This is a genomic window from Fictibacillus halophilus (assembly GCF_016401385.1).
In the GTDB taxonomy this organism is placed as follows: Bacteria; Bacillota; Bacilli; order Bacillales; family Fictibacillaceae; genus Fictibacillus; species Fictibacillus halophilus.
Genome location: NZ_JAEACF010000001.1, coordinates 1,435,612 through 1,896,984, shown reverse-complemented (window position 1 = coordinate 1,896,984; position 461,373 = coordinate 1,435,612). Strand labels below are relative to the sequence as shown.

Sequence of the window (461,373 nt, the reverse complement as noted above, 5' to 3'; positions counted from 1 at the left end):
TTGTATATGGTGAAAGTGATGGGTTTGTTAAGATCGTTGCAAATAAAGACAATGATGACCTTTTGGGTGTTCATATGATCGGACCTCACGTAACGGATATGATCTCTGAAGCCGGCTTAGCGAAAGTTTTAGACGCAACACCGTGGGAGATGGCTCATACCATCCATCCACATCCATCTCTATCAGAAGTATTTGGTGAAGCAGCGTTGGCTGTTGAAGGAAAAGCAATCCATTTCTAAGGAGGTTAAAACAAATGGCAGAATTACGTCATGAACAATTAGGCTTAACCAATGAAGATGTAATCCATATGTATAGAACGATGTTATTAGCAAGAAAAATTGATGAGCGTATGTGGCTATTGAACCGTGCGGGGAAGATTCCTTTCGTTATCTCGTGTCAAGGGCAAGAAGCAGCACAAGTTGGTGCAGCGATGGCTCTAGATAATGAGAAAGATTTTGTGCTGCCATACTACCGCGACATGGGTGTTGTTTTACAGTTTGGTATGACAGCGAAAGATCTTATGCTTTCAGGTTTTGCAAAAGCAGAAGACCCTAACAGCGGCGGTCGCCAGATGCCAGGGCATTTTGGTTCTAAAAAGCTTCGCATCGTAACAGGTTCTTCACCTGTTACAACTCAAGTTCCTCATGCTGTAGGAATTGCGCTTGGCGGAAGAATGGAAGGCAAAGACCTAGTAACGTTCACAACGTTTGGTGAGGGCTCATCTAACCAAGGAGATTTCCACGAAGGAGCAAACTTTGCTTCTGTTCATAAACTTCCTGTTATCTTTATGTGTGAGAATAATAAATACGCAATCTCGGTTCCAATCTCTAAACAGCTAGCTTGTGTGAACGTTTCTGACCGTGCGATCGGTTACGGAATGCCAGGAGTAACAGTGGACGGGAATGACCCACTAGCTGTTTATGAAGCTGTTAAAGAAGCTGCTGATCGCGGTCGACGCGGTGAAGGCCCTACTTTAGTTGAGACAGTAGCGTATCGCTTAACGCCTCACTCATCAGATGATGATGATCGTGCGTACAGAACGCGTGAAGAGGTTGAAGAAGCGAAAGCAAAAGATCCGATTCATACGTTTGCGGCTTACTTAAAAGAGAATGGTATCTTGACAGAAGAACTAGAAAAACAGATCACGGACGAAATTCAAAAAGAAGTGGATGAAGCTACTGATTATGCAGAGAACGCAAAATATGCTGATCCTGAAAGCGCACTTCTTCATGTTTACGCAGAGTAAAGGGGGAAAACGAGATGCCGGTAATTTCATATATTGATGCTGTAACACAAGCGATTCGCGAAGAGATGCAACGCGATAAGCGAGTATTCGTAGTAGGTGAAGATGTTGGTGTACGTGGAGGAGTTTTCCGTGCAACGACTGGGTTAATTGAAGAGTTTGGAGAAGAGAGAGTGATCGATGCTCCTCTCGCAGAATCTGCTATTGCAGGAGTTGGTATCGGTGCGGCGATGTACGGTATGCGTCCGATTGCAGAGATGCAGTTCGCTGACTTTATCATGCCAGCCGTTAACCAGATTGTTTCTGAAGCTGCTAAGATTCGCTATCGTTCGAACAATGATTGGACGTGCCCGATTACGATTCGTGCTCCATATGGCGGTGGTGTTCATGGTGCACTTTATCACTCACAATCTGTTGAAGCACTATTCGCTAACGTACCAGGCTTAAAGATTGTTATGCCTTCTACGCCTTATGATGTAAAAGGTCTTTTGAAGTCTGCAATCCGTGATGAAGATCCCGTTCTTTTCTTTGAACATAAACGTGCCTACCGACTGATTAAAGGCGAAGTACCGAGTGAAGAATATACACTGCCGATCGGAAAAGCAGATGTGAAGCGTGAAGGAGAAGATATTACCGTTATTACATACGGACTTTGTGTACACTTTGCCCTTCAAGCGGCTGAGAAGTTAGAAAAAGACGGAATCTCAGCTCATATTCTCGATCTTCGTACCGTTTACCCATTGGATAAAGAAGCCATTATCGAAGCAGCTTCTAAAACAGGTAAAGTGCTACTCGTTACTGAGGACAATAAAGAAGGAAGCATCATGAGTGAAGTTTCTGCGATCATTGCTGAAAATTGCTTGTTTGAATTAGATGCACCTGTTCAACGCCTGGCAGGTCCAGATGTACCGGCGATGCCGTATGCTCCAACGATGGAGAAGCACTTTATGGTGAATCCTGACAAAGTAGAAAAAGCCATGAGAGATCTTGCGGCATTTTAACAATAGGAGGGGACTTTAATGGCTACAGAGAAAATTACAATGCCCCAATTAGGGGAAAGTGTGACAGAAGGAACGATCAGTAAATGGCTCGTTCAGCCGGGTGATACGGTTAAAAAATATGATCCTTTGGCTGAAGTGATGACAGATAAAGTAAATGCAGAAGTTCCATCATCTTTTTCTGGAACAATAAAAGAACTGGTCGCTGGCGAAGGAGATACTCTTTCTGTAGGTGAGCTGATCTGCTATATCGAAACAGAAGGAGAAGGCGGGGGAAGTGCAGCATCAACTTCAACTGAAGAAAAGCCTGCTGAAACGGCAACAACACCTTCAGTATCTCCGAGTGTAAGTGCTGCTAAGCCTGCGTCAAACGTCAATCGAGCGGCAAGAGGTCGTTTTTCACCTGCAGTTGTACGTATGGCATCTGAACATGGCATCGATCTAGACCAGGTAGAGGGATCAGGACAAAGCGGAAGGATCACTCGAAAAGATCTACAGAGAATCATTGATTCTGGTGAGATTCCTACTAAAGATAACAAGCCAGCTGCAAAAGATGTTTCTGAAGCACCTGCTGCTGTTAGTGCACAAAATACGGCTCAACCGCAACAATCAGCGCCAGCATTAAAGCCGGTTGCGATTGACACTATGCCTGGGGATATTGAAATTCCGGTATCAGGTATCCGTAAAGCGATCGCTCAAAACATGGTTCGCTCAAAGCACGAAGCGCCTCATGCATGGACGATGGTAGAAGTGGATGTAACGAACTTGGTAGAATATCGTAATTCTGTAAAGGGTGATTTTAAAACAAAAGAAGGATACAACCTTACGTTCTTGCCTTTCTTTATCAAAGCTGTTGTCGAATCACTAAAAGAATTCCCTCAGATCAACTCGATGTGGGCAGGAGATAAGATCATCCAGAAAAAGGACATCAACATTTCAATCGCTGTTGCAACAGATGATGCACTATATGTTCCAGTCATCAAACATGCAGATGAGAAGTCTATCAAAGGAATCGCACGTGATGTGAAAGAACTAGCTGATAAAGTAAGAACGAATAAGTTGGCTGGTGACGACATGAAAGGCGGAACGTTTACCGTAAATAACACGGGTTCTTTCGGATCTGTGATGTCTACGCCGATCATCAACTATCCGCAAGCGGCTATCCTTTCTGTAGAATCGATCGTTAAGCGCCCGGTTGTTATGAACAATGGCATGATCGCTGTACGAGATATGGTTAACCTTTGTCTTTCTCTAGATCATCGTGTTCTTGATGGCCTTGTATGCGGACGCTTCTTAGCTGCTGTAAAAGCACGTTTAGAGAGCATGACAAAAGAAAATACATCCATTTATTAAAAAATGTGTTTTTCAGGTTTATGCGGGTTTTATTGCGGGTAGAGATAACTATCAACACCTCCAAACCCCATAACCCCCTAAGAAAAATGCCGTACATGTTACGGCATTTTTCTTTTTTATATCGCGATAATTGAGTACAATAAGAAAGAAAGGAGCTGAATACGAATGAACTTTCAATTTAATCTTTTTAATGATGTAGTAGAAACGGCTCGTAAAGAAATGGTAGAGGCTGGCTATACACAGCTATTCAAACCAGAAGATGTTGAAGAAGCTTTTCAAAAAGAAGGTACAACACTTGTTATGATTAATTCCGTTTGTGGCTGTGCTGGAGGAATCGCACGCCCTTCGGCTTCATATTCGGTAAAACAAGACGTTCGCCCGGACCATCTTGTTACGGTATTTGCCGGACAAGATAAAGAAGCAACAGAAACAGCGCGTTCTTATTTTACAGGCTATCCACCGTCATCCCCATCATTTGCACTGTTAAAAGATGGAGAGATACAAATGATGGTCGAACGTCATGAGATTGAAGGCCACGAACCGATGGAAGTTGTAAACAAGCTAAGAAGTGCTTTTGAAACCTATTGTAAGTAGGGATAAGAAGTATGTATGAACGAAAGCTGGCTAGATTTTGAGCCAGCTTTTTTTTAGTTCCTCGTAAAATGAAGGAAAAGTATGAGGTGAAAAGCGATTCTCGAGATTTATGATCGATTCCATTGATTTATGAGCGTTTATAAAGATTTATGATCGATCATTGAACCATTAATCCAAAATAGCTTTCTTACTCCAACCCGAGCCCCTTTCTCACAGCCCACACATGAGACGAATGAAATAATAGCTCCTCAGCTTGATCAATATTCATCCACACTAACTTATGATCTTGATCTAATGGCTCATTTGCATACTCTCCAAAGGAACCTGTATAAAAATACCCATCATTCATTAGATGTTCGCCTTGTCTCGTTCTAAAATATTGCTTTGCATTTCCTAAAAATTGCTCCATCTTAAATGTATAGCCTGTCTCCTCGATACATTCTCTTTTCAAACAGACTATATGATTTTCTCCAGTTTCTATACCGCCTCCCGGTAAGAATCCTTTGCCATTCTGAACGATAACGGCAATATTCCTATTATCATCCACGACTATGGCATACACAGCTTCTCGTTTACGATAACGAACATCCTTCATCTTTTCACCAAATTGCAAAGTAACCATCCACCTTACTTGAATGCATATAAATACATTCAGAATTATTAAAATACTTAATTTTGCATAATTGTGTGTTAATATTCATTTTAACGAATAAATATAGACGTATTGTACAGGGGGAACTACAAATGAAACGAAATCTTTTTAGCATTTATTTTATCATAGTACTCGCATTGTTGGCGGGTTGTGGGGCAGTTGAAGAAAAGAGTTCGACTAATACAGGGAGCGACTCGTCAGAGAAGACGTTAGTGATGGCAACTTCAGCAGATTATCCTCCTTATGAATATGTGGAAACAGCAAAAGGTGGAGAGATCGTAGGTTTTGATATTGATGTAGCGAATCATATCGCAAAAAAATTAGGATATAAGGTTGAGATAAAGGACATGGACTTTAACGGGTTGATTCCTGCATTAGACAGCGGCAAAGCTGACTTTGTAATCGCTGGAATGACACCTAATGAAGAACGAAGAAAAACTGTAGATTTTTCAGATGAATATTATGCAGCCCAACAATTAATCGTTACAAAAGACAAAACCATTAAAAGTGTGGAGAATCTTGAAGGCAAAACAATTGGCGTACAATTAGCTTCCATTCAAGAAAAAGAAGCAGATAAATTATTAAAGGATCATAAATTTGAAGTTGTTCAGCGTAACAAAGTAACTGAATTGGTTCAAGAGATGAAATCAAACCGTGTAGATGCTGCGATTATTGAAGATGCAGTAGCTTACGAGTTTTTGAAGAAAAATAAAGACCTTTCCTCTTTCGCACTTCCAAACACTGACGCAGCAGGATCGGCTATTGCTTTTCCTAAGGATAGTGAGCTGACTGAAGCATTCAATGCGGAATTAAAGAAGATGAAAGAAGACGGTACATTGGACGAGCTAGTTGAAAAGTGGTTCGGTGTTAAAAAATAGAGAAAGAGAGTGGTAGGCATGAACTTGGATTTTGCCCAGCTCGTGCCTTCTATTCCGTATATTCTATACGGAATATGGGTTACGTTGCAGTTCGTGGCGGTATCGTTAGTACTAGGATTTTTATGGGGAACGGTACTTTCCCTATTTAAGATAGGTAAGATCACAATCTTAAGATGGTTTGCAGATGCATATACTTCGGTTTTCAGAGGAACGCCGTTAATTCTTCAGATGCTGTTGATCTATTATGCTGTACCTCAGCTAACGGGAGTCGATATTGGCGCATTCTCAGCAGGGGTTCTAACATTTGCTCTTAACTCGGCAGCATATATTTCAGAAATTATTCGTGCCGGTATCAATGCAGTCGACAAAGGACAGAAAGAAGCTGCTATGGCTTTAGGTGTTCCATATCGCACGATGATGCTGAAGATCATTCTACCTCAAGCCTTCAAGAACATTTTACCGGCATTGATGAATGAATTTATTACATTAACAAAAGAATCAGCAATCGTCTCCGTTATTGGAGCGCTTGATATTATGAGACGAGCTCAAATCGTTGGGGCGAGCAACTATCGCTTTTTTGAACCTCTATTATTAGCGGGGCTTGTTTATTATCTATTAGTGATGATGTTGACGTTGGCTGGTCGAGTTATGGAGAGGAGGCTTGCTAAGAGTGATTGATGTTAAAGGTTTGAAAAAAAGATTCGGAAATAATGAAGTGTTAAAAGGGATATCAACTTCGATAAAAAAAGGAGAAGTTATCGCTGTGATCGGGCCTTCAGGATCAGGTAAGTCTACATTTCTCCGCTGTTTGAATCTTTTAGAAACACACGATGAAGGTTATATTAAGATTGAAGGTAAAGATATAAAAGAGATGGAACTTCACCTTCGTAAAAAGATAGGGATGGTGTTTCAGCATTTCAATCTGTTTCCTCATTTAACCGTTTTAGAAAATGTTACATTCGCGCCTCAGCAAGTATTAAAGATCTCCAAGAGTGAAGCTGAAAAGGAAGCTTTAGATCTTCTTAAAACAGTTGGACTGAGTGATAAAGCGAACAGCTATCCTTCAAACCTCTCTGGCGGACAAAAGCAGCGGGTGGCGATAGCGAGAGCCCTCGCTATGAAACCTGAAGTTATGCTTTTTGATGAACCAACTTCGGCTCTTGACCCAGAGATGGTAAAAGAGGTGCTGCAAGTGATGAAGAACCTCGTCAAGCTTGGCATGACGATGGTTATTGTGACACATGAGATGGGCTTCGCAAAAGAAGTTGCCGATCGGGTTCTGTTCATGGACGATGGAAAATTAGTAGAAGATCAAGTACCTGGTATTTTCTTTGAAAATCCGAAAACAGATCGAGCTAAAGCTTTCTTAGAAAAAGTGCTATAATGCTTAAAAAAGGGACTTCTTAGCTGAAGTCCTTTTTCGTTTCTTAAATTCCATTGAACTGTGGAATAATGGTATAAGATGCAGAACGAGATCGGAAAGAAGGCATGCTTTTTATGAAATTCACTATTGGCTATCGAACATTAAAGACTGCAATCGGAGCAGGTCTTGCTATCGCCTTAGCTGAGTGGCTAGGGTTAGACTTTTATACGTCTGCCGGTATACTAACCATTCTTTGTATAAAGATAACGAAGAAGAAGTCGATCATCTCTTCATGGGAAAGATTTGCTGCTTGTATACTCGGAATTGGATTTGCGAGTGCAATCTTTTCACTGATCGGCTATCATCCTTATGCACTAACCGTTCTTTTAATTCTATTCATTCCAACACTCGTTTCCCTAAATCTGAAAGAAGGCATCATTACATCGTCGGTCATCATCCTTCATTTATACACCCTACAAAAGGTCACATGGGAAATCGTGCTTAACGAATTTAGCATCATCGTAATTGGTATAGGGATGGGATTAATCATGAATCTCTATATGCCTTCGGTGGAAAAAATACTGTTAAACATGCAAAGGGAACTCGAAAAAAGATACAAAGTGATCTTTCATGAATTTCATCTGTATTTGGCTCATGATAAACACGAATGGGACGGAAAAGAGATTACAGAATGTGCAGATCTTATCTCAAACGCGAAAAGTATTGCATTTCGAGACATTGAAAATCATTTTCTTCGTTACGAAAACCAGTATTATCACTATTTTAAGATGAGAGAAAAACAGTTTGAGATCATCCAACGAATGCTACCGATCATTTCTTCCATCGATAAGACATATGTTCAGTGTGAAAAACTAGGAAGCTTCTTCGAACGCCTAAGCGCAGCCGTACACCCAGGAAATACAGCGGTTTTGTTTTTAGATGATCTCGAAAAGATGAGACAAGAATTCCGAGAGATGCATCTACCAAAAGACAGAGACGAATTCGAAACACGCTCAAAACTCTACCAGCTACTTCAAGACATCGAGGATTACTTAATCATCAAAAGTAAATTTAAGAAGTAGGCTAAGACTTTTTTTAAAATTATTTAACGTAATTTTCGACTAAGGTATTGATTTTGATTACTTCTCATCACTGAACAGTTGACTGTAGTGAAAGGTGCGAGACTCCTGCGGGACAAGCGGTCAGGTGAGACACTTAATGGCGCATAGCGGCAAGTGGCTCACCGCCTGCCCCGCGGAAAGCGAGCAACTGTAACGAAAGTCAACTCTATCAAAAATCACCTAAGAAAAAACTAAAAAAACCCACTCATGACTTCCCCTGCATTTACAAATACTAAGTAAAAAATGACAGGGTGATAAAAATGGGAAAACTCAAGTTAGCTTTTATCTTGTTATTTTCACCAATTTGGCCGATCGGAGATGCACATGCTTTAGGAGACCCTTATGTAATCATCAACAAAACATCCAACAGACTTGCATACGTTGAAGATGGGATGATTAAAGAAATCTATAAAGTAGCAACAGGCAAGTCAAAAGAACTAACACCAGAAGGCGAGTTTACAATCACGGTAAAAGCTGTTGATCCTTATTATCGAAAAAAGGATATACCAGGTGGCGATAAAACGAATCCGCTCGGCACACGTTGGATCGGTTTTGACGCAAACGGAACGGACGGTCGCACCTTCGGAATACATGGAAATAATAATCCATCAGCCATCGGAAGATATGTCACGGCCGGTTGCATACGTATGTATGAAAAAGATGTTCAGAAGCTTTACAGCAAACTAAAGATAGGCACAAAGATAAAAGTGATCCACTCCGCAAAAAGCTTTGAAGATATCATAAAACAGTAACGTAAAACCCCCAGTCCAACGAGGACTGGGGGTTAACCATTTTTATAAGAAAAAAGCGACTCCTGTTAAAAGACTGCTTAGAACAAGACAGATAATCATAATGTACACAATCGTTTTTATTAGTTTTTGATTCAAAGCCTTTACCCTCCTATAAACATTTCCATCTTAATTGTATCGTGTTTGGAAAGCAGAAACAAGAAATCCTAAAATACCAATTTGCAAATTTAGTCGAAAATTTGCGGTATCAAGCAGGAAAAAGCGCTTACAAAACGAAAGATGTTATGTTGAGACTATTTTTCTTTGTTAAACAGGAGGCTTCTAATGGATAAACAACAGCGTATAAAAGAATGGCAAGAAAAGACCGCACAATCAATGAATAGATTTCCAGAACGAAAAGAAAGGTTTCATACTTCTTCAGATATAGAGGTTGAAAGGCTGTATGGTACAGAGGAAGAGCATTATCCAATGGAATCGTTGGGGCTTCCGGGAGAATATCCATACACACGTGGCTCTCAATCCACGATGTATCGTGCAAGATTCTGGACGATGAGACAATACGCCGGTTTTGGCTCGGCAGAAGAAACGAATAAACGTTTTCGCTATTTGCTTGATCAAGGGCAGACCGGGCTTTCTGTAGCATTCGACCTTCCTACACAAATCGGGTATGACTCAGATCACTCGATGTCACGCGGTGAAGTAGGGAAAGTAGGAGTAGCGATTGATTCGATCGAAGACATGGAAGCTCTTTTAAAAGACATTCCGCTCGATAAGGTAAGTACTTCGATGACGATTAACGCACCTGCTTCTGTTCTGCTCGCTATGTATATCGCTGTTGCTGAGAAGCAGGGAGTAGGTCCAGAAAAACTTTCAGGAACGATACAGAATGATATTTTAAAAGAATACATCGCGCGTGGTACATATATTTTTCCACCAAAGCCTTCTATGCGATTGATTACAGATATCTTCGGCTATTGTCAGGAATTTGTACCAAAGTGGAATACGATCAGCATCTCTGGCTATCACATTCGAGAAGCTGGGGCGAATGCCGCGCAAGAACTTGCTTTTACAATTGCAAATGGACTTGCCTATGTGGATGCTGCGATAGAAGCCGGACTAAATATCGATGACTTTGCTCCGCGGTTAGCCTTTTTCTTTAACGCGCATAATCAGTTCTTTGAGGAAGTTGCGAAGTTCAGAGCAGCTCGTAGAATGTGGGCTAAACTTATGAAAGAACATTATGGAGCAAGAAATCCAAAGTCATGGCAGCTTCGTTTTCATACACAAACGGGAGGATCAACCCTCACGGCACAGCAGCCTGATAACAATATCGTACGAGTTACAACCCAAGCACTTTCAGCCGTCCTAGGTGGAACGCAGAGTCTTCATACGAACTCAAGAGACGAAGCACTTGCTCTACCAACTGAAGATTCGGCTCGAATCGCTCTTCGTACTCAGCAGATCTTAGCTCATGAAACAGGTGTGGCTGATACTGTGGATCCACTTGCAGGTTCTTATTACGTAGAACATTTAACAGATGAACTAGAACGAAAAGCAAACGAATACATTGAGAAGATCAATCAGATGGGTGGAGCGGTTGCGGCCGTTGAACAAGGATACATGCAGCGAGAGATCCACCATACGTCCTATGAAACTCAGAAAAAGATCGAGAGTGGCCAAGAAATCATCGTAGGCATGAATAAATTTAGTATTGAAAATGAACCACAGCCTGAATTGTTAAGAGTGGATCCGACTTTAGGAGAGAAACAGAAAGAAAAGTTGCAAGCACTGAAAGCAAAGAGAGATCAAAACCGAGTGAGCGCTCAGTTGGAATCATTACGTGCTGCAGCTAAAGGCGATGATAACTTAATGCCGATCATCGTTGAATGTGTAAAATCATATTGTACGATCGGAGAAATATGCGGTGTGCTTCGAGAAGAATTTGGAGAATATACAGGGGTCTAAAAATAGAGAGGAGTGGAGAAACGATGAAGAAAACGATTCGTGTTTTAATTGCCAAACCAGGACTCGACGGTCATGACCGAGGAGCACTTGTTGTTTCTCAAGCGTTAAGAGATTATGGAATGGAAGTCATTTATACAGGATTAAGACAAACACCAGAACAAATAGCTGCTGCTGCTGTTCAAGAGGACGTGGATGCGATCGGTTTATCTTGTCTATCAGGCGCACACAACGAACTTTTTCCAGAAGTGATGAGACTTCTTCATGAAAAAGGAGCAGACGATATTATCGTTGTCGGTGGTGGGGTAATTCCATGGGAAGACATTCCCTTCTTAGAGTCTAAAGGGATCCAAAAAGTATTCACACCAGGAACCCCGACGATCGAAACAGCTAAATTTATCGAACAAGCGGTATATAAACGTGATGGGATTACAGAAGTAGTGTTTTCAGGAGTGGCGCCAGAAAAGATCGATCATATTGGAATCGCTGTAAAATCTTTAGATGAAGCGCTCCCGTTCTACGTGAATGTTCTGGGGTTAACACTAGAAGCGATCGAGGAAGTTCCTTCACAAAAAGTGAAAGTGGCTTTTATAAAGATTGGTGAGACAAGATTAGAACTGCTTGAAGCACTAACTGCAGAAAGTCCTGTCGCGCAGTTTATCGAAAAGCGTGGGCAAGGTGTCCATCACGTTGCTCTTGGCGTTACAAACATCCAAGATCGGATCGATGAGATGAAAGCAAACGGCATCAAGATGATTCATGATGCTGCTGTTCCCGGCGCAGGCGGTGCGTCAGTTGCTTTCATGCACCCTTCTTCCACACACAAAGTGTTGTTTGAGCTTTGTGAGAAGACGAAAAGTAAGGAGGAAGCAAAATAATGGACATCTATGACAAAATCAATGAACTTTATGAAAAGAAAACAGAGATTGAATTAGGCGGCGGTGATGACCGCATTGATAAGCAGCATGAACGGGGAAAGTTAACGGCACGAGAACGCATCGATCTTTTACTTGATGAAGGAACGTTTGTTGAACTAAATCCCTTCATGGAGCACCGTTCACATGACTTTGGCCTTTCTGGTATGAAAGCGCCAGGAGAAGGTGTAGTGACGGGCTACGGAAAGATTCATGGCCGTCCCATTTATTTGTTTGCTCAAGATTTTACGGTATTTGGCGGAGCACTTGGAGAGATGCACGCAAAAAAAATCGCTGCAGTGATGGATCTTGCAGCTAAGAACGGAACTCCTTTTATCGGGTTGAACGATTCTGGAGGTGCTCGTATACAAGAAGGTGTCATGTCACTTGATGGCTATGGTCATATTTTTTATCGAAACAGCATCTATTCTGGTGTGATTCCTCAAATCTCCGTTATTATGGGACCATGTGCAGGGGGAGCGGTGTATTCTCCAGCGATCACAGATTTTGTGTTTATGGTGGAAAAAACAAGTCAGATGTTTATTACAGGACCAAAAGTAATCGAGACTGTAACAGGGGAAAAGATTTCCTCTGAAGATCTAGGCGGCGCTGAAGTTCATGGATCTAAGAGTGGGAACGCACATTTTACAGCACCATCTGAATCAGAAGTGTTAGAAGATGTTCGACGTTTAATCTCTTACCTTCCGCAGAATAATAAAGAGAGAACGCCAGTCTTACCTTGGGGAGATGAAGAGGATGATCGCCCAGAACTTACAGAGATCATTCCATTCGATTCCACGAGGCCTTATGATGTAAGAACGGTTATCCAAGAAGTGGTAGATAAGGATTCATTCATGGAAGTTCATGCTCAATTTGCAAGAAATATAGTTGTAGGTTTTGCAAGGATAAAGGGTGAAGTGATAGGATTAGTATGTAATCAGCCAAAAGTCATGGCTGGAGGACTAGACATTGATTCTTCAGATAAAGCATCGCGATTTATCCGTTTATGTGACTCTTTCAATATTCCAATCATCACGTTTGAGGATGTAACAGGATTCTTTCCAGGAGTAAAACAAGAGCATGGCGGCATTATCCGTCATGGAGCAAAGATTCTTTATGCTTACTCAGAGGCAACTGTTCCAAAGATAACGATTATTCTTCGAAAAGCATATGGCGGTGCATATGTAGCTTTAAACAGTAAATCTATCGGAGCAGATTTAGTATTTGCATGGCCGAATGCAGAGATTGCTGTTATGGGGCCACAGGGAGCTGCGAATATCATCTTTGCCAAAGAAATCGAACGAAGCGAAGATCCTGAAGCGACGAGGGCCGCTAAGATTGAAGAGTATCGTACGAAATTTGCTAACCCTTACATCGCTGCTGCAAACGGGATGGTGGATGATGTTATTGATCCGAGAGAAACGAGAATCAAGTGTATTCAGGCGCTTGACATGCTGCGCAACAAGAGCGAAGACAGACCTTACAAAAAGCATGGAAACATACCACTATAAGAAGCGAGGGAATACATAAATGGTAAATGCAGACCGTTTGTTAAACGAATTTTTAGAGCTTGTTCAGATCGACTCAGAGACTAGACATGAAAAAGAGATCTCAATCGTTCTTAAAAAGAAATTTGAAGAGCTCGGAGTTGAAGTCTATGAAGATGATGCTGAATCAACAACAGAGCACGCAGCAGGAAATTTAATCTGTACGTTAAAAGGAAATAAAGAAGGCGTTGACACGATCTATTTCACTTCTCATATGGATACAGTTACTCCTGGTAACGGGATCAAACCTTCTATAAAAGACGGATATGTAGTAACGGATGGAACTACGATTCTTGGAGCGGATGACAAAGCAGGTCTTGCTGCTATGTTTGAAGCGATTAAAGTGCTAAAAGAAAACAACATTTCTCATGGTGATATTCAATTTATCATTACGGTAGGAGAGGAATCTGGATTAGTTGGAGCAAAGGCGATGGACGCGTCTAAAATCACAGCAAAATACGGTTTTGCTCTAGACAGTGACGGACCGGTTGGAGATATTATTGTAGCCGCTCCTACACAGGCAAAAGTTCGAGCAAAGATCTATGGTAAATCGGCACATGCAGGTGTGGCTCCTGAAAAAGGAGTGTCAGCCATCACGATTGCAGCGAAAGCGATCGCTCGCATGCCGCTTGGCAGAATTGATGAAGAAACGACAGCAAACATCGGCCATTTTCATGGTGGAGGTACAGGAGAGCAAACAAATATCGTTTGTGACACTGTGTTCGTCCTTGCTGAAGCTCGTTCATTGATCAACGAGAAAATGGAAGTTCAAACAGCAAAAATGAAAGAAGCTTATGAATCAGCTGCTGCAGAATTAGGCGGACGTGCAGAAGTTGAGATCGAAGTGATGTATCCTGGGTTTAAGTTTGGTGAAGGTGATCATGTTGTAGAAGTGGCTAAAAAAGCTGCTGAGAAGATCGGACGTCCACACAGACTTCTTCATAGTGGTGGCGGAAGTGATGCGAACATTATCGCGGGTCACGGTATTCCAACTGTAAATCTAGCTGTAGGTTACGAAGAGATTCATACAACGAATGAAAGAATGCCGATTGAGGAATTGACGAAGACCGCAGAAATGGTACTTGCGGTTATCGAAATAACAGCTGGCGAATAAGAAAAATGACGAAACTTGGCGGAATTTCGCCAAGTTTTTATTGTTGAATAGGCCTTGTTGCCTGTTTTTGTTGCTCTTTAGAACAAAATGTCGCAAAAAGTTGACAGTCACTTTATGATTTATGTAAGATGTTTTTATCATGTAAATGAAAATATTGGAAATTTAAAAGAATCTTATTTCGGGGGAGGAAATGGGATGAGTCAACTATCTGACATGCATATGATGGTCAATTATATGCGTGGCGTTTATAAAGTTTTAGAAGAAGATTGGCAGAAAGCAGCGAAAGCCATTGGATTAACTCAAGCCGAGCAACATATTTTATGGATTGTTTCACTTGAAGAAGACATTACGATCTCTAAGATCGCTTATTACGGATTGTGGGATGTATCTACAGTTATGCAAGTGATCAAACGACTAAAAGATAAAGGCTATGTGAGATTAGAGAAAAAGAACGATGACCGCCGAATATCTTATGTTTATTTAACAGATGAAGGTATGGTAAAACATAAAGAGTCCACGAGCTTCAACTGTCAAATATACGGCTTTCTTCAAAAATGGATGGAAGATGAAAGTAAAAAAGAATTCTATCGAGATCTGATTCAATTACATAAAGATTTAAACAAGCATTTTCATGGTGAAGAATTTGTTGAATGGGTAGAAGATACTGGTAAGCGGCTTCACAAGACAAGGTAGATACCTTGTCTTTTTCTTTTGCGTAGACAGTCTTTCCTTTTGTTTTTAAAGTCTGTTCTAACATATACTAATAGATAAGTTTTGATAAAGGGAGTGTTCATGTGCTTCAGTCTCCTGGGTCTAAAAGAAGAATCATATTTCATGTGGACATGAACAGCTTCTACGCTTCAGTAGAAATGGCTGAAAACCCTGATCTTCGAGGAAAGCCAGTTGCGGTAGCAGGAAATGTAGAAGAACGAAAAGGGATCATCGTAACATGCAGTTATGAAGCGAGGGAAAAAGGTGTTAGAACAACGATGCCACTTTGGCAAGCTAGAAAGCTTTGTCCCAATCTTGTTGTTGTACCCCCAGACTTTGAAACATACAAAATGTATTCATCACGCATGTTTCAGCTTCTGCAGGAATATACAGAAAAGGTAGAGCCTGTTTCCATCGATGAAGGCTATATGGATGTGACAGACTGCCAAGAACCACTTGAAATGGCAAAAGAGATTCAATCAAGGTTATTGAATGAGCTGAATCTGCCATCATCGATCGGAATCGGTCCTAATAAATTTCTAGCTAAAACAGCTTCCGATATGAAGAAACCGCTCGGAATCACTGTTCTTAGAAAGAGAGATCTCAGAGAGAAGCTTTGGCCGCTAAAAGTGGGGGAAATGCACGGAATCGGCAAGAAAACCGAAGAAAAGTTAAACAAATATGGCATCATGACAATAAAAGATCTGGCAGATGCCGTAGATTATGAACTAAAGGTTCGTTTTGGAATCAATGGTATCAAGATGAAAGAAAGAGCAAACGGCATCGATACGCGTCCAGTTGATCCAAGTGCTGCCAGTGATTATCGGTCGATTGGCAGTTCTACGACATTGAGTGAAGATCTTGTCTCTGTTACGGAATCAGAAGCTGTTTTTAAGAAGCTCGCGGAAAAAGTATCGTCTCGGCTTAAAACAAAAGGGTATGTAGCACTAACCCTCGCGATCACCATTCGCTATAGCGATCGTAAAACGATTACGAGAAGCAAGATGCTCGCAAACGGAACACAGCATTCAATAGATATCCAAAAATCAGCGGTCGAGCTCTTTCGCAGACATTGGAATCATGAACCTGTTCGTCTATTAGGTATAACTGCTACAGAGGTAGTGGAAAAAGATCAAGCTACTTATCAGCTTGATCTGTTCTCTGTCGAAAAGAACGAAAAAGATGCTCTCCTTCACGATGTATTGTCCTCTATTGAGAGAAAGCATGGAGAAGGCATCATAAAAAAGGGAAAAAAGTAACAGGAGCTGATCGTTTCATGATCTTTAAGAACAGCGTGATTAGAACAGTAATGTTAACTGCGCTTTGCCTCGGACTTTTTATTCTGTTTGCCTCTGTTTACGAACAATCAAGAGTAGAAGTTCTTGATGTGTGGGCAATGAAAAATGTGTCTGTCATCCATCAGCCTGCTCTAAATGATAGCTTTACTTTCCTGACAAACATCGCTTCACGACCGTATCAGTATGCGATCTTTATCTTCTTTGCTGTAATCTGGCTGATCGGTGAAAGAAAGTGGATAGAACCGTTCGTGTTAGGCATTTGTCTATTCGGTATTCGCTTTGAAAATCAATGGTTTAAAGAATGGTTTGAAAGAGACAGACCGATGTACGATCGTGTTATTGAAATTACAGGGTATAGCTTTCCAAGCGGGCATGCTATGATCTCCATCGCTTTTTTTGGTTTGCTTACCTATCTTCTTGTACAAAACTATTCTTTGTTGTACAGATATCGAAAGTTTATGTATGTCGTTACTGCCCTTTTTATTGGATCGGTCGGTTTTAGCAGAGTATATTTAGGAGTTCACTATCCTACAGATGTTCTAGGTGGGTTTGCGGCTGGAGGAACATGGCTTTTAATCTGCATTTTGCTGTATAAATGGCTGAACCATGTTATTAAGAGGAATGTTTCATATGAATAAGAAAAGCTGACTCTTCAAAGAGCCAGCTTTCCATCGCATTCTTACCAACCACGTTCATATTGTTTTGGACTTTCGATCTCTGTTCCGAGATCTTGTGCTGCTGATCGAGGCCAATACGGATCTTTCAAAAACTCTCGACCGATAAAAATAAGATCAGCTCGTTTGTTTTGTAAGATTTCTTCTGCCTGCCTACCTGTTGTGATCAAACCAACAGCTGCTGTTGCAATTTCAGCTTCGTTTTTAATTTTGTCTGCAAAAGAAACTTGATAACCAGGGAACGTTGGAATCTTCGCTGGTACAACAGCTCCTGAACTACAGTCGATAAGATCGACCCCGTCTTCTTTCATCCACTTCGAATAGGTTACAAAATCTTCTGGTGTATTTCCTTCTGGATGATAATCATTCGCTGATATACGAACAAACAGCGGACCTTCCCATTCTAGTCTGACAGCAGCAATGATCTCTTGTAAAAATCGGTAGCGATTTTCTTGACTGCCTCCATAAAAATCACTTCTTCTGTTGGACAGAGGTGAAAGGAACTCATTAATCAAATATCCGTGAGCTCCGTGGATCTCAATCACATCAAAACCTGCTGCCTTCGCTCTTTTTGCCGCACTTCTAAATTGATTCACTGTCTCTTCGATCTGCTGAAGTGACATTTCTTCTGGAGTCTTCATCTTTTCAGAAAAAGCAATAGCAGAAGGGGCAATAATCGGCCCGTCTATCATAGCTTTACGACCTGCATGGGCGATCTGAATCGCTGCTTTTGAGCCATTTTCTTGAATGGCTGAAACGAGTTTAGACAGACCTTCTACATGGCTGTCATCCCAGATTCCTAAGTCTTCAGCACTTATTCTTCCTTGAGGGCTAACGGCTGCTGCTTCTGTCATGATAAGCCCGGTTTGACCCATTGCTCTGGACGTATAATGAGTCATATGCCAAGGGGTAACAATTCCATCTTGTTCGTAACAAGAATACATACACATAGGTGACATTACGATCCGGTTTTTTAACGTTACGTCACGGATTGTCAATGGTTGAAACAATAACGGTTGAATATGAAACAACTCCTTTTTCTTTTAGCACAAACTTTTTAAAACAACATTCCTTTTCTTTCTCATTGTAAAACGTTTGATCACTATTTTTGAAGAAATCTGCTCTTTGAATGTGGTTGAAGGCTGTTCAACAGTTCTCTTGCTAGAATCGGATAGTCGGTTATGATCGCTTCGGTGTCCCACTCAAAAAAATACTTCATCCACTTTTGACTGTTTACCGTATATGGACGAACAGGAATATTATTTGTTTTAAAACCTTTCATAATGTAAGGGTGCAGAGATTTATAGTTCGGGTGCGCACTTTGTGAACAAACCGCTTTAACATACTCCCACGGTTCAAATAATCCAGAAGAGTATAGGGGAGCAGTCTGCACGTAACCGTTCATTTTTCTAATTTTGACCAAACTGTAATGATTGAATGAGGAGATCACAGTACGATCCATCATTCCATAGTGATGCAACAATTGAAGTACCTTTTCTTCAAGACCGTTATATTCGATGATATTGTTTTTTAATTCGATATTAAGCAACATAGGCAGCGGGGCTATCCATTCTAAGAATAGCTGAAGAGAAGGAACGGATTCTTTGCTAAACGACTTTGAAAACCAGCTGCCCGCATCTAGTTCCGCTAGTTCATCATACGTGTAATCAACAACATAACCTTTTCGGTTCGTCGTACGATCGAGCTTCTCATCATGAATGATGACAGGTACACCATCTTTAGATAGCTGTACATCAAGTTCGATCCCATCAGCACCATCTTTAAATGCTTTTTTGAATGCAGCCATCGTATTTTCAGGACAATCCTTACTAGATCCTCTATGAGCAAATATATAGGTCAAGAATGTAAGCTCCCTTCATAGAAAAAGATTAAAGACAGTATAAGCTAAAAGAAAACGGAGATAAAATGAAAGGCTCCACAGTAAACTTTGTTCCTTATGAAAGTGATTGAGTTCCGTTTCAGGTGCTTCCTTTTCCGCGGGGCGACCGGCGAACCACTTGTCGCTTCGCGCCACTAAGTGTCTCACCTGACCGCCTTAAGAAGTTCCTTGCTCCTGCGTCTACAATTGATACTTCGTAGTAAGTTTTCTCGTCGCATGCCTTGCAGGAAGTATCTCCTCATGTGGTAGCCACGCACCTTACACTCCAATCAACTGTCAAAGGAGACAAGAATCTAAAAGCTTTACTAATCTAAAGGGTTATTACTTTGAATATATTCTTTTATCTTTCTATGCAAGTTGAATGGAGCGGAAGGTTGCCGACTCCTATGGGACGAGCGGTCAGGTGGAGACTCCTAAAGGCGCGTAGCGGCAGGAGGCTCACCGCACGCCCCATGGAAAGCGAGCAATCTGAAGCGGAATTCAACTATCTTCATAGACCAACATAAGAAAAGACAGAATGAAAGAAACCCTTCCTGTTTGTAGAGGAAGGGTGAGTTATTTTCTGCGTCTAGAACGCTTCTTTTTTTCTTCTCTGTTGTGTTCTTCAACAGTGGCTCCTTTTTCTGTCAGCCAGTGGATAAAAACAAGCTCTTTGTCAGTAAGAGATCGTTTCGTGAACTTTTCAAACTGAACGCGCAATTCAAGGTATCTTTGGGAAACTTCAACTTCGGTCACACAAATCCCTCCCTAAATCTAGCTCTAGCTTCTACTTAGATGATAAAGAGTAAGTAAAGGGCTTGTCAATTTTTTCTAATCGTCAATTTCTGCAGAGAAAACTAGAGAATTGGTGCAAAATAACGAAAAGGAGTTGGTATGATGAAGATTTCTATCAAGTTAGTCTGCTGGATCATGGCCAGTTTTCTAGTGTGTAACTCACTTCCGATTACAGTCTCAGCAGAAAGTTCAAGGATACAAGAACCTGCTTATGCAAAATGGGGAAGGCTCGCTGTTTTCGAAACAGGGAAACGCTACCCCGATTATGATATCGTGGATTATTTATATGTTGGAAGAACGACCGCTCAAAATGAAGATATTGTCGAAAGATTTAAGCTTTGGATCAAGAAAGGTGCTTCAGAAAAGGGAGTCATCATAACGATTACGTTAACTCCGAACGGTGTGTTTAAGGATATTTCATTTCAAGAGACAGCCCGTTAACGATCAGTTCATTCTTCCTAATTCTTCTGAACGTTTCACCGCTTTTTTGATACAAGCTAAAAAGGCATCTTGAACTCCATATTGCTCAAGTTTACCGATTCCTGCCTCAGTCGTGCCGCCAGGACTGGTGACTTTTCTTCTAAGCTCTATTGGAGAATCTGTTGTTTGTTTAAGCATAAGAGATGCACCTAAAAGCGTTTGTGAGATTAAAGTCTTTGCTTCTTCTTCAGAAAGATTTAATTCTTCAGCCGCTTTTTGCATGGCTTCAGCGATATAGTAAACATAGGCAGGACCGCTTCCAGAGAGGCCTGTAACGATATGAAGTTTTTCTTCAGGGACAAGAGTAACCGTTCCAATCGTCTCAAACAGTTCAAGTGATTTCTCAATATGCGATTGCTCTGCATATATTCCTGAGGAGAGTGCAGTTGCAGAATGTCCGATCGATGCGGATGTATTTGGCATCGCTCTCATGACAGGGTTATGAAGATGAAGCCAATTTGTAAGTGTTTCAGTGGATATGCCTGCCATGACGGAAATGATCAGCTGGTGACTCTTAACAAACGGCTTGATGTTATTTACCGCATTTTGCGCATCTTTTGGCTTCACGGCAAGAATGATAATGTCAGCACCAACGACTGCTTCTTCTATCGTTGAAGCCGGTACTACACCATACTTTACTTGAAGATCATTCACTCGTTGTGTATTACTTCGATTTTTTATCGTAATCAAATCAGCTTGCCATTTTTCTTTTTTGATCAATCCTTCCATAATGGCCTCAGCCATCGATCCGGCACCAATAAACGTTATTTTTTCTGTTCCCACGGGTAATCCCTCCCAGAAATTTTGAGTATAAAAAAACTCCCAGTCCTAATATAAAGGACGGATGGGAGTGATCCGTGGTACCACCTTTGTTGGCATGATTGATTGCCCGCTCAAGATGTCTTTATCGCAGAACTGCGCCGGATTTCTCCAGACTGCTCCAGGGCAGGTTCAGTAATTCCTTTACGGTGAAATCTTGCAGCCTATGGATTCCACTCTCTAAACGGAGGAGATTACGTACTAATCCCTTTCAACGCATTTATTTATTGGCCATAATTGGCATTTCTTTTATATTTTAAAAAACATTATGCTATGATTTCTATATGTATGTCAACTAGTTATTTTATTTGGAGGAAAAGATGACTCAAAAAACAGCAATTATCCCGATTACGCTTCCTACACCGTTTGATGTAGGTCCTGTAAACTGTGTCCTCCTAAAAAGTGATGCGGTTACGCTTGTTGATTCTGGAGCAAAAACCGAAGAAAGCAGACAACAGCTCATCGCTACCCTAAAGGATCACGGGCTCACTTTTAAAGATCTAGATCATTATATCTGCACACACTACCACCCTGATCATGCGGGTCTGTCAAAAGAGATACAAGACAATGGTGTTCCTACCCTCATGCTTAAAGAAGCTGTTCCTTATGTTAGTGGCGACCGCCATTTTATTGAACAGGGAGAAACGTTTTATACTAATCTCTACCATTCTTTCGGAGTGCCAGATGCTCTTGGAAGGTTAGAACTGTTAAAGCTGCGGAAATATCGTACGTTTTCAAGCACGTTTGTTCCAGACAAATTGCCTTTACCTGGTGATGAAGTGCCTGGTCACGATGGGTTTATCTTTCTTAAGACGCCTGGCCATGCCCCAGATCATCTTTCTCTCTATCATGAAGAAGAAGGTATCTTAATTGGCGGGGATGTGCTTCTGCCTCATATTTCGTCCAATGCCCTATTAGAACCGCCTGCTTTGAACGAAACTGAACGGCCAAGAACATTGCTCCAATACCGAGAGACGTTGCAATACTTAATGACGCTGAACTTAAAAACGGTATACCCTGGACACGGGGAACCTTTTAAGAATGCAACACAGTTGATCACAAAACGCCTTCACGATCATACCGAGCGTGCAAGAGCGCTTGAACATCTGTTGAGTGATGAGCCGTTAACCGTTTTTGAACTGTGTCGACGTCTGTTTCCAAAACTATATGAAAAGCAGCTCGGTTTAGTAGTTTCCGAAGTTGTTGGGCATCTTGATCTGCTTCAAGCAGAAGAAAGAGTACGAGTAGAGGAAGAGAACAAGATATTACATTATCTCAGAACAGGAGTTACAAGATGAGTACATTAAGAAATAAAGTCGTGGTGATAACAGGAGCATCAGGGGGACTCGGCGCTCACCTTGCTATGGATGTTGCTAAAAAAGGAGCAACTCCCATCCTAACTGCAAGAAGAGAAGATCAGCTAAAAATTGTACAGGAAGCCATCTTAAAAGCTACGAATATAAAAGCGCCTTATTATATTTTAGATGTTTCAAACACAGAAAGCGTTGAGGAGGTTTTCTCAACGATCCTTAGTGAACATGAAAACATACATATTTTAGTGAACAATGCGGGCTATGGTATTTTTGAAGAGTTTGTAGATTCGCCATGGAAAAATATCGAAGGAATGTTTTCAACGAACGTTCTTGGGCTTATGGCGTGTACGAGAGCTGTTCTGCCTCACATGCTTCAAAGAGGAAGCGGCCATATCGTGAATATTGCGTCTCAGGCAGGTAAGATTTCAACACCAAAATCCAGCGTATACGCAGCAACGAAACATGCTGTGTTAGGATTCTCAAACGGGCTGCGTTTGGAAGTCGCACATAAAGGGGTAGACGTGACAACCATCAACCCTGGACCGATCGCTACAAACTTCTTTACACTTGCTGATCAGTCTGGCAATTACGTTAAAAACGTTCAAAAACTGATGCTTCAGCCTTCGCATGTTTCCGAAAAAATCGTTAAAGCGATGGAGCGTCCCGTTCGTGAGATCAATCTTCCATGGTGGATGAACGTAGGAAGTACTATGTATCAAGTCATGCCAAAATTGATTGAAACACTAGGTGGAAAATCGTTTAGACAAAAGTAAGTTACAATAATTTTATTATGTAAACTAAAGTTTTGGAAGACTTTTAGAGCTGATGATGAAACTCGTGGATTGGAGCTCGAAACTCGTGGATTAAAGTCCGAAACTCGTGGATTACAGCCCGAAACTTATGGATTGCCGCTTAAAATCTCATCGATCACAGTCTAAACCTCTCACACCAACATCAAAAATAAGCAGGTTTCCTTTTCAAAAGGCGGAACCTGCTTATTTATTTGTAAAATAAGCATACACAACGTCCTGAATGATGCTGTAAACAGCCTCATTTTGATCTTCCTCATGCATCTGACGCAAGACTTCTTCTTCGAGATTTCTCCATTCTTTCTCCGACAATATACAATTTTCTTCTTCCCATAAATAATCCTTCAGCGATTGTTGGATCATTTTTCTTATCAATAAACGGTTCATTTCTTCACCTATCTTTCCTTATAAATCCTAGACTTTTGGCTCAAAAACGTCAATCTGCAAAATTTGCTGAAAAAATTACCATTGTTATAAGAACATATATTCGGTTAAAATGGGTATACATATAAAGAACAGATGTTCGTATAGTGATGAAAGGGGTGTGTCGAATGAACTATGATGAAATGCCTAAGCGCACGATCTTATGTATGGATATGAAAAGTTTTTATGCAAGCTGTGCTGCTGTTCGCTTAGGGTTAAATCCGCTGACATGTCATTTGGCAGTAGTAGGGGATACGGAGAGACAGGGAAGCGTGGTGCTTGCAGCATCACCGAGACTGAAGGCTGATTTTGGTATTCGCACAGGCAACCGGCTGTTTGAGATTCCAAAGAATAAAAACATTATCGTTGTAAACGCGCAGATGGCTTATTTCCTAGAAAGATCGATGGAGATTACGAAGATGCTGCACCGCTATGTTCCGCCAGAGTCGATCCACACATATAGCGTGGATGAAAGTTTTCTTCAAGCTGATGGAACAGAAAGGTTATGGGGAAGTGCACAAGAACTTGCTGAGAGGATCCGCCGTGACATCTGGCGAGAGTTTGGATTGCCGTGTGCGATCGGAATCGGCCCGAACATGCTCATGTCAAAGCTTTGTCTCGATCTTGAAGCGAAGAAAAAAGGAGTGGCGCAGTGGGGGTATGAAGATGTAGAGAAGAAATTATGGCATCTATCTCCACTAAGCCAGATGTGGGGAATCGGATCAAGAGTAGAGCGGACTTTAAACAGGATGGGTATTGTAACAGTCGGTGACCTCGCGCATTATCCTCTTGAACTTTTAGAGAAAAAATTCGGGATCATGGGAAATCAGCTGTATCACCATGCATGGGGCATCGATCTGTCTGAAATTGGTGCGCCCATCATGCAAGGTCAGGTCAGCTACGGAAAAAGCCAGATTTTACTTCGTGACTATACGGATATAACGGAGATCAAACATGTCATTTTGGAGATGTGTGAAGAGGTGGCAAGGCGTGCGAGAAGGGCAAGAAAAGCAGGAAGGACGATCAGTTTTGGGCTAGGGTACAGCAAAGATGAAGGTGGTGGCGGCTTTCATCGTTCTAAATCAATCGATCAGCCATCTAATATCACGATGGAGCTGTATGAAGTGTGTCTAGAGCTTCTTCAAACCTTTTATCGGGGAGAGACGGTGCGTAAGATTTCAATCGCCCTTTCTAATGTCTGTGAAGATACAGAAACACAGCTTACTTTGTTTTCTTTAGATCATCCAAAGAAAAGAAAGATCGGCTATGTTATGGATGATATTCGGCAAAAATACGGCTCCAACTCTCTTCTGCGGGCTGTTTCTTATACAAAAGGAGGAACAGCATTATACAGAAGCCGACTTTTAGGCGGACATAAGGCATAAGGGGGCGGAAGAACGGTGATTCGTGACAGAGGAACGATTAAGTGGACGGCAATGATGCTGCCGGAGCATGTAAAAATGTTAAGAGAGCATCAAGACGGTCTGGACTATGGAAGAAAGCCAGAATTAGATGAACAAAAGTACGAAGAATTCAATGAGACAATCTGTGTTGCGATGGAAGAGAACCAAGCGCTGAAGTTTACGTATTTTGAAAAAGGCAGGGCGCTCGTGCTTATAGGCCATGTGCATTATATAGACGAATACAAAAAAGAGTTAAGGGTGCTGAATGAAGAAAAAAGGATGCATATCTTAAAAGTGACTGACATTATGGATGTTGAATACGCATAGACACATAAAAAATATAGGCGTAAAAAAAACAGCAAAAACTAACGCTAAAGATAGTTTTTGCTGTTTATTATTATCCAAAGATTTGAGTTAAGTAAATCATGATTAAGAGACCAGCAATAAATGATAATGTAGCAGATCGAGCGTGACCATCACCATGGCTTTCAGGAATGAGTTCTTTATAGACGATAAAGAGCATGGCACCAGCTGCAAAGGAAAGGCCGTAAGGGACAAGATTCTCTACATAAGAGGTGAGCACATACCCAAGCAAAGCCGTAACGATTTCAACAGCACCTGTTAATGTTGCGATAAGGAAAGCCTTAAATCGGTTCATATTTTGATGAATGAGAAAAAGGGCTACTAACAGACCTTCTGGTGCGTTTTGAAGTCCGATCGCAAATGCGATCAAACCGCCGAGCCCGGTATTTTCACTAGCATAACTGACCCCAACAGAAAGACCTTCAGGCAAATTGTGCAAGGTGATCGCAGCAATGACAAGGAACGCTTTAGCATCGATGCCCTTAAAAATCTTAGAATGATCAAGATCAACGTGCGGAACGAACCTTTCTAAAAGTAAGAGAGTTAGGGTACCAAGTGTGATACCGATTGTAAGTACAGTTAAGTTTGATAGTTCAAGAGCTTGAGGAATCAAGCTGAACGTTGAAGCAGCGACCATGATACCTGCGGTAAGAGCAAGCAATATGTCGCGGAACCGGTGTGTTACCTGAGACCAGAAGAGAACAGGCAGTGCACCAAAACCGGTTGCTAATGCAGATAAAACACTTCCAAATAAAGCAGCTTCCATTCTGTTACCCACCTTAGTCAAATATCCAATTTTATAAAAATAGTCATATGGCTCTTTTAGTATACCGCCAAATCCTTTTTAATAGAAGTAAGCGCCATTTTCATTTCAAAAAGCGCTTCTATCGGAAAAAAAAGAAGGTGACAATTTGAAAGTCATAATTATTGACCCGGGCCATGGAGGTAATGATCCAGGAGCGGTAAACAAAGAGTATTTTGAAAAAATATATAATCTGGCAATCGCCAAAAAGATACAAACGAATCTTCAAAACAACTATGAAGTGACGGTCATCATGACTCGAACAGTTGATACAACTGTATCATTAGAGGAAAGAACGAATTTAGCAAACAGCAAGAATGCAGAGCTGTTTGTGTCCATCCACCAGAACACCGGTGGAGGAGAAGGCTTTGAAAGCTATGTGCACCAGCGTGCAGACGCCGAAACGAAAAGAATACAAAATATTTTACATGCATCAGTCACCGCTGTTATGAGTAAGTACGGTGTGCGAGACAGAGGACAAAAACAGGCTGACTTTCACGTGCTTCGTGAAACGAAAAAGTCTGCTGTCTTACTAGAAGTACTTTTCATGGATAATGAGAAAAACGTGGCACTTTTAAAAAGAGAAGATTTTCAAAACGAATTGTCTATAGCCATTGCACAAGGAATCGCACAAAGTCTTTCTCTTCCAAAAAAACAGGCAAAGATTACACAGACACAAATCTTCAATGTGATCGCAGGTGCGTTTGAACAAAAAGAGAATGCGGTTGCTCGTGTTTCACTTTTAGCTAAACAAAATGTTACAGCTTTTATTGACGAAATAACTAGCGGAAACAAAACCTATTACAGAGTTCAAGCCGGAGCTTTTCAGAATAGAGAATACGCAGAGAATTTTGCTAAAAAGATACGTTCAGCAGGTGTCGGGGATGCTTATGTAGTAGAGAAGAATACAAATCAGCCGCCTCCAGTCCAAGAACCGCCAAAGCCAAGTCCAGAAACACCAAAGCCAAATCCAGAACCGCCAAAACCAGCGCCTCCAAAGGGACTAACGATACAAGGCTCATCGTTGCTATCTGCAGAAGAGATGGATCGATTTGTTAAGAAGGTCAATCCGAATGCGCCATCTGTTGCTGCTCTTTACGTTCAGATCGGACAAGTATACGGGGTCAGAGGAGATGTAGCATTCGCTCAGGCCATTCAAGAAACAGGGTACTTCCGCTTTGAAGGAAACGTTAAAGCTTCACAGAATAATTATGCAGGAATCGGTGCGACAGGTAAGAACGAATCAGCCGTGTTTAAGACTCCTCAAGAAGGCGTTTTAGCTCACATTCAGCACTTGTTTGCATATAGCTCTACACAGCCTCTGCCTTCACAATATCCTATGGTTGATCCGAGGTTTCAATATGTTCAGAGAGGCAGTGCCGTGACATGGGCACAGCTGAACGGCAAATGGGCCATTCCAGGCACAACGTACAGTACTATGATATTGGATATTTACAAAAAAATGCTAAATGAAGCAAAAATACCGCTTCAAACAAGAATTAACTCTCTTAATGCAGCGCTGAACGAATTATAATAAACCGTGAGATTCAGAGTGTTTCTTCTTAAACAGGAAAAATAAGGCTTCGCATGGGATTGATTTTCATGCGAAGCCCTTATTTTTATTACATATTCATCATACTCGTGTGGCCGCGAAAAAGAATGCATCCAGGCGCAGTGCAAAGATCACGTCACCCCACTATAGTTGATATTAGTAGCCTAACTCAGTTGGCATTTTACAAGTTATAAGTCAGGAAGAATTAGCCAAATAGGAGTTCGGTGTAATAAGATAATAATAAGAGCAATAAGATTAAGATTTACAGCTTGCGAAAAGTCCAGACGAGAGTATTTTTTCTTTTAATTCCGTATTAGGCGGATCGCAGATAATTTCGATGTAGTCATCTGGATAGATAGACAATGCGATGATACCGAGAAAGCTTTTTCCGTCAGCTGTCCGATCCCCTTTTTGCAAATAGATGGATTCTTTAAAACTGCCTGTTAGTTCAACAAGTTTAGCAGCGCGCTCTGCATAAATAGGTCGAGTAGCTTTTACAATCATGATCAATAACCTCCTTTGCCAATCACACTATGTATGGATATGTGCATAAGAAGGAAAAATGCTTACTAAATGAAATTTTCACATGGAGGAAACATGAAACCTACAAAAAAGTGGCTATATCTTGCGTTAATAATTGCTGGCTTAATCACTTTAGTTCTCTGGCTGCAAAAAAATTATAAGGGATTTAGTCCTGAAGAATTTAGAAATTGGATTGTACAGTGGGGATGGATCGCACCTTTTATCTTTGTTGTCCTTTATACATTGAGGCCATTTGTGTTATTTCCATCTTCCATATTTGCCATTACAAGCGGCTTATCGTTTGGTTTTTATTGGGGATGTCTGTATACATATCTCGGATCGTTAGGAGGAGGACTCCTAACATATTTCGCGATCAACCGCCTTGGCCGTTTTAAGAAAAATAAACAATGGAAAAACGAAAACTACGAGAAAGTACGCAACAAGATTGAGAGAGAAGGCATTCGTTTCGTTCTATTGTTAAGGCTGCTTCCGGTATTAAATTATGATTTGGTAAGTTATTTAACGTCATTAACAAATGTAAAGTTTAAAGACTATGCGATCGCTACAGCAATTGGAATCATTCCTGGAACAATTGCTTACACGTATTTAGGTACGTCGATGACGTCGGGAAGCAAAAAAGTCGTTTGGATTGGAACTACCCTTTTATTTGTCCTTGTCGCTCTACCTATGCTCTTTAAGAAGAAGATGAAAGCAAAGATAGGGTTGTAGGAATTAAGAAAGTAGTTGTTCTTGAGGTAAGATCAGACTCATGGCTGACTCAGCATCAGCACCTTCAACAATATAAAGAAAAGAATCTCCTTCTTTTAGCGTTAAAAAAAATGATACGAGCTGTGATAATCCAGAGGCGTGAATAGTAATACCGTCTTTACTTAAAAAAAGCTGGCTGTTAAGTCTCTTGGCAGAATGCATAATTTCAATGGCTTTACTCACTGTATACTTAGCGGTAACTTTCACTTTTTGAGAGCAGATTTGTCTCATAGTCGTAAGCCTCCTCAATGAAATGATTGCTGATATATTTCCCATAAGTAGAGAGACCGAAACAAGGTCTTTAGTCCCGATGTGCAAAGTGATGAGAGATATTTAGTGCTTTAGAATAAAGAAGGGTACTTATTTAAACGATATTCGGCATACTCTAATGTGAGGTATGGAGGCTATGGAGATAATAACATTACTGACAGAAAGGGTTAGATAAAAAAAGAGTACAGCCGGCAGTAAAAACCGAGCTGTACTCTTTTATTTATGCATTTAATTTTGCTTTTTCACGCTTCGCCTGTCTTCTGAAGAATAATTCGTATAGAACAGGTACGATGATCAACGTTAATAGTGTAGAAGTCGTTAGACCACCGATTACAACAATCGCCAATCCTTTAGAAATCAGCGTTCCTGAAGATGTTGTTAATGCAAGCGGAATCAATGCTGCAATTGTTGCAAATGCTGTCATTAATATCGGACGTAAACGGGTTTTACCAGCTTCTAATAACGCTTCACGAACCGGCATACCTTTAATCTCACGGTTCTGTCCGATGCGGTCTACCAATACGATCGCATTCGTCGTAACGATACCAATCAACATGAGTATTCCGATCATCGCACTTACAGACAATGGTTCGTTGATCAAGTATAATCCTCCAATTGCTCCAACAGGAACGAATATGAGGGAAGAGAGGATGATGAACGGAATACGTGCTCGACCAAACGTGATCAACATCGTTAAGTAAACGAGACCGATCGCAACTAGCATCGCAAGTCCAAGATCTTTAAACGTATCCATCGTTTCTTCGCTTCCTCCACCACCTTCTGTTGATACAGAAGAAGGAAGGTCTACATTATCTTCAACGCCTTTAATAACGTCTTGTGTCACTTTTTGAACATTGTCTCCTTTTACTTGTGCAGAGACTTGTGCATAGATCTTACCATCAAGCTTTTGGATGCCAGTTACTGTGTCTTTCTCTGTTACCTCAGCAACGTCTGAGATCTTAACTGGTCCAGATGAACCGAATACAGTCAGATCCTTAATCTCATCAAGGGATTTAACAGATTCGTCATATTCGACTTTCACATTCTTTTGATCGCCGTCTAATGTAAGTTCTCCTACTTCAACAGGTTTCGTTACATCTGAGACAGCCCCTAGAATAGCGAATCCTGATACGCCTTTTTCAGCTGCTTTTTCTGTATCAATGTCAACTGCCCATTGTTTTTGTGTATCTTTAAAGTTGTTGGATACATACTTGATCGAATCAATCGTCTTCATGTACTCTTCAACTTCACTTGCAGCTTTTTGTAGATCTTCTAAGTTGTTTGAATACAGGTCAATATTGACTTCGTTATTCGCTGGAGGTCCACCGCTTGAAACTTCCTGCAAGCTGATTACGGTTCCTTCTGCTTTTTCGTCTGTGATCTCTTTAATACCTTTTTCTAGCTCTTTTAGTTCTGTGTCAATGTTTGCTTCTTTTTTGAGGTTAACAAAATAGTTAGCAACATTTTGACGCTTAAGACCGGTTTGGAAATCACGAGATCCGATACCAGCTGTTACATCTTCAATCGTACCGCGCTTAGAGAGGTACTCTTCAACTTCTAAAGACACTTCGTTCGTCTTTGTTACGTTTGTACTTGCAGGTAATTCAACGTTAATCGTTAATGTTTTTTGCTCTTCATTCGGTAGGAAGACCATTCCAAGTTTCGTTGCAAGGAAGAAAGATCCGCCTAAAAGAATGAATGAAGTGAAAAGAACTAGAATTTTATGATTCAATGATGCTTTGATCAGTTTTTCATAACCACGCTGCAAAGGACCATCGTTCTTTTCTGGTTTTACGGTTTTAAATGCATATTTTGCTAGGATAGGTACGATCGTAACAGCAACGATCAGTGAAGCTAATAATGCGAATACAACCGTTAATGCAAACGGTAAGAAGAACTCACCTGTGATACCGCCGACTAGACCAAGTGGCAAGAATACAACGACGGTTGTGATCGTAGAAGATACGATCGCTTTTAAAATTTCGCGTGTAGAATCAATGATCAACTCATCACGGTCGTAGTCACCATCTGTTTTACGGATTCTTCTAAAGATATTCTCGATAACCACGATACTATCATCTACAACGCGTCCGACTGCTACTGCCATTCCGCCGAGTGTCATGATGTTTAATGTAATATCAAGACGGTCTAAGAAGATGGCAGAAACGAGAAGTGAAAGCGGGATTGAGATGATGGCAATGATGGTTGCTCTAAGGTTTCTAAGGAATATCAGTACGGCTAGAGAAGCGAATAATGCTCCGAATAATCCTTCTTTAACCAGCGTGTTTACAGAGTCTTTAATACCTTCTGCCTGGCCGAAACCAATCGCATAGTTTAACTTATCATCGTATTTATTTTTGTTCAGCACTTCTAGAACTTTATCAGCAACTTCAACCGTATTTGCATCTTGTTTCTTTGTTACGGCCATAGAGAGTGAAGCTTTTTGGTTATATCTTGTAATCTCACTAACATCATCTGTTTCTTTAACTTCAGCAAGATCACCAAGCTTTAAGCTTGCTGGTGCTTGAGGTGCTTGTGCTCCACCAGGTGCGTTTTGACCGCCTGGAGCTCCGCCTCCAGCTCCTGGTTGAGCTGCTTCGCCAGGAGCTCCTCCACCAGGTCCCCCAGGAGACTGTGCAGGTGCGCCTTGACTTTGAGAAATGGTAATTTCCTTAAGCTCAGCAACCGTATCGACCACTTCTTCAACACGAACTGGGACTGTAATCGAGTCATCGGTTACGGTTCCAGCAGGGAAGGAGAGGTCACGGCTGGTGATTGCTTCTTTAACAGCATTTAAGGTGATACCAGCTTCTTTTGCTTTTTCTTTATCAAGTGTGATCGAGACGAATGTTTCTTTAACACCACCTACAGATACGTTGTTCACACCTTGGATCTTTTTAAGTTCTGGAACTAATTCGTCATTCACGAATGCTTGGATGTTTTCTCCTTCTTTTTCAGGGAATAGAGAAATATTGTAGATAGGAATCGTTCCAAATGAGAAACGGCTTACCTCTGGTTCCACATCTTCAGGAAGATCCGTTTCTGAAATGATGGATTTGACTTGATCTTCTACCTCATCCATATTTGCGGTGAAAGGAAAATCCATACTAATGATAGATACGCTTTCGTTCGAAGAACTCTTAACGGTTTTTACATCCTCAACTTGCTTCAATTGTGTTTCAAGTTTGTCCGTTACTTGTTCGTTCACATCTTCAGGAGATGCTCCTGGATAAACGGTTTGAACGGTCAGCTGTGGAAACTCAACGTTTGGCAGCAAATCCACTTTCAAGTTCGTGAATGAGAAGACTCCACCAACAATGAGTAAAAATGAAAAGATGAATATTGCTACTGGATTTTTTAAGCTAAATCGTGTTAACCAGTTCATTGTTTCCTCTCCTACGTATGTTTTTATTTTTCATATGTGTATTTTCACATATGTTTATATATAATATAATAGCTGTATAAGATTTATATCAAGTATTAAGAATAAAATATTTGTGAAAAATGTGTTACAATGCAAAGCAGAACAGAAAGAAAGAAGGGTATCAAATGGCGTTAAGGTATGCGCTGTTAGGTTTATTGGCGAAAAATGAAGCAACAGGTTACGAGCTAACACAGCAATTTAAAGAAACAGTTATTCATTTTTGGACAGCCCATCACACGCAGATCTATAGAGAACTCTTAAAGATGGAAGAAGAAGGACTCACACAATCAAAGACTGTACAGCAGAGTGATTACCCTGATAAGAAGATATATGCGATCACGGACAAAGGTTTTGAACAGCTGCTTGAATGGATGCTGAATAAACCTGTAAATGCACCAAAGCTGAAAGATGATTTGTTATTAAGGGTATCCATGTTTCATTTTATCCCGACAGACAAAGCGATTGCTTTTTTAGAAAAGAGTAAAGAACACCATCAGATGGGACTGATGATGACGAAAAAATGGCAAGAAGAGCACTTTCCAAAAGGAACGTATGGAAAAAACGAACTTGGCGAATTTTTAACAAGTGAATATGGCATTCGATATATGGAAAGCTGGTTATCATGGTGTAACTGGGCGATTAAAGTTCTAAAGAAGAAAGGTGAGTCATAAAACAGTATGGAAATTGTATTTACAGATGCAGCATTAACTCGATTGGAAAAGAAGGTACAGGGAAAAGAAGGGTACCTGAAACTCAAACATGATACAGAAGGCTGTGGCTGCGTTGTGAGCGGTGTAGCTGCCCTTGTTCTCGTCGAGCAAACAGAGGAGAACGATACCAAAATTGAGACGAATGGTCCAGATCTATTCATGGAATACAATACTGCTGTATTCTTTGCTGAAAAGATGACGATTGATGCACCAGCAGGCAACCACTTCTCATTAAAAAGCCCTGGTGAGATGCTGAATCCTTCAATGAAATACTATGATAGAACGAAACAAAACACGGGCTTATAAAATGCCCGTGTTTTGTTTGTTAAGGCTGAGGAACATTTTTTAAAAGTTGAAACTGCTTGCTTGAAACAGGTTTTGAAAGAAGAGGAGATATGTACGCTGCTGCTTCAAGCAGTTTATCGAGATGAATACCTGTTGAAATTCCCATTTGAGAAAGCATGTGTACAACATCTTCAGATGCTACGTTACCAGAAGCTCCAGGTGCGAACGGACAACCACCAAGCCCTCCAGCAGATGTATCGAAACGATCGATGCCGGCTTGAAGGCTGGCAAAAATGTTAGCAAGAGCCATTCCTCTCGTATCATGAAAATGAGCGGTTAAAAGTGTTGTTCCACGCAGATGATGCTTTAAAAGTGAAAATAGTTCAAAGCACTCTGATGGATTAGCCATACCGATTGTGTCTGCCACACTCAGTTCATCTACACCCATCTCTTCAAAATCTAGGCAAATTTTTAAAACGTCTTGTTCATCGATTTTTCCTTCAAATGGACAATAAAAACTAGTAGAGATACAAGCCCTCACGAAAAATCCTCTGCGTTTTAAATCTTGTATCAGAGGTCGTAGTTCATTCATGCTCTCTTCTGTTGATTTGTTTATATTCTTCTTATTGAACGTATCGCTGACTCCTACGAATACAGCAATATGCTTCACTCCAGATTCAACAGCTAAGTCAATTCCTTTTTGGTTTGGTGCGAGTACAAAGTTTCTTAAATCGTCCAGGCATCTATCGATAATAACAGATGCATCTTGCATTTGAGGAACCCATTTCGGTGACACGAACGAGGTGAGTTCCATCTCTTGAAAGCCTGCATTTTTTAATAGAGAAATAAATTCTATCTTATTCTTTGCAGGTATTAAATTCTTCTCATTTTGAAGGCCATCTCGCGGTCCAACTTCTATAAGCGTAACTCGTTCAGGTAAGTCCACTAATGTAAACCCCTTTCTTGAAAACGTTTTCCTATTGTTATTTTAACTAAAAAAAATCGTCAGTTGCAACACATTTAAATTGTTATGGTATGATAAAAAGGAATTTTCAGAAATTTAAAAGAGATCGACAAGGAGGAGACTAGTAATGGTTTCAAGGGAGAGAGATGCTGTAGTTGTAAGCGCTGTCAGAACACCGATCGGAAGCTTTATGGGGAGCTTCAAAACGGTTGCGGCAACAGATTTAGGAGCAATCGCGATTACAGATGCATTAAAAAAAGCCGGTGTCCCGAATGATTCAGTAGATGAAGTAATCATGGGAAATGTTCTGCAAGCCGGACTAGGACAGAACCCAGCCCGACAAGCAGCTATAAAAGCTGGGTTGCCGAATGAAGTTTCTAGCATGACGATCAATAAAGTATGCGGATCAGGTCTTAAGGCTATTCATCTAGCGTGCCAAGCGATCTGGCTGAACGAAGCAGATATTATCGTTTGCGGCGGAATGGAAAACATGAGCCAAGCTCCTTATCTTTTAAACGGCGCGAGAGATGGTCTTCGAATGGGTAACGCTCCTATGGTAGATTCCATGATTCAAGACGGATTATGGTGTGCATTTGGTGATTATCATATGGGAATCACTGCGGAAAACTTATGTGAGACTCATTCATTATCCCGTGAAGAGCTAGACGAGTTCGCAGCAGAAAGTCAAAGAAAATGTGCACAAGCACAAGAACAAGGAAAATTTAATGACGAGATCACGCCGGTAGAGATTCCTCAACGTAAAGGTGATCCGATTATTGTTGATACAGATGAATATCCAAAGCCAAGTTCAACGGCTGAAAAGTTAGGGAAACTACGCCCAGCTTTCAAGAAAGACGGCATGGTTACGGCTGGTAATGCGTCAGGCATCAATGACGGTGCAGCAGCACTCGTTGTGATGAGCCGAAAGAAAGCAGAAGAATTAGGCCTTAAACCGCTTGCCGTCGTAAAAGGGAACGCGAGCGCAGGTGTTGCACCAGAAGTGATGGGAATCGGACCAGTAGAAGCCGTTAAAAAAGTATTGAAGAAGACAGAGTTGAGCATGAAAGACTTTGATTTAGTTGAAGCAAATGAAGCATTTGCAAGTCAATCTCTAGCGGTTGGCAAGGATCTTGAGTTTGACAAAGAAAAACTGAACGTAAACGGTGGAGCGATCGCACTTGGGCATCCGATCGGAGCAAGCGGCGCAAGAATCGTCGTAACATTGCTTCATGAGATGAAACGCAGAAATGCAAAACGAGGTCTTGCAACGCTCTGTATTGGTGGTGGCCAAGGGGTAGCGTCGGTTTTTGAAAACGAAGAAGAGTAAATGACTGTTTAAGGACAATGATCGTAAAAAGGAGAGAGAAAAATGAAACCAATATTGAACTCAGCACTTGAAGCTGTAGCAGATATAAAAGATGGATCTACTCTTTTAGTAGGAGGGTTCGGTCTTGTTGGAATTCCTGAGAACTTAATCTTAGCACTAGTCGAAAAAGGAACGAAAGATCTTACCGTCATCTCAAACAACTGTGGAGTGGACGACTGGGGTCTTGGCCTTCTATTAAAAAATAAACAGATCAAAAAGATGGTCGGATCTTACGTTGGTGAAAACAAAGAGTTTGAAAGACAAGTATTATCAGGTGAGATTGAAGTAGATTTAATCCCACAAGGTACACTTGCGGAAAGGATTAGAGCAGGCGGTGCAGGCATTCCTGCGTTCTATACTCCAGCAGGAGTAGGAACACCGATCTCAGAAGGAAAAGAAACACGTACGTTTAACGGTAAGGAATATCTGCTTGAAGAAGGAATCGTAGCTGACTTTAGTTTAATTCGCGCAGCAAAAGGAGACAAAGCAGGAAACCTGATCTATAACAAAACGGCTCGTAACTTTAATCCGATGATAGCAGCAGCTGGAAAGGTGACGATTGCTGAAGTAGAAGAGATTGTTGAGATCGGTGATCTGCACCCTGATTACATACATACACCAGGTGTATATGTTCAAAAGCTGATTGTTGGAACTCAAGAAAAACGTATTGAACGATTAACTGTAAAAAAAGGGTAAGAGGAGGGAGACCATTATGAATATAAGAGAAAGAATTGCAAAAAGAGCCGAAAAAGAGATCGAATCAGGATTCTATGTAAATTTAGGGATCGGAATGCCAACGATGGTTGCCAATTTTATTTCCGATAATAAAGAGGTCGTTCTACAGTCAGAGAACGGACTTTTAGGAATCGGACCTTACCCGCTTGAAAGTGAAGTTGATCCCGATCTGATCAATGCAGGGAAAGAGACCGTAACAGCAATCAAAGGTTCTTCTTATTTTGACAGTTCTGAGTCGTTTGCCATGATTCGCGGCGGTCATATCGATATCGCGATCCTAGGCGGAATGGAAGTGTCAGAGAACGGTGATCTAGCAAACTGGATGATTCCAGGAAAGATGATAAAAGGAATGGGCGGGGCGATGGACCTTGTGCACGGGGCAAAGAAGATCATCGTCATCATGGAACATGTAAACAAAGCAGGTGAAAGTAAGATCTTAAAACAATGTCAGCTTCCCTTAACAGGTAAAGGAGTGGTAGAACGAATCATTACCGATCGAGCTGTCATGGACGTTTCTGAAAAAGGTCTCGTCTTAAGAGAAGTAGCAGAAGGATATTCCGTTGAGGATGTAGTGAATTCAACCGAGGCCAAACTGTCTGTCGCAGAGGATGTTAAGTTAAACGCTTATTAATGGAAGCTCTTTGTGCTCTATACTGAATACAAGAATAAGTATGATGATCAGTAGAAGGTTCTTAATCTTTTAAATAAAGAGGTGCAACCACATGGCTATCTATTTAATAGACGGTGCGAGAACGCCGTTTGGATCATATGGAAAATCATTGACTGGTGTGAGTCCGACAGTTCTAGGTGAGATATCTGCGATAGAGGCGATAAAACGTGCCAATATTTCTCCAGCAGATATAACGGATGTCGTTTATGGCAATGTTATTCATTCGAGCAAGAATGCTGCATATGTAGCGAGACATACTGCTCTAAAAGCAGGCGTGCCATCCGATGTTCCTGCCATGCTCGTCAACCGCTTGTGTGGCTCTGGCCTGCAAGCAGTTGTTTCAGCCATGCAGAACCTTCGTGATCAGGAAGAAGGAATCGCGCTTTCTGGAGGCATCGAAAATATGTCGCAGTCGCCGCACGTTTCTTTTCACCACCGGTTCCATAATCAAAAGTTTGGTCCGATCACGTTTGATGACATGCTTCTTCAGACGTTAAGTGATGAATACATCGGTTGTGGCATGGGGATAACAGCTGAAAATTTAGCTAATCAATATACCATTTCAAGAGAAGAGCAAGATGAGTTCGCAAGTCTAAGTCATAGAAAAGCGGCTGAAGCAAGAGAGAGTGGAAGATTTACAAAAGAGATCGTTACAGTACCTTTAAAAAACGGAGCTCTCTTTACTGAGGATGAAGGGATTAAACCTGAAACATCTGTTTCTTTGCTAGGAGAGTTGAGACCATCTTTTCAAAAAGACGGAACGGTTACAGCTGGAAATTCTTCTTCAATTAACGATGGCGCTGTGTCACTCATTCTTGCTCATGAAAAGTCGGTTAAAGAAAAAAGTTTAAAACCTCTCGTTGAGATCGTCTCGTGGTCAGTAACAGGGGTCGATCCATCGGTGATGGGGATCGGTCCAGTACCTGCTATTCAGAAACTACTTCAAAAAACAGGTCTTTCCATCGATGACATAGGTTTGTTTGAAATTAATGAAGCGTTTAGTTCTCAATACTTAGCTGTAGAAAAAGAACTAAAATTAGACCGCGAAAAAACGAATGTAAACGGAGGAGCGATTGCGCTAGGCCACCCTGTAGGTGCGAGTGGCGCAAGGCTGCTGCTCACTTTAAGTTATGAAATGAAACAACGTCAAGAAAAGTACGGAATAGCGAGCCTTTGTATTGGCGGTGGACAAGGAATTGCGATGTTACTAAAACTAGTATAAAAAAAGTCCCGTGGAGCGACATCGCTGCAACGGGACTTTTTCTATTGGATTATGCACGGTGCGTTTCGTAGATCTCAGCTGGAAAAAGAGAGCGTAATGACTCTGACTCCGCTTCGTTTAAAAGTGTAGCTTCAAAGGTTTTGATGTTTTCAATGAGTTGTTCAACAGAGCTTGCACCAGCAGCTGCAGTTGCCACCGACCGTTGACGCAACACATATTGCAAAGCAGCATGTGTGATGTTCTTATCTCCTAAGAATGTTCTACTCTTCTCGATTCTTTTTTGTATGTCAGCTCCCGTGTAATGAAGGAACTCGCCATCAGCACTCTTTTGAAATGCTTTTTCACTCAGCCATCCTTTAGCAACAGGACCTCTAGCGATAACACTAATATTCTTTGACTCAAGATATGGAAACAGTTCTTCAGGACGTCTGTCCAACAAACTATATTGCATCATGATACTTTGAATATTTGAGTGCTCTGCAAAATATTTAATCGTGTTCGGCCGTATAGAAGAAATGCCATAATAACGAATATATCCTTCTGAGACGAGTTCATCAAAAGCTTCGATTGTTTCATCAAGCGGATCATCAATCGTCCCTCCGTGAAGCTGGTAAAGATCGATATAATCAGTTTGCAGACGTTTCAGGCTATCCTTTAACGCAGATTTAATATAAGTTTTCGAAGGATTCCACTTCCAACCATCTCCAGGTTGGCTCCAATCGTTCCCACCTTTTGTTGCAAGAATGATGTCTTGTCTAACGTCTTTTAGTGCTTTTCCAATAAACTCTTCATTCCACCCGAAGCCATATAAATCGGCTGTGTCAAAATAATTTATGCCATGATCGAGTGCTGTCTTCACCATTCTCTCGTTCTCGTTTCCAAGCTCAGGAGCAAGTGACATACACCCTAAACTCAATTCACTTACATACAGATCAGAAGAACCTAGTCTTCTTTTCTTCATCCTAGTCACCTCAACTTTATTCGATTTGCTTCTGTTCTAAACCTATCATAATGATTAGAAAAAAGAAAAAAGTCCGCACAAAAAAACGATGTGAAGAAAGGTTTCACATCGTCAGCCATCTTTAAATACGTTTATTTTTTAGGAGAAGTGGCGTTGATCCAGTCTTGAACAAGTTCATGCTGCTTACTATAATTTTGTAGCATGTATTTGATCTGCCATGCCTTGCCCACAAGCGTGATCCCTTTAGGTTGAAGATAGATCTTCATCTGCTATGCCTCCTTCAATGTCCTATTAAATGAAGTATTCCAAAGTATGATAGACTTTATGTAGAAAAGAAGATAAATAGACCATTGGAGTGTGGAAAATGGAAAACTTAAACGAAAAAACTCTAAGCAAAGAACAGATCTACAGCGGTAAAGTCATTGATCTATATATAGAAGAAGTAGAACTGCCTAATAAGAAGATAGGGAAACGAGAGATCGTTAAACACCCTGGTGCAGTAGCCGTACTAGCAGTAACAAAAGAAGGTAAGATGTTAATGGTTGAGCAGTTCCGTAAACCACTCGAAAAGACGATCATTGAAATTCCAGCAGGTAAGCTCGAAAAAGGAGAAGATCCTTTAGAATGTGCCAAGCGTGAGTTGTTAGAAGAAACGGGTTTTGCTTGCGAATCTATGGAGTCCATTGGCTCTTTCTACACCTCTCCAGGATTTGCAGATGAACTGATTCATCTCTACTATACGAATACTCTTTCAAAACAAGGTGATCAGATGACAGATGAAGATGAATTCTTGAACGTACTTGAAATAAGCGTAGATGAAGCGAAAGAATTAATGAAAGAAGAAAAAATTCATGATGCAAAAACAGCTTACAGTGTCATGTATATGGAGTTAAACCGTGCCCTCAAAAAATAAACTTTTGCCGTTCTTTGCGGATATGCACATTCACATCGGCGCATCTAGAACGGGAAAAGCGATTAAAATCACAGGTTCAAGATCCTTGACGCTCCGAAATATTTTACGCGTAGCCAAACATGTAAAAGGTATGGATATCATAGGAATCATCGATTGTCATTCACCTGAAGTACTTCAGGAATTAAAAGAGCTTAAGCATGATGGATACTTGCAAGAGTTAGAGGATGGAGGCTTATCGATTGATGGATTAACACTTATACCAGGAGCCGAGATCGAAATTAACGATGAACATTGTAAGGGGCCGATTCACGTTCTTGTGTACATGCCCAGCCTTGCTGCAATGGAGAACTTAAGTGGATGGCTGACACCTCGAATGAAGAACATCCATCTAAGCTCTCAACGAATGTATGGGAGCGCTCGTGAACTTCAAGAATTTGTTAAAGATTTAGGCGGATTATTTATTCCAGCTCATATTTTTACTCCGTTCAAGAGTTTATACGGAAAAGGAGTAGCCTTTTCTCTGACTGAAATATTAGATCCAGCTATGATAGATGGTGTTGAACTAGGTTTAAGTTCAAATACCGAGATGGCATCCCGGCTTGAAGAGCTTTCTCCATTCGCCTTCTTAACCAATTCAGATGCCCATTCGTTAGAGAAGATCGCTCGCGAATATCAGATGCTTTCCTTAAAGGAACCAACGTTTAAAGAATTTAAAATGGCTCTTCAAGAAAAGAATGGTAGAGAAATTATTGCAAATTATGGGCTCAATCCATATCTCGGTAAATACTATAATTCGGTTTGTGAAGCATGTTTAAAAGTATATCTTCCGAACAGTGAGAACTGCGTTAAATGCGGAAGTAGGAAGTTTATAAAGGGAGTCAACGATCGGATCAACGAACTTCAAGGGACAGGTACAACGAAAAGTAAAAGAAACAGACCACCTTATATCCATCAAATTCCACTCGAGTTCATACCAGGGTTAGGTCCGAAATCTTTAGTGAAGATGCGTGAAGCGATTGGAACAGACATGGATATCATACATTCTTCTACAGAAGACCAACTGAAGGAAATTGTTAAACCAGCTATAGCTGAACAGATTTTGTCTGCTAGAGACGGAAATCTCTCTGTCCAGATCGGCGGTGGCGGAGCTTACGGAAAAGTAATGGTAAACCATCCTAGTAAAAGTAAAAAATAAGACATACCTTCTCCCCTGATTCATAGAATAGAATTAAGAGATTCGATGGAGGGGGCTTACATATGGAGAGTGCGCGCTACTACATGCAGCGGCATCTTGAAGAAAATAAAACGTTGTATGCGTTTGTTGGTGTTCTCTTTTTAATGGGTGTCATTTTTGGAGCAATTATCGTTAATTCGTTAAGTTTGAATCAAAAACAAGATCTGTACACGTATTTGTCACGATTTTTTGTTCAAGCTGCAGAAGGTGGCTTTACGAGCAAAACAGATATGTTCTTTCAAAGCTTTGGCCATTATCTAAAATACATGGGTCTCATGTGGATTCTAGGATTATCCGTGATCGGTCTGCCTGTTATCTTAGTTATGCTGTTCTTAAAAGGAGTAGTGATCGGCTTTACTGTGGGTTTCTTAGTGAATCAAATGGGATGGTACGGCTTTTTATTATCTTTTGTATCTGTTCTGCCTCAGAACGTTCTATTAATTCCAGCTTTCATTATCGTGACAGTAGCGGCAGTTGCTTTTTCTTTTAAGATGATTCGTCAGCTGGCTTTTAAAAGGCACCACATGCCTTTTTTACCGCAGCTGTTAAGATATACACTTTTGGTTGCAGGTGTAGGAGTGATGGTTCTGCTGGCCTCAACAATGGAAGCGTTCTTTACTCCAGCTTTGATGGAACAAGTTATCAAATGGTCGATCTAATTCAGAATAATGATTATTTGTTTATAATAAGTTTAAATCGTTAATTAAAATGACTTTAAATTGACAACTTTTTTCTCCATGCTTATAATTATCTTGTGTATACATAAGGAGGAAAAGGGTATGGAAAGCAGAATCGACCGTATCAAAAAACAGCTGCATTCACAAAGTTATAAGCTGACTCCACAGCGTGAGGCGACCGTTAGAGTCCTCCTCGAAAACGAAGAAGATCATTTAAGTGCGGAAGATGTTTATCTGCTCGTAAAAGAAAAGGCGCCAGAGATTGGTTTGGCGACCGTTTACCGTACTCTGGAACTCTTAACCGAGCTTAAAGTAGTAGATAAGATTAACTTTGGTGATGGGGTGTCCCGTTACGATCTTAGAACAGAGGGTGCTGATCATTTTCATCATCATCTTGTTTGTATCGAATGTGGAGCGGTGGATGAAATACAAGAAGACCTTCTTGGCGATGTGGAAAAAGTAGTTGAAGAAGGCTGGAATTTTAAAATTAAAGATCATAGACTGACATTTCATGGAATCTGTCACAGATGTCATCCTAAAGATAATAATGAAAGTGAAGGAAGCGAAGAGTAGCGCTTCCTTTTTATTTTTCCAACAATGGTAAGTTGATCGGAGTGTAAGGTGTGAGACTCCACGGGGCTCACATGTCGCCCCGTGGAAAGCGATACACCTGTAAGGGAGAGCAACTACTTCCAAAAACACCATTGTTTTCGAAAACAGACTTTATTTAAAATGTATTTATAAAATATAAGGCAAAGAATATTTACAAAGTCCCAAGAATCGGGTAACGTATGATGTGTAGATTCAACTTTTATGTATAATCGGGGAACATGTGGGCATAACCTGTACTATATGAGGACAGGGGTGGACATGATGATTTCCTGGATGAAAATCGTTTGGAATACAACAAAGGTGTTCTTTGCTTTTTCAATTTGCACGCTCGTGTTTTATTTCGGTTTGCTTTGGATCAATCAAGAATATGAAAACTATCATAGATATGACGAACCTAAAGGTAAAGCTGTTAAAGTATTTAACTTGAGTTCTGATAAAGATTCAAACGCAGTAAAAAGGCTTTTCTATTTTTATCAGACGGGTGAGTAAGGAGGGGTAGAGTGAACGAACATGTTCAGGATTTTCTTCAATACATTATTGTAGAACGAGCCCTCTCTAAGAACACAATCGACTCCTATAAGAGAGATTTAACTCAATATGTACGATATCTCGATAAAGTCGAATCTCTTGAAACCATTCATGAGATTGACCGTAATCATATAATGGGATATCTATTATTTTTAAAAGAGAATGGTAAGGCTTCCACGACGCTAGCTCGCAACATTGCGTCTATTCGGTCTTTTCACCAGTTTCTTCTAAGAGAGAAGGTCTCTAGTCAAGATCCTTCTGTACATATTGAAACACCTAAAACAGAGCGGAAGCTTCCGAAAGTATTATCCACTGAAGAGGTTGAAGCACTATTAGATACACCTGCTGGTAACGATCCATTTTCTCAAAGAGACAAAGGTATGCTCGAGCTGTTGTATGCAACTGGCATTCGAGTTTCAGAACTTGTTCAGCTTAATATAGGGGATGTACACCTAGAAATGGGATTCATCCGCTGTATAGGTAAAGGGAATAAAGAAAGGATCATTCCTTTAGGAAAGATGGCTCAAACGGCAATTGAACGCTATTTACAAAACGGACGTTCAATCATGTTAAAAAGCAAAAAAACGGATGCACTCTTTTTGAACCATCACGGAAATCGTTTATCTCGACAGGGATTTTGGAAGATATTAAAGCAACTAGCAAGAAAAGCTCATATTGAGAAGGAACTTACACCGCATACTCTTCGACATTCGTTCGCTACTCATCTATTAGAAAACGGTGCGGATTTGCGTGCAGTGCAAGAGATGTTAGGACATGCTGATATTTCCACAACACAAATTTATACCCATGTAACAAAAACAAGATTAAAAGATGTATACTCCGCCTTCCATCCGAGGGCGTGAGCTTTCTTTTTTCAATAAGATGTCAGACTTCTGACATCACCAAGGATTTGTTTGTTGTTTCTGCTATAAGGAAATAGTAAATAAAGTGAATGTACGAATTTCAGGAGGACAAAATGAAACAATCACGTTTTAAGAGAACTTTTTTAGTCGTAATGGATTCTGTAGGAATTGGTGAAGCACCAGATGCAGAAAAATTTGGAGATAAAGGAGCTCACACGCTAGGGCATATCGCACGTGAGATGAACGGTCTAAACGTTCCGAATATGGAGAAGCTTGGACTTGGAAATATTGATTCGACGATGGAAGGTATTCAGAAAGCAACGAATCCAATTGCTCATTATGCGAAACTGCCTGAACTTTCAAACGGGAAAGATACGATGACAGGACACTGGGAAATCATGGGCCTACATATCAAGGAACCTTTTCAAACGTTTCCAGATGGCTTTCCTGATGAGTTGATCGATATGCTTACCGAAAAATGGGGCAGAGGAATTCTAGGTAACAAAGCAGCTTCAGGTACAGAAATTATTTCTGAGCTTGGAGAAGAACATGTGAAAACAGGTAAGTTGATCGTTTACACGTCTGCTGACTCTGTGCTTCAGATTGCTGCTCATGAAGATGTTGTTCCATTAGAAGAACTTTATGAGATCTGTGAAACAGCAAGAGAAATGACACGTGATGGCAAGTATATGTTAGGAAGAATCATTGCTCGTCCGTTTAAAGGTGAGACTGGAGCATTTGAAAGAACGTCTAACCGTCACGATTATGCATTAAAACCATTCGGAAGAACGGTTATGAACGAGTTAGAAGACGCAGGATATGATAGCATCGCACTAGGAAAAATATCCGATATCTTTGACGGTGAAGGTGTAACGAAAGCCATTCGCACGAAATCGAACATGGATGGAATGGACAAGCTGGTGAAGTCTATGGATGAAGATTTTACAGGTCTTAACTTTTTAAACTTGGTTGATTTTGATGCATTATTCGGACATAGAAGAGATCCAAAAGGATATGGTCAAGCATTAGAAGAATTTGATGCTCGATTGCCAGAAGTTCTAGAAAAGCTTCGAGAAGACGATCTGCTTATCATCACGGCTGACCATGGAAACGATCCTGTTCATCATGGAACAGATCATACACGTGAATATGTTCCATTGATGGTATATTACAAAGGGATTGAAAAAGGTAAAGAACTGAACGTAGGTAACACGTTCGCAGATATTGGTGCAACGATCGCTGAAATATATGATGTGAAAAAACCTAGTATCGGACAAAGCTTTTTAAATCAACTTTAAGGTTTAGTTTAAGGGGGAAAATAAACATGTCTAAACAACTACAGACATCTGCTGATTTTATTCAATCAAAACTTACTTCTGTTCCAAAAATAGGTTTGATCTTAGGCTCTGGTCTAGGAATCCTTGCTGAAGAAATTCAAAACCCAGTTATTATTCCATACTCAGATATTCCTGAATTTCCTGTTTCGACTGTAGAAGGTCACGCTGGACAGCTTGTGATTGGCGAGCTTGCTGGAAAACAAGTAGTCGCGATGCAAGGGCGTTTTCATTATTACGAAGGATACTCGATGGAAAAAGTAACGTTCCCCGTTCGTGTGATGAAATTGATCGGTGTAGAAACAATTGTTGTAACGAATGCTGCTGGTGGCGTTAACAAGGATTTTGAAGCTGGAGATCTTATGTTGATCACAGATCATATCAATAACTTTGGTAACAACCCGTTAATCGGTGGTAATGATGATTCGTTTGGCGTTCGTTTTCCAGATATGAGTGAAGCGTACACGTTGTCTCTGCAAGACGTTGCACGTGGTGTAGCAAAAGATTTGAACATCTCATTAAAAGAAGGTGTTTACGCTGGAAACACAGGTCCTTCATACGAAACGCCTGCAGAAGTTAGAATGCTTCGTGTATGGGGAGCGGATGCAGTTGGAATGTCTACGGTTCCAGAAGTTATCATCGCACGTCATGCTGGTATGCAAGTACTTGGAATTTCATGTATTTCTAATATGGCAGCAGGTATTTTAGATCAGCCGTTAACACATGATGAAGTAATGGAAACAACTGAGATGGTAAAATCCAATTTCCTTTCTTTAGTTAAAGGAATCGTCAAGGAAATTTAACAGAGAGTCCAAAGTGAATTACGAAGGATTTAATATTTAACTTCTAAAAAAATATGTTCATATGTAAAGTGATAAGAAAGTGGTGCTATTAACATGAGAATGGTTGACTTGATTCAAAAAAAGCGTGATGGAAAAGAACTTACAAAAGCTGAGATCGATTTTATTATTCAAAACTATACAAATGGTGAAATTCCTGACTATCAAATGTCTGCATTTGCAATGGCTGTATATTTCAAAGACATGACTACTGAAGAACGTGCCCATTTAACAATGGCGATGGTAGAGTCAGGTGATCAAATCGATCTTTCTGCGATCGAAGGAATTAAAGTAGACAAGCACTCAACAGGTGGTGTTGGTGATACAACGACTCTTGTACTAGCTCCTCTAGTTGCTGCGCTTGATGTACCAGTAGCAAAAATGTCCGGAAGAGGACTAGGTCATACAGGTGGAACGATCGACAAATTGGAAGCTGTTCCTGGATTCCACGTTGAAATTGACAACCAAGAATTTATTGACCTTGTAAATAAAAATAAGCTTGCTGTTATCGGACAAAGCGGAAACCTGACACCAGCTGATAAAAAGCTGTATGGTCTTCGTGACGTAACGGCAACGGTTAACTCAATCCCATTGATCGCGAGCTCGATCATGAGTAAAAAGATCGCAGCTGGTGCTGATGCAATCGTACTTGATGTAAAAACAGGTGCAGGAGCATTCATGAAAACACCAGAAGAAGCAGAAGAACTAGCAAACGCGATGGTGAAAATAGGAAATGCGGTAGGACGTAACACGATGGCTGTTATCTCTGATATGAGCCAGCCTTTAGGTCTTGCGATCGGTAATGCTTTAGAGATCAAAGAAGCCATCGATACGCTTAATGGTAAAGGACCAAAAGACCTTGAAGAACTTTGCTTAACATTAGGTTCTCACATGGTGTATCTTGCGAAAAAAGCAGATTCACTTGAACAAGCACGTGAGATGTTAAAAGAAGTCATCGCTTCAGGAAAAGCGCTTGAAACGTTAAAAGTGTTCTTGAAAGCTCAAGGTGGAGACGAATCTGTAGTGGATCATCCAGAAAGAATGCCACAAGCTGCACATACTTTTGAGCTAACGGCAGAAGAAGAAGGCTATGTTTCTGAAATTGTTGCTGATGAGATTGGTACTGCGGCAATGATCTTAGGTGCAGGACGCGCAACGAAAGAATCTCAGATCGATCTAGCGGTTGGTTTGATGCTTAACAAAAAAGTCGGAGATAAAGTCTCAAGAGGTGATTCACTTGTAACCATCTACAGCAACACTGAAAATGTAGACGAAGTGAAGAAGAAAATCCGTGAAGCTTATACGATCTCGAAGGATGCTGTAGAAGCTCCACCGCTTGTTTATAAAGAGATTAAAAAATAATAAAAACGAAAAGATGCCTCAAATATTTAAATATTTGGGGCATCTTTTTTAATTTTCATAGAGGTGCTAGTAATATTAGGAATTTTACTTAGTGTAGATCGTAACATCATCATAAACCTTGAAATTTTTATCTTCCAAAAAACAAAGAATCATTTCATTAAATGTACTTACTTTCATTGTACTAAGGGGATCAAAGGCATTTTTAAATAAAGCTAGGGTTGAGAATGGAATATGATTGAACAAGATTTCTGAAGCTTTGCGCTCATCTACCCCCATGACTTTTTTATCGCCTCCCAATACTAAAGTAGGAACGCTTATACCATGAAGTTCATTAGTATGGGTTGGGAATACAGAATTTTTTGCAAACAAAAACATGTCTTTGTCAAAAGTAAAAGAATCCCGCAAGATCTTCTTGGTAAATTCATCATCTTTATAAGTCTTTAAAATAAGATTGATAATTGTTTTATAAGAAAGTCTCTTAAATATAAAATTGGATAGACTCAAAACCCAGCCAGAGACTTTGCTAGGAATTTCACTATAACCATTTGATAAAATAAGTTTTTCAAGGTAACTTGAATATTTACAAGCAAATAATTGTGCGACAACAGAGCCATAAGATAGTCCAACCATATATGTTTTTTTTATATTCAACGCATCTAAAAACTGTTTAATATCTTCTGACATTACTTTTGCAGAAAATTCATGATTAGGAAATGATCTTGTCGAGCCTCCATGACCTCTTAAATCAACCATAATCATTTGATACTTTTTAGAAAAAGTTTCAATCTGGGGCTCCCACATTCTCCAGCTTGCTCCTAATCCATGTAAGAATACAATGGGTTTACCACTTCCTCTAACCTCATAATTTAACACGAATTCATTCATTTTTAGTGTAGGCATTAACGTACATCCCCCTGCTGCATCTGAAATCATTTAACATATTTATCCATAATTATAATGAAGAATATCAAATAAAAAGAGTTTAGTCTATATTTTTAGATTATTGAATATTCATAGGCCTTTTTAGAAGTAGCCATTGGAAGTGAAGCATCTAGTCAGTCAATTTACTAAGCGATTTTAGGTGGAAGATCCGGTATAAAGTGAAAAATTATGGAAAAAATAAGACTATATGAATGGAGGGAACTGTATGAAAGGCGTTATTTCAGGTCTATTAAGTATTTGTTTGTTGGCTTCTTTTTCAATTCCAAAAGCGGATGCAGCAGAAAAAGCAAAAGAAAAAATAAAGCTCGCAGAACAGAGCCACTCAGCCATTTTAATGGAACAAGATAGTGGGAGTGTGTTATTCGAAAAGAATAGCCATGAGAAACTGCCGCCTGCAAGCATGACAAAAATCATGACAATGATATTAATCATGGAGGCCATTGATAAAGGCAAGATCAGTTGGAACGATAAGATTCGTGTAAGTGAATATGCGGCAAGCATGGGTGGATCTCAGATCTTCCTTGAACCAGGTGAAGAGATGCGTGTAGAAGACATGGTGAAAGGCATTGCGATCGGGAGCGCTAACGATGCTTCAGTAGCAATGGCAGAACATATTGCTGGTTCTGTCGATTCGTTCGTAAATCGTATGAACGATAAAGCGAAAGAGCTCGGTTTAAACGATACGTTCTTTAAGAATCCTACTGGGCTTCCTGCAGCAGGGCATTATACATCTGCTCATGATATGGCAATCATGGGAAAAGAGCTTCTAAAGCATGAGGAAGTTACAAAGTTCACAGGGCTTTATGAAGATTATTTAAGAGAAGAAACAGAGAAGAAGTTTTGGCTTGTCAACACAAACAGACTTGTTAAATTCTATCCTGGAGTAGATGGATTGAAAACAGGTTTTACGAATGAAGCAAAATATTGTTTAACGGCTACGGCAAACAAGAACGGGATGAGGGTAATTGCAGTTGTTATGGGAGCGCCATCTCCTAAAGATCGAAACGCACAAGTAACATCGATGCTTGACTATGCTTTTACTCAGTTTTCGACGAAAAAACTTTATGCAAGACATGAGATTGTAAAAGAGGTTAAAGTGCAAAAAGCTGAAAAACCTAAACTTCCTGTAGTTACTTCAGAACACATTTCTCTGTTATTGAAAAAAGGTGAGACAGCGAAAAAAGTGAAAACAGAAGTAAATGTAGATAAAGATTTAAAACTACCGGTTAAAAAGGGGCAGCAGATTGGTTCTTTAAAAATTTATAACGGGAACAAGCTGATTACAGAAAGTCCGGTTTTAGCATCAGAGACGGTGAAAAAAGCATCTTGGTGGAAACTTTTCAAACGAACAGCAGGACAAATGTCAAAATCCTCTTAACTAGAATGGTTTCTTGACAGTTATAGGCGAATTCCCACTAGTTTTGTCAAGAGTGAAGGAATTCGTCTTTTTTTATAGAAAATTCACGTTATCCAAAAAAGAAGGAGAGGATAGCGTGGGATTAGCTGTCAATTTGGAACTTAAACACACCGTATTATGCATCCGCTTAGACGGAGAACTTGATCACCATACAGCAGATATGCTTCGGTCACAAGTTGAGGAATATTTAAGGAAGCATACGGTAAACCATATTGTCTTAAATTTAGAAGGTTTGAGTTTCATGGATAGTTCAGGGTTAGGCGTTATACTAGGGCGTTATAAACAGATCAAGAGTCAGAATGGTGAGATGGTGGTATGCGCCATATCTCCAGCGGTAAAACGTCTTTTTGAAATGTCGGGACTATTTAAGATTATCAAGCTTGAAGAAGATGAAGAGCTTGCCCTTCAGGCTTTGGGGGTGGCTTAAAAATGAGAAATGAGATGAAGATTCAGTTTTCAGCGTTAAGTCAGAATGAATCCTTCGCACGTGTGACGGTTGCTGCGTTTATCGCTCAGATCGATCCGACAGTTGATGAACTGACAGAGATCAAGACCGTTGTATCTGAAGCTGTAACAAATGCGATCATTCACGGATACGAAAACAAAGCAACAGGCATGGTTTATATTGAAGCTGCTATTGAAGAGGATACAATCCACCTTACGATTCGTGACGAAGGCATGGGCATTCGTGATCTTGATCAGGCAAGGCAGCCTCTTTATACGTCTAAGCCTGAGTTAGAACGCTCAGGTATGGGTTTTACAATCATGGAGAATTTTATGGACAGTGTAGAAGTCATCTCAGAACCGTCTTACGGAACAACGATTCATTTGACAAAATACTTAACCAAAAATAAAGCTATGTGTAATTAAGGGAGTATGTCTATGGATGTCGAGGTGAAAGGCAGCAAAAGTGAACCGTTTCTTAAGGATGAAGAGATTAAGTTATTGATCAAACAGAGTCAGGATGGAGATCAGTCAGCACGTGATACGATTGTTGAGAAGAACATGCGGCTTGTCTGGTCTGTGGTTCAGCGCTTTTTAAACAGAGGTTATGAAGCAGATGACCTCTTTCAAATCGGCTCTATCGGGCTATTAAAATCTGTTGATAAATTTGATCTTTCTTATGATGTTAGGTTCTCTACCTATGCAGTGCCTATGATCATCGGTGAGATTCAGCGTTTCATCAGAGATGATGGAACTGTCAAAGTCAGCAGATCATTAAAAGAGACCGGTAATAAAGTGCGTAAAGCAAAAGATGAACTATCTAAATCGCTTGGAAGAACACCTACCATTTCAGAAGTAGCAGAATTTCTAGAGATTGCGGTGGAAGATGTTATCATGGCGCAGGATGCTGTACGAGCACCACAATCGATTCATGAAACTGTTTATGAGAACGATGGTGATCCCATTACGCTACTCGACCAAATCTCTGATCACTCGGAAAACAAGTGGTTCGATAAGATCGCGGTAAAAGATATTATGGATAAGCTTGATGAGAGAGAGCGGTTGATTGTGTATTTGAGGTATTTTAAAGATCAAACACAATCCGAAGTAGCCGACCGGCTGGCTATTTCTCAAGTACAGGTATCTAGACTCGAAAAGAAAATATTATTGTTTATGAAAAACCAGATGGAGACTTAAACGTCCTATCTGGTTTTTTGTTTTGTTCTATTTATGCTTTCGCATAGATGCGGGTCTTGATAGAAAGTTGATTTACGCTCCAGGTTGCACACTTTCCATGGGGCGAACGGTGAGCCTCCTGTCTAGTTGCAGTGACTAGCCCCTCGAGGTCAAAAGGTAAACGGTCTGTGATGAGCAAAGTGCGCCGTCCTCGCCCATTTCCCTTTTGCTTGTCGGGGCTGAACGAGTCACTTCCACTTTTCGGACTGCCGCTTTGCGCCGTTAGGAGTCTCCACCTGACCGCTTAAAGGTTGTCTCTCTGCTCCTGCGTCTACAAGTTTATGCTAACGAAGTGAATTTCCTCGTCGCATGCCTTGCGAGAAGCTCCTCATGTGGCAGGCAGGCAACCTTACGCTACAATCAACTTGCATAGGAAGTATAAAAAGAAAAAATCTAAACGTAAATCGCTTAGCCCTTTATTCAGATGTTTTATCAAGAAGCTGTTCAAGTTATTGAAACATACTTATGACACACAATCAAAAGTTCAAACAGTCTTCAGCGTTACCCATAAACTTCACTGATTAGGTTGATTGTAGTGTAAGGTGAGAGACTCCTGCGGGACGAGCGGTCAGGTGAGACACTTAGAGGCGCGAAGCGGCAAGTGGCTCACCGGTCGCCCCGCGGAAAGGGATCACCTGAAACGGAGATCAACCACTTTCAAATACATCAATGAACCCCAAAACGTTTTTTTGTGGTAGTTTTTGGATGCTGTTACATGTGAGGCATGATAAGAATTCCATAATCGCATACTAAACACAAATGCGCTTAGAAAGAGGTGAAGTGAAAATTGGATAAAACGGTATACCTGCGTATGCGTCAACGCGTACAGGTCATTCAGCATCAGAAAGTCACGATTGGTGAAGTTGCACAGATTGTAGCATCTGATGAATTAGAAGAAGCCATCAAGGGATATATTATCCACGAAGTAACCCCTGAAGATAAGCATTTGATTGTGATAGATGTTATGCGTGTGATCGCTACGATTCAAAAGAAAAATCCAGGCTTAGATGTTCAAACCATCGGACCGGCACAATCGATTCTGGAGATACAGATGCAACAAAAAAAGCTGGCACCAGTGTATTTTGTCTTGGTGTGGCTTCTGCTTTTTACAGGCTCGGCTCTTGCAATCATGAATTTTCATGAAGATGTTAGTATGCAGCTTGTTCACCAGAAAATCTATTTCATGATAACGGGGCATTATAAAGAGCAACCTCTTTTACTCCAAATTCCATACTCGTTCGGTCTGGGTCTAGGCATGATTCTTTTTTTTAACCATCTTTTCAGAAAAAGACTTAATGAAGAACCAAGCCCTTTAGAGGTTGAGATGTTTAACTATCAGCAAGACCTCGATCAGTATGTGATCGTTCATGAAAACAAAGAAACAGAGAAAAAGATCAATGGGAATTAAAGTTTTGCTCATTGCCTTTATCGGTTTTGGCGGTGGAATCACCGTAGGCTCTGGTCTTGTGGCCCTAATCACTGTTCTTGGAATCGTGCCAAGGCTCATGCAGCTCTCTAAAACGTATCGATACATTAGAGGTTATGAGTTAAGCATCATTTTAGGTGCTGTCATCGGTGGGTGGATGAATCTAAGAAACGCTTCGATTGGGTTTCCTGCTTTCTTTCTTGTACCGATCGGATTATTTACAGGTATCTTTGTTGGGATGTTAGCCGCAGCGTTAACAGAAGTATTAAACGTACTCCCGATTCTTGCGAAAAGAGTTGGTTTTGGAGAGAAAATCATCATTATATTAATGGCAATTGTACTTGGGAAAATCTCAGGATCTTTGTTTCATTGGATGTACTACATTAATCATTAAGGAAGTGATTGTACGATGGCAACAAAAGAAGAACAGCAGGCATATGCCGAAAAAATTAAGTCGATACAGCCGAAACCTCCGTATGTTTTAAATTGTTTAAAAGCTTTTTTAATAGGTGGGATCATCTGCACGATCGGTCAAGCGATTCAAATGTTTTATATGACTTACTTTAATTTCACGCAAGAAACAGCGGGAAATCCGACAGTTGCTACGCTCATTCTAATCGCAGCACTGTTAACAGGACTTGGAGTATACGATAAGATTGGTCAATTCGCTGGAGCGGGTTCTGTTGTTCCTGTAACAGGATTCGCTAATGCCGTTACGAGTGCGGCTTTAGAACATAAAAGTGAAGGTCTAGTACTCGGAGTCGCTACAAATCTCTTCAAATTAGCTGGAGCTGTTATTGTATTCGGAGCTGTTTCCGCCTACGTTTTCGGTATGATCCGCTACATCTTTCAGCACTTGACATAAGGAGTGAGGGCATTGAATTTATTCGGAAGACAAACATGGAAATTTGCAAATAATATTTACTTAAATGCGGCCGGAACTGCAGTAGGTCCGATGGAAAGCGAAGGACCTTTAGGCAAATATTTTGATAAAACGTATAACAACCTTCACTGTGGACAAAAGAATTGGGAACTTGCTGAACGTCAGTTGATGGAAGATGCGATCAATGCTTGTTTGCACAAAGTAAAGATGAAGCCAGAAGATATCAACTTCTTGTTGGCAGGAGACTTGTTAAACCAAATTGTTTCGTCAAACTATACAGCTAGAGGAAACGGTATACCGTTCCTAGGTGTATTCGGAGCATGTTCAACATCAATGGAGTCCCTAGCATTAGGTGCAGCTTTAGTGGATGGCGGGTATGCGAATCGAATTGTCGCTGCAGTAAGCTCACACAATGCTACAGCTGAAAGACAGTTTAGATATCCTACTGAATACGGCGGGCAGAAGCCAGATACAGCTACGTTTACCGTAACAGGTGCTGGTGCTGCACTTGTGAGCAAAGAGGTCTCAGATATAAAGATCACATCGGCAACTGTCGGAAAAGTAGTGGACTTAGGAATCAAAGATCCTTTTGACATGGGGTCAGCGATGGCTCCGGCAGCTGCAGACACGATCGCGGCTCATTTTAAAGAGATGGATGTTCAACCAGATGAGTACGATTTAATCGCAACAGGTGATCTTTCTGGAGTCGGTGCACCAATCGTTAAGATGTTATTAAAAGAGCAAGGTTATGATGTGTCCGACAATCATCGAGATTGTGGATTGATGATCTATCGAAGTGGACAGCAGGTTTTTGCAGGAGGAAGTGGCTGTGCCTGTTCTGCAGTCGTTACGTACGGATATATCTTAGACGAGATTCGAAAAGGCAATCTGAAGAAAGTCTTAATGGTCGCAACGGGTGCATTATTGAATCCGGTAATGGTTCAGCAAAAAGAGAGTATTCCAACGGTTGCTCACGGCGTGGTTCTAGAGCGAGCGGAAGGAGGGCAATAAGATGGAATTTTTTTGGGCGTTTGTAGTTGGTGGCGCAATCTGTGTTGTCGGCCAGCTGATGATGGATGTAATGAAACTGACACCTGCTCATGTTACTACTTCTTTCGTAGTTATTGGCGCACTTCTTGATGCTTTTGGTATCTATGATAACCTGATTAAATTTGCCGGTGCAGGTGCTACCGTTCCCATTACCAGTTTTGGTCACTCTCTTCTGCATGGAGCGATGGCTTCAGCTGAGGAACATGGCTTTATCGGAATCGCTATGGGAATCTTTGAGTTAACATCTGCAGGAATATCATCTGCTGTTCTGTTTGGGTTTTTAGTAGCAGTCATCTTTGAACCAAAGGGGTGATCACATGGTGAAAAAACGGGTCATTTTCATAACAGATGGAGATCTGTATGCGTTGCGAGTTGTAGAGCATGCGGCAAAACAAGTTGGAGGACGTTGTATTTCACAATCTTGGGGAAATCCAACGAGAAAAAGCGGTATAGAGCTTGTAGAGATGATCCGTAAAACACCTCATGACCCTGTACTTGTGATGTTTGATGACTGTGGATTTAAAGGAGAAGGTCCGGGAGAACATGCGATGAGATACATTCATCAACAGAAAGATATAGAGGTTATTGGTGCTGTAGCCGTAGCTTCGAAAACGCATTTTACAGAATGGACAAAAGTTCACTGTTCTATGGATCGATATGGAGAACTAACAGAGTTTGGTATTGATAAGAGTGGGATTCCGGACCTAGAAACAGGAAGGATTAACGGGGATACCGTCTATATCCTCGATGAATTAAACCTTCCTTTCGTAGTAGGTGTCGGGGACATCGGAAAAATGGCAGGTTTTGATGCAATAGAAAAAGGAGCTCCAATTACTGTAAAAGCAATTCAACTCATTTTAGAAAGGAGCGAATCAATTGGCAACCGAAAAAAATAAAACACCAATCAGTAAAAACATTGAAGATACGGAAAGGTTTCTAAAAGAGCGACTCGGCATTGGTGTAAGTTTTGATGTTGGTGTCAGAAAGATCTTTGTTTTAAAAAAGGAACTTCAGCTGTATTATTGTACGGGACTTTGTGACAGTGAGTTCATTATCATGATCTATCGCGAACTAATGGATATGGATCATGGTCATCGCGCACCAAGTAAAGTAAAAGATCTTGTACATAACCACCTTGCCCATCAGCAAGTAGAGATTACGAAGTCGTTGGATGAAGCTGTAGACCGTATGCTCTCAGGTCTGATCGTTATATTCATTGATGGTGAAGAAGAAGCATTCGTTGTGGATGTAAGAAGTTATCCAGGAAGATCACCAGAAGAGCCAGACATTGAGAAAGTGGTAAGGGGAGCTCGTGATGGATACACGGAGAATATTATCATCAATACTGCTCTTACGAGAAGGCGTATTCGAGATGAACGATTAAGACACGAAATTCTTCAAGTAGGTGAGCGTTCCAAAACGGATGTGTGTCTGGCTTATATTCAAGATGTAGCTGATCCTGGACTCGTTGACCTTATTAGAAAAGAGCTAAACTCTATTGAGATCGACGGAATACCCATGGCCGATAAGACGATAGAAGAATTTGTAGTAAAACAAGGCTGGAATCCGTTTCCTTTAGTCCGTTACACAGAAAGACCCGATGTTGCTGCTCAACACTTGATGGAAGGTCATGTTTTAATCATCACAGATACATCGCCAAGTGTCATCATCACACCTACAACACTTTTTCATCACGTACAACATGCAGAAGAGTTTAGGCAGACACCATTCATAGGTGCATTTTTAAGATGGACCCGTTTTACAGGTATGCTGGCATCGGTATTCTTAGTACCAATGTGGCTATTGTTCTCGATGGAAGAACAGTTGCTGCCACCTTTTATTGATTTTATAGGGCCCAATAAGCACACGAACATACCTTTGTTTCTCCAGATTATTTTTGCAGAGATCGGTATAGATATCTTAAGACTTGCCGCCATTCATACACCTAGTGCACTCTCAACTGCCATGGGTCTAATTGCAGCTGTATTGATCGGCCAAATTGCAATAGATGTAGGTTTATTCGTTCCAGAAGTTATTTTATACGTTGCGATTGCAGCGATCGGAGCGTTCTCTACACCTAGTTATGAGTTAAGTATCGCCAACAGGGTTTTGCGCCTCTTTCTGATAATAATGGTCATGCTTTTCAAAGTTCCTGGGTTTATCGTTGGTTTTACGATTATGATCATTTATATGGCAACGATTAAGAATCTGAACACGCCTTATCTATGGCCGTTCATTCCATTTAATCCTAAAGCATTCCTGCAGATCGTTATTCGAGTAGCCGTTCCACTATCTAAAGTTCGGCCAAGTATCGTACATCCGCAGAACACCAAAAAACAGCCAACTAATTAATCTGTCCCTTGCTGATTGTTGAAAATTGTGTTAAATTCATAACTAATTAAATATGCCTCATATGAGGTAGAGGCGCAAAACGAATGAGTAGCATATGGAGTTTGTGGATGACGATGAAATATGTTGAAAGGTCAATTTGCCGAAGTGTAGAAAGAGCTCCATCTCTTTTTATGCTGGGCCGCTGCTGAACAAGCAACGGACTGTCACTACAACTGTAGTGGAGAGCTATTCCGACATGAGGGTACGGTTATGACAGCCTGCCTTAGTTGCGGCTGTCTTTTGTATTTGTCGGGATTGAATTCTCTATCAACAACGAGAGGGGATTTTTTGTGAATTTACACGGAACATCAAAAATTGGAGATAATCATCATCTATGGATCGGTGGTTTAGATACGGTAGATCTAGCGAAAAAATACGGAACGCCGCTTTATCTGTATGATCTATCCTTAATTAAAAATAGAGCAAGAGGCTTCAAAAAAGCATTCGAGGAAAATGAGGTAGGATATCAAGTCGCTTATGCTTCAAAAGCTTTTTCATCGATCGCTATGTTTCAGCTAATCGAGCAAGAAGGATTGAGTCTCGATGTAGTTTCAGGCGGTGAACTTTACACAGCACTTCAAGCCGAATTTCCACCTGAGAGAATACACTTTCATGGAAACAACAAGAGCTTAGCAGAATTAGAATTTGCACTTACCGCTGGAGTCGGCTGTATTGTAGTGGATAACTTTCATGAGATCTCATTGTTAAAAATGCTGAGCAGTAAGCTGAACAAAAAAGTAAACATCTTACTACGCTTAACTCCGGGAATTGAAGCACACACACATGATTACATCATAACAGGTCAAGAAGATTCTAAATTTGGATTTGATCTAGGAAATGGTCAAGGAGACAAAGCACTTCAAGAAGTACTTGCATTTGAAGGCTTTCGAGTTTTAGGCATTCACTGTCATATTGGCTCTCAAATCTTTGAAACAGAAGGGTTCACCCTTGCGATTGAAAAGTTATTCGGTCACTTTAAGAAATGGGAAGAAAACTATAGCTATTTTCCAAGTGTCGTAAACCTTGGAGGCGGGTTCGGCATTCAATACACATCAGAGGATACACCGCTTTCTCCTGAACAGTACGTTTCGGCGATGATTGTAGAAGTGAAAAAGCAGATGATTCACTTTGAAGGGCAAGAGCTGCCTGAACTTTGGATCGAACCAGGCCGTTCACTCGTAGGTGATGCAGGTACGACGATCTATTCGATCGGCTCACAAAAAGAGATCGAAGGAGTTAGACACTATGTGTCTATTGATGGTGGGATGACAGATAACATTCGTCCTGCACTCTATCAAGCAAAATATGAAGCATTCGTAGCAAATAAGATGAACGCAGAACCAACACAAACGGTATCTATCGCAGGCAAATGCTGTGAGAGTGGCGATATGTTGATCTGGGACATCGCCCTTCCTGAAGTATGTGAACACGACTTCTTAGCAGTTTCCTGTACCGGTGCTTACGGTTATAGTATGGCGAGCAACTATAATAGAATCCAGCGGCCGGCTGTGGTTTTTGTAGAGAACGGTGAAGAACAGCTGGTAGTTAAGCGGGAAACGTATGAAGACCTTATCAAGAACGATGTTCCGTTAAAATCGAATGTTTTTGTGTAAATTAGTTTACGGAGCAGCCATTTAACCGTACAATGGAAGTTGAATGAAGTAGAAGGAGGCCTGTTTTTTATGAAAAAAGGTTCGATTGAATTTGAAAACGGCGAAAAAATTGTATTTGATCTGTATCAGGAGGAAGCACCTGGAACAGTAGAAAACTTTGAAAAACTTGCAAACGAAGGATTTTACAACGGTGTAACGTTCCACCGTGTTATCCCTGGATTTGTTGCTCAAGGTGGAGATCCAACAGGAACTGGAGCTGGCGGCCCTGGTTATTCAATTCCTTGTGAAACAGAAGGAAACCCGCATAAGCACGTAGCAGGATCTCTTTCAATGGCGCATGCTGGCCGCGATACAGGTGGAAGCCAATTCTTTATCGTACACGAGCCACAGCCGCACTTGAACGGTGTTCATACTGTTTTTGGACAAGTTACAGAAGGTATGGAAACGGTTCTTCGTATTAAACAAGGCGATGTAATGAAAGAAGTTAAAGTTTGGGAAGAATAATTTCTAGACGAAGAAAAGCTCCGGATTTTTCCGGAGCTTTTTATATTCAAATTAAAGCTGGTACGTGACAAATTGTACACCTTAGTCTTTATAAGATTCTGTTCTTCTTTCGTTTTTGTCGATTTCGTTCATCAATGACAGAGGAGCGATCTCTTAATGAGTGCTTATGAATGATGTTGTCATCAATTTTGGTTTGTGAGACCCAAACTTCTTCAGTTGCATTCGCTTCAAATAAGCATGTTTGAAATAACTCCGTCGTCAGAGGAAGAGCTATTGACTCAAAAGGTTGCTGTTGCTCGATTCTTTGTATACTTTTGTCGAGTAATTCAAAAAATGGTTCAGTTTTAATACCGAGTGCTTTCAATGCTAGTTCTTCTTTTTGTAGTTTCAATTTACAACTCAAGATCATTCGTTTAGCTCCATTGTAGTTTCCGCGCCGATGATGGTATTGAGCTACTGCAAGCTGGATCAGTCCTGGCCACAGGTCACCTTCCATTCCTTCATCCTTCCAATGCTCTTCAAGCACTTCATGACATTCAAAGTAATCTTGATCTCTATGAAAATGCACTAAGTATTCAATCCATGGTTTTGGGTAAGTCACTAGTCGTTCACGCCCCTTAATAAGCTCAACTTTAAGTTTACCATATGCATAGTATGAATAAAAACAAGCCGCGAGACTCACAAAATATGATATAATTTTATAATACAAAATCGTTGAAAAACTGGGGAAATGTTATGCAATATAGTGTGAAGCTTGATGGATTTGAAGGTCCGCTAGACTTACTGCTTCATTTGATACAAACCTACGAAGTGGATATTTATGATATTCCGGTAGCCATCATAACTGAGCAATACCTTCAATATATACATACGATGAAAGAACTTAAACTTGATGTGGCAAGTGAATTTTTAGTTATGGCAGCTACTCTTCTTGCAATCAAGAGCAAGATGTTGCTCCCAAAGCATGAAGAAGAGCTTTTTGAGAATCAAATGGAACTCGAGATGGAAGAAGACCCAAGAGATGAACTAGTAAGAAGACTTGTTGAATATAGAAAGTACAAGCATGCTGCGGATGAACTTAAAGAACGAGAATCAGCAAGAAGCTTAATATATACACGACAGCCTGCCGATCTCTCGCAGTTTGAGAAAGAAGAATCGGCAAAACAGGTCACCAACGTAACACTTTATGATATGTTGCAGGCCATGCAGAAGGTCTTTCAAGAAAAGGTTACGCGAGCACCAAAACAAACGACTATCGAGCGGCAAGAGATACCGATCGAAAGAAGGATGGAACAGATCAAAACCTCTCTTCTTTCAGTAGGAGGAAGAAAAAAGTTTACAGACCTTTTTGATAAGAGTACGAAAGAACATGTCGTTGTAACGTTTCTTGCTATATTAGAACTTATGAAAGTAAAATCAATTAATTGCGAACAACAAGATCATTTTAGCGAAATATATATAACGATGTTAGAGGAGTAAAACGATTTGGAACGAAATGAATATAAAGCGGTTGTTGAGGGTCTGCTTTTTGTCAGCGGAGATGAAGGAATCGACAGAAAACAGATCGCTCAAGTGTTGGAGATCGATAGCAAAGAACTTGATCCCATCATTGAAGAGTTGAAACAAAGTTATGCTTCATCAGAAAGAGGGATGTCTATTGTTGAGTATGCAGGGTCCCTTCAATTTGTAACTAAAGCAGAACATGCTGCCTTTTATGAGCGCCTTGTTGAAACGCCTGGTCATGCGACACTTTCTCAAGCTGCCCTTGAAACGCTTGCGATCATTGCCTATAAACAGCCTATTACGAGGTCAGAGATCGAAGAAGTAAGAGGTGTGAAAACTGAAAAACCGTTACAGACACTATCTGCAAAAGGGTTAGTAAAAGAAGTTGGAAGAGCAGAAGGAACAGGACGGGCAATATTATATGGAACAACAAAAGCATTCCTAGAACATTTCGGTTTGCAAAGTGTAAAAGAGCTGCCGCCTCTTCCTGAGAACATTCAGGAAGAAAATGTAGAACAAGAAGCAGATCTGTTCTTTTCAAAGTTTCAAGAATCACTATCTACTGACGAATAACAAGGGGGAGTCATGCATTGTTGATTCAGCATATTGATGGTATGGAGTTAGAAAAAGAAAAGCCAAACACATCTGAGGATTTTTTTAACCGTTCAGAAGTAACCTATGAATGTAACGGAAAAACTCAAACTTTTCATCTTCTTTATGTACGATTTTTTGAAGAAAAACTTCAAGAAGAATTAACGCATCATGACTTTTGGAAAAATTATTTGGACTTCTATAAGATTACAGATATTGCAGCCCTTACCGCATTGCTTAAGGATCCTGCCTATCTAAAACGTAAACGAAGCTATATCAACAACTATGAAGAATTTAGAAAACTATTCATCCAACCAAATGAAGAGTTGCTAAGTTCACACCTCAATACTCTAAAACAAATAACAAAGTAAACAGCCTTTATTCATTTAGGCTGTTTTTTTTTCTTCCTAGGCAAGTTGATGGAAGTGTCAGGCGTAAGGTGGCTGACTCCTAAGCTGGAACGGAAATCAACTCTTCCACTACTGCGACGTTCACTCAAAAAACAAACGAATCTTTTAAGTCTTCGTTTTAAAAGGCAGTTTAAGGGTAAATTACTAAAAAAGGATATGCAGCCGAAGGAGAGAGATCAATTGCCAAGAATAGCAGCAGTAGAAACGATAAATCCCCCTCATCAACTTTCCCAGAATCAAACAATGGAATTTGCAAGGAACCTATTTCAAGACGCGTTCTCAGATATCGAGCGTTTGCTCAAAGTATTTCAGAATGGTGAGATCGAGTCACGCTATTTCGCGATGCCTATAGAGTGGTTCAAGGAAAAAAGAAGTTTTCAAGAGAAAAATGATTTATATATAGACTTTGCAACTAATTTAGGGGCAGAATGTATCGAGAAAGTTATGTCTGATCGAAGTCTTAACGTTTCATATGAAGATATTGATGCCATTTTCTTCATCTCGAGTTCAGGTCTATCAACTCCAAGTATTGAAGCTAGAATCATGAACATCCTCCCGTTTTCTTCACATACAAAAAGGATTCCAATTTGGGGATTAGGATGTGCTGGTGGTGCATCAGGTTTTTCAAGAGCACACGATTATTGTAAAGCATATCCAAAATCAAACGTGCTCGTATTAAGTGTAGAACTTTGTTCACTAACATTTCAGCACGAAGATCTTTCAAAGAGCAATTTAGTAGGTACATCTTTGTTTGCAGATGGAGTTGCGTGCGCACTAATATGCGGTGATGAGTCCGACGCAGCAAAACCATCAGAAGTATCTCCTTACATAAAAGATACGATGTCCACATTGAAGCCGCATTCTGAAGATGTGATGGGGTGGGAAGTAAAGGACACAGGTTTATATGTTGTTTTCTCTAGAGATATTCCTAATGTCATTCGGACGTGGCTCAAACCGAACGTAGATGAGTTCTTACATAGAAATCAGCTTGTCGGAGAACAGATCAAACACTTCATCGCTCATCCTGGCGGAAAGAAAGTTTTACAAGCATACGTGGATGCCCTAGGAATTCCGTTATCCAAAACCGATATCTCAAGAGAAGTATTAAGAGAAAATGGAAATATGTCATCTGCGACTGTTTTCTATGTCTTAAAAAATTTCATGCAAACAGAAAAAGAAGAGGGAGATCTAGGTGTGATGGCTGCTTTAGGACCAGGTTTTTCTTCTGAACTTCTTTTAGTGGAATGGAGGAAGTAGATGAACTGGTTTCTTCTATTTTGGAGTTTTCTCATCGTACAGAGATTAGCAGAAGTAAGGATTGCTAAATCTAACGAAAAGAAGCTTGTGAGTAAAGGCGCAGTGGAAGCGGGGAGTGATCACTATAAGTGGATGGTTTCCATGCATGTAGCGTTCTTTGTTGTTTTCTTTTTAGAAGTATACGTGTTTAACGCACAGCCGCCTAGCTGGTGGGTTGTTCCATTTATCCTGTTTTTAATAGCTCAAGTGATTCGTGTGTGGGCGATTTCATCTTTAGGCGAGTTTTGGAATACGAAGATAATTCTGCTTCCTGGTGCGAATGTGGTAGCTAAAGGACCATATCGTTTTATGAGACATCCAAATTATACAGTCGTATCTTTAGAGCTCTTAGTTATGCCATTAATTTTTGGTGCTTATTTTACGGCTATCCTTTTCACGATCTTAAATATCTTCATGTTAAGAGTGCGGATACCAGCTGAAGAAAAAGCACTCATGGAATTAACAGACTACGAAAAAAGCCATGGTCAAAAACAACGGTTTTTTCCTTCCCAATAATTAGCGGAAGTAAATCCCATTCATAACCTGTCCTTGTTTGCATAAACTTTTACAAAACACCTAAAGGGCGGGATTATGAATGAAACGAAGACTAAAACGAAAACCACTGCTCCTCGTTATGATCTGTATGCTTATCCTTGCTGCATTCCCGCAAGAAGCAAAAGCTGAACCCGGTGTATCAGCAAATGCTGCTGTGTTGATGGAGCAATCATCTGGAAGAGTATTATATGGACGCAATGAACATCGCCCCATGAGAATAGCAAGTATCACGAAGATCATGACGGCGATTCTTGCGATAGAGTCAGGAAAGATGAATGATACGGTGACCATAACGGAAGCTGCATCCCGAACAGAAGGATCATCTCTATACTTAAAGCCAGGTGAGAAGATACCATTAAAAGATTTAGTGTATGGCTTGATGCTTCGCTCTGGAAATGATTCTGCAGTAGCGATCGCTGAGCATGTTGGAGGAAGTTTAGATGGCTTTTCCTTTCTGATGAACCAAAAAGCAGAAGAAATAGGAATGAAACACACAAGGTTTAGAAATCCTCATGGACTCGACACGCATGAAGATCATTATTCGACCGCTTATGATATGGCTATTCTAACGAAGTATGCGATGAATAATGATACGTTTAAAGACGTGTCATCAACAAAGGTATACCGTTCAGAACAAACCGGTGAAAAATGGGATAGAGTATGGCGCAACAAAAATAAGATGTTGAAGTTATATGAATATTCAACTGGCGGCAAAACCGGATATACAAAACGTGCTAAAAGAACGCTAGTATCAACTGCTGAAAAAGACGGAATGGAACTGATTGCTGTAACACTCAACGATCCTAACGATTGGGACGATCATCGGAATTTGTTTGAGTGGGGATTCCATTCGTTTAAGATGACAGAACTAATTAAAGAAGGCGAAATTCCGGGAATCAAAGATAAAGGATATAAAGGGAAAGTTGAAGCTGCTCGAACGTTCACTTATCCTTTGCAAAAAGAAGAGATGAAACAGATCTCTTCTTCCATCCAGTTGTATGAACTTCCTAAATCAGGTAAGTGGGAAGAAGAAAAAGTTCCTAAGCCTGTTGGTAGGTATTTCATAGATTTAAAGGAAACAAGAATCGCTGATCTACCTCTTTATTATGATGGTAAAGCATTGATCAAACCTGATCAGGGAGGTCTCTGGTCGTCATTTAAAAGCATATTCAACAAATTATTTTTTGTAGCTAAGGAAGACAATCGCCTATGGTGAATTACATCTGGGTAGGAATGATGGTAATCGGCTTCATTGTGGCAGGATTCAACGGCACAATGGATAAAGTGAATGAAGCGATATTTACAAGTGCGAAAGAAGCTGTCACTTTGAGTTTTGGAATGATTAGCATTTTAGTATTCTGGTTAGGAATTATGAAGATTGCAGAAAAAGGCGGATTATTAGAAGTATTGGCAGTCATGTTCCGTCCGATCGTTAAACGGCTTTTCCCAGATATTCCAAAGGATCACCCTGCTCAAGGGTACATTCTTTCGAATATGGCAGCAAACCTGCTTGGACTCGGAAATGCTGCAACACCAATGGGAATTAAAGCAATGGAACAGCTAAAAATATTAAATGGCGGAAAAAATGAAGCGAGCCGGTCGATGATCACGCTTCTAGCGATCAACACGTCGAGTATTACGCTTATTCCGACAACAATCATCGCGATTAGAATGAGCTATAACTCGGCGTCACCTACTGATATCGTTGCGCCAACATTGATTGCTACTGCGATATCAACGGTGGGTGCTATATTAATAGATCGATATTATTACTACCGCTCTTTGCCAAGGGGAGGGAAATAGATGTCGATCGTCCAATCCTTTTCCATATGGTTTATTCCTTTTTTGATCGGTTTTATCCTTTTATATGGTACCTACAAAAAAGTACCTACTTATGAGACTTTTGTAGAGGGTGGAAAAGAAGGTTTCTCGATCGCGATCAACATCATCCCTTTTTTAGTCGGCATGCTTGTTGCGATTTCTGTTTTTCGGGCATCAGGAGCTTTGGATTATGTCATGATGGCGATGCGTCCACTATTTTCATTGTTTCATATTCCAGCAGAAGTTGTTCCGCTAGGGCTTATGAGGACGATATCAGGAACAGGCGCTCTTGGAATGACCTCAGATTTAATAGCAACACACGGGCCTGATTCGTTTATCGGAAGACTCGCGTCTACAATACAAGGAAGCACGGATACAACCTTTTATGTATTGACCGTCTATTTTGGAGCAGTTGGTATTAAAAAGATGAAATACGCGTTAAAAGTAGGATTATTAGCTGATCTGATCGGATTTTTAGCATCTATAGCTGTAATCTCTCTATTGTTTTATTCATAATTCGACAAAAAAGAGCCGTTATGGCTCTTTTTTACGTTTACTGAGGTTGAGAATTACGAATAATGAAGGTATGATGAGACATGAGGTGAAATCATGGAACGATTGCAAAAAGTAATTGCCCAAAGCGGCGTAACTTCCAGAAGAAAAGCGGAGGAGTTAATACGTGAAGGCAAAGTGAAAGTGAACGGAAATGTAGTGACCGAGCTCGGCACAAAAGTAGGTACAAAAGATAAGATTGAAGTGAATGAGATTCAAATTCAACGGGAACAACCCGTTTATTTTTTGATGTATAAACCTTCTGGTGTGATTACGGCGGTTTCTGATGATAAGGGAAGAAAAGTAGTAGCTGATTACTTTAAAGACATCATCGAACAGCGTGTATTCCCTGTTGGAAGATTGGATTATGATACGACAGGTGCCATCATCATGACGAACGATGGTGAATTTGCGAACGTGCTTATGCATCCACGTTATCAGCTTGATAAAGTGTACATCGCAAAAGTAAAAGGAATTCCACAGAGAGAAAAGATCAAGCAGCTTGAAAGAGGAATTCGCTTAGAGGACGGAATGACAGCTCCTGCTAAAGTAAAAGTAACATCAATCGATAAGAAAAAGGGAACGGCGATCATCGAACTTACGATTCATGAAGGGAAGAACCGTCAAGTTAAGCGTATGTTAGAAGCGATCGGAACACCTGTCATGAAATTAAAGCGTGAAAGATACGGCTATTTAGATCTTAAAGGGCTGAATCCTGGTGAGTTCAGAGAGCTTACTCCACATGAAATCAAACAGCTAAGAAATTTGGCTGTCACACAAACGTCAAAAAAAAGCCGTAGATAGGCTTTTTTTTCAAGTTATAGTAAAATGGAAGCGGCTTAAAGGAGCGGATGGATGTTGAAAAAAAATAGGTTCTGGTTTCGCTCTGCTCTGCTTGCCATTTTAGTTGTTGCGGTCGGTTATACGATCTATAACAGTATGAATGAAGAGTCAGGTACATACATAAATAAAGGCGATACGGCTCCAAATTTTGTACTAACCGATCTGAATGGCAAACAAGTAGAGTTAGAAGATTACCGTGGTAAAGGTGTTTTCTTGAATTTCTGGGGTACGTGGTGTAAACCGTGTGAACGAGAGATGCCATATATGCAAAGGCAATACGAGAAATATAAAGAGCAGGGTGTAGAAATACTTGCTGTAAACGTGAGTGAAACGAACGTATCCGTTAAAAATTTTGTTGATCGCTATTCTTTGAGCTTTCCTGTTCCTATGGACAAACAAAGAGAAGTAACAAAAGCTTACGGTATCGGACCGATTCCTACTACAATTTTGATTGATAAGAACGGAAAAGTAGTAGAACGGACGAGTGAATCATTATCAGAGAAAAAAATTATTTCCTTTATGGAAAAAATAAAGCCGTAACGGGGTGAATTGATGCAAACGATAACATGTGAATGCGGCCACTCTAACCCATACGGAACAAGCCTTTGTCAAGCCTGCGGTAAACCGTTGGAGCAAGATGTTGAAGTACTATCAAGCATGAGGTATGAAGGAAGCGCTAGACGATCACAAACCTATAAACAAACGCTTGTTGATAAGATTTGGAACTTCTTTTCGTCTGTTAAAGTCGGAGTATGGCTCATCGTTATTATATTAGTAGCAGCAGCGATCGGGACAATTTTTCCACAGGAAACGTTCATTCCCCCTAATGTTGATCCTGCCACTCATTATGAAAGCGAATACGATACGTTTGGACTCATCTATTATTTGTTAGGATTTCATAACCTTTATGGTTCATGGTGGTTCATTCTTTTACTAGGAATGCTAGGTTTATCTATCATTATTGCTAGTCTTGACCGTGGTATACCGCTCTATAAAGCATTAAAGACACAAAGAGTCACTCGACATGATCAATTCATGAAAAATCAACGCTTGTTCTCTAAAAGCAATGATGTGGAACTTGATGAGATCAAGTACACACTTGAATCTCTGCGCTATAAAGTTCGAGAAGAAGATGGTAACCTTTTTGCGGAAAAAGGACGATTCTCAAGATGGGGAGCTTATGTAAACCATGTTGGACTGATTATCTTTTTAACAGGAGCGATGCTTCGATTTTTTCCAGGAATGTATGTTGATGATATCTTATGGGTTCGAGAAGGTGAAAAAGCTTCTATTCCAGGTACTTCAAGTGAAGAAGGGCAATATTATCTGGAGAATAACGAATTCATTCTTGAGATGTATGATAAAGAAGAAAAGAAGTTTAATAGAGCGCTAAGCTCTGTTGATGGAGAAGTCGCTAAGAACTATCAAAGTAATGTTACTCTTTATAAAACAAAAGAGAACCATACGATTGGTGCAGAGCCAGAGCTTGAAAAAGTTAAGAGTGGTGAAATTCGAGTGAACGAACCGTTTAAGTTCGACTCGTTTGCTCTTTACCAGACCGACTTTAAGCTTAACGAGTTTTATAAGATGAGTTTCGAACTCGAAGAAAAAGCAACAGGCAACAAGTTTGGTAAGTTAACAGTAGATCTTCATGATCCTAAAAAAGAGTATGATCTTGGGAAAGGTTATAAAGTTAAGATTGAAGAATATTTTCCAAACTTCGTCTTAAACGATCAGAACCAGCCATCAACTGTTAATAATTTACCTGATAATCCAGCGTTTGTATTCTCTATGTATTCTCCTAAAACACCAGAAGGAGAAAAAGCATTTGTAGGAATTCAGAAAAATATAGATTCAGGTGAAAATCAGTTTAAAATGTCGTTCGCTGGTATTGAAACAAAAGATCTAACGGCGCTGACAGTCCGAAAAGACCATACGCTTTGGATCATCGCGCTTGGTGGAATTATCTTTATGATAGGTGTAACGCAAGGATTGTATTGGAACTATAGAAGAATTTGGATCAAACAAAATGCTGGAGAAGTATGGGCTGCCGCTCATACGAACAAGAACTGGTATGGCTTGAAAAAAGATGTGGAATTTCTGTCTGATAAGACCAATCTCACACCTTTAGAAGAAAAAGAAACAGCTTCAAAGTAATGCTGTTCAAGCGGGAGGGTTAATGATGGCTGAAATCAGCAGTACACTTTTATATAGTGCATTTATGATTTATTTGTTCTCTACTCTATTCTTTGCAATGTCTATTTCAGATAAAAAAGGAAAAGATGCTGCACATACAAAAAAATGGGGAAAAATAGGGTTCATAAGTTCTTGTATTGGTTTTGTAGCTCAACTAGGCTATTTTATTACAAGGTGGATGGCAAGTGGACATGCTCCTGTAAGTAACTTGTTTGAGTTTACTACCTTCTTCGGAATGATGATGGTACTTGCATTCATTATTTTATACATCATCTATCGAACGAACGGTCTAGGCGTTTTTGCGATGCCAATTGCCGTACTTGTTATCGCGTATGCGAGCATGTTTCCGAGAGATATTTCTCCGCTGATTCCTGCACTTCAAAGTGACTGGCTTAAGATCCATGTTACGACAGCAGCCTTAGGAGAAGGAATCCTTGCGATCTCTTTCGTATCTGGACTGATATATTTGATTCGTACGGTCGATCAGACGGTCTCATCTAAAAAGACTTTATGGTTAGAGATTATTCTTTACAGCCTGATTGCTGTTGTTGGGTTCATCTTTGTATCTATCGGGTTTAAAGGTGCTGGATATGAAACGACATTTGAAATGATGGATGATAACAATCAGGCCGTTAAAGTCGTCTATGATATGCCTGCCATTGCAGGTCCAAGTAATGGAGAGCAACTGGACAATTCGTTCGGACCACTATTCTCAACTCCATCATGGATGAACGGTGTTGATGCTTCTGTTAAGTTGAATACGTTCATTTGGTCACTCTTAGCAGGTGGTATCCTTTATGGCTTGCTTCGTCTGATTCTAAGAAAAAGAATTGCAGCAGCTCTTCAGACAAAAGTTAAGATGAAACCAGATCTTCTTGATGAGATCAGCTACCGAGCAGTTGCGATCGGTTTTCCTATCTTTACACTCGGAGCACTTATCTTTGCCATGATTTGGGCTCAGCAAGCTTGGTCGAGATTCTGGGGATGGGATCCAAAAGAAGTTTGGGCTCTTATTACGTTCTTGTTCTATGCCGCTTTTCTTCATTTACGATTATCAAGAGGCTGGCACGGAGAAAAGTCTGCATGGCTTTGTGTGTTAGGTTTCTGGATCATCACATTTAACTTGATCGCAGTAAACCTTGTTCTTGTAGGATTGCATTCATACGCATAAAGATTTTAGAAGTCTCTCTTTCATTAGAGAGACTTTTTTATAAGAGACGAACATAATCAATACATAAGACCTATATGAATTGTTGCTTTTAATGCTTTTTTTAACTTCATTGCCAAGTTGATTGAAGTGTAAGATGCGAAACCCCTACGGGACGAGCGGTTAGTTTGAAAAGAAGGAGTGGCTCGTTTAGCCCCGACAAGCAAAAGGTGAATGGACTATGAAGGCGCACATTGCCTTCTTGACCATTCAACTTTTGACCTCGAGGGGCTAGCCGCTGCATCTAGACAGGTGGAGACTCCTAACGGCGCGTAGCGTGCCAGCCGCTCTGCAAATTCTTCTCGTAAGGCATGTGACGAGGAAGCTCGCTTCGGTAGGATTTTCTTGTAGACGCAGGAGCACACATACTTCTTCGAACACCGCACGCCCGGTTTGAAAGCGAGCATCTGTAACGGAAATCAACTACTGTCAAAGAGCAACAATCTATACGAACTCAGCCCTACATTAAAGAATTAAGATAGACAACATGTCCGGTTTGTTTAGTGTACTTGGTTTCATGTATGATAGAGACAGGAAAAAATCTTTTTTAACTGATTTTAAGTGGAGGATTGAATATGGATACAGAAGCTAAAATTCTAGTTGTTGATGATGAAGAAAGAATTCGAAAACTATTAACGATGTATCTAGAGCGAGAGAACTATGAAGTTCATGAGGCAGAAAACGGTGAGGATGCGCTTCAGATGGCAGTATCCATTAATTTTGATCTCATCTTGCTCGACCTTATGCTTCCGGGTATGGATGGCATCGAGGTTTGTGAAAAGTTAAGAGAAAAGAAGGCGACTCCTGTAATCATGCTAACTGCTAAAGGAGAAGAGCTTAATCGCATAGAAGGATTCGAAGCAGGTACGGACGATTATATCGCGAAGCCGTTCAGTCCAAGAGAAGTCATTCTGCGTGTAAAAGCACTGTTAAGAAGATCTTCTCCTACGAAGTTCCTTCAAACCGAAACGGTTGCAAAGAACGTTGTTGTGTTTAAGCACCTTACGATCGATCACGATGCTCATCGTGTAACAGCTGGCGGAAAAGAAGTGAACTTAACACCAAAAGAATATGAGTTGTTGTACTACTTGGCGAAGACACCAGATAAAGTTTATGCGCGCGAACAATTGCTAAAAGATGTATGGAACTATGAATTCTTTGGTGATCTAAGAACGGTAGACACACATGTGAAAAGACTAAGAGAAAAGCTTAACAAAGTCTCACCGGATGCTGCATCTATGATCGCGACGGTTTGGGGAGTAGGTTACAAATTTGAGGTTGGGAATGAATGATCTGGAGAAGTGTAGTTGGTAAACTTTGGATAACGATACTTTTATTAGTTTCAGTTGTTTTAACCCTTCTGACCATTCTCCTTACGCAATTTTTTGAATCGTTTTACGATGATCAAGCGAGAGACCAATTAACGAAAATGGCCGATCGACTAATGTTGATTATGGAAAGCGATGAGAATAAGGAAGAAGCGATACGCATCACAAGTGAAATGGCTGAAGCATATTCCATGTCTATCATGATCATAGATGAAAATCAGGAATCCTTTATGTCTGAGAATTCTTACGATGATGCACCATATATCCCTGTATCTGTTTTTAAAGAGAACGATAAGTTATCAACTGTCGCAGAGAGTGGAAAAAAGATCTACGTAAACGGAGATTTTCCCGTTTTGAATAAAAATGATGAGACAATGCAAAGGATGATTATTTACGGTGAACCGTATGGATCAGGGGAAAATGCAGGAGCCGTTTACGTCTATCAATCCATCGAGAATGTGGAAAAAACAACAAACCACACAAAGTATCTGATCTTTTTAGCGGCAGGGATCGCAATCATCTTAACTACGGTTTTTGCGTTTTTCTTATCCACCCGAATTACGGCACCTTTAAGAAGGATGAGGGAAGCGGCGACATCTGTGGCTAAAGGTGAGTTTGATATGAAAGTACCGATTTTAACACATGATGAGATCGGCGAACTTGGCATGACGTTTAATCGGATGGGCAGACAATTAAAAAACAACATCACAGCGTTAAATCAAGAAAAAGAGCAGTTAACGAGTGTTTTGAGTTCGATGGCAGATGGTGTGATCACTTTTGATAGAAAAATGAATATTCTTGTTACGAATCCTCCTGCTGATCGTTTCCTACAGGCGTTCTATTACGAATCAGGCATGAAGACAGAGGTCAACGGAAACGTTCCTGAGACGGTTAGACAGCTCTTTGGACAGGTTGTGGCTCTCGAGAGTGAACAGATGACAGAGATCGCGATACAAGGCCGTTCGTGGGTAGTTGTAATGACGCCTCTGTATGACCAATCTTTAATACGGGGAGCAGTAGCTGTTCTTCGTGATATGACGGAAGAACGACGTATGGACAAGCTTAGAGAAGATTTTGTAGCGAACGTTTCACATGAATTGAAGACGCCGATTGCTATGCTTCAAGGATATAGTGAAGCGATCGTAGATGATATCGCAGAATCTGAAGAAGAGAAGAAAGAATTAGCAGGAATCATCTTAGACGAATCGAAACGGATGGGAAGACTAGTTAACGAACTTCTCGATCTCGCAAGATTAGAAGCAGGTCATATGAAGCTTCATTATAGCTCTCTTCCGATCATACCTTTTGCAGAAAGGATCGTGCGAAAATTTCAAGGTCCAGCAAAAGACAGAGAGATTCAATTAAATCTGGAGTTTAAGAAAGATCTCAAAAGTCTGCAAGAGGAGATGGATATCGACCCAGACCGGATTGAACAGGTCTTAACGAATTTAATCGACAATGCGATTCGTCATACTTCTCAAGGCGGTTTTGTAATCCTGACTGTAGAAGTGAGCGATCAGAACGTGAAATTCTTTGTCAAAGATAATGGAACCGGCATAAAAGAAGAAGATCTGCCATTTGTTTTCGAACGTTTCTATAAAGGTGATAAAGCAAGAACAAGAGGAAAATCAGGTGGAACGGGACTTGGACTTGCCATCGCAAGAAACATTGTGGAAGCACATGGTGGTCAGATCAGCGTGCATAGTAAGAATAATGAAGGAACGACATTTTCTTTCGTTATTCCGCGAACGTTGAAATAAATTAGCAATACGTCCCGATTAATCTTGTTTCATAAGGAACAAGAGCAGTTTTTAAAAATGATTTCACAAATTTCTCCAATAAGTTTATAATAGGAATTGTGATTTATAAAATTTCATAAGTGTTAAACAGGTGCAGTCCTTTATAGGACGAGCTTAATAGGGAAAACGGTTAGATTCCGTTGCGGTCCCGCCACTGTAATTGTGAGAATCCTAAAATATCGCCACTGTGAAAACGGGAAGGCGTTAGGAGACGATGATCAAGAGCCAGGAGACCTGCCTGTTTGTTACATGACATGACCTACGAGGATAGGGGGGTGTTTAACAGTACCGGGGCCGGTTGCTGTTTTCTGCCTGTATACTATTAATCTCCTTCGTAGCTGAAGGGGATTTTTTTAGTTGCGTAAAGTAAATTGTAGTATCAAACAAAGCGTTTTTATAACAGAAAGAGGTAAATCATGAAAAAATTACTTTTAGTATTAGCAACAATGATGATGATGTTGGTGGGCTGTGGAACGACTGAAACGAAGGAAACAGCTGATCAGCCTAAACAAGAAGAAACGAAAAAAGAGCAAGTAACGGTTCAGATCACAAAAGATAACGGAAAAGAAAAGGTTACCGAAAAGAAAATCGAGATTGCAAAAGATGAAACGATCATGGACGTGATGCAAGATAACTTTAAGATTGAAACACAATACGATGGAGCATTTATAAGCAGTATTGAAGGAGTGGCTGGGAGCGAACAGGACAAAACATCTTGGTTCTTTTCTGTTAACGGTGAAGAAGCGATGAAGGGTGCTAAGGATATTACGTTAAAACCTGGCGATGTCGTAGAATTTGACCTTCACAAGTATGAATAAGCTTACGGTAAAAAGAATAACGATCATTGCATTACTAGCTGCGATATTAACAGTGGGTAGAATCGCCTTTGCTATGATACCGAATGTTCAGCCGAATACAACGATACTCATTCTTGCTTCATTCGTACTCGGGCCAGCTCAAGGGCTCTTACTTGCGATATTAAGTACGATTACAACCAACCTTTTTTTAGGGCACGGCTTGTGGACGTTCGGTCAGATGTTCGCTTGGGGGCTGATCGCCGTAATGAGTGCATACCTAGGAAGATACCGACATAAGATTCCTTGGTTGTTGCTCACTATCTATGCTGGCTTCTGTGGCTTTCTGTTTGGTTTTATCATGTCCGTTCTCTTTGGCGGAATCATCATGCAGAAGTTCTGGCCGTATTACTTAGCGAGTCTCCCCTTTGATTTGAATCATGCAATTGGTAACGTGGTTTTCTTTATCGTTCTTTACAAACCACTTCTATATGTGATGGAAAATTATATAAATAAGGATGTTAGTCAAAAAGCTGCCTTTGAATAGGGAGCTTTTTTTCTTTAAAAACCGGTTCAAAAAGTTGAAAAGCTGAATAGGATGATAAAGTTGATTTTACTTTTACCTAGGAGGACAAAATGCGAGATTATCTGAACCGTTTTTTTGCTGTGATCTTTTTAATGATGTGCTTAAGCGTCCTATTTATCGGAGGTAAATTGGGAGCATAAACACTTGAACGAACAATGATTTCATGGTACATATGGTAAAACGTTTTAAAAAGGAGATTAATATGCTAACAGATTACCATTCTCATCTCGAAAAAGGGACATTGACGATTGATTATCTAAAACAGTTTGTAGACACAGCAAAAGAGAAGGGAATACAAGAGTTTGGGATCTCTGAACACGCTTATCACTTTTATGAAACAAAAAACATCGTATCAAAACCATGGATGGAAGAAAGACGTTATTACAAGATGGACGATTATGTGAATCTGTTTAAGCGTGCCGACCAATTAGGGATGGACGTTCGCATGTCGATTGAAATGGATTATACGCCAGGTAGACACGCTGAGATGGAGGCTTTTATAAAGGCCTATCCTTTCGATTATGTGATCGGATCTGTGCATTGGGTCGATGATTTTGGGATAGACCTTGCAGAATACCGAAAAGAGTGGGATCGTCGTGATCTTTATGAAACGTATCGTTCGTACTATGATCAAATTGTAACACTTGCAGAATCAAATCTATTTGATATTGTTGGACATATCGATCTAGTCAAGATCTTTAAATATGTCCCGACTGATCAAGAATTTCTCTTCGAACAGTATGAGCGCATCACGAATGCGTTACAAAATTCAAAAACATGTGTAGAAATTTCATCTGCGGGTCTAAGAAAACCTGTCGGACGAATTTATCCAGAGCCAGAACTTCTATCACTTTGCTATAAAAAAGGGATACCGATCGTACTCTCTTCAGATGCTCATGAACCTCACCAAGTTGGAGAGAATTACGAGGCTTCGATAAAGCTAGCGAAAGAGATCGGTTACACTAAGTTGATGACTTTTAAGGATGGGGAAAGAAAAGAGGTACAACTGGGTTAAGCATACTAAAAAAGCTCTGCAGAATTTCATGCAGAGCTTTTTACTATTTCTTTTTTACAGATCCAAAGGCTTACACACGAGAAGATCCTCAATACTCGCGAGTTCTTTCTGAGTAGATTCAGGAAGTTGCGTGTCAAATGTAAGAACCATCATGGCTTCACCGCCAGCTGATTTACGGCCAACGTGCATCGTTGCGATATTTATGTTGCGTTCTCCTAAGAAAGCTCCTACTTTTCCGATAATTCCTGGAGTGTCACGATGTTCGATGTAAAGAAGAGAACCTTGTGGTACAAAATCAACTGTATAACCGTTCAACTTGATGATTCTGCCTCCAAAGCCTTTAACGAGCGTCGCTGAAAGGGTAAATGTTGTGTTCAGACCTGTGACTTTTACATGGATGATATTCGGATAACCATGATCGTCTGTTCCGTGCTTTTCACCGACTACAATTCCTTGTTCCTTCGCGGCCACCATGCTGTTTACATCGTTAACAGGACGGTCTAATCTCGTTTTTAAGAAGCCACACAAAAAACTGCGTGTAAGAGATGTTGTATCCGTTTCAGATAATGATCCACCATAACCGATCGAAATCTCTGAAACAGGTTCTTTAAAGAACTGAGTCGTAAAGGAACCTAGAAGATTTGAGAAGTCATAATAAGCAATCAGCTTCTCATACGTATCTTTTGATAACGAAGGAAAGTTTACCGCATGTTTTAAAGGTTGATGTAAAAAATGAGACCGAATCTCATCGCTCGCCATATAGGCGACATTCTTTTGCGCTTGCACCGTGGATGCAGCAATGTGAGGTGTAACAATTACTTTAGGGTGATCGACTAAAGAGCGGCTGACGGGTGGTTCTTGTTCAAAGACGTCAAGGGCACAGCCAGATAGATGATCATTATCTAAGTAATGTAGAAGAGCTTCCTCATCGATGATGCCACCGCGAGCACAGTTTAAGATGAACGCACCTTTTTTAGCGTATTTTAAGTTATCAAAATTTAATAGTTTATGGGTATCTTTTGTAAGCGGGGTATGAACGGTGATAATGTCACTCTGTTGGATTAACGTATCAAGATCAACAGAAGTAACGGATAATTCTTTTTGTTTTTCTTTCGGAAAATAAGGATCAAAAACGAGTACGTTCATGGAGAAGCTTTTCGCGCGTTTTGCAAGTTCAGAGCCGATTCTTCCCATACCTACGATTCCAAGCGTTTTTTGGTAAAGTTCTTGACCGGTATACTTTTTACGGTTCCATTCACCTTGTTTGACAGATTGATTGGCTTGTGGGATGTTGCGGACCAATGCCATCATCATGGCCCATGTATGTTCTGCTGTTGAAATGGTGTTTCCTTCAGGTGCATTTACGACGAGCACACCTCTTTTTGTCGCTGCGTTCAGATCGATATTATCTACACCAACTCCAGCTCGTGCGATGATCTGAAGCGCTGGCAGCTGATTCAAAACATCTTCAGTAATCTTTGTTGCACTTCTTACCATGATTCCTTGAATGTTCTCTGGTTGAGTGATTTCGTCAAGTTTTCCGAAGATCAGTTCAACACCTTCAAGCTTTACTAACGGTTCAACACCTTCACTCGTTATTCCATCACAGACTAATACGGTTGCTGTCACAGTTCCACCCCTTGTCTATCTTTATGAATAGCATCAATATTTTGATAATTTATCACATTCTGACGATAGGTACAACAATGATTTTTAAGATAGCGGTTTCAAAATGTAAGAAAACTAATTGACAATGAGAATCATCCTTAATAAAATAAATAAAAACCCTCTAAATGAAAGAGGGTTCCAGGTAAGATTAAAACTATTCAAATTTTAATGCATCACCATCGAATGACTCATCAGATACTTTGATGGAGTCTGTAGGACAGCCTTCGAATGCATCTTGCATATCTTCTAACAATACATCTGGAATTTCAACGATTCCTTGGTTATCGTCTAGAGTTACAAACGCAATTCCTTCGTCGTCATAATCGTAAATGTCTGGTGCTGCAGCTCCGCATGCTCCACATGCGATACAAGTTTCTTTGTCAACAATCGTATACTTTGGCATAATGAATACCTCCTAAGGAATTGAAAAAATACCCGCTTACATATTTAACCATTTTAAATTAAGGGTCTACTAATCATATTGTAATAAGTATCCCTCTACATTTCAATAGAAAATTAGGACCTCGTCATATCTTTTATTCCCAATCTTCCTCTTAATATAACACTTTTACTCTTAAATTTCCTTAAATCTGATAAGATAGATTATATGATAAAGTGTGGTGATTTATTATAGATATTTGTCATGTTGTTTTATTAGATATCTTTGGAAAAATAAACGGTAGTAGAAAAAGCTCGGGCGTCTATTATATGGTTACAGGAAAGAAGACAGCGCAGTCTTTGTCCGACAGCCAATGGTTTGGAATAGAACGCTATTATGCCGCTTTCAAGGGCATGGCCCATGACACTTTTACTGCATCAATAGAAAGCCTTGTAAAAGAAAAATATATGAAGGCATTAGAAGAACATGTTTATATCCTTACTGAAAAGGGTGAACAAGTTCTTAGGAGTGAGAGTGGTAGATTATCATCCTTAAATCATTTAAACGGATTAAAATATGCCTCAATAGAGACTTCATGTTGGCAAGTCATTACGCTATATGTACAAGCTCTATCCAATTCTCTTTATGGTCATTCTAATTATTCACCGGTCATAAGGGACTTCTCAGTGATCCAAAAAGTTAAATCAGTTTTTCCAAAAACCGAATCAGAAAGAAAGATTCAAGCGGAAAAACTTTATCAAGAGTTATCTCAAGTACTGTTAGAACATGATTCAGTATCAGCTCAGCTATTCGTTAAAAAACTGTCTGGCTACAATAGAATAGGCAGTACTTTTGAGCAGTTATCACGGATTGAAGGCGCGAGTCAGGAAGAGATAGTCCTCCGTTTCAGGGCAGTCTTGCACTCTCTTATACACAAGATAGCTTATGAAAAGATAAATTTTCCTATGTTGCATTCTTTAATAGGCTCATTTACAGAAGCTCCAGCATTAACTAAATCTGCATCGCTAACCTATAGAATGTTAACTAACAACAAATCTCTAGAGGAGATCATGAATGTTAGGAATCTAAAAATTAGTACGTTAGAAGATCATCTTGTAGAGATTGCGAGAGAAGTCCATGATTTTCCGATTACTCCTTATATTAATGATAAAGAATTTTTGAAGGTTAAACATTTTTACACTAAGACGAATGAAACGAAGCTTCGCCCGTTTAAAGATGCCTTTCCTCATCTTTCATATTTTCAAATTAGGCTAGTACTCGCAAAAGAAGGTGGAAAACATGCAACTGGAAGCAGCACTTAAAGAATTATACGGATTTTCTACGTTTAGATCTGGCCAAAAAGAAATTATTACTGATCTGCTTTCAGGTAATGATGTGTTAGGGATGCTGCCGACTGGAACGGGAAAAACGTTAATCTATCAGATGGCCGCCCATCTATTAAGGGGAAGAGCTCTTATCATTTCTCCGTTGGTGTCATTGATGGAAGACCAAGTAGATCAGTTTAAACAAGCGGGTTTTAAGAGAACGGTCGCTCTTAACAGCTTTTTAGATCAGGGTGAGAAGCAAAACATCTTAAAGAGAATACAAGAGTATCAGTTTGTGTTTGTGAGTCCTGAAATCATTCAAAACTCTTATATCCGTTCTATTCTGCTGTCCGTTAATTGGTCTCTATTCGTAGTAGATGAAGCCCATTGTATCTCACAGTGGGGGCATGAGTTTCGTCCATTTTATTTAGAGTTAGCAGATATGAAAAAAACGATGGGAGATCCTCTTTGTCTTGCATTAACAGCTACTGCAACCAAAAAAGTACAGAAGGATATCCTTCATCATCTAGACATGAAGAATGCAAAGGTACATATTCATAGTGTGAACCGTCCGAACATATCTATCTTTGTTGAATGCTTTGTTGATCATGATGTAAAAGTGGATCGCGCGATAAAGCTAGTTCAGCAGCTTAAAGGTCCAGGCATTATTTATACGAATACCAGGAATGCTGCAGAAGGGCTAGTAAAAAGATTTCAAGATCATGATATAGAAGGAGTTGCTTATTATCATGGTGGCATGAATGCAGATGAGAGACTTCTTGTTCAAAAACAGTTTCTTGAATCTCAATTGAACATCATTGTTTGTACAAATGCTTTTGGAATGGGTATTAATAAATCTGACATCAGATTTGTGATTCATTTTCATACTCCATCTACGATCGAAGGTTATATTCAGGAAATAGGCAGAGCTGGCAGAGACTCCGGACCATCTGCAGCCATTCTGCTGTATCATCCAGCCGATCTTGAGATACCCTATCATTTTATTGATCAAGAGCTGCCTGATTCTGTACAAATTGATTATTTGTTTTCCGACCACGAACAGTTAGAAGAGAATACGTACGCAGAAAAGTTAAAGCTTGTTGGACTATCTGAAACGGGTCAGCGGTTCATGGAATATCATTTGAAAAAAGCAGGTGTTCTTCATAAAGAGAATCTTGATGGCCAAGAAAAAAATGTTCTGATTTCAAAAATAAAATTCACGATTGAGAATAGAAAAGCTGATAAAATAGAATCGTTAAAGGCGATTGAAAAGTGGGCAACCAGTGCTGATTGTAAACGGAATGGACTGCTGAGATATTTCGGAGAACCTGGAACTGAACCAGATAAGATGTGCTGTGGACATTGTGGAACAGACCTTTCGCACTTTTATGGAAAACAAGCATCACTTAACACTTCTTATGGATTATGGGAAGATGAACTAAAACGACTTTTAAGAAACGACTTTTAAGACAGGAAGTGTACAACTAAAGGATGAGGAAATCTGTAAAAAACAATTGGATTGATCAGATCACCCCGAAAGAGCTTTTGTTGAACGTCTATTTTTCACAGAGCTTGTTTATGATAGGCGCGTTTGGCCTTGCATTTTTCTTTAAGGTTTCATTTCCTTGGGAGCTGAATGCCCTCGATCTATCAGTAGACGAATGGCTGCTTGCTATAAGTACTGGATTGTTCCTTCCTTTTTTATCGATTCAATTAAAAAAGAGGTTGCCTGAAGAATCGTTAGATGATGGTGGAATCAACGAAAAGATATTTGGTTCTCTCTCTTACGTTCATATCTTTTTCCTAACAGGAATCATTGCTTTTGCTGAAGAGTGGTTATTCCGAGGAGTCCTACAATCGTTATTAGGGCTATTCTTAACGAGTATTATTTTCGCTGTTTTGCATGTTCGTTATATAAAAAAACCTGTTCTTTTTAGTATCGTATGTGGTTTAAGCTTTTGGCTAGGTATGATCTATGAGATGACGGATAACATCTGGGTGCCTTTCATAGCTCATTTCTTAATCGATTTTATTTCAGGATGCTGGATAGCTAATCAAAACAAGAGCAACATCAATATTACAGACAGCGAGAGTAGGAGTGTGGGTCAGGATGAAGAATGATCAGGCAGAGGGTTTAAGAAGTAGAACAGCAGATAATACGACTGCTGCTGTAAATCATGTTCATTCTTTGCCTTCAAGAAGTGAAGTGCACGGAAAAAAGAGAGAAAATGAAGAAAAACAAAGAAATGCTAAAAAAGAAAAGAGAAAAACAACTTTTTTAGTGACTCGATTGCTTTTAACAGCATTTATTCTTTTGGTCGGAATCACACTTACGTATAAATTGTGGTCAAAAGATCTTTATATCCCTGTTCAAAGTGAGGATAGAGAAGGTGTTGAACAAGTTGAAATCGAAGACTAAAGACCGTCTGATTTTTAATATCCAGACGGTCTTTTTTTTGTTACACATATGCTTTTATTAAATCTCTTTAAAGACGATTGTTGGTGTTCTTGATCCGTTTGAACAATAATGAATTTTAAGCTTGTTAACCGGAACAACTATTTTTAAAAAGCATGAATCTGCTTGTATAGGCATAGTTATGTGTACAGGAGGTTATGCTGATGAATGCTCTAAATCACTGGAAGATAAAGCCCTTTGTTAATGAACTAACGAGTATTGTGCTAGCGCAGCTTGTTGATAAAAAAGCTGAGAAAGACAAGTGGAAAAAAGCCATCAACCAATGGGGATTATCGATGATTTTTGTTGTACTAGCAACCTTCGTTTACCTTTACTACTATAAGCTTCCAACAGCCTCAAGGTTTTCAAATCCATTAACGTTGTTATTCTCTGATGAGATGGTATGGATTTGTACAGGTTTTATTATTTTTGCGAGCTTCTATATGATCTGGATGAAAAAGAAGTACAAAAAAGCTGACGATGATTTTGAAGCGATCAGAAAAGATTTTATAGATCGTAATGAAGAATGGTGGAGTGATGAGGAACAATGGAACCAGAGGCATGTTGTTTTTGAATTTATGAAACAAGAATACAACATAAATATTCTTCACAAATAATGAGCTTTACTGACAGGGACATCCAAAAAATAAACAAGAATTTCGATCGTGGCGCTGACCTTGAATAACGACTGTCATCTCACAAAAATGATCAATTCTTCCGAATGCTAGTGTTTCGTGTTTTTCTGTACAATACACTTCTATTGGAAGGCCGAGTCGCATGCTATAAGACAGCTCCGGGTCTGTTGCGAGAGATTTATTCTTCAATTTAGTTAATGTCATGATGTTTTTCCTCTCCTCTTATTTTGGTTAATCATGTAAATTAATCATACGTGAAATTTACATTTTTTTCAACAAATCTTTTTAAATATTCAAAAAATTAACGCCAGTTCCTTTCTGCATAGGATGCTTATAAAAAATATGATATGATCATTTAAATTCATATCAGGAGGGCACAATGATCTTTTTTTATTTATTCATCTTAGCAGGTTTATCGCTATTACTATATATGTATATTGAAGCGCATCGAAATCGTGTCATTCATGATTCGATCAAGATTGAAAAACTGCCAAAGTCCTTTGAAAATTTTAAGATCTTTTTTATATCAGATGTTCATAAACGGATAATATCTGAAAAGGTAATCCAAGAATCAAAAAAAGCGGATCTCGTTGTAATCGGCGGAGACCTTGTTGAAAAAGGAGTTTCGATGAAGAAGGTAGAAGATAATATTAAACGCCTTTCAACAATTGGACCTGTTTTCTTTGTATGGGGAAACAATGATTATGATGTGGGTGCAAAATTGTTAGCTAAAACAATTGAAAACGAAGGTGCAAAGATCTTAGACAATGCTAACTTCATTGTAAAAAGAAATGATGATGTCATCGATTTAGTTGGCGTAAATGATACATCGTTAGGTTTTGCCTCTCTAGAGGATGCACTGAAAGAATGCCAATCTTCTTGCAGAATTTTAATCAGCCATAATCCTGATATATCAAAACAAATTAGCAATGACGACAACATTCAGCTTGTCTTAACTGGGCACACTCATGGAGGACAAATCCGCATAGGACCGTTCGGAATAGCGAAAAGGGGCGGCTGGTATGATGAGACGACACACACGCTATTAGTGAGTAACGGCTATGGAGCAACACATCTACCATTAAGGTTAGGTGCACCAAGTCAGACACATTTGATAACCCTAATACGGTAAAAAGTTTACATTACAACGTTTTATTCGATATACTCTTCTTAACCTATTTATTGGAGGAAGAACGGATGCCTAGTGAAGGGAAATATAACATTAAAGCGGTTTCGAAGATGCTCGGCATTCAAGCAGGAACTTTAAGAGCTTGGGAAAGACGGTATTCAATCGTAAAGCCAATCCGAAATGAGGCTGGCCATCGACTCTACACCGACGAGCAAGTTTACATACTTAAATGGCTAGTGAACAAAGTAAATCAAGGATTTACGATCAGTCAAGCGGTTGACGTTGCCCAAAACGGGGAACTTTATAAAGAAGCAGCTCCTTTTTCTATTGAGAATACTGATCGTGCAGCTGAAATGGGTAATTTGATATTAGAAGCTCTATTATCCTTTCAAGAGAAGAAAGCTAACGATCTTTTGAGCCAAGCTTTCAGTATGTATAATTTGGAAAAAGTCATTATTGATATTTTGGGTACATTATTAGTACGCGTAGGACACCTTTGGGAAGAACAAAAAATTACTGTTGCACACGAACATTTTACTTCATCCTTTTTACGTAGTAAGATTGGACAACTTATTCAATGGCTGCCATCTGATCCATATTTACCAAAGGTTATTGCTGCGTGTGGCTTAGATGAAGAGCATGAACTAGGGCTTCTGATGTTTACACTGTTTCTAAGAAGAAAAGGGTTTGAGGTTATATACTTAGGACATGGAATACCGAAACGAGATTTTGAGGTTGTGTTGAAAGAAGTAGAACCTAAGATGGTATTTTTCTCATGTACGATCGCTGAAAACTCTAAGAAAACTTTGGAGTGGGCAAAAAGCTTGGAAAAGGAATTTCCGGATACCTCATTTGGTGTTGGTGGTGCAGCGATCAATCATATCTCTTCGGAAATTCAGGAGAAGTATGAATCATTCCTGATCGGTAATACAAAGTTAGAATGGGATGACTGGATTGCTCAGAAGCTGAAAAATTAATACCTAAGGTTTTATAATTTGTTGGATGTTTATCACCAACTTTTTGCAAACTCATATATTGATATTAAGACATAATAGCGCCGATCGTAAGGGGGACCAGAGATGCGGGTAGAACGGTTAACCTATAACAAAATAAAAATCTTCCTAACTTTTGATGATCTGAATGAACGAGGTATTTCTAAGGAAGAAATATGGCAGGATATTCCTAAAGTTCATCAGCTATTCCGTGATATGATGACTGAAGCTGATGATGAGGTAGGATTTAAAGCTGATGGTCCTATTGCGGTTGAAGTTTTTTCACTTCCAGCTCAAGGTATGGTTGTTATTGTTACAAAAGGAATTAACGAGTATGAACTTGAAGAAGAATATGATGAAGATTATATAGAGATGCAAGTCACGTTAGATGAGAACGATGAGATATTTTATGAGTTTTCGTCTTTTGAAGACGTTATTTTACTTGCAAAACGCCTTCATTCTTTAGAGATTAAAGGTGGTACTCTGTATTCATTTAATAATCACTTCTACTTAAAGTTTGAAGAAGATGAGGTCCAGCCAGTAGACCTTGATTTGTTTATTGCTCTTCTTGCTGAGTTCGGAAGCTCCTCGACGATTACAAGCTACAGAGTTATTGAGTATGGAAAAGAATTGATGAAATCCGATGCAATAAGCGAACTGTATCGTTATTTTAAGTAACTGAAAAAGAGAGGGGCGCAAAATTTTTGCGTCCTTATTTATTTTGTGAGAAGGTTTTTTAAAAATATTGATGACTTCGGAGTTTTCGTTTCTCTTCTCATGCAAGTTGGTTGGAGCGCAAGGTTGTCGACTAACCGGTCTCCCCATGGAAAGTTAACAATCTGGAGCGTAAATTAACCACTCTCAAATCGCTATAATTTAAACGAGAACAGTCTTGAAAATTCAAACAGCATAAAGAATGAACATAAACGAAAATGTCATGTATATATCATTGTGAATTTAGAGACAAAACGTGTTATGATTATTAATATTTTTCACATCCACTGAACCGATATGACGGCAGGGAATATAATATATACATAAACTTTTGGGCTAGGAGTGACCATTAAGATGAAAATAGCAGTATTATATGGCGGTGTTTCTGCTGAGAGAGAAGTATCCTTATCAACAGGCAAGCAGATCATCTCTGCGCTTGAAAGCAAAGGTCATGAAGTTACGGGCATTGACTTTCATCCTTCACGACTTAAAGATTTGTTGGAACTTGAAGCTGATGTTGTTTTTCTAGGACTTCATGGAAAGTATGGAGAAGATGGCAGGTTGCAAGGTCTTTTAGATATGATGGGGATTCCTTACGTAGGATCAGGTGCTCTAGCATCAGGTATCGCTATGGATAAAGCGAAATCCAAACAGTTCTTTAAAGATGCTAACATTAATATCGCAAAGGAAAAAGTTCTTTATAGAAAGTCGTACGATGAGAACCAGTTAGAACTATCTTTCGATTTTCCGGCAGTAGTAAAGCCAAATAGAGAAGGATCAACGATTGGCCTTACAATCGCTCAAAATCATGATGAGCTGATAAAAGGAATCGCTGAAGCATTTTTGCATGATGATACGATTCTCGTTGAACAATTCGTAAGCGGGAAAGAGGTTACCGTAGCTGTTATGGGGGAACATAACAACTATAAGGCACTTCCTGTTGTCGAGATCGAACCTAAGAATGCTTATTACGACTATGAGTCTAAGTATGCAGAAGGTGGAAGTATTCACTATGTTCCTGCAAGACTTGACGAGAGCACAACAGCTAAACTGCAAAAACAAGCTGTACTTGCTCATGAAGTTTTAGGCTGCGAAGTGTATTCACGTGTAGATTTTATCGTTCCCCACGATGGTTCAGAACCTGTAATCTTAGAAGTAAACACATTACCAGGTATGACGCCGACCAGTCTGTTTCCAGATGCAGCAAAAGAGATCGGAATGGACTATCCTTCAATGATCGAAAAATTAATCGAGCTATCTTTAAAAAAGTAATAACAAACTGTGTTGAAGGAATAACCTTGTCTCCACCTCTTTACGGGGTGGGGATTACATATTAAAAGCAGTGGACATGCCACATAGGTATATTGGCAGAAAATTAGCTATTTTCTCAACAGTCCGTGACTTAAGAAAGCGTTTACTTTTTAGGTGAAAATCACTAATTTTCTCTTCTCTTTGCTTATACAAAGGTGTATACTGACGATGAAGCTTGACTAAACTCTAGAGGTGACGAATATGGGAGGTAAACAAATGACAGCCCAAAATAACACAGACCAAAAATCCGACAATCAACACGAAAATGACAATGTACTCCAATCCACGCAATCCGTAATCGCGGATGCGCTCGATAAATTAGGATACTCTTCCGAAGTTTATGAGTTATTAAAAGAACCGATTCGCATGTTGACCGTTCGAATTCCGGTTAAGATGGATGACGGAAGTACTAAGATTTTTACTGGATATCGTGCCCAGCATAATGATGCTGTTGGTCCAACTAAGGGCGGCGTTCGTTTTCATCCGAATGTATCAGAAACAGAAGTAAAAGCGCTATCAATCTGGATGAGCTTAAAAGCAGGTATTGTGGATCTGCCATATGGCGGAGGGAAAGGCGGAATCATTTGTGATCCGCGTACAATGTCTTTTAGAGAGCTTGAAAGATTAAGCCGTGGCTATGTAAGAGCAATCAGTCAATTAGTAGGACCGACTAAAGATATTCCGGCTCCAGACGTATTTACAAACTCACAGATCATGGCTTGGATGATGGATGAGTACAGCAGAATTAGAGAGTTTGATTCTCCTGGATTTATTACAGGGAAACCACTTGTACTTGGTGGGTCTCATGGCCGTGAAACAGCTACTGCTAAAGGTGTTACGATCTGTATACGTGAGGCAGCAGCCAAAAAAGGTATCCAACTTGAAGGTGCTCGTGTAGTCGTACAAGGATTTGGTAATGCGGGAAGCTTCCTTGCTAAATTCATGCACGATGCTGGTGCAAAAGTAATCGCGATTTCAGATGCTTATGGTGGTCTATATGATCCTGAGGGGTTAGATATCGATTATCTATTAGAACGTCGTGATAGCTTTGGGACAGTAACGAAGCTTTTCAAAGATACGATAACAAATCAAGAACTTTTAGAGCTTGATTGTGACATTTTAGTACCTGCAGCTATTGAAAACCAAATTACTGAAAAGAATGCACACCAGATCAAAGCATCAATCGTTGTTGAAGCAGCGAACGGACCAACTACACTTGAAGCGACTAGAATCTTATCTGAAAGAGGAATTCTTTTAGTACCAGACGTATTGGCAAGCGCAGGTGGAGTTACGGTATCTTACTTTGAGTGGGTACAAAACAACCAAGGTTATTACTGGACAGAAGAAGAAGTAGAAGAGAAGCTTGAGCGAGTAATGGTAAAATCATTTGATACCGTTTATACAACTGCCATGAACAGAAAAGTAAACATGAGACTAGCCGCTTATATGGTTGGTGTTCGTAAAATGGCTGAAGCATCTCGCTTCAGAGGCTGGATTTAAAATTTTTGCAAACTCATACCAAATCTCCTATCATATGATGATAGGAGATTTTTTTGGTATGCTAAGGAAGAATAACTGTGTTTTTTTGGAGTGATGAAAAAAGTGAATATAGACGTATGTATTATTGGTGGTGGGCCATGTGGATTGGCTGCAGCTCTTGCACTACAGAAAAAAGGAATTTCTTACTGCGTGATTGAAAAAGGAAACGTAGTTAACACCATTTATCAATATCCAACGCATCAGACCTTTTTTAGCTCGAGTGAAAAACTTGAGATCGGCAACTTTCCTTTCGTGCATGAACAACGAAAGCCGAGAAGAATTCATGCGCTAACGTACTATCGAGAAGTAGTTAAAAGAAATAAACTCCATATTCGTACATTTGAAAGAGCGAAATCGGTTAACAAACAGTCTGATGGAACATTTAAAGTTGAAACAATCAATCGTAAAGATGAAACGATTTGTTATGATGCCAAATACGTCATTATCGCAACAGGGTATTACGATAACCCTAATCAATTGAACATTGAGGGGGAAGACCTGCCTCATGTTCATCATTATTTTAAAGAAGGTCATCCTTATTATGATCTTGATGTTGCGGTGATCGGTGGGAAAAATTCTGCGATCGATGCAGCGTTAGAACTGCAAAAAGCAGGTGCACGTCCTCACGTCTTTTACAGAGGAAGTCATTATTCACCGAGCATCAAACCATGGGTACTTCCGGAATTTGAGGCATGTGTAAAAGCAGGTAGTATTCAGATGACTTTTGATGCATGCGTAAATAAAATAACAGAGGACGGCATGTATGTGATACAAGGAGATAATGGATCTGAAACGTATCATCCGTTTCATGCAGTGTTTGCCATGATCGGCTATCACCCTGATCATTCGTTCTTATCTAAGATGGGTGTAGGTATCGATGAAGAAACCGGACGTCCTTCGTTTTCTGAAGATACGATGGAAACAAACGTTGACGGATTATTTATTGCAGGTGTAATTGCTGCTGGTAACAATGCTAATGAGATATTTATTGAAAATGGAAGGTTTCACGGTGAAGTGATCGCTGAAACGATAGAGAAAAGAGAAAAAAACCGATAACCTTTTTAAGTTATCGGTTTTTTTCGTGAATCTCTGATTAAAGAATAAAATCAGTTTAAATTGTCTGTTTTTGTCGACTCGTGGATATATGCGTTGAACTCGTCAAATTAATTGATAAACTCATCTAATTATCAAAAATATTTTAAAATTATCTTCGTAATTTTCAAATCACATGTCCGATTCCCATGTCTACTAACTAAGTCTTTATCATTCATGGTCAATCATTCAATCAATTGATGAAAATATCCATTATTGCAGAAAAAGTCGTTGCAACTGATGTGGTTCACTCGTATTTTCTAAGGCGATCATCAGTTTTAATCGTGCTTTTTGTCCGTTTAGTCCGTTTGAGAAGATCGCGCCAATTTCTTTTAAGTGCTTTCCTCCACCTTCATATGAGTAGATGTCTTGAGCGATTCCGTTAAAACATCTTGATACGAGTACAACAGGTATTCCATTTGAAATGAGTTCTTTTATGGCAGGCACTGTTGCAGGAGGCAAGTTCCCTTGACCTAATGCTTCGATGACAACGCCATCTGCTGAATTTGTTGCCGCTTGGATCAAATTACCGTCCATGCCTGCATATGCTTTAAGTAAAACGACGTTTTTAGAAAAGTTCTTCACATGAAAGAAGTCTGATCGAATCGGTGTGTGATGGAACAGAACTCCTCGTTTTGTTACGATACCGATCGGTCCATATTGAGGACTCTGGAATGTCGCGATGTTGCTCGTGTGAGTCTTCGTAACATTTTTTGCAGCGTGGATCTCGTCGTTAAACACAACAAGTGTTCCTTTGCCTAACGATTGATCTTCACAGGCAACTCGTACAGATGAGATCAGGTTGTATGGTCCATCTGAACCATGTTCGTTACTTGATCGCATTGCACCCGTAACAATTACTGGAATTGATGTTTGCAGTACTAGATCTAATACATAAGCCGTTTCTTCGAGCGTGTCTGTTCCGTGAGTGATGACGATTCCATCGAATTGATCAGAATTTGTTTGTGTAGTAATAAATTGTGCTAACTCCAGCATATGGGAAGGAGTAATATGAGGAGATGGCAGATTTACATAATTTTTTACCGATATTTCTGCTAGATCAGACAGTTCTCTGAGGGTTGCCTCTAGTGGGTGTGTTTCTTTCGTATTTACACCTCCTGTGGATTTGTTTTCTTCCATCGCGATGGTGCCGCCAGTATGAATTAATAATATCTTTTTCAAGATTACCGCCCTCCTTATTCTTCGTGTTCGCTATTCCACTTCTTAAAATATCATGTTACGATATAAAAAAACAGTAGAAAAGAGGCAGGACATGCTAGCTGTAATTTCTGCAGCGGTGGCTCCGGCTATTGCTCTATTATCCTTTTTTTATCTAAAAGATAAATATGAGACCGAACCATTGTCATTGGTGGTCAAAGTATATATATTTGGCGTTCTTCTCGTCTTTCCGATTATGGTTATTCAGTTTGGAATTACCGAAGAATTGAACGTACCTTCTTTTGTTGAGGCATTTTTTATCAGTGGCACATTAGAAGAGTTCTTCAAATGGTTCTTAGTGTTCTATGGAGCATATCTTCATGAAGAGTTCAATGAACCGTATGATGGAATCGTATATGCCACTGCATTGTCATTAGGATTTGCGTCTTTAGAAAACATCTTTTATCTGTATACGTTCGGAATTAAAGAAGCATTAGTTCGAGCCCTTCTGCCTGTAAGTGGTCATGCTTTGTTTGGTGTGATCATGGGTTTTTATTTAGGAAAAGGGAAATTCTCGACAGGAAGAAAGAAGAAGATGTATCTTACCCTCTCACTCCTATTACCGATTGTGTTACACGGTACGTTTAACTTCTTGTTGTTATCCAGTACAAAATATATTTTCTTTTATATGTTTCCTTTTATGATCTTCTTATGGTGGTTTGCTCTTCGGAAAGTAAGAATTGCTAATACTACTCTAACTCCATATTCAAATCCAGATGCGAAGACCGGAATTTAACCGGTCTTCTTTTATTTGACTATCAGAAAGTATAACTTGTTAGCACGATTTCATTCGACGTGGCAACAAGTTAAGGTAGATAGTATAAGCGCAACTAAGGCAGACTTGAAGAGCTTGGCGTCAGCCAAGTTTTCTTTATTGTGAACCATGAGTCTTTGAAAGCTGAATAAAAAAAAACAGATTACAAATGATATCTGTATAACACGAAAATGGAGATTAAATTACAGGAGGCTTACTTTCTCATGAAAAGAAATTCAGCTTACATAAAGGGAGCATTCTTTGCAATCGCCCTTTGTTTTGGGCTATTAGCTGGATTTGGTCAGAACAATGCACAAGCATTTTCAAACCAAGTCATACAGGTAGGAGCTACAGGTGAAGATGTAGTCGAACTTCAGTCGAGGCTTCAATATCTAGGTTTTTACACGGGAAACATCGATGGTGTTTTTGGATGGAGAACGTATTGGGCATTACGAAACTTCCAATATGAATTCGGTCTACCGATTGATGGTTTAGCAGGCGGTACTACAAAAAACAAGTTAGCCAAAGCTTCTAAATACGATAAAGCTTGGGTAAATAAGCAGATTGATACCGGTAAGAAGTTCTCTTATTACGGTGGTGAGAAGAAAAGTGCGAAGAGTGGAGCAGCTAAAGGGGGCACTGCAAAAAGCGGCACGCCAAAAGCTGGAACTGCAAAGGGCACAAAAGGAGCGGGACAGCCTAAAGCAAAGCCTGCTCAAGTTAAACCAGCAAAGAACATCCCTAATGGTTATTCGCAGAACGATGTAAACTTGATGGCTAATGCTGTATATGGTGAAGCACGTGGTGAGCCTTACATCGGTCAAGTCGCAGTAGCAGCAGTAATTATTAATCGAGTAAATAGTGCTTCATTCCCGAATACAGTTTCTGGTGTAATCTTCGAACCAGGAGCATTTACAGCAGTTGCGGATGGTCAGATCTATCTGACTCCAAATGCGCAAGCAAAAAAAGCGGTAATGGACGCACTGAACGGTTGGGATCCAACAGGTGAAGCAGAATATTATTTTAACCCTGATACAGCTACATCAGGCTGGATATGGTCTCGTCCTCAAATCAAAAAAATCGGAAAGCACATTTTCTGCAACTAATAAAGGGGTGAACTGATATGATACGCACAATCCTAATTGTACTGTTGTTCGTTGCTGTAGCAGGAACAGGCTATTGGGGCTACAGTGAACATCAAGAAAAAAATGCTGTACTTCTTCAAGCTGAAAACAACTATCAACGGGCTTTTCATGATTTGAACTTCCATATGGATTCTCTTCATGACAAGATTGGCGAAACGATCGCTATGAATACACGAAATCAGCTATCTCCAGCTTTAGCTCAAGTTTGGAGACTAACATCAGAGGCTCATAATGATGTAGGCCAACTGCCTTTAGCGCTTCTACCATTTAACAAAACGGAAGAATTTTTAACAAAGATGGGTGAATTTAGTTATCGAGCAGCAGTTCGTGATCTAGATAAGAATCCGCTTAGTGATAAAGAATACAATACGTTAAAAGAGTTGTACGCAAATTCAACAGAAATTCAAAACGAGTTAAGAAAAACAGAATCATTAGCACAAAAGAACAACTTGCGTTGGATGGATGTCGAGATGGCTCTAGCTACAAACAAGCAGCCAGAAGACAACACGATCATTGACGGATTTAAGACCGTTGATAAATCGGTCGAAGGGTATTCAGATGTAGACTTTGGAACAGAAGTATCCAACATGGAGAAAATGAAAGACCGTGATCTCAGTCAGTTAAAAGGTAAAAAGATTACAAAAGAAGAAGCTAAAAAGATTGCGATCGACTTTTTTCAATTAAAGAAAAACGTTAAGATTACAGTTGAAAGCACTGGAAAAGATGCAAAGTATGACGCTTACTCACTAACGCTATATAACCCAGATACTAAAGGAACAACATACATGGATCTTACAAAAAAGGGGGGATATCCACTGTATGTACTTTACGATCGTAACGTCGGGAAACCAAAAATCTCACTGAATGAAGCGATGCTTCAAGCTGATGACTTTCTAAAGAAACATATGGAAAGTCAAATGGAGATGGTAACAAGTGACCAATACGATAACATCGGGGTGTTCACTTATGCTCGACTAGACGATGGTGTAAGGATCTATCCTGAGACCGTGTCTGTAAAAGTAGCATTAGATAATGGAGACATCATGGGGTATGAAGGTACAGACTTCCTTCTAGCACACGTAGACGATAGAACGCCTACATTTAAGATCTCAGAACAAGAAGCAAGAACAAACCTTAACCCTAAGTTCCAAGTAAAAGAAACAAGTAAAGCATTGATTCGAAACGATATAAACGAAGAAGTGTATTGTTACGAATTCCTAGGAATTCTAGGTAACGATACGTTCCGCGTCTTCATTAACGCAGAGAACGGAAATGAAGAAGAAGTAAGAAAGCTTAAAGAAGCAGAGCCGTCTTATAACGACATCTAAAAGTAATCTTTTCTAGAAGGTGCTGAATTAAATTACAAGCAAAAGCAAAATTTCGTAACTTGAAATTTTGCTTTTTCTTTTATTTTGAAACTGTCATAATAAGGTAGATAGACAAGAAAGCATTATTTGGGGGAAGTTTGATGATAACAGTGGGTGAACCGTTATATTTAGAACCGTTGTTTTCCGACAAAAAAGATAAATATCGCTGCAAAGTGTTTGATGTAAAAGAGGATCATCTTTATATCGATTATCCCAGCAACGAAAAAACAAATCGCACAGAATATTTTTTTGATGGAACACAGTTTAAAGCTTCTTTTGTGGATAAAGAGAGGAATGTTTATACGTTTCGAACCGAGCTTTTAGGAAGAAAGATCGAAAACATTCCAGTATTGATGATCACCTCTCCAAAAGAAGAAGAGATACAAAAGATTCAGCGAAGAGAATATGTAAGGGTAGAAACGATGATCGATACATCGGTTGTTAACCAAAATGATGCGTATCCACCTTTTAACTCTGTGATCCTCGATCTAAGTGCAGGAGGGATGCTTCTTTCACTTCCAATAGTTCATTCCGTCAAGAGTGAAGATCAATTGAACTGTCTTGTTGTTTTTCCTATGCAATCTGGAGAAAAACTGTATTTGGACCTAGACTGCACAGTTTTAAGAGTATTCGACGGCCAAGCGGGTGGGCGACAAAAAGCTTCACTTCAATTCGGGAAACTCGCACAAAGAGATCGTCAGCATATCATCCGATTCTGCTTTGAACAACAGCTTCTTATGAAGAAGAAAGAGAGCGTGAGTCTATAGAATTGCATAGTTTTCTTCTTATTGGGAAAAATACTCCCGAAAAGAAGGTGGCGTATTCATGAAACGATTTGAACGAATATTAATTCAGCTTGCCGTTGTTCATTTTATTTTACTGGTTGCCGCGCAGTTTCTACTTGAGATTCCTTCCTTTAAGTTATATACAAATAAGAGTATCTATTACGAAGGAGTCATCAAAAGTGACAAACAACCGACTTTGGAAACAATAGACCGTTAAACACCATGTATGGTAATATACATATAGATTAAGTCTGATAAATTCAGATTTATACACAGAAAAAAGCAGGGGATACTCACCTGCTTTTTATTGCTATGTATGCATTGTCATAGGTATGGGGTAGGAGGAAACATGAAAAAATTATTATCAATCGCCATTGATGGCCCGGCTGGAGCAGGAAAAAGTACGGTAGCCAAACAAGTAGCTGAACGTCTTTCATTCATTTATATTGACACGGGTGCCATGTATAGGGCATTAACATATAAAGCTCTTTTAAAAGGAGCAGATCTTAATGATGGACGAGAACTTGAAATCGTTTTGAATGATACAGATATTAAATTAGTGATCACGGATGGAGGACAAGCTGTTCTTCTTGATGGAAAAGATGTCTCAGAAGAGATCAGAACAAGTGAAGTAACGAATAATGTATCTTTTGTTGCCAGACAGCAAGAAGTACGTACTGAAATGGTGAAAAGACAACAACTCTTAGCTGAATCTGGGGGAGTTGTCATGGATGGCCGTGATATTGGGACACATGTTATGCCAAACGCAGAGCTGAAAATTTTCTTGATCGCTTCGGTAGAAGAAAGAGCTCGCAGACGCTATGAAGAAAATTTAACAAAAGGGTTCGAAGCAGATTTTGAACTTTTAAAAAGTGAGATTGCGTTAAGAGATAAGCGCGACAGCGAAAGAGAAGTAGCTCCATTAAGAAAAGCAGAAGATGCTATCGAACTGGACACAACAAGTATGACGATCGACGAGGTAGTTTCAAGCATTCTTCATTATGCAAAAGAAAGGGCTTTGTAAAATGATGCTTTATTCTTTCGGTAAATGGCTATGTGGGACGTATTTCAAAGGAACATATAAGCCAGAAATCGTTGGAGCAGAAAACATGCCGAAAACTGGTGGCGTGCTTTTATGCACCAACCATATCCATAACTACGATCCCCCTCTTGTTGGGGTAGCTTCACCACGAGATGTGCATTTTATGGCTAAAGCAGAGCTCTTTTCTGTACCGGTTTTAAAACATATTCTCCCAAAGATCAACGCGTTTCCTGTTAAACGTGGGATGAGTGACAAAACAGCTTTAAAAACAGGAATGAATCTTTTAAAAGAGGGAAAAGTTGTTGGGTTGTTTCCAGAAGGAACCCGCTCAAAGACAGGAGAAATCGGAGAAGGCCTAGCAGGAGCAGGCTTCTTTGCCCTTAAATCAGATGCTCACATCGTTCCATGTGCGATCGTTGGAGAATATCAAAAAGGAAAAAAACTGAAAGTCGTATTCGGCAAACCGATCGACTTTACACATTTTCGGGAGCAAAAAGCTTCCGCAAAAGAAGCGACAGAGCTTATAATGAAACATATAGCTCAGTTAAAAAAAGAGCATGAATAACTGAATTTCTGTTTTTATCTTTAAAGAATTTACTTTTGAGTTTTTTTTCAAAGGCATCATTGATAAATTGATTGTAGCGTAAGGTGCGAGACTCCTGCGGGATCAGTGGGACAGGTGAGACTCTTAACAGCGCATAGCGCTAAGCGGCTCACCGCACACCCCGCGGAAAGCGAGCATCCTGTAGCGCAAATCAATCACTTTCAGAGGTCTGCATCTTTGCAAAAACAACTCCATGATCGATGTTAATGTTCTTTCATACCGAAAGTTCAATAAATTACTTTTCTAATTTTTGAGGAGGTCACGAACATGACAGACGAAATGAGCACAAGTTTAACAAATGCTTCTATGGCTGAAAAAGGTGAAATCATTAAAGGTACTGTACTAAAAGTGGAAGACAAGCACGCGTTAGTGGATATCAGCGCTAAGCAAGACGCGTTTTTACCGATTAATGAAGTTTCAAGTCTTTTCATTGAAAAGGTAAGTGACGTGTTGAATGAAGGAGATCAGATCACGGTTAAAGTACTTTCTCATACGGAGGACAAGCTTCTCGTTTCTAAGAAAGCAGTGGACACTGAAAAATCATGGAGCGAACTAGAAGAAAAGTTTGATTCTAAAGAAACGTTTGAAGTCGTTGTTCATGACGTAGTAAAAGGTGGACTTGTGGTAGACCTTGGCGTGCGAGCGTTCATTCCAGCTTCGATGGTCGAGTCTCACTTTGTTGAAGATTTTTCCGATTATAAAGGAAAATCACTTTCTGTTAAAATCGTAGAGCTAGATGCAGAGAAAGGTCGCGTAATCTTATCTCATCGAGCTGTGACAGAAGAAGCAGCGGTAGCAAAGAAACAAGAAATCTTAGACCGTTTGGCACCAGGCGAAATCATTGAAGGTAAAGTACAGCGTTTGACAGACTTTGGTGCTTTCGTAGATATCGGTGGTGTTGATGGATTAGTCCATGTTTCACAGCTATCTCATAACCGTGTTGATAACCCTTCAGAGGTTCTTAGCGAAGGTGAGACTGTGAAAGTAAAAGTTCTCTCTGTTGACCGCGATAATGACAGAATTTCATTGTCGATAAAAGAAACACAGCCTGGACCTTGGGAAGAAGCTAGTTCTTCCATTCAAGCTGGAAGTGTTATTGAAGGTACTGTAAAGCGCATCGTAACGTTTGGTGCATTCGTAGAAGTAGCACCTGGCATCGAAGGCTTAGTTCATATTTCAGAATTAGCGAACCGTCACATCGGAAATCCAAGTGAGGTTGTGAAAGAAGGTCAGCAAGTTTCTGTAAAAGTGCTTGAAGTGAACAGTCAAGATAAGCGTATGAGCTTAAGCATGAAAGCTGTTCAAGATGAAAAGGAAAAAGCGAACCTTAAAGAAAACCTTCCTAAAGAAGAAAAAGGATTTTCATTAGCAGATATGATCGGTGATCAGCTAAAAGGTTACAAATAATACCCGATTATTTACAGCTCTCGATAATTTCATCGAGAGCTGTTTTTTCTTGCGGTTAGAAGGGGACAGAATGTGGCAATAATGCTATCGAGGTGAAAGAGATGAACGATGGCATACTTTTTTATTGGTTCATGTGGATGGGCTGGATTGTTACGACCTTTCTCATTCCTAAAGGGAAGCTAAGAAATCAATGTGTTTTTATAACATTGTTCGGAATAATATTGTCGAGTATCAACATCCATTTTTCTATAGGAAGCCTAAATGCTGCATTTGTGTTCTTTTTACTGATCGGTTTTATCCGTGTGATCAACAACAGTCATCAGCTCTTTTTTTTCGTTACTAGCAGTTTTATAGTGGCTACAGCTTATGTTTCTGTCGAGCTTTTTGCTCTATATGATCCCGCTAAACTGTTCGTGAACAAGAAAGTAATGATCCTCGTATTACTAACCTCTTTAGTAATTACGTTAGCAGGATCTAAGAAAGATCACTTTAGTCTGATTGCAATAGGTCTTTTTATTGGTGATGCTGCATATCAGTTCATCATTCTTAGGCTCGCTGGCAAAGTTGAGATTGGTTCTTTATATGTGATGGATTTGTTCGCCTCAACTTCTATGATGCTCTTATTTATGGTAGTATTGGTAGATATGTTCAAAAAAATAAGACGAACAGCTTTTAAAAGGGTTACTTCAGCCAAACAGATTTAGAAGAGAATCAGTTGTCTAAACCATAAGTAATTTGCTAAAATAAGTGGACTTGTCTAATTACAAGAAAATGATAGAGCATATAAAAAAAGAAAATTTGATGATTGACTTGATCAGGAAAAAAGGGAAGTGTCTACATGACGAAACCAGTTTTAGCCATAGTAGGAAGACCGAACGTAGGGAAATCTACTATTTTTAACAGAATTGCCGGAGATCGTATCTCGATCGTAGAAGATATGCCAGGTGTAACGCGTGACCGTATTTATAGCTCTGCTGAGTGGTTGAACACGGAATTCAACTTAATTGACACGGGCGGTATTGAAATTAGCGATGCACCATTTATGAGTCAGATGAAAGAACAAGCAGAACTGGCTATTGAAGAAGCAGATGTTATTTTATTCCTCGTAGATGGAATGAACGGAATTACAGCTGCTGATGAAGAAGTAGCTAAGATGTTGTTTCGATCTAAAAAGCCTGTCGTACTAGGTGTAAATAAGATCGATAACCCGGAACGTAAAGAACTGTTGTATGAGTTCTATAGCTTAGGAATGGGCGAACCGATCGGTGTATCTGGTACACATGGTATCGGTCTTGGAGATCTTTTAGATCAAGTAGTAAGTCATTTTCCTGAAACGGTTGCTGAGGAAAAAGAAGACGACACGATCTACTTCTCTTTGATTGGACGACCTAACGTAGGGAAATCTTCTCTTGTGAATGCCATCTTAGGTAAAGAACGAGTTATTGTTAGTAATATTGCTGGAACAACGAGAGACGCGATTGATTCAAGTTTTGAGCGTGAAGATCAGAAGTATGTAATCATCGATACGGCTGGTATGAGAAAGCGCGGAAAAGTTTATGAGACAACTGAGAAATATAGTGTCATGCGTGCGATGAAAGCGATCGAACGTTCCGATGTTGTCCTTATGGTCATTGACGCTGAAGAAGGGATCATCGAACAAGATAAGAAAGTAGCTGGATTTGCACACGAAGCAGGTAAAGCGGTAGTGATCGTCGTAAACAAATGGGATGCTGTTGAAAAAGACGATAAGACGATGCAAAAGTTCGAACAGAAGATTCGTGACCACTTCTTGTATCTGTCTTATGCGCCGATCGTATTCGTATCTGCAAAAACGAAGCAGCGTCTTCATCAGTTGTATCCTGTAATCAATCAGGTCGCGGAGAATCACTCGCTTCGTGTTCAAACGAACATCTTGAATGAAGTGATCATGGATGCTGTAGCTATGAACCCAGCACCGATGGATAACGGTAAAAGACTTAAAATCAACTATGCGACACAAGTGGCTTCAAAACCACCGACGTTCGTTATCTTTGTTAATGATCCTGAACTTTTCCACTTCTCCTATAAACGTTTCCTCGAGAACCGTATTCGTGAAACGTTTGGCTTTGTTGGAACGCCTATCAAAATCTTTGCTAGAAAGAAAAACGATTAATTTTTCATGATGACGATCGTACTCTTCGTTATTTCTTACTTGATCGGAAGTATTAGTTTCAGTTATTTGCTGACTAAAGTATTGAGAAATGAAGACATAAGAAATCATGGAAGTGGTAACGCAGGTGCTACAAATACGCTAAGAGTGTTAGGGAAAAAGCCGGCGATCGCGGTATTGCTCTTAGACTGCTTGAAGGGTATTTTGGTTGTGTTAGTTGCTTTATGGTTAACTGATTCTTCCTTAATCGCAGTTCTATGCGGTCTAATAGCCGTAATCGGTCACAACTATCCCGTCTTTTATGGATTTAAAGGCGGGAAAGGAGTGGCAACAGCGATTGGTGTTTTTGCTGCAATTGCATTCTTGCCATCACTCATAGCAGGTGTTATCGCTATCATAACCATTTGGGTATCCAGATTTGTTTCATTAGGTTCTATTGTTTTTTTAATTCTTACTCCCTTTTTTATGTTGTACCAATTTAATCTTCCTCTTGAAGCAGTATGGGCTAGCTTTGTTCTTTCAATTGTTTCAATTTGGAAGCATCGAGGAAATATAGCAAGGATCTGGAGCGGGAATGAACGTAAAATTTAATAGTGGAGTGTGACATGTATGGATAATGTTGCTGTTTTAGGTGCTGGAAGTTGGGGTACTGCTCTCGCCATCGTTTTGGCTGACAACGGTCATAACGTTTCCCTATGGGGTCGTAGAGAGGACCAGGTCAACGAGATCAACAACAATCATAAGAATGAAAAATATTTGCCTGGAGTTGTGCTCCCTGAAAACATACAAGCAACAACGCAGTTGAACGAATGTGTGAAGAAAGCGGACACGATCGTACTCGTCACGCCAACAAAAGCGATGAGAGAAGTACTCGGTCAATTAAAGAACGATTTGAGTTCTCCAGTCACAATTGTTCATGCTTCTAAAGGCATCGAACCTGGTACATATAAGCGTATTTCTGAAATCATTGAAGAAGAGCTTCCTGAGTCTGTTTTGGATTCTGTTGTCGTGCTTTCGGGTCCGAGTCATGCGGAAGAGGTTTCTCTAAGACAGCCGACGACGGTTACGGTTTCATCCGTAAACATGAAGGCTGCTGAAAAAGTACAAGATCTTTTCATCAATCAAAATTTCCGTGTTTACACGAATCCTGATGTGGTCGGTGTTGAGCTTGGTGGTGCATTAAAAAACATCATTGCCCTAGGTGCTGGACTTTCTGATGGATTAGGCTATGGTGATAATGCAAAGGCGGCTTTAATCACAAGAGGTCTAGCTGAGATCGCTCGCCTTGGTACGCATATGGGAGCAAACCCTCTTACATTCTCTGGTCTTACAGGGATCGGAGATTTGATCGTAACGTGTACGAGTGTTCACAGCCGTAACTGGCGCGCTGGAAACATGCTTGGAAAAGGCATGAAACTTGAAGATGTTCTTGAAAATATGGGCATGGTCGTTGAAGGCGTAAGAACCACTCAAGCTGCTTACGAGTTGAGTAAGCGTGAAGAAGTGGAGATGCCGATCACACAGGTTCTATATGATGTATTGTTTAACGGCAAGGGTGCAAAGCAAGCTGTTGACGATTTGATGCAGCGTTCTCGCACACATGAAGTTGAAGATGTATCTTCTTTAAAAAGCTAAAAACACACAGTCAAATAGGCGAATGTCTAAAAAAATTTAGGCAATCGCCTTTTTTTCTTTCACGCTTCCAATCTCCCTGCATACGATAAGGGTGAAAAGGAAGTGGGAGGAGGACTTCAGGTGGAACGTGAACAACACTTTTTTGATAAAATCGAGAAGAAAACAAGTGTGAAAAAGGATGATATTTTTAAACTTGCTCAATCCGTAAGCGGGTCAAATCTTCGTGACGAGCGCACGATTCGTATGCTGATTTCCCAAGTATCTTCTATGGCTGGAGTAGCAGTTTCGAAGCAAAAGGAAGATCAGATCGTTCAAGCTGTTCTTAACAATAACATCCCTCTTGACTTGGCAACATTATCTAAAATGTTTGAAGGTAAGTAGACTACAATCTTAAAATTGTATAAAGTGGATAAAGCACCTAAATCATGGAAGTGTTCCTTCAGTACAGGAAGTATTTAGTCGAACACCCGGTTATGCCCGGGTGTTTTTTTGTTTGGTTTTTTAATGTTTTGAAGGTAGTTGATTTCCGTTCCAGGTTGCTCGCTTTTCGCGGGGCAGACGGTGAGCCACATTCGTACGTTCCACATATAAGTGCCTCACCTGCCCACTTCACACAGTACGCCTACAAAAAGTGAAAAGGAAAGCCACTGCTTCCAAGACCAACAATAACGTCAAAGATAGCTGTCTTTTCAGGCAATATCTTGTGAATCGTGAGTCTATTATTAATAAACAAGCTTAGACTTTTTAAAAAATTCCAACTCTGAAAAAGTAAAGGAAATACCAAGAATTATGCTATAATGTACGCTGTGGACAAGGAGGATACATATGAGTGAAGGTTTGTTAAAAATGTGGGTGGCACTATCAGCCATCGGTTTAATGTTTGTTGCTGTTTTCTCTATCATGTTTAGTCGAGCGAAATTAACTGGAATTTTTCAGACGGTCGTTTCACTATTCGCCTGGATCTGCATGATCATTGCAGGTATTCTAATCATCATCGTTGTGTTCAGCGGACCTGTACAAGGGTAAAGGAGGAAGTCTATATGTCTAAAAAATGGTGGATTCCTTTATGTTTAATTTTATTTACGCTTTCAGGATGTTTATATCCGGAAGAAAGAAAAACACAAAATCGAGTTCCTTATCAAGATCAGATTACAGCGGTTCAGCAAGCCGTTGAGAGCTTTCAAAAAGATACGGGTGTTTTGCCGATCAAGACAAAAGAGGCAGATACAGATATCTATCAAAAATACCTGATTGACTTTAATAAACTAGTTCCAAAATATATGCAAGAACCTCCAGGCAATGCTTTTGAGAAGGGTGGAACCTTTCAGTACGTATTGATTGATGTAGAGACAAAGCCGACAGTCAAGCTTGCAGACCTTGTTTTAACAGATAAGGTTCAAGATATTCAGGTTGCTTTAAATATCTATATGGCTGAACACGACTACCCGCCGTTTAAAAAGATAGAAGCGCAAGGCAGGCACACTCTTGATTTTAAGAAATTAGGTTTTAAGGAAGATCCATACGTCACAAGTCCTTTTACTGGCAAGAGACTGCCGTTTATGGTCAATGGTGATGCAAAGATTTTTATAGATTACAGAAAAGATTTAAATGAAGCGATCACAAGCTACCAGAATGATTTAGATAAACACGAAGACATACGCCACTTATTAGCGGTTCATTCGTTTTTTGTGCCTGTCTATTCCGTTCCTTATACAGTTGAAAATAATAAACCTATTTTTTTAATAAAATAGGCATGAACTCTCCCTTTTTCTAATACATTCATAGAAAAGGCGGAGAGATTTTTTTTGGAAATCCTTTTAACGAAACAAGCTTTATAGTTTCATCGGTAGGCACTCTAGTGCGCCCTCCCGTTTTTATGGAACTATACAACCGAGAAAAGCGAGGATCCAATAAAAATTTCCGTTCCTTTGTCATAATCAATAGGACAAAATCATACGATGTATTGTCCAAGACTAGCATCCGGAACTTTATTTGGATCGGGAGGGAAACGAATGGAGAAAATCGATATTTTCAAAGATATCGCCGAACGGACAGGCGGAGATATCTACTTGGGTGTAGTAGGAGCAGTTAGAACAGGGAAGTCCACATTTATTAAGAAGTTTATGGAGCTTGTGGTGCTGCCGAACATTGATAATGAAGCAGAACGCCAACGTGCACAAGATGAATTACCGCAGAGTGCAGCTGGACGCACCATTATGACCACTGAGCCCAAATTTGTTCCAAACAATGCGGTGAAGATCAATGTAGGTGATGGGCTGGATGTTAACATACGTCTCGTTGATTCAGTAGGTTATGCGGTGCCGAGTGCAAAAGGGTACGAAGATGAAAACGGCCCAAGAATGATTCATACGCCTTGGTACGATGAGCCGATTCCGTTTCATGAAGCGGCAGAAATCGGAACTCGAAAAGTCATTCAAGAGCATTCCACACTCGGCGTAGTGGTTACGACGGATGGAACGATCGGTGAGATTCCAAGATATGATTATGTGGAATCAGAAGAACGAGTGGTTGAAGAGCTGAAAGAAGTTGGAAAGCCGTTTATCATGCTGATCAACTCCACACAGCCACACCATCCTGACACGCAAAGACTTCGCAACGAGCTTTGTGAAAAATATGATATCCCGGTACTCGCGATGAGTGTTGAAGCGATGACGGAGCATGATATTAACAACGTGTTAAGAGAAGCGTTATATGAGTTTCCGGTGCTTGAGGTCAATGTTAACCTTCCTAGCTGGGTAATGGTCCTTCGTGAGAACCATTGGCTGCGTGAAAGCTATGAAGAAGCGGTAAGAGAAACGGTTCAAGACATCAAACGTCTTCGAGATGTTGATAAGGTTGTAGGATTCTTCGCTGATTATGATTTTATCGATGACGCAAGACTCGCAGGAATCGAAATGGGTCAAGGGATCGCTGAGATCGACTTGTTCGCACCAGATTACCTGTACGATCAGATTTTAAAAGAAGTGGTTGGCGTTGAGATTCGTGGAAAAGACCACCTGCTTCAGCTGATGCAAGAATTTGCATACGCTAAAACGGAATATGATCAAGTGGCAGATGCGCTGAGAATGGTTAAGCAAACTGGGTATGGAATCGCAGCACCAGCCATTACCGATATGAGCCTAGATGAGCCTGAGATCATCCGTCAAGGATCTCGATTCGGTGTAAGACTGAAGGCGATCGCACCTTCCATTCATATGATTAAAGTAGATGTGGAATCAGAGTTCGCTCCGATTATCGGTACGGAAAAACAAAGTGAAGAGATGCTGAGATACTTGATGCAAGACTTTGAAGAAGATCCGCTATCAATCTGGAATTCTGATATCTTTGGAAGATCGCTAAACTCTATCGTAAGAGAAGGAATTCAAGGGAAGATATCACTAATGCCAGAGAATGCAAGATATAAATTAAAAGAGACATTAGAACGTATTATTAATGAAGGTTCAGGCGGTTTGATTGCCATTATTTTATAACTTAGGGACTCCTATAAACAGGAGTCTTTTTTTTGTTTTTCTAGAACAAATGACCTGTGTTAAGGGAGTGACTTTATTACCTCGAGGAGGAGGATTTTTTGTAAAAAAAGGTCAAAAAATAAGGAATTTTAAGGGTTGAATAGCGAAAAACACCTAAAAAAGATTGAATTTCTGTATGTAATCGTATAATATAAGGCTTGTCACAGATATAATTAGTAAAATCTTGTATATTACATAAATGAAGGAATCTTGATTCAAAAGCTAAAATGATGGTGAATCGTACCTTGAGAGGAGGTGAATGGAATGAACAAGACTGATCTAATCAATGCAGTATCTGAGCAAGCTGAGCTTTCTAAGAAGGATGCATCTAAAGCAGTTGACGCTGTTTTCGAAGCAATCACTGGTACTCTACAAAGCGGTGATAAGGTTCAACTTATCGGATTTGGTAACTTTGAAGTTCGTGAGCGTGCAGCTCGTAAAGGCCGCAACCCACAAACTGGTCAAGAGATCGAGATCTCTGCTAGCAAAGTTCCTGCTTTCAAACCAGGGAAAGCCCTTAAGGACGCTGTTAAATAAATGATACATAGGGCAACTTAAAAAGACCGTGAATCGTTCACGGTCTTTTTTTATATGGAATTGAAGAAGGAAACGATATATCGGCAAGAATGAGATTATATCGGCAAGATTTTGATTTTATCGGCAACAATCAAAATATATCGGTGAAAATCCAATTTTATCGGCAACTCAAATTATGACTCGCCAGATCCGCTTCTCACATGGCGTAAGGGTTTTCTCCTTTTGCTATTCTTTCTTCATTATGCTAAAATTTTTCTATTGTGTTAATGGAATTGGAGGACAACCGGCGTGGCAGAAGTTCAAAAAGAAAAAATTGAGTTAGCTGTAAAAATGATATTAGAAGCGATAGGTGAAGACCCTGAGCGAGAGGGTTTAATAGATACACCAAAACGTGTTGCAAAAATGTATGAAGAAGTATTTCAAGGATTGAATCAAGATCCAAAAGAGCACTTTGCTACTATTTTTGGAGAAGATCATGAAGAACTAGTGCTTGTAAAAGACATTCCTTTCTATTCAATGTGTGAGCATCATCTTGTACCTTTCTTCGGAAAAGCGCATATCGGATACATACCTAAAGGAGGAAAAGTAACAGGATTGAGCAAGCTTGCTAGAGCTGTGGAAGCTGTTACAAAACGACCTCAACTGCAAGAAAGAATCACTTCGACGATTGCGAACAGCTTGCTCGAGACTTTAGAGCCTCATGGTGTGATCGTTGTTATAGAAGCAGAACATATGTGCATGACGATGCGTGGTGTGAAAAAACCGGGCTCAATGACGGTTACTTCAGCAGTGCGTGGTGTTTTTGAAAAAGATCCTGCTGCTCGTGCAGAAGTACTAAGTTTAATCAGAAACTAAGGAGGTAACTTCATGAAATCAGAATTAGATTTTTTCGTAATCAAAGCGAAAGAGAACGGTGTAAACGTGATCGGCTTAACTCGTGGTACAGAAACTAGATTTCACCATTCTGAAAAGCTTGATAAAGGCGAAGTGATGATCGCTCAGTTCACAGAGCATACTTCAGCTGTAAAAGTTAGAGGAAAAGCAGTGATCTACACGAAACACGGAGAAGTAGATACAGAATCGTAAGGAATGATTTCGGCGGTATAGGTGCCAAAAAGCTGGGCTAAAGATAAGCCTAGTTTTCTTTATGTCTTTTAAAGAGGTTGAATCCTAATAATTTTGGCGACTATGTTATAATAAGAAAGCACAATTTTGCTGTGTCATTGGAGGGATTTGATGAACACCATGGAACAAATTCAACGCTTAAAACAGCATACACTTTTATTGATGCAGCACGGTTATGTGGATCGATTTCTTCAACCTCCAGTCTTTAATGAATCCAAAGTATTCATCACATACTGTCTGCTGCGTGAACTTGAATTGGATGAAGCGGTAGAAGCAGAGTATTTTAGTTCGATTACTCTCATCCAATCTGCATTGGACCGTCATGATGACATTTTGGAAGAGCATATCACTGAGAATAAAAAGAAACGACAGCTTGTCGTATTATCTGGCGACTATTTTAGCAGTCTATACTACTTACTTTTATCTCACTGCGAAAATTTGGACCTGATCTCAAAGCTATCGAGTGCCGTTCAAGAAATTAATGAACAGAAAGCAGATCTGCACAATCAGAGTAAGGACAAGTTTTCGATCACAAGTGTGGATTATTTAAAAGCTATACAGAAGATCGACAGTCTTCTATTAACCAAAGCAGCTGAATCATTTGGTCTCTATACATATATACCGTTTATTGAGAGATACCTACTTGTGACACGCTATCACAGTCTTGATGCGAAAAGAAGATTAAGCGAAGAACAGTTGAACTACCTTAAGACATGCGAGACGGAACTAAAGAATAAAGAGGTTGAAATGCCACTGTTGTTTCATAGAGAAGGATACAACATGGTAGATGCTAGCAAAAATGACTTAATGTTAGGAGAGGGTTAATCCGATGTTGAGTAAAGAAGAACGGGTTCACTCTGTATTTGAAAAGATCTCTGATCAGTATGATTACATGAACGATCTGATTTCTTTTAAACAGCATAGTAAGTGGCGTAAGGATACGATGAAAAGAATGAAAGTACAGCCTGGAAACCATTGTTTAGATGTTTGTTGTGGAACAGGTGAATGGACATTCGCGCTTGCCGAAGAAGTTGGAACTGAAGGTAGAGTAGTCGGTCTAGATTTCAGTCAGAATATGCTGAATGTCGGGATCGAAAAGTTAAAAAAGCGTCAATCTCATGGAGTTAGCTTTATCCATGGAAATGCGATGGAACTTCCGTTTGAAGATAACAGCTTTGATTTTGTCACGATCGGGTTTGGTCTAAGAAACGTTCCCGATTATCTTCAGACGCTTAAAGAGATGGCACGTGTTGTAAAGCCAGGTGGTAGAGTGGTGTGCCTTGAAACTTCGCATCCGACGGTTCCTGTGTTTAAGCAGCTCTTTAAGTTTTATTTTACTTATATCATGCCTGTATTCGGTAAGCTTTTCGCTAAAAGTTATCAGGAATACGCGTGGCTTCAAGAATCAACAGAAGCTTTTTTAACAAAAGAAGAACTGAAAGAACTTTTTAAGCAAGCAGGTTTGTCAAACGTTGAGGTTAAATCGTATGCTTTAGGTGCTGCGGCCATGCATACAGGGAAAAAACAGCAATAGAAGAGAGCGTTGCAGTGTGTGGAATAAAATTAAAATAATTTTAGAAATGATAAAGTTTGAACATACCATCTTTGCTCTACCCTTTGCATTTCTTGGAGCGATCATGGGAAATCTAGTTGAAGAAGGGACAGTTCCATCCTTAATGGAATGGATTTGGATCACACTAGCTATGGTTGGCGCACGAAGTTCTGCTATGGCATTAAACCGTGCGATAGATTCAGAGATTGATGGAGCGAACCCTAGAACGAAAACAAGAGCGATACCAGCTAAGCTTTTAAAAATGGGCGAAGTATACCTTTTTATTCTCGTCTCACTAGCTTTGTTGTTCGTTAGTGCCTATCAACTAAACGCGCTATCAGTTAAGCTTTTGCCGCTCGCGGTCTTTTTTCTTGTTATCTATTCATATACAAAGCGTTTCACGTATTTGTGTCATATTGTCTTAGGGGTGACGATCGCGCTCGCACCACTTGGCGGTTGGGTTGGAGCAACAGGAACGTTAAGTCCTGAAGCCTTCTTGCTATTTATTGGCGTATTGTTTTGGACAGCAGGTTTTGACGTGATCTATGCCACACAAGATGCTGAATACGATAAGTCACACGGTCTGTATTCTATTCCATCTTCATTTGGTATCGCGAATGGTCTGATGACTGCTAGATGGCTGCATGTTGCTAGTTTCATAGCTTTTGTTTCACTTGGCGTTGTATCAGGAATGGGCTGGATCTATTATTTAGGTGTGTTCATATCGGGTGCGATCATGGTTTATGAGCATTCACTCGTTAAGCCTCATGATCTGTCTAAACTGGATGTGGCTTTCTTTACAATGAATGGTGTGTTGAGTGTGGTCATGTTTATCTTTTCTGTAGGAGATTTGTTGATATGAAAACTTTTACGATCGGAATTACAGGAGCAAGTGGAGCAGTTTACGGCGTTAGACTTGCTCAAGAGATATTAAAAAGCGGACACAAACTGCATCTTGTTGTAACAGAAGCAGGATGGCAGGTGTTTAGAGAAGAATTATTGTGGGATACAGAGGACCGTGAACGCTGTATAGAAGAGAACTTTGCTTCATACGGTAAAGAACGTTTTCATTATCACACTCTTCGTGACTTTAACGCACCGATCGCGAGTGGCTCGTATCAGAACGACGGAATGGTCATCATTCCTTGTTCGATGGGAACTCTTTCGGGAATCGCTCATGGTGCATCAGGGAACCTCTTAGAACGTACAGCGGATGTTATGCTGAAAGAGAGCAGAAAACTGATCTTAGTCCCAAGAGAAACACCACTTCATAAGATTCATCTTGAAAACATGTTAAAAGTATCAGAAGCAGGTGGAAAGATTGTTCCTGCGATGCCTGGTTTTTATCACCTGCCAAAATCGATGGATGATCTTGTGAACTTTTTGGTAGGTAAAGTACTAGATAACTTAGGCGTACATCACGAATTGTTTACACGCTGGGGAGACTGATAGACTATGAACATCGGGGAAATCAGCTACACGAACATCATACCCCTTTATTTTTATTTAGATAGAGAACGACTGATGGATCAAGGCGCGACCATAACGCAGGCGGTTCCATCAAGGGTAAACGCTTTAATGGAGAAGCAACTCGTCGATATCGGGGGCATCTCTTCGTTTTCATATGGAAAGAACGCTGAGAACTACAGCTTAGTTCCAGACCTTTCTGTTTCTTCATTTGGAAAAGTGAACTCTATCTTTCTTTTTTCAAAGTATAAGATCGAAGACTTGAACGGTAAAAGAATCGCATTAACATCTAGCTCAGAAACATCGGTCGCTCTATTGAAAATCATCCTAGATCGTTTTTATGGTGTAGAGGTTACGTACAAGATAGAAACACCGAATTTTGAAGAGATGCTGAACGCGTATGATGCATGTCTTTTAATTGGGGACGATGCGATTAGCGCTTACCGTAAACGAGGCTCTTATCACGTATATGACCTTGGGGAGATATGGTATCAACAGACAGGACTGCCGATGATCTTTGCAGTGATGGCGTATCGAAATGAAATGGAAACAGAACAAGGAGCACTTTTATCGTATGTAGGAAAAAGTATGATAGAGAGCAAAGAAAGATGTCAAAGTGAAAATTTTGTTCCAGTCATCGAACGAGTGATAGCAGAACACGGAGGCACTTTTCAGTTCTGGAATTCTTATTTTAAAGGGTTAAATTATCAATTTAGTGGCGAACATGAAAAGGGACTCAACCTTTATTTTCAGCTAGCTGTAGAGTGCGGATTGTTAAAAACAATGCCCTCTATCATTAAATATTCGTATAAGTAACGGGCGATAGGGTGAAACAAAAGTGAAGTTAAAGGACTTATACTCATTTCTAAAAAAAGACTTGCAGCAGATTGAAGATCAGCTCGTAGAATCCGTTCGTTCCGATCAGACACAGATTCATACGGCAGGAGCTGAACTTTTAAAGGCAGGGGGAAAGAGAATCCGCCCTGTATTTGTTCTGCTTTCCGCTCAGTTCGGCACGTATAACATTCAGCAAGTAAAAAAGCCGGCGGCAGCTCTTGAACTGATCCATATGGCTTCACTCGTTCATGATGATGTTGTGGATGATGCGGATATGAGACGCGGCAGAAAAACAGTAAAAGCAAAATACGATAATAAGATTGCCATGTATACAGGCGATTTTATTTTCGCATCCGCCTTAAAACTAATGACTGAGATCGAAATACCACGTGCACATCAAATTCTGGCCCAAGGCATGAAAGAGATGTGTCTTGGTGAGATCGAACAGATCAACGAACAGTATGATACAGATCAAAACATTAGAAAATACTTCAAACGGATCAAACGAAAAACCGCTCTTTTAATCGCACTGAGCTGTCAGCTGGGGGCGATTACGTCAAAAGCAGATGTCTCTCTTCAAAAGAAGCTGTATGATTTTGGTTTCTCTGTTGGAATGGCTTTTCAGATCACAGATGATATCTTAGACTTTACTGCTTCTGAAAAGCAGCTAGGTAAGCCAGCGGGCAGTGATCTGAAGCAAGGAAACCTAACATTGCCTGTTCTGTACACGATCTATCAGTATCCAGAGATGAAAGAAAAGCTGGATGCTTATTATGAAACAAGAGAGCCTGCGCAACTTGCAGAACTGCTTAAAGATATCAAAGAGTTAGGTGGAATTGATTACGCGAAGAAGATATCTGATAAATATTTGAAGCGTGCTAAATTGGCTGCCGAGTCTTTGCCTGAAACGGATGCCAGAGATAGTTTGTTAAAAGTAGCAGATTATATCGCTGGTCGAAAATTTTGAGTGATTGCTAATTTTTAAAATTTTTGGTACGATTTCTCTGGGGAACTTGTCCCACATATACATAGATGATAGGAGAGGGAATGCATGGAAAAAACGTTTTTAATGGTAAAACCTGATGGTGTTCAACGTGCGTTAATCGGAGAAATCGTATCCCGTTTTGAAAAGAAAGGTTTTCAACTTGTTGGTGCTAAACTAATGAACATTTCTGAAGATCTTGCAAAAGAACATTATGGTGAGCACAAAGAGCGTCCGTTCTTCGGCGAGCTTGTTGATTTTATTACATCTGGTCCAGTATTTGCTATGGTTTGGGAAGGCAAGGACGTTATTCTTACAGCTCGTAACATGATGGGCAAAACAAACCCATCTGAAGCTGCTCCTGGATCAATCCGCGGAGACTATGCTGTACAAGTAAGCAACAATATCATCCACGGTTCTGACTCTGCTGAAAGCGCTGTCCGTGAGATCGGTCTTTTCTTCAAAGAAGAAGAACTTGTTTCTTATGATAAAGCAGTAGCAGTTTGGATTTAATTTTATAGCAAAATGAAAGCGTTTTAACCGGCCGTTGTGCCGGTTTTTATTATTTATAGCGGTGAAATTTAACGCATTGTGAAGAAAAGTGAGTGAGATTGCTCTATTCGTTACTATATAGAAGCAGAGAAGCAGGTTTTTTGGTTGTCAGTTAAAAAAATTCGTTTTAACACCAAAATCTAGCGTCTATTATGTATTTCCTAACCTCCTACATGAAAGTTTTTGAAGTAATCCCGCAAGTTTACAAGTTAATCCGGCGAGTTTTCGCATTATATCGGCGAGTAGACATTTGAATGATGTCGAACCGATAACGCAACAATTTAGTTTTCGATCCGATACTATACATACATAGACGAAAATTTTTAATGGCACTGAATTGGAGAGAGACATATGGACCCAGACTACGAAAGCTTTAAACAGAGCATTTTTAATCAAACAGGAATAGATCTATCATTATATAAAGAAGCGCAAATGAAACGCAGACTCGTTGCTCTGAGGGACAAACGTGCTTTTACAACGTTTTCTGAATACTTTCGTGCACTCACGAAAAATCCAGAATTGCTTCTTGAGTTTTTAGACCGCATGACAATTAACGTTTCTGAATTTTACCGAAATCCTGCTCGATGGGAAGTGCTCGAAAAAAAAATCATTCCCTTGTTAACAGAAGACAGGTCATCGTTAAAAGTATGGAGCGCCGCCTGCTCTACTGGAGAAGAACCATATAGCCTATCGATGTTGTTATCAGACTACAAAAGAGGGCTATCAAGGTTTTCAATCCTTGCAACAGATCTTGATCAACAAGTGTTAGAGCAAGCTAAAAAAGGGTTTTATTTTGAAAAAGCCATTAAAGATGTGCCGAATGATAAAAAAGCACGACATACAACAAAAGAGGAACTTGGAATCCGAGTTTCAGATTCTGTTAAAAAGCACGTAACCTTTAAAAAGCAAAACTTGCTTTCCGATCGTTTTGAATCCGATTTTGATCTGATCGTTTGTCGAAATGTGATGATCTATTTTACAGAGGAAGCAAAGGCGGTACTGTATCAAAAGTTTAGCAAAGCGCTTCGAAAAGGCGGTGTCCTGTTCGTAGGAAGTACCGAACAGATCTTCAATCCTGGGTTATACGAATTGGAATCGGTGGAACCTTTCTTTTATCGTAAAATTCGTTAATAAAGTAGATGCAACCATTTAAATCTGTTGACAGATTTACAACAATGGTTTAATGTAACTGATAAGTTTAGAGCACATGTAATGGTGCACATTAGTTTAGAGTTTAGAGCATAGTTGAGACAAGTTGAGAGAGTTTGAGTGGAGCAGAGCCGAGAATGGATATGTACATATGCCATGCGGGTTATTTCTGCATGGCTTTTTTATATGCTTCGTAAAGAAGGATGTACATGTTCCCGTATAGATCGACCTCTTATATCCTCCTCATTCTCCGTATTTAACGGAGGTGCAGATATGATCATATCCCATCCGATACCTCCTTGAACGTTTCTGTTTGTAGACAAAACAACCAAAACGATTAAGGGGTGTTCATATGATTTCAAATATCATACAAAAAATAATGAAACACGAAACATTAACAGAAAATGAAGCTTACTATTTTATGGAGAAATTAGCGAATGGTGAAGTAACAGATGCTCAAGCAAGTTCTGTTCTAAGCATCATGAGCTTTCGCGGTGAGACTGTAGATGAGATCGTTGGTTTTGTTAAAGCGATCAGAAAGCTTTCAAGAAAGCCTGAATCATCACAACACCATGAGCTGATGGATACTTGCGGTACTGGTGGTGATGGAGCATCGACCTTTAACATCTCTACTGCAGTGAGTATCATACTCGCTTCATTAGGGATAAAAATAGCCAAACACGGCAACAAAGCGGTCACATCAAAAAGTGGAAGCTCTGATGTATTAGAGGCTTTAGGCGTTGGAGCAGCAAGCAACCACTTTGAAGCGAATTCACAACTGAATAAACATGATATCGCGTTTCTACACGCTCCATATTTTCATCCGGCACTAAAAAAAGTAGCTTCGTTGAGAGGGCAACTGCCATTTCGAACGATCTTCAATTGTATCGGTCCTTTGTTAAACCCGATGGCACCAAGTTATCAGCTGATTGGAGCGAGCAATGAGGAAGTTGCTGAGAAGCTCTCTGAGGTGATAAAGAAGCTCGGAATCAAACGAGCATTGATTGTTTCAGGTGTAGATGGATTAGATGAATGTTCGATCACAGGCGAGACACGGATGTTTTTGGTTGAAAACAACACGGTTGTATCCTTCAACTACACACCTGAAGAAGCAGGATTGAATCGGGGAAACCTTAGTGAGATAACCGTAACGAACAAACAAGAAAGTGCTGAACTCATACGTTCTATTCTACAAGGTGAAGGAAATGAATCAGCCCGTAATATCGTCATCCTTAATGCTGCTGCAGCTCTGTTTGCATCAAAACGGGTCTCAAGTATTCGAGACGGCGTGGAGATCATCAAACAGTGTCTACAATCAAAATCCGCATATTATCATCTTGAAGAAATGACGAAAGCAGAGGCGAGTGCACATGTTAACTAAAATATTGAAACAAAAAGAAAAAGAAGTAGCGGTTCTTCCTTCATTTATAAAAGGTGAGCTGGACTTTACTGATAAAGATCATCGACCTTTTGCTTATAAAATTGCAAACTCTTTATCAATGCCAGCGTTGATAGCAGAAGTGAAAAAAGCTTCACCATCCAAAGGAATCATAAAAGAAAATTTCAATCCTGTCGAGATCGCTGTGGAATATGAAAAAGCAGGAGCATCTTGCTTATCCATTTTAACGGACACAGAGTTCTTTCAAGGAGACCTTCAATATTTAAAAGATATTCGTAATCATGTATCGCTACCTCTTTTAAGAAAGGATTTCATCATAGATGAAAAGCAGATCATTGAGAGTGTAGAGAACGGAGCAGATGCGATTCTGCTCATTGCCGCATGCCTATCAAACGAACGTTTAGGAAAGCTTCATGCACTTGCTACGGAATGCGGGCTAGAGTGCTTGGTCGAAGTTCATTCACAACAAGAGATCCAACAAGTGTATGACGTATGTAATCCTTCTATGATCGGAATAAACAACCGCGATCTAAAGACGTTCATAACAGATATCGAGCATACGTTTTCTCTTCTTTCCTCTATTAAGAAAGAAACTCTCGTGATCAGTGAGAGTGGCATCAAAACAGCTTCAGATGTTAAAAGCCTATTCGATCACCATGTGAACGGAATGTTGATCGGAGAAACATTGATGAGAGCGGACTCTATAGAAAATAAGATAAGAGAGCTTTATCATGACTGTTCAAATTAAATATTGTGGCTGTCAGTCTGAAGAGGACTATAAGCTGCTCATAGAATCAAAAGCAGATCTGATCGGATTCATATTCGCTGAAAGTAAAAGAGAAGTCGACCCTACGAAGGTGAACAGCTGGATTCAGAAATACGGAAAACCAAAAAAGCTCGTTGGTGTTTTTCAAAATGCAAGCTTACAAAGAATAAACGATGTAATCAGCACCGTTCCGATAGACATCATCCAATGTCACGGAACTGAAACGGTTGATCAGCTCAAGGAAATAAGAGATCACAGCAACAAAGAGATCTATAAAGCACTTCCTTATAGTGAACATATTTTGAAAGAAATAGAGTTATACGGAAAAGTAGCAGATAGTCTTATCGTAGATTCTGTAGCAAAAGGACAATTCGGGGGAACCGGTATTCCATTTTCGTGGAAAGAAGTTCCTAACATGATGAGAAAAGCAAATGCTTTAGGGGTCACTTGTTTTATAGCTGGTGGAATCAGACCAGATAATGTTTCAGAACTAATAAGACACAACCCGCACGGAATCGATCTAAGTGGTGGTATCGAAGAAAACGGTAAAAAAAGCTTAAAAAGAATAGAAACTCTTGAAAGGATGATAATGAGATGACTACAGCTACAGTACCTGATCATAGAGGAAGATACGGTGTGTTCGGGGGAAAATACGTCCCAGAAACGATCATGTTTGCACTTGAAGAGCTTGAAACGGCTTTCGATGAAGCCATTCAAGATAAAGAATTTAACGAGCTTTTCCAAAAAGAACTAGCGATTTATTCAGGACGTCCGACGCCCTTAACAAAAGCCGATCGTCTCAGTGAGTCTAATGGTGGAGCATCGATCTATTTAAAGAGAGAAGACCTAAATCACACAGGAGCACATAAGATTAATAACGCCATCGGCCAAGCTCTCTTAGCAGTAAGGATGGGAAAGAAAAAGATCATAGCCGAGACTGGAGCGGGTCAGCATGGCGTAGCAGCAGCGACTGTAGCAGCGAAGTATGGATTGTCTTGTAAGGTTTATATGGGAAAAGAAGATATAAGAAGACAAGCACTAAATGTATTTCGAATGAAACTGTTAGGTGCAGAAGTGATCGAGGTCACGAGCGGCAGCCAAACGTTAAAAGATGCTACCAATGAAGCGATCCGAGAATGGGTTGCTGCGGTCGAAGACACCTTTTATCTCATCGGTTCTGCTGTAGGGCCATATCCTTATCCTAAGATGGTCAAACAATTTCAGCAGGTAATCGGTCATGAAACAGAGAGTCAGTTCAATGAGATTCATAAAGGAAAGCTTCCAGATGCTGTTGTAGCTTGTGTAGGTGGCGGCAGCAATGCGATCGGCATGTTCGCACCGTTTATCGAGAAAGATGTACCTCTGTACGGAATAGAGGCAGCAGGGATGGGTGTAGAGACTGCTCAGCATGCAGCAACTTTATCAAAAGGCTCAAATGGTGTGATTCACGGTTCGTTGACGAAGCTTCTTCAAACAAGCGAAGGGCAGATTACAGAACCTTATTCGATCTCAGCAGGTCTTGATTATCCGGGAATAGGGCCAGAACACGCCTACCTTCATGAGACAAAAAGAGTAACGTATGAAGCAGTAACAGATCAAGAAGCGTTACAAGCATTAAAGCTTTTATGTGAGAACGAAGGAATTTTATGTGCGTTAGAGAGTGCTCACGCCGTAGCTTATAGTCTGAAGCTCGCAAAAAAAATGCAAAAAGATCAACATATCGTCGTCTGCTTATCAGGAAGAGGCGACAAAGATGTTCATACACTGATGGAATTTGAAGAAGGGGGGAAATAAAGATGAATAAGAGATGGGAAGTCTTTCAACAATCATCAGATTATCGTTTCACTCCTTATATCATGGCTGGTGACCCATGTGAAGAAGCAACGATCGAACTGTCTTTAGCTCTTGAGAAGTGCGGAGCTCATGCCCTTGAGCTAGGTGTTCCATACTCTGATCCATTGGCAGATGGACCTGTGATTCAACGAGCAGGTATGCGAGGTCTGGCACAAAATATGAATCTTGAAAAAACCGTAAATCTCGTATCTAAGCTTCGTGAAAGAGGATTGAAGATTCCGGTAATTATCTTTACTTATTATAATCTTTTGTTACAATTAGGAGAAAATCGTTTCCTGAAGTTAGCAGAGAGTAGCGGCGTGGACGGGGTTCTAGTACCTGATTTGCCGTATGAAGAAAGCGGATATTTACAAGAAATGTGTAAAGAGCATAACCTTGCTCTCATCTCGCTCGTTTCACCTACAACGCGTGAAGAAAAGCTTGAAAGACTCAGTAGAGAGGCAGAAGGCTTTTTATATTGCATCTCGTCATTAGGTGTGACAGGCATTAGAAGTGAGTTTCGAGCAGGTTTGGATGATTTCTTGAAAGCCGCGAAACGAAACAGCCGTGTTCCCGTCTTAGTAGGGTTCGGACTATCTACGCGAGAACAGATTCTGCAGTTTGATGGCAGCAGTGATGGGTTTATCGTAGGCAGTGCAATCGTAAAAAAGATTGAGGAACTAGAAAGTGACCTGCTAACGAACAGAGAGGAAGCGATTAAAACGTTCAAATCGTATATTGAGTCTTTGCTGCCTGTCTATAGTCGTTAAAAAGGAGTGGGAAAATGCAGCCGAAACAGCAGTTGTTATCTTTAAAACCTTACAAACCAGGTAAACCAGTTGAAGAAGTGAAGCGTGAACTTGGTCTAGAGAAAATCGTAAAACTCGCTTCAAACGAGAACCCTTATGGATGCTCTGATCTTGCGAAAGAAAAGATAACTGAGGAGCTATCACAGCTTCATGTATATCCAGACGGTTATTCAGCTGAACTTAGAGAAAAACTCTCAAGCCACCTTCAAGTGAAACAAGACCAGATCATTTTTGGTAATGGGTCAGATGAAGTGGTTCAAATTCTTTGTCGAGCTTATCTATCACCTGAAACCAACACGGTAATGGCAGCTCCTACTTTTCCTCAATACAGACATAATACTGTTATCGAAGGAGCAGAAGTGAGAGAGGTTCAGTTGGTCGATGGCAATCATGATCTAGATGCGATGCTTGAAGCGATCGATCAAAATACGAGAATCGTCTGGCTTTGCAATCCGAACAACCCGACTGGAAACTATATTCCGGAGTCTCTGTTTGTAAGCTTTATGGAAAAAGTACCGTCTGACGTGATCGTAGTAAGTGACGAAGCTTATTATGAGTATGTATCAGCTGCTGATTATCCAAACACGCTAGATTACTTAGATAAATATCCGAATCTAGTAATCTTAAGAACGTTCTCAAAAGCTCATGGACTAGCTGCGCTTCGAATCGGATATGGAGTCGCTCAGTCTTCCGTCATCCAGTCTATCGAGCCTGCTAGAGAACCTTTCAACACATCTCGAATTGCTCAAGCTGCAGCGATCGGAGCACTGGAAGATGATACGTTTATTACAGAATGCAAAGAGAAGAACAGAGAAGGTCTTGAAACGTTTTATTCATTCTGTGATGAAAAAGGATTGTTGTACTATCCTTCTGAAGCTAACTTTATTCTGCTCGACGTAAAATCTGATGCAGATCAAGCCTTTGATTATCTTCTGCGTAAAGGGTATATTGTGCGATCAGGTAGTGCATTAGGTTTTCCTACCATGATCCGTGTCACAATCGGTGAAGAAGAACAGAACAAAGAGATCATCGAACATTTAGGTGCGTATATTGACTCTGTTGTAGAGAAAGTAAATAAATAATAATACTAATGATAAAATGCCCGGTATTTTTAAAGATATCGGGCTATTTTCATAATTTTCAAAAAAGTGTTGCATTTTAAATAAGCTCTATTTATAATGAATGTAATATGGTTTCTCTCCACTCCTATCCATATTATACTTTCCTGACAGCGCTTACATGTCAGGACTTTTTTTGTTCTCATTTTTTATTTCTTCTATATTTTCTATCATAAAACCCTCATATCTATCATAACTTGTCCTATAGAGAAAAAAAGGAGGCGAGCTATGCGATATATTATTGAGCGCCCGCTGCAATCGCTCGGTACAGATACTGTTCTTTCCTATCTAGTAGACTCTCAAAAAATCTCCTACGTCTCACAGGGCCCTCTTAGAATGAATGTGATGAAGATGTCTATGCAAGGTTTAAAGATGATTCCTGGGCATATCAGTCCTCTTATGTCATTGAATAGATTGCCTATCGAAAAGGTAAGACAAAATCTTGGTGAGAGAGTAAGAAGCGGGACCACTACACTACTAACATCTGCTGAAGTCAGCTATTTACATGAAGCTGAAACAGAGTTGAAGCGAACGAAGCATCTCTTGATATCCAGTTCGATAGACTATTGTATTGGCCTTAGCATGTCTCCAGAAAAGATCACTCCACAAATGATGAGTTTTTGTCGTAGAAGTAGAATTCCGTTTATCCAGTTGATCTGTAAAGATTTTACTCAGTTAACAAATGTGATCTGGGAGAGAATCAGTGAAGCTAATTTTAGTTATGGAACTGTAATCTTTCCAACCTTTCCATCCAACACGGATCAGAAGTTGAAAAATACGTGGCAAAAAAAATGGAACGAGCTTGCTATTCAACATCAAATTCCAACACTTTTTCATGATTTGAAAGAAGCTGAACCTATTTCTTTACCCAGTTTGAAAATGCTTGGTCTGTACCCTGTTAAAGGCGGTCTGTTCGCTGGCAGTGATGCTGACTATTGTATTTACCGTACAGATGGACTACATGAAACGTTACAAGCTGTAATCGTAAGAGGTGAGATCGTCTTTTCTGAGAAAGTCCCAGAAAAGCATCAAGGGTATGGAAAAGAAATTATCGTGGTAAAGCCCCGTCGTTTTGGAGAATCTCTCATTTCTCGTGTATAATAGGCACAAGAATACAAGGGATAAGGGAGTTTTATCAGTGAACGAAATCCAAGATGCAATCAGGCTTGTTGAACATGGTGACGTCGAAAAAGGAATGTCGCTATTAGATAAAATTAAACAAAAAGCAGGAGATCCAGAAAAGTTCGAGATCGCCGAAGTTTACTTGAACTGGGGCCATACAACTGAAGCAATGAACCTATTTAATGAGTTGCTACAAAAATACCCTGGAGATGGAGAGCTGCTCGTATCCATTGCAGAATGCTGCTTGGATGAAGGCATGGATGAGAAAGCGATCGAGTATTTAGATCAAGTAAGTGAAGAAGATGACGAATATTTAAGAGCGCTTATCCTTCAAGCGGATCTGTACGAAAGTCTTGGACTGACAGAAGTTGCAGAACGTAAGCTTACAGAAGCACATCAAAAGGACCAGAAACATCCGGTACTAGCATATGCTTTAGGTGATTTCTATTTAAGACAAGGTAAATTTGATTCAAGTTTGCCACTATTAAAAGTAGCGATCGACGAAAAAGCTGAAATTGAAGATGTTACATTAAGATATGCCGAAGCACTAAGCAGAGCAGGCAAGTTTGAAGAATCTCTTCCATACTACAGAAAAGGTCTGGATCACCATAAAGATCTTTACAGCTTATTTGGTCATGGAGTGACTGCCTTTAAAGCAGGAGAGTATAAAGAAGCGATTTCGAGCCTTGAAGAACTAAAAGACATGGATCCCGATTATACAACCCTCTATAGCGTGCTATCTGAAGCATATGAAGAAGAAGGGGCTCTTACAGAGGCGTATGACGTCATCTCTGAAGGATTAAAAAGGGATGAACACAACGAGAATATCTATCTGCAGGCTGCAAGGTTAGCTTATAAACTTCACAATCCTGATCAAGGTGAACAGTGGGTGAAACAGGCGCTTGAACTCAATCCTACACGTATAGAACCACTGCTAAGGTTAGGCGATCAGTACATTCGTGAAGAAAGATTTGAAGATCTACTCAGTCTCTACAAGTCACTTTCTGAAACGAAAGAAGAGATACCGCTCATGTACTGGCATCTCGCTACAGCAAATAGAGAAACCGAAGATTATAGTGAAGCCGCAAAATGGTACGAAAAAGCATCTCTGTTGTTTACGGAGGATCCAGTGTTCTTAGAAGAATATGCTTACTTCCTCATCGAGGAAGGCGACCAGAAGAAAGCGAAAAGCATTCTGCAGAATTTGTTGAACCAAAGCCCGGAACGAGACGATATTGAAGACGTTTTAAACCGCTTGGAAGATTTTTAAAACTTTCTGAAGTGAAGAAGGATTTTACGAGCAGTGAGAGAATATATTTAGTATCAAGATGACGTGTTTTTGAATGATGGGGGGATTGCAATGAGCAGCACCGTTTCGGTCCTTGAAAAAAAGGATTTTATCAAATGGTTCCTTAATCATTATCAGTTAAAGAAGCGCGAATGTGTTTGGTTATTAAACTATTTAGTTAGTGATGACCAACTGATGGAGAAGGTACATTTTGTAGAGAAAGCTGAATATTGTCCAAAGGCCATAATCATGTCAACTCAATGCACAGACGGAGTCCCATTCCGTTTTTACAAACAAAATGTTCTAACGACTGATGCCGAAAAATCATTTCATGACATCCGCTTGAACCAAGAGGAAGAGATCTATCTTGAACTTAATTTTAACGCATCACGTCTGACGCCCGAGTACGCATCTGTATTAGAAGAAAACCCGCACTTGCCACAGAATATGTCGATGGACAAAAAATATGGCATATGGGCGGAAATGGTATTAGAGAAGTCGATTGAAACCTATCGCAAGAATGATATTATGGCAAAGATCGATGCAGCATTAGACCAAAAAGATTATGATAGCTTTACAAAATGGACCAATGAACTAAAAAACTTAGAAAAACAGCCATCCTAGTTGTGTGAAGGCGACTCTTACGAAAGGGTCGTCTTTTTTGTGGGTTATGTGATTTCTGTGCTAACCCGTGCACACACGGTATCGTCGATCTTGACCATAGAATATTGCACCTAATCCATAAATTCATGCTTTGAATTCACGAGTTTTAGCCTGCAATCCAAAAGTTTGGTCACTTTATCCACGAGTTTTTCTCCTTTATCCTCTAGTCGACATATCTTGACTTATTTCGACATCTACAAATCTACCTATTTTCTTTGCCAACCTCATTATGCTAGCGAGAAATATGGTACGATAAGAAGCAGTACATACCAAGTAAGGAGATTTTTTTATGAAATGGAAAACTAAAGACGCAGATGTATTCTTAAAGTCTGGTGAGTATGTAGATTCGATCTTAATTCCGCTAACACCAGTCAGCTTCTCTAACGACTTCAAATCGAGTGTGACGATGTCAGAGTATACAGAACTATTAACATCAGAGATCGAGCGTCAGCTGCATGGCAGATTGTTTTTATCACCTAATTTTACATACGTAAAAAATGAAGGTGCTCTTGATCTATTAACTAGTTTCTTAGAGCATGTAAAAAATTCAGGGCATTTTAAACATATCTTTCTGATGACAAGTGATGTGTATTGGAAGGAATTTGAGCAGCAACTTTCTGGACAATTATTTTGGGTACCCGCTCTGCCGCTTGAGACAATGGACGAGAAGTATAAATTAGAAGTGATAAAAGAGCAGGTAAAACCGTTGTTTCAGCTAATTTTCAACGATTGGCAGAGGAGTATAAATTCGTAATATTTACCACATGTCATATTGACATTAAAAGACAACATAAGCTATCATGTTTATGTCCTAGTAATATGTGTGTAAAAGTCCGGATGGACCGTCATTTACAGCATAAGGGGGGGAAAACAATGTCAAAGGAAGATATTTCAAGACGTCAGTTCTTAAACTACACATTAACTGGCGTTGGTGGATTTATGGCTGCCGGCATGCTTATGCCAATGGTCCGTTTCGCCCTTGATCCGATTCTAAAAGAGGGAACAGATCAAGAATTGGTAGCGGTTACGAGCATGGAAGAGATCGCTAACGAACCAAAGCGTTTCGATTTTAAAATCAAACAAAAAGATGGCTGGTACGAGTCTGATGTCACTCAATCTGCCTGGGTTTATAAAGCGAAGAATGGTGATATTATCGCACTTTCTCCAATCTGTAAACATCTAGGTTGTACGGTAGACTGGAATACAGATCCATCACACCCTAACCAGTTCTTCTGTCCTTGCCACTTAGGCCGTTACACGAAGGATGGAACTAATGTTAAGGGAACTGCACCTCTTGCACCACTTGATGTATATGACAGCCAGGTGAAAGATGGAAAGCTTTATTTAGGAAAGGCAAAACCAAGAAAGGGGGCGTAATGAATGCTACAAAAGATTTATGACTGGGTAGATGAGCGCCTGGATATTACGCCGCTTTGGAGAGATGTTGCAGACCATGAAGTACCTGAACACGTAAACCCCGCACATCATTTTTCTGCGTTTGTTTACTGTTTTGGTGGATTAACTTTCTTCATCACGGTTATCCAAATTCTTTCAGGTATGTTCTTAACGATGTACTATGTACCTGATATCGTGAATGCTTGGGAATCCGTATATTACCTGCAAAATGAAGTGGCATTTGGAGTTATCGTACGCGGAATGCACCACTGGGGCGCGAGCCTTGTTATCGTAATGATGTTTCTACATACATTGCGCGTATTTTTCCAGGGAGCTTATAAGAAGCCAAGAGAATTAAACTGGGTTGTTGGAGTACTTATTTTCTTTGTTATGTTAGGTTTAGGTTTTACAGGTTATCTATTGCCTTGGGATATGAAAGCGCTATTTGCGACTAAAGTAGGAATTGAGATCGCAATGACGATTCCTGTTGTTGGTCCAATCGCAAAGACGTTCCTTGCCGGCGGAGAGATTATCGGAGCACAGACGCTTACGCGATTCTTTGCGATCCACGTATTCTTCCTTCCTGCAGCATTGTTAGGCTTGATGGGTGCCCATTTCTTAATGATCCGTAAACAAGGTATTTCCGGACCGTTGTAAGAACAAACATAAGTTTAAAAGTTTCATAAGAGCAAAGGAGGGAAATATATGCATCGCGGTAAAGGAATGAAGTTTGTCGGTGACTCTCGTGTCCCTGCTGAGCGCAAGCCGAATATTCCTAAAGACTATTCGGAGTTTCCGGGAAAAACGGAAGCGTTCTGGCCAAACTTTCTTTTAAAAGAATGGATGGTAGGAGCTGTATTCTTGATCGGATACCTCATACTGACAATCGTCCATGAATCTCCTTTGGAGAAAAAAGCAGATCCTACCGATGCTGGATATATTCCTCTACCAGACTGGTACTTCCTATTTTTATACCAGCTTCTGAAGTACAAGTATGCGGCAGGGGATTATGTTCTTATCGGTACTGTTATTATACCGGGTCTAGCATTTGGTGCGTTAATGCTTGCGCCATTCTTAGACAAAGGGTTGGAGCGACGTCCTTCTAAACGTCCGATCGCAACTGGATTAATGTTATTAGGTTTGATCTCTGTTACATATTTAACATGGGAATCTGTTGTGACACACGATTGGGAAAAAGCGAAGACTCAAGGTAAGATCGTTGATGTAAGTTTTGATGAAAACGATCCTGGATACAAGATCTACCAAAAGCAGAGCTGTGTAGGCTGTCATGGTAACACGTTATCAGGTGGAGCATCAGGACCTTCATTGATCGGTACAGGATTAAAGCCTGAAGAAATCATGAAAATCGCAAAAGAAGGTAAGCCACCAGGCATGCCGCCGAATGCGTTTAAAGGTTCTGATGATGAGCTAAAACAATTAGCTGAATTCATCTCAAAACTAGAACAGAAGTAAATGGTAGAAGCCGGCTCAGTATGGGCCGGCTTTTTTCTGAACTTTGTAAAAAAAGGAGTATGTGATTATGTCCTGGATTCGAACGATCATCATGGATCGAATGTTTTTACTAGCACTTCTTTTGATCAACATACTAGGCACGATCTACGGATATTATTGGTACCTTTATCAGCTTCAGGATACGCCTTGGTACTTCTTGCCGTTCGTACCCGACAGTCCGACTGCATCATTGTTTTTTGTTTTTGTCATCATCGGCTTTTTAAGAGGTAAACAGCACGGGTGGATCGAAGCCTTGGCTGTTGCAACGCTCTTTAAGTATGGCATATGGGCAGTGGGGATGAACCTTGGTGGTGCTTTTGTTGGAACGCCACTCGACCTTATCAACTACATGCTTATCTTTTCTCACCTCGGCATGGCGGTTCAAGGTCTGTTATATGCTCCGTTTTATAAGATCAAGGGTTGGCACGTAACCCTTGCTGCACTCGTTCTTTTTCATAACGAGATCATCGACTACGTGTTTGATATGATGCCAAGATATGACATTCTTGATCCGTATCAAGACTTGATCGGATACTTGACCTTTTGGTTATCTGCGTTATCCATCTTTATTGTTTGGAAAATGAGAAAAGCGTAACGTACTTTCCAAATCCTTAATTATAGGTCTAACCTTGTCCCAGCTCTCATACGTTTTAAGTATAAGGGTACAGGAGGGACAACGGATGAGAAGGTTTGGATGGGCATTGATGGTTCTTTGTATGGTTTTTGGACTTGCTATGCCAGCATTTGCATCAAATCATACAGAGACAAAAGAATGGTCTGAGATAAATGAGCTTACGAGTGAGATCTGGGAGCTTGGTAAAATAGAACGGTACGAAGAAGCTGCGGGTGTGTTGCAGTTTACATCAGCCAATATTACTCATATAGAAGATGTCTTGTCCTTAAGACCGGAACAGAAGCGTCTCGTTGAATATACGTTCAGAGATGCTGTTTCTTCTCTTCAGAACCCCGAGTGGTCGAAGGAAAAAAAGCTAAACAAGCTTACCGAGGTTCGTTTGTTAGTAGATGCCCTTCAGACCGATTATGAGCCGTTATGGAAAAAAACAGGACTGATGATGTTAGAGCCTTTTATCACGATGGAAAAAGGAATCAGTGAAGATGATTCTGTGGTTTTTCATCAAGCAGCCAATCTTTTACTTGAACGTTACGAAACGGTCAGGCCGGCACTGATGGTCGACCTGAAAGATGAAGAATTAGAAAAGCTCGATGAACACGTTTCTTACGTTGATACGAATCGAAGTCAGATTCTTACGGACTCCGCCCATCAAAAACAGCTTGAAACTGCAGCTGCTGATTTTGAAGCGCTATTCTTCGCAAAAAAAGATAACTCAGAGCCATCCCTGTTTTGGTTAATATTTTCAATCGGTGGCATCATATCATCAACACTAGCTTACGTAGGATGGAGAAAATACAAAGGTGATCAGCAAGATAGTTTAAGAGTGCCTGATAAACGGTAATGGGTCATCAGTCATGCGTATTCTTTGACAAACTGTGAGTTGAAAACGTAAAATGTGAGTATCAAAAGCTTTTTATATGGAGGAATGCCAACGATGGGTGGATTTTTAATCTACTTCGCAATTTTGCTTATCGTTCCAATCTGGGCTCAGATGCGAGTGAAAAGCACGTACAAAAAGTATTCGAAGGTAAGTAACAGCACAGGTAAGACTGGTGCAGAAGTAGCAAGAGAGATTTTAGACCAAAACGGACTCTACAGCGTTCAAGTAGAGCCGGTTAGAGGGATGTTGTCCGATCATTACGACCCTCGCAGTAAAGTAGTTCGTTTATCTGAAGATAATTATTACGGAAGTTCGATTGCAGGTGCAGCCGTTGCAGCCCATGAAGTAGGGCATGCGATTCAAGATGCTGAAGGGTATGCGTTCTTACGCTTCAGACATGCGCTAGTTCCTGTAGCTAACATCGGATCTAACTTTTCGTTTCTATTGATTCTTGGTGGTATGCTTTTAAGCTCGATGAATATGTTCCTATTAGGGATCATCTTCATGTCGGTAGCTGTATTGTTCCAATTCGTTACACTGCCGGTCGAGTTTAATGCAAGCTCTCGTGCCATGGACCAGATCGTTTCAACAGGTCTGATCCGTAACAACGAAGAGCGCGGAGCACGTAAAGTATTAAACGCTGCTGCGTTAACATATGTAGCTGGTGCTCTTGTAGCGTTACTCGAACTAGCACGATTCATCTTCATGTTCTTAGGGATGAACCAAGACGACTAAATTTAAAACAGTTAAGCTCCCGATACTTGATCGGGAGCTTTTTTCTATCTGCCTATCGGATTCTTATCAGCATCAAGAGTGAAACCCTCACCGATTACTTCATGAACATCATTTACAGTTACGAATGCATGTGGATCGATACGCTCGATCACTTGCTTAATACGGACGATCTCGTTCTTAGCGATTACGCAGTACAGCACTTCACGGATATTTCCTGTAAAAGAGCCTTTACCGTTTAAGATAGTCGCACCACGGTCTAATTCTTTAATGATATCTGCTGCAATCTCGGTATTTTTATCTGAAAAGATCATGACCGCTTTACCAGCATAAGCACCTTCTTGCATAAAATCGATCACCCGTGCACCGATGAATACAGCAACGAGTGTGTACATCGCTTCTTTATAGTCTAAGTAGACGAGAGAGATCGCGATAACAACGAAATCAAAGATGAACATCGTTTTACCCATGCTCCAGCCTAAAAATTTATGACCGAGTCTCGCGATGATATCCACTCCGCCAGTCGTTCCCCCAAAGCGAAAGATGATTCCTAGTCCAACTCCAATAAATACACCAGCAAACAAAGCGGCCAGTGTCATATCTTCTTTAAGGTTGATCGTTACAAAAGAAAAACGCTGGAAGATAAACAAAAACACTGACACGGCGACTGTTCCAATTATCGTATAGATAAAGGCGTTTCTTCCAAGCAGTTTCCAGCCGACAAAGAACAATGGAATGTTGAGTGCCAGGTTAGAATAAGAAGGATCGATCGAGAAAAGAAAATAGAGTATGAGCGTGATCCCTGTAAAACCACCTTCTGCTAAATTGTTCGTCATATTAAAATGAACGATTCCGAACGAAAAGATAGCAGCACCAAGTAAGATGAATAAAATATTTTTTAGTTTGATTGGATAAGTCATATGAGGCCTACTTTCTACAAAAATACTAAGGTTGTTTTTAGTCATGCCTTCCTATTATAAGCGAAATTTCATGAAATTTGTCAAACAGAAAAAATACCGATAACATATAGAAGACTAATATTGAATGAGGAGTGTCAACATCATGGCCAATCGTACATTAAAAGAGAGTCAGGACGTTGTAGATCAATACATATCACAGTTTAAAGAAGGCTATTTCAGTCCTTTAGCCATGCTTGCACGTTTAACAGAAGAATTAGGGGAACTTGCTCGTGAAGTGAACCATCATTATGGAGAGAAACCAAAGAAATCAACAGAGGATAAGAAGACGGTGGAAGAAGAACTTGGAGATATGTTCTTTGTTTTGATCTGTCTGGCGAATTCCCTCGATATAGATCTGGATGATGCGTTAAAAACCGTTATGCATAAGTTTGAAACACGAGACAAAGACAGATGGACTAAAAAAGAAGGAGAGACTACTCATGAATAAAATTAGAATCATACTTGCAGGACCACGAGGAAAGATGGGTCAAGAAGCGTTGAAGATGATTGAGGAAACTTCACATTTTGAACTAGTGGCAGCTGTAGATTCAAAAAATGATGGACTTCAAGTAAAAGATCTTTCAGGAGCTCCGCTATCTATGGAGGCACCTGTATATGATGATATGGAAAACTGTCTTGCTTCTATTGAAGCAGATGTCGTTGTAGATCTTACTCGTCCCGATATCGGCAAGAAACACCTTGAGTTGGCTCTTAACAAGGGTCTGCGCACGGTTATCGGAACTACTGGTTTTTCAAATGAAGACCTAGAGCGTCTAAAAGTTCTGGCTGAAGAAAAACAGACAGGTGCCATCATCGCCCCAAATTTTGCGATCGGTGCGATTTTAATGATGAAGTTTTCTCAAATGGCAGCAAAGTATCTTCCTGATATTGAAATCATCGAAAAGCATCATGATCAAAAGTTAGATGCGCCGTCAGGAACAGCATTAAAAACAGCACAACTGATCACTGAAGTGAGAGAAGAAAAGAAACAAGGTCATCCGGATGAAAAAGAGGATCTTAAAGGAGCGCGAGGCGCTGAACTAGAAGGAATCCGTATTCATAGTGTAAGATTACCTGGACTGGTCGCGCACCAAGAAGTTATTTTCGGTGGTGAGGGTCAAGTCTTAACGATCCGTCATGATTCTATGAACAGAACATCCTTCATGCCAGGTGTTCGCCTTGCCGTTGAAAGTGTTATGAAAATTGAAGGTCTTGTCTATGGCCTTGAAAATATTATGGAATAAGAGGGGATACTATGAAAATAGCTCTTATTGCACACGATAAGAAAAAGAACGATATGATCAATTTTACTGTCGCTTATGCACCGATCCTAAAGGGTCATACCCTGTTTGCGACAGGAACAACAGGATTTAAAATACAAGAAGCAACGGGTCTGGATATCAAACGTTTTCAATCTGGCCCTTTAGGCGGTGATCAGCAGATCGGAGCCATGATCGCAGAAAACGATCTTGATCTTGTTCTGTTTTTCAGAGATCCGTTGACCGCACAGCCTCATGAGCCTGATGTGTCAGCACTGATGCGTTTATGTGATGTGTATCAGATTCCGCTCGCAACAAATGTGGCTTCAGCAGAACTTTTTATTCGTTCACTCGAACGAGGAGATCTGGATTGGAGAAAAATAATAGATGAAAGAGAGTCAGAGAAAAAATGAACGTTGAAAGCTGGCTAGCCTTTGGTGCTCATGCAGATGATGTAGAGATCGGCATGGGTGCTACGATCAAAGCAGAAACAGAGAGAGGCCGTGACGTGATCATCTGTGACCTAACAGAAGCAGAACTGTCATCGAACGGCACTGTCGACATCCGGAAAAAAGAGGCTGAAAGAGCAGCAGAACTTTTAGGAGTAAGTAAAAGAAATAACCTACAGTTGCCTGACCGCGGACTTTATATGAAAGAAGACTATATTTTACAACTGGTTTCGGTTATTCGTGAGCATAAGCCAGAATACGTGTTTGCTCCCTATTGGGTCGATCGTCACCCAGACCACGGAAACTGTGCTCGTCTCGTAAAAGAAGCAGTCTTTTCTGCCGGAATAAAGAACATCAAAGACAAAAATCAACAACCTGCACACAAAGTGAAAAATATTTTTTACTACTTGATCAACAGTGCAGAGAGACCTCAGTTGTTTGTAGATGTTACGAGGTCTTACAGAACGAAGATCGAGGCATTGAAAGCTTACCCTTCTCAGTTTGTAAAAACGCTGGAAAGCATCGATACACCTCTAACGAACGGTTATATAGAACGTGTAGAATCCCGTGACAAGCTGTTTGGTCTTGAAGCTGGTGTCAGTTATGCAGAAGGATTCATTACAGAACAAACTTATATAACTAACCATTTATAAGGAGAAAGTCTATGACGTTAAAAATCGGCATCACTTGTTACCCGACCGTAGGCGGATCAGGAGTGGTTGCGACAGAACTAGGAAAACTATTGGCAGAAAAAGGACACGAGATTCATTTTATTACATCAAGCGTTCCTTTTCGTCTAGGAAAATTTTATCCGAATATCTTCTTTCATGAAGTAGAAGTGAATCATTATTCCGTGTTCAAATATCCGCCTTATGACCTTGCTTTAGCTAGCAAGATGGCAGAGGTGGCAAAAAGAGAAAAGCTCGATCTTCTTCATGTTCATTACGCTGTACCACATGCTGTTTGTGCGGTATTAGCCAAACAGATGCTAAACGATGAGATGAAGATCGTTACAACCTTACATGGAACAGATATTACGGTACTAGGCTACGATCCCTCACTAAGTGAAATGATCAAGTTCGGCATCGAGAAATCAGATGTTGTCACTTCGGTTTCACATCAACTTAAAGCAGATACACTAGATCTGTTAAATATTAACAAAGACATCATCCCTGTACATAATTTTGTAGATGAAAGAGTGTATTACAGAAGAAGTAATAATGCAGAATTAAGACAAACGTACGGAATTGATGAAAACGAAAAAGTCATCGTTCATATCTCTAATTTTAGAAAAGTAAAAAGGTTAGAAGATGTCATCAAGTCGTTTGCTCTGATTCGAAAAGAGCTTTCTTCAAAGCTGTTGTTGATCGGAAACGGTCCAGAACTAACGACAGCATGCGAACTGGTGCGTGAGCTGGATATCGAAGACGATGTATTGTTCTTAGGTAAACAAGAAAATGTCGGCGAATTGTTCTCAATCTGTGATCTGAAGCTGCTTCTATCTGAAAAAGAAAGCTTTGGACTCGTTCTACTCGAAGCGATGGCATGTGGTGTACCTGTAATCGGAACGAATATCGGTGGGATACCGGAAGTGATCGTGGATGGCGAGACAGGGTATATGGTGGAGCTAGGGTGTCCAGAATCGGTAGCCGAAAAAGCGATAGCTCTGTTACAGGATGAAGAAAAGCTAATGGCGTTCAGAGAAAATTCCGTAAGACATGTAAAAGAAAACTTCTTATCTGACAAGATCGTTTCGATCTATGAAGATATTTATTATTCCTTAGTAGAGGATCGCACAGTATGAACGAAATGTTCAAAAACGCCTTGCCGGTATTAAAGCGGTTGGAAGATGAAGGGTACAGAGCTTACTTTGTTGGAGGTTGTGTACGAGATCTTTTGCTCGACCGTCCGATCAAAGATATTGATATCGCAAGCTCTGCAAGACCTAAAGACGTTCAAGAAATCTTTCCAAAGACTATTCCGGTCGGTATTGAACATGGAACTGTTATCGTAAGACACGAATCTGTTTCTTATGAAGTCACAACGTTTAGAAAAGAAGATGAATATAAAGACTACAGAAGACCTTCTAAAGTATGGTTTGTCGATGATCTAAAAGAAGACCTCTCTAGAAGAGATTTCACCTTCAATGCGATGGCGATGGATATATCATTTCAGTTGATCGATCACTTTGGAGGACGAGATGACCTTGAGCGTAAGCAGATTCGTACTGTCGGAGATCCGAATCTGCGTTTTTCAGAAGATCCTCTTCGTATCATGAGAGCTTGCCGGTTCATGAGTGTATTTAACATGGCGATCGAAAGAAAGACCGAACAAGCGATTAAAGAAAAAGCATGCTTGCTATCTCGCATTTCAACAGAACGAATTGCGATCGAGTTCATCAAACTGCTTCAAGGTGAACAAGCGGGTAGTGTTCTCAAGTTTATGCAGGAACGCTCTGTTCTAAATCACTTGCCTACTAAGTTGCAAGAAAAACAGAGCGATCTTTATAAGGACTTTGACTGGAACGCTCTAGAATCTGATGAACAAAGATGGACGGCCATTCTGTTATTATCTGATGTGAGTGATGATAGAGCGTTCTTGAAAAGTTGGAAGCTTCCCAATCACATGATAAAAAAAGTAGAGAAGCTTATGTCCGCTTATGGTATTATTTCGTGGAGAAAAATGGATTTGTACCGTTGTGGCTTGGAGACAGCAATATCAAGCATCACGCTAAAAAGTGCGATCGAAAAGAAGGATAATGCAGAAGAAATCGCTCAACTTAAACAGCGATATCGTGAGATTCCGATCAAGTCCAGGAAGGATATTCCGCTAGATGGTCAGGATATTATCGAGATCACACAACGAGAACCGGGTATTTGGTTAGGTAAGCTGTTAGAAGAGATGGAGAAAAAGATCGTTGAGGGAGAATTAGCACTCAACTCAACCGCACTACAGGATTGGGTAAAAAGGTGGGAGCCATGATGAAAGAAGCACTGTTGCACATGCTTACAGAACAAGAAGGAAAGTTTGTTTCAGGTCAAGAGATCTCAAACAGACTGGATTGTTCAAGAACTGCGATCTGGAAACACATATCAGAACTTCGTAAGAACGGCTACACGATCGAAGCTGTCCAGAAGAGAGGATACCGATTGATCACGTCTCCTGATGCGGTAACAGCAGAAGAAGTATCATTATATACGGGTGACGGAACATTCGGAAAGAAAATTACGTACAGAGAATCTGTAAATAGTACACAAGAGGTCGCTCATGCACTTGCTAGAGATGGCGCGGTCGAAGGAAGCATCGTACTCGCTGACGAACAGACCGGTGGCAGAGGAAGGTTAGGAAGAGCGTGGCAATCTCCTAAAGGGACAGGCGTTTGGATGAGCTTAATCTTAAAGCCTAACATCCCTCTTCAAAAAGCGCCTCAGCTTACATTGCTAATAGCTGTAGCTGTTTCTAAAGCGATCGAAAAAGTATCAGGCCTTGAAGCAGCGATCAAATGGCCGAACGACATTTTGATCAGCGGTAAAAAATCAGCTGGCATCTTAACAGAACTTCAAGCTGAAGCCGATTCTATTCATTCGGTCATTGTCGGCATCGGGATTAACGTGAATCAAGAACGACAGCACTTTTCTGATGAAATCGCGGAAATCGCTACAAGTCTAGCCATTGAAAGCGGGCAAAACTTCAAGCGAGCTGAAGTGGTGGGTGTGCTTCTTCAAGAGATCGAAACCCTATACCATCAATATTTGGAGAATGGTTTTGGTGTGATCAAGCTGTTATGGGAATCTCGTGCGTTCAGTTTAGGAAAACGAATTACAGCAAGATCCGTAACAGGAGCGATCACGGGTTATGCAAAAGGAATCACTGAAGAAGGTGTTCTGCTTTTAGAAGACGATCATGGCGTCGTACATTCCATCTATTCGGCTGATATCGAATTTCCTTCTACTTAAGGAAAGTCCGTGATAAAATAAAGTTGTAGGCGGTATCCATGTGGAACTGCACTAATTCTGTCTAGTTTTGACCACAAACCTTATATCTGCCTAGATCCAAATTTAGGACCGGGACAGAGGGAGCAAACAATAAAAGTCTAGGATTTTTCCTATGCCTTCTTCCTCTATTGGAAAGAAGGTTTTTTGCACTTCTGGCCCTGTTAGTTAAAGGCAATTTCCGTATGCTTTGTTGCTTTTGAGAGATGTTGATTTTCGCTTCAGGTTGCTCGCTTTCCGCGGGGCGACCGGTGAGCCCCTTGCCACTTCGCGCCATTAAGGGTCTCACCTGTCCGCTCGTCCCGCAGGAGTCGGCAACCTTGCGCTACAATCAACTTGCGATGAGGATTAAGTTCCAAATAGCAATAATCCGTTAGAAAGAAGCTAACAAAAAATCAAAAGCAACTTCTTAGGGAAAGAGCCAAATTAAAACAGGGAGGCTTTATGATGAAAACGACGAAAAGTTTTCTTAAGATGAAGAGAGATGGCGAAAAGATCACGATGGTAACGGCTTATGATTATCCGACTGCGGTGATCTGTGAAAAAGCGGAGATGGATCTTTTGTTAGTCGGAGATTCTCTTGGAATGGTCGTGCTTGGGTATGATTCAACGATTCCCGTTACGATGGATGATATGATCCATCACACGAAAGCGGTAAAACGCGGCGCGCCGAACACGTTTATCGTGACGGATATGCCGTTTATGACGTATCACGGTTCGATCGATGAGACGCTGAACAACGCACGAAGAATTCTTCAAGAAAGCGGTGCTTCTGCTGTCAAAGTAGAAGGTGGAAAACAGATCGTTCAGACGGTTGAACGGTTGACGGACGCCGGAGTTCCTGTCATGGGACACCTTGGTCTTACACCTCAGATGGTAGGTGTGATGGGCGGGTATGGTGTTCAAGGAAAAGAAGAAAGAGACGCTGAGCGACTGATCGAAGAGAGTCTTTTGCTTGAAAAAGCTGGGGCGTTCGCGATCGTTTTAGAATGCGTTCCGCAGCAGCTTGCTGAGATCGTAACAAAAAAACTAAGTATTCCTGTTATCGGAATCGGTGCAGGTAAACATACGGACGGGCAAGTCCTCGTCTATCATGATATGATCGGCTACGGTTTTCACCATGTACCTAAGTTTGTGAAAACGTATGGAAACGTGAAGGATGTCATGGTCGAGGGACTTTTAAAATATAAAGAAGACGTAAGAACACAACAGTTTCCAGAAGAAAGTCACAGCTTTAATATGAAGGCTGAAACGCTTCATTCCCTTTACGGAGGAGTTCAATCATGAAACAGATCAATCGCATCAAAGACATACAAAAACTGATCGCTGAAGAAAAAAGGGCTGGAAAAGTAATAGGGTTCGTACCAACGATGGGATATCTGCATGATGGTCATCTATCCTTGATCGAACGAGCGAAGAAAGAGTCTGATGTTATTGTTGTCAGCATTTTTGTTAATCCGTTGCAATTCGGACCGAACGAAGATTTTGACAGATATCCTCGTGACCTTGAGCGCGATCAGAAGCTGGCATTAAAAGCGGGAGCAGATGTGTTGTTTTTCCCAGATACAAAAGAGATGTATCCACAAGAATCAGTCGTGACGGTTTCTGTAAATAAAAGAGTAGATGCATTATGCGGGGAAAGTCGAGTGGGACACTTCGACGGAGTGGCGACAGTATTAACGAAGTTGTTTCATATCGTTTCGCCTGACTATGCTTATTTTGGACTGAAAGATGCACAGCAAGTAGCGGTTATTGAAGGTCTTGTTGAAGACTTTAACTTTCCGATAAAAGTGATCGGGTGTGAGACGAAGCGTGAGGCTGACGGTCTTGCGATGAGTTCTAGAAACGTGTATCTCGATGACACGGAAAGAAAAGAAGCGGTTCATCTGAGTCAATCTCTTGTAAAAGCGAAAAAATGGCTTTTAGAGGGTGATAGTGGTGAGACCGAACAAAAGATGATAAAATACTTGGAGGAACATACGAGCGGTATTGTTGATTATTGCAAGATTCTTTCGTATCCTGAACTTCTTCCTCCTACACCTGAATCGGAAAGGTTGATCATTGCTGTAGCTGTAAAATTCAGCAAAGCGCGTTTGATTGATAATGTCATCTTAGACAACATTTTAAGTAGACTAGAAAGCGAGGAAGAAACATGTTCCGTACGTTAATGAAAGGTAAGATACACCGTGCTACGGTGACTGAATCTAATTTAAACTATGTTGGCAGCATCACGATCGATGAAGATATTTTAGATGCTGTTGATATGATTCCGAACGAAAAAGTTCAGATTGTAAATAATAATAATGGTGCACGTTTTGAAACGTATATTATCCCTGGAAAACGAGGTTCTGGTGTGATGTGCTTAAATGGCGCTGCAGCACGTCTCGTGCAAGAAGGGGATGTTGTTATTGTTATTTCCTATGGAATGTATGATGAGACCGAAGCAAGACATCATGTACCGAAAGTTGCGATTATGGATAAGAACAATCGTGTACAAGAGATGCTCGGAGTTGAACCTGAGGCTACTATTTATTAATGCGATATAAACAAGCCACAGGGGAATGAGGTGAAGGCTATGACACGGCGATTTGTCGTTATCGATTTTGAAACAACAGGAAATTCAGCAGCAAAAGGAGACCGAATTATCCAGATTGGTGCGGTCGCCGTTGAGGCAGGACAGATAACGGACAGATTCTCGACGTTCATCCAGCCAGGCGTTCCCATCCCCCCATTTATTGAGCAATTGACGGGCATCAACGATGAAATGGTGAAAGATGCCCCGTTGTTTGAAGAAGTGGCACCAAAGCTCCTTCAGATGTTAGAAGGAGCTTATTTTGTTGCCCATAATGTCATGTTTGATTATTCGTTTCTGCAAGGGGAACTCGACCATGCAGGCTATTCCAGGCTATCCATGCCGCTAATCGATACGGTTGAGATGTCAAGACTGCTTCTTTTAGGAGCAGACGGCTACCAGCTAGGGATGCTTGCAGATTATCTAGGGTTAGAACACCTTAACCCGCATCAAGCTGACAGCGATGCAGAAGTAACAGCGAGACTCTTGATCCATCTATTAGAAAAACTAGAAAATCTCCCACTCGCAACGCTTGAGAGGCTAACACCTTTTCTAAAGAAACTGCAGAGTTCTTTAGAAAGCATCGTGGGTGATATGATCGCGGAGAAGTCAGCTTTTTTAGCAGATGAAGAAACATATGATTTTTATCGTAAGCTCGCTCTAAAAAAGAGACCGGATTTCGTACAATCTTTAGACAATGATTTTACAGAGTTTAAAGACGAAGAGGTTCATGATCAGCTTCAGCAGCATATGCAGCATTACGAAGTTCGAAAAAGTCAGCAGAGAATGGTGGAACTCGTGGACGAGGCACTTCACACGAATCAGCACCTTGTGATTGAAGCGGGAACGGGTGTAGGAAAATCGCTCGGTTATCTCATACCGGGTATTCGGCATGCAAAGGAAAAAGACCGGCCGCTTGTCGTTTCTACGCATACCGTCCAGCTGCAGCAACAGCTGTTAGAACGCGATGTTCCGCTGCTAAAAAGGATCATGCCGTTTGACTTTACAGCGACTCTTCTTAAAGGAAGAAATCATTACCTATGTTTAAGAAAATTCGAACATACGCTAATGGATTATCACGATGATAATTACGATATGAACTTTACAAAAGCACAACTGATCGTCTGGCTTACAGAAACAGAGACAGGGGACGTAGAAGAACTGTCGATGGCCTCTGGCGGAAAACTCTTCTGGAACACGGTCAAAAGTGATGCCAATTCTTGTTTAAACCATAGATGTCCTTGGTTCTCCAGATGTTATTATCACAAGCAGAAGAGAGCAGCTCATGAATCAGACCTTGTAATCACGAACCATGCGTTGTTGTTTACGGACTTGAAGTCTGATAATCAATTGTTGCCAGCTTATAAAGAAGTTGTTTTAGATGAGGCCCATCATGTGGAAGAAGTTGTAAGCGATCATTTTGGAAAAGAAACTGATTATTTTTCATTCGTCAAGCTCCTAGACCGTCTATCTCAGACGGATGGAGACGGAATGATGAATACGTTTAGGGAGATCTGTGATCTTCTTGAGGTTCCCAAATACGAACACCATCTCGCCAATTGGGATAATCTCTTTTCGGATGTGAAGAATGAACTTGATGAGATCTTCAAGCAAATCAAGACAATCTGTCTAAAAAAAGCCAGATCATCTCGATCTACAGAGTTAACGAAATTAACGCTTCGTTATACGAAAGAAGATATAGAGGCTGTTGCTTGGGAACCAGTCTTAGAGATGGAAGCGAGAGCACGTCAGTTTATGGGTGATCTTGTGAAACCTGTAAAACGTGTATTGAAGAGCTTTGATCAGTACGAAGAACATCTAACGGTCCAGCAAAAAGGTTTCTTAGTCGATCTAGAAGGCATCTTAAACGATCTGCAAGATGAGATGACAGATCTTCACCACTTATTGTCTTGCCCATTATCTGAAGAAGTGTACTGGATGGAAGCAGAATCAAAAGGTCCGAGACACGCGGTTACACTCTTTGCGAAGCCGGTTGAGATCGATCAGATTCTAGCTGATAAGTTCTTTGGTAAGAAGAGCTCGGTCGTGCTCACTTCTGCGACGATGAGTGTGAAGAACAGCTTCCGTTATCTGAGTGAAAGACTTGGACTTTTAGACTTTGGTCCGATCAGCGCACAACTGCCTTCACCATTTCAATATGAACAACAAGCGAAGCTGATGGTGCCAACTGACATTCCGCTCATTAATGAAGTGGATCAAAAAACGTTCGTTAAAAAAATCTCGTCCTCTCTGTACGAGATCGCAAAAGTAACGAAAGGACGCATGCTCGTTCTGTTCACTTCTTACGAAATGTTGAGAGAGACTCACGGAGCGTTCAAAAGTTTGATGGATGCCGAAGAGTTCGTATTGATCGCACAAGGCGTTGACTCTGGAAGTCGTGCGCGTCTTACAAAGAACTTCCAGCGATTTGATAACAGCATCCTGTTTGGGACGAACAGTTTTTGGGAGGGAATCGATATCCCGGGTGACGATCTTTCCTGTCTCGTGATCATCCGATTGCCGTTCACACCGCCAGATCAGCCTGTGATGGCCGCGAAAAGCGAGAAGTTGAAAGCAGAAGGTGGGAATCCGTTCTATGACCTTTCCCTTCCGCAAGCGATCATACGCTTTAAGCAAGGGTTCGGACGATTAGTGAGAAGCAGCCGAGATAAGGGAGCCGTGTTCGTCTTCGACCGAAGAATGATCGAGACGAGATACGGAAAATCCTTCATCCAATCACTGCCAAAGCTTCCTGTATCGATCAAACCGATCGATGAACTCGTGTCAGAACTGGATGATTGGATGGAATAATGTAAAAGAAGAAGCGCATTGCTTCTTCTTTTTTGTTTGCCCTAGATTTTTGTTTCATGTAGAAAAGTGAGGATAGGAGGACAATCTACTCCTTTTAACGAACCAAATACATCATAGAATAACTATAAGGAGTTTCCTGTATGATTCGTGAAGCTGAAAAAAGGGATAAAGATAAATTGGTTAAACTTTACCGGATGTTAGTGCCGAATAGTAAGAAGATGAAAGTTAGAGAAGAGCAGATCGAGATAATCAGGCGTGATCGTAACAATTTTTTATTTGTGTATGAGGAAGATGCAGAACTGAAAGGGACACTGACATTAAACATATGTCTGCAAGCATTGCATGGTTATCGACCTTACGGAGTCGTTGAAAATATTATCGTACATGAGGATTTTCGTGGTCGAAATATAGACAGAAAACTTTTACAACATGTTGAAGTTTATTGCCGTTTGATCGACTGTCACAGAATCATGCTTTTGAGTAGTTCAAAGCGAGACAGAGCCCATCAGTTCTTTGAACAAGAAGGCTTTGATGGATCTGTTAGTAGAGGCTTTAAAAAATATTTGTAGGCATTAACTTTAAAAGCAATCATCTCTTTCAATCTGGAGGTGATTTTCTTTTTGAAACTAAATACATACTTTTTTTGACTTTTTTAGGATGTTTTTTGGCTCTTTATATGTTCCTGATGATAACCAAATAACTTGGTGCACTAATTTTTTTGTTAATAGACAAGCTATCCCCATTTGGCATGTATCTTGCAATGAATAAAATGAATTTTCAAAATCATTTTAGGTCCTCTTGTAGAAGCTGCTTTTTAGAAGAGAGATCTCTATGAATGGAGGAGAAGTAATCCTTGAACAAAAAATGGATGTCTGTAACGTTGGCTATGACGCTTGGCTTATCACTAACTACCTCATCAATAAGTTTTGCTAAGAAAAAGGATGATTGGAAAGGAAACCTCGTGATTGCGGGAGGAGCTTTAGGGAGTAGCAATAAGGAAGTATATAACGAATTTATCAGTTTAGCAGGTGGTAAGAAAAAGGCAAAAATCGGTATCATACCCGCAGCAAGCAGTTCTTTAAAATCTTCACAAAGCTTTAAAAAAGATCTCGTTACATATGGGTTGCATGAACATCAGATTGAGATCGTTCCTCTAGCAAATCAAGATTTCAGCGGCACACCTGAAGATGAATCAAAATGGAGAAAAAACGCACACAGCAAACGAGTAGCAAACAAGATTGAGAATTATAGTGCGATCTGGTTTGTGGGTGGAGATCAGCTTCGAATTACAGATACATTAGTAAAATCGAACGGGCATCGGACAAAAGCATTAGACGCCATTTGGAAAATGTATAGGCAAGGCGGTGTTATAGGAGGAACGAGCGCTGGTGCGGCCATCATGAGCGATGTGATGATTACCGGTGGTGACAGCTTAGGAGCACTAAACAATGAGGTTGTTACGAAGAGTAATCCTAATTCAAATAAAGAATACGAACCATTGCATCTTGAAAAAGGACTCGGATTTTTTAAGTATGGCATTGTAGATCAGCATTTTGATGAACGGGCACGTCTGGGGAGATTGGTGATGACGGCTCTAAAAGAAAAAACGAAGAATCAATTTGCTTACGGTGTAGATGAAGATACAGCTCTTATCGTAAACAACAAACAACAAACAGTAAAGATCGTCGGAAGAAGCGGCGTATCTGTTGTTGATGTTAGTAAAGCGAAGGTTACCGACTTTGATAAAGCACATTTTCAAGATGTTCAAATCAGTCATCTCGTGTCAGGTGACTCCTTAAATGTTTCTACTAAAGAGTTTTTCATAAGCGATCATAAAGATGAAACGAATGGATATGAATACTACGAATTTAAGCCACTCGATGCAACAGGTTTATTTACTTCTTACGGAAGGATGAAAGAATATCTCTCGTATTCTTTGATCGATAATTCGACAACAGATGCTGTGAAAAGTTATTTATACGACTCTCAAGGGAATGGTTTTCAGCTTCAGTTTAGAAAAACAGAGAACACAAAGGGCTATTGGGGTTATAAAGATGGACAAAAAGACGATTATTCGTTTACAAATGTCGCGTTTGATGTAGAGCCCAAGAAAGTGAGTTTTACAGAAAATAAGAATGCATTCTCTGAGTACAAGCATTCTACGTTTAAAGCTCCCGTCATCGACCGTTCAAGACCGGTCAAAGGAAGCCTGTTGATCGCAGGTGGTTCGTTAGGAAGCACGAATGGTGATGTTTATAAAAAGTTTATTGATCTAGCCAAGCGAAAAGAGGATTCTAAAGTTGGGATAGTACCGGCTGCAAGCTCCAGTTTAACATCCTCAAAAACGTTTAAAGAAGACCTCGTTCGATACGGGATGATAGCAGAACACATCGAAATTCTTCCGCTCTCTGTAACGAATGACAAAAAAACACCTGAGGATGAGTCCAAGTGGGCGGAAATAAATAAAAATAACGAAGATCTTGCCCAAAAAGTAGAACAATTAGATGCCGTGTGGTTTGTAGGTGGTGATCAAACCAAGATTACAGCTTCACTATTGAATGAGGACGGATCAAATTCTAAAGTGTTGAATGCCATTTGGGAAACGTATAGAAATGGTTCGGTACTTGGTGGAACAAGTGCTGGAGCTGCAATTATGAGTGATGTTATGATTGCGGGCGGAGGAAGTTATGATACCCTTGCTTCTGGTTTTACAGAAACATATGACGGAATGCTGCAGCAAGAAGGAGGTCCAGGTTATTTAGAACGAGGGCTTGGTTTCTTTGAATATGGCATTGTAGATCAGCACTTCGACAATAAAGCGCGTCTTGGCCGATTGATTGCTGTCTCTAATGAAAAAGGAGATCACAATAAACTATCATATGGTATTGATGAAGATACCGCTCTTGTCGTATACAATGAACAGAAAAAAGCGGAAGTTGTAGGCAGAGGTGGCGTAACCTTAGTTGATCTATCAAAACAGGTAAAGAGTTCGGAGCTTGGCCAAAGTCAGTTTAAGAATATTAAGCTATCGTGGATCAACCAAGGAGATGTGCTCGATCTTACAACAAAAGAAATTTCAATTAACGAGAATAAAGACAGCACGACAGGTTATGAGTATTATGAGTACAAAGTGCCGCCTCATTCAGGTGTCTTAAGTGCTCATGGCGTATTAAACAAATTCATCTCTTTCAATCTAGTAGATAATGCTGGAGCGGGAAGTGTAAAAAGTTACAGCTTCTCAAAAACAAAAGGATTTGAGTTAAACTTTAGAAAAACGGCTGAAACAGAAGGCTATTGGGGATATACGGACGGTCAAAAGGATGATTACTCTTTTGTAGATGTATCTCTTGATATAACGCCTGTAAATGTAAAGATAGATTAATTGAATCATGCATAACCAGTTAAAACCGATCAGAGAAAATTCTGGTCGGTTTGATCTTGTTAAGGCTTTTTCACGGATTCTAAAGTACCTTTTTCACCGATTTTCTGCTATAGTAAACAAGGAAAAGATTGATGTAAGAGGAGGAAGAACCGTGGAAAGTAAAATTGAAGTTCTTTCGACGCTAAAGGTGGACAAGTCGAGTGACTTGTATAAAGTAGTATCTGAATTGAACAAAACATTAAAGCATCAAGATTTAATGTTTGGGCTCGCGTTAGATGACGAAAATAAAAATAAGATGATTTTTACGATCTATCGCACATAGGAAGGCTTAAATATGGGAAAAAAGTGGATACTTGTTATTATTGGCATTCTAATCTTAGCAAGCTGGCAAGCTTATTATCTGTTTAATGGCGTTCAAGCAAAGCCCGCTAAGAAAGAAGCAGAAGCTGTTGAAATCGCAAAGAAAGAAGAGAATCTCGTTTCTATTACAAATGTGGATCACTTTTATAAGAATGAGACGTATTATGTTGTAGAAGGTAAGAACAAAAAAAGCACAAACAAGATCGTTTGGGTCGATAAAGACAAAAAGGTTACCTCTTTGAACGCGAAAGATGGCCTTTCAGAGAAACAGATCCTGAACTATGTAAAACAGAACCATGATGCGAAAACGATCGTTGACAGCCGTCTAGGCATGGAAGATGGAATTCCATTGTGGGAAGTGGTCTATTATGACACGAAGGATCGGTACACCTATTTTTACGGTTATTTTGAAACCGGTGAGCGATACGAGATCTATCGTCTGAAAGAATCAGATCAATAAAATTTAGATTAATAAAAAGTGGAGGGATTTAGTAGTATGAAGCTTGCAAAACGTGTGGAGGCATTAACTCCTTCAACAACTCTGGCAATCACAGCAAAGGCAAACCAATTAAAGGCAGAAGGGCACGATGTAATCGCACTAGGTGCAGGTGAACCTGACTTTAATACACCGATACATATTATTGAAGCGGCTTATGAGTCTATGAAAGAAGGACACACAAAATATACGGCTTCCGGCGGACTTTTATCTCTGAAAAAAGCGATCGCGAACAAGCTGAAGCAAGATCAAGGGTTAACGTATGAAACGTCTGAGATCATCGTAAGTACAGGAGCAAAACATTCGTTGTACTCTCTGTTCCAAGCGATCCTTGATGAAGGAGACGAAGTGATCATTCCGATTCCGTATTGGGTGAGCTATCCTGAACAAGTGAAGCTTGCAGACGGCACGCCTGTCTACTTAGAAGGAAAAGAAGAGAATGGATTTAAGATTACAGCAGAAGATCTGAAAAAGGTGATCACGAAGCAAACGAAGGCACTGGTCTTAAACTCACCGAGCAATCCGACTGGATCTCTTTATTCAGCTGAGGAACTGCGCGCGATCGGAGAAGTTTGTCTAGAGCATGATGTGTTGATCGTGTCTGATGAAATCTATGAAAAGCTTGTTTATGGCGGAGTGAAACACACGTCGATCGCTGAGCTTTCACCTGAGCTAAAGAAACAGACAATTATCATTAACGGTCTGTCCAAGTCACATGCGATGACAGGCTGGAGAATCGGTTTTGCAGCAGGTGACGCGAAGATCATCAAAGCGATGACGAACTTAGACAGCCATAGTACATCAAACCCGACAACAACATCTCAGCACGGTGCACTTGCAGCCTATAACGGCACACAAGAGCCTGTTGAAGAGATGCGTCAAGCGTTTGAAGAGCGCATGAACAAAGTGTACGACCGTCTGATCACGATTCCTGGTATCACATGTGTAAAACCGAACGGTGCGTTCTATCTGTTCCCGAACGCTACAGAAGCGGTAAGAATGACAGGATATAACACTGTCGATGAGTGGGTAGAAGCTCTTTTAGAAGAAGAAAAAGTAGCTTTAGTACCAGGTTCAGGATTTGGTGCGCCAGACAACGTGAGACTTTCTTATGCGACCAGTCTTGATACAATTATGGCCGCGTTAGATCGTATCGAACGTTTTATCAACTCAAAACGCAAGTAATGATTGATTTTTAGAGTGTTCTACTTCATAATTTTTTTTGGTAGATATTGATAACGTATAGTGGAGGTACATGTAGTGAAAACAACGATTAATAAGCTTAGTGAACACGTAGGCAAGACCGTTAAGATCGGTGCTTGGCTCTCAAATAAGCGTTCTTCTGGTAAGATCGCTTTCTTACAGCTTCGCGATGGATCTGGATTCGTGCAAGGTGTTGTTGTAAAGAGTGAAGTTGGAGATGAGATCTTTGCAAAAGCAAAAGGACTTACGCAAGAATCTAGTCTTTACGTAACGGGTACGGTTAAAGAGGACGAGCGTTCAGCTCTAGGTGTAGAACTTGAAGTAACAGATGTAGAGGTACTTCATCAAGCGGTAGACTATCCGATCACACCGAAAGAACACGGAACTGAGTTCTTGATGGACCACCGTCACCTTTGGATTCGTTCTAAGCGTCAGCACGCAATCTTAAAGATCCGTAACGAGATCATCCACGCTGTGAACGAGTTCTTCTACAACAACGACTTTGCAAAAGTAGATCCTCCGATCCTTACAGGAAGCTCTGCTGAAGGAACGACTTCATTGTTCCATACGAAGTATTTTGAAGAAGATGCTTATCTTTCTCAAAGCGGACAACTCTATATGGAAGCGGCAGCGATGGCACTTGGAAAAGTATACTCATTCGGCCCGACGTTCCGTGCAGAGAAATCCAAGACTCGTCGTCACTTGATCGAGTTCTGGATGATCGAGCCTGAGATGGCATTTGTTGAACACGAAGAATCCCTTGAGATTCAAGAACAATTCATCTCACACATCGTTCAATCTGTGATCAAGCGTTGTGAAAACGAGCTGAAGACACTAGGACGTGACATCTCTAAACTAGAGAACGTTAAAGCGCCATTCCCTCGCGTTTCTTATGACGATGCGATCAAGATGTTAAAAGAAAAAGGTTTTGACGATATCGACTGGGGAGACGACTTCGGTGCGCCGCACGAAACAGCGATCGCGGAAAGCTTCGACAAGCCCGTCTTCATCACGAACTATCCGAAAGACATCAAAGCGTTCTACATGAAGCCAGACCCGAACCGTGAAGATGTTGTACTATGTGCAGACCTAATCGCTCCTGAAGGATACGGAGAGATCATCGGTGGAAGCCAACGTATCGATGACCTTGCACTTATGGAACAGCGTTATGAAGAGCACGGATTAACAGACGATGCTTACAAATGGTACCTAGAACTTAGAAAATACGGAAGCGTTCCTCATTCAGGATTCGGTCTTGGATTAGAGCGCACAGTAGCATGGATCTCTGGAGCAGAGCACGTTCGTGAAACAATTCCATTCCCGCGTCTATTGAACCGTCTATATCCTTAATAAAATTAAAATCTCCCTGTTATGCGGGGAGATTTTTTATTGTACTTAGCAGCGTTTTAAGAGTGTGGAAAAACTGTGATTAAGCCGTTTTGTGGAGTAATTAAGTCGTTTTTGCATCCAGTTAAGTTTAAAATGAAAAAATTAAGTTTAAATCCTACCGAATTAAGTCTAAAAATGAAAATAAAGGCCGTTCTGCAAATTTCGACATGCCACTCCAACACGCTATTCTCGTTCAAACCTAGTTTTTTCTCAACATTCACCAGTACGGCGAAAATAAAAAAGCTAGGTTTATATGCTATAATGAAAGCAGAGGTGTTTTAGTGATGAACGGTAATTTATTTGAACGATGGATGGCTGAAGGATCAGTCAGCATCCCTAATATGTTAATCAAAACGTACAAACAGATCGGCCTATCAGACAACGAATGCATGTTGTTTATACAGCTTCATGTTTTTATAGAATCAGGAAACTATTTTCCGACACCTGTTGAGCTGTCAGAACGAATGTCAGCTTCGAGTGATGAAGTGTCCGCTATGCTCAGGACGTTGATCGGTAGAGGTGTGCTCGGCATGGATCAGTTCGAGGATAAGGAAAAAGGCGTCTATTTTGAGGCATATACGCTTCAGCCCCTTTGGAACAGACTTCTTCAAACTTTAAAAGAAGAAGAGCAGGCTAAAAAAGAGGTACATAAGGAGCACCAGGAACAGAACGTGTTTGTTCGCTTTGAAAAAGAGTTTGGTCGCCCGTTGTCGCCGATGGAGCTTGAAACGCTTAAAATTTGGATGGACGAGGATCAGCAGTCTCCAGAATTGATACTCTCTGCACTTAAAGAGTCCGTTTTATCCGGCAAGTTAAACTTTCGATATATTGATCGTATTCTTTTTGAATGGAAGAAAAATGGCATTAACAGTCCTGAAGCAGCAAAAACGTATGGTGAAAAATTCAGAGTAAGACAGCTGCAAAGATCAGGTAAACAAGAGCAACCGAGGAACGATGCAGGTATCAAACGACCCCAATACAACTGGCTGGAATCCTAAGACAAGAAAAGGCCTTATACCCTAAGGTCTTTCTTTTTTATAACAGGAGGTAAAGTATTCGTGTTAAACAAAGCACAGATTCAATTTTGTTTAGAGCAGATCGAGGATATGTTTCCTGACGCTCATTGCGAACTTCATCACTCGAACCCGTTCGAGCTGACGATCGCGGTTCTTCTGTCCGCTCAATGTACAGATGCGCTCGTTAACAAAGTAACACCGAAACTTTTTGCAAAATATAAGACGCCACAAGATTATCTGAACGTAACGATAGAAGAGTTGCAGGACGATATCCGGTCGATCGGTCTATACCGAAATAAAGCAAAGAACATTCAAAAATTGAGTGAACTTCTATTGAACGAATACGGTGGAGAGATTCCGAAAGATCGAGATGAACTGACGAAGCTACCGGGTGTAGGACGTAAAACAGCAAACGTTGTAGTTTCTGTCGCATATGGGGTTCCTGCTATCGCTGTTGATACGCACGTTGAACGGGTTTCGAAGAGGCTAGGCATCTGTAAATGGAAAGACTCTGTCCTGCAGGTAGAAGAAACATTGATGAAAAAGATTCCAAAATCGCTTTGGGGCGCAACTCATCACCGTTTGATCTTTTTTGGAAGATATCACTGCAAAGCACAAAATCCAAACTGCCCAGAGTGTCCACTTCTCTCAATCTGTCGAGAAGGTAAGAAGCGGATGAACCAAAAAGAAAAGAAGAAGCTGACTCAAAAAAGATAGATTAGAGCCGTAACCACTGGAGTTACGGTTTTTTTCTTTGTCTTAAAGCATAGAAGATGTTGAAACATGGCTAGCGTAGTGGGTATTTTAGTGAGGTGAGGTTGTCAAAATTTGTCGACTCGCTGATATATGATTAAAATTCGCTAAATTATCGCTTAAACTTGCCGGATTATGTACAAAATTTCAGGGATTATTGAAATAATTTCTTGAATTCCGCTAGCAGAAACCGGCGGGGGTATGCAAAAGAAATCTGCAAAACAACATTAACCGGACTAAACAGCTTAATATACCACTCAAATACCAACAAACATTTTAAAATCTGCACAAAAATCCCATATGTACAAGCAATCACTCTCCTTCTACATACCATATACAAAGGAGAGTGATGTTTTAGTGTCATATTCAATCACATATGACTATATTAAGTTAGGTAACGCAAGACCTGGTACGAAGATCGATGGGCCATTCTTCGGAGTCGCTCACGATACAGGAAATCCAGGGACTTCAGCTAGAAGCAACCGAAACTATTTTAACAATCAACAGCCGAGTGCGAGCGCACATGTTTTTATTGATGATAAAGAGATCTTAGTGATCATTCCGCTCGATGAAAAAGCGTATCATGTTCAGTATGGAACACAGTTGGACAACCTGCGTTTTGGCAGAGAATCGAATGATGCAGCGATCGGCGTGGAACTCTGCTGGGGAGGCAGGATCAATTTTCAAGAAGCGTATAAACGTTACGTCTGGTTCTGGGGTTATCTGTGTAAAAGATACAACTGGAGACCACAAGAAAAGATCGCAAGCCACAAACAATTAGATCCAGGGCGAAGAACAGATCCAGATAACGCATTGAACCGTTATGGCATCACATTTAATCAGTTCCTAAAAGATGTGGAGAACTCCATTTCCAATCAAACGATCCCAACTCCATCACCAAAACCAAAACCTCAACCAAAACCAGAAAATAACAACAGTGTTTTAAAAAGTGGAGACACAGGCGAAAGAGTGAAGAATCTGCAGAACAAATTAAAGCGAGCGGGTTACTCTCTAGAAGCAGATGGTGTTTTCGGTGCGAACACAGAGAACGCTGTGAAAGCATTTCAGAGAAAATATAACTTAACGGTTGATGGAATTGCTGGCCCAAACACATTAAATAAATTAGACGCTGTGTTGAAGCAACCAACAAAACCAAGTCAACCGGTAGCACCAAAGCCAGGGAGCTCGAACGGAAGTGCTGTAGTACCTTACCCAGGCTATGTTATCAAAAGAGGTTCAACTGATTCAGCAAACGTAAGCAGGATACAGCGCGCATTAAATGTTCCAGCAGATGGTAACTTTGGTCCTCAAACAGAATCTGCGGTAAAAGCTTATCAAAAAAGAAAAGGACTAGCTATAGACGGAATCGTTGGTCAAGCCACTTGGTATACACTCTTTTAAAGAGGTACAATAACTGTAGATAAGAGATTATCTTTTGATAAGCTCTTTTTTGTTGTATACATATCGGAGGCGTAATAAATGAACGAGAATACCGAGAACATTTTTATAGAGTGGAAAGAGAAGTCAACGGAAATTGCTATATATTTTAAAAATCGTGACCGAAAAAGTGCGAGAGAACCGATGGAGTATTTCTTCACGCAGTTCTTGAAAACGATCTATTCGGTAAACGGCGTGCAACCTCGTCATCCATTGAACTACAAAAGCGATCTAAAGGAATATAAGCACTTACCTGTGAATGCGATCGAGCGGCTTACGTTCATAGACGACCAGCCCGATCACTACCAATCGTACATACAGCTTAGTGAGTTATTTTCAGAATGGGAAAAGAAAAGTGTCATATTAAGAAAGCGCAGTACATAAGGACAAGACTCTTGGACATATGATGATGACATGAGACGTTTTTTAGGAGGGGTATCATGCAGATTCATGTGGTGAAACGGGGCGATTCTCTTTGGAGGCTATCGCAGTACTATAAATTACCGTGGCAGGAGCTCGCTACGGTTAATCGACTTTCTGAAAAAGACGTGCTGACAGTAGGACAGACACTTTTTATCCCAACACCTTTTACGTATACCGTTCAGCCTGGTGATTCATTAGAGGAGATCGGAAACAGGATCGGTGTATCTGTCGCACAGCTACAGCAAGCAAATCCCGGTGTGACAGACAGCAATCTCCGGCCAGGGACGCAGCTTAACGTTCCAGAGCGTATGAAGAAGACGATCGTAACGAACGCGTTTGCAGAACCAAATCCGAAAGCACAAGCCAATTTTGATGCGGCTGCAAGAGCGTTAACGTACATTACGCTATTCAGCTATGAAGTGAACGAAAAAGGCGTGTTCAAACCTCTAAATGATTCCGAGTTCTTAAAAGATGCTAAAAATAAAAACGTGCGCCCGATCATGGCCATCACGAACATAAAAGACGGGGAATTTAGTGAAGAAGTTGGAACAGCGATTCTAACGAAAAAAGAGATAACAGATAAAGTGATAAACGAGTCCTTACGAATCATGAAGCAAAAAGGCTATGAAGGAATCTCTGTTGATTTTGAGTTCTTAGGAAAACAAAACAAAGAAGCGTACAATCAGTTCTTAAGAACGCTCACAGAAAAGATGCACCAAGAAAATTTAATCGTGATGACCGCCGTAGCACCTAAGATATCGGGCACACAAGAAGGAGAATGGTACGAATCTCATGATTATAAAGCTCACGGGGAAATCGTAGATTATGTGATCTTGATGACGTATGAGTGGGGCTATAGCGGTGGACCGCCAATGGCCGTCAGTCCGCTTCCATCTGTAAAAAAGGTGCTCGATTATGCAGTAAGTGTGATCGATCCAAAGAAAATTCTTATGGGCATCAATCTGTACGGTTATGACTGGACGTTACCGTATAAACCGGGCGGTGAGTTCGCAAAAGCGTTGAATCCGGTTCAAGCGACCCAGCTTGCAGGTAAAAGGCAGGCTGCCATCAAATATAGCAGAAAAGACGAAGCACCATTTTTCCGTTATTGGGATAAACAGAAAAAAGAGCATGTCGTTTGGTTTGAAGACCTTCGGAGTATGAAAGCAAAATTTGATGTGGTCGATCAGTACGGCTTTGCAGGAGTAAGCTTTTGGAACCTATCGTTTGGTTATCCAGTTTTTTGGAACTATTTGCTTGATCGGTATAACATCAAATAAACAAAAAAATCCGTCAGCTAAAATTGCTGACGGATCTTTTTGTCGTTATGGATTGAGAGGAGGAACTAAGCCTCCGCCGTTTCCACCATTTTGTTGTCTGCCTCCGTTTTGCCCAGGAGGTGTAGGAGTTGTACCAGGTTCACCTTCTGTAGGTGGCTCTGTCCCAGGCTCTTGTCCGGGAGGAGTACCAGGAGTACCTGGTTGTTCACCTTCACCGCCTCCTTGATCTGGAGGAGTCCCAGGTTCACCTTCAGCAGGTGGTTCAGTTCCAGGTTCTTGACCTGGAGGAGTACCTGGCTCTTCGCCTTCACCTTCACCAGGTGGTGGCTCTTCACCTTCAGGCCCTTCGATCGTAATCGATGTTCCTGCAGGTTCACTTTCTGTGTTGTTCTCACTGTCGATCGCTATGACTTGGAATGAATATTTACCAGGAGCAGGTGATGGAACAACGAATTTCGTATCGTTGATCGTTGCACGTTCCTGCATCGGTCCATCGTTATAGCTTGCGAGAACTCTAAAGGATACGCCTTTTTTCTTACCATATTTCCATTTAACTTCGATCTCGTTTTTATTTTCTTTGTACTTCGCTTCTAATCCCTCAATCGAAGAAGGTTTTTCATAGCTATCACTTATGCCAGGAAGGTCAGATCCTTTAACGAAAAGCTCGATGATCTTTTCAGAATCAGGTGTGAACTCACTTGCCCGTTTCCCTGTTCCTTTTTCCATCGCGACTTCCGTTACAGATTTCGGCTTCTTGAAGTCAGTGTTCTTATGATCTAACTCGCTCATGATATCACGGAAGATCTGTTTCGAATAATCCGCTTCATTGTCGTTTAGATAAAGACCGTTACCTTCTTTGTCTTTGTTCTCAGCATAACCAGTCCAAACAGCTGCTGTATAGGTAGGTGTATATCCTGCCATCCAAGCATCTTTCGTCGCCCCATCTGGAAGACCGTACTTATCACGATCTTCTTTAGAGTAGTTAGTTGTACCCGTCTTACCAGCTAAGTTAAGTCCACTAACGTTCGCTTCACGTCCAGTTCCTCTGTCCATCACATCTTTTAGCATATCTGTGATCATATAAGCGGTGTAATCTTTCATAGCTGCTTTCGGCTCTGAATCGACTTCAACTACACGGCCATCAGGGAACTCAACTTTACGTACCGTAGTTGGTTTTGAGTATATACCTCCGTTACCAAAAGATGTATAAGCACCAGCTAGAGTAAGAGGGGAGATACCACCGTTAAAACCACCGATCGCGTAGGATGGATAAGTTGTATCTGGATCTAAGTCAAATCCTAATTTGTTAGCAAAATCTGTTGCTTCTTCTGCTCCAACTTCTTGGAACGCACGAACAGCAGTCGTGTTCTTTGATTCAACGAGTGCTTGACGCATAGAGATGTCGCCAACGTTTCGGTCGTTAAAGTTGTTGATCGTAATGTCTTTCAGTTCTACTGGTTCATCTTTTAGAATGTAGCCTGTGTTCCACTTTTTATTCTCAATAGCAGGACCATAATCAAGTATTGGTTTAATAGTGGATCCTGGTTGACGTGTAATTTTTGAAGAATAATAGTTACTTAATTGACCGCCGCGGCCACTTCCGACTGCGCGTATGGACCCTGTCTTCGTATCAACTAAAGCAACTCCAGACTGTAGGAATTCATGCTCTTCATTTAATTTCGCTTTTAATACATCTTCAGTTGTTTGCTGTGCTTTCGTATCTAAATTCGTATAAATTTTAAGTCCAGATGAATAGATATCTGCTTCTTCAAGACCTTCAATTTCTTTGAGATCATCAATAACCTGTTTAATGTAAGCATCATAAGGGCGAGTCTCAGTCTTAACTTCGCCTTCTTTAATCATGTCTTTAACAGAAATGCTTTTTGCATTTTCTGCTTCTTCTTTTGAGATGAATTTGTGCTGAGCCATTAAGTTCAACACAACGTTGCGTCGGTGTTCTGCTTCTTTTGGATTCCTCGTAGGATCATAATAACTTGGCGCTTTTGGCAGACCAGCTAAAAGAGCTGCTTCTTGCACCTCAAGTTGATCAACATCCTTGTTGAAATAAACTTTGGCAGCTGTTGCAATTCCATAAGCATTGTTTCCAAAATAGATCTTATTTAAATACATCTCTAAGATTTGGTCTTTAGAGTACTTCTGTTCTAATTGGACGGAAAGATATGCTTCACGAATCTTACGTGTAAGAGACTTTTCATTTGTTAATACCGTATTCTTAATAACCTGCTGAGAGATCGTACTCGCACCTTCTGCTCCAAATCCTTCTCTAACGTTAGCGAAGGCTGCACCTGCTATACGGCGTACATCAATACCACTATGCTCACGGAAACGCACGTCTTCTGTGGCGATAAAAGCATTTTGTACAGGTTCTGGAATTTCATTAATCTTAACACGAATTCGTTTTTCATCACCTGCAACAAGAGAAACTTCCTTGTCGTTCATATCCATTATCTTAGAGGATACAGGTGTTTCTAGTTTCTTAGGATCTAATTTAGGAGAAGTCGCGGCAATAACACCGATCGTTAACAGTCCTAAAACGCCTAATATAAGAGCAAGGATGAACAGCGTCTTCTTCCAACTGCGTCCTCGTCTAGGTTTTTTTGTTTTTGATTGATTTGCCGGTTTGGAACTATCACTAGATTGTCTGCGCTCCATACGGCTTCGGTAATCTTTTGACATTGTTTTACCAACCTTTCAACTTCATAAAAAATGAACACGTTCAATTATTCGACGACATTTGACAATTTATGAACGACTAGAAATAGACAGAATCTACCACTTGTAAGTAATTAAGCCGAGGTTGATACCCGATAGTAATAGAATGTCCTTTTTCCTCGATTTCACCCTTAGGTATAGATTTTCTGCCTTCTTTTTGTTCCTTCCAAAACGTGATCAAGTGAGAACTGTCGAATAAATAGCTCTCATCTGTTTGAGAGAAACGAAGGATGACGAACGAGATCCCACCATGATCTAAGATGTGCTGCATATGAAGTAACTGGTGTTCATGAAAGTTCTTTAGAGGAAAGCTCGTCTTGTTCTTTGTTTCTTTTGCCTCAAAGTCAATGTATCTTCCTTTATACACCCCATTGTAATCTGTCGTGGAAGCGAGTTTAAAGTACGCTTCTCGAATGACAGCGGCAGATCGTTTTGGATATTCTACATTTACGATCTGAACCGGAGTAGGTTTCTTATGGATGATCGCTTGATTGGTTAAAAGATAATATTCGTTGCTCTGATTGATATCATCTTCTAACGACATTCCTCTGTTGCTGTACGAAATATCTTTTTTGATAGAAGATGAAGATTGTTTTTTCACGATAGAAGTCACTTTCTTACCGTTTGGATAATGAAAGGTACCCATGATTCATCTCCTTTACAACGAAAGATGGCTATGCGCATGAAAAAACGATACACATAGCCGTTGGATGTTTACTTTTTTAGTAGTCGAGAAAGTTCTTCTTCTACAAAGCCCATGACGACTTCTTTGGAGTCCTCCGTTTCAATAACGGTTACAGGAGTTGCAGAAGCGCCGAGGTCGATCACTTCTTTCATATAGGCATCGTTTTTACGGATATCTCGTTCTTCAAAAGGAATCTCGTTTGCTTTTAGCCACTCTTTTTCTGCAAAGCATGGAGGGCATGTTTCTTGTGTGTAAAGTATTACTGTCTTCGCCAAAGGTCTATGCCTCCTTTTTCCAAATACATCTTTCATAACCATTAGTTTACTCTTTTTTCTTATATGACACAAATATTTTATAACATGAAAGCGAACGATAGAAAATAGGACAAAAAGCATGGAGGATCAGCGTGGTACAGCATAATGAGAATATTATTCAACATGTTCGGAAGCTTACGAATTCACAAAATCGTGATAATATTTCACGTACCGTAAGCTATGCCACATTTTTTAAAAACAACCCTGAGATCAGGTGGGCGATGCTCGCTAGTCTTGTTTCAAGAAATGCAGGCTACAGCATGTGTGACTTAAAAGGGGATTGGTTGCCTAGGCTGTTGTCTAAAGATACTAGAAAGCATTTATTCCTAACCTATGAACGCGCAAACTGGCTAATCTTTCAGGATGCATATCCCCAGCTTTTGATCTATGAGTATTCGAAAAAACAAGATGAGCCATGTTTTCATCTGCTCAGATATTTTGGTGTTTCAACATTTATGGTGATGGAGTGGGAAAGGTTTTGGAAAGAGAAAGATCTGAAGCGAATTTGCACGTCCCTAATCATTAATGAACAACACGTGATCGAAAAGCCTGTGATAAAGGATGGGTTTTATAAACAGAGAATTTTTTCAAAAATGCCGTTTCTTTTACAAGATTATATGCATTTTAGTACCGTGCTTTTTCCTGTCGAGAGTGGAGAAGTGATAGGAATATCCGTTCATGGATTTAAAAAGACGAAAAATAGGATCGAAACAGGGAAAAAACTATACACCATTATGTTTGAATCAGAGTGGAGTGAAGAGATTCTTTCTTTTGCAGATAAAGTCACTCACACGGGCTCAAGACATGATTTTGAAACCTACATCTATCCAAGTAAAAAAAGAGAAACCCCGTTCTTACGGCTGGCGTTTCCAGTCATCGACCATCACAGATCGAACACAAGAGATTGGTACCGAAAACGTGTAAACACTGAACAGTTTTATGAACCTGTAAAACCAATGCACCGGGTTGTGTTAACCGATTGGTATAAACAAAAGCAAAGACAGCTAAAAATAGGAATTCTCTTAAAAGAATGGATGTTTCATGCATGAAAAAAGACGGCTTCTGATGAGCCGTCTTTACTTTCATTATGTGCTAGGGATATCTGGGCCGTTCAGTTTTTTGTCACCATAACCTGAACTGTTCTTTTGCTCGCTTTTTTGAGTACCAGTTTCTTCTTGGTTCGTATATTGATCCTGCTGTTTTTGCTGTTTGCTGTCTTGGTTCATGTTGGCACCTCCTTTTTGTATCACCTGAACTTCTCTTAGTTTTGGAGTTGTTGCGACTGAATATACAAACAATCAACAAATTGAGTGTCGAATTTGTAGTGATTCCGTTGTATTCCACTTTCTTTGCCGAATGAAAACTAGTTTTGTCAGGTGTGAAGGGGATGGAGAGATGAGGCTCGAAAATAGTACTCACAAGAAAACGGGGAGGGATTCATGATGGAAATGGTGTTGATGAAAACCAAAACGGTCTCTGAGGAACTAGGGGTGAATCCAACAACAGTTCAGCGTTGGGTCAGACATTTTAACATTCAATGTGACAAGAACGAGCACGGTCATTATCTGTTCAAACAAGATGACATCGATCAGTTAAAAGAGATTAAAGCACAGCTTGATAACGGACTTTTGATGAGTGATATTCAAGTTCAGTCGATGCATTCAACAGAGCAAACAATGGAACTACCAACCCAATTTGAAGAAAAGTTCAATCGCTTAAATGCGGCCATAGATGCGCTAGAGAAGAAGGTCGAAGAAAAAGCAGATAGCGTTGTGTCTTATCAGATGCTACAGCACGCGACAGAGCTTGAAGAACTCATTAAAAAGATGGAAAACATGGAAGCTCGTCTGCAAGATTTAGAAGTAGCACTCCTGAAGCAGGATTATCCAGAAGAGCGACTATACGTAAAAGAAAAATCAAGAAAGAACTGGTTCGTCAGTTTGTTTACTCTATAAAATTGATGGGTAGTTGATTTCCGTTACAGGATGCTCGCTTTCCGAGGGGCGACCGGTGAGCCCCTTGCCGCTTTGCGCCCTTAAGTGTCTCACCTGACCGCTCGTCCCGCAGGAGTCTCGTACCTTACACTCCAATCAACTTTCAATGAAGCTAAAAACATACAGAACCATCTATCTGGTACTAAATAGATCGAAAAACAAATCAAAAAGTGTAAGTCTCTTCATTCTTTGGTAGGATATAAAGAATGGGGGGACTTTTTTTATGGACCATTTATATACATTAACAACCGAGCTAATCGCTGATATAGATGAAGCGTTTCATATTTATAAGACAGAAACCAAAACGAGAGAAACAGAAGCGGACTTTTTTACAGAGGTAAAACCATTTGCCGACCGCATCCATTTTCGCGTAAAAGACTGGGAGCCGCTCGCGAGAGACTGGGTGCTCGTCAATAAGCCTAAATATCTGTACCCGATTCAGATCAACACCGCTGCTGAAAATATAGGCTATCTTGGTGTTTACGTCTTTCAAAAGAAAATGAAAGATAAACGAATCACAGAAATGGTGAAATCTGTTCTCTATGTATTGAATCAGCTAAAGAATCAAATGGCGGAAGTCGAGAATAAATAATTTCACGTACCGTATTTAAATATTGTTTTTAAAAATAGGGAGAGAACAAGATGTATCATCCATCTGTTTATGATAATCTAAAGGTTGTGCTCGAAGGAGCAGTATATGACCTAGATTTTTCAGGAGAAATTGAGATCATTAATCGTAAAGACTTAATGGATCAAGCTATTATAGAAAGAAATTATTCGATTGACTTTGTAGTTTCAGCGATCGGAGAAGCGATGAAAGGGACTATCACCTTAACTTCAAATCTAGAAGACTTGGCTATGGAAAAGTTGAACGATAACCCTGAAGGAGCAGGCAGTAAACTTTCCTGCGTGATCGAGACTCCGGTTTATGAAATAGAAACAGATTGTAAACAGCTTCAATCCATACTGAAAAAATGGGGAAGCGGAGATTTAAAAGGTGACATTCAGCAAAAACTTACTTATATATATGGCCAACCAAGACACGTATTCACCAACACGATCTCTATACAACTTCAAAAGCCGGTTTCTGAAGAGGAACCAGAGCGAATTTCATCTGTACTTGAAGAGTTAATAGCGTCAATAAAAGAAATGAATGAATATTTTAAGGGGTATAAAAAATGACACAATCGCTACAGAATTTTCCGGAATTTATCCGAAACGCTTGGAACAAAAGCGGGTTTTCAGCATTTACAGACATTCAAGAACGATCAATACCTGAGCAGCTAGAAAACAAAGATTTAATCATTGAATCTCCAACTGGAACTGGTAAGACTCTTGCTTATGCATTACCAGCACTATCAAAGTTAAACCCAGAAGTAAAGAATGCTCAAGTTCTTTTTTTAGCACCAACACGAGAACTAGCAATGCAAATTTACGATGTATGTCAAAAGTTTACCGAAAACAGCGGATTAAGCGGGGCATCTCTCATCGGTGGGGCTAACATGCAGCGTCAGTTAGATAAATTAAAAAAGAAACCGCAATTTATCGTAGGTACACCTGGGCGAGTAAAAGAATTAATCCAAAACAAAAAACTTAAAGTGCATGAAGTAAAAACCATTGTGATCGATGAAGCCGACCATATTATTGAAGCTGGGTTTAACGGTGACGTTGAACAAGTAATCGCAGCAACGTTAAAAGACCGTCAGCTAGTATTCGTATCCGCTACGATCAATAACAAGACAGAGGACTGGTCAAGAAAATTAGCCGTAGCACCAGTTATCGTTAAAGTAGAAAAAGACTTAGTGAAGAGTGAAGTGACGCATACGTTTATGGTGTCTGATTACCGTGATAAAGTCGAAAACTTACGCAAGCTGATTCGTCACACACCTGGCATTAAAGCGATGGTCTTCATCAATAGTTCAATGAAGATGGATGAGTTCGCAACAAAACTTGAGTACAAGAAGATTAAGCTAGGTGTATTAGCAGGTAATTCAACGAAACAAGATCGTCAAAAAGTCGTTAACGATTTTAAGAATGGAAAGATTCCTGTTCTTTTAACAACCGATGTCGCGACACGTGGATTGGATATTCCTGACGTTACACACGTGGTTCATTTTGAAATGCCAGAAGACGTAAAGCAATACGTTCACCGATCTGGAAGAACGGGACGTATGGGGAAAGAAGGTACAGTCGTTTCGTTAGTAACAAAAGCAGAATTAACGTCTGTGAAAAAATGGACGGCGAAGATGAACGTACCTCTTCAAAAGCAGCTTCTAGAAAAAGGACAAGTCATCGTAGAAGAAGGTGCTAGTAGAGGACCATCTACTAAACGCCCTGCACCGAAAAATGAAAAAAGCATGCAAAGAAAGTCTGACGGATCTAAAAAAAGAAGATAGTTGCAATTAAAAGGATTTTTCATAAATCGATAGAATTCTTTCTCTAAAGGGGAGAGATACGTTTGGAAATCACTGAATTTCTATATCAAATTATACCAGTCAGAGCAGATTTAATGGAGAATCAGACCGAAGAGGAACAAGAAAAGCTTCAATCTCATTTTTTGTACCTTCAAGATTTGTTAGAGAAGGGAAAATTGGTATTGGCTGGACCGTGTCTGGATGCTTCTTTTGGAGTTGTTATTCTTCAAAATACTCATGAAGTAGAAGCACGAAGCATCATGGAGAATGATCCAGCGGTTAAGGGAAAAATCATGACTGGAAGCCTATATCCTTTTCGCGTTTCTTTAATAAAGAAATAACACGTTTCTTAGCACTGTAACCATTGGTTGCAGTGTTTTCTATATTAAAAGGATATCAAGACAAATGCAGAGAATACAAATAACGATTAATAAAGAAGATTTTCTGGAGGCGTGTTAAATGATTGGGTTACTGAATGTTGGAAGTCTCGTATTAGGGTTAATCGCTTGGATTTTGCCAGTTGTAAATTTATTACGGAAGAAAAACAAAAGCTGGATGATGTTGTCTACCATTAGTATCTGTGCCTGTGCAATTTCATTGTGTTTTCAAATATTTTATACGTACCATAAGGTGTTGATTGAGGATTGGAGTGCCCTTATGGATACGATGTATGCAACTGCGTCTGTTTCAGCAGCACTCTTAATCGTTACAATCGTTTTAAATGTTGTTACACTGATTGTTTATCGTGATAAAACAGCAAGGTAGATTAAAAAAATGTAGAAGATGATACAAAAGGGAAATTTAAGCGAAATCAATGATGATTCCCTTTTTCTTTTTGACTTTTCTTTTCATAATACTCATACCTTAACTTGCGTTGACGAATTTGTTCCACTTGCCAATCTACTATTTTAACGATCAATACCAAGATAATAATAGGTAATCCTAAATATACAAATAAGGTTAAAAAAAGATCTAAGTAAGTCATTCCCATACTTTAAACCTAACCTCCAGTCATTCTTTAATAATACAACCTAATTTTACCATTAATAATTGTAATATTAAGGAAGTAAAAATATAATCATAATATTAACTTTTAAAGAACGACTATTTATTTGAAAGAAAGGTGGAATGTTATGTTTTGGTTTTTAGCAGGTATTGCACTTTTCATAGTAATGATTGTGTGGTTTGTAGTATTCAGAGGACAGCATGATTTTTATTTAGATCAAAAAGAAATTTCAAGTAATAATTCTATGAAGCGCTTTGTGAGGTACGGTACTATTGTTCTACGTGCTAAAGATGATTAATCCTACACTACATTTACAGGAGAATAAGATTCCAAGCTAACCAATTCAATCACAAAAAACCGCCCATTTTTTACTTCTGATCGGTTTTTTAAGCCTTTTTTCGTTGTAGAGAATTCCTTACCACCAAACGTTCCGATAAGGCTGAACGTGCGGAGTTTCAGGATGTTGTTGAACATACTGCATCTGCTGATATGTTTGATTATGATTTGAATGGTAGGTATATTCAGCGTTTCGCTGACAGTTCGTGTAAGGCCCAATATAAGTAGAAGGTTGAACAGGTGCAACGGTTTCTTTCCATTGATTCTCATCAAGACAATACGTATGGGCCATTACATTGGCAGGGGTGAATCTCAGTATATCTGAACCAAGAACAACTTGAGGAGTCGGTGCATTAAAAATTGCTAGAATATGAGTGTTATCTTCTAAAGCAATTTCATAGTGCCACCATCCTTGAGGAACATTGGCTACTTGGCCTGGTGTGATCTTGAAGTTCAATAACTGTTTTGTAAATGGATTAAGAATTGATACTACAACAGAGCCTGAGATACAGTATACAAGTTCAGCAGCATTCTGATGATAATGAGGCTCAACTACATTGCCCGTACTCATAAATATATCTAATAACGATACGTTTTCTAAAGTATTCAACTGGTTAATACCCAATACATTAATATAATTTTGGCTGTCTTTTTTGAACAGAGGACTCGTATTTACATCAAACGTATATTGAGTAGAGGGAGATGTATAATCCATATATGATACCATAAGGTGCTTCACCTCTTCATAGGCGTTTGCCCGACTTTGTAAGTATGGTATGCAAACACAAATAATTGGGTGTTTACTTAAAAGCTCCCTTGAATTGCTAGCGATATTAGGATTAGTTATTTGTAATTACGAAAGTCCCAATTATAAAAACAATGCCATTGGAGATCAGTGAAAGGATCAGACCAATAACAGCTAGAATCTTTTTCTCTCTTCTTTTAAATAAGGTGTAGCCACATAGCAGTAATGACAGAGGAGAACCAATACCTACTGTATAGATCAGAAAGCTGCCTCTTGTACTATACATGGTCAGAATTAATAATAGTGGAACCAATAAAGAAGCATAACTCAACCAAGAAAAACGTTTATTTTTCTCACTTCTATCCCTATACCACGCAAAAATACCTATTAATAAACCTAAAAGCATAAGTAGGATAAAAATTAAATCCAAAGAAATCCCCTCGATTCAGAAAAATTTTCAAGCTTTTTCCATCCAGCATTATAGCATATATTGGAAAAAATAATTGTTAAATTTTAGTATTTAAATAATAATAGTTAAAGAAGGGGTATTTGTCATAAAACAAATAAAAATAAATAGACAATATTTTTAATTTAGGAGGAGTAATGATTCTTATAAGAAAAGGGATAGCTGCTATTGCTACTAGCTTCATTATGACCTTGATAAATATTGCGATTCTCGGTTTAGAGTTTAGTATTTTTATAGCGTTTTATTTAGTTCCATTCGTCATCTTATATGGATCCTTTTCGTCCATGTTGTCTGATTACATGATCAAGTGGGTACATCCATCTTTTAAGCTTTTATTATCGGGTGTTATTCATATTCTCTTTGGTTTATTTTTCTTAGTTTATATTTTGATACGTGAACATGGGTATTATGATCTGGAAAACATAGTATGGAATATAATTTTCATGCAAACAATACTTTGCTCTTTATTCTTTTGGATGATTGACGAAGTGTTAAAGAGAAAGGCCGTAGTGATATGGTTTAAAGAGAAGTTGACTAGAATTGGTGAGTTGAGGTTATAAATGAAGGGATCCAAATGTTGAGCTTTTACTTCAAACAAGGATACACTCCTAAAGGACCATGTGAAAAAGGGGATAGTCACAATGACAAAGACAAAAAAGCTAATTGGAGGCATATTATCGGCAGCTGTTGCTTTAAGTGCCTGCAGTTCTAGAGAAGATATAGCTGTTCAAGATGAATCAACTTACACTGAAGATGAAACGTCTTATTCAGAAGAGCCAACCTACGATGTAGCTGTTGAAGAGGAGATTGACCTAGATCATTTGCAATCTCAATATCCAGATATGGATTTAGAAGCAATGGAGAATTATATAGAAGAAAACGGACTGGAATTTCAAGAGGATGAGCTTATCACGTTCTTAGATGATGTCTATGAAAACGGGGAATCTACTCTGGATTCCAACTATTATGCCAATGAAAGCTCGTTTCCGTGGTGGATATTCTTGTTAGCAAATACAACCAAAACGAAACCTACAGGTAAAGTTAACTTTACGAAACCAGCTACAACTGCTCCTTCCACAGTTAAACCAGCAACAAAGCCGAGTACGAACGTGACAACAACTCCTTCATCAACAGGTTCAGGCTTTGGATCAGGAAGTAAGTCGTCTGGATCTTAAAATGTCATACTCACTTTACTCACTTTGTAATCTCATACATATACATATCTCTTAAACCCATCATTGATGGGTTTTTTATAGTTTTACTTCGTTCAGTGATTGACGGTAATTTTATTAAATGATAGAATTCGATATGTAAATCGTAATGATTACGCTTAAAGCGAAAGTGAGGAGGGCAGCACTTTAATAACAATCAGAAGGGCGAGCATAAAGAACACCTTGTACAAAGGTGTCGTAGATCATAAGATCACTTCGCTTCTTAATGTTCATGATTACTTGATACATAGGTATTATTTCTCCATCTTTCAATAAAACTTCAAGCATTAAATTTTTTTTTGATATTTAAACCGTAATGATTACGATTATAAACCAACAATAGGTAAGGAAGGTAAATGAATGAGAAATTATAAAAATATTTTAGTAGGAATGTTATGTTTGGTTCTTGTATTCATGGCTGGTTGTTCAACCACACAAAATAGCTCAGAAAAACAAGAAGAAAAAGAAAAGAACGTTAATATGATTTTCAGTTTTAAAGCAGCTAACTTAGATCCGCATACTGGCTTTATTCCTATTCGTGCTGGACTTACTGAAACGTTATTAAAACTGGATGATAAATCGAATATTGAAGGCTGGCTAGCTGAAAGATGGGAAACAACAGATAACGAGAAGTGGGTATTTGAAATTCGAGATGATGTAAAATTCCAAGATGGTAAAAAACTTGATGCTGAATCTGTCAAACAATCATTAGAAAGAAGTATTGAAGCGAACGAATCGTTAGGTGATTCTCTGAAGATTAAATCTATGGAAGCAGATGGACAAGCACTTACCATCCATACGACAGAGCCCTATCCTGCACTTCCATCCGAACTTGTAAATCCTTATACATCAATTGTAAACATGGAAGAAGCCAAGAAGGATGGAGAAGAAGCGTTTAGAAATAACCCAATCGGTACAGGTCCATTTAAAGTAAAAGAATTTAAATCCAATCAATTTGTTGAAGTTGAAAAAAACGAAGACTATTGGGCTGGAGAACCGAAACTGGACTCAGCCAAAATAAAGTTTAATGAAGACGCTAACGTAAGAGCACTTGCCCTACAGTCAAAAGAAGCTGATGTTGTGTACAATCTCCCTGCCGAAAGTCTAGATACGATAGAAAAGGATAATAAATTGAGAGTTGAATCCATTCCTGGACTACGAGCGCATTTTGTTCTATATAACAGTCAAAGTAAAAATGTTAAAGATTTAAAGGTTAGACAAGCTCTAGACCTCTTGATCGATCGCAAGAGTGTTGTAAATGACATCATGCTAGGACACGGTCTTGAAGCTAACGGTCCATTTAACAGTACTTTACCGTTTGGGCTAGATGAAGAAGTTTCAGAATTGAACGTGGAAAAAGCTAAAAGCCTTTTAACTCAAGCGGGCTACAAAGAGAATGCAGAAGGTTTAATGGAGAAAGACGGTAAACCGCTAACTCTTGAACTAGTTACGTATAAAGCTCGTCCAGAACTACCTTTAATCGCACAGCTACTTCAATCTGACGCAAGTAAAGCAGGAATCAAAATCGATATAAAAACAGTTGAAAATGCTGATACGCATCTAGTTGAGAACAAGGATTGGGATCTAGCGACGTATAGTAACAATACCTCTCCAAGAGGAGACGGAAGCTACTTCTTTAATACTGCTTTCACAGAAACAGGAGCGTTAAATGTTGGGAAGATCAACATTCCTGAACTTAACACTATAATTGAAAAGTTAAATAGAACGACAGATTTAGACGAGCGTACAAAGCTGACACAAGATGCGTCTAAGGTAATCAACAAAGAAGTTGCCCATAGTTATGCCGTTTATCCAAATATCATTATTGGAATGAACAAACGCATTGTGAACTGGGAGCCTACAGCAGAGGAGTATTATATTCTAACACACAATATGGATGTGAAATAATGTGCTTACGATTATAAAGAATAGGGTTATTCAGCTAGTTGTTGTTTTATTCATTCTATCCCTATTTACGTTCACATTAATGAAGATGGCACCAGGTGACCCGGTTCTTACCATTCTAAATGCCGATGAAATGGTCGTAACAGAAGAAGATCAAGCTGAGCTTAGAAATAAGCTTGGCTTTGATCAGCCTCTGTATGTACAGTATGGCAAATGGATGTTCAACCTCATGCAGCTTGATCTAGGTAAATCATACATGTCCGGGAAACCAGTTATTGAAGAACTGTTAACGCGCATACCCATTACTGCGGAACTTACCTTTTTTGCAATGACTATCATGCTATGCATTACCGTTCCACTTGGCGTGTGGTCTGCAAAATATGTTAACAAATGGCCCGACCAATTAAGTCGGATTTTAGCATTAATCGGAGCATCGATACCTAACTTTTGGCTTGGGCTCATCTTAATCTATCTCTTTGCGTTTAAATTAGGTGTTCTACCTTCCTCAGGAATCGGGTCCTATTCTCAAATCATCTTACCTGCCTTTACATTAGGTTTTACGTTTGCAGTAGTTTACGCAAGGCTGCTTCGAGCAGGCATTTTGCAAAGTTTGTCTGAGGACTATATTTATGCAGCAAGAGCAAGAGGTGTCAAAGAATGGAGGATTCTATGGTTGCATGCGTTTAGAGCTGCTGTTCTTCCTGTTCTGACCATTTTCGGCTTAAGTTTAGGTAGTTTCTTAGGTGGGGCAGTAGTAGTTGAAATTTTATTTTCTTGGCCGGGATTGGGAAGTCTTGCCGTTGACGCTATATTTAACCGAGACTATCCGGTTATCCAAGGATATGTATTATTAACTGGAGTATTTGTAGTATTAACAAATCTCTTTGTTGATTTATCTTATTATGTGATCGACCCTAGAATGAAACGAAAAGAGGAGGCATTATGAAGATGAATATTCAGATGCCTAGAATAAACCGAGTTCCATTTTTCTTTAAAAATCAAAACTTACTGATTCAGTGCGGGATCATATTTTTTATTATCATCACTTTGATCACATTGATTGGACCGTTTATCGTTCCGAATGATTCCCTTACAGCGAATATGTCTGAACGGCTTGCCCCACCAAGTTCAACATTTCCTCTAGGAACTGACCATATGGGAAGATGTATATTTTCAAGGCTCATAGTCGGTGCTCAGTCAACACTAGGAATAACGGCACTAGTTGTTGCAACTGTTGCACTCATCGGTATTCCGATTGGTCTCGTGATCGGTTACATTGGTGGTCGATTGGATACAGTGTTTATGCGTGTAGCAGATGGTATACTTGCTCTTCCCGAATTTATTCTAGCGATTGCGATCGCTGGATTCTTAGGACCAAGTTTGACGAATCTCATGATATCGATTGTTTTTGTTAAGTGGATTGCTTATACAAGGGTCGTAAGAAGTATCGTGATTTCTGAACGAAACAAAGATTATGTCCAAGCAGCAAGAGTTGGGGGAAGCTCCAGCTGGAAGATTATAAGAAGACATATGTTTCCGCAAATTGTTTCTCCTGTACTTGTTCTAGCTACCCTGGATATCGGTAAAGTGATCCTTACAATCTCTTCTTTATCTTACCTTGGACTAGGTGCGCAGCCTCCAGCTCCAGAATGGGGGGCGATGTTGAATGATGGAAGACCTTATTTTCAGAGTGCGCCAGAATTAATGATCTACCCGGGTTTAGCTATATTCTTTGTGGTATTAGCATTTAACTTATTGGGTGAAGGATTGCGAGACAAATGGGATGTTAAAAGTCGATAGAGAGGAGGTTTGCAATGATTGAGAACAAAACGACAACAACTTGTGAAAATAATCTGCTTGTTGTGGAAAACCTTTCAGTGAATATGCGTAACAGCAGGGAAAAGTTAATTTGTAATCTGCATTTTTCAATTCCTCAAGGTGAAGTTTTTGGCTTGGTCGGAGAGAGCGGCAGCGGAAAAAGTTTGACGGCTACCGTGATTTTGGGAATGCTTTCTAAGTCGCTGGAAGTTACAAGCGGATCTGTTAAACTAGGTCAATCAGAGATTACATCGTTGAGTGAAAGAGAGTTAAGAAAAATACGTGGTCAAGATATTGCTTACCTCTCACAAAACTATCAAAGCTTCTTCACTCCATTTATAAAAGTTGGAAAGCAGTTTATTGAAATTATACGATGTCACACTGACATGAGTAAAAAAGAAGCAAAGAAAGTGGCTATTCATTGGCTGGACAAAGTCCACTTACCAGCAGAACGTGTATTTAACAGCTTTCCCGATGAGCTAAGTGGCGGACAATTACAGAGAGCTTCTATCGCATCAGCCATTATGTTTCGGCCGAAACTGATCATTGCAGATGAACCAACGACAGCTCTAGATGTGTTAACAGGAGAAAGAATATTAGATCTTCTTTGTGAGCTAAAAGAAGAGTTGAACTGTTCTATACTTTTAATCTCTCATGACTTAAAACATATTATAAACCGGACAAACACAGTTGGTGTGATGTATGGAGGAAATATTGTAGAAATGGGGAAAACCAGTGCAGTAGTTTCAGAGCCTATACATCCTTATACGAAACTATTACTTCAGTCGAGACTTAAGCTAAATAAGCATATCCCACACGTATTACCGACTATGCTTGGTGAACCTGGATTAGTAGCTAAAGAGGGTTGTCCTTTTTCTAAAAGGTGCCCGAGTGTAATGAAGTCCTGCGATAAAGTAGTACCTGTGAATACTTTGAACAACCACCATTTTGCCGCTTGTCATCTAGTGAATACAGAAAGGGAAGAACAGTATGTTACACGTTAATTCAATCTCCAAGACGTATCATTCAAAACCAGCTTTAAGTGATATTTCCCTCTACGTTAATGCAGGTGAAAGCATAGGGATTATTGGAGAGAGTGGTAGCGGTAAGAGTACACTTGGTAAGATCATATTAGGGCTAGAGAAGCCTGATCAAGGAGAAGTCCATTTTAGAGGGAGTAACCTGCACACGCTAAAAGGACAAGCATTAAAAAACTTCAGGTGTCACCTTCAAATCGTGTTTCAAGATCCTGCCGGGTCATTAAACCCTAAACTTCCTGTGTGGAAGTCTGTGGTTGAACCGTTAGAAAATTATCCAGACGTTATCCCTTCTTTCTTAAATGAAGTCCGTCACGATCGTAAGAAGATGGCAGAAGTCTTGTTTCAAAAAGTTGGCCTGTCACCTGAACTTATAGAGAGATATCCACACCAACTAAGTGGTGGGCAAAAACAAAGAATAGCTGTAGCTAGGGGAATTAGCTTAGAGCCAGATTTGCTGGTCTGTGATGAACCAACCTCTAGCTTAGATGTTTCTGTTGGTGCACAAGTACTAAATCTGTTAAAAAATTTGCAACGTGATTTGAACCTTTCTATTCTTTTTATCTCGCATGATATTGCTGCTGTTCAATTCATGTGTGAACGAATTGTAGTGTTAAAAGAAGGGATCGTAGTTGACACATTTATAACGAATGAACTCTTTTATCAGTCTCGTCATCCCTATACGAAAATGCTTGTAGAGATGAGTATGGAACAAGATCAGCAATAGAAGTGAACCAACACTAATAAAGAGAAAGTGCTGGTCTTATTTGTTTTGGGAGGATGAACGTCTTTGAACCATTCAAAGTATCTTGGATTAGCACTACCGCTGATTCTTACAACCATCACGACTCCTCTGCTAGGAGCAGTAGATACGGCTGTTGTGGGGCAGTTGGATGATTCGTCTTACATAGCTGGAGTAGCAGTAGGGACTATAATCTTTAATACCATGTATTGGCTGTTTGGATTTTTGAGAGTTAGTACATCTGGATTTGCAGCCCAAGCTCATGGAACCAAGAATGAGGAAGACATCCTACGTTCATTAAGTAGACCTTTGCTCTTAGCACTGAGTATAAGTGCATGTTTAGTAGCACTTCAATATCCGATTAAAGAACACTTTTTGCCGCTTTTGACATCCGATCCCGTCGTTCAGTCTCTAGCAACAGATTATTTTGCGGTCCGTATATGGGGTGTACCTTTTGGACTGCTCAACTATGTAATCATAGGATGGATGATGGGACTAGCTATGATTAAGAAGACCTTGTTCCTTCAAATGTACATGAACTTAACGAACATTGTACTTGATATACTTTTTGTTAAAGTCTTCTCATGGAGTGTTGCAGGAGTTGCTGCGGCTACATTGATTTCGGAGGTATCCACTTTTGTAATCGGTCTTTTTATTGTTTGGAAAGCGATTCCCGCTAAGCAACTTAATAAGATCTACCAAATAAAAGCCATCGATCTGTCTTCTTATAAAAGAATGATGAGGATGAACAGGGATTTATTCATTCGAACATTATGCTTATTAATTGTGTTTAATGTTTTTACGGCAAAGGGAGGCACGTATGGTACGGAAACACTTGCGGCGAACGCTATATTGATCCAGATTCATTACATCATGGCATATATGTATGATGGATTTGCCAATGCTTCAAGTATATTAACAGGTAGAGCGATAGGTTCTAAGGATAAGACACTCTATCAAACAACGATCAGACTCACTTTTCAATGGGCATTCATCTCATCGCTAATTATCTCTAGTGTATATTTTTTATTTAAAAATCAGATACACCAACTGTTTACCTCGATACCTGAAGTACTTCATGAAGTTAGTACATACGAAGCTTGGATTATAGGTTTTCCGCTCGTTTCCAGCTTTGGAGTTGTACTTCATGGAATTTTTGTAGGAGCAACAGAAGCCTCTTCATTACGAAATTCTATGATTCTAGCTTTACTCGTTTTCTTAGTTTCTCTTATCTTAGCAGCACGTTTAGATAATCATGGATTATGGTTAGCCTTTATTCTTTTCAGTTCCGCTCGATCGTTGTTCTTGATTTTACATGTGCCAAAGTTAACGAGGACAATAGGATTTCATGAAACTCGTTATGGTGGAGAGAGTAAAGTATTATAAACAAATAAATGAGGATTCACCAGAACACGGGGCATCAATAAAGATGTCCTGTATATTTTTTCTTACACCCTTGTAATACGATGTACATCGTATTACAATATAATTAGAAAATATTGGAGGTTGAACATGGATAAAGAACTTTTGAAGGGGAGCATAGAAATATTGCTTCTTTCACTTTTAGTTGATCGAGATAGTTACGGTTACGAGATGACAAGAAACTTAAGAATATTAAGTAACGAAGAATTTTCCATGAATGAGGGAACACTTTATCCTGCTTTAAAACGGTTAGAGAAAAAAGAGTGTGTGACTTCTTATTGGAATCACGGACCTGACGGTAATCGGCGTAAATATTATTCTTTAACAACAACTGGACGAAAAATCCTAACGGAAAAGCGAAAAGATTGGAAACAAATTAATGAGCTTATGGATAAAACGTTGGAGGGGTTGTTATGAAAAATTTAGATCAATATATTGCTGTAATCGTAGCAGGTCTTCCATTAGAAGAAAAAGAGGAGATACAAGAAGAGATAACACAGCACATAAATGAACACATGAATGAGCTGATGATAAAGGGATACTCAGAGCAAGAGTCATTACAGATGGCCATAAAGGCATTCGGAAACGAGAAGAAAATGAATTGGGAAATGAAAAAAGCAGTCTATCCTTTTTATAAGATTTCACGTTTTCTTTGGAACACCGTATTTGTTACCCTCATTTTTTGTCTGCTTTCCTATTTTATCATGGAGCATCACAATCCAGGAGCCGATAACATAGCACCTTTATCCAGTGTTTTAGGAGGTTTCTTTATTATTTTCTTCATAGCTGGGATGGCTGAACTAGTTTATGAAGCCATACAATTAAGCTCAGTGAAGATGAAATACATAATGAATCCATGGGTATTCTTTTTTACTCCCTCAATTTTTATTGGTGGAATAATGTTTTTAGCTTACTTTCAGAAACCAGAACAATATCAGAATGGATTATGGGTTGATCTGTTGGTTGTTCCAATTGGTGCCTTTTTCTACGTGATATCCAGACAAATTTTCAAGCAGCTTTTCAATCGATCAATCTAGATAGCAACTGAAAAAGGAGTAGGAGCATCATGAGACGATATTTAAATGTGATAACAGGAATACTTTTAGTTGTTTTGTTAACTGCTTGTATTGCAGAAGACTATGATGCTGGGCCGCCAGAGTTAAGACTTAGTGTCAAAGAAGACTTATATGGCTTAAAAGAAGCAAACGTTGACTGGAAGACAGAAGACAAGGAATTTAAGAGTAAGGTAGATGACTTCTTATCTCTGGGCAGTGAACAAAAAGAAATCACACTTTCACCTAATCAATCAGCTGAATTAATCTTACTTGAAAATAAAGAAGATGGTGGAGAATATACGAACGAGACAATTAAAGTATCCTTATGGAAGGGCAACGAGGAAATAGAGTTGACGACTAATTCATCAAATAATTACTCATTTTCCTTTCCTAGTGATCCTGGTGAATATGTCTTAGAGGTAGATTTTCGTACAAACAATGGGAGTTCACAGTATGTGGGGAAAATCATACTGGAATAACCCAATGTATGATTTGAGGTGTGAAAATGGGGAGAATCCAAAAATATCTACTTTATTTTGTACCAATTTATTTAACATTAATTGCTTTTGACTTTTTCAGATATCAAGAACTGATGTTATTAGAAAATCTCATTATTCCCTTGCTTTATGTAATGGTTGTCTTCTTTTTAGATTGGTCAAAACCAAAAGGGCAGGAAAACAAAAGCTAAATACCTTTTGGGAATTTTTTTGCAGGTAATGTTGTTACTTACTTGAATGTATAGGGTAGGTTGTAAATGAAATGGAGGGATTCGTATGACAGAGAAGCATTCTGTAATGGCTGAAGCTCAACCTTTTTATTTTGAAGGCAACAAAGTGGGAATATTAATTTCTCATGGCTTTACTGGTTCTACACAAAGTATGCGTCCTTTGGGAGAGGCATACGCAAAGGCAGGTTATACAGTCTGTGGTCCGAGGCTGAAAGGACATGGTACCCACTATGAGGATATGGAAAAGACTACATATCATGATTGGATAGCTTCCATTGAAGAAGGTTACCAATGGCTGAAAGAACGTTGTGACACCATTTTTGTAACGGGTCTCTCTATGGGAGGAACACTTACGTTATACGTTGCAGAAACATATCCAGATATTAAAGCAATTATTCCAATCAATGCAGCAATTGACATTCCCGACATGGAAAACATGCAACACTCCAACATCCGTTTTCTTGACGCAATAGGTTCAGATTTAAAGAATCCGGATGTGACAGAACTTGCCTATGACAAAACTCCGGTTCAGTCTTTAAAAGAAATTGTACTGTTAATGAAAAAAGTAAAAGAAAATCTTCATACTGTCACATGTCCCGCGTTAATTTTTGTTTCAACAGAAGATCATGTTGTTCCACCTGAAAACTCTCAAATCATCTATGATTCCATATCATCCCGAAACAAACAGATTATACATTTAAAGAACAGCTATCATGTGGCTACACTCGACAATGACCAACAACTAATTATCGATGAAACACTTAAGTTTATAGACAAAATACGGAATAAAATAAACGCATAATGTCACTGGAAAACCCGAACGATAATTTTAGATTCGGGTTTTTTCATACAGATTTATTTATACATGTTTGCCGAATTGGAAGGAGAAAAACGTACTGTGGTTGTTTCTCCGAGCTCTATTTGTAAATTTTCTGAAAGAGTTTGACCAAGTTGATTATGCTCAGCCTCAAGAACTAGACCATTCTCACATAATTCATCATTGTCCCAATCTATCCATTTTCCATACTGCATAGCCCAATTCATCACACTCTCTCTTAGCTCTTCAGAGATGGGTAATTCATCAATGTCTAAATTACATTCGCACTGATTACACCAAATAGGATCAGCACCGACATCTGCTTCTAATTTTAATTCAAAGATCTTAGGCTTATCGCAAAAACATTCCATTTACAGCACACTCCATCTAACGTTTGATTAAAAGTTCCTTATACATAATAATCTCTTACAATCATAAAGGAAAGAAACAGATAAACGAGAATTTATATTCTGAGCTTGAATGAAATAAGATACCCCATGACTTTATGTAATTAAACAAGTAGGAGAGTGAAACCATATGGTACACGTAAAAAGTCTATTAGCTGATCAACTGTTAGCCAATGCAAATGATGCTAGCTGGTATCTGCCATTTAATGAAACGGTGGAAAATCTAACTGAGGAAGAAGCTTTTTGGAAACCAAGCGAGAATTGCCATAGCATCGCTGAAATTGTACAGCATCTTCTCTATTGGAATAAGACGTGGCAAACTCGATACATTCAGTCTCGTGTCCAAGCAGTACCTTCTATTGGAGATAATGATAAAAGCTTTTTCATACCGGAAAATCAAAAATTTTCACAGTTAAAGGAACAACTGCTAGTGGTACTCTTACAGTGGCAAAATCTACTATCAGAAGAGAAAGTAGAAAGCGAAGTTAATGGTTTTCCTGTACCTGCCAAATGGTGGGAGATAATTGGGAATGCTGCAACACACAATGCGTACCACATTGGGCAGATTATTATGATTCGTAAGCTGCAGAAAAGTTGGAAAGTAGAAGCTGTAGAAGCTAAATAGTAAAACAAGAAAACTGCATTCTACACCATTAGTGGTGGTAGTGCAGTTTTTTTACTTCATAAACTTAAGAATTCTTAAGGATTATTCCTCTTATTTCTTTAGGTTTGAATTATAGAATGGCTATAAATTCAAATCATCGGAGTGAATATTGTTGAAATTTTTATCTTTTTTAGCACAGTATATAAGTAACCCTCGGTCAGTAGGAGCCGTTCTTCCTAGTTCAAGTTATCTTGCTGATAAAATGGTAAGAAGCATTGATTTTAATAATGCCAAGTACATTTTGGAATACGGACCGGGTACCGGTGTTTTTACTGAAAAATTGCTTCAACATCGAAATCCTGAAACGATTATCGTATTATTTGAAAATAATATAGAGTTTTACAAAATTCTTGATGAGAAATATAAAGATGTAGATAATCTCTATATATACAATGGATCAGCAGAAAAGGTTGACTGGTATCTGAAGAAATGTGGAATTCCATACGTAGATTATGTGATATCAGGACTTCCGTTTGCCAGCTTACCAAAAGCCGTTTCACATCGTATTTTGTTAAAAACTTCAAAAATTTTAAGAAAGAATGGAAAGTTTGTTACGTTTCAATATACGAAGGTAATGAAGACCTTTATTGAACAATTTTTTTCAAAAGTTGATGTAAGCATTGAGATTAGAAATGTTCCACCTGCCATGGTGTTAAGTTGTTCGCTAGAAGAAGAAAAGATGGAGGGTACTTATGCAATCTAAAGTCCTGATCGTAGACGACGATAAAGATATTCGCAATCTAATATCGGTGTATTTAGAGAATGAGGGAATGCAAACCATTCAAGCAGAAAATGCAATTGAAGCATTAGAACTTTTGGAGAAGAAGGATTTTGATCTCATTATCTTAGATGTCATGATGCCTATGATGGATGGAATTCAGGCATGTATGAAAATAAGACAGGAAAGAAATATGCCGATCATTATGCTTTCTGCAAAATCTGAAGATATGGACAAGATTCAAGGACTTGCTTCAGGTGCAGATGATTATTTATCCAAGCCGTTTAATCCATTGGAGTTAATTGCACGAGTTAAATCACAGCTAAGAAGATATAGAAAATACAACCAGGATACAGATTCTAATAGAGAGTTAATTGAGATTGGAGATCTGAAGATTAATACAGAAACGCGTCAAGTAGGGGTCAGAGGGAAAGATGTTAGACTCACACCAAAAGAGTTTGCGATATTAGAGCTCCTTGCTCGTAATAAAGGTAGCGTTATGAGCATTGAGAAGATATATGAAGCGGTATGGCAAGAAGATTTCTATAAGTCAGACAGTACTGTTATGGTTCATATAACAAAGATAAGAGAAAAAATTGAAGAAGATCCGAAGAGACCCATCTATATCAAAACGGTTTGGGGAGTCGGCTATAAAATATGAGAATAAAGCCGATTAAAATATCGTTACTTGTAAAACTTCTGGTAGCAGTTGCTGTTAGCTTTTTTGTTTCAACTGTGGTTATGATCATCCTCTCTCAAATTATTTTGCATGTCTATAATCTTCAATATCTTACGATTGAAGATATTGGAGCAACTACCTATAATCTTATAGTTTTTCTGATTTTTACTTTTGTTATTTTTTCTTTTATTGTTACCTTCTTAGCATTGATACGAAAAAAAATCATTTATATAAAGCGTATTACAGAAAGTATTAATGAAATTGCTAACGGAAAATTGGGAATGACGATTGAAATGGAGGGAAACGATGAATTAAGCAAGCTTGCCGAAGATGTTAATAGTATGTCTAAGGAATTATCAAGTAAGTTTGAATATGAAAGACAACTTGAAATAGCGAAAAATGAATTGATTACAAATATATCCCATGATTTGCGCTCCCCTTTAACATCCATCATAGGGTATTTGGACTTACTGAGAAAGGGAAATTATTCGGGCCAAGATCAACTAAAAGAATATCATGATACGACTTATTTAAAATCAAAGCGGCTTGAAGCTCTAATCAATGAGCTTTTCGAATATACTCGGTTAACAAGTCCAGATGTAAAATTAGACATTAATGATGTAGACATGACAGGTTTATTAGAACAATTAATTGGGGAATACGTTCCTATCTTTGAAAAGGAAGACCTAACTGTTATAAAGGAGATACCAGAAGATGAAGTTCTAACTGCTATGGATATTGAAAAAATGGTACGTGTTTATGACAATCTTTTTATGAATGCCATAAAGTACAGCTCGAAACCTTCTATTGTCAAAGCTACTTTAGACATACAATCCAATTATGCCGAATTTAGACTGTCCAATCAAACAGAAAGGCCAGAAGTGCAAGACGTTAACCAATTATTTGAACGTTTTTTAGTAGGAGAAAAAGCGCGAAGCCAGAGTGAAGGAACGGGACTTGGACTCGCTATTTCTAAAAGGATTGTAGAACTACATGGGGGTCATATTCGAGCGGAGTATAAAGATGGTTGGCTAACGATTATCATTAGACTTCCGATTTGATTTAAGCTTATGAAGCATGCTTCATAAGCTTTTTTCGTTACAAAAAGTTAAGAATCGTTAAGAATATTCCTAAGCATTTCTTAAGGTTTATTTTACATAATGAATGTAACAGTTAGAAAAGGAGTTAGATGTAATGAATCTTAAAAGCCACCTAAATACGGCTTCATATAAAATAATGAATCAATATACGTATAGTTTATTTAAACAGTTAGGGATGCTGGTACTTTCTTTATTACTTTTATCTCAATCGTTATCTACACTTGATCAATCCTATAGAACGTTTGGAATAATCATTGGCTACACACTTGTTCTTATTTCGTTTGTTTCTTATTTTTTGAAAAAGCGAACAATCTTTGAACCAATAAGGACAGCATCTATCGTATATAGTATATTGGTCTCAGCAATATTTCTCACGCATATCATGAGCAGCATGATTGTTACGATTGATAACAAAGGATTAGAAACCATCCTAAACGAGAACATGGAACTTGCAAAACTTATCTATTTTGCTGTTTGTTATGCGCAACCTATTATCTTGCCCGTTCCAGAGATCGTAACTGTAGTTGCAGGAAGTGCAGCTTTAGGATCGTTCACTGCTTTTATTCTAGGTTTCACTGGAGCTGTTCTAGGGATTTTAACCATGTTTTACCTCTCTCGAACATATGGAATGAAAGTCGTAGAGCGATTGGTAAATGAGAAGCAATTAGAACAATATCATCGATTCGTTCAAAGAAACGAGATGTGGATTATGGTTTTGTTGTTCATCGTTCCCGTATTGCCAGATGAAATAATTTGTGTTGGAGCGGGTATCAGCGGTGTTAAAGCAAAACGCTTTATGATAATAGCAGTACTGTCAAAGGTAGTTACAACATTCTCTTTGGCTTATTCTTTAAGGTTGACGGAGATATTTTAATTAAAAACTTAAAAGAGTTTCTTAGTGAAAAACCGGATGCTGTGGAAACACATTCGGTTTTTTTGGTTTTAATAAATTCAAATTACTGTAATCAGACCGTTTGTAAATTAACTGAAAATTTCATTAAAAAATATATTGACTAAATATTGGAAGGTGAACTATCATATAAGTAATCGATTACGTAATCGATTACGTCACTATTGTTGAGGAGTATTTTTAATGGCAGTAAACATGAAAGAGGTTGCTCTAAAAGCAAATGTTTCAACAGCAACCGTGTCTCACGTAATCAATGAAACCCGATTTGTTGCTGAAGAGACTAAACAGAAAGTATTTCAAGCCATGAAGGAACTTAATTATCGACCAAATCCGGTCGCGAGAAACTTGAGAAGTCGTAAATCAAATATCATCGGACTAATCATTCCTGTTCAGTCGGATGATACATCTAACTTTTTCTTCATGTCCATCGCTCATGGGATCGGAAGCGTACTAAAGATGCACGGTTACCAGCTTATCGTGAGTAATACGAATGAAGAACTAGAGATGGAGAGAGAACAGATCACCATGTTCAACGATCAATTTATTGACGGTTTGATCATGGCACCAACTTCTCAGAGTCATGAATTTCTTCATCAGGAGTTGAACGGGGATTATCCTGTCGTCTTTATCGATCGTAAACCAGAAGGATACGATAGAGGAGATTTTATTCTAAGCGATGGAAAAAAAGGTACTTATGATGCCATTAAACTTTTGTTATCAAAAGGCCATAAGAATATCGGGTTCGTTACAGGACCTCTTGGAATCTCTACCAGTGATGAACGATTAGAAGGTTACAAGCAAGCTCTTCAGGAACAAGGGATTCAGGTAGACAACTCTCTTATTAAGGAAGCAGTGCCTACGCTTGAGAACGGATACCAATTGACTAAAGAATTACTCTCCTCATCAAAAGTATCTGCTGTTCTTGCAGCTAATAATGTTATGACTATGGGAGTAGTGAAATGTCTTCAAGATCACAAGAGAACGATCCCAAGCGATGTAGCAGTCATCGGATTTGATGATTATGAATGGGCTAAGATCACAACACCATCACTAACGATGATCAAACAGCCTTCATTTGAATTAGGTGTAAAAGCCGCTGAGGCCATTCTTAGAAGGATAGAAGAACCTGATGCCGACTTTATTGAAATGAGACTTCAAACAGAACTCATTCAACGAGAAAGCTGTTGATGTTAAAAAAGCGTTTTTTGTAAGCGCTTCATTTTAGCGTAATCGATTACGTGGAGGTGACTATATGGAAATATCACTAAATAAAAAGAAACAAGTGGTTGTTGTTCCTAAAAAGATGACAAGACGAAAAAAGGTGATGCGCAACTGGGAATTATATCTGTTTGTTCTTCCGTGTTTACTATGGTTCGTTGTGTTCAAATATGTTCCGATGTATGGAATCCAGCTTGCTTTTAAACAGTACATACCTACAGAAGGCATATGGGGTAGTCCTTGGATCGGCTTTCAGCATTTTACGAGGTTCTTCGAATCCTATCAGTTTTGGACGCTTATCCAAAATACATTGAGCTTAAGTCTTTGGGCTTTCATATTTACATTTCCGGTTCCCATCATCGTAGCTCTCTTGTTAAATCAATTGACGAGTGAAAGGTACAAGAAGTTTGTACAAACGGTAATCTATGCACCACATTTTATCTCTACCGTTGTTTTAGTGGGTATTCTGTTTGTGTTTTTATCTCCAACCAGTGGAATCGTCAACCATCTTATCGTTTTGCTTGGAGGAGAACCTATCCTATTTATGGCGAGACCAGAATGGTTTAAACCACTCTATGTGATTTCAGGTCTTTGGCAAGAAACAGGATGGGCGACAATCATTTACCTTGCTGCCCTAGCAGGTGTTTCACCAGCTTTACATGAAGCTGCAATCATGGATGGAGCAAATAAGTGGCAGCGCATCTGGCATGTTGATATTCCTGGAATAAGGCCGACTATCGTAATTTTGTTGATCCTTGCGATCGGAAACATCATGAACGTCGGATTTGAAAAAGCTTATCTCATGCAGACGGATTTGAACAAATCTGCCTCAGCCATCATACCAACATACGTGTATGAAATCGGTCTTCAGCGTGCTCAATACAGTTTTGCAGCGGCAATTGGACTATTTAACTCTGTTATCAACTTGATCATGCTTTTAATGGTAAACAGAATCGTGAGAAAACTTGGCGGAAACAGCTTATGGTAAGGAGGGGAGACTATGAAAGCATTCAGACGGACCAAAGGTGATATTACTTTTGACGTAGTAAACTACGCATTGATGACTCTATACGCCTTAATGGTATTGTATCCACTGTACTTTATTACGATCAGTTCAATCAGTGATCCGAATGCTGTATTTGCAGGGGAAGTTTGGCTATGGCCAAAAGATATTACGTTAGAAGGTTATGAACGGATCTTCAGTGATAAGTTAATCTGGATTGGTTACGGTAACACGATTCTTTATGCAGCAGTAGGTACAGCCATATCTATTATGTTAACGCTAACAGCAGCTTATCCACTTTCAAGACCTGATTTTTACGGAAGAAATTTAATTATGCTTGTATTCGTTTTTACTATGTTCTTTAGCGGAGGCCTCATTCCAACATATCTACTTGTTAAGGACCTTGGGATGGTTGATACCATTTGGGCAATGGTTATACCCAACGCTGTTGGGGTGTGGAATATCATAATCGCTAAAACGTTCTTTGAAACGTCTATCCCAGGGGAGCTAAGGGAAGCGGCTTTTATAGATGGATGTTCAAATACGCGTTTTTTCTTTAAAATCGTCCTTCCTCTCTCAAAACCGATCATCGCTGTTATGGTGCTGTTTCATGTGGTCGGACATTGGAATGGATTCTTTGATGCTCTAATCTATTTAAATGATGAATCGAAGTATCCGCTTCAACTAATTTTAAGAAATATTTTAGTAGAGAACCAAGTATCAAACTCTGCAGCAATGATGATGGATGTGGAATCATACGCAGCCAAGCAGCGTGTAGCTGAACTTATTAAATATGGAATGATCATCGTTTCAACATTTCCATTATTGATTCTGTATCCATTTTTACAACGTTATTTTGTGAAAGGCGTCATGATTGGTTCTATAAAAGGATAGGAAGATTTATCTTTAGGAGGTGATCAAAGAACTGAAGCGGGTTCATTAAAGGTAGGAAAAACATTAGGGGGGATAATATGAAAAAGGTATTATCAGTAGGAACAACCGTTTTCTTAAGTGCTAGTCTAGTATTAGCAGGCTGTAACTCAAAAGAAGAATCCGAGCCAAAGGATAAAGCAACTTTTGAGAAAACAGGCCTGCCAATCGTTAAAGAAAAAGTTTCACTTAATATTGTAGCACCAAAAGCACCTCTCGCACCAGATTATTCTGAAATGGAGATCTTCAAAAGACTCGAAAAATCGACGAACGTAGCGATCAAGTGGAAGAACATTCCTGATACTGATTATCAAGAAAAGAAGAATCTACTACTTGCGAGTGGTGATCTTCCAGACGCTTTTTACGGAGCCCAGTTTACCGACTATGACCTTGTGACATATGGTCAGAACGGCACACTTATTCCGCTTGAAGATCTAATCGATGAATATGCCCCAAACCTAAAAGAAGTCTTTAAAAAACGGCCTGAGATTGAAAAAGGGATCACGGCTCCTGATGGTCATATCTATTCACTACCTACGGCAGAAGAAATGGGAATTGGCGATACACCATTCTTCCCATCTATCAATAAAAAGTGGTTGGATAACTTAGGACTTCAAATGCCAACGACGCTAGATGAATACACAGAAGTGCTTCGTGCATTTAAAACTCAAGATCCTAACGGAAACGGTAAAAAAGATGAAATTCCATTAAGCTTTATGCATCTTTGGTGGTGTGCGGATATTGGTGATTTCTTCGCTGCCTTTGGTCAACCAGATAACTTAGATCATCGTATTGTAAGAGATGGAAAGGTTATATTTACAGCAGACAAACCAGAATACAAAGAAGCTCTTCAATACTTCCATCAATGGTATAAAGAAGGATTGATTGATCCTGAATCTTTCACACAAGATGCAGCTCAGTATTTAGCAAAAGGCAAAACAAAGGACGAGACACTCGGCTCTTACATCTGGTGGGAAACCGAAGAAGTAGTGGGCCCTGAACGAGCAGGAAATTATGTATTAATGCCTCCTCTTGAAGGACCAAATGGAGACAAATTAGTCGGTCGATCAAATGGTTCAGAATTTGCTAGAAATGCCTTTGTTATTACAAACGCTAATAAGAACCCTGAGATCACGATGCGCTGGATTGATCAGCAGTATGAACCTAAGATGGCTGCACAAATCCACTGGGGACCAATTGGAATCATCTATGAAGAAGATGAAAACGGAAAACTTGTAAACAAAGAACTTCCTGAAGGTGTAGCCATGGGAGAATATCGTCAGAAAGTAGCACCTAATGGCGCGGGCGTTATTCTAAAAGAAGATTTTGGTACCATTGTTGAGATGGAGCCTCGAGCAAAACAACGAATTCAAGATCTAGATAACATCTATCGCCCTTTTATGGAAAAAGAAAAGTATCCTACTATTTTCTTTAAACCAGAAGAGCTAGATCAGATTAACACGATAGAAACCGATGTTAAAGAGCTCGTTAACCAGACGCGCGCCAAGTTTATTGTAGAAGGTTTTAGTGATAAAGACTGGAAAGCATATGTTAAGGCACTTGAAGAAATGGGAGTCGAGGATATGATGAAGATTTATCAAGATGGACTTGATCGTTTCAATAAATAAAAATCTATGAAGGCCGGAATTCGTTTTTGTTTTCCGGCTTTTTAAAATCGTGGTGAGGATAATGAAAGAAATAGAAGTATTGTCTATCGGTGAACTCTTGATCGACTTTACACCAGTGGGTGCTTCAGCTAATGGAAAACCGATCTATGAACAAAATCCAGGGGGAGCACCTGCAAATGTAGCAGCTGCATTAGCAAAATGGGGAAGAGCGACTTCGATGATCGCCAGAGTAGGAAATGATTTCTTCGGCGAAGATTTGATAACAACTTTAGAAAATCATTATGTAGATTGTAGCTTAATTTCAACAGATGGCGATATTCCTACGACTCTTGCATTTGTAAAACTAAATGCGGAAGGAAACCGTTCGTTCAGTTTTTATCGTAAACCAGGGGCAGACCTTATGTTGAGAAAAGAGGATATAGACAAAGCATATATCAAACGTTGTAAGATCCTGCACTTTGGTTCAGTCTCTTTGACGGGCGGAACGTCTAGAGAAGCGACTTGGCATGCTGTAGAGCAGGGGATAGAGAACTCGAAAATCATATCGTTTGATCCCAATATCCGTGAACTTCTTTGGAAAGATCAAGATGAGATGAAAGAGCAGATCAAAAAAGGACTTTCTAAAGCCCATCTGGTGAAGATGTCGGATGAGGAGCTTTACTTTGTCACAGGTGAGAAAGAGTTAGAGAAAGCAGCTAAATTAATCACAGACGCGTATGCTATCCAATTGCTCATCGTTACATTAGGTGCTGAAGGGTCTTACTATCTGTTCGAAGAGAAAACGGGTTTCATCCAAGGTTACAGGGTAAGAGCTACTGATACAACAGGCGCAGGTGACGTGTTTTGGGCGAGTGTCTTACACCAGCTTTTAGAAAAAATAAGTCTACTTGAGCTCCAAGAAAAAGATATCCGAAACATACTGCAAACAGCTAATGCCGTAGGTGCTTTAACTACACTAAAAAAAGGGGCGATCCCTTCTATCCCCACTTTAGATGAGATAGAACAATTTTTACACCAACACCGAACACAAATGGAGGATAAGGTATGAGCATGAAGATAAGTCCGACGAACTTTTTTAACGAGAAGTATCGTCCTCAATTTCACTTTACACCAATAAAGAACTGGATGAACGACCCAAATGGAATGGTGTACTTTCAAGGAGAATATCACTTGTTCTATCAACATCACCCCGAGAGTACGGTGTGGGGGCCGATGCACTGGGGGCATGCGGTTAGCTCTGATATGGTCCATTGGGAACACCTCCCGATCGCCCTTTTCCCTGATGAAAACGGATATATATTTTCTGGCAGCATTGTCGTAGATACTTGGGATTCTAGCGGTTTCTTTGATGGTGGAGAAGGGCTGGTTGCTATTTTCACACATGCTGGAGAACACCCGGACACAAAAACACCGAGACAGGTCCAAAGTCTAGCTTACAGTACAGACAAGGGAAGAACGTGGACGAAATATGAAGGAAATCCGGTTCTTGAAGATACTTCCATCGCTGATTTTCGTGATCCTAAAGTAATTTGGTATGAAAAAGAGAGCAAATGGATCATGGTGCTATCTGCAGGAAACCATGTTCGGTTTTATTCATCAAGTGATATGAAGTCATGGCGCTTTGAGAGCTCATTCGGAGAAAAAGAAGGTTCGCACCTAGGTGTGTGGGAATGTCCAGATCTGTTTCAACTACCAATTGAAGGTGGTCACAGATGGGTACTGATCGTTAGTATCGGAGATGATCCCGCTTATACTGAGGGCTCACGCACACAATACTTTATCGGAGATTTTGATGGAAAAATGTTTACAAACGAAAACGATTCAGAAAAGGTATTATGGTTAGATTTTGGAAGAGACAACTATGCAGGTGTCACATGGTCTAACGTGCCTAAAGAAGACGGTCGCAGATTATTTATCGGTTGGATGAGCAATTGGAAGTATGCTAATCAAGTACCAACTGAAACATGGAGAAGTGCGATGACTTTACCGAGGTCCTTAACGTTAAATTCAACAAGGGAAGGTATCCGTCTTGTTCAAACACCCGTGCAAGAAATCTCTGCGCTTAGAAAACCAATAACTTCTATACAGCGAACCATAACGCTCATCCCAGGTGAGAATATTTTAAAAGATATAAAAACCAAAACCTTTGAACTTAAAGCTTGTTTTAAGATTAAAGAAGCAGCTGTCTTTGGCATCAAAGTACACCAATCAAAAGAAGAAGAAACGATTATCGGATATGATTCGGATCGTTCAGTTCTCTACGTAGACAGAAGAAGATCTGGAGACAAAACCTTTCATAACGAGTTTTCATGTGTTCAAGAAATGGAAGTATTTATAGAAGATCAATTTGCTCTTCAAATTTTTGTAGATACCTCTTCGGTGGAAGTGTTTGCAAACGACGGGAAACACGTCTTAACTTCTTTAATTTTTCCGAGAGAAGAAAGTAATGGCTTAGAACTCTTCCTAGACCATGGGGCTGTCGATCTTAAGTCACTTGATCTTTTCGACTATCAATCCATATGGGCGATAGGAGGAAGTTGATATGTCACAATTGATTGCTCACTGGTCGTTTGATGAAGGAATTGGAAAAGCTACAAAAGAAAAGATCAATGAACAATGGCATAATATTGATTATGTATTTAACGATGCCGTTGATAAACCATCAAGTGACCCCCTTTGGAGAGAAGGAATACAAGGGAACTGTCTGCTCTTTGACGGTTATTCTACATCCATTGTCAGCAAAAGCTTGTCATCATCCTCTTTATCAGAGATGACTATCGAAGCATGGATAGCTCCTCGTTCGTTTGAATACGGAGCAGATGGAAAACTTTCTGCAATAATCAATCAACATAACCAGAATAAGAATGAAGGATTTCTTCTAGGAATTTACAGACATGGTACATGGTCGTTTCAAGTGGGAACAGGCGATGAATGGCTTGAAGTTTGGGATGAAGGGCATCCACTCCCTCCAGCAGAATGGTCGCATATCGCAGCTACATTTAGTTCTCAACATGGCTATATGCGTCTTTATTTAAACGGCGAACAGATCGCTACGAAAAAAATTATGGACGGTTCTAAACTAAGGTTGAGTGATGAAGATCTTGTGATCGGAAAGCATAACCATCCTTTCATGATCGAAGAGGTCTTTTCATTAAATATGTACAACGGTTTATTGGATGAACTCAAAATTTATGATGTAGCTCTATCACCTATAAAACTTCTGAATCATTATGCAAGAGTTAAGGTGATCAAGAATGAGATACCTGAGATTCCTTACAACGATCTTGCTCTTAAAAGAGAGGTATACGAAGGAGACAGACACAGACCTAGATATCATTTAATTCCACCAGGACACTGGATGAACGAACCACATGCTCCCATTTATTTTGAAGGAAAATATCATATTTTTTATCAACATAATCCAAAAGGCCCTTATTGGCACTACATCCATTGGGGCCACCTTGTGAGTGATGATCTGGTTCATTGGCAAGATATGCCGATCGCTCTTACTCCTGCATCAGGTGAAATCGATCCAGACGGTGTTTGGTCAGGAAGTGCTTGTTATGATGAGTACGGTGTACCAGCTCTTTTCTTCACAGCAGGAAATGATGCTGTTTTTCCTAATCAGATGACAGGTCTTGCTAGGAGTATGTACAGAGAAGATGGTGACGTGCTACTTACAAACTGGAAAAAGCACGATAAGCCTGTAACTTTACAAACAAAAGGTGTAGGCATGAAGATAGGCGATTTTAGAGATCCATTCGTTTGGAAGGAAGATGAACTCTGGTACCAGCTTGTCGGAACCTCTCATGAAAACGGAGGCGGAACTGCTGCACTTTATACTTCTTCTGATCTACTAAACTGGGAGTATCAGAATCTTTTTTACAAAACTGATCATGAGAAATATCCGTATCTAGGACCTATTTGGGAACTACCTGTATTCTTACCTATCGGAGAAGATAGAGAAGGAAATAAAAAACATGTCTTTTTGATCTCACCAGTTGGTGAGGGAGCTGATGTAGAAGTGTTCTACTGGATCGGAACATGGGATAAAGAGCATTATCGTTTTGTTCCTGATCAAGAAGAGCCTCAACCTATTGATGTGGGGGATTTTCATTTTACTGGACCAAGTGGTTTTATCGATCCCAAAACCGGTAGAGCGATCGTATTTACAATCACTCAGGGACAGAGGACACTTATAGAAGAATACAAAGCCGGATGGGCACATAACGGTGGACTCCCTGTTGAGTTATTCTTGCGACACGATGGAAAACTAGGAATTAAACCAATTGATGAGTTATCATCACTTCGTTCCGAGTTACTCATTGACTTAGAGAATGTGAGTTTACTAGAAGCGAACAGACGACTTGCAAAGATTCAATCCGATTCATTAGAGATACAGTTAGTGGTAAAATTAGAAGAGATTGAGGAAGCAGGCATAGCCGTGAAAATGTCACCAGACAGAGAAGAAGAAACGTATCTCTATTACAATAAATCAAAAAGTATATTGGGTGTAAACCGGGAGAAAACCACATTAAACCCTTCAGCTAGAACCAAAGGCATCCAAGAAGGAAAGCTTGAGATTCAGGAGGATCTTCTCACTTTTCATCTCTTCATAGACAAATCAATGATAGAGCTCTATGTAAACGAACAAAAAAGTTTAACCACCCGTTCTTATCCGACTAAAGAGGATGCATTAGGGCTTGAACTCCGAATATGGGGAAGAGCTGAAGTGGTTTCTTTTAAGGTATGGTCGATGAACGGAGCCTATGAATAGATAGAATTCTCTATAAAGGAAGTCAACATGAAAAGACTATTAACATCCATAACTTTGATGCTTAATTTTACAGGAAATTTAGTAATTCTAAACGGTCTTTGGCTACTCTTTACCTTTTTAGGATTGATTGCATTTGGCCTATTTCCATCAACAGCTGCACTCTTTGCTGTAATCAGGAAGAGTTTACGGTCTAAGTCAGACTTAAATATGCTAAAAGATTATTGGTTTTATTACAAGAAAGAATTTATACGATCGAACGTATTAGGAAGTATCACTATTTTTCTTGTTTACTTCTTTTATATTGATTGGAGGCTTGTACAGTCCTTAAGTTTTCCCTATTCTTTACTAGGTTATATCTTTTTATTATGTTTATTGTTGGTTAGTAGTACCGTATTCATCTATTTGTTTGCAATGATGGCTCATTACGAGATAGCACTAAGTCGTGCAATAAAGATGTCATTCCTGGTAGGTTTATTACATCCAATATCTACGGTTCTTATGCTCATGATAGCTGGTGGTTTATATTATCTGTTTTCAACGCTACCGATACTCATCCCGTTCTTTAGTGTGAGTGTATACGCATATGTTGTCATGAAATGGGCTCTTTTCATTTTTGAAAAAAATGATAACAAAACACAGGCAGCCTGAGAGGCTGCCTACATTATATGATTTAATCATTAGATAGTAGATTACAACTTCCATCCAATGGGAGAATATCTCCTTTAATGCCATAATGTTTAATCCGTAAATATTCCCCCCACACACGCTTTCTTCCTACTTCTGTTTCCATCCAATTATATCTATTTACTTCAATTCCTTTGTAAACAGAATTAAAGGTATAAGGAATGTACTCGATTTGTCTTGGTAAATGTTTTTTCAGCGTTCTTATTTGTCTGCCTGCAACATGACTTTTACAAACAACCATTAAAGTCTGGATCATTGTAAAGTCAAAAACCTCTTTTGCATAAATTACATTTTCAAGAGAATTAGTAGATTTTTCTTCCATAAAAATTTTCTCGGAAGGTATTCCTGCACTTACTAAATAGGAAACAATAACTTGTGCTTCAGAGATTTCAATATCTGAATTGCCATCCCAATCCGGATGAGGAATACCGGTAAGGCTTCTTCCACCAGTGACAACAATTGTATCTATGTAGTTATATTTATAAGCTTCGATTGCTTTTTCCCAATGCCCACTATGAGTGCCACTAAATATAAAAAGCGCATCACATTTTTGGGGGATTACCTCTTTTTCAAAGGTAAGAGCAGTCAAAAAATCAACGTCCATTTCATTCAAATCAGGAATTACGGGTTCTTTAGAAATAAGAGGTTTCATAATGGAACTCCTTAAAATAGATTTTAATTCTATATTTAACAATATATTACATATGAGTGTTTGTGCAAGATTTTTTCTTGTTTGTTCCTACTTTTGCGATTTTGTACATGAATCTATGTATAATCGCATTCTAAATAAAGGGAAGGTGTAAAAAGCAATTTTTCTTGTTCCACTAACGAACAGGATAGTAAAAAAGGATATTTACATATTAATAACGAATTGTTGATGAATAGAGTAATGGTGGATAGTGACTAAAATGAAATTCATATAATAGTTACAAATTTTAATTGTAGGATGATAAGTCGATGATAGGAATAAGTATTGCAACGAAGTGGGAATATGAAGCGACATTGAAATATTTCGGCATAAAAGATCATGAACGGTTCGGTTATCCTTATGGCGAATATTTCTTAAGAACAATTAATGAAACCGAGCTTGTTTTTTATAGTACCGGTGTAAGAAAAGTAAATGGTGTTGGTGGTAGCCAGTATATGATTTCAAAATTCAATCTAACGAAAGTAATCGTTGCTGGAACCTGTGCAGGTATAGATGATAATTTCAGTAATTTGGATATTTTTGTACCCGATAAAGCCGTTCAATATGATTGCACAGTAAAAGAAATCGAGCCTCTTATTAAGCAATCATTCATAGTCGATATTGATCTATCCAAATATGGAAACGATTTTTATACGGGAACAATTGCCACTGCTGATAAAGCAGTAGTTATGTGGAAGGACTATTTAGAACTTAAAGAAAACAAAATAACTATAGCCGATACAGAAGCAGCGGCAATTGCTTATATCTGTAAGAAGAATGAGGTTGAATGTATTATTATTAAAGGAATATCTGATTTTCCAACAGATGAAAGAAACTCTGATAAATTCGAATCAAACATTCAACAAATTAATGTTTATTTAGAAAACACACCTAAAGTTATGAACAAAATATTTGGCGAGTATTTAAAAAGGTTTATTTAAAATAATTTTAATTTAGACCTTTGAGTCTTTAGTAAACCCCATAATATGGATAGAGTTATACATAAGGTAGCTAATTTGTTTTGGGTGCGTAAGTTTAATAAGCCTAATAGGTAAATAGGAACTTCCACAATACTGGAAGTTCCTGTTTTATGTCTATTATCAAAAATTAGCCCAATAATAAAAAGTCGATTCAAAAGACGAATCGACCTTTTTATATACTTTTATAAAATTCATCTTATGTCTTTGGAAATGTAAATCCTTCTCCAAACACATCTCTTACATCATGGACAACAACAAACGCTTTTTCGTCAACGCGTTGAATCATCTTCTTTAACAAGAATAACTCTTGTTTATTAATCACAACGTAGAGTATATCCTTTGCTTCATTCGAGTAATGACCTCTTGCATTAATAATCGTAACGCCGCGATCCATCTCATCGCTTACTTTCTTAGCGATTTCGTCTGTGTTTTCAGAAATGATTGTGACAGCTTTTCTCGTATCGAAACCATCAATCAAGTAGTCCAGAATCTTTGTACTAATGTAAATGGATATTCCCGTGTACATCGTGTTTTCAATCCCTATCACAAATGCGGAACCAATAACGACAAGAATATCAAAAACAAACATCGTCGTACTAACACCCCAGCCGAAATGCTGATTCAACATACGTGCGATGATGGTTGAGCCGCCTGTTGTACCACCTGATCGCAACACAAGGCCTAACCCGATTCCAATGAATACACCTGCAAAAACAGTACCAAGCATAATGTCAACGGAATTTCCCATGCCTTCTGTTAAATGAATAAAGAGAGAAGTAAAGAAGATGGCGATCATCGTATACCAAGTCACTCGTTTATTTAATACTTTATAACCTATGGCTAAAAGGAAACCGTTCATAATGAAGTTTGTAAGTCCCGGTGACCAGCCTAAAACATAGTAAAGGGTCATGGAAATACCGGTTACACCGCCTTCACCCAATTCATTTGGGATGGCGAACCAATTGACCCCCAATGCAAAGAACAGGGATCCTATTATAATTAATGTTATTTCTTTTCCTGTGTGGTTCATATTATCACTCCGTTCAACCAGAATACCTAGGATAATATATCATACTGAATTCCTTCGAACAAGATTGTTCTACAATTTTGTTCATTCTTATATCATCTATGTTAGAATAAGTGAAAAGAACGTATAGGCAGGTAATTTTAAAATGCGTAAAGAAACAGTTGAACAAAAAGTTTATCATCTAATCAAAAACGCCATCTTAAATAGACAAATTGCACCTGGGAACCAGTTATTTGAAAATGCTATTGCTGAGAAGGTGAATGCGAGCAGGACGCCAATTCGAAGTGCAATCATGAAGCTTGAATCAGAAGGGCTAGTGAATGTTATTCCGAATAAAGGAGCATTCATCGTTCAGCCGACCATTGAAGAAATGGTTCAAGCCTTTGAGATGAGAAAAACACTTGAAGAAATGGCGATCCATAAAGGGTTCTCCAATCTTGCTGCAGATGAAGTGAAGCAACTCAAACAACTCCTTAACGAAATGAAGAGCGCTTATATGGAACGAGATATCGTACCGTATCAAGAAAAAAACAATGCTTTTCATCTTGTTCTAGCGAATGCTAGTGGAAACAGTTATCTAATAGAATTTATGAAGAAAATTTTGAGTCAGATTACAATTTACATGGTTCTTTATGATGTTTTTAATGGGAAGTCTAATGAAGAGCAAGACATGCTAGAACACGAGCAAATGATCCAATATATCGAAAAGGGAGAAGAGGAAAACTTACGTGTATTACTTCTCCAACACCTTGATAATAGTTTAACCAAGCTTCAGCAGGATAAATTAAATTATCAGTCTCTTACAACGTTGTTTTAATGGAGCATTAAAGACTAAAGGAGATGTTGTATGGGTCAGACAGAATTGCCGGGAAAAATTATTATTCTCAATGGTGCACCCAGGTCAGGAAAATCAAGCATAGCTTCAGTTATTCAAAACGAATTTGAAGGTGTATGGATGAATATAGGTGTAGACCGTATCATGGATATGACCCCTGAGAAATTTCAACCAAGCATAGGGTTAAGACCAGGTGGAGAGAGGCCAGATTTAGAGCCTATCATACAAAAGTTGTATCTTGCTATGTACAAATCAATTGTAGCTTTCAGCCGTGAGGGCTTAAATGTCGTAGTGGATGTTGGTCATCATGAAGGGTATTCCGAAGAGCGGGAATTTCTTCAACAAGCTGCTCAAATTCTTAAGGGAACGCCAGCATGGTTTATTGGTGTTCGCTGTCCAATTGATACTGTGATGAAACGTCGAATAGAGACCTGGCAAAAAGGCTATACTCCGGAAGGGAATATTCCAAAACCCATAGAACTTTGGCAAAACGTTGTTCATGACCCTGGTATATATGACTTAGAAGTAGATACCTCTTTATTTACCTCAGAAGAATGTGCAGCTCAAGTTTATCAAAGGGTTTATGAAGGTCCTCCACCTAGTGCACTTCAAAAAATACTGAATCTCACTTGAGAATACTTAACTGATATTTTTGATTTTAATACACATGATTTATAATAGTAATTATAATAACTTGTAAAATCTGAGGGATGTACAATTGAAAACGAAAGATAACAAATCCAAATATTATGCGAAAATTTCATTAGGAATTATGGGTGGGGGATTTCTTGCCACTTTTCCTTTCCAGGATTCTATAGCAGGACAAGTTCTTCAAGGAGGATTTGAAGCGGGCTTAGTAGGTGGTTTGGCAGATTGGTTTGCGGTTACTGCTCTATTCCGTCATCCTCTAGGTCTTCCAATACCGCATACTGCGTTACTTCCTAAGAATCGTGATCGCATGCTCAAAGCGATTATTAATATGCTTGAGAACGATTGGCTAACAAAAGAGAGCATTCAAAATAAAATAAAAGACATGAACATATCGGAAAAGGTATTACATGAGTTAGAGCAAAGGTTGGATTCACCAACTCTTCATAAAGGCATTCAGTCTACGGTCATACATCTCATAAATGAAATCGATCCTGAAAAAATATCACCTATTTTAGAGAAGGAGCTAAAAGATTATTTACATGCTGTAGAAATAGAACCCGTGCTGCACTCAATCGTCAACCAAGTGTTGAAAAGGGAGCTTGATGCAAAAGCTTTAGATTATGTATTGTTTGAAACTGAAAAATGGTTGAAGAAAGAAGATACAAAAAATAAAATTGGAACCTTAGCGAAACAGCTACTTGATAATACGAATGCAGACGGTTTTATGAAGATGGCTATTCAATCTTTTAGTCAAATGATTAATGCAGAGAAGTTAGGGAATATGTTGCAGCCCTTTTTTCTTAAAAGGATTGTGCTTCTTCAAGAGCCAAATAATCCGTATAGAAAAACGATTCTTGATAGAATTCACAGTGAGATAAAAAATGTGAATGAGCGGAGAGAACTAATGGTAGAACTTGCTGAATGGAAGAACACCATGGTTGAGGAGTGGAGTCCGTCAGATCAAATAACTTCACTATTAGAAAAAATGAGGGATAAATTCATTCTACAAGCTCAAGATGAAGAATGGATAAAAAGGAATATCATCACTAGACTACACAACCAAATTATTCATTTAAAAGAAGACTCAACTAGAATGATGAAAATAGAAGGATGGATTCAAAGCCAACTTTCGCTCATGGTTGAGAAATATCATGCTAAGATTGGTCAACTTGTAAAAGAAAACCTTGAGAAACTGGATAATGAGACACTAATAAACATTATAGAAAATAATGTAGGAAAAGATTTACAATGGATCAGGGTGAATGGAGCAATCTGTGGATTTTTAATCGGAATTCTTTTAACTACCTTTAAGATGGTAGTCTAATTTTAGTGTTTGCTTAAGACAATCATACAACTAAAAAAAGAAAAGACTGATCGAAGGTATGTTTTATAACCTTCCGTATCGGTCTTTTCTTCTGTTATCCTTAACTTAAAGACTTATCCGAAACGGGTGATGAAAGTCTAATTAGTGTAGATGGTTGTCCAAATGTCATTGAATCATCTATAAAGCTTTCCAAAGATTGTACAGAATGCGTGACGACTTTAATAAGATAGTTATATTGTCCAGCTAGGCGGTGACATTCTATCACATCGGGGTGATCTTTACAGAATTCAACAAACTGCTTGCATTTCGTATTATCGTATAAGATAAATGCCATGATTGGTTTATTCATTTTTTCAGGATTAATAATCGCCTTATAACCCTCTATTATTTGTTTGTCCTCAAGCTTCTTAACCCGTTCATGAACCGCAGGATTTGACAGACCAATTTTCTTACCTAATGCCGTTATGGATAATCGAGCATCTTGCTGCAAATGTAAAAGAATCTCTTTATCAATTTCGTCCATATCTTTCCCCTCAACTTTAAAAAATTAGGTATATTCTATCTTTTTTCGATGTTTTTAATGAAAATCATAATATATAACGTAATTATTCCATGTAAAAACAGTTATGGAAAAAATATAATATATACAGTGCTTAATTACAACGAATATATCTAAAGGGGACTGGATCAATTATGTTAGAGATGAGAAAGAACTGTGAAAAATGTTCGGAACAGCTTCATGATAAGTCGGATGCCTACATATGTGTTCATGAATGTACGTATTGCCCATCATGCACAGCTGAGATGAATCATATTTGCATGAATTGTAACGGTGAACTTGTTAGACGTCCAAAAGCAGGGGCACAAATAATAAGTTGTCCATTAAGTAAATAAGGAGGAGTAGCATTCTCGCAAATCTAAAAAAAAAATTACTAGAATGGGTTTAATAGGTTACGAGTTTGGTAATAATACTTATAACAATAAACTCATTTTAGGAGGAACTAAAATGCTAATGACAACTGTGAAACTGAGCGAGTATGCAGGGAACAAGGATTTTGATTTGAACGGTTACATATCTCAACTAATTTCTACACCTTCACAAAAAAAATAACAAATGGCAGCCTTAATGGCTGTTTTTTTTGTTTCCAAAACAAAAGGTCAAAACATAGGAAAATCTGCAAATTTCATAAAACTGTCAGAGGAGAATCATATGAAAACCTTTCAACTTTCTTTATTCTTAAAAGAAAGATTTCATTACAGGAGGGAATATGATTCTAGAAACTGATTATAAGTGGTTTATGTTTATTAACGAAATCGTTTCAAGCTATCCGCTAATTGACGTTTTAATGATTTTCTTTGCAGAATACGTTCAGTATGCCTTTGTTTTATTATTGTTTATGCTGTGGTGGAGAAATAATAAGAATGACAGGGTAATCGTATTTCAAGCATTGTTTGCATTTTCATGATCATACTCAATGAATCGACTGATTGAGTTATTTATCTATCGAGAGAGGCCGTTTATCTCACATGAAATCGTTCAATTGGTAGAGCATGCTGCTAACTCTTCCTTCCCTAGTGATCACGCCTCATCAGCAATCTCGATTGCTGTCACGTTAATGTTAGTAACATTAAGGTATAGGTATATATGGTTTATGGCCGCTATCTTGATCACATGTTCAAGAGTATGGGTTGGCGTTCATTATCCATTTGATGTAGTGGCTGGAGCATTGATCGGAACACTAATCGCACTTCTTACTCATTTTCTACTCATTAAAATGAGACCAATAGCTGAACTGCTTAGAAGACCTATTTTTAACCGTAAGATATAAAAAAAGAATACCAGATGCCAATTTATCATTTTTGACGTCTGGTATAATTTCTATTTAAATTGTCTTAAGTAAAATGTTTACCCCTTTATCCCTTTGATAGAGACTGTATGAAAACCCCTAGAATCTGGTCCTCTCACTAACGAAACATTCTTAAATCCCTTATCCAACATGAATGGCATCACTTGATTTTCTGAAACTTCCTTAACACTTTCCCAAGTTTCATTGCCTTTACCATTAGAAAAAGTAATAACTACTAATCCATCAGACTTAAGAACTCTATAGATTTCTGAAATGATGGTATCGACTTCGCTCCAAAAATAAATGGTTTGAATACTATACAACTTGGTGAACATATCGTCATTAAAAGGGAGGTTATTGAAATTAGCTTCAACTAGCCTAACTATTTCGTTGTTTATTTCCTTTTTATTACGTATCGCAGCCGACCGAATGGCTGTTGAAGAAAGATCTAAACCTACAATTTCCTGAACACTATATTTTCCTGTGATCATTTGTATAGCATAGCCGGCACCGCAACCAAGTTCTAACACTTTATCTTGTTCTTGAAGTTCCAATTGTCCTATCGTCCACTCTGTTTCAGGTTTGTGCTGCCTGACCATTTTTTCTACGATATATGTACCGATTAATCCCTTTGGCGTGTGATAGTGTTGATCTATATACTCTTTTACAGAATGAAGTAATTTCATCATTTTCTCCTTTAAAACTATTTTAAAACATTTGAGATCTTCCTTCTTATTCGCTTTAGTTCAAGATCATCCCTCTTCATTCTGTTAAAGTTCATTGTTAACTTTATAATTGCGTAGAGTGATAACCCTTTTGGAAAGGACTGATTAGGTTGAAGAGTCTAAATGTTAATATCATAACCTATTTAGCTGAATTTGCTGAACAAACCGTTAAGATGTGGCGTGATAGTAAATTCGAGGCAATAGGTGTAAAAGAGTCTCATAGTTTTGAAAGTCATGTGTACTTTCTGAATAATATTCTGACGAAGGAGTTTGTGGTGGAATTAGCGATGGTTGATGCAAAAGTCGTTGGAATGATTGCCTATAATCAAACCGAAATAAGCCAGCTATATGTTCACAGGGGTTATCAAAAAGCCGGTATAGGTAATGCATTGCTTCAACGAGCAAAGGATCACTCAAGCGGAAGAATAGCATTATACACATTTGAAGTGAATAAAAAGGCGCAACGTTTTTATGAGAAGAATGGTTTCAAAATTATTGGAAGAGGCCATGAGAATGAAGAGAATTTGCCAGATATTCAGTATGAATGGAGAGCGAATAAGGAATAGTCTTTGTACGATTCATAGATGCATATTCTTTTATTTTTGGAGGTTCAGAAATGACTAAATGGAATAAAAAAGGTTTTGTGATTTTGACTGGAAAAGAATAGCTAAATACGGATTTCATTACCTTTGTAATGTGTACTAAAAATTACTTTGAAAATCACCTATCAATATTTACTAAGTAATATTGATAGGTGATTTTAGTTCTCATTTATACAATAGATTCTTCTATGTCTGCCTTCAATTTTTTAAACCAATGTAAATTCACTAAATGGTGAGTACGAGAATTTTCGTTCATGCGACGAAAATAATCAATTTTACCAGGTAATTCCTTATTTCTAGCTAAATATTCATCAAGAAGATCAATTCTAGCTTCAGTTTGATCAATTTGTGACTGAATCAATTCTAATAATTTATTCTTATCGAAAACATCTGCAAAGAGTAATGCTCCATAAAATAATAAGTTTACATACTCGGATTTAGTTCCATATTTACCCATTAATTTATCAAATTCTTCTATTCCTAAAGGCGTTATTATAAAGGTGTGAATTTCACGACCGTTGTTTGGACGTATTCGATGTGTTTGTTCAATAAAACCTTTCTCTTCAAGTTGTTGCAAATTGTAATAAAATGATCCTTTAGTAAAGTTAACGATATATTTATAATGTCGTTTTTCCATTAAACTTAATAGTTCGTATCCATGAGCGCCAGGGTTTTGAATAAGTAAGCCAAGGATTAGTAAGGGAATCAAGGGTGCATCACCTTTGCCATTTCTACTTCAAATTCAGCGTATGTGATTTTACCGAGAGCCAAATTCATACTGTGAATATACATTTGTTCATTTTTTGAATAGTTATTGGTTATTTTTAGTGATTGATTTTCATCCGAAAGAGGCTCTAAGATATGACACTTTTTTGAAAATGCCTCAAAGTAGCGAAAACCGAATTTTCGTTGTGAAACGGCGTTCAAATGAATACCATCCGGATTGGAAGTTAGACCTTCTGCCGAAACAAAATAACAATTTTGCTGCTCATAAGCGAATCGACGTAATTGTTCGTTAATTTCTTGAAACTCTGATGAATACTTTCCGAAACCTGTTTTTCCTAAAAAATCTCCAAACTCACCAATAATTAATGGGACATTTTGAAGGTTTAATTCTTTACGTAAAGTTCCAATTATAAGAGATAACTTTTCATAATACGTTTTATGTAGAGAATTACTGCTATCACTTTCACCTTGGTGCCAAAGTATGCCACAAATTTGGCTAGTTTCAAGAGCAAATCGAGCTTCAGATAAAGCATGTTGAAAAAGAGTACCTTGCGGATGCCAATTGTTCAGGGAACTGCCACCTTCCGCACAAGGAATCAAACCAATTTCTTCATCTGGGTAAGCTTTTGAACACGCCTCTGCAAAAGATGCTGCTAAACTTATTCCAGCAACAGGACGGTCATAATTAATTGGCTCTGTCATCATTTGCCACTGTCCGTTGCGAAGCATTTTTATTTTTTCGTTATAGATAGGTTCTACCTCATGCAAGAATCCACGACCTGCCATATTTGATTGCCCTATCATTAGAAAAGACTTTATCATTTAATTTCATCCCTTTACATAATAGTCTAATTAGACTTAAGTAGTATAGAGTTTAATTAGACTATCGTCAACTAGCTATTGTTAGAAATTTTAATAACTACTCATGTAAGTAAGGCTCCGGTATCTAACCATAAGCATATATCCTGTCCATTTATTTTGGCTTTGATTGTAGGGCAGCCGGTGAGACTTTATGATATAGGTAAGTATGACGAATTTCTGAGAATGAAACACCGTCTGTTCATATTAACTAAGAGTCTTCGCAATGATTCGATTGCTTTTCTCGATACTATGCTCCTCTAAGAGGTCCAGTAGCTCAAGCTGGTTCCAGTCGGATCTTGCAAAGTATAGGGCAAACAAAAGGTGAGCACGGCTGCTGAGTAGGGAAGGATCTTGAGTATGCTTATAGAGATGTTTTAAATTTTTTAGTGCAAGGGACTCTTTTCCTTCGGTAAGCAACTCTAGTGCCGATGCAAATTCAGTATATTCACTATTCATCTCCTCATTATCAAAACGAAATGTCTTCAAACCTTCTAACGTATTCAAAACACCACTCCTAATCTCTAACTATCAATTCTTAAATGGTTATATATTCCATTATATAAGAGTGCTATCCTCTTTATATCAAAATTTGAAATTGAATCTCTATTTCCCCTTGCTTTTGATGATGGAAGAACATATTTGAATAGATACTATGGGTATAAAGGATGAAAACCAATGGATGCACATTTCGTTAAAGGAGTATGGTAACTGTTTATTGAAACAAAGAGCAGGTTACAAAAATCTAGAGTAGCGGCTGTATATATATAAAATTTATTCATTGTCTATCATATGTTAAGAGCACGCACCAAGTGTTGATGATGAATCAATTCTGTAAATGTATCAAGATCTAGCGTTTGTTTTGATTATTAAAGGTATTATTAGATACAAAATCTGAGTGATACGGGAGAGATGACAATGATATTTTTATGTATGGGCTATTTTAGTCCTGAAAAAATGGATGCACGACCTAGGGCGGAGATTGAAGCGGTTATGAATGAATGCCAACCTGTCGTTGAAAATTTTTATCAAAGTGGCAACGTGCTTCTTGACGCTGGTCTGGAGTCAGAGACCAAAAGCTTACGTCGAGTAAACGATGAGATAATCGTAACAGATGGTCCGTTTACAGAGACGAAGGAGCTTATTGGAAGCATCTTCGTTTTTGAAGCAGAGAACATGGAAGAGGCGATTAAGCTAGCATCTCTTCATCCCACAACACAAATAAGTAGAGCAGAAGAGTTTGGATGGCGTATCGAAATCCGACCTGTTCATTTCTTTAAAAACGATAAATGAGTCAGCTAGTAATCTTGAGACATTTAGTTTCTATTCATGCAATCTAGTAATAAGTATAAGTAAGGCTATAGATATTTTTTAACAGTGAAGAACTTTTATGAAGGAGAGGATTTTGTGATGATTGGAATTAGTAAAGTCCAGGACGTTCTTGATAATTATAAATCTTCCGTATATGAAAAAGATGTTAATAAATTTCTAACAACCTATGCTGCTGATGTACATATCTATGATTGCTGGGGAAACTGGGAGTGTGAGGGTATTTCTTCATGGAGAGAAAATGTGGTGATGTGGTTTAATAGTTTGAGTGAAGACAGAAACTCATTAAAAGTAAATTTTAATGATGTAACCATTGAGGAAAATACGAGTGTTGCATTTGTTCATTGTGCTGTTTCGTTCGTTGCATACAGCGAAAATACTGGTGAGAAACTACGTCAAATAACAAACCGTTTTACATTTGGTTTAAAAAAGGTAGATGAGTCTTGGCTGATAACGCACGAACATTCTTCGTTGCCAATAGATATGCACACGGGAAAAGGTATGTTTAATCTAAAATTAATTGTGAGATAGTAGGGGAACCAGATCTAAAAGCGTGGTATTACTGGAAAGATATAATAAAAACAGAAAATTGTTAGTAAGTAAACTAAATAAGTGTATAAGGTAGTGAGTTACATGAAAGTAGCTACATTTAATGTTTGGAACAACAACGAGACATGGGCATTAAGAAAAGAAATGATTATTAAGGAAATCAGGAGAGTAAATGCAGACATCATCGCTCTTCAAGAAGTACCAAATCTTGAAGAACTTGAATACATCTTAAAACAAGTTGGATTATACCAATACTCTTTTAAGAGATATCCGGGTGATGAAGAAGGACTCGCCGTTCTATCGAAATATCCCATAGAAGAGGTAATGAGTGAGAATGATGTCTTAAACAATTGTTCAATGAGAATTTTGGTAAAAATAAACGGATCAACAATTGGTTTAACAAATGTCCATCTAAACTGGAAAAGTGCCCTTGTCAGAGAAAAAGAAATTGTAGAAGTAGCGAAATGGATCTCGGAAAGTAAAAATACTGACTATGAGTTTCTTTGTGGAGATTTTAACAGTAAACCTAATCTATCAAGTATCTATAATTTTTTAGTGGGTGAACTCTCCATTGAATCATACGATACAAGTTGGATAGATTTAGGGCAGTCGGATGGATCCCCAACCTTAGACTCTGAATATAATAGCTGGTTATTGAATAGAGAGAACTTAAACAATATAAGAGTCCCCGTAAGGTATGATTGGATACTATTAAAATCATGTTTTCCGAAAAAAGAACTGAGGCTACTAGACATAGAACTGTTTGCAAACGTCGTACCTCCAACGCAACAAGTTCATCCAAGTGATCATTATGGAGTAATCGTTGATTTGAGTTTGTAAAATTTAATAGATAAAAATACACTACAAAACCGTTTCAATCATTCCTCAACCGGATAGGTTAATACAAGTAGAATTAGTGTTTTTACATAGAATTTAGAACTCATGTTAGGAGTTGATTAAATTGAATATTACTCAGATTAAACGAGCATTGTTTAAAAAAGCCACAATCTTTCAAACAGGTGGGTTCAGACCTACGGAAGAATTAGGAGAAAGTTGGATCGGTAAAGTTTTATGGGAAAGACAAGAAGAAGCTATACCATCGAATTTTGATCCTATCTGTACATTATTTTTATCTAAATTACCTTATGTGCCGAAAGAATTGACGAACTATCAGTTAATAACCATCTATATGGATTTTGATATATTCAATCATCTGAATAGTGATAACCTAGGTCCATATTTTAAGATAATGTGTTATACGAATTTTGATGAGCTAGAGAAGGTAAACAAGCAATCTACTAAGATGAAAGCTTTTCCACTATCCCCAGTTTACATTGATAACGATACACCTGCTTGGGAAGATTCTTATAGTTTTCAACCAGATATTGAAGAAGCAATATTGCAACTTGAAAGTGAAGAGGGCGTGGAATATCACGATGATATAGTGGAAGAGGTTTACCCGACACATAAAGTCGGTGGATATCCATCATTTACTCAAGGTGGTGTATCCTTTGGAGAAGAATATCCTTTCGTATTTCAAATAAGTTCTGATGAAAAGGCTCAGTTCAACATAGTAGACAGTGGTAGTTTTTATTTTTTCTACAATCAAGTTAAACAGGAATGGATTGTTTATTGTGATTTTTATTAAGATTTATGTTATTACAAAGTAACTTCAACAATCCTGGGATAGGGTTTAACTTATGAGCACAAATAGACAGCATCATTTAACGGAGGATATAGAAAACGTGGGAGAAAACGATCAAAGGTTAATTTCATATGTAGAAGAAATAATGAAGCTTAATCATAGCAGTGCTGCAGCATTAGTTGTATTAAAGAATAACGAGATTATATTAGAGCATTATACGGGGTATCATTCTAATTCGGTAAATTCTACACCCATTACAGAAACCTCTATGTTTAACGTAGCATCTGCAAGAAAAAGTTACTTAGGATTAGCGGTAGCATATGCTTTATATGAAAATAAGATTAAGAGTCTTGATGACTATGCGATTGATTACTTTGATGAATACGATAAGAAATTGCTTGCTAACACAACGATAAGACATCTAGTCACCCATTCTCATGGATTACACCAGAAAGATGATGGAGCTCTTTTTAGAGAGTTTGACTCAGGCAAAGGGTGGGCTTACAGAGGAATAAACGTATTAATGATGACAGTATTAATACAAAGGCTTTATGGCAAGAGTTTTCCTGAGTTATTAAACGAAAGAGTATTTCTACCGTTAGGTTTGAAACAAACTGCTTGGTATACATATTCTAATGAAAAACTGGTACAAGTGATTGATAACCCAAACGAAGTTGCAACATTTAAATTAGGAAGTATAGGTGATGGGAGAGACTCAAACCTGCATACCACGGCTCGTGAGTTTGCATTGTGGGGTAATCTTCATTTGAATGATGGATTAGTGAATGGCAAACAAATCGTACCAAAAGAAGTGATACGGTTAGCTACCCAAGTACAAAATCCAATGTACAAAGATAAAGATACACCACAAAACGGATTGTTTTGGTACGTACAAGATACACCAACCCTTCAAAGTGAAATAGGAGAGAGAGTACCTAAGGGTTCTTATCAAATTTTAGGAATTACAGGACCAACGCTGCTAGTGATTCCTGAATATAATCTGATCGTGGCTAAAATGTATAATAAGAGGTATAACTACGGTGGAGACAACTATCTTCATTATCTAAGAGAATTTAGTAATGAAGTAGCTGATATATTTAAGTAGAAAATAATGATTAGTTGGGTGCATTTTTAGGAGAAACGGACGTGCGGAAAACTAAGGGTAAGTTCAAATATTCCTTTAAACAAAATAATGAAGTTCGTTGTGCAGTTCCTAATGGATATTTTCGAGACAAGGATTATCAAAACATAATAAAAGTAGGTGGACCTGGACCAATAGACCATCCTGCTTCAAGTCATAGAATAGTTAATTATAAAAATTTAACGAAAATATTTAAAGCTGCTGGGTTTAAAGTAACTTTACTTGAATACTGTGATGAGGACGGTCAATTTAACTTTAATGAATGGGATGGTCAGGATGGTGTTATTTTTCGCTCCAAGAAGTTTGATCCTAGAAATCAAGGATATACGGGGAGCTGACAAAAGGTTACTTTGACGAAACAACTCCAATAGTAAAACAACACCAAGAAGTCTATGTAGATATAAAGTCAAAATCTGAACAAATATTAAATGAATATATTAAAAAAGGACTTGATGTTATTATCTTAAGACCTGGTGCAATCTGTGCCGAAGAAAATTCGTATTGGGGAGACAGACAAGTTAACCGTATGTTAAAAACTGATATTGTTGATTGGGTTCACCCAGAAGATCTTGTACCTTGGATTCATGCAGATAATTTAGCAGAAATAATTTATCTTGTGTTATCAAAAGGTGTATGCAATCAAGTCTACAATGCAATAGATGGAAATTTTCCTGAAGAAGAATTTAGAGTAAGATTAGTTAATACTTTAGGAAAAAAATTAAGAGTACCTAATCGTTTGATAGAGCGTCCCATTTACTCAAATACTAAAATTAAAGAATTGGGTTATCAACCCATCAAAACATTTAATCAAACTGTCTCAAATCTTGAAGCCCTGGTTGTGAGTCAATTATAAATTATTTTTATTTTTGTTATAAATATACTCATTCCTTATACAACTAAAGCATGCTTTAATTGAATAAGATCATAGAAGGACTGTCAAATCCATCTCGAAATATTAAATATCAACATTTTACTTTCTATGAAAACAGGAGTTCTTCCTGCTTATTAATTCTTATTCAAACGATCGTGTGTGTTTCTTCAGAATTGTATTTCCAAAAGACCTTCTCTTTTTACAAATAAATAACATTTAGTAGGCACTGTTAATCAAAATGATAACAGTGCTCTTTTTTGGAATTTTATAAGGTATAACACTATAAAACTAACTTTTGGAATAAATTATTTGAAATTAGTATTAATTAACTGGGTTAAACTGTAAAATATAGGTTGGTTTACTCTTCTATTATTCATGAGCAAATAGCCATCAAGGAGAAAAAGTTATGAAACAATTAGTAAGAATAATTAGCTTTTTAGTTACATTGATTCTAGGATTGATTGGTCTCGCTACTCATTTAGTTATCGCTGAATCAAGTGGAAAAACGGAGAAAATTGAAAAGCTGGTTGAACAGCAAAGACAAATTAGTAAAATTCCTGGTATGTCACTAGTTATCGTTGAAAAGGGTGAAACAGTTTATCAAAGGAATTTCGGCTACAAAAACGTGAAAGAGAAAACACCTGTTACGTCCAGTACATTATTTGAGATTGGATCAACTACTAAGGCATTTACCGGTTTGGCCATTCTTCGTTTGGAGAAGGAAGGGAATTTAAAACGTTCTGATAGTGTTCAAAAGTATATTCCATGGTTGAAGCTTAAATATCAGGGAGAACCTCAAACCATTACGCTGAATCAGTTACTATATCATTCAAGCGGAATCGCATCAAACTCTATAGTGCAAATTCCTGAAAGTAATGCTTCAAACGCACTAGAGTTGAACGTAAAGACATTATTGAATCAGGAACTGAATCGAAAGCCAGGAAGCACGTTTGAATATGCAACAATTAATTACGATGTTCTAGGGCTCGTAATTGAAAATGTAACGAAACAACCCTTTGATCTTTACATAAAAAATCAGGTACTAAAACCAATTGGGATGAATGATTCTTTCGTTGGTCTCCACCAAGTTCAGTCATCTATGGTAGCACAAGGCTACAAGATAGGATTCTTGAAAGAGCAGAAATACACACCACCTATTTATCGTGGGAACATACCCGCAGGATATATCATAAGCAACACTACTGACATTGCGAAATGGATGAATTTACAGTTAGGATATGATTTGAATAAAGCGTTTAATAAGCAACTCATTAAAGAATCTCACCATCCTGATCGATCGGTGGAAGCTTTTAATACGAATTCTTACTATGCTAGCGGATGGGAAGTTGTAAAAAAGGAAGCAAAACAATATATTCTGCATGAGGGGCAGAACCCAACATATTCATCGTTTATCATTATGCAGCCAGATAAAGAATTAGGTGTAGCAATCCTTTCTAATATGAATTCAAGTTTTACGACATCGATAGGCCAAAGTGTTATGGATATATGGGAAGGTAAAAGTGTTTCAACCAACCAAACTGACAGTTATCAAAAGCTGGACAAAATAGCGACCGTTCTCCTTAGTGTACTCACTGCTCTTGGTGTTATTTTTATCCTATTATTACTACGAACAATAAGAAAGATGATAAGAAAACAACGAGAAAGAAGAGCATTAAAAGGTAATAGGGTTTTGATATTATCCATACATACGTTGCTAGTCGTTGCATTTTTGATTTTAGTGATCTTAATACCAAAAATCTTATTAGGATTTACGTGGAAATTCATACAGGTATGGGGACCAGTTTCTATTACAGGATTATTTTATGGTTTTATAACGATAAGCATTATTTTCTATGTATATGGGGTATTGCTTATTCTCACCAAAAAACAAACCGCATCAATAAGAAAAAGCTCAAGTAAATGTAATCACAGTTCTAATGGTTAGTATATTAATAGCATTTATTATACTTTGCCCGATATACTGCAATTGCCGTACCAATTGTATCTGTTTTGGTATATTTTCTTAATACCTAATCTAACTAATCTATTTAATAAACGGGTGCTTTAACTTAAAAAGGAGAGGTGAACTTTTTTATTGAAGTAAAGGCAGGAGGGTGGAGTTCGCCACTATATTTAAAGGGGGTTGCTTTATGTTCGTAGTAAATGTAGAAGGTGCTATTCACAGAAACGGTAAATGGCTTTTAATCCTTAGAAGTGAAAAGGAAGAGCACGCTGGTGGAACACTTTCTTTAGTTGGTGGAAAGTGTGAAATTGAAGGTGTTTCTTCTGATATTCTTGAACGGACTTTAAAAAGAGAAATTCTTGAAGAAGTAGGTAGCGAAGTTGCAGATCTAAAATATGTAAATAGTTCTTCCTTCGTTACTGAATCAGGGATAAATGTCATCGATATTGTTTTTCTTTGTCACCATAAATCGGGTGAACCTTATGCAAAAAGCAAAGAAGAGGTAGATGAAGTTATTTGGATGACTACTACTGAAATTCTAGCACATTCAAATTTACCTGCATTTTTAAAGGAAAACATCAGACTAGCAGATAAAATGCTGCAAGATAAAATGTATTTAAAATATTAGTAGTACATATTCATTGATGGATGTATTTTAGGGATGAAGATTAGGTTCTTGTTCAACAATCAGATGCATTTCTTCAAAGAAGGAGAAGTGCACTTTTGTTATTAACCCGGGAAGAGAAGTTAGTTGATTATGAGCTGTAAGAATGATTATTAAGGCTGAAATATAAGATGCTATGAGGTAGTTTTCAGCGTAATTTTTAGGCAGTTTCTTTTACAAAGATCTTTAATAGGAATATGTTTCTATCAAAATAGGTAGACTTGTCACTTGAAGTAATCATATTGTAAGTTAACAAAATATAAGCTATAGTATTAATTATCAAAAAATAATAGATTTAGAAGTAAAGTATTACCTGAGAGGTAGTGTTTTTTAATCCTTTAAAAGGAAAGCGCTTACAACACGAAAGATTTTACACAGGAGGATTTTTATGGGCAATAACACGTTAAAGAGAGAACTAAAGAGTCGGCATATTCTAATGATTGCACTTGGTGGGGTAATCGGGACAGGGCTATTTATGAGTTCTGGGTACACCATACATGAAGCAGGACCCGGCGGAGCCTTAGCTGCCTATATATGGGGCGGATTTGTTATGTATTTAACGATGCTTTGCCTTGGTGAATTGGCTGTTCGAGTGCCGGATGCGGGTTCATACCAAACATACGCGACAAAGTTTATCTCCCCATCCGCAGGATATGTGGTTGGCTGGATGTCATGGTTAAACTGGTCCGTAACGATAGGGTTAGAGCTAATAACTGTAAGTTTGTTGATGAAGCGATGGTTCCCAGATGTCTCTACATGGGTCTGGTGTGTTGTGTTTACGCTGTTTTTATTTTTATCAATGCACTTTCTACTAAAAGCTTTGGAGAAGTAGAATTTTGGTTTGCCGGAATCAAAGTTATAACTATTATTGCATTTATCTTAATTGGTGGAGCTGTTGTATTTGGTTTCTTGCATGTTGACGGTCAGCCCACACCATTCTTGTCTAACTTTACTGATCATGGCGGACTCTTCCCGAATGGTTTAGGTGCGATAGTAGTAACAATGATTGCTGTTAACTTTTCGTTTCAAGGTACTGAGCTTGTTGGTATAGCTGCAGGGGAGAGTAAAGACCCTGAAAAGGCTATCCCAAAAGCGATCAACAGCACCGTATGGAGAATTCTAGTCTTCTTTATCTTATCAATCTTTATACTAGCAGCTCTATTTCCTTGGGAAAAAGCTAACGCAGTGGAAAGTCCGTTCGTGGAAGTTTTTGAAGGAATAGGCATACCGTATGCAGCAGATATTATGAATTTAGTCATCATAACCGCTGTATTATCAGTTGCAAATTCAGGTTTGTATGCGACGTCACGTATGCTTTGGTCAATGTCTAACCAGGGGATGATTAATCCTGTTTTTGGCAAGCTTAATAAAAGAGGCGTCCCAATGGTTGCTCTTATTGTAAGTTTAGGAGTAGGTTGTTTGTCATTGCTTAGCGGAATTTTCGCAGAAGAAACGGTTTACTTGTGGCTTTTATCCATTGCTGGGTTTGGAGCAGTGTTTACGTGGTTATCTATTGCAGTATCCAGTCTTCTTGCAAGAAGAAAATATATTGCAGAAGGCGGAAGAGTAGAAGATTTAAAATACAGAACGCCGCTTTATCCATTTGTACCTATTCTTGCGATTGTTTGTAATCTGATCGTAATTGTCAGCTTAGCCTTCATACCTGAGCAAAGAATATCACTGTATTGCGGTGTTCCTTTTCTTATCGCCTGTTATATTTATTATCATTTTGCTGGCAAAAAGAGAATGGCTGAAGTTGGACAAACTGAAAAGAAAGAAGCTGTATAAGAAAAAGGCTGACATCATAGGACACTTATCGTGACCTTTTTGATGTCAGCTTTTTTGTCTTCATTTATTTAACTTCTCTTTGGCAGTACTGCAAGCGGGTTCGTAGAGAGTAAGCATTCCGCTAACAGCTTCCATTTAGAAAAAATTCAACAGATTAACCGGAAGATTATAAGGTGCAGTTCTGTAATAAAAACATACCTATTTTTATAAAACGGACCAGAGTGTTGAATAAAGAAGTTGATAAAATATGTTGGAATTAGGAAGAGATTGTGAAGAAATGTACTCAAACTAACGGTGCAGTTTAAGGCAGAAGGATAATATCCTGTTTGAGCAGCACCGAAGGGGAAAGCAAAGCTGTATTAAAACCTAGTAATCTAAAAAGAGTGGCCCACGAACCATTTTGTTTGAGCGCTACTCTTTTTGTTCTAATATTTTGTTGGTTTGTATAATATTCCGTACTTTATATTAACCTCGAGCCTATTTTTTGGTCAGATTTAGTTGTTGCTGCTTAAATTGAGGACAGTATTTAAAACAGCTATGCTATGGGAAAAATATGGTATCATAATTGTTAATTAATGAAATTACACTAAAATGTTAATAACAGTATGTTAGTTGGCAAGGAGTAAGAAGTTATTAAAGTGATTGTAGCCATATTTATTATTTTAATAGTGTCCTTAGTTTTAACTAAATCCACATATGTTATAAAGATTATCGTGGAAAGTATAATATTCAACAATAGAGTCCATTTCTTCATGAAGAAGAAGGACTTTTTCCTTTTTAAAAGGCAAAATTCTTATATTAGAAGAAATAATAACCTTGAATAAATTTAAGATATTCTTCTCTAAAAGATAATGATTAATTAATTCTACTAAGTTTCAAATGTTTTACTGATATATGTAAAGTTTGCAGTACACTATTAAAGTAATAAGGTTTACCTCTGTAAAATAAGGTATGTTATATTTGTTTAATAGATTTTCTTTAAAGATTAGAAAAGTAGGTGAACAAAGTGGGGAAATATCAATTGGATGACAAAGGTAAGGTAGCTGTGACAAAGTTTCATGAAAAACAGACGCCTGCCAAATTTGATAAAAAGAAGCATCTTGAAAAATTACGTACCGAGTATTTGAAAAAGAAGCAAAATCAAACAGATTAATGATACGTATGAAAACATAGGAAGATTAAATTCTCACTATTTTTTTCTTTATTTAAGGTTTCTTCAATATCTTCGGCAATCGATTGTAATCATGAAAGAAAGAAAGATTCTTTTTTCTGATAATAGTTAAGTTGCTAATTGAATAGGAAAAAATAGTGTCTACAAGAATAGTGAGTAAAAACGATTCTTCTAATTATAGATAAACTCTTACAGGGAGGAATGTTTTTTTGAAAGATAATAAGGTGAATTTAACGGATGAAATCGATCATCTTAAGTCTGAAAACGCCCATATACTTTTTGTCTTTAACCAAGTTGATCATTATGTTCAAATAGCTGCAGATTATTTAAGCGATGAACTAAATAGAGGTACACAGGTTTTGCTCGTTGAAAACGACAGGATTTATCCTATGATCTTAAAAAGGTTAAAAGAATCAGTATGTGAGCAAAAGCTTTTAAATTTAAAGCGAGAAAATACTTTTGATTTTTACTATGAGCAAGAAAGTTTTAACCCTGATTCAATTTATAACCATTTTCTAGATAAGGTGAGGCCTTATGTAGAGAAGGGTGAACGTATTGTGACCTGGGGTCATGTTGAATGGGGTAATGACTTAACGAGTAAAGAATTAATCAGTTATGAAAGAAGAATTGATCAATTACTAAAAACAATGAGTGTTATCTCGATTTGTGCTTATGATGCAGATCGTTTGAGTCAACGAGCTTTAGAAAGTTTGGTCGCTGTGCATGATATTCACATAAAAGACAATAAAGTCGTTAAATCTTAACATAGACAAGTTGCAAATAACAAGTTAAAAAAACTGTGTTGATTAAACCCCGTGTGCAATTACTCAGGGGGTTTTTTTCGTTTAAAAAGTTATATATCATACACCACCACTTAAAAGATAGTATCTAACAATATTTAAGGGATAATATTCTAAATCCTATGGAAAACAGAATTCAACCTGTCCACTCATACTAAAATAAGAAACATAGGCATATGATAATCTGAAAAGTTCTGAAGGGAATGAGTAAAGTGTATACACAAGCAGAACCCTTTCTTATGGCTATTCAGAGAGAAGCTTTAGCGATTAGCTTATCCCAGAGCCTAGCACAAATTGCGCCAAATGAGCTTCATAGAACTCACATTCTACAATTACTTGAAGCTAATCGATATAATTTGCAGAAATTTAGTGAACTCTATATCTCTCTTACTGGATTCCAGCCAGAATATCGTGTATATTCGGTCGCTCTCTACAGTTACAAAGATGGATTGAGAAAAGTTTATGATGCGGAAACAGAAGGTTGTCATGCTTATAAGGAGATCTGTCAGCAAAGTAATCATCCTTATGTTCAGCATGTTTTCATGCAAGCTTCTGAGCAAAAAAAGGAGAGTGTATCTCAAATGGAATGGTTATACAGAGATAGCTTAGCGGAAATAAGAGATTATGGAGGAAAGCCATTAGTTATTAACATTGAAGAAGCATCTAAACAAAATGATACGTACCGTACGGCTTTATGGACTGGCGAGCATTTGCAAGTAACCTTGATGACCATTAATGTTGGAGATGATATCGGATTAGAAGTCCATCCAAATACTGATCAGTTCTTACGAATCGAAGAAGGTGAAGGGATCGTTCAGATGGGTAATTCCAAAAATAAACTAGACTTTGCCGTTAAAGCTTATGCCGACTTTGCCATTATGATTCCTGCGGGTAAGTGGCACAATTTAACCAACACTGGCAATAAGCCTTTAAAACTGTATGCGATCTATGCTCCACCAGAACATCCATTCGGAACCGTCCATAAAACGAAAGCAAGTGCAATGGCTGCTGAAGCAAGTGAATAAACCGTTAGCATCTTTTACTTACTATGTATACGTGTCATTTAAGAAATGACTCTAAAAAGGGGTCCAATTACTTTATAAATTCGTAATAGAAGGTTCAATAGAATTCTGCTAAGGATTCACTTTTTCTTATCAAACGGTTTAAAGCTTATATTTGTTTATGATAATAGAGCCTTTTTGATTAGGGTTCCTTTTTTTATTTTTACTCCATTACTTTGAACTAGAATCTAGTCTGAGTAGACTACACCAGAAAAATATTAACTCAAACAGACAAATCCATTTTTAAAAATGGTAGTCTGTTTGAGTTAAGGATGGAAATCTGTGGAGTGCCTAAAGGTGTAGCTAAATAATAGTATTTATGATTCTGGCATTATCCAAACAATTTCACTCAGACGAACAAAGAATGTAGAATCATGCTCTTGAATGACAACATGATCAACCTTTGCATCAATAACCATTCCACTAACAGAACCGCGTGTGGTATCTAATACGGCTCTTTTTCCTATTAAACTTCGTAACGCTTCATATACAAAAGGTTCTATGACTATAACTTGCATAGGTCCATTTTGAGTTGTTTGCGGATTGCGATAAGCATACATAGGGTTCATTCCCTTTCCTCCAATGTAAAATGCTTCATTACCTCAATAAATTATGAGAGCATAGCTTGACACGTTCCCTTCATGATATTTTTTGGATGGTATAAGTTTTTCAGCTATCCGATGCATTGCTTCAAGGAGGAGAAATGCTATTTTTATTGAACTAAATAATTTGTAAAAAAATTTACATATAATAGAGAACGGTTAATAAAAATTTTCTAGATTGATACGGGGAATTTTTAAAATGAATTTAAACATACATTTCTAGTGTGGAAGGGGTAAGCAGATGTTTGATGTATTTAATTTTGAATTAATCTACCGTGAACAAAATGCTGTAACTCCTTTAGTTGTAATGATGTGTGGTGTGGCCGGGTCAGGAAAAACCACCTTTTCACAACAGTTAGAGAAGAACGGTTTTGTGCGTCTTTCAATTGATGAGGAAATATGGGCAACCAATGGCCGTTGGGGAATCGATTTCCCAATGGAAAGGTTTGAGGAATACAGAAAAGAAGCAGAGGATAAATTACGAAAGCGTTTAATTCAGTTGATTCACGAAAAACAACAAGTTGTCGTTGATTTTAGTTTCTGGGATCGAGCAAGAAGGAACGAATATAAAAAGCTAATTGAGAATTCTGGCGGTAAATGGAAACTTATCTATTTAAAAGTTCATACGGATGAGTTAAGGAAGCGGTTAAAGTTAAGGAACAAACGCTTTGATGCAAATTCTTTCCCGATTTCAGATGAACTGTTAAATTCTTATCTTAACGGTTTTGAAGTCCCTAGTGGTGAAGGGGAAATTGTAGTAGTAAATTAAATCAAACATTACATCTGAAAGGGAGCGTTAGTATTCTATCAACTCATAGTAACGTTTATAAAACCAAAAGTGGGAAAAATGTAACAATAAGGGAGGCTACTGTAGACGATGCGGAAATGATGTTAAGTGCAGCACCAAAAGCATTAGTCGATGCTCCCTACATGTTAAGTACTGTGGAAGATCTTGCAAAGTTAAATCTGGAAGATATCAAAAAGGAATTAGAATATTACTCTGCAAACCCAAATTATATTAAACTTGTGGCTGAATTTGAAAACGAGGTTGTAGGTGTAATGGACTTTAAAAACGGAAACAAAGAAAAAATAGCACACCAAGGTTCTTTTGCGATGACCGTCTTACCCCAATATCGAAATCATGGCGTTGGAAGAGCACTGATAGAATCACTACTTACCTGGGCTAGGAACAACGAAACCATCGAAAAGATTTGTCTTGAAGTCATGGAAGACAACCATGGAGCAATTAAATTATATAAATCTTTGAACTTTGTGGAAGAAGGAAGAAAAGCAAAAGCTGTGAAAATGAAGGGTCAATATCAAGATTTAATTATGATGGCACTGTTTGTTTAATGACAATTTGGAACATCTAAGATTGTTTACATAGTTTAAGAGGTAGGAAAATCAACGTGAGCTATTGAGTAAAATGTGAGCATATAGTTAAAATAGATCCATTTTAACCATTATTAACGTTGAAATGGATATGACTCGATAAAAAGTGGGGTAATGACAATGGCATTTGTTATAGCTATAGGTGCACTGTTGCTGTTAGCAGTGTTGGCAATAAAGCTCACAAAAGGAAAAACAACAAAGAGGAAATGCGTAGTGTGGGGACTATTTATTATGATAGGGTTTAACCCGTTTTTAACATTCCTTATTTCTATTCCAGTTGGATTAGCAGTGGGAGATGGATTTGCTGCAGTAGGTATGATGATGTTGTTATTACCAGCATTTTTTATCATCGGTTTAATAACCTTGCTAGCTGGGATATTTGCGACTAGTAGTTCGGTTGAGAAAGTGTAGGGTTCGCAAATTGAGTTTTATAACTTTTTAAAGCTAAAAAATATTACAATAATATGATTATAAATAACAAAATGGCGAGATATTTGGAGGAACTTTTATGGAGTTTCTGTTTGTATTTATCAATCAATTCTTTATCATGGGTTCTTTGGTTCTAATAATTAGTGGGGCAATTACCTACTCTTTAAATCGAATTCCATTTATTTATATTGTTTCAATGAGTATGGCAGCAGGTTATTTTTACTCAATTAAATTTGAGGTTCCTCAATTAGCTTACTTTGCAATTGTTTATAATGGCATACTTTCTCTTTTTTCTATTGGCCTCGTTAAAGCCGGTCTATATGCAAAGCATAAAGCAGAGAGATTAGATAGAACTTGATACATTTAGTCGTAGAATTCTGCAATATAAAAACGTGAAAAAACCCGAATAAGATATTAATTCGGGTTATAGTTTAACTTTTTCGCGAAATGTATTTATTATTGTAGATTAAAAAATACCTGCCCGTCGAGCATATTTTCGTAACGCAGTTGAGCTTTTTCGCCTGTTTTTACAAGATTAGCAATATATCCTTCTTTTTCATTTCCTGTATACATTTCAAAACTAAAATCAGGTTCAGTTGTAGCTGTAATATCTCCGCTATATATATCACCATTTTCGCTTACCATTGAGAAATTAACTATTCCATCAACTAGGAATGCCAAATCATCTGTTTCAGATTCTGTTAATTTTACTTTGGTTTTTGTTAATACCCATTCGTATCCTTCTGGTGCTTTTTCATTAAATTCATTCATTTCATAAAGTTTGTTATAAGCTGCTTCACCGCGAACTACCTCTGTAACGGTTAAATCAAGTTTAATTTTAAATGAATCACCATTATCGTTGATTATTTCATCGTCAACAGTCGCTGTTTTTTGAAAGGGAACTGGGTTAGTTCTAGAACCAAGTTTTGACTCTTTTTTTTCTTTAGAATTGGTTAAATTACTCGAAGATTCCTTGGTTTCTTGTTTAGTCTCATCAATAGATACATCTTTAGTATCTTGTCCACATGCGCTAAGTAAACCGATCGTAAGAAAACTTATCAGTGATAGATTTATTCTCTTTTTTAAATTTATGTTCATATCTTTTCCTCCTAGCTTTAGAATTTGACTTAATTTGAGCTTGTTTCTTCCAATGCGTCAGGGTATACAATTTCATCGAATGTTTTTTCTGTAGCTTTGTCTTTTACAAAAATAGTTACTTTCGTATCATCCGAATCAACTCCGTTATACATTTGGTACATCATACCAGTCATCCCAAAGCCTATAGCTGCAAAACCATCCATACTATTCTCATAGGCTGCTTTATCTACTAAGAGTGTAAACTCAGAAAATGATTTGTTATAAGTGATGTCATTTATAGAAGCATAGTCTCCACTAGTTTTGGCTTCTTCAACAGACTCTTTAATGCTTGTTTCTACTTCTTTCATCATTTCTTTGTGTTTAGATTTCGACATTTTATAAGTTAAAGATCCATCTTTGTTTTTAGTTACTTCTTTAACCCCATCTTTTTTTGCTTCAGCGATAGTAGAATCTATATCCTCTCCTTCAAAAAAAGAAGCGGGTAGAGTAACTTCTACATTTAAAAGCCCTTTATCAACTGAAACGCCATCTTTCTTTTCTTCCTTACTGGCAGAAGTAGTCTTCTCCTCATTTGTTTGCTCGTTATTTGAACAAGCACCTAATAAAGAAACTCCTAGAACTAAAATTAAAAGCAAAAATTTACGCAAGATAAAACCCCCTATAATCATATGTTGTCTGCGAAAACTATTTAATTATACTATTCTACTAAAGAAAAATATAGCATTTATTTCCTTGGAACTGTTTTTTTTTTAAAACCACTCTTTACTAGGTGGTGTTATTACTTTTAAATTCTTGAAAGATGAGTATTTACTATTTATCCACATACTTTGTATTGTATGTTATAAAAGCTAGATTCTCATTTTGATAATATATGGGTTAAGAAAAAGGGAGAATCCACTTGGGCTTTTCAAGTGATGATCATAGATTCAGAGAATGATTATTGGATTTACAAGCGAAATGGTACAATAAGAAGGAAGCTAACTGATATCGAATTGAAGACTTCTGCAGGAGTTCCATACATAAGACCAGAAATTCAGCTTTTATATAAAGGTGGCAGTTCGTTAATTAGGGAAAAAGACATTCTGGATCTAGAGAACGTCTTGCCAACGTTAGATGATACAAGTCGAGATAAAAGCCTTCTCTAAATAAACATTTATAACCAGTCAAATAGAAAAGTAGAGTAAGGGTGGTGTATCGCTTCCCTTATTTTCTTTTTCTTTAAGTAAAAAATTTCAGTAAAAAGGTGAATTCCTATGAGTAAAATAGTTATTTTAGCAGAAAAGCCATCCCAAGCTAAGGCTTATTCAGATGCCTTTTCAATAAAGAAAAAAGACAAAACGCATATAGAATTAAACCCATGCAGCACCTTCCCAAGTGGCGCCATAATCACATGGGGCATCGGTCACTTGGTCGAGCTGAAGCAACCCAAAGAATATAAGTCTGAGTGGGGAACATGGCGTTTGTCTTCTTTACCGATTTTACCTGAACGTTATGAATTTAAGGTCGCAACGGGGAAGTATGAACAGTTTAACGCGGTAAAACGCTTATTTAAAGAAGCGGATATCATCATTAACGGATGTGATGTGGATCGTGAAGGTTCGAACATCTTTTATTCGATCTATCATTTGACAGGTGTGAGAGGCAAAACCATCAAACGACTTTGGATAAACTCTCTAGAAGTTGATGAGGTCCGTAAAGGGTTCTCTAACTTACATGATAATGAGAAAGATCTCTTGCTGTATGCCGAAGCGAAAACACGTCAGATTTCTGATTGGCTTGTTGGCATGAACGGAAGCCGCCTTTATACGTTACTTTTACAGCAAAAGGGACTAACGGATAGCTTGAGCATCGGTAGGGTGCAGTCGCCAACAACGTACTTGATCTATCAAAGGCACCTCGAGATTGAGAATTTCGTGGCAAAGCCTTTTTATGAGATTGAAGGGAACTTTACCGCCGCAAACGGAAAGTATAAAGGCAAAGCAAGAATTAAAAGCGAAAAACAAGAGGAAGTACAACAACTGCTGGACAAGCACAACATTACTGGTAAAGATACGGGTATCATTAAAGCCGTTTCGAAAAAAGAAATGAGAATCAAATCACCTAAGTTGCATGCGCTCTCGACGTTGCAGGCAACAGCAAACAGAAGATGGAAATACAGCCCTAAAAAGGTTTTAGATACGGTTCAGAAGTTGTACGATAAGAAAATTCTATCGTATCCAAGAACTGACACCCAGTACATTACAGAGAATGAGTTCGCGTATCTATCTGCTAATCTTGAGTCTTATCAAGATCTCATAGAGAATCGTTTTTCTTCAGCTTCTAAACGACCTAGTAAAAGATATGTAGACTCTTCAAAGGTTCAAGAACACTATGCAATTATTCCGACAAAAAATGTTCCAACCCGAGCAAAAATTCAAGGGTTATCAATTGAAGAGAAAAAGATTTACTTTGAAGTGTTAAACACGACGCTTGCGATGTTTCATCACGATTATGTGTACGAAGAGACAAAAGTAACAACGAGCGTGAATGGTTTAGACTTCGAGTCCGTAGGAAAAACAGAGATCAGTAAGGGATGGAAAGAACTTTTTAACTATGGATCAAAGGACAAAGAAAACCCAAATGCTAATAAAGATGAAAAAGCAGCACAAGCTCTTCCGAAACTTGAAAAAGGGGAAGAAGTGAAAAGTTTCGTCAAAATGAAAGAAGGAATGACTACCCCTCCTAAACCTTATACAGAAGGTCAACTCATCTCAATGATGAAAACGTGTGGTAAGTCGGTTGAGAATGAAGAAGAAAGTGAAATATTAAAAGAGGTAGAAGGCTTAGGTACGGAAGCGACACGAAGTGGAATCATTGAGACCATTAAAAAGCATCAATACATTGAAGTGAAAAAGAATATTGTTCACATTACTGATAAAGGAAAGATTCTGTGTCAGTCGATAGAAGGTAACCTGCTATCGAGTCCATCCATGACGGCCAAATGGGAAACCTATCTAAAGAAAATAGGAAACGGAGATGGGACACCTCAAGCTTTTTTGGGAAGCATCGCAAAGTTTCTTAACAAATTAATTGAAGAAGTACCTGGACAATTGAATGCTGCACCTATTCAGGAGAGTATTGATGGAGTTAAGAATGTGAGTCAGAAACCGATTGCTAGTTGTCCTCGGTGTAAAAAAGGAAAGATCAGCGTAAGTCGTTCCTATTATCGCTGCTCAGAACATGCTAATGGTTGCAAACAAACTTTTCCAGGGAAATTACTTGGTAAGACGATTACGGAAAAACAGGTGAAGGATCTTTGTACGAAAGGGAAAACAAGCCTTATTAAAGGTTTTAAACCAAAAGCGAAAGAAAAGAAAAAGTTTAGTGCGATGTTAATTTTAAAGGAGGATCTAACGGTTGGGTTTGAGTTTGCTAATAATCAGTTTGTGAAGAAGTAAAGATTGATTTTGGTTTAGGAGAGGTAGAAAGTATATTGCTACTTTTGCTCTCTATTAAGTTCATCATAATTTGAAGACTCGTCTGAGACGAGTCTTTTATAAACAGTAAAAATTTATTTTTGGAAAACGGTTGACATTTATGGTACTCAGTCATACAATGTAGAGGTAATAAGTAATACTAAATAGTAAGAGTGATTTCAATTTTTTTTTGCAACGGTACTAAGTCATACTTATTATAAGTCAGATGAAACGAAGGAGGCTCCTGACATCGAAAATTTAACAGAGATGCTAAAAGGTTCACTGGAAGGCTGTGTATTAGAAATTATCAGTCGTCATGAAACCTATGGCTATGAGATTACACGACGCTTAAACGATTTAGGATTTACAGAAGTGGTGGAGGGTACGGTATACACGATCCTTGTACGGTTAGAAAAAAAGAAATTAGTAGACATAGTTAAGAAGCCATCAGATATGGGGCCGCCTCGAAAGTTTTACACGCTTAATGAAGCTGGCAGACAAGAACTTGAATCATTTTGGCGAAAATGGGATTTCGTATCTTCAAAGATTAATTTATTGAAATCACATTAAGCTCATAAAGTGTTTCTTTAGCATTTTGAATGGAAGGGATAAAAAGGAGGAAAGAAATATGTTGGAATGGATTAAAAAGATGATCGGCGATAAGAAAGAATACAAAATGATGATGGCTCGTGTTGAAGCACTTCCAGAGGATTATCAGTTTGTATTTAAAAAGATTCAAAACTATATGTGGAACTTCTCAGCGGGCAACGGCATGGATATGCTACACATTCAGTATGAGTTGATTGATTTGTTTGAAGCGGGAGCAGCTGAAGGGAGACCCGTGCTAGACATTACAGGGGAAGACGTGGCATCTTTCGCAGATGAACTCGTAACAAACGCCAAAACCTATTTTGCTAAATATCGTGAAGATCTGAACCAAAGTATTAAGAAGGAATTAGAAAAAGAGTAACATATATGGCTGAATAGCTTGAAATGGGAACTATTCAGTTAATTTTTTGTTAGGTACTAAGTGATACTTATTATAAGTGTTACTGAATAGTGAAAGTCATAATCTATTAGGAGGAAAATCATGAATCAAACAGCGATTTCTATAAAACGCTTGAAAAAGTCTTTCAAAGATAAGGAAGTTTTAAAAGGAGTAGGTTTTGAGGTGCACAGGGGAGAAATCTTCGCATTGTTAGGATCAAATGGAGCGGGAAAGACGACGATCGTCAACATTCTCTCTACACTAATGAAAGCAGATGAAGGGAAAGCACACATCTGTGGATACGATATCGATCGTCAACCCGATGAAGTTCGCCAGAGCATTAGTTTGACAGGGCAGTTTGCAGCTTTAGACGGAATGCTTACTGGGCGGGAGAACCTGATGATGATCTCTAAATTGAGAGGTGTTCACAACCCAGCTCAAGTAGCAGATCAATTACTTGCAAGATTCAGCTTGACGGAAGCCGCGAACAAACGAGCAGATCAATATTCGGGTGGTATGAAACGAAGGCTGGATATTGCCATGAGTCTGATTGGGACACCGAACGTTATTTTTCTCGACGAACCAACAACGGGACTTGATCCTGAAGCACGTATTGAAGTTTGGAATACAGTGAAGGAACTTGCGAATGGAGGCACGACCATATTACTGACCACACAATACTTGGAAGAAGCCGAGCAGCTCGCAGACCGTATCGCGATATTACATGGTGGAGTAATCATTAAGACCGGAACACTGCAAGAACTGAAAGAGATGTTTCCGCCAGCAAAAGTGGAGTACGTTGAAAAGCAGCCATCGCTCGAGGATATTTTCCTCAACATCATCGGTAAAAAGGAGAGTGTGTAAATGAAAAGTATAACAGGAACTTTATTAGGGCGTTTAATGCGTAATATCATGCGAAGTCCGGATACGATTATCACGGTGGCAATCACACCGATTATGATGATGCTATTGTTCGTCTATGTATTCGGCGGTGCGATAGAGACAGGGACAGACAACTATGTGAATTACTTATTACCGGGAATTTTGCTGATGGCGATCGCATCAGACGTGGCTTATACGTCTGTTCGACTGTTTACAGATGTGAAGAGTGGATTAATGGCTCGTTTTGTAACTATGCCGATTAAACAATCGTCGGTATTGTGGGCACATGTATGTACTTCACTTGTTTCAAATGCCATTACCATCTTGATTGTTATCCTAGTCGCCTTGCTGATGGGTTTTCGTTCTAACGCAGGACTTCTAGATTGGCTTTCTGTAGCGGGAATACTTGGACTATTTACACTAGCACTAACATGGCTCGCCGTTATTCCGGGTTTAACAGCAAGTTCTATGGAAGGAGCAACAGCTTATTCCTACCCGCTCGTATTCCTACCCTTTATCAGTTCAGCATTTGTTCCAACTGAAACAATGCCTAAGCTTGTACGAATCTTTGCTGAGAATCAACCTGTAACATCCATTGTGAACGCAATTCGTGCTCTACTGTATGATGGATCAGTTGGAAATGATATTTGGGTTGCGCTTGCTTGGTGTATCGGAATTATGGTGATTGCTTACTTCTTTGCCAGTAAAAAGTTTAAAGGCCAGTTGGGATAAATGAAGTGAACAATAAAAAGAGACAAAGCGAGTGTTGCTTTGTCTCTTTTGTTATTAGTTTTTAAAAGGAAGGTCATCTTCAGAGGAAGATTGATAGCCATCTCCAACGATATAAATGCTCTGGTTATCAGGATTAGAGACTTTAGTATATAGAACATTTTTCGGAGATAGCACCGTGCTAGCAGTACCCGCTTTTATAATATTTGAACTCGATCCTAGTGTAGGAGAGTATTGGTAATAAACGGTGTCTGTATCAATTTCAAAGTGAAGGTGTGGACCAGTCGAATACATACCTGTATTTCCATAGTTACCTAATCGAGTATCTTTTGTAACACTTTGCCCCTTAGATACGGCAATAGAAGCTAAGTGATTATATCGGAACACAAGATCTTTTGTTGCACCTGTTGAATGGATGTAAGATGCGGGATATTTCACAATGACGGTGTTACCTAAAACGTTATCGTAGCCTGTAGCTAAAACTTTTCCAGTTCCACTCGCCCAAACCGCTCTGCTGCTGTTAGTTGAAGTTAAATCCCATCCATAATGTTTGAAGCCAAATTTCTGCTGATAGTTAGCATTCAAAAAACCAGCGGTAATATACGCGTTGTTGATTGGTTGAATCAACTTTTGAGCTGCAGACGCAAACGATGGAGCAACGAGCACGAGTGAAAAAATAAACACAGTGAATAGACTAAGAAACTTTTTCATAATAACTCTCCTCCTCTTAATGTGTTCCAATATAATGCAGAAAAGGTAATATGTATATGGAAATCAGAAACATTGGAAAAAAATGATAATGTCTTACTATAGAAGTAATTTTGGAAAGTGAACTTTTAGTAGTTTTTGTGTGAATCTATTTAACTAGATAAGTATTTTAAAATAGGATGGATAGCTTTGAATGTATTTAGCTTTAAGAAGGGAACTTTCATTTCAGAAAAGGTTTAAAAGTGGTTCGATCGAATATAACTTATGAGCCAAAATGAACATCGGAGGAATTGATTATGAAGGTTAATAGAATCGATCATGTGAGTATAAACGTAAACAAACTTTCAGAAGCGAAAGCATTCTTCCTTGAAATAGGACTTGAAGTGAAAGCGGAATGGGAAATGCAAGGAAATCAGTTGGACAGGCTTGTTGGACTTGAAAATGTAAAAACTGAATGTGTAGAATTAGGAATGCCTGATGGTAAGACCTGGATAGAGCTAGTCAAATTTCATACGCCATCAGATGATTCAGATACTCAACAACCTTATGCAAATACGCTAGGCATCCGACATATTTGCTTTGCGGTTGAGAATCTAGAGGCGATTGTTGCTATATTGGAAAAGAAGGGCATGGAAACTTTTAGTGAGATCGAGCAATACGAGATTAGCTATAAACTTTGCTACGTTCGTGGTCCAGAAGGAATAATTCTAGAGTTAGCGGAGAAAATCGGATAATTAAAACGACTAGGATATCGTTCTCAATGTTCTTCGATTAAAATTAACTGACCTTAAGAAATTTAGTCTAATAGTAATTAGCAAAGATCAAACCTCGCATGGTAAAATAAGGAACAACATATGAATGAGAGGGAATGCTAGCTATGTCGTATATGATTCAATTTGTTTTATCAATCTTAGTATTTTTATTTTCAACGTTCTCAGCATGGTATGAAGGAAGTGAATTAAGAGATACACAGTGGGAATGGAAGTACTCGGCTATTTTTTCAACATGGAAACATGGAGCTGTAACAAATGTATCTGATATCTCAGGATTGGATCATTTCATCTACGCAGCAAAATTTAAACCAGTATTCCCCATACTCATGACAATTAGCTTGTTGTATATGCTTGTATTAATTGCTACATGGCTTTTAAAAAATCAAACGAACAAACTGAGCTTATTTTTCGGCATACTGGGACTTACACTATTTTTAGCCAGTTCGTTAACGTTTAGATCCCCTACTATGGGTCTGGAATGGTTTACTTGGCTGTTTCTACTAGCTGGAATGTCGAGTAGCATCGTTGCAGTAATGTTGAGAATAAAATTCACATCGAATAATCAAGAGGTATATTAAGCGCGAATAATTACTAAATGATTGCATTTCTTCGAGAAGAGGAAGTGCATTTTTTTATAACTAATGAACTAATTAACTTCCGCTGTGTTATTTAGTGTGATGTTCATAAAAAGTATGAAAAAAATAGATAGATTAGCAAATAATATCAAAAATTCATTTACACCTTCTATTATGATAATAGTGAGGTGAGCAGGATGTATAGTGAAGTCACGAAGGAGACCATTCGTTACATTGAAGAACATTTACAAGATGACTGGTTCCTAGAACATTATGCAAATAAAGTAGGGTATTCGAAATTTCATCTATCGCGGATCTTTAAGAAAGAAACGGGCCAAACGTTAAGTGAGTATGTTCGTAAGCGGCGTTTAGCGATAGCAGCCATGTACCTTCTCTATTCGGATGAGTCCATTTTACACATCGCATTTTCATTACAGTTTCAATCACAAGAAGCTTTCACACGTTCATTTAAAGAACTGTACAACATGCCACCGGGAAAATATCGAAAACTGATGAGAACCATTAGTGGGATGGAGGAAAATGAAATGAACCAAACAACAACAGTAAAAGGGTGGATGTTGAGCGGATCGCATCCAAGTGATTATTGCATGGAATCGGATGATAAGGTATTCCATACTGGAACCAAATCAGGTCTTTTATATTCAACAGGGGATATGGGAGAAGGACAATTTGGTACGATGATGCAAAGTATTTCAGCAGAACGATTCAGAGGAAAAAGAATTAAGATGTCGTGCTATTTAAAAACGGAGGATGTAACAAAGTGTGGAGCATGGTTTCGCGTAGACAATCAATCAGGGGATGTTGTTCAATTTGACAATATGGACAACCGGTCAATTTCAGGAACCTCTGATTGGAACTATTATAAAGTGGTACTCGATGTTCCTGCTGAAAGTGCGTCTATGCATTTTGGGGTGCTTTTAGCCGGACAAGGGAAAGTATGGGCAGACGGATTTCAGTTTGTAGAAGTAGATGAATCAGAGCCAACTACCAATATGATGGGATCTGAGAATTTACCAGATCAACCGATAAATTTAGGATTTGATGAATAAGGATTAGTGAAGTGTTTTAATGAAAAAAGACTCGCCATTGACGAGTCTTTTTTCTCATCTATCTTTTTTCATAACCTTCCAAAATTCTTTAGCGATCACCTTATATCCCTTCACATTTAAATGGTTATCTTCAGGGTTAGGCATGTATTTTTCAAACTCAGGATCGATGACATATGCAGTAGGGACATATGTATCACCGTTTTCTATAGCTCGAACTTCAATTTCATGATTCAAGGTATCAGAAAGGGGAACAAGGAAATTCTGAACTTCTTTTGGATAATAAGCAAAAGGATTGTAATAGCCCATGACATAGACGTTTGCTTTTGGGTTTAACTCGTCAATCATTTGTAGAATATCGTTTAAATTTGAACTTGCTGCATCAATTCCTTGTTGTGCGGTTGATGGGTCAGATAGTAGTTTTTGAAACAGATCGTTGGCTCCAATCGTAATCGTAATATGAGTAGCCTCACGAAGTTCGTTACGAATAGTAGAGTTATTTTCAACATCGTCCTTCAATTGTTCTGAGCTATAACCTGAAACTGAAAAATTGTCATAGTCTTTTAGTTTAGTGTTTGAGCGCTGGAACATATCTTTTAGCATATCCGGATAACTTTCATCATAGTTACCATAAGGCGTCATCCCAGCAGGTATGGAATCACCTAACGCAACATACTCCACCTTTTTCTGTTTAGATGGGTGAGCCCAAGTAGCTGAACCGCTGGAGAATAATAGCCCGACTGTAATCAAACTAACCATGCTTTTCTTCATCTAATCCCTCTTTTCATAAATTTGTACTTTTCCATTTCATTATAGAAGCAGTATTGTTGGGTATCCTGTCATTCCGTGCTTTTAACGAACTGGTATGAAAAGAGAATAATAGCAGGTTAACAAAGCAGAGGAGCGAAGTTATATTTTATCAATCTTTTCGAGCAATATTATAGAGGTGGTTTAGTATGGAGTGGCTGAATCGGATGGAAGAAGCTTTAGATTACATAGAGAGTATGATGGAGGAACCATTAAATATCAACGCGATTGCGAAGGTAGCGTATTCTTCACCTTTCCATTTTCAACGAATGTTTTTTATGATTTCTGGAATGACAGTTGCGGAATATGTACGGAAACGAAAGCTGACCTTAGCTGCTCAAGAACTGGCTGTTTCTCCCTCCAAAGTGATCGATGTAGCATTGAAATACGGGTACAAAACCCCAGAATCGTTTTCTAAGGCATTTCGGAAAATCCATGGTATCTCACCATCTGAAGCTCGTCAATCGGGTGTATCACTGAAAGCATTCCCACGCATCTCGTTCCAACTTACCGTTTCTGGAGATCGTGAACTGGATTATTTAATTGAGGAAAAAGAATCTTTCATAGTTTTCGGAAAAACGACTACTCTAACTTGTGGAAACGAAGGTCGAACACGACAAGATTTCTGGGGAGAGTGTAGGCGGGATGGAACGATAGATGATATCAATCAAGAGTCTATTAGTAACTCTTTACTTGGTCTAACATTAAACTTTGATGAGGACTTTACATATATGATTGGCAGAAAGGAAGAAGTAGTAACCTCTTCTGAAAGATTGACAGTTAAGAGAATCCCCTCTACTACATGGGCTGTTTTTCCTTGCCATGGCTCACTTCCTGAAGCTATACAGAGTGGATTTCATCGAATCTATCGGGAGTGGTTTCCGGCAACGGACTACCAACATGCTGGATTGCCAGAGATTGAGGTTTACTTTGTAGGGGAGTCTGGGAGAAGTGCTGAAATCTGGATTCCAATTGTAAGAAGGTAATTAGAGAAAAATATAAACCTCTTATATATTATGTACGTCTAGCCTAACTTCAAATAGTTAGGCAATTTGTTTTTAGCCAATTCTTTTTTTGTCTTGTGGAGTCTTGCGGATTTTTTTGTCAGCAAATAATCCGTCTAATAGACTTAAGAAATTACGCATAAAAGACACCCCATATCTTTGTAGTGCATTTTATAGAGACGTTACACTCTCTATGTAGTAGATTATGAAAGGAGTTCTCTAGTTGATTGGACACTATGCAACAAAAGGCGTTTAAGGCTAGATAAACTCTAGTAAATTGTACAAACCTTTTCATAGATTCCATCATATGATGAATAATAGGGGTGATGAAAATGGTGAAAATCTTTATTGATCCAGGTCATGGAGGAACTGATCCTGGAGGGGTTGCTAATAACCTCACAGAAAAGGCACTTACTTTAAAAATTGGACTTCGTATAAGAGATATTTTACTTGCTGAATATAGCAATGTTTCCGTTTTGATGAGCAGGACATCAGATGTAACAAAGTCATTAACAGAACGAACCGATGCTGCAAACGCATGGGGAGCTGATTTCTTTTTATCCGTTCATACCAATGCAGGCGGTGGAACAGGGTATGAAGATTACGTCTATCCAGGTTCCATAGCACCTACAACGACGTATCAAGATAATATCCATGCGGAAATTTTAAAACTTGTGAATTTTAGTGATCGTGGGCAAAAGACAGCAGACTTTCATGTATTGCGTGAATCAAATATGCCTGCTCTGTTAACAGAGAATGGGTTTATAGATAATGTGAATGATGCAAATAAGTTGAAAACAACGTCATTTATTGAAAGTATTGCGCGAGGACATGTAAATGGGATTGTGAAGAGCTTCAATCTTCCTAAAAAAGCAATTTATCACACTGTAGTGAGTGGAGATACGGTTTATTCTCTTAGCCAACAATACGGAAGCACGATTCAACAAATCAAAAGCTGGAACAATCTAGATAGTAACTACAGCATATTTCCAGGTCAAATCTTAAGAGTAAAGTAATACCAAGTACACCGCTTTTAAAGTGTACTTGGTATTTTTTTGAACGCTTTAAGCCAATTTTATTCCTTTTCGGTATGCTTCCAAAAATGCGAATGCCAAAAACGTAAAGGCACCCCATAAGATCCATGCTGCACCAAAACTGATCTGATCTGAATTCGTACCATAAACCCAAGTTCCCCAAGTTAGAACAATTCCATCAAAGAATGTAGCTGTTGCAAGACCTAAACCGATTCCAGGAACAATTTGTAGGGGCTTAAGATCTGCACCTTTCACGATAAGTAAAACAGAAAACCAAGATACTGGTAAAGCAAGAGCGAAAGAAATCAGACTGCCCGTATGGCCAAATAAACCCATGGAATACCCAAATTTAACAGCCATTGCACCACTGAACCAAAATATAATTCCGAATGCGAATAAAATTGCTGTTTGTTTTTTACTGAAAAAACGTGGTGATTCTAAATCGCTAACTTCTGCAACTTCACTATTCTTCATTTATTAGATCCCTCCCATTTTCACAAAAATGTAGCACTTGCTACATAATTAAAATGTAGCATATACTACATAAAAAATGCAACGAGGAAAATGTGATGAAAAAAGGCGAATTACGAAAACAAGAGATTCAAGAAAAAATGGCGAACCATATTCTCATAAACGGTCTTCAGTCAGGAAGCTTAAGAAGTTTAGCACAGGCTGCAGGGACGAGTGACAGAATGCTGCTTCATTATTATCAAGACAAAGAAGAGCTAATGACAGAAGTGTTAACCCAGATATCTGATAACCTGATTACTATTCTTGAACAGGCGCAAACAGTTCCTATTCCTTTTAATCAATTAGTACCGCATCTTTACCAATTGATCAAAAACCCTGTCGTGAAACCCTACATTCAGCTCTGGCTCGAGTTAATTGCACGAGCTTCGAAAAAAGAAGAGCCTTATTATCCAATTGCCAAACAGATCGGGAATATTTTTATCCAATACTGTTCTGAACTCATTCAAGCTGACGATGAAGAAAAAGAGAAACTAGCACCTTTAACGTTCATTATAGTAGAAGGAATTGCTATGCTTGATGCGATTGATTTTGAGCCTAATATTAATAAAGCATTAGAAGGATTTTCTGATTTTCAAAAATAGTTGTCCGTGTAGTGAGCGTAATTGATTCCTGTTTGATGAATGGAGGATTCTTGAGCTTGAATAAATTAGAGAGAATTCGTCAAGAAGAAAAAGAATACCATGATTATTGTTATGACAATTATAAACTGTTCGAAAAAGGTTCATGGCTTAATAGACCTGTAAGAACAGTCATGGAGTTAGTTCCTATTTTGAGTGGATTGCAAGATATTCAGATATTAGATTTAGGCTGTGGAGTGGGGAGAAATAGTATTCCATTAGCTCAGGCGTTTATAGAACAAGGTGTTGAAATTGATTGTGTCGACTTCCTAGACTCTGCACTTGAAAAACTAGAACAATATAGCAAAGAGTTTGAAGTATTGGATCATATCACGCCTATTAATGCAGACATAAGCACATATGAAATCAAAGAAGATGCATATGATTTGATCGTAGCTGTTTCAAGTCTAGAACATGCTGATTCTGTTGAATCTTTAAGGACGGTTCTTCAACGAATGGAAAAAGGAACTCGTAACGGTGGGGTAAATTGCTTGATTGTAAACTCCGAAGTCACAGAGACTGATCTAGAAACTCAAACACCACTAGAAGCTCTTATTGAAATTAACATGAATACGAATGATATGAGCAAATTGCTTAAGAATTCCTATCCTAACTGGGAAATTTTAAAAGCAGTCATAAATCCGTTAAGTTTTAAAATCGTACGTAATCTAAGACCTGTCCTTCTTACGACTAATGCCATAACCTATGTCGTAATGAAAAAATCTGTTTAAAGCTTGCAGGGAATTTTCCTGCAAGCTTTTATTTTGGGAAAAAGTTATAGGATTCTTGCCTCATGACAAATACAAAAAATCGTATTTTTGCATTTTGTTCTTTTAAATTAGTTCTATTTACTCAATAAATTAACCCAACCCAAATCCCCTTCCTATTTTTAGAAGTTTTTGAGATGATTAATTCAGTCATAAAAAACATAATTTACCAAGTGTGGCAACTTTAATACAGAATGTAATAATCCGCTTGGAATGAAAGGGAAGGTAGAACAAATGAAAAGCACGGGGATCGTAAGAAAAGTGGATGAGTTAGGAAGAATCGTTATTCCGATTGAATTGCGCCGAATGATGGATCTAGACATTAAGGATGGCATAGAGATATTTGTAGAAGATGACCGTATTATTTTAAAGAAATACATAGCTAATAACTCTTGTGTGATTACAGGAGAAGTGACAGATCAAAATTCCACGTATGCAGGCGGAAAGTTCGTACTTAGTCCGAACGGTGCAAGAGCACTTTTAGAAGAACTAGAATTAAAGTTTTAAGTGTGGAGGAACACCAGTGACAAGAGAGCATGCAAGAACCGTTTATCTCCTGTCAGGACCTGCAGGAGTCGGGAAATCAACAACTTCAACTGAACTTGTAAAAAGTTTACCCGAAAGCGCCTACCTCTCGGGTGATGATATCAGTCATATGCACATTAATGGAAGAGAGAAGCCCTGGGAAAGTGAACAGGAGCATGATTTGATCTGGAATAACATTCTTCAACTTACAAGGAACTTCATTGATTATGGCTGTGACGTTGTGATTGATTACATCATCTTTCCCAAGGATGTTGAATGGTTAAGAGAACAGTTGAGTGATTTCGGCGTTACGATCAAATACGTTGTTCTTTGGGCAGATAAGGATACGTTGGTAAAAAGAGATGCGTTGCGCAATGACGAAGATCGAATGGGTGAAAGGTGTTTGATTCTTTTTCATGAGTTTTTGAAATCAGACTTAGATTCTAAACATCTTCTTCATACAAGTCTCCTAACTACTGATGACATGCAACAAGTCATTCAGGAAATAAAGACTGAAGACCGGTTGATACACATATAAAAAACATGCAACCAGAGAAGCTGCATGTTTTTAAGTGGAAAGTCGTGCGGAAGATCCTTATTTTTTAAATAGTTGTACCCAAGCTCCCTCAAAATAACCTACTCCGATGGAGTCGTAGTTAGAGCTTAAAATGTTTTGGCGGTGACCAGGACTATTCATCCAATCTGTCATTACTGCTTGTGGTGAAGTTTGGCCTTGTGCAATGTTCTCACCTGCTGCTGTGTATTCGATTCCAAAGCTTCGCATCATGTCAAACGGAGATCCGTAAGTAGGTGAGTTATGATCGAAATAGTTATTCTGGATCATGTCTTTAGCTTTTGCCAAAGCAACATTGCTAAGTTCAGCATCAAGTGTTAATGGGGCAAGGCCGGCTTTTTGACGCTCTGCATTCACAAGCTGTGAAACCTGTGTAGCAGTTGAACCGACTGCAGGTTGTGCTGGAGCTGTGGATTTTGGTGCTGGCTGTTGTTTGGCAACAGAAGCTGGCAGCTCGATCACTTGTCCAGGATAAACCCAATTGATCTCTTTGATCTGTGGGTTTGCCTGTTGGATTGCCCATAAACTAACATTTGACGCCGAAGCGATTTTGTTAAGAGTCTCTCCAATTACTACTTTGTGTAGATTTGAAGACGATGGAATATATAACGTTTGACCAGTATAGATGCTATGGCTCGTCAATCGATTCATTCCGATAACATTTGATACGCTTACATTTTTATGCTGTGCGATCTTCCACAGTGTGTCATTTTGCTGAACCGTATATGGTGTTGAAGCGTGTGCTGCAGTTGTCATCACGAGAAAAGCAGCCAGTGATAAAGATAGTATTTTTAAACGCATAAAATCCCCCGTATATTCAGTTCCCCCAACGACTTTCACTATTTAAATGTTCACATAATTTTGACCGCGAAACAACTGGGAATCAGAGAAAAAATTTGTAAATAATTGTATGTAAAAGGGTTTTCGTGTCAGGAAGTCGAAGTAGTCGTCTAACAACTATCAGAAAGGGTGGATACGATGAATCTGCACCAAGCAGCAATGGATGGGAATTTAACGGTTGTTGAGGAACTTTTGAAAAACGAAGAAACAAGCATAAACGGACTCAGTGAAGGATGGTCACCTCTTCATTTGGCCGCACATTTTGGACATATCGAGATTGTGAGACTGTTGCTTGATCAAGGAGCTGATGTTCATGTGAAGTCAGGAAACAACATGGCGAACACACCGCTTCATGCCGCGGCAGCAAATATGAAAAATCGCCAAGAGATGATGAGTCTCTTACTATCGCACGGAGCTAATATTAACGAAAAACAGAGCGGAGGCTGGACGATTCTACATCAAGCCGCTCAGCATAACGATCCTGAGATGATCGCCTATTTTGTTGAAAAAGGAGCAGATCCTTACCTCGCCAAAGAAGATGGAAAAACAGCCCTTGAATTGGCTGAAGATGAAGAAGCGCATGAGGCAGCTGACATTTTGAGAAACAGTACACTGAATAAAATCTAAAATACAGGACGTGTCCTGTATTTTTCTTTTTCTCATAATTTGTTATTATAGGTAAGGTAGTTTTTTAAGAAGTATAAGTAGGTGGTAATCATGGACTTTCAAGTATTATTGTATTATAAATACGTAACAATCGAAGACCCTGAAGCATTTAAAGAAGAACATCTCGCTCGTTGTAAGGAGATCGGATTAAAAGGCAGAATCCTTGTAGCGAATGAAGGGATCAACGGAACCGTGTCAGGAACAGTAGAGCAAACCGAATCCTATATGCAGGTCATGAAAAATGATTCTCGTTTTGCAGATACCGTTTTTAAAATAGAGAGATCAAACGAACATGCCTTCAAAAAGATGAAGGTTCGCGTACGACCAGAGCTTGTTCATTTAAGTTTGGAAGACGATGTGAATCCAAACGAACTTACGGGTAAACATCTTTCCCCAAAAGAATGGCTCGAAGCGATGGAATCAGAAGATGTCGTGATCTTAGATGCCCGTAACACATACGAATACGACCTCGGCCATTTCAAGAATGCGATCAGACCAGACGTAGAAACATTCCGCGAGCTGCCACAATGGGTGAGAGAGAACTTCAGTCAATATAAAGATAAAAAAGTTCTAACATATTGCACAGGTGGTATTCGTTGTGAGAAATTCTCAGGCTTCTTGGTAAAAGAAGGGTTCAAGGACGTTTCTCAGCTAGAAGGCGGAATCATCTCTTACGGCTATGATGAAATCGCCAAAGGTAAGCTATGGGACGGTAAGTGTTATGTGTTCGATGAGCGGATCTCTGTACCTGTTAACAGAACAGGGGAAGAGGTTGTGGTGGGTAAGTGTTATCACTGCGGAAACCCTGAAGAACGTTATGTGAAATGCGGAAATCCAGAATGCAACGCGCATCTGTTGATGTGTGAAGAGTGCGAGCATGAACACAAACGCTCATGCAGCACAGAATGCAGGGAACATCCGTGGAACCGTTATATAAAAGAATGTGAAGCAGAAAGCGAAAGTTCTCCTTTGTAGGGGGGGCTTTTTCTTTTTGAAGAGTCAGTTGATAAATATGCGTGTACTCTCCAGGAGGAAAATAGATGATATGTGCGTTTCAGGGAAACAGAGATAAAGAATTACGTAGTAATCTCAATTAATTACGTAGTAATCGGATTTTTTATACGAGGTAATATAATTTAATTACGTAGTAAATTAATTTTTATCCGTAATCCCCCGAATTGTTATTCCTAATATTGGATGACGTGAAGTAATATGAGATGTAGGGGGAATAATAATGAAAATAACTTTGAGTTTATGTATGTTAATCTTTGTCAGTCTTTCATTTTACAGCTCAAGTTTCATAACAACTTTCGATTCGAGTTTGAGAGAGCTTATTTTAAATCTCCGAAGAGATCGGTTAAATGAAATCGTACTAGCCTTCACTCACGTAGGGGATGCCAAAGTGCTCGCTGGACTCTGTTTACTCGGTGCAATTGTTCTTTTCATAATGAGACAATGGAGAAACAGCTTGTTACTGATCGGAAGTATTCTGGTTTCTTATGGTCTGAACTTGCTAGTTAAATCCATGTTTCAAAGAGAACGGCCGCTAGATTTCCGCCTTCTTGAAGAGGACGGGTACAGTTTTCCGAGTGGAAACGCTATGGTAGGGACAACGTTTTACATATTTGCAGCCGTTCTTCTCTATCAACGGTATCAAAAGCGCTGGATCCTAGTGTCAGGTGCGATTCTTCCGTTCCTACTCGGATTGAGTCGTGTTTATGTTGGCGTTCATTATCCATCTGATATTTTGGCAGGCTTTGCAATCGGCATCGTTCTTGCAATTGCTCTTAGCAAACTCACAGACAAACGTGCGAAACAAGTAGAAAGCGTTAACAGAAACAACACAAATACAGCTGTATAACATATCAATTATTGTTCGTATTTGGTATAATAAGACGGAATTGTTTACCGAAAGGGTGCAAAGATATGTTACCAATCGTATTTCCAGAGAACAAACTTGAGTACATACCGGCTTTGATAACGCTTGCCCTCTTTACGATTTTTGCTTGGAGAACGGTAGTCTTTTTTAAGAAACATTCTGCAAAAGAGTTAAAGAGAGCACAATTAATAGAAGAAAATTTGTTAAGCCAAGAGCTGAAAAACAAGGACTTATGACGAGTTCTTGTTTTTTTTTGAAAAAATTTATATTTCTATGAATAGGTTTTCAGAATTAACCCATACTACATTTAACGGAAAACAAATAAGTTTTTCGTACATATTATCCCAAAGGAGGGAAATCGCATGGCACGTAATAACAGCAACCAAATCGTGGTTCCTGGAGCACAAGGAGCTCTTGACGCAATGAAACAAGAGATCGCTGCTGAGTTCGGAGTACATCTTGGACCAGACACAACTTCTCGTGCAAACGGATCTGTAGGTGGCGAAATCACTAAGCGTCTTGTAGCACAAGCGCTAGGCGGACTTCGTTAATCAGTAACCTCCTTGTAAGAAGAAACCCGGAATTCGTTCCGGGTTTTATTTTTTTGTCCGAGAATAATCCGATACTTCGACAATCATGTATAATGAAAGCGGTGACATACCAGTAATTTGTCGGGGGAGTGGATTTCAATGACAGAACAGAAAAAATTGGACAGCAAAGAAACAGAAAAAGGACTTCACACAGACTTTATCAACCAAATGACGTATGGTGAATATCTGAACCTAGATAAGATCTTATCCGGTCAGAAAAGGCTTTCCGGTCATCACGATGAAATGTTGTTTATCATTATCCACCAAGTTTCAGAGCTATGGATGAAACTCATTCTGCACGAAACGCGTTCGGCGATAGCTTCTATTGAAAGCGGGAATCTTCATTCAGCGTTTAAAATGCTCGCACGTGTTTCAAAGATTCAATCTCAGATCATCGAATCATGGGATGTACTCTCAACCTTAACGCCAGCAGAATACATGGAGTTTCGTGACAAGCTAGGACAAGCATCAGGCTTTCAATCGTACCAATACCGCATGATTGAATTTGCTCTCGGCTATAAGACGCCGCACATCCTAGAAATCTATAAAAAAGACGCAGACCTTCACGAACAATTAACGGCTGCTCTTCATACACCAAGTCTGTACGACGTTTCCATTCAGGCACTCGCAAAAGCGGGGCTTTATATCGACGAGGAAGTACTGAACCGTGATGTAACGAAGCGATATGAATATAACGCATCAGTAGAAGCAGCTTGGCTAGAAGTGTACCGAAACGTTGAAAGATATTGGGATTTGTATGAATTAGCAGAAAAACTTGTAGATATTGAAGACTGGTTGCAGCAGTGGCGATTCCGCCATATGAAAACGGTAGAACGCATTATTGGCTTCAAAGTCGGAACAGGCGGATCATCTGGGGTGAACTATCTCAAGAAAGTGTTGGATCAACGCTTCTTCCCTGAGCTTTGGGATCTGCGTACGAGTATATAAAGTAAGGGAGTTTTGGAAGTAGCTACTTTCCCTAAATCAAAACCAAATAAATAACCATTTTTCAGAATCGCAGCGTATTAACGTTGCGATTATTTTTTTGAGTTAGTCCTCATGACAAAAAAATACATAAAAAGACATATAAATGGATTAAACTTACAAACCAGAATGATAAAATGAAGATATAGAAGGACTGTATTCTCTTATTTTCAAACTTCTAAAACGGCTTTTGATAAGGGAGATTGGCTATGAATGATAACACCAAGGTTTTATCTGACGGAAGAAGGTTAGGTTATTCCGTATTTGGAGATCCAGAAGGAATTCCATTATTCTTATTTCACGGAACACCAGGTTCAAGAGTGTGGTTTACAGAAGATGATCCAATCGCAAAAGAATTAGGCATTTATTTGATTGCTACTGATCGTCCTGGCTACGGTTTATCGGATAAGAAACATAAGCTCAAACTACTTGATTATGCTCAAGATATTGAAGAACTTGCAGAACATTTACAGTTAGAAAAGTTTTCCGTGTTAGGTGTATCGGGAGGTGGAGCATTCGCTGCAGCTGTTACGTATGCTCTCCCAAAAATGGTCGACACCTGTATTTTAGTTTGTACGGCTACACCGTTTGTAAATGGTAAACCTCCTAAAACCATGTCAAAAGAGAATTGTTTGGCTTTTTATCTTACAAATCACTTTCCGTGGTTGCTTAAGTTGATAGAGAAGTCCAAGAAAAAATTAATTGATCAGAAACCTGATTTATACATAGAAAATCTAAAAAAAGGTGGTTCTTATCTCTCAGAATGGGACAACAAAATGCTTCAAAATGGAGACGTTCTTGAAAATGGCGTGCTGCATTCTAAAGAAGCATACCGACAAGGAGTAGATGGAGTGATGGAAGAAAGCAAATTATTAACAAAAGATTGGGGGTTCAAAGCAGAGGCGCTAACAACACCTGTAATCGTTTGGCATGGCGAGAAAGATACTTTTTCACCTATCATTGAAGTGAAAAACATGGCTAATAAAATCCCTCATGTACAAACCCACTATCTAGAAGAAGCTGGACATTTCTTAACAGAAAGCGAAGAGGTATGGAAGTCCATATTAGTGAAATTTAAAGAAATACAATCGAATTCGTATTATACATAAAATTTCGAAGGATTAACGAAAGGATAAAAAACAAAATGAAAAGACAGATAGCAGCTCTAGTTTTTGGTGGTTGTATCGGTGCTCTTCTAGGATTTATTGCATATAACAATAACTGGTTAGGTTAACTTATGTAAACAGATTAAATTGGAAAAACCGATATTCTTACACGGCTAAAACTCATCGGAATATACACTTAAAAAGAGCTAGGACCAATAGGGAGATGGTAAGTGTGAATAATCTATTCAATTCATTAGAGATAATCCTTCATGATGATCTCTATAAACGCACTGATAAAAATCAAGTGCAAGATAGTTTAGTAAGGTTAGAATCAAATCCCTCAAATACGTTCAAATGGTTTTATAACAGGTATGAAGGACCTTTTTGGGAAGAGAGTGTAGCCTTTGAACTTCTTGATATAACAGAAATTGAGTCCCACACTCGAAGTGCTCGAGTTGAACACAATTTTACGAAACAATATTTGGTTCTAAGTGAAATGAGTGCAAACGCTGTACTCGTTCTTGACACGTTAACTGATCATGTTTTTACAGTTGATTTTGAGGGTGGGGATGAAAAGCTGTTACGTGGAGAATTAGATCCTACATGGTTAACTTTTTATGAATTCTTAAATGCATACTTTGATATTTAAGTGGATAAACCATTCGAGATCAAAATACTAATGAGGAAGGAATTCTATGAAAGTTAGCTTAATCGCTTTCTATATCATTCTATGTGCAGGTATATTCGGCTGTAGTTTTTTGCTGTTTTCTTTTATGTATGCCCTATTTCTTATGTGTGTATTTATTTTCATGTACTCAGATATCTTTAGTAAGAACAAGTCGAATTTAACTGTATTTTTATTAGCTCTATTCAAATTAAGTATTTTTCTATTAGGAGGATATCTTTACGTAGAAAATGTACCCGTCTCTAATTTAATGGGGTTCGATTTCCGATTTCCTTTGTTAGTGTTCTTTCCAGGTGTATTGTACTTTGTGTTAGGTTTACCATTCTTGTTACTCCGTAGGAAAAAACGAGTGCTCTAATTTATTGTTAAAGAAAAGTGACCTTAAACTTAAGGTCATTATGGATCAGCATCTTATTTTGTTGTTTTCATAGTTTTAAAAAATAGGGCAGTTGCTACTACATTTACAATAATGCTTGCTCCTAGTAAACATGCCCATAATAAAAATGGCTCAGAGAGAGTAAAGGTTACCATTAGAAAGGTAAATCCAGCTAATGTACATACAAATCCCGTAGTCATGCTGTTCAGAAAAATCACCTCATTTTTATTTCGCATTACCAAAAATTTACTATTTAATACTACTAAAATTATTAGGAGGTGACTATTATTGTTACTACTGTTGGTATTTTAGGTATGACTCATGATGAAGAATTGCAGAGAAAGTATAACTACCCTTTGTCGCTTGTCAAACAATTGATTACAGAATTTAATCCTGATGTGATCTGTGGAGAAGTTCATCCACTAAGCTGGGAGCTATACTTAAATGAAAGAGATCCTGGTGGAATTTTAGGAGAAACACAAAACGAATATCCTAGATTGATATTTCCTTTGTGTGAAGAGAAGGGAATTGAGTTTGTTCCCGTAAATTGGTTTGAAGAGGATGTCTTTGAAGAAGGTCCTTTTGATAGGTACGATTCCGAAGTTAAGAGAAGATTAGAGAATGAATTACATCGTTGGAATGAAAAACAGCTTTTGTTATGGAATAAAGCGAACATTCCATTTAACTCGTTTGAATACGACGCTGTTACCAAAGAAATGTATGCTTGGTTACATACCATAAATCCTGATGTTCAAAATATTGAATGGAACGCTAGACATTTCATAATGACTGCAAGAGTAAAACAATCGATTAGAAAGCATAAAGGTAAAAGAATTCTTTGTATTCATGGAGCTGATCACAATTATTGGTATTATGAATCTCTCATGAGAGAGAAAGATGTACAGGTGATATATCCTCTAAGGTAAATGGTAAGAAGGGGATATTTCTGTCGGAATATCTTTTGTGAAAAACTTTATAGAAGTGTTTGTGCATTAGACAATCCAACAAAATATAACACTTGAGAAACAGAAGAGAATTATTAGTTAAATGCACATTTATTTAAACAGATGAACAAAATTGGAGCAGAACCTATACAATAAAATAAGCATCAAAGAACACAAGAGAGAGGTGCTATTTGAAGGTTTACTTTTGGTTATTCTTACTGCTCTCCACGTACAACTTTCTTTGGCTCGATATAAAGAGCTTTAAGGACCTCATTAACCCCATAATCACGGTGATAGGCCTCTTGGGAATCTATGGATATGTGTACAAAAAGAACATTTTCCATAAGATCTTTTGGAAGGGATTCTTTGTTTTTGACATTATTTACACAGGTGTAATTGTAATATCAGATTCAAGAAAGAAATTTAAACTTGTTCCATCAGAAGGCGAAATTCTTTTTCCGGTTTTAATGATTTTCATTCTTCTTCTTATTTACTTTAGAACACTCTATAAATATGCTTTTAAATAAAACAACTAAAATATGAAATGTTAGGGTATCGGGGAACCGATACCCTTTCTTCCGGTCATTCTTTCTTCACATTTTGTTTATAAACTCCTTTTTATGTGAGCTTAACGGGTACAATTAGTCGAATCTTCAGTGTATAAAACGCAGTATAAATGAATATTTTTATAGAAGCATTAGCACCCTACTGGAGGTTTTATTATGACATCGAAGAAGCGTAAGAATGGGGGTTCTGGTAAGAGTAAGGTTTTCTCAGATGAATTAACCCAACCATTAAATGGTCTTACCGATAATTATGTTATTAACGGGGGAGGAGCACCCTTTATACAGGAAGGTAAGTTAATTGATCGGCCGATTAAAGCAGAAATAGGAAGTTTGTTTCTAGATATAAACACGAAAACTTTTTATCGGTATACCGGTCTGTTTTGGGAAGCGCTTATCCCTACAAGTCTTTCTAAGCAGATTAAAGAGATTCAGGAATCAAAGTTAGACGAATCAAATGATTTCTGTGCCAATTACTTTCCTATAATAGGTCCAACGGGTCCGACTGGCCCACCAGGACCTTCAGGAGGTCCGACGGGTCCGACTGGTCCAACAGGCCCAACAGGACCGACAGGACCACAAGGAATACAGGGAACACAGGGACCGGTAGGGGCTACAGGTCCAATCGGGCAACAAGGACCAACAGGTTCAATCGGATTAACAGGGCCAACAGGTCCTCAAGGTGCTATTGGTCCACAAGGATTACAAGGCCCTACCGGTGACCTTGGTCCAACTGGAGATCTTGGTCCAACAGGTCCTCAAGGTTTTCAAGGTCCGACTGGAGACCTCGGCCCTACCGGAGACCCAGGTCCTACCGGTCCACAAGGATTACAAGGCCCAACCGGAGACCTGGGTCCAACTGGACATGTTGGACCCACTGGCCCTCTTGGTCCAACGGGGCCTTTAGGTGCACAGGGTCCAACCGGCCAACAAGGACCTCAAGGAGATCAGGGGCTTATTGGTCCTCAAGGACAACAAGGTCCAATTGGAGCGCAAGGTATAGCAGGTCCAACAGGTCCAACCGGTGAATCAGGACCGCAAGGAGCGACGGGACCCCAGGGAGCAACAGGTGCTCTCGGTCCAACGGGAGCCACGGGTGCACCTGGAATTGGAATAACCGGCCCAACAGGTCCTGCAGGAACCGATGGCACACAAGGAGGTACGGGTGAAACCGGACCGACTGGTCCAACGGGACCAGCAGGAGGTCCAACAGGTCCAACGGGTCCAACAGGTCCGTCGGGAGGTCCACCTGGCCCAACGGGAGAAATTGGTCCGACCGGTCCAACCGGTCCAACAGGTGAAGGTGTAACAGGGCCAACTGGTCCACAAGGAATAGCTGGTATTCAAGGAGCGACCGGCCCACAAGGAGCAACTGGTGCACAAGGTCCAACAGGCGCTGAAGGTCCACAGGGTGCAACGGGTGCACTTGGTCCCCAAGGAGCGACTGGAGTTACCGGCCCAACAGGCGTGATAGGACCGACCGGTTTAACCGGTCCAACGGGTGATATAGGTCCAACAGGTCCGATTGGTCAGCAGGGTCCGACCGGTCCTCAAGGACCAACCGGTCCCCAAGGAGCGCTAGGTCCAACGGGAGACCGAGGTCCAACCGGAGATCTGGGACCAACCGGTCCCCAAGGAGCCCAAGGTCCAACTGGAGACCTGGGACCAACCGGAGATCTGGGACCAACCGGCCCCCAAGGAGCTCAAGGTCCAACAGGGGACCGAGGTCCAACGGGGGATTTGGGTCCAACAGGTCCAACCGGTCCGACGGGTCCCCAAGGAGCTCAAGGCCCAATCGGTCAACAAGGTGCGACGGGTCCTACAGGAACTCAAGGTTCAACAGGTCCAACGGGACCTACTGGTGCACTTGGGGCTACCGGTCCAACAGGACCTACAGGAGCGACTGGTGCCACAGGGCCAGCGGCGACTGGTTCAACCAAACCCATCACGTTCACGGGAGCTAATAATGGATTTCAGCGTCTAGCGGGTTCTCCGGGAGCCTTGTCACAAGCAATTCCGTATGTCACAGGAGGATCAGGCTCTGTTGTAAGTTTTTCAGCTGCACTTAACTCGAATAATATACCTGTTGGAACATACATCTATGAAATCTGTTTTGATGTCATAAATAACGCGGTTGTTCCTGCTGCGGGAAATATAATTTCAAGGATCACTTTGAATATAACTGCAGTGACTTCAGGAACACTTATCTTCTCAATACGTCCAACAGATGTAGGGGCACAACCTATTTTTGTTTCGAATGGAAGTCCTTACGTAGTGGGTCCTGGTTCAGTTAGCTGGACGACTATCATAGCGGGGAATGTTGTGTCGAGAACAGATGCTATCTCTTTATACGCAAACCCTATAGCCGCAAATAGCGCTGCTTACACAGTATTCTTAAACACTGGAATTTAGGAGGATTGTTATGTGTAGCATCAGTCTTTGTATGATTGTAAAAAACGAAGAAAGCACACTTGGAAAATGCTTAGAATCAATCTCTTCAGTGGTAGATGAGATCATCATCGTAGATACGGGCTCAACAGATCATACGAAGAAGATTGCGAGATCTTTTACTTCTCTTGTTTATGATTTCCACTGGATCTATGATTTTTCAGCAGCTCGTAATTTCGCTTTCGCTCAAGCGACAAAGGACTACATCCTTTGGTTTGATGCGGATGATCTTCTGTTAAAAGAAGATCAAGCAAAACTAGTAAGTTTAAAGAAAGAGTTAGTAGATTCGATCGATTCTGTAACGATGTTATATAACTACGCGTTTGATGAATTTGGAAACGTGACAACGAGTCTTAGACGAAATCGGCTCGTCAAACGAAGTAAAAATTTTCAATGGGTCGGTCCCGTTCATGAATATTTGAATGTGAGTGGTAACATCAAGCATTCAGATATTGTGGTCACACATACGAGAACACATGGCCACTCTGGACGTAATCTAGCTATCTTTGAGAATAGAGTTACACGAGGAGAGACTTTCTCTCCTCGTGATTTATACTACTATGGAAACGAATTGATGGACAATCAACAGTACGAGAAAGCTTCAATCATCTATGAAAAATTTATAAAAGAAAAAAACGGATGGAGTGAAGATATTATCTCGGCTTGTTACCGCTTGAGCGGAATTTATATGATGACGGACAAGTTTGATGATGCATTTCGAGTGGCCATGAAATCATTCGATTATGATCCACCAAGAGCGGAGTTGTGCTGTCGCCTCGGTTCATTATTTTTAAAACAGCAAAAATATGACCAAGCCCGATTTTGGTTTAAGCAAGCGATTGAACTAAAAAAGCCTGAAGACCATTTGGGTTTTATACAAGAAGCCTACTGGTCATGGTTTCCTCACCTGCAACTATGTATTTGTTACTATCATCTTGGAGAGTTTGAGAAGTCTTATGAACATAACGAACAAGCACGTAAACATCGTCCTAGTGATGAACATGTCCTTCACAATAAAAAATTGCTCGAAGAGAAGCACAAGATTGAGGTGAAGATATGAGAATCGTGCATGTTGCGCCTGACTTTTATCCTGTACCGCCGCTAAACTATGGAGGAATCGAACGGATGATTCATGCCCTTGTCGAAGAAAGTGTAAGACAAGGCCATGACGTTTATTTGTATGCAAGAGAAGGTAGCCAGACAAGTGCTCAGTTAATTCCCTATCATCATGAAGCGGGAAGACCTGAACATATTGCGGTTTATGTAAAGGAAACTTTGCCTGACGAAGTGGATGTCATTCATGATCACACACACCTTTCAGTGATCGGGAGGTTGAAACTGTCAGTACCAACTGTCTGCACCATCCATGATAGCTTGAACAATGAAATTGAACATCCTATATATCTCAGTAAACGAGCGCTTGAACATGTGGGAAAAGGCTATGGGTATTTTGTTTATAACGGAATTGATTTAAATGAGTATCCTTTTCAGCCGATAAAGGAAGACTATTTACTTTTTCTAGGCGTTATAAGTGCTCATAAAGGTATTCATCATGCTCTAGACATAGCTGAGCGTACAAAAAGGCGTATGAAGATAGCAGGACCTGTATTCAATTCCGAATATTTTCAAACAGAGATCGAACCTCGAATTAAGAAACTAAGCAATGTGGAATATGTAGGAGAAGTTGGGGGAGAGTATCGTCTTAAACTATTAAAAGAAGCAGCTTGTCTTGTCTTTCCTACGTCATGGGAAGAACCGTTTGGACTTGTGATGGTAGAAGCGATGGCATGTGGTACTCCTGTTGTGGCTCTTGATAACGGTGCTGTTTCTGAAGTGTTAAAATCTTTTCCTTCTCAGGTTTGTCAGACTACCGATGAAATGATTAAGAGTTTAGAAGCGTTACAATCTGAGCCAAATCGATTGAGAGACTATGTTTCGGATCATTTTACAGTTGAACATATGACAGAGGGATATCTAGCTGTCTATCAAAAAGTCATTCATAAATCTCAAGAACGAAATAGAGAAAAGGATATAGTTGAACACCTCCTTCCAGCTGCAAACTATTTCAAAAAGACGAAAGAATTTGAGCAAGCTATAGATCTCTATGAAAAACTACTGAACTCAGTTGAAGTGGAGGACGACATAAAGATTTTCATCTGTAATGAAGTGGCAGATATCTATCACCAACTCTCAAATGATGAGAAAGAAAGAGAATATTGTTACCGATCATTTCAATATGACAAGCCTCGAGCTGAGATCTGTTGTCGACTTGGTTATCGGTTCTTACAACAGAACCAGTTAGAACAAGCGGTCTTTTGGTATACAAAAGCAACCGAACTTGATAAGCCACTAGAGGTAGGAATGCTTTATTACGATTCTTGTTGGACATGGCTGCCACACATTCAACTTTGTGTTTGTTATTATCAATTAAAAAACTATGAAAAGTCTTATGATCATAATGAAGAAGCAAGGAAGCTCCACCCAAGCTACGAACATCTAGATAATAATAAGAAAATGCTGGAAGACAAGATGCACAATCAGACTACGAGTGCATCCCAAATCGTTACACTGTTAAACGGGGAAGGTCATCCGTTTAGGATGGACCTAAAGATTCCCGGATTTATTGAAGAGACAATTATAAAACAAGGAAACTGGGAGCCGTATCTTGTAAAGAAGCTCGGGACATTCTTAAGAGAGGGTGGGGTCTTTTTAGATATAGGGGCGAATATTGGGTACCATGCATTACACGCTGCAAGTCTTTACTCGAACGTAGAATGTATATGTTTTGAACCTCATCAGAAAATATACAAACAACTGGTCAGAAACAATGAGTTGAACAGATTCCAAAATCTAAAGGCACACTCACTCGCTGTTGGAGATGTTGATGGTAGGATCAATTTCTATATGCAAAACGATTCGAATTACAATCGTGGAATGTCGGCTGTTGAATATTATGATGGGATTGGTTCTGATTTTACTGAGGTGGAAGTGGATACAATAACACTTGATACATTTTTATCACGTGATATAAAAGAAGAAGTCCGTTTGATAAAGATTGATACACAAGGTTACGAACTTCAGGTCATCCAAGGAGCACTTCATCTGATCGAACACGCTAAACCTGTAATCACAATAGAACATCACAATAATGCAAAGAACAGCATAATAAACATTAAGGAACTTCTTCCAAACTATAAAATATATAGAATCAATTTTTGGACGGGAAAAGTTGGACCGCTAGAAGTGGATGACTCTGAAGGTTTTATGGATGATTACGTCTTTGTTCCTAAACAACTCGTAGATGTATTTGAAAAGAATTAATGATTATGAATGCTTGAAGTATCTCTTGTCCTTCCACAGACAAATGAGGAAATCACAACGAATCCGGTTGTGATTCTTTTTTTTTGATTTGATTGTTTTTTGTTTCTGCATGAATCAGAACAAGACAAGACAGAATTACATGATCCAACCGTTAAGAACCATCCCTATGTTTATGACAAAATGAAACACGATAGCAGGGTATATACTATTCGTCTTTAACACCACAAAAGCATAAAATAGTCCTCCAAACGAAAACAGAATACTCATGATGAGAGGAATTCCGATGGATAGATGTAACAGACCGAACCCAACGCTAGTAATGAGAAAAGCATAAAAGGTAGAGGTGTACTCTCTTAGAAAAGATAACAATATCCCTCTCCAAAGTAACTCCTCCAGAACAGCATTGAACAGTGAAAAGATCAATGCAAATACCAGTAATGATCTTGTAAAGCTTGTATTCTCTATGAATAGGAGTGGCAAAAGGATTGTCGTCGATCCGAGCAAACCAAACATCAAAAAGGTTAGTGTTTTTATCGTATGATGAGGAAATACGATCTCACCGTTCCAGTCTGGCATCTTAGTAAAGAAATTCACTCTTTGTTTAAAAAGTTTTACAGAGATAACAGCTCCTAGGATGATAAATAAAAGTAAAATTCTGTTTAAGATAATCTTTGTTTCTATGGAAAGTCCCCACTCGGCAATTAAGTCCATTCCTAAAATATACAAAATCAACCCTAACAAAAAGAAGATGAACAGGGATAGGGTCGATCGATATTTTAAGTTTGTTCTATAAAGCAGGAACAACGATAACACCGAAAATGCTCCCCAGCTGTACCATCTGTATGAGAAAAAGATGATACTAAGAAAAAACAAACTTGCGTAAACGAATAACAGGCCATAATTTCTAACGAATTGTATAACGAATCTCTCCTTTATAAACGAGCTTCATACTTTTGAAAAAGTAGGGCAGTGTTGTGTCCACCAAAGCCTAGTGCGTTACTAAGTGCTGCTTTTATAGTGGTTTTCCGGGCTTCGTTTGGTACATAATCCAAATCGCATACTTCATCTCTCGTATGTAAGTTTACAGTAGGAGGAATGATTCCCGTCTTAATAGCAAGAAGAGTAAAAATGGCTTCAACTGCACCCGCAGCACCCATCATGTGACCGGTCATAGATTTAGTGGAACTGATCGGAACGTCGTAAGCTCTTTTCTTTAAGAAGCTTTTGATGGCTTCTGTTTCGAATCTATCATTATAGGTGGTGCTCGTTCCGTGTGCGTTAATATAATCAATGTCTTCAAGCGCTAAGCGAGATTCTGATAATGCGCCTGTCATCGCTCGAACCGCTCCTTCACCGCCTGGAGCGGGGCTCGTAATATGATAAGCGTCTGAAACAGTTGAATAACCTACGATCTCGCCATAAATCTTTGCTTTTCGACTCAATGCAGTATCAAGGGATTCTAGCACGATTGCACCTGCACCTTCTCCCATGACTAAGCCGTCTCTATTCTTATCAAAAGGTCTACAAGCACTTTTAGGATCAGGATTAGTGGATATGGCTCCCATGGCACAGAAAGCCCCGATTCCAAGAGGAGTCAGTGAAGCTTCAGAACCTCCAGCCACTATCACTTCTGCATCACCTCGCTGAATGGCTCGATAGGCATCTCCTATTGCATTTGAACCGGAAGCACAGGATAATACGACACACGTATTTACGCCTTTAGCTCCAATGGCAATCGCGACTTGGCTCGCTGCCATATTTGAAATAACCGTTGTTGTAGAAAAGGGATAGAGATTTTGATACCCACCGTTCTGCAGGTCTTTATATGTATTTTCAAAACTTTCAATACCCCCAATTGCTGTTCCGAATGATACGCCGACGCGTTCTTCATGGACGGTTTTACCGGGGATCACGTTTGCATCCTGAATGGCCATTATAGAAGAAGCGACGGCGTATTCAGTGAACCGATCCATACGATGTCTCTCGTTTACCTGAATATAGTTAGAAAGACAAAAATCTTTAACTTCAGCAGCCGTTTTTGCAGAAAAATGAGTTGAGTCAAAACGAGTAAGTAAACCAATCCCAGACTCACCATGAATTAATTTCGTCCAACTTTCTTCAACCGAATTACCAAGGGGTGTAATAGCGCCCATACCTGTCACTACAACTCTTCGCATCCTATCACCAACTTAATATTCTATATATCTGTATATTTCTACATTTTTTTACAAAACACCTTCCTATAATTAACAAAAATGGTTTTCCTTCGTGAAAGGTAAGGTGAATTAAAAATGTATATTTTGTTATAGAAATTCAGTTTCTAGGAGAAATAAAAGATACAGTTCATTTACTTACAGCGCTTTTTCGATAGCTAATTTATTGTGTTTGGTTAAACTTTTTGTACTCCAAAGCATTCCAGAGACAGTCATCACTTGTAAAGAGATAGTACCGATTCACCGATCCTCTTGACTGAATCAATCAATGAGGAGGGAGAAATAATTTTCATCTGATCACCAAACCCGATGATATAAGACGCAGCTTCTTGCTTTGTATCAAAAGTAAGTTTTACGGGAAACCATCCGTTTTCATTTGGTGAACCCTTACTCACAACTTGTGCAAAGCGTCCGCTAAAGGATAACCGTTGAATAATAGCTGGAGATGCTTCAACATCTACTTCGAATACAGGTAAACTTTGAACAAAATTTTGTTTCGATTCTGTCCAATAATCCGCTAGTTGAAAATTAGTTGGCCGGGCAAATAAGTCATTCGTTAATTCTACATACTTTATTCGAGATACCCTGAAATTTTTTATATCTTTATTAGCTACCGCAATCAGGTACCATGTACGACCTTTTGCCACGAGTCCTAATGGTTCTACTATTCTCTCAGATGTTTCCTTGTTTGCTTTTTCGTATGTAATACGTATTTTTCGTTCTTCCCATAGAGCTTGTTGTAGCAAGCTCAATGCGGTAATTTCTTGACTGGATTGCTTCCATGGATCGGTATCAATATGAATGCGATTCCAAAGGTGATCAGCTTGTGATTGAAGTGTGTTTGGGAGAGCAGCTAACAGCTTTTGTCGGGCTTCTTTCCAATCTTTTGTAATCCCTAGATCACTTAAAAGCTGAAAAGAAGGGGAAAGAAACAAAGTTTTTAGCTCGCTGTCTTTTAATCCAGTCAATCGTGTTCTGTACTGATCAACGAGCCGCCATCCGCCGTGTTTGCCACGCTCGGCTAGCACTGGAATTCCTGCGACACTTAAAGCTTCCATGTCACGATGGATGGTTCGCTCTGTGACTTCTAATTCTTGAGCTAACGCTTTTGTTGTCATCTTTCCATGATTCTGAAGCAGCAATAAGATGCTGATTAAACGGTCTGCTCTCATATGTTTACTCCTAACTTTTAATATGACATTGGATGTCAACTTTAAAGGCTAAAATAAAGATAAATCAAAAAAGGAGTGAATGCAAATGAAACCTTTACAAGGAAAGATCGCACTTGTAGCTGGAGGAACACGAGGTGCTGGACGCGGGATTGCAATGGAGTTGGGAGCAGCAGGAGCAACCGTATATATTACTGGTAGAACAACACGTAAGGAAGTATCAGAATACAACCGACCAGAAACCATTGAGGAAACGGCAGAATTAGTAAACGAACTTGGTGGCATTGGAATCCCAGTTAAAGTCGATCATCTTATTGCAGAACAAGTACAAGCCTTAGTAGAGCGAATTGAAAACGAACAAGGTAGATTAGACATTCTAGTAAACGATATTTGGGGAGGAGAGAATCTCATTGAATGGAGTACACCAGTGTGGAAACATTCACTTGAAAAAGGGCTAAGAATGCTCCGTCTCGCTGTAGATACCCATCTTATAACAAGCCACTACGCGCTACCATTGTTGATTAAAAACGAAGGTGGACTCGTGATTGAAATGACAGATGGAACAAAAGAATACAATGATAACAATTATAGAGTGTCCATGTTTTACGATTTAGCCAAAACGTCTGTTATTCGGATGGCCAAAGCTTTGTCACACGAACTATCACCGTATCAATGTTCAGCGGTTTCACTATCACCAGGCTGGATGCGTTCAGAGATCATGCTTGAAGTCTTTGGTGTAACAGAAGAAAATTGGCGGGATGGCATTGAGAAAGATCCACATTTTGCAATATCCGAAACACCGCGTTTTGTTGGAAGAGCGGTGGCAGCATTAGCGATGGATGATAACCGACATGAACTAAAAGGACAATCTTTTTCTAGCGGAGAACTTGCTAAAAAGTATGACTTTGTGGATTTAGATGGTTCACAGCCTGATTGTTTCCGGTACTTAGTCGAAGTCGTCGAGGCAGGGAAACCAGCTAATGTAGAAGGATATAAATAAGAAAATGAGCTATTCTTCGAGAAGGAGAATAGCTCTACATAGAGTATAGATTCACCCTAATAAATCACTATTAATCCACTGATAATCTCATATATTTACCAGGTTCCTTATTATGCTAAAATTAAAATAGTTTTGAATGAGGGGAGGGATTAAGAAATTGCGGGTATTTTCTTTGTTGGTTTTACTATGTCTGTGTTTAAAAGTGTCTTTCGTTCCGAATTACTTTCATACTGAAAGCTCAACTTCTGGGCAAGAGTATGAATGGACTGTACTCTCAACAGCTTCGGAAGACATCTCTATAATCATGACTAAAAACGTCATTGAGAGTAATAAGGTCCAAAAAGCTTTCAATACTTTTCAGAATAAAAGTGTAAGAAAAGTTCATGTGGAGAATAAGTTTGATGTAAAACCAACTATTGAGAACCCTCAAAAGAAAGCCTTATTTCTTAATCCTTTTCTCTATCAATCAAGTTATCTCTGACATTTAAGTAGAATGAATCGGTTTTATTCCACTTGAAGAGAGAAAAGGAGATAACATAGATGAAAGAGATTACTTTATTTAGCGTTCTCACAATAGTATTAGTTTTGGTTGCTACACATTTTTTCAATCAGTACATTCCAGAGCATCAATATCCAACCTTATTTAAATTCTTAAAGAACATATAATGATTATAAAGGACCTGCTGAGCGGGTCTTTTTTTGTGGGACCTATATATGTATAGAGAATTTTGCTATGCCACAAATGAACTATCGATAAGAAGGAAATGGAATCTATGTTATGGAATAATTGTTAAAGATAATTGGGCATTTATTGGAGGAGTACATGAAATGGATATCAGGTTTACTCATCATATTAACTTTATTACCACTAACTTCTTGTGGGGAAACTCATTCTACCTCTTCGATAATTATTGTTACGGATAAAGGTCATTCCGAAGACAACAAAGAATATTGGATTGCGGCATATAATCCCAATAATGAAGGAAAAGCAGATACTTTTAGGATTATTGTTGAAGAAGTAATGGTTTGGAACCTGATTGAGGAAGATAAAGAGTATTTTTCCACTTATGCAAAAGAAGGAGAGAGTCCTTGGTTACTAGAACAAATTGAGTTTGTAAAGTAGTTTGGACTAATTATTAGTAGTATTTCAGTAGTATATTTAGGTTTATTCATACTTAAGGTATTCATTCAATTGCGATAAAGGATGGGGTCACGCTTATGATTAAGGGACAAAAAGTAGAACTGCGGCCAGTTTCACTAGAAGATTATAAGAGGATCTTTGAATGGCGAAATGATGAGGAAACAGCTAAATTAATAGCGGGTACTGGTTTTTACGCCTATTGTCATGTTTCAACAGAAAATGTTGAAGCAGATTACGAGAATGATGTAAAAAGGATAGATAAGCGTGAAACCGGGAAATTTTCCATCTATACGAAGGGAGAAAACTCTCAACATATTGGGGGTATTCAGTATAGTGCACTGAACATCATTTCGAGAAGTTGTACGGTCGGGATTGGTATTGGTGTGAAAGAATACTGGAGCAAGGGTTATGGAACGGATGCCATGAAAACTCTCATTCACTACTTATTTCAAACGATGAATCTACAACGGATAAAACTTGAAACATGGAGTGGAAACGTGCAAGCCATTCGTTCCTATGAAAAATGTGGATTTGTAGTAGAAGGACGTTTGAGAAACGATGAGTTTATAGATGGAAAATATTATGACACCGTTGTAATGGGATTACTAAAAGAAGAATTCATATACTAATCATTAAATTGAATAAATCACTGGGTGCGTTGATCCAAAAGGATTAACGCCTTTTTTTTGCCTTTATTGAAACAGAATCTTGAATGTTTGTGATACATGTACAAGCACTTTCTCATGTATTTCATAGAATATCATAATCGGAGGGTTACCTTCGGGAACTAAAGGGGGGTTAGTTATGGGTTGGATTGGAAATAATTCAGGTCATCATTCTTGTGGATGTAACAAGCATGAAGATCATAGACAACATGAATGTGGTTGTCACAAAAAAGTAAAACATCATCACTGTGGTTGCCACGTGGAAAGAAATATGTGTGACAGATGTAACTGGTACAAATATCGAAACGATAACGAATGGAGAAAGCTCTGTCGAAACAGAGTAGAAAGTGTTCGAAGAGTTTCAGAAAGTCAAAACTGTGCATTACGCAATAGATTAGACAACGGTACTGGTAGATAAGAAAAAATAACGAACCAATAATGAAGAAACTAAAAAGGTACCTAAATTGGGTACCTTTTTTTGTTCCCCTCTTAAAAAAGGAAATACTTGAACTTTAGCTATTTTCACTCAGGTTACTTATTTCTCTCTCGATAAGAAACACAGATATTTCAAATGCTTCGATACGCCTTTGTGCTAAGGTGATCTGGGATTTATATCTATTAGGATTTTCTTTAACTTCAAGAGTTTTTACTGTTTCTTTTAGTTTGTGAATAGTTGATTGTATTTGTCGTTTGGCTTCAACCAAGTTAGATAGCATTAATTCCATATGTAAACATTCCCTTCTTAATGTGTTCATTGAATGTGCTGATATTTACAATAATACAGGACATTCAAAAGTAGCATAGGACTGTAAGGGTCTCTTGAAAAGAGATGGCGAATAACACGCCAGTGCAAGTTCTAATCATAGATAACCAGAAGATGTTATTAAACTCAAGTTTATCTTAATTTTCTATCTAAGCAAAAAGACACCTAATCGGTTTAGGTGTCTTTTTAGTGAGCGAAGTGTACAAGCGAATGGATTATGAAAACAAACCAAGAAGCAGATTACCAATCCAAACAGCAAACAATATCCAAATCATAATAAATAAAATACCAACAAACCAATTCTTAGGTTTACCGTTTTTCTTTGTGTGTTCAGCGATTTTACGATTCTCTTTAATGATTCGATCTGGTATTAATTTTAAGGCTAGAGAAATCCCAAGCGGAACAAGGATTAGATCATCGAGATATCCCAAAATCGGAATAAAATCTGGGATTAAATCGATTGGACTAAAGGCATAAGCTACCACACAAATGGCTACGATTTTAGCAAATAAAGGAGTTCGAGAGTCTTTATAAGAAAGGTAAAGAACACAAATATCCTTCTTTAATTTCTGTGCATAGCCTTTTAAATGAGTGAAAGTCTTCATTTCAAATCTCCGCTTTCTTTTTATTATAAGTCAGGATAACACGGGATATTTACAAACCACAATCGGATTATTTTTTTAGGAGGAAAAGTGTTCTTTTTATTGAATTCAAGGATGTACCATCTAAGTATTTCTTAAATTGAAACGGAGGTTCTTAGTATGAGTGATCTGAAGTTGATTGAAACATACAAAAGCTTTTTACAAAACTATTCACAGGATCAACTAAGGTATATACCTGAACAAGGAGTTTGGTCGGTTGGTCAAATGTATGACCATTTGATTGTTGTAGCTCATGAATATCTCGATCGTGTAGAAGATTGTGAGAATGCTGTTGATGAGGAACACCAGGGAAAAACCGAGTTCGGAGAATATCTATTTAACATTGGTGGATTTCCTCCCATTAAAATTAAATTGCCTGAAGAATTTGATGCCCCACCGAACAATACAAAAAGTAAAGAAGACATTATAGAAGAGCTCAATGAACTAATGCAACGAATAAAAGACTTAGATAGGAAAGTAGAATTTATGAACCCCAATTATAAAATGAAGCATGGAGGCTTTGGATGTTTGAATGCACAAGAGTGGTTAGCTCTTGTCGGCATGCATTTTCGCCATCATCTACGTCAGAAGTATGAGCTCGATCAAAAACTTGGAAATGTTGGTAGCTTTGTTTAAGGATCAGTTCGTTTGTGCTAGATGATTAGTCATTTTTGGATGAACCATTAGAGTGAAAACATTAAGTATAAGTAGAATGATGCGTGCAAAGTCATTATTACGGGTACAGACCTTCATATAGAGAATGCAAGGATAGGAGAGAGTTATTTTGATAAAAGCTGTACTGTTTGATTTGGACGGAACCCTATTGGATCGCGACACCTCGGTTAAGAAGTTCGTAGAGGACCAACATACTCGGCTTTCATCCGTACTGTCCCATATACCTATAAAATTGTTTGCGAGAAGATTTATAGAGTTAGAGGAAAACGGATACGTGTGGAAGGACAAAGTGTACCAAAAGCTAGCCGAGGAGCTGGCTGTTAGAAGAATGCCTCCTGGAGAATTACTCGATGATTATTTAACGCAATTCAAGCACCATTGCACCCCATTTCCTAATCTTATTAGCATGTTAGATGAGCTGAAGAAAGAAGGCTATCGCCTCGGTTTGGTCACGAACGGTTACGGTGTGTTTCAGAATGACTTGATTCAAGCACTAGAGATAAAAGAGTACTTCGACACAATCCTTATATCTGAGATGGAGGGATTGAGAAAGCCTGATCCACTTGTTTTCGAGAGAGCTGCAGAGAGGTTGAATGTTAAGAAGGAAGAGTGCATGTTTGTTGGCGATCACCCCAAAAATGACGTGGAAGCTGCTAGAAATACTGGTATGATTGCCGTCTGGAAAACCAGCCCTCATTGGAAAGAAGCGGAGGCAGCCGATTATACGATAAGCGATCTGGCAGAGCTTAAGCTAATTTTAGAAACCCATGAAAAGGCAATGCAACTTTCAAATTGAAGAGTAGAGTATTGTTCTTTTTTTGGGAGATAAATTTAATACGCAATATGGAGCACTAATCTTTAAAGGATTAATGCTCTTTTTTATTGAATTAAATAACGCAACAGATTGTTTACTGAAAAGACATTTGAGAAATGAAGTGATTGTAAAATGAGATATCATCAAAGAGAGTTTTCACATGAACTAATGCAAAGAATTAAAGATATTGAAGCAGCTTTAGCAGACGATATTGAATATTTGTTATTAAAATACAAACCTCTTCTTAATAAGAAGAATTTATCTTTTGATGGTGAATTTCACAGAGAAGGTGACCATCCATTTACTCGTGAATACATTTCCACCATTTCGATAGGTATATCAGAAGAAAAAGAACTAATTGATCTACATACAATTAAAATATGGGATTGCTATCGATCATTCTTAGGAATGCCTGTTTCAAAAAAGATTCCAGGCAGTAAAATTGTTGGGGAACTACTAGATGAAACGCTAGAAGAAGTTAAAGAAGAGTTAGTAGAATACATTACCGATCTTTTAGCAGAATGATTATATTCAATAATCGGGTGTAGTTCTTATATCAATAAAGTGTGTTCATTTTAAAAATTAAGAAGGGATCGAACATGGTGAAACACAATGAAGTATATAATCTTTATCATGTTTTCCTTAGTTAGTTGGTGGATGTTCTTTGTTTGGATTTCTAGCCATATGTATTTTGTGGACCAAATGGATTATGGAGCTTTCCTGTATACTTCTGTTTTTGCTTTTAGTCCCTTTCTATCCGCTACCGTGACTTATTTTACTTATAAGTTTTGTGTAAAATCAAAATCAATCTTACAAGTTCTAACCATGATCTACATACTTACATCCATTTATGGTATTGATCAATTTTAAAAATATTGAGCATGAGTTACTGCTTAATAGATGTCATGTCTTAAAGGGGATAAGCTTTGAAAACAAAACAACTGTTTTTCGTAATTGTTCTTTTTTTATTTTGCATAACGGGGTGTACAACTTCTTTTGATGGAAATGGTCAGAAAACAGAAGAGAATGAAAAGGACTTCCCTCCAAATGTTCTAGGATTTATTAAAATCGAAGGTGTCAGACATGAGATGGAACCAGGAAATTATAGATGGGAAAGAAAAAAGGGATTAGAAACTGAAGCTGTGACAACGGATGCAGCATCATCTTATCAAATTGGTGAGGGGTTTGATGCTATAGAAGTAAAACCAGGCGCTGATATTGCAATCAAAATAAAAGATAAACCGAAACTATCTGTTTTTCCGTGGAACAGAGATGGTAGCGGTAAAGAAATTATTTTAGAGAATAATCGTTTATCCGCCCCGTCAAGTAAAGGTCGATACATCTATGAGGTTTTAGCCAAATGGTCCAATGGTGAAATATCTTACACGTTTGTAGTTGAAGTTAACTGATTAACGATGGCAGTTGTGAAAAGTGCAGATTTTCAAGGTTAATGAGTTCATTAATATAAAACTATTAGTCTAGGAGGTTTCACATAAGATGACAGCTAAATTTAAACCTATGATGTTTGAGATGGAAACGGATCGATTGTCCCTTAGTCTATGGAAGGAATCAGATGCATCATGGTATAGAGAACTTGTTGCAGAACGGGGCAAAGGTATGCCGACTATAGTTACTGCTCGTGAGAATGTCACTACTTTACGCAATCGAGCATATGAAAGCGGAATTGCATTGCTAACTATTCGTCGTCGAGATGAAGGCGATTTTATTGGGTACTGCGGATTAATTATTGGTCGTTCTACACTTGAAGAACCGGAGATTGCATACGAGTTGTTCCAAAAAGTACACGGTAATGGTTATGCGACTGAGGCAGCAACCGTGGTCTTAGATGCTGCAGTTGCAACCGGACGACACAAGCTTTGGTCGACGGTACGGGCTTGGAATGCTGCATCTTTCCGCGTACTTGAAAAGTTGGGGTTTGAACGTAATCACAGTACATGGGACGAGAGTGGAGAGATTGTTTGGAGTGTACGAGAACTTTAGAAGATTGAACCCATCCCAAAACTTCTTCAAGCGAATGGATGTTAGATATTCTTTTATAAAGAAAGAACCATAAGTGTAAGGAGGATTGTATAAATGCCAGAAATAAATCATAAAACCTATATTAAAGTAACAGTAGAAGACGTGTATCATACAATTTCAACAGCTCAAGGGTGGAATGCATGGTTTACAGATGAAACGTCTTTAGAGATCTATCCAGACGGAACTGGTGAAATTCGAATGCGGTGGATAAACTTTGGTAGTGAAAAAGTAACGATTGAAGATGGCGGAAGTATACTTGAAGCAATTCCAAACCAAAAATTTGTGTTTCAGTGGTCACCAGGAGAACAAAGTTCAACAGTAACCATTAAACTTAAACCTTATAAAGACGGTACATTAGTAGTACTGAATGAGTCTGGTTATGCGCATTCAGAAAGAGACATACGTGCCTGCATCGGATGTGCTGTTGGATGGGGAGAAGCATTAACCCTGTTAAAAGTATATTTAGAGCATGGAATAGTATATAAACAGGACTTAGTTCTATAAATGATTAAAGGATTAGAGAAAGTTAATTAACGAAATAAGGAGGTGTAGATTAGATGCCAAACAACGAAAACGAAGAAATACTAACTGGAGGAAATGTCTCAGCTGTATATCGATTAGGAGATACGGTTCGACGACAACTTAAACCAGAAAGCACTAAAGTTCACAAGCTATTAAAGCACTTAGAAAACAAAGGGTTCCCTTATGCGCCAAAGTTTTTAGGTATTGATGAAAAGGATAGAGAGATCTTATCTTTTATAGAAGGTGAAGCTGGTCATTACCCGTTAAAAAAGTATATGTGGTCAGATGGTGTACTAATTGAGATTGCCAAAATGCTTCGACGCTATCACGATGCTGTAGCAGATTTCCCTATAGAAAAATGTTGGCAGCCCATCGATCACACTCCAGAGCCTTTTGAGGTGCTCTGCCACAATGATTTTGCCATTTATAACATTATCTTTGATCACGAACGACCGGTTGGAATCATTGATTTTGATGTAGCGGGTCCTGGGCCGAAACTTTGGGACATTGCCTATACGCTCTACACGTGCGTGCCTTTAAGCAGATTTTATCTAGATGAAACAGGCAAGACCATAAATTACAATCGTAAGCAGCACGCAGACCGAATCAAACAAAGAGTCCAATGTTTTTTTGAAGCGTACGGTGAAGATGTGGATAGTAGTTATTTGGATATGATTTTGCGTCGATTAGAAGGGTTATGTAGAACAATAATAAGAAGAGCAAGTGAAGGTGACAAAGCTTTTCAACAAATGATAGAAATGGGGCATCTTGATCACTATCGAGAAGATATTCGTTTTATTCTGAATCACGGAAAAGAGTGGCTATAAAAGAGATGCACAAAATAAAGCTGATCATTTTGATTCGGCTTTTTTTATTTACATAAATTATCCAACCAACTCAATACTAACAAGAGAGAACGCAATCTAAGGAGTTGGAATCATGCCGGAGCTGCCAGAAATGGAAACGTATCGTGAGTTTTTAAACCATAATATCTTACATAAGACGATCACGAATGTAGAGATCAACAGAGAGAAGTCCATCAATACAGGAGTTCAAACCTTTATTGAAGCAGTAAAAGGAGCAAATATCACCTTCGTCAAAAGAAGAGCAAAGCATCTAATCTTTGAATTAAGTTCGGGTAAGTTTCTATTGCTTCACTTGATGCTTGGAGGACTGATGTTTCTCGGGACAACAAAAAATAGTCCTGATCGAACGAAACAGATCATTCTTTCCTTTGGAGAGCTGCAACTGAACTTTATTGGGCTCCGGTTAGGTTATCTACATTTACTGAGTCAAGTGGAACTGGATGAAAAGCTCAGCGATCTTGGTCCAGAACCATTTGAATTGCAGAGGGATGTGTTCTTAGATAGATTAGAACGGAAAAAGGGTGCACTCAAACCATTGTTAGTCGATCAATCCTTTATCGCTGGAATCGGAAACTGCTATTCCGATGAAATCTGCTTTCAAGCGAGGTTACATCCGTTACGAAAAGCGAGTGACTTAAAGGAAGAAGAGAGAAATAATCTATATGACAGCATCAAACCTGTTCTTGCCAGAGCTGTTCAATTTGGGGGATACATGGATTTCCCGATGTATGAAGGCGACGAGAAGACCGGAAGATATAACGAAAACACGTACGTATATGAACGAGAAGGTGAGAAGTGTCCGAGATGTGGAGGGACGATAGAAAGAGTGGAGCATTCATATAAGTCGTTTTATTGTCCGAGCTGTCAGATGAAAGTATAAAACTCTTATCAACTTAGCTGAGCATTTATTCGTCACATCAAAAAAAGCAAGCAAGGCAAGTGTGCGGCTTGCTCACTTGCTAAAAACTGTGAAACGAAATGCGATTCCGTTTCTTAATAGAAAAGGACAGGTTAGAAGTTACGATGACTTCACACCTGTCCTTTTTCTTTACAGTTGTTCCTTCGCTTTAGCCTCTTGAATCATTTTATACACATAAAGCGCACCGAAACCACCTGCTAAACCAAGCGGAAGGATGATGAAAGGTGCAAAGTTCTTCTTGTGCCATCCTAATAAAAAGAATATCCCATAAATGATGACCATCGACATGATACTAAACGCTAACCGGATAAAATAAGCTTTCAAACAAAACGCTCCTTCAATTATTTATCTTTCACTTGCTTACATTCAATGTTTTTTAGTGGTCCAATTACGATACACATACCACCCAAACCATCCACCACATATTATAGAAAGACTATGATTAGGTTTGAACTTTCACCTTTATATAAATCAAACACTACTAGAATTCCATACGTAACGAAGCCAGTCAATACTCCAAATAACAATCGAATCAAATAGTTCTTCAGAGATAGCCCTCCCCGTTTATTTTTTTTTCCATTTTAACACAACACCTATATGATATTCGTTTATATCCAGAATAGAAGGAATTTCTTTAATAACAGAGAAACCCCTTTATAGAGAAGGAGTGTTGAAATATGTCGTATTGCCAAGTACAGAAAGCGAACATCTATTATGAAGAATACGGAAGTGGGACACCGATCGTGATGATTCACGGGTTCTCACCCGATCACCGGTTGATGAAAGGCTGCATGGAACCAATCTTTCAAGAGAGGGAAGGATACAGACGCATCTATATCGATCTGCCAGGAATGGGGCAGACGAAAGACTATGAAACGATTCAGAACTCGGATGAAATGCTAGAGGCGGTCATTCAGTTCATCGATACATTATTACCAGACCAATCATTTTTACTAGCTGGGCAATCGTACGGTGGTTATATCATAAGAGGCATTATTGCAAAAATCGCAGAGCGAGTACTAGGTGCAGCATTCATCTGTCCGATGATCCTGCCTAACCACAGTGAACGAACTTTGCCAGATCAAACAAACATTGAAGTTGATAACGAATTTCTAGCCACACTAACAAAAGAAGAAAGAGAAGATTTCAAAGGCATTCATGTAAAGATAAATGAATACACGTGGAAAAGGTACAGGGATGAAGTAGTCGTTGGATTGAAGAGCACAGATTCAACTTTCTTAGAGAAAATCTCAGGAGCTTATGGATACACGTTTAAGATCGACCAAGAAGTGTTTGAGAAACCTTGTGTGTTTATAACTGGTAGACAAGACCATGTTACGGGTTATAAGGATGTATATGACTTACTTGATAAGTATCCGAGGGCTACGTTTTCGGTGTTGGATGTTGCTGGGCATAATTTGCAGATTGAGCAGGGTGAGCTGTTGAATATACATATAAGTGAGTGGTTGATGAGGGTCAAGGGAAATAACTAAGAAAGTTGCCAAATTAGGCAACTTTCTATATTTATATGGTTATTTTTTCTTTTAGTATTCCTTCTTTAACCATATTTACGAGAGTTCCTTTATTTTTAAACTTAGAGTACATGATTAGGCGATCAAGATCTTTCTTTGTAAGTTCAGCATGATTAATAACTAGTTCGTATCTATCTAATTTGTTTACCATTGAAATAGCATACTCAATCTGTTTGGGAGTTAAATATACTTTGTTTGTTTTAACCTTACTTTTAACCCCATCTATACTTAGTGAATGTATAGATTTAAATATTTCAGTGGTATATTTTTGCTCCTTAATCCAAGTAATGTCTTCTTGGTTTAATTGAAACCATTCTCCTTCTAGCCTCTTTTGAGAAAAATATTTGTGAAATGCGACTTCTGTTTGATGATGATCACCAGTCTTAATCAAATATATAAGTTCATTCTTAAATGGTAGTTTTACACCAAAGACATTCATCCGCTTTTCTATATGTTTTGTCTTTCCAATCTTAAAAGTCCCGTTCAGATGTTCTTGCACAAAATAAACATAACCTGGAGCTTTCCCTTCTGGAAATGGTTTATCTATAATTTTTTGAAGTTCATTCTGATCGGGTTGGTAAAGGTAGATTTTCTGAGGAGAAAATACAACATTTTGTATAGTTGTATTATTGCTCTTCTTATTTAAAAATGATAAAAAACCTTTTAGCATTGTTTTAATATCCTTTCCAATAATAGTTAAACACACGTATATTAGTAGAATAATAAAATTTGGAAAACATTACAAATGATTTATTATATAATGAGAGGTATAACAAGATAACCGTATCTATTTAAATAATGGTATTTACATTAATTGATAAATAATAAACCTGTGGAGCTATTTGTTAATCTATTTAGAAAGGATTTGGAACTATGGTGCATGACACGTCTACAACCACATTCGATCTTTTAAAATATCAAACTATCTTTAATGAAATTGACACTTCGGACAGATGTAGAAGTGTTTTAGACAATATACATCCTGAGATAAAGGCTTTCTTTGAGCGTTTTTGTCATGATAATAATCTACTTACAGAAAACAGAGTTATAAAAGATTATTCTGTTACTTTAACTACTACTTATCATGATTCAAAAAACCCAAAATTAGCTGAACAAAAAAAGAGCACAAAAATAGGGAGAAAATATTACGTCGCTCTTAACGAAAAAATAGGAGAACAAGAGGTAAACTTATTAACACTGGAACTGAACGGTGTTGACCAAAAGCTTTATATTTCAGTTGATTCAACTTTTCTCCCAATCTGGTATTTGATGAGAGCCGATCAATTGATGCCGGCCATTCAGCAATTGCCTGAGGATGTTTCCATTTATTTTCAATCAGATTGGTTTAAAAAAGAACAAGTATTGAAATCTAATTTTAAACCAGTGTTTACTACCTTTAGAAAACAAAGAAAACGTCCTTACTATCACTTTGGGACGGAGCTACCTCTATACGGTCAAATTTCAAAAGAGGAATTGGAAAAACACTTGTTAAAAGTGTGGGAGAATACTGAAATTGTTAAAGAAAAATTAATGGAAGAAAAAAAGTGGGACAAACAAGGAAACGAGTTTTTAGATCTTTTTATTAATGAGGGATACAGGAAAGATACTATTCAGTTATTAGAGCATTCTTACTCTCTAATTTTTGGGGAAGTAGATCATTTTAAATCAAAGGCTAAAAGACAAGCGTTTTCTATTTATGATCAGGACCAATTAATTACTAAAGGTTTTATAATATATTTCGAAATTGATGAAACGATTTCACCGAATCAAGTAATTTGTGTAGCAATTGAAGGTCATGACCATATTTACTCGAACGTAAGAGACCTTGTTCTTAAGGATGAAGCAGAGTGGTGGATAAAAAAAGTTTTCACAACACGGCACCTAGATAATACAGAATTGAATAGAAATGCGATGGAGCTTTTAAATGAACATGGTTTTGAAACAGAAGGAAATTCTTATTATGTGGGCTTATATAACAACGAAACCAAGTTGTTTAATAAGGAGATTTCCGTGATAAAAAAAGAACTTGTTACAGCAAGTTTACTATTTGCTTATGTCAGTAAGAGATTAGAACTGCCGGATACGGATCCAGCTATACTTGATTCAAATGAAGATGAAACAGAAGAAATACTGGAAGCCAAGTTTGTCAGCAACTTCTCATTCAGAGAAATTCACGAAACAATTGCTAACAGCCAGTTTACTTTTTCAACAGATATCATTCGTGATTTCCATTTGAATTTAACAGCACTTGATGAAAAGCACTTTGTCATCTTAAATGGAATTTCTGGTACGGGGAAAACGCAGTTGTGCCGTTTGTATGCGAATGCTGTGTACGGACTTGACTATGAGGCTGAAAATCCCTATTTGTCGATTATTCCTGTTCGTCCTGATTGGATGGATGCTACAGCGCTATTCGGGTATTATAGTTCATTTGAGAAAAAATATATTATGACAGAATTCCTCCAGGTATTAATCTCAGCTCAAAAGGAACGAGACAAGCCTCATTTTATTGTGCTAGACGAGATGAACCTGGCTCGGGTGGAATATTACTTGAGTGATTACTTAAGTGCTGTTGAGTCTCGCAAAGAAATCCTGCTGCATAACCGAGAGGATGTTACGGATATTCCACAAAAGATCAGCATCCCGCCAAACGTGTATGTGTTGGGAACGATTAATGTGGACGAGACGACGCATAGCTTGTCAGATAAGGTCCTTGACCGTGCTTTTGTGATGACACTATCAGATGTTGATTTTGATCATTATTGGTCAACACTTGATCAATCGGTTAAATCAATGGTCAGTAATGAATATGATATTCTTTGTGACATTCACAATGATCTAAAATCATTTGACCTTCACTTTGGCTACAGAACGATGAACGAGATGGTTCAGAAGCTGGTGAGGAATAAGGAACTGGATGAGCAGTTCAGTCTCGATTCTATGTCTGCACTGGATCGAGTGATCAGTGAGAAAATGCTACCGAAATTAAGAGGAGACGAGCGAATTACTGACTTGTTTACAAAGCTTAAAACTAAATTCCAAGCTCACTTTGGTGAAGAATCTCAATCTTTTGGTCATATCATGAGAATGGAAAAGGAGCTGGAGCGTTATGGAGCAACCCAGTTCTGGCGTTAATCTATATATCCGGAGTAATGAAGAAGGCTGGCTTCCACTTGAAGAAGCTTATTTAAGAGAAGCCACTTCTTATGAGTGGAAACTGGAGAGTGAGAGCAATCCTGTCATATTGTTTAACGGGATGCCTCTACCGTTCGTTCCAAATGAATCTGGAGTGAGAGGAACGCTGCAGACACCCTTTCAATCAGGGGAAGCAACTATTGAAATCAATGGAACTCACCTAAAAACTTACATCTATACCGATGAAAGAAAGATGACGACCGAGCAGTATGAGATCATGCTGAGAGAAATACTTGAGGAAGCAGCCGTTTGTTTTGATTATAGCGGCCTGAATAATGGGTTCAATACAAGTGGAAGAGAACGTACTCTGTCTTGGACACAATGGTCGTACATTAAAAGAAGCTTTCACGAGTTATCCCTGCTGTTTCAAAAAATCAACAGCAATCCATTATCTGTTCTTAAGCAGGAAAACTTCATAACGAACCGTGAAAAAATCCAGCAGGTACATACATCTACGTCACTATGGCTGGAAAGAAATCACGGCCGGACAGAACTGCTTGTTCCTAAAAAAGTGTGGACGTCAAAACGGCAGGAAACGAACGACCTGTATGAAAACCGTTTAGTAAAAAAGCAGCTTCTTGAACTAAGACATCTTCTTTCCAAATACCGTGATTATGCGGATGGTGTGTTAAAAGAGGAAGCAGAGAAACTAAGAAACAAGGTGTTGTACTGGCTGAACCATTCATTCTTGAATGATATCAAATCTTATAACGGCCAGGTGACCATCACACAACGGTTAAGAAAGCATCCGATCTATCGAAAATGGCACACATGGTTTGAAAAGCTGTATCAGCATCAGAAGTATGAGATTGGATTTGAGTATCACATACCGTTAAAAGATACGTTTCAAGTATATGAAATGTGGTGCTACATGAAGTTAATCAAACAAGCAAGACAGAACGGGGAACTGGCTGATTCATCACAGCTTTATAAAACTACATCAGACGGGATATTTCTCTCGTTAGCGGAAAACAAAGAGAGTACCGTTAAACTAAAAAACGGTGACACCATTTCATTCCAGCGTGTGTTTCAGTATCGAAATCCAGAACATGTTGCAGTTAATACAAAAGCGCCTTTTTATACCTTCACCCAAAGGATGATTCCTGACATTGTCATCCAGCGAGGGAAAAAGCTATTTATTTATGATCCGAAATATCGTGTACAGAACAACATAGGTACAGCATTGGGTGAAATGCATAAATACAGGGATGGGATTAGAAACGTCTTTACGGATGAAAAAGTAGTAGAAGAAGTGTATATCCTGACACCGTTTCAGGAGTCAGGAGAAGAACTCAGATATTATGCTGATCAATTTCATCAAAGGTACAAGATGGGGGCAGTAAAAATGATGCCTGGAGTAACCGAAGAACATGATAGGAACTCAATTTAGGAGCGCAGAGATGGATATCAAAAAAGATATTATTGTATACACACTACCTGATAATATACGTGGTAGAAGTATTCACACAAATATAATCCCTACAGTATGTAATCTTAAGAATATGCTTAAAAAGCTTTCAACAGTGAATGGAGATTATTATCAATTAAAACAGTGGGAAAAAAGAAGTTATCAATCTTACCATATTAATAACATTAAAGATGAATTGTTAACTATTTCTGATGAAGAAGTTATTCAGTTGCTAAAATCTCATATTCTTAGTTTCCACCCAAAGGAACTGGGTGCAAGTTGTGTGGACATTTACTTGATTGCATATGTTGCTGAGAATTATGGATCAGGTAAAAATATCTTTTTTGATTACATAAAGAGCAGTGGAATTTCTGAAAAAGATAATACTGCCCAAGCCATTTGGCAAGTTGGTAAGGGTGATGGTACTTACTTAGGTTTATTAAATGAAGATGGAACCGTTAAAGATTGGAGTTTTTTTACAACGTGGTTAGAAGAATAGTATGAGTTTAACTAGGTTGGTTTGACTCTACAATAAACCTGTAAATTTGAAGCATTGTCTAAAATCTAAAATTTATAAAAAATAATTATCTTTTATGATAATCCATCAGGAGTAAATGATGATAAAAGAAAAAAGAAGTTGGTCAAAAACACATTCACAAATGATTGCAAGGAAAAAAGTTGACTGGTCAATATTTAGTAATGGATCTCATATACCGATTGAGTTTCATGAAGACTTTGAGGAAGCAAATCATGGAACTCATGTTAATAGAGGAGAAAAATATAACATTAAGTTAATTCTAGATGATGAAGTATATGATGCTCAATTAACAAATGTTGATAGAAAAGGTGTTAGTGTAGATTCTTTACAAATAAGGTACGACAATAATGCCAAATTAAAACAAATTCTACTTACTACATTTAACAAAAGCTATGAATACATAAGAGAAAGAAGAATAGAAAACGAAAAACAACAGGTTCATGTCCCTCTGGATCAAGCAGAATATATTGAATTTTATAAAACAGAGAATCCTTTTGTATTTACAATAAAATTAGATCCATTTAAGAGAATATCTAATAATGCTTTCTGGTGGGTAAACCAGGGGAAAACCCATATTCAAGAGAGAAGTGGTAGTTATTTATGGGCACCACAAAGAGCGAAAAATGGCTCACCATTAGCCCATCACACAGATTTATTAAAAGCAAAAAAAGGTGATATTGTTTTTGTGTACAGCAACATGCACATCAGGTGTGTTGGAATTGTAAATAAAGAAGCTGAACAGCATGCTAAACCAAAGGAAATACAAACTGATGAATGGCAAGTTGATGGAAATCAATTAAAAGTTAATTATTTCGATTTAAATAAACCAATTCCGAAAATAGAAATACCTGAAAGTTGGAGAATTGAAGAAAAAGGTCCTTTTGATAAGCATGGCGACATCAAACAAGGTTACTTTTACTCTGTTTCAAAAAGCTTTGCTAGTCAGTTGTATTCAATGTTTGGAGAGGGTTTTCCAATGGAAATTAAAAATGCATTTTTACATAAAGATTCAATTGTAGAAAAAGGAATAAGTGATATAAACGGTATGAATGTAACAAATCACATACATTCTTACATACAAAGCAAAGGTTTCTACTATAAGAAAGAAGAAGTCATCAATCTTTTTCTTTCGTTAAAAACAAAACCTTTTGTCATACTCTCCGGTATATCTGGTACAGGTAAAACAAAAATGGTTCAGTGGTTTGCTGAGAGTTTGGGTGCTACAGAGAGAAATGGTCAGTTCACCTTAATTCCAGTACGTCCTGACTGGAGTGATGGTTCTGACCTATTAGGTTATGTAGATATTAAGGGTGACTTTAAGAAAGGTCTATTAACTTCAGTTTTGGAAAGGGCAATGGATGATCCGACCAAACCTTTCTTTGTTTTACTTGATGAAATGAACTTAGCGCGAGTGGAATATTACTTCAGTGATTTATTAAGTGTAATGGAAAGTCGGCAACGGGAAAATGGAGAGATTATAACGACACCGGTATTACCTTTTGAGGTGGATGGCAGAGACATTATCCTCCCTTCAAATGTTTATATTATTGGAACGGTAAACATGGACGAGACGACACATCCTTTTAGCAAAAAGGTGTTGGACCGTGCAAATACAATTGAGTTTAATAGAGTTCAATTGGATCACTTTGCTTTCTTAGAGGATCTTAAAGAACAGGAACCTTTGTCTATAGAAAATCAGTCTTTAGCGGGGGACTTCTTGCATTTAAAAGATGCTTACCGGAATAACATGGCGTTAATTAAAAAGGTAACAGAAGTTTTAGTCGATATTAACAAACAACTTGAAGGTATTGGTGCACAGGTCGGTTATCGGGTACGAGATGAAATATGTTTTTATGTAATTTATAGCGAGAAAGACAACTTACTGACATTTAAAGAAGCTATAGATCAATCAATTCTTCAGAAGATACTTCCTCGTATTTCAGGTAGTGATGAACGTGTATGGGATACTCTTAAGGGACTTTATGTAATTTGCACGAATCAGGTCTATGATACAGATATCCTTCCTGAATTCGATAAAGCAAAATATCCTAAGTCTGCACAAAAGATTGTGGATATGATTAGGAGGTATCAGCTAGATGGCTTCACTTCCTTCTGGATTGGTTCGTGAAGATGTTGAGCTAGTTTTAATTGAAACGGCTGAATTTACTCTTTTTATGAAAGGAAAACCTTATCATCAGCGGTTTGAAGGGTTGTCTCAATATAAGAAGAAACTGCAAAATGAAACGATGGAGTTTAAGGCTAAAGGAAAGTCGATTCAGTCTGTTAAAGTTTTTGATGTAGATCAACAAGTGTTAGCTGCTGGTTCAACTTTTAGACCCATCTTTTTTGAGAATGGAAACTATCAAATTATCGTTACATCAAAAATAGATGCGGAGTTAGAGTTCTATCACGAACATCATCTTTTACGAAATGCTGTGAGCAGTGTTCCAGTCGGTCCTAAGCAGGTTCTGATGGGAAGTCTACAATTTCAGAATGAAGTCGGCTTGTCATCCTTTGAAATTCGTTCGCAAGGAAAAATCTTATTGTCTGTAACTTTTGAAATCTTTCCTTCAAAGCTTGATTATAAAGAAGATTATCGAAAGCTCCTAGATGAAGTGAATGAAGAAATCTATAATCTAGCGTTTCACTTCTTACGAAAAACATATCTTGGTGCGAGGACTAGGGTAGAGGGAGAAGCAAGTGCTGCTGAATTTTATAGGCTAATTCAACACCATTTTAGATCTTTTCTCCAGGCGATCAAAAGAATTGAACAACAACCCCATCATCAACTGATAACCACGCATCAAAAGGTGAGAGGTGACCAACTTAAGAAGATGGACTCTTATGGTCGTAACCAGCTTAGAAAAAAAGCTTCATTGTTTCAAGAGGTTCCAAAGGTTCCAAAAGGTATTCAGTTTGAGAATAAACAACTTATGCCTATTGAGGGTTGGCAGATAATAAAAGAGCACTCATTTGATACGATGGAAAATCGTCTAATTAAGTGGTTGCTAATTCGAATTGAAGATAAGCTTAAGGATCTCTATAGAAAGATAGAAGCTCCAAATGGAAGATATAAAACAGAACCAGATCAACAAGTGGTTAAGGCGATCAAAGACATGCAAAAACTTCTTCAGCAAAGAATTAAAAACCCATTTTGGAAGACCATCAGTAAATTGGATCGTTCTGTAATGAGCTTAGTCATTCAGATGGCACCAGGATATAGAGAGGCTTTTCAAATTTATGCTCTACTTACACGTGGATTAGAACTACATGGTCAAATCTATAAAATGTCAGTTAAAGATGTAGCTCAGCTTTATGAGTATTGGACATACCTTAAGCTTGGTGCTCTCTTAGATAAGAAGTATATACTCTTATCTCAAGATGTGGTGAAGGTGAATAGAGAAGGTCTGTTTGTGAACCTTGTACGTAGTAATTCAGCTAAACGTGTATATCAGCACCCATATACAGGAGAGAAGATTATTCTTCAATATCAAAAGGAAGAAAGGCAGCTTCCAACGATCTCACAGAAACCCGATACGATGTTGAGTATTCGGAAGAAAGGTAAGGACTACAGCTATAACTATATTTTTGATGCCAAATATCGTATTGATTTTGCGGTAGAGGATAGTTATTACGGAAAACGCTATAAGAGCCCTGGTCCGATGGAGGATGATATTAACACGATGCATCGATACCGAGATGCGTTAGTTGTTCAGCATGAAGGGCCATATGAACGAACAGCCTTTGGGGCATACGTGTTATTCCCTTGGTTTGAAGAAGAATTGTATGAGCAGCATGCTTTTTATAAAAGCATTGAGACTGTTAATATCGGAGGATTACCTTTCTTACCAAATGCAACGAGGTTAGTTGAGCAGTTTGTGGAACACCTCATTGAAAAAAGTCCTGAAGAAATTCAAGAAGAAGGTATATTACCAAGAGGTACATTAGCTCGCTGGCAGTCTTCATTAGATGAAACCGTTCTGGTTGGCTTAGTAAGTGATGAGGAAGTTTTTACGGATTGCATCCAACAAAAAACGTTTAAGATATCAGCTAAGGACTTGAAAAAAGGGTGGCAAGAGGCAAAGCATATTGCCCTTTACCTATCCAGTAATGTTTCGAAAAATAACGGAGTAAAGTATTACGGTAAAATAGATGACATCCAGTTTAGTTCGCTAAATAATAATGAACAACTTGTTGTATTTACAGTGACTGTTTGGGAAGCTTTGAAGAATGTGATTAAACCTGTTGGTTATGGGATATCTTCATACATGCTAACTACTCTAAATAATTTGAAAGAAGCTACAGAATTACCTGAACTTTATATGAAAAGTAAAGATGAGTTAGCAATTTGGAAAACCATGCGTAGGTTATCAAACAATCCTAAAATTAACTTGAACCATAAACACGTTGATCAGGCATCAGAAATTGTTCAAATAAAATCAGGGGAAGTATTAGTTTCTGTGGGCAATCTTGAAATACAAGTTAAACGTGTGGGAGGTATGCAATTAAAATCAATTGATAGAGAAGAATACTTAAATAATCCTATTCGATTATTTAAGTATATAATCGAGGTTTTAAACAACTAGCGGCAATCGTGATAATGATAATAGAAAATTATTATCAATTATAAAATTGGACGCTACCTAAAAGTTTTCTTACCGAATGTTTATTTTAATGAAAGTGGGTGGGATTATCAAAAAGAACAAAAAATGCATTAAATGTGGAGTTCAAATACATGTTACTGATTGGATAATCTTAAGAGAGATGTCATCTTTACCTATATGTGATAATTGTACATTAGGAGGTAATGGAGAAGAGAGTAAATTAATTAAAAAAGTTAAGAATAATTCATCATCATATAAGATAATAAAATCAACTATTGAATAAGAAGGAAATAAGATTACATCAATATACATATACAAACTTATTTTAAAAACCAAGAAACTACTTTTAACAAGTAGTTTCTTGGTTTTTTTACAAGTCTAGATACTACATTTAAATTGTTTATTTTAGTGTTTTAATAATAAAATTTTTTAATGAACTTTTTAATCTGCTGTAATCAGTCAACCAGATTTCTTGGTTTATTTCTTCGGAAAGTTCAGGTATTATCATTTTACTATCCCAAATTGTTAACAATGATTTAGGGTTTTTTGTAAAAGTATGACTGAAATCATGAAGATATGATAAAAGATCATGAACTCCTTCACCTAAATACAATCTACTGTCAGAATACTTTATCTCAATAATTGAACTTCTTTTTTTTATTATTGTATTTTTATTAAAATGTTTAACAACAAGTATTATATCAGGTTGTCTTGTTTTTATATTTTCAATTGAGTATCTTTTTAATGTTTTTACATACTGACTACCTTTAAACTCAATAGGTACATGTTGATAATATATACTAATATGTATATATTCATTATCATTTTTAGGGTAAATATAAGTAAAAACTGTCTTTTCTTCTGCTCTAATAAGAGTAGTTTTTCTTTCTCCACCGAATCTTTTTCTAAAAAATTCTAGCATATTCATTAATTCAAAAAGAATTACAAACTCAAAAATTTTATCATTTTTCTTTGGAACTATCAGTTGTTCATTTATTACATTAGACAAGGTTTGAGTTTCATGTAAATAGAATAACTTATAATACAATTCTCCGAGGTCAGCAATTTCTCTATATATTGAATTTCTGTGTTTTTTTGTTGATTGAATAGTTTTATACTGTAAATGATCAGGAATTGAAATTCCCCTTAACCTGGGGTGCATTCTTAATTGTTTTATTTCATCAAATAAATGCTCGAGTTTTTGTGTCCAACCTTCAGAATTACCTGGTGCAGCTTTAAGTGCAACGGGTATAGCCCGATAAATAAATTCGATAATATAACGTATAAGTTGGTTTGAAGGAATATCGTATATTTTTTGAGAAGGATTACATATAAATAAAGAAGAGTCTTGAAAACCGGTTATCATTCTCCTTTTATATGTCGAATTCCAATCAACCGAACCTTGTATATAACCACGAGTTTCTATTTGATTAACATTGGTATTTCTATCAATATTAGCTAAAATGTAAATAAACTTTTTATGTATATCATTTCTTGCACATTTTAATAAGAAATGAACAGTTGCTAAATCCTTAAAATCACTGATTTTAAGGTCGTTTTCACAGCCTAATACAGAAGAAACACCATTTAACAAATCACTATGTCTATATAAATTTAAAGCAAGAAGGTTTTTGTTAACATTTGAAATTAATTTATAACGATCTTTTATATATTTTTCATTCTCTTCTATAAATGCTCTTCTATTAGACTTTAATGTTTTCATTAAATGTCACCTAAAGGTATACCCGTCATGGATTCTATATTTATTTTAAAATACAAATCACTATTTGTTTCCCTTTCTAGTATTGGCTTTAATAATTGATATAATTTATTTACTTCTAAGTGGTCAAGTCCTTGAAATTGAGGAAGAACATATAATACAAAAGATTCTGCATAATGTTGTATAATCTGGGAATCATTTTTTTTCCTAGTATCTAAATATTTTATTATATTTTTGAACATCGCAGGACCGATTTCTCTAAGATTACCATCTAATATTTCTTTTGCTACCATTTTAAGATTTTTTGTAATATCAGAATCTAAACCAATACTATTAGACCAAACTTCAACCAAGTTATCGAAATTTGTAGGGACTCCAATTCTTATCATTGCAAAGCGTCTCATGAATGCATATGACATATCAAAAAGCGATGTCTTGTCATACTCGTTCATTGTTGCAATAAGCCTCCAATTATCATTTTTGTAATAGGTATCTTGAGTTGTTAAGCCATTTTGAGATTTTATCATGATTCTTTTACGTGAATTGCTATCTCTGTATGGTAAGGTGGCATCACCATCAGATAATACTGTAAACAAAGCACCAATCGCTTTGTCTATCTGCGCTCTATTTATCTCATCGACAATAAGCCATTCTTGATTTTTTATACTCTGTAGAAAAATCCCCTCCTCAAACTTTAAACTGTTGGGGTTTCCTGATGAAATATCAGGCATATAACCACCTATAGTATCAAAAGTTGTCCAATCCGCAGTTGCGGTTGTCAGAAGATAATTCATTTTAGCAGCTTTTGATAATGCAGCTGAAAGTGTCGTCTTACCAGTTCCAGGGGGACCAGTTAAAATTAAATGATTATCGCTGTTTAAAGCTGCACACATCTGTTTTAATAAATCATCGGATATATTAAAATCAAAAGGTAGTTCAGACTTAACTTGTGCAGGAGTAACCGAAACCTTTAATTTCTTATTTGCAACATTTACTAAAATTTCTTCATCACTTTTATTTAAAATAGGCATAATAACTACTCCCTTTTTTCTTTAATTTCAAAAGTTGTCTCAGACGTCTGCTTACTTACACTGATGTTGCCTTCTTCCGAAGAGAGTACCTTTTCTGTGAGTTCGATTTTTAATTCCTCAGATAAACCTTCTTGGCTTATGAATGAATCCAATGTTATTTCGGGAACAAATTCTTCTTCAACCAATTCTATTTGAATATTTTCATCTTCTATATTTACATAGCCGACTTTATATTTATTTTGACAGGCAAATGTAGAATCATTAAATAAATATACTGAATCACCTTTTGAAGGAATTTCTTGTTGAAAATTTTTCAACTTAGAATGCCATACTTTTTCTTGTAGTTCTTTATCAGTGCATATATCAATCCAAGATATTGATGGTCTTTTAGCTTCTGAACTCTTATAACCAAATTGGGTTGCAATGATTTCAATATTTTGCATAACTTTAGCTCTTGCTAAATCGACTGCTTTGTTCATGGGGCTATTTCCACTCATATTTTTTTCTCCTCTAATATAGTTTTGTAAAGATTATCAAGAAAGTCACTATGCAATATATGATCAACTATTTCTTTATTTACTACATTTTCTGAGATTTGCCAATCATATATTCTTGTACCTCTTTTTATTTTTATGAAATTTGCCTTTTCAATCCATTGTGGAAGATATTGATGTCCCTTAACTTGTTCAATGATATTAGCTTTCCTTAAAGTTATATTACCGGCTCGATAGTCTTCTATAGCCTGTTGAAATTGTTTTTCTTGTTGCTCATTATCATCCTCATAAATATGAGTACAAAGTAAATAATACTCAAAAAAATCCAATGTTCCGTACTTTCTTAATTGTTTTAAGATAGCTCTCACTGGATGGAATCTACTATTAATTCCATCTCTAACTCCATTAGTAAAATAATAGTTTATCAAAGCCTCTGTATAAAAAGACTTATACATGTCCTCTATAGATTTGCTAATCTGGAGTGGTATTTTCTCATTTTGTTTTAATAATTCATTTTCAATCTCTATTAATGAGAATAAGACCCTTCCTAAATCTGTAAGAAGTTTGTCTTTTGAAAAATTAGTGTTTCTTCTTTCAAGTATACCGCGATTAACTAAACCAAGATCCTCTATTGTATTTTTAATGGTACTTAATTGACCATCTGATTTTAAACCAAGGGATAAAACTAAATCACTTTTTATCTGTAAATAATTTCGGTGTTTTGTAAAATGCTTATCTTGAAGTGTGTTAACCATGTTATAAAACTGCTCATGTAATTTATCTTCAATATTTCTTCCAGGATTACTCCAGCCTTTAAGATCCATATTAATTCTCCTCAATGTTATTGTAGTAATAATTTACCATAAGTACCTTTGTTTATAAATCAGTTTAATTAAAATAATATAAAAGCCTTTAAAGTAAATATGTTATAATTGAACATCTTGTCAGAAATTCTAGCTTTAATAAAAAAATCAAGATATAATAAACATATATAGAACAATTGTTCGGGCGGTGTTAATTTATGGAAAAAAATGCAGGGAATTTATTAAACTATATAGATAGTAATGTTTCATCTTATGATCTACTTGCTTCTGAAATACAGGTATTTCAATCAAATTATAATATTACAAACCGTGAAGAATATAAAAACTTGGTTAATTTTTCTACCAATCAATCGGAGCCCTATCATAGCTGGTTTAACTATAAAGAAGGCTACTCAACAAGGCTTGTAGAAAATCTTTTAGAAAAATTCGGTTATAAAGAAGGTCAATATCTATTAGATCCTTTTTCTGGAAGTGGCACAAGTCTACTAACTGGAAAAATATTAGGTTTAAACACAGTAGGTTTTGATGTAAATCCAATATCAGTTTTTATTACTAAAGCTAAAACTCAAGATTACAATAATGATGATATCTTACAAATAGAACAAATTATTCAAAAACTGAATCTTGAAGCATTATACGAAAAAGCAGACAAACCTAATCTTTCAATTATAGATAAAATCTTTCAAGAGAAACAATTAAACGATTTACTAAAGCTAAAAGCTTTTATAGCAAACTATGAAGGTGTGAGAATTCACTATTTATTAAAATTAGCATACCTTTCAATAATAGAATCTGTATCTAATATGAAAAAAGACGGTAACGGAATAAAATATAAAAAGAATCCGAATCCGAAAGACGTAGAATTAGAATACCTTGTGACATTAAATAAGATTAAAGAAGATATAAAAATTGCACCAATAAAAAAGAGTGAAAGTTTAACTCGTGTTTTTCATCAATCATTTATTGATATCAAAAAAAATGAAGAGCTTCTAGATGTAAAGTATGATTTCTTAATTACCTCACCACCCTATGCTAACTGTTTTGATTATTGTGCAGTTTATAAAATGGAATTATGGATGGGGGATTTTGTTAAAGATTACAAGGACTTTAAAAAACTTCGTCAAATGGCAATTAGGTCACATGTTAATGGTAGCGTAAACCCTGATATGGAACATGTATATCCACTAATTAAGTGGATTAGTGAAGAGATAGATAAATTTGATCTCTGGGATAATAAAATTCCAAGAATGATAAATGGTTATTTTGATGATATGACAAAATCAATCAAACATTTCTATGCATTAATGAAATCCGGGGGGAAAGTTGCAATTGTTGTTGCAAACTCTGCATATAAAGGATACATAGTTCCTACTGATCTAATGCTTGCTTATATAGCGGAAAATGCAGGATTTAAAGTCAAAGAAATCGGCGTGTGTAGGAGCATAAATACTTCTTCTCAACAAATAAATCAAAATAAATATTTAAAACAATACATGAGAGAAAGTATTATCCTTTTGGAAAAAAAATAATGGAGTGAAGTAAAGTGATAACTGATACTAAAGAAAAAATAATAGAGTGTGCTAAATTACCATCAAAAAATGAAATTAAACTTTACGACACATTCGATATTAATGATAAGAATGTAACTGAATTTACTCACATCATTCATAAATACCCATCAAAATTTATTCCTCAAATTCCTAGGTGGGCAATTGAAGAGTATTCAAAGGTTGGCGATTTAGTTCTAGACCCATTTTTAGGATCAGGTACAACAGCAATTGAGAGTCTGTTATATAATAGACATGCAGTTGGGTTTGATGTTAATCCTGTTGCTAGGTTAATCGCAAAAGTAAAAACTACACCTATAGATCCCTTAAAGCTAGAAGAATGTTATACAAATCTTATTATTAATATTAATGCAGATACAAACATAAAAGAAAATGTGATTCCAGATATACCAAATATAACAAAATGGTTTACAGAGGAATCAATATATAATTTATCCAGATTTAAATATTATATATTGCAAATAGAAGACCAGGATATAAAAGATTTCTTTTTAATTACATTTTCAGCAATTATTAGAAAATGTTCTAATGCGGAGTACAGATCACAAAAAACATATGTGTCTTCCAGATTCAGAAAGCCTCCTGCTGATGTATTTAAAATGTTTGATAGAAGATTTCATCAGTATTTAAAAGGAATGAGTCACCTTTATAATTCGTTAAGAGTAAATAATGTTTCTGCCAGAGTAATAGCAAGTAGCGCAGCTGATTTTAGTTTATCTGATATTACTGAAGAACCTAAGGTGAAGGTGGATTTAGCAATAACATCTCCTCCTTATGTAACAGCAGTAGAATACCCAGCTGTTTTTAAACTTGAATATCAATGGTTAGATTTTTTTGCTGATAGTGAAATTAATGAACACAGAAAAGAGTATATTGGTTCTGACCGGTATTATGTAAACCAATACAAAGAACTACAAAAGACTGGATTAGAGCAGCTTGATAAGCAATTAGAGGATATTTTTAAGGTTAATCAAAAGAAGTCTTATATTATTTATAAATACTTTGAAGGTATGAGAAAGAATATCCAATGTGTATCTAATGTGATTAAGAATAATGGAAAATATGTCATAGTGGTGGGCAATAACACAGTTTTAAACTTAGAAATTCCTATTAGTGAGTACTTAATAATGTTTGCACAGCAAGCTGGTTTTGAATTAGAAACTATTTATAGCTATATTATTAAAGATCGACATTTGGTTTTTCCGAGAAATGGAAAAGGTGGTATTATTAATAAAGATTGGGTGATAGTACTCAATAAAGTTAATTAAATCACTCTTTAAATTCAAAGAAAGAATCTTTGAAGAATTATCTATCTCAAAAAAGCTTAAGGATAAGGATCCTTAAGCTTTTTCATTAAAAACTATATTGATAGCCATTGTAGTAATTATATATTTAGATTGATAATAAGCGGAACTTCAAATTCATCAATTATAAGAGGGATTAAAAGTACTGGCTTTCCATGACTAAAATTAAATAATTTTGAAGAACTATTTACCATATCAAATAAACTATGCTGTATGATAGTTTGATGAATGATATTTTTAATAAGGAACCTGTAAAGGGAGAAGTTAAATAAAGAATCTTCTAATAAATAAAGCTTAAGGAACAGCTCCTTAAGCTTTTTATTATTTATCATCCTCAACAAGATGCTTCAACATAGCCAACTTATTACCCCAAAACTTCTCATAATAAGCTAGCCACTGTTTCACTTCAGTTAACGGTTCAGGGTGCAGCTGATAAATCTTTTCACGGCCTTCTTTTCTGCCTGATATTAGCTCAGCCTCCGTTAAAATCTGCAGATGCTTCGTCACAGCTGTTCGGCTCATATCAAAGTGATCCGCAATCTCTGAAATCGGCCGTTCATTTTCAGAAAGCAACCTCAATACTTCACGTCTCGTTGGATCGGCAATCGCCTTAAAAACATCGTGTTTTTCTGCAGGTGCTGCCACTTAACCCTCAACGACCTTTTTCAGTCTTTCATTCACAATACCAACCCATCCGCCGTTCATGCGATCACGCACATCTTGCGCTTTTTGATTCGCTTTTCCAACGATTGTATTTTCTTCTTTCCAGCCGCTGTGGATCAGGGTGAATTCTGTCTGATCACCTTTTTCTTCTAACAGAAACGTCACGACCCAACCGTCTGTGTCCCATGCAAACGATAGCTTGTGCGGTTCATCGATCACGAGAACTTTACATGGTGAAGGGCCAAAAGGGGACTGGATGTGAAACTCATGACCTTCTTCTGCTTTAAAGTTATTTGGCATGAACCACGCTGACATGCCTTCTGATGTCGATACAGAATCCCACACTTTTTGAATCGGTGCGTTAAAGGTTGCGGTTTGTTTAATATCTGGTAGTGTTGACACAAGCATTCATCTCCTAAGTCTGAATATGTAACCATTTGGTTGTATGTTTAGAATATAACACCTTTTGGTTGTATGTAAACGACCAGATAATTATCTATTCATAATGCTAGCTTTAACTTCAACGAATCATGATAATTTAATACCTTTACTTATTTCAGTTGAATACGAAGAATTTAATCCTGAGCTTGCTAATATCTCTTTTATACTGTAATGATTTCTTTGAATTATTTCTGCATATTCAATACCGAATAGGTGGATACTTGCAACTTGATATCCTTGAGGTGCTTTGTCATACATGTTTTTTAAAATTAGACCAAGTTCATTAATATTCATTCATTAGATCCCCCAACTATTATAGTTTTTCTTGAGTTAACTATATCATTAAATTTCGATTTTATTACATATTTATGGAAATATTGTAATGATTTGTCGTAATATTAGAGTAGATCGCAACAAATAAGCGAGGTTATTAAATTGATAAAAACAGCACATGCAAATAACTCAAATTCTGTACCTAAACAAGTAAAGGAAGTATTGAATGCTTACTTTGAAAAAATAGAAAAGAAGCTGCCGAACAAGGTAGAGTCCTTTTATCTATTCGGCTCTGTTTCCATTGGAGCTTACCAAGAAGAATCAAGTGACATTGATTTTTACGCCGTAACAAAAGAAAAGCTAACACAATCAGATGTAGAAGTTTTAAAAGAGATTCACCATGAAATGAGAAAACAGTTTTCGAAACCAAGCTTAGATGGTATGTATCTCACGCGTGATGATTTAGAGTTTGAGAATAATGGTAATTCCTCTTGTCCGTATTTTAATGAAGGAAAGCTTCAAAGTTATCGACCTTTTCACCGTAATTGGATCGATGCGTATCAGCTTCAGACATATGGCATCGTCGTTAAAGGACTGCCGATCGAAACATACAATCTATCTATAGATTGGACAGAATTGAAATCAAACTTGATAGAAAATATAAACGGTTATTGGCTGAATTGGGTAAAGAATTGTGAGCGATTTCCGTCTCTTCAATATATAGGGTTATATACGAGTGCCAACATGAATGAGTGGGGAGTGCTCGGTGTGACGCGACTCTATTATTCTTTAAGAGAGAAAGACATCACGTCTAAAGTTGGAGCGGGTGAATACGCATTACGAACGGTTCCTGAAACGTATCATCAAATTATCCGAGAAGCACTGCGCATCCGAAACGGCAATAAGTTCTCGCATTATGGCTCGATGAGAAAGAGAAGAAGTGATGCACTCAGCTATATGAAGTATATTATAAGAGAATGTAATAACTTGTAAAAGATTCATAGAAAAGGATGGGGCGAAAATGGCGAAACTAGTGTTTAAACGAGAAAGCCAGTTTGTGAGCAAAATGAGAAAGTTTGATATCTACCTGAACGAGAGCAAAACAGAACAGATCAAGGACGGAGAAACGAAGCAACTGGATGTAGCTCCTGGCGAGTATACCGTGAGACTGCAGATTGATTGGGTAGAAAGCGCAACGCATAAAATTCAGGTAGGTGCAGATGACACCGTTCATTTTCAGTGCGGTAGCCGTTTAAAGGGCATGAAAATCTTTAAAGCCTCTTCTGCTTTAAACACGGTAGATGAGTACATCTATTTAGAAAAGAAGTAAGGTGAGGAGGAGATTCCGATGAACAGACTGCAGCACCTGCTTTTGGGGTTTCTAGTAGGTATTGTGTTTCTAGCACTGGGAATAGTGGATGCTGGACGCTTTGGTCCATTTGGCGATTTGTTTTATTTTATAAATGCCTTATTGTTTTATATAGGTTACGGAGTTGTGGTCGCTCTTGGATTCTGGATTCTGTTCATCCTCATGGTGGAACTTGGAGAAAAATCAAATAAGGAGCGGGAGTAGTGGATAGCAGAATACAAGCATTCGTAGATCAAGCTAAAACGACGTTCGGACTAGGAAACTACTATTTACATCAACATAGTCTTTGGCGGGACGTGAATCATTTTAACGAAACGAGTTACACACTTTGTTTGGAGTGGTTTCCGAATGGAACGGAGTCCGATGAAGATGGTTCGAATCCTGAAGGTACAGCTGTCATCGAATACAACGTGAACACTGGGAAATTGAAGAATGCGATTTTTGTTATGGGTGAGACTTATGCACAAGATGGAATCACGTTTAATGGTGAAACAGAGGATGTCATTAAGTGGATCGAACTAGAAACCGGTTTAACATATATCGAGCAGTTCCAAATACACAACGTAACAGAAAATGAAATTGAATGTAGAGCTATTATAGACGGTATTCCTGTCTCACCGGCTGGCTACATTGAAGTGAAATGGAATGATAATCGAGAGCTGACCTTCTTTTCGGTTCATGGAGAGTTTCCGATAGGTAATCAGGTATTACGTGAAACTTATAATCTTTCATTAGAGGAAGCGAAATACATCGCTAAGGAACAAGTGAAGAGATTAGAATATCCGTCATTTGAACATAAGAGTTTATATGCCGTGTATGCGGTGGAAGAGATCTACATAAGAAACAAAGATTTGACCACCAAGCCGTTTGAAATGTTTCAAGATGGTGGGACTTCTAGAAAAGTGAATCACATTTTAAATTGGGATGAACCGATATCTGGCGGATTTTTTGAACGTAAAGAGATCGATTTGCAAGAAGAGATTACGGTAGATGAAGCATTTTCCTGTACGCCTTCTCCAACCACCTTACCCATTACGGAGGAAGATGAGAAGAAGTGTGTGGAAGCAGTAGAACGATTGTTGCGGCAGGAATATCCGGAAGACTCTGGGATATGGCGTGTGACAACTCTACATCGAGACAAAAAGTTTCTAGTTGCGACACTTAGAACGAATCAGCATGAAACACGGGTATTTGAAAGAAAACTTTCGGTATTCCTTGATCCCCATTCGATGGACGTTGTGAACTACATCGACAATCAGTTCATGTTAGAGATGTATGATTCCTTTGAAGAACTTGGCGACGTAACGGTCACACAAGACGAAGCGTATGAAAAATTGAAGGGTTTGTTTGAGCTTAAGTCATTTTATGTGTATGACGATGAAGAGAAGCAGTATATTCTATGCGGGAAATTGGACTGTCATCATGGAGTGAACGCTGAAACGGGTGAAGTGGTTTTGCTGAATGATTTAGGATAAAACTCATAAATTTAATGTTGTAGGTGATTTCGGTGTTATTGTTTTATTTTGACTGGTGGACCATATTAGGACTTGTATATATAATTTCATTGGTACTTTCTGTTTTCTTGAATTCTTTCATACATCGAACATCAGGAATATCAATTTTGTTAAATCTTTGCGCACTGGGAAGTGGAGAATTAGCCACGAGAAAGTTTTACTCCTTTTTGACTACAACTGGGGGAGCCTTTTTTGCATCTGTTTTCTATCAAGAGGTGTTAGAACGGTTTATCGATGGATTAAAGGACAATGATTTAGCAAAAGCGATAATGAGTATCCTTTTTACAATCGCATTGTCACTATCTTTAGAAAAAGAAAGAAGGCAAGAGGTTAGGTCCATAAAAAAAGGTAAGAAGAAATCAAGTGAAAGGAGTATTTAATGATCGAAACACAAGTGAAAGTGTATTTCACTCTTTATGGCGATGAATTTCCGATTAATGAAGTGACGAGAAGACTAAAGATCACACCAACTGAAAGCTATAAAAAGGGAGATATTATTTCAGCCAATTCTTCGCTTTGTAGGAAAGAAACAAGCTGGGATTACGGGACAGACTACCAATACTCCCTTGATGTGAATGAACAGCTTCAGCAAGTAAGGGATCAGTTTAGAGACAAAGCGTCTATCATTAATCAATTACAAGCGGAGTTTGGTTTAGTGAGTAAGATCTATATCGTAATCCGAATGGAAAATGGGCAAGCTCCAGCTTTGTATTTAGAGAAAGACATCATCACATTCGCGTCAAACATCGGAGCAGAGATTGAGGTGGACTTTGTATGAACTGGAACTGGAATGAGACTATCATTAATCTCCAGTATTCGTATGAAAATTTGAAACAGCTGTTAAATGATTTCTGTGAGAATAAGAGTAAGTATACTCAATTCGAAATGGTGCGATAATTTAACGATGGCGTGGGAAGAAGAAGATCTTGACGAAAAAGGAGATCTAACTTTTTTCGTAGCAAGAGATATTGAGTGTCAGTGGGATTTATACTTAGTCAATACGTATACAGACAAACAATTAAGAGCACTCGATTTGAACACAGTATCCATGCCTGAAGATTGGATGCAGGATTGGTTTCAGAAGATGAAAGCAGGAGTATGGATTGAATAGTTTTATTGGTGGTTTCAGCTTTAATATGGATAAGGAAGGATTTTTTCAAATGAGAAGATATTTGCAATCAATTGTTTGGGCCATAATTGCAATTGGTTTGTTCGTATACTGGTACATGACAAAATAACAGTGGAATCAATTTGTATGAGGTGTATAAATGATTAACTACTTAGGAACACCCGTGATAGAAACAGACCGATTACTTCTTCGTCCTTTGAAACAATCCGACACTCAAAGCATATTTTACCATTGGCTTTCAGACGAACGAGTGGCAGACAATCGGGTGAACGCTGCTCATACGAGTATCGCTCAAACAGAAGAGCGTGTGAAAAAGATTGTCAGCCAGTATAAAAATAAGGAATTTTGTTATTGGGGAATTGAGTTAAAAGGTACAGGTGAGCTGATCGGAGAAATCGACTTGTACGATTTTGATAGCTCAAAAGATAACTGTGAGGTAAGCTATTCGCTTGGGTTCAAGTGGTGGAATCAAGGGTACGGAACCGAGGCGCTACAAGCTGTAGTAGAGTTTGGTTTTCGTCAGATGAATATCCACAAGATCTCAGCTGCACATAACACTGACAATCCTGCTTCTGGAAGAGTTATGGCCAAAGTTGGAATGAAACAAGAAGGCGTAATCCGTCACATGATTCGTAATGCAAAGAATCAGTATAAGGACTGTGCGGTGTATGGAATTCTTCGTGAAGACTATCTCAAATCAGTGTGTATGTAGAGGGGGATAAATATGATTAATGTTAAAGAATTGAATCATGTTTTTGATTACAAAAAGCCATCACTACGGCATTAGATGATGTATTACATAAATTCACTCAAAATTATAATGGTTCGATAAAGACGATTGGTCCTGATAGCCAACTATTAATTATCACGCAAAATGCTTATATCCAAGGTAAGATTAATCACTTTACTCATGAAGAGGAAGAAAACAATAAGTACTTCTTTTCAGAGGGATTAACAGAACTAGGAAGCAGACTTGAAAACTTGCCAGAAACGATGACTGCTTTGAATCTAACGGCACCCCTCCATCTAAAAGATGTCACCATAAGTCCTATCTTAAATCCAGATCGAAAAAGAGAGTTAGACGAAATGGTCTTATTTACTGACCAAATAGTAGGGCTATCCATCATTTAAAGACCGACATCAGCCGGTCTTTTTATTCTCTAGTACCTGTTGCTGACTCTCCAAATTCTTAACTCTGTGCAACACTTGAAAAAGAATCGTCGTTATAAAACTGAGTTGAACAAATAGAAAAATTCCTATAAAGAAGGCTGTATCCATTGATCCTCCTCCCAAGCTTAACAAAAACATAAGAGCAAAAAAGACGATAATCCCGCCAATAATATTTGCCATAAACACAAACACCCAGTTGTCCATTCTTTTTCCTCCTCACATTATATTTCCATATTTTAACTTTATCAGAAGTGGAGTATTTAATGGTATTTAGTTCCTAGCTGCTATCCCATTCACAGTAAAGAACCCACAACCCAAAGGATCGTGAGCTCTCGTTTTTTATAGTCCGAGTTCTTTTAAAATAGATTCTAGTGTTTTTCCATCGACCGTTGTAACAGGTGTTGGTGCATTGTTAACCGATGCGTTTTGTTTCAGGTAGTTCTTCTGAACAAAACTCATGTCTTTTGCATTAACTGTACCATCAAAGTTAATGTCCGCTGCGCGGTTGTTTGAGTTCCAAGCGTCTTGAATCGCAATGGCATCTTTCACATCAATTGTGTTGTCTTGGTTAACGTCACCGGCTACAAGCGGAATGGAGATCGTCTCTGATTTCCCATAAGGAACTCCTTTGTATTCAAAACCGAACTTTTGTTTTTGTTTTGTCACAAAGTGTCCTGGCACATTGACTTCAAATGTATACTTTTCATTGCTGAGAGGAAGCGGTTCAATATTTAGTCGCGCATTTCCGTTAAACCTGTTTGAAGCATCGAGTGTGTAATCGCCATTTGTCACTTGCACGCTGGCTCCTACTTTTGACCAGTCACGGTTCCCAATATAGTTACCGCCTTCCACGACATAACCTTCTGGGGCTAGGTTGGCTTGAATACGGTTGAATGTCGGCTTTAGTTGATAACGTTTTCCACCGTTTAATAAATTAACTGTTTGTCCATTCGCATCTAGAATATCAGCTGTCGGATTGATGAAGCCAATCGGGTAGAAGAGCTCATCTTGTACTTTCACTTTTACATCGACCACTTCAGAACGATCGAACTTTTCGTTTCCATTAAACTTCACTTTAATGCGATCACCATTTACTTCAATCGTTGCTTTATCTTTGAATGCATCTGTTAATTTCGCTTCTTGCAGGTAAACGTGCTGAATGCCTGGGTTAGCAAAGTTCCACGTAATTTCCTTCACATCTTCTAAGTTATCCATAACAAGTGAAGCACTTAGAATATCTCCAGAACGTGCGAATTCTACGTTATGTTTGGCGTAGGTTACGGGCGTTCCTTCTTTAACAAACAAGTACTCTTTCCAGTTAGCCTGATTTCCTGCTGCGTCATAACCGATTACGTTAAAGGAAAGGGATTTAGCGGTTTCGTTCATTGCAACTTCATCCATCCACTTACCGTTCTTGTCCAACGGGATAGGACCGTTCGGCAACGGGAAACCATAGGTATAGACAGCAAAGTTGGATGATTGATCAACATCAAGACCTGCTTGCTGCATGTTTGCAACATTATCATCGGTTATTTCCACTTCGAACGGGTAGGTTGCTTGTCCAGATTTGTATTCTACGAATGGTGATTCACCGTCTAGAGAACTCTTGACTTTTGGTGTTTCAATATCAACGAAGATGTCTTCCTTTTTTGTTTGTTGCTTTCCTGATGGCAACGTTGAAACGAACTTTAATTTATAGTGTCCTGGCTCTGCAACACTTGGTTCTGTAGCTATAGGATTTTTCTTATCCCCTGTAAATTTGTAATAGTTTCCGTTAAACGTTTGCAGGAAATAATCATAATCCGTTAGTGCCGATGTCATATTGATCGTACCTACTAGTCCAAGTTCTTCATTTGTCTTACCGTCTTGTAAAGTAATATCGATGCTCTCAAGAGAAGATCCTAGATTAAACTGAGACATCAACTGTGTTGTTCGGTATCCATCGAATGCATGATTATAGTAGCTTGGTGTTAAGGTACGAGAAAGTAACTCTAGTTTATCAAAACCAGGTTGTGATTTTTTAAAGCTGAACGGAATACGATATTTTTCTGTTGGGTTCTCGCTGTTTGTGATCAATAGATAGCCTTCATAAAACCCTTTTTTTGCAGTACCTGGCAGGGTTAGTGTTACATTCACGTTCTTAACCGCATTTTTCGCTACTTTTACAGTGCTTTCTGCCTCTACTGAAACACCGTTATCTTTTAAGCTGTTCGTTCCTTTTTGTACGTTCTCAACGACTTTTACATCAAACGTTTTGTTCTTGTTGCTTTGATTTGTGAACGTGATGGTTTTCTTAACTTTTACAGAAGCGTTCTCAGCTACGACTTGTTTATCAAAGCTTAGTCCTCCTGTTTGGTTCTTGATGGTTACTAAATTCTCTCCGTTCGGAATTAGCGTTTCATCCTGTACGTGAACCTTTGTGTCGCTGTGAAGAGCTTGATAAGGATCGATTCGGCCAGCACCTATTTCAAATACACTGTAGTCATCATTCATCTCATCGGCAGAGTTCATGAGAATGGCTTTGATATCTGTTGGTTCAAGATCTGGGTTTTCCCCTAAAAGTAATGCTGCCACTCCAGCCCCAAAGGGAGATGCCATGGACGTTCCATTTAAGCGTGCATACGCATACTTATAATTTTCAGGTGTTTCATGGTTCACCATGTAGGAAGGGAACGTAGAGAGTACACTCACGCCAGGGGCTACGATCTCTGGCTTCATTTCAAAGTTTCCATTAACTGGTCCTCTTGAACTGAAGTCTGCGAGCTTATCACCTTCTGTGAAACTTTCTTTCAAGTCCGTAAACGTGAACGTCTTATTTCCGCTGGCTATGGCTGCTTTTAGTTCTTCTCCCGCTTTCTTCGTCATAGAGAACGCTGGTACATAATCCACAGATTCACCTAAGTTATAGCCAACATGACCATCCACATTGTTGTAAAGTATCACTGCTTTTGCGCCATTCTCTTTTGCAAACTTCACTTTATCATCGAGCGTGAAGCCACCACGCTGAACGAATGCGATTTTGCCCTCTACACTTCTATTGATATAGTCTGCTTGATTTCCCAGTCCTACGTCTACTAGCTCAAGTGTTGTTCCTTCTAAACTAGCAAAAGTACTAGAGAAGCTGCGGGCCATGCTTACTAGGTCTGTAGACCAGCTGCCTGCTTTACCTGTAAAAGTAGTTTGTGAGAAGGGAACATCACTTGCTCCAACGGTCAATGCTAGAGCTGCCGTACCTGGTGAACCTAATGTATAATCATTCGGTCCGTTGTTTCCTGCTGAAACAACGGCTGTTACACCATTTAAGACAGCATAATTCAGTGCTGTACTTGTCGGATAATACGGATCATTTGCAGGTGCCCCAAGAGAAAGATTAATGACATCCATTCCATCTTGAACTGCCTTATCGATCCCAGCAATTACCCCTTCAGACGCTCCACTTCCATAAGGTCCGAGGACACGGTAGGCGTATAAATCAGCATCCGGTGCCACACCTTCTACTGAAACCTCACTATCATTCTCGTTTTGCCCGACAATCGTACCAGATACATGTGTACCATGAGACGTATAATAAGAGCTGCTGCCGTTAAACTCTGGTTTCTTAGAAGCTTCCCAATCTTTGTACGTTGCTTCCATTGGATCTGAGTCATTATCAACAAAGTCATATCCGCCTATGTACGTGTCTTTTAAATCCGGGTGGTTGTAGTCTACTCCAGTATCCAAAACACCGACTTTAATACCTTCGCCAGTGATTCCTTCTTCATGAAGTTTGTCCACTTTCAAAAAGGGAAGACTCTCAACAGACGTTGTGATTTCACGTTTCACATCGCTTGGCAGTTCTTGAGATTGAACCGGATCCACCGTGTACGTTATGTTCTTATAAATGGCTTTTACCGCGTTTGATTTGAGTAAGTCTTTTACTTGATTTGCGGGTAATGTAATGGCTGCGCCGTTATAGGCTGATTTATATGTGCGTATAATTTTTGGTGCATTCTTCTTGCCTTTAATCGTTAGATGCTTTTCTACATCTTCTTTAAAGATTTTGTGCTCATGATCCACTTGTGCTTGAGCGTTTTCTTTCTTTAACGATTTTCCTTTCATTTTTGCTTCTAATACAGCAACGTGGCTAGGTTTTGAATGGAATTCCACGATAACAGAGATTTCTTCTTCAGAATTCAGTTCGCCGTCTTGAAAGCCTTGAAGTCCACTTTGGTTATTCAGCTCTAATTGTTTTAACGCTTTTCTTTGTTCTTTTGTTAAAGAAGATAAAATGTCCTCTGCTTTTATACTGGTTGCTTTAACCGACATAAAAGAATTCGTGCTGAGAGGGGATAGAAGCAATCCTGTTGATAGGGCAAGAATTGCTGATTTTTTTGCAAGTGTGTTTACAACCATCGTTCATACCTCTTTCTTGTACCAATTTTTCAAAATATTAATATAATTTTTATGTTAGCTTTAATACCTCAAGTTCGCTATCGGGGGAATTTTGTAGTTCTATTTGCTTATTTAACATGTAATATTAGGAAAGACCCCTTTAAATACAGTGCTAAACCTTTATAAATATGATCGAAATTAGGGTTATTTTTTGGAATAACGCTTCATCTGCTTGACATCCATGATATGTAAGAACATTCCAAAGAGTAAAACACCAGAAATCCTGAAATCTATAACTTACCGAATGAACGCTACCGTTTATAGGGAACAAAATCGTATATTTTGCTATGAGCACTAACACCTAGTGTTTGATATTTAACCTCAAGCAATATCTGTAGAATAGAAGGAACAATATTTTCTAGATGATGTACTTTTTTCCTAAATGTCTTGATATAATTTAGTTCTTAGAGAAATGCAAAGCCTTCGTTTAAAATCTTTAAACGGTGTTGCTGATCGGCTTTCTCATCTTGTGGCAACTGGTATACCGCTGTGGAACCAGTTTTGGGTTCGAAGCCCTAAATGAAGCCACTCAATAGCTTTTAGGATTGAACAATTTTGCAGGTAAGACCTCCATTGTTCCGTCCATGTCTGCTGGGTGGTTTCATACGTATTAATGTAAGGGGAAATGGGTATGGAATCATTTTTAGAATATCTTGTAGTAATCGGGTTTGGGGCTATTGTCGTTTTTGCAATTTTATCGTTCATAAAGAAATTCTTTGCTTCGGTTACGGTGTACGAGTATGAACGTGGTGTGAAGTTTCATCATGGTGCATTTCAAGAGATTGTTGGCCCTGGTAAGCATAAGTATTCTCCGGCATCTTCAGAAATCATGGTTTTTGACATGAGGCCGACGATTATGCAACTGAATGGACAAGAGTTATTAACGGCTGATCATCTTAGTGTAAAGATTAGTGTTGCTGTAAAATATCAAATTACTGATCCTCAAATTCTTATATCTGAATATGAAGATTATGAAGAACATGTGTATATGAACGTACAACTCAAGCTACGTGATGTTGTTTCATCTTTAGAATTAGACGATCTGTTAGGAAAACGAAATGAGGTAAACGATTCGTTTGAAAATCTTCTTGTTGAGAAATCGTTTGCTGGATTATCAATCCTCTCAGTAGACATAAAAGATATTATGTTATCTGCTGAACTGAAAAAAGCATTTCTTGAAGTGATCAAAGCGAAGAAAGAAGCTCAATCTTCACTGGAAAGAGCAAGAGGTGAAGCTGCAACTTTAAGAAGTCTAGTAAACAGTGCTAAACTGCTGGAGAATAACCCAGTGCTAGCAAAACTTCGGCTGATGAACACAATTGAGAATTCGAAAGGCAATACGTTTGTAATCGATATGGCAAATGGTAATCACAGTACAAATCAGCAATCCAATGCGTAACAAAGGATGTGCATTTCTTCTAGAAGGAGAAATGCACTTTTTTATGGAAAGAGTTAGTAGATTACGTAAGGAGTGGTTAGCATGAATCATCCGTTAGAAGCGGGATTGAAAAGAATGTTACAAGAAGCATTTGATGGACCACAAAAGCCAGTGACCGTTAGCTGGTTTACGAATACAAAACCAGACTCGGGAATTTTCGGAGTTTTGTCTCAACTAACTGCTGCTGATGCATCGAAAGAGATCTATGGAACAACACTCGCAGCTCATACCGATCATGTACGATATCATATGTGGGGAACCAATGCATGGCTGTATGAAGGCACATTTCCTACAATGGATTGGAATAAAAGTTGGGAGATTCAGAGTGTCAGCGAAGAAGAGTGGCTTTCCATTCAAGTGGGATTAAACCAAGAATATCAACGTCTATTAGAGAAAATTGATCACATACAGTGGAATGAGGACTTGGCAAATGAAGTAGTAGGTTCGTTAGCGCATTCTGCTTATCACCTAGGTGCCATTCATCAGATGATAAAAACCTTAAAAGATCAGGTGAAGTAGATGTATATCCTCGGAATCGCAATTATAGTTATCGTGGTTTTTACTTTACTAGGCATTGATGTACAACTTAGAAAGAACAATAAACAAAATGAAGAGATCATAGAGTTGTTGAAGAAGATGAATGAAAAATATTGAATGGTCTAGGTGTATTTTATGGAAATTAAAGTTCAAGCTGAAATCTATCGTTTAGGTCTTTTTATAGGCTTTTTTAAAGTGAAGCATGTCATCAAATGGGCCGATCAATTAATAGAGAAGTTGAATCAGCCTCCTTACGAAATTCTTGAAATCTCGTTATCTTCTAATGCAACAATAGCTTCGGTATGTTCAAAGTTAACCGATGTAAAAGGAGAATGTGATGAGGCGCGTCCGATTCAAGGAATTCTGAGTCTACTTAATGATGAGCTAATTCAAACGAGTGATGTAACGGATATATGTACATACATGTATCGTCTTGTTGGTCACATTCCAGAGAGCTGTGATGATATTGAAAGGTCCATTATTAATCTAACAGATGGATGGGAAATGGCAACTAGCGGTTACTATGGGGATGTAGAGGAAGCAAGAAGCGAAATCTATGAATTTCTAAAAGAATTTAATTAAATTAAAGTTCAATAAGTAAGATAGGATGGGGTTTAATGCTATGCAGGGTTGAGCGAGGGAATATATTTTACGATGTGATTGATGAAGGCTTACCATTAATCATCCTCCACTCAATGGGAACGGACCATCGTTCTATGAAAGCGTGGCTGGAACCCATATTTCAAAACAAAAAGGGGTATCAAAGAGTATATGTGGATCTACCGGCGCACGGATATAGTGAGATTGATTCATCCCTAAAGTCAACAGATGACATACTTTCAAGCGTAATCGAATTTATAGACATTGTGTTTTCGGATGAGGAATTTGCTTTGCTGGGTTCATCTTACGGCGGATACGTGGCTCAAGGAATCGTTCACTCAAAAAGGGAACAGGTAAAGAAGCTTGCTTTATTAGCTCCCGCTATTCATCGTAAGCACCGGAACGTACCAAAAAAAGTAATAATCGAAAAGAATGAAACTCTTCTTCACGCAATAGATGCGGATACGAGGGCTGCTTTTGAAACCTTAATGATTTATCAGAATGAAGGGAACTTAAAATGCTTTCTAGAAGAAGTTCAACCAGGAAGACTTTTAGCTAATCGTAATTTTCTAACTTCCAACTGGAGAGAGGAAGGGTACTTTCTTTCTCATGAACCTTTTTATGATGCATCTAGGTTACAGCAGGAAGTACTCCTTATTCTAGGAAAACAAGATCATATATGTGGCTATCAAGATTACGGATTCTTGATGGACAAGTTCCCTCATTTAACTCAAGTGATTTTAGATCATGCAGGTCATATGCTACATATTGAACAGCGTAGAATCGTTCAACAATTAGTTGGAGATTGGTTGTATTTAGAAACAGTTAAGTAACGATAGGAGATAGGTATGGATATTCAAGAAATAATCAGCAAGTTAAATAAAGAAAATACATTGAACTCAGAAGTAATTATGCATAAGCCATTATCCGGTGGTACCGTAAGTCAATTGTTTCTCTTACAAACGAAAGATGGGAAAAAGTATGCCTTAAAAGTAAATGAACCGAAAATCATTCAATCAGAGGTGCAATACCTTAAAAGCTATAGTCACTTGGAGATCTTACCTGATTTTCAATTTGTTGAAGCTACAAATAAATACCTGGTCTATTCGTTTATTGAGGGATCGACCTCATACATAAGTGGAAACAAAAGAGAACTACTTGAAACCTTGGTTCATGAGCTTATTAATCATTATAAGACGGCACCTGATTTCAATGGTTGGGGATGGGCAGATGAACCAACTCATTCTTGGTATTCTTTTCTTTTGAGTAGAACACAGGAAGCGAGCGGAATTTTAGATACACATTTAAAAAAAGAGGATTATCACCTTGTGGTTGATCTTATTGAGAAGCATAAGGAAAGTAAGATAAGACCTTTTTTACTTCATGGAGATTTAGGTGTACATAATTTTATATTTCATAACGGACAGCTAAAGGGAGTTATTGATCCTTGTCCAGTAATCGGAGACCCTCTGTATGATTTTATTTATGCATTTTGTTCTTCACCAGATGACTTAACGAAAGCAACGTTTGATGCAGCTACAGTCTGTCTGAGTGTGGGTAAGAATTATGAAACCTCGACAATATATGAATATGTGTTAATAGGCTTATACCATAGGTTAGCAACATGTAAGAAACATCATCCAAACGATTTTGAGGAATACGTAAAAGCTTGGTATTACTGGAAAGAGATATTGGTGAAGTCTCTTTAGGGATTGTAATTAAAAAAGCGAACAAATAATGGGTTAAATTGATGAAACAATTCGTATATTTTTACGACTAACGATATATAGAGTTTATTAGAGGGGGAGTAAAATGGATAGAAAAGGGGTCTTAACTCTTGTTCTGGCATTTTTACTGATTGCAGCTTTCTTTACGTATTACATCATGAACGCGAAGCCGCCATCAGCAAGTGCTAAAACAGAAACAAACCGAACGATTCCAACTAAGCAAAGCACTTATTGCTGGGATGGATTTTTAAGTGGTGAGTGTGTAGATTATGCCGAACCATTTATGATGAATGAGATAAAAGCTGTATCTGTGTCACCAGGCGAAAAGATTGCTATATCCTATAAACGCAAACCTATTACAGTATCAAAAGAAGTTAGTGTATGGACCGAGGGGAAGTCGGAATCTAAAACTGTGACTTTACTAGATGGAGATATTTATGTGGCTCCTAGCGAAAGTGGCACTTATGCTATTAGTACGAACGGAACTTGGAAAAGAGGATCTTCCTCACAAGTATTCTTTATTCGTGTTAAATAAGAAAGTGTTAAAACAAAAAAAGTAACCCATCAACCGTTTTCTAGAGATGGGTTACTTGTATGGACTTTTATCGTTAATATTTCTTCTTCCTTTTTTCCATTTCTTTTTTCACTAAAGGTACGACTTTGTCTTTGATTCCTTTTTGTACTTTTGGATTGCTGAGTACTTTCTTGATTTGCTCTTTCATAGATCGTGCCCCCTAAAATAATGATAAATCTATGTTTCCCTTTCAGAGTGGGCTGTTAAACCTATGTAAGCTATGTAGTAATGTTTTGTAACATGAAAAGCCGCCCCGAAAGGCAGCTCTTTACTTAACCGATTCTCTTTTTGTTTTTCTTGCTCTTTCGTGCTTTCTTGCAAGCCAATAAGTTATCTAGAATGCTAATGAAACTACTCAAAGAAGACACCCCCATCTATCTCATGTTGAGAAAAGAATAAGAATCTCAATAAAATCCCTATTCACTATATCTTATGTAAAGCTTGTCTTATTGGTTTGTACATTTGTTGAGTCTTTAAAATTTACTATAAAAGGAATCGAGCGCAGCATATGGAATTTAGAGATATGCTAGATGAAAGATTTCTTATAATGGGGTGATTTCAATGGATGAAGAAATGAAAAGAGTGAAAAAACGTATAGATAAGCGTCTCGAACAGTTTGCTAATACTAACAATAGTGACAGGCCATTTAACGATGTCATGGATCACTATGGAAAGATTGAAGGGTATCCAACAAAAAATCTATCAAAAGTAAATATGAAAGGTCTGCCTCTGCCTATCCGCATACTGGGCTACTTCTTCATTGGAACGATGAGTGTGGGGATGATTACGGTTTTCCTTTTGTCGTTATTTAAATAAATTCAACAAAATTAGGGTGAGGTGCTTACATTTTGGATAAACGTGTTCAATTCGATTTCGAAATTGATTTTACCAATGGTGGGGGATTGCAGGGACAAGAATTCCGTCTAGATCTGCATGGTGATGATATTACGGATGAAGAGCTGGCAAGGTATATCGTAGAGGATATGAGACTTTTGATGGTGGGGGAAGTGCGGATCTTGAATAAGAAGATCATTGAGAAAAGCATAAACGGAAATCGTGAACAGTTAAAGGTTTTAATTAATGTAAATCGAAATGTTTAGTAGAATTTTTGGAGGTTACATTTTGAGTACAACTTATGTAAATTGGGGAGAATCGAGAGTCAAATTAACGTGGAATAGGTCTAGCATCCTTCCTCAATATCACTTAATTACAAGTGTTCACGGTTTTTGTTTTCAAGAAGATAAGCTATTATTGGTAGACTTGAACCATAGAGGATGGGACTTTCCGGGCGGCCATATTGAAATAGGTGAAACTCCAGAAGAGTGTATTAAAAGAGAAGTACTGGAGGAAGGGTATGTTGAAGGTGAATGTAAGTTACTTGGGCACATTATCGTGGATCATAGTGAGAATCCACGCTGGACTGAAAGTAGCAACTATCCTAAAATAGGTTATCAAGTTTTTTACAAAATGAATATAACAAAAGTACTCCATTTTAATGGGGCTTTTGAGTCTTCACAACGCATGCTGATAGATTCTAACGATGTTGCTTCTTACTATCTTGAATGGAACGCTCTTTATCAAGAGATATTGGATTGTGCTACCCAGTAGAAAAGACCTTCCGAGATGAAGGTCTTTTGAATTTACTTATACAAAGGAGTTATCATGAAAATGCCTCTGAATAATGTACAACACCCTGCACATGTGCTAATGAATTCTCAGTTAACTCAAGCGCCATAAAGACTTCGTCAGGAACATTAAAAGGAGCTATTATGTCCCATAAGCTAGCCTTTTTGAATCCAAACTTCGGATAATAATCTTGATGACCTAAAACGATGACGGACTGATAACCCAAATTCTTGGCAGACGATAGCGCAGTTTTTATGAGTTGACTCCCTATCCCTTTGTTTTGATACTCGGGAACAACAGACACCGGTGCGAGAGCCAGTGATTCAACAACCTGCTTCTCATTTACGATTTTAACTTTTGAAAGCAGAACGTGCCCGATGATATTATGATTTTCACTTTCAGCAACTAAAGAAAGTTCGGGAACGAATGCTTCACTCTTCCGGATTCGGTTTACTAGAATATGCTCTTTCTTATCACTGAATTCCTCAGATTCAAATGCACTTCTAACCACTTCTTCCGTATTTTTATAATCTTCCATGCGTTCAATGCGTATTTTCCAATCCATTTATAGTCTCCTTTTCAAACAAAAACCTCTATATGAAATATGTTCTATCGTATTAAGTTATTGGACTGGCGTCAAATCCGAAAGATTGTTAATGAAGTTACCTTTTTCAAAAGGAATTATTGTGTTTTCATAGAAATGATAGAAGTTGATCAAATGTATAAAAGGATTAGGGGGCTGCTCTATGCCAAAAAGCATGTTGAATCCTAAAGTGGATGAATTTTTAAATGATGCAAAAACGTGGAGAGAAGAGTTTGAGCAGTTACGAAGAATCGTCTTAGACTGCGGCCTCACTGAAGACTTTAAATGGATGCACCCATGTTATACGTTAAACGGAAAGAATGTCGTTTTAATACATGGATTTAAAGAATATTGTGCTCTATTGTTTCATAAAGGTGTTCTGTTGAAAGATGAAAAAAAGATTCTGATTCAACAAACAGTGAATGTACAATCAGCCCGTCAAATTCGATTTACGAATGCTAAAGAGATCATAGATATGGAAAGCACGCTCAAAGCTTACATACATGAAGCGATTGAGGTAGAGAAATCAGGCTTAGAAGTGAAATTGAAGAAAACGGCGGATTATTCAATACCCGTTGAATTCCAGAATAAAATGGAAGAGGTTACGGATTTAAAAGAAGCATTTGAAGCCTTAACACCTGGAAGGCAAAAAGCGTATATTCGGTATTTTGCTGAAGCGAAACAGTCCAAAACGCGAGAAGCTCGCATTGAGAAATATATGGACCAAATTCTTGACGGAAAAGGTTTAAATGATTGCACGTGCGGGCTATTTGAAACGAATGCCTAATTGCGACGGCTCACATAAAAGTATTCATTAGGAAGTCTAGGAAGTCTGTAAAGCAAGGAGTTAGGAAATGTCTAAGTGGAATACGAAATTATTACATACATCTAGAGGAATTTTTGAAGTGTTTATTAAAGGTGAGGGACAGCCGATTTGCGTGACTCATCACTATTCAGAGTTTAACGATTCTGGTGATTATTTTGCGGATTCTTTTACCGATCGTTATCAGGTATATCTCGTTAACCTGAAAGAAGCGGGTAATTCATCTAAAGCTATTCATCCACACGAGTTGAGCATGTTTGACGCGGTATATGATTTAGAAGCTATTCGAGAAACGTTGGGTTTCTCTGTCTGGACGTACGCTGGACACTCAACTGGTGGCATGATCGGATTGCTGTACGGCATCCACTTTTCTTCATCCCTATCGTCTTTAATAATCGTTGGATCAGCTGCGAGAAAATATGCGAATTCTTCTCCCACGTGTATTTATCATGAGGAACACCCGAAGTTTGATTATATGCAGCATCTCATTGAAACGCTAAAGAATTCAGATCTCACATCTGACGAAAGGGCTACCATCACTAAAGAACGAACAAAGCTGTCCATACATAAGCCAGAGAAGTATGACGAATTCTTCTCCTTACCGATCACGAAAAAAATGTCTGCATCTCGTATGAATTTCTTTATCAGAGAAGAAATGATATTCGATGTGACGAGGCAACTACATAACATAACGACACCCACATTAATTATTGGGGGTGTGCATGACGTTCAATGTCCAATCTCGTTTTCGGAGGAAATAAAAGAGGAGATTTCTCATTCTACTTTTGTTCGTTTTAACGAAAGTAATCACTACCCTTTTCTTGAGGAAGCACAATTATATAAAGAAGAAATTCAGAAGTTTATAAACAAAGTTGTTGCAAGTGAAAATCTAGCATAATCCTTTAGGAGAGAGTAGTTATGTACACACATATGCCACAGAACTATACGTGTCCTTTTTGTTTAGTTGTTCAAGGAATTGAAGACCCCAACAACAAACTGGTTCAAAGTAAGCAAAAAGATATTATCTTTCAGGATGAGTATGTAACGGCGCTCATCGCAACGTTATGGTGGCCGAACAACAAAGGTCATGTGATCATCATCCCTAATCGTCATTATGAAAATATCTTTGATCTGCCACTCGACATTGCCGCTCACATTCATAGAGTTGCTAAACAAGTGTCTTTTGCTCTTAAAGATTGCTACACGTGCGATGGCATCTCCACAAGGCAGCATAATGAACCAGGTGGAAGCCAGGATGTTTGGCATTATCACCTGCATGTGTACCCTCGGTATTTCAACGATAATCTTTATCTGACCCATGGCAGTCTTAGTGACCCAGAGGAACGTTCCGTTTATGCAGCAAAACTTAGAGCTTGGTTTCAAGCACACACATACATAAAACAAAGAATATAAAGGATGTCATTCATGAATACACATAACGAATTAAAAAAAATTGAAGCTTATCTATTGAAGAAATATGATTGCCACACCATCATTCTGTACGGATCCTATAGTCGGGGAGATCATACAGAAGAAAGCGACGTTGATCTCATCTGCTTTTCAGATTCCGTTGCCGAGGATACAAATGAGGTTGAGTTTATAGAGGGAAAGCAGTTAGATGCGTGGATCTACCCTACTGAAAAAATGAAACAGTCTGAACCGTTTCTGCGTGTACATAAGGGCGAAATTTGGATCAATAAGAAAGGGCTAGCGGAAGAGTTTCTAGCTAGCATTCAAAACACTTATGAGAAGGGGCCGAAACCATTATCTCAGGATGAGAAAGATTTCTTGAAAAGTTGGCTTAAAAAGATGCAAGTGAGATCAGCTAAGAAAGATCTAGAAGGAAACTATCGTTTTCATTGGATGCTAAAAGATAGTCTGGAAATCTATTTTGAAATAAAAGGTGAATGGTTCCTCGGACCAAAGGTTTCTTTTAAGTGGCTGAAAGAGAATGATCCTAAGGCTTTTCATCTCTTCGAAAGTGCACTAGGTGCAAATTCAATGAATAAGAGTACAAATGAATTAATCAATTACATATGTGAGTTGTAAGAATGAGAGTTGAACCCCATTTCATAAATCATAACGGGTACGAGTTTTTTGATATCACTTTCAGGCTCATATGCTGTAATCAAAAGTGAAGGCAAATATCTGATGTGTTATAACTCTTTGCGCCAGCAGTGGGAGCTCCCAGCTGGAAAGAGAGAAGCGGGTGAAACACCAAAAGAATGTGCGGTCAGAGAACTATTTGAGGAAACGGGACAAAGGGTTACAGAACTAAGTTATTAGGTGAGCTAGTAGTAGAGCTGATAAGGGGGGCTTTAAGTGCAATCAGAAATAAGATTTAGATTGGCTACCGAAAATGATTTAGATCGTATTGTTGCTATGCTTGCAGACGATGTGTTGGGGAGTAAGCGTGAGCGGTATGAGAATCCACTTCCTGATAGTTACATCAAAGCATTTCAAGCTATTACAACTGACCCCAATAATGAGTTAGTAGTGGCTTGTAACGATAATGAAGTGATTGGGGTGCAGCAAATCACTTTTACACCATATCTCACACATCAAGGCGGGTGGAGAGCTACGATTGAAGGAGTAAGAACTGCAGCTTCTGTTAGAGGTATGGGTGTAGGTACAGAACTTATAAAATGGGGCATTAAACGTGCAGAAAAGCGTGGGTGTCATATTGTACAATTGACAACAGACAAGAAAAGACCAGATGCGTTGAGGTTTTATGAACGACTGGGTTTTATACCAACACACGAGGGTTTAAAGCTAAAACTTTAATTACTACATATTACGAAAAAGGGTGCATTTCTTTAAGAAAAGGATTGTACTCTTTTTTATTGAATTAATAAATGTTAGGTTAGATGAAAATAAAGGAGATAACTATGTTAACGAAACAACAACTTCAAGATATTAAAAAACTACAAAACGAGTGTCAAACTCATGATAATATACAGTTAAAACTTAACTGGAATATGCTAGAGAATCGCCAATCCCATCAACTAGATTTTCTTCATTATGAAAAAGACGAACTTGTCGCGTTTTTAGGAATGTATCCTTTTGGATCTACAGTTGAAGTGTGCGGCATGGTGAAACCTAGTGAACGACGGAAGGGACATTTTCAGCGGTTGCTTCAAGAAGGAATGGAAGAAGCAAAACAAAGCCAATACAAAAAAATCTTATTAAATACACCGGCCGGATCAAATGCAGCAAAAGCTTTTCTAGATAAAATAGGTGCTAATTATACATTTTCTGAACATCAAATGGTGTGGCAACAAAGTTCCTTAGAACCAGTAGAGGGTTTAACACTTCGACAAGCAAATGAAGATGATTTAGATATGCGGATTCGTCTTTCTGTAGAAGCATTCGGAATGAGTAGAGAAGATGCCCAACCGATGGAACGTTCGTTTAACAAAGAAAGAAACACGGATATGTTGATGATTGATGTCGACGATAGAACAGTGGGGAAAATTCGTGTTTCACAAAAGGATGGGGAAGCTTGGATTTATGGGTTTTCCATTTTGCCAGAGTATCAGGGTAGAGGAATTGGTAGGAAGGTGCTGCGCCAAGTGATTAAAGATCAAAGTTCAGCTGGGTATTCGGTACATCTAGAAGTAGAAACCAAAAATGACCACGCCCTAGGCTTATACAAAGCAGTAGGATTCAAAGTTGTGCATTCACAGGATTATTATACTTATTTACTTTAAAATGAGTAGCGATGATGTAGAGCAGGTTTGAAATCAAATATAAAGAGTTTGACTTTTAGAGGAAATAAGTGTTTGATTACAACTTCTCCATAACCTAACGATGTTATTAAATCGTTAGGTTTTTCTTATTGTACTTGTATTTGAATAAAGTATTTTTAGTGAAATTAAAAGTATACAATTAAAAAGTATAAGTTTACTTTACTTTTTGTAATAAATTAGTTTATAATTAGTTTCAAGAGGTGATGTCGTGAAGAAAGATTTTGGTGATTCCATTTCAAATAAGGTTTATGAATATCGTGTCCTTGCCAGATTGTCGCAGCAAGAATTAGCAGAAAAAGTCGGGGTCTCCAAGCAAACCATCTTTGTAATGGAAAAGGGAAACTATGTACCCACTCTGTTGTTAGCTTTTCGAATTGCAGATTTCTTTAAGGTTAATGTAAACGATGTTTTTACTTATATGAAAGGAAATGATGAAAATGGAAATTAAGTCGATCTCAGATATCCCTGGTGCTGCTTTTTATCCTTTAAAGTCATGGGCTGAACAGTCTACTGATAATTGGAACATTCTCATTGGAATTGGATTTTTGTTATTAATGGCTAGTATTGCATTAGCTTATGTGTTTTATAAGAAGATGGGGAATGAGGACGAACGGACAAAAAGCATTTATTTAAAGAGCAGCTACTTTATGCTGTTGACTATTATTCTATGTGACATCATTTTTCCTACTGAGTATATGGCGAACATATTTTTCTTGTTCAAATACTCCCTAGCCATTTTAGCATGTGGCATTTATTTGGCCATTCAATATAAAAGGGATTTTTCCTAGTCCCAATTACGTTCAACACCTGACCATAGGATCTATTCATAAGGCTAAAAAGTATGTCTAACTTCCACAATGGAAGTTAGGCAAATTTTTAGCCGATTTTTTTTGTTTTTCTTATATTGGTTTTAATAATAGACTTTCTTAACAATTGCTTAATAATAGAACAACGGAAAGGATTTATAATAATATCTATAAAATTATATAGGTGATGCTTGTGAACATTGAAATCAATAAGAATTATAGTAATGAGAAAGGCTATTTTTATCTACCTGCTGTTTGGAGAGAGGAATTTAGACTTCAAATTGGTCAAGCTGTAGAATTTATGGTTGATGGCGAGAACATAATGATAAGTAAAAATAAAAATCAATCTAAAAAGAGGGTTATAGGAAAAAAAGGGATGTTAACGATTCCACATAACATCCGAATGAAACTTAATCATAAGCTGTATAAAATTTTCATTTTACAAAAGGAAGAAAAGATTCTGTTGACCCCTCTTCTTTAATTTTTAATTAAATCGGTGTTGCTTATATAGGCGCTAGATTGTAACTGCTTACATTTCTTTTTTAATACAGTAGCCATATCGATGATTTCACTTATAGAGTTGAAGTTTTGTTTCTCATTAGTTACTACTGCAATGGATAAAGAAACTAAAGGTATATGTTCTTTAATCCCACTCCTGTTTTCATTATGCACAAAGCCTCGCAACCAATCTTCCTCTTTATAAAACCTAGGTAGAGATCGATTAAACATTGCAATTATCTTTTTGCAAAGCTCGCTATATTCGTAGTGGTTTAAAATACACATAAAGTCATCTCCACCTATATGCCCCACAAAAGAATCCTTATGGTGTAAGACCGCTTCTTTTATAATTGAAGCGGTTTCTTGAATGAGACGATCTCCCTCGTGAAATCCATACGTATCATTATAGGTCTTAAAAAAATCGAGATCTAAATACAACAATGAGAATGGCATTTCGGATATAATCTCCGAAAGTTTTTGATCAATCATTTTATTACCAGGTAATCCTGTTAAGGGATTTAAGTACCGAGCCATCATCGATTGCACCTCAGCAAGTTGGATCAGCAAATTCTTAATACTGACTATACCTAGAAACTCAGAGTTCTTTGTTATGATTACGAAATCATATAATTGCTCTTTCTTTCGTTTCATAGCTAGTGTACTGACCTCAGAAAGAGGCATGGAGTAGTCCACAATCAAAGGTTCAACGTTCATAATCAATTTTACGGGTCTTCCAATAAATACATTAAATCCATACAACGTTCCTAACTTCTGATAAAAGTGGGAGCGTGTTACTAATCCTATAGGTATATTTCTGTTAGTTACTACGATTCCTTCGAGCTCAGTATCTTCTTTAAACATTTGGTCAATCTCTGCACCTCTCGTTTCTGGATGAACAAAAGGAGCGTTTTCTAGAATTTTTCCGATTGATGTATTCATTTTCTCAACTCCTAAACGTCTATTGTATAGCATATTTTTCCACTCGCTTAGGTCATCGTACCTGAAAAAAGCTCTTGCTCTGGCTTTCCTAAGTGATATCCCTGTCCAAAATCAACACTTAATTGTTGAAGCATGGATAGTTCCTTTTGTGTCTCTATTCCTTCAGCAATAACTTGTGTACCAGAACTCCTAGCATAATCTAAGAGCAGTTCTACTAAATATTTTTGTGAATCCTCTTTATGAATGCCTCTAATAAGTGATTTATCAAGTTTAATAAAATCAGGTTTAAGTTTAATTAACGTCTTTAAGCTGTTATAACCAGAACCCGTATCATCAACTGCTAAACGAAAGCCTTGTTTTTTGTAATGTTCAATCGCTTTAATAAATTGATCATAATCGGTTACCGCTTCCTTTTCTGTTAACTCTAAAACTATTTGTTCAGGTGAAAAACCATAAAGATTCAATAATTCTATCGTATCACCTGTTCGATATGATGGATCAGACAAGACTTGCGGCATAATGTTAATAAAAATCATTTGATCTCTAAATTCCGGCTTTTTTTTCACTTGATGGAAATGACGTTTTAGAGAGATTTTCCGTAAGAACTTTTCAATCCAAAATAAATGCCCACTTTTTCCAATAAAATCATAGAATGCTTCAACATTTTTTAAAGCTTTTGTAGATAAGGGTCTATTCAGTATTTCAAATCCTATCGTTTTGCCTGTTCTTAAACAGAGGATGGGTTGAAAATATGTAAGTATTTGCTTTTCATCAATCAAATTCAAAAGTTGAAGGTATTTCTTAGAATGAAAATACAAATTCATTTGTTGATCGATTAGATATTTTAAATAAAATACTGGTTTATATAGTTCTTTTATCATAATACACACCTGTCATATAAGCTATTTGTACTATTTTATTGTAATGTATATGTGATCATTATGATTTAAAGGATTTGTAAATTTTTTCATGGCTTTTCTTAATGAAAAAATGAGGAAAGTCTTTGAGAGCTATGGTCGGCGTAATAATTTCTAAAACCTTAGCTACCTATTTGACATCTAAATGTTCTGTTGATAATATTACCTTACGAACGTTCGTAAAATTTAAACTATATTTTTTTAAGTACATGGAGGATTCAGTCAACCTGGACCCTCCATGTCTTTTCTTTTTTAAATATCAATATTATGGATAGGAGCTGGAATGGAATGATTGCGTTACAGATTGTACTTATCTTATTAGCAACTAAAGTGGCTGGTCAGATAAGTATTAGATTAGGTCAACCCTCTGTTCTTGGGAAAATCCTCGTAGGTATACTCATCGGTCCGGCCATTCTAGGATGGATAAATGAAAATGAGATCATACAAACGTTTAGCGAAATTGGTGTTTTGTTATTAATGTTTTTAGCCGGATTAGAAACAAACTTGAAAACCTTAAATGATAATAAAAAAGCAGCATTACTTGTTGCGACCGGTGGGATAATTGCACCCATCCTGTTAGGGTATGTGGGTGCTCAAATTTATAATTTTTCACTAGCGGAATCAATTTTTATCGGCTTATTATTATCTGCAACATCAGTAAGTATATCCGTCCAAACATTAAGAGAAATCGGTTGGTTAAAAAGCAAGGAAGGATCTACTTTGCTTGGAGCAGCTGTGTTAGATGACGTTATAGTTGTAATACTAATTGCTGTTGCTCTAAGTGTATTTGCGGATTCAAATACAAATCTGGCAATTCTTATCACAAAAAAGATTCTATTCTTTGCCATGATTATCTTAGCTTCTAAATGGCTGGTACCCAGATTTATTAAGCTATTTTCTAGTTTTAAAGTCACTGAAACCATTTTAAGTGCGGGTTTAATTGTTGCCTTTTGTTTTGCCTATTTTGCTGAGTATTTAGGAGTTGCTGGCATTATTGGCACTTTCTTTGCTGGAGTAGCTATTTCTCAAACAAAATTTAAAAATGAAATGGAGAATAAAGTCGAACCTCTTGCGAATGGGTTTTTTGTTCCCTTTTTCTTCACTAGTATTGGTCTAAATGTGTCATTTATCAGTATGGATAGTCAAATCGGATTCGTTTTTATATTTTCACTAATTGCAGTAGTATCTAAATTTATTGGATCTGGCTACGGTGCAAAATTATCAGGATTTACCACCCGTTCATCAATGGGAATAGGTGCAGGAATGATATCTAGAGGGGAAGTGGCTTTAATCTTAGCTACTATGGGTTTAGAAAGTAAATTATTTCCTTCAGATTACTACACATCTATTATTATGGTTATCATTCTAACAACGATTGTCACACCACCTTTGTTAAAGCTATTTTTTGGAGCAAAAGAGGATAGACTTTATGAAAATAAAATGAATGCAAATCTGTAACAGGCTCTATTCATTAAGTTTCACTAAACTATATTAACAAATTGACAATAAAAAGGGATTCTGATAGCATTTACCTTACGAACGTTCGTTAGGGGTGATGAAATGAAGTCAAATCAGTTAAAAGAAGTAGCTTTAATCCAATTTGCACTACATGGTTATCAAGGTGCTTCACTTGCTGTTTTAGCTGATAAAGTAGGTATGAAAAAACAATCCATTTATGCACATTTCAAAAGTAAAGAAGATCTTTTTATTAGTACGTTTAATGACTCTCTTAACAATGAGTTAGACTTTATTAAACGATTTATCGCGGAGAATTATTCCCTATCACTCAAGGAAATTCTCTTTAGCTTTTTTAATGAGTATTTAGGACGTTATCAAAAAAATCATAATATGAGCTTTTTTATAAGAACTTCTTTTTTTCCACCTTTACAATTTGAAGAGCAAATTAAGAGTGGCACTAATAGGTTTGTGAATGAATTAGAATCTTTGTCCTTAGAAGTTTTTGAAGAAAAAAAGGATGACTACAATTTAAATATTGCTCCTGAATCTGCAATGATGTCATTCCTAACAATATTTGACGGACTTCTAGTTGAACTGCTATATGGATTTCCAGATCGTCTACAGAAACGTCTAAATAGTTCGTGGGATATTTATTGGCAAGGTATTACGTAATAAAGGAGAGAATCAATTGAATCGCGCTTGGGGTTTATTATTTTTGGGTTCCATAGTAGAAATATTTTGGGTGATGGGATTAAAACATGCTGATGACGTACTCACATGGACAGGAACAATTATCGCTATCATTCTGTCTTTTGGCCTATTAATTAAAGCTACTTCACAACTTCCTGTTGGAACAGCCTATGCTGTATTTACTGGGCTTGGTACCACAGGCACTGTAATAATTGAAATGCTTGTTTTCGGAGAGCCATTTCAACTTGTAAAGATTATATTAATAATCGTTCTTCTTACTGGGGTTATTGGTCTTAAACTTGTAACCGGAAATGCTAAACAAGAAGGGGGTGCTTCTTAATGGGGTGGATTTTTCTTGTTTGTGCAGGAATCTTTGAAGTTGTAGGTGTCACAGGCTTGAATCTAATATTACGTAATAAAAACGCCTTTTCATTTGCCGTATTTGTCTTAGGATTAGGAAGTAGCTTCACCTTTTTAAGTCTCGCCATGCAAACCCTGCCAATGGGAACAGCTTATGCTATATGGACGGGAATCGGCACAGTTGGATCAGGACTTGTCGGAATACTCTTTTATGGAGAATCGAAGAGCATAGCTAGAATAATATTTATGGCCATGGTATTAAGTGCGGCAATAGGTTTAAAACTAATAAGTTAAGAGGAGAATTTAACAAATGTCATTTTGGTTTACAGAAAAACAGACTTCTGCATTCGGAATTACAGGAAAAGTGAACCGTACACTAGAAAGTGAAAAAACTACTTTTCAACAATTAGATATGGTAGAAACTCAAGAATTCGGTAACATGTTGTTATTAGACGGTATGGTCATGACAACAGAAAAAGACGAATTTGTCTATCATGAGATGATTGCCCATGTACCTTTATTCACACATCCCTCTCCTAAAAATGTTTTAGTAGTAGGTGGTGGTGATGGAGGAACAATCAGGGAAGTATTAAAGCACTCAAGTGTAGGAAAAGTAACACAAGTAGAGATCGACGGTAAAGTAGTAGATTATTCTAAGAAGCATTTACTCGACATTTCATGTGAATACGGAAATCCAAGAGTTGAATTAATTATTGGAGATGGTTTCGAACATATTATTAAAAGTGAAAATAGGTATGATGTGATTTTGGTTGATTCTACTGAGCCTGTCGGACCTGCTGCTGGTATGTTTACAAAGGGATTTTATGCTGGTATTGCAAAGGCGTTAAAAAAGGATGGTATCTTTGTAGCTCAAACAGATAATCCATGGTTTAAAGCGGATTTGATTAAAAATGCGATACATGATACTAAAGAAATTTTCCCTATTGCACGTCTTTACACTTGTAATATACCTACTTATCCAAGTGGTATGTGGACATTTACGATGGGCTCGAAAGTATATGATCCTTTAAACGTATCTATTGATAAAATTAGCGATATTAACGGTAAATACTATACACCAGAATTACATTATGCAAGTTTTGTATTACCTAAATTTGTTCAAAATTTATGTAGGTAAATTATGTTTTCAACGAACCCTAAAAGTAAATACGTACAAGTATGAACGGTTAGGATTCCTTAAAACCTATACAAAAATAAAAAGCCTAATTTCACTAATCCATATTTAGAAATTAGGCTTAAGCTATTAAAACGAGAGCGAGTTGTGATGTAACTTTTAGATTCGTTATTCTATTTGAAACTATGAGACGATTTAGAACGTATTTATGGTAAAGATAGGAAGGTGACGTAATGTATTTCGCAACAAAAAAAGATTTATGGATGTCACTTCTACTGTGGTTATGTGCATCTTTTCTTATTGTTCCTCCCATTTTCTTTTCTGACTTTGGTGTATGGATGGTTCCAGGAATCTTTGAACAACAATGGGTTAAAATTGTTTTCTTATTTCCAATAGGATTTGGTTTACTGTGGATTTGGTTCAATACTGGCTATGTAATTGATAATAAATTTCTTAAGATACAATATGGCCCTTTTCGGTGGAAGATATTGATCAGTGAAATTCATAGCATTCGGGAAACTAAAAATCCCTTTACAGCCCCAGCTTTATCTATAGATAAACTAGAAATTAATTATGCGAATTTCAATACGATCGCCATTTCCCCAGAAAACAAAAATGAATTTCTTTTTCATTTAAGAAAGTTAAATTCTAATATAAATACGGAGAACAACAACTTTAGTGATAATAGGGATATTTAATAGATAGGGTGTTTAATCAAAGCTAAAATTCCTATATAGAAAGTAATAGCAAAAATGTATGTGACACTTATGGAACATATATTTAGCAATATACACATACTTGTTTAGACAGCGGGAAAAGGTAGAGGGATTTCTTTTGCAACATTAATCGTAGTAATTATCACTAACACAAAAAAGTAACCACCCTGCGTAAGGCCAGATTAAAATTAATAGGGTAGGTTACTTTTTTTATATAATCGATATGAGCCAGCATTTTTCTTGCGGCGTAACTGCGGAACTCTGATGTGACAGCATCAGGGTTCATGTTCTAGGCATTTAGGAAAGTCATGATCTGTTTATGATAAATTAAAGTCCCCGATAGAAAAGGGGTGTAACCGATGATGAAAACATACGAAGCTTTAACACCTTTAAACGAAGACTAAGATAATTCAGCATTTTTTATTCAGCAAGTTTCATCTCATGCCTCTGCTTTAATTGCCCCGGGCGGATCCACGTCACATTTCCTTCGAGTTCAATTTGACTCTTCAAGTTGTCTTGGATTGATTTTATATGTTCGACCATCGTCATTACTGTCATCTCAAGCTCCATCAGATGGGTTTGTTGTTCCATCGTCATCTCAGATGATCCTTCTGTTTTCATACTTAACTGTTCTGTTAGTTTTAACACGTGCTGCATACTCTCGATCAGACGTTGGTTTTCAACTTCCACTTCTGTCGAGTTTTGTTTGAGTTCGTCCGACTGAAGAGAGAGGGTATTGATACTAGAGATTACACCATCAAAAATGTTAATCATGTGTAAACTCTTCGTTTTTCCATCTTCTATGACAGATATGTTCTGTTCATACGATTGTTCTTGCGTCTTTATACTTCCGTTCACAGCTCTAATAATTGCGTTAATCGTTTCAGCACTCTCTTTTACCTGTACGGATAGTTTACGGATCTCATCAGCAACAACACCGAAGCCTGCACCATGGGCTCCCGCACGTGCTGCTTCGATTGAAGCATTCAGTGCGAGGAGGTTCGTTTGGGTAGAGATGTACTCGATCGCGCTCAGTGCCTCAGTGACTTTTTTCATCTTCTTCAGCAGTTCTTGGTTGTAGTCTCCAAACTCTTTCGTGATGGTGATGATCTTAGAAAACACGAAGCTAAAATCGTCTACCTTTTGTTTTCCTTCGTTGGATAGCTCAGTCACATCTCTTGTTGTGACGTTAGTAACCTCTATGATCGCATCAAGGTTTTGAATCATTCCATTGATTCTTCCGAGTTGATCGCCAAAATACGTGATGAGCTCATGTTGCTTTTGTATATCTCCTACCATCTCGATAAGCTGGCCGCTCACCATCTCAGAAGATCCGTTCACCTGAACATTTATCGCATTCAGATGTTCACTGTGCGCTTCAAGGTGGCGAAGTTCTTCTAGTGATTGGATAATCGTTGAAGAAGGTGAAGTGTCTTCTTTCTGTAACTCACTCTTAAGAGCAGTGCTCTTTTTGTTCCATATGAATATTAAAGCTATAGCAGCTGTAACCATAAGGGTTCCTGTAAGAGAAAGTAGAAAAGAGTCTACATAATACTGATAGAGAGAAAGAAGTAGAGAAACGAGAACAGCAGAAGCGATTAGAATAAGGTTCTTCTTGTTTTTCAAGATGTTTTTCATACAGCCATGCTCCTTTTTTGTAGGATGCGTTGTAGTTTAAAAGCAAACGGTAGCCCTATTAAATACACCATGATGATCTTGATAAGATTAAACGGAACGATAACGAGTAAGACCGCAGATTCAAAGTCTTTAACAAGTTGGTTTGAACTTTTGAACGCACTCAGATATTGATCCATATTTAGTCCAAGAAGCTTCATGATGGTAGGCAGGATAAAATAATAGTTAAGTGCAAACATGGCGATCAAAAATACACTGATTGACACAACAAAGCTCATCCAGTTCAGTTTTTTCTGGTATTGATAGAAAACACCGATCAGTCCTACGATTAGTGCCCCTGAGACGAAGTTTGCAATCTGGTTAATGGGTAATCCGACATAACTTCCGTGTGAAAGATATTCAAGACCGTTCTTGAAGAACTGGATAAGAACACCCGCTACAGGTCCCATCATGATTGCTCCGACGAGGGCAGGAACATCACTCACATCAAGCGTGAGGAAAATTGGAAAGAAGGGAACCGGTACTTTAAACAGGTATAGAACCATGCTAAAGGCAGTTAGGATAGCGATCGAAGTCATTTTTTGAATACGTGACATATTTGTTTCTCCTTTTAGATTCATAATGAAAGGGCAGCCTATGGCTACCCTAGAAACTAACCTTTTACAGCGACTTTTATATAAGGTGCTAACAGTTTTGTCGCATGATCAATCACACGTGGGCTCGAAGTTTTGACCCCTTTAAACTTACGGCCTTCTTCCACCTCGTGTACTCCGAAACCTTCCATATCATAAGCGACCATCATGGATTTAAACGTAGGACTATCAATGATCAGAAACCATTCACGCATCAACTCGCTGTTGGGTGGCAGTTCAATGTAATTAATTCCATCTGTGGAATCCATCACCGCATCGTTCTCACCAAATATATGTACATTCGAGTACTCCGTCATCGCTTGGAAACGATCGAGCACGTTCTTCGTACGAGAAAACTTTTGAAAACCTGCATACACGTTACCTTTAAGTTTCTTTGTTAATACGATGTTTTCCATCATCAGACACATGTATTCTAATTGAGGAACCTTCGTCTCATACTTAAGGGATTGTGCGTTCAACTGACTCAGTGGCGCGTTATCTAACTTTTGAACACTTCCTTCAACCTGACCAAAACATTGGTGAAACAGTGATAATCTTTGTAATTCCATAATAAGAATCCCCCTGTATATTATTTTAAAATAGTATAAAAGTACTAGTTGTAAGGTAAAAATAAACAGCCCTGAAAATAGTGGGCTATTAATGAGATTAAATAAAAATTTTACTCGTTACCTTATTAAAGTACCAAAGATATATACCACTCCTTAAATAATTTGAAACATAAATCTTTAAAAAAGTTCAACAGAAGCAACTTAAGGTTGCTGAAAATTCTTTTTTCTTTGTTTGGATACCAGAAAATATAAAAAGAATATATTCTGCTTCTCATCAAAGAAGTAATTGGTCCAAGTGAAAAGAAGCAGTAAGATTTTAAGAGTGAAAATTATGAGGCTCTACTTCATAGAAGGCAGGGGAATTATAGTAAAACTTAACTGACTTTTTCAAAGTGAGAACTAGATGTTCTAAAAAATGAGACTGTGGAATTTGAGGAATTCACTAAGAATTTTATAAAAACGACAGATATGTCTTTTAATCTTGACATAATAAGTTATATGTTTTAATTTAATAAAGACAGTACTGTCGTTTTTTTATTTTTAAAATTTTGGAGGTACCATTATGTTGATAACAATGCTCTCAACCGGCACAAGAGGTGATACGCAACCTTTTATTGCGTTAGGTATAGAACTAAAAAAGAAAGGTTATCGAGTACGCATTGCCGCATCCCAATCATACCGGCAGCTTGTAGAAGGGTATGGATTTGAATATGCACCGATGCGAGGTGATGTAGCCAAAATTTTAGAAAGTGGTGTTGTGAAGGATGCAGATAATCCTTTTAAATTTTTTACAAGTTTAAACTTTAAAAATGATGATCTCACTGAGTTGATGATTGGCGGACAAGAAGACATGCACAAAGCATGTGAGGGTGCTGATGCTATTGTGTACCATCCTGGTGCTACCCTTGGATACTTTGTAGCAAAAGAAATGGGTATTCCAAGCATACTTGCCTCACCTTTTCCAATGACACCAACAAAAGAATATCCCGCAATCATCTTTTATGACCGTCTAAGGCTTGGTAAGACCGTTAACAAATTAACTCATCACATCTTTGAAAAAGGGTTTTGGAAGATGGCTAATATGGGTGTGAAAAAATACTGGGTTCAGAGGTATGGACAGCTACCAAAAGGCTTTTCGAATCCCTATCCCAAACAACGTACAGCTAGTCATCCTACCATCACTTCTTTGAGCCCAAGTGTTTTTCCTGTTCCGGCTGATTGGCCGCAGCATGTCTACTCTTTTGGATATTGGTTTATTGAAGATCAATCAGAATATAAACCATCAAAAGAGGTTGAGGATTTTCTGAGAGAAGGAGAGCCACCTGTATACATTGGTTTTGGAAGTGTGGGAGATAAGGCACATGCTTCTGAATCTACAGAAATGGTAATAAGAGCGCTAAAGCAGAACGGAAAACGAGGAATCATTAACGCGGGTTCAGGCATGCAGGAAAGAGAGAATACAGAAGACATACTTTTTATTAAAAGTGTTCCACACGAGTGGCTTTTTCCTCAGTTGTCTGCAGTTGTACATCATGGAGGAGCTGGTACGACCGCTGCAGCACTTCGTTCAGGTGTACCTCAGGTTGTCATTCCGTTTGGAAACGACCAATTTGCTTGGGGTAGAAGGATGGTTGAGCTAGGTGTTAGTGGAGGTTCAATTCCGCGTAAAGAATTGACTACTGATAAGCTGGCAGACGCCATTACTTTAACTCAATCAAGTGCAGTTAAAGAGAAGGCAAGGGAATTAGGGGGAAAGGTAAGAGCAGAAAATGGTGCTTTAAAGAGCGCGGACCTTATTCATAAAACAATCGAAAATTATTATAGTAAAGAAAGGAATTGAAAGTCATGCCAAAAGTAAGTAAAAATCATTCTCTAATGAAAAGAAAGGAGATATTAGATGCGGCTAAAAGAGTCTGCATCCGTAAACCAATCTTTGAAGTATCAATGAGAGATATTGTTTTAGAAGCAGGTATGAGCCAAGGGGGAGTGTATAAGTATTTTTCCAATATTGATGAAGTTTTTGGGGCAATAATTAACGAAGAAAGCCTAAAGGGTGAAGTGAAAGAGGAAATTAACGCAATATTTACAAGCGAAGATGAGCCATTGCATAAACTTGAAATGATCCTTATGTATATATCTGATTATATGCAGAAATCGCTATTGGACAAGGGGCCAATATACTACAACTTAATGGCACTCTACTCTAGAGATCCAGAACGGTATGAGAAGGTGCAAAGTATTGTTAATGATGTCTCAAATCTTCAATACCTTCATGAAAAATTCTGTTCATTTTTAGAGGAGCATATCAATCTTAAAATTTTCAACCCTACAATTCCAACAGCGGATATCATTTTGTTCATCGAAACATATATGTCAGGCATCACGAATCAGGTGAGTATCGAAAATGAATCAAAACAAGAACTTTTAAGTGTAATTCAAAAGAAATTAAAGATCTTATTTGTTTTCCTTAAAAGTGTTTTGGGGAAATAGCGATGAGAGGCTTCAAACGTGATTTTAAAATACTGGTGTTCGGTCAGGTTATATCGATAATCGGTGCGTCTGTTTTACGGTTTGCTTTGTCTTTGTATGTACTTGACTTAACGAACTCTGCAACCATTTTTGGAGCAATAATGGGCCTTTCCATCATACCTGCAATAATTATCTCGCCAATAGGGGGTGCTATTGCAGATCGATTTGATAAACAAAGGATAATGGTAATTCTAGATCTAATTAGCTGTTTTCTCATTGCTGTTTTTGCCATTATTCTTTTTAGTGGAAACGGAACGATTATATCGATCGGTATACTTTTGATGGCCCTGACTTTAATTAGCTCGATGTATCAGCCTGCTGTTCAGGCTAGTATTCCCGTACTTGTACCTAAGGAACTACTCTTGAAAAGTAATGGCATTGTTTCGGGAGTCGTTTCCATTGCTAACTTTGTTGGCCCTATTGTAGCTAGTGTTTTATACAGCTTCACGAGTATTAATTTGATTGTTATTGTGAGTGCTCTGTTCTTTTTTGTAGCAGCCATGATAGAACTCTTTATGAAGATTCCGTTTAAGAAAAGAGCGTCGGAGCCCTTTCGTAAAATTGCAGGTACTGACATCAAAGAGGGAATTTCCTATATCTTACATGAAGATCGTTTCATTTTAAAAAGTATTACCATCGCATTTATTGTGAGCCTGTTTATTGCACCCATGTTCTTTGTAGGATTGCCTTACATGATTAAAGTACTTTTTAACATGCCGGATACTTATTTTGGGTTTACCCAATCAGGCATCTCACTTAGTATCGTTTTTTCTGCAATGACTATTGGACTTTTAAAAGGTAAAGTTCGTAGTGATAACCTATATTTATGGATTTCGGGGTGTGCAGCTGTCTACTTTGGAATGGCACTTGGAACCAGTCCCATCGTTGAAAACTCCCTTGCAAAATATTTAGTAGTGAGCATCAGCTCCATGCTTGTCATGTTTGCGTTGACAGTTGTCAACATTTATATAAATACAGTCATACAGGAAAAGACACCTGCAGATATGCTAGGGAAAGTAATGTCTATACAAACAGCTGCGGCTACGACAGCTGTTCCTATCGGACAAATTATATTTGGCTACTTAGTGGATGTGTTTTCAAGCCAAATTTATCTATTAGTCGTAATCACTGGGATGGTTTCACTTCTTATTAGCTTAATGGTCAAGCGAGTGTACAGAACTCAATTAGTTGAAAAAGCTCTTTAAATAAAAATGGCAAGGTGTGTACGTTTATGCTCTTTAAGATTGGGAAAAAGCTATTATTTCTACTAGGAACAGTTTTAATAATTCCACTTGTAATAGGGTTGTTTTTTGGAGGAGGATATATTCTATACTCTCTGTTGAGAGGGCATTCAATGAGTGATTCTCTTAGAGATTTAGTATATATTCAACAGATAATTCAGCCGTATATTAAGTATCTAATGATCATCTTCATTATTCCTGCGGTCTTAAAAGTATTAAAAAAGTCTAGTTGGATTTTAAAGATTTTAACTCCTAAGTAAGATAACGAATAAAGGAAAATTGACTTTACTAGCCTAGCATTATTGAAATGTAAGACTTTTGACGGGAGTATTATTGACTTATAACATGGGGTAACAAGAAGATTGATGTATATTAATATGGTGAAGACTTATAAATATTTTTGAGGACTTATTAACTTTGGTGAAGACTTATAAAATTTTTTGAAGACTTATAAATTCATTTGAGGACTTATAAATGTGAGGCAAGTAAGATAGACTTTTTTGCTTCCATAAAAACTCGTTATTTATATCCCGAATTCACTGTTTTCACTTACAGATTATATATTAATAAAATACTTGGAGAAACTATAATTTAACACAGTTACAAAGTTGATTCATATTAGTAAATAAAAGTAATTTGCATCGAATTTAGCGAAAAAGAGCATTCGCTCTATTAAAATTAAGGTATCGTATCCCTTTTTATAGATTATCCATAAAAGTTTGCTGATTGTTCGTCAACTTAGGATAAAGACTAAAGACCAGATCATATACTGATCTGGTCTTTTTAAACTTTTAGTGTGTCTCATTTTTATTAGTTATATCTTCAGTAAGCATTGTCGCGTTATATATATTAGCTTCTCCAGTTTCGAAAAGAGAGTCTTTTCCCTTCTTACCTAAATCTACAGCTGTTTGTTTGAGTGAGCTTGTACTTAAGCAGGAGAGAACTCAGGGTGTTCTGCCTTTATAACTGCTGCGACTCCCGCTACTTAGGCTGGTGCCATACTCGTACCGTGTAACAACGCATAACCTTTTAAGTTACTCGTCAGATTTGGTACAAGATAAGTCGGCCATGTGGATACCGTTCGATACAAAAATCACGTTTGTTCAAATCGTTTCCTTAAGGATATTGCCGGTACAACTATCATAGAGCGCACCGTTGTCTCAACCAGGACCAGGGCAGCAACAACTATTGAATTTCCATAGTTGGAATAGAACGTGATTCTTTAATAGATGGGGAGTTTACAATTTACATTTGTGAAACAAAATAAAAACAATAGAAAATTAATTTACAGTTTTAAATCAGTGCTTCCATTGTTTACAGTTTACAGAAGCATATGACAGAATAGGACAAGGAAAGTGAAATAAACAACGAAGAAAAAATTCAGCTGAGATGTAGTGCCAATTAGTATACATTGATATCATTTTACGTGAAAATAAGGGTACAGTTAACACATATATGTTTATGGATTATTAAAGAAAATGAGGTAGGAAAAAATGATTGCAAAAACAGAAGAAGATTTTAATGGTTTAAAGGAAATTGGTAAAATTATTGCCTTTATTAGAGATGAGTTAGTTCAAAGAACAATTCCTGGCATTACGACCAAAGAACTTGATGATCTGGCCGGAGAACTTTTAGAAAAAGCAGGTGCTGTTTCAGCTCCAAAAGGGGAATATGATTTTCCTGGTTATACTTGTATTAGTATTAATGAAGAAGTGGCACATGGTATTCCGAGTAACCGGGTCATTCATGAAGGGGACTTAGTAAATATAGATGTATCTGCTTCAAAGAACGGTTACTTCGCAGATACAGGAATCTCATTTGTAGTAGGAAACGGAGAAGAAGTAAAAACGAGAATATGCGAAGTTGCTAAAAAGGCATTTGAAGCAGGTCTTAAGAAAGCTAAACCGGGATCCAAAAAAAGTAGAATCGGAAAAGCAGTATTTGAAACAGCGAAACAGCATGGATTCACTGTTATCAAAAACCTTACAGGACATGGTGTTGGACGTAGAATACACGAAGAACCTGACCATATTTTAAACTATAATGATCCATGGGATAATGAAATTTTAAAGGAAGGAATGGTTATAGCATTCGAACCATTTATCTCAACCTTTGAAGAAGAAGTATTCCAGAAAGAAGACGGTTGGACCTACGTCACAGAAAAAAGCTATGTAGCGCAAATAGAACATACGATCATCCTTACTAAAAATGGTCCGATTATAGTCACACTCTAATTCAAGCATTGAAGTTGCTAAATTTATAGCATTTAAATTATGAATAAATTCATTTAATTTACCGTGTGGATTTCTTCAGAAAGAACTTCTCTTTTACGATAAAAATAAGGACAAATATGTTGGATAAAATTTATTAAATATTATTAAACAATTAAAATATGAGTAAATATAAACGCGTTGTTACGGAAAAGTAACCGTGTACTATTATCTTCTTATCATATAAGGCTTATTTAAGTTATATTATACTTGTCGAATAGATTCTCATCGAAGATAAGAAAAGTAGGTGAACATAGTGGGGAAATATCAATTGGATAACAAAGGTCAGGTAGCTGTGACAAAGTTTCATGAAAAACAGACGCCTGCCAGATTTGATAAAAAGAAGCATCTTGAAAAACTACGTGCGGATTTTTTGAAAAAGAAGCAAAACAAAACAGATAAATAGTATGAACGAAAACATAGGGAGATTAAATGCTTCCTATGTTTTTTCTTATTTATTTTCAAAATCGTGTGCATTTCTCTGAGAAGGGGCGCAAAGATGATACTCTAATAAGAACTATATCAGCATCTAAAAATGAAAAATCATTCTTTCTACTTTAATTATACTTCGAATGCTAGATAATTAATAGACTAGTCTTTCTAGGGTTTTACTCATATACTGTTGTAAACAAATCTTAAAAAGTTAGAGGTGTCTAAGGATGAATGATAAACAAGAAGTCTTAGATAAAGGTCCTTTCTTTCATGGTACTAAATCAGAACTGAAAATTGGAGATCTGTTAGAACCGCAATACTTATCAAATTACCAAGACAAAAAATCTAACTATATCTATTTCACCGCTACATTAGATGCTGCTAAATGGGGTGCTGAATTAGCAAGATCTCAATCAAAAGAGAGAATTTACATCGTAGAACCCTTAGGTGAATTTGAAAACGATCCGAACTTAACGGATAAAAAATTCCCTGGAAACCCAACACGGTCGTATAGATCGAAATCGCCTTTGAAAATTATAGCAGAATTAAAATCATGGGAAAGGCATTCAGATCAAGAAATCCATCAAATGCTTACTCATTTGAAAGCCTTGACCGAACAAGGAAAGAACGTAATATACGATTAATCATAAACTACACTAATTTATTAGTTAACACAGCAATTTATAGATAGTTAAACTTGAACGCAGATAAACCTCATTTTAACTTTGGTTAAAATGGGGTTTATCTGCGTTCTGGCATCCTCATAGTTAAGGTGAGGATGTTTGTGTTCATTCATCAAACCCGTAGGAAAAATATTTTTTGAGACTACAACGTTTCTACAGGCGTTCATGGGAAAGCTGTTTTTAAGAATAATCTTAATTAAGTATCAGGTAAATTTGTTTAATTGATGTAAAATTTGACTTTCGTTTATATGCTATGTAATATATAAATTGCATATGTAAACTATATCTAACATGCAGGTGGAGTGAGAAATGAAGAATAACGTGAAAATTACTAGAATTAATGCCTCCATCACTCAGGAACAATTAGCAAGAAAAGTTGGTGTGACTAGACAAACGATCGGTCTTATAGAAAAGGGCGAATTTAATCCTAGTCTTCAGTTGTGTATTGCAATAGCTAAAGAACTTCAGAAAACGTTGGATGAATTATTTTGGGAGGTAGATGCGAAATGAAATCTTGGATATCCTTTTTGTTACCGGATGATGAATACAAAGAAAAAAAGATGTTATATTTTCTCTCAGAGGGTGCAATCCTTCTTTTTCTTTCCCTTATTGTTATGCTGATCGGCAGCAAGTCTGTACATTTAGATGCACAAACCATCTTACTGATAGCTATTGGTATCTTCCTTTTTTATGTCTCAGGCAGATATATTGTATCTGGTATTGAATATACAGATATATCAACTGAAAGAGCCTACAAAAAAGAGTTAAAAGCGACAATCATGAAAACGATTGGTTTTATTGTTATCTTTCTAACAATCTATCTATTATTTATTGGTGTACCGACGAGTCTAAACAAATGGGTAGAAATATGGGGATTGTTAATAAGTGTTAGTGTAGTAAAGTTTCTATCCACTTATATTTCATTAAAGCGATCTTATCAGAAGAATAAAGAACTATTATAAAACTTTATTTGTACTAACATAATAGACTCCGAAGGATAGAACCTTATTGTACATAGAAGGGCTGTCAATTCTATTGAAACAGATGGATCATGCAGAAAAAAACGTTTGAAGTTTGTTCTTAGATAGAGAAAAAGAAGCATAAACAAACAGGTAAATAATAAGAATAAAACCATAGGAAGATTAAATTCTCCCTATGGTTTTTCTTTTTTGTGTGCGAATGTACGCAAAGTATGATCCTTTCATTCTTGTTAGCAATAAAAAGTATGAAGATCAAAACTAATGATATTTTATTTATTTTTGACTTTGAGGACCTTAATTACTTCTTTTGTTGCTTCAGCAATAAGCTTGTCGTTATAATCAGCATCTTTTTGATCACGAGTGGAAAGTACAGCAAGAACAATAGGGTCTCCTTTTGGTGGCCAAATGATTGCAATGTCATTTCGCGTACCATATGATCCTGCTCCAGTCTTATCAGCTACTTCCCATCCTTTCGGAACTCCAGCACGAATTAAGGCATCGCCAGTAGTATTTCTCTTCATCCAATCGATTAATAGTTCGCGTTTTTCAGTTGGGAGTATATCTCCCAGTGTAAAGGCTTGAAGACTAGTAGCAAGTGCTCTTGGTGTACTTGTATCATGAGTTTCACCCGGATTAACTTCATTTAAATCTGGCTCATATCGCTCAGGATTGGTAACACTATCACCCATTTCCTCCAGTGCTTTCTTAAATCCAGTCGGTCCTCCTATTTGTTTAAGAATAAGGTTTCCAGCAGTATTGTCACTGTATCTAATAGAAGCATCCGAAAGCTCTTTAAGAGTCATCCCCGTATCAACATACTTTTCTGTAATCGGACTATAAGTAACAAGATCCTCATGTGTATAGGTAATTATTTGATTAAGGTCTTCTATTGATTTCTGTTGTAAAAGTGCTCCTACAGCTAGAGCCTTATGAGTAGATGCATAAGCAAAACGCTCATCTGGATGATAGGTTACTGTTTGGTTGGTACCAGTATCCAAAGCATAGACTCCGAGAATAGCATCATATTTTTCTTCAAGCTTTGCAAAAGCATGATTATTTGCAGTTCCCAGTTCTTTGGGTCTTGTTACTTTAGCATCAACAATACTGTTTGATAAACATACAAGAGGTACACATGAAAGAAATAATACAGGCACAATTTTTCTAAAAGCAGATGAACTAAACATGTTGCTCAACGATTTCATTAAAATTCAACCTCTTTCTATTAAGTATTTTCTCTCAAATAAAAAGCTATGTTTACCAATATACCAACAATGGACATATTATGTAATCAAACCAATGTAATAAAAACCTGTACTTTAAGAATTTAAAGGTTTTTAATATGGTTCTTAAGGCTGATTCAATGCAACAATCTACTTGTAGATTCAAATTAATCTACAAATAGATAAATCTATTCAAAAAAGGAAAAAAGAACTAATTAGTTGAATTTATTGAACAAACCTTCTATTTATAAAGGTAAAGAAAAGTGTGATGACTACGAGATGGAGATCTGGGTACCTGTAGAATAAAATTACATCTACTATTGGACCAACTTCATATTTTTTTACTTATATGAGAAATTACTTAAGGTGTTTCCACATCTAATCTTGACCACGATAGTAAAAAATGGAATCATTTTGACTGGATATGAACAATGAATCTAGTTTGAGTTGAGGTTTGTTCTAATAGAATGTACAACAATGACTTTGTTAACATATATGTTCATGTTGGCTTTTAATAGATTTATAGATGATTCTAAAAATAAAAGCATAAAATTTCTACAAATTCCCTTATGTGATTATAATTGGAATTAGAGAGACAGAAGGGGGAATTATTATGCACAACTATATTTGTGAGACGTGCGGGGTTCAATATGAGAGTTCTGTAAATGAACCTGCTGCATGTACTATTTGTAATGAAGAAAGACAGTATGTAAGTTCAAAAGGACAATCTTGGACGACATTAGAAGCGATGGTTGAGAGTGGGATTTATAAAACTGAAGTTAGTGTTGAAGAAGAAAATCTATATCGTGTTCAAACGAACCCCGGTTTCGGAATTGGCCAAACGGCGTATCTTGTGAAGGGTAACGGATATAACGTGTTATGGGATTGTGTAACTTACATAGATGAAGAAACAATTGAAGCGATACAACAGTTGGGTGGTATCGATGCGATCGCGTTATCACATCCTCATTATTATTCGACTCAAGTGGAATGGGCAGAAACGTTTGATGCCACTCTTTATATTCATGAAGATGATAAGAAATGGGTAACAAGAACGAGTGACAAGATCGTCTTCTGGTCGGGAGACTCCCTTGAACTAAGTGAGGGGATCAACCTTCAGAGAATAGGTGGTCATTTTAAGGGAGGTACTATCATTGAATGGGTAGAGGGGAACAACAAACAAGGTGTTCTTCTTTGTGGAGATATTATCCGTATTGTAGCAGACCGAGAATGGGTCAGTTTCATGTACAGTTATCCTAACTTTATTCCTTTACCAAGTGGTACCGTTGAGAGGATAGCTCATCGAATGGAAGATTTAACATATACTCGTATCTATGATGCTTTTAATCGTGTGATCAAAGAAAATGCTGCAGAAGCGGTACAACGATCAGCAAAAAGATATGTTGACGCACTAAATGGGGAGTTGTTTCATACATAATTCAATTGCAGAGTTCAGCAGTTACACCAAGAAGAGTGGAATATATATAAGTAACCTACCTTTACGCAAGGTGGTTACTTTTTATTTTGTATGATTCACATGAAAAGTCATGGGGATGAAAAGTAAAACCAATCACTAGTTTTATATTCCGAGTACACCTTAGTAAAAAACAGAAATGTTTCACGACCAACCTTTTTAATATTCTCCTAGGCTGAGGAGGTTTTTTAATTTCGCTTGTAAATAATTTACTTTTTTCACTATAACGGGACTTTGGTTGCAGGTATTAAGAATTAAAGTTAACTAAATATAAATAATATTCTGAAAATGAATTGTAAATATATTAAAAATAATTATAATCAAATATAGAATATAAGAGAGGAATGATCTTCATGAAAAGTAAATTTATGGCGAGTGCTCTTGCATTAACACTTGGTGCTTCTGTCGTGTTAAGTGGCAGCCCGTTCTATGCTAAAGCCGAAGTTGGTCAAGAAAAGAAATACATAGTAATTTTTAAAGACCAAGCGAAGTTGCCAACAGGTTTCGGTACTGAAATTTCCAAAGCTGGCGGTCAAATTGAAGCAAGATTGGACAAGCTAGGTGCGGTTGAGGTCGTTTCTACTAATCCAAACTTCCTATCTCAGATTAAAAAATCGAGTACCGTATTAGATGCAGGGATTCAAAACATCGTGCAGCCGAATACTACAGCAATTGAAGCTGAGGCATTGGTAACCGACGCTGGTTCGTCTGCAGATTTGTACAACAGCTTACAATGGGACATAAAGCAAGTGACAAACAACGGAGCGTCTTGGAAACTCCCTAATGGCACTGGGAAATCAGTCGATGGAAATGACATCGTAGTAGGAGTTATTGATACAGGAATCGATTATACACATCCTGATTTAAAAGATAACTACGCTTACGGTAAATCATTTGTACCAGGATATCCGGATGCGATGGACCAGAACTCACACGGTACACACGTCGCAGGATCAATTGCAGCTAAAGGCCGTACAATGGGAGTCGGCCCTGATTTAAAAGTAGCCGCTTACCGAGTATTTGGTCCAACAGGTGGAGCGGAAACGTCTCATATCGCTGAAGCATTAATGACAGCAGCTGATGATAATGTTGATGTAGTAAACATGTCTCTTGGGGGCTATGACTGGTTCCAAAATCCAGAATATGCAACAAAAGATACGGTAGCTGATGTTAGGTTGTTTAACAGAGCGATTCAATATGCAATTCAAAAAGGTGTTACAGTAGTCGGATCTGCTGGAAACAATGCACTAGACATTAGCTCTCCAGGAAAATTATCTGGAGATGATAATGGCGCAACTCACCGCAGTCCAAGCAGCCAATCGATGATAAGAGTTTCTGCAGGAGGACAACTTAAGAATCTAGCATTCTACTCCAACTATGGTGTTGGGAAAATTGATGTAATGGCACCAGGTGGCGACCTCGGTCCTAACTATGACCCTGCAACTGGAGCAGGTCGTGACAATACGTATCTCTGCTTAGCTACAGTTCCTGGTGGGTATGGTTATAAAGCGGGTACATCAATGGCAGCTCCAAAAACAGCTGGTCTTGCAGGAGTTATTATCGCACAGCACGGTAAAGACAAGCTTTCGCCAGCACAAGTCAAACACATTATCCAATCTTCTTCTGACGATGTATTCAAAAGTGGTTATGATGGTGAAGCAGGATTTGGCTTAATCAATGCGGTTAATGCTTTGAAATAAAACAATAGATTTAGAAGAAACGGAGCTATCTTAAAAGCTCCGTTTTTTCTTTTTGTTTAGAGACTAAAAAAAGTTAATAGGAAAGTTTTAAGTGCCGTTTGTAGTTTTTTATATAACTTATTCAGCATTAGATATGTTAATTTAGTAATAGTCTCAAGGAAGGTGAATCAAATTTTAAAAATTTTTTTAACTATTTGTTTAAATTTCCTCTTTGGATATCTATTTCAATTTATGTTCGTTTTATTTGTGTTACTTTATCTGTACATTGCAGAAGCTCTCGGATGGACACTAGATCCTACATTAGAAGAAGGTCTATTCATTCCAATACTCTTTATAACAATAGTTGCAAGTATTATTTATTTCTCAATAGTTGTTCTTACAAACTTATATTTGTGGAAGAAAACTTATCTGAAAAGATTTTATTTCTTATTAATAATCATAATTACTTTTTCATTAGGAGTATTTTTTAATAAAGAAAGAATTGATATTTTATTCAGCTAATAAGTACTTTTATTCCAAAAACAAAGCTACTGATTATTTTATTTAGAATTTCTGAGGCAATTTAGAACTCATATGAATTACAAATTTGGTGGTTTAACTTAGAGGGTTTGTTATAATGGTCAGCATATTCTATTAAAAGCGAGTGATTGATTTGAATTCTACTGAACGCGAATTACTGCAACTCATTGAAAAGAATGGACGTCTTGAAACAACAACGATCGCAAAGTTAATGGGAATCTCAGAGGAAGAAACAAAACAAATCCTAGAAAAGCTTGAAAAAGAAAAAGTGATTCTAGGGTATTCGGCCATTATTGACTGGACGAAAGGAACGGAAGAAGGTGCAGTAACAGCCATGATTGATGTGAAAGTCACACCAAAACGAGGTGTCGGCTTTGATAAAGTGGCGGAGCGAATCTACCGTTTTCCTGAAGTTAAAGCGGTATATCTCATGTCCGGCGTTTACGATTTGTCGGTCTCGATCGAGGGTAAAACGATGGCAGAAGTCGGACGTTTTGTGTCTGAGAAACTATCCACCATCGATTCCGTAATATCAACAACTACTCATTTCATCTTAAAAAAATACAAACATGACGGCCTTGTATTTAGTGATAATGATGAGGATAAACGAATTGTGGTGTCACCATGATTACAGAACCCACTTCAAAATATCTATCAAATACCGTACAATCTATCCAGCCATCGGGTATTCGTCGTTTTTTTGATCTTGCTTCTTCTATGGAAAACGTAATTTCCCTAGGCGTTGGTGAGCCGGATTTTGTTACACCGTGGAACGTAATTGAAGCAAGTTATCACTCTTTGGAACAAGGCTATACGGCTTATACCGCTAACGCTGGACTGTTCGAGCTCCGAAAAGAGATTTCTCGCTATATGAAAAGACGGTTTGGTGTTACATATAGTGCAGAAGAAGAAATAGTGGTTACAGTCGGTGCTTCACAAGCGATTGATCTTGCTCTGCGTGCGGTCCTGAACCCCGGGGAGGAAGTCATTGTCGTTGAGCCAAGCTTTGTGTCGTACGCACCCACAGTAACACTGGCAGGCGGAGTCCCTGTACCGGTAAATACGTACAGCGAGGATGATTTTAAGCTTCAGCCTGAACAAATTGAAGCGGCTATCACTAACAAAACGAAAGTCATTATGTTATGCAGTCCTAATAATCCAACAGGCACTGTTTTGTCAAAAGGCGATTTGGAAAGAATTGCAGAGGTCGTAGAAAAGCATGACTTGCTCGTTATTTCAGATGAAATTTATGCTGAACTAACGTACGATGAACCGTATACAAGTTTTCCAGCTGTGAAAAATTTGCGTGACCGAACGATCTTAATCTCTGGATTTTCAAAAGCATTTGCCATGACCGGTTGGCGATTAGGTTTTGCCTGCGGTCCTAAAGCTATTTTGCAAGCCATGCTAAAAATACATCAGTATACGATGATGTGCGCTCCTACCATGGCTCAGCATGCGGCTCTTGAAGCACTCGTTAACGGACAAAAGGATGTAGTGAAAATGAAAGAAAGCTATCGGCAGCGGCGCAGTTTGGTCATTCATGCTCTTGAGGAGATGGGTTTATCGTGCCATGTTCCAGGTGGTGCTTTTTATGTATTTCCCTCAATTAAAAAGACTGGACTGTCATCTGAAGAATTTGCAGAACAGCTGTTGATGAAAGAGCAGGTTGCAGTTGTACTCGGTAGTGTTTTTGGCGAAAGCGGAGAAGGGCATGTCCGCTGTTCCTATGCGACCTCCGTTCAAAAGCTTGAAGAAGCGATGCGCCGAATTGACCGGTTTTTACAAACGTTATAAGGCTCTTTTAACAGTAACAATTCACGGATGGTGCATTTCTAGAACTAGGAATGCATCTTTCTTTATTACTTAATCAACTCAAGAAGGAAATCTCCTTAACGATAGGGAAGTATTCGTGAGTTCAAAAAGGAGAGTGGGAGTATGAATTTATTCAGAACTCAATATGACTGGATACGATTAACGAGAGAGACTCTTTTTCAATATTGTGAGACATTAACTCCAGCCGATTATGTAAAGAAACTTGATGGGTTTAGTGGCGAGTCTATCATGAGCTTACATGCTCACGTAGCGGGTTGTTACCAAGTATGGCTCGGTGTTCGTGCACTTGGAAAGACAATGCCAGATATTACGGCAGAGTCTATCCATAATGTACAAGAGATGCGAGACATTTTCAGAAAAACAGATGAATTGGTTTATGAATTCATTGAAAGATTTGATGACAATTGGGATCAAACTGTGGAAGTGACATTTAGAAATGGAAGTCAAGCTGACTTTACGGCGTTGTGGCTATTTACGCATACGATGACTCATGAATTCCATCACAAAGGTCAGATTGTGAAGATTGGCAGACAACTTGGGTACGCTCCTCCAGATACAGACCTTGTTGAACCGATGGTAAAAAAACCAACAAACCATTAGGAGGTCAAGTGCACATGAGCCGAGCTGAATTCTTACTACAGATATTAGACTCGACGTTTGATAAAGAGAGCTGGTATGCGCCACTGAAACCGGCAATGGAAGGCTTAACGGCGAAGCAAGCGAGCTGGAGACCACCGGGTGAAGGGACGAAATCCATCTGGGAAAACGTCAATCATCTTATTTATTACAAAGAGAGACTAGTTGCTACCTTGGACGGACATGAGTGGACACGGATTGATGGGAACGATACCTTTTTTATTACAAAACAAACAGAAGACGATGACGACTGGAATTTTACTATGAAGCGCGCTGAAAACGTACACAAAAAACTAAAAGAGTTGCTAGGTAAAATGAGCTCTGAAGATCTGAATGGTAATGAGTTAGAAAGTGATCTCATTGATATCTTTCTTCACGATGCTTACCATACCGGCCAGATTATGCAATTGAGGAAAATGCAGGGATCTTGGCCATCTCATCGTTAAAACAGATAGAATATTCTTTGAAGCAGGCACATTTATTTAACTAATAAATGTGCCTATTTTTTTGTTCAATTTTATAGAAAAATGATTGACACAAATGAAAAAGAAACATAATATGTATTTAGATAGTTAGACACTTATCTAAATATCTAATAATAGAGGATCATCCTGAGGTGACAAAATGTCTCTTAATGAAGCGTTTAAAGCATTATCTGATCCAACTCGAAGACAGATCTTAACGTTGTTAAAAGAAGATGAGCTAACAGCGGGAGAGATTGCTTCACATTTTGACATGCAAAAGCCAAGTGTGTCTCATCATCTGAAAATACTAAAGCATGCTTCATTAATCGATGATGAGAGAAGAGGTCAGCATATTTATTATTCTTTGAACACTACGGTTTTTCATGAATTGATGAGCTGGTATTTCACGTTTACAACGAAGGAGGGAAAATGATGAAAAAGCATGGATGGAGTTATCTTCTAATTGCACTTAGTGTATTGATCGGTGTGGTCGCGTATCCTTACTTGCCTGATCAAATGCCGATGCATTGGAACATTAATGGTGAAGTGGATGAGTATTGGAATAAACAATATGCTGTGTTCTTTCCACCGTTGTTAATGATTGTCTTGATGGCGTTGTTTATCTACATGCCGAGAATCGATCCAAAGAAAGAAAACTATAAGAAATTTTCTAGCAGTTATCTCATTTTTATTACAATCATGAACGCGTTCTTCTTACTTCTTCAATGTGTGACCATTGGCTATAGTTTAGGTCTTAATATCGACATCTCACTAGCCGTAAACTTAGGAATTGGGTTACTTTTTATCGTACTCGGAAATTACTTGCCACGAATCAAACACAATTATTTTTTCGGGATCCGCACACCTTGGACACTTGCGAACGAAAAAACGTGGAGAAAGACACACCAGCTAAGCGGAAAGCTATTTGTGGTGGCAGGACTTCTGCTTGTTGCTATATCCTTTTTGCCAGGTGTGTATAAATTTACCGGAATGCTGGTTGTGATTCTTACAACTGTACTCATCTCAACCATAGCATCATACGTATATTTTAATCGGTACAAAAATGTCGGAAACAACTAAAATAAAGAATTTGCTTTATTTGACACCTCACGTAGGTGTCTTTTTTTACCCAAACGAATGAAAAGATACATGCATAGATTATAGAAATAGATGTACGGATGGAATAACCGTCACAAAAGGAGTAGGAAGATGGACCATCATGAACAGCAAGGTGATTGTGCATGCGACATATTTAAAGAACTTAGGAAAGGAAAGGTAATTTCTATCCTTTTAAAGAATTCAGCGGTACCTATTAAATTAACGTTTCAATCCTTTGATAAACATTCAGGATGTATCTCTGGATTTCTAAGAGATGGCAGCGTGTTTGTAGTTAGTTGCGATTGTGTAGCTGGAGTTTTCCTTAGCCCTGTACCACCGCTTCCTTGTCGTGTACTGGCTTATGTAACAAATACGGGAGACAATACCGTATCTGTTGTAAATATAGCAACAAATACAACGATCGATACGATCTCAGTGGGTGACTTTCCTATCTTTGTTGCATTGACGCCTAATGGAAGAAGAGTGTATGTAACAAATATTAACGGTAACTCGGTTTCAGTTATTGATACATTAACAAACTCTGTGATCAAGACGATTGAGGTACCCAATCCATCCGGAGTAGCCGTAACACCTGATGGAAGTACAGCTTACGTGACAAATTCGATTGATGGAACATTAACTGTTATCAGTACATTGAGGAATACGATCATTGATGTGTTTCCAGTGGGTATTGCCCCAAGCAATCCTAACAATATCGCTATATCTCCTGATGGTTTGACTGCTTATGTAACAGATCAAACTCAAGGAACACTCTCTATCGTAGACCTTGTGACTACCACACAGACAGTACTTACTCTTGGTAATACACCGCCTGCGGGTGCTTTTGGTGTAGCAGTGACTCCAGATGGTACAGAAGTCTATGTTACGAATAGTTTTGAGGGTACTGTTTCGGCAGTTAACACAACCACACTTAATGAAATCATCATCCCGGTTGGATTAGTGCCAGGTACTAGTTTTCCTTTTGGAGTAGCGATTACCCCTGATGGAACCAGTGCTTATGTTGTTAATTTAAGTGATCCATCCGTTTCAGTTATTGATACATCTCTGAAAATTGAAACAGCTATTATCACTAGTCCACTCTTGGATGTTTCTGCTAATATCGCGATTACTCCGGATGGCAGGTTTGGTTACGTAACGAATACACAGTTTGGAAGTAACACTGTATCCATTATTGATATTGCGACAAATACAGTAATTGGTAACTTAACCGTAGGATTAGAACCCTTTGGTATTGCAATCGGTACGGTTTGTCCTAATCAACTATAAGAAAGAAAGCCTGAGGGAACTCCTTAGGCTTTAACTATGCAAACGTCCTTGTAATCTTGGGTGCGTCCGGTAGTATCCGATAGGTATTTGAAGGAGGCTGGTTCTCCCGCTTTGTTGAAGGTTGAAAATTTCATTATACCAGGGAACATCAAAGCCGAGGATTGGGTGACCGTTCATGTTAAGTGCTGAGGCAACTATTAGAAGTTTGTGAGACAGAATGCCAACTTCCATGTGCTGTATGCGATGACCTCTATATCCAAACATTTTTCTATAGTGGTCATTTCTTCCGCTGATGTTAAAGGAAAGAGGGATCTGTGGCATATTAACAAAATCAGATAACAGTCCATCTTGAAGAGCAGTGCGAAAATCACCGAGTTTTAATTGTTTTAATTGAAAGGAGTAACGATCCAATTCATACATACCATTTTGCAACCCGTCTACAGAATTAGTGGTGAAGCGCATTGCAATACGAGAAGTTAAGCTCTCCATGCCTTGAGCTAAATCATTTCGGTATGAACTAGTTTCCACTGTTTCTTTCAGCAGTGAAGCAAGCGTATTGATCGTTAAGGGTTTCAAAACGAAATCTAGTCCTGGGGAATAACGTTTCGCACAAGCAGAATGAAAAGGATAAGAAAGTGGTTCCGATGATGGTAACTTTAGTACTGGCCCATCAGCTTCGTTTTTAAAATCTTCACTGAATACTTTTATCGAAGAAAATGATTGTAATTTACACGCGGAATTTAAGTTTATAAGCATTGGATAGGGACGTATTTCCTTAGAACGAACGTAATGTTTGTGACGAAGTGGTTTGAGCTCATTACTTATTTGTTCTGATGTAATCATGTCATCGGTAATAGGATTGAACCATTTCATGTTATGAGCTAATGAAAGTGGCATGACTGCATACACACTTTCTTCGCATTCATCTAAACCTAGTAGATGATTGATTGCAGAATCTAAAAAGTGGTAATAGACGCCAGTTTCAAAACCTTTACGCTTTCCAACTTCCAACATCTGACCAATTAAAAAGCCCGCATCCAGGCTCTGCAGTCGGTATGAAAAGTTATTGTACTTAAAGAAATTTTTCCAAAAGAAGGTGGATATAAACACAGCAGCAAAACAAGATGTGATGTCGCATCGTTCACCTAAAGCTCGCTTTAAATACGAATCAAAATTCCCTTTTCGTAAACAAACAAGACGATGATGAGCGGCGTCATAATGATAAATGCCGGTGGGGAAATCCTCCAACCTTACATACAAATAAAGTTCGTTTGGATAAAGTGCACCACCTGACGGAACAAACCTTCGATATGTCGTCCACGATTTCGAAGCATCATTTGTAGGGAACGTCTGACTGATTTGTGTGATTCGATATGAATACGAAAGAAAATGGCTAAGATCGGCTAGTGTCGGTTTATTCGCTTGAGATAATGAGACTGGCAGCGCAGAATCTAATTGAATCACAGGTAACCCTTCATACAATTTATAGGGAAGCGGGGCATCTTCCCAGTTCACCTCCCAGTCGGGTGGCGTAATCTGGTCGGTCTCGTAATGAAGTTTGTATAAAAACTCATCGAGGTTCATCAACAATGCCCCTTTCATACTTCTTTTTTAAGGAAACGGATGAGGATGCGGGTTCAATTCGTCCGGTGATAACGGTCGTTTCACATATCCGAGCTTCATTGGCACAGTGAGTACGCGGTTCAGTCCTTGTAATCGAGTGAGGTGATGTCCGAACGTCATCGGCAGCATGCCAGGAATGATTACTTTTACACAATGGAGATTGTTTCGTTTTAATTCTGGCCCGGTTTGATCAACAACGATCACTTCAAGGTTTAGTTTCTTGAAAGTAGCTAATACACTGTTTAAATCCTCTAAAAGATCAGAAGTTTGACGAACCGGTTTGAACTCTTCTTCAAAGTCTCGTACTTTACGTTTATCCAGCAAAAAGTACAATCGTTTCTCTGCTTCCTTTAAACCATATACCATCGAATGATCTTCCATATGACGAACAAGCTTAGAGTCTCTGTACATCTTTTCGTATTTTTTGCGATCTTTCACAAAGCTTTCTTCCATATTGAGAAGCATCCCCGATAGCTCCTGTACGGCACCTTTGGCTGCTCTGAGCGGATCAAGATGTGCACCTGCTGCGCAAAGCAAATTCAAGCCATCATTCTTCGTGTTTTTTGCCATCGCCCAGATGCTAGGAATTGCGTTTTCAGTTGTTGCATTAAATAATTGAATCTCAAAACCTGTCACATGCTGGATGCGCTGAACCATAAGCTGAAGCTCCGGATCATCTATCGATTTCATGTCAAGACGTGGAATAGGCAGTTCACCATACCAAGTCATAAGAAAAGCGTCACGTTCCACGATCTCAAAGATTCCATACAGAATGGCTTCTTCTAAACTGCCACCGACTGCACAGCCGTTGGAGGTTTCATAAACGTATCCCTCTCCGCCACCCATGCTGTAATAAGCAAACGTTTCAGGTACTAATGTAGGTCGATCCTCAGATAACGAATAACCCCATACCCAGTGAATCGGACGATCTGGATCAAACGGTTGAAATGGGTAATGCGGCTGACTGTATTGTTTCTGTGAATGAGTTCCGATTGAAAGAGGATCGATTGCTACATTTTTTACTTTGTTGTAAGGTTCGTAGACGATCGTTCGTTTTCCACGCGGCGCGTAACCACAATACCGCTCAAGTCCTTCTAGAATACCCGATTGCTCACTATGCAGATACGAATGTGTTCGTCCGGCATTCAATTCGTTACCAGAGAGTAATGGTAGATTGACGACGGTGTCTGCGAAAGGTGAGATCAAGTCATATCTTTTAAAATTAAGAAGGCCAGTGCGGTTGTCTAAATAATCACGGCTTAACACCTTTTGCAATTCATCTATCGAACGACAACGATAGATATCTCTTGAAATTTTCGGACTTGGTTGGAGTGATATCTTGGCGTGATCATCGGTATCAAGCGTTATGTCGCCACAAGTTTCACAATACGGGTTCGGTAAAAAGAAATGCTTTGTAAGTTTGAACGTTTGTAGATTCATTAGAAATACGTGTTCGGTTGAATGTGGTGTTTCATGTTTTAGGAAACGTTCTACCTCATCACAAAGTAAAGAAGCCGTTTGGCTGAGTGCTAGATTTGTAGCCCATGGATCTTGTGGTAATTCTTGTCGTGAAATTTGATAGTCTTTCATATGAAAATGCTCTCTACGATCTTGGCCGGTCATGAAAAATCGAAGGTCCGCACATTGTGAGCACCCCGGTTTATGTGGACGAACGAAAGGTCCAACGTGTGCTTCACCAAAGAATACAAAACCACGCAGCCATGGAATGTTGCTGTCTTGGAAAAATTCTTCTGCTTTCAGATGCTGAGCTGGATTCCAACTATCATGAAGAACTAACGCCAGCTTTTCATTATTTGTAACCACATCTTCCACTGACTTGTAGCGAGAGATATGATAGGTCTCATTTAGTTGTTGATTTACAATATCTGAAAGACTACCATTTCCTATAATAATGATTTTTTGAGTCATGATTGGACCCCCGAAGAGAGTGTGATTCCAAAAAGGCCAGAGGTGTTTTCGTTCAAGATTGATTCTGCACGCAGGGTATAGAATTGTGCGCTGCATTTGCTGTTACTTAATATTTCTAAGGCGGATGTTAATGTTTCAATTGGTGGTACTTCTTTTTGTTCCGGAAAATTTATCACTTTTAGTCCGCTGTTAGGAAGGATAGAGGATGCGATTATACAGTTCTTGCTTGTAGCTTTTTCTTTATTTTGCTGGTACAGAAGAGCTCCTTGAAGTGCGTTTTGTAAAGCTCGATTTTCGTCAAGACTGACACAACCGAAACATTTCTTGTTCTGTTGCACCCAAACAACAGGAAAACCATGAACTTGTTTACCTAAAAAGAGATTAATCTCATCACCAAGTGTTGATAGGGCTTGAATTAAAAACATGGAATACGAGTCTTTGATTGAATGAAGATTAACTTTCGCATACACCTGTATTTTGTCATGAGACTTCATAGTGATTTCTTGCAGTCTGTTTTGAAGTGCTCTACACATTCCTTCTGCTGGTGACCGTCCGGTTCCAATACTCATTGCTTCTGGTGATTGCTGAAATAATCTTTCCACGTATGTTTCAATTCCAGCTAAACCTGCTTCTAATCTTGCATCTTCGTGTGTTCTACCCGAAGAAATGATGAGTGTAGACTGATTCTCCCCGAAAGGATCTGCCACTTTTACTTTGCATTGTGACAATGGTAGCTGGGTTAGATCTTCTTCTTCAAACTTTTGGAATATTCCAGTCTGACTCGATGTAATCTGATAAAACAATGAGTGTAGATCAAGTTCTCTGTTTGTGGTCTCCTTCTTTAGAAATAAGAGTGGATCATCAATCTTTTCAATCTTCATCTTTTTATTAACTAACGGGTGGGGAGAAACCGGATGCCAGCTTCCTTCTAATGTTTCAACGTTGAGATAATAGATAGAGTTTTCGTGATTTTCCTGAACGCCGGTTATCTTCTTAAACAACATAAAAACAGCTACATTCGCGAGTAGGTTAGAAGCAGTGCTTGATGATGTGCTTCGATTCTTTTCGTTGTCATGCTTGCCTAATCGTAAAGAAGCTGTTTTCCAGCATGCCGCCGAATCCGATGAAACAAAAGGACCGACAAATGCTTGATCCTCATGTAGCGTAACCGGCAGGAAAGATTTTGATTGATTGCTACATATGTTTTGAATCATTAATAGCTGTTCTGGATTATTGTCTTCATTTCCGTAAACAACATAATCAAAGTTTGCTAGATCATTGATACAGGTGTTGATATTAAACGGTAAAAGGGTAATAGAAGTTTCCGAATCAGTACTTGTTGCAGATTTAATATGGCTCTGCAATTTCTTCATTTCACTTTGTTGAACGTTCGTATGAAGAATTGTGAACGCAGGAAGCCCTGATTGTAATAATGATTGTGTGAGTGAAGAGAGAAGTGGACCAAAGCCTATTACAGCGATCTTTGACTCACGATAGTTTTGAAATCGGTGCGCACCTGAATGACTAAGGTAATCGATAAATTCAATCTGTGACGCATATTTTTCTAAGACTGCAGCAGAAAGCTGGTGCGGTAGATCCTGGCTCGTATCACGAACAAAACCATTCGTATATAACACATCAGTAATTTTTAAGACTTGTTCTTTATATGGATCAGGCAGACCATCCGTAATGTCCTCCAATGATCGGCTGCCATCTAGCATGGGCATTAATTTTTCCAGCCATTGATCGATTGTATTTCCTTCCATTTGAATAGAGGTGACGTTATTACGGAGATAAACGCCTCCGTTATTTTGCGGATAGACGAACGTGTCTCTGTTCATTTTCAAACGCATTGAGAGAGTGACGCCTGGCATGATACCCCTCCTTAACCTAATGCTCATCATCTATGTCTATGAGTTCTGCTTGTCCATTATGTCACTTCGTCATTAAGAGCCGGTTTATGCAAAAGTAAAACGAGTTACGGTTAGCAAAAATAAAAGAGGACTGAAGCTCAAAAGTTTGAGCAAAGCCCCCTGAAATTTCTTCTAAGAATGCATTTATCTGATTATCTGCCTCCGCAACGTCCGCCGCATCCGCCACAGCGTCCACCGCAACCACCACAACGACCAGCGCAGCCTCCACAACCGCCACAGCCTCCACAACGACCAGCACAACCGCCGCATCCACCACATCCACCGCATCCGACACAGCCTGCGCAACCTCCACAAAAGTTAAAACAGATTCCGATTACACAGCCTGGAACGATAAGACGAGGGTCTTGTGCTTGCTGCTCTTGGGGATGATGTGGCTGACCGCCACTAACTTGAAAGTCTCCAGTACTTAATCCATCCAAATTCCATTGGTGTTTATTGTCCAATACAAACACCTCCTTGTTTTTTGTCAGATCTAGAACGAGTAGAGAATCTCTGCTCAAATTCCTCCTAATAAAATATGGATACAGTCTGTCCATCGTTACAGGATTGGGTGTTGGAAATAGAAACAGCCTGTGTTTGTGGATAAACACAGACCGTGAGCAAATCTGAATAATTTCAATGTGATAGTGGACGGTTTATTAGGAAAAAGATGCTGCATGAGAGCATTTTTTGCGTAAACGAGTAGTATCTAGCTGAAAGTATGTAATTAGAGACAATTTAGAGAGCTGAATGGGATTGATGTTATATACTAACCGGGGTATTAAACCTCTTAATTCATGAACTTCATAAAATAATTCTAGAAATTTTGGCAATAATACGGCGAGTTTTGGACATATATCGGCGAGTCGCTAATTCTCGACAATTCCTGCGAGCTGTATACCCCCATGGTAGACCGTTTATTATACTTCATAAAACTAGCTTTATGGGGGCACCCATTTGTAAAATCTCTCAACTACTACACTCACATAACTTTTACAACTCAATCACACTACCTAAAAATTCTCTTGCTACTCTTAAACAAGTAACAAACCAACATACATAATCACGGAGGGGGAGCAAAATGAGTTCTAAACAAGTGAATCGTCGCGATTTTATTAAGATTGGAGGAGCGAGCACGTTGGCATTAACACTAGGTTCGCTCGGTGATACATCCAACTTATTCACTGAAAAAGTTCAGGCAGATCGAAAAGAAGAAAAAGTTCTAAAGTTTCATTCCGATGGAACATTCAAGGTCGTTCAGTTTAACGATACACAAGATGATGAGCGCATCGACCGCCGAACAATTGAGTTGATGGAAAAAGTGCTAGATGCCGAGAAACCCGATTTTGTTGTACTGAACGGGGATAATATCACCGGCGGATGTGACACGGAACTAGAAATGAAACAGGCGATGAACAATGTTGCGGGGCCGATGGAAAGAAGAGCCATTAAGTGGGCGGTTACATTCGGAAATCATGATGAAGATTCTACTCCGAAAAACGGTGTGGACGAGAAGAAGATGTTAGCTTTCTATCAATCTTACAAACACAATGTGAACGATAAGGGAGCAAAAAACATCACAGGAACTGGGAACATGAATCTTCTTGTTTGGGACGCGAAAGGGAAGAAGCCAGCTTTTAATTTCTGGTTGATGGACAGCGGACGGTACGCACCAAAAGAGATTGCGGGGCAAAATTTTGAAGGTTATCCAACTTGGGATTGGGTTCGCTTTGACCAAGTCAGTTGGTACAACGAAACGTCACAAAGGATCGAAAACCGTTTTGGCTTTAAAGTGCCTTCTCTCATGTTCATACATATTCCGCTTTGGGAACACCGCTATATGTGGTATGCGAGTGTAGATAGCCGCACGGAAACTGATCATACACGAGCAATGAACAAACATCAGATTACAGGTGAGAGAAATGAAGATGAATGTCCTGGTCCGATCAACTCTGGATTATTTTCAGCTATGCAGCACCGTGGTGATGTAAAAGGTGTATTTTGTGGACATGACCACATCAACACGTATGCCGGAAACTATTATGGCATTATGCTAGGTTATGGCGGAAGCGCAGGATTCGGAACATACGGACTTCCTGGGGAAGAGAAGAACCGACTCCGTGGAGCTCGTGTCTTTAACTTGGATCTGAACCACGAAAACGTTCTAAAAGATACACACATGGTGTTTGCAAAGGATTATGGAATTGATTTATCACCAAACGACCAAAGCATGGATCCGGCTCCCTTACCAGGAGAAAAACAACCTGCGATGAAATAGTAAATGACCACACAGGAATAATCGTATTTTACTATAATGGTTTTTAGAAGAAGAATCGGCCGATAAAAACCAGACTATCCACCTATATCAAAGGTCTAGATTATGTTTAATTGCAAAATACCAAATACCACTTCGTATAGATATGTTATAAAATGATAACGATTCAAAAAATTACATATTGGAGGATTAAGCATGTTGAAGAAATCGATGTTGTGTTCGTTTGTTTTTACTCTGGTGATGTCTTTTGTTATTGTTTCATCTGATGATCATCAAAAGGCATGGGCACTACCACCTGGAACACCTACTAAATCTGCTGCACAATCTCAGTTGAACGCATTGGTTGTTAAGACAGAAGGTTCAATGACTGGCTATTCACGTGATCTGTTTCCACACTGGTCGAGTCAAGGTGGGGGATGTGATACACGCCAAGTTGTTCTCAAGCGTGATGCCGACTCTTTTAGCGGGAACTGTCCTGTAACCTCTGGTAGCTGGTACAGCTATTATGATGGTGTAACGATTACGAATCCATCTGATCTAGATATTGATCATGTCGTGGCATTAGCTGAAGCTTGGCGTTCTGGAGCAAACAGCTGGACGACTGCCAAACGTGAGGATTTTGCGAACGACCTTACAGGGCCACAACTTATTGCCGTGACAGCAAGTTCAAATCGATCAAAAGGAGACCAAGATCCATCAACTTGGAAGCCTACTCGTACTGCTGCTCATTGTGGATACGCAAAATGGTGGATACAAACAAAGTACAACTGGGGCTTGAATCTTCAATCAGCGGAAAAAACACAACTTCAAAGCATGCTTAACACTTGCACGTATTAAGAAATTTATTGTATAAACTATGTACCAACTTGTTTTAAAGAAGGGAGCTGCTCCAATGGAAGAGAAATCAACTGTCTTTACTGCAACTCATGGCGTAATGACGACAGAGGTCGGCGTAATCAGCGGGGAGCTCGAGCTTAAGACAAGCTGTAATGAAGAAGGTATGCTGAAGCTTGCTATCACATACGCGGGGGCTGCAGAGTGGTATACGCTTCCAGGTGAAGAGTACCGATTGCACGATCCGCGCGATCATGAGGTTGTTCACCGTATGCTGGCCAAAGTGTTGGAACGTGCTTAACAAGTTTAATCAAATCGTTTACATTCGTAGGACCGTCTGAAATTTGGCGGTTCTTTTTTATTTAATATGAGAGTGGTATATTAATAACTTAAAAGAGAGTGGATGTTATATGACATAATTGTAAGTGGTAGATCTTTAATAAAAGGGAGTTATAAAATGATCACGAGGGAAGGTTTAGAGAACCAACAAATATGGATTTATGGTATTGCTTTAATAATAGGAGGTTGTATCGGTTCTGCGTTTGAGAGTATCGGAGCTGGACTTCAATGGATGATCTCTCCACTAATCGCTATTCTCTTGTATGGAATGTTTACTCAAATTCCTTTTTTAAGACTAAGAGAAGCTGTTTCAAACGTTAAATTCATGCTAGCTTTACTCGTCGGAAATTTTGTAATCGTACCAATCGTTGTATGGGGACTGACACCGATATTTCCACAGTCTCCACCGCTATTATTAGGAATTTGCTTAGTTCTTCTTTCTCCGTGTATTGATTATGTAATCGTCTTTACTCAGCTAGGAAAAGGTAACGAGAAGTTGATACTGGCGGCAACACCTCTTTTGTTTGTTGTCCAAATATTGCTGCTTCCTCTTTATTTATGGCTATTGATTGGTAAAGAGATGATATCAGTCGTGCAGATTGGGCCATTTTTAGAAGCGTTTCTCTTGATGATCGTGGTTCCTCTACTAGTAGCGATTGTTACACAGCTCTGGGCGAAAAAGCAGGAAATCGGTGACAAAGTGTTAACATTAACAGCATGGTTACCGGTTCCGTTTATGGCTTTCGTCTTAATCGTCGTCGTCGCTTCACAAATTGGGAAGGTCTACAATGATTTTGATAGTATCATTCGAGTTGTTCCGATCTACGTCTTATTCTTAATCATCATGCCGATAGTTGGTCGCTTTATCGTACGCGTATTTACTTTAGATATAGGCGCAGGAAGAGCCCTGATTTTCAGTATGGGAACAAGAAATTCTCTCGTCGTTCTCCCCTTAGCGCTTGCTTTACCAGAATCGTGGAGAACATTAGCAGTAGCGGTGATCGTGACCCAAACAATTGTTGAGCTGATTGGTGAGTTAATCTATATTAAAGCCGTACCGAATTGGATTTTAAGAGATTCTAAATAAAATGTGCATTGAAAAAAGGCGGGGAGAGTGTATCCCTGCCTTTTTTCTCGGTTTCATTCTGCTAACAATTAGGGGTTAAGGTCTTGCTTTAAATAGTTCGTACGTTTAGTAATAAAAGTGTATGTATCCATCAATTCTTTTTTCATTAGCGTAAAATATGTCGTTTCAGGCGATTGTACAAACAAGATGGAGAAGGAAGGAATAAAATAAAAAGGCATGTCATGTAAATAGAAAAGGTGATCTATAAAAATGAATAAAAAAACAATAAGCCCTTTTTTCTTTAATTCGTTTCCTAAAAGTGGAACACACTTGATGTTTCAAATCTTAACAGGGATACACTCCATCACATATGATCAAAACCTGCATCTATATGAAGGTGTATCCGAACAATTAAAGGAACATCAGGACGAGTTAGTGAAACTAAGAAATAATGAGTTTTTGTCTGGACATATCTATTATTCCCCACCATGGGCAAGTCTTCTTCAAGATCTCAATATGAAACAAATTTTCCTGTATCGAGACTTACGAGATGTTGTTGTTTCTTATAACTATTACATTGAGAAGATAAACGCTCCACTTCATCAATACTTCCAAAGTAAACAGCTTTCCAAAAAAGAACGAATGCTATCTATCATAAGAGGTATTCCTGAATTAGGTCATCAAGATATTCATGATTGGTTTTCTGAATTTAAAGGATGGTTATCGGCACCTAACGTACTTTCCATTAAATTTGAAGATCTATTAAGAAGTGAAGGTTCATTAGACCAATCGGTTCAGAAGATCGTTCAGTTTATTACAGAAGAGGAAACTGAAAACCTCGATCAGACCACCATTAAAAGTGCGAAAGAAAATATATCGACTCAAGACTCTGCTACGTTTAGAAAAGGGACGATTGGAAATTGGAAAGAGGAGTTTGATGAAGAGATTATACTTGCTTTTAAAGAGAAGGCTGGAGAATTGCTCATTGAATTAGGATATGAATCAGATTTAAAATGGTAAATACAAAGCTAGAAATAAAAAAAGGAGAGAGGTCGTTCTCTCCTTTTTAGTTTGTATCAAGAAGTTAATTATAGGTACTGACAAACTTACTTTTTGTTAAGGGGGACCAAGTCCTTTCGAAAATGAACGTCTGCTGCTTCTGGAGTCGGTAATCCTTGCCAACGAAACAATTCTTCATAACCATGTCGTTCATAGAAACCAGGTGCTTGAAATGTGAATGAAGTAGTAAATACGTGTGTACAACCTCGTTCTAGAGCTACTTGTTCAAAATCATGTAGCAATTTTGTGCCAAGACCGTCTTTTCTCACATCTTCACGGACCCATGTCATAGCGATACCAGCAGCTACGCCCCAAGTCCATCCACTCATACCGGCTGCAAGCTGACCTTGACTATCTAAAATTTGTACAGACAACTCTCGAGCAGGAGAGATGCCAGCCGTAGCTGCAGCGTTCACTTTATCCAATTCATCAGAAAGCCGCTGATCTAACTCAGGATTACCTTCACCAACAATGGCCTTAAAATTATGATTCATTTGTTCACTCAACTCCTACAATAGATAGAAAAATCTTAAATTTTTATGTACGTAAACAGTATATCAAAAGCAAGAATTACTTGTGTGAGTAAGAAGAATCTTTAGAGGTGAATTTGGCAAGATAGCGTAGCATACTTATGCCTAATTTTTTGTGACATGAGCCATTACAGGTGGTTAAGATTTCCGACAAAGCAAAACCCCCGAAACCTATTGTCGGGGGTTCGATTATGAAAGAGTAATTATACTTGGAAATTACTTCTTTTTGCTTTTTTTCTTACATTTTTTGTGCTTTTTATTGCAATCACATTTAGTTGGAGAACCAGGATCGATTACTTCTTTGATTACTTTCTCCTCATAAACGTCACGGCGAACATACTTAATGTGTTCACGTTTTACACGAATGATCGGATGAACGAAAGTAACTTCTTTCTCTGTATATGAATCCTCAATAATATAAACAGGATCACAACAGATTACTTTTTTCTTCTTTTTCTTACAATGCTTGTCTTTACCCAAGATAGCACCTCCTACATTTCATACTTTAGTAGATGCAGTCGGAGGGTAAAATGATCTAGACAAGTCACTATTTTTAAAAATTATAAGGAATCGTCCTATTTTTAAACATCCCAAAAATCACTTAATTTCGCTGAGTCTTCTTTCTTTTTAACAATACTTAATACAACTCTCATCGTTGTTCCGTCTGGTTTATAGAGAGGATCGTTTAACAGTTTCTCCACTTGATAGGAAGGAAACTTACTAGTTTCTTGCAGCCATTGTAAATCTAAATTGTGTTTTTGAATCCACGTATTTAATTTTGTATTCATATTTTCTCTCCTAAAAGGTCTCTCTGTTAATAATAATATATCATTACTTTAATTAAACTTCTACAAATTTTGTACATATGTTAAACATCGAGGTATTCAACTTCATACAAGGAGGATTAATTTTATCTGAGTTGAACTTTAATATGGTAACTATCGAGCATGGGGGACACATGATGAAGAACATTTATATTAAGCCTCTAACAATCATTGATCTGCAAGCTTTATTTGATATCGAAATGAGGAACAAGGAATTTTTTCAGCAATATGCACCAGATCGAGATTCAGACTTCTATTCGTTAGAAGGGCAGCAAAGACGATTAAATGAGATTGAGGAACGGAAAGAAAAGGATATTGGGTATTCTTTTGGAATCTTCCTTCATGGTACACATGAACTAATCGGACAGATTGGTCTGTTCAAGATTGAGAGAGGACCTGCGCAAAAAGGGATGGTAGGTTATTCTCTTGATAAAGTCCATAACGGTAAAGGGTATATGACAGAAGCGCTTCCGCTTATTATAGACTTTGCGTTTACCGAGCTTAAACTTCATCGAATAGAAGCAGAAGTGATGCCACACAATGTCGGATCCATCAAAATATTACTGAAAACCGGATTTCATAAAGAAGGAATTTCAAAGAAAAATGTAAAGATAAATGGCAGGTGGGAAGATCATCAGGTTCTTGCCGTTATTAATGAAGAGGATATAGAAAATTAATTTGTATTAAAAGCAGGCTGCAATTCTTACAGCCTGCTTCAACATATCTTTTTCTTAATGAGATGCTTGAGAATCGGTGCGTTTATCTAATTCCATTTCACCGTTTTCGGCCATCGACAACTGATTTACATAAGCTGCGAGCGCTAGTTCATACCTAACTCGTTTACTAGCATCCACAAAATACGCTTCCTTTACGATGCCGGAAAGCGAATACCGGTGTCCTTTATAATCAACGTTTAATTCGGTAATTTGGTTGAATTTAAAAGCTTCCACCGGATTACCGTCCAAATCTTTTAAGAGGTAATCACTGTATTTCTCATTGCACGTTCTTGCTACTTCTTCCATCACTTTAAAAGCCTCGTCAGGGTTTTGTCTGTAGTTGAGGATAAGACTTTCGTTCACACGGCGCATACCGCGGTTACCGTTTTGGAGCTCGATGATACTTCCATAAGAAACAGTGTAAAGATAACCGTCGTATTGACGAATCTTCAGGTGACGTACACTGATTTCCTCAATTTTTCCTTGTTTGTTTCCGTTAATGATTACATAATCACCAAGGTTGATCTGTCTTTCAAACAAGTAAGCGAGTCCCATAATATAATCTCTGATAATATGTTGAAAGATCAATGCCAAGGCACCGGCTACAACGACTGAACCTGTAACAAGTCTCGTTAGATTGAAGAAATGACTAAGTACATAAATGAAGAAGAACACCAATCCAAGTACTTTAAGGACTTGGTCTGTAAAATGCATCAACGTTTCTTCGCGATTTTCATCTAAAAAACTTGTCTTGTCAAAGAAAAGCTGAACTGATTTTCGAATGAAATAAGCAGTTATTACAATTAGTAGAGCTACAATTAAGATTTTTACAGGTAACTTATTAAGCAATTCTAAATTAAACATTCTTTCAACTCCCACTCTTACACTATACCAATAGAATGCGGATAAAAAACAAAATTATTTTCCGCTGCTCAATGGATTTTAAAAGATTAAGGGAGAAAGGTCAATAAAGTACAAGAAGCAAATCTAATTTTCGTAAATTCCCATGAATGATTAACCATATCGAAATCCCGTGTGTGAGTGAAAAGGAGAGGGAACAGGTATTTTTTATAAACCAAAATGTTTTCTATGTTTATTTGTATAACCAGATTATATACATTAAATAAAAAAATACTTCAATGAAAGAAGCCTTTTTATGAATTTATGTACTTTTTCACCATATATCCACTAATTTTACTCTTTCATCAGGCAGGAGTTAAGATAAACTGTTCGGTTTCTTGTATCGCGACTAATTGATAGGTATGGCTTTTTAATTCTTGTCTGATTTCAATGGGAATAGTAAGTCTTCCTTTTACTCCGATGATGGGAGTAAAGCGTCTCTCTTTTGTCTTATCAATGATGATTTTCCCGTCTTCAACATCAACGCCTACTTTTTCCCCAATCTGAAACTGAAACTCTTCTCGCCACACAACAGGGAGGTGAAAATATCCTTTCTTGTTGTCGTAAAATTTATTTAATACAACTGACATAAGGTCACCCCATTAAACATTCCAAAATATGTATACTTATACTTATTTGTTTATTTTTATAAATGTTACCATAAAATTTCTAAAATGTTCAATCAATTTTGATTGATTGAATAAGGAAGTTATTCAAATAATTATAGGTAATGAACAACGAAAGGAACTTTACTTAATTTTTTGCGTAGAACATTTAAATATACAAATAAAACTTTTGGGTAGGGAATAGAACATCATTACTAAAGAATATGGGTGTAAGATTTGAATAGAGAAAAGTATTTAGAAGATAAAGAATTAAAATTAAAAGATGAATTGAGTTTGTTGGCAAATGAAAAAGGAAGTCTTTCAAATCCAGATGTAGTAAAAAAAAGTCAAGAACTTGATCAAGTGATAACTGCCGTTCAAGAGAAGAGTTTGAAAAATAAGTCAGGAAAATAAGTACCTACCCATGTTTCCTAATGGGAAATGAAATAATACTTATATCAGTACAATGTACATTTTAAAGATACAACGCATAGAAATAGGGAATCAGCATTACTTATCTTCTTGGAGTGAGTCACGTGAAAAAGAATCGAAATCCTTATGTGTACCCAGGTCCTTCATCAGTAGGTACTGTAAATAATAGTAATAATAATTCAGACACATTTCAATATAAGCCACCAAACAACACGGGAACAATTCTTGGTATTATAGGAGGCGTACTTGCGTCAGTTGGAGATGCGGTAGCAACAATTGGAGCAATTATACAATTAGATGTTGATAACGCTGATGATTTTCAGTCGCAGGTAGATGATTTTACATCCGACCAAGAAAAAGAAAAAATGCAGAAAGAAATAGATGATCTTCAAGACAAGGTCGCGACTTTAGAGAAATTGATTAGAAATAAGCTGAGCTAAAGGCCTTATTTTTATTTACTTTAGTAGATTTTGTAGAGAGATAATTGGGTGCTTCTTGAAAAATTTAAATTTGAATCAGGACAATAAAAATGAAAAGTGGATGATTTAAATATCATCCACTTAAAGTTATAATCAGACTATTAAAATGGACATGCTAGTCATTCACTAGTTTTAATGGTTAAAGGTTTCACAACATTGCCTTGTACGGGTTCATTATTTTCATGAAAGCGAATGCGAATGGACTTACCATTGTGATAATTAGGTGCATTCATGACCTGAAAATGAATATGAGCCTCAGATGAATTTCCTGAATTTCCACATAACCCTAATAATTGACCTTGTTTGATGTACTGACCTTCCTCTACAACAATAGAATTCTGTTTAAAATGCGCAATCATACTATACTCCTCGTTTGCGTGTTGAATGATTACATAATTGCCTTCAGGTTTAGAAGGATTCATTTTCCCTGGAATATTATCCTCAATGGTGTCTACTACTTTTACTACTCTTCCTTCACAGGGACATACAACTTCTTTATTAAAAGCGTAATAACTTTCATTGGATGTTGCAGCATCTTTAGAAGATTTCCCGTCTTTCACAATGACTAAGTCGTAAGCGTATCTTTGCTCTTCATATTCATAATGGTAATTGATAAATTGATTCGCTCCTCCCCAAAATACAAACCATTCTTCGTTTATCGGCATCATGAAAGTGTTCTTCGTAAGCTGATTGTCCGTTTCAGGATAAGTGACAAATGGTGCAAGCAAGATCCCATGTATGGAATTCTCATCATCAAAAACGACACTGATTGCTTTATCTTTCTCGTTATCTAGCCATAAGAATTGCCTTAACTGATTGGTAAGAAGTGTTTCCATTTCAGGGGTGTAGTGTTTAACACCTAAATTAAAAGAAGAGGATAATTCTATAAATTGATCCAGCGTCACGATTTCCTTAAAGCTACTCATTGTTTGTTCATAAATCGTTTGAAATTCACCTCGCAAAAAACTCGTCCCAAAAGTTTCACCCGTAATGTTTGAGTATGTATTCTTCATATATGCACCTCATCCTATTCATAGTATGTGGACAACCGTTTACTTTCTGGTATTAAAAAATTCGTTTTTACTGTTTGTATTTATTCTAACATCCAATTCCATTTAATGTTAATTTTAAGTAAATGGATTATAAAGGGGATAAAGATTGTGACAATTATTCATAAAGGAAGATACGTGGCAGAGGTGAAGGGAGATTTTGTGGTATTTGTAATAGGGATGCGTGTGAATAAGATATTTTCTTTTACTAAATGGATCACTGTATTTAAAGCAATGGGGCCGATGATAAGAGAATTGTATCAAAACCCAGAGATCGGTTTTTTGCATACAGAATTTCATTTTAGTTGGAGAAGAGTAACACTTATTCAATATTGGAAAAGCTTTGATCAACTCGAAGCATATGCACATGGTCAAACGCACTTAGTCGCATGGAAAGCATTCAACAAGAATATCGGTAACGATGGCAGTGTTGGTGTTTTTCACGAAAGCTATAACATTGTAAATCATGGTGCAGAAGCCATTTATAACAATATGCCAACAACGGGACTCGGAAAAGCCTTTTCGGTAGCTTCTGTAACTAAAGAGACTCAATCTGCCAGAGAAAGAATGAATGTTTAATGCAAGTGGATCTATCTACCGTTGATAGATCTTTTTTTATTTTTCACACACTTGTGAAATGAAAAACGCTTGAAACTGACGTAACGTCATTTTGTATACTAATAGATAACGACTTTACATGAAAAGGATGATGAGATGAAACGTGAAGATGTGGTTATTTATGGATGTGTCATTCTCGGAGCAGGTGTTGGGTTAATCATCGATCAAGCGTTTGCTGGTGTTCTTATTGGTTTAGGAACAGGTTACTTGCTGAAAACATTTATAAGAAAATAATCACTTAAATGAGGTTGTAATGAAAGGTGGATTTATCGAATGCTGCACATTCATAAGGTAAGTGAGATGACAGGGGTTACAGTCAGAACACTGCGTCATTACGATCAGATAGGCTTATTACATTCAACTTCCAAAACGGAAGGTGGACACCGTCTCTATAGCAATGGTGATTTGAAGAAGCTACAACACATTCAATTCATGAAACAGATTGGTTTTCGTTTAAACGAGATTAAGAATATGTTGAATTCGAGTGAATGGGATTGGTCAGATAGCCTAAGAAATCAACTTTCTTATGTAAAACAAGAGCAAGAAAACTTAAACAAAATGGAGAGTGCGCTAAGGGAATTAATACATGGAATGGCGATTGAAGATGAGAATCATGAGATTGCCATTCAAAAGGTCATGCAGTTAGCCAATAGCAATAAAGAACTTCAGCAGAAATATAGAAAGTCATTGTTTAAAGAAAGAGAATTAAAGCTGTGGGAGAAGGTTCCAAACATGACTAGCGACAATGCAGATTCTTTAGAATGGATAGCACTTATTGGGCAGTTAAAACGGTTTGTACACACAGACCCAAGTTCTCCTAAGGTTCAAAACATTATAAGAAGAATGGAAGAAAAGCGATTAGAAGCATTTGATGGTGAAAATGAATTCTTAGATAAATTATGGGAAATGAGGATGTTAGAAACAGAATCAGAAAAACTAGGGTTATATCCCATTGATCAAGATGTACTTCTATTCATGAACTCTGCTTATGAAATATTTATAACGAAAAAGGCTTAGGCACATTCTGAATAAAGGGGGAATTCGGTGACTGTAGATCTACTTCTTTTAATTGGAGGGTTAGCTGTATTGGATATGCTGAGTCCTGCAACAATAGGGGTTACGGTATATCTCTTATTAAACGATAAAGAGAAACGAACATCCCGTATTTTCATCTACCTATTAACCGTTGCAGGTTTTTATTTTATAGTGGGCGTTTCTCTCATGTTAGGAATATCAACTTTGCTTGAAAGCGTATCTACCATTTTTCAGAATCAAACCATAAGCTGGATCATCTTTATCATTGGGGCGATTTTGTTTATTGCTAGTTTCTATGTTCCTGCTAACAAATATGCTAATCTGCCTTCTCCAAAGTCTAATCGTTTGATTTCAATTATAATACTTGGATTGTCAACTTCTCTTATTGAAGTAGGAACTGCTTTTCCTTACTTTGCTGCGATCGGTATTTTATCTACTACTACTACTCTTTCTAGCATGGAATGGGTTTCTATATTAGCTGGATACAATTTAATCATGGTCTTGCCACCGCTCTTGTTGTATCTCATTTATATTGTATGTGGTAGATGGATGGATAAACCTTTAACAAATTTACGTGAAAGAATGGTTAAGAATTCTGGTTCAGCCCTTTCATGGATCATGTGCATCGTTGGGATTATATTGATTTTTAATAGTTTGGATTATTTATAAGCAATTTAAGAATCGAGAGTATAAAACGTTGTGTGCAAAAATGCTATTTTGGGAGTATGTAGTGTTACTTAACTCAATTTTCCATTAAGGAGAATTGAGTTTTTGTTTAGCAGGTGATATCTAGATTCATCTCTAATTCGTAAACTGCTATTTACTCCTTTATAATAATGCTAACAAGCTTCTTTTTAGGAGGAACAACGATGAGCGCTGAAAAAATTCTAATTGTTGAAGATGAGAAAAAGATAGCAAGAGTCATTCAACTTGAACTTGAACACGAAGGATACGCAACGGAAACGGCTACGACGGGAATGGAAGGATTAGAAAAGTTTAAATCTGGTAAGTGGGATCTTATTCTACTGGACGTTATGCTACCTGAATTAAGTGGTCTGGAGGTTCTAAGAAGAATTAGAGCGACGGGAAGTCATATTCCAATCATATTACTAACAGCTAGAGATGCATTGCCCGATAAAGTGAGCGGGCTTGATCTAGGGGCAAACGATTATGTGACTAAACCGTTTGAAATTGAAGAACTCTTAGCTAGAATTCGGGCATTTCTCCGCATGAATCAACACTACACAGAAGATCAAGAGAACGAAATTTATGAGCTAGGTGATCTGACGGTAAATTTAAAAACGAGGGAAGTTAAACGTGACTCTACCTTAATTGAATTAACACCGAGAGAGTTTGACCTTCTTGTTTTTTTGATACGAAATAAAAACCAGGTATTAAACCGTGACCAGATCTTATCCAAGGTATGGGGTTATGATTATTATGGCGATACCAATGTTGTAGATGTTTACATACGTTATCTGCGAAAAAAGATTGATTCCACTTTTTCACACCCCTATATTCATACGATTCGTGGAGTAGGCTACACGATGAAGGAGTAACCCATGAACATAAAAAATCGGATAACCTTGTTTTCAACGGTATGGCTTTTAATCATTCTACTCATCACGAATAGTGGCATTTATCTTTTATTTCAAAAGAATCTACATGATAATGCTTTAGAGAGTTCAGAGACAAGAATGGAGAGCTTAACGGAAGCGGTTAAAACGTCTTCTGAGACAAAAATGAACATGACACAGCTTTTGCGTGCCTACCTTCCTGCAGATTCGATGATTCGTATAATTACTGGTGATAACCGTGTAGTTGCTACTTCATCAAGAATTACTGATGACGATAAGCTCGAGGAAATTAAACCGATCTATCGGCCAAATCAATACAGTGATGTTAAGAAATTAGACGGAATGGTATATACAGTTTCTCAACACCCGGTTATTTGGACGGACGGGGAGGTTGTTTCTTTACAGTTGATCGAAGAAGAATCTTCCATTCCAAACACGTTGCAGATCTTAAGAATCGTTTTAACCATAGCGACATTACTCATCTTAATTCCTTCTTATATGGGAGGGCGATTCTTGAGCAAATTGATCTTAGTACCGATCAGCAACTTAACGCGAACGATGGAAGAAAACCAGAAACGTGGGACGTATAAGCGAATTATGATCAATAAGAAATCGAATGATGAACTGAATAAGATGGCAAGAACATTTAACCATATGATGGACCTGCTTGAAAACAACTACAAAAAGCAAGAACAGTTCGTATCTGATGCTTCACATGAACTGAGAACGCCGCTTACTGTAATCGAAAGCTATGCCAAGATGCTGAAGCGGTGGGGAGGAAGTCGGCCTGAAATTTTAGAAGAAGCTGTAGAAGCGATCCACTCAGAATCACTTCGGATGAAAGAGTTAACCCAACAAATGCTTGTTTTGGCAAGGGATGAATCGCAAGTGGACCTTCAACTTCAACAAACCGAGCTGGTTAAGATGGCTAAGAACGCCGCTAAGAATTTGAACAAGGCATACGAACGTAAAATACGCGTTCAATCCAACATAGACGAAATTCATATTGAGTGTGATTCATTAAAACTTAAGCAAGTTCTTATCATCCTTTTAGATAACGCTATTAAGTATAGTTCGGAGGCCATTGAAGTGGAGTTAACCAAACAAGGAAACTCTGTTAGGATCTCCGTAACAGACTATGGAATCGGTATTCCTAAGGAAAATCTCGATAAAGTCTATGATCGATTCTTTCGTGTGGATCAAGCTAGGAGCCGTGATACAGGTGGTGCTGGGTTAGGACTGTCCATCGCAAAACAAATCGTTTCTGCTCACCAAGGGAAGCTTCATCTAGTGAGTGAAGAAGGGAAGGGAACAACGTTTACCATGGAGATTCCTGTGAAACAGAGTTAATTCTCATCATTTTCTCATCTGATTCTTATGAAGCTTTCATTCATACATGAGAAAATTCATGTAAAGGGGGAAAACGTATGAACAAAAAAACAGCTGTGATTTCTGGAATAGTAATCGTTATTCTCCTTCTTGTCTTCGGAACAAGAGAGTGGGTGAACGGAAACCAGGGCAGTACACTAGAAAAAGAGAAAATGAACAGAATCGTAAGCGCAAAATATCCAGGAGACATTCTATCTACAGAATTAACGAATAGAGAAGATAAACGTCAATACAAAACAGTAATAAAAAGTGAACAAGGTGTTTATGTAATCTGGTCTGATGCGGTTTCTGGAGAAATTCTCGACATGAATCGAACAGAAGATGAAGAATCTCAAAGAGAACGTATAACAAAGGATGAAGCGGAAAAAATAGCTGCCAAACACGGTGAAGTGAAGTCTTCCGAATTTAATGAAGAAAATAAAGTCTATCTTGTTCGTGTACAGAAGGAAGGCAAAACATATTCCTTAGAAATTAACGGGACCACTGGGAGCATCAATAGCAAAAGCGAGGTTGAATCTGAAGATGAACCAGCTCAGCCAAACACAAAAATAACAGAAGGAAAAGCCAAGCAAATCGCCCTAAAAGAAGTAAAAGGGACCGTCACAGATATTGAGTTAGATGATGAAGACGGTGTAATCGTTTATGAAGTTGAGATTGAAACAAAAACAAAAGAAGCACAAGTAATCATAAATGCGTTTTCAGGTGAGGTAAGCTCCGTCACGATGGAAACAAAAGATAGTGACTAAGAATGCTCTAATCTAGAGTGTTCTTTTTTTTGAGTAAAAACACCACCATTTCTCATCGTTTTTTAATCTTCTCTTCTCTTTGTTCTCATTTTAACTGTCTATTATAAGGATATAGTAAAAAACAAGGAGGAAAAACAAATGAAAAAACTAACAAAAATTATTGCTGGTACAGTATTAGTCGGTGGTATTGGAGTTGGAACATACGCTTACGTTGAAAATACACCGAGCGCGTTTGCTGCTAAGAATGTAATTTCTGAAAAACAAGCAAAAGACATTGCATTAGAAAAAACAAAGGGCGGAACGGTTACTGAACTTGAACTTGATCGAGATGGTCTTAAAGACAAGTATGAGATTGAAATTCATAACGGAGACAAAGAATATGATCTTGATATTGCTGCAGAAACAGGTAAAATATCAAAAATTGAAGAAGGTATGAAAGATCAAGATGATAATGACAACGACGATGATGGAGATGACGACAATAGTCGTTATGACGAAAATGAGGCAACAGATAGGGATGATCTGATAGATCCTTCTAAAGTTAAGATTACTTCTGACCAAGCGCAGTCTATCGCACTAAAAAAAGTTTCTGGTACTGTAAAAGAAATGAGTCTTGATGACGACTATGTTTATGAATTTGAGATTCAAAAAGACGGTAAGGATGTAGAAGTAAATGTGGATGCCGTAACAGGTGAAGCGGTAGTTGTTAAGAACGATAACGACTGATCTTAATTAATCTTTTTATAAAACGAGGTTCTCCTAGAGAGCCTCGTTTTTTGATTTTAGAATTGTAACTTCTTCATCTTTAGAATCTAAGGTGATTTTCAAGTCTGAGAAGATGGGTTTTAATCGTTCCAATAGCATCATCTCCAGAGACATTTTTATTAGTTTTACTTCTTCTTTATTGTTATAACCTTAAAGTTTGTATTTTCATGTAAAATAGCTCTATTAAGAATTTAAAATCTTACGAGGAATATTCGCTAAACCCTTTAAACATCTAACTTTGTTAAGTTTTAAATTCGCTTAAATAAGGTAAAAACTTAAAAAATAATATATAATCTTGTTAGTATAGAGTCGTTCATAGTAGCGCAAGTTATTTTTCGAAGAGTATCTTGCGACTAAAATGGTCATTCTATGGATATTACATATTATTTTTACGATTTGAAAGGAGATTCATGAATGGATTCAATTTGGTTAGAGTACGGATGGGCATTATTAATTCTTATTGGACTAGAAGGTTTGCTATCTGCTGACAATGCCCTTGTACTAGCGGTTATCGCAAAACATTTACCTGAGGATCAGAAAAAACGTGCGATTAGTTACGGAATTATTATGGCGTTTGTTTTCCGATTTGGTGCACTTTTTGCCATTTCGTTCATCGCGAACGTTTGGCAGATCCAGGCGATCGGAGCAGCTTATCTGTTATACCTAGGATTAAAACATGTTATTCAAGCTAAGTTCGGTAAAGAAAATGAGAAAATACAAGAGGAAGTAAAAGAAGACGCTGCAGGAAAAGGTTTCTGGCCAACAGTAGGTAAAATTGCTATCGCTGACCTTGCGTTTGCAATCGATTCGATTCTAGCAGCAGTTGCATTGGCATTAGGACTTCCTGATTCCCCACTCGGTGACTTCGGTGGCATGGATGCTGGACAATTCATCGTAGTTGTTCTTGGAGGAGTTGCAGGTTTAATCTTGATTAAGTTTGCAGCTACTTGGTTTGTTCAATTGCTTGATAAGCGACCAGCTCTTGAAACAACAGCTTATGCAATCGTTGCTTGGGTAGGTGTCAAGCTTGCAGTTATTACACTTGCTCACAAAGATATCGGAGTATTAGATCACGATTTCCCACACAGTACTGTATGGACAATCATCTTTTATGGTGTACTAGTAGGTATTGCTGTTATTGGATGGTTTGCACCGGCTAAATCAAAGAAAACCGAAACATCTTTATAAAGGAAACCAAAAGTCAGCGGATTATCTGCTGACTTTCTTTTATGTTTAAAAAACCAAATTATTTGGATATTGTGAGATATTTCCTTTAATTACATGGATGGTTTATTTCGATTTTTTAAAACCGTATACAAATGATAAATAGTGAGAAAAAAACAACTAAATATGCTAAATGCAAGCCCAACCAAACCCTGCATCCTAACCCATCCTATTGTAAAAGTAAGGAAAAGCCAAAAGTACCAAAAACCTCCCAGAAGAATAAAAAGCGGTCCAGCAAATAATTGAACTTTTTTGCAAAGCTTAAAAGCTGCAAAAGTTGCACCTATCATTATCATAGTAAAAATGGGTTGAACATGTAGTTCAAATCGAGATTGAGCATCTTCAGGTGTTTCATAAGGTTGATTTAATTCTATAAACGTAAGAACGATTGTTATGAGTGATAGGATCGTTAATACCCATATGGCTCCTTTATTTATCGAATTCATCAAAAATCTCCTCTCAATTTATACGTTTTATAGTAAGATATAATCCCATTATATGTTAAATGATATAGCGGAAGTTTAGAAAGTTTTCGTTTCATGCGAATTGTTAAGTTTTACTGTTCATAACCAAAAAGTCAAGAAGGATTAACGATATTTTGTATGGAAATCAATATTCTTACAAAAAGCATATTTTACTCACTGATAAGATTAACGAAAATTGGTACATATAAAGGAAGTGGAACTCGTGGAAGCAACTGAAATTTTAAAAATGAATAAAGAAAGGTGGGAGGTGTCAGCTGAACGCTTTTTTGGTAGAACGGCACTCCCTGAATACGGACCGTTCTCTTTGAATGAAGAACAACTAAATTTATTTGGCTCAATAAGTGGTAATAAGGTGTTGGATATAGGCTGTGGTAGTGGTCATTCATTACAATATATGGGTGTGAAAGGCGCTAAAGAATTGTGGGGATTAGATCTTTGTACGAAGCAGATTGAGACAGCCAGGAACGTATTACAAGATCAACAAGTAGAGGTGACCTTAGTTGAATCTCCTATGGAGGAGAACCCGGGTTTACCAAGCAGTTATTTTGATATTGTTTACTCGATCTATGCTTTGGGTTGGACAACAAATTTGTACCAAACTTTTTCCAACATCTATGATTATCTGAAACCAGGTGGAATTTTTATCTTCAGTTGGGAACATCCACTTCATGATCGATTAAAATTTGAGGAATCTTCGTTCACCTTTAACAAATCTTATGTGACTGAGGGCCCTGAATTTAATGAAGGTTGGCAAAATCAAGCTGTCATTCATCATAGAAAGTTAAGCACTTACATAAATGCTTTAATTGATGCAGGTTTTATGATAGATAAAGTAATAGATGAAGTTTGTTTACCGGAAGAGCACTCGGAAAATCCGTCAAGATGGTACTCCACTCAAAAAGCAAACCTTGTTCCAGCTACATTTATTATAAAAGCGTCAAAGAAGTAAGAACAGTTTCAAAGGAGTGCAACAATGACTAAATGGAAACCTCAAGAATTTACTACAGATGACAGATTGCACGTTGCCAATGAGATACTTGAAAATTTATTAAGAAAGTATGGAGAACGACTAATTTCAGTCGCCATTGAAGGGTCAACAGCGAAGGGGACTGATCGTCCTGAATCGGATCTGGAGTTACGAGTGGTTGTAGAGGGAAGAGAGAGTGAATGGTATCCTTTCTTTTATAAAGGAATGTTCGTCGGTATTAGTTTTAATACGGTTGAGAAAATTCAATCTAAAGCCAGAAGCCTAGATTATGAATGGTGTGTTAAAGGTGATGTGTTGTTCACATGTAAAATCCTTTATGATTCATCAAATTTGTATCAATCGCTAAGAGAAATCGCGTTAGAAACAGAGTTGCATACAGATTTCAATGTTTTAATGAGAGATGCTCTAACAGATATGTATGAACATGTTTATAAAATCTTTACTATAAAAGATACTGACACTATTGTAGCTGCACACGAAGCAAGGCAGATCGCCTATTGGGCAACCATGTTGGTGGGATTAAAAAATCGACACAAATTCTTATCAAGTAGAACCATGTATGAAGAAGCATTTGGCTTTCATTCTTTACCGAACAACTATGAAATGAACATTAAGGAAGTATTATCCTTACATACTGATGTACAAAAACTAAAAAGATTTGTTGGCAATTTGTGGAGCTCAACAGCTGAATGGGCAGGATTACATGGTATCAGTCTTGAAGAGGATAGTTTATCATTTATTTAAGAATTCGAATTTTATTTCTTAAATTTCTTATTAACGAAAGTAATATCCTTATTAAATAGAATGAATATGACCTCTTTGAAAGGAGAACGCATATGACTAGTTTTGTGGATAGCAAAAATGGGATTTTTCCTTCAGTTTGTTCCTTAGACTGCCCTGACCAATGTGGGTTGCTCCTTCATAAAGAAAACGGAAGAATTGTAAAAGTGGAAGGTGATCCTGAACATCCAGTCACGAAAGGGTTTATTTGTAATAAAGTTAGAAACATGACTGAACGCCTATATGATGAAAAACGTTTAAAATACCCGATGAAGCGGGTTGGAGCAAAAGGTGAAGGGCACTTTGAACAAATAAGCTGGGATGAAGCGATTAACACTATCACTGCGAGATGGAAGGACTTGCTTCAAAACGACGGTGCCGAGAGCATTCTACCTTATAGCTTTTATGGAAATATGGGTAATCTTGCAGCTGAAGGAATGGATCGCCGTTTTTTTCATAGATTAGGAGCTTCCAAGCTGGATCGAAGCATTTGTAACTCGGCAGGTGCAGTGGGTTACAAATATACGATGGGTGCGAGTTTCGGAATTGACCCTGAAGATACCATTCACTCCAAATTGTTTATATTTTGGGGAATTAATGCCGTTAGTACAAATATGCATCAAGTATCACTTGCACAACAAGCTCGCAAACAAAATGGAGCGAAGATTGTCGTCATTGACGTTCATAAAAACCAGACGGCTAGATTTGCAGACTGGTTCATCCCTATTTTACCCGGGACAGATACCGCTCTAGCATTAGGCTTGATGCACATTTTGTTTGCTGAGAACATGGTGGATCATTCATTTTTGGATCAGTTCACCGTCGGATCCGAACAGCTGCGTATACATGTTGAACAATATGACCCTATTACGGTTTCTAGCATTACTGGTATTCCGGTAGAAGACATTTTGAAGCTAGCTCGGATGTATGGCCAAACCTCTCCTGCGTTTCTTCGAATTGGAAACGGTCCACAACATCATGATAATGGTGGTATGTTTGTGAGAACGGTATCTTGTTTGCCAGCTTTAACAGGTCAATGGGCAGTTAAAGGTGGAGGGGCGATCAAAGGTAATTCAGCATATCTCGCGTTCAACACAGCTAACCTACAACGGCCTGATTTGCAGCAAAATAAGAATACGCGTGTTATAAACATGAATTTACTCGGAGAAGCGTTACTAACATTAGACCCTCCTATAAAATCACTTTTTGTTTATGGAACGAATCCTGCTGTTGTAGCACCTGCAGGAAATAAGGTTCGAAAAGGCTTGGAACGAGAAGATCTCTTCACAGTGGTTCATGATTTATTCTTAACAGAGACGGCAAAGTATGCTGATATTGTATTGCCTGCTACGTCTTCGTTTGAAAACACAGATTTCTACACGTCGTACTGGCATCACTATATCCAGCTTCAACAGCCTGTGATTGAATCTTACGGTGAGTCAAAGTCTAATGTCGAGGTGTTCCGACTACTTGCTAAAGGCATGGATTTTACTGAGAAGGCATTTGATGATACGGAAGCAGAACTGATTGATCAGTCATTAGATTCACCATCTAATCCCTATATTCAAAGAATAAATTTTGAAGTTTTGTGTAAAAAACAATATGTAAAGGCACAGGTAGAATTTCCAACTGAGCTCCCAACACCGAGCGGAAAAATAGAATTATACTCTGAGAAGATGAAACAGGACGGTTATCCAGCACTGCCAACATACATCCCTTTAGTTAATGATTCTGACCATCCCCTTCGATTTATCGCTGGACCGAACCATAACTTTCTAAACTCAACGTTTGCGAATCAAAACAAACATGTTGAACTTGAAAAAGAACCGGTAATTGTTTTGAATCAGTTTGACGCAGACCTGGCAGGAGTGAAAGATGGAGAAAAGGTACGCGTGTGGAATGAGCAAGGAGAATGTTTACTAAAAGCGAGCGTTGGTGAGAATGTTCTCCGTGGCGTTGCCGTTACTCAAGGACTTTGGGGAGCAGATGATAATACAAAGCATCTAGTCAATTCACTTACACCCGATCGCATAGCAGATATGGGTGGGGGAGCCACTTTCTTCTCGGGAAGAGTTAGTATTAAAAAGGTTTAGTCTCATAACTACTTAAATATGGAGCTCTCCCTCATTAAGAAGGAGAGCTTTTTTCATTGAATTTATTAAGGTCAAACTCTGAGGATATAGGATTACTCCTTTACGTAGCATCAATGTTGGGAAAAAAACAGTTATCCCCCCTTACTAATAAGGTCTAAATGACTACCATTTTCCCAAGTTCACTTTGAAGAATTATAGGTATAATTAACTACACAGGGCTATTGGGTATAGTCCTTTTTTATTACGACAGTAGTATTGAAAGGGTTGAAAAAATGAATCACACATTATTACCAAATAAACTTTTGTCACAATGGCATCCTACAAAAAATCAGGGTATTGAACCGTGCCAGACTAGTTTTGGCAGTTATGAATACATATGGTGGGTCTGTTCAAAAGGGCATGAATGGGGAGCGACTATTCGGGAGCGCTATAAGAAGAACCTGGAATGTTCCGATTGTGTAAGAGAAGAAAGAGCGTTGAAAAGATCGTATCAGTTCGAAGCGGTTAAAAGTGAGACATTAGCGGACGCAGATCCTGAGCTATGTCTGCAATGGCATCCGACACGTAACAAAAATCTTACTATTGCGGATATAGACAGTAAGGAGGATTGGCCACAAAGATGGTGGCTATGTAAAAGAGGACATGAATGGGAAGAAACCGTGAAAGATCGAATACATAATCCTAAAAGTGTATGTGTATATTGCTCAGACAAAAAAGCATACGAAAAGAACTGTCTGGCTACGGTACATCCTGAGCTTGTAGAAGAATGGTCTACCGTGAACAATGGGAAAAGTCCACAAGATGTGGTTTACAACTCGAACGAGGAAGTGGCATGGGTTTGTGAAAAAGGGCATGTGTGGCGAGAGAGAATTCGTAAGAGAATTAAGAACAAGTCGCGTTGTCCAGAGTGTATAAGAATTGAGCAATCCTTATTCACTATGTATCCAGAAATTGCAGCTGAATGGCATCCTGATCGTAATGGTACTTTGTTCGGCGTTCATAAAACACCTAAAGATGTTTCGGTTACTTCATATAATAACGTTTGGTGGCGCTGTAAAAAATGCGGAGAAGAATATACAGCTAGGGTGAAGGACCGTGTTAAAGGGATTGGTTGTCATGCTTGTTCTACAAAATGAATACTTGTGCCAAACATTTAAAATCGATTAATTTAACAAAAATCTCTTCAGATGAAGGGATTTTTTTGTATAACGATCATCATTCATTGACGAAAAACATGATCTTTATCTAATAAAAAAGTTTAATACATGATATTGTAAATGAGTGGTAAAAGATAACAGTATTGGTTTAACTAATCTCAAGGAGTACATAGACAGATGAGCTTATTACAAATTACACAACTTGAAAAAAACATTGGAAACAAGATACTTTTTCCTAAGATTGATTTGACCTTGCAACAAGGGGAAGCAGTGGCTGTTCAATGCAATCATGAAGTAGGGAAAGAATTGATTCAACTTATTATTCATGAGAAGAGCCCTACTAACGGAAAAATATTTCTGAATCATGTGCAACTTGGATCATCGAAAAAAATCTTCCATTCTTTTGGTTTGTATTTAATGAGTGATCAAGCGTATGACAGACTGACAGCTCAGGAATACTTACGCTTTTACGAGCGCCTATATGACGTGAGCATTGATATTGATTTACTTTTACAGAAAGTAAGTTTAATAGAAAAAAAGAATGTGAAAATTAGAATGCTTTCATTTTCCGAAAAGAAAAGATTGCATTTAGCTCGAGTAATTTTACATGAACCAGATGTGCTTTTGATGGAAGAACCAGATCAAAATTTAGATATTGAAAGCAGAATGATTCTGAAACGAATTGTGAAAGACTACATAAATCTAGGAAAAACCATACTAATTACGACTAACCATTTTGAGAGTGCGATCTTTTTAACAGATACGGTGTATCGATTAAACGAAGCCGGTCTGAAAAAAATAGATGTGGTGGATGACGATATAAATGAGAAGAATTCAGAAGAATTAGATATGGAATTTGTGATGCATTCAACGAGTGAAAGAGAAGAAAAGAATATAGATGATGAAGGAGAAATTCGCAAACCTGTTAAGTTTGAAAAGATTCCAGCTAAAATAAATGAAAAAATGATACTCTTTGATCCAACAGAGATTCTTTTTGTCGAAAGTCATGAAGGGGTCTCACAGTTACATGTGAACGGTGAGATTTTTCCATGTCTCATTTCCCTAAACGATTTAGAAAAACGTCTTCAGCCGTTCGGATTTTTTCGTTGTCATCGCTCATATATCGTAAATTTACAGCGCGTGCGGGAAGTCATTACATGGACACGTAATAGCTATAGTCTTGTACTTGAAGATGCGAAGAAAAGTTCAGTGCCTCTTTCTAAAGGAAAAATGAATGAGTTAAAGGAAATCATAGGAATATAATAATTGTTTCATAAGAATATCTGATGATTATGTTCTTTTAACTGATCCATTCAGCGAGAAAATGGTTCTATTCAACACGAAATATACTCCTTTCACCTTGAAAATACTGCATAATGATTTGCTAATTTATATAGTTGAATCAGGTTAGCAAAACGAGGAAAAGAGGGGATGTATATGGAGAACGTTATAGAAGTAAAAGGTTTAAAGAAGTCTTTTGAAAATCAAATCGCTTTAGCTGATGTAAGTTTTTCGGTTAAAAAGGGTGAGACGATCGGTTTTCTAGGACCGAGTGGATCAGGAAAAACGACAACGATTAAAATCTTAACAGCTCAACTATTACCTACTGACGGACATGTGAAAGTGTTCGGACAAGAAATTTCTAAGCTGCAAAATCCAGCCTATATGAAACGAATAGGAATCTTGACTGATAATAGTGGGCTGTATGATCGATTGAGTATATATGATAACCTTGCATTGTATTGCGATTTGTACAATGTAGACAAAGTGAAAATTAAAGAAGTTCTTCAAGCTGTTAATCTTATTCAGGATCAAAAGAAATTGGTTCAAAAGTTGTCAAAAGGTATGAAACAACGAGTAACACTTGCTCGTGCCATTTTACATAAGCCAGAACTTCTTTTTTTAGATGAACCTACATCTGCTCTAGACCCTGTAAATACAAAGCAGATTCACCAAGTGTTGAAACAACTCAATAAAGAAGGTACAACCATTTTTCTAACTACACATGATATGTATGAGGCTGAGTACCTTTGTGATCGTATCGCCTTTTTAGATCGAGGAGAGATCAAACGACTAGATACTCCTCTTAATCTAAGAACAAAAGTTGACAACAGAACGGTAACTCTTTTGTTAAAGGATAATCAAACGGTACACATGGATATGAACGATGAAGGTGCAGATAAAATCTATCAATATATGAGGAATGGAGAGGTAATCTCTATTCATTCGAACGAACCAACATTAGGAGATATCTTTGTCGAACTAACAGGGAGGGATTTAGCATGACATTTTCATTGAAAAGGATAAATGCTATATTTATTAAAGATTGGAAAGATCTGCAACGAAATTCATATATCCTTTTTACGGTAGCTTTACCGTTATTTTTTGCGGCATGGATTGGTCGTATGGGAGAAGATAGTCCCTATATGTTCTCTTTTCCAATCAATCTAGCACTAGTGATTTCCGGTGCCTTTATTCAAGCTGCGATGGTGGCGGAGGAAAAAGAGAAAAATACGCTTAGAGGATTGTTACTTTCACCAGCTAGTACAATTGAAATTTTAATTGGAAAAAGTGCACTGTCTGTTGTTATGACAATCCTTGTAGTGGTACTGTCTATCATATTATTAGATTATAATGTGCCGTCGCTACCGTTTTTTGCTTTAAGTATACTACTAGGCATATTATTTTATATTGCAGTTGGAACCATTTTGGGTTTAATCTCACGCACTGTAATGGAAACAAGTATTATTGGTATGCCCGTTCTTTTCATATTTGGGATGGGGTCCATGTTTAGACCTATGATTGAAAATGAAAGTATTTTAAACGTAATGGACATATTACCTAATGAACAGCTTACATTCATTTGGATATCACTTGAAAAGCAAAACGCCTTTCTTCATTCATGGGATCATTTTGCGCTACTTTTATTATGGACATTTATATCGTTTGTGGTAACTGCTATGATTTATAAGAAGCGGAAAGTAGATTAAAGATGTTTCTTATAGCATGTGTATTTCAAATGAGAGGAGTATGAAATTGGACAGTTTTTCTCAGTATTTAATGGGTATTGAAAACCGTGACCAACGTTATCGAATGGAAGAACTATTAACATGGGTGGCTGAAAACTTCCCTGATTTAGAACCACAATTTAAGTGGAATACCCCAATGTTTACAGACCACGGCACATATATTATCGGTATATCGATTAGTAAACAACATATAAGCATTGCACCGGAAGAAGTGGCAATGGTGAAGTTTGCTGACGACATCAAGCAGGCTGGATATACGTTCACTAAAGGTTTGTTCCGTATCCGCTGGAAAGATGAAGTGAACTATGAATTGTTGGAGAAAATCATTTCATTTAACATAGAGGATAAAGCTGATTATACAAAATTTTGGCGTGAATAAATTGTTAAAAGCAGAATTTAAAAGATGCATTTCTCAAAGCAGGAGAAATGTATTTTTTATTGAATTATTAACGGTGTCCTACCTAAAGTAAATAGCAATCGTTAGTTTATAAAATGGTAGGTCTACGTTTAAAATTCTATTAATAAGGTGGTTTGAAGAATGGAGACGTCTAACAAAGTTATGATCACAGTTGAAACGACAGTACATAAACCCATTGCAGAAGTTTGGAAATATTGGACCGAGCCACAGCATATTACAGGCTGGAGCTTTGCTTCCGATGAGTGGCACGCACCTAAAGCTGAAAATGATCTAAAAGCTGGTGGGAAGTTTTTGACAAGGATGGAAGCAAAAGATGGCAGCTTTGGATTTGATTTTAGCGGGACATATGATGAAGTCAAAACAAATGAATACATTGGTTATACGTTAGATGATGGAAGAAAAGTGACGATTACGTTTGTTAGCTTAGATAATGAAACGAGAATTGTTGAGACATTTGAAGCTGAAGCTACGAATCCAGTTGAAATGCAAGAAGCCGGTTGGCAAGCATTTATGGACAATTTTAAAAAATACTGTGAATCTCAAAAGTAATAGAGTTTCAAGAAAGAGTGCATTTCTTTAGATAGAAATGCACTTTTTTGTTTGCCTATATTTAAGCTAAAAGCTATTTTTGAAACTTAAGAAAGTCTTAAGATTTTTACTAACAAAATGTAAAGGATTGCGAGATAGAATAAAGGTAATTTCAAATATATGCCATGCTATAATGCAGAAGGGAGTGTGAGAACATGAATGATTTTAACGTACTTGTTGTAGATGATGAAAAAGAAATTCGCGATGCGATAGAGATCTACTTGAAAAATGAAGGAATAACAGTTGTTCAAGCAAGAGATGGAATTGAGGCGATAGAGAAATTGGATGAACACCCCATTCATCTTATCGTAATGGACATTATGATGCCGAAATTAGATGGTATATCGACCACCTTTAAGATTCGAGAACAAAAAAACATACCGATTATTATCTTAAGCGCGAAGAGTGAAGATACCGATAAAGTTCTAGGATTGCAGATCGGTGCGGATGATTATGTGACGAAGCCATTCAATCCTTTGGAGTTGATTGCCCGTGTTAAATCTCAGCTACGCCGTTACGTGACTCTTGGTACATATGAGGGGAAGACAAATCTAATCAATTTGAACGGTCTAACACTCGATAAGGAAGCAAAGGAAGTGGCTATAAACGGTGATTCCGTAAAGTTGACTCCTATTGAGTATAAAATTGTGGAGTTGTTAATGTCTTACCCAGGAAGAGTTTTTTCGATTAATGATATATATGAGCGGGTTTGGAAAGAGCCGAGTTACAACGCCGAGAACACAGTCGCGGTTCATATCCGGAAGATTAGAGAAAAAATTGAGATTGATCCGAAAAATCCTAGATATTTAAAGGTGGTATGGGGAATTGGATACAAAATGGAAAAATAGAAGCAAGTGGGTTGTTTGGATCATGCTGTTGACCTTTGGGTTAAGTGGGATCGTTTCTATACTTGAAAATGGTCATTGGTATTTTAAGAAGGATTACTTTCATACAGAGGAGTTTAACTCAGAGTTTGAGGGGTTTATCAACTATATCAGTATTTCTGAAATCAATTATTTTTCTAAAGATGAGCTTAAGGACAATATAAAAGTTTCAAAAGAAGAGATTGAAGAACATCGTACGCGCTATGGAAGTTTGTCAGAGCAGATAGCAGATATCAAAAGCCAATATGAGGACCAGATTGATGAAGCGAAGACTGCTAAGAACGACGAAGTGGTTAAGCTTTATGAAGAACAAAGAGATGCAAAAGTTAAAGATATCATGGAGAACTTCAAAAGTGACGATCATATCAAAGCTAAGATCGTGAAGGAAAAAGAAAAAGAAGTAGAGACACTTGTTAAAGAAAGACAAAGTTATATTTCTGATTATGATCCTAACCTTTTGGGTTTCAACTACTACCTGGTAGATATGAACTCAAAAGAGGTATATACTAATCTTTCTTCAGCAGAAGGCCCTGAAGATCTTAAGAGAAAAACAAATTTGTTCAGTAGAGAGTATTCATCGTCATCTGAAAACGGCAACTTACGTATTAGTGCGCCAGATTCATTCATAGAATATCATTACGAATATTTTCCTCAAAAGTCAAAAACACTTCAGGGCATAATTACTCTTCCTGAACAAGGAAGTTGGTTACAAAAACAAGTAGATGATTTTGAGAAGAGACAAACAGTGTTTTACATTATTTCGATTTGCAGTATTGTGATTCTATTTCTTGTATTTTTATGGGGAAGAAGACTTCATCCACTACAGATGATCTCTTCTTCAGACAAAGTAAAGATCTATCGTAGAGTACCTATTGATATTCGATTGGGATTCTTATTAATCAGTTTGTTTTTTGCAATCATGGCAATTGTTATGAACGCACAAAACTACGATAACTTGGCATTTTCATTCACGTATAGTGATGGTCTATTCGAATTTATGATCACAGCGCTTATGGTGAGTATCACTCTTATTCAAACCACTTGGATCTACCGGGATATTAGAAACAAACAATTATATCGAGATGCGTTTATCTCTAAGTCAGCCCAATGGTTTTACCGGTTAGTTTCTGATGCATTCTACAATAGAAGTGTTGCTATACAAATCATGCTGCTTCTTATCGTTATTTTCTTATCAGGTTTCGGTGCTGCAGTCGTATTCTTTCATCCCATGGCTTTCGTCGTTTATTTCATTCTGTTTTTATTCTTTACTTTACCGGTATTAATCTACCTTTTAAAAAGAATTGGGTACTTTAATAGAATTATTCAGCATACGAATGAACTTGCATCGGGACAGATGGAGCAAGACCTTCCTAATAAGGGTAAATCAGCACTAGCCATGTTAGCTGGAAACCTGAACGTATTAAAACAGGGTGTGAAAACGTCGAAGCGTGCTGAAGCAAAAAGTGAGAGGCTTAAAACGGAGCTGATCACCAATGTTAGTCATGATTTACGAACTCCTTTGACATCGATTATTACGTATACAGAACTCTTAAAGTCACAAGAGGTAACAAAAGAGGATCAGAATGCTTATTTAGAAATTATAGATCGCAAGTCGAAGCGTCTAAAGGTTCTGATTGACGATCTGTTCGAAGTATCTAAGATGGCAAGCGGGAATCTGGAGCTGATTAAACAAGATGTCGATATCGTCCAGTTGCTTCAACAAGCCATGGCTGAATACAATGAAACCATCAAAGAATCGTCACTTACATTCAGGCTAGCAACGCCTAAAGTTCCGGTCCTTGCTCATGTGGACGGACAAAAGATGTGGCGCGTCTTTGATAACTTGATCGGCAATGCATTAAAGTATTCTATGGAGAATACTAGAGTATATGTGTCCGTAACAGAGGAAAATCGAAAGGTCATCGTTTCTTTTAAAAATGTCTCGAAGTATGAACTAGGCGGAAACTTTGAAGAACTATTTGAACGGTTTAAACGCGGAGACACATCACGTCATACTGATGGTTCTGGCCTTGGTCTCGCCATCGCAAAATCCATTGTAGATCTTCATGAGGGCAGCATGGACATCGATGTTGACGGCGATCTGTTTAAAGCTACAATTGAACTGGACTCGGTGAAATGATGAAAATAAACAAGAAATTCTTACTTGGTATGACGATTGTATTGTTTAGTATTTTCGGATTTGCGGATAACGCAGGAAGTCCTAAATTGAAGGAATCAGTTAATGTAACTAAGATACTTCAAACGAGTGAATAGATTGTGTTAGTTAGCACTTCTTCTAATGAGAGGAGTGCTTTTTATCTGTTTGCACATTGGAGTGGGGGTATGTTGAGGTGGTGTAAGTTAAGCAACTGATTGTTGATTTATAATAATTGAAAATGGACAGATTAATGAGGGAAATGGACAGATTAAGAACAAGATTGGACAGATTATGATCCCAAACGGACAGATTAACTGAAAACACCATTAAAAAACTCCATTGAAAAAAACAACGACCAGATTATTATCCGGTCGTTTTCCCAATTATTACGTTCATCTTCACCTTATTTACTGATCAATCTCAAACATATATCGATTCGTCTGCACACTTACTCCGAGTACAATCCCCATTAACATCATATTAGACAAAAGTGAGCTGCCTCCATAACTCAAAAAAGGGAGCGTAACCCCTGTTACCGGCAACAAACCAATATTCATGCCTACATTCTGAAAAATCTGGAACGAAAGAAGTCCGATTATGCCAGAACACATATACCCGCCAAACGAGTAATTAGACTTTACGCCTAATATTACGATTTTATAGATTAATAAGAAGAATAGACTTACTACGATGGATGTACCGAGAAAACCTGTGTCTTCACCAATAATGGAAAAGATAAAATCAGTGTGAGCTTCAGGTACATACATGATTCCTTCCATCCATCCCTTACCGGAATACCAACCTGAACCGATCGCTGTAATCGCTTGTTTCGTTTGGTATCCTTGGTCGGTGTATTCAAACGGATTTAACCAGCCGTTTATCCTACTTCGTTGGTGAGGAAGAAGTAAGACGAGCAGTTTCGTCTGAAAAAAGTCATTAAATTTAAAATAGATGACGATTAATGCTGTCAAGACGATAGATGGCAATGAGATAACCGCCAAAATGATCTTCCAGCTTACACCTGATATGAATATGATGGACAGAATGATGGAAAGGTAGAGCATGATCATTCCTGAATCTGGCTGGATGGCGACAAAGATAATAGGAGCTAAACTTGCTAGTCCTATTTTGTAAATTAGATATAGATCCGATTTTATCGTTCGCTGAATATATTGGTAATTGTGAGATTCAACGATATTACTGAGAACTAAGATCAAAGCGATCTTCATAAATTCAGAAGGCTGAAAAGAGCCAAGGAAAGGTAATTGATACCACGCTTTTGAACCGTTGATCGGCTTTGCAATACTTTCTGGTGCAAAAATTAACATCACAATAAAAAATAAAACAATGCCATAGAAATACCAAGACATTCTTTTAAGTTGCTCAAAATCAAGCCTCGCTATAGCTAACATCAAAATGGTACTTAATGTGTACCAAAATATCTGCTTTGGAACAAAATTATCATTATACTGACCTGATTGTTGGCCGCTATAGATGAACATTAAGCTAATAATTGATAATAAGAAGAGTATAAATAGAATTCCGTAATCCAATTTATCTATAAATGTTTTACTGTTGGGAGTCTCCATGTACCGCACTCATTCCTGTTTTTCATTATTTTACCAAAAATAATGATACCACATTTTGGCACCCATGAGGCAAGTTTAAACCGTTACGAAAAATTGACTTTATAGAATAGTGTGATATGATTAACTAACGACCGTTCGGAAGGTGGTTTCCTAATGACTTATGATCAATTAAAACAAATAGCGCTCGTCCAGTTTGCACAACTCGGTTATGAGGGTGCTTCTTTGGCAATAATCGCAAATGAGGTAGGCATAAAGAAGCAATCGATCTACACGCACTTTAAGAGTAAGGATGATCTCTATATACAAACGTTTAAAGATGCAACAGATTGTGAAATAGATTTTGTTAAACAATTTATACAAAATCAGCAATCTCATGCACTGAAAGATGTATTATTTAGATTTTTAATAGAGTATTTAGATCGATTCGAACAAAACAACAATATGAAGTTTTTTATGCGAACGTCTTTTTACCCGCCAGTGCAGCATGAAGAAGTGATAAAAGCGGGCAGCAACAAATTTGTTGATCATTTGGAGCGTTTATTTACGTCATTTATCGAACAACATTCGGATGAATTAAGACCGGATGTTACACCCGAAACAGCAGCTCTTGCGTTTCTTACGATGTTAGATGGACTTCTTGTTGAGTTAATCTATGGAATTCCAGAACGACTGCAAAAAAGATCGAAACAGTCATGGTCCGTTTTCTGGCGGGGTATTAGTAGTGAAAGTGGTGAATAGTAATGAATCGTGCGTGGGCTTATGTTCTATTAGGTACAGTGTTTGAAGTGTGTTGGGTAATTGGTTTAAAGCATTCATATAATTTCTTAACGTGGACGGGAACCACAATTGCCATCATCTTTTCTTTTGCGCTTCTTATTTTGGCTACGAATAAACTTCCTGTGGGTACAGTTTATGCCGTATTTACCGGATTAGGAGCAAGTGGGACAGTTTTGATGGAAATGCTTGTTTTCGGTGAGCCTTTTAAAATGTTGAAAATTATACTCATTCTTGTTCTTCTTGCAGGAGTTATGGGACTTAAATTAGTAACAGGAAAACCAAAATCAGAAGGAGGGGTTCACTAATGGGCTGGATCTTTCTGGTGTTTGCAGGTCTGTTTGAGGTAGTGGGTGTTACAGGAATGAACCTTGTTGCAAAAAGAAGAAACATTCTTTCATTTCTTGTTCTTGTTATAGGATTTAGTAGCAGCTTTCTTTTGTTGAGTTTTGCAATGCAATCATTACCGATGGGTACCGCTTATGCGATCTGGACAGGTATCGGTACTGTAGGTTCGGGACTTGTAGGAATCTTATTTTATGGTGAATCAAAAAATGGTCTAAGAATTCTGTTCATGGCAATGGTGCTTAGTGCTGCAGTTGGACTTAAACTGATTAGCTAAGAAGGAGAACTTTGTTGTTAAATAGAATTAACCTCACTATACAATATTAATAGAAGAGGGATTCATTTGACGATTCTTGATACGTTTCGATTCGGTTCTCATGCCATGATATTTAACGCAGAGAATAAGGTGCTATTGTTAAAACGAACTTACGGAAACAAAGGTTGGAGTTTGCCTGGGGGTGCTGTGGATTCAGGTGAAACGATTCATCAGGCATTGTTCCGCGAATGTAGAGAAGAGCTTGGTATTGATGTGATAGATCCTGTTTTAACGGGATTATATTATCACAGTACAATTAACACTCAAGCAGCGATATTCCGATGTATGATCTCAGAAGATGCTGAAATTGTTCTCAGCACAGAACACTCTGACTACAAATGGGTCGATATAGGTGAATTGAGTGAGAGTCAGCGTATTCGAGCACAGGATGCTTTACGTTTTCGAGGACAAGTTTTTAGTAGAGCTTTCTAATATTAATCTGAATTAGGTAAAAAACGTGCATTTCTTCCAAATGGGAGAAGTGCATTTTTTTATAAAAATTATAGATAGTAATACCTAGAAAATTCGTCGTTTTGACAAGGATATGCTTAGAAGTTGTCGAAAATCATGTAAGGCAGGTAAATCAAGGAAGTAGGGAACAGAATGTTAGAGTCGATACAAAGCATGTGCTTACACGTGGTCTTTATCCTTTTTACAATCCTTATTTATCAAGTGTTCTTTAACGAAAGAGATGAAGAACGGAAGAAAGTTACTTCGAGATTCTTTTTGCTCATGCTTATCATTTTAGTTTTCACGATGAGCCAGCCAGTCGTTTATTCTGAAATCTATAAATATGATTTTAAATCGGTTGCCATCATATTGTCGTTCTTATACGGTGGGAAAAGGGTAGGGTATTTAAGCTTATTTGTCCTACTGGTGATGGGTTACTTCACAGATCAGAACTTAGCCGTTTTGCTAGGAAATTACATGGTCCTCTGTTTATTGTTATTGCCCATAACAAAGCTCTTTCATCGTTACGGCATTAAAGGCAAGATTACCGTGATTAGTTTGTTCTTTTCACTGATTCCAATAACAAGAGGAATCTCACTTTTAATAATAGGAGATGAGAAGGAACTCATTTTTGAATTAAGTTCTTCGTTAATCGTATTGGCAACGTTAATTGCAGTCGTGCATTTAATCGAGAACATGAACGAGCAGATGGAAATGAGACAAGAGCTTCTTCGAACGGAAAAGATGAACGTGGTCAGTCAGCTTGCGGCTTCTGTAGCACACGAAATTCGAAACCCTATGACGTCAGTAAGAGGGTTTATGCAGTTGATGCAAAAAGAAGATCTAACAAAGGAACAGCAAATGTACATAAGTATTTCGATTGAAGAACTTGATCGAGCACAGGAGATCATTAATCAATATTTAGCGCTGGCTAAACCACAAACAGATCAATACGAAATTATTGATCTCTCATCTACCATTCAACAATCAATAGATGTGATGCACTCTTATGCCATTTTGAATAGTATACATATTTCGCAACACGTGGAACCTTCTCTAAAAATTGAGGGGCTAAAACTGGAAATTCAACAAGTATTGATTAATATTATCAAGAACGCCATTGAAGCGATCAAGGAAAAAGGTGAAATTAGGGTATTAGCATTCAAGAATATCAACGGTTATGTATGTATCGAAATTAAAGATAACGGTATGGGCATGTCTAAGGAACAGCTGAAAAAACTAGGCAGTCCGTATTATTCTACTAAAGAAAAAGGAACGGGACTCGGTTTAACCGTATGCCACCAAATAATAAAACAGATGGGTGGACGAATTACGATTGATAGCGAGTTGAAGAAGGGGACATCTTTTACGATTAAACTTCCTTCTAAGTGAGGGTATGGATACGAGTTGGTAGGAACAGGAGTGAAATTTATTTTATCAAGAAAAATAGTAGCGGCTTCTTTATCTGGCACAATTTTTGCAATCATTTTAGGCTTCTTTATACCCGATCCTTTTGGAGATGAATCTTTCAATTCATTTCTAAGCTATGTATTTGCCAGTATTGGAATAATCCCTGTTTATATGATGTATAGCTTTCCAGCAATATTAATCTATGGTGTATTAACATCAGTAGTTAGTGATAAAGTTGGAGAATTTATTTCTATTAAATCTTCAAATAAAAACGCAGAAATCATTATTTCTGCCGCATTACATATGATTTTCGGGTTAATCTTGCTTTGGTTTAGTCTAGGGGCCGCTGTCTTGTATTTTATAACTGATAGGATATTGAAAAGAAGAAATGAAAAAATAAAGTGGTATAATGCGTTAAATAGTCTAGCCATACCTTTTCTCACATGGATCGTTACAATGGGAATGAGTTGGTTAAAAGATCTATAAAAACAGTTAAAATTTCACGATATTAGATTAGAGTACGTTAATGGAAAGTAATTCAAATTAATAAATATGATATATACTATAGTAAATATATTTTATGGGGGATAGCTAGTGAATAAGTATGGTAAACTTTCACTTTTGATGGTGGGTATATGTATCATTCTATCTTTTTTTATAAATGAAAATATCAAATACCCAGGGATCTTTTTACTGGTATTTGGAGTTTTATCTCTATCAGGTGTAATATTCGCTATATTATCAAAAAAGTGGACCAATATTGTACTAGGTATTTCGTTAAACAGCATCACATTTGTCTTCTTATTCTTTTTGTTGCTAGCAATGAATATTGGAGAAGCATAAAGTAACCTATAAATTTAAGCACAAAAAAACGATCAGAAAATCTCTGATCGTTTTTTGTGCTAACAACCTGTATTATAATTTTTGAGAAAGGGAGAACGTTCTACCATGCTCAGCTTGCTCAACTGATTTTGTTGATAGTCCAACAAACACAGCCGTTAGTGCTAGTGAAGTGATGATGATACCTGCAGCGAATTTTTTCATTTTAGTGCCTCCTTTTTTTGTAAAGCGCGTTTTGCTTCGTAAGACTCTTTAAAATAATAACTAGCTTTATCGTGGTTCTCGTTGTTGAAAAAGACCTGTGCAAGTTCTCCAGCATAATCTTCTACGAAACCAAAGAGTTCGTGTTGTTTAAAATAGTCGTTTCCTTCTTTAACAATACGTTCAAGCTCGTTAATATCTGTTGTCTGATTTAAGGCGTTCAGAATTTTGAAGTGATGAAGATATTCTTCATTCGCGAGCTCGATTCCTTTATTGTAGAACGGTATTGCTTTTTCTTCATTATTCAATCGATAGAATTCTCGAGACAATAAGAAGTGTGTCTTATAAAAGGCTTCTTCTTCCTCAAATACCTCTAACAAATAGCGTACTGCCAGTTCGGACATGTTTTGTTCAGCATACAGATAACCGATGTTGTATTTGATCAGTGAGGTATATGACTGATCGATACGCTTGGCGAGATCAAGTGCGCACAGAAAATGTTCTTCTGCTTTTCCATATTGTTTCAAAGATAGAGAAGCAAGACCCAGAATATTCTCACAACCGGATTGAAACAGTTCATAATCTTCCGCTTCAGATAACGTTTTCAAAGCTTCGTTCGCATAATCCAGTGCTGTGAGTGGCTGACGGATGTGATAATACAACACGGCAGCTTTATGATAAAAGTCTGCTCGCACGATATCATCCGTCATGTTGTTCAATACGTTTAATAGGTTAAACGCCCGGATAAAACGCAATTCTGCTATTTCATAATTTCCTTCAGCTGTTAACAGCATTCCAGTAATTAAGTTCATATAGTACCCAAAAATATCAGTTCGATTAAGATGAACATCATTTAAGGTATCTAGAATGGCGTGTGCAGAAGTTAGTTCTTTCTTCAAAATCAAGTAACGGCTGTTTAACAATTGATAATACAACTGTGTAGACGGGTCTTTAATCTGTGTAATTTCACTCTTAATCTCGTTATGTATACTCTCTGATTGTTGTATGTGATTTGTCCGGATGGCAGTATGCCACCGCTCGAGTGACTGTGTGATGGGCTCTCTAGTTCCGACGTTCATGGAAAACTCCTTTCTATAAGACTTGTAATTTAAATCTAACATAAAATGGAAAAATAAAACTTGGGAAAATCCTATGCTAGAGGGTAGCATAAAGTGACAAGATCCTCATCAATTTTCCCAATAATCTGACACTGTTGGGGATACCTTATTATTTCGATTAATGAAAACATGATTATGAGGGTGGAAGGAGTATACTGGCTTTTATGGAATTAAAGTTCTTAGAGTCTAAATAGTAACGAAACAAAAAGAGAGAAGTGGGGAGTGAGAAAGCTGTGTTTTTGAAGAAAACCTCTCAGTATGGAGAAAAGCAGAATGTTTCTTACTTAAATGGAAAGATCCGTTTTCAAGGTGTCTCACTAAATGTTTACAGTTATCTCGTGGATGGTGTATTAATTGATACCGGTGCGCAGTCTTTACATCAGCATTTCAAACCATTTATTGACCAAGCAGATTTTGACCAAGTCTTTATAACGCACTTTCACGAAGATCATACAGGGTGTGCGAATTATATAGAGAAAACAAAAAAAGTCCCCATCTATTTAGATGAAAAAACAATTGATTATTGTGCGAAACGAGCACATTATCCCTTGTACAGACAGTTCTTTTGGGGAAGAAGAAAACCATTTCTTGCGCAAAAAATGCCAAGTGAATTTCGGTCTAGGAATGCGAGTTGGGATGCCATACCTACTCCAGGTCATGCACTGGATCATCATGCATTTCTAAATCGAGAAACAGGTCAGCTGTTCACAGGTGATCTATATGTAATGGAAAGGACGAAAGTGGTCCTCGAGGAAGAGAGCATTCCTACTATTATTCAATCATTGAAACGGGTTTTAACGTATGACTTTCAAGAAGTGTTTTGCAATCATGCGGGGTTTGTTAAAGATGGAAGGAAGGCACTTGAACGAAAACTAAATTATCTACTAGGTATACAGCATGAAGTATTGTTCTTACAAAATCAAGGTAATACCCCTGAAGCCATTTGTGAGAAGCTTTTTCCAAAGCGATTCCCCATCATCAAATTTTCTCGTGGTGAGTGGGATTCAATTCATATTGTTCAATCCATCATGAAAGAGAATCATGTCATAAACTCATAACTATTTATGAAAAAGAGGTTAGACAATGTCGAGTAAACAAGATCATAAAGTAAGCATTCGTACGATTCGTGTTGAGGATGCAGAAGCTATTCTACAGATACAGCGTGAAGTGATTTCTGAACACGATTATTTTATTGCGGTTTCAAAAGAATTTAACAAGACCACAGAAGATCATCAAGAATGGATACGAAATATTCTAAAGCATGAACGTGAGACGATGCTTGTGGCCGAGTTTGACGGAAATGTAGTGGGATGGATCGTTTTTCGGTCACAAGAAAGGATGAGAATGCACCATACAGGATCGTTTGCCATCATGTTACAGAAAGAATGGAGAAATAAAGGGATAGGAAAATTTATGATTCACGAGCTCTTATCTTGGGCTGAAAAGCATCCGGTCATTGAAAAAGTTACGTTAGGTACGTTCTCTACCAATACTAGAGCAATAGAATTATATAAGAAACTAGGATTCATAGAGGAAGGTCGAAAAGTAAGAGAATTTAAGTTTGGCAACGGCGAGTATGTTGATGATGTGTTGATGTATAAGTTAGTTAAATGATCGGACATGTGCCCAATTTATACAAAAATGAGAAGCTGTTTATTTGAAGAGCTTCTTTTTTCGTGTAATGAAACGTTATTCAAAAAACGGTAATCAGTACGAGGTTTCTCCGCGTATATTAAATCGATGTTATTTTTTTGCCGGAGGTGTTGGGATGTCTTTTCCCAGTAATAATCAGTTTTCAGCGATAACGGTAGGCGGTGCTCCTTATGCTGATGTCATACGAGATATTAATCCTGCAGGAACAGATATCGTAGGCAATAACAGTTTTCCTTCCTTTTATTTTGCTTATGATGAAATCAACGTTTATTTCAGAATGCGTGTACGATCAGATCCGAGAAATAGTGCCAAAACAGCATTTGCAAACTTTGCTTGGGGTGTTTTGCTGAACACGACTGGAGTAGCGGGGACGTATGACTGGCTCCTTGCTGTAAATGGTTTAAATAACCGAGTGAACTTGGTGCAGAACACGATTAAACAAGTAAATTCATGGAATGATCCTGCTGAAGGAACAGATGGGAGAGGAAATCCGAATTATTCCAGATCCATTATTAATTTTGACGTAGCCCGTGTGGTGCAAGCGGATTCTACACTTGATAATACACAAAACTACTTTATTGATTTTCTTGTACCAGCGTCTACATTCTTCTCATTGCTGGGTATTACTGCTCAAAGCTCTGTGCAAATGGTTGCTTTTACCTCTGCAAACAACAACAACTACAACAAAGACTCGCTTCGTGAATCAGAGAACTTTCAATTTCAAAATGCATTCTCCAATCCTGTTACGATAAATTCAGGAAATGTACGGGCAAACTTGCAGGTCACAAAGACACTGCTTTCAGGTCCGACTTCGCCTGTTTCTGGCCAGATCGGAGAGTGGACGGGTAGGATTACATTAACAAATATAGGGAAAAGTGCAGCGACCATCATCAATGTAACTGATATTGTTTCATTAGATGTGGTGTCACTCTTTTCGATCATAAGTGTTTCGCAAGGGACAACTGCTTACAACGCCTCAACGAAAACACTCACTTGGTCCGTTGGCAATATAGCCCCTGGTGCAAGTGCAACCCTTCATTTTGGAGAAAATGGGATATTTTATACAGCAGGAAATAAAGCATTAAATACTGTTCGTGCAACGGGAATTGATAGCTTTACTGGGGCAGATCTCACCCCAACTTCTGCCTCTATTTCCCTGGATGTTCAAGCAACAGGAGGAGCTGCGGGTACGGTATTGGATAGTTCGAACGCGCAGCCAGTAAACGATGCAACTGTCAGACTTTTATTGGGTCAAACACAGGTTGCCGTTACGCAAACGGATGCATTCGGGAAGTATAGTTTTACGAATATAGCACCAGGTACTTATACGATTGAACTTTCAAAAGTAAACTACACAACTGTGGCACAATCTGCTGTCATTCAACCTGGCACGATAACCATTATTAATCCTGTCCTTGTTGCTATTCCAGGGATTATTCAAGGGACGGTTACCTCAAACACAGGTTCTGCTGTTAGTGGAGCAACCGTTTTGTTATCCGATAATCTTGGTACAGTTATTGCCAGTGTGACATCTTCTCCGACAGGAGGATATACGTTTGGTTCAGTGATCCCTGGGCATTATACGCTCACGGTCTCTGCTAATAATTTTCAATCTGCAACAATTGGGCAAAATGTGTTATCTAATCAGACTACGACAGCAAACTTTATACTGCAGCCGAATCCTGGCACGGTAACAGGATCGATAACAGGAAGTGGAGGACCTATAGTCGGGGCCAAAGTTGAAGCTTTAAGCGGTACGGGAATAGCCGTTGTGACCGCGACGACGGATGGGGTAGGACAGTATGTAATAAATCGTCTTGCGCCAGGTTCTTACAGGCTTCGTGTTAGTGCGCCTGCTTTTCAAACTTTTGTTGTCGGTTTCTCAGTGAGTGCCGGTCAAACTGTTGTAGTAGATGTAAATCTATTAGCAAACCCAGGCTCAATCGCCGGAACAGTATTTGATGAGGATAGCGGTGTTCCACTTCCAGGAGCAAGTCTAAAAGTAGTAAACAGCTCTGGAATTACGGATGCCTCTGCAACCACCGATGTAAATGGACAATACTCAGTCGATTCTCTTGCTCCAGGTACGTATGTAATCACCTTTTCCTCTGATGGCCACGGCACAAAAACGATCGGTACGTATGTTCAGTCAGATCAAGCTACAACGGTAGATGTCACACTTAGAAGACTTGCAGGTGTTCTTTCAGGAGAGGTTTCTTCAGGAGGAAGTTTAATTAGTGGTGCTTCTGTGGATGTCGTACTAAATAACATCGTGGTAGCAAAGACCATTACTGACAGCAATGGAAACTATACGATAAGCGGGTTAGCGCCTGATCGATATACCGTTATTGTTGGGGCAGATGGATTTTCACCGGTTTCACTTGGTGCAGTTATAGAGGATAACGAAACAACGACGATAAGTACAGAACTTCAGTCTCTTTTTGGTTTGCTTTCAGGAAGTGTACAGGATAACGAAGGAAATGTTTTTCCAGGTGCAGTCATTCTTGTGAAGAATGCAGATTCTGATGTGCTTATCTCTAGAGCTGTAACTGATACAAATGGAAATTATGTGATTGGTGAACTGCTTCCTGGAAGTTATATAGTTACAGCAAATATTGTTGATTATCAAACAAGTTTAAGTGGAGCGGTTATTACAGCTGGTGTGGCTTCCGTTGTTAATTTTACATTAATGCCAGATCCGTCTGCTATCTCGGGAACAATCATTAACAGTGATACGGGAGAGCCTCTTGCAGGTGTATCAGTAGTCGTGCAACTACTTGATTCGAATGGTCTCATTATAAATACAACTTTTTCAGACAATGATGGTGTGTTTATAGTTGAAGATTTAATGCCAAGCACATATACAGTCGTAGTTGCGTCAGAAGGTTTCCAAACTGCTTCAGCGTCAGTAACGTTAACGCCCGGCAGCGTTTCTTCTGTCACGATAAGTCTTGCTCCGTCTCCTGGGTTTGTAACTGGGAAATTAATAGATTCTTTATCAGGTCAACCGGTTGTGGGTGCTACCATTAATATTAGCAACACGCTAGGAGCATTTGTCGATTCGGCTGTAACGAGTACGGATGGGACGTTCCTTTCGCTTGGTTTGCCTGGAGGAGTTTATACTCTTACTGCAGTTGCAGAAGGATATGAAACCAAAATATTAGGTGTAGTTGTTCCCGCTGGATTAACGAAGTTTGTTAACTTTGAACTCCAACCTAATCCTGGGACAATTACAGGTACAGTAGCACCTGCGGCTGTTGGACTTGTGCTTCAGTTGTATACAATGGATAACCAGTTCATAAACACCGTTGCCGCTACTCCTGAAGGTGATTTTTTGTTTCAGAGTTTAGCTCCCGGTAACTATATTGTGAAAGCTGTAGCGGTTAATTATTCTGTAGGTATTACGGGAGCCTTTGTTGTTTCTGGTCAAACAACGAATATTTCACTATCAATACTTCCTAATCCAGGAAGTGTCTCAGGTAATCTAATTTCTGATCTTGGTGCGCCAGTATCTAACGCAACCGTTTCCCTTTTCGATTTAAATGAAACGCCTATTGGAAGTGGAACAACAGATGCTGATGGAAATTACACGATAAGCAATATTCCGGCAGGTTCTTATGCAGTTGTTATAAGGGCAGGAGGCTATGCAAATGCTACAGGGAATGTTGCGGTCGGTCCCGGCCAGGAAGTCACAGAGCTAAATTTCGAGTTAGTGACAATTCGCGGTTCTATCTCAGGAACAGTTTCAGATTTTACGACAGGTTCACCGATTCCAGGTGCGGCCATACTTGTACGTGATAGTCTCGGAATCTTGGTTCGCTTCTCGACAACTGATCAATTTGGAAACTTTTTGCTTAGGAATTTTGTTCCAGGTTCCTATGCAGTTACTTCTTCTGCTCAAAACTATTCGACAGAAATTACAGGAGTTATCGTACAAAGTGATGAGACTGCGGGAGCTGATATTCAATTAACAAGTACTGTCGGGAGTATTTCAGGGCAAGTCACAGATGGAGATGGAATTCCCCTTTCCGGAGACAATATTCAATTAAAATTATTCGGTGCTAATGGAGAATTTCTGCAAGCTTTAATTGCGCACACTGACGGTGCGTTTCAAATTCCGGAACTGTCAATTGGCACATATTTTGTAAGTGCTGAATTAGACGGATATTCTCCAAATATGATAGCTGTTATCGTCAACAGCAGTGCGGTAAGCATTATTACAATCCCGTTATCGCAAGTTCTCACCACACTTACAGGATCCGTAACAGATGCTGCAACTGGAAATCCAATCCGTGGTACTGCCGTTTCTGTTACTTTAACAAATAATACGGGCATGTTTGTCGCAAAACAATATCCAGGTACTGATGGTACTTTCACATTCGACTCAATTGCACCGGGTATCTATCTGTTAAATGTTAACGCAGTGAACTACGGAAATGAGATTATTACGGTTACTGTGCCTGTTACTGGATTTAACATTTCAGTTTCTTTAACACAAAACCCTGGTGCAGTTACAGGGTATATCACAAACCAGTTAACGGGAGATCCGTTATCGAATGCCATTATATTAGTAACTTCTTCAGGTAAGCCGCTTGATAGAAAAGGGGTATCGGATAGTTTCGGTCAATTTACATTTGCCAATCTGTCACCTGACACGTATCGAGCGATCATTAGTGCTGACGGTTATTCGAGTCAGAGTGCAACGTTTACTGTATTACCTGATGAAACAACTTCCTTAAGCTTCATCTTAACTCCTGAACCTGGGACTGTTTCAGGAACCATTACAGACGCTGTTACAGGGCTTCCGATTTCTCAAGTTATGGTTCAAGTCCGTTATTTATCTCCAACAGGTCCCGTTATTGCAAACACTGTAACGGATCAGCAAGGTAACTATGTAACACAAGGTGTGTATTCTGGTCCTTATACTATTGTTGCTTTTACAGACGATGGGTATGGTTCATCAAGTGCTTCAGTTTTTGTACCCCCCAATAATACAAGAGTTGTAGATTTTGCCCTTGAACCGTTCCCAGCTACAGTGGAAGGGACTATCATTTCAGAGTCTGGCGAGCCGTTAGTTAATGTTACAGTACGACTTTTAGATGTGTACGGGTTTACTGTTCGAGTTGTTAACACGGACTCTGAAGGATTTTATAGAATACTAGGTTTTACGGAAGGACAATATCTCGTTACTGCTATTACTCCTGATTATCAGAGACGGCAAGTGTCGATTGATGCCGGACCAGGAGAGACGGTAACAGCCAATATTAGCTTAGTGCCAGAACCTGGTCAAATTTCAGGTGTGATACTCGATGAACAAACTCTTGCTCCGCTAGTAGGTGCTCAAGTAGAAGTGTATGCACCAGGTGGTGTTACACCAATTGCAAGAAGAACGACAGGTGCAGCAGGAGACTTCTTAATAGAAGGTGTGGCACCAAGATCATATACGTTAAACGCCTTTCAACTAAACTATAGTATTCGCTCTACAGGTGTAATCGTAACTTCTAATGATACAACTACTGTACAGGTCGCTTTAGTGCCTGATCCAGCATCGATATCAGGAACAGTAACTGATGGTAATGGAATACCGTTATCGAATGCTAGTGTGAGAGTGGTTGATGAAAATGATAGTGAAATTGGAAACGGAATCACAGATTTTGATGGGAACTTTGTCATCGGGAACTTGCCAGAAGGGTCTTATACAGTAGTTGCTGGAGTAGAAAATTATTCATCTTCGACTGCCGGTGTTTCGTTGCAACCGGGAGAGCAGCTAACTGATCTAGATGTGTTCTTAACCCCGTTAGGAGGATTGATCTTTGGAACAGTTGTAAGTGCAGAAACGGGAGAAGGATTACCAGGTATCCTCATCTCTATTCTTACGCCAGAAGGAATTCCGATTATATCAACAAATACAGACACCACAGGTACCTTTACATCCATTCTGCTTTCACCTGGAACGTTTACCATTATTGCAAGTTCTCCTTATTATGTACAGGATCAAATCGGTGTTATTGTACTTCCGAATCAAACTTCTAGTGTTTCTTTTGCATTGTCGGAGGTAGGGGGATCAATAACTGGAACTGTTACAGATGAATCTGGCAATTCAATTTCAAATAGAACAATATCTATACGACTTCTTAATGATGGTGGAGTATTGCTGCAAACGCTAATTGCTCTCTCAGATGGAAGCTTTGCATTCCAGAACTTATCAGCAGGAACGTATCAAGTGAACGTAATAGCAGACGGATATCAAACAGCAACAGTTGGTGCCATCGTAGTGAACGGGGAATCAACAAATTTATTAGTCCCGCTTACAGAAGATCGTGGTGTTTTGGAGGGAATTGTTCAAGACGTTGTAACAGGTTTACCGATATCAGGAAGTTTTATTGAGGTGTCTGATGTAAGTGGCATTCTTGTTGCCACTATTACAACAGACCAGAACGGATTATTTAGAGTAGGTAACCTTCAAACTGGCCCACTAAACATTCGTGCGATAGCAAATGGATATGGTGCAGCGTCCGTTGGAGTCATAATCAATTCTTTGTCTCTATCAAATGTAACCCTTAACCTGCAGCCGGATCCTGGCACAATCATTGGAACAATTAAAAATCCAAATGGTACACCTCTTAGCAATACCACAGTTCAGATATTAGACCGAAAAAACACACCAATCTCAACGGTTATAACGAATGGAAATGGTTCTTATGAGGTTGATAACCTGGTTGAAGGCCAGTATACGGTGACTGCCAAAGGAAATGGAACGGGAACAGGAATTGGCAGTGGTGTTGTTTTACCTGACCAAGAAACTGTCGTAGACATTATCCTCATTCCAGAAGGTGGAGTCATTTCAGGTAACGTTACAAATTCAGCAACAGGTGTTCCATTAATTGGAGCTTCTATTGAGATTAGGGCCATTTCACCATTCGGTCCTGTAATCAATACGGTTTTAACAGATAGTAATGGTAATTATAGCTCTGGATTAATAACAGAAGGAGCTTTCACTTTAACCGTTACAAAAGAGAATTTTGGAACGGCAACAGGTTCAGTTCTTATTGAAAATGGCGCAACAACATTCCGGAACTTTGCTCTTACACCAAGTCTCTCGAATGTTCGAGGCAGGATTTCAGCAAGGATCATTCAAAATGAGAGTTTAACAACTAATATTTCGGCTCAAAACGTTGTGATTCCACTTATCAATACGGTTATTAGACTAATTGATGAAACAGGTGCAGAACTAGCAGAAGTTCAAACTGATGATCAAGGAATGTATTTAATCGAGAACTTTACTTCAGGCATCTATTCGTTAGGAACTTCAAATCCGGATTATGAAACAAATACAGTTGGCTTTTCAGTGGATCCTGGTCAAACACAAACTGTTGATATTGAGCTTACTGCACTTCCAGGGATTCTAACTGGAACAATAATTGACCAAGAAACAGGTATATTGAACGCTGGAGCAATCGTTCAGTTGTTTTTTGGAACGAGTGTTCAGCCTGCGGGCAGAGCTGTGACAAATAATGCAGGTGTGTATGTGATCAGCGGGCTATCTCCAGGACAATATACCGTATCCATGACAACACCAAACTATAATACGTTTTCATCTGGAGCAACGATTCAAGCGAATGCAACAACAACAGTTGATGGCTTCTTATTGTCTAACCCAGGTGTACTAACAGGTACAGTTAATGGTCCGAATGGCGTAATAATTGGCGCAAGTGTAAAGGTAATTGATGTAAACGGGACGGTTATCGGTTCTGCTGTCTCAAATGATGATGGGACGTTCTTTATTGGGAATCTACCTGTTGGAACATATGCTTTAACCGTAGTGGCACTTGATTTCCAGAATGAAACAGAAGGGATTTCCATTACACCAGGGGAAACAGTGAACGTTTCAATTAATTTGATTCCCGATCCTGGTGCTATAACAGGAATCGTTACTGATGAGAGCGGTAGTGGTTTACCTGGTGTTGTAATGAACGTTCTATTAAACAATATTGTTATCGCATCTACCGTTACTGAACAGAATGGTAGCTTTACATTTAGAAGTCTGAAGCCAAACTCTTACCAAGTCACTGCAAATCTCTCAGGGTACGCTGTATCGTCAATAGGAGCAGTTGTGAACAGTAACTTAATAACAACTACTAATCTTCTATTAACTAGCCTATTTGGCAGTATATTTGGAACAGTTGCAGATGAAGATGGAAATCCCATCATTCAAAGAAGTATCAAGATCAACCTTTTTGATCTCAATAATAGTTTAATAACTACCATTTTAGCTCAATCAAACGGAACATATGTTATTCCAGAAGTCCCTGAAGGAAATTATTTTGTGACTGTAACAACTGAAGGTTTTAATGCGGATACGTTTGCTGTAACAGTAAATCGAGGAGAAGAGGTTTCTCTTGATCTCCAACTAACTGCTGTTGGAGGTAGGCTATCGATTAGGGTCATTGATGCTGCAACAAACAATCCGATATCAGGAGTTGTAACGAATATCTTTAACGAAACAGGTATACCAATTACTTCTGGTATAACTGATCAAAACGGTTTATTTTCTCAGCAAAACCTTGAAGAAGGTGGGGTAGTTATTTCCACTGTTAAAGGAGGCTATGGCAATCTATCTATAGGCGGCATTATTGAGAATGGTGTTACAACAGAGGTCACTCTTGCTCTTACCTTGGAAACAGGGAATCTATTAGGAGCAATCTCTGATTCGAATGGCGCGCCTCTAGCTGGGGCAGTCGTACAAATTGTAGATGCAACTCGAGCGGTGGTTACAACAGTTTTAACTCAGTCAGATGGGACTTATAGAGTCTTGGACTTACTGCCTGGGATTTATACAATGATCGTAAGTGCACGTGGTTTTGAAAAGCGTTCACTAAGTGTTTTTATTGTAGCCAATAATACGACGATTACAAATTTACCATTAGATTTTGAACCTGGTATTGTGGAAGGTTTCGTTTCAAATGAAGGATCAGGTTTATTTATCACTAGAGCTAGTGTTGAACTTCGTTTAATAAGTCCGTCAGGGCCAGTCGTTGCCTCAACGCTTTCTGACGAACAAGGTAGATATCGTTTTAGCCAAGTGAGAAACGGAAACTACACGATTATTGCTACCAAACAAGGGTTTGGAAACGACTCTGCTGAAATTTCGGTTATCCCTGGAGACACGACTTTCGCAGATCTTCAATTGGCAGCTGTTACTTCAAGTGTTAGAGGAACGGTTCGAAATGCTGAAGGTTCACAGCCTCTCGTTAATACTTTGCTTAGATTAGCGGACAATAACGGTGTTGTGATTGCAGAGGTGCAGACAGATAATGATGGAAATTATTTAATAGAAGGTCTTCTACCAGGTGAATTTAGCCTTGCTGCCATCAATGCTGATTATAGAAGCAGTGTACTGGATTTTACGGCTGTTCCAAATGTTCAAAGCGTTGTTAACTTTATTTTAGTTGCAGTTCCAAGTTTGTTTACCGGCTTTGTTACTGATGCAGATACAGGACTACCGATTGTAGGTGCAATCGTAGAAACGTTTGATCAATTAAGCGGTCCCGTTGAAACGAGCATATTAAATGCTGAAGTAGATGCTTTAGCAGTTATTGGGCGCCCAGTAGCGGTAGCCCTAACAAACATCGACGGTTTCTACACAATTCCTGGATTGAGTAATGGATCATATACGTTACGAGCATCTGCATTAGGATATGGTACAGATAGCAGAATATCTTTGTTGCCTGTTAACACAACGGTAGAGCAAAACTTTGCACTACCAGGTCAACGTCAAACTTCTTCCATAACGGGTACAGTCATTATATTAGGAAACGGTCCGTTACCAAATGCTGAGGTAAACGTTTTAGACGAAAATGGTATTGTTGTAGGCAGTGCAACAACGGGTAACGATGGAACCTATTTGATTGGAAATCTTAGTGCAGGCATATACACGGTAACAGCTGATGCAGAAGGATATTTGGAAGACTCATTGTCACTCACACTTAGAAGCGGGGAGAATCGAACTGGGGTTAACTTTGCGTTAAGTGCTGGTGCGGATGGAGATATTACAGGTCAAGTATTAGACAGCCGAACAGGCAGACCGTTAGCTGGAGTCACCATTAGGCTATTTACCTTACAAGGTACCTTAGTGAGTGAATTTACATCTAATGAATCAGGCATATTCTCATTACTGGGGATACCAGCCGGCACATATGAACTCCGTGCTGCAGCCCAAGGATATCTTCCGTTTGCGACAACTATAGAATTGAGTGAGGGTGAAGAATTGCTTGTTCCGATCTCCCTTGTTGCAGTTGCTCCAATTCCGCCTGTTGGTGGAGCTGATCAGTTTTATATTATTTTAGGTGGTCAACCGCTTCGTTTAGACAGCTCAACTTCTCCCACATTATTCACTCTAGTAAAAATTGATGCTGGGAAGAACTGTGCAACATTTTCATATGATGCGGTTGTTCAAGGTGAAACGAGAAGAAGATTCATCACCTTTGATCTAACCTGTATTGACTTGGTACGCATTAACTCTTAACGAATTTGAATAAAAATGCTGCTTCCTTTAGAACGATATGTTCTTTGGGAGCAGCTTTTCGTATTAAGCCTTTTCCTTCTGTCTCACATTCTTCTTAATCAACGTTGTCACGATAAATGCAACTCCCGCAATGATTGAAGCATACACCATCAATTCAGTCGTTGTTAAAGAGAAGATCTTCGCTAGTTCCACGGAGTAAGCAAAGATTGTAGAGGTGAACAGCTTCGATAGTGCTGCAATAATAAAGAACCGTCGAAACGTAACCCCGCCAAGTCCTGCTCCAATACAAATGATTTCGTCCGGTAAAATTGGAATGATAAACATAATAGCTAAAAAGAGGACTTCATTTCTCTGTACATAAGTTTGGTACTTTGTGAGGTGTTCTTCTTTTACAAACCTTGAAACAATGCGCTGTCCACCAAATCTTGCGATGAAATACATCATGATGATTCCAGCTAGTGTTCCGAGAAATCCTACGAAAATCGCTGTGAACGGTCCAAATACAGCACTAGCTGCAGCAACCGTTACGACTTCAGGCAGAGGCAAGATGATTGGCTGTGCGAAACAAATAGCTAAGTAGATGAATTTGGCAGCGGACTCATTTAACTTTAATAAGTTTTCAAATCCGTACATGTCTGTTAGCACTAACAGTTTTGTCACGTAAAAGATAGCAAACACGAACATGCTGACGGCAAAGAAATAGAGCGCGATCAGGCGAGTGATTTTTAAGGATTGCAGATTACGTTTACATAAAAAGAGTAAGTCAAAAGTTACGATACCGATCGCAAGCCCGATGCCGATCAATTTAAAGATTGGCTGAATGGTCGGTAGCAGCATGATCAGGGTTACAAGGGTTAATGACGTTAGTGTAATATGCAGCAAAAGTTCAAGTGTAAGTTGTTTTCTGGTAAAAGTGTCTGTCATAACTTATCTCCGTTCGTAATGTCTTTATAGTATTATTTTAGATATAAAATGAAGACACAGACAGTTTCTCCAGATGTAATTTGAATAAGACTTGAGATGTATTAAAGCGTAAAACAGCATTATGAAAGCGAGTGAATGAGCGTCATTCATTGGCTTTTTCTTTTGGAAAAGAATTAAAAGGATTGTAAATTTTACATAAAGTTTACTATATAGACTTCACCACTTCATCACATTATAGTAAAATGAAGTTTCCCTATTCTTGAATAGCAGGTGAATTATGTATAAGCTGGAAGATAAGTATTATGACAACGAGAGAGGTTATATTTACATACCAATTCGCTGGAGAGAAGAGTTTGCGATTAGCAATGGATCGATCGTAGGCATTGATTGTGAAGATGATGTCATTATCATAGATAAAAATATGACGAGGGAATTTACTCAGAAAATCAGTAAAAGAGGTGCATTAACGATCCCTCTGGAACTGAGACAAAAGTTGAAGCATAAAATTTATAGCATATACATCATACATTCTGAAGAGAAAGTGATTTTGGCGGTTTAATAATAAAAATAGGCTGTTTTCGTAACCCTAGTTGCTTTTGGATGTGGTAGAAAAGTCTTTTTATAATGTCAAAAAAGTTTATTTCGATTGGAGGAATAAATGTTGCTAGACGAAAGGATTCAAACGTTAAAGAATCAATTGCTTAGAGCATGGTCCATTGAGACAAGCTCCAAATGGACGAAAGAGAATCCAGCCAGAGGACAATGCGGGGTAACAGCGCTTGTGGTTCAAGATCTGCTAAATGGAGATATTGTAAAAACACCACTAACGGAAGGGTGGCATTTTTACAATGTGATTGAGGGAAATAGATATGATTTTTCAGATTCACAGTTTGAATCTCCGATTCACTATGAAAATCTCCCATCCAACAGGGAAGAAGCCTTCAGTGATACGAATACCTTACAATACAATCATTTAACACAAAGTCTCATAGCATTGATTAAGAAGGATGGCAGCCCAACTCAAGGGTAGTGCCTCTTTTTTATGGAATGATGGTTTGAATAGATGGAGGATCTTAGAAAACTGGAACTGACTTATTTTTTGGGCTTCACCACTGGGGCAGTAATCGGATTCATTCTTGCTAAAGTTTATCAAACATGGGCGATCCTTTACGAAATCAGGGGACGTGAACTGGATTCTTTAATGAACTGGAAATATTATGGCAAACGGTTAATGGAAATCCGGGCATAACCACTTTAATTGTTACGTTGCTTTTTAGTGCACATTTATTTACCAAGATCGATGAACCTTATTATTCAGATCGTAATGCAGAAATCATGGAAGCCAGTGAATGATGATTATTCTTTGGCTTTTTATAATTTAGTATTCAACATCAAATATGGAGGCTGGACCGTTAATGAGAAGATTTGTAATTTGCTCCGCCATGTACTCTGAAGCATACATCATATCGTTCTTCAGCCACCAAATGATAACGCCAAGTATGGCTGAAGATAAGTAACTGATAAGAATTCCTTTAGGTACTTCCTTTTTTTGAGAAAGGTTCAGATTTTCATACTCTGCTGTAAATTTGTTAAAGAAAAATTGTGTCAATTGTTGAGTGAAGTTCGGTGTGTCATGACTCGAAAGCATTGTTTTAAAAAAGGTTTGTTCTGAACGTATCGCATCAAACACATGAATAAGCATCTGTTTCAGTTCTTCAAGATTCAGTTTGTTATCACGAAAATGAAAAGATGGCTGTATAAGTTCTGAGAGCTTCGTAAGTGTTTGATCTGTCAATTGGTCTAATAAATCGTATTTGTCTTTGTAATGCAGATAAAAGGTACCTCTGCCAATCGTTGCTGTATCTGCGATATCTTGAACAGTTATCGATGTAAATCCTTTTTGACTGATTAGTTCTAGGAAAGCATCCCTAATTAACTTTTTTGTTCTTATAATACGAAGATCATGTTTTTCGGACATGCTCAAATCCCTCCTCATCTAGAATGTATCATACTATCAGACAGTATGTTCAATAAAATTTATTGAACAAATATCGTCATTTTGTACAAGATCATAAGAAAATTTTACAAACAAAGTTCATCTGTATGCTATCATACACTTTCTCTTTTTTTGGACATTGAGTAAAGCTTCACTATCTCCTATTATTTCCTTAAACAACCTGTTTGATAATGAACAGTTTGTTCAGTTTAGATAAATGGAGGAATAATAGATGAGTAAAGGATTCAACTTTTTAGCGAAAAAAATTACGCAAAGCCCCAAAAAGATCATTTTCCTTTTATTACTTTTCACTTTGGTAATTGGGTTTGGTGTGACGAAAGTTCAAGTTGATCTTGGGCAGGGGACGATGATCTCTCATAAGGATCCAATCTATAAAGCTACAGAAGAATATCATGATGAATTTGGTAGCGATACCCTGTTCATCCTGCTTTCAGGTAAGCAAGGTGATTTATTATCAACAGATAATCTCTCTGCAATTAACAAGCTTCAGAGTGAATTAGTGAAGAAGAAGGAAATTCAATCTGCATTCAGCTATTACAACATGATTGAAAACGGGACAGATCAAGCAACAAAAATACAGATGAAGATGAAAAGTCAACTGCAAGAAGCGGTTGAAAAAGCCGTTCAGGAAGCTGCAGCAAGAGGTGCAACTCCTGCACAGCAACAAGATGCAGCTCAGAAAGCGCAAATTGCATTTATGAAGAAGGTAAACGAACAGTCAGGAGCAAATCTTACCTCCTTACAAGCAGCAGGGGCACCATCTCTTCAAAATGAGAAGTTTGTAAAAGGGCTTGTATTAGACAAAGACGGAAATGTAAACGAAATGTTCAAAACGTTTATGCCACAAAACGGAAAGCACGCCTTAATCATTATGAAAGTAGAAGGGGGCATTCCCTATAGCGAACTTTCTGATTTAACAGAAGAAGTAAGTAACATGACAAAAGAAGCAGGGTTCTCAAATCTCGATACTAAGATATCTGGAACACCAAAGATTTATGGAGCAATCTACAATAGCATGATGAAGGATATGTCAATCATGCTTGGCCTTTCACTAGTGTTGATGGCAGCCATACTCTTTATGGTTTTTCCTGTTAAATGGAGACTCTTAGCACTTCCGGTTGTGCTTTTGTCTTTATTCTGGACGATTGGAATCATGGGCTATATCGGAGTTCCGATGAGTATGGTTACAATGGCGATTTTGCCCATCTTAATCGGTCTTGGGACGGATTTTGCCATCCAATTTCACAACCGTTATGACGAGGAATTAAAAGCTGGGAAGCCTGTAAAAGAAGCTATTCTGCAATCCATTCAGAAAATGGGGCCAGCTGTTGGAATTGCTGTATTTTCGATGACACTTGGTTTCATAACATTACTTATTTCAAAAGTCCCAATGATTCAGCATTTCGGAATCATGCTTTCTGTGGGGGTTATCGTTTCCTACACCGTCACCCTGTTGTTGATGTATGCCGTATTTATGTTGCGTGATCGTAAAGTTACACCAGAAACCGTTTCCACCCCAAGTAAAATGGAAGGTTTCATGGAAAAAATAGCTACATTAACTGTGAAGAAACCTATACTTCTTTTAGCAATAGGTGTGTTGCTTTCAGCTGGTGGATTTTATATAGACCACTCGCTTAAGATCGAAACGAATATTGAGAAATTGATGCCGCAAGAAGCCCCAGAGTTAAAAGAGTTAAATGAACTACGTAAGATTATTGGTTCGACTAACGAGATTTCTTTTATTCTTAAATCCGGTGATGTAACCGATCCGAGAGTGGTTAAATGGATCGCAGATTATGAGGAACAACAGCGGAAAGCTCATCCTGAAATTGAGACAGCAACAAGTATTGCATCCATTATGAAACAAGCAAACAAGGGGGAAGTTCCAGAAACAAAAGCTGAGATTGAGAGCATCTTGGCACAAGTTCCAGATGAATTAAAAAGCAATATTTTATCAAAAGACAAAGAATCTGCAGCTGTTTCTTTTACGATTGGAAATATCGGAATGAAGGAGCAAGCGGATCTGCTGAATCATATCGAGAAAGATATCAATCCTCCATCTGGAGTGGAAATGAAGCCAGCAGGCTCAAATGTTATTAACATTAAATCAGTGGGATCGATGACTGAAAACCGTCACTTATCTGCAGGTATTGGAGTTATTGCGATTATCGCCGGGCTAATGCTAGCTTACCGAAGATGGAAAATGGCGATGTATCCAGTTCTACCAATTGTGCTTGTTGTAGGCTGGTCCTCTCTTATGATGTTTCTGTTAGGTATTGAGATCAACCCATTAACGGCTGTACTCGGCTCACTCGTTCTTGGTATCGGAAGTGAGTTTACCATTCTTATCATGGAACGCTATCAGGAAGAGCTCGAAAACGGTCTATCCCGTGAAAAAGCACTAATCAAATCGATTTCTAAAATAGGAATGGCGATTACGGCGTCGGGATTAACGGTTATGGCAGGGTTTAGTACACTTATCTTTTCTGAATTTGTGATGCTGCGATCGTTCGGAATCACGACCGTATTTGATACATTCTTATGTTTGATCAGCTCATTGTTCATTCTTCCGGCAATTATTGTTTTGACTGATAAACGAAAGAGCGCTTCAGAAATGACAAAATAAATAAAGGAAGCGGGTGAAGAAACGAATCTTCACCCGCTTAACTTATAAATAAACAAAATATTATGAAAATTATTGGTGAAATATGTAGATGCGTGTTTTATTAAATGGTAAAATATTACTATATAGTATGAATCTTAGGGAAATTTATACTATGGAGGTTAAGGTTATTGGGGAATTTAAAAAACATTTTAGGAGGTTATGAATGAAGCGTAGAATTGTGCACGAAAAATTGGATAAGTATTTAATAACGAATAAGACCATTGCCATTCATCCTTTTATTAATCAATGGGGAAGAGTTTGTGCTGAAATTTATGAAAAAGACGCCGTCATCCTTGTTGAGAAAAAGCCTTTTCGAGTCATCAAAGATTCCTGTCCGTACTATGGAAGTACATACGATGGCAAGAAAGATGCAACACAAATAATTTTGGGGAGGATGTGCTTTCCTCCGATTATGATTGATACGAAGCTTGATATATTCTTTTTTCCCACGAAATCACCACGAAAAGACTCCTGCATTTGGCTTTCACAGCCACACATTGACGATATTATATCCATTGACCGGAAAAAGGTTAGAGTAATCTTCTCAAACGGAATGGACCTACCTATTGAAAGTACCTCCCGAGCCCTTAAAGGCAAACTCCATCGTGCAGCTCATTATAGAAGTGTACTAATCAATCGAACAAATCGAAGTCTAGAAAAGGATAGAGAAGAAAGTTTAGAAAGCAGTGAACTAATTTTTACGTGAAGCATTTTTTCGAACAGGAGCGCCTGATGAAGAATTACAGGCGTTTTTGTTGTGCAATTTAGTTAGAAATACATATATACTTGTGCATTCTTCTGTAAAAAACTTTAACTAACACCTTTGTAAATACTGATGTCGAAAGAGTTTGGGCACACTATTCATATAATTATCACTTTTTATCGGCTTTCAAATAATTTATAATTATCATATAATAAAGATATTAAAGACTTAAATATTAGTAATACTAGTTGATACGGTTTTCATGAAAACAGGAAAAGCAGCTACCAAGTTGTCTCTATATGTATGAGACAATGGCTTTTTACTGTAAATTTTAGGTGAAAAGGTTGATAATGATGAGCAACAGAGAAACGAACACAGACGTCCTTTTAATCGGCGCTGGAATCATGAGTGCTACATTAGGGACGATCTTAAAAGAAATAGCTCCAGAAATGAAAATTAAGGTATTTGAGAAACTTGATAAAGCAGGAGAGGAAAGTTCAAACGAGTGGAACAATGCTGGAACAGGGCATGCTGCACTTTGTGAACTGAATTACACATCGGAAAAACCAGATGGCTCTATAGATATATCGAAAGCGATTGAAATTAACGAACAGTTTCAAGTGTCTATGCAGTTTTGGTCTTATCTTGTAGATCAAAAGTTGATTCGTAACCCAGAAGACTTCATCATGCCTTTGCCACATATGAGTATGGTTCAAGGGGAAAACAATGTAGCCTTTTTAAAGAAACGTATGGAAGCGCTAACAGAGAATCCTCTTTTCCAAGGGATGGAATTCTCAGATTCTCCAGAGAAATTGATGGAATGGATTCCTTTAATTATGGAAGGCCGTTCGTTAAATGAAAGTATCGCAGCTACTAAGATTGATTCAGGAACTGATGTGAATTTCGGCTCACTCACTCGCATGTTATTTAGTCATCTTCAAAATAAGAATGTAGATGTTAAATACAAACATAGCGTGGAAAACTTAAAGCGTACTTCCGACGGCTTATGGGAACTAAAGGTGAAAAACCATAACACAGGTTCTATTGAACGCCACACAGCGAAGTTTGTATTTATCGGCGGTGGAGGGGGAAGCCTTCATTTGCTTCAAAAATCCGGTATTCCTGAAGGAAAACATATCGGTGGATTCCCAGTAAGCGGAATCTTTATGGTATGTAAGAATCCTGAAGTGATTGACCAGCAGCATGCAAAAGTATACGGAAAAGCTAAAGTCGGTGCTCCACCGATGTCCGTTCCTCACCTAGATACGAGATACATTGACAATAAGAAATCGTTGTTGTTTGGACCGTTCGCGGGATTCTCACCAAAGTTCTTAAAAACAGGATCGATGCTCGATTTAGTGACTTCTGTAAAACCTAATAACGTGTTAACGATGTTAGCCGCTGGTGCTAAAGAAATGTCATTAACCAAATACTTGATTCAGCAAGTATTATTGTCAAAAGAACAGCGAATGGAAGAATTAAGAGAGTTCATCCCAACCGCTAAGAGTGAAGATTGGGATCTCGTCGTAGCAGGGCAACGTGTTCAGGTTATCAAAGATACTGAAACTGGCGGAAAGGGAACACTTCAGTTTGGTACAGAAGTGATTACATCTGCTGACGGTTCGATCGCTGCATTACTAGGCGCATCTCCAGGAGCGTCAACAGCTGTTCACGTTATGTTAGAAGTACTGAACAAATGTTTCCCTCAAGATATAGGAAAATGGGAACCGAAAATTAAAGAGATGATTCCTTCTTATGGCCAGCGATTAATGAACAACCCTGATTTGTTGAAGAAAGTTCATGCTTCTACAGCACGTACACTTAAACTTAATGCGAAAGAACCTACTTTAGCTGATTTTTCGCAAATAGAAAATACATTTTTGCATGAAAAGATTTAGACTTGCTATTCGAAAGAGCCTTACTGAAAGGCTCTTTTTGCTTTTCTTTTGTCATTTATGAAGGAGTTATCTACCTTTTTAAGGAATGTTTAGTATGACTATATAAAGTTTAGGAGTTTTGAAGATGAATACCGTTAAACACAATAGCAGGGCATGGGACAAAAAAGTTGAAGATGGTGTGATCTATACGAAGGCTGTATCTAATGATGTTATTGCAAGAAGTAAAAGAGGAGATTGGAGTATTACCGTTACAACAGAAAAATCTGTTCCTAGACATTGGTTTCCAGAATCGTTGACAGGACTGAAGGTTCTTTGTCTTGCTTCAGGTGGAGGACAACAAGGTCCTGTTTTAGCGGCAGCTGGTGCAAACGTTACTGTTATGGATATCTCTAAGAAACAGTTAGAAAAAGATGAGATGGTGGCAAAAGAAAATAATTTGAGTTTAACGGCCATTCAAGGAGATATGTGTGATCTTTCTATGTTTAATGAAGGTGAGTTTGACTTGATCGTTCATCCTGTAGCGAACTTATTCGTTGAAGATATCTCTCCCGTTTGGAAAGAAGCGGCACGCGTGTTAAAAGACCAAGGCGTTCTCATATCTGGTTTTACGAATCCATTATTGTTCATTTTTGATGATGAAGAAGATAGAAAGGGGAACCTTGTTGTAAGAAACAGAATTCCTTATTCAACCCTTGATTCATTGTCTGAAAAAGAGAAAGCTGCATACCTTAAGGCTGATGATACGGTAGAATTCGGCCATACGTTAGAGGATCAAATACAAGGACAGATTGATGCCGGCTTTGTGATTACAGGACTATATGAAGATGATTTTGGCGGAAGAAGACCAATTGATACATACATTAAAAGTTTTGTAGCAACACGCGCGGTTAAGATTAAGTTTAACTAAAGACAGGAGAACTAGCTTAGGGGTAAACAAAACTAAGCTAGTTTTTTTCGTTTTCGGAAAGAAAGTTCTTTGCTAAATAATAAGCGCTTACTGTAAACAACTGTGTAATTTTTTTGTCATTTATTAATCTTTCCATATCAGTGAAATGAAAGACCTTAGTAGTTATGACTTCATTATCATCTAGACTTTGAGAAGTTGACTGAAACGCATCTAAGATAAGGAACGTTATGACCTTGTTGGTCTGAGTAGCGGGATTCACCATGAATTCTCCAAGTAAGATTGGCTTTTTAAGGGATGTAAAACCTGTTTCCTCTAAGACTTCTCTTAAAATACCTTCTTCATAAGATTCATTTTCTTCGATTTTTCCAGCAGGCACTTCTAAAAAGAATTCGTTACCGGGATACCGGTATTGTTCGACAAGCACAATCTGATTTTCTTTAGTAAGAACAACTGCATTTAACCAATCTGCATACTCATGTACGTAATAGCTATCAATTTTATTTCCGTTGGGCAGCTCACAGCTATCTTTTCTTAAATGACCAAAAGGGGTTTGGTAGACATATTGTGACTTTATAGTTTTCCATTTTCCCAAGAAGCTTGCTCCTCCTCATGATTTGCTGATTGCTTACGTAAAAGTTCTAACTCGCTTTTTATTGTGGACAGTTCAGTACGTATATGCATGAGTTGTTTAGAGTCATTCATTCCAGTTCTTACAGCAAAATAAATAACGAAAAATAAAATGAGATAGCCTGATAACGCTAATAGAATCTCCAAGTTCTTATATCCTTATTGGAGAAGATTCCCACTCTTCTCGCAGAATGCCCATCCTGATTGAGTCATAATACTCTCCGTTATAATAACGGCATTTTCTCAATCTGCCCTCCATTTTCATGCCAATCTTCTCTCCAACTTTAATCATTCGCTCATTTCCTGACCATGTTGTATAACCGACACGAACGAGTGGAAGTGTGTTAAACAAGTGGTTGATCCATAGAATAATAGCTCTTGTACCGTATCCACCACTCCAAAAGTTAGGATTGTAGATACCTATTCCGATCTCTAACCAGCGTGAAGGCTCGTGTTCCCAATAATAACTTACTGTTCCGATCAACTCACCAGCTACTTCAATAGCCCAACGTTGTTCATGATTGACATAGTGATCTTTATTCCACATAAATTCATCAAAGGGAATGTGTTTGTGTTCAAAGTATGGAGCGTCCCATTTTTTCCATTCTGGTGCTTTTTCTTTATAAATGAATTCCCAAAGCTTGGGTAAATCTCCAACAATGATCGGTCGAATTCTTAACTCGTTATCGTGATATGACATTCCAATCCTCCATATTTTTTGAACAATTGTTTTCTAATTTATGATACCATTATTTGTAAAGGTAGACTTATATAAATTTGGGGGAAATATGAAGCTGAAAATCATACATACGAACGATCTTCACAGTCATTTTGATAACTTTGCAAAATCAGTAACTCTGATTCATCAGCATAGAGATGAAAACACTTTACTTGTTGATGCAGGGGATTTTGCAGATTTCAAAAGCATTGAACTTCAAGGAACAAGAGGCATGGCAGCGGTTGAGCTCCTTGGTGCTGCTGGCTATGATTTATTGACGATCGGCAACAATGAAATGTTTAATGGGGCAGACACGTTAGTGCATATGGCAACTCAAAGTTCAGTTCCGTTTATCAGCAACAACCTTTTCAGGAAAGACGAGACGACGATTCCTGGTGTTCGTTCGAGTGTCATCCTTTCTAAAAACGGACTTCGAATATTCGTAACCGGAGCATCACCTGACTTAGGTGCTTTTAATGAGGGTCTAGGATTTCATAGCGAAAACTATATCATCGCCATCGCAGAGGAATTGGAGCGTAACCGCGGAAAATACGATCTGTGCATCCTTCTAAACCATGTTGGAACGGTAGCGGATATTGATCTAGCAAAAGAAATTTCCGGTATTGATATCATCGTGTCCTCACATGATCACGTCCTTTACCAAGAAGCGAAAGTAGTCAATGATACGTTCATCGTAAGTGCAGGAAACTTTGGTGAACATATTGGAGTATTAGAAATTGAAGTAAACGGATCACATAAAACGCTTTTACAATCTGCCGTTTATAGCACAAAAGACTCCAATCCAGACGAAGAGATTCTTTCGATTCTTAAAAAAAGTAAAAAAACGGCTATTGAGATTTTAGGGAAACCGTTATATCTGATTGATGAACCTTTATGGCATGATGTGATCAGTGAAAATCCGATCACAAACCTTATCGCCGATGGTTTAAAAGACATGCTGAACACCGACATAGGCTTGATAAACAGTGGGATTGCAAATGCAGGAATCTTTTCTTATGTTTCTGATAAGAAATTGATAGAGATCTGCCCATCTCCACTAAACCCAACATCCTTTGAGATTCAAGGGAAATACATAACAGAAGCGATTCAACAATCACTTGATGTTCAACACTGCTTACTAGATGGAAGAGGGCCTGGCTTCAGAGGGAAGTATGTGGGGGGATTGCATATTTCAGGTGCAGAAGTTGTTTATGATGGATTAAAAGTGGTAGAAATGAGGATAGGCGGTGAACGATTAGATGAAGAAAGATGGTATTCCGTTGCTTCATCAGATTATCTTCAACGGGGGTCAGGCTATCCATCTCTTGCTCACAACCGAAACGAGTTTTACCGACCAGAAGAGATCAAAGAGGTAATTAAAATTTATGCCGACAAAACTGAGTTTGTAAAGAACGCTTTTGATAAGCGGGTGACTAAATTACTAAATACAACAGAGATTAGAGGGTTAAGATGATGGAATGGTTAACTTTTATTATGGCTGCGACAGCTTTTATATTTGTGTTTCAAGAAATAGAAAAGCGAAAGAAGATTGAAAAACGACTTCAGCAGTTAGAGGAACAACAAAAATAAGCGCGATCTTGATTATGGGAGTGGTCGTTATGGAAAGATGTGTGTATTTTAAGGATACCTTTTTCTCGTCAGGCAAAACGGATATTTACAATGGCGAGCAACAGAAACGGGGAATGCTTGATTTAAAAAGCGCATTTTCTTCAGGCGTAAGTATTGAGGATGAATCAGGAATGGTCGTCGTTGAAGGCGGTTTTCCTTTCTTATCAGGAAAATGGGTCATTAAGCAACCAGATGGTAAGGAACTCGGCGTGGTGAAATCTTCATTTGCCTTCTTCTCTAAAAAGTATCGTTATTTAACAAAGGATCATACATATGAAATTGAAGCTCCTGCTTTTTCAAAGGAATATATCATTTTAAATGAAAACAGAACTGAGATTGCGACTTTCAAGAAAATAAATGGATTTTTCCAAGCTTCTGCTTATGAGTTAAAACACAACTCAGATGTTTTATTAACAGAAGAGCTAATTGCTGTAGTTATGGGAGTAAACGCAATTGAAAAACGGAACCAGTCTTCTGTTAATCCCGGGGCAGGAGGCGCTGGGAGTTAAATTCGTTCATAAAAAGAAGCTTTCTGCTCAACGGAAAAAAAGGCTGAGTAGAAGCTTCTTTTTGTGGGAGACAACAGCAAGAAATGGGATTCATGAACACGAGATTACATTATTCTGTAATCCCTGCTTGAGTTATTTCCACACGAACTTTTACGTTGATTGGAATATCGGGGTACTGCTCGTCCCAGCGTTTGAAATTAAATCCTCTTGTTCTGCTCCGTGCCAGATCACCTAATCCGATCGTATCAACCTTCGATTTTTGAAGCTTTTTTACGATCTTATTGGTTCGTTTATTCATAGCTTTTTCAGTTGCACTCTCAAGCTGTTCGATTAGCGACGGATCGCTTACAGGAATGTTAGGCGCTTCACTTACTCGCCCTCTCACTTTAACAAAAATGTCCACTGATGGAGAGCGTTTCACGTCTTTAAAACGATATTCTACTTTTGATGACAGATTTTGAATCGTAAAAAATTGATCATTCTTAAATTTCACTTCATAAATGCCTTTTTCAAAGGGTTCCATGAGAAGCTTTAAAAGAAAGGAATCTTCAAGTTTTAACTGTCCGACCATCTTGTCATCTTTTAACAGAGCTGTCCCTATTACTCTTATTCGATCTGCTTGCTTCTCTAAGAGTGGAAGGTTGGGATCCATCCCTTTTCCGTAATACGTATACAAAAAATCATGTAAGTTTGACTTTGGTATGTTCGCCTGCATATTTTGATCAAGAAGCTGTAGCAGGTACTTAGAAGGTGTTTCACTAAGGGGGTATCGTTGTTCCAACAATGTTTTCGTACTCCCTAAAACGACACCCATATATAGGTCTCGACCTAACGATGGATCACGCTGAAGTGTATCAACCAAATCGTAGATACCTTTTTCGGCTAATTGATCGTTATATAGAGCAATTTCTAATCGCCCGATTTCAAACGGTTTTGGCGATTCAGCTTGTTCCAATGCTCTAGCCATCTTGCTTGTATTCGTGGTTGCCGTGAATACTTGTGAGATCGGCGGGACATCTTCACCTCGCTGAGGAATGGCTACCATCCCGTTCAACTCAACTTGATTATTCGATTTATAATCATATCCAACTGCTGAAACGAGCTGCACGTCTTCTAGAATTTTTTTACTCGGAAAGCAACCGGTTAAAAGAATTAAAGTGAAAATGATGAGCAGTTTTTTTTTAGCCATTTTTTGCTTTCCTCACTTTTCCTGAAATCAGTTGGATAACAAATAAAAACGGAATATAGGCATAAAGAATATAAAAACCAATCTGTGACACTTTTGTATTTAGTATGTCTACTTGTTGCCGGTCAACGACTAAGATGCTACATATGAAAATAACGAAAAGCATTGTACGTAGCGCACTTTTTTGCTTAATTTTGTATAGACGGTGAATACCACGGCTGACTGCCCATAAGCCAATACAAAGGTTAGGAAGAATAACGAATAGCCAAAGTGCGATGCCTGCATATTCAAATCGCTGTGCGAAAGGTAGATCGACAATCTTCCACAGTGTTAACGTCGCCCAAATCGTATGTTGAAGCTGTTCTTGATTAAAATATACGAAAGAAACGAATACAGTTATGAGGTAAGTGAACATTGTAAACAGATTCCCAAAGTGAGCCCACTTTTGAGATTTTTCTGGTTGTTTCAAAAAGGGCAAGTATAACAAGATCAGCTCAAATCCTAAATAATCCAGAGTGACTCCTTTTGTTGCAGCCATCAGTTCGGTAAATGAATGGTCTAAAATGGGTAAGAGATTTGTATAATGCGCATGTTTAAGTGCGTAATATTTTAATAAAAATAAAGGAAGAGAGATAAAAAAACCTAATACGGACAGTCCTGCTACAACCCGGATTCCTCCAATGACATAGGAATAGGCTAATCCTAACAGTATAAGGGAAATAATCGGTGTACCTAGTTCAGGAAAGACCCAGATTTGAATCACTTCAATATACGTTCTAAGTACAGTAAGAATTGTAGAACTGAAATAAATCAAGAGAAGAAAACTTAATACACCGCCGATCCATCTGCCGAATAAGTTTTTATGTACGCCAATGATATCAGCGTTTTCTTTTGAAAGGATGCGATAGATCATCCAGATCAACACATTAAATGAAAGACCTCCGATGATTACGGAAATCCATGCATCATGGCCTGCTGATTTAGCGATATAACGCTCAAATCCCAGAATACCTACTCCAATCTGCATCGTTGTAACCATATAAAAAGCCATATAAGGTGATATCTGCTTGTTTTCACTGATCTGAGACATACATACCCCTCATTTTTAGTCCTCTATGTCATGCTTTGCTTTTGCTCGCTTTTTATTCATTCTTGCTTTATCCTCTGGTCTTAATAATGATGGCCGGGTATTTTGCATACTAAACGGCATTCTTATAAGTGCATCCTTTAAATCGTTTGTACGAAGCGGGTATATTGGTGCAATGTAAGGTCTACCAAGAGAAGTTAGCTTCAACAGATGAGATATTATAAATGCAAAACAAATCGCAACACCAAGTACTCCTAGGAACTGTGCAAACAATAAGAATGGAAAACGAAGTAAACGAATGGTGTTACCCATCTGATACACGGGTGTTGTAAAAGAAGCGAGTGCCGCTAAAGCAACAATGATCAACAGAACGTTGCTCGTTAATCCTGCTTGTACCGCTGCGGTTCCAATAACGATACCTCCAACGATCCCAATTGTCTGACCGACTTTAGATGGCAGCCTGGCTCCAGCCTCACGTAGCAACTCAATGGATAGCTCCAAAACGATAGCTTCTAGTATTGGCGGAAAAGGAATATCGTTACGGGAAGCAACCAATGTAGCTAATAAATTCTCCGGAATCATCTCATAATGAAATGTTAATACAGCTACATACAGAGGTGTTGATAACACGGAAAACATAACAGCCATCAATCTGATCAAACGAAAGACGGAAGCGAGAATCCAATTCAAAAAATAATCCTCAAATGCCGAAAAGAACTCTACGATGGTAGTTGGACCAGTCAACGCATGTGGAGATCCGTCAGCCATAATCGCTACTTTACCTTCGGATAACACACTTGCTACTCGGTCTGGCCGCTCTGTATCTATTAGCTGGGGGAAAGGAGAGTTCTCATTGTCAGATATCATTTGATTGATATAAGAACTGTCTACAACATGGTCATATTCGATATCATTAACACGCTGTATTGCCGTGTTCACATTTTCTTCATCAGCAATTCCCTCGATATAAATGATCGCTACCCTTGTTTTTGAGAGTTTGCCAACTCTTACTTCCTTAACCGTAAATTCAGGAATGGGTAATCTTTTACGAATAAGGTTTAAATTCGTATCGAGTGATTCAACAAATGCTTCTTTTGGTCCTACTACGCTGAATTCAGTTTCTGGGATTGAAATCTGTCTGTTTTCGGTAGATAAACTAGGAACCAACAAACCTTCTGCATCTTCCTTATTCATTTGAATAAGAATATAGCCTTCTGTCACTTTGTTAGCAATGTCATGGATCTCATTCGTTTTTACCATTCCATCTAACGGCAGATGCTTTTGAATATCATCTAAGCTTTTTAGAGGTTTTTCTGTTATATATGGTAATAAATCACGATGTACAAATTCAGGGTTTACAAGGGTTTTATAGTACGAGATATAGAATGTACTGAGAGATGATTGCTTAACAGTAGAAAAGTCAGCTGAAGCCGTTAGCTTTTTCATTAGTTCAGGGAATGTCAATGTACCTTTTGTATGGTTGGATTTTGATTCTGGTTGTTTTTTTTTCTTAAAAAATCTCATTGAGATCACCCGTTCTTTATTCCGTCATGTAATATTACATTTTTTTTAGCATTTCCTCGTCACTTAATAATATTCTGTAGGGAATTCTGATTAGGACTCGTTATTTTCATTGACATCAATTAGCAAGTAGCCTATGATTATCCTTAAATTAATAATCTAACTCTTATTAAGAGCAGGCGGAGGGACTTAGCCCAATGAAGCCCGGCAACCATCGGCGAAACATAAACTTTGTTTTGACCGAAACGGTGCTAAATCTAACAGCAGTTTTTGCTGAGAGATGAGAGAACGAACGGATTGTATGTATGAAACCGTGTTCTCTAATTGAACATGGTTTTTTTGTGTTGATATCAATGGGTAATTACAATGACAGCTATCTCAATAAATAGAAAAGGAGTGGGTAATATGGTTACATCGGATTGTATATGGTGGAAGGATAGAAAATTGGCTCACACCATTCATTTCCCTCATGAAAATGGAGTAGGTGAAAAGAAGTTACCGTTAATCATTATTTGCCACGGTTTTACGAGTACACGGATTGGAGTAGACCGCCTGTTTGTTAAAACAGCTCAGGCACTCGTTGAACTTGGGTTTGCTGTATTGAGGTTTGATTATGCTGGATGCGGTGAGAGTGAAGGGGAATATGGAGAAAATGAGTTCGCTTGTTTTATTGATCAGACAAAGGAAGTGATTTCATATGGAAGAAAACTACCTAACATTGATCAAAACGCAATAACGCTAATCGGTCATAGTTTAGGCGGTGCTGTTGCGGTATGCACTGCAGCAGATGATGAAAGAATTAATAATGTGATCACATGGTCTGCTGTAGGAAATCCATTTGAAGAAATTAAAGAAATAGTTGGCTACAACGGCGAGCATCCCGTAATTGATCATTTAGGTTATACCATAACGGAAGAATTTTTACTTTCTCTTCAAGCTTATTCACCATTAGAAGACATCAAGCAGTTTAGTGGGAACGCGCTGTTCATTCATGGAACAGGTGATCAAGTTATTTCTTCAAGTTATTGTAAGGACTATTATGAAGAATCAAATAAGCGAAATGAAGGTGTCAGTGAAATGATACTTATAGAAGATGCAAATCATACGTATTCTTCTATCAGGCATTTTGACCAGCTCATCACTACTACTTCTGATTGGTTATTAAAATTTGTTACTACTTCGGTTCAGAATAGTTTGAAAAAAAGTGTTTGACATTAATCGAGATATCTGTAATAATACAAAGTAATTTGATAGGAATACTCTTATTAAGAGCAGGTGGAGGGAATTAGCCCTATGAAACCCGGCAACCATTTACATTGTACTTAGTATCAATGTGAAAACGGTGCTAAATCTAACAGTGGTCACACTGAGAGATGAGAGGAAAATCGGATTTTTTCGAGAAGCCTTCTGTCTCTTTCATGAGCACAGGAGGCTTTTTGCATGCCGAAACTTTATATAAGAATTCTTAACAAAGAAAAATTTAGAAATTAGGGGATAGGGGATCGAAACATGAAAAGGATCGTTCAAGTTTTACTCGCAAGTTTGGCAGTATTCGTATTAGCTGCGTGTGGCTCATCGACAAGTGGTGGAGAAAAAACAGAAAAGCTTGTAGTGGGAGCATCTAACGTACCGCATGCTGAAATTTTAGAAGAAGCGAAGCCGCTTTTGAAGGAAAAGGGAATTGATTTAGAAATAGTAAAATTCCAAGACTATATCTTACCGAACAAGTCGCTTTATGAAAAAGAAATTGATGCAAACTATTTTCAGCACATTCCATATTTAACACAGCAAGTAAAAGATAACCCAAAATACAAGTTTGAAAATGCTGGTGCGGTTCACCTCGAGCCGATGGGTGTTTATTCAAAGAGACATAAATCACTAAAAGACATTCCAGATGGCGGGAAAGTAATCTTAAGTAACTCAGTTGCTGAGCACGGTCGTATCCTTTCAATCTTTGAAGCAGAAGGTCTAATCAAACTAAAAGAAGGAAAAGGCTATGAAGCACAAATAAGTGATATTGTAGAAAATCCGAGAAAACTAGAGTTTGTGGCAGACATCGATCCAGGACTATTAACAAAGGCATATGAAAACGATGAAGGCGATGCGATTGTTATCAACACTAACTTCGCAATCGATGCAGATTTGAACCCTAAGAAAGATTCAATCGCCTTGGAAGGATCTGAATCACCATTCGCAAATATCATCACAGTGCGTGAAGGTGACAAAGAGAAGAAATCTATTAAAACGTTGATAGAAGTACTTCACTCGAAAGAGATTACTGATTTTATTGATAAAGAATACAAAGGTTCAGTTCTAGCTGTTAAAGAGTAAAGAATAATCAGCTGCCTAGATGGGTGAATCCACTCATCTAGGCAGCTTTTCTCATATATGGATGGTTTCTTAGGCAGCGGGAGAGCACCTTTATACAACATTAAGTCTAAATAAGAAAAATTAAGTCTTAAAGAGGAAAATTAGTTCATATTCGTCATCAATTAAGTCGTTTCAGACAGGAATTGAGTCTAATTTCAAACATAAAGGCCGTTCGACAATTTCGAATATCTTTCATCTCCATCAAAGTTTGATGTGATATGATGAAGACGGATAAATTCAGCATTATAATCATTGTGTTAAGCGGGTGGAAAAGGAAATGGCAACTGATTTTTGGTCACCTGTCACATTATCACTCGGTATAGCGGTGACAGCTTCATTAATTGTGGTTCTAGCAGGCATATTTTTGGGCAGAATCATGGCTCATCAGAAATTTAAAGGAAAAATGTTGATTGAAACAGTATTCTTACTTCCACTCGTACTACCCCCAACGGTGGTAGGATTTTTGTTAATTGTTTTGTTTGGTCGAAATGGTCCAGGAGGACAGCTAGTAGAGTGGCTCTTTAACCAACCGATCATGTTTACTTGGTGGGCAGCCGTTATTGCTTCTGCAGTTGTTGCATTTCCACTCATGTATCAATCCGCAAAAGCGGGTTTCGAATCAATTGACTTAGACATTGAGAACGCAGCGCGTGTAGACGGGGCGAACGAGTGGGATGTTTTGCGGAAAATCTCTGTTCCACTATCTATTAGGGCAATCACGTCAGGTGCTATTCTGAGTTTTGCTCGCGCGTTAGGTGAGTTTGGTGCTACTTTAATGTTTGCCGGAAACATACCAGGAAAAACACAGACGATATCCACTGCCATCTATATCGCGATTGAATCTGGAAATATGGATCTTGCTTGGATGTGGGTAGGGAGTGTTATCGCGATTTCATTCCTCATGCTGATCGCTGTTAATCGAATAAGGACTTATTGAAGAAAGAACCCGAAAAAAATGGGTTCTTTTTTTAATCGTCCTCTACTTCCTCCGTGATTTTATCCTCATGTTCATCTGCATCTTCACGTTCTTGTACCTGTTCTGTATCACCATACTGTTCATTTATCTCTTGTGCGAGATTCGTTAAGTACTCATCAGAGAATAAAGGATTCTTTTGTTTAGCCATGTAAAAAACTCCTATTGTTAACGAAATGTTACGTTCAAATTATTAACTATTTCTATGTATAACCAATATGTACGTATTTTGATCAGCCTATTCAAGAAAAATTAGTATTTACTTTTTTATATCACGGGAGTATTATTAGTGAAGTTTCAAATTTCTAAATCGCTTAAACCAAATGGTGCGGGGGAACCGAACGGACTGCAGAACAGAGTCCTGGGGTGAATCCTTCTTTAAGGTAGGGCTACTCAAAGGCCCGAATCCGACAGCTAACTCCGTAAGCGTTTATGAGAAGGAAGGTGGAGCTTGTGGAGCCTAAAGTTTAAAGGTCTGCAGGTCAGTTTCGTGATGACTTGCGGCCTTTTTTTGTTAAAAATGTTTCTTCTAGTAAACATTAAAAGTGAATACTATTATGGACGGAGAGAGAATGATGTTCACATCAATTAAGCGTTTCTTAATCGGTCGTCCTTTGAAGTCGACTGCATTAGGCGAACAAAAGATTAACAAAACGAAAGCATTGGCTATTTTATCATCTGATGCATTATCTTCGGTTGCTTATGGTCCAGAACAGATTTTAATCGTACTTATTACCGTAGGTGCAGCTGCTTTTTGGTACTCTATTCCGATTGCAGTAGGGGTTCTGTTTTTATTAACTGCTCTTATTTTATCTTATAGACAAATTATCTACGCCTACCCTCATGGAGGAGGGGCATATGTTGTTTCGAAGACTAACTTAGGAGTAAATCCTGGGTTAATTGCAGGGGGTTCTTTGCTTGTAGATTACATACTAACCGTAGCAGTAAGTGTGTCTGCGGGTACTGATGCGATTACATCGGCATTCCCTGCTTTACACGATTTTAACGTTGAGATCGCAATCGTATTTGTCATTTTTCTTACATTACTGAACTTACGAGGAGTTACAGAATCAGCATCAATCTTAGCATATCCTGTTTATCTCTTTGTATTGGCTTTGTTTATTTTGATAGCAGTAGGCATTTATAAAATTTTAACGGGGGATGTATCTCAGAGCTTGCATACACCAATTGGTACACCTGTGGCTGGGATCTCTCTTTTCATTTTGCTAAGAGCATTTGCTTCAGGAAGTTCTGCTTTAACTGGTGTTGAAGCCATCTCAAACGCAATTCCAAACTTCAAAGAACCGGCACCTGTTAACGCAGCTCGAACATTAATGATGATGGGAGCGCTATTAGCGATACTCTTCTCTGGGATCGTTACCTTAGCGTATTTCTATGGTATTGTACCAAAAGCTGAGGTGACCGTAGTCTCTCAGATTGCAGAAGAAACGTTCGGTCGAAACTTTATGTATTTCTTTATACAGGGAACTACAGCATTAATTTTGATTCTTGCTGCAAACACTGGATATTCTGCGTTTCCATTATTAGCAGTAAACTTGGCAAAAGATAAATTTATTCCTAGGATGTTTTTAGTAAGAGGTGATCGATTAGGTTACTCGAATGGAATCATCATACTCGGACTTGCATCAATTCTGCTAATTATTGCTTTTCATGCTGAGACAGAACACTTAATTCCGTTATATGCTGTCGGAGTTTTCGTTCCATTTACGCTGTCACAATCTGGAATGATGGTAAAATGGTTAAGAGAAAAACCAGTTGGATGGGTATCGAAATTCATCATTAATACAACTGGTGCGTTGATCAGTTTCATCGTCACGATTATGTTCTTTCTAACAAAGTTTTCTCAAGTCTGGTCAATCCTAATTTTCCTGCCAATTATCGTATTGATCTTCCATCGAATAAAGAAACATTACGATGCAGTTGGTGATCAATTGAGGTTAACGACATGTGAAGTGTCTCCAGATATAAAAGGGAATGTCATGATCTTACCGGTTGCTGGAATGACACATGTGGTGGAGAACTCGTTGAAATATGCAAAATCTCTTAACCCTGATCAAATTATTGCAGTGTATGTAGCATTCGAACGGGAAGATGAGAGAAAATTTGAAGAGAAGTGGAATGAATGGCAGCCTGACGTTAGGCTCGTTACTCTTCATTCTCATTACAGAAGTATACTTGGACCGCTGACAAAGTTTGTAGATACGGTTGCTCATAAAGCGAAAGAAGGCGATTACCAAGTAACTGTAGTAATTCCTCAATTTATACCCAAAAAAGGTTGGCACAATATTCTTCATAACCAATCGAGTTTACTGATTCGAGCTTACTTATTGTATAAGAGAGATATTGTCATCTCGACGGTTCCTTATCATTTAAAGAAATAGACATCACAAAAAAACCGTGTCAGCTCAAAGTGGCTGACACGGTTTTTTGGTTAGACTATTAACTGACCTCTTGTTGATATTGCTCTGCTTTCATCGTGTTAAATTTACCTTCCCATTTGGACATTACAACAGCAGCTAACGAGTTACCTACAACGTTTACGGCTGTACGTGCCATATCAAGGATTCGATCGATTCCCGCGATAAATGCTAGGCCTTCTAATGGTATTCCTACTGTTCCAAGTGTTGCTAAAAGAACAACGAATGAAACTCCAGGAACACCTGCAATACCTTTTGACGTTACCATTAATACAAGCAATAACGAAATTTGTTCAGCAATTGTTATTTCAATACCGTACATTTGTGCAATAAATAATGCGGCTATTGCTTGATAGAGAGTGGATCCATCTAGGTTAAATGAATAACCAGTAGGAATGACGAATGAAGTAATGGCTTTAGGACAACCGAACTTCTCCATCTTTTCCATGATCTTTGGTAAAACCGTTTCTGAACTAGCTGTTGAGTAAGCTAAGATCAGTTCGTCTTTTAAAATCTTGATCAACGTAAAGATATTCACTTTTACCATCGCTGCTACAGCACCTAATACGACGATTACGAAGAAGAACATCGCACCATAAACGACTAGAACCAGTTTACTTAGTGGTACAAGTGATTCAACACCGAATTTTGATACAGTAACCCCTATAAGTGCGAAAACACCGAAAGGAGCAAGTTTCATGATTTGATTCGTGATATAGAACATGGCGTCAGCTGTTCCTTGGAAAAAGGCTAAGACCGGTTTTCCTTTTTCGCCGATCGCTGCAATTCCTAATCCGAATAACACAGAGAAGAAGATGATAGCCAACATATCTCCTTCAGCTAATGATTCAAAAAGGTTCGTTGGTACAATGTTTAAGAAAGTTTCTGCAAATCCATGGCTTTCAACTGATTCAGTCGTTTCCACATAGCTCGAAATATCACCTTTTGATAACGATTTCATATCCACTCCTGCACCAGGTTGGAATATGTTAGCGATAAATAGACCGATTACGATTGCTAATGTCGTAATGATTTCAAAATAAAGAATGGTTTTACCACCGAGACGTCCTAACTGTTTGATGTCACCAACACTTGCAACACCAACGATAAGGCTGGATACAACAATTGGAACAACGATCATCTTAATTAAGCGGATAAAAATGTCTCCAATTGGCTGTAAATAACCTTGGACTGTTTCATTTCCATAAAACAACGCACCAATGAGGATACCGACAGCAAGTCCAATGAGGATCTGCCAAGCAAGACTAATTTTTATTTTTTTCACATTAAGTCACCTTCTTCTTGATGTAATAAAAGTTGCCACATAAAAAACATTTTAGCGAGTAAAAGGAAGGGTTGTCAAAGCAAAAAAATGGAAGTGTCTTAACGGTGCAATTCAAAACAACTATTTACTTTCCATCTATTAGAAATGTTTGAAAATTTTAATGTTTACAAAAATATTAAATGCTTGTAAGATTACAAAAGTATTATTCGACATTTATCGACATTCATTGGAGGTCTTATGAACTTATTTAGAAAAAAGTTACTAACCAATCAAAGCAGTGATCAATCTTTAAATCGTGTTCTTGGCGCTGTTGACCTAACAATGTTAGGTGTAGGAGCCATTATAGGAACTGGAGTCTTTGTCCTGACTGGGGTAGCAGCTGCAAAATATGCAGGTCCCGCTCTTATTTTATCTTTTATTATCGCAGGGCTTGCTTGTGTGTTTGCGGCACTTTGTTATTCCGAATTCGCTTCAATGATTCCACAATCGGGTAGTGCCTACACGTACAGTTATGTTGCATTCGGTGAAATATTTGCTTGGATATTAGGCTGGGACCTTGTACTCGAATATGGGCTCGCTTCATCGGCTGTAGCGAGTAGTTGGTCAGGATATTACCAAAGCCTTTTAACCGGCTTTGGTATACATCTTCCAACAGCTATAACAAGTGCTTTTGATCCTTCGAAGGGAACATATATTGATTTGCCTGCTGTAATGATTATTTTGCTCGTCACACTTCTACTATCAAGAGGTGTTAAAGAATCCGCAAAATTCAATTCCATTATGGTAATCGTGAAAGTGGCGGTTATTCTTTTATTCATCGCAGTAGGCGTTTGGTATGTGGAACCTGCTAACTGGGAGCCGTTTGTTCCTTTTGGATTCTCTGGTGTAGTAACAGGAGCTGCAGTAGTCGTCTTTGCGTATTTTGGCTTCGATGCAGTATCCACAGCTGCTGAGGAAGTGAAGAATCCACAGCGAAACTTGCCGATCGGTATTATCTCTGCATTGGCCATTTGTACAGTAATCTATATCGTCGTTTCACTTATTCTTACAGGGATTGTTCCTTATAACATGTTGAATGTAAAAGATCCTGTAGCATTTGCGTTGCAATTCATCGGTCAAGATTGGGCTGCCGGCTTCATCTCATTGGGAGCAATTGTAGGAATTACAACGGTTTTAATCGTAATGATGTTCGGACAGACAAGATTGTTTTATGCTATGAGTCGTGATGGACTTCTTCCAAGTAAACTGTCCGCGGTTCATCCAAGAACGAAAGTACCACTTCCTAGTACGTGGACAACTGGATTGCTTGTTGCATTGTTTGCTGGATTTGTTCCGTTAGATAAACTAGCTGAACTTACGAGTATTGGTACTTTGTTTGCCTTTGCTACGGTTTCTCTAGGCGTTGCCGTTCTTCGAAAAACACGACCTGATATCAAACGGGGCTTTAAAACACCATGGGTCCCTGTGATTCCGGCATTAGCGATTATTTTCTGCGTTTATCTCATGCTTCAACTCTCAGCATTCACATGGAAAGGATTTGTGGTTTGGCTCGTCATCGGACTAGTTCTATATTTTAGTTATGGATACCGTAACAGCCACTTAAACTCAACTAAATAAATATGAAGAAAGCTACCTTTGTTAAGGTAGCTTTTTCACTTTACTTCAGAAACGCGTTGTTTCGTGTTATACTTGTAGTAGTAAAAAAGAAAGGGGGGAGTAAGAAATTGCGGAAATTTTCTTTATTGGGATTATTGTATGTATTTGCGTTTACATCACTTTTTCCTAACTACAATATGGAAAACCTGTTCTCGCCTCCACAAAATGACGTTTATGAATTGTCCTCAGCGTCAATCGATGAATCAACAATAATCGGCGAATATCCTACAAAAAGTAAAAAGTTAAAGAAGACTGTAAAAGCTGTTTATTCGGATGACCAGATACCTTTAGAAGAATCAAACGATCATTATGTATTCCCAGCATACAGCCAAGTGAACAACAAAATTGTACGTCTTACCCCCTATCAATTTCAATCGAATTACCTCTGACGATCACAACAATCTCAAAACCTTTAAAAGCGCCTTCGATGTAAGGTTTATTTAACAGAACCATCTATTCATAAGCACGCTTCGAAAAAACATGTTTCCGAACGTTTATTTGCTGTGCTTAAAAATACAAAAAAAGGGAGATTGTTATGATCGTTAAAGAAACAGAATTACCTGGAATCGGCAGAAAGTTCGAAGTTGAAATAGCTAATAAAGATAAAGTTGTCGTAATTGTTCATGATGATGGAAGAAGAGAGCTATATCATTTCGATAAGCACGATTATGAAGAAAGTCTCTCGTCGATTACGTTAAGTGATACGGAAGCAAGACAGTTTGCTGCCATTATTGGTGGAATGATTTATCGACCAAAAGCTCTTGAAACAATTGAAATGGCTTTTGATGAACTCATGATCGAGTGGTATCGAGTTGATTCCAATGCGTTTTCGGTTGGAAGGACAATTGGAGAACTGGATATTCGTCAAAAATACGAAGTGTCTGTCATTGCTATCATAAAAGGAAACGAAAAAGTCTTGAATCCTGGTCCTGAAACAATGATCGGCTCTGGAGATATGCTTGTTATTTCAGGTGAAAGACCTGGTGTTAAAAGAATTATTAAAGAGATGTTTTCAGCTGAGGTGAGCAGTGAATGACAAATCATCTTGTACTAGAAGTTGGTACAGCTCTAATCATCATCGCGTTTGCTGCTTTACTCGCAAATAAATTAAACTTCTCCATTATTCCGTTTCTCATCATATTCGGAATGATTGTAGGTCCTCATGCCCCTGTTATTGGCGTTTTGGATTTTACCTTTATTAACAGCAACGAGATCATTACCTTCTTTGGGAGGATAGGTGTCTTGTTTCTGCTGTTCTATCTCGGTTTAGAATTTTCGGTCGGTAAGTTAGTGCGCTCCGGCAAAAATATTGCTGTTGGCGGTAGCATCTATATTCTGATCAACTTCTCATTAGGATTGATCTACGCATTTATAATGGGTTTTCCTCTATTAGAGGTTCTAATCATAGCTGGAATCATCACCATCTCTTCCAGTGCGATCGTCGCAAAGATCATCGTTGATCTGAGGCGTACAGCGAATCCTGAAACAGAACTGATCCTCGGAATCATTATGTTCGAAGATATATTCTTAGCTGTTTATCTATCGATCATTTCAGGGTTAGTGTTAGGAGATGCGACTTCTATTCTAGGCGTTACAAAATCCATTTTAATCGCATTTGGTTATATGATTTTGTTCTTTGTTATTGCAAGAACGTGTACGAAGCATTTGAACAGACTGCTCAATATAACATCTAACGAGATCTTTATTATCGTGATCTTCGCATCGTTGTTTTTTATTGCAGGATTTTCAGAAACGATTCATGTTGCTGAAGCGATTGGTGCTTTATTGTTAGGACTTGTTTTTTCTGAAACTGAACATAGTGAACGTATTGAGAAGATGGTCATACCGTTCAGAGATTTCTTTGGTGCAATCTTCTTTTTCAGCTTCGGATTAAGTATAGATCCGTTTACGTTAGGTGGGGCAGTTTGGTTGGCGTTAGGAGCTGTTCTCATTACGATCATCGGGAACTTTATAGCCGGAATGATCGCAGGAAGAAAGGCTGGACTGTCACATAAAGCTTCGTCCAACATTGGACTAACGATTGTTTCAAGAGGAGAGTTCTCAATCATCGTAGCAAACATTGGTATGGCAGGCGGCTTGGCCTCTGTTTTAAAACCATTCTCCGCACTGTATGTGCTGATCTTGGCGATTCTTGGTCCATTGCTCACAAAAGAGTCGAAGAAAATCTATGGTGTATTAAATGGCATCTTTAAATGGAAAAAAGAAGAACAGCCTCAACTTAAAAAGAAGGCAAATTGAGTATGTGTAATGAAAACACAGCTTCACTATCACAGGGGCTGTGTTTTTTATATGCAAAAATACTTAATTGTTATTTTCTATAGTTACAGCGAACTTACTATGAGAAAGGTATTTTAGCCGAATAGTTTTGTTATTAAAATGATCTTCGTAGCCCTTTGTCGTTATATTCAAATGTGCGACGTTAATTTTTTTATCATTAATTGTTATAGAAGAAACATAATCAGGACCATTTTTGGAACCATCGTAGGTTAAGGATGAGGGGATACCTTCTACCAAGTTAAAGTTTCTAGCTTCATAGTCACTCATGTCTTTGAAGAGCTGAAACGCGGTGTGTGCAAAGATAATCGAAAATGTAATGGAACCAAGGATTACAATCAGAATAAGAATACGTTCTATCCAATTGTTTAGTCTAGAATAACACGTAACAAAACCAATAAATAATGAGATAAGCGACATGGCAAAATAAAGGAAAAGCTCCGACAAAACAAGGTGATCTTGAAATACTGACGAAGACAAAAATAAACTTAATGCAGACAATAGCAGAATCACTAAAAGTAGGATGAGAGGAAATGTATTCGGAGTCCTGAAGCTTCTAGATCCTGTGATTCTTTTCGGTTTGTAAATCAAAGTCATCTTCTCCTTTAGATAAAATATATTCAAGAATGCTAAATCACTATTCTTGAATATGAAGGTTTCCCTCGTTGCTTCTCGAATAACATTATTTGATGAAGGAAGAGGAGAGTATATTATGAAATTAACTCAAGCCCAACAATTAGCGATAGATCATATTGAACGGTATGCTGCACAACATAAACAAGATGCTCAAGCAACCATCCAACATCTATTAAAAATGACTAACATCTCAAATGATCTTTATCATAAGGCGGTCCATAAACTTAAAAAGCATTCCCAAATAGCACTTCACTTTCATCCAGATCGACCAAACTCATCAATGGTTAGTATTGCAGAAGCATTGTTTCAAGAAGGGATATACAAAAGTCAGTTTGAAACATTACTTTCAAACGGAAGTGTGTCTGCGTACCCTGGAGGATTTCGCGATCAGTGGGAAGAATTATTATTCGGAGGGGCTTACCAGATAAAAGGCACGAACCTTAATGAACGAGCAAAATATGGTGCGTTAAACATTTTGAATCATGCAGATGGACCAGCTCCTCGATTTGGATCATGTTATTTCTTACTTAAATCTGAAGTATCAAATCGAGCTACCTTTACATATCTTGATTCTCATCAAAATCCAAAAGAAAAGGGCACACTTCGAGAGTTCGATATGATACTTGCAGCATTATTTGAAGAGATATTTACGAGAGATTTTGCGCTCGGGGAGCATAATCTTATGTTGGTTTCGTTAATCCAACACCTTTTTCATAAGATTGAAAAGCCCTTTGAAGATCCAGCTAAAAAACAAGTTTACCGAAACCTCAATCATTATATTGAAGCACAAGTTCACGGTGCTGTTTCATTAAAAGAAGATGTAGAGATTCTTGTTGCAGACCCTTCATTTATAGAAACGAAGGTAGGACAAACGCTAACAAAACTTTGTGCGAAATATCATATAAAGCTCTATTACCATGCAGGATTTCAATTGTCTGTTGATCATATCCCATTTGATTTTCGTGGACCGGAAATGCCATCATTAGCAAAAAGAATTTCTAAAGATCAGGTGATTCATGCACATCTCATAGGAGAAGCTGTAATGGATTTAATGAAGAATCCAGAGACCTGGGGCGATAGAGGTACGCAGAATGAAATATTACAAGAATTGAAGCTTCTATGGCATGTGTTGGTGAAGTATGGAAAACCACATACTAAAAGAAGATAAATATGTAAGAAAATAACAACTTGCATTTATGACTTTTATCTGTTAATATCGTTTCAATGCTAACGATTATGATAATTGATAAGGAGTGGATCATATCTATTCTTTTGATGAATATGGTGAGTTGTTGCCGGAAGAGAAGGATACCATCAATCAATTGACGAAAGCACCGATTGAATCACTCAATTTACACTCTATTACGGTCGTCACAAACCTTTATCGAGCGGCCCAAGGACTGCGTAATAAGATGGAGCGAGAAGTATTAGCAAAACATGGGCTATCGTGGACGTCATTTTCGATTCTTTATGATCTGTGGATATGGGAATCCGTTGAAACAAAAAAACTAGCATTATCCGCTGGTGTTTCAAAAGCAACCATAAGTAACATCACGAATACATTGGAAAGAAAAGAATTATGCTATCGTAAGGTTGATAATCGCGATCGACGCATCACATGTGTTGTTTTGACGGAAAAAGGCAGAAAAGTCATGGAAGAGCTGTATCCAAAGTTTCACGAAGGTGAAGTCGAAGTCGTCTCTTCCTTGTCCGTTGAAGAACAGAAATTAATATCAAGCTTGTTGAGAAGAGTTATACGAGAGAATAACTTTTAAATTCATATAAAAATGCGATGACAGGAAACGCAGTAGCAAAGATCTCCCTGTTTTTAGAGAGCTGATGGTTGGTGTGAATCAGTACAAAGATCATGTGAATTACATTTCCAAGAGCTTTCTTCGTCTATTCTATTTGACGAAGAACGGGAATACCGTTATTAAGTTTGAGTGGAAGAATGTTTGTTCTTCAATTAGGGTGGTACCGCGTGTAAATAGTTAGACCACGTCCCTTGTGTTTTAGGGATGTGGTCTTTTTTATTTTTATAAACTAACATTTTGAAATTTTATAAGGAGGAAAAGAGGATGAATCAGGTTATAGAACAGCTTACAGAGAAACAACAAGTTGAAGTTAAGAGGCAGATGGCAATCTATAAACAAGGCGTTCAAGATATTATTCCTACAGAAGAGCTAGAAACCAAAGTAGCGAAGTCTATTTTAGAAAATCGACCTTTAAAAATAAAGCTGGGACTCGACCCCTCAGCTCCAGACGTACATCTAGGTCATACAGTGGTGTTGAACAAACTAAGACAGTTTCAACAAAATGGTCATGTCATTCAATTGATCATTGGAGATTTTACAGGAAAGATCGGTGATCCTACTGGAAAGTCGGTCGCTAGAAAACAATTGACGACAGAAGAAGTAGAGCACAATGCGAAAACGTATTTTGAACAGTTTGGAAAAATAATAGATATGGAAAAAGTAGAGCTACACTACAATTCTAAATGGCTTTCAAAGCTGGATTTTGAAGATGTCATCAATTTGGCAGGTAAAATTACTGTGGCAAGATTATTAGAACGGGATGATTTTGATGAGCGGATCTCAACAGGAAAGCCGATCTCATTGCACGAATTCTTCTACCCGCTCATGCAAGGTTATGATTCTGTTATGTTAGAATGCGATATTGAATTAGGTGGAACGGATCAGCACTTTAACATTTTAATGGGAAGACATTACCAAGAGAAGTTTGGGAAAGAAAAGCAGGTTGCTATGCTTATGCCTCTTTTAGAAGGTTTAGATGGCGTTGAAAAAATGTCAAAATCTAAAAGAAACTATATTGGAATTGATGAAGCTCCACATGAAATGTACGGAAAGGCGATGTCCATTCCAGATACGCTTATGATCAAGTACTTCGAACTGGTTACAGACTTAAACAAAGAAGAGATAGATACAATAAAGACAAATGTTGCGACTGGGAAGCTTCACCCACGGGATGCAAAGATGCATCTTGCTCGAACGATTGTCCGTATGTACCATGGAGAGGAAGCGGCGGAAGAGTCAGAAAAGCATTTTATCTCCGTCTTTCAACAAGGATCTTTGCCAAGTGATATTCCAGTCATCCAATGGGATGGTCCTCTAGAGACATCGATCATAGATTTAATGGTTGAGTTGAAGTTGCTTTCTTCAAAAAGCGAGGCACGTAGAATGATTAGCAACCGAGGCGTTAAAGTCGATAATGAAAAAGTGGAGGATGCAAGTTTGCGTCTAAACTTAACTGAGGGTATGGTCATTCAAGTTGGGAAGCGAAAATTTGTCAGAATTACATTGAATAAATAAAATTCATTTAGAGTTATTCATATGCTTGAAAAGAAAAAAGGCGGTAATCGTAAATGGATATCATATGGAAAGAAGTCACCTATTCTTATCAAGAAAATTTGAAAGAAGCACTTACTTTGTATCATAACTCTTTTCCGATCGAGGTTCGGGAACCAGAAGCGGTTTTTCTTCAAAGTTTGAAAAATGCTGAAATACATTTACCAAATCAGTATCATTTTCTAGTTGGTTTTCAGGATGATGAATTGATCAGTTTGGTTACGGCTCACTATTTGGCTGATGTGAATACAGGATTTATTGTGTACCTCGTAACGAATCCTAAAATTAGAAGCAAAGGCTTAGGAAAACAATCTCTTCAAAGTATTGAAGAAATTCTTCAACAAGATAGCATTGCTGCTGGATATGAGTCATTGGATGCCATCATACTTGAGACTGAAACGGAGGAGATGGTGCATACCAAAATAGAAAAGGAAGATTGCGTAAAACGAACAAACTTTTTTATGAGAAACGGTTTTCACAAAGTTGAGGATTTTCTTTATCTTCAGCCACCAATCCATGATGATGGTGTTGATGTACCTCTACACTTATTTATAAAAAATCGAAGCAGACAAGAACTAAAGAAATCCGAAGTGAAACGAATAGTGAAGGCGATGTATGTGGAGAAGTATCATCACGGTAATGGTATTGCAAAAGAGGTTCTAAATCGTTCATATAGTAAGATGAATTTGGAGAACTCTGATTTGTTTTGTAATTAAAATGATGAAGTGGTTTCTCTAGTACTTGCTTAAACAGTTAAACACAAGGCAACTTTCTATCGAGAAGTAGCCTTGTGTATTTTTCTAACTTTTCTAATGGAGTTTCTATCTACTTTTTATTGTAAAATTTATAAAATAACCGTAGGCTCCATAACTGTCAGAGTTCGATTCATCGTGTTCATGTTCACATTGATACCTAGCGGAATCGCCGCTTTGTAATAGCCGTGAGCGCTTGTTAAATTCGTCATCAGTGGTTTTCCGAGTGGTACAAGAAACTCATCGATTACATTTTCAAATGTCTTTGCATATGCAGGCTGACATTTTGTACATTCTCCCATAATAATACCGATACAGTCATCAAATTTACCAGCGAGTTTTAAGTGGTTCAAATATCTATAAACGGTATTTACCGGCTCATGAGTGTCTTCAAGAAATAATATTTTCCCCTTCGTGTCAATTTCATAAGGAGTTCCTAAACAATCGACAAACGATGTAAGGTTACCACCTACAATCACTCCTGTAACATTGCCTGCTACTTTACTTATAAGCGGTATATTTGGAGGATTCATGATCTGCCAAGGTGCAGTAGTTCGAGTGATGCTATTAAAAAATTGACTGAAATTATAGGATGGAGTACTTGCACGAAAATCTAAGAGCATCAAGCTTTGAAACGTAACGAGATCTGCTAGTTGATACAGCACATTTATTAGAACGGTAATATCACTGTAACCGGAGATGATCTTTGGATTGCTTCGGATTATATTGAAATCGAGATAGGGGAGGATGCCTGCTACTCCCACACCACCTCGTGTTGGCAGGATTAACTTCACCTGATCGTTTTGAAACATTTTCATTAAATCTGAGGCCCGTTGCTCTGGGGTTCCAGACAGAAAGCCATTCTTTGCGTATACATAATCACCAACGATCACCTGAAAACCCATATTTTTTAACATTGAGATTCCTTGATTAATAATGTTTGCTTCGAGCGGGCTACCCAATGTAACAATTCCAATGGTGTCGCCTTGCTGCAATTGCTGCGGTTTGATCGACATCCTAACAGCTCCTTTCGGAGAACCGAAATCCTATATGCTATTATATTGAGCAGTAGAAGATCGTATGAAAAAACGTCCAGAAACATGTTCTGAACGTTTACTCTAACGAACTATTTTAATATTATGAATATGGTTTAGCTTGGTAAAAATAATTTGGTTTTACGATATCGTTTTTGTACGGTTTGTGAAAAATGTGAGTCGTTGCAGGACTCATAGGTGGAATGAGCCAAGCCCAGTTACCTGTTACATTTCTGCCACTCTCTGACTCTTTTTCTTCAAATTTTTTGAACTGTTGCGCTGCGGTATGATGATCTACAATACTAACACCATCTTCACGGAATGAATGCAAAACTGCTATGTTCAGTTCAACTAGCGCTTTATCTTTCCATAAAGAGATGGAGCTTTTCGTATCTATGCCCATGCATGAAGCAATCTTCGGAAGCATGTTGTAACGCTCTTCATCCGCTAGATTTCTTGCTCCGATTTCAGTTCCCATATACCATCCATTGAAAGGAGCTGCCGTGTAACGGAGCCCGCCAATTTCTAGAGCCATATCAGATATGAGGGGAACACCGTACCATTTTAGCTCTAAATCTTGAAACCATTCAAACTCAGGGTGACGAATCTCTACTTCGAGCGTAGAAGATTTAGGAAGTTCAAATAACTTAGGAAGATTATCGTTTATTTGAATAACAATAGGTAAGATATCAAATCTCCCATATTGGGGTTCCCACCCAAGTTCGATGCATTTCTCTGTAAATTCAATAGAAGAAGGATCTCCAATGATACCATTCTCGGTCTGATAACCAGCATATCGAATCAATTGATGGTTCCATATACGTACATGGTGTTTATGGGATTTCGGAGGAAATATGGATATCGTTGGGCGAATGCGTCCTTGGTTAGTCGCATACTTCATGTGTTCTACGATCGCCATAAAGATCTCTTCTTCAGTTTCAAGATGTCGTTGATCGAACGTATGCATCTGATCCCAAAACAATCTTCCAATACAGCGATTGCTGTTTCGCCACGCTACTTTTGCGCCATAATCAATCTCAAAAGCTAAGTGACTGTATGTACCATCTAGTTGAATTTGTTGTGCGATGTCAGAAATTCGATCATCAATCTCACTCTGCGTTTTATGTAATTCCTGATAACAGGAGGTGATAAATTCAGTTGCTTCTTGTAAAAGATTCATTTCCAAAATAAAGCCTCCAACAAAAATAAGTGTATTATTATAATAGCCTAGTTTTCAAAGAATTACCGCTTGTAAGTGTTACAAAAATAGAACATGAAGGAGATGTGGAGAGGTCAATGAGAGCACCTTATCAGGTTCTGGTAATTCCATTTATATTGAAAGAACACCGTGTTGAATATGCTATCTTAAAACGTTCAGATATGAATTATTGGCAAGGAATTGCTGGTGGTGGAGAAAAGGGAGAGAACCCTGAACAGGCAGCAAGAAGAGAAGCGTTTGAAGAAACAGGTCTAGGTGAAGATTGCCGGTTAATTCAATTAGATACGGTAACTTCCTTGCCAGTCGAACATGTAGTAGGTCACTTTCTTTGGGGAGAAGAAGTGTTCGTCATTCCAGAATATTCTTTTGGTTTAGAAGTCTATAATCAGAGATTAAATCTATCAAAAGAACATACTACCTACAGGTGGGTTAGCTATGAAGACGCTATCCTAGAGCTAAAATGGGATAGCAACAAAACAGCGCTGTGGGAATTACATACAAGATTAAACAAACACAATCACCAAAAGGAAAATAATGTTAAACTATAAATATTGAAGGAGGTCATAAGCATGACTCATACAGATTGTTTAATATGTGAACGCATTGAAATGATTCACAACGACACAAATCCTTATTTTGTTGCTGAGTTAGAGACTGGTTTCGTCGTAATCGGAGATCATCAATATTTTAAAGGGTATACACTATTTCTTTCAAAACAACATAAGACAGAACTTCATTTTTTAGAGTCAGAAGAGAAGAAGACATTCTTAAATGAAATGAGTATTGTAGCTGAAGCCGTTTATAAAGCGTTTGGTGCAGAAAAATTAAACTATGAACTATTAGGAAATGGTGATTCACATCTCCACTGGCATCTGTTTCCACGAAGAGAAAATGACTCTCCTGTAAAAGGTCCTGTATGGTGGGTTGATAGAGAAGAGATGTTTGCAGATGAAATAAAACCTTCTCAAGATCAGTTGGAAGAAATGAAAAAACGTTTGTATGCTGAACTAAGCAAATTGATTTCTGTAGCCAACAGTTAAATAGAAAGATATGAATGAGATGATGAATCCTCCTATGATTGAAACGGACCACTTACTATTAAGAACGGTAAACTTAGATGATGCGAATGATATGTTTATCTATCTATCAGATTCTGAGGTCATACCTTTTCAAAAGGTTGAATCCGTACATGAAGAAATAGAGTGATACCTTTCTACCTTAAAAGAAAAACAGGGATACGATGGGGGATCACATTAAAGAATTCTCATACTGCGATTGGCAGCTGTGGGTTTCTAAACAGGATTTGAACATATGAAACTGGAAAGAAAGCCCTTATTGAATCTGAAAATATTTCATCGTAAAAAAGAGTAGAGAAGATAGATTTTGTTAAATAAGGATTGTTCAGACATTATGAATATACATATAGAGTTTGAAAAAACACGAACATTAAATAATTTTTAATGATTAACGTTAAGTTTTATATTGAAAATGAAATGCATTATTGTTATATTATCAAAGTAACATACAAAAAAACGAATTACTCGTATATGCTCGGTAATATGGTCTGAGTGTTTCTACCCGGTTCCCAATGAAAGAACTGGACTACGAGTTGAAGTAATAGGTTGAGTTATATTTTGAAATACAAGTATGTCAGCCATTAATTTAGCAAGATCACTTTGCTTAATGATACTTTAACTCCATTGGTCTAGAGGTAGAACGCATCTATATACTCTAGGCTATTTTTATTGCGTATATTTGTGTAATCCGTGACATCTGGAGGGTAATATACAATGAAGAAATACGGATTATTAGCAATCGCAGCTGTTCTATTTTTATCCGCATTAGCCGGGTTTAATTTCAACCAAACAGCATCTGGAAAAGAAAAAGCAAAACAACCGATCATCATCCAAGGACCAATGCCGATTGAGGCTGAGAATTTTGCAAAACGCTTAAAGAACGTTAAAGAAGAAAAGTCCGGGAACTTTGTTTTCTATAAAGGAACACTGAATAACTATCCAGTTATTGTTACAAAAACAGGTAAGGGCATGGAGAACACCGCAGCAGCTACTGCTATTGCAATTGAAAAATATAAACCAGCAGCTATTATTAATCAAGGTACATCTGGTGGACATGATCCAAGCTTAAACGTTTTTGATATAGTTCTAGGAAAAAGAACGGTTAATCTCGGTTCTTTAAAGACGCCACATAAAGAATCAAACGAAGGCATTCATCCTACATCATGGATTCCAATGGACTTGATGGCATCAGAAGGAAGTGCTGGGGAAGATCCGAATGCGGAAAAAGCGCGTTACTTTGAAGGTGATGCAAAGCTTTTAAAAGCGGCTCATGCTGTTAAAGATAAGTATACAAAAGGGAAAGTTGTAGAGGGTACAATCGGTTCAGCAGACGTTTGGAACAATGAAGTTGACCGTATCAAATGGTTCCATGAGAACTTTGGAACTTCTGTTGAAGAGATGGAAGGTGCATCTGCAGCACAAATTTCTAAAGCTTATAATGTGCCATTCCTAGGAATCCGCGTACTTTCAAACAACAAAACAAATGGCGGCCAATATGATCCTACAACAGCAGCAGCTAATCAAGACTATGTATTTGAGGTTGTTAAACAATACATCTCCATGAAAAAAGGTAAATAAGGATAAGGAAAACCCCGCTAAACATGCTTTAGTGGGGTTTATTTTTCTAATATGGCTTTATTAAATTTTTTTAACAGATGACCAAACTGTTGGCGTTCTTCATCTGTCCAATCGTCGGTAAGCACTTCAAAGCGATCAAGCCGAGCCTTTTTGTACTCATTAAAATCTTCTGTCCCTGATTCTGTTAACTGTAAGAAGTAAGCTCGACGATCCACATGATCTGGAACTTTGTACACATACCCTTTTTTCTCAAGTGACGCAGCTTGTCGACTGACTGTAGAGGTATCCAGCTGCAAGTTATCAGCGAGCGTCTTCACTCCAAGAGGTCCATGAACAGACAACTGATGTAAGAGAAGGTAGGCTGATCTGTCTAGATTACCAATTTTGTTTTTGGATGTGATCGAAGTGACGCGCCTTACAAGGACGGCCATCTCGAGTTCAATTCTTTCAAGTATGGAATTCTTCATCGTAATTGCCACCTTTGCATACAAAACTCTATCAACATGATAACCGATTAGAACACGATTCAACAACACAATCATAAGTTTGACAGTTATATAGTTGTACTATACAATTACATAGTTGTATTATACAATTATTTATAGTCATAATAAAATATAAAGGAGATGTGAGAATGTCATCAAGCACACAAAGTGTAGGCGGCGCTAAGGTTTCAGGAGCAACACTTAATAAACAAAATTTATTTCATCAGCCGATCTCTGTATGGGCTGTTTTTTTCGCTTGCATAACTGCTTTCATGGGAATGGGATTGGTAAATCCAGTTTTACCTTCTATAGCTGAAAATCTTCAAGCATCACCAAGTGAAGTGACGTTACTTTATACAAGCTATAATGCAGTGATGGCTTTTGCTATGTTGATTACAAGTACCGTTTCGTCTAGACTCGGCAATAAAGGAACACTTTTGGCAGGGGTCTTTATAATTGCGACAGTATCCGCACTAGGGGGATTTGCTGATAACATATGGACACTAGTTGGTCTTCGTGCAGGTTGGGGACTAGGTAATGCTCTGTTTGTAGCAACTGCTCTAGCTGCAATCGTATCCCTTTCGAGCAGCGGAACAGCTAAGGCTATTATTCTGTATGAAGCAGCGGTAGGATTAGGAATCTCAATCGGACCTCTACTCGGTGGTACATTAGGAAGTATTTCGTGGAGATCTCCTTTCTTAGGAGTTTCTACGCTCATGATTCTTGCATTCCTAATTCTTTTGGTATTAATGCCTAAACCGACTACTCAGTTAGCTGTGAAAAAGAAAAAAACGCCTTTATCGGCTCCGTTTAAAGCGATGAAACATCGTTCACTCTTAGTACTTGGAATCGTTGCGGCACTCTATAACATTGGTTTTTTTACGATCATGGCTTACGCACCATTTGTTCTTGGATTACATCCGAAGGGTCTAGGTTATGTGTTCTTAGGTTGGGGGACGTTGCTAGCGATCACTTCCGTATTTATGGCACCGAAGCTAGAAAGAACGTTCGGAACGGTAAAATCTATGGCAATCATGCTTTTCTTATTTGTAGCTGATCTTGTAATCATGGGGCTATTCACTTCAACTCAATGGGTGATCATTTCGGCGATCGTTTTTGCTGGAGCGATCTTGGGAAATACAAATACGCTGATTACAACAGCTGTGATGGAAGCTGCACCTGTTGAACGATCGACAGCATCAGCCGCGTATAGTTTTCTGCGGTTTTTAGGAGCGGCGATCTCTCCTTACATGGCAGCAAAACTAGCAGAGATCTTCAATTTACATCTACCGTTTTATGTAGCAGCTGGATTCGTTTTCCTATCTATCGTTTTCATCGGTTGGAACTACAAACATCTAGCGCACGTAGACCGAATGGATACTGCGCATTAAAATAGTAGAGAAAAAGCCTGCTCCACGACTTGGAGCAGGCTTTTTGTTTATGCTACAAATGAAAAAGGTTCGGATTAACACCGAACCGATCTTCTAATTTAATATAAAAATACCAACTAACGAGTAAACGATGACTGTTGAAAACAGAATCGTCATATGGATTAGAGAATAGATAAAGAGCAGCTTTGCCCATTTCTCAGAATCCTTGTTTTTCTTGTACCCATAGATGCTCAATACGAGCCATCCCACGTTCATAAGTAGGGCAACTAACGTTAAACCTAAGCTTAAAGGAAGGAACAAAAAGCTTGTTAAACTCAATAACACAAGATAGATGTTTGTTTGTGTATAGGTTCTTTTTACCCCTTTTACAACAGGTAGCATCGGTATACGAGCTGCCTTATATTCATCGTGTCGGCGAATGGCGATGGCATAAAAGTGAGGCATCTGCCAGATAACCTGAATGATGAAAAGTGCGGCAATTGCAGGATGTGCAAGCGTGCCTGTCATGGCTACCCAACCGATAAGTGGAGGCATCGCTCCTGAAATACTGCCTACCTCAGTGTTATAGATCGTTCTCCGTTTCGTCCACATCGTATAAGGAACGACATAGAAGAAAAGACCTAAGAAACCTAGTAGTGCCGCAAGCGGTGTAGTGAAGGCAAGAGCGATAATACCAAGTACAGCCATAATACCAGCGAGTGTAATAGCAAATTTCGTATCAATCTCACCAGTAACCGTAGGTCGGCTCTTCGTTCTTTCCATGATCGCATCAATATCGCGGTCATATACATTATTTAACGTACCAGCAGCACCGATTACTAAAATCGTTCCAATTAATGCGAATACAACATCAAGTAACTTCGTGCCAGGATCGATATCGTACGTATATAATGCCAGCGTAAGTCCAGCAAACATAGGAACGAGGTTAGACTTGATGATTCCCGTTTTCACAGTTTGTGACAGAATAGCTGACCGTTTTTGTCTTTCTACTTTTACAGTTTTCTCCATACTATAAGACACCATCTTCACAATAATTCTCTCTCTATATTATCCATATAGTGTAACCTTAAATCCACTTCTATTAAAGCACTAAATGAATTCCCAGTTCAAATAATAGAACACCTTTAGACACTTTACACAAAGGTTTTGTGAACGTTCTGTGAGGTTTATGTGATAGAAATGTGATACAAACGCTTACGTAGCTTATGACCGCTCCGTTTCCGCCCTTTGTTTTTTATTACCTATATATATATAACGAAGCGCGATTAACATCAAAAGGATCGCGAGTAATCGCTCCCAAGTGAATGGAACGGATAGACCTCCAAAAAATCCAAAATGATCGATAACCATACCCGCAGAAAGCTGACCGATGACGGTTGCGATGTTAGTTGCGATAACACCGATTTTCGGCACAGCAACCACTGTTAAAAACAAGTAACCAACCCCAAACCAAACAGCTGCAAGCTGCCATTTTGGCGCTTCAAAGACCTTTAAGATGTTACCTTCTCCAAAGAAAAGAATCAGAATGGCTAATAGGAGTGCACCTGAGAAAAACGTTAAAAACGCAGCTTCATACGTACCGGATTTTCTACTGAATGCGCCGTTAATGGAGGATTGTGCACTAAGAAGCACACCACCTATGACTGATCCTAGAAGAATAATTATGTGCATGTTGTAATCCCTTCTTTCCTAAAAAATGAGCAGCAGTGAGATTGTCATGAGCGTTACTGCAATAAGTTTTTCTTTGTTAATGCGCGCTTTTGAACTTCCTAGCCAACCTCTGTGCTCAATAAGCATACTCATAGCCATCTGACCGATGATGACAGAAATCATAGCAATACCTACGCCAACAATCGGTATAGCTATGATTAAAATTGTCAGATAGATGGTACCTAGGACACCACCAGAAAGTTCCCACTTTGGCGCTTGAAAGGTATAGGCGAGAGAACCCTTACCTAAAAACAGAACGACGATTCCTAAAATAATGGCACCTACAAAAAAGTTATAAAAGCTGCTTTCTAACTTTCCAATCGTTTTGCCAAGTTCTCCGTAGATCGCTCCTTCAACACTAAGTGAAACTCCAGCAAGTAGTGCTAAAAGGTAAGTCCAAATCTTCATAAACAAAACCCCTTCATATTTACATATTTAAAATTATCGATATAAAAAATAAAAAAGAAGAACCTATAATTCTTCTTTTAGATAGGTAGCTAACTCTTGAATGTTCTTTTCATTTCTCCGATAGTACGTCCATTTGCCATGACGCTCTGATTCAAGCAAACCAGCTTTCTGCATCATCGATAAATATTGGGATACAGTGGATTGCGAAAGATTCGCTTTTTCCTGTATATCTCCCACACAGATACCGCCTTTTTCATTAATCGTTTTTGATAGATGAGCAGTAGGTTTATCAAAGTGTTGTTGAGGTTCTTTGAGCCATTTCAGAATGTCAAGGCGAATGTCGTTAGAAAGCGCCTTAAAAACATCGATAGGATTATTCATGGTTTATACTCTAATCGGTTTTTCTCGATATGTCAATTTGTTAAACTACTTTAGGAAATTGGAAAAAAATGAAACATATTAGCATCGTGAATCGTAATATTTAAGTATGAAAACAAATAGGAGGGATGTAAAAATGGAATCTATTTTATCTATTCTAGTCCTCATTACGTTGATTTTCTCTATTACATATGTCACACGTCAAAGGCGAAATCAAGGAATAACAGGTCTAAGAACAGCCTTAACATCAATCTGTTTTTTCTTGATCGCGATAGTAAATCTTGTAGCATACTGGTTTGATTTCCTTGGGGTATGGAGCTGGGGAACATCGGTTGTACTGTTACTGTTGGGGGCATATTTCACAAAGTATTTAAGAAGAATTGAGCAAGCTTAAAGTCATATAACAAGGAAAGTGAAGCGACTAACTTTTATAGGTGAGAAAGGGAGCAGAGTAAAGCTGTGACCCTTTTTCATGTTAGGAACAAAAGATTAGGATTTATAGTCCATTAAATTGGGTAATGAAAGAAATCCATATTTAGTAATAATGTCAAAAAAAATAGAGAAGATCCGGAAGGCGACTTGAAATGAGAAAACATATGGGCATCGTATCACTATTAATACTTTTATCCACTTTACTTATTTTGCAATTCATTATTGAAAATCATTTAAGTGAAATTGGGTTTATCATTCTACTAATTGGGGTTGTATTAGCGTTTCTTACAGCTTTAATTAGTACAAAAGGATTTTGGAGAACTACTGCTTTTAGTGGTATCGGTTTGTTCTTTATTATCTTTATTTTTGGAATCTTATCTTTCATAGGAGTAATATAAGTCTTTCTTTTATGTCGTATAATAAGATACAATCTTAATTAACGATATAAAAAGAGGTGTTTATCATGCTTAATTCGTCAAAGTTAAATCAATATTGGACAGATATCTATTTTCACTTGCACTATCCACACGGAGAGAAAATTACTCATCAAGTGGTACGAATACTACAATTAATTGAAAAGAAAGATAGGGTAGTTGTAAATGATGTAGCGAATTATCTTGATATCTCTCACAATACGGCTTCTGAGCATGTGAAGCGGATGATCCATAAGAATTACATAGAAAAGAAACGCGATCAGGAGGACGAACGAAGAGTTATTCTTCGGTTAACGGATATTGGGAAAAAGGTACTTCACGAGAATACGAGTCTAGATGAAGAAAAGTTGAATCATATCTTCAGTCAAATGGACGAAGTTGAAATAGAGTTAATCACGAAAGCTTTTAAACTGCTTAGTGAGCGTGCAAAATCATGTATGTAGTTATGAAAATTCTAATATCTGCAGGAGTTATTGCAGCTGTTACCGAAATTGCTAAGAGGTTTCCTAGCTTCGGTGGGTTGATCGCTGCTCTCCCACTCGTTAGTTTGTTAAGCATCATCTGGCTTTATGTACAAGGAGAGCAGACCAAAACCTTAAGCAAATTTGCACTGGGAGTTCTTTCGGGATTTCCAGCGACTGCCGTTCTATTATTCATCGTTTATGTTTCTTTAAAGCAATCATTGTCACTAATGACTTGTTTAGGTTTAGGTATTAGCGGTTGGATTGTATGTATTTTGCTTCAAGAGGTAGCTATTAAGTTCATAAAAACTATAATCTGACGACAAGACATTAAATTTTGTAAAGAGGTGTAAAAATGCAAAATACAAATCTACCATCAAAATTAGCAAAACCGGCTGAAAGGGCTCTGACATCTGCGGGCATCACAACAATTGAACAACTAACGGATTGGAGGGAATCAGACCTTAAGAAATTACACGGAATGGGACCGAAAGCGATGGGACAGCTCCTTGCTGCACTGCAAGAAAAAGGACTGTCTTTTAAGGAATAATATACTGTTATAAACATAAAAAGGAGAACGCTTACATGTTACAGACTACACTTATAAAAGCAACAGTTAACGATGCAGAACAATTAACAGCCATTATGGAGAAAACCTTTGATTACGAAGCGGAAAAGTGGCTTTTCAATCGAGACATCATTGATTACAATATCCAGCCGCCTGGATACACATCCATTGAACTGACCAAATATATGATTAAAGAGTTAGAATATTTTAAAGTAATGTACGATGGGTTACTTGTTGGAGGAATCATAGCCACAATCTCAGGAAAGTCATACGGCAGGATTGATCGGATTTTTATTGATCCAGAACATCAAGGCAACGGGATTGGATCTACTGTTATCAATTTGATTGAAAAAGAATTTCCATTTGTAAGAGCTTGGGATCTTGAGACGTCGAGCAGACAGCTTAATAACCATCACTTTTATAAAAAGTTGGGTTATGTTGTGACCTTTGAAGGGGAAGAAGAGTTTTGTTTTGTAAAACATATTAAGCAGCCGGTGCAGCATGAGAGTTTGTTGAAGAATCAAAATTTATCTTATCAGCAATTTGAAAACTCTGATCTAAGTCACTCTGAATATTACCAAGTTACGATGGAAGGCAGTTCAGTGAGTAATAGTAATGTGAGTCATATACATATGAGCAATTGCAATTTAAGTCATTCTAAGTTTCAAAATATTAACTATAGAAAAACGATGTTTGCCGATTTAAATTTATCGGATAGTGAATTCATTTATGTAACGTTAAGTGGTGTGCAATTTACAGATACGAATCTTGGTGACAAGGCGAAACCTCTTGTATTTAATAGGTGCGATCTTACTGGTTCAAAACTAATAAATTGTGACCTCAAAAATGTTGAGGTTGAAAAAAGCAATATTTGCGGTATGAAAATTAATAACATTCCTGTTGAAGAATTGCTTCAATTGTACTATCAAACTAGTAAAAACTAAGACCCTTCTTTAAAAGACGATTGGAGATGAACAAATGATACAGCAACTTAACGGTCAAGAATTTGAAATCAGAGGAAAAAAGCTATATGTAGAACAGTACGGTAGCCAGGATAAACCGGCCATCCTCTATCTTCATGGAGGTCCTGGGGAAGGTTGTCATGATTTTTCCTTCCATCAAGCTGAAAGATTAGGGAAGCACTTCAATCTTATCTTAATTGACCAAAGGGGAGTATGCCGTTCTGAAAACATAGAAAAGGACGAACCTTTTGGATTTCAAGATTTGATTGATGACTGTGAAGCTCTCCGTGAATACTTACATATAAAAAAGTGGTCATTGATCGGACATTCCTTTGGGGGCTTTTTAGCTCTAGCTTATGTTCGGCAGCATCCCGATTCTATAGAGAAAGTCATTTTTGAAGGACCTACCTTTGATTTTGAGCTAACATCCAGAAGTCTTATTAGAAAGACTGCTCATTTACTTAAGAAGTATGGGAAACATGAAGGATACGAAAAAGGATTACTGCTCGCTGAGGGAGATCATACCATACGTGAATTAACAGAAGAATATATGAAGTTGAGTGATGAGTTAGGTGAAAACCGTATGGAGATCTATCGACATAATCATAATAACCCAACTGATTATGATTCATTTTATTCTGAAGAAGATTGGGACGAATTCTATGACCGTTCAGAGCGCCACTACAACTTATTAAGAGAAGAAAGCAAGATATTTGATTCTTTGCTAGGTGACATTAAGTTTGTTAAAACTCCGATGTTATTACTCGTTGGAAAATATGATGCTTGTACGTGTGAAAAACATTTCGAGGTGTTCGAACGAGATGCTATTAACGGAGAAATCTTTATCTTTGAAGAAAGTGGCCACACTCCTCATTACGAGGAGTCAGAGAAGTTTAAACAAGTTGTGATTGAATATCTGCAATCATAATAAAAGGAAGACCATGTTTCGTTTGTGGTCTTCCTTTTCATTTTGTAATCACTTGTGAATTTAATAAATTCTGTATGATGTTTTGTGGAAGGTGTATTTTTAATTCTTCTTTTGTTACCCACATATAGGCTGAATGTTCTACGGATAACAGAACTTCGTAAGTATCAGCATGGCATAAGTAGGTTAGTAAAACGACTTTTCGAGTGGGGTCTGTAAAGAAGGTTGTTGCATAAAGAATGTGATCCACTGAAATGACAAGTCCTGTTTCTTCATTTATTTCGCGAATTAATGCCTGCTTGATCTCCTCTTCAAACTCTATTTTTCCACCAGGACATTCCCAAGTACCTGCTCCAATTTCATCTTCATCTGAACGTTTAACAATCAAATATTGATCTTGGTACATAATTAATCCTTTTACCACAACATGTATTTCATTTTTTCCGTTCATATTTTCTCTCCATATCTTATAGAATTATTTTCCTTTTTATAGTAGCATAGGATAAACAATTTTTAATAGTTAGAGGTGGAGCAATGAAACTCGTATTATTATTTGGCCCACAAGCTGTTGGAAAGATGACTGTGGGACATGAATTAGAGAAGGTTACGAAATTAAAGCTTTTCCATAATCACATGACGATCGACCTTGTTACGCCATTCTTTAAATATGGTTCTAAGGATGGGCGAAGACTAGTGAACTTATTTCGTTCAGAGATTTTCCAGACATTTGCGAAGAGCGATCAGTATGGAATGATATTTACATATGTGTGGGCGTTTAATTATAAAGAAGATGGGGAGTTTGTTGAAAGTGTGTGTCAGGTATTTGAAAAGGAGGGAGCAGATATCTATTTTGTCGAACTTGAATCGGATCTAGAGACAAGGCTCCAAAGAAACGTAACACCGCATCGCCTCGAACACAAGCCTTCTAAACGAGATCTAGCATGGTCGGAAACCGACGTAAGAACCTCAATGGAAAAGTACAGATTAAATTCTTATGAAGGCGAGATAAAAAGGAAAAATTATCTACGTATCAATAATACAAATCTAAATGCGGATGAAGTGGCGAAGCTTATTCAACATACTTTTAAATTTTAATAAAACTAGTAGAGACATCTCAAATGAGTTGTCTTTTTTGTGTAAATATTAGCGGAATGAGTTCTTATTAAACTTTCTTTGGAAAAAGTGTGGAAAAACGATCGCCATTGTTATATAGTGTGTATATAGATATAAACACTATAACAGTTGCAAAAAGGTGGATGATGTTTATGAAAAGGTGGCAACAAGCATTCTGGCTCTCGAAATTTGAACTACTACATTCAAAGAAAAGTATATTTACTTTACTGTTTCTATTAGTACCCAATTCGTTTTTCTTAACGGTTTCGATCCCTTCCTACTTAGAAGAACACTTTATGCTGTACGATATTTTCTTTTTGCTTATATTTGGAGTTGCAGCGATATGGGCTAAACCAAAGGAATATCAATATCAAAAAATCGCTGACGATATGTGGGCACAGCCATTTACGGTCTTTCTTAATCAACTCCCTATTCCGAGAGAAATTGTGGTAAGAAGCCGTTTTCTTATATATTTTATTTACTCACTTCCGTTTCATCTAGCGGTTTTAGTGATCATGTATAGCTTTGGTCCTGAATTGCGACAAACGTTGCCGCCCCTTGAGTTTATAGCATTTTCTCTCATCTGGCTGAGCTTCGGAATTTGTTATGGAAGTGTATATCCGGCAAGTGATTCAGGAGATAAAGTCACGAATGTGAAGATGGCGTTTTACGCATTTGTTTTATTGGGAAGCTTCACGTTATTATTATTCGCTGTTCCTTATCTCTCGAGTCACGGATTAGTCGGACTTACCATTATGATCGCGAGCAAATGGCCGATCATTTCATCTGTAATATCCATAATCGCAGCGGGAGTAAGTGTTACATTTTGGATGAAATATATGAAAAATCACATGAATAAATTGGATTATTTTCAGTAAAGAAGGGAGGAAGCTTTTAAATGGAACTTCCTATTAAGCTTTCTAGAGATTCCAGGGTTCCCATCTACCACCAGATAGAAGGACAAATTAAAGCACTAATTGTTAGTGGTAAGTTACCAGCAGGTTCACCTCTTCCTTCCATTCGAGCACTTTCAAAAGATTTAGAGATCAGTGTTATTACTACGCGGCGGGCTTATCAAGATTTAGAGTATGGGGGCTTTATCAAAACAACGCAAGGGAAGGGAACTTTCGTTGCTGAAGTGGAGGTAAAAAAGATGGAGAAGTTAGCAATATCATCTGTATCTGAGGCAATTGAAAAAGGTGTAGAGACCGCTCTTCGACACAATTACTCGGTAGATGAAATTCGATCTGTGTTTGAAGAAGTGCTAGCAAGACTAAAAGATAACGATCGAGGTGGTCATGCATGAAGCTTTGTACACAAATTGAAAGAGTAGAGAAAACAGTGGATGATTTCACAGTTGGTCCAATAAATTTAGAAATTGAACTTGGTACGATTACGGCACTGATTGGTAACAACGGTGCAGGGAAAAGCACACTCATAAAAATGATGATGAATCTTGTGAAACCGGACAACGGCCAACTGGTGCACTTTGGAGCAAGTGTAAAGTCCAGTGAACATTGGAAACAAGAAGTTGCCTATCAACCACAATCTGTTCTAGGTTGTGACTTATTAACGGGAAATCAACTAAGAGATTTAATGGCACCTTGGTATAAAAAATGGGATCAAGAGATGTTTATGAAACTTGTAAAGACATTTGAAATTGATCTCCATAAAAGGTTTGGAAAAATGTCTAAAGGCATGCAGCAAAAACTAAACCTTGTCTTAGCTCTCTCTAAGAATACAAAACTTTTAATATTAGATGAACCCACTGCCAATATGGATATACCTTCAAAACAAAAGTTAATGAATATTCTAGTTGATTGGATGGAGAGAGATGAGAGAGCAATCGTTATTGCTACCCATCATGTTGATGATATTAAGAAGTTAGCAGATTACATCGTGATCATGAACGATGGCAAACTATTAGGTAAATATGAAAAAGAAGAATTAATTTATCGATACAAGCGATATTGGTTTGAAGATGCACTAGGGATTGAAAAGATTCCTGGCGAGATCGACCGCTTGAACGATCGTTTGCTCATTTCTAATGATGTAGAACAAACTGACACATTCTTAAAGAAAAACGAGTTAAAAATTATGCAGTCAGAGGTTTTAGAAATGGAAGAAATAATAACTTATATGCTTTCGGGGAGGTAAGAGATGATGAATAAGTGCATATTGAAAGTAGAGAGCTTAGGAAAATCGTTCAAAGATAAGAGAATTATTTCGGGTATCTCTTTTGAGGTACACCGTGGCGAGATCATGGGAATTCTTGGACCAAATGGGGCTGGGAAATCTACAACCATCCGTAACATTATGGGTATTATGTATCCAGATGAAGGATCCATTCATTTTCATGGGAATTCTGATATACCTCGTCATAAAATAGGCTATTTACCTGAAGAAAGAGGTTTATATAAAAACGTAAACGTGATGGATATCTTGCTTTATTTTGCTGAACTTAAAGATTATCCACCAAAAAAAGCAAAAATACGTGCTCTGCAGTACTTAGAAAAATTCGGACTTGCTGGTAAAGAAAACACAAAGGTAGAAGAGCTGTCAAAAGGTATGGGGCAAAAAGTTCAATTGATCGCGGCGATTATTCACGAACCAGAACTGCTAATTCTAGATGAACCATTTTCAGGTCTTGACCCCGTCAGCCAAGAGGTATTTAAAGACGAAATTAAAGAACTTGCAGCAAATGGTACAGCTATTCTCCTTTCTTCTCATCAGATGAACATGGTGGAAGAATTATGTGATCGATTATTCATGATACATCGAGGCAAAAAAGTGATTTATGGTGAGATGGAAGATGTAAAGAGAGAATACGCAAACTTCAAATGTACGATTATTGGTGACAATCCTGAAGAGCTATTACGTAATATACCATCTGTTCATCGCGTTGAAAGTAAAGAGGATCGATCTATTCTTTACTTAGAGCAAGATGTTCATATTCCTACCTGGCTTAGAGAGCTGCCAGTAGAGTTGAATGTATATGAATTAATAATCGATCGTGTATCTTTGCATGAGATTTTTATTGATATCGCTTCTGATAAGAACATGATTGTGAAAGAAGGTGTAAAGTATGCGTAACAGCTGGAAAGTCGCAAAGTGGGAACTGAAACGGAACATGAAAAATAAATCATTTATCATTTCACTTCTCTTGACGCCGCTTTTATTTATTGTGTTTGCTGGTTTTCCGACTCTCCTTGAAAAATTGGAAGGAGAACCTAATTCAGAGAACGTAACAGTTTACGTGAACGATGAACTGAACCTATTTGATGATGTTGATTCATTGGTTAAGTCTCAAAATTTATCTTGGAAGATGGAGAAAGCAACTGATGATCCAAAAAGCATTATTAAGAAGATCGAATCATCCGACAACCAAGCTTATGTGGCATTGACCGAGAATGCAGTAAAAACAGGAGAAGTGAAGGTTTTCGTAAGTAATGAGATGCCTGATACCTTTTCAAGTGAAGTGCAATTTCTAGGAGCACCACTGCGTCAGGTGAAATATGATCAACTAAATCTTTCGCCAGAAGTCGTTCAATCAATAACAAAAGGAATAGAGATCAAGTCAGAAGAAGCTTCCACACAAACTGATTCAAGTTCTGAAAACCCGTCAGATAAACAGAGTGCTGATGACAGCTCCATGGAACGCACAATCCCAGGCGCATTTGCTGGTATCGTACTCTTTTCGATCGTTATGACAGGAATGATGATTTTCCAGAGTGCCTCTCAAGAAAAGAAGGAAAAAGTAGCGGAGATCGTATTATCTTCCGTAACACCTGGAGATTTAATGCAAGGAAAAATCATCGGTTATTTCATATTAGGACTTGTTCAAGTAGGAACTTGGTTATTACTCGTTGTTCCGATTGCAGCATGGAGATATGATCTACCGGTCATGGAATATCTCTTTGTGCCTGAACTATTGCTCTTGCTAGCGATTTCTATTGCAGGATACTTGATGTTTGCTGCTATTTTCGTTGGTATTGGTGCAACAGTTGAAGATATGACAGCTACAAGCAATTTTCAAGGAATCGTCATGATGCTGCCGTTTCTTCCGCTCATATTTATCGGCCCTATATTGGCAAATCCGAGCGGCATCATCGCCCAAGTTGCAACCTATTTTCCACTTACATCTCCAAGCATCCTTATCCTTCGCCTGTCACTATTGGATGAATGGCCTTGGGTGGAAATCATTATAGCAATGGTCATCTTGTTAGCTAGTATTTGGCTGTTGATGAAACTAGCTGGTAAGGTGTTTAAGACAGGGATTTTACTTTATGGAAAAAATGCAACACCAAGTGAGATCTGGAAGTGGCTGCGTTACTAAGCAAATAGTAGAAAGAAACTCCTCTTCTGATCGTTTTATTAACAAGAAGGGGAGTTTTTAATATACTTCTTATTCATTTTCCCAGTTAAGAGGAGGCTTGTTTAATTGTGGCTTGTATCCCAATTCTTTTGAAGCAGCCACTATGAACTCTTTTCTAAAAAAGAAGCTTCTATGGTATACAATTTTGTTATTTTCGACTTCTTGATATTGGATATCGTGTACAAGCTGACCTTGATCTGACTCAGCTAAGACGACAATAACAAGTCTACCCCAAAGCTCACATTCCATAGCATGATGACCTGGTAAGCCGTAGGCAAGTGATCCATTTATGATTTCATCCTTATTTACTTCTAAAAACCCTAATGATGCTTCGTAATGAGCTTGATTACTTATGAGTGATAGCATCCCTTCAAGATCGCCATGATTAAATGCATTCAAATAGGCTTGTATAATCTTTGATTTTTGAGGTGACCTCTCAAACTTTGGTTTAACAGATTGATGAATAGTGTTTTGTAACTTGTGTTTCGTTCTTCTTACTGAGGCATATACAGCACCAGGTGTTGTTCTTACGATACTAGCAACTTCATCGGCATGAAAACGGAAAATCTCCAAAAGAAGAAACACGGCTGTTTGTCGCGGGGTAAAAAGGTCATCTAACTTTAGAAGAGCTTCTTCTAACTCTAGACTGTCCGAGAATTCTTCAAATCCTTCATTTTCTTCCGAAAGAACGCCAAGTGTTCGTTTTTCTTTCCTGCAGAGGTCGATCCATGTATTTGTTGCAATCCGAAATATATATGATTTTAGGTTGGTAGGATGCCATCTTGTACAAAGTCCTCCTAATACTTTAAGCATCGTCTCTTGATACAAATCCTCACCATCCCAAGGTGAACCAGTAAGATATCTACAATAGTTCCACAGCGCTTCACTAAAATCACTTATTTCTTCATCAAGTCTTTGTCGTAATTCATTCGACTGTGTTTGAAGTGTATTTGTTGACTGAGACATGGTTATAACTCCCTTCTTTTTTTACGTTCACTATGTACAACGAATATCATACTGAGAATTATACGCTTTAAAAATAAATTGTGTTATGGTTAACTTGGATAAAAAATACAAGTTTATGGTGTGAAGGAGTAAACAATATGCAGAGAGTATTAACAACATTAAAGACTGTTGAATCAAGTCAAGTAGGTATAATCATCTATTCAACCAAACAAAAAGAAGTTGTTTGTTCATTTAATCCTGACTTAATTGTTCCACTAGCCTCAGCCGCGAAAGTAATCCTTGGATACTGTATAACAAAATGGGTAGAGAAAGGTTTGTTTCATTGGGAAGACTTGATTGAGGATTTCCAACTTGATAAAGAGGAGAACAGCGCCGTTTTATTTCCACATTTTCAAGGTAGAATGTCTTTGTCTTTAGGAGATCTTGTTGAAGTGATGATCGCTTGTCACGACAGTAAAGCAGCTGATAGCGTTGTGAAATTTTGTGGAGGATGGGAGAAAGTAAATAGAGAGCTAAATAGAGTGTATAATCACATAAATGTAACCTTTAATCCACGAGATGTTGAAAATTGTGGAGAACTTGGTGAAGTGCTTCAAGTTTTGAAAACGATATTTGAAGGGTACGAAGTTCAACCCCAATTGTGGTTACCAGTAATGAATGGTCTAGTTCGCCCTCAAGATCACTTCGACGGAATTCCAGACCATCTTTTGAATCACATGAGCGGAGGTTTAGAGAACTTAGTAGTGGATATAGGGATTTTAGGAGAATTTCATCAACATCCCTTGCTCTATGTTCTAGGAGTCAATGATATTCCGAATCGTTATACTAACACCTTGTCAGATGAAAGAATAGTAGAGTCTATGAGGTTGTTGTACCACGAATACACCATTCAAAGAAAAGAACAGATGACTTAAGGAGAGATAGGATGAGTTACAAACTTCCTGATTTATTTATTGAACAGCTTAAAGGTGTTCATGGAGACAAAGCTAGTGAATGGCTGAATAATTTTGCAGGATTAATCGCTGACTGCGAAGAGATGTATGGATTACACATTAAACAACCTTTCAATCTTTCATATAATTTTGTTGCTCCAGCCACAACAAGTGAAGGAAGTGAGGTAGTTTTGAAAGTTGTGGTTGATCTGAAAGAATTTGAAGCTGAGCTACGTTCACTTAAGCTTTTGTCAGGTGAAAGTACTGTTAAAGTATTAGCATTTGATAGTGAACGAAGAATTATGATCCTTGAACGAATACAGCCAGGACAAACATTAGCAGAAATAGAAGATGATGATAAGGCTACTTTAATTGCTGCCAATGTGATGAAGAAGTTAATGATTCCTGCCCCAGTTGATTCTAATCTTTCGACTGTTCTTGATCGTGAATATACTTTGAAACGAATCTATCAAAATTACAACAGTTATCAACCTGTTTCAAAAGCGACCATAGAAGAGGCTTTATTCATTACAAAAAAATTAAACAGTTCTATAGACAAACCCTATTTACTTCATGGCGATCTTCACCACTACAATATACTAGCAAATGGAGATTCGTGGACGGTGATCGATCCTAAGGGTTTAATCGGAGACCGTGAATATGAGGTTGTTCAATATTTGCTGAATAAATTACCAAAATATCAAGTGGAAGAAGTAACAGAAAATCGAGTTGATATATTTGTGAATCTACTGAACTTGAATAAAGAACGACTTTTATTACGAGCCTATTCACATGCTGTGTTAGCAACTTGTTGGACAATTGAAGATGGAAATATACATGATGACTTTTTAAGAACCATTCAAGTCTTCAAAAACTTGTTGAGGAAGTGCATTAATAAATCCGCACTTCTCTAATTTGAGAAGTGCGGATTTTTATATTCAAACCACTCTTATGACAACGCTACCTTTCTTGCGTCCAGTTTCTACATATTCATGTGCGATTGAAATTTGGTCTAGCTTATAGTAACGATCGATGACGGGTTTCATTTGACCTGATTCAATTCGTTCTTTTAGAAATTCTAAATCCTCTGTACGCTCTTTTGCTATACCCTGTCCATCAACAGTTACAAATTTACCGTTTGTTTTTAATGCATTTTGACACTTAGACGTTGATGCTTTGCCTACAGCATCAAAAATGATGTCGTATTTATTATTCGAATTTGTAAAATCCTCTATTGTATAATCTACGACATGATCAGCTCCTAACGATTTAACCAGTTCTAGATTAGTTGGACCGCATACGGCTGTTACTTCAGTATCAAAGTACTTGGCAAGTTGGACAGCAGCTGACCCTACAGCTCCAGAGGCCCCATAGATCAAAACATTTTGTCCGCTTTGAATCTTTCCTTTTCTCAAAAAATGTAGTGCTGAAGTTCCTCCAAATGGAATGGCTGCGGCTTCTTCAAAAGTTACATTCTGTGGTTTATGTGTGACAATTCCATCCTCACGTAGACAGGTATACTCTGCGTGTGCGCCAAATCGCATCCCGGTCATTGCATACACTTGATCTCCCTTTTTAAACCGAGTAACCCTCTGTCCGACTTCTTCTACAACACCTGCTAATTCAACACCTAAAATCGGTTTCCGTGGCCGTCTTATCCCTAAGAATATACGCATGGGTAACCAGTATAAAAGGGGGCTTTTAAAACCACGAACCCTTACATCCCCAGATGTTACAGTTGTAGCATGGATTTTAATAAGGACCTCGTTTTCTTTTGGAGCAGGTTTAGGGACTTGTTGAAGAATGAGTACTTGTGGAGAGCCATACTTCGTACACAATACAGCCTTCATAGAAAACCTCCTGTTACATGTATTCATACATCTTATGTTCATTATTTGAACTAAATTTATAAGATTGAAGGTTTAAGAAGGAAAAATGAGACTTTTAAGGAATGAAATTTGAATCACATATTATAGACAGATATGGAGGACAGCTTATGAATATACTGAAAAGTTTCTTCTTTAAACGATCTAAGAACAATATCGGAGAGCTTTATGGACTTATTGTAATCCTCACAATTATACAATTTTAGATTTTGAACGTATTTGGGAGAAGCCTCTAAACTATATCTTATTAATTTTAGGAAGTGCTACATTATATCGAATACTTGTAGAGATATTTGAAAAAATCTTTGGTGAAAAAAATAAAGTTGTAGGAGCCGGATATACGTTCATTACAATCTTTGTATTTGTATTCCTGGTGAACTTCATTGATAAATAGAGGAAGAATGTGACGCTTTTAGACAGTTTTTTCACTGCACTTGCTATTGTTTTCATACAATATCTGTTTGAACGAATAAAGTACAAAGGAACACCATTGAAACGAACTGGACTATTAATGATTGAAGTAATCATTTTTACAGTGATTCTGTTTTATGGGAGTAAATTTTTAATTAGTGGGTGAAAATTCATGCAAGCATACGGAAAATATCTACTATATATCTTTGAACATAAATTAAATGTCTTTATAGAATGCTGGAAGTTAGGACTTTATGTTCAAGCGTTTACACATGATTTATCTAAATTTCATCCAGCTGAGTTTTTTACATATGCTAAGAAATTTTATTCAGATGAGAAACCGAGTGAAGTGGAATGGCAATATGCTTGGCTTCATCATCAACATCACAATAAACATCATTGGAATTATTGGGTAGTCGATCAGCTTAAAAGAGAAGCGGTGTCGATTCCCCGAAAGTATGTACTTGAAATGATCTGTGATTACAAATCTTTCTCAAGAAGATGGGGAAGGAAACGATCAGGACCGACTATATCAGATCTTTTGATCGCCAATCTTCTGACTGATCGAGTCATTCTGCATCCGGACACAAGGAAAGAATGTGCACAAATAATTGAACAGATGGAACCAGAGAATGCTCAGAAATCAATCTGAGTATTTTTTATTGAAATATAATTGTAAAAAATTGCAACTTTTCTTATGTTTAAAACGTGGTTGATATGAAAGGGGGAGCGGTTGTGCAACTAGAGGATGTATATAAACATTATATGAATGATCTGTACCGCTATTTGTATTCTCTTTCGAAGAATCACCATGTTGCGGAGGATTTGATGCAAGAAGCATTTTACCGAGCCTATTTAACTTTAGCAGACTATGAGATTAACAATATTAAAGCATGGCTGTTTAAAGTTGCGTACCATGCATTTATAGATCATCAAAGAAAGAATAAAAAAACTATAGTAACTGATGAGATTAAAGAAATTGTAGATATGAGAGAAAATACACCGGAAAGTAAGATGTTAGAAAAGGAATCATTTTTATTATTAATTGAGGATTTAAAGTGTTTAAAAGAAATCGAAAAACAGGCTGTTCTGTTGTGCGATTTGAATGAACTTAGTTATCAAGAAGTTGCTGAGATCTTGAATATTAAAATGAACACATTAAAAAGTCATATTTCAAGAGGTAGGAAGAAGCTAGTGGAACGAGTTAAGGAAAGGATGAACCTAGATGAGCGACGAGCATAAACAGGATCAAAATAAAGACCAAAATCTATATAAAGCTTACATGATGAAAACGAAAAGCGACATTCATCATTCACCAACTCTTTCTGAAGAAGAGCAAAGAGAAATCATTCGAGTAGGTTCAAATACAGCTCGAAATACAACTGTTATGATAAGTTTAGCGATCTTGCTTCTTATTCTACCCCTCATGACTTTGATCACTTATATGTATTATGGCATTGGTGGTAAAGCAAACAAGATGATTGATGTAGTAGGAAAGACAATTTATGTGACCGAACCTAATATTAGTCTAGAAGAGATGGAGATTGAGAGCGAGATCGGCTTGTTTTCCATGAATGTTACCTTCGATACGTTTAAGCGTATTGGAAGTGAAGATTATCTTGCTGAGAAGGTAAATGTATATTTCGGATTAGATGAGCCGAAATTCCCTGAAAAAATATCATTTTTAGAACAACTTCCTCCGATGGGTTATGGAATTGATGTGGTGAAGGATGGACAGAAAATGTATCACCCCGATGCAATGGTTCCATTTAATACAACTGAAGCAGAAGATGTGCTGAATAATCTTCCAGACGGAACGGTTGCAGAGGCATATGTTTCATTTTCACAATTATTGAAACCTGATGAAATTGAAAAGATGTTACCGAAAGAAATGGATATTCGCTGGTTAGCAGTTGATACAGGGTTAGAAGCGAAGCAACTGGACAAAGAAGGTGTTCCTATCACTCCAATAGGGTACCCTGCACAAGTTGATACAACTACTTGGTCGCCCTTTAACGGAAGAGAACAAACGAATGAGGAAGTATTTCTCAATATATTAAAGTTATTAGAGAAAAATGAACAAACAGCAGAAATGGTATCTAAAATAAAATCACTTGAGATAAAAGAACGCCGAAAATACGTGGAAGACAAAGGCATACAGGTTTATGGAGCGGTTGTAACAGGACCTGTTCCAGAGTTAAGGAAATTAGAACAAGTGAAAAATATTCGTGCGGTAAAAGTAGGGGAGGTCAAGTTATGGAATTGGAAATAAAAAAGAAAAGGAAAAGAAAGCTTCAGATGATGACTGGATTTATTTCCTTTATAATTGGATTACTCGCTCTAGCTGTATTAAACATGGGGTTATTAATAGAAACGATGGATATTCCTGAATTATTTCTATTTCCCTTACCTTTTCTTGGAGTTTTCTTAGGAGTTGTCGGGTTGATTACAAAGAATCGTTCCAAACAGTTCGCTTGGTGGGGAATAGGAATCAATCTTTTTATTCCTATCTTTATTGGCTTGATGTTCGGGTTGTCATGGACGATTAATGCAAAACCATAAGCTTCAGTGAGGGAAAGGATCTGAAATGTCAGATCCTTTTTTTCTTTTACTGATCAAGCGTAGGACGTAACCAAAGTTTAGAAAAGTCGACATATCCGAAATGCTTGATATTGACGTTCATCAATTCAGTTGAAAAAGGAATGTATCTTTTTTGATAATACAGTGGAATCATAATGGCTTCATCAATAAGTTCCTTTTCGACTGCAACATTTAAATCGGTCCAATCTTCAAATGGTGTATGAACATATTGAGAAATACGTTTTTGCCATCTCTTGTTTTTTCCTAAAATGAGAGGCAGTGGAGCAAAACCGTTTGTTAAGAAAAAATAGAAAGATAAGTTTTGGTTCAACTCAAAAATTTCACCATGTATGAACATGTCTGTTTCATCAGTAAGTTGTTTATTAAAGATTGCGTCTTCAAAAGATACTTTTATGACTTTAACAGGAATGTCATATTGAGCAAACGTGTCAAGAAGCCATCTTGAAGCTTCTTCTGTATGCTCAGCTACCCTTATGATAAGAGGCTCTTTAAATTCTGGCCGGATTGCTGAAGGTATCGAATAGGGTAGGCGATTTCCAATCATGCAGCTGTTGTCGTTCGGTATGGCTCTTGACTCATATTCTGGTATTCTATGACGATTCATCGCTAGAATTTGATGGATATATTGCCGTACTTCAACGTTAGCAATCTGTGATCCTTTACGGTATGCATTCATGATAAGTACTCCAAAGCCCGAATCGCTCTCTACTTGAAAGGTTTCATGATGATTAGCCTCTAACGATGAGTGGTAAATGATCGGAAAGTCTTTTGGAACTTTAACGAATTCAACAGCATCAAGTAATGGCCGCTCTTGGAAATGTTCCTTAAAAGCGGTGAGCGTAGTTTTTTGATCCGTGTCTTCTTCGACCAAGAATCCACCAGTCCCATATATTCTTCCTTTGCTTTCTTTGTAAATACTCGATGTCATCATGCTCAACAAGGGAAGAATATAGCTGCATCCTCTACTATACAAAATATCAACCACGAGTGGAGCTTTAGAAACAATCTCATCAATTGGTGTCCATAAATCTTTATTTTGTTCATGAAATCGCAGTTTTTCTAAACAATTGATTACATCTGTTGCCGTCAAAACAGATCCGTCGTGAAAGCAAACGTCTTTTCTTAAATAAAGTCGTAGCTTTGTAGGTGAAACATCCCAGCTGTGAGCAAGTTCAGGCAGGATTTCTCCTTGATCGGTTAACGAAACGAGTCGGTTGAATACATTTGATACCATATTTGCGCTATGAGCATCTGCGGCATCTAATGGGTGGAGGGTCCTAAACGGATAGCGTTTTGGAACGACGAGTTTGTCTTTCGCTTTCTGTACAAAACCAAATTGCGTATGAAATTTGTTCATCAATCTCAACTTCGTATCTGTTGACCAATCATACATTAAATATTTACTGCTAATCTCAACCGGTTCACGGTCCAATTTGAGCAGAACTTCATCCTCAAAGTTTTCTTCAATATTTTTCAACCATTGAAGACGTGAGACATTTCCTCTTCCCCGACCCGGAGTAAAGGTTAACCAGCCTTCATCGTTCCATTTTTTTAAGTATCGCGTAGTTTGTTTCTGGCTGATCTGAAGGGCTTCAGCTATCTCTTCTGTTCGAATATGACCTGATGAAAAGTATCTCCATAGAATGAGAAGTTTGTTATCCATGTTCTCCTCCAATATAAAAGTAGACATGTTTTAGTTAATTGTCCATTTTTATCATTTGTAGTCTAGTTTAATATTACAATACAGAGAAGGAGGGGACAACATGGGATGGAGAGAATACCCCCAAAATATTAAAGTACGGTTAATCACATCGTTCTTTAATCGAGCCGTTTCATCGGCCGTTATGCCATTTATGGCTTTATTCTTTGCAACTGAGAAGGGTAAGGTTTGGGCAGGAACATTTTTAATTTTGACGGTTGTCATTGGATTTATTGTAAATTTAATCGGTGGCTACATATCCGATCGTTTTCCAAGAAAGAAAGTGTTGATGACGACTTCTTGGTTAAACGCAGTCATGTTTTTACTCATGACCGTTAGCTTACTTCCAGAAAAAAATTGGATCATGCTCTTTGCGATCGCTTATATTGGATTCATCATTACGAGCAGTCTAGGCAGACCTGCTATGCATGCAATCATCATGGATTCGACGACACCTGAAAACAGGAAAGAAGTATATACGCTTGATTATTGGATGATTAACTTATCGATGGCAATTGGAGCAGCTTTAGGTGGATTGCTTTATGTGAGTCACCAGATTGAACTTTTCGTATTGTTAACCGTTACGTCAATCAGCATCCCCATTGCTTATGGTATTTGGTTACGTGATGAATTCACTGGTTTTTTGAAAAAAACACACGAAAATGTGTTTCTGGACTTGTTTCAAAACTACAGAGTGGCTTTACAAGATTCCGCATTTGTAAAAGTGGTTATTGGTGGAACATTTATTTTTTCAGCAGAATTTACTCTGAACAGTTATATTGGTATCCGATTGGCTGAAACATTTGACACTTTTCATATAGGTAATTTTGAGATCACTGGAGTCCGCATGCTCAGTATGCTAAACATCCAAAACATGTTGATGGTCGTATGCTTCACGTTTTTAATCAATCGAGTTATGGATCGTTTTTCTAAGAAGAATGCCTTGTTGATTGGTTTATTGTTATACGGAATTGGTTATGTGACCGTCACTTCAGCAAACGCTTGGTATGTTCTACTGTTATTTAACGTGATCGCTACGATGGGTGAGTTGATCTATTCTCCGATTAAAGAAGCGGAGAAGGCAAACATGATTCCTAGTGATAAGAGAGGATCGTACTCTGCTTTTGCAAATGTTTCCTTCAGTGGAGCAGATATGTTAGCTCGTTCGACGATTATCCTAGGTGCTTTTTTAGTACCTGTGATGATGAGTGTATATATGGGAGTAATTATCATGATCGGCGCATTCTTCATGTATTCTGGACTCTTTTTGAGAGAGAAGGTAACCGAAAAAGCATTAAAAAAAGACATTGTTGCTCAAGTCGTGAAGTAATAGGTAACAACAAAATAGCGAGTGTTCTATTCATACTTAAAATCCAGAAGAATACAAATGAAGCTTGGAATCTACTCCAAGCTTCAATGTTTAAGTATTCGATTCTTTTACAGAAGCAATTTCGATCTTTTCTACAAACATGTTGAAGACGCTACGTTTTTCTTCTAGCTTTTTTAGCTGTTGCTTCAACTCATTGTATTTTTCCTCAAAAGGCTGCTGATATGTTTTCTTGATGTTCTTGATCATTTCTTCATTGATGGTGGATTGGATGACTTGTTTCGAGTTGAAGTTCTGTTTTCACTTTCTCGTACTCTTCGTCTATTTCTTTCTTCTGTTGCTCAATCTCATCTTTCCATTCAAGCAGAGCATCCTTTACATACGGCTCCATGTTTTGCCTCCTTACAGTGTTCGTACGTGTGTCATTTCTTTTTATGTACTCTATACACTATTAAGAGAGAATCGTTTATTTATGGGGGTAATTTCATTTATTGACTAAATTTTTCCATCATCATATGATTGGTGATGATTCGAATATTCTTGAAGGAAAAATTCAGTACTTGATCTGTTATTCGAATAAAATTACAAAAGAGGTGTTGTGAAACATGCCGGTATTTGGATGGCTTTTTGTTTTAATCGTGCTTGGCGGAATCATTATAGGCTCGTTGATTCATAAGTATCGATACCGCAATATGAATCTTATCTATACTGCATTTGGTCAAGAAAACTATTTTAAAATCATTTCCAAACTTAAAGCAGATGGTGTGACATATAAAGTAAGAATTCCGGGGCAAGCATTTGGTGATAGAGAAAGACCCGTTGTTGACAACACGCAATACGATATTTATGTCAAAAAGGCAGATGTCCATCTAGCAGCGGATGCTCTCAGGAAATAGGGGGATGAAACAGTCGTGAAAGTAACGAATTATGTGAGAAGTCAAGAAGAACTAAGGCTTATGCTCGGAACCCCAAGCCTTAGGGGGCAGAATAAAGTCATCTCTCGAATAGATGAACATTGCAAAGACTTTATAGCCCATTCACCATTTGTAATTTTAGCTACGTCAGATCATGAAGGGAACTGCGATAGTTCTCCAAGAGGAGATGGGCCTGGCTTTGTATTTATTGTAGATGATCACCATCTCGTTATTCCCGACCGACCGGGTAATAAAAGAGTAGATTCAATGTTTAATATTCTCTACAACCCAAAAGTAGGATTGCTTTTTTTAATCCCAGGTATGGGTGAAACGCTACGTATCAACGGAGAGGCTGCCATTATTAAAGATGAAGAAATACTTGAAAAAATGGCTGTAGGTGGCAAAGCTCCACTCCTTGGAATCCTTGTAAAGGTAGAACAATGCTATATGCACTGTGGTAAAGCGTTTAAGCGATCTGGACTTTGGGAACCAGAAACTTGGGTAGAGAAAGAATCCCTGCCTAATGCTGCGAAAATCTTAGCAGCTCACGTTAATCTGCCAGATATGACCCAAGAAAGAATAGCAAGTGACCTTTTAGAAGGCTACAAAAACAGACTGTACTGATAAAGAGGTTATCGGGTAATTGACAAAAGCACTGTGCATACAGTGCTTTTGTCTTTTTTCGCAATAGAAATATGCTTATTTCTTATACAATTTTCTTATCACTCAACAGATTTTTTAAAAGATCATCCATCGTGTAGATAGAACTTTGGTTTACGGTATCTAAAAATAGTTCTTTTAATATAGAAGCAGATTCAGCCAAACAAATACCCGTTATATCTTTGGGATAGGTGGAAAGAAAAATCTTTAAAAAGTCATTATCTAACGAGTCGTAAGCTTTAAACTGATGAAGTTTTTTATTCTCGTTCATTGCCTGTACGATTAACGTGTAATCTCTCATCGATTCTAGCATCTTTAATGCATATACAAGATTATTGCGTTTCAACTCTTTGTCTAATCTTATGTAACAATAAACAAACTCAAAAGCAGGATCTTCGAAAGTGGCATACTTTACAAGTTTGTTAGAAAAAGCAAGATTTTCTTTTTCCATCTTCTTTGAAACTAATCCTGTTTTGTCCAAAACTACTTTCCACAACGGAGATCTTACACTCAATGAACTCCTTGGCAGAATAGAAACATTGAATTCCAACGAGTTTTCTAGGATGACAATGAATAGATAGATATTCTTTGAGAACTGCTTTTCTTTTATAATGACGGGATTCAATTCGCTGAAAAACTGTTGAATATTATCTTTCGCTCCCACGACATCATTCTCTGTTGAAGTAGCTACCATCAAATCAATATCCGAATATTCGTCTTTATAACCTGTTACACCAGAGCCTAATTGAACAACGCCTTCAACCATGGGTAATACATTTAACGCATCGACTGTACGCAGAAAAAAAGAATCTCGATCTTTTGGAGAATACATAGGACACCTCACATTATATATGTTTGTTAATATTAACATTATTTGTAAAGTGTAGTTATGTTTTTTTATGTACACGTCCTTTTCTAATAGTTGTTTTCACAAATCCTTGTCTCCTTTAAAAGTTGTTTGGAGTAGAACGTGGGAGACACTCGGCTAGGACAGGAGGGAGGGGATACACTTAAACGTGAAACGTACGAATGTAATTCACCGTCTGCCCCGCGGAAAGGGAGCCTTGGACGGAAATCAAGTACTTCAAAACTCACTATAACAGCTTATGTAAATAACAATAGTTACCCGATATTCAAAATATCGGATAACTATTGTAACTTTTTATTTTTAATACAGTGGTGGGACACTCTGAGGATGATTAAATACATTCTCAGGATCATATTTTGTTTTTACTCTCTGCAGTCTAGCAAAGTTTGTTGCCCAGTAAGCGGTTCCGAAGTTTTGAATGTTTTCATCTGGAACGTTTACATAAGAACCAACTGTATAAGGTTTTAACTGCTGACGCACAGACTCTACTGATGCAAGACTACTCGCTTCTTCAGATTTATTAACCCAGGTAGCGTTCCATTCGGTGTAAAACAGCGGATCACGCCAATAGAAAGCCGTCTTATCTTTTGGTACACTGCTAATCGCACCGCCCCAATTGGTAAAATAAAAATTGGTCTCTGTTCCAGGTGCTTCTTCTAAAAACTGTTTCATAACCTTAATCGGTTCCTTTGGCCAAAGACTAGTCGCCCAAGAGGATGAGAATTTAAAGTTTTGATCAGCATAAGGTGGTTCAGGTGGATCAAGGAAATCAATACAGTCTGGGTAGAATAGCGTTTCTATGACTACTTCGGAAGGTGTCCCAGCATTAAGTAAAGGTTGTAATATTTGAATCAATTCAGGTCTTGAACCTAAGAAAAGGCCAGTTACTTGACATAGTCCATTCACTTTGCTGAAGATCTCTATATAACTGCCCAATCGTGAATCTACAAACGGCATCAAATTTTGCCATGCTTCAAATACTGTTTCGAGCTGTTCCCATGGCCATATAATGTTAAAGACCGTTGCGGTTTCAGGTGCACGATGAACTTTAAACGTATATTCCGTATTGTAACCAAATGTACCACCACCGCCTCCTCTAGAGGCCCAAAACAAGTCTTCGTTGCAAGTTGGGCTCGCTTTAAGAATCCGTCCTTTTGCATCTACGGTCTCTAGTGCAAGAAGGTTATCTGATATGACACCAATTGTACGTGAGAGTAACCCGAATCCCCCACCCGTTGTGATGCCTCCGATTCCAACGGTCGGACTATCGCCAAAGACAGCCAAAAAGCCTTCTCGAGCTAGACCTTTTACAAGAGGACCAACACGAATTCCAGGTTGAACAGTAGCAATTCCTTTTTTCTTGTCTAGATGTACTTTATTCATATCACCTGTGTCGATAACGATTCCACCCTTTACCACATTGAACTCTTTGTCTAGAGCATGGCGGCCACTTCTGACTCTAAGAGGCACATCGTTCTCACGAGCCCATTTAATCGCATTACTAACGTCACATGCATTTTGAGCAAAAACGAATACAAGAGGATATGTGTTGACATAAGGGTTCCAGTTTCTAACGGCTTCATTATATCCAGGGTCACCTTTAAAGATTATTCTTCCTGTTAACTCTGTTGATCCCATTATTTCCACTCCCGGCAAAGACATATTTGTAGTTATATAAATGTATGCAGGGAACGAATAGTCGGTTAACACCTTTTGCTCAGTCAGAAAACACTTTAAGGAGTTTCTTCCGAAAAAGTAGGGATAGTGAGTTAAAAAAAGTGATAAATAAGGGAATACTATAATAGGTCGATGATTCACAATAGCAAAGCAGTTCATTTGGTTAGAAAACATCACGCATGATATCATTTTCAATTATAGTTTAGAAAAGGGGGGAAACCGTGCAACGATTATATAACAAGCATCAGTGGTTAGCGAAAATGGTAGCAGCTGATCCTGGATATGTACGGCTGCAAAAAGCCGGAAGAGCGACTGCTAGTTTAATTCTTGCTGTATTCACTACCCTACTTATCATGCGATACACCGGTCACTCTGGAGGCATCACACCAGCTATTGTTTCAGGTATGCTTGGGTTGATGGGTATCATGGTCGTAATGGATGATACAAAACAAGAGATGAGAGTAACCACGTTATGGCTCGGAGTTTCTGCTATGTTGGGCATCACGGTCGGTTCCCTAGTAGCGAACAATGCCTATTACATAGATGTAGTTTTAGTTTTAAGTGTGTTTAGCAGTTTTTATTTCTCAAGATTTGGTACACGCTATTTTTCCTTGTTCATGATCTTCTTTATGACGGTTTATTTTTCTTCTGTTTTAAAGTTATCTAGTGAGCAGCTACCATGGTTTTACGTTGGAATATGGCTAGGTATAGCATATGCCTTTATCCTGAATTTTTTCTTGTTTCAAGATACGGCAAGAAATTTAAAAAGAAGTATTCATTCGTTTCACATACAGAGTAATCTGACTCTTAACCTCTTGATTGAAGCAATGCAAGATAAAGAATCAAGCTTTAAACGTAAGGAAGAATTAGAGAAGAATGTTTCCAAGTTAAGAGATTATGCTCTTATTGTTTCTGGTTATATCACCGAGAATGATGTAAAAAAAATCTGGCCAGGTTTATTACCAAGTCAACTTCGGCTTTACGTGTTTGATACGGGTATGTTGATTGAAACGTTAGTTGATTCAGTACGAGGATTGAAAAAGGCAGATGCTCTTCAAGTTGATGAGATTAAGCAATTGCTAATTGCTGTGACAGTTGCTGTTCGTGATGCCGAAGTACTCGCTCCACATGTGAAAGAACAAAATATTCTCCCCGCTGAAAAATCGGTTCAGCAGCTTCGAATGTTAATCATGAAACTACTTGAACGAGAAGCGCCTCCTCAAGGGTGGATCTACCTTATCCGCCGAATTGAATCAATCGCTAATCACGTGATAGAAGGTGCTGTTACGATACAGCAATCTCTCTATTCTCAGTCTGTAGATAAAAAAGTAGAAGAGAAAGTTGAAAGAGTTAGCGAAGAAGCTACGAAAGAGGAAGACAAATCGTTAAAGCCCTCAACTAAAAAAGCATATCAAGCACTTGTAGCAGGAATTTTATCAATAATAGTTGGCTTAATAATCTCACCAGCACAGCCATATTGGGTTCTTCTTACAGCGTTTGTCGTTCTACTTGGAACTGAGTCCATCGGACGGATTTATACGAAAGGATATCAGCGTTCTTTAGGTACAATCATAGGAGCTGTTATCGGTTTTGTCCTTGCTAAACTTCTTTCCGGACATACCGTTTTAGAAGTCACCTTTCTCTTTGTTGTTGTTTTTCTAGCCTTTTATTTAATGACTGTTTCCTACACGTTAATGAGTGTGTTTATCACCATGCTAATTGCGTTTATGTATGACCTTTTATTAGGAGGAATTACGTTTTCGTTAATTGGAGCCAGAGTGCTAGATACGATTGCAGGTGCATCGATAGCTTTAGCTGTTTCTTATTTAATCTTCCCGAAGAAAACGAAAGTAAAGGTAGCGGAATCAATCAAAGAATTCTTAGAAGAACTTGCTCCCTTTGTCACGGAATACGTCAGAGGATTTAGGGAAGATGTTAACGTAAAGAATCTTTCAGAAAGTGCGTTTAAGCTGGATCTAAAACTTCAGGCGATCAGAGATGAAGCGCAATCGTTTCTTCAACGACCAGGATCACCGATCTATGCTGATATGGTCAGTTGGATGACAAGGTTAGCTGCGATTAACTATTACGCAAAACATCTGGTCGCTTCTGCTTACAGAAAGGGATTTGATTATCCGGAGGAACTTCTTGAAGGATTTATTCAGATCGAGACAAAAATAAAGAACAACATTGATTCATTATCTGCGCTTGTAACAGAAAATGAAGGGGAGTATGTTCTTTATTCATTAGAAGAAGAACGAGAGAAGTTTGAACGTCTTGCGCCAAGCCGTAAGCAATCTCAGCGTGATCTGATTCATCACCTCTATTATGTATGGCGCATCAACCAATCACTTGTTGAGTTAGGTAATGAATTGGGAGGAGTAATAGAGAACCAGAGTACAAATAAATAATGGATGTAAAAAGGAGATGATCATTGCGTGGAATTGGAACGAAAAGTAATTTTGTATATTGCATCAAGTGTTGATGGATTTATTGCAAAAGAAAATGGTGCTATTGATTGGTTATCTGTTGTTGAACGTCCTGGTGAAGATTACGGATATGAATCGTTCATTGAGACCGTAGATACGGTGATCATGGGAAGAAAAACGTATGACAAGGTGTTATCATTTGGAATTGAATTTCCTCATAAGAATAAAGAATGCTATGTTATCTCAAGAACCAAAACGGGCAATGATGAAAATGTTACTTTTTATGGTGGGGATGTTAGTAATCTAATTCAGGAGTTAAAGAACAAAGAGGGAAAAAACATTTTTATTGATGGTGGATCAGAGGTTGTAAGAGAACTGAAATCACATAATCTTATTGATGAATACGTGATATCTTATATTCCTATCATGCTAGGTAATGGAATCTCATTGTTTCAGGAAACCGAAACAGAAATTAAACTTGAATTAATTGATAGTAAATCGTTTGAAACAGGATTGGTACAGGTAAGCTATAGAACGGTATAAAACGGAGCAGCAACTTTAGAGTTGCTGCTTTTCATTATTCATGGGGGAATTTGGAAGGATTCACATAAAGAATAAAGAAGTTAGTTTAAGTATAAATAGGAGGTAGATTTTTAATGCACTCGGGGAAATCAATATATGTTCAAAAAGCATCTCAAGAATATCAGCAAATAATTATAGATTGCGAGGCAAATTATATTAAATTTAATCAGTTTTATGTTGAAAATGGATTTGAATATATAGGTGAGAGCGATGGTCAATGTATACACAAAAATCCATTTATTGGGAGTGATGATGAAAGAATCTTTTGAGCAATTTTATAGAAATTATCTAGATAGCTGGAGAAACTTTTCTATCAAAGGTATAGAGAATGTTGTTTCGCCTAAATACGCAGCACGGGAAATTAGAGGCAAAGAGGTTTATGATTTTGGCTATGAAGAATCAATTGAAGGATGGAAATATGCATTTAAGGAGTTAGGAGAAAAGAGGGCGAAGTGGATTCTAAAAGAAGATGTAATCTTTTCTTTAAAAGACGATGAAGTGATGGCGATTATTTGGGCATCGCTGAATGTTAATGATCAACCTATTGAAACGGCTAGCTTGTTCTTTAAGACTTTTAGATGGGAAGATGGAAGTTGGAAAATGGTTAGAAGTTATATAGAGGCAGGAATACCAACAGAAAAGATGCTGAGTTTAGAGATTACGACAAAAGAAAGGTAAGATTCGTTATGAACTTTTCAATAATAGCTGCTATGGGGGAAAATAGAGTAATAGGCAAAGATAATGATTTACCTTGGAGGTTGCCGAGAGATTGGAAGTATGTTCAAAAGATTACAATGGGAAAAACCATTGTTTTAGGTAGAAAAAACTTCGAATCTATTGGGAAAGCACTGCCTGGTAGGAGGAACATCGTGCTTACGAGGAAAATGGATTTCATACCCCAAAACTGTATCGTTTTCCATTCTATAAAAGAGGTGCTAAATGCTTGTGAAGACGATGAAGAAGTTTTTATTTTTGGAGGAGAGGAAATCTATTCGCAGTTTATGCCTATGGTAACTAAAATGTATCTAACCAAAATACACCATGCCTTTGAAGGGGATACTTACTTTCCTATATTCAATGAAAGAGATTGGAAAGAGATTTCTAGAGTTAAAGGAATTCAGGACAAACAAAATCCTTATACCTATTATTTTCATGAATACATAAGGAAAGTTACAGTTAATGATTGAACTTCATGAATATAATTCTCGTTGGGAAGAAGCGTATATTAGATTAAAAACAGTTTTTGAAACTGAGCTAGGAAATTTAATAAAAGGAATTGAACATGTACTTCAATAAAAGGTATGATTGCAAAGCCAATTGTTGATTTAGATATTATCATTGAGAATTATGATCGACTTCCAGAAGTAGTTACTAAACTAAACGGTTTGGGATATATTCATCAATTACAATGGAGCTTTAAGGGAAGAGAAGCATTTGAAAATTTAAATGAAAAATCAACATGTCTTTCTAATCGTATTAAGCATCACTTATACGTTTGTGATGAAAATAGTATGGAATTGAAAAACCGTTTGGATTTTCGAGATTATTTAAGGACTCATCCAAAAGCTGTTGAAGAATATAATCATCTTAAAACTTGTTTAGTTACATCGAAAAGCACGCGAGCAGAATACACAGAAGGAAAAACGAAATTCATCTCTAACATCTTACATAAAATCAGAAAAAACAAACTTGACAGAAATTACTAATCATCTTATCATTAGTAAAAGTTTTCCATCGTTAAACGTGATGATTAGGAGTAGTAGGGGTCTTATTGTTGTTTAGAGAGCTGCAGAAGGGTGAGATGCAGTCAACAAGTATCCTGAACTTGCCTTGGAGTGGACAGACTAAAATGAGGTCTGTACGGTTAACCACCGTAATCAGGTTCTGAGGTTTGCATGGATTTTTTGCAAGCAAAGAAGAGTGGTACCACGTTAGGAATTGCCTATCGTCTCTTTAAGAGATGATGGGCTTTTTGTTTATTAAAGGGGAGATCAGAAGTGAGTGAGGATTGTTTTATTTGCGACAAACATAAAGGCACTATTGAAACAGCAGGTGTAAAAATATTTGAAGATGAATTTGTTTATGTGGGTCATATTGATAAAGGAGGCCAGCCATCATACCTAGGGCATATCATGATCGACCTGAAGCGACACGCAGCAAGTCTTGGTGACCTGACCATACAAGAAGCAAATGCATTCGGTCAGATCATGGCTCGAGTGAGCAGAGCCATAAAGGAAACAGAGAATGCAGAACACATTTATGCACTGGTATCTGGAAATTCTGTTGCCCACCTGCATATGCACATCGTTCCGCGTTATCCAAATACACCAGAGGAATATTGGGGACCGAATGAAGTCTATGGTTGGGCGGATGCTCCGTTTGGAAGGAATGAAGATATTGTCAAAGTTTGCGAACGTGTAAAAAATCATTTGGAGGAGAATAGATATGAATACTAATTTGACTTGGGTTGGAAGTCATAAGACATTTGTAGATCAATTAGATGTAACACAAGTACATAACGTTTCGGTAGGTAGATTTGGAGGTAATTCTGCAGCGGGTTCATATAAAAATGAAGATGGATGTTTAGTATGGATCAACGAAGCGGAAAACTGGGAATTTACAATGGTCCTTGATGGGCATAAGACAGCACAAAGTGTCGAACTCGTTTTGAATCATTTTCTAAAGAATGAGAACGTAATCAAGCGTGTGCTCGCAGAGTCCGCAAGTGTAGCCCTTAAAAAGTTAGATCATCTTATACTAGATATCTTTCAAGATCCTGATTTTATGGAATCTTGCCGGAAGACTACGGGTGAAACAGCTTGTTTAATCGTTGTGCGAAAAGAAAAGTATTTATGGTGGTTCTCCGTGGGAGATTGTATTCTTCATCTATTTCATCCTGAATTGATAGCACTAGGTGAAAGGCAGCTTGTTCAGCGAAGTTTTTACGAATGGGTTGGTGAAGTGAATACATTTGAACTTCCGGTACCTTGTTATAGTACGGGGAAGAAAGAAATGAGAAAGGGACTTAACCAAATTTTCATGACAACTGATGGGCTGACTGAATGTCCAGGTGTTCCATACGAAGATGCGGCAGAGGTTCAAAAAGTATTGAGCGATATGAGTTTAGATGAAGGCGTTCATTTTCTTATGGATGAAATAAAAAGAAATCATGTAAGGGATAGTACGACCATCATCGCCTGGTCTGTTTATATAGAGGAAACAGCTAGTTTGCCAAGTGATCTGTAAGCTGCTTCCTCCTATTCTATTTTTGGTTTGGGATCTATTATTTGATATCACTATAATGCTGAAGCACGCGCGGCGGAATATATTTTAGTGGAAGTGGGCGTAAGGAAACAATGATAGTGTGAGGCATGATTAAGTCTTTTTGAGCTTGTTTAAGGCAATTGTACATGTTCTTGCCACCAACAGAATTCGCAGAGTGAATGGTTATTCGATTTGCAAATAACTTTTCCTTAATCATCATTTTTACGAGCATGAGACCATTTCTTGTTCTGCTCAATAAATCGTGATCTAATGATAAATGCTCAATGTCATGGTTCCTTAGAAGTTTCATACATTCATCTATCGTTTCTACGAAGACATATCCTTCAGGCGGACTACGATAATCATCCATAAATACACTGATCTTTTTCATTTTCTTGCACTCCCTTCCTTTAACGGAGGGTGACTAAGAAAAGTCTAAGGCCCTAAGTTATTTTAATATATTAATTATAACACATCATTCCAAAACAAGTTTTTTTAAGAGGTTTACAAAGATCATGATATACTCCTTCAATTATCAGAATAAAAGCTGGATAAATATTTGTTCAAATTAAATATTAAATCATTAAATTCTTCATCATTTTCTTTTTTCCTTCAAGAACAGTATGTTTTTTATCAAAAATTAACAAATGAAATTTAATCTTGTATAAATTTGTTGAAAAATCTCAATCAGGGCTTGAACATTCCGAATAAGTCCTTGTTTATTTACGAACAAATATTCGTTAAAATAGAAGGGAGGTGGTAATCATGTTTCGAAAAAAATCTATCCAGCAAGTTATGGACGTTTTACGAGAGCCAGAACTAGCTAAACAAATTGTTCATTGGAAAACAATTGAGCCACGAGAGGCGGTTTCAGTGCCACTTCCTGACTCTTTGCATCCAACTATTCAATCCGCTCTTTCAAAAAGAGGGATTTCTTCCTTATATATTCACCAGTTATCAGCCTATGAAGCAGCTTTACGCGGTGAAAGCTTTGTAGCTGTAACACCTACAGCGTCTGGAAAAACGCTTTGTTACAACCTGCCTGTACTACAAGAAGTCGCTAATAATCCCGAGGCAAGAGCTCTCTATCTTTTTCCTACAAAAGCACTGGCGCAAGATCAGAAGTCAGAGATGAACGAATTGATCGATGAGATGGGATTGGATATTAAAAGCTATACGTACGATGGGGATACACCCGCAAATATTCGACAAGTGGTCAGAAAAGCGGGAAACATTGTCATGACAAATCCTGATATGCTTCATGCTGCTGTTCTTCCACACCATACCAAATGGGTATCGCTATTTGAAAATCTGAAATATGTAGTGGTAGATGAGCTTCATACATATCGAGGCGTCTTTGGGAGTCATGTGGCTAATGTAGTTCGCCGTTTGAAGAGGATCTGTAACTTTTATGGCAGTGATCCCATTTTTATCTGTACATCTGCAACCATTGCGAATCCAAAAGAGTTGGCTGAACAGCTTACTGGAAATCTCATGACGCTTATCAATAACAACGGAGCACCAGCGGGTCGTAAGCATTTTCTCTTTTACAATCCGCCAGTTGTCAATAAGCCACTAAACGTAAGGCGAAGCGCTACCCTTGAAGCTAGAAACCTGGCGAAGCTATTTTTAGAAAACCATATCCAAACGATCGTTTTCGCACGTAGTCGTGTACGCGTGGAAATATTGCTTACCTATTTGCAAGAACTTGTTAAAAAAGAGTTTGGTACAAAGTCCATTCAAGGGTATAGAGGCGGATATCTTCCTAAACAGCGACGTGCGATCGAAAAAGGACTTCGTAATGGAGAAGTCATGGGAGTTGTTTCAACAAATGCTTTAGAATTAGGGGTAGATATTGGTCAGCTTCACGCTTGTATTTTGACAGGTTATCCAGGATCGATTGCCAGTGCGTGGCAACAAGCTGGACGTGCGGGGCGTCGTCAAGATGAAAGTGTCGTGATTATGGTAGCTTCTTCATCACCACTCGATCAATATGTGATTCAGAATCCAGATTACTTTTTTGAAAGATCACCAGAGTCTGCTCGTATGAATCCTGACAATCTGATTATTTTAGTGGATCATCTAAAATGCGCATCGTATGAACTGCCATTTCAAGAAAATGAAAAATTTGGTGATCAAGAGATACAGGATGTTTTAGAATTTTTAGTGGACGAACAAGTGCTTCACAAAAGAGGAAAGCATTTCTATTGGATGAACGATTCTTTTCCTGCGCATAACATTTCCCTTCGATCTGCTTCACAGGAGAACGTTGTTATCATCGATCAAAGTAATGTGGCAGACGTAAAAGTGATCGGTGAGATGGATCGTTTTAGCTCAATGACGCTTCTTCATGAAGAAGCGATCTATCTTCATCAAGGTACGCAATATCAAGTAGAAAAGTTAGATTATGAAGAGAAGAAAGCGTTCGTTCGTGAAGTGGATGTTGATTATTTTACAGACGCAAACCTCGCTGTCTCGTTAAATGTGCTTGAGATAGACAAAGAAACGAATGAAGAACAGAATGCAAAAGCCTACGGGGATGTTATGGTAGTCGCAAAGGCAACCATCTTTAAAAAAATTAAGTTTGAAACTCACGACAATATTGGCTCAGGCCCAATTCATCTTCCGGAGGAGGAGTTACACACTTCTGCAACATGGCTTACTTTTGAAAATAACGACTTAAGCGAAGAGAAGCTTGAAGCAGGACTCCTTGGAATCGCACATGTTTTGCGCCATGTTGCCCCTTTATTCGTTATGTGTGATGCAAACGATCTTCACGTTGTACCACAGGTCAAAGCGGTTCATAATCAACAGCCTACCATTTTTATTTACGACAGATATCCAGGTGGTATTGGTCTTAGTGAAAAAGTGTATGGCTCGTGGGATACGGTTCTTGATCAGGCACTCTCTATGATACAAAGATGTCCTTGTGAAAGTGGCTGTCCGTCTTGCACAGGAACATTAGAAGAAGGGAATAACAGCAAGAATCTAGCTGTAAAATTGATTTCTCAAATCAAAGGAGCGACAAAACATGTCGATTAAAAACAAGCTGAATCGACTAAAAAAGCATATGGTCAATACGGTTTCCGAGCCTCCTGTTGAAAGTAAGTCACATTTGGAGAATTCCACTAGTGAAAGAATTCAACATGCGGACTATTGGGAAAAGTTTGGTGCTTCAGCTTATTTTTTCGAAGATGATTATTGTATCGTTCGAAAAGTAAAATACCCTCTTGATACACAATGGGGGCGTTATCAGTTTTCAGATGTTTTGAACGCAGTATCGAATTGGCAAGATATTGATGCCGCTCATCCTTTACACGCTAGGGATTTAGACGCTTCTGATCTTTTGTTCTTTGATACCGAAACTACAGGTCTGAGCGGTGGAGCAGGTAATACCATCTTTATGCTTGGGATGAGTCAGATCAAGGGAGATCACGTTTTAGTGCACCAATTCTTTTTACCGGGACCAGGGTCTGAAGTGGCTCTTTATCATTATTTTTTAAATCATGTGAAAGAACTTCGAAACCTGGTTACGTATAACGGAAAATCCTTTGATTGGCCGCAAGTAAGAACGCGTCATACTTTAATACGTGATTATGTGCCTTCATTGCCTGAGTTTGGCCACTTTGATCTGCTACACGGAGCAAGGAGACTGTGGAAAGATAAGTTACCTGCTGTAAAGCTTTCCGTTGTTGAAAAAGAGATACTAGGTGTGAACCGAATTCATGATACGCCTGGTTTTCTAGCGCCTATGCTCTATTTTCAATATTGCAATGAAGGAGACCCATCGCTACTGGAAGGTGTTTTTCAGCATAACGAGTGGGATGTACTTTCTCTCATAACTCTTTATACACACATGTCTCGGATTGTAACAGGTAATGGATTTCGAACAGAAAAAGAGACATATGAATCAGCGAGATGGTTTGAGGCGATGAACGAAAAGGAACAAGCTATGTCTCTTCACCATGAAGTTATTCAAACCGGAACTTCACTTGCATCTCAATCCAAAAAATCTTTAGCTGCTTTATACAAAAAATGTAACGAAATAGAGATCTCCGTACAATATTGGCTGGAGTTACTAGACGAGAATGAATTAGATGAAGAACCGGCCGTTGAACTTTCTAAGTATTATGAGCACATTCAAAAAGATTATGATAAATCTCTTCATTTTGCTGTATTGGCTTATTCGAGATGGAAGGGTAAAAAAAGGCTAACGAAAAGAAAAGAAGAACAGGAAAAACAGGCTTTTACAAAAAGAATCGAACGATTAGAACAACGCGTTATCCAATATTCGTAAAAATTCGTCAAATTTATGAATTCTTGCAAAATATCTCTTCTCAATCGGCTTTGTTTTTTGTAGAATATAAGAGGACATGGAAATGTTCCTAATAAAATAAATTCCCCCCTTTTTTATTGCCCGGGTAAGCGCATAAAACGCCATAAAACTTCATTTTTCTCCTAAGTTTTCGTCAAATTTCTTAGGTGTTCGATTGTTTTCGCGCAATAACCGAAATTAAGAATAGGGAAATATATATTTTAAGCTATGGAGAGATGGTAAGTGAAGCAGTGGATTGTTGTTCTATTTTTTGTAATCGTCGGGTTAACAGTAATGATTGGCAATCAAATCAGTCACACAACACAAAACTTTTAATGAAGCCCCGGCTATTGACAGAGCCGGGTGTTTTTCATTAATAGGAGGTTTTTTCCCATGCTTCAAACACTACTTGTTAGTGGCTACAAAGCTCATGAACTGGGTATTTTTAGTGATAAACATGAAGGGGTATACTACATTAAGAAAGCAATCCAGCAAAAGTTGATTTCTCTTCTTGATGAAGGTCTAGAATGGGTGATCATCAGTGGGCAGCCTGGTGTCGAAATGTGGGCTGCAGAAGTGGTATTTGAACTTCAACCAGAATTCCCCGATTTAAAACTAGCTGTTCTAACACCGTTCTTAGAGCAAGAAGCTCGCTGGAAAGAAAATGTGCAGGAAAAATATCACGAAATTTTAGCGGGGGCCGACTTTGTTGATTCGGTAAGCCGTAAGCCATACGAGTCGCCAGGACAGCTTCGAGCCAAGAATCAGTTTCTTGTACAAAAAAGCGATGGTGTCTTGCTCCTTTACGACGAAGAAAAAGATGGTTCGCCGAAGTATTATTTAGATACAGCCAAACAAAAGCAGGAAATGGACAATTCGTACGAAATATTCTATATTACTCCTTATGACTTGGATGTTCTTGTACAAGAGGAACAATACAATCGTAATGAATAAATGAATCTAAAGTCGAAAAAAATTGACATTTAGGTCAGGTAGTGAAAAAATAATTTTAGAATCTTTGTGTGAGGTGATTCACATGAGTGAACAGCGTTTTCATTTAACGGCGAAAGAAATTTTGGAAAAAGACTTTAAACAAGGCTTTCGTGGCTATGATCAAGACGAGGTAGACAAATTCTTAGATCTTATTATTAAGGATTATGAAAATTTCCAAAAAGAGTATGATGCAGTTGTACAAGAAAACAATCGACTGCGTAAAGAAGCTCAAAATTCTTCTGATCATCAGCAAACACGCAGAATGTCTGCAGTAACATCAAGCACGACGAACTCCGATATTCTTCAGCGTTTGTCTAACTTGGAAAAACATGTTTTTGGCAGTAAATTGTACGATTGATTCCAGTTATTATCCATTTGTTTTTATCCATTCAGCATGCTATAATGAATCTTGCTTTTAAAAACTAAATCAATAGCGTTCGGGTAATCGCTGGATCTGATTTTTCAGGTTTAGAGGAAAGTCCATGCTCGCACGGATCTGAGATGACCGTAATGATCGTGCCTGGCCAAAAAATAAGCCAGGGTAGCTTGGTTTGCTTGAATAAAGCTTACTGGACTAACGGCAGGGAACGCACCTAAGTCCTTTGGATATGGTGTTAATACCTTGAAAGTGCCACAGTGACGTAGTCCCGATGGAAACAGAGGGAGTGGAACGCGGTAAACCCCACGAGCGAGAAACCCAAATTATGGTAGGGGAGTTTCCCATTTCGGAATTGAACGATTGGGAGAACAAGAAGCCAAGGCTTTTTGTAGATAGATGATTACCACCGGTGTACGAGGCTACCAGCCGTTTGTAGTACTAAGGAACAGAACATGGCTTACAGAACGTTATTGGTACCTAAATTAAAGCTGAATGAGGGCCCCGTTTACCGGGGCTTTTTCTATTTACATAAAAATGTCCCCTGAAATAAGGGTATACTTATTACTATACGAAACGATGAAGATTAAGGAGTTCATACTATGACACAATTACGACTGCTGGCAACAGCGGCTATGGGACTAGAGGCTCTAGTGGCCAATGAAGTTCGCGCACTAGGTTTTGAAAATGTGAAAGTTGAAAACGGGAAAGTTTATTTTGATGGTGATGAGAAAACTTTAGTAAAAGCTAACCTGTGGTTGAGGACGGCAGATCGCGTAAAATTAGTGGTTGGCGAGTTCAAAGCGGAGACGTTTGATGAACTTTTTGAGCAGACGAAGGCACTTCCGTGGGCTGATTTTATTCCTGAAGACGGAGAGTTCCCTGTAATCGGCCGATCTGTAAAATCAAAACTATTTTCTGTATCTGACTGCCAAGCAATCGTGAAAAAAGCAGTAGTAGATAACTTGAAAACAGCGTATAACCGTAAAACGTGGTTCCCCGAGGACGGTGCACTGTATCGAATCGAGGTTGCGATTCATAAGGATATCGCGACATTAACTCTTGATACGAGTGGCACAGGTCTGCACAAGCGTGGATACCGTGAGTTGCATTCAGGGGCGCCAATTAAAGAAACGATGGCTGCGGCTCTGATCATGCTAACAAATTGGACGCCAGACAAGCCTTTCGCAGATCCTTTCTGTGGATCCGGAACATTACCGATAGAAGCTGCGATGATTGGACAAAACATTGCTCCTGGACTAAATCGTGAGTTTGCTTCAGAGAAATGGAACTGGATTGATAAAAAAGTATGGTATGAGGCAGTAGGAGAAGCTCAAGATGTTGCAAAATACGATCTACCTCTTGAGATTCAAGGATCCGATATTGATCATAAGATGATCGAACTGTCCAAGAATAATGCAAACGAAGCAGGATTCGAGGATTTTATCACGTTTAAACAGATGCAAGTCCGCGATTTTACGACTAGAAAAGATTACGGATGTCTTGTAACGAACCCGCCTTACGGAGAGCGACTAGGTGAGAGAGAAGAAGTAGCTCAAATGTATCGTGACCTAGGCATGGCAATGAAACCGTATGATACTTGGAGTGTATACGTGATTACTTCGAATGAAAACTTTGAAGAATATTATGGCCGTTCAGCAACGAAGAAGCGTAAGTTGTACAATGGTGATCTGAAGACCGATTATTATCAATACTTCGGCAAACGTCCGCCTAGACAGCATCAAGGCTGATGAGTGCGTTATGTAAATATGGTGTGGGTGTTGGTGCACGTTGAGTGTCGAAGATTGTAGACTCGCGGATAAAAGCCAAAAATTTGTGGATTGAGAAGCAAAACTCGTGGATTGAGCTACAAAATTTATGGATTCAAGGCAAAAAGTTTTGGATTCATCTCACCAAAAAAGATAAGGAAGGCTGACTCAATAAAAAAGTCAGCCTTTTTTGATATGAATCGCACAAATATAAGCATTAAAACAATAATAATTTCACGTACCGTACATATTTCATATATTTTCAAAGAAAAAATACAAGTTATTAAACAATTTGAACCTAATTTAGTCAAATCTACACCGCTTTGAAACTACATTGATCTAACTCACCTAAAAAACAGCAATCACATACCATACAATCTGCTCAAATCACTTCATTTAACTACTTGTACAAAGTTTAAAGA

General features: G+C 38.2%; 502 protein-coding genes, 1 other RNA gene, 5 pseudogenes, 6 riboswitches and 3 other annotated features (1 of these 517 only partly in view). Of the genes and pseudogenes, 402 read left to right on the top strand and 106 right to left on the bottom strand.

Annotated elements, in window-relative coordinates; all coding sequences use genetic code 11:
• The 5 genes from lpdA to I5J82_RS09900 all read left to right on the top strand — a co-directional run.
• A protein-coding gene (lpdA, locus tag I5J82_RS09920; protein ID WP_198767729.1) for a dihydrolipoyl dehydrogenase crosses the window boundary here: on the top strand, window positions 1–239 show its end. Its footprint begins 1,183 nt before the window's first position; 239 of the gene's 1,422 nt are visible here — the last part of the coding sequence; its start codon lies off the left edge, out of view; it ends in the stop codon at window positions 237–239.
• A gap of 14 nt (window positions 240–253) precedes the next feature.
• Window positions 254–1,246 (top strand): thiamine pyrophosphate-dependent dehydrogenase E1 component subunit alpha, encoded by a 993-nt coding sequence (locus I5J82_RS09915; RefSeq protein WP_197191507.1) that lies wholly within the window; start codon window positions 254–256, stop codon window positions 1,244–1,246.
• 14 nt (window positions 1,247–1,260) lie between these two features.
• Complete coding sequence (locus I5J82_RS09910; protein WP_066395978.1) at window positions 1,261–2,244, top strand: alpha-ketoacid dehydrogenase subunit beta; 984 nt, start codon at window positions 1,261–1,263, stop codon at window positions 2,242–2,244.
• A gap of 18 nt (window positions 2,245–2,262) precedes the next feature.
• Complete coding sequence (locus tag I5J82_RS09905; RefSeq protein ID WP_198767728.1) at window positions 2,263–3,594, top strand: dihydrolipoamide acetyltransferase family protein; 1,332 nt, start codon at window positions 2,263–2,265, stop codon at window positions 3,592–3,594.
• Between the two features lie 165 nt (window positions 3,595–3,759).
• Window positions 3,760–4,188: a BrxA/BrxB family bacilliredoxin gene (locus I5J82_RS09900; RefSeq protein ID WP_198767727.1), complete on the top strand. Its 429-nt coding sequence runs from the start codon at window positions 3,760–3,762 to the stop codon at window positions 4,186–4,188.
• A 187-nt stretch (window positions 4,189–4,375) separates the two neighbouring features.
• Here I5J82_RS09900 and I5J82_RS09895 read toward each other — a convergent pair whose 3' ends face one another.
• Window positions 4,376–4,801, bottom strand: a complete 426-nt coding sequence (locus tag I5J82_RS09895; RefSeq protein ID WP_198767726.1) for an NUDIX domain-containing protein — start codon at window positions 4,799–4,801, stop codon at window positions 4,376–4,378.
• Window positions 4,802–4,932: 131 nt separating this feature from the next.
• Between I5J82_RS09895 and I5J82_RS09890 the strand changes: the two genes are divergently transcribed.
• The 5 genes from I5J82_RS09890 (at window position 4,933) to I5J82_RS09870 (ending at window position 8,954) form a co-directional block, all read left to right on the top strand.
• The gene (locus I5J82_RS09890) at window positions 4,933–5,718 is read left to right on the top strand and encodes a transporter substrate-binding domain-containing protein (protein ID WP_198767725.1); all 786 of its coding nucleotides are present in this window, start codon (window positions 4,933–4,935) and stop codon (window positions 5,716–5,718) included.
• Between the two features lie 18 nt (window positions 5,719–5,736).
• Window positions 5,737–6,396: an amino acid ABC transporter permease gene (locus I5J82_RS09885; RefSeq protein ID WP_198767724.1), complete on the top strand. Its 660-nt coding sequence runs from the start codon at window positions 5,737–5,739 to the stop codon at window positions 6,394–6,396.
• Complete coding sequence (locus I5J82_RS09880) at window positions 6,389–7,102, top strand: amino acid ABC transporter ATP-binding protein (RefSeq protein WP_198767723.1); 714 nt, start codon at window positions 6,389–6,391, stop codon at window positions 7,100–7,102. The genes I5J82_RS09885 and I5J82_RS09880 overlap by 8 nt, the downstream gene beginning before the upstream one ends.
• Window positions 7,103–7,215: 113 nt before the next feature.
• A complete protein-coding gene (locus I5J82_RS09875; RefSeq protein ID WP_198767722.1) occupies window positions 7,216–8,163 on the top strand; it encodes an aromatic acid exporter family protein in 948 nt (315 codons plus the stop codon).
• A gap of 299 nt (window positions 8,164–8,462) precedes the next feature.
• Complete coding sequence (locus tag I5J82_RS09870; protein ID WP_198767721.1) at window positions 8,463–8,954, top strand: L,D-transpeptidase; 492 nt, start codon at window positions 8,463–8,465, stop codon at window positions 8,952–8,954.
• 42 nt (window positions 8,955–8,996) lie between these two features.
• Here the strand turns inward: I5J82_RS09870 and prli42 are convergent, their stop codons facing one another.
• On the bottom strand, window positions 8,997–9,089 hold the full coding sequence (gene prli42 / locus I5J82_RS09865) for a stressosome-associated protein Prli42 (RefSeq protein ID WP_198767720.1): 93 nt from the start codon (window positions 9,087–9,089) through the stop codon (window positions 8,997–8,999).
• A 186-nt stretch (window positions 9,090–9,275) separates the two neighbouring features.
• Between prli42 and I5J82_RS09860 the strand changes: the two genes are divergently transcribed.
• The 7 genes from I5J82_RS09860 (at window position 9,276) to I5J82_RS09830 (ending at window position 17,135) form a co-directional block, all read left to right on the top strand.
• Window positions 9,276–10,916 carry an acyl-CoA mutase large subunit family protein gene (locus tag I5J82_RS09860; protein ID WP_198767719.1) on the top strand — a complete coding sequence of 547 codons (1,641 nt, stop codon included), beginning with the start codon at window positions 9,276–9,278 and terminating at the stop codon, window positions 10,914–10,916.
• A 23-nt stretch (window positions 10,917–10,939) separates the two neighbouring features.
• On the top strand, window positions 10,940–11,791 hold the full coding sequence (gene mce, locus I5J82_RS09855; protein WP_198767718.1) for a methylmalonyl-CoA epimerase: 852 nt from the start codon (window positions 10,940–10,942) through the stop codon (window positions 11,789–11,791).
• Window positions 11,791–13,338, top strand: a complete 1,548-nt coding sequence (locus I5J82_RS09850; protein WP_198767717.1) for an acyl-CoA carboxylase subunit beta — start codon at window positions 11,791–11,793, stop codon at window positions 13,336–13,338. Before mce ends, I5J82_RS09850 begins: the two co-directional genes overlap by 1 nt.
• A 19-nt stretch (window positions 13,339–13,357) precedes the next feature.
• Complete coding sequence (locus tag I5J82_RS09845; protein ID WP_198767716.1) at window positions 13,358–14,488, top strand: M20/M25/M40 family metallo-hydrolase; 1,131 nt, start codon at window positions 13,358–13,360, stop codon at window positions 14,486–14,488.
• A gap of 195 nt (window positions 14,489–14,683) precedes the next feature.
• Window positions 14,684–15,181, top strand: a complete 498-nt coding sequence (locus I5J82_RS09840; RefSeq protein WP_198767715.1) for a MarR family transcriptional regulator — start codon at window positions 14,684–14,686, stop codon at window positions 15,179–15,181.
• A 101-nt stretch (window positions 15,182–15,282) separates the two neighbouring features.
• Window positions 15,283–16,458, top strand: coding sequence for a DNA polymerase IV (locus tag I5J82_RS09835; RefSeq protein ID WP_332873648.1), 1,176 nt, complete (start codon window positions 15,283–15,285; stop codon window positions 16,456–16,458).
• A 17-nt stretch (window positions 16,459–16,475) separates the two neighbouring features.
• The gene (locus I5J82_RS09830) at window positions 16,476–17,135 is read left to right on the top strand and encodes a phosphatase PAP2 family protein (RefSeq protein ID WP_198767714.1); all 660 of its coding nucleotides are present in this window, start codon (window positions 16,476–16,478) and stop codon (window positions 17,133–17,135) included.
• Between the two features lie 41 nt (window positions 17,136–17,176).
• Here I5J82_RS09830 and namA read toward each other — a convergent pair whose 3' ends face one another.
• The 3 genes from namA to I5J82_RS09815 all read right to left on the bottom strand — a co-directional run bounded on the left by namA (window position 17,177) and on the right by I5J82_RS09815 (window position 19,806).
• Window positions 17,177–18,193, bottom strand: a complete 1,017-nt coding sequence (gene namA / locus I5J82_RS09825) for an NADPH dehydrogenase NamA (protein WP_198768974.1) — start codon at window positions 18,191–18,193, stop codon at window positions 17,177–17,179.
• 80 nt (window positions 18,194–18,273) lie between these two features.
• Entirely contained in the window at window positions 18,274–19,032 is a 759-nt protein-coding gene (locus tag I5J82_RS09820) for a glycerophosphodiester phosphodiesterase (RefSeq protein WP_198767713.1), read from the bottom strand.
• A 594-nt stretch (window positions 19,033–19,626) separates the two neighbouring features.
• Window positions 19,627–19,806 (bottom strand): hypothetical protein, encoded by a 180-nt coding sequence (locus I5J82_RS09815; RefSeq protein ID WP_198767712.1) that lies wholly within the window; start codon window positions 19,804–19,806, stop codon window positions 19,627–19,629.
• Between the two features lie 141 nt (window positions 19,807–19,947).
• On the opposite strand from I5J82_RS09815, the gene I5J82_RS09810 reads away from it, so the two are divergent.
• Complete coding sequence (locus I5J82_RS09810; protein WP_233096450.1) at window positions 19,948–20,286, top strand: DUF3889 domain-containing protein; 339 nt, start codon at window positions 19,948–19,950, stop codon at window positions 20,284–20,286.
• A 3-nt stretch (window positions 20,287–20,289) separates the two neighbouring features.
• On the opposite strand, the gene proC is transcribed toward I5J82_RS09810, so the two are convergent.
• A complete protein-coding gene (proC, locus tag I5J82_RS09805) occupies window positions 20,290–21,108 on the bottom strand; it encodes a pyrroline-5-carboxylate reductase (protein ID WP_198767711.1) in 819 nt (272 codons plus the stop codon).
• A gap of 50 nt (window positions 21,109–21,158) precedes the next feature.
• Window positions 21,159–21,368: a binding site (T-box leader), on the bottom strand.
• A gap of 96 nt (window positions 21,369–21,464) precedes the next feature.
• On the opposite strand from proC, the gene I5J82_RS09800 reads away from it, so the two are divergent.
• Window positions 21,465–22,442: an MBL fold metallo-hydrolase gene (locus I5J82_RS09800; protein WP_198767710.1), complete on the top strand. Its 978-nt coding sequence runs from the start codon at window positions 21,465–21,467 to the stop codon at window positions 22,440–22,442.
• A complete protein-coding gene (locus I5J82_RS09795) occupies window positions 22,439–23,230 on the top strand; it encodes an SDR family NAD(P)-dependent oxidoreductase (RefSeq protein ID WP_198767709.1) in 792 nt (263 codons plus the stop codon). Before I5J82_RS09800 ends, I5J82_RS09795 begins: the two co-directional genes overlap by 4 nt.
• 222 nt (window positions 23,231–23,452) lie before the next feature.
• On the opposite strand, the gene I5J82_RS09790 is transcribed toward I5J82_RS09795, so the two are convergent.
• Complete coding sequence (locus tag I5J82_RS09790) at window positions 23,453–23,653, bottom strand: YqzH family protein (protein ID WP_198767708.1); 201 nt, start codon at window positions 23,651–23,653, stop codon at window positions 23,453–23,455.
• A gap of 164 nt (window positions 23,654–23,817) precedes the next feature.
• Between I5J82_RS09790 and I5J82_RS09785 the strand changes: the two genes are divergently transcribed.
• Entirely contained in the window at window positions 23,818–25,074 is a 1,257-nt protein-coding gene (locus tag I5J82_RS09785) for a Y-family DNA polymerase (protein WP_198767707.1), read from the top strand.
• A 15-nt stretch (window positions 25,075–25,089) separates the two neighbouring features.
• Window positions 25,090–25,419, top strand: coding sequence for a YolD-like family protein (locus tag I5J82_RS09780; protein ID WP_198767706.1), 330 nt, complete (start codon window positions 25,090–25,092; stop codon window positions 25,417–25,419).
• 70 nt (window positions 25,420–25,489) lie between these two features.
• On the opposite strand, the gene I5J82_RS09775 is transcribed toward I5J82_RS09780, so the two are convergent.
• Complete coding sequence (locus tag I5J82_RS09775; RefSeq protein ID WP_137788969.1) at window positions 25,490–26,221, bottom strand: ZIP family metal transporter; 732 nt, start codon at window positions 26,219–26,221, stop codon at window positions 25,490–25,492.
• A gap of 145 nt (window positions 26,222–26,366) precedes the next feature.
• On the opposite strand from I5J82_RS09775, the gene I5J82_RS09770 reads away from it, so the two are divergent.
• Window positions 26,367–27,791, top strand: coding sequence for an N-acetylmuramoyl-L-alanine amidase (locus tag I5J82_RS09770; RefSeq protein WP_198767705.1), 1,425 nt, complete (start codon window positions 26,367–26,369; stop codon window positions 27,789–27,791).
• A gap of 273 nt (window positions 27,792–28,064) precedes the next feature.
• Here I5J82_RS09770 and I5J82_RS09765 read toward each other — a convergent pair whose 3' ends face one another.
• Window positions 28,065–28,313 (bottom strand): HPr family phosphocarrier protein, encoded by a 249-nt coding sequence (locus I5J82_RS09765; protein WP_198767704.1) that lies wholly within the window; start codon window positions 28,311–28,313, stop codon window positions 28,065–28,067.
• Between the two features lie 93 nt (window positions 28,314–28,406).
• Between I5J82_RS09765 and I5J82_RS09760 the strand changes: the two genes are divergently transcribed.
• Window positions 28,407–29,060 carry a TVP38/TMEM64 family protein gene (locus I5J82_RS09760; protein ID WP_198767703.1) on the top strand — a complete coding sequence of 218 codons (654 nt, stop codon included), beginning with the start codon at window positions 28,407–28,409 and terminating at the stop codon, window positions 29,058–29,060.
• Between the two features lie 3 nt (window positions 29,061–29,063).
• Here the strand turns inward: I5J82_RS09760 and I5J82_RS09755 are convergent, their stop codons facing one another.
• A complete protein-coding gene (locus I5J82_RS09755) occupies window positions 29,064–29,330 on the bottom strand; it encodes a CBS domain-containing protein (RefSeq protein WP_198767702.1) in 267 nt (88 codons plus the stop codon).
• A 259-nt stretch (window positions 29,331–29,589) separates the two neighbouring features.
• On the bottom strand, window positions 29,590–32,754 hold the full coding sequence (locus I5J82_RS09750) for an efflux RND transporter permease subunit (RefSeq protein WP_198767701.1): 3,165 nt from the start codon (window positions 32,752–32,754) through the stop codon (window positions 29,590–29,592).
• 164 nt (window positions 32,755–32,918) lie between these two features.
• Between I5J82_RS09750 and I5J82_RS09745 the strand changes: the two genes are divergently transcribed.
• Both I5J82_RS09745 and I5J82_RS09740 read left to right on the top strand, forming a co-directional pair.
• A complete protein-coding gene (locus tag I5J82_RS09745; protein WP_137788976.1) occupies window positions 32,919–33,464 on the top strand; it encodes a PadR family transcriptional regulator in 546 nt (181 codons plus the stop codon).
• Window positions 33,465–33,470: 6 nt separating this feature from the next.
• Entirely contained in the window at window positions 33,471–33,809 is a 339-nt protein-coding gene (locus tag I5J82_RS09740) for an iron-sulfur cluster biosynthesis family protein (protein ID WP_144699236.1), read from the top strand.
• A gap of 19 nt (window positions 33,810–33,828) precedes the next feature.
• On the opposite strand, the gene I5J82_RS09735 is transcribed toward I5J82_RS09740, so the two are convergent.
• A complete protein-coding gene (locus I5J82_RS09735; RefSeq protein WP_198767700.1) occupies window positions 33,829–34,734 on the bottom strand; it encodes a hydroxymethylglutaryl-CoA lyase in 906 nt (301 codons plus the stop codon).
• 145 nt (window positions 34,735–34,879) lie between these two features.
• Between I5J82_RS09735 and I5J82_RS09730 the strand changes: the two genes are divergently transcribed.
• From I5J82_RS09730 to I5J82_RS09715, 4 genes are all read left to right on the top strand, one after another.
• Entirely contained in the window at window positions 34,880–36,079 is a 1,200-nt protein-coding gene (locus tag I5J82_RS09730) for an acetyl-CoA C-acetyltransferase (protein ID WP_198767699.1), read from the top strand.
• A 42-nt stretch (window positions 36,080–36,121) separates the two neighbouring features.
• The gene (locus tag I5J82_RS09725; protein ID WP_198767698.1) at window positions 36,122–36,814 is read left to right on the top strand and encodes a CoA transferase subunit A; all 693 of its coding nucleotides are present in this window, start codon (window positions 36,122–36,124) and stop codon (window positions 36,812–36,814) included.
• Between the two features lie 16 nt (window positions 36,815–36,830).
• Window positions 36,831–37,484 carry a CoA transferase subunit B gene (locus I5J82_RS09720; protein WP_198767697.1) on the top strand — a complete coding sequence of 218 codons (654 nt, stop codon included), beginning with the start codon at window positions 36,831–36,833 and terminating at the stop codon, window positions 37,482–37,484.
• Between the two features lie 91 nt (window positions 37,485–37,575).
• Window positions 37,576–38,745, top strand: coding sequence for a thiolase family protein (locus I5J82_RS09715; protein WP_198767696.1), 1,170 nt, complete (start codon window positions 37,576–37,578; stop codon window positions 38,743–38,745).
• A 49-nt stretch (window positions 38,746–38,794) separates the two neighbouring features.
• Here the strand turns inward: I5J82_RS09715 and I5J82_RS09710 are convergent, their stop codons facing one another.
• Together I5J82_RS09710 and mciZ are read right to left on the bottom strand one after the other, a co-directional pair.
• A complete protein-coding gene (locus tag I5J82_RS09710; protein WP_198767695.1) occupies window positions 38,795–39,706 on the bottom strand; it encodes an aldo/keto reductase in 912 nt (303 codons plus the stop codon).
• 131 nt (window positions 39,707–39,837) lie between these two features.
• A complete protein-coding gene (mciZ, locus tag I5J82_RS09705; protein ID WP_066395881.1) occupies window positions 39,838–39,972 on the bottom strand; it encodes a Z-ring formation inhibitor MciZ in 135 nt (44 codons plus the stop codon).
• 98 nt (window positions 39,973–40,070) lie between these two features.
• Here mciZ and I5J82_RS09700 point away from each other — a divergent pair, with 98 nt between their 5' ends.
• From I5J82_RS09700 to I5J82_RS09660, 9 genes are all read left to right on the top strand, one after another.
• On the top strand, window positions 40,071–40,619 hold the full coding sequence (locus tag I5J82_RS09700; RefSeq protein ID WP_198767694.1) for an NUDIX hydrolase: 549 nt from the start codon (window positions 40,071–40,073) through the stop codon (window positions 40,617–40,619).
• A 22-nt stretch (window positions 40,620–40,641) separates the two neighbouring features.
• Window positions 40,642–41,814, top strand: a complete 1,173-nt coding sequence (locus tag I5J82_RS09695) for an endonuclease Q family protein (RefSeq protein WP_198768972.1) — start codon at window positions 40,642–40,644, stop codon at window positions 41,812–41,814.
• 62 nt (window positions 41,815–41,876) lie between these two features.
• Window positions 41,877–42,512 (top strand): stage II sporulation protein M, encoded by a 636-nt coding sequence (gene spoIIM / locus I5J82_RS09690; RefSeq protein ID WP_066395870.1) that lies wholly within the window; start codon window positions 41,877–41,879, stop codon window positions 42,510–42,512.
• Window positions 42,513–42,632: 120 nt separating this feature from the next.
• Entirely contained in the window at window positions 42,633–43,103 is a 471-nt protein-coding gene (gene fur, locus I5J82_RS09685; protein ID WP_198767693.1) for a ferric iron uptake transcriptional regulator, read from the top strand.
• A 297-nt stretch (window positions 43,104–43,400) separates the two neighbouring features.
• A complete protein-coding gene (locus I5J82_RS09680; protein WP_318300239.1) occupies window positions 43,401–43,631 on the top strand; it encodes a YqzK family protein in 231 nt (76 codons plus the stop codon).
• Between the two features lie 11 nt (window positions 43,632–43,642).
• A complete protein-coding gene (xerD, locus tag I5J82_RS09675; RefSeq protein WP_198767692.1) occupies window positions 43,643–44,533 on the top strand; it encodes a site-specific tyrosine recombinase XerD in 891 nt (296 codons plus the stop codon).
• Window positions 44,534–44,646: 113 nt separating this feature from the next.
• Window positions 44,647–45,831: a phosphopentomutase gene (gene deoB, locus I5J82_RS09670; RefSeq protein WP_198767691.1), complete on the top strand. Its 1,185-nt coding sequence runs from the start codon at window positions 44,647–44,649 to the stop codon at window positions 45,829–45,831.
• A gap of 26 nt (window positions 45,832–45,857) precedes the next feature.
• On the top strand, window positions 45,858–46,670 hold the full coding sequence (locus I5J82_RS09665) for a purine-nucleoside phosphorylase (RefSeq protein ID WP_198767690.1): 813 nt from the start codon (window positions 45,858–45,860) through the stop codon (window positions 46,668–46,670).
• A 93-nt stretch (window positions 46,671–46,763) separates the two neighbouring features.
• Window positions 46,764–48,068 carry a pyrimidine-nucleoside phosphorylase gene (locus I5J82_RS09660; protein ID WP_198767689.1) on the top strand — a complete coding sequence of 435 codons (1,305 nt, stop codon included), beginning with the start codon at window positions 46,764–46,766 and terminating at the stop codon, window positions 48,066–48,068.
• 84 nt (window positions 48,069–48,152) lie between these two features.
• On the opposite strand, the gene I5J82_RS09655 is transcribed toward I5J82_RS09660, so the two are convergent.
• Window positions 48,153–48,968 (bottom strand): alpha/beta fold hydrolase, encoded by an 816-nt coding sequence (locus I5J82_RS09655; protein WP_198767688.1) that lies wholly within the window; start codon window positions 48,966–48,968, stop codon window positions 48,153–48,155.
• A 247-nt stretch (window positions 48,969–49,215) separates the two neighbouring features.
• Here I5J82_RS09655 and I5J82_RS09650 point away from each other — a divergent pair, with 247 nt between their 5' ends.
• The 13 genes from I5J82_RS09650 (at window position 49,216) to I5J82_RS09590 (ending at window position 59,974) form a co-directional block, all read left to right on the top strand.
• Window positions 49,216–50,388 (top strand): D-alanyl-D-alanine carboxypeptidase family protein, encoded by a 1,173-nt coding sequence (locus tag I5J82_RS09650; protein WP_198767687.1) that lies wholly within the window; start codon window positions 49,216–49,218, stop codon window positions 50,386–50,388.
• Between the two features lie 115 nt (window positions 50,389–50,503).
• Window positions 50,504–50,854: an anti-sigma F factor antagonist gene (gene spoIIAA, locus I5J82_RS09645; protein ID WP_066395843.1), complete on the top strand. Its 351-nt coding sequence runs from the start codon at window positions 50,504–50,506 to the stop codon at window positions 50,852–50,854.
• A gap of 2 nt (window positions 50,855–50,856) precedes the next feature.
• The gene (spoIIAB, locus tag I5J82_RS09640; RefSeq protein WP_198767686.1) at window positions 50,857–51,297 is read left to right on the top strand and encodes an anti-sigma F factor; all 441 of its coding nucleotides are present in this window, start codon (window positions 50,857–50,859) and stop codon (window positions 51,295–51,297) included.
• A 12-nt stretch (window positions 51,298–51,309) separates the two neighbouring features.
• Window positions 51,310–52,068 (top strand): RNA polymerase sporulation sigma factor SigF, encoded by a 759-nt coding sequence (sigF, locus tag I5J82_RS09635; protein WP_198767685.1) that lies wholly within the window; start codon window positions 51,310–51,312, stop codon window positions 52,066–52,068.
• A gap of 826 nt (window positions 52,069–52,894) precedes the next feature.
• Complete coding sequence (locus tag I5J82_RS09630; protein ID WP_197130812.1) at window positions 52,895–53,515, top strand: stage V sporulation protein AA; 621 nt, start codon at window positions 52,895–52,897, stop codon at window positions 53,513–53,515.
• Window positions 53,505–53,927, top strand: coding sequence for a stage V sporulation protein AB (locus I5J82_RS09625; RefSeq protein WP_198767684.1), 423 nt, complete (start codon window positions 53,505–53,507; stop codon window positions 53,925–53,927). The genes I5J82_RS09630 and I5J82_RS09625 overlap by 11 nt, the downstream gene beginning before the upstream one ends.
• A 15-nt stretch (window positions 53,928–53,942) precedes the next feature.
• A complete protein-coding gene (gene spoVAC / locus I5J82_RS09620) occupies window positions 53,943–54,398 on the top strand; it encodes a stage V sporulation protein AC (RefSeq protein ID WP_197221238.1) in 456 nt (151 codons plus the stop codon).
• A 12-nt stretch (window positions 54,399–54,410) separates the two neighbouring features.
• The gene (gene spoVAD / locus I5J82_RS09615) at window positions 54,411–55,427 is read left to right on the top strand and encodes a stage V sporulation protein AD (protein WP_198767683.1); all 1,017 of its coding nucleotides are present in this window, start codon (window positions 54,411–54,413) and stop codon (window positions 55,425–55,427) included.
• Between the two features lies 1 nt (window position 55,428).
• Entirely contained in the window at window positions 55,429–55,779 is a 351-nt protein-coding gene (gene spoVAE, locus I5J82_RS09610) for a stage V sporulation protein AE (RefSeq protein ID WP_144699279.1), read from the top strand.
• Between the two features lie 4 nt (window positions 55,780–55,783).
• A complete protein-coding gene (gene spoVAEA, locus I5J82_RS09605) occupies window positions 55,784–56,362 on the top strand; it encodes a stage V sporulation protein SpoVABEA (RefSeq protein WP_198767682.1) in 579 nt (192 codons plus the stop codon).
• A complete protein-coding gene (locus tag I5J82_RS09600) occupies window positions 56,343–57,818 on the top strand; it encodes a spore germination protein (RefSeq protein WP_144699284.1) in 1,476 nt (491 codons plus the stop codon). Before spoVAEA ends, I5J82_RS09600 begins: the two co-directional genes overlap by 20 nt.
• A 59-nt stretch (window positions 57,819–57,877) precedes the next feature.
• A riboswitch (Lysine riboswitch) is annotated at window positions 57,878–58,054 on the top strand.
• A 93-nt stretch (window positions 58,055–58,147) separates the two neighbouring features.
• Complete coding sequence (lysA, locus tag I5J82_RS09595; RefSeq protein WP_198767681.1) at window positions 58,148–59,470, top strand: diaminopimelate decarboxylase; 1,323 nt, start codon at window positions 58,148–58,150, stop codon at window positions 59,468–59,470.
• Window positions 59,471–59,539: 69 nt separating this feature from the next.
• Window positions 59,540–59,974: a peptidylprolyl isomerase gene (locus I5J82_RS09590; protein ID WP_198767680.1), complete on the top strand. Its 435-nt coding sequence runs from the start codon at window positions 59,540–59,542 to the stop codon at window positions 59,972–59,974.
• A gap of 88 nt (window positions 59,975–60,062) precedes the next feature.
• On the opposite strand, the gene I5J82_RS09585 is transcribed toward I5J82_RS09590, so the two are convergent.
• Window positions 60,063–60,575: a DUF309 domain-containing protein gene (locus I5J82_RS09585; protein ID WP_198767679.1), complete on the bottom strand. Its 513-nt coding sequence runs from the start codon at window positions 60,573–60,575 to the stop codon at window positions 60,063–60,065.
• A gap of 134 nt (window positions 60,576–60,709) precedes the next feature.
• Between I5J82_RS09585 and I5J82_RS09580 the strand changes: the two genes are divergently transcribed.
• From I5J82_RS09580 to I5J82_RS09500, 17 genes are all read left to right on the top strand, one after another.
• Window positions 60,710–61,453, top strand: coding sequence for a segregation/condensation protein A (locus I5J82_RS09580; RefSeq protein WP_198767678.1), 744 nt, complete (start codon window positions 60,710–60,712; stop codon window positions 61,451–61,453).
• 6 nt (window positions 61,454–61,459) lie between these two features.
• Complete coding sequence (scpB, locus tag I5J82_RS09575) at window positions 61,460–62,050, top strand: SMC-Scp complex subunit ScpB (protein ID WP_198767677.1); 591 nt, start codon at window positions 61,460–61,462, stop codon at window positions 62,048–62,050.
• Window positions 62,051–62,067: 17 nt separating this feature from the next.
• Complete coding sequence (locus I5J82_RS09570; protein WP_198767676.1) at window positions 62,068–62,439, top strand: hypothetical protein; 372 nt, start codon at window positions 62,068–62,070, stop codon at window positions 62,437–62,439.
• A gap of 219 nt (window positions 62,440–62,658) precedes the next feature.
• A complete protein-coding gene (locus I5J82_RS09565; RefSeq protein ID WP_198767675.1) occupies window positions 62,659–63,735 on the top strand; it encodes a type III polyketide synthase in 1,077 nt (358 codons plus the stop codon).
• Window positions 63,736–64,290, top strand: a complete 555-nt coding sequence (locus I5J82_RS09560) for an isoprenylcysteine carboxyl methyltransferase family protein (protein ID WP_198767674.1) — start codon at window positions 63,736–63,738, stop codon at window positions 64,288–64,290.
• Window positions 64,291–64,369: 79 nt separating this feature from the next.
• Window positions 64,370–65,545: a D-alanyl-D-alanine carboxypeptidase family protein gene (locus tag I5J82_RS09555; protein ID WP_198767673.1), complete on the top strand. Its 1,176-nt coding sequence runs from the start codon at window positions 64,370–64,372 to the stop codon at window positions 65,543–65,545.
• Window positions 65,539–66,132: a nucleoside recognition domain-containing protein gene (locus tag I5J82_RS09550; RefSeq protein ID WP_198767672.1), complete on the top strand. Its 594-nt coding sequence runs from the start codon at window positions 65,539–65,541 to the stop codon at window positions 66,130–66,132. Before I5J82_RS09555 ends, I5J82_RS09550 begins: the two co-directional genes overlap by 7 nt.
• The gene (locus I5J82_RS09545) at window positions 66,133–66,666 is read left to right on the top strand and encodes a spore maturation protein (protein WP_066395796.1); all 534 of its coding nucleotides are present in this window, start codon (window positions 66,133–66,135) and stop codon (window positions 66,664–66,666) included.
• Window positions 66,667–66,759: 93 nt separating this feature from the next.
• On the top strand, window positions 66,760–67,506 hold the full coding sequence (locus tag I5J82_RS09540; RefSeq protein WP_198767671.1) for a pseudouridine synthase: 747 nt from the start codon (window positions 66,760–66,762) through the stop codon (window positions 67,504–67,506).
• 54 nt (window positions 67,507–67,560) lie between these two features.
• Window positions 67,561–68,085 carry a thiol-disulfide oxidoreductase ResA gene (gene resA, locus I5J82_RS09535; protein ID WP_269819593.1) on the top strand — a complete coding sequence of 175 codons (525 nt, stop codon included), beginning with the start codon at window positions 67,561–67,563 and terminating at the stop codon, window positions 68,083–68,085.
• A gap of 12 nt (window positions 68,086–68,097) precedes the next feature.
• On the top strand, window positions 68,098–69,702 hold the full coding sequence (gene resB / locus I5J82_RS09530) for a cytochrome c biogenesis protein ResB (RefSeq protein WP_198767669.1): 1,605 nt from the start codon (window positions 68,098–68,100) through the stop codon (window positions 69,700–69,702).
• A gap of 25 nt (window positions 69,703–69,727) precedes the next feature.
• The gene (gene ccsB, locus I5J82_RS09525; protein WP_198767668.1) at window positions 69,728–70,912 is read left to right on the top strand and encodes a c-type cytochrome biogenesis protein CcsB; all 1,185 of its coding nucleotides are present in this window, start codon (window positions 69,728–69,730) and stop codon (window positions 70,910–70,912) included.
• A gap of 611 nt (window positions 70,913–71,523) precedes the next feature.
• Entirely contained in the window at window positions 71,524–72,240 is a 717-nt protein-coding gene (locus I5J82_RS09520) for a response regulator transcription factor (RefSeq protein WP_066395787.1), read from the top strand.
• Window positions 72,237–74,036: an ATP-binding protein gene (locus I5J82_RS09515; protein ID WP_198767667.1), complete on the top strand. Its 1,800-nt coding sequence runs from the start codon at window positions 72,237–72,239 to the stop codon at window positions 74,034–74,036. Before I5J82_RS09520 ends, I5J82_RS09515 begins: the two co-directional genes overlap by 4 nt.
• 111 nt (window positions 74,037–74,147) lie before the next feature.
• Window positions 74,148–74,331, top strand: a riboswitch (cobalamin riboswitch).
• A 160-nt stretch (window positions 74,332–74,491) separates the two neighbouring features.
• A complete protein-coding gene (locus I5J82_RS09510) occupies window positions 74,492–74,893 on the top strand; it encodes a DUF4430 domain-containing protein (protein ID WP_198767666.1) in 402 nt (133 codons plus the stop codon).
• Window positions 74,886–75,416, top strand: coding sequence for an ECF transporter S component (locus tag I5J82_RS09505; protein WP_198767665.1), 531 nt, complete (start codon window positions 74,886–74,888; stop codon window positions 75,414–75,416). Before I5J82_RS09510 ends, I5J82_RS09505 begins: the two co-directional genes overlap by 8 nt.
• A gap of 241 nt (window positions 75,417–75,657) precedes the next feature.
• Window positions 75,658–76,470, top strand: coding sequence for a histidinol-phosphatase (locus I5J82_RS09500; protein WP_198767664.1), 813 nt, complete (start codon window positions 75,658–75,660; stop codon window positions 76,468–76,470).
• A gap of 54 nt (window positions 76,471–76,524) precedes the next feature.
• On the opposite strand, the gene serA is transcribed toward I5J82_RS09500, so the two are convergent.
• Both serA and I5J82_RS09490 read right to left on the bottom strand, forming a co-directional pair.
• Window positions 76,525–78,099: a phosphoglycerate dehydrogenase gene (gene serA, locus I5J82_RS09495; RefSeq protein WP_198767663.1), complete on the bottom strand. Its 1,575-nt coding sequence runs from the start codon at window positions 78,097–78,099 to the stop codon at window positions 76,525–76,527.
• 193 nt (window positions 78,100–78,292) lie between these two features.
• Complete coding sequence (locus I5J82_RS09490; protein WP_066395765.1) at window positions 78,293–78,541, bottom strand: ferredoxin; 249 nt, start codon at window positions 78,539–78,541, stop codon at window positions 78,293–78,295.
• A gap of 305 nt (window positions 78,542–78,846) precedes the next feature.
• On the opposite strand from I5J82_RS09490, the gene I5J82_RS09485 reads away from it, so the two are divergent.
• From I5J82_RS09485 to I5J82_RS09465, 5 genes are all read left to right on the top strand, one after another.
• Window positions 78,847–79,839, top strand: coding sequence for a YpbB family protein (locus I5J82_RS09485; protein WP_198767662.1), 993 nt, complete (start codon window positions 78,847–78,849; stop codon window positions 79,837–79,839).
• Entirely contained in the window at window positions 79,817–81,310 is a 1,494-nt protein-coding gene (locus I5J82_RS09480; protein ID WP_198767661.1) for a RecQ family ATP-dependent DNA helicase, read from the top strand. The genes I5J82_RS09485 and I5J82_RS09480 overlap by 23 nt, the downstream gene beginning before the upstream one ends.
• 23 nt (window positions 81,311–81,333) lie before the next feature.
• Window positions 81,334–81,963, top strand: coding sequence for a CPBP family intramembrane glutamic endopeptidase (locus I5J82_RS09475; protein WP_198767660.1), 630 nt, complete (start codon window positions 81,334–81,336; stop codon window positions 81,961–81,963).
• Window positions 81,953–82,261, top strand: coding sequence for a hypothetical protein (locus I5J82_RS09470; RefSeq protein WP_198767659.1), 309 nt, complete (start codon window positions 81,953–81,955; stop codon window positions 82,259–82,261). Before I5J82_RS09475 ends, I5J82_RS09470 begins: the two co-directional genes overlap by 11 nt.
• 200 nt (window positions 82,262–82,461) lie before the next feature.
• Complete coding sequence (locus I5J82_RS09465) at window positions 82,462–82,914, top strand: DUF2663 family protein (protein WP_198767658.1); 453 nt, start codon at window positions 82,462–82,464, stop codon at window positions 82,912–82,914.
• A 6-nt stretch (window positions 82,915–82,920) separates the two neighbouring features.
• Here I5J82_RS09465 and I5J82_RS09460 read toward each other — a convergent pair whose 3' ends face one another.
• The gene (locus tag I5J82_RS09460) at window positions 82,921–83,136 is read right to left on the bottom strand and encodes a hypothetical protein (RefSeq protein WP_198767657.1); all 216 of its coding nucleotides are present in this window, start codon (window positions 83,134–83,136) and stop codon (window positions 82,921–82,923) included.
• Window positions 83,137–83,311: 175 nt separating this feature from the next.
• Here I5J82_RS09460 and I5J82_RS09455 point away from each other — a divergent pair, with 175 nt between their 5' ends.
• The 6 genes from I5J82_RS09455 to I5J82_RS09430 all read left to right on the top strand — a co-directional run bounded on the left by I5J82_RS09455 (window position 83,312) and on the right by I5J82_RS09430 (window position 89,673).
• On the top strand, window positions 83,312–84,064 hold the full coding sequence (locus tag I5J82_RS09455; protein WP_198767656.1) for a metallophosphoesterase: 753 nt from the start codon (window positions 83,312–83,314) through the stop codon (window positions 84,062–84,064).
• Between the two features lie 65 nt (window positions 84,065–84,129).
• The gene (locus I5J82_RS09450) at window positions 84,130–85,038 is read left to right on the top strand and encodes a MerR family transcriptional regulator (protein WP_198767655.1); all 909 of its coding nucleotides are present in this window, start codon (window positions 84,130–84,132) and stop codon (window positions 85,036–85,038) included.
• 102 nt (window positions 85,039–85,140) lie between these two features.
• Window positions 85,141–85,731, top strand: coding sequence for a genetic competence negative regulator (locus I5J82_RS09445; protein WP_144699332.1), 591 nt, complete (start codon window positions 85,141–85,143; stop codon window positions 85,729–85,731).
• A gap of 390 nt (window positions 85,732–86,121) precedes the next feature.
• On the top strand, window positions 86,122–87,039 hold the full coding sequence (locus I5J82_RS09440; protein WP_198767654.1) for a D-alanine--D-alanine ligase family protein: 918 nt from the start codon (window positions 86,122–86,124) through the stop codon (window positions 87,037–87,039).
• A gap of 255 nt (window positions 87,040–87,294) precedes the next feature.
• Window positions 87,295–88,578, top strand: a complete 1,284-nt coding sequence (locus I5J82_RS09435) for a Glu/Leu/Phe/Val family dehydrogenase (protein ID WP_198767653.1) — start codon at window positions 87,295–87,297, stop codon at window positions 88,576–88,578.
• 102 nt (window positions 88,579–88,680) lie between these two features.
• Window positions 88,681–89,673, top strand: a complete 993-nt coding sequence (locus tag I5J82_RS09430; protein ID WP_408610391.1) for a YpdA family putative bacillithiol disulfide reductase — start codon at window positions 88,681–88,683, stop codon at window positions 89,671–89,673.
• A gap of 249 nt (window positions 89,674–89,922) precedes the next feature.
• On the opposite strand, the gene I5J82_RS09425 is transcribed toward I5J82_RS09430, so the two are convergent.
• Window positions 89,923–90,891: an asparaginase gene (locus tag I5J82_RS09425; RefSeq protein ID WP_198767651.1), complete on the bottom strand. Its 969-nt coding sequence runs from the start codon at window positions 90,889–90,891 to the stop codon at window positions 89,923–89,925.
• Between the two features lie 91 nt (window positions 90,892–90,982).
• Between I5J82_RS09425 and prsW the strand changes: the two genes are divergently transcribed.
• The 43 genes from prsW to I5J82_RS09210 all read left to right on the top strand — a co-directional run bounded on the left by prsW (window position 90,983) and on the right by I5J82_RS09210 (window position 127,700).
• On the top strand, window positions 90,983–91,663 hold the full coding sequence (gene prsW, locus I5J82_RS09420) for a glutamic-type intramembrane protease PrsW (protein ID WP_198767650.1): 681 nt from the start codon (window positions 90,983–90,985) through the stop codon (window positions 91,661–91,663).
• A gap of 242 nt (window positions 91,664–91,905) precedes the next feature.
• Entirely contained in the window at window positions 91,906–92,787 is an 882-nt protein-coding gene (sleB, locus tag I5J82_RS09415; RefSeq protein ID WP_198767649.1) for a spore cortex-lytic enzyme, read from the top strand.
• 17 nt (window positions 92,788–92,804) lie between these two features.
• A complete protein-coding gene (gene ypeB / locus I5J82_RS09410) occupies window positions 92,805–94,154 on the top strand; it encodes a germination protein YpeB (RefSeq protein WP_198767648.1) in 1,350 nt (449 codons plus the stop codon).
• Window positions 94,155–94,294: 140 nt separating this feature from the next.
• Window positions 94,295–94,960, top strand: coding sequence for a flagellar brake protein (locus I5J82_RS09405; RefSeq protein WP_198767647.1), 666 nt, complete (start codon window positions 94,295–94,297; stop codon window positions 94,958–94,960).
• Window positions 94,961–95,018: 58 nt separating this feature from the next.
• A complete protein-coding gene (locus I5J82_RS09400) occupies window positions 95,019–95,195 on the top strand; it encodes a DUF5359 family protein (protein ID WP_198767646.1) in 177 nt (58 codons plus the stop codon).
• Window positions 95,196–95,327: 132 nt separating this feature from the next.
• Entirely contained in the window at window positions 95,328–96,002 is a 675-nt protein-coding gene (gene cmk / locus I5J82_RS09395; RefSeq protein WP_198767645.1) for a (d)CMP kinase, read from the top strand.
• Between the two features lies 1 nt (window position 96,003).
• On the top strand, window positions 96,004–96,585 hold the full coding sequence (locus tag I5J82_RS09390) for a lysophospholipid acyltransferase family protein (RefSeq protein WP_198767644.1): 582 nt from the start codon (window positions 96,004–96,006) through the stop codon (window positions 96,583–96,585).
• A gap of 306 nt (window positions 96,586–96,891) precedes the next feature.
• Window positions 96,892–98,031 (top strand): 30S ribosomal protein S1, encoded by a 1,140-nt coding sequence (rpsA, locus tag I5J82_RS09385; RefSeq protein ID WP_198767643.1) that lies wholly within the window; start codon window positions 96,892–96,894, stop codon window positions 98,029–98,031.
• A 101-nt stretch (window positions 98,032–98,132) separates the two neighbouring features.
• Complete coding sequence (locus I5J82_RS09380) at window positions 98,133–98,735, top strand: YphA family membrane protein (RefSeq protein WP_198767642.1); 603 nt, start codon at window positions 98,133–98,135, stop codon at window positions 98,733–98,735.
• A gap of 134 nt (window positions 98,736–98,869) precedes the next feature.
• A complete protein-coding gene (gene der, locus I5J82_RS09375) occupies window positions 98,870–100,183 on the top strand; it encodes a ribosome biogenesis GTPase Der (RefSeq protein WP_198767641.1) in 1,314 nt (437 codons plus the stop codon).
• A 6-nt stretch (window positions 100,184–100,189) separates the two neighbouring features.
• Window positions 100,190–100,771: a glycerol-3-phosphate 1-O-acyltransferase PlsY gene (plsY, locus tag I5J82_RS09370; protein WP_198767640.1), complete on the top strand. Its 582-nt coding sequence runs from the start codon at window positions 100,190–100,192 to the stop codon at window positions 100,769–100,771.
• Between the two features lie 18 nt (window positions 100,772–100,789).
• Complete coding sequence (locus tag I5J82_RS09365; protein WP_198767639.1) at window positions 100,790–101,815, top strand: NAD(P)H-dependent glycerol-3-phosphate dehydrogenase; 1,026 nt, start codon at window positions 100,790–100,792, stop codon at window positions 101,813–101,815.
• Between the two features lie 120 nt (window positions 101,816–101,935).
• A complete protein-coding gene (locus I5J82_RS09360) occupies window positions 101,936–102,196 on the top strand; it encodes a stage VI sporulation protein F (protein WP_066395705.1) in 261 nt (86 codons plus the stop codon).
• Between the two features lie 444 nt (window positions 102,197–102,640).
• The gene (locus I5J82_RS09355; protein WP_198767638.1) at window positions 102,641–102,841 is read left to right on the top strand and encodes a DUF2768 domain-containing protein; all 201 of its coding nucleotides are present in this window, start codon (window positions 102,641–102,643) and stop codon (window positions 102,839–102,841) included.
• A 14-nt stretch (window positions 102,842–102,855) separates the two neighbouring features.
• Complete coding sequence (locus I5J82_RS09350; protein WP_198767637.1) at window positions 102,856–103,566, top strand: hypothetical protein; 711 nt, start codon at window positions 102,856–102,858, stop codon at window positions 103,564–103,566.
• Window positions 103,567–103,827: 261 nt separating this feature from the next.
• Window positions 103,828–105,306 (top strand): stage IV sporulation protein A, encoded by a 1,479-nt coding sequence (gene spoIVA / locus I5J82_RS09345; protein WP_137789039.1) that lies wholly within the window; start codon window positions 103,828–103,830, stop codon window positions 105,304–105,306.
• Window positions 105,307–105,609: 303 nt separating this feature from the next.
• Window positions 105,610–105,882 carry an HU family DNA-binding protein gene (locus I5J82_RS09340; RefSeq protein ID WP_066241877.1) on the top strand — a complete coding sequence of 91 codons (273 nt, stop codon included), beginning with the start codon at window positions 105,610–105,612 and terminating at the stop codon, window positions 105,880–105,882.
• A gap of 288 nt (window positions 105,883–106,170) precedes the next feature.
• Window positions 106,171–106,737 carry a GTP cyclohydrolase I FolE gene (folE, locus tag I5J82_RS09335; RefSeq protein ID WP_197130680.1) on the top strand — a complete coding sequence of 189 codons (567 nt, stop codon included), beginning with the start codon at window positions 106,171–106,173 and terminating at the stop codon, window positions 106,735–106,737.
• 12 nt (window positions 106,738–106,749) lie between these two features.
• A complete protein-coding gene (gene mtrB, locus I5J82_RS09330; RefSeq protein ID WP_198767636.1) occupies window positions 106,750–106,968 on the top strand; it encodes a trp RNA-binding attenuation protein MtrB in 219 nt (72 codons plus the stop codon).
• Between the two features lie 150 nt (window positions 106,969–107,118).
• The gene (locus tag I5J82_RS09325; RefSeq protein ID WP_198767635.1) at window positions 107,119–107,832 is read left to right on the top strand and encodes a heptaprenyl diphosphate synthase component 1; all 714 of its coding nucleotides are present in this window, start codon (window positions 107,119–107,121) and stop codon (window positions 107,830–107,832) included.
• Between the two features lie 4 nt (window positions 107,833–107,836).
• Window positions 107,837–108,541: a demethylmenaquinone methyltransferase gene (locus tag I5J82_RS09320; protein WP_198767634.1), complete on the top strand. Its 705-nt coding sequence runs from the start codon at window positions 107,837–107,839 to the stop codon at window positions 108,539–108,541.
• A gap of 46 nt (window positions 108,542–108,587) precedes the next feature.
• Window positions 108,588–109,421, top strand: coding sequence for a UbiA-like polyprenyltransferase (locus tag I5J82_RS09315; RefSeq protein WP_233096606.1), 834 nt, complete (start codon window positions 108,588–108,590; stop codon window positions 109,419–109,421).
• Complete coding sequence (locus I5J82_RS09310) at window positions 109,418–110,008, top strand: UbiX family flavin prenyltransferase (RefSeq protein WP_198767632.1); 591 nt, start codon at window positions 109,418–109,420, stop codon at window positions 110,006–110,008. The genes I5J82_RS09315 and I5J82_RS09310 overlap by 4 nt, the downstream gene beginning before the upstream one ends.
• Before the next feature lie 6 nt (window positions 110,009–110,014).
• A complete protein-coding gene (locus I5J82_RS09305; RefSeq protein ID WP_198767631.1) occupies window positions 110,015–110,842 on the top strand; it encodes a menaquinone biosynthetic enzyme MqnA/MqnD family protein in 828 nt (275 codons plus the stop codon).
• A 22-nt stretch (window positions 110,843–110,864) separates the two neighbouring features.
• On the top strand, window positions 110,865–111,830 hold the full coding sequence (locus tag I5J82_RS09300; protein ID WP_198767630.1) for a polyprenyl synthetase family protein: 966 nt from the start codon (window positions 110,865–110,867) through the stop codon (window positions 111,828–111,830).
• 84 nt (window positions 111,831–111,914) lie between these two features.
• Complete coding sequence (gene ndk / locus I5J82_RS09295; RefSeq protein WP_066395665.1) at window positions 111,915–112,358, top strand: nucleoside-diphosphate kinase; 444 nt, start codon at window positions 111,915–111,917, stop codon at window positions 112,356–112,358.
• Between the two features lie 390 nt (window positions 112,359–112,748).
• Window positions 112,749–113,528: a CheR family methyltransferase gene (locus I5J82_RS09290; protein ID WP_198767629.1), complete on the top strand. Its 780-nt coding sequence runs from the start codon at window positions 112,749–112,751 to the stop codon at window positions 113,526–113,528.
• A 370-nt stretch (window positions 113,529–113,898) separates the two neighbouring features.
• Window positions 113,899–114,927, top strand: a complete 1,029-nt coding sequence (gene trpD, locus I5J82_RS09285) for an anthranilate phosphoribosyltransferase (protein ID WP_198767628.1) — start codon at window positions 113,899–113,901, stop codon at window positions 114,925–114,927.
• Window positions 114,917–115,693, top strand: coding sequence for an indole-3-glycerol phosphate synthase TrpC (trpC, locus tag I5J82_RS09280; protein ID WP_198767627.1), 777 nt, complete (start codon window positions 114,917–114,919; stop codon window positions 115,691–115,693). Before trpD ends, trpC begins: the two co-directional genes overlap by 11 nt.
• On the top strand, window positions 115,677–116,309 hold the full coding sequence (locus I5J82_RS09275) for a phosphoribosylanthranilate isomerase (RefSeq protein WP_198767626.1): 633 nt from the start codon (window positions 115,677–115,679) through the stop codon (window positions 116,307–116,309). The genes trpC and I5J82_RS09275 overlap by 17 nt, the downstream gene beginning before the upstream one ends.
• Window positions 116,306–117,505, top strand: coding sequence for a tryptophan synthase subunit beta (trpB, locus tag I5J82_RS09270; protein ID WP_198767625.1), 1,200 nt, complete (start codon window positions 116,306–116,308; stop codon window positions 117,503–117,505). The genes I5J82_RS09275 and trpB overlap by 4 nt, the downstream gene beginning before the upstream one ends.
• Window positions 117,506–117,507: 2 nt before the next feature.
• Window positions 117,508–118,314, top strand: coding sequence for a tryptophan synthase subunit alpha (trpA, locus tag I5J82_RS09265; protein WP_198767624.1), 807 nt, complete (start codon window positions 117,508–117,510; stop codon window positions 118,312–118,314).
• 14 nt (window positions 118,315–118,328) lie between these two features.
• Window positions 118,329–119,435, top strand: a complete 1,107-nt coding sequence (gene hisC, locus I5J82_RS09260; protein ID WP_198767623.1) for a histidinol-phosphate transaminase — start codon at window positions 118,329–118,331, stop codon at window positions 119,433–119,435.
• Between the two features lie 264 nt (window positions 119,436–119,699).
• Window positions 119,700–120,572 carry a hypothetical protein gene (locus I5J82_RS09255; protein WP_198767622.1) on the top strand — a complete coding sequence of 291 codons (873 nt, stop codon included), beginning with the start codon at window positions 119,700–119,702 and terminating at the stop codon, window positions 120,570–120,572.
• A gap of 37 nt (window positions 120,573–120,609) precedes the next feature.
• Window positions 120,610–121,863 carry a tetratricopeptide repeat protein gene (locus I5J82_RS09250; RefSeq protein ID WP_198767621.1) on the top strand — a complete coding sequence of 418 codons (1,254 nt, stop codon included), beginning with the start codon at window positions 120,610–120,612 and terminating at the stop codon, window positions 121,861–121,863.
• 90 nt (window positions 121,864–121,953) lie between these two features.
• A complete protein-coding gene (locus tag I5J82_RS09245; RefSeq protein ID WP_066395641.1) occupies window positions 121,954–122,505 on the top strand; it encodes a ReoY family proteolytic degradation factor in 552 nt (183 codons plus the stop codon).
• 328 nt (window positions 122,506–122,833) lie between these two features.
• Window positions 122,834–123,298 (top strand): YpiF family protein, encoded by a 465-nt coding sequence (locus tag I5J82_RS09240; RefSeq protein ID WP_198767620.1) that lies wholly within the window; start codon window positions 122,834–122,836, stop codon window positions 123,296–123,298.
• A 119-nt stretch (window positions 123,299–123,417) separates the two neighbouring features.
• Window positions 123,418–123,921 carry a Rieske (2Fe-2S) protein gene (locus tag I5J82_RS09235; RefSeq protein ID WP_066395637.1) on the top strand — a complete coding sequence of 168 codons (504 nt, stop codon included), beginning with the start codon at window positions 123,418–123,420 and terminating at the stop codon, window positions 123,919–123,921.
• A gap of 3 nt (window positions 123,922–123,924) precedes the next feature.
• Window positions 123,925–124,596: a menaquinol-cytochrome c reductase cytochrome b subunit gene (gene qcrB, locus I5J82_RS09230; RefSeq protein ID WP_066241815.1), complete on the top strand. Its 672-nt coding sequence runs from the start codon at window positions 123,925–123,927 to the stop codon at window positions 124,594–124,596.
• A 48-nt stretch (window positions 124,597–124,644) separates the two neighbouring features.
• On the top strand, window positions 124,645–125,412 hold the full coding sequence (locus I5J82_RS09225) for a menaquinol-cytochrome c reductase cytochrome b/c subunit (protein ID WP_197130621.1): 768 nt from the start codon (window positions 124,645–124,647) through the stop codon (window positions 125,410–125,412).
• A gap of 67 nt (window positions 125,413–125,479) precedes the next feature.
• A complete protein-coding gene (lhaT, locus tag I5J82_RS09220) occupies window positions 125,480–126,046 on the top strand; it encodes a lipoprotein heptaprenylglyceryl N-acetyltransferase LhaT (RefSeq protein ID WP_198767619.1) in 567 nt (188 codons plus the stop codon).
• Window positions 126,047–126,131: 85 nt separating this feature from the next.
• Window positions 126,132–126,926: a sporulation protein YpjB gene (locus tag I5J82_RS09215; RefSeq protein WP_198767618.1), complete on the top strand. Its 795-nt coding sequence runs from the start codon at window positions 126,132–126,134 to the stop codon at window positions 126,924–126,926.
• A gap of 93 nt (window positions 126,927–127,019) precedes the next feature.
• Entirely contained in the window at window positions 127,020–127,700 is a 681-nt protein-coding gene (locus I5J82_RS09210) for a zinc metallopeptidase (RefSeq protein WP_137789062.1), read from the top strand.
• 44 nt (window positions 127,701–127,744) lie between these two features.
• Here the strand turns inward: I5J82_RS09210 and I5J82_RS09205 are convergent, their stop codons facing one another.
• Window positions 127,745–128,617 carry a YitT family protein gene (locus I5J82_RS09205; RefSeq protein ID WP_137789063.1) on the bottom strand — a complete coding sequence of 291 codons (873 nt, stop codon included), beginning with the start codon at window positions 128,615–128,617 and terminating at the stop codon, window positions 127,745–127,747.
• A 142-nt stretch (window positions 128,618–128,759) separates the two neighbouring features.
• Between I5J82_RS09205 and I5J82_RS09200 the strand changes: the two genes are divergently transcribed.
• The 23 genes and pseudogenes from I5J82_RS09200 (at window position 128,760) to I5J82_RS09095 (ending at window position 151,478) form a co-directional block, all read left to right on the top strand.
• A complete protein-coding gene (locus I5J82_RS09200; RefSeq protein WP_198767617.1) occupies window positions 128,760–129,104 on the top strand; it encodes a nucleotide pyrophosphohydrolase in 345 nt (114 codons plus the stop codon).
• On the top strand, window positions 129,097–129,900 hold the full coding sequence (dapB, locus tag I5J82_RS09195) for a 4-hydroxy-tetrahydrodipicolinate reductase (RefSeq protein ID WP_198767616.1): 804 nt from the start codon (window positions 129,097–129,099) through the stop codon (window positions 129,898–129,900). Before I5J82_RS09200 ends, dapB begins: the two co-directional genes overlap by 8 nt.
• An 11-nt stretch (window positions 129,901–129,911) precedes the next feature.
• The gene (gene mgsA, locus I5J82_RS09190) at window positions 129,912–130,328 is read left to right on the top strand and encodes a methylglyoxal synthase (protein WP_198767615.1); all 417 of its coding nucleotides are present in this window, start codon (window positions 129,912–129,914) and stop codon (window positions 130,326–130,328) included.
• Entirely contained in the window at window positions 130,325–131,017 is a 693-nt protein-coding gene (bshB1, locus tag I5J82_RS09185) for a bacillithiol biosynthesis deacetylase BshB1 (RefSeq protein WP_198767614.1), read from the top strand. Before mgsA ends, bshB1 begins: the two co-directional genes overlap by 4 nt.
• An 11-nt stretch (window positions 131,018–131,028) precedes the next feature.
• Entirely contained in the window at window positions 131,029–132,168 is a 1,140-nt protein-coding gene (bshA, locus tag I5J82_RS09180) for an N-acetyl-alpha-D-glucosaminyl L-malate synthase BshA (protein WP_198767613.1), read from the top strand.
• Entirely contained in the window at window positions 132,165–133,346 is a 1,182-nt protein-coding gene (locus tag I5J82_RS09175) for a CCA tRNA nucleotidyltransferase (RefSeq protein ID WP_198767612.1), read from the top strand. The genes bshA and I5J82_RS09175 overlap by 4 nt, the downstream gene beginning before the upstream one ends.
• Entirely contained in the window at window positions 133,334–134,320 is a 987-nt protein-coding gene (locus tag I5J82_RS09170; RefSeq protein WP_198767611.1) for a biotin--[acetyl-CoA-carboxylase] ligase, read from the top strand. The genes I5J82_RS09175 and I5J82_RS09170 overlap by 13 nt, the downstream gene beginning before the upstream one ends.
• Window positions 134,321–134,803: 483 nt before the next feature.
• A complete protein-coding gene (gene panB / locus I5J82_RS09165) occupies window positions 134,804–135,643 on the top strand; it encodes a 3-methyl-2-oxobutanoate hydroxymethyltransferase (RefSeq protein ID WP_198767610.1) in 840 nt (279 codons plus the stop codon).
• Window positions 135,640–136,524, top strand: coding sequence for a pantoate--beta-alanine ligase (panC, locus tag I5J82_RS09160; RefSeq protein ID WP_198767609.1), 885 nt, complete (start codon window positions 135,640–135,642; stop codon window positions 136,522–136,524). The genes panB and panC overlap by 4 nt, the downstream gene beginning before the upstream one ends.
• A complete protein-coding gene (panD, locus tag I5J82_RS09155) occupies window positions 136,509–136,892 on the top strand; it encodes an aspartate 1-decarboxylase (RefSeq protein ID WP_066395605.1) in 384 nt (127 codons plus the stop codon). The genes panC and panD overlap by 16 nt, the downstream gene beginning before the upstream one ends.
• A gap of 39 nt (window positions 136,893–136,931) precedes the next feature.
• Window positions 136,932–139,739 (top strand): ATP-dependent DNA helicase DinG, encoded by a 2,808-nt coding sequence (dinG, locus tag I5J82_RS09150; protein ID WP_198767608.1) that lies wholly within the window; start codon window positions 136,932–136,934, stop codon window positions 139,737–139,739.
• Window positions 139,740–139,879: 140 nt separating this feature from the next.
• Window positions 139,880–140,308 (top strand): GNAT family N-acetyltransferase, encoded by a 429-nt coding sequence (locus tag I5J82_RS09145; RefSeq protein ID WP_198767607.1) that lies wholly within the window; start codon window positions 139,880–139,882, stop codon window positions 140,306–140,308.
• A gap of 284 nt (window positions 140,309–140,592) precedes the next feature.
• Window positions 140,593–143,121 (top strand): cyanophycinase, encoded by a 2,529-nt coding sequence (locus I5J82_RS09140; protein ID WP_198767606.1) that lies wholly within the window; start codon window positions 140,593–140,595, stop codon window positions 143,119–143,121.
• Between the two features lie 151 nt (window positions 143,122–143,272).
• Window positions 143,273–143,443 carry a YpmA family protein gene (locus I5J82_RS09135; protein WP_082820684.1) on the top strand — a complete coding sequence of 57 codons (171 nt, stop codon included), beginning with the start codon at window positions 143,273–143,275 and terminating at the stop codon, window positions 143,441–143,443.
• Window positions 143,444–143,455: 12 nt separating this feature from the next.
• Window positions 143,456–143,941 (top strand): cell wall elongation regulator TseB-like domain-containing protein, encoded by a 486-nt coding sequence (locus tag I5J82_RS09130; protein ID WP_198767605.1) that lies wholly within the window; start codon window positions 143,456–143,458, stop codon window positions 143,939–143,941.
• A 36-nt stretch (window positions 143,942–143,977) separates the two neighbouring features.
• Window positions 143,978–145,162 (top strand): pyridoxal phosphate-dependent aminotransferase, encoded by a 1,185-nt coding sequence (locus I5J82_RS09125; protein ID WP_198767604.1) that lies wholly within the window; start codon window positions 143,978–143,980, stop codon window positions 145,160–145,162.
• Between the two features lie 75 nt (window positions 145,163–145,237).
• Window positions 145,238–146,530 (top strand): asparagine--tRNA ligase, encoded by a 1,293-nt coding sequence (asnS, locus tag I5J82_RS09120; RefSeq protein WP_197221194.1) that lies wholly within the window; start codon window positions 145,238–145,240, stop codon window positions 146,528–146,530.
• Between the two features lie 323 nt (window positions 146,531–146,853).
• Window positions 146,854–147,567, top strand: coding sequence for a DnaD domain-containing protein (locus I5J82_RS09115; protein ID WP_198767603.1), 714 nt, complete (start codon window positions 146,854–146,856; stop codon window positions 147,565–147,567).
• Window positions 147,568–147,627: 60 nt separating this feature from the next.
• Window positions 147,628–148,302 carry an endonuclease III gene (gene nth / locus I5J82_RS09110; RefSeq protein ID WP_198767602.1) on the top strand — a complete coding sequence of 225 codons (675 nt, stop codon included), beginning with the start codon at window positions 147,628–147,630 and terminating at the stop codon, window positions 148,300–148,302.
• A gap of 336 nt (window positions 148,303–148,638) precedes the next feature.
• Window positions 148,639–149,196: pseudogene (locus I5J82_RS20345) on the top strand (peptidoglycan recognition protein family protein); the annotation flags it as partial.
• Window positions 149,194–149,739: a peptidoglycan-binding domain-containing protein gene (locus I5J82_RS20620; RefSeq protein WP_332873682.1), complete on the top strand. Its 546-nt coding sequence runs from the start codon at window positions 149,194–149,196 to the stop codon at window positions 149,737–149,739. The pseudogene I5J82_RS20345 and the gene I5J82_RS20620, both read left to right, overlap by 3 nt.
• A 78-nt stretch (window positions 149,740–149,817) precedes the next feature.
• Complete coding sequence (locus I5J82_RS09100) at window positions 149,818–150,159, top strand: YpoC family protein (protein WP_198767600.1); 342 nt, start codon at window positions 149,818–149,820, stop codon at window positions 150,157–150,159.
• A 56-nt stretch (window positions 150,160–150,215) separates the two neighbouring features.
• The gene (locus tag I5J82_RS09095) at window positions 150,216–151,478 is read left to right on the top strand and encodes a glycosyl hydrolase family 18 protein (protein ID WP_198767599.1); all 1,263 of its coding nucleotides are present in this window, start codon (window positions 150,216–150,218) and stop codon (window positions 151,476–151,478) included.
• Window positions 151,479–151,523: 45 nt separating this feature from the next.
• Here the strand turns inward: I5J82_RS09095 and I5J82_RS09090 are convergent, their stop codons facing one another.
• The 3 genes from I5J82_RS09090 to I5J82_RS09080 all read right to left on the bottom strand — a co-directional run bounded on the left by I5J82_RS09090 (window position 151,524) and on the right by I5J82_RS09080 (window position 155,171).
• Window positions 151,524–154,175: a transglycosylase domain-containing protein gene (locus tag I5J82_RS09090; protein ID WP_198767598.1), complete on the bottom strand. Its 2,652-nt coding sequence runs from the start codon at window positions 154,173–154,175 to the stop codon at window positions 151,524–151,526.
• A 76-nt stretch (window positions 154,176–154,251) separates the two neighbouring features.
• Complete coding sequence (gene recU / locus I5J82_RS09085) at window positions 154,252–154,857, bottom strand: Holliday junction resolvase RecU (RefSeq protein ID WP_198767597.1); 606 nt, start codon at window positions 154,855–154,857, stop codon at window positions 154,252–154,254.
• Window positions 154,858–154,925: 68 nt separating this feature from the next.
• The gene (locus I5J82_RS09080) at window positions 154,926–155,171 is read right to left on the bottom strand and encodes a glutaredoxin family protein (RefSeq protein WP_144699448.1); all 246 of its coding nucleotides are present in this window, start codon (window positions 155,169–155,171) and stop codon (window positions 154,926–154,928) included.
• 131 nt (window positions 155,172–155,302) lie between these two features.
• On the opposite strand from I5J82_RS09080, the gene I5J82_RS09075 reads away from it, so the two are divergent.
• A complete protein-coding gene (locus tag I5J82_RS09075) occupies window positions 155,303–156,259 on the top strand; it encodes a DUF2515 family protein (RefSeq protein WP_332873646.1) in 957 nt (318 codons plus the stop codon).
• Between the two features lie 36 nt (window positions 156,260–156,295).
• Here the strand turns inward: I5J82_RS09075 and I5J82_RS09070 are convergent, their stop codons facing one another.
• Complete coding sequence (locus I5J82_RS09070) at window positions 156,296–156,436, bottom strand: hypothetical protein (RefSeq protein WP_198767596.1); 141 nt, start codon at window positions 156,434–156,436, stop codon at window positions 156,296–156,298.
• Between the two features lie 216 nt (window positions 156,437–156,652).
• Between I5J82_RS09070 and I5J82_RS09065 the strand changes: the two genes are divergently transcribed.
• From I5J82_RS09065 to I5J82_RS09035, 7 genes are all read left to right on the top strand, one after another.
• Window positions 156,653–157,165, top strand: coding sequence for a MerR family transcriptional regulator (locus I5J82_RS09065; protein WP_198767595.1), 513 nt, complete (start codon window positions 156,653–156,655; stop codon window positions 157,163–157,165).
• Window positions 157,166–157,427: 262 nt separating this feature from the next.
• Window positions 157,428–157,796, top strand: a complete 369-nt coding sequence (locus I5J82_RS09060) for a YppE family protein (RefSeq protein ID WP_198767594.1) — start codon at window positions 157,428–157,430, stop codon at window positions 157,794–157,796.
• Between the two features lie 50 nt (window positions 157,797–157,846).
• The gene (locus I5J82_RS09055) at window positions 157,847–158,386 is read left to right on the top strand and encodes a hypothetical protein (protein ID WP_144699456.1); all 540 of its coding nucleotides are present in this window, start codon (window positions 157,847–157,849) and stop codon (window positions 158,384–158,386) included.
• On the top strand, window positions 158,383–159,600 hold the full coding sequence (locus I5J82_RS09050; RefSeq protein ID WP_198767593.1) for a DEAD/DEAH box helicase: 1,218 nt from the start codon (window positions 158,383–158,385) through the stop codon (window positions 159,598–159,600). Before I5J82_RS09055 ends, I5J82_RS09050 begins: the two co-directional genes overlap by 4 nt.
• Before the next feature lie 62 nt (window positions 159,601–159,662).
• Window positions 159,663–159,959, top strand: a complete 297-nt coding sequence (locus tag I5J82_RS09045; protein WP_198767592.1) for a YciI family protein — start codon at window positions 159,663–159,665, stop codon at window positions 159,957–159,959.
• Between the two features lie 118 nt (window positions 159,960–160,077).
• Window positions 160,078–160,383, top strand: coding sequence for a hypothetical protein (locus I5J82_RS09040; protein ID WP_198767591.1), 306 nt, complete (start codon window positions 160,078–160,080; stop codon window positions 160,381–160,383).
• Window positions 160,384–160,751: 368 nt separating this feature from the next.
• Window positions 160,752–160,922, top strand: a complete 171-nt coding sequence (locus I5J82_RS09035; protein WP_198767590.1) for a hypothetical protein — start codon at window positions 160,752–160,754, stop codon at window positions 160,920–160,922.
• Window positions 160,923–161,039: 117 nt separating this feature from the next.
• On the opposite strand, the gene I5J82_RS09030 is transcribed toward I5J82_RS09035, so the two are convergent.
• Together I5J82_RS09030 and I5J82_RS09025 are read right to left on the bottom strand one after the other, a co-directional pair.
• On the bottom strand, window positions 161,040–161,687 hold the full coding sequence (locus I5J82_RS09030) for a cupin domain-containing protein (RefSeq protein ID WP_198767589.1): 648 nt from the start codon (window positions 161,685–161,687) through the stop codon (window positions 161,040–161,042).
• Between the two features lie 112 nt (window positions 161,688–161,799).
• Window positions 161,800–162,135 (bottom strand): hypothetical protein, encoded by a 336-nt coding sequence (locus I5J82_RS09025; RefSeq protein WP_198767588.1) that lies wholly within the window; start codon window positions 162,133–162,135, stop codon window positions 161,800–161,802.
• A 173-nt stretch (window positions 162,136–162,308) separates the two neighbouring features.
• Between I5J82_RS09025 and I5J82_RS09020 the strand changes: the two genes are divergently transcribed.
• From I5J82_RS09020 to I5J82_RS08965, 12 genes are all read left to right on the top strand, one after another.
• Complete coding sequence (locus I5J82_RS09020) at window positions 162,309–162,731, top strand: hypothetical protein (protein WP_198767587.1); 423 nt, start codon at window positions 162,309–162,311, stop codon at window positions 162,729–162,731.
• An 81-nt stretch (window positions 162,732–162,812) separates the two neighbouring features.
• Window positions 162,813–163,346: a hypothetical protein gene (locus I5J82_RS09015; RefSeq protein ID WP_198767586.1), complete on the top strand. Its 534-nt coding sequence runs from the start codon at window positions 162,813–162,815 to the stop codon at window positions 163,344–163,346.
• A 396-nt stretch (window positions 163,347–163,742) separates the two neighbouring features.
• A complete protein-coding gene (gene nikA, locus I5J82_RS09010) occupies window positions 163,743–165,290 on the top strand; it encodes a nickel ABC transporter substrate-binding protein (protein ID WP_198767585.1) in 1,548 nt (515 codons plus the stop codon).
• Window position 165,291: 1 nt separating this feature from the next.
• Window positions 165,292–166,233 (top strand): nickel ABC transporter permease, encoded by a 942-nt coding sequence (gene nikB / locus I5J82_RS09005; RefSeq protein WP_332873645.1) that lies wholly within the window; start codon window positions 165,292–165,294, stop codon window positions 166,231–166,233.
• Window positions 166,230–167,087 (top strand): nickel transporter permease, encoded by an 858-nt coding sequence (gene nikC, locus I5J82_RS09000; protein WP_233096447.1) that lies wholly within the window; start codon window positions 166,230–166,232, stop codon window positions 167,085–167,087. Before nikB ends, nikC begins: the two co-directional genes overlap by 4 nt.
• 14 nt (window positions 167,088–167,101) lie before the next feature.
• A complete protein-coding gene (locus tag I5J82_RS08995) occupies window positions 167,102–168,109 on the top strand; it encodes an ABC transporter ATP-binding protein (protein ID WP_198767584.1) in 1,008 nt (335 codons plus the stop codon).
• A complete protein-coding gene (locus I5J82_RS08990; RefSeq protein WP_198767583.1) occupies window positions 168,096–168,869 on the top strand; it encodes an ABC transporter ATP-binding protein in 774 nt (257 codons plus the stop codon). The genes I5J82_RS08995 and I5J82_RS08990 overlap by 14 nt, the downstream gene beginning before the upstream one ends.
• A 63-nt stretch (window positions 168,870–168,932) precedes the next feature.
• A complete protein-coding gene (locus I5J82_RS08985; protein ID WP_198767582.1) occupies window positions 168,933–170,270 on the top strand; it encodes an MATE family efflux transporter in 1,338 nt (445 codons plus the stop codon).
• A gap of 126 nt (window positions 170,271–170,396) precedes the next feature.
• Window positions 170,397–170,723: a PadR family transcriptional regulator gene (locus I5J82_RS08980; protein WP_198767581.1), complete on the top strand. Its 327-nt coding sequence runs from the start codon at window positions 170,397–170,399 to the stop codon at window positions 170,721–170,723.
• Window positions 170,720–171,343 carry a permease prefix domain 1-containing protein gene (locus I5J82_RS08975; RefSeq protein ID WP_198767580.1) on the top strand — a complete coding sequence of 208 codons (624 nt, stop codon included), beginning with the start codon at window positions 170,720–170,722 and terminating at the stop codon, window positions 171,341–171,343. Before I5J82_RS08980 ends, I5J82_RS08975 begins: the two co-directional genes overlap by 4 nt.
• A gap of 29 nt (window positions 171,344–171,372) precedes the next feature.
• On the top strand, window positions 171,373–171,840 hold the full coding sequence (locus I5J82_RS08970; RefSeq protein WP_198767579.1) for a hypothetical protein: 468 nt from the start codon (window positions 171,373–171,375) through the stop codon (window positions 171,838–171,840).
• Window positions 171,841–172,134: 294 nt separating this feature from the next.
• Window positions 172,135–172,890, top strand: a complete 756-nt coding sequence (locus I5J82_RS08965; protein WP_198767578.1) for an alpha/beta hydrolase — start codon at window positions 172,135–172,137, stop codon at window positions 172,888–172,890.
• 53 nt (window positions 172,891–172,943) lie between these two features.
• On the opposite strand, the gene I5J82_RS08960 is transcribed toward I5J82_RS08965, so the two are convergent.
• Window positions 172,944–173,276 (bottom strand): hypothetical protein, encoded by a 333-nt coding sequence (locus I5J82_RS08960; RefSeq protein WP_198767577.1) that lies wholly within the window; start codon window positions 173,274–173,276, stop codon window positions 172,944–172,946.
• Between the two features lie 166 nt (window positions 173,277–173,442).
• Here I5J82_RS08960 and I5J82_RS08955 point away from each other — a divergent pair, with 166 nt between their 5' ends.
• From I5J82_RS08955 to I5J82_RS08895, 13 genes are all read left to right on the top strand, one after another.
• Complete coding sequence (locus tag I5J82_RS08955; RefSeq protein WP_198767576.1) at window positions 173,443–173,937, top strand: DinB family protein; 495 nt, start codon at window positions 173,443–173,445, stop codon at window positions 173,935–173,937.
• A 151-nt stretch (window positions 173,938–174,088) separates the two neighbouring features.
• Window positions 174,089–174,679: a class I SAM-dependent methyltransferase gene (locus I5J82_RS08950; protein WP_198767575.1), complete on the top strand. Its 591-nt coding sequence runs from the start codon at window positions 174,089–174,091 to the stop codon at window positions 174,677–174,679.
• Window positions 174,669–175,355: a response regulator transcription factor gene (locus I5J82_RS08945; RefSeq protein WP_198767574.1), complete on the top strand. Its 687-nt coding sequence runs from the start codon at window positions 174,669–174,671 to the stop codon at window positions 175,353–175,355. The genes I5J82_RS08950 and I5J82_RS08945 overlap by 11 nt, the downstream gene beginning before the upstream one ends.
• Window positions 175,352–176,434, top strand: a complete 1,083-nt coding sequence (locus tag I5J82_RS08940; RefSeq protein WP_198767573.1) for a HAMP domain-containing sensor histidine kinase — start codon at window positions 175,352–175,354, stop codon at window positions 176,432–176,434. The genes I5J82_RS08945 and I5J82_RS08940 overlap by 4 nt, the downstream gene beginning before the upstream one ends.
• Before the next feature lie 133 nt (window positions 176,435–176,567).
• On the top strand, window positions 176,568–177,347 hold the full coding sequence (locus I5J82_RS08935) for a TVP38/TMEM64 family protein (RefSeq protein WP_198767572.1): 780 nt from the start codon (window positions 176,568–176,570) through the stop codon (window positions 177,345–177,347).
• Window positions 177,348–177,566: 219 nt separating this feature from the next.
• Window positions 177,567–178,571 carry a LacI family DNA-binding transcriptional regulator gene (locus I5J82_RS08930; RefSeq protein ID WP_198767571.1) on the top strand — a complete coding sequence of 335 codons (1,005 nt, stop codon included), beginning with the start codon at window positions 177,567–177,569 and terminating at the stop codon, window positions 178,569–178,571.
• Window positions 178,572–178,635: 64 nt separating this feature from the next.
• A complete protein-coding gene (locus I5J82_RS08925; protein ID WP_198767570.1) occupies window positions 178,636–179,589 on the top strand; it encodes an ABC transporter permease in 954 nt (317 codons plus the stop codon).
• 12 nt (window positions 179,590–179,601) lie between these two features.
• On the top strand, window positions 179,602–180,498 hold the full coding sequence (locus tag I5J82_RS08920) for a carbohydrate ABC transporter permease (protein ID WP_198767569.1): 897 nt from the start codon (window positions 179,602–179,604) through the stop codon (window positions 180,496–180,498).
• Window positions 180,499–180,575: 77 nt separating this feature from the next.
• Entirely contained in the window at window positions 180,576–182,162 is a 1,587-nt protein-coding gene (locus I5J82_RS08915; protein ID WP_198767568.1) for an ABC transporter substrate-binding protein, read from the top strand.
• Window positions 182,163–182,223: 61 nt separating this feature from the next.
• Complete coding sequence (locus I5J82_RS08910; RefSeq protein WP_198767567.1) at window positions 182,224–183,210, top strand: carbohydrate kinase family protein; 987 nt, start codon at window positions 182,224–182,226, stop codon at window positions 183,208–183,210.
• The gene (locus tag I5J82_RS08905; protein ID WP_233096446.1) at window positions 183,207–184,703 is read left to right on the top strand and encodes a glycoside hydrolase family 32 protein; all 1,497 of its coding nucleotides are present in this window, start codon (window positions 183,207–183,209) and stop codon (window positions 184,701–184,703) included. The genes I5J82_RS08910 and I5J82_RS08905 overlap by 4 nt, the downstream gene beginning before the upstream one ends.
• A 1-nt stretch (window position 184,704) precedes the next feature.
• The gene (locus I5J82_RS08900; RefSeq protein WP_198767566.1) at window positions 184,705–186,939 is read left to right on the top strand and encodes a LamG-like jellyroll fold domain-containing protein; all 2,235 of its coding nucleotides are present in this window, start codon (window positions 184,705–184,707) and stop codon (window positions 186,937–186,939) included.
• 27 nt (window positions 186,940–186,966) lie between these two features.
• Window positions 186,967–187,587 carry a YesL family protein gene (locus I5J82_RS08895; RefSeq protein ID WP_198767565.1) on the top strand — a complete coding sequence of 207 codons (621 nt, stop codon included), beginning with the start codon at window positions 186,967–186,969 and terminating at the stop codon, window positions 187,585–187,587.
• A 22-nt stretch (window positions 187,588–187,609) separates the two neighbouring features.
• Here I5J82_RS08895 and I5J82_RS08890 read toward each other — a convergent pair whose 3' ends face one another.
• The gene (locus tag I5J82_RS08890; protein WP_233096445.1) at window positions 187,610–188,275 is read right to left on the bottom strand and encodes a YdcF family protein; all 666 of its coding nucleotides are present in this window, start codon (window positions 188,273–188,275) and stop codon (window positions 187,610–187,612) included.
• Between the two features lie 305 nt (window positions 188,276–188,580).
• Here I5J82_RS08890 and I5J82_RS08885 point away from each other — a divergent pair, with 305 nt between their 5' ends.
• Complete coding sequence (locus I5J82_RS08885) at window positions 188,581–189,252, top strand: 5'-methylthioadenosine/S-adenosylhomocysteine nucleosidase family protein (RefSeq protein ID WP_198767564.1); 672 nt, start codon at window positions 188,581–188,583, stop codon at window positions 189,250–189,252.
• Between the two features lie 235 nt (window positions 189,253–189,487).
• On the opposite strand, the gene I5J82_RS08880 is transcribed toward I5J82_RS08885, so the two are convergent.
• A complete protein-coding gene (locus I5J82_RS08880) occupies window positions 189,488–190,321 on the bottom strand; it encodes a YitT family protein (protein WP_198767563.1) in 834 nt (277 codons plus the stop codon).
• Window positions 190,322–190,463: 142 nt separating this feature from the next.
• Between I5J82_RS08880 and I5J82_RS08875 the strand changes: the two genes are divergently transcribed.
• The 3 genes from I5J82_RS08875 to I5J82_RS08865 all read left to right on the top strand — a co-directional run bounded on the left by I5J82_RS08875 (window position 190,464) and on the right by I5J82_RS08865 (window position 193,128).
• Entirely contained in the window at window positions 190,464–191,135 is a 672-nt protein-coding gene (locus tag I5J82_RS08875) for a GntR family transcriptional regulator (RefSeq protein ID WP_198767562.1), read from the top strand.
• Window positions 191,136–191,165: 30 nt separating this feature from the next.
• Complete coding sequence (locus I5J82_RS08870) at window positions 191,166–191,786, top strand: chloramphenicol phosphotransferase CPT family protein (protein ID WP_198767561.1); 621 nt, start codon at window positions 191,166–191,168, stop codon at window positions 191,784–191,786.
• Window positions 191,787–191,871: 85 nt separating this feature from the next.
• Window positions 191,872–193,128, top strand: a complete 1,257-nt coding sequence (locus tag I5J82_RS08865; protein ID WP_233096444.1) for a DUF445 domain-containing protein — start codon at window positions 191,872–191,874, stop codon at window positions 193,126–193,128.
• A gap of 100 nt (window positions 193,129–193,228) precedes the next feature.
• Here I5J82_RS08865 and I5J82_RS08860 read toward each other — a convergent pair whose 3' ends face one another.
• Window positions 193,229–193,651 carry an Lrp/AsnC family transcriptional regulator gene (locus I5J82_RS08860; protein WP_198767560.1) on the bottom strand — a complete coding sequence of 141 codons (423 nt, stop codon included), beginning with the start codon at window positions 193,649–193,651 and terminating at the stop codon, window positions 193,229–193,231.
• A 170-nt stretch (window positions 193,652–193,821) separates the two neighbouring features.
• Between I5J82_RS08860 and I5J82_RS08855 the strand changes: the two genes are divergently transcribed.
• The gene (locus I5J82_RS08855) at window positions 193,822–194,022 is read left to right on the top strand and encodes a DUF1272 domain-containing protein (protein WP_233096443.1); all 201 of its coding nucleotides are present in this window, start codon (window positions 193,822–193,824) and stop codon (window positions 194,020–194,022) included.
• A gap of 374 nt (window positions 194,023–194,396) precedes the next feature.
• Window positions 194,397–194,957 (top strand): annotated as a pseudogene (locus I5J82_RS08850) (undecaprenyl-diphosphatase).
• A gap of 77 nt (window positions 194,958–195,034) precedes the next feature.
• Here I5J82_RS08850 and I5J82_RS08845 read toward each other — a convergent pair.
• The gene (locus I5J82_RS08845) at window positions 195,035–195,661 is read right to left on the bottom strand and encodes a class I SAM-dependent methyltransferase (protein ID WP_198767559.1); all 627 of its coding nucleotides are present in this window, start codon (window positions 195,659–195,661) and stop codon (window positions 195,035–195,037) included.
• Between the two features lie 149 nt (window positions 195,662–195,810).
• Here I5J82_RS08845 and I5J82_RS08840 point away from each other — a divergent pair, with 149 nt between their 5' ends.
• Window positions 195,811–196,266 (top strand): GNAT family N-acetyltransferase, encoded by a 456-nt coding sequence (locus I5J82_RS08840; protein WP_233096442.1) that lies wholly within the window; start codon window positions 195,811–195,813, stop codon window positions 196,264–196,266.
• A 205-nt stretch (window positions 196,267–196,471) separates the two neighbouring features.
• Here the strand turns inward: I5J82_RS08840 and I5J82_RS08835 are convergent, their stop codons facing one another.
• The 3 genes from I5J82_RS08835 to I5J82_RS08825 all read right to left on the bottom strand — a co-directional run bounded on the left by I5J82_RS08835 (window position 196,472) and on the right by I5J82_RS08825 (window position 198,393).
• Entirely contained in the window at window positions 196,472–197,011 is a 540-nt protein-coding gene (locus I5J82_RS08835) for a PadR family transcriptional regulator (protein ID WP_198767558.1), read from the bottom strand.
• Window positions 197,008–197,850, bottom strand: coding sequence for a sialate O-acetylesterase (locus I5J82_RS08830; RefSeq protein WP_198767557.1), 843 nt, complete (start codon window positions 197,848–197,850; stop codon window positions 197,008–197,010). Before I5J82_RS08830 ends, I5J82_RS08835 begins: the two co-directional genes overlap by 4 nt.
• A gap of 243 nt (window positions 197,851–198,093) precedes the next feature.
• The gene (locus I5J82_RS08825) at window positions 198,094–198,393 is read right to left on the bottom strand and encodes a hypothetical protein (protein ID WP_198767556.1); all 300 of its coding nucleotides are present in this window, start codon (window positions 198,391–198,393) and stop codon (window positions 198,094–198,096) included.
• A 411-nt stretch (window positions 198,394–198,804) separates the two neighbouring features.
• On the opposite strand from I5J82_RS08825, the gene I5J82_RS08820 reads away from it, so the two are divergent.
• The 13 genes and pseudogenes from I5J82_RS08820 (at window position 198,805) to I5J82_RS08760 (ending at window position 210,832) form a co-directional block, all read left to right on the top strand.
• On the top strand, window positions 198,805–199,179 hold the full coding sequence (locus tag I5J82_RS08820) for a YciI family protein (protein ID WP_198767555.1): 375 nt from the start codon (window positions 198,805–198,807) through the stop codon (window positions 199,177–199,179).
• Window positions 199,180–199,296: 117 nt separating this feature from the next.
• Window positions 199,297–199,746, top strand: a complete 450-nt coding sequence (locus I5J82_RS08815; RefSeq protein ID WP_233096601.1) for a YybH family protein — start codon at window positions 199,297–199,299, stop codon at window positions 199,744–199,746.
• A 102-nt stretch (window positions 199,747–199,848) separates the two neighbouring features.
• Window positions 199,849–200,604: an endonuclease/exonuclease/phosphatase family protein gene (locus tag I5J82_RS08810; RefSeq protein ID WP_198767553.1), complete on the top strand. Its 756-nt coding sequence runs from the start codon at window positions 199,849–199,851 to the stop codon at window positions 200,602–200,604.
• A gap of 121 nt (window positions 200,605–200,725) precedes the next feature.
• Window positions 200,726–201,412 (top strand): DUF1963 domain-containing protein, encoded by a 687-nt coding sequence (locus I5J82_RS08805; RefSeq protein WP_198767552.1) that lies wholly within the window; start codon window positions 200,726–200,728, stop codon window positions 201,410–201,412.
• A gap of 52 nt (window positions 201,413–201,464) precedes the next feature.
• On the top strand, window positions 201,465–202,514 hold the full coding sequence (locus I5J82_RS08800; protein WP_198767551.1) for a serine hydrolase domain-containing protein: 1,050 nt from the start codon (window positions 201,465–201,467) through the stop codon (window positions 202,512–202,514).
• A 95-nt stretch (window positions 202,515–202,609) separates the two neighbouring features.
• Window positions 202,610–202,888, top strand: a pseudogene (locus I5J82_RS08795) (class I SAM-dependent methyltransferase); the annotation flags it as partial.
• Window positions 202,873–203,403, top strand: coding sequence for an NAD-dependent epimerase/dehydratase family protein (locus tag I5J82_RS08790; protein WP_198768961.1), 531 nt, complete (start codon window positions 202,873–202,875; stop codon window positions 203,401–203,403). The pseudogene I5J82_RS08795 and the gene I5J82_RS08790, both read left to right, overlap by 16 nt.
• Before the next feature lie 424 nt (window positions 203,404–203,827).
• Window positions 203,828–205,366 carry a serine hydrolase domain-containing protein gene (locus I5J82_RS08785; protein ID WP_198767549.1) on the top strand — a complete coding sequence of 513 codons (1,539 nt, stop codon included), beginning with the start codon at window positions 203,828–203,830 and terminating at the stop codon, window positions 205,364–205,366.
• A gap of 205 nt (window positions 205,367–205,571) precedes the next feature.
• Window positions 205,572–206,012 (top strand): NUDIX hydrolase, encoded by a 441-nt coding sequence (locus I5J82_RS08780; protein WP_198767548.1) that lies wholly within the window; start codon window positions 205,572–205,574, stop codon window positions 206,010–206,012.
• Between the two features lie 511 nt (window positions 206,013–206,523).
• A pseudogene (locus I5J82_RS08775) lies at window positions 206,524–207,836 on the top strand (amino acid permease).
• A gap of 1,006 nt (window positions 207,837–208,842) precedes the next feature.
• Entirely contained in the window at window positions 208,843–208,989 is a 147-nt protein-coding gene (locus tag I5J82_RS08770) for a hypothetical protein (RefSeq protein WP_198767547.1), read from the top strand.
• 227 nt (window positions 208,990–209,216) lie between these two features.
• The gene (locus tag I5J82_RS08765; RefSeq protein ID WP_198767546.1) at window positions 209,217–209,771 is read left to right on the top strand and encodes an MEDS domain-containing protein; all 555 of its coding nucleotides are present in this window, start codon (window positions 209,217–209,219) and stop codon (window positions 209,769–209,771) included.
• A 275-nt stretch (window positions 209,772–210,046) separates the two neighbouring features.
• A complete protein-coding gene (locus I5J82_RS08760; protein WP_233096441.1) occupies window positions 210,047–210,832 on the top strand; it encodes a cupin domain-containing protein in 786 nt (261 codons plus the stop codon).
• Between the two features lie 353 nt (window positions 210,833–211,185).
• On the opposite strand, the gene I5J82_RS08755 is transcribed toward I5J82_RS08760, so the two are convergent.
• Complete coding sequence (locus tag I5J82_RS08755; protein WP_233096440.1) at window positions 211,186–211,437, bottom strand: YuzF family protein; 252 nt, start codon at window positions 211,435–211,437, stop codon at window positions 211,186–211,188.
• Window positions 211,438–211,711: 274 nt separating this feature from the next.
• On the opposite strand from I5J82_RS08755, the gene I5J82_RS08750 reads away from it, so the two are divergent.
• The 4 genes from I5J82_RS08750 (at window position 211,712) to I5J82_RS08735 (ending at window position 213,649) form a co-directional block, all read left to right on the top strand.
• Window positions 211,712–212,239, top strand: a complete 528-nt coding sequence (locus tag I5J82_RS08750; RefSeq protein ID WP_198767544.1) for a P-loop nucleotide/nucleoside kinase family protein — start codon at window positions 211,712–211,714, stop codon at window positions 212,237–212,239.
• 119 nt (window positions 212,240–212,358) lie between these two features.
• Entirely contained in the window at window positions 212,359–212,823 is a 465-nt protein-coding gene (locus tag I5J82_RS08745; RefSeq protein ID WP_233096439.1) for a GNAT family N-acetyltransferase, read from the top strand.
• A 270-nt stretch (window positions 212,824–213,093) separates the two neighbouring features.
• A complete protein-coding gene (locus I5J82_RS20335; RefSeq protein WP_233096438.1) occupies window positions 213,094–213,273 on the top strand; it encodes a hypothetical protein in 180 nt (59 codons plus the stop codon).
• A gap of 97 nt (window positions 213,274–213,370) precedes the next feature.
• Window positions 213,371–213,649 (top strand): hypothetical protein, encoded by a 279-nt coding sequence (locus I5J82_RS08735; RefSeq protein WP_198767542.1) that lies wholly within the window; start codon window positions 213,371–213,373, stop codon window positions 213,647–213,649.
• 98 nt (window positions 213,650–213,747) lie between these two features.
• Here I5J82_RS08735 and I5J82_RS08730 read toward each other — a convergent pair whose 3' ends face one another.
• A complete protein-coding gene (locus tag I5J82_RS08730; protein ID WP_198767541.1) occupies window positions 213,748–214,389 on the bottom strand; it encodes a hypothetical protein in 642 nt (213 codons plus the stop codon).
• A gap of 29 nt (window positions 214,390–214,418) precedes the next feature.
• Window positions 214,419–215,036 carry a hypothetical protein gene (locus tag I5J82_RS08725; protein ID WP_233096437.1) on the bottom strand — a complete coding sequence of 206 codons (618 nt, stop codon included), beginning with the start codon at window positions 215,034–215,036 and terminating at the stop codon, window positions 214,419–214,421.
• A gap of 264 nt (window positions 215,037–215,300) precedes the next feature.
• Here I5J82_RS08725 and I5J82_RS08720 point away from each other — a divergent pair, with 264 nt between their 5' ends.
• The 6 genes from I5J82_RS08720 to I5J82_RS08695 all read left to right on the top strand — a co-directional run bounded on the left by I5J82_RS08720 (window position 215,301) and on the right by I5J82_RS08695 (window position 220,446).
• The gene (locus tag I5J82_RS08720) at window positions 215,301–215,534 is read left to right on the top strand and encodes a hypothetical protein (RefSeq protein WP_198767540.1); all 234 of its coding nucleotides are present in this window, start codon (window positions 215,301–215,303) and stop codon (window positions 215,532–215,534) included.
• Window positions 215,535–215,642: 108 nt separating this feature from the next.
• On the top strand, window positions 215,643–217,826 hold the full coding sequence (locus I5J82_RS08715; protein ID WP_198767539.1) for a type IA DNA topoisomerase: 2,184 nt from the start codon (window positions 215,643–215,645) through the stop codon (window positions 217,824–217,826).
• Window positions 217,827–218,093: 267 nt separating this feature from the next.
• Window positions 218,094–218,414, top strand: coding sequence for a PadR family transcriptional regulator (locus tag I5J82_RS08710; RefSeq protein ID WP_198768957.1), 321 nt, complete (start codon window positions 218,094–218,096; stop codon window positions 218,412–218,414).
• A gap of 58 nt (window positions 218,415–218,472) precedes the next feature.
• Entirely contained in the window at window positions 218,473–218,814 is a 342-nt protein-coding gene (locus I5J82_RS08705; RefSeq protein ID WP_198767538.1) for a DUF1048 domain-containing protein, read from the top strand.
• Between the two features lie 120 nt (window positions 218,815–218,934).
• Entirely contained in the window at window positions 218,935–219,696 is a 762-nt protein-coding gene (locus I5J82_RS08700; protein WP_198767537.1) for an ABC transporter ATP-binding protein, read from the top strand.
• On the top strand, window positions 219,697–220,446 hold the full coding sequence (locus I5J82_RS08695) for an ABC transporter permease (RefSeq protein ID WP_198767536.1): 750 nt from the start codon (window positions 219,697–219,699) through the stop codon (window positions 220,444–220,446).
• A 54-nt stretch (window positions 220,447–220,500) separates the two neighbouring features.
• On the opposite strand, the gene I5J82_RS08690 is transcribed toward I5J82_RS08695, so the two are convergent.
• Entirely contained in the window at window positions 220,501–221,154 is a 654-nt protein-coding gene (locus I5J82_RS08690) for a M23 family metallopeptidase (protein ID WP_198767535.1), read from the bottom strand.
• A gap of 293 nt (window positions 221,155–221,447) precedes the next feature.
• On the opposite strand from I5J82_RS08690, the gene I5J82_RS08685 reads away from it, so the two are divergent.
• The 3 genes from I5J82_RS08685 (at window position 221,448) to I5J82_RS08675 (ending at window position 223,569) form a co-directional block, all read left to right on the top strand.
• Window positions 221,448–221,885: a VOC family protein gene (locus tag I5J82_RS08685; RefSeq protein WP_198767534.1), complete on the top strand. Its 438-nt coding sequence runs from the start codon at window positions 221,448–221,450 to the stop codon at window positions 221,883–221,885.
• A 143-nt stretch (window positions 221,886–222,028) separates the two neighbouring features.
• Complete coding sequence (locus tag I5J82_RS08680) at window positions 222,029–222,502, top strand: YjdJ family protein (RefSeq protein WP_198767533.1); 474 nt, start codon at window positions 222,029–222,031, stop codon at window positions 222,500–222,502.
• 194 nt (window positions 222,503–222,696) lie between these two features.
• Window positions 222,697–223,569, top strand: a complete 873-nt coding sequence (locus I5J82_RS08675) for a helix-turn-helix transcriptional regulator (protein ID WP_198767532.1) — start codon at window positions 222,697–222,699, stop codon at window positions 223,567–223,569.
• 54 nt (window positions 223,570–223,623) lie between these two features.
• Here the strand turns inward: I5J82_RS08675 and I5J82_RS08670 are convergent, their stop codons facing one another.
• Window positions 223,624–224,337 carry an SGNH/GDSL hydrolase family protein gene (locus I5J82_RS08670; protein WP_198767531.1) on the bottom strand — a complete coding sequence of 238 codons (714 nt, stop codon included), beginning with the start codon at window positions 224,335–224,337 and terminating at the stop codon, window positions 223,624–223,626.
• 185 nt (window positions 224,338–224,522) lie between these two features.
• Between I5J82_RS08670 and I5J82_RS08665 the strand changes: the two genes are divergently transcribed.
• A complete protein-coding gene (locus tag I5J82_RS08665; protein WP_198767530.1) occupies window positions 224,523–225,359 on the top strand; it encodes an AraC family transcriptional regulator in 837 nt (278 codons plus the stop codon).
• A 350-nt stretch (window positions 225,360–225,709) separates the two neighbouring features.
• Window positions 225,710–226,393: an N-acetylmuramoyl-L-alanine amidase gene (locus tag I5J82_RS08660; protein WP_198767529.1), complete on the top strand. Its 684-nt coding sequence runs from the start codon at window positions 225,710–225,712 to the stop codon at window positions 226,391–226,393.
• A gap of 48 nt (window positions 226,394–226,441) precedes the next feature.
• Here the strand turns inward: I5J82_RS08660 and I5J82_RS08655 are convergent, their stop codons facing one another.
• Window positions 226,442–226,885: a hypothetical protein gene (locus I5J82_RS08655; protein ID WP_198767528.1), complete on the bottom strand. Its 444-nt coding sequence runs from the start codon at window positions 226,883–226,885 to the stop codon at window positions 226,442–226,444.
• Between the two features lie 95 nt (window positions 226,886–226,980).
• Between I5J82_RS08655 and I5J82_RS08650 the strand changes: the two genes are divergently transcribed.
• The 4 genes from I5J82_RS08650 (at window position 226,981) to I5J82_RS08635 (ending at window position 229,389) form a co-directional block, all read left to right on the top strand.
• Complete coding sequence (locus I5J82_RS08650; protein ID WP_198767527.1) at window positions 226,981–227,523, top strand: TetR/AcrR family transcriptional regulator; 543 nt, start codon at window positions 226,981–226,983, stop codon at window positions 227,521–227,523.
• Between the two features lie 56 nt (window positions 227,524–227,579).
• Window positions 227,580–228,290 (top strand): class I SAM-dependent methyltransferase, encoded by a 711-nt coding sequence (locus I5J82_RS08645; RefSeq protein ID WP_198767526.1) that lies wholly within the window; start codon window positions 227,580–227,582, stop codon window positions 228,288–228,290.
• A 270-nt stretch (window positions 228,291–228,560) separates the two neighbouring features.
• Window positions 228,561–228,833 (top strand): AbrB/MazE/SpoVT family DNA-binding domain-containing protein, encoded by a 273-nt coding sequence (locus I5J82_RS08640; protein WP_198767525.1) that lies wholly within the window; start codon window positions 228,561–228,563, stop codon window positions 228,831–228,833.
• Between the two features lie 16 nt (window positions 228,834–228,849).
• The gene (locus I5J82_RS08635; RefSeq protein ID WP_198767524.1) at window positions 228,850–229,389 is read left to right on the top strand and encodes a P-loop nucleotide/nucleoside kinase family protein; all 540 of its coding nucleotides are present in this window, start codon (window positions 228,850–228,852) and stop codon (window positions 229,387–229,389) included.
• 57 nt (window positions 229,390–229,446) lie between these two features.
• Here the strand turns inward: I5J82_RS08635 and I5J82_RS08630 are convergent, their stop codons facing one another.
• Window positions 229,447–230,226, bottom strand: a complete 780-nt coding sequence (locus I5J82_RS08630; protein WP_233096435.1) for a LysM peptidoglycan-binding domain-containing protein — start codon at window positions 230,224–230,226, stop codon at window positions 229,447–229,449.
• A 177-nt stretch (window positions 230,227–230,403) separates the two neighbouring features.
• Between I5J82_RS08630 and I5J82_RS08625 the strand changes: the two genes are divergently transcribed.
• The 12 genes from I5J82_RS08625 (at window position 230,404) to I5J82_RS08570 (ending at window position 243,827) form a co-directional block, all read left to right on the top strand.
• On the top strand, window positions 230,404–230,892 hold the full coding sequence (locus I5J82_RS08625) for an ankyrin repeat domain-containing protein (RefSeq protein WP_198767523.1): 489 nt from the start codon (window positions 230,404–230,406) through the stop codon (window positions 230,890–230,892).
• 90 nt (window positions 230,893–230,982) lie between these two features.
• Window positions 230,983–231,906, top strand: a complete 924-nt coding sequence (gene trhO, locus I5J82_RS08620) for an oxygen-dependent tRNA uridine(34) hydroxylase TrhO (protein WP_198767522.1) — start codon at window positions 230,983–230,985, stop codon at window positions 231,904–231,906.
• A gap of 259 nt (window positions 231,907–232,165) precedes the next feature.
• Complete coding sequence (locus I5J82_RS08615; RefSeq protein WP_198767521.1) at window positions 232,166–232,792, top strand: phosphatase PAP2 family protein; 627 nt, start codon at window positions 232,166–232,168, stop codon at window positions 232,790–232,792.
• Window positions 232,793–232,857: 65 nt separating this feature from the next.
• Complete coding sequence (locus tag I5J82_RS08610) at window positions 232,858–233,046, top strand: hypothetical protein (protein ID WP_198767520.1); 189 nt, start codon at window positions 232,858–232,860, stop codon at window positions 233,044–233,046.
• Between the two features lie 126 nt (window positions 233,047–233,172).
• Window positions 233,173–233,361 carry an alpha/beta-type small acid-soluble spore protein gene (locus I5J82_RS08605; protein ID WP_066395381.1) on the top strand — a complete coding sequence of 63 codons (189 nt, stop codon included), beginning with the start codon at window positions 233,173–233,175 and terminating at the stop codon, window positions 233,359–233,361.
• Window positions 233,362–233,499: 138 nt separating this feature from the next.
• Window positions 233,500–234,348: a tryptophan 2,3-dioxygenase gene (gene kynA, locus I5J82_RS08600; protein ID WP_198767519.1), complete on the top strand. Its 849-nt coding sequence runs from the start codon at window positions 233,500–233,502 to the stop codon at window positions 234,346–234,348.
• Window positions 234,349–234,593: 245 nt separating this feature from the next.
• Complete coding sequence (locus I5J82_RS08595) at window positions 234,594–235,493, top strand: alpha/beta fold hydrolase (protein ID WP_198767518.1); 900 nt, start codon at window positions 234,594–234,596, stop codon at window positions 235,491–235,493.
• A 229-nt stretch (window positions 235,494–235,722) separates the two neighbouring features.
• On the top strand, window positions 235,723–236,139 hold the full coding sequence (locus I5J82_RS08590) for an SMI1/KNR4 family protein (protein ID WP_198767517.1): 417 nt from the start codon (window positions 235,723–235,725) through the stop codon (window positions 236,137–236,139).
• A 726-nt stretch (window positions 236,140–236,865) separates the two neighbouring features.
• Window positions 236,866–237,477 (top strand): hypothetical protein, encoded by a 612-nt coding sequence (locus I5J82_RS08585; protein WP_198767516.1) that lies wholly within the window; start codon window positions 236,866–236,868, stop codon window positions 237,475–237,477.
• Window positions 237,478–238,217: 740 nt separating this feature from the next.
• Window positions 238,218–240,470: a collagen-like domain-containing protein gene (locus I5J82_RS20530; protein ID WP_198767515.1), complete on the top strand. Its 2,253-nt coding sequence runs from the start codon at window positions 238,218–238,220 to the stop codon at window positions 240,468–240,470.
• Window positions 240,471–240,480: 10 nt separating this feature from the next.
• The gene (locus I5J82_RS08575; protein ID WP_198767514.1) at window positions 240,481–241,566 is read left to right on the top strand and encodes a tetratricopeptide repeat-containing glycosyltransferase family 2 protein; all 1,086 of its coding nucleotides are present in this window, start codon (window positions 240,481–240,483) and stop codon (window positions 241,564–241,566) included.
• A complete protein-coding gene (locus I5J82_RS08570; RefSeq protein ID WP_198767513.1) occupies window positions 241,563–243,827 on the top strand; it encodes an FkbM family methyltransferase in 2,265 nt (754 codons plus the stop codon). The genes I5J82_RS08575 and I5J82_RS08570 overlap by 4 nt, the downstream gene beginning before the upstream one ends.
• Window positions 243,828–243,962: 135 nt before the next feature.
• Here the strand turns inward: I5J82_RS08570 and I5J82_RS08565 are convergent, their stop codons facing one another.
• From I5J82_RS08565 to I5J82_RS08555, 3 genes are all read right to left on the bottom strand, one after another.
• A complete protein-coding gene (locus tag I5J82_RS08565; RefSeq protein ID WP_332873644.1) occupies window positions 243,963–244,640 on the bottom strand; it encodes a CPBP family intramembrane glutamic endopeptidase in 678 nt (225 codons plus the stop codon).
• A gap of 119 nt (window positions 244,641–244,759) precedes the next feature.
• Entirely contained in the window at window positions 244,760–246,004 is a 1,245-nt protein-coding gene (gene fabF, locus I5J82_RS08560) for a beta-ketoacyl-ACP synthase II (RefSeq protein WP_198767512.1), read from the bottom strand.
• Between the two features lie 251 nt (window positions 246,005–246,255).
• Window positions 246,256–247,212 (bottom strand): helix-turn-helix transcriptional regulator, encoded by a 957-nt coding sequence (locus I5J82_RS08555; RefSeq protein WP_198767511.1) that lies wholly within the window; start codon window positions 247,210–247,212, stop codon window positions 246,256–246,258.
• 85 nt (window positions 247,213–247,297) lie between these two features.
• Between I5J82_RS08555 and I5J82_RS08550 the strand changes: the two genes are divergently transcribed.
• From I5J82_RS08550 to I5J82_RS08535, 4 genes are all read left to right on the top strand, one after another.
• Window positions 247,298–248,209: an SDR family oxidoreductase gene (locus I5J82_RS08550; RefSeq protein WP_198767510.1), complete on the top strand. Its 912-nt coding sequence runs from the start codon at window positions 247,298–247,300 to the stop codon at window positions 248,207–248,209.
• 823 nt (window positions 248,210–249,032) lie between these two features.
• Window positions 249,033–249,332, top strand: a complete 300-nt coding sequence (locus I5J82_RS08545; RefSeq protein ID WP_198767509.1) for a hypothetical protein — start codon at window positions 249,033–249,035, stop codon at window positions 249,330–249,332.
• A 95-nt stretch (window positions 249,333–249,427) separates the two neighbouring features.
• A complete protein-coding gene (locus tag I5J82_RS08540) occupies window positions 249,428–249,979 on the top strand; it encodes a GNAT family N-acetyltransferase (RefSeq protein WP_198767508.1) in 552 nt (183 codons plus the stop codon).
• Window positions 249,980–250,154: 175 nt separating this feature from the next.
• On the top strand, window positions 250,155–250,433 hold the full coding sequence (locus tag I5J82_RS08535) for a hypothetical protein (RefSeq protein ID WP_198767507.1): 279 nt from the start codon (window positions 250,155–250,157) through the stop codon (window positions 250,431–250,433).
• A 94-nt stretch (window positions 250,434–250,527) separates the two neighbouring features.
• On the opposite strand, the gene I5J82_RS08530 is transcribed toward I5J82_RS08535, so the two are convergent.
• Window positions 250,528–250,740, bottom strand: a complete 213-nt coding sequence (locus tag I5J82_RS08530) for a hypothetical protein (protein ID WP_198767506.1) — start codon at window positions 250,738–250,740, stop codon at window positions 250,528–250,530.
• Between the two features lie 253 nt (window positions 250,741–250,993).
• Window positions 250,994–251,383 (bottom strand): YkvA family protein, encoded by a 390-nt coding sequence (locus I5J82_RS08525; RefSeq protein WP_198767505.1) that lies wholly within the window; start codon window positions 251,381–251,383, stop codon window positions 250,994–250,996.
• Window positions 251,384–251,539: 156 nt separating this feature from the next.
• On the opposite strand from I5J82_RS08525, the gene I5J82_RS08520 reads away from it, so the two are divergent.
• The 8 genes from I5J82_RS08520 to mutM all read left to right on the top strand — a co-directional run bounded on the left by I5J82_RS08520 (window position 251,540) and on the right by mutM (window position 257,216).
• The gene (locus I5J82_RS08520) at window positions 251,540–252,055 is read left to right on the top strand and encodes a DinB family protein (RefSeq protein ID WP_198767504.1); all 516 of its coding nucleotides are present in this window, start codon (window positions 251,540–251,542) and stop codon (window positions 252,053–252,055) included.
• Between the two features lie 148 nt (window positions 252,056–252,203).
• Window positions 252,204–252,890, top strand: coding sequence for an HAD family hydrolase (locus tag I5J82_RS08515; RefSeq protein ID WP_198767503.1), 687 nt, complete (start codon window positions 252,204–252,206; stop codon window positions 252,888–252,890).
• A gap of 150 nt (window positions 252,891–253,040) precedes the next feature.
• Window positions 253,041–253,433 (top strand): hypothetical protein, encoded by a 393-nt coding sequence (locus I5J82_RS08510; protein WP_198767502.1) that lies wholly within the window; start codon window positions 253,041–253,043, stop codon window positions 253,431–253,433.
• 401 nt (window positions 253,434–253,834) lie between these two features.
• Window positions 253,835–254,317: a hypothetical protein gene (locus I5J82_RS08505; protein ID WP_198767501.1), complete on the top strand. Its 483-nt coding sequence runs from the start codon at window positions 253,835–253,837 to the stop codon at window positions 254,315–254,317.
• A gap of 88 nt (window positions 254,318–254,405) precedes the next feature.
• A complete protein-coding gene (locus I5J82_RS08500; protein WP_198767500.1) occupies window positions 254,406–254,909 on the top strand; it encodes a GNAT family N-acetyltransferase in 504 nt (167 codons plus the stop codon).
• Between the two features lie 93 nt (window positions 254,910–255,002).
• Window positions 255,003–255,452: an SRPBCC family protein gene (locus tag I5J82_RS08495; protein ID WP_198767499.1), complete on the top strand. Its 450-nt coding sequence runs from the start codon at window positions 255,003–255,005 to the stop codon at window positions 255,450–255,452.
• A 53-nt stretch (window positions 255,453–255,505) separates the two neighbouring features.
• Complete coding sequence (locus I5J82_RS08490; RefSeq protein ID WP_198767498.1) at window positions 255,506–256,297, top strand: phosphotransferase; 792 nt, start codon at window positions 255,506–255,508, stop codon at window positions 256,295–256,297.
• A 112-nt stretch (window positions 256,298–256,409) separates the two neighbouring features.
• The gene (gene mutM / locus I5J82_RS08485; RefSeq protein WP_198767497.1) at window positions 256,410–257,216 is read left to right on the top strand and encodes a DNA-formamidopyrimidine glycosylase; all 807 of its coding nucleotides are present in this window, start codon (window positions 256,410–256,412) and stop codon (window positions 257,214–257,216) included.
• A gap of 168 nt (window positions 257,217–257,384) precedes the next feature.
• Here mutM and I5J82_RS08480 read toward each other — a convergent pair whose 3' ends face one another.
• Window positions 257,385–257,579, bottom strand: coding sequence for a hypothetical protein (locus I5J82_RS08480; RefSeq protein WP_198767496.1), 195 nt, complete (start codon window positions 257,577–257,579; stop codon window positions 257,385–257,387).
• A 353-nt stretch (window positions 257,580–257,932) separates the two neighbouring features.
• On the opposite strand from I5J82_RS08480, the gene I5J82_RS08475 reads away from it, so the two are divergent.
• Window positions 257,933–258,748 carry an alpha/beta fold hydrolase gene (locus I5J82_RS08475; protein WP_198767495.1) on the top strand — a complete coding sequence of 272 codons (816 nt, stop codon included), beginning with the start codon at window positions 257,933–257,935 and terminating at the stop codon, window positions 258,746–258,748.
• A gap of 31 nt (window positions 258,749–258,779) precedes the next feature.
• On the opposite strand, the gene I5J82_RS08470 is transcribed toward I5J82_RS08475, so the two are convergent.
• A complete protein-coding gene (locus I5J82_RS08470; protein WP_198767494.1) occupies window positions 258,780–259,457 on the bottom strand; it encodes a GIY-YIG nuclease family protein in 678 nt (225 codons plus the stop codon).
• Between the two features lie 203 nt (window positions 259,458–259,660).
• On the opposite strand from I5J82_RS08470, the gene I5J82_RS08465 reads away from it, so the two are divergent.
• From I5J82_RS08465 to I5J82_RS08445, 5 genes are all read left to right on the top strand, one after another.
• Window positions 259,661–261,922, top strand: a complete 2,262-nt coding sequence (locus I5J82_RS08465; RefSeq protein ID WP_198767493.1) for an McrB family protein — start codon at window positions 259,661–259,663, stop codon at window positions 261,920–261,922.
• A complete protein-coding gene (locus I5J82_RS08460) occupies window positions 261,897–263,372 on the top strand; it encodes a DUF2357 domain-containing protein (RefSeq protein WP_198767492.1) in 1,476 nt (491 codons plus the stop codon). Before I5J82_RS08465 ends, I5J82_RS08460 begins: the two co-directional genes overlap by 26 nt.
• A 10-nt stretch (window positions 263,373–263,382) precedes the next feature.
• The gene (locus tag I5J82_RS08455; RefSeq protein WP_198767491.1) at window positions 263,383–263,889 is read left to right on the top strand and encodes a hypothetical protein; all 507 of its coding nucleotides are present in this window, start codon (window positions 263,383–263,385) and stop codon (window positions 263,887–263,889) included.
• A gap of 118 nt (window positions 263,890–264,007) precedes the next feature.
• Window positions 264,008–266,056, top strand: coding sequence for an McrB family protein (locus I5J82_RS08450; RefSeq protein ID WP_198767490.1), 2,049 nt, complete (start codon window positions 264,008–264,010; stop codon window positions 266,054–266,056).
• On the top strand, window positions 266,025–268,514 hold the full coding sequence (locus I5J82_RS08445) for a restriction endonuclease-like protein (RefSeq protein WP_198767489.1): 2,490 nt from the start codon (window positions 266,025–266,027) through the stop codon (window positions 268,512–268,514). The genes I5J82_RS08450 and I5J82_RS08445 overlap by 32 nt, the downstream gene beginning before the upstream one ends.
• Before the next feature lie 418 nt (window positions 268,515–268,932).
• Here the strand turns inward: I5J82_RS08445 and I5J82_RS08440 are convergent, their stop codons facing one another.
• From I5J82_RS08440 to I5J82_RS08425, 4 genes are read right to left on the bottom strand one after another with little or no spacing between them, the layout of a single operon-like run.
• A complete protein-coding gene (locus I5J82_RS08440; RefSeq protein WP_198767488.1) occupies window positions 268,933–270,255 on the bottom strand; it encodes a hypothetical protein in 1,323 nt (440 codons plus the stop codon).
• Window positions 270,255–271,283: an AAA family ATPase gene (locus I5J82_RS08435; RefSeq protein WP_198767487.1), complete on the bottom strand. Its 1,029-nt coding sequence runs from the start codon at window positions 271,281–271,283 to the stop codon at window positions 270,255–270,257. The genes I5J82_RS08440 and I5J82_RS08435 overlap by 1 nt, the downstream gene beginning before the upstream one ends.
• A gap of 5 nt (window positions 271,284–271,288) precedes the next feature.
• A complete protein-coding gene (locus I5J82_RS08430) occupies window positions 271,289–271,780 on the bottom strand; it encodes a hypothetical protein (RefSeq protein ID WP_198767486.1) in 492 nt (163 codons plus the stop codon).
• Entirely contained in the window at window positions 271,777–272,601 is an 825-nt protein-coding gene (locus I5J82_RS08425) for a hypothetical protein (RefSeq protein WP_198767485.1), read from the bottom strand. The genes I5J82_RS08430 and I5J82_RS08425 overlap by 4 nt, the downstream gene beginning before the upstream one ends.
• Before the next feature lie 197 nt (window positions 272,602–272,798).
• Between I5J82_RS08425 and I5J82_RS08420 the strand changes: the two genes are divergently transcribed.
• Both I5J82_RS08420 and I5J82_RS08415 read left to right on the top strand, forming a co-directional pair.
• Window positions 272,799–274,130 carry a DNA adenine methylase gene (locus tag I5J82_RS08420; RefSeq protein WP_198767484.1) on the top strand — a complete coding sequence of 444 codons (1,332 nt, stop codon included), beginning with the start codon at window positions 272,799–272,801 and terminating at the stop codon, window positions 274,128–274,130.
• A 14-nt stretch (window positions 274,131–274,144) separates the two neighbouring features.
• The gene (locus I5J82_RS08415; RefSeq protein ID WP_198767483.1) at window positions 274,145–275,437 is read left to right on the top strand and encodes a DNA methyltransferase; all 1,293 of its coding nucleotides are present in this window, start codon (window positions 274,145–274,147) and stop codon (window positions 275,435–275,437) included.
• A gap of 357 nt (window positions 275,438–275,794) precedes the next feature.
• Here I5J82_RS08415 and I5J82_RS08410 read toward each other — a convergent pair whose 3' ends face one another.
• From I5J82_RS08410 to I5J82_RS08400, 3 genes are all read right to left on the bottom strand, one after another.
• Entirely contained in the window at window positions 275,795–276,118 is a 324-nt protein-coding gene (locus I5J82_RS08410) for an ArsR/SmtB family transcription factor (protein ID WP_198767482.1), read from the bottom strand.
• Window positions 276,119–276,544 (bottom strand): SRPBCC family protein, encoded by a 426-nt coding sequence (locus I5J82_RS08405; protein ID WP_198767481.1) that lies wholly within the window; start codon window positions 276,542–276,544, stop codon window positions 276,119–276,121.
• A gap of 120 nt (window positions 276,545–276,664) precedes the next feature.
• A complete protein-coding gene (locus I5J82_RS08400; protein ID WP_198767480.1) occupies window positions 276,665–276,871 on the bottom strand; it encodes an HTH-like domain-containing protein in 207 nt (68 codons plus the stop codon).
• A gap of 141 nt (window positions 276,872–277,012) precedes the next feature.
• Between I5J82_RS08400 and I5J82_RS08395 the strand changes: the two genes are divergently transcribed.
• The 10 genes from I5J82_RS08395 (at window position 277,013) to I5J82_RS08355 (ending at window position 281,993) form a co-directional block, all read left to right on the top strand.
• Window positions 277,013–277,843 (top strand): aminoglycoside adenylyltransferase domain-containing protein, encoded by an 831-nt coding sequence (locus I5J82_RS08395; RefSeq protein WP_198767479.1) that lies wholly within the window; start codon window positions 277,013–277,015, stop codon window positions 277,841–277,843.
• A gap of 28 nt (window positions 277,844–277,871) precedes the next feature.
• Window positions 277,872–278,180: a hypothetical protein gene (locus I5J82_RS08390; RefSeq protein WP_198767478.1), complete on the top strand. Its 309-nt coding sequence runs from the start codon at window positions 277,872–277,874 to the stop codon at window positions 278,178–278,180.
• An 18-nt stretch (window positions 278,181–278,198) separates the two neighbouring features.
• Complete coding sequence (locus I5J82_RS08385; RefSeq protein ID WP_198767477.1) at window positions 278,199–278,423, top strand: hypothetical protein; 225 nt, start codon at window positions 278,199–278,201, stop codon at window positions 278,421–278,423.
• A complete protein-coding gene (locus tag I5J82_RS08380) occupies window positions 278,423–279,694 on the top strand; it encodes a hypothetical protein (protein ID WP_198767476.1) in 1,272 nt (423 codons plus the stop codon). The genes I5J82_RS08385 and I5J82_RS08380 overlap by 1 nt, the downstream gene beginning before the upstream one ends.
• 146 nt (window positions 279,695–279,840) lie before the next feature.
• Window positions 279,841–280,113 carry a hypothetical protein gene (locus tag I5J82_RS08375; protein WP_198767475.1) on the top strand — a complete coding sequence of 91 codons (273 nt, stop codon included), beginning with the start codon at window positions 279,841–279,843 and terminating at the stop codon, window positions 280,111–280,113.
• Entirely contained in the window at window positions 280,113–280,511 is a 399-nt protein-coding gene (locus tag I5J82_RS08370; protein WP_198767474.1) for a DUF4279 domain-containing protein, read from the top strand. Before I5J82_RS08375 ends, I5J82_RS08370 begins: the two co-directional genes overlap by 1 nt.
• Window positions 280,508–280,630: a hypothetical protein gene (locus I5J82_RS20525; protein WP_269819568.1), complete on the top strand. Its 123-nt coding sequence runs from the start codon at window positions 280,508–280,510 to the stop codon at window positions 280,628–280,630. The genes I5J82_RS08370 and I5J82_RS20525 overlap by 4 nt, the downstream gene beginning before the upstream one ends.
• A 7-nt stretch (window positions 280,631–280,637) precedes the next feature.
• Window positions 280,638–280,844 carry a hypothetical protein gene (locus I5J82_RS08365; protein WP_198767473.1) on the top strand — a complete coding sequence of 69 codons (207 nt, stop codon included), beginning with the start codon at window positions 280,638–280,640 and terminating at the stop codon, window positions 280,842–280,844.
• 157 nt (window positions 280,845–281,001) lie between these two features.
• Complete coding sequence (locus I5J82_RS08360; protein WP_198767472.1) at window positions 281,002–281,574, top strand: GNAT family N-acetyltransferase; 573 nt, start codon at window positions 281,002–281,004, stop codon at window positions 281,572–281,574.
• Between the two features lie 269 nt (window positions 281,575–281,843).
• The gene (locus tag I5J82_RS08355) at window positions 281,844–281,993 is read left to right on the top strand and encodes a hypothetical protein (RefSeq protein ID WP_198767471.1); all 150 of its coding nucleotides are present in this window, start codon (window positions 281,844–281,846) and stop codon (window positions 281,991–281,993) included.
• Window positions 281,994–282,002: 9 nt separating this feature from the next.
• On the opposite strand, the gene I5J82_RS08350 is transcribed toward I5J82_RS08355, so the two are convergent.
• Complete coding sequence (locus I5J82_RS08350; protein ID WP_198767470.1) at window positions 282,003–282,236, bottom strand: hypothetical protein; 234 nt, start codon at window positions 282,234–282,236, stop codon at window positions 282,003–282,005.
• Window positions 282,237–282,371: 135 nt separating this feature from the next.
• On the bottom strand, window positions 282,372–286,424 hold the full coding sequence (locus tag I5J82_RS20520) for a S8 family serine peptidase (protein WP_198767469.1): 4,053 nt from the start codon (window positions 286,422–286,424) through the stop codon (window positions 282,372–282,374).
• 670 nt (window positions 286,425–287,094) lie between these two features.
• Between I5J82_RS20520 and I5J82_RS08340 the strand changes: the two genes are divergently transcribed.
• The 10 genes and pseudogenes from I5J82_RS08340 to I5J82_RS08300 all read left to right on the top strand — a co-directional run bounded on the left by I5J82_RS08340 (window position 287,095) and on the right by I5J82_RS08300 (window position 292,947).
• Window positions 287,095–287,862 (top strand): slipin family protein, encoded by a 768-nt coding sequence (locus I5J82_RS08340; protein WP_198767468.1) that lies wholly within the window; start codon window positions 287,095–287,097, stop codon window positions 287,860–287,862.
• 81 nt (window positions 287,863–287,943) lie between these two features.
• Complete coding sequence (locus I5J82_RS08335) at window positions 287,944–288,420, top strand: hypothetical protein (protein ID WP_198767467.1); 477 nt, start codon at window positions 287,944–287,946, stop codon at window positions 288,418–288,420.
• Window positions 288,421–288,555, top strand: coding sequence for a hypothetical protein (locus I5J82_RS20515; protein WP_269819567.1), 135 nt, complete (start codon window positions 288,421–288,423; stop codon window positions 288,553–288,555).
• An 18-nt stretch (window positions 288,556–288,573) separates the two neighbouring features.
• Complete coding sequence (locus I5J82_RS08330) at window positions 288,574–289,020, top strand: hypothetical protein (RefSeq protein WP_198767466.1); 447 nt, start codon at window positions 288,574–288,576, stop codon at window positions 289,018–289,020.
• Window positions 289,021–289,055: 35 nt separating this feature from the next.
• Window positions 289,056–289,871 carry an alpha/beta fold hydrolase gene (locus I5J82_RS08325; protein WP_198767465.1) on the top strand — a complete coding sequence of 272 codons (816 nt, stop codon included), beginning with the start codon at window positions 289,056–289,058 and terminating at the stop codon, window positions 289,869–289,871.
• Window positions 289,872–289,886: 15 nt separating this feature from the next.
• On the top strand, window positions 289,887–290,747 hold the full coding sequence (locus I5J82_RS08320; RefSeq protein WP_198767464.1) for a phosphotransferase family protein: 861 nt from the start codon (window positions 289,887–289,889) through the stop codon (window positions 290,745–290,747).
• Window positions 290,748–290,850: 103 nt separating this feature from the next.
• Window positions 290,851–291,300, top strand: a complete 450-nt coding sequence (locus I5J82_RS08315) for a hypothetical protein (protein WP_198767463.1) — start codon at window positions 290,851–290,853, stop codon at window positions 291,298–291,300.
• 600 nt (window positions 291,301–291,900) lie between these two features.
• Entirely contained in the window at window positions 291,901–292,155 is a 255-nt protein-coding gene (locus I5J82_RS20305; protein ID WP_233096433.1) for a hypothetical protein, read from the top strand.
• 32 nt (window positions 292,156–292,187) lie between these two features.
• Window positions 292,188–292,399 (top strand): annotated as a pseudogene (locus tag I5J82_RS08305) (cyclase).
• A gap of 62 nt (window positions 292,400–292,461) precedes the next feature.
• Window positions 292,462–292,947 carry an NUDIX hydrolase gene (locus I5J82_RS08300; RefSeq protein ID WP_198767462.1) on the top strand — a complete coding sequence of 162 codons (486 nt, stop codon included), beginning with the start codon at window positions 292,462–292,464 and terminating at the stop codon, window positions 292,945–292,947.
• Window positions 292,948–292,999: 52 nt separating this feature from the next.
• Here I5J82_RS08300 and I5J82_RS08295 read toward each other — a convergent pair whose 3' ends face one another.
• Window positions 293,000–293,530, bottom strand: coding sequence for a GNAT family N-acetyltransferase (locus tag I5J82_RS08295; protein WP_198767461.1), 531 nt, complete (start codon window positions 293,528–293,530; stop codon window positions 293,000–293,002).
• A gap of 181 nt (window positions 293,531–293,711) precedes the next feature.
• Between I5J82_RS08295 and I5J82_RS08290 the strand changes: the two genes are divergently transcribed.
• The 10 genes from I5J82_RS08290 (at window position 293,712) to I5J82_RS08245 (ending at window position 299,407) form a co-directional block, all read left to right on the top strand.
• Window positions 293,712–294,335 (top strand): YdeI/OmpD-associated family protein, encoded by a 624-nt coding sequence (locus I5J82_RS08290; RefSeq protein WP_198767460.1) that lies wholly within the window; start codon window positions 293,712–293,714, stop codon window positions 294,333–294,335.
• A 67-nt stretch (window positions 294,336–294,402) separates the two neighbouring features.
• Window positions 294,403–295,269, top strand: a complete 867-nt coding sequence (locus tag I5J82_RS08285) for an alpha/beta fold hydrolase (RefSeq protein WP_198767459.1) — start codon at window positions 294,403–294,405, stop codon at window positions 295,267–295,269.
• A gap of 20 nt (window positions 295,270–295,289) precedes the next feature.
• Window positions 295,290–295,784 (top strand): HIT family protein, encoded by a 495-nt coding sequence (locus tag I5J82_RS08280; RefSeq protein ID WP_198767458.1) that lies wholly within the window; start codon window positions 295,290–295,292, stop codon window positions 295,782–295,784.
• A gap of 12 nt (window positions 295,785–295,796) precedes the next feature.
• Complete coding sequence (locus I5J82_RS08275) at window positions 295,797–296,420, top strand: nucleotidyltransferase domain-containing protein (RefSeq protein ID WP_198767457.1); 624 nt, start codon at window positions 295,797–295,799, stop codon at window positions 296,418–296,420.
• Between the two features lie 48 nt (window positions 296,421–296,468).
• On the top strand, window positions 296,469–296,657 hold the full coding sequence (locus tag I5J82_RS08270) for an NUDIX hydrolase (RefSeq protein ID WP_332873643.1): 189 nt from the start codon (window positions 296,469–296,471) through the stop codon (window positions 296,655–296,657).
• Between the two features lie 96 nt (window positions 296,658–296,753).
• The gene (locus I5J82_RS08265; protein WP_233096595.1) at window positions 296,754–297,155 is read left to right on the top strand and encodes a GNAT family N-acetyltransferase; all 402 of its coding nucleotides are present in this window, start codon (window positions 296,754–296,756) and stop codon (window positions 297,153–297,155) included.
• A 104-nt stretch (window positions 297,156–297,259) separates the two neighbouring features.
• A complete protein-coding gene (locus I5J82_RS08260; protein WP_198767455.1) occupies window positions 297,260–298,081 on the top strand; it encodes a GNAT family N-acetyltransferase in 822 nt (273 codons plus the stop codon).
• Window positions 298,082–298,328: 247 nt separating this feature from the next.
• Window positions 298,329–298,568, top strand: a complete 240-nt coding sequence (locus I5J82_RS08255) for a helix-turn-helix transcriptional regulator (protein ID WP_198767454.1) — start codon at window positions 298,329–298,331, stop codon at window positions 298,566–298,568.
• On the top strand, window positions 298,558–298,908 hold the full coding sequence (locus I5J82_RS08250; RefSeq protein WP_198767453.1) for a DUF2178 domain-containing protein: 351 nt from the start codon (window positions 298,558–298,560) through the stop codon (window positions 298,906–298,908). Before I5J82_RS08255 ends, I5J82_RS08250 begins: the two co-directional genes overlap by 11 nt.
• Window positions 298,909–299,119: 211 nt before the next feature.
• Entirely contained in the window at window positions 299,120–299,407 is a 288-nt protein-coding gene (locus I5J82_RS08245) for an AbrB/MazE/SpoVT family DNA-binding domain-containing protein (protein WP_198767452.1), read from the top strand.
• Here the strand turns inward: I5J82_RS08245 and I5J82_RS08240 are convergent.
• Together I5J82_RS08240 and I5J82_RS08235 are read right to left on the bottom strand one after the other, a co-directional pair.
• Window positions 299,404–300,363, bottom strand: a complete 960-nt coding sequence (locus tag I5J82_RS08240) for a GGDEF domain-containing protein (protein ID WP_198767451.1) — start codon at window positions 300,361–300,363, stop codon at window positions 299,404–299,406. The two genes, I5J82_RS08245 and I5J82_RS08240, sit on opposite strands and share 4 nt — an antisense overlap.
• Window positions 300,364–300,410: 47 nt before the next feature.
• Entirely contained in the window at window positions 300,411–301,244 is an 834-nt protein-coding gene (locus tag I5J82_RS08235) for an EAL domain-containing protein (protein ID WP_233096431.1), read from the bottom strand.
• 324 nt (window positions 301,245–301,568) lie between these two features.
• Between I5J82_RS08235 and I5J82_RS08230 the strand changes: the two genes are divergently transcribed.
• The 6 genes from I5J82_RS08230 (at window position 301,569) to I5J82_RS08205 (ending at window position 305,621) form a co-directional block, all read left to right on the top strand.
• A complete protein-coding gene (locus I5J82_RS08230) occupies window positions 301,569–302,738 on the top strand; it encodes a cation:proton antiporter (RefSeq protein WP_198767450.1) in 1,170 nt (389 codons plus the stop codon).
• Window positions 302,739–302,840: 102 nt separating this feature from the next.
• Window positions 302,841–303,410 carry a TetR/AcrR family transcriptional regulator gene (locus I5J82_RS08225; RefSeq protein ID WP_198767449.1) on the top strand — a complete coding sequence of 190 codons (570 nt, stop codon included), beginning with the start codon at window positions 302,841–302,843 and terminating at the stop codon, window positions 303,408–303,410.
• 16 nt (window positions 303,411–303,426) lie between these two features.
• Window positions 303,427–303,768 (top strand): DMT family transporter, encoded by a 342-nt coding sequence (locus I5J82_RS08220; protein ID WP_198767448.1) that lies wholly within the window; start codon window positions 303,427–303,429, stop codon window positions 303,766–303,768.
• Window positions 303,768–304,082 carry a DMT family transporter gene (locus I5J82_RS08215; RefSeq protein WP_198767447.1) on the top strand — a complete coding sequence of 105 codons (315 nt, stop codon included), beginning with the start codon at window positions 303,768–303,770 and terminating at the stop codon, window positions 304,080–304,082. Before I5J82_RS08220 ends, I5J82_RS08215 begins: the two co-directional genes overlap by 1 nt.
• A 16-nt stretch (window positions 304,083–304,098) precedes the next feature.
• On the top strand, window positions 304,099–304,926 hold the full coding sequence (gene speE, locus I5J82_RS08210) for a polyamine aminopropyltransferase (RefSeq protein WP_198767446.1): 828 nt from the start codon (window positions 304,099–304,101) through the stop codon (window positions 304,924–304,926).
• A gap of 230 nt (window positions 304,927–305,156) precedes the next feature.
• Complete coding sequence (locus tag I5J82_RS08205; protein ID WP_198767445.1) at window positions 305,157–305,621, top strand: PH domain-containing protein; 465 nt, start codon at window positions 305,157–305,159, stop codon at window positions 305,619–305,621.
• Between the two features lie 438 nt (window positions 305,622–306,059).
• Here the strand turns inward: I5J82_RS08205 and I5J82_RS08200 are convergent, their stop codons facing one another.
• Genes I5J82_RS08200 through I5J82_RS08190 form a run of 3 tightly spaced genes read right to left on the bottom strand, consistent with a single transcriptional unit; the run spans window position 306,060 to window position 308,475 of the window.
• A complete protein-coding gene (locus I5J82_RS08200; RefSeq protein WP_198767444.1) occupies window positions 306,060–307,277 on the bottom strand; it encodes a methyl-accepting chemotaxis protein in 1,218 nt (405 codons plus the stop codon).
• Window positions 307,274–307,870: an ECF transporter S component gene (locus tag I5J82_RS08195; RefSeq protein WP_233096430.1), complete on the bottom strand. Its 597-nt coding sequence runs from the start codon at window positions 307,868–307,870 to the stop codon at window positions 307,274–307,276. Before I5J82_RS08195 ends, I5J82_RS08200 begins: the two co-directional genes overlap by 4 nt.
• Window positions 307,871–307,926: 56 nt before the next feature.
• Window positions 307,927–308,475, bottom strand: coding sequence for a DICT sensory domain-containing protein (locus I5J82_RS08190; protein WP_198767443.1), 549 nt, complete (start codon window positions 308,473–308,475; stop codon window positions 307,927–307,929).
• Window positions 308,476–309,037: 562 nt separating this feature from the next.
• Between I5J82_RS08190 and I5J82_RS08185 the strand changes: the two genes are divergently transcribed.
• The 8 genes from I5J82_RS08185 (at window position 309,038) to I5J82_RS08150 (ending at window position 316,592) form a co-directional block, all read left to right on the top strand.
• Window positions 309,038–310,315 carry a glycosyltransferase gene (locus I5J82_RS08185; RefSeq protein ID WP_198767442.1) on the top strand — a complete coding sequence of 426 codons (1,278 nt, stop codon included), beginning with the start codon at window positions 309,038–309,040 and terminating at the stop codon, window positions 310,313–310,315.
• A gap of 5 nt (window positions 310,316–310,320) precedes the next feature.
• Window positions 310,321–310,965 carry a TetR/AcrR family transcriptional regulator gene (locus I5J82_RS08180; RefSeq protein WP_198767441.1) on the top strand — a complete coding sequence of 215 codons (645 nt, stop codon included), beginning with the start codon at window positions 310,321–310,323 and terminating at the stop codon, window positions 310,963–310,965.
• A 2-nt stretch (window positions 310,966–310,967) separates the two neighbouring features.
• Entirely contained in the window at window positions 310,968–312,209 is a 1,242-nt protein-coding gene (locus tag I5J82_RS08175) for an MFS transporter (RefSeq protein WP_198767440.1), read from the top strand.
• 1,529 nt (window positions 312,210–313,738) lie between these two features.
• A complete protein-coding gene (gene map, locus I5J82_RS08170; RefSeq protein WP_198767439.1) occupies window positions 313,739–314,479 on the top strand; it encodes a type I methionyl aminopeptidase in 741 nt (246 codons plus the stop codon).
• Window positions 314,480–314,771: 292 nt separating this feature from the next.
• Window positions 314,772–314,921, top strand: a complete 150-nt coding sequence (locus tag I5J82_RS08165; protein WP_198767438.1) for a hypothetical protein — start codon at window positions 314,772–314,774, stop codon at window positions 314,919–314,921.
• A 253-nt stretch (window positions 314,922–315,174) separates the two neighbouring features.
• Window positions 315,175–315,591 carry an NAD(+)--rifampin ADP-ribosyltransferase gene (gene arr / locus I5J82_RS08160; RefSeq protein ID WP_198767437.1) on the top strand — a complete coding sequence of 139 codons (417 nt, stop codon included), beginning with the start codon at window positions 315,175–315,177 and terminating at the stop codon, window positions 315,589–315,591.
• Window positions 315,592–315,939: 348 nt separating this feature from the next.
• Window positions 315,940–316,140, top strand: coding sequence for a helix-turn-helix transcriptional regulator (locus I5J82_RS08155; protein WP_198767436.1), 201 nt, complete (start codon window positions 315,940–315,942; stop codon window positions 316,138–316,140).
• Window positions 316,137–316,592: a DUF3278 domain-containing protein gene (locus tag I5J82_RS08150; protein WP_198767435.1), complete on the top strand. Its 456-nt coding sequence runs from the start codon at window positions 316,137–316,139 to the stop codon at window positions 316,590–316,592. The genes I5J82_RS08155 and I5J82_RS08150 overlap by 4 nt, the downstream gene beginning before the upstream one ends.
• Before the next feature lie 287 nt (window positions 316,593–316,879).
• On the opposite strand, the gene bla is transcribed toward I5J82_RS08150, so the two are convergent.
• On the bottom strand, window positions 316,880–317,794 hold the full coding sequence (bla, locus tag I5J82_RS08145; protein WP_408610411.1) for a class A beta-lactamase: 915 nt from the start codon (window positions 317,792–317,794) through the stop codon (window positions 316,880–316,882).
• Window positions 317,795–318,443: 649 nt separating this feature from the next.
• Here bla and I5J82_RS08140 point away from each other — a divergent pair.
• The 9 genes from I5J82_RS08140 to I5J82_RS08100 all read left to right on the top strand — a co-directional run bounded on the left by I5J82_RS08140 (window position 318,444) and on the right by I5J82_RS08100 (window position 326,844).
• On the top strand, window positions 318,444–319,268 hold the full coding sequence (locus I5J82_RS08140) for an MBL fold metallo-hydrolase (protein WP_198767433.1): 825 nt from the start codon (window positions 318,444–318,446) through the stop codon (window positions 319,266–319,268).
• Between the two features lie 389 nt (window positions 319,269–319,657).
• Window positions 319,658–321,004: a S8 family serine peptidase gene (locus I5J82_RS08135; RefSeq protein WP_198767432.1), complete on the top strand. Its 1,347-nt coding sequence runs from the start codon at window positions 319,658–319,660 to the stop codon at window positions 321,002–321,004.
• Between the two features lie 652 nt (window positions 321,005–321,656).
• The gene (locus tag I5J82_RS08130) at window positions 321,657–322,151 is read left to right on the top strand and encodes an Lrp/AsnC family transcriptional regulator (RefSeq protein ID WP_198767431.1); all 495 of its coding nucleotides are present in this window, start codon (window positions 321,657–321,659) and stop codon (window positions 322,149–322,151) included.
• Complete coding sequence (locus tag I5J82_RS08125) at window positions 322,148–323,320, top strand: aminotransferase (RefSeq protein WP_198767430.1); 1,173 nt, start codon at window positions 322,148–322,150, stop codon at window positions 323,318–323,320. Before I5J82_RS08130 ends, I5J82_RS08125 begins: the two co-directional genes overlap by 4 nt.
• A gap of 141 nt (window positions 323,321–323,461) precedes the next feature.
• A complete protein-coding gene (locus tag I5J82_RS08120) occupies window positions 323,462–323,959 on the top strand; it encodes a DinB family protein (RefSeq protein WP_198767429.1) in 498 nt (165 codons plus the stop codon).
• Between the two features lie 14 nt (window positions 323,960–323,973).
• On the top strand, window positions 323,974–324,441 hold the full coding sequence (locus I5J82_RS08115; protein ID WP_198767428.1) for a DinB family protein: 468 nt from the start codon (window positions 323,974–323,976) through the stop codon (window positions 324,439–324,441).
• 178 nt (window positions 324,442–324,619) lie between these two features.
• Window positions 324,620–324,892, top strand: coding sequence for an autorepressor SdpR family transcription factor (locus tag I5J82_RS08110; protein ID WP_198767427.1), 273 nt, complete (start codon window positions 324,620–324,622; stop codon window positions 324,890–324,892).
• Window positions 324,892–325,539: an SdpI family protein gene (locus tag I5J82_RS08105; protein ID WP_198767426.1), complete on the top strand. Its 648-nt coding sequence runs from the start codon at window positions 324,892–324,894 to the stop codon at window positions 325,537–325,539. The genes I5J82_RS08110 and I5J82_RS08105 overlap by 1 nt, the downstream gene beginning before the upstream one ends.
• Window positions 325,540–325,668: 129 nt before the next feature.
• The gene (locus I5J82_RS08100) at window positions 325,669–326,844 is read left to right on the top strand and encodes a YVTN family beta-propeller repeat protein (RefSeq protein ID WP_198767425.1); all 1,176 of its coding nucleotides are present in this window, start codon (window positions 325,669–325,671) and stop codon (window positions 326,842–326,844) included.
• Between the two features lie 30 nt (window positions 326,845–326,874).
• Here the strand turns inward: I5J82_RS08100 and I5J82_RS08095 are convergent, their stop codons facing one another.
• The 4 genes from I5J82_RS08095 to I5J82_RS08080 form a co-directional block, all read right to left on the bottom strand.
• A complete protein-coding gene (locus I5J82_RS08095) occupies window positions 326,875–328,428 on the bottom strand; it encodes a SagB family peptide dehydrogenase (RefSeq protein WP_198767424.1) in 1,554 nt (517 codons plus the stop codon).
• 27 nt (window positions 328,429–328,455) lie between these two features.
• Complete coding sequence (locus I5J82_RS08090) at window positions 328,456–330,396, bottom strand: TOMM precursor leader peptide-binding protein (protein ID WP_198767423.1); 1,941 nt, start codon at window positions 330,394–330,396, stop codon at window positions 328,456–328,458.
• Window positions 330,393–332,270: a bacteriocin maturation protein gene (locus tag I5J82_RS08085; RefSeq protein ID WP_198767422.1), complete on the bottom strand. Its 1,878-nt coding sequence runs from the start codon at window positions 332,268–332,270 to the stop codon at window positions 330,393–330,395. The genes I5J82_RS08090 and I5J82_RS08085 overlap by 4 nt, the downstream gene beginning before the upstream one ends.
• A gap of 191 nt (window positions 332,271–332,461) precedes the next feature.
• A complete protein-coding gene (locus I5J82_RS08080; RefSeq protein ID WP_198767421.1) occupies window positions 332,462–332,773 on the bottom strand; it encodes a hypothetical protein in 312 nt (103 codons plus the stop codon).
• 617 nt (window positions 332,774–333,390) lie between these two features.
• Here I5J82_RS08080 and I5J82_RS08075 point away from each other — a divergent pair.
• The 5 genes from I5J82_RS08075 to I5J82_RS08055 all read left to right on the top strand — a co-directional run bounded on the left by I5J82_RS08075 (window position 333,391) and on the right by I5J82_RS08055 (window position 337,843).
• Entirely contained in the window at window positions 333,391–334,587 is a 1,197-nt protein-coding gene (locus tag I5J82_RS08075) for a metallophosphoesterase (RefSeq protein ID WP_198767420.1), read from the top strand.
• A 192-nt stretch (window positions 334,588–334,779) separates the two neighbouring features.
• Complete coding sequence (locus I5J82_RS08070; protein ID WP_198767419.1) at window positions 334,780–335,421, top strand: HNH endonuclease family protein; 642 nt, start codon at window positions 334,780–334,782, stop codon at window positions 335,419–335,421.
• A gap of 55 nt (window positions 335,422–335,476) precedes the next feature.
• A complete protein-coding gene (locus tag I5J82_RS08065) occupies window positions 335,477–335,719 on the top strand; it encodes a hypothetical protein (protein ID WP_198767418.1) in 243 nt (80 codons plus the stop codon).
• Between the two features lie 156 nt (window positions 335,720–335,875).
• Window positions 335,876–336,844 (top strand): arsenic resistance protein, encoded by a 969-nt coding sequence (locus I5J82_RS08060; protein WP_198767417.1) that lies wholly within the window; start codon window positions 335,876–335,878, stop codon window positions 336,842–336,844.
• Between the two features lie 249 nt (window positions 336,845–337,093).
• Window positions 337,094–337,843 carry a sulfotransferase domain-containing protein gene (locus tag I5J82_RS08055; protein ID WP_198767416.1) on the top strand — a complete coding sequence of 250 codons (750 nt, stop codon included), beginning with the start codon at window positions 337,094–337,096 and terminating at the stop codon, window positions 337,841–337,843.
• 86 nt (window positions 337,844–337,929) lie between these two features.
• Here I5J82_RS08055 and I5J82_RS08050 read toward each other — a convergent pair whose 3' ends face one another.
• The 3 genes from I5J82_RS08050 to I5J82_RS08040 all read right to left on the bottom strand — a co-directional run bounded on the left by I5J82_RS08050 (window position 337,930) and on the right by I5J82_RS08040 (window position 339,200).
• A complete protein-coding gene (locus I5J82_RS08050) occupies window positions 337,930–338,376 on the bottom strand; it encodes a GNAT family N-acetyltransferase (RefSeq protein ID WP_198767415.1) in 447 nt (148 codons plus the stop codon).
• 252 nt (window positions 338,377–338,628) lie between these two features.
• Complete coding sequence (locus tag I5J82_RS08045) at window positions 338,629–338,892, bottom strand: hypothetical protein (protein WP_198767414.1); 264 nt, start codon at window positions 338,890–338,892, stop codon at window positions 338,629–338,631.
• A gap of 101 nt (window positions 338,893–338,993) precedes the next feature.
• Window positions 338,994–339,200 (bottom strand): hypothetical protein, encoded by a 207-nt coding sequence (locus I5J82_RS08040; RefSeq protein ID WP_198767413.1) that lies wholly within the window; start codon window positions 339,198–339,200, stop codon window positions 338,994–338,996.
• A gap of 173 nt (window positions 339,201–339,373) precedes the next feature.
• Here I5J82_RS08040 and I5J82_RS08035 point away from each other — a divergent pair, with 173 nt between their 5' ends.
• Window positions 339,374–339,913, top strand: a complete 540-nt coding sequence (locus I5J82_RS08035; RefSeq protein WP_408610390.1) for a GNAT family N-acetyltransferase — start codon at window positions 339,374–339,376, stop codon at window positions 339,911–339,913.
• Window positions 339,914–339,967: 54 nt separating this feature from the next.
• Here I5J82_RS08035 and I5J82_RS08030 read toward each other — a convergent pair whose 3' ends face one another.
• Window positions 339,968–340,816 carry a mechanosensitive ion channel family protein gene (locus I5J82_RS08030; protein WP_198767411.1) on the bottom strand — a complete coding sequence of 283 codons (849 nt, stop codon included), beginning with the start codon at window positions 340,814–340,816 and terminating at the stop codon, window positions 339,968–339,970.
• A 341-nt stretch (window positions 340,817–341,157) separates the two neighbouring features.
• Entirely contained in the window at window positions 341,158–341,442 is a 285-nt protein-coding gene (locus tag I5J82_RS08025) for an AbrB/MazE/SpoVT family DNA-binding domain-containing protein (protein WP_198767410.1), read from the bottom strand.
• Window positions 341,443–341,694: 252 nt separating this feature from the next.
• Here I5J82_RS08025 and I5J82_RS08020 point away from each other — a divergent pair, with 252 nt between their 5' ends.
• On the top strand, window positions 341,695–341,871 hold the full coding sequence (locus I5J82_RS08020) for a Spo0E family sporulation regulatory protein-aspartic acid phosphatase (protein ID WP_198767409.1): 177 nt from the start codon (window positions 341,695–341,697) through the stop codon (window positions 341,869–341,871).
• 122 nt (window positions 341,872–341,993) lie between these two features.
• On the top strand, window positions 341,994–342,329 hold the full coding sequence (locus tag I5J82_RS08015) for a hypothetical protein (RefSeq protein ID WP_198767408.1): 336 nt from the start codon (window positions 341,994–341,996) through the stop codon (window positions 342,327–342,329).
• A gap of 158 nt (window positions 342,330–342,487) precedes the next feature.
• Here I5J82_RS08015 and I5J82_RS08010 read toward each other — a convergent pair whose 3' ends face one another.
• A complete protein-coding gene (locus I5J82_RS08010; protein ID WP_198767407.1) occupies window positions 342,488–343,381 on the bottom strand; it encodes a M23 family metallopeptidase in 894 nt (297 codons plus the stop codon).
• Window positions 343,382–343,486: 105 nt separating this feature from the next.
• Between I5J82_RS08010 and I5J82_RS08005 the strand changes: the two genes are divergently transcribed.
• The 9 genes from I5J82_RS08005 (at window position 343,487) to I5J82_RS07965 (ending at window position 350,735) form a co-directional block, all read left to right on the top strand.
• Window positions 343,487–343,996, top strand: a complete 510-nt coding sequence (locus tag I5J82_RS08005; RefSeq protein ID WP_198767406.1) for a DUF4188 domain-containing protein — start codon at window positions 343,487–343,489, stop codon at window positions 343,994–343,996.
• A 135-nt stretch (window positions 343,997–344,131) separates the two neighbouring features.
• Complete coding sequence (locus I5J82_RS08000) at window positions 344,132–344,269, top strand: hypothetical protein (protein ID WP_198767405.1); 138 nt, start codon at window positions 344,132–344,134, stop codon at window positions 344,267–344,269.
• A gap of 39 nt (window positions 344,270–344,308) precedes the next feature.
• The gene (locus I5J82_RS07995; protein ID WP_198767404.1) at window positions 344,309–345,052 is read left to right on the top strand and encodes a MerR family transcriptional regulator; all 744 of its coding nucleotides are present in this window, start codon (window positions 344,309–344,311) and stop codon (window positions 345,050–345,052) included.
• Between the two features lie 27 nt (window positions 345,053–345,079).
• Complete coding sequence (locus tag I5J82_RS07990; protein ID WP_198767403.1) at window positions 345,080–345,739, top strand: GAP family protein; 660 nt, start codon at window positions 345,080–345,082, stop codon at window positions 345,737–345,739.
• A 200-nt stretch (window positions 345,740–345,939) separates the two neighbouring features.
• Window positions 345,940–346,629, top strand: a complete 690-nt coding sequence (locus I5J82_RS07985; protein ID WP_198767402.1) for a response regulator transcription factor — start codon at window positions 345,940–345,942, stop codon at window positions 346,627–346,629.
• Between the two features lie 3 nt (window positions 346,630–346,632).
• The gene (locus I5J82_RS07980) at window positions 346,633–347,997 is read left to right on the top strand and encodes a sensor histidine kinase (protein ID WP_198767401.1); all 1,365 of its coding nucleotides are present in this window, start codon (window positions 346,633–346,635) and stop codon (window positions 347,995–347,997) included.
• 77 nt (window positions 347,998–348,074) lie between these two features.
• Window positions 348,075–348,782 carry a PepSY domain-containing protein gene (locus tag I5J82_RS07975; protein ID WP_198767400.1) on the top strand — a complete coding sequence of 236 codons (708 nt, stop codon included), beginning with the start codon at window positions 348,075–348,077 and terminating at the stop codon, window positions 348,780–348,782.
• A gap of 138 nt (window positions 348,783–348,920) precedes the next feature.
• On the top strand, window positions 348,921–349,508 hold the full coding sequence (locus I5J82_RS07970; RefSeq protein ID WP_198767399.1) for a PepSY domain-containing protein: 588 nt from the start codon (window positions 348,921–348,923) through the stop codon (window positions 349,506–349,508).
• Window positions 349,509–349,961: 453 nt separating this feature from the next.
• On the top strand, window positions 349,962–350,735 hold the full coding sequence (locus tag I5J82_RS07965) for a TerC family protein (RefSeq protein WP_198767398.1): 774 nt from the start codon (window positions 349,962–349,964) through the stop codon (window positions 350,733–350,735).
• Window positions 350,736–350,824: 89 nt separating this feature from the next.
• On the opposite strand, the gene I5J82_RS07960 is transcribed toward I5J82_RS07965, so the two are convergent.
• The gene (locus I5J82_RS07960; protein WP_198767397.1) at window positions 350,825–351,217 is read right to left on the bottom strand and encodes a hypothetical protein; all 393 of its coding nucleotides are present in this window, start codon (window positions 351,215–351,217) and stop codon (window positions 350,825–350,827) included.
• Between the two features lie 241 nt (window positions 351,218–351,458).
• On the opposite strand from I5J82_RS07960, the gene I5J82_RS07955 reads away from it, so the two are divergent.
• From I5J82_RS07955 to I5J82_RS07900, 12 genes are all read left to right on the top strand, one after another.
• Window positions 351,459–352,205 carry a class I SAM-dependent methyltransferase gene (locus I5J82_RS07955; protein WP_198767396.1) on the top strand — a complete coding sequence of 249 codons (747 nt, stop codon included), beginning with the start codon at window positions 351,459–351,461 and terminating at the stop codon, window positions 352,203–352,205.
• 24 nt (window positions 352,206–352,229) lie between these two features.
• Window positions 352,230–352,988 (top strand): kanamycin nucleotidyltransferase C-terminal domain-containing protein, encoded by a 759-nt coding sequence (locus tag I5J82_RS07950; RefSeq protein ID WP_198767395.1) that lies wholly within the window; start codon window positions 352,230–352,232, stop codon window positions 352,986–352,988.
• Window positions 352,989–353,080: 92 nt separating this feature from the next.
• Window positions 353,081–355,117: a molybdopterin-containing oxidoreductase family protein gene (locus I5J82_RS07945; RefSeq protein WP_198767394.1), complete on the top strand. Its 2,037-nt coding sequence runs from the start codon at window positions 353,081–353,083 to the stop codon at window positions 355,115–355,117.
• Between the two features lie 272 nt (window positions 355,118–355,389).
• Window positions 355,390–356,253: a zinc-ribbon domain-containing protein gene (locus I5J82_RS07940; protein ID WP_198767393.1), complete on the top strand. Its 864-nt coding sequence runs from the start codon at window positions 355,390–355,392 to the stop codon at window positions 356,251–356,253.
• Between the two features lie 198 nt (window positions 356,254–356,451).
• Window positions 356,452–357,537 carry a LytTR family transcriptional regulator DNA-binding domain-containing protein gene (locus I5J82_RS07935; RefSeq protein WP_198767392.1) on the top strand — a complete coding sequence of 362 codons (1,086 nt, stop codon included), beginning with the start codon at window positions 356,452–356,454 and terminating at the stop codon, window positions 357,535–357,537.
• 174 nt (window positions 357,538–357,711) lie between these two features.
• Window positions 357,712–358,560, top strand: coding sequence for an ABC transporter ATP-binding protein (locus I5J82_RS07930; RefSeq protein ID WP_198767391.1), 849 nt, complete (start codon window positions 357,712–357,714; stop codon window positions 358,558–358,560).
• Window positions 358,557–359,264 carry an ABC transporter permease gene (locus tag I5J82_RS07925; protein ID WP_198767390.1) on the top strand — a complete coding sequence of 236 codons (708 nt, stop codon included), beginning with the start codon at window positions 358,557–358,559 and terminating at the stop codon, window positions 359,262–359,264. The genes I5J82_RS07930 and I5J82_RS07925 overlap by 4 nt, the downstream gene beginning before the upstream one ends.
• A gap of 46 nt (window positions 359,265–359,310) precedes the next feature.
• The gene (locus tag I5J82_RS07920) at window positions 359,311–359,682 is read left to right on the top strand and encodes an iron chaperone (RefSeq protein WP_198767389.1); all 372 of its coding nucleotides are present in this window, start codon (window positions 359,311–359,313) and stop codon (window positions 359,680–359,682) included.
• A 159-nt stretch (window positions 359,683–359,841) separates the two neighbouring features.
• Complete coding sequence (locus I5J82_RS07915; protein ID WP_198767388.1) at window positions 359,842–360,270, top strand: SRPBCC family protein; 429 nt, start codon at window positions 359,842–359,844, stop codon at window positions 360,268–360,270.
• Window positions 360,271–360,464: 194 nt separating this feature from the next.
• Window positions 360,465–361,157, top strand: a complete 693-nt coding sequence (locus I5J82_RS07910; protein WP_198767387.1) for a response regulator transcription factor — start codon at window positions 360,465–360,467, stop codon at window positions 361,155–361,157.
• Window positions 361,135–363,333, top strand: a complete 2,199-nt coding sequence (locus I5J82_RS07905) for a histidine kinase dimerization/phospho-acceptor domain-containing protein (protein ID WP_198767386.1) — start codon at window positions 361,135–361,137, stop codon at window positions 363,331–363,333. Before I5J82_RS07910 ends, I5J82_RS07905 begins: the two co-directional genes overlap by 23 nt.
• Entirely contained in the window at window positions 363,330–363,467 is a 138-nt protein-coding gene (locus tag I5J82_RS07900; RefSeq protein ID WP_186320506.1) for a hypothetical protein, read from the top strand. Before I5J82_RS07905 ends, I5J82_RS07900 begins: the two co-directional genes overlap by 4 nt.
• 291 nt (window positions 363,468–363,758) lie before the next feature.
• Here the strand turns inward: I5J82_RS07900 and I5J82_RS07895 are convergent, their stop codons facing one another.
• On the bottom strand, window positions 363,759–364,940 hold the full coding sequence (locus I5J82_RS07895; RefSeq protein ID WP_198767385.1) for an FtsW/RodA/SpoVE family cell cycle protein: 1,182 nt from the start codon (window positions 364,938–364,940) through the stop codon (window positions 363,759–363,761).
• Window positions 364,941–365,093: 153 nt separating this feature from the next.
• Between I5J82_RS07895 and I5J82_RS07890 the strand changes: the two genes are divergently transcribed.
• The 7 genes from I5J82_RS07890 to I5J82_RS07860 all read left to right on the top strand — a co-directional run bounded on the left by I5J82_RS07890 (window position 365,094) and on the right by I5J82_RS07860 (window position 369,078).
• Window positions 365,094–365,678, top strand: a complete 585-nt coding sequence (locus I5J82_RS07890) for a TetR/AcrR family transcriptional regulator (protein ID WP_198767384.1) — start codon at window positions 365,094–365,096, stop codon at window positions 365,676–365,678.
• 2 nt (window positions 365,679–365,680) lie between these two features.
• Window positions 365,681–366,022: a DMT family transporter gene (locus tag I5J82_RS07885; protein WP_198767383.1), complete on the top strand. Its 342-nt coding sequence runs from the start codon at window positions 365,681–365,683 to the stop codon at window positions 366,020–366,022.
• Window positions 366,022–366,336, top strand: a complete 315-nt coding sequence (locus tag I5J82_RS07880) for a DMT family transporter (protein WP_144699844.1) — start codon at window positions 366,022–366,024, stop codon at window positions 366,334–366,336. Before I5J82_RS07885 ends, I5J82_RS07880 begins: the two co-directional genes overlap by 1 nt.
• Before the next feature lie 66 nt (window positions 366,337–366,402).
• Window positions 366,403–366,807: an NUDIX hydrolase gene (locus I5J82_RS07875; protein ID WP_233096429.1), complete on the top strand. Its 405-nt coding sequence runs from the start codon at window positions 366,403–366,405 to the stop codon at window positions 366,805–366,807.
• 171 nt (window positions 366,808–366,978) lie between these two features.
• Window positions 366,979–368,217 (top strand): ATP-binding protein, encoded by a 1,239-nt coding sequence (locus tag I5J82_RS07870; RefSeq protein ID WP_198767382.1) that lies wholly within the window; start codon window positions 366,979–366,981, stop codon window positions 368,215–368,217.
• A 15-nt stretch (window positions 368,218–368,232) separates the two neighbouring features.
• Entirely contained in the window at window positions 368,233–368,721 is a 489-nt protein-coding gene (locus I5J82_RS07865) for a hypothetical protein (protein WP_144699850.1), read from the top strand.
• 108 nt (window positions 368,722–368,829) lie between these two features.
• On the top strand, window positions 368,830–369,078 hold the full coding sequence (locus I5J82_RS07860; RefSeq protein ID WP_198767381.1) for a hypothetical protein: 249 nt from the start codon (window positions 368,830–368,832) through the stop codon (window positions 369,076–369,078).
• Window positions 369,079–369,150: 72 nt separating this feature from the next.
• Here I5J82_RS07860 and I5J82_RS20510 read toward each other — a convergent pair whose 3' ends face one another.
• Both I5J82_RS20510 and I5J82_RS07855 read right to left on the bottom strand, forming a co-directional pair.
• Entirely contained in the window at window positions 369,151–369,279 is a 129-nt protein-coding gene (locus tag I5J82_RS20510) for a hypothetical protein (RefSeq protein WP_260858542.1), read from the bottom strand.
• Window positions 369,276–370,355 carry a response regulator aspartate phosphatase gene (locus I5J82_RS07855; RefSeq protein ID WP_198767380.1) on the bottom strand — a complete coding sequence of 360 codons (1,080 nt, stop codon included), beginning with the start codon at window positions 370,353–370,355 and terminating at the stop codon, window positions 369,276–369,278. The genes I5J82_RS20510 and I5J82_RS07855 overlap by 4 nt, the downstream gene beginning before the upstream one ends.
• Window positions 370,356–370,627: 272 nt before the next feature.
• Here I5J82_RS07855 and I5J82_RS07850 point away from each other — a divergent pair, with 272 nt between their 5' ends.
• The 3 genes from I5J82_RS07850 (at window position 370,628) to I5J82_RS07840 (ending at window position 382,572) form a co-directional block, all read left to right on the top strand.
• Window positions 370,628–371,452, top strand: a complete 825-nt coding sequence (locus I5J82_RS07850) for an MBL fold metallo-hydrolase (protein WP_198767379.1) — start codon at window positions 370,628–370,630, stop codon at window positions 371,450–371,452.
• Window positions 371,453–371,477: 25 nt separating this feature from the next.
• Window positions 371,478–372,008 carry a GNAT family N-acetyltransferase gene (locus I5J82_RS07845; protein ID WP_198767378.1) on the top strand — a complete coding sequence of 177 codons (531 nt, stop codon included), beginning with the start codon at window positions 371,478–371,480 and terminating at the stop codon, window positions 372,006–372,008.
• Window positions 372,009–372,162: 154 nt separating this feature from the next.
• Window positions 372,163–382,572 (top strand): carboxypeptidase regulatory-like domain-containing protein, encoded by a 10,410-nt coding sequence (locus I5J82_RS07840; RefSeq protein ID WP_198767377.1) that lies wholly within the window; start codon window positions 372,163–372,165, stop codon window positions 382,570–382,572.
• A gap of 63 nt (window positions 382,573–382,635) precedes the next feature.
• Here I5J82_RS07840 and I5J82_RS07835 read toward each other — a convergent pair whose 3' ends face one another.
• Window positions 382,636–383,496: a TVP38/TMEM64 family protein gene (locus I5J82_RS07835; RefSeq protein ID WP_233096428.1), complete on the bottom strand. Its 861-nt coding sequence runs from the start codon at window positions 383,494–383,496 to the stop codon at window positions 382,636–382,638.
• A gap of 277 nt (window positions 383,497–383,773) precedes the next feature.
• Between I5J82_RS07835 and I5J82_RS07830 the strand changes: the two genes are divergently transcribed.
• The 3 genes from I5J82_RS07830 (at window position 383,774) to I5J82_RS07820 (ending at window position 384,745) form a co-directional block, all read left to right on the top strand.
• Complete coding sequence (locus tag I5J82_RS07830; protein WP_198767376.1) at window positions 383,774–384,055, top strand: hypothetical protein; 282 nt, start codon at window positions 383,774–383,776, stop codon at window positions 384,053–384,055.
• A gap of 99 nt (window positions 384,056–384,154) precedes the next feature.
• Entirely contained in the window at window positions 384,155–384,526 is a 372-nt protein-coding gene (locus I5J82_RS07825; protein ID WP_198767375.1) for a YunG family protein, read from the top strand.
• 33 nt (window positions 384,527–384,559) lie between these two features.
• Window positions 384,560–384,745 (top strand): hypothetical protein, encoded by a 186-nt coding sequence (locus I5J82_RS07820; RefSeq protein ID WP_198767374.1) that lies wholly within the window; start codon window positions 384,560–384,562, stop codon window positions 384,743–384,745.
• Window positions 384,746–384,874: 129 nt separating this feature from the next.
• Here the strand turns inward: I5J82_RS07820 and I5J82_RS07815 are convergent, their stop codons facing one another.
• Window positions 384,875–385,474 carry a TetR/AcrR family transcriptional regulator gene (locus tag I5J82_RS07815; protein WP_198767373.1) on the bottom strand — a complete coding sequence of 200 codons (600 nt, stop codon included), beginning with the start codon at window positions 385,472–385,474 and terminating at the stop codon, window positions 384,875–384,877.
• 250 nt (window positions 385,475–385,724) lie between these two features.
• Between I5J82_RS07815 and I5J82_RS07810 the strand changes: the two genes are divergently transcribed.
• The 4 genes from I5J82_RS07810 (at window position 385,725) to I5J82_RS07795 (ending at window position 391,686) form a co-directional block, all read left to right on the top strand.
• Window positions 385,725–388,139 carry an efflux RND transporter permease subunit gene (locus tag I5J82_RS07810; protein ID WP_198767372.1) on the top strand — a complete coding sequence of 805 codons (2,415 nt, stop codon included), beginning with the start codon at window positions 385,725–385,727 and terminating at the stop codon, window positions 388,137–388,139.
• Window positions 388,140–388,341: 202 nt separating this feature from the next.
• A complete protein-coding gene (locus tag I5J82_RS07805) occupies window positions 388,342–388,884 on the top strand; it encodes a competence protein ComK (RefSeq protein WP_198767371.1) in 543 nt (180 codons plus the stop codon).
• Window positions 388,885–389,234: 350 nt separating this feature from the next.
• On the top strand, window positions 389,235–390,779 hold the full coding sequence (locus tag I5J82_RS07800; protein ID WP_198767370.1) for a malate:quinone oxidoreductase: 1,545 nt from the start codon (window positions 389,235–389,237) through the stop codon (window positions 390,777–390,779).
• 124 nt (window positions 390,780–390,903) lie between these two features.
• Complete coding sequence (locus tag I5J82_RS07795) at window positions 390,904–391,686, top strand: class I SAM-dependent methyltransferase (protein WP_198767369.1); 783 nt, start codon at window positions 390,904–390,906, stop codon at window positions 391,684–391,686.
• 37 nt (window positions 391,687–391,723) lie between these two features.
• Here the strand turns inward: I5J82_RS07795 and I5J82_RS07790 are convergent, their stop codons facing one another.
• From I5J82_RS07790 to I5J82_RS07780, 3 genes are read right to left on the bottom strand one after another with little or no spacing between them, the layout of a single operon-like run.
• On the bottom strand, window positions 391,724–392,278 hold the full coding sequence (locus tag I5J82_RS07790; protein ID WP_198767368.1) for an NUDIX hydrolase: 555 nt from the start codon (window positions 392,276–392,278) through the stop codon (window positions 391,724–391,726).
• Window positions 392,257–392,460, bottom strand: coding sequence for a hypothetical protein (locus tag I5J82_RS07785; RefSeq protein WP_198767367.1), 204 nt, complete (start codon window positions 392,458–392,460; stop codon window positions 392,257–392,259). Before I5J82_RS07785 ends, I5J82_RS07790 begins: the two co-directional genes overlap by 22 nt.
• A gap of 4 nt (window positions 392,461–392,464) precedes the next feature.
• Window positions 392,465–393,013 (bottom strand): GNAT family N-acetyltransferase, encoded by a 549-nt coding sequence (locus tag I5J82_RS07780; protein ID WP_198767366.1) that lies wholly within the window; start codon window positions 393,011–393,013, stop codon window positions 392,465–392,467.
• An 88-nt stretch (window positions 393,014–393,101) separates the two neighbouring features.
• On the opposite strand from I5J82_RS07780, the gene I5J82_RS07775 reads away from it, so the two are divergent.
• Both I5J82_RS07775 and I5J82_RS07770 read left to right on the top strand, forming a co-directional pair.
• Window positions 393,102–394,505, top strand: a complete 1,404-nt coding sequence (locus I5J82_RS07775) for a bifunctional metallophosphatase/5'-nucleotidase (protein ID WP_198767365.1) — start codon at window positions 393,102–393,104, stop codon at window positions 394,503–394,505.
• Window positions 394,506–394,650: 145 nt separating this feature from the next.
• Window positions 394,651–395,169, top strand: coding sequence for an LURP-one-related family protein (locus I5J82_RS07770; protein WP_198767364.1), 519 nt, complete (start codon window positions 394,651–394,653; stop codon window positions 395,167–395,169).
• Window positions 395,170–395,278: 109 nt separating this feature from the next.
• On the opposite strand, the gene I5J82_RS07765 is transcribed toward I5J82_RS07770, so the two are convergent.
• The 3 genes from I5J82_RS07765 to I5J82_RS07755 are packed head-to-tail and all read right to left on the bottom strand — an operon-like array spanning window position 395,279 to window position 398,966.
• Window positions 395,279–396,358, bottom strand: coding sequence for a Ger(x)C family spore germination protein (locus I5J82_RS07765; RefSeq protein WP_198767363.1), 1,080 nt, complete (start codon window positions 396,356–396,358; stop codon window positions 395,279–395,281).
• The gene (locus I5J82_RS07760) at window positions 396,351–397,445 is read right to left on the bottom strand and encodes a GerAB/ArcD/ProY family transporter (protein WP_198767362.1); all 1,095 of its coding nucleotides are present in this window, start codon (window positions 397,443–397,445) and stop codon (window positions 396,351–396,353) included. Before I5J82_RS07760 ends, I5J82_RS07765 begins: the two co-directional genes overlap by 8 nt.
• A gap of 15 nt (window positions 397,446–397,460) precedes the next feature.
• Window positions 397,461–398,966, bottom strand: a complete 1,506-nt coding sequence (locus tag I5J82_RS07755; RefSeq protein ID WP_198767361.1) for a spore germination protein — start codon at window positions 398,964–398,966, stop codon at window positions 397,461–397,463.
• A 160-nt stretch (window positions 398,967–399,126) separates the two neighbouring features.
• Window positions 399,127–399,250, top strand: a riboswitch (SAM riboswitch).
• A 118-nt stretch (window positions 399,251–399,368) separates the two neighbouring features.
• Here I5J82_RS07755 and I5J82_RS07750 point away from each other — a divergent pair.
• The 3 genes from I5J82_RS07750 (at window position 399,369) to modB (ending at window position 402,270) form a co-directional block, all read left to right on the top strand.
• Entirely contained in the window at window positions 399,369–400,175 is an 807-nt protein-coding gene (locus tag I5J82_RS07750; RefSeq protein ID WP_198767360.1) for an alpha/beta hydrolase, read from the top strand.
• A 47-nt stretch (window positions 400,176–400,222) separates the two neighbouring features.
• Window positions 400,223–400,343: riboswitch (SAM riboswitch) on the top strand.
• 129 nt (window positions 400,344–400,472) lie between these two features.
• Window positions 400,473–401,294 (top strand): MetQ/NlpA family ABC transporter substrate-binding protein, encoded by an 822-nt coding sequence (locus I5J82_RS07745; RefSeq protein WP_198767359.1) that lies wholly within the window; start codon window positions 400,473–400,475, stop codon window positions 401,292–401,294.
• Window positions 401,295–401,610: 316 nt separating this feature from the next.
• Window positions 401,611–402,270, top strand: a complete 660-nt coding sequence (gene modB, locus I5J82_RS07740) for a molybdate ABC transporter permease subunit (RefSeq protein ID WP_198767358.1) — start codon at window positions 401,611–401,613, stop codon at window positions 402,268–402,270.
• 31 nt (window positions 402,271–402,301) lie between these two features.
• Here modB and I5J82_RS07735 read toward each other — a convergent pair whose 3' ends face one another.
• Window positions 402,302–402,457: a hypothetical protein gene (locus I5J82_RS07735; RefSeq protein ID WP_198767357.1), complete on the bottom strand. Its 156-nt coding sequence runs from the start codon at window positions 402,455–402,457 to the stop codon at window positions 402,302–402,304.
• Window positions 402,458–402,607: 150 nt separating this feature from the next.
• Window positions 402,608–402,750, top strand: a riboswitch (cyclic di-AMP (ydaO/yuaA leader).
• A gap of 131 nt (window positions 402,751–402,881) precedes the next feature.
• On the opposite strand from I5J82_RS07735, the gene I5J82_RS07730 reads away from it, so the two are divergent.
• The gene (locus I5J82_RS07730) at window positions 402,882–404,708 is read left to right on the top strand and encodes an APC family permease (RefSeq protein WP_198767356.1); all 1,827 of its coding nucleotides are present in this window, start codon (window positions 402,882–402,884) and stop codon (window positions 404,706–404,708) included.
• 58 nt (window positions 404,709–404,766) lie between these two features.
• On the opposite strand, the gene I5J82_RS07725 is transcribed toward I5J82_RS07730, so the two are convergent.
• On the bottom strand, window positions 404,767–406,020 hold the full coding sequence (locus I5J82_RS07725) for a cation:dicarboxylate symporter family transporter (RefSeq protein WP_332873681.1): 1,254 nt from the start codon (window positions 406,018–406,020) through the stop codon (window positions 404,767–404,769).
• Between the two features lie 246 nt (window positions 406,021–406,266).
• On the opposite strand from I5J82_RS07725, the gene bcaP reads away from it, so the two are divergent.
• The 4 genes from bcaP (at window position 406,267) to I5J82_RS07705 (ending at window position 409,944) form a co-directional block, all read left to right on the top strand.
• Entirely contained in the window at window positions 406,267–407,646 is a 1,380-nt protein-coding gene (gene bcaP / locus I5J82_RS07720) for a branched-chain amino acid transporter BcaP (protein WP_198767354.1), read from the top strand.
• 107 nt (window positions 407,647–407,753) lie between these two features.
• Entirely contained in the window at window positions 407,754–408,074 is a 321-nt protein-coding gene (locus I5J82_RS07715) for a hypothetical protein (protein WP_198767353.1), read from the top strand.
• Window positions 408,075–408,220: 146 nt separating this feature from the next.
• Complete coding sequence (locus I5J82_RS07710; RefSeq protein ID WP_198767352.1) at window positions 408,221–408,721, top strand: cation:proton antiporter regulatory subunit; 501 nt, start codon at window positions 408,221–408,223, stop codon at window positions 408,719–408,721.
• Complete coding sequence (locus tag I5J82_RS07705; RefSeq protein WP_198767351.1) at window positions 408,718–409,944, top strand: cation:proton antiporter; 1,227 nt, start codon at window positions 408,718–408,720, stop codon at window positions 409,942–409,944. The genes I5J82_RS07710 and I5J82_RS07705 overlap by 4 nt, the downstream gene beginning before the upstream one ends.
• A gap of 63 nt (window positions 409,945–410,007) precedes the next feature.
• Here I5J82_RS07705 and I5J82_RS07700 read toward each other — a convergent pair whose 3' ends face one another.
• Window positions 410,008–410,571 carry a hypothetical protein gene (locus I5J82_RS07700; protein WP_198767350.1) on the bottom strand — a complete coding sequence of 188 codons (564 nt, stop codon included), beginning with the start codon at window positions 410,569–410,571 and terminating at the stop codon, window positions 410,008–410,010.
• Window positions 410,572–410,692: 121 nt separating this feature from the next.
• On the opposite strand from I5J82_RS07700, the gene I5J82_RS07695 reads away from it, so the two are divergent.
• The 4 genes from I5J82_RS07695 (at window position 410,693) to I5J82_RS07680 (ending at window position 414,697) form a co-directional block, all read left to right on the top strand.
• Window positions 410,693–411,784 (top strand): DUF3626 domain-containing protein, encoded by a 1,092-nt coding sequence (locus I5J82_RS07695; protein ID WP_198767349.1) that lies wholly within the window; start codon window positions 410,693–410,695, stop codon window positions 411,782–411,784.
• Between the two features lie 85 nt (window positions 411,785–411,869).
• Window positions 411,870–412,391: a MarR family transcriptional regulator gene (locus I5J82_RS07690; RefSeq protein WP_391503394.1), complete on the top strand. Its 522-nt coding sequence runs from the start codon at window positions 411,870–411,872 to the stop codon at window positions 412,389–412,391.
• Window positions 412,392–412,399: 8 nt separating this feature from the next.
• Window positions 412,400–412,625, top strand: a binding site (T-box leader).
• 69 nt (window positions 412,626–412,694) lie between these two features.
• Window positions 412,695–413,945: a tyrosine--tRNA ligase gene (gene tyrS / locus I5J82_RS07685; protein WP_198767348.1), complete on the top strand. Its 1,251-nt coding sequence runs from the start codon at window positions 412,695–412,697 to the stop codon at window positions 413,943–413,945.
• 53 nt (window positions 413,946–413,998) lie between these two features.
• Entirely contained in the window at window positions 413,999–414,697 is a 699-nt protein-coding gene (locus tag I5J82_RS07680) for a GNAT family N-acetyltransferase (RefSeq protein WP_198767347.1), read from the top strand.
• 128 nt (window positions 414,698–414,825) lie between these two features.
• Here the strand turns inward: I5J82_RS07680 and I5J82_RS07675 are convergent, their stop codons facing one another.
• Both I5J82_RS07675 and I5J82_RS07670 read right to left on the bottom strand, forming a co-directional pair.
• Window positions 414,826–415,749, bottom strand: a complete 924-nt coding sequence (locus tag I5J82_RS07675; RefSeq protein ID WP_198767346.1) for a S66 peptidase family protein — start codon at window positions 415,747–415,749, stop codon at window positions 414,826–414,828.
• A gap of 121 nt (window positions 415,750–415,870) precedes the next feature.
• Window positions 415,871–416,947 (bottom strand): nitric oxide synthase oxygenase, encoded by a 1,077-nt coding sequence (locus I5J82_RS07670; protein WP_198768948.1) that lies wholly within the window; start codon window positions 416,945–416,947, stop codon window positions 415,871–415,873.
• 116 nt (window positions 416,948–417,063) lie between these two features.
• Here I5J82_RS07670 and I5J82_RS07665 point away from each other — a divergent pair, with 116 nt between their 5' ends.
• The 4 genes from I5J82_RS07665 to I5J82_RS07650 all read left to right on the top strand — a co-directional run bounded on the left by I5J82_RS07665 (window position 417,064) and on the right by I5J82_RS07650 (window position 419,640).
• The gene (locus tag I5J82_RS07665; protein WP_198767345.1) at window positions 417,064–417,534 is read left to right on the top strand and encodes an NUDIX hydrolase; all 471 of its coding nucleotides are present in this window, start codon (window positions 417,064–417,066) and stop codon (window positions 417,532–417,534) included.
• Window positions 417,535–417,555: 21 nt separating this feature from the next.
• Window positions 417,556–418,026 carry an HIT family protein gene (locus I5J82_RS07660; RefSeq protein WP_198767344.1) on the top strand — a complete coding sequence of 157 codons (471 nt, stop codon included), beginning with the start codon at window positions 417,556–417,558 and terminating at the stop codon, window positions 418,024–418,026.
• A gap of 19 nt (window positions 418,027–418,045) precedes the next feature.
• Window positions 418,046–418,192, top strand: coding sequence for a GNAT family N-acetyltransferase (locus tag I5J82_RS07655; RefSeq protein ID WP_198767343.1), 147 nt, complete (start codon window positions 418,046–418,048; stop codon window positions 418,190–418,192).
• 315 nt (window positions 418,193–418,507) lie between these two features.
• Window positions 418,508–418,611: riboswitch (purine riboswitch) on the top strand.
• A 165-nt stretch (window positions 418,612–418,776) separates the two neighbouring features.
• Window positions 418,777–419,640, top strand: coding sequence for a 5'-methylthioadenosine/S-adenosylhomocysteine nucleosidase (locus I5J82_RS07650; RefSeq protein ID WP_198767342.1), 864 nt, complete (start codon window positions 418,777–418,779; stop codon window positions 419,638–419,640).
• Window positions 419,641–419,678: 38 nt separating this feature from the next.
• On the opposite strand, the gene I5J82_RS07645 is transcribed toward I5J82_RS07650, so the two are convergent.
• Window positions 419,679–420,107, bottom strand: a complete 429-nt coding sequence (locus I5J82_RS07645; RefSeq protein ID WP_144699910.1) for a MarR family winged helix-turn-helix transcriptional regulator — start codon at window positions 420,105–420,107, stop codon at window positions 419,679–419,681.
• A 167-nt stretch (window positions 420,108–420,274) separates the two neighbouring features.
• On the opposite strand from I5J82_RS07645, the gene I5J82_RS07640 reads away from it, so the two are divergent.
• Window positions 420,275–421,516: an MFS transporter gene (locus I5J82_RS07640; protein WP_198767341.1), complete on the top strand. Its 1,242-nt coding sequence runs from the start codon at window positions 420,275–420,277 to the stop codon at window positions 421,514–421,516.
• A 93-nt stretch (window positions 421,517–421,609) separates the two neighbouring features.
• On the opposite strand, the gene cyoE is transcribed toward I5J82_RS07640, so the two are convergent.
• The 4 genes from cyoE to I5J82_RS07620 all read right to left on the bottom strand — a co-directional run bounded on the left by cyoE (window position 421,610) and on the right by I5J82_RS07620 (window position 424,015).
• Window positions 421,610–422,524, bottom strand: a complete 915-nt coding sequence (gene cyoE, locus I5J82_RS07635) for a heme o synthase (protein ID WP_198767340.1) — start codon at window positions 422,522–422,524, stop codon at window positions 421,610–421,612.
• 195 nt (window positions 422,525–422,719) lie between these two features.
• On the bottom strand, window positions 422,720–423,187 hold the full coding sequence (locus I5J82_RS07630; RefSeq protein ID WP_198767339.1) for a DMT family transporter: 468 nt from the start codon (window positions 423,185–423,187) through the stop codon (window positions 422,720–422,722).
• Window positions 423,188–423,205: 18 nt separating this feature from the next.
• Complete coding sequence (locus I5J82_RS07625; RefSeq protein ID WP_144699916.1) at window positions 423,206–423,634, bottom strand: DMT family transporter; 429 nt, start codon at window positions 423,632–423,634, stop codon at window positions 423,206–423,208.
• 63 nt (window positions 423,635–423,697) lie between these two features.
• A complete protein-coding gene (locus I5J82_RS07620; RefSeq protein WP_144699918.1) occupies window positions 423,698–424,015 on the bottom strand; it encodes an ArsR/SmtB family transcription factor in 318 nt (105 codons plus the stop codon).
• Window positions 424,016–424,148: 133 nt separating this feature from the next.
• Here I5J82_RS07620 and I5J82_RS07615 point away from each other — a divergent pair, with 133 nt between their 5' ends.
• The 6 genes from I5J82_RS07615 (at window position 424,149) to I5J82_RS07590 (ending at window position 427,797) form a co-directional block, all read left to right on the top strand.
• A complete protein-coding gene (locus tag I5J82_RS07615) occupies window positions 424,149–424,406 on the top strand; it encodes a hypothetical protein (protein WP_144699920.1) in 258 nt (85 codons plus the stop codon).
• Window positions 424,407–424,907: 501 nt separating this feature from the next.
• A complete protein-coding gene (locus I5J82_RS07610) occupies window positions 424,908–425,321 on the top strand; it encodes a MarR family winged helix-turn-helix transcriptional regulator (RefSeq protein WP_198767338.1) in 414 nt (137 codons plus the stop codon).
• Window positions 425,312–425,659, top strand: coding sequence for a DUF3147 family protein (locus I5J82_RS07605; RefSeq protein ID WP_198767337.1), 348 nt, complete (start codon window positions 425,312–425,314; stop codon window positions 425,657–425,659). Before I5J82_RS07610 ends, I5J82_RS07605 begins: the two co-directional genes overlap by 10 nt.
• Window positions 425,660–425,694: 35 nt before the next feature.
• Window positions 425,695–425,889, top strand: a complete 195-nt coding sequence (locus tag I5J82_RS07600; protein WP_198767336.1) for a DNA-directed RNA polymerase subunit alpha C-terminal domain-containing protein — start codon at window positions 425,695–425,697, stop codon at window positions 425,887–425,889.
• A 35-nt stretch (window positions 425,890–425,924) separates the two neighbouring features.
• Window positions 425,925–426,851, top strand: coding sequence for a GNAT family N-acetyltransferase (locus I5J82_RS07595; protein WP_198767335.1), 927 nt, complete (start codon window positions 425,925–425,927; stop codon window positions 426,849–426,851).
• Between the two features lie 34 nt (window positions 426,852–426,885).
• A complete protein-coding gene (locus tag I5J82_RS07590; RefSeq protein ID WP_198767334.1) occupies window positions 426,886–427,797 on the top strand; it encodes an alpha/beta fold hydrolase in 912 nt (303 codons plus the stop codon).
• Window positions 427,798–427,834: 37 nt separating this feature from the next.
• Here the strand turns inward: I5J82_RS07590 and I5J82_RS07585 are convergent, their stop codons facing one another.
• Window positions 427,835–428,245: an NUDIX hydrolase gene (locus I5J82_RS07585; protein ID WP_198767333.1), complete on the bottom strand. Its 411-nt coding sequence runs from the start codon at window positions 428,243–428,245 to the stop codon at window positions 427,835–427,837.
• An 83-nt stretch (window positions 428,246–428,328) separates the two neighbouring features.
• On the opposite strand from I5J82_RS07585, the gene I5J82_RS07580 reads away from it, so the two are divergent.
• The 6 genes from I5J82_RS07580 to I5J82_RS07555 all read left to right on the top strand — a co-directional run bounded on the left by I5J82_RS07580 (window position 428,329) and on the right by I5J82_RS07555 (window position 433,243).
• Window positions 428,329–428,889: an AAA family ATPase gene (locus I5J82_RS07580; protein WP_198767332.1), complete on the top strand. Its 561-nt coding sequence runs from the start codon at window positions 428,329–428,331 to the stop codon at window positions 428,887–428,889.
• A gap of 170 nt (window positions 428,890–429,059) precedes the next feature.
• Window positions 429,060–429,785 carry a hypothetical protein gene (locus I5J82_RS07575; protein ID WP_198767331.1) on the top strand — a complete coding sequence of 242 codons (726 nt, stop codon included), beginning with the start codon at window positions 429,060–429,062 and terminating at the stop codon, window positions 429,783–429,785.
• 20 nt (window positions 429,786–429,805) lie between these two features.
• Window positions 429,806–430,213 (top strand): GntR family transcriptional regulator, encoded by a 408-nt coding sequence (locus tag I5J82_RS07570; protein WP_144699938.1) that lies wholly within the window; start codon window positions 429,806–429,808, stop codon window positions 430,211–430,213.
• Window positions 430,210–431,064 carry an ABC transporter ATP-binding protein gene (locus I5J82_RS07565; RefSeq protein ID WP_198767330.1) on the top strand — a complete coding sequence of 285 codons (855 nt, stop codon included), beginning with the start codon at window positions 430,210–430,212 and terminating at the stop codon, window positions 431,062–431,064. The genes I5J82_RS07570 and I5J82_RS07565 overlap by 4 nt, the downstream gene beginning before the upstream one ends.
• Before the next feature lie 6 nt (window positions 431,065–431,070).
• Window positions 431,071–432,000 (top strand): ABC transporter ATP-binding protein, encoded by a 930-nt coding sequence (locus tag I5J82_RS07560; RefSeq protein WP_198767329.1) that lies wholly within the window; start codon window positions 431,071–431,073, stop codon window positions 431,998–432,000.
• Window positions 431,993–433,243 (top strand): ABC transporter permease, encoded by a 1,251-nt coding sequence (locus tag I5J82_RS07555; RefSeq protein WP_198767328.1) that lies wholly within the window; start codon window positions 431,993–431,995, stop codon window positions 433,241–433,243. Before I5J82_RS07560 ends, I5J82_RS07555 begins: the two co-directional genes overlap by 8 nt.
• A 69-nt stretch (window positions 433,244–433,312) precedes the next feature.
• On the opposite strand, the gene I5J82_RS07550 is transcribed toward I5J82_RS07555, so the two are convergent.
• On the bottom strand, window positions 433,313–434,248 hold the full coding sequence (locus tag I5J82_RS07550; RefSeq protein ID WP_198767327.1) for an RNA polymerase sigma factor: 936 nt from the start codon (window positions 434,246–434,248) through the stop codon (window positions 433,313–433,315).
• A 137-nt stretch (window positions 434,249–434,385) separates the two neighbouring features.
• Between I5J82_RS07550 and I5J82_RS07545 the strand changes: the two genes are divergently transcribed.
• Both I5J82_RS07545 and I5J82_RS07540 read left to right on the top strand, forming a co-directional pair.
• The gene (locus I5J82_RS07545) at window positions 434,386–435,162 is read left to right on the top strand and encodes a serine hydrolase (RefSeq protein WP_198767326.1); all 777 of its coding nucleotides are present in this window, start codon (window positions 434,386–434,388) and stop codon (window positions 435,160–435,162) included.
• 11 nt (window positions 435,163–435,173) lie between these two features.
• Complete coding sequence (locus I5J82_RS07540) at window positions 435,174–436,094, top strand: aminoglycoside phosphotransferase family protein (RefSeq protein WP_198767325.1); 921 nt, start codon at window positions 435,174–435,176, stop codon at window positions 436,092–436,094.
• A 24-nt stretch (window positions 436,095–436,118) separates the two neighbouring features.
• On the opposite strand, the gene I5J82_RS07535 is transcribed toward I5J82_RS07540, so the two are convergent.
• Window positions 436,119–437,030 carry an NAD(P)-dependent alcohol dehydrogenase gene (locus I5J82_RS07535; RefSeq protein ID WP_198767324.1) on the bottom strand — a complete coding sequence of 304 codons (912 nt, stop codon included), beginning with the start codon at window positions 437,028–437,030 and terminating at the stop codon, window positions 436,119–436,121.
• Between the two features lie 619 nt (window positions 437,031–437,649).
• On the opposite strand from I5J82_RS07535, the gene I5J82_RS07530 reads away from it, so the two are divergent.
• From I5J82_RS07530 to I5J82_RS07515, 4 genes are all read left to right on the top strand, one after another.
• On the top strand, window positions 437,650–438,129 hold the full coding sequence (locus tag I5J82_RS07530; RefSeq protein ID WP_198767323.1) for a DUF5662 family protein: 480 nt from the start codon (window positions 437,650–437,652) through the stop codon (window positions 438,127–438,129).
• A gap of 83 nt (window positions 438,130–438,212) precedes the next feature.
• Window positions 438,213–438,719, top strand: coding sequence for a sigma-70 family RNA polymerase sigma factor (locus tag I5J82_RS07525; RefSeq protein ID WP_198767322.1), 507 nt, complete (start codon window positions 438,213–438,215; stop codon window positions 438,717–438,719).
• Window positions 438,703–439,749 (top strand): anti-sigma factor, encoded by a 1,047-nt coding sequence (locus tag I5J82_RS07520; RefSeq protein ID WP_198767321.1) that lies wholly within the window; start codon window positions 438,703–438,705, stop codon window positions 439,747–439,749. The genes I5J82_RS07525 and I5J82_RS07520 overlap by 17 nt, the downstream gene beginning before the upstream one ends.
• Window positions 439,734–440,039 (top strand): hypothetical protein, encoded by a 306-nt coding sequence (locus tag I5J82_RS07515; RefSeq protein ID WP_198767320.1) that lies wholly within the window; start codon window positions 439,734–439,736, stop codon window positions 440,037–440,039. Before I5J82_RS07520 ends, I5J82_RS07515 begins: the two co-directional genes overlap by 16 nt.
• 46 nt (window positions 440,040–440,085) lie before the next feature.
• On the opposite strand, the gene I5J82_RS07510 is transcribed toward I5J82_RS07515, so the two are convergent.
• Window positions 440,086–441,741 carry an ABC transporter substrate-binding protein gene (locus I5J82_RS07510; RefSeq protein ID WP_198767319.1) on the bottom strand — a complete coding sequence of 552 codons (1,656 nt, stop codon included), beginning with the start codon at window positions 441,739–441,741 and terminating at the stop codon, window positions 440,086–440,088.
• Window positions 441,742–441,841: 100 nt separating this feature from the next.
• Between I5J82_RS07510 and I5J82_RS07505 the strand changes: the two genes are divergently transcribed.
• A complete protein-coding gene (locus I5J82_RS07505; protein ID WP_198767318.1) occupies window positions 441,842–443,107 on the top strand; it encodes an MDR family MFS transporter in 1,266 nt (421 codons plus the stop codon).
• 90 nt (window positions 443,108–443,197) lie between these two features.
• On the opposite strand, the gene I5J82_RS20615 is transcribed toward I5J82_RS07505, so the two are convergent.
• Together I5J82_RS20615 and I5J82_RS20610 are read right to left on the bottom strand one after the other, a co-directional pair.
• Window positions 443,198–443,353, bottom strand: a complete 156-nt coding sequence (locus I5J82_RS20615; RefSeq protein WP_332873642.1) for a hypothetical protein — start codon at window positions 443,351–443,353, stop codon at window positions 443,198–443,200.
• A 4-nt stretch (window positions 443,354–443,357) separates the two neighbouring features.
• Window positions 443,358–443,495, bottom strand: a complete 138-nt coding sequence (locus I5J82_RS20610; RefSeq protein ID WP_332873641.1) for a hypothetical protein — start codon at window positions 443,493–443,495, stop codon at window positions 443,358–443,360.
• Between the two features lie 214 nt (window positions 443,496–443,709).
• Here I5J82_RS20610 and I5J82_RS07495 point away from each other — a divergent pair, with 214 nt between their 5' ends.
• Window positions 443,710–444,000, top strand: a complete 291-nt coding sequence (locus tag I5J82_RS07495) for a hypothetical protein (RefSeq protein ID WP_233096427.1) — start codon at window positions 443,710–443,712, stop codon at window positions 443,998–444,000.
• Between the two features lie 15 nt (window positions 444,001–444,015).
• Complete coding sequence (locus I5J82_RS07490; protein ID WP_332873640.1) at window positions 444,016–444,642, top strand: pyridoxamine 5'-phosphate oxidase family protein; 627 nt, start codon at window positions 444,016–444,018, stop codon at window positions 444,640–444,642.
• 82 nt (window positions 444,643–444,724) lie between these two features.
• On the opposite strand, the gene I5J82_RS07485 is transcribed toward I5J82_RS07490, so the two are convergent.
• Window positions 444,725–445,510, bottom strand: a complete 786-nt coding sequence (locus tag I5J82_RS07485) for an aminoglycoside 6-adenylyltransferase (protein ID WP_198767317.1) — start codon at window positions 445,508–445,510, stop codon at window positions 444,725–444,727.
• A gap of 336 nt (window positions 445,511–445,846) precedes the next feature.
• Window positions 445,847–447,184 carry an FAD-binding oxidoreductase gene (locus I5J82_RS07480; protein WP_198767316.1) on the bottom strand — a complete coding sequence of 446 codons (1,338 nt, stop codon included), beginning with the start codon at window positions 447,182–447,184 and terminating at the stop codon, window positions 445,847–445,849.
• A gap of 260 nt (window positions 447,185–447,444) precedes the next feature.
• Between I5J82_RS07480 and I5J82_RS07475 the strand changes: the two genes are divergently transcribed.
• The 7 genes from I5J82_RS07475 (at window position 447,445) to I5J82_RS07445 (ending at window position 453,480) form a co-directional block, all read left to right on the top strand.
• Window positions 447,445–449,634, top strand: coding sequence for an FUSC family protein (locus I5J82_RS07475; protein WP_332873639.1), 2,190 nt, complete (start codon window positions 447,445–447,447; stop codon window positions 449,632–449,634).
• A 27-nt stretch (window positions 449,635–449,661) separates the two neighbouring features.
• On the top strand, window positions 449,662–450,195 hold the full coding sequence (locus I5J82_RS07470; protein WP_198767315.1) for a dihydrofolate reductase family protein: 534 nt from the start codon (window positions 449,662–449,664) through the stop codon (window positions 450,193–450,195).
• A gap of 291 nt (window positions 450,196–450,486) precedes the next feature.
• Window positions 450,487–450,912, top strand: coding sequence for a flavoprotein (locus I5J82_RS07465; protein WP_198767314.1), 426 nt, complete (start codon window positions 450,487–450,489; stop codon window positions 450,910–450,912).
• A gap of 8 nt (window positions 450,913–450,920) precedes the next feature.
• Window positions 450,921–451,421, top strand: a complete 501-nt coding sequence (locus I5J82_RS07460) for a dihydrofolate reductase (protein WP_198767313.1) — start codon at window positions 450,921–450,923, stop codon at window positions 451,419–451,421.
• A gap of 114 nt (window positions 451,422–451,535) precedes the next feature.
• Window positions 451,536–451,940 (top strand): GrpB family protein, encoded by a 405-nt coding sequence (locus tag I5J82_RS07455; RefSeq protein ID WP_408610389.1) that lies wholly within the window; start codon window positions 451,536–451,538, stop codon window positions 451,938–451,940.
• A gap of 31 nt (window positions 451,941–451,971) precedes the next feature.
• Window positions 451,972–452,190, top strand: a binding site (T-box leader).
• Window positions 452,191–452,231: 41 nt separating this feature from the next.
• Window positions 452,232–452,690, top strand: a complete 459-nt coding sequence (locus I5J82_RS07450) for an HIT family protein (protein ID WP_198767312.1) — start codon at window positions 452,232–452,234, stop codon at window positions 452,688–452,690.
• On the top strand, window positions 452,680–453,480 hold the full coding sequence (locus I5J82_RS07445; RefSeq protein ID WP_198767311.1) for a PP2C family serine/threonine-protein phosphatase: 801 nt from the start codon (window positions 452,680–452,682) through the stop codon (window positions 453,478–453,480). Before I5J82_RS07450 ends, I5J82_RS07445 begins: the two co-directional genes overlap by 11 nt.
• 37 nt (window positions 453,481–453,517) lie before the next feature.
• Here I5J82_RS07445 and I5J82_RS07440 read toward each other — a convergent pair whose 3' ends face one another.
• Window positions 453,518–453,889 (bottom strand): cyclic-phosphate processing receiver domain-containing protein, encoded by a 372-nt coding sequence (locus I5J82_RS07440; protein WP_198767310.1) that lies wholly within the window; start codon window positions 453,887–453,889, stop codon window positions 453,518–453,520.
• Between the two features lie 374 nt (window positions 453,890–454,263).
• Here I5J82_RS07440 and I5J82_RS07435 point away from each other — a divergent pair, with 374 nt between their 5' ends.
• The 6 genes from I5J82_RS07435 to I5J82_RS07410 all read left to right on the top strand — a co-directional run bounded on the left by I5J82_RS07435 (window position 454,264) and on the right by I5J82_RS07410 (window position 460,933).
• Window positions 454,264–456,540, top strand: a complete 2,277-nt coding sequence (locus tag I5J82_RS07435) for a DEAD/DEAH box helicase (protein WP_198767309.1) — start codon at window positions 454,264–454,266, stop codon at window positions 456,538–456,540.
• Window positions 456,530–457,795, top strand: coding sequence for a ribonuclease H-like domain-containing protein (locus I5J82_RS07430; protein ID WP_198767308.1), 1,266 nt, complete (start codon window positions 456,530–456,532; stop codon window positions 457,793–457,795). The genes I5J82_RS07435 and I5J82_RS07430 overlap by 11 nt, the downstream gene beginning before the upstream one ends.
• A 411-nt stretch (window positions 457,796–458,206) precedes the next feature.
• Window positions 458,207–458,767 carry an SLOG family protein gene (locus I5J82_RS07425; RefSeq protein WP_198767307.1) on the top strand — a complete coding sequence of 187 codons (561 nt, stop codon included), beginning with the start codon at window positions 458,207–458,209 and terminating at the stop codon, window positions 458,765–458,767.
• Between the two features lie 82 nt (window positions 458,768–458,849).
• On the top strand, window positions 458,850–459,164 hold the full coding sequence (gene gpsB, locus I5J82_RS07420; RefSeq protein ID WP_198767306.1) for a cell division regulator GpsB: 315 nt from the start codon (window positions 458,850–458,852) through the stop codon (window positions 459,162–459,164).
• 75 nt (window positions 459,165–459,239) lie between these two features.
• Window positions 459,240–459,650, top strand: an RNA gene (gene rnpB / locus I5J82_RS07415) — RNase P RNA component class B.
• Between the two features lie 134 nt (window positions 459,651–459,784).
• Complete coding sequence (locus I5J82_RS07410) at window positions 459,785–460,933, top strand: THUMP domain-containing class I SAM-dependent RNA methyltransferase (RefSeq protein WP_198767305.1); 1,149 nt, start codon at window positions 459,785–459,787, stop codon at window positions 460,931–460,933.
• The last annotated feature ends 440 nt before the right edge of the window (window positions 460,934–461,373 follow it).

Coding starts and splice junctions, on each gene's coding strand:
- I5J82_RS09040 (WP_198767591.1), top strand. CDS start 160,078: ATGATTGGGTTACTGAATGTTGGAAGTCTCGTATTAGGGTTAATCGCT.
- I5J82_RS07895 (WP_198767385.1), bottom strand. CDS start 364,940: ATGGAGACTCCCAACAGTAAAACATTTATAGATAAATTGGATTACGGA.
- I5J82_RS09540 (WP_198767671.1), top strand. CDS start 66,760: ATGGAACGATTGCAAAAAGTAATTGCCCAAAGCGGCGTAACTTCCAGA.
- I5J82_RS07575 (WP_198767331.1), top strand. CDS start 429,060: ATGAAAAGGTGGCAACAAGCATTCTGGCTCTCGAAATTTGAACTACTA.
- I5J82_RS08715 (WP_198767539.1), top strand. CDS start 215,643: ATGAGTAAAATAGTTATTTTAGCAGAAAAGCCATCCCAAGCTAAGGCT.
- I5J82_RS07935 (WP_198767392.1), top strand. CDS start 356,452: ATGAGCTTATTACAAATTACACAACTTGAAAAAAACATTGGAAACAAG.
- plsY (WP_198767640.1), top strand. CDS start 100,190: ATGATGACGATCGTACTCTTCGTTATTTCTTACTTGATCGGAAGTATT.
- I5J82_RS08755 (WP_233096440.1), bottom strand. CDS start 211,437: ATGAACCCTATGTATGCTTATCGCAATCCGCAAACAACTCAAAATGGA.
- I5J82_RS09070 (WP_198767596.1), bottom strand. CDS start 156,436: ATGAACCAAGACAGCAAACAGCAAAAACAGCAGGATCAATATACGAAC.
- I5J82_RS09845 (WP_198767716.1), top strand. CDS start 13,358: ATGGTAAATGCAGACCGTTTGTTAAACGAATTTTTAGAGCTTGTTCAG.
- I5J82_RS09515 (WP_198767667.1), top strand. CDS start 72,237: ATGATCTGGAGAAGTGTAGTTGGTAAACTTTGGATAACGATACTTTTA.
- I5J82_RS08525 (WP_198767505.1), bottom strand. CDS start 251,383: ATGAAGACTTTCACTCATTTAAAAGGCTATGCACAGAAATTAAAGAAG.
- I5J82_RS08175 (WP_198767440.1), top strand. CDS start 310,968: ATGAGAGGCTTCAAACGTGATTTTAAAATACTGGTGTTCGGTCAGGTT.
- I5J82_RS09115 (WP_198767603.1), top strand. CDS start 146,854: ATGAACGGTAATTTATTTGAACGATGGATGGCTGAAGGATCAGTCAGC.
- I5J82_RS09255 (WP_198767622.1), top strand. CDS start 119,700: ATGCGATATATTATTGAGCGCCCGCTGCAATCGCTCGGTACAGATACT.
- I5J82_RS08315 (WP_198767463.1), top strand. CDS start 290,851: ATGGATAGAAAAGGGGTCTTAACTCTTGTTCTGGCATTTTTACTGATT.
- I5J82_RS08930 (WP_198767571.1), top strand. CDS start 177,567: ATGGCAGTAAACATGAAAGAGGTTGCTCTAAAAGCAAATGTTTCAACA.
- spoIIM (WP_066395870.1), top strand. CDS start 41,877: ATGGAGAGTGCGCGCTACTACATGCAGCGGCATCTTGAAGAAAATAAA.
- I5J82_RS09790 (WP_198767708.1), bottom strand. CDS start 23,653: ATGAACCGTTTATTGATAAGAAAAATGATCCAACAATCGCTGAAGGAT.
- I5J82_RS09840 (WP_198767715.1), top strand. CDS start 14,684: ATGAGTCAACTATCTGACATGCATATGATGGTCAATTATATGCGTGGC.
- I5J82_RS08895 (WP_198767565.1), top strand. CDS start 186,967: ATGAAAAGACTATTAACATCCATAACTTTGATGCTTAATTTTACAGGA.
- I5J82_RS08920 (WP_198767569.1), top strand. CDS start 179,602: ATGAAAGCATTCAGACGGACCAAAGGTGATATTACTTTTGACGTAGTA.
- sigF (WP_198767685.1), top strand. CDS start 51,310: ATGGATGTCGAGGTGAAAGGCAGCAAAAGTGAACCGTTTCTTAAGGAT.
- I5J82_RS09900 (WP_198767727.1), top strand. CDS start 3,760: ATGAACTTTCAATTTAATCTTTTTAATGATGTAGTAGAAACGGCTCGT.
- I5J82_RS09485 (WP_198767662.1), top strand. CDS start 78,847: ATGGTTACAGGAAAGAAGACAGCGCAGTCTTTGTCCGACAGCCAATGG.
- dapB (WP_198767616.1), top strand. CDS start 129,097: ATGAATAAAATTAGAATCATACTTGCAGGACCACGAGGAAAGATGGGT.
- I5J82_RS07965 (WP_198767398.1), top strand. CDS start 349,962: ATGGATTCAATTTGGTTAGAGTACGGATGGGCATTATTAATTCTTATT.
- I5J82_RS07770 (WP_198767364.1), top strand. CDS start 394,651: ATGGAAAGATGTGTGTATTTTAAGGATACCTTTTTCTCGTCAGGCAAA.
- rpsA (WP_198767643.1), top strand. CDS start 96,892: ATGACAGACGAAATGAGCACAAGTTTAACAAATGCTTCTATGGCTGAA.
- I5J82_RS07835 (WP_233096428.1), bottom strand. CDS start 383,496: ATGACAGACACTTTTACCAGAAAACAACTTACACTTGAACTTTTGCTG.
- nikA (WP_198767585.1), top strand. CDS start 163,743: ATGAGAAATTATAAAAATATTTTAGTAGGAATGTTATGTTTGGTTCTT.
- I5J82_RS08730 (WP_198767541.1), bottom strand. CDS start 214,389: ATGAACATAAATTTAAAAAAGAGAATAAATCTATCACTGATAAGTTTT.
- I5J82_RS08280 (WP_198767458.1), top strand. CDS start 295,290: ATGTACACACATATGCCACAGAACTATACGTGTCCTTTTTGTTTAGTT.
- resB (WP_198767669.1), top strand. CDS start 68,098: ATGCAAACGATAACATGTGAATGCGGCCACTCTAACCCATACGGAACA.
- I5J82_RS20525 (WP_269819568.1), top strand. CDS start 280,508: ATGAACTGGAACTGGAATGAGACTATCATTAATCTCCAGTATTCGTAT.
- bla (WP_408610411.1), bottom strand. CDS start 317,794: ATGTTTAGTTCATCTGCTTTTAGAAAAATTGTGCCTGTATTATTTCTT.
- I5J82_RS08690 (WP_198767535.1), bottom strand. CDS start 221,154: ATGAAAAAGTTTCTTAGTCTATTCACTGTGTTTATTTTTTCACTCGTG.
- I5J82_RS09320 (WP_198767634.1), top strand. CDS start 107,837: ATGTTGAGTAAAGAAGAACGGGTTCACTCTGTATTTGAAAAGATCTCT.
- I5J82_RS09095 (WP_198767599.1), top strand. CDS start 150,216: ATGCAGATTCATGTGGTGAAACGGGGCGATTCTCTTTGGAGGCTATCG.
- I5J82_RS07815 (WP_198767373.1), bottom strand. CDS start 385,474: ATGTCCGAAAAACATGATCTTCGTATTATAAGAACAAAAAAGTTAATT.
- I5J82_RS09870 (WP_198767721.1), top strand. CDS start 8,463: ATGGGAAAACTCAAGTTAGCTTTTATCTTGTTATTTTCACCAATTTGG.
- I5J82_RS09625 (WP_198767684.1), top strand. CDS start 53,505: ATGGGAATTAAAGTTTTGCTCATTGCCTTTATCGGTTTTGGCGGTGGA.
- I5J82_RS08240 (WP_198767451.1), bottom strand. CDS start 300,363: ATGAATACATCAATCGGAAAAATTCTAGAAAACGCTCCTTTTGTTCAT.
- I5J82_RS09035 (WP_198767590.1), top strand. CDS start 160,752: ATGTTTTGGTTTTTAGCAGGTATTGCACTTTTCATAGTAATGATTGTG.
- I5J82_RS08005 (WP_198767406.1), top strand. CDS start 343,487: ATGTTAATTTTAAGTAAATGGATTATAAAGGGGATAAAGATTGTGACA.
- I5J82_RS07540 (WP_198767325.1), top strand. CDS start 435,174: ATGAGTTACAAACTTCCTGATTTATTTATTGAACAGCTTAAAGGTGTT.
- I5J82_RS08760 (WP_233096441.1), top strand. CDS start 210,047: ATGGCTATTCAGAGAGAAGCTTTAGCGATTAGCTTATCCCAGAGCCTA.
- I5J82_RS07425 (WP_198767307.1), top strand. CDS start 458,207: ATGCTTCAAACACTACTTGTTAGTGGCTACAAAGCTCATGAACTGGGT.
- I5J82_RS08120 (WP_198767429.1), top strand. CDS start 323,462: ATGAATTTATTCAGAACTCAATATGACTGGATACGATTAACGAGAGAG.
- I5J82_RS08520 (WP_198767504.1), top strand. CDS start 251,540: ATGAGTGATCTGAAGTTGATTGAAACATACAAAAGCTTTTTACAAAAC.
- I5J82_RS09405 (WP_198767647.1), top strand. CDS start 94,295: ATGATAACAGTGGGTGAACCGTTATATTTAGAACCGTTGTTTTCCGAC.
- modB (WP_198767358.1), top strand. CDS start 401,611: ATGGCAACTGATTTTTGGTCACCTGTCACATTATCACTCGGTATAGCG.
- I5J82_RS07550 (WP_198767327.1), bottom strand. CDS start 434,248: ATGTCTCAGTCAACAAATACACTTCAAACACAGTCGAATGAATTACGA.
- I5J82_RS07535 (WP_198767324.1), bottom strand. CDS start 437,030: ATGAAGGCTGTATTGTGTACGAAGTATGGCTCTCCACAAGTACTCATT.
- I5J82_RS09465 (WP_198767658.1), top strand. CDS start 82,462: ATGAATGCTCTAAATCACTGGAAGATAAAGCCCTTTGTTAATGAACTA.
- trhO (WP_198767522.1), top strand. CDS start 230,983: ATGGACTTTCAAGTATTATTGTATTATAAATACGTAACAATCGAAGAC.
- I5J82_RS09810 (WP_233096450.1), top strand. CDS start 19,948: ATGAAGATTTCTATCAAGTTAGTCTGCTGGATCATGGCCAGTTTTCTA.
- I5J82_RS07910 (WP_198767387.1), top strand. CDS start 360,465: ATGAATGATTTTAACGTACTTGTTGTAGATGATGAAAAAGAAATTCGC.
- I5J82_RS09550 (WP_198767672.1), top strand. CDS start 65,539: ATGGTGAATTACATCTGGGTAGGAATGATGGTAATCGGCTTCATTGTG.
- I5J82_RS08420 (WP_198767484.1), top strand. CDS start 272,799: ATGGAAAAAAATGCAGGGAATTTATTAAACTATATAGATAGTAATGTT.
- I5J82_RS08935 (WP_198767572.1), top strand. CDS start 176,568: ATGAATCTTAAAAGCCACCTAAATACGGCTTCATATAAAATAATGAAT.
- I5J82_RS08975 (WP_198767580.1), top strand. CDS start 170,720: ATGAAAAATTTAGATCAATATATTGCTGTAATCGTAGCAGGTCTTCCA.
- I5J82_RS09175 (WP_198767612.1), top strand. CDS start 132,165: ATGAACGAAATGTTCAAAAACGCCTTGCCGGTATTAAAGCGGTTGGAA.
- I5J82_RS09145 (WP_198767607.1), top strand. CDS start 139,880: ATGATTCGTGAAGCTGAAAAAAGGGATAAAGATAAATTGGTTAAACTT.
- I5J82_RS09225 (WP_197130621.1), top strand. CDS start 124,645: ATGCATCGCGGTAAAGGAATGAAGTTTGTCGGTGACTCTCGTGTCCCT.
- I5J82_RS08405 (WP_198767481.1), bottom strand. CDS start 276,544: ATGCTTGTGTCAACACTACCAGATATTAAACAAACCGCAACCTTTAAC.
- panB (WP_198767610.1), top strand. CDS start 134,804: ATGAAAACGACGAAAAGTTTTCTTAAGATGAAGAGAGATGGCGAAAAG.
- I5J82_RS20335 (WP_233096438.1), top strand. CDS start 213,094: ATGATAGGGTTTAACCCGTTTTTAACATTCCTTATTTCTATTCCAGTT.
- I5J82_RS08365 (WP_198767473.1), top strand. CDS start 280,638: ATGGCGTGGGAAGAAGAAGATCTTGACGAAAAAGGAGATCTAACTTTT.
- I5J82_RS08990 (WP_198767583.1), top strand. CDS start 168,096: ATGTTACACGTTAATTCAATCTCCAAGACGTATCATTCAAAACCAGCT.
- I5J82_RS08530 (WP_198767506.1), bottom strand. CDS start 250,740: ATGGAATTAATGCTATCTAACTTGGTTGAAGCCAAACGACAAATACAA.
- I5J82_RS08995 (WP_198767584.1), top strand. CDS start 167,102: ATGATTGAGAACAAAACGACAACAACTTGTGAAAATAATCTGCTTGTT.
- I5J82_RS08745 (WP_233096439.1), top strand. CDS start 212,359: ATGTTAAGTGCAGCACCAAAAGCATTAGTCGATGCTCCCTACATGTTA.
- I5J82_RS09915 (WP_197191507.1), top strand. CDS start 254: ATGGCAGAATTACGTCATGAACAATTAGGCTTAACCAATGAAGATGTA.
- I5J82_RS09490 (WP_066395765.1), bottom strand. CDS start 78,541: ATGCCAAAGTATACGATTGTTGACAAAGAAACTTGTATCGCATGTGGA.
- I5J82_RS09710 (WP_198767695.1), bottom strand. CDS start 39,706: ATGAAGAAAAGAAGACTAGGTTCTTCTGATCTGTATGTAAGTGAATTG.
- I5J82_RS07930 (WP_198767391.1), top strand. CDS start 357,712: ATGGAGAACGTTATAGAAGTAAAAGGTTTAAAGAAGTCTTTTGAAAAT.
- I5J82_RS08150 (WP_198767435.1), top strand. CDS start 316,137: ATGAAATCTTGGATATCCTTTTTGTTACCGGATGATGAATACAAAGAA.
- I5J82_RS08430 (WP_198767486.1), bottom strand. CDS start 271,780: ATGAGTGGAAATAGCCCCATGAACAAAGCAGTCGATTTAGCAAGAGCT.
- I5J82_RS09480 (WP_198767661.1), top strand. CDS start 79,817: ATGCAACTGGAAGCAGCACTTAAAGAATTATACGGATTTTCTACGTTT.
- I5J82_RS08435 (WP_198767487.1), bottom strand. CDS start 271,283: ATGCCTATTTTAAATAAAAGTGATGAAGAAATTTTAGTAAATGTTGCA.
- I5J82_RS08595 (WP_198767518.1), top strand. CDS start 234,594: ATGAATGATAACACCAAGGTTTTATCTGACGGAAGAAGGTTAGGTTAT.
- I5J82_RS08550 (WP_198767510.1), top strand. CDS start 247,298: ATGAAACCTTTACAAGGAAAGATCGCACTTGTAGCTGGAGGAACACGA.
- cmk (WP_198767645.1), top strand. CDS start 95,328: ATGAAAAAATTATTATCAATCGCCATTGATGGCCCGGCTGGAGCAGGA.
- I5J82_RS07615 (WP_144699920.1), top strand. CDS start 424,149: ATGGAATCTATTTTATCTATTCTAGTCCTCATTACGTTGATTTTCTCT.
- I5J82_RS08750 (WP_198767544.1), top strand. CDS start 211,712: ATGTTTGATGTATTTAATTTTGAATTAATCTACCGTGAACAAAATGCT.
- I5J82_RS07995 (WP_198767404.1), top strand. CDS start 344,309: ATGCTGCACATTCATAAGGTAAGTGAGATGACAGGGGTTACAGTCAGA.
- I5J82_RS08385 (WP_198767477.1), top strand. CDS start 278,199: ATGAACAGACTGCAGCACCTGCTTTTGGGGTTTCTAGTAGGTATTGTG.
- I5J82_RS09520 (WP_066395787.1), top strand. CDS start 71,524: ATGGATACAGAAGCTAAAATTCTAGTTGTTGATGATGAAGAAAGAATT.
- I5J82_RS07755 (WP_198767361.1), bottom strand. CDS start 398,966: ATGAGATTTTTTAAGAAAAAAAAACAACCAGAATCAAAATCCAACCAT.
- I5J82_RS07570 (WP_144699938.1), top strand. CDS start 429,806: ATGGAACTTCCTATTAAGCTTTCTAGAGATTCCAGGGTTCCCATCTAC.
- I5J82_RS09545 (WP_066395796.1), top strand. CDS start 66,133: ATGTCGATCGTCCAATCCTTTTCCATATGGTTTATTCCTTTTTTGATC.
- I5J82_RS08675 (WP_198767532.1), top strand. CDS start 222,697: ATGTATAGTGAAGTCACGAAGGAGACCATTCGTTACATTGAAGAACAT.
- I5J82_RS08535 (WP_198767507.1), top strand. CDS start 250,155: ATGGGTTGGATTGGAAATAATTCAGGTCATCATTCTTGTGGATGTAAC.
- I5J82_RS08820 (WP_198767555.1), top strand. CDS start 198,805: ATGATATTTTTATGTATGGGCTATTTTAGTCCTGAAAAAATGGATGCA.
- I5J82_RS09760 (WP_198767703.1), top strand. CDS start 28,407: ATGAAACCTACAAAAAAGTGGCTATATCTTGCGTTAATAATTGCTGGC.
- I5J82_RS08900 (WP_198767566.1), top strand. CDS start 184,705: ATGTCACAATTGATTGCTCACTGGTCGTTTGATGAAGGAATTGGAAAA.
- fur (WP_198767693.1), top strand. CDS start 42,633: ATGGAAAGCAGAATCGACCGTATCAAAAAACAGCTGCATTCACAAAGT.
- I5J82_RS07625 (WP_144699916.1), bottom strand. CDS start 423,634: ATGAAGATTTGGACTTACCTTTTAGCACTACTTGCTGGAGTTTCACTT.
- ndk (WP_066395665.1), top strand. CDS start 111,915: ATGGAAAAAACGTTTTTAATGGTAAAACCTGATGGTGTTCAACGTGCG.
- I5J82_RS07610 (WP_198767338.1), top strand. CDS start 424,908: ATGCTTAATTCGTCAAAGTTAAATCAATATTGGACAGATATCTATTTT.
- qcrB (WP_066241815.1), top strand. CDS start 123,925: ATGCTACAAAAGATTTATGACTGGGTAGATGAGCGCCTGGATATTACG.
- I5J82_RS08470 (WP_198767494.1), bottom strand. CDS start 259,457: ATGCTAAAAGGTTTTTTATCATTTTTAAATAAGAAGAGCAATAATACA.
- I5J82_RS07810 (WP_198767372.1), top strand. CDS start 385,725: ATGAGTAAAGGATTCAACTTTTTAGCGAAAAAAATTACGCAAAGCCCC.
- I5J82_RS08915 (WP_198767568.1), top strand. CDS start 180,576: ATGAAAAAGGTATTATCAGTAGGAACAACCGTTTTCTTAAGTGCTAGT.
- I5J82_RS07775 (WP_198767365.1), top strand. CDS start 393,102: ATGAAGCTGAAAATCATACATACGAACGATCTTCACAGTCATTTTGAT.
- I5J82_RS07890 (WP_198767384.1), top strand. CDS start 365,094: ATGACTTATGATCAATTAAAACAAATAGCGCTCGTCCAGTTTGCACAA.
- I5J82_RS09560 (WP_198767674.1), top strand. CDS start 63,736: ATGAACTGGTTTCTTCTATTTTGGAGTTTTCTCATCGTACAGAGATTA.
- I5J82_RS09830 (WP_198767714.1), top strand. CDS start 16,476: ATGATCTTTAAGAACAGCGTGATTAGAACAGTAATGTTAACTGCGCTT.
- I5J82_RS09680 (WP_318300239.1), top strand. CDS start 43,401: ATGATGATTTCCTGGATGAAAATCGTTTGGAATACAACAAAGGTGTTC.
- I5J82_RS08070 (WP_198767419.1), top strand. CDS start 334,780: ATGTTGAAGAAATCGATGTTGTGTTCGTTTGTTTTTACTCTGGTGATG.
- I5J82_RS07455 (WP_408610389.1), top strand. CDS start 451,536: ATGATTGCAAAGCCAATTGTTGATTTAGATATTATCATTGAGAATTAT.
- I5J82_RS08100 (WP_198767425.1), top strand. CDS start 325,669: ATGGACCATCATGAACAGCAAGGTGATTGTGCATGCGACATATTTAAA.
- I5J82_RS08695 (WP_198767536.1), top strand. CDS start 219,697: ATGAAAAGTATAACAGGAACTTTATTAGGGCGTTTAATGCGTAATATC.
- I5J82_RS08575 (WP_198767514.1), top strand. CDS start 240,481: ATGTGTAGCATCAGTCTTTGTATGATTGTAAAAAACGAAGAAAGCACA.
- I5J82_RS07595 (WP_198767335.1), top strand. CDS start 425,925: ATGTTACAGACTACACTTATAAAAGCAACAGTTAACGATGCAGAACAA.
- I5J82_RS08360 (WP_198767472.1), top strand. CDS start 281,002: ATGATTAACTACTTAGGAACACCCGTGATAGAAACAGACCGATTACTT.
- I5J82_RS08880 (WP_198767563.1), bottom strand. CDS start 190,321: ATGAACCACACAGGAAAAGAAATAACATTAATTATAATAGGATCCCTG.
- I5J82_RS07680 (WP_198767347.1), top strand. CDS start 413,999: ATGGATATCATATGGAAAGAAGTCACCTATTCTTATCAAGAAAATTTG.
- I5J82_RS08905 (WP_233096446.1), top strand. CDS start 183,207: ATGAGCATGAAGATAAGTCCGACGAACTTTTTTAACGAGAAGTATCGT.
- I5J82_RS09700 (WP_198767694.1), top strand. CDS start 40,071: ATGGAAAACTTAAACGAAAAAACTCTAAGCAAAGAACAGATCTACAGC.
- I5J82_RS07600 (WP_198767336.1), top strand. CDS start 425,695: ATGCAAAATACAAATCTACCATCAAAATTAGCAAAACCGGCTGAAAGG.
- I5J82_RS08460 (WP_198767492.1), top strand. CDS start 261,897: ATGGAGCAACCCAGTTCTGGCGTTAATCTATATATCCGGAGTAATGAA.
- I5J82_RS08025 (WP_198767410.1), bottom strand. CDS start 341,442: ATGTCAGTTGTATTAAATAAATTTTACGACAACAAGAAAGGATATTTT.
- I5J82_RS08450 (WP_198767490.1), top strand. CDS start 264,008: ATGATAAAAGAAAAAAGAAGTTGGTCAAAAACACATTCACAAATGATT.
- I5J82_RS08085 (WP_198767422.1), bottom strand. CDS start 332,270: ATGCCAGGCGTCACTCTCTCAATGCGTTTGAAAATGAACAGAGACACG.
- I5J82_RS07520 (WP_198767321.1), top strand. CDS start 438,703: ATGAGCGACGAGCATAAACAGGATCAAAATAAAGACCAAAATCTATAT.
- I5J82_RS09890 (WP_198767725.1), top strand. CDS start 4,933: ATGAAACGAAATCTTTTTAGCATTTATTTTATCATAGTACTCGCATTG.
- fabF (WP_198767512.1), bottom strand. CDS start 246,004: ATGCGAAGAGTTGTAGTGACAGGTATGGGCGCTATTACACCCCTTGGT.
- trpA (WP_198767624.1), top strand. CDS start 117,508: ATGAATAAGAGATGGGAAGTCTTTCAACAATCATCAGATTATCGTTTC.
- I5J82_RS08370 (WP_198767474.1), top strand. CDS start 280,113: ATGATCGAAACACAAGTGAAAGTGTATTTCACTCTTTATGGCGATGAA.
- I5J82_RS09450 (WP_198767655.1), top strand. CDS start 84,130: ATGCCTAGTGAAGGGAAATATAACATTAAAGCGGTTTCGAAGATGCTC.
- I5J82_RS08440 (WP_198767488.1), bottom strand. CDS start 270,255: ATGAAAACATTAAAGTCTAATAGAAGAGCATTTATAGAAGAGAATGAA.
- I5J82_RS08965 (WP_198767578.1), top strand. CDS start 172,135: ATGACAGAGAAGCATTCTGTAATGGCTGAAGCTCAACCTTTTTATTTT.
- I5J82_RS08925 (WP_198767570.1), top strand. CDS start 178,636: ATGGAAATATCACTAAATAAAAAGAAACAAGTGGTTGTTGTTCCTAAA.
- I5J82_RS07820 (WP_198767374.1), top strand. CDS start 384,560: ATGGAGGATCTTAGAAAACTGGAACTGACTTATTTTTTGGGCTTCACC.
- ypeB (WP_198767648.1), top strand. CDS start 92,805: ATGATACGCACAATCCTAATTGTACTGTTGTTCGTTGCTGTAGCAGGA.
- I5J82_RS08035 (WP_408610390.1), top strand. CDS start 339,374: ATGAAGAACATTTATATTAAGCCTCTAACAATCATTGATCTGCAAGCT.
- I5J82_RS07925 (WP_198767390.1), top strand. CDS start 358,557: ATGACATTTTCATTGAAAAGGATAAATGCTATATTTATTAAAGATTGG.
- I5J82_RS08855 (WP_233096443.1), top strand. CDS start 193,822: ATGTTAGAGATGAGAAAGAACTGTGAAAAATGTTCGGAACAGCTTCAT.
- I5J82_RS07885 (WP_198767383.1), top strand. CDS start 365,681: ATGAATCGTGCGTGGGCTTATGTTCTATTAGGTACAGTGTTTGAAGTG.
- I5J82_RS07650 (WP_198767342.1), top strand. CDS start 418,777: ATGAAGAAATACGGATTATTAGCAATCGCAGCTGTTCTATTTTTATCC.
- I5J82_RS07710 (WP_198767352.1), top strand. CDS start 408,221: ATGATCGTTAAAGAAACAGAATTACCTGGAATCGGCAGAAAGTTCGAA.
- I5J82_RS07655 (WP_198767343.1), top strand. CDS start 418,046: ATGATGAATCCTCCTATGATTGAAACGGACCACTTACTATTAAGAACG.
- I5J82_RS07565 (WP_198767330.1), top strand. CDS start 430,210: ATGAAGCTTTGTACACAAATTGAAAGAGTAGAGAAAACAGTGGATGAT.
- I5J82_RS08475 (WP_198767495.1), top strand. CDS start 257,933: ATGTCGTATTGCCAAGTACAGAAAGCGAACATCTATTATGAAGAATAC.
- I5J82_RS09660 (WP_198767689.1), top strand. CDS start 46,764: ATGAGAATGGTTGACTTGATTCAAAAAAAGCGTGATGGAAAAGAACTT.
- I5J82_RS09050 (WP_198767593.1), top strand. CDS start 158,383: ATGACACAATCGCTACAGAATTTTCCGGAATTTATCCGAAACGCTTGG.
- I5J82_RS09030 (WP_198767589.1), bottom strand. CDS start 161,687: ATGGTATCATATATGGATTATACATCTCCCTCTACTCAATATACGTTT.
- I5J82_RS08455 (WP_198767491.1), top strand. CDS start 263,383: ATGGATATCAAAAAAGATATTATTGTATACACACTACCTGATAATATA.
- I5J82_RS09205 (WP_137789063.1), bottom strand. CDS start 128,617: ATGACTTATCCAATCAAACTAAAAAATATTTTATTCATCTTACTTGGT.
- I5J82_RS07765 (WP_198767363.1), bottom strand. CDS start 396,358: ATGGCTAAAAAAAAACTGCTCATCATTTTCACTTTAATTCTTTTAACC.
- I5J82_RS07695 (WP_198767349.1), top strand. CDS start 410,693: ATGAAATTAACTCAAGCCCAACAATTAGCGATAGATCATATTGAACGG.
- I5J82_RS09065 (WP_198767595.1), top strand. CDS start 156,653: ATGGAAATGGTGTTGATGAAAACCAAAACGGTCTCTGAGGAACTAGGG.
- spoVAEA (WP_198767682.1), top strand. CDS start 55,784: ATGGTGAAAAAACGGGTCATTTTCATAACAGATGGAGATCTGTATGCG.
- I5J82_RS07830 (WP_198767376.1), top strand. CDS start 383,774: ATGTATAAGCTGGAAGATAAGTATTATGACAACGAGAGAGGTTATATT.
- I5J82_RS08140 (WP_198767433.1), top strand. CDS start 318,444: ATGCACAACTATATTTGTGAGACGTGCGGGGTTCAATATGAGAGTTCT.
- I5J82_RS08870 (WP_198767561.1), top strand. CDS start 191,166: ATGGGTCAGACAGAATTGCCGGGAAAAATTATTATTCTCAATGGTGCA.
- I5J82_RS07555 (WP_198767328.1), top strand. CDS start 431,993: ATGCGTAACAGCTGGAAAGTCGCAAAGTGGGAACTGAAACGGAACATG.
- I5J82_RS09445 (WP_144699332.1), top strand. CDS start 85,141: ATGCGGGTAGAACGGTTAACCTATAACAAAATAAAAATCTTCCTAACT.
- I5J82_RS07780 (WP_198767366.1), bottom strand. CDS start 393,013: ATGTCATATCACGATAACGAGTTAAGAATTCGACCGATCATTGTTGGA.
- spoIIAB (WP_198767686.1), top strand. CDS start 50,857: ATGAGAAATGAGATGAAGATTCAGTTTTCAGCGTTAAGTCAGAATGAA.
- panD (WP_066395605.1), top strand. CDS start 136,509: ATGTTCCGTACGTTAATGAAAGGTAAGATACACCGTGCTACGGTGACT.
- I5J82_RS09380 (WP_198767642.1), top strand. CDS start 98,133: ATGAACGATGGCATACTTTTTTATTGGTTCATGTGGATGGGCTGGATT.
- I5J82_RS07870 (WP_198767382.1), top strand. CDS start 366,979: ATGTTAGAGTCGATACAAAGCATGTGCTTACACGTGGTCTTTATCCTT.
- mgsA (WP_198767615.1), top strand. CDS start 129,912: ATGAAAATAGCTCTTATTGCACACGATAAGAAAAAGAACGATATGATC.
- I5J82_RS09090 (WP_198767598.1), bottom strand. CDS start 154,175: ATGTCAAAAGATTACCGAAGCCGTATGGAGCGCAGACAATCTAGTGAT.
- I5J82_RS09240 (WP_198767620.1), top strand. CDS start 122,834: ATGAAATGGAAAACTAAAGACGCAGATGTATTCTTAAAGTCTGGTGAG.
- I5J82_RS09455 (WP_198767656.1), top strand. CDS start 83,312: ATGATCTTTTTTTATTTATTCATCTTAGCAGGTTTATCGCTATTACTA.
- ccsB (WP_198767668.1), top strand. CDS start 69,728: ATGGCTGAAATCAGCAGTACACTTTTATATAGTGCATTTATGATTTAT.
- I5J82_RS09850 (WP_198767717.1), top strand. CDS start 11,791: ATGGACATCTATGACAAAATCAATGAACTTTATGAAAAGAAAACAGAG.
- I5J82_RS09730 (WP_198767699.1), top strand. CDS start 34,880: ATGGTTTCAAGGGAGAGAGATGCTGTAGTTGTAAGCGCTGTCAGAACA.
- I5J82_RS08040 (WP_198767413.1), bottom strand. CDS start 339,200: ATGAATACAAAATTAAATACGTGGATTCAAAAACACAATTTAGATTTA.
- I5J82_RS08295 (WP_198767461.1), bottom strand. CDS start 293,530: ATGGATTGGAAAATACGCATTGAACGCATGGAAGATTATAAAAATACG.
- I5J82_RS08970 (WP_198767579.1), top strand. CDS start 171,373: ATGAGACGATATTTAAATGTGATAACAGGAATACTTTTAGTTGTTTTG.
- I5J82_RS07545 (WP_198767326.1), top strand. CDS start 434,386: ATGCAGAGAGTATTAACAACATTAAAGACTGTTGAATCAAGTCAAGTA.
- I5J82_RS09500 (WP_198767664.1), top strand. CDS start 75,658: ATGCTAACAGATTACCATTCTCATCTCGAAAAAGGGACATTGACGATT.
- I5J82_RS07800 (WP_198767370.1), top strand. CDS start 389,235: ATGAGCAACAGAGAAACGAACACAGACGTCCTTTTAATCGGCGCTGGA.
- I5J82_RS09055 (WP_144699456.1), top strand. CDS start 157,847: ATGTATCATCCATCTGTTTATGATAATCTAAAGGTTGTGCTCGAAGGA.
- I5J82_RS07980 (WP_198767401.1), top strand. CDS start 346,633: ATGAACATAAAAAATCGGATAACCTTGTTTTCAACGGTATGGCTTTTA.
- I5J82_RS08615 (WP_198767521.1), top strand. CDS start 232,166: ATGAAAATAACTTTGAGTTTATGTATGTTAATCTTTGTCAGTCTTTCA.
- I5J82_RS07845 (WP_198767378.1), top strand. CDS start 371,478: ATGTCGAGTAAACAAGATCATAAAGTAAGCATTCGTACGATTCGTGTT.
- I5J82_RS09555 (WP_198767673.1), top strand. CDS start 64,370: ATGAAACGAAGACTAAAACGAAAACCACTGCTCCTCGTTATGATCTGT.
- I5J82_RS09435 (WP_198767653.1), top strand. CDS start 87,295: ATGACAGCCCAAAATAACACAGACCAAAAATCCGACAATCAACACGAA.
- I5J82_RS09590 (WP_198767680.1), top strand. CDS start 59,540: ATGAAAAAAGGTTCGATTGAATTTGAAAACGGCGAAAAAATTGTATTT.
- I5J82_RS07645 (WP_144699910.1), bottom strand. CDS start 420,107: ATGAAGAATTCCATACTTGAAAGAATTGAACTCGAGATGGCCGTCCTT.
- I5J82_RS20530 (WP_198767515.1), top strand. CDS start 238,218: ATGACATCGAAGAAGCGTAAGAATGGGGGTTCTGGTAAGAGTAAGGTT.
- trpB (WP_198767625.1), top strand. CDS start 116,306: ATGACTACAGCTACAGTACCTGATCATAGAGGAAGATACGGTGTGTTC.
- der (WP_198767641.1), top strand. CDS start 98,870: ATGACGAAACCAGTTTTAGCCATAGTAGGAAGACCGAACGTAGGGAAA.
- I5J82_RS09650 (WP_198767687.1), top strand. CDS start 49,216: ATGAAAGGCGTTATTTCAGGTCTATTAAGTATTTGTTTGTTGGCTTCT.
- I5J82_RS07640 (WP_198767341.1), top strand. CDS start 420,275: ATGTCATCAAGCACACAAAGTGTAGGCGGCGCTAAGGTTTCAGGAGCA.
- I5J82_RS07670 (WP_198768948.1), bottom strand. CDS start 416,947: ATGAATCTTTTACAAGAAGCAACTGAATTTATCACCTCCTGTTATCAG.
- I5J82_RS08090 (WP_198767423.1), bottom strand. CDS start 330,396: ATGACTCAAAAAATCATTATTATAGGAAATGGTAGTCTTTCAGATATT.
- I5J82_RS08845 (WP_198767559.1), bottom strand. CDS start 195,661: ATGAAATTACTTCATTCTGTAAAAGAGTATATAGATCAACACTATCAC.
- I5J82_RS07705 (WP_198767351.1), top strand. CDS start 408,718: ATGACAAATCATCTTGTACTAGAAGTTGGTACAGCTCTAATCATCATC.
- I5J82_RS08350 (WP_198767470.1), bottom strand. CDS start 282,236: ATGGACAACTGGGTGTTTGTGTTTATGGCAAATATTATTGGCGGGATT.
- I5J82_RS09725 (WP_198767698.1), top strand. CDS start 36,122: ATGAAACCAATATTGAACTCAGCACTTGAAGCTGTAGCAGATATAAAA.
- I5J82_RS08815 (WP_233096601.1), top strand. CDS start 199,297: ATGATTGGAATTAGTAAAGTCCAGGACGTTCTTGATAATTATAAATCT.
- spoIVA (WP_137789039.1), top strand. CDS start 103,828: ATGGAGAAAATCGATATTTTCAAAGATATCGCCGAACGGACAGGCGGA.
- mtrB (WP_198767636.1), top strand. CDS start 106,750: ATGAAATCAGAATTAGATTTTTTCGTAATCAAAGCGAAAGAGAACGGT.
- I5J82_RS07950 (WP_198767395.1), top strand. CDS start 352,230: ATGACTAAATGGAAACCTCAAGAATTTACTACAGATGACAGATTGCAC.
- I5J82_RS08155 (WP_198767436.1), top strand. CDS start 315,940: ATGAAGAATAACGTGAAAATTACTAGAATTAATGCCTCCATCACTCAG.
- I5J82_RS08660 (WP_198767529.1), top strand. CDS start 225,710: ATGGTGAAAATCTTTATTGATCCAGGTCATGGAGGAACTGATCCTGGA.
- I5J82_RS09275 (WP_198767626.1), top strand. CDS start 115,677: ATGACTGTTCAAATTAAATATTGTGGCTGTCAGTCTGAAGAGGACTAT.
- I5J82_RS08290 (WP_198767460.1), top strand. CDS start 293,712: ATGCCAAAAAGCATGTTGAATCCTAAAGTGGATGAATTTTTAAATGAT.
- bshA (WP_198767613.1), top strand. CDS start 131,029: ATGACGTTAAAAATCGGCATCACTTGTTACCCGACCGTAGGCGGATCA.
- bshB1 (WP_198767614.1), top strand. CDS start 130,325: ATGAACGTTGAAAGCTGGCTAGCCTTTGGTGCTCATGCAGATGATGTA.
- I5J82_RS09470 (WP_198767659.1), top strand. CDS start 81,953: ATGAAGAATGATCAGGCAGAGGGTTTAAGAAGTAGAACAGCAGATAAT.
- I5J82_RS08195 (WP_233096430.1), bottom strand. CDS start 307,870: ATGTCACGTATTCAAAAAATGACTTCGATCGCTATCCTAACTGCCTTT.
- I5J82_RS08735 (WP_198767542.1), top strand. CDS start 213,371: ATGGAGTTTCTGTTTGTATTTATCAATCAATTCTTTATCATGGGTTCT.
- I5J82_RS07805 (WP_198767371.1), top strand. CDS start 388,342: ATGAAGCGTAGAATTGTGCACGAAAAATTGGATAAGTATTTAATAACG.
- I5J82_RS09695 (WP_198768972.1), top strand. CDS start 40,642: ATGCACATTCACATCGGCGCATCTAGAACGGGAAAAGCGATTAAAATC.
- I5J82_RS08250 (WP_198767453.1), top strand. CDS start 298,558: ATGGAAATTAAGTCGATCTCAGATATCCCTGGTGCTGCTTTTTATCCT.
- I5J82_RS09875 (WP_198767722.1), top strand. CDS start 7,216: ATGAAATTCACTATTGGCTATCGAACATTAAAGACTGCAATCGGAGCA.
- I5J82_RS07975 (WP_198767400.1), top strand. CDS start 348,075: ATGAACAAAAAAACAGCTGTGATTTCTGGAATAGTAATCGTTATTCTC.
- I5J82_RS09215 (WP_198767618.1), top strand. CDS start 126,132: ATGAGAAGGTTTGGATGGGCATTGATGGTTCTTTGTATGGTTTTTGGA.
- I5J82_RS09130 (WP_198767605.1), top strand. CDS start 143,456: ATGGGAAAAAAGTGGATACTTGTTATTATTGGCATTCTAATCTTAGCA.
- panC (WP_198767609.1), top strand. CDS start 135,640: ATGAAACAGATCAATCGCATCAAAGACATACAAAAACTGATCGCTGAA.
- I5J82_RS07590 (WP_198767334.1), top strand. CDS start 426,886: ATGATACAGCAACTTAACGGTCAAGAATTTGAAATCAGAGGAAAAAAG.
- I5J82_RS09315 (WP_233096606.1), top strand. CDS start 108,588: ATGATAAAGTTTGAACATACCATCTTTGCTCTACCCTTTGCATTTCTT.
- I5J82_RS08495 (WP_198767499.1), top strand. CDS start 255,003: ATGCCAGAAATAAATCATAAAACCTATATTAAAGTAACAGTAGAAGAC.
- I5J82_RS07465 (WP_198767314.1), top strand. CDS start 450,487: ATGAAAGAATCTTTTGAGCAATTTTATAGAAATTATCTAGATAGCTGG.
- I5J82_RS08285 (WP_198767459.1), top strand. CDS start 294,403: ATGTCTAAGTGGAATACGAAATTATTACATACATCTAGAGGAATTTTT.
- gpsB (WP_198767306.1), top strand. CDS start 458,850: ATGAGTGAACAGCGTTTTCATTTAACGGCGAAAGAAATTTTGGAAAAA.
- I5J82_RS07515 (WP_198767320.1), top strand. CDS start 439,734: ATGGAATTGGAAATAAAAAAGAAAAGGAAAAGAAAGCTTCAGATGATG.
- I5J82_RS09200 (WP_198767617.1), top strand. CDS start 128,760: ATGGCCAATCGTACATTAAAAGAGAGTCAGGACGTTGTAGATCAATAC.
- I5J82_RS08260 (WP_198767455.1), top strand. CDS start 297,260: ATGTTAACGAAACAACAACTTCAAGATATTAAAAAACTACAAAACGAG.
- I5J82_RS08680 (WP_198767533.1), top strand. CDS start 222,029: ATGTCGTATATGATTCAATTTGTTTTATCAATCTTAGTATTTTTATTT.
- mciZ (WP_066395881.1), bottom strand. CDS start 39,972: ATGAAGATCTATCTTCAACCTAAAGGGATCACGCTTGTGGGCAAGGCA.
- I5J82_RS08060 (WP_198767417.1), top strand. CDS start 335,876: ATGATCACGAGGGAAGGTTTAGAGAACCAACAAATATGGATTTATGGT.
- hisC (WP_198767623.1), top strand. CDS start 118,329: ATGCAGCCGAAACAGCAGTTGTTATCTTTAAAACCTTACAAACCAGGT.
- I5J82_RS07660 (WP_198767344.1), top strand. CDS start 417,556: ATGACTCATACAGATTGTTTAATATGTGAACGCATTGAAATGATTCAC.
- lhaT (WP_198767619.1), top strand. CDS start 125,480: ATGTCCTGGATTCGAACGATCATCATGGATCGAATGTTTTTACTAGCA.
- I5J82_RS07880 (WP_144699844.1), top strand. CDS start 366,022: ATGGGCTGGATCTTTCTGGTGTTTGCAGGTCTGTTTGAGGTAGTGGGT.
- I5J82_RS08785 (WP_198767549.1), top strand. CDS start 203,828: ATGAAACAATTAGTAAGAATAATTAGCTTTTTAGTTACATTGATTCTA.
- I5J82_RS09355 (WP_198767638.1), top strand. CDS start 102,641: ATGAGTGAAGGTTTGTTAAAAATGTGGGTGGCACTATCAGCCATCGGT.
- I5J82_RS08510 (WP_198767502.1), top strand. CDS start 253,041: ATGAGATATCATCAAAGAGAGTTTTCACATGAACTAATGCAAAGAATT.
- arr (WP_198767437.1), top strand. CDS start 315,175: ATGAATGATAAACAAGAAGTCTTAGATAAAGGTCCTTTCTTTCATGGT.
- I5J82_RS09795 (WP_198767709.1), top strand. CDS start 22,439: ATGAGTACATTAAGAAATAAAGTCGTGGTGATAACAGGAGCATCAGGG.
- I5J82_RS08685 (WP_198767534.1), top strand. CDS start 221,448: ATGAAGGTTAATAGAATCGATCATGTGAGTATAAACGTAAACAAACTT.
- I5J82_RS08955 (WP_198767576.1), top strand. CDS start 173,443: ATGGTACACGTAAAAAGTCTATTAGCTGATCAACTGTTAGCCAATGCA.
- I5J82_RS07480 (WP_198767316.1), bottom strand. CDS start 447,184: ATGGGATCAACAGAGTTAACAGGAAGAATAATCTTTAAAGGTGACCCT.
- tyrS (WP_198767348.1), top strand. CDS start 412,695: ATGAATCAGGTTATAGAACAGCTTACAGAGAAACAACAAGTTGAAGTT.
- I5J82_RS08490 (WP_198767498.1), top strand. CDS start 255,506: ATGCCAAACAACGAAAACGAAGAAATACTAACTGGAGGAAATGTCTCA.
- I5J82_RS07560 (WP_198767329.1), top strand. CDS start 431,071: ATGAATAAGTGCATATTGAAAGTAGAGAGCTTAGGAAAATCGTTCAAA.
- cyoE (WP_198767340.1), bottom strand. CDS start 422,524: ATGGAGAAAACTGTAAAAGTAGAAAGACAAAAACGGTCAGCTATTCTG.
- I5J82_RS07485 (WP_198767317.1), bottom strand. CDS start 445,510: ATGTATTCTCCAAAAGATCGAGATTCTTTTTTTCTGCGTACAGTCGAT.
- I5J82_RS09325 (WP_198767635.1), top strand. CDS start 107,119: ATGAACACCATGGAACAAATTCAACGCTTAAAACAGCATACACTTTTA.
- I5J82_RS08545 (WP_198767509.1), top strand. CDS start 249,033: ATGAAATGGATATCAGGTTTACTCATCATATTAACTTTATTACCACTA.
- I5J82_RS20515 (WP_269819567.1), top strand. CDS start 288,421: ATGTATATCCTCGGAATCGCAATTATAGTTATCGTGGTTTTTACTTTA.
- I5J82_RS08330 (WP_198767466.1), top strand. CDS start 288,574: ATGGAAATTAAAGTTCAAGCTGAAATCTATCGTTTAGGTCTTTTTATA.
- I5J82_RS09210 (WP_137789062.1), top strand. CDS start 127,020: ATGGGTGGATTTTTAATCTACTTCGCAATTTTGCTTATCGTTCCAATC.
- I5J82_RS09305 (WP_198767631.1), top strand. CDS start 110,015: ATGAACATCGGGGAAATCAGCTACACGAACATCATACCCCTTTATTTT.
- deoB (WP_198767691.1), top strand. CDS start 44,647: ATGAAACAATCACGTTTTAAGAGAACTTTTTTAGTCGTAATGGATTCT.
- I5J82_RS07960 (WP_198767397.1), bottom strand. CDS start 351,217: ATGAATTCGATAAATAAAGGAGCCATATGGGTATTAACGATCCTATCA.
- I5J82_RS08885 (WP_198767564.1), top strand. CDS start 188,581: ATGATAGGAATAAGTATTGCAACGAAGTGGGAATATGAAGCGACATTG.
- I5J82_RS08335 (WP_198767467.1), top strand. CDS start 287,944: ATGAATCATCCGTTAGAAGCGGGATTGAAAAGAATGTTACAAGAAGCA.
- I5J82_RS08705 (WP_198767538.1), top strand. CDS start 218,473: ATGTTGGAATGGATTAAAAAGATGATCGGCGATAAGAAAGAATACAAA.
- I5J82_RS20510 (WP_260858542.1), bottom strand. CDS start 369,279: ATGAAAAAATTCGCTGCAGGTATCATCATCACTTCACTAGCACTAACG.
- I5J82_RS08625 (WP_198767523.1), top strand. CDS start 230,404: ATGAATCTGCACCAAGCAGCAATGGATGGGAATTTAACGGTTGTTGAG.
- I5J82_RS07505 (WP_198767318.1), top strand. CDS start 441,842: ATGGGATGGAGAGAATACCCCCAAAATATTAAAGTACGGTTAATCACA.
- I5J82_RS09390 (WP_198767644.1), top strand. CDS start 96,004: ATGATGCTTTATTCTTTCGGTAAATGGCTATGTGGGACGTATTTCAAA.
- I5J82_RS08540 (WP_198767508.1), top strand. CDS start 249,428: ATGATTAAGGGACAAAAAGTAGAACTGCGGCCAGTTTCACTAGAAGAT.
- I5J82_RS08800 (WP_198767551.1), top strand. CDS start 201,465: ATGAGCACAAATAGACAGCATCATTTAACGGAGGATATAGAAAACGTG.
- I5J82_RS08650 (WP_198767527.1), top strand. CDS start 226,981: ATGAAAAAAGGCGAATTACGAAAACAAGAGATTCAAGAAAAAATGGCG.
- I5J82_RS09015 (WP_198767586.1), top strand. CDS start 162,813: ATGACAAAGACAAAAAAGCTAATTGGAGGCATATTATCGGCAGCTGTT.
- I5J82_RS08665 (WP_198767530.1), top strand. CDS start 224,523: ATGGAGTGGCTGAATCGGATGGAAGAAGCTTTAGATTACATAGAGAGT.
- I5J82_RS07445 (WP_198767311.1), top strand. CDS start 452,680: ATGAATACTAATTTGACTTGGGTTGGAAGTCATAAGACATTTGTAGAT.
- I5J82_RS08655 (WP_198767528.1), bottom strand. CDS start 226,885: ATGAAGAATAGTGAAGTTGCAGAAGTTAGCGATTTAGAATCACCACGT.
- I5J82_RS07900 (WP_186320506.1), top strand. CDS start 363,330: ATGATGAAAATAAACAAGAAATTCTTACTTGGTATGACGATTGTATTG.
- I5J82_RS07410 (WP_198767305.1), top strand. CDS start 459,785: ATGACACAATTACGACTGCTGGCAACAGCGGCTATGGGACTAGAGGCT.
- I5J82_RS07460 (WP_198767313.1), top strand. CDS start 450,921: ATGAACTTTTCAATAATAGCTGCTATGGGGGAAAATAGAGTAATAGGC.
- trpD (WP_198767628.1), top strand. CDS start 113,899: ATGATTTCAAATATCATACAAAAAATAATGAAACACGAAACATTAACA.
- I5J82_RS08215 (WP_198767447.1), top strand. CDS start 303,768: ATGGGGTGGATTTTTCTTGTTTGTGCAGGAATCTTTGAAGTTGTAGGT.
- I5J82_RS09125 (WP_198767604.1), top strand. CDS start 143,978: ATGAAGCTTGCAAAACGTGTGGAGGCATTAACTCCTTCAACAACTCTG.
- I5J82_RS08960 (WP_198767577.1), bottom strand. CDS start 173,276: ATGGAATGTTTTTGCGATAAGCCTAAGATCTTTGAATTAAAATTAGAA.
- I5J82_RS09365 (WP_198767639.1), top strand. CDS start 100,790: ATGGATAATGTTGCTGTTTTAGGTGCTGGAAGTTGGGGTACTGCTCTC.
- I5J82_RS09460 (WP_198767657.1), bottom strand. CDS start 83,136: ATGACATTAACTAAATTGAAGAATAAATCTCTCGCAACAGACCCGGAG.
- I5J82_RS07760 (WP_198767362.1), bottom strand. CDS start 397,445: ATGTCTCAGATCAGTGAAAACAAGCAGATATCACCTTATATGGCTTTT.
- I5J82_RS08890 (WP_233096445.1), bottom strand. CDS start 188,275: ATGAAACCTCTTATTTCTAAAGAACCCGTAATTCCTGATTTGAATGAA.
- I5J82_RS08185 (WP_198767442.1), top strand. CDS start 309,038: ATGTTGATAACAATGCTCTCAACCGGCACAAGAGGTGATACGCAACCT.
- I5J82_RS08075 (WP_198767420.1), top strand. CDS start 333,391: ATGAGTTCTAAACAAGTGAATCGTCGCGATTTTATTAAGATTGGAGGA.
- I5J82_RS07510 (WP_198767319.1), bottom strand. CDS start 441,741: ATGGATAACAAACTTCTCATTCTATGGAGATACTTTTCATCAGGTCAT.
- I5J82_RS09765 (WP_198767704.1), bottom strand. CDS start 28,313: ATGATTGTAAAAGCTACTCGACCTATTTATGCAGAGCGCGCTGCTAAA.
- I5J82_RS08700 (WP_198767537.1), top strand. CDS start 218,935: ATGAATCAAACAGCGATTTCTATAAAACGCTTGAAAAAGTCTTTCAAA.
- I5J82_RS09905 (WP_198767728.1), top strand. CDS start 2,263: ATGGCTACAGAGAAAATTACAATGCCCCAATTAGGGGAAAGTGTGACA.
- I5J82_RS08095 (WP_198767424.1), bottom strand. CDS start 328,428: ATGAACCTCGATGAGTTTTTATACAAACTTCATTACGAGACCGACCAG.
- I5J82_RS07855 (WP_198767380.1), bottom strand. CDS start 370,355: ATGAACGTCGGAACTAGAGAGCCCATCACACAGTCACTCGAGCGGTGG.
- I5J82_RS08135 (WP_198767432.1), top strand. CDS start 319,658: ATGAAAAGTAAATTTATGGCGAGTGCTCTTGCATTAACACTTGGTGCT.
- sleB (WP_198767649.1), top strand. CDS start 91,906: ATGAAAAGAAATTCAGCTTACATAAAGGGAGCATTCTTTGCAATCGCC.
- I5J82_RS08830 (WP_198767557.1), bottom strand. CDS start 197,850: ATGATAAAGTCTTTTCTAATGATAGGGCAATCAAATATGGCAGGTCGT.
- recU (WP_198767597.1), bottom strand. CDS start 154,857: ATGGGTACCTTTCATTATCCAAACGGTAAGAAAGTGACTTCTATCGTG.
- spoVAE (WP_144699279.1), top strand. CDS start 55,429: ATGGAATTTTTTTGGGCGTTTGTAGTTGGTGGCGCAATCTGTGTTGTC.
- I5J82_RS08050 (WP_198767415.1), bottom strand. CDS start 338,376: ATGAATCATAATTTTAAGGCCATTGTTGGTGAAGGTAATCCTGAGTTA.
- map (WP_198767439.1), top strand. CDS start 313,739: ATGATTGCAAAAACAGAAGAAGATTTTAATGGTTTAAAGGAAATTGGT.
- I5J82_RS09060 (WP_198767594.1), top strand. CDS start 157,428: ATGGACCATTTATATACATTAACAACCGAGCTAATCGCTGATATAGAT.
- I5J82_RS09290 (WP_198767629.1), top strand. CDS start 112,749: ATGGACCCAGACTACGAAAGCTTTAAACAGAGCATTTTTAATCAAACA.
- I5J82_RS08465 (WP_198767493.1), top strand. CDS start 259,661: ATGGTGCATGACACGTCTACAACCACATTCGATCTTTTAAAATATCAA.
- I5J82_RS08030 (WP_198767411.1), bottom strand. CDS start 340,816: ATGTTTAATTTAGAATTGCTTAATAAGTTACCTGTAAAAATCTTAATT.
- I5J82_RS09400 (WP_198767646.1), top strand. CDS start 95,019: ATGAAACGATTTGAACGAATATTAATTCAGCTTGCCGTTGTTCATTTT.
- I5J82_RS09715 (WP_198767696.1), top strand. CDS start 37,576: ATGGCTATCTATTTAATAGACGGTGCGAGAACGCCGTTTGGATCATAT.
- I5J82_RS07840 (WP_198767377.1), top strand. CDS start 372,163: ATGTCTTTTCCCAGTAATAATCAGTTTTCAGCGATAACGGTAGGCGGT.
- bcaP (WP_198767354.1), top strand. CDS start 406,267: ATGAACTTATTTAGAAAAAAGTTACTAACCAATCAAAGCAGTGATCAA.
- I5J82_RS08110 (WP_198767427.1), top strand. CDS start 324,620: ATGTCTCTTAATGAAGCGTTTAAAGCATTATCTGATCCAACTCGAAGA.
- I5J82_RS07585 (WP_198767333.1), bottom strand. CDS start 428,245: ATGAACGGAAAAAATGAAATACATGTTGTGGTAAAAGGATTAATTATG.
- I5J82_RS07580 (WP_198767332.1), top strand. CDS start 428,329: ATGAAACTCGTATTATTATTTGGCCCACAAGCTGTTGGAAAGATGACT.
- I5J82_RS09510 (WP_198767666.1), top strand. CDS start 74,492: ATGAAAAAATTACTTTTAGTATTAGCAACAATGATGATGATGTTGGTG.
- I5J82_RS08605 (WP_066395381.1), top strand. CDS start 233,173: ATGGCACGTAATAACAGCAACCAAATCGTGGTTCCTGGAGCACAAGGA.
- I5J82_RS07945 (WP_198767394.1), top strand. CDS start 353,081: ATGACTAGTTTTGTGGATAGCAAAAATGGGATTTTTCCTTCAGTTTGT.
- I5J82_RS08425 (WP_198767485.1), bottom strand. CDS start 272,601: ATGGATCTTAAAGGCTGGAGTAATCCTGGAAGAAATATTGAAGATAAA.
- I5J82_RS07795 (WP_198767369.1), top strand. CDS start 390,904: ATGAATACCGTTAAACACAATAGCAGGGCATGGGACAAAAAAGTTGAA.
- I5J82_RS08810 (WP_198767553.1), top strand. CDS start 199,849: ATGAAAGTAGCTACATTTAATGTTTGGAACAACAACGAGACATGGGCA.
- I5J82_RS09340 (WP_066241877.1), top strand. CDS start 105,610: ATGAACAAGACTGATCTAATCAATGCAGTATCTGAGCAAGCTGAGCTT.
- I5J82_RS07495 (WP_233096427.1), top strand. CDS start 443,710: ATGCCGGTATTTGGATGGCTTTTTGTTTTAATCGTGCTTGGCGGAATC.
- I5J82_RS08055 (WP_198767416.1), top strand. CDS start 337,094: ATGAATAAAAAAACAATAAGCCCTTTTTTCTTTAATTCGTTTCCTAAA.
- I5J82_RS07970 (WP_198767399.1), top strand. CDS start 348,921: ATGAAAAAACTAACAAAAATTATTGCTGGTACAGTATTAGTCGGTGGT.
- I5J82_RS09720 (WP_198767697.1), top strand. CDS start 36,831: ATGAATATAAGAGAAAGAATTGCAAAAAGAGCCGAAAAAGAGATCGAA.
- I5J82_RS08945 (WP_198767574.1), top strand. CDS start 174,669: ATGCAATCTAAAGTCCTGATCGTAGACGACGATAAAGATATTCGCAAT.
- I5J82_RS08190 (WP_198767443.1), bottom strand. CDS start 308,475: ATGGAATTACAAAGATTATCACTGTTTCACCAATGTTTTGGTCAGGTT.
- I5J82_RS08235 (WP_233096431.1), bottom strand. CDS start 301,244: ATGATAAAAGAACTATATAAACCAGTATTTTATTTAAAATATCTAATC.
- I5J82_RS08610 (WP_198767520.1), top strand. CDS start 232,858: ATGTTACCAATCGTATTTCCAGAGAACAAACTTGAGTACATACCGGCT.
- I5J82_RS09440 (WP_198767654.1), top strand. CDS start 86,122: ATGAAAATAGCAGTATTATATGGCGGTGTTTCTGCTGAGAGAGAAGTA.
- I5J82_RS08555 (WP_198767511.1), bottom strand. CDS start 247,212: ATGAGAGCAGACCGTTTAATCAGCATCTTATTGCTGCTTCAGAATCAT.
- I5J82_RS07735 (WP_198767357.1), bottom strand. CDS start 402,457: ATGGCTAAACAAAAGAATCCTTTATTCTCTGATGAGTACTTAACGAAT.
- I5J82_RS09235 (WP_066395637.1), top strand. CDS start 123,418: ATGTCAAAGGAAGATATTTCAAGACGTCAGTTCTTAAACTACACATTA.
- dinG (WP_198767608.1), top strand. CDS start 136,932: ATGACACGGCGATTTGTCGTTATCGATTTTGAAACAACAGGAAATTCA.
- I5J82_RS08200 (WP_198767444.1), bottom strand. CDS start 307,277: ATGAAAAACATCTTGAAAAACAAGAAGAACCTTATTCTAATCGCTTCT.
- I5J82_RS08230 (WP_198767450.1), top strand. CDS start 301,569: ATGATTGCGTTACAGATTGTACTTATCTTATTAGCAACTAAAGTGGCT.
- I5J82_RS08875 (WP_198767562.1), top strand. CDS start 190,464: ATGCGTAAAGAAACAGTTGAACAAAAAGTTTATCATCTAATCAAAAAC.
- I5J82_RS08340 (WP_198767468.1), top strand. CDS start 287,095: ATGGAATCATTTTTAGAATATCTTGTAGTAATCGGGTTTGGGGCTATT.
- I5J82_RS20615 (WP_332873642.1), bottom strand. CDS start 443,353: ATGATCAAGAACATCAAGAAAACATATCAGCAGCCTTTTGAGGAAAAA.
- I5J82_RS09350 (WP_198767637.1), top strand. CDS start 102,856: ATGTCTAAAAAATGGTGGATTCCTTTATGTTTAATTTTATTTACGCTT.
- I5J82_RS09800 (WP_198767710.1), top strand. CDS start 21,465: ATGACTCAAAAAACAGCAATTATCCCGATTACGCTTCCTACACCGTTT.
- I5J82_RS08980 (WP_198767581.1), top strand. CDS start 170,397: ATGGATAAAGAACTTTTGAAGGGGAGCATAGAAATATTGCTTCTTTCA.
- I5J82_RS09750 (WP_198767701.1), bottom strand. CDS start 32,754: ATGAACTGGTTAACACGATTTAGCTTAAAAAATCCAGTAGCAATATTC.
- I5J82_RS09775 (WP_137788969.1), bottom strand. CDS start 26,221: ATGGAAGCTGCTTTATTTGGAAGTGTTTTATCTGCATTAGCAACCGGT.
- prsW (WP_198767650.1), top strand. CDS start 90,983: ATGCTAGCTGTAATTTCTGCAGCGGTGGCTCCGGCTATTGCTCTATTA.
- I5J82_RS08445 (WP_198767489.1), top strand. CDS start 266,025: ATGGCTTCACTTCCTTCTGGATTGGTTCGTGAAGATGTTGAGCTAGTT.
- trpC (WP_198767627.1), top strand. CDS start 114,917: ATGTTAACTAAAATATTGAAACAAAAAGAAAAAGAAGTAGCGGTTCTT.
- kynA (WP_198767519.1), top strand. CDS start 233,500: ATGACAGAACAGAAAAAATTGGACAGCAAAGAAACAGAAAAAGGACTT.
- I5J82_RS09785 (WP_198767707.1), top strand. CDS start 23,818: ATGAACTATGATGAAATGCCTAAGCGCACGATCTTATGTATGGATATG.
- I5J82_RS08275 (WP_198767457.1), top strand. CDS start 295,797: ATGAATACACATAACGAATTAAAAAAAATTGAAGCTTATCTATTGAAG.
- I5J82_RS07435 (WP_198767309.1), top strand. CDS start 454,264: ATGTTTCGAAAAAAATCTATCCAGCAAGTTATGGACGTTTTACGAGAG.
- mutM (WP_198767497.1), top strand. CDS start 256,410: ATGCCGGAGCTGCCAGAAATGGAAACGTATCGTGAGTTTTTAAACCAT.
- I5J82_RS08630 (WP_233096435.1), bottom strand. CDS start 230,226: ATGCGTTTAAAAATACTATCTTTATCACTGGCTGCTTTTCTCGTGATG.
- I5J82_RS08225 (WP_198767449.1), top strand. CDS start 302,841: ATGAAGTCAAATCAGTTAAAAGAAGTAGCTTTAATCCAATTTGCACTA.
- I5J82_RS09740 (WP_144699236.1), top strand. CDS start 33,471: ATGGAAATTGTATTTACAGATGCAGCATTAACTCGATTGGAAAAGAAG.
- I5J82_RS08115 (WP_198767428.1), top strand. CDS start 323,974: ATGAGCCGAGCTGAATTCTTACTACAGATATTAGACTCGACGTTTGAT.
- I5J82_RS08585 (WP_198767516.1), top strand. CDS start 236,866: ATGACTCATGATGAAGAATTGCAGAGAAAGTATAACTACCCTTTGTCG.
- I5J82_RS20610 (WP_332873641.1), bottom strand. CDS start 443,495: ATGGAGCCGTATGTAAAGGATGCTCTGCTTGAATGGAAAGATGAGATT.
- I5J82_RS08105 (WP_198767426.1), top strand. CDS start 324,892: ATGAAAAAGCATGGATGGAGTTATCTTCTAATTGCACTTAGTGTATTG.
- I5J82_RS08780 (WP_198767548.1), top strand. CDS start 205,572: ATGTTCGTAGTAAATGTAGAAGGTGCTATTCACAGAAACGGTAAATGG.
- I5J82_RS08125 (WP_198767430.1), top strand. CDS start 322,148: ATGATTACAGAACCCACTTCAAAATATCTATCAAATACCGTACAATCT.
- I5J82_RS09745 (WP_137788976.1), top strand. CDS start 32,919: ATGGCGTTAAGGTATGCGCTGTTAGGTTTATTGGCGAAAAATGAAGCA.
- I5J82_RS20305 (WP_233096433.1), top strand. CDS start 291,901: ATGGATGAAGAAATGAAAAGAGTGAAAAAACGTATAGATAAGCGTCTC.
- I5J82_RS07985 (WP_198767402.1), top strand. CDS start 345,940: ATGAGCGCTGAAAAAATTCTAATTGTTGAAGATGAGAAAAAGATAGCA.
- I5J82_RS07750 (WP_198767360.1), top strand. CDS start 399,369: ATGGTTACATCGGATTGTATATGGTGGAAGGATAGAAAATTGGCTCAC.
- I5J82_RS08320 (WP_198767464.1), top strand. CDS start 289,887: ATGGATATTCAAGAAATAATCAGCAAGTTAAATAAAGAAAATACATTG.
- I5J82_RS09310 (WP_198767632.1), top strand. CDS start 109,418: ATGAAAACTTTTACGATCGGAATTACAGGAGCAAGTGGAGCAGTTTAC.
- I5J82_RS09475 (WP_198767660.1), top strand. CDS start 81,334: ATGAGGAAATCTGTAAAAAACAATTGGATTGATCAGATCACCCCGAAA.
- I5J82_RS08265 (WP_233096595.1), top strand. CDS start 296,754: ATGCTTGCAGACGATGTGTTGGGGAGTAAGCGTGAGCGGTATGAGAAT.
- speE (WP_198767446.1), top strand. CDS start 304,099: ATGTCATTTTGGTTTACAGAAAAACAGACTTCTGCATTCGGAATTACA.
- I5J82_RS08390 (WP_198767478.1), top strand. CDS start 277,872: ATGGCGAAACTAGTGTTTAAACGAGAAAGCCAGTTTGTGAGCAAAATG.
- I5J82_RS08860 (WP_198767560.1), bottom strand. CDS start 193,651: ATGGACGAAATTGATAAAGAGATTCTTTTACATTTGCAGCAAGATGCT.
- I5J82_RS09665 (WP_198767690.1), top strand. CDS start 45,858: ATGTCTAAACAACTACAGACATCTGCTGATTTTATTCAATCAAAACTT.
- I5J82_RS09100 (WP_198767600.1), top strand. CDS start 149,818: ATGAACGAGAATACCGAGAACATTTTTATAGAGTGGAAAGAGAAGTCA.
- I5J82_RS07675 (WP_198767346.1), bottom strand. CDS start 415,749: ATGTCGATCAAACCGCAGCAATTGCAGCAAGGCGACACCATTGGAATT.
- I5J82_RS09755 (WP_198767702.1), bottom strand. CDS start 29,330: ATGAGACAAATCTGCTCTCAAAAAGTGAAAGTTACCGCTAAGTATACA.
- I5J82_RS07915 (WP_198767388.1), top strand. CDS start 359,842: ATGGAGACGTCTAACAAAGTTATGATCACAGTTGAAACGACAGTACAT.
- mce (WP_198767718.1), top strand. CDS start 10,940: ATGAAGAAAACGATTCGTGTTTTAATTGCCAAACCAGGACTCGACGGT.
- spoVAC (WP_197221238.1), top strand. CDS start 53,943: ATGGCAACAAAAGAAGAACAGCAGGCATATGCCGAAAAAATTAAGTCG.
- I5J82_RS08180 (WP_198767441.1), top strand. CDS start 310,321: ATGCCAAAAGTAAGTAAAAATCATTCTCTAATGAAAAGAAAGGAGATA.
- I5J82_RS09020 (WP_198767587.1), top strand. CDS start 162,309: ATGATTCTTATAAGAAAAGGGATAGCTGCTATTGCTACTAGCTTCATT.
- nikC (WP_233096447.1), top strand. CDS start 166,230: ATGAAGATGAATATTCAGATGCCTAGAATAAACCGAGTTCCATTTTTC.
- I5J82_RS20520 (WP_198767469.1), bottom strand. CDS start 286,424: ATGGTTGTAAACACACTTGCAAAAAAATCAGCAATTCTTGCCCTATCA.
- I5J82_RS07605 (WP_198767337.1), top strand. CDS start 425,312: ATGTATGTAGTTATGAAAATTCTAATATCTGCAGGAGTTATTGCAGCT.
- I5J82_RS08000 (WP_198767405.1), top strand. CDS start 344,132: ATGAAACGTGAAGATGTGGTTATTTATGGATGTGTCATTCTCGGAGCA.
- I5J82_RS08670 (WP_198767531.1), bottom strand. CDS start 224,337: ATGAAGAAAAGCATGGTTAGTTTGATTACAGTCGGGCTATTATTCTCC.
- I5J82_RS07940 (WP_198767393.1), top strand. CDS start 355,390: ATGAATCACACATTATTACCAAATAAACTTTTGTCACAATGGCATCCT.
- I5J82_RS07440 (WP_198767310.1), bottom strand. CDS start 453,889: ATGAAAAAGATCAGTGTATTTATGGATGATTATCGTAGTCCGCCTGAA.
- I5J82_RS09885 (WP_198767724.1), top strand. CDS start 5,737: ATGAACTTGGATTTTGCCCAGCTCGTGCCTTCTATTCCGTATATTCTA.
- I5J82_RS08400 (WP_198767480.1), bottom strand. CDS start 276,871: ATGAATATTAATGAACTTGGTCTAATTTTAAAAAACATGTATGACAAA.
- I5J82_RS08940 (WP_198767573.1), top strand. CDS start 175,352: ATGAGAATAAAGCCGATTAAAATATCGTTACTTGTAAAACTTCTGGTA.
- I5J82_RS08640 (WP_198767525.1), top strand. CDS start 228,561: ATGAAAAGCACGGGGATCGTAAGAAAAGTGGATGAGTTAGGAAGAATC.
- I5J82_RS09910 (WP_066395978.1), top strand. CDS start 1,261: ATGCCGGTAATTTCATATATTGATGCTGTAACACAAGCGATTCGCGAA.
- I5J82_RS08910 (WP_198767567.1), top strand. CDS start 182,224: ATGAAAGAAATAGAAGTATTGTCTATCGGTGAACTCTTGATCGACTTT.
- I5J82_RS07825 (WP_198767375.1), top strand. CDS start 384,155: ATGTTGCTAGACGAAAGGATTCAAACGTTAAAGAATCAATTGCTTAGA.
- I5J82_RS09655 (WP_198767688.1), bottom strand. CDS start 48,968: ATGCCTACACTAAAAATGAATGAATTCGTGTTAAATTATGAGGTTAGA.
- I5J82_RS07530 (WP_198767323.1), top strand. CDS start 437,650: ATGCAAGCATACGGAAAATATCTACTATATATCTTTGAACATAAATTA.
- I5J82_RS07730 (WP_198767356.1), top strand. CDS start 402,882: ATGTTCACATCAATTAAGCGTTTCTTAATCGGTCGTCCTTTGAAGTCG.
- I5J82_RS07745 (WP_198767359.1), top strand. CDS start 400,473: ATGAAAAGGATCGTTCAAGTTTTACTCGCAAGTTTGGCAGTATTCGTA.
- I5J82_RS09580 (WP_198767678.1), top strand. CDS start 60,710: ATGCAATATAGTGTGAAGCTTGATGGATTTGAAGGTCCGCTAGACTTA.
- I5J82_RS07630 (WP_198767339.1), bottom strand. CDS start 423,187: ATGCACATAATTATTCTTCTAGGATCAGTCATAGGTGGTGTGCTTCTT.
- I5J82_RS08065 (WP_198767418.1), top strand. CDS start 335,477: ATGGAAGAGAAATCAACTGTCTTTACTGCAACTCATGGCGTAATGACG.
- I5J82_RS08010 (WP_198767407.1), bottom strand. CDS start 343,381: ATGAAGAATACATACTCAAACATTACGGGTGAAACTTTTGGGACGAGT.
- I5J82_RS07620 (WP_144699918.1), bottom strand. CDS start 424,015: ATGAATAATCCTATCGATGTTTTTAAGGCGCTTTCTAACGACATTCGC.
- I5J82_RS08570 (WP_198767513.1), top strand. CDS start 241,563: ATGAGAATCGTGCATGTTGCGCCTGACTTTTATCCTGTACCGCCGCTA.
- I5J82_RS09505 (WP_198767665.1), top strand. CDS start 74,886: ATGAATAAGCTTACGGTAAAAAGAATAACGATCATTGCATTACTAGCT.
- I5J82_RS08205 (WP_198767445.1), top strand. CDS start 305,157: ATGTATTTCGCAACAAAAAAAGATTTATGGATGTCACTTCTACTGTGG.
- I5J82_RS07665 (WP_198767345.1), top strand. CDS start 417,064: ATGAGAGCACCTTATCAGGTTCTGGTAATTCCATTTATATTGAAAGAA.
- I5J82_RS09245 (WP_066395641.1), top strand. CDS start 121,954: ATGAGCAGCACCGTTTCGGTCCTTGAAAAAAAGGATTTTATCAAATGG.
- I5J82_RS08500 (WP_198767500.1), top strand. CDS start 254,406: ATGACAGCTAAATTTAAACCTATGATGTTTGAGATGGAAACGGATCGA.
- I5J82_RS07430 (WP_198767308.1), top strand. CDS start 456,530: ATGTCGATTAAAAACAAGCTGAATCGACTAAAAAAGCATATGGTCAAT.
- I5J82_RS08325 (WP_198767465.1), top strand. CDS start 289,056: ATGCTATGCAGGGTTGAGCGAGGGAATATATTTTACGATGTGATTGAT.
- I5J82_RS09860 (WP_198767719.1), top strand. CDS start 9,276: ATGGATAAACAACAGCGTATAAAAGAATGGCAAGAAAAGACCGCACAA.